General features: G+C 58.8%; 402 protein-coding genes, 1 other RNA gene and 1 pseudogene (2 of these 404 cut by a window edge). 201 read left to right on the top strand and 203 right to left on the bottom strand.

Translation table 11 applies throughout. The annotated features are described in order from the left end of the window. Positions 1-575 carry the 5' portion of a DUF3581 family protein gene (locus QUE89_RS16900; protein ID WP_286221187.1) on the bottom strand. It extends 148 nt beyond the left edge of the window, so 575 of the gene's 723 nt are visible here — the first part of the coding sequence; its start codon is at positions 573-575; its stop codon lies off the left edge, out of view. A 336-nt stretch (positions 576-911) separates the two neighbouring features. Here QUE89_RS16900 and ahpF point away from each other — a divergent pair, with 336 nt between their 5' ends. Next, positions 912-2498 carry an alkyl hydroperoxide reductase subunit F gene (gene ahpF / locus QUE89_RS16895; protein WP_286221186.1) on the top strand — a complete coding sequence of 529 codons (1587 nt, stop codon included), beginning with the start codon at positions 912-914 and terminating at the stop codon, positions 2496-2498. Between the two features lie 237 nt (positions 2499-2735). Next, the gene (locus tag QUE89_RS16890) at positions 2736-3890 is read left to right on the top strand and encodes an ABC transporter substrate-binding protein (RefSeq protein WP_286221185.1); all 1155 of its coding nucleotides are present in this window, start codon (positions 2736-2738) and stop codon (positions 3888-3890) included. A gap of 18 nt (positions 3891-3908) precedes the next feature. On the opposite strand, the gene QUE89_RS16885 is transcribed toward QUE89_RS16890, so the two are convergent. Next, positions 3909-4574, bottom strand: coding sequence for a transglutaminase-like domain-containing protein (locus QUE89_RS16885; RefSeq protein ID WP_286221184.1), 666 nt, complete (start codon positions 4572-4574; stop codon positions 3909-3911). Positions 4575-4689: 115 nt separating this feature from the next. Beyond that, a complete protein-coding gene (locus tag QUE89_RS16880; RefSeq protein ID WP_286221183.1) occupies positions 4690-5433 on the bottom strand; it encodes a TrmH family RNA methyltransferase in 744 nt (247 codons plus the stop codon). A gap of 158 nt (positions 5434-5591) precedes the next feature. Between QUE89_RS16880 and rlmE the strand changes: the two genes are divergently transcribed. After that, positions 5592-6212: a 23S rRNA (uridine(2552)-2'-O)-methyltransferase RlmE gene (gene rlmE, locus QUE89_RS16875; RefSeq protein ID WP_286221182.1), complete on the top strand. Its 621-nt coding sequence runs from the start codon at positions 5592-5594 to the stop codon at positions 6210-6212. 156 nt (positions 6213-6368) lie between these two features. Here the strand turns inward: rlmE and QUE89_RS16870 are convergent, their stop codons facing one another. The 3 genes from QUE89_RS16870 to QUE89_RS16860 form a co-directional block, all read right to left on the bottom strand. Continuing rightward, positions 6369-7526: an iron-containing alcohol dehydrogenase gene (locus QUE89_RS16870; protein WP_286221181.1), complete on the bottom strand. Its 1158-nt coding sequence runs from the start codon at positions 7524-7526 to the stop codon at positions 6369-6371. Positions 7527-7595: 69 nt separating this feature from the next. After that, the gene (locus QUE89_RS16865) at positions 7596-8630 is read right to left on the bottom strand and encodes a histone deacetylase family protein (RefSeq protein WP_286221180.1); all 1035 of its coding nucleotides are present in this window, start codon (positions 8628-8630) and stop codon (positions 7596-7598) included. Positions 8631-8703: 73 nt separating this feature from the next. Next, positions 8704-9573 carry a carbohydrate kinase family protein gene (locus QUE89_RS16860; RefSeq protein WP_286221179.1) on the bottom strand — a complete coding sequence of 290 codons (870 nt, stop codon included), beginning with the start codon at positions 9571-9573 and terminating at the stop codon, positions 8704-8706. Between the two features lie 262 nt (positions 9574-9835). Here QUE89_RS16860 and QUE89_RS16855 point away from each other — a divergent pair, with 262 nt between their 5' ends. The 6 genes from QUE89_RS16855 to QUE89_RS16830 all read left to right on the top strand — a co-directional run bounded on the left by QUE89_RS16855 (position 9836) and on the right by QUE89_RS16830 (position 17417). Further along, entirely contained in the window at positions 9836-11749 is a 1914-nt protein-coding gene (locus QUE89_RS16855; protein ID WP_286221178.1) for a CocE/NonD family hydrolase, read from the top strand. Positions 11750-11895: 146 nt separating this feature from the next. Continuing rightward, positions 11896-12612, top strand: coding sequence for an SGNH/GDSL hydrolase family protein (locus QUE89_RS16850; protein ID WP_286221177.1), 717 nt, complete (start codon positions 11896-11898; stop codon positions 12610-12612). Between the two features lie 93 nt (positions 12613-12705). After that, positions 12706-14232: a flavin-containing monooxygenase gene (locus tag QUE89_RS16845; RefSeq protein WP_286221176.1), complete on the top strand. Its 1527-nt coding sequence runs from the start codon at positions 12706-12708 to the stop codon at positions 14230-14232. 80 nt (positions 14233-14312) lie between these two features. Beyond that, on the top strand, positions 14313-14768 hold the full coding sequence (locus QUE89_RS16840) for a DUF302 domain-containing protein (protein WP_286221175.1): 456 nt from the start codon (positions 14313-14315) through the stop codon (positions 14766-14768). Between the two features lie 112 nt (positions 14769-14880). Continuing rightward, positions 14881-15801, top strand: a complete 921-nt coding sequence (locus QUE89_RS16835; RefSeq protein WP_286221174.1) for a lysophospholipid acyltransferase family protein — start codon at positions 14881-14883, stop codon at positions 15799-15801. 293 nt (positions 15802-16094) lie between these two features. Continuing rightward, positions 16095-17417: a DEAD/DEAH box helicase gene (locus QUE89_RS16830; RefSeq protein ID WP_041342990.1), complete on the top strand. Its 1323-nt coding sequence runs from the start codon at positions 16095-16097 to the stop codon at positions 17415-17417. A gap of 63 nt (positions 17418-17480) precedes the next feature. Here the strand turns inward: QUE89_RS16830 and QUE89_RS16825 are convergent, their stop codons facing one another. Next, complete coding sequence (locus QUE89_RS16825; protein ID WP_286221173.1) at positions 17481-17951, bottom strand: winged helix-turn-helix transcriptional regulator; 471 nt, start codon at positions 17949-17951, stop codon at positions 17481-17483. A 138-nt stretch (positions 17952-18089) separates the two neighbouring features. On the opposite strand from QUE89_RS16825, the gene QUE89_RS16820 reads away from it, so the two are divergent. Together QUE89_RS16820 and bamE are read left to right on the top strand one after the other, a co-directional pair. Further along, positions 18090-19202: an NADH:flavin oxidoreductase gene (locus QUE89_RS16820; RefSeq protein ID WP_286221172.1), complete on the top strand. Its 1113-nt coding sequence runs from the start codon at positions 18090-18092 to the stop codon at positions 19200-19202. A gap of 160 nt (positions 19203-19362) precedes the next feature. Further along, the gene (bamE, locus tag QUE89_RS16815) at positions 19363-19671 is read left to right on the top strand and encodes an outer membrane protein assembly factor BamE domain-containing protein (RefSeq protein ID WP_286221171.1); all 309 of its coding nucleotides are present in this window, start codon (positions 19363-19365) and stop codon (positions 19669-19671) included. Positions 19672-19722: 51 nt separating this feature from the next. Here the strand turns inward: bamE and pntB are convergent, their stop codons facing one another. From pntB to QUE89_RS16780, 7 genes are all read right to left on the bottom strand, one after another. Continuing rightward, positions 19723-21117, bottom strand: coding sequence for a Re/Si-specific NAD(P)(+) transhydrogenase subunit beta (pntB, locus tag QUE89_RS16810; protein ID WP_286221170.1), 1395 nt, complete (start codon positions 21115-21117; stop codon positions 19723-19725). A 12-nt stretch (positions 21118-21129) separates the two neighbouring features. Continuing rightward, positions 21130-22707, bottom strand: a complete 1578-nt coding sequence (locus QUE89_RS16805; RefSeq protein ID WP_286221169.1) for a Re/Si-specific NAD(P)(+) transhydrogenase subunit alpha — start codon at positions 22705-22707, stop codon at positions 21130-21132. A 171-nt stretch (positions 22708-22878) separates the two neighbouring features. Then, positions 22879-23652, bottom strand: coding sequence for an SDR family oxidoreductase (locus QUE89_RS16800; RefSeq protein WP_286221168.1), 774 nt, complete (start codon positions 23650-23652; stop codon positions 22879-22881). Positions 23653-23695: 43 nt separating this feature from the next. After that, complete coding sequence (locus QUE89_RS16795; protein ID WP_286221167.1) at positions 23696-24844, bottom strand: acyl-CoA dehydrogenase family protein; 1149 nt, start codon at positions 24842-24844, stop codon at positions 23696-23698. Positions 24845-24872: 28 nt separating this feature from the next. After that, positions 24873-26060, bottom strand: a complete 1188-nt coding sequence (locus QUE89_RS16790; RefSeq protein ID WP_286221166.1) for an acyl-CoA dehydrogenase family protein — start codon at positions 26058-26060, stop codon at positions 24873-24875. 463 nt (positions 26061-26523) lie between these two features. Further along, entirely contained in the window at positions 26524-27705 is a 1182-nt protein-coding gene (locus QUE89_RS16785) for an acetyl-CoA C-acyltransferase (protein ID WP_286221165.1), read from the bottom strand. Positions 27706-27778: 73 nt separating this feature from the next. Then, on the bottom strand, positions 27779-29875 hold the full coding sequence (locus tag QUE89_RS16780) for a 3-hydroxyacyl-CoA dehydrogenase NAD-binding domain-containing protein (protein WP_286221164.1): 2097 nt from the start codon (positions 29873-29875) through the stop codon (positions 27779-27781). A 232-nt stretch (positions 29876-30107) separates the two neighbouring features. On the opposite strand from QUE89_RS16780, the gene QUE89_RS16775 reads away from it, so the two are divergent. From QUE89_RS16775 to QUE89_RS16760, 4 genes are all read left to right on the top strand, one after another. Continuing rightward, entirely contained in the window at positions 30108-30722 is a 615-nt protein-coding gene (locus tag QUE89_RS16775; protein ID WP_041343013.1) for a TetR/AcrR family transcriptional regulator, read from the top strand. Beyond that, the gene (locus QUE89_RS16770) at positions 30712-31542 is read left to right on the top strand and encodes a hypothetical protein (protein WP_286221163.1); all 831 of its coding nucleotides are present in this window, start codon (positions 30712-30714) and stop codon (positions 31540-31542) included. Before QUE89_RS16775 ends, QUE89_RS16770 begins: the two co-directional genes overlap by 11 nt. 118 nt (positions 31543-31660) lie before the next feature. Next, positions 31661-32284, top strand: coding sequence for a MarC family protein (locus tag QUE89_RS16765; protein ID WP_286221162.1), 624 nt, complete (start codon positions 31661-31663; stop codon positions 32282-32284). Between the two features lie 40 nt (positions 32285-32324). Beyond that, positions 32325-32903: a gamma-glutamylcyclotransferase gene (locus QUE89_RS16760; protein ID WP_286221161.1), complete on the top strand. Its 579-nt coding sequence runs from the start codon at positions 32325-32327 to the stop codon at positions 32901-32903. Positions 32904-32943: 40 nt separating this feature from the next. On the opposite strand, the gene QUE89_RS16755 is transcribed toward QUE89_RS16760, so the two are convergent. Next, entirely contained in the window at positions 32944-33846 is a 903-nt protein-coding gene (locus QUE89_RS16755; protein ID WP_286221160.1) for a DMT family transporter, read from the bottom strand. A 228-nt stretch (positions 33847-34074) separates the two neighbouring features. Here QUE89_RS16755 and QUE89_RS16750 point away from each other — a divergent pair, with 228 nt between their 5' ends. Both QUE89_RS16750 and QUE89_RS16745 read left to right on the top strand, forming a co-directional pair. Further along, the gene (locus QUE89_RS16750; protein WP_247845134.1) at positions 34075-35016 is read left to right on the top strand and encodes a LysR substrate-binding domain-containing protein; all 942 of its coding nucleotides are present in this window, start codon (positions 34075-34077) and stop codon (positions 35014-35016) included. Positions 35017-35119: 103 nt separating this feature from the next. Next, the gene (locus tag QUE89_RS16745) at positions 35120-35425 is read left to right on the top strand and encodes a hypothetical protein (RefSeq protein ID WP_286221159.1); all 306 of its coding nucleotides are present in this window, start codon (positions 35120-35122) and stop codon (positions 35423-35425) included. Positions 35426-35473: 48 nt separating this feature from the next. Here the strand turns inward: QUE89_RS16745 and QUE89_RS16740 are convergent, their stop codons facing one another. Continuing rightward, positions 35474-37975 (bottom strand): acyl-CoA dehydrogenase, encoded by a 2502-nt coding sequence (locus QUE89_RS16740; protein WP_286221158.1) that lies wholly within the window; start codon positions 37973-37975, stop codon positions 35474-35476. Positions 37976-38074: 99 nt separating this feature from the next. Then, a complete protein-coding gene (locus tag QUE89_RS16735; protein ID WP_286221157.1) occupies positions 38075-38962 on the bottom strand; it encodes an AEC family transporter in 888 nt (295 codons plus the stop codon). A 226-nt stretch (positions 38963-39188) separates the two neighbouring features. Between QUE89_RS16735 and QUE89_RS16730 the strand changes: the two genes are divergently transcribed. Next, the gene (locus QUE89_RS16730; RefSeq protein WP_286221156.1) at positions 39189-40385 is read left to right on the top strand and encodes a MalY/PatB family protein; all 1197 of its coding nucleotides are present in this window, start codon (positions 39189-39191) and stop codon (positions 40383-40385) included. 1 nt (position 40386) lies between these two features. Here QUE89_RS16730 and QUE89_RS16725 read toward each other — a convergent pair whose 3' ends face one another. The 7 genes from QUE89_RS16725 to QUE89_RS16695 form a co-directional block, all read right to left on the bottom strand. Further along, positions 40387-40905 carry a carbohydrate-binding protein gene (locus QUE89_RS16725; RefSeq protein ID WP_286221155.1) on the bottom strand — a complete coding sequence of 173 codons (519 nt, stop codon included), beginning with the start codon at positions 40903-40905 and terminating at the stop codon, positions 40387-40389. Positions 40906-40920: 15 nt separating this feature from the next. Then, entirely contained in the window at positions 40921-41862 is a 942-nt protein-coding gene (locus QUE89_RS16720; protein ID WP_286221154.1) for a DMT family transporter, read from the bottom strand. Positions 41863-41908: 46 nt separating this feature from the next. Then, positions 41909-43354 (bottom strand): succinylglutamate desuccinylase/aspartoacylase family protein, encoded by a 1446-nt coding sequence (locus QUE89_RS16715; RefSeq protein WP_286221153.1) that lies wholly within the window; start codon positions 43352-43354, stop codon positions 41909-41911. A 276-nt stretch (positions 43355-43630) separates the two neighbouring features. Beyond that, positions 43631-45937 carry a xanthine dehydrogenase family protein molybdopterin-binding subunit gene (locus QUE89_RS16710; RefSeq protein WP_286221152.1) on the bottom strand — a complete coding sequence of 769 codons (2307 nt, stop codon included), beginning with the start codon at positions 45935-45937 and terminating at the stop codon, positions 43631-43633. Then, on the bottom strand, positions 45930-46448 hold the full coding sequence (locus tag QUE89_RS16705) for a (2Fe-2S)-binding protein (protein WP_286221151.1): 519 nt from the start codon (positions 46446-46448) through the stop codon (positions 45930-45932). The genes QUE89_RS16710 and QUE89_RS16705 overlap by 8 nt, the downstream gene beginning before the upstream one ends. A 30-nt stretch (positions 46449-46478) precedes the next feature. Further along, positions 46479-47750 (bottom strand): cytochrome c, encoded by a 1272-nt coding sequence (locus QUE89_RS16700; protein ID WP_286221150.1) that lies wholly within the window; start codon positions 47748-47750, stop codon positions 46479-46481. Between the two features lie 79 nt (positions 47751-47829). After that, the gene (locus QUE89_RS16695) at positions 47830-49461 is read right to left on the bottom strand and encodes an MBL fold metallo-hydrolase (RefSeq protein WP_286221149.1); all 1632 of its coding nucleotides are present in this window, start codon (positions 49459-49461) and stop codon (positions 47830-47832) included. Between the two features lie 189 nt (positions 49462-49650). Between QUE89_RS16695 and QUE89_RS16690 the strand changes: the two genes are divergently transcribed. Continuing rightward, positions 49651-50076 carry a thioesterase family protein gene (locus QUE89_RS16690; RefSeq protein WP_286221148.1) on the top strand — a complete coding sequence of 142 codons (426 nt, stop codon included), beginning with the start codon at positions 49651-49653 and terminating at the stop codon, positions 50074-50076. Here QUE89_RS16690 and QUE89_RS16685 read toward each other — a convergent pair. The 4 genes from QUE89_RS16685 to QUE89_RS16670 form a co-directional block, all read right to left on the bottom strand. Then, the gene (locus tag QUE89_RS16685) at positions 50062-51351 is read right to left on the bottom strand and encodes an MATE family efflux transporter (protein ID WP_286221147.1); all 1290 of its coding nucleotides are present in this window, start codon (positions 51349-51351) and stop codon (positions 50062-50064) included. The two genes, QUE89_RS16690 and QUE89_RS16685, sit on opposite strands and share 15 nt — an antisense overlap. A gap of 240 nt (positions 51352-51591) precedes the next feature. Further along, positions 51592-52089: a thiol peroxidase gene (gene tpx, locus QUE89_RS16680; protein WP_041343035.1), complete on the bottom strand. Its 498-nt coding sequence runs from the start codon at positions 52087-52089 to the stop codon at positions 51592-51594. 94 nt (positions 52090-52183) lie between these two features. Beyond that, positions 52184-53404, bottom strand: coding sequence for a Bcr/CflA family multidrug efflux MFS transporter (locus QUE89_RS16675; protein ID WP_286221146.1), 1221 nt, complete (start codon positions 53402-53404; stop codon positions 52184-52186). 221 nt (positions 53405-53625) lie between these two features. Further along, entirely contained in the window at positions 53626-54537 is a 912-nt protein-coding gene (locus tag QUE89_RS16670; protein ID WP_286221145.1) for a LysR family transcriptional regulator, read from the bottom strand. Positions 54538-54653: 116 nt separating this feature from the next. Here QUE89_RS16670 and QUE89_RS16665 point away from each other — a divergent pair, with 116 nt between their 5' ends. Beyond that, entirely contained in the window at positions 54654-55325 is a 672-nt protein-coding gene (locus QUE89_RS16665) for a haloacid dehalogenase type II (RefSeq protein ID WP_286221144.1), read from the top strand. Positions 55326-55478: 153 nt separating this feature from the next. Here the strand turns inward: QUE89_RS16665 and QUE89_RS16660 are convergent, their stop codons facing one another. Then, on the bottom strand, positions 55479-56630 hold the full coding sequence (locus tag QUE89_RS16660; protein WP_286221143.1) for an alpha/beta fold hydrolase: 1152 nt from the start codon (positions 56628-56630) through the stop codon (positions 55479-55481). Between the two features lie 196 nt (positions 56631-56826). Here QUE89_RS16660 and yihG point away from each other — a divergent pair, with 196 nt between their 5' ends. After that, complete coding sequence (gene yihG, locus QUE89_RS16655; protein ID WP_286222930.1) at positions 56827-57717, top strand: 1-acylglycerol-3-phosphate O-acyltransferase, YihG family; 891 nt, start codon at positions 56827-56829, stop codon at positions 57715-57717. A 17-nt stretch (positions 57718-57734) separates the two neighbouring features. Here yihG and QUE89_RS16650 read toward each other — a convergent pair whose 3' ends face one another. The 3 genes from QUE89_RS16650 to QUE89_RS16640 all read right to left on the bottom strand — a co-directional run bounded on the left by QUE89_RS16650 (position 57735) and on the right by QUE89_RS16640 (position 60743). Continuing rightward, entirely contained in the window at positions 57735-57941 is a 207-nt protein-coding gene (locus QUE89_RS16650; protein WP_138438340.1) for a hypothetical protein, read from the bottom strand. Between the two features lie 60 nt (positions 57942-58001). Continuing rightward, the gene (locus QUE89_RS16645) at positions 58002-59987 is read right to left on the bottom strand and encodes a ribonuclease R family protein (protein WP_286221142.1); all 1986 of its coding nucleotides are present in this window, start codon (positions 59985-59987) and stop codon (positions 58002-58004) included. Between the two features lie 81 nt (positions 59988-60068). Further along, on the bottom strand, positions 60069-60743 hold the full coding sequence (locus QUE89_RS16640; RefSeq protein ID WP_286221141.1) for a Fe2+-dependent dioxygenase: 675 nt from the start codon (positions 60741-60743) through the stop codon (positions 60069-60071). A 135-nt stretch (positions 60744-60878) separates the two neighbouring features. Between QUE89_RS16640 and QUE89_RS16635 the strand changes: the two genes are divergently transcribed. Further along, complete coding sequence (locus tag QUE89_RS16635; protein WP_286221140.1) at positions 60879-61967, top strand: 4-helix bundle domain-containing protein; 1089 nt, start codon at positions 60879-60881, stop codon at positions 61965-61967. A 90-nt stretch (positions 61968-62057) separates the two neighbouring features. Here the strand turns inward: QUE89_RS16635 and QUE89_RS16630 are convergent, their stop codons facing one another. From QUE89_RS16630 to folE, 8 genes are all read right to left on the bottom strand, one after another. Beyond that, complete coding sequence (locus QUE89_RS16630; RefSeq protein WP_286221139.1) at positions 62058-62510, bottom strand: DUF411 domain-containing protein; 453 nt, start codon at positions 62508-62510, stop codon at positions 62058-62060. Between the two features lie 141 nt (positions 62511-62651). Next, on the bottom strand, positions 62652-65258 hold the full coding sequence (locus tag QUE89_RS16625) for a heavy metal translocating P-type ATPase (RefSeq protein WP_286221138.1): 2607 nt from the start codon (positions 65256-65258) through the stop codon (positions 62652-62654). Positions 65259-65264: 6 nt separating this feature from the next. After that, the gene (locus QUE89_RS16620) at positions 65265-65711 is read right to left on the bottom strand and encodes a MerR family transcriptional regulator (protein ID WP_286221137.1); all 447 of its coding nucleotides are present in this window, start codon (positions 65709-65711) and stop codon (positions 65265-65267) included. Between the two features lie 239 nt (positions 65712-65950). Next, the gene (locus QUE89_RS16615; RefSeq protein ID WP_286221136.1) at positions 65951-66265 is read right to left on the bottom strand and encodes a hypothetical protein; all 315 of its coding nucleotides are present in this window, start codon (positions 66263-66265) and stop codon (positions 65951-65953) included. A gap of 51 nt (positions 66266-66316) precedes the next feature. Further along, entirely contained in the window at positions 66317-68584 is a 2268-nt protein-coding gene (locus tag QUE89_RS16610; protein WP_434784081.1) for a bifunctional diguanylate cyclase/phosphodiesterase, read from the bottom strand. Between the two features lie 124 nt (positions 68585-68708). Beyond that, a complete protein-coding gene (locus QUE89_RS16605) occupies positions 68709-69140 on the bottom strand; it encodes a CoA-binding protein (protein ID WP_286221134.1) in 432 nt (143 codons plus the stop codon). A gap of 22 nt (positions 69141-69162) precedes the next feature. After that, the gene (folX, locus tag QUE89_RS16600) at positions 69163-69537 is read right to left on the bottom strand and encodes a dihydroneopterin triphosphate 2'-epimerase (RefSeq protein WP_203299345.1); all 375 of its coding nucleotides are present in this window, start codon (positions 69535-69537) and stop codon (positions 69163-69165) included. A 24-nt stretch (positions 69538-69561) separates the two neighbouring features. Next, entirely contained in the window at positions 69562-70131 is a 570-nt protein-coding gene (folE, locus tag QUE89_RS16595; protein WP_286221133.1) for a GTP cyclohydrolase I FolE, read from the bottom strand. 193 nt (positions 70132-70324) lie between these two features. Here folE and QUE89_RS16590 point away from each other — a divergent pair, with 193 nt between their 5' ends. Next, positions 70325-71239 carry an alpha/beta fold hydrolase gene (locus QUE89_RS16590; protein ID WP_286221132.1) on the top strand — a complete coding sequence of 305 codons (915 nt, stop codon included), beginning with the start codon at positions 70325-70327 and terminating at the stop codon, positions 71237-71239. Between the two features lie 13 nt (positions 71240-71252). On the opposite strand, the gene QUE89_RS16585 is transcribed toward QUE89_RS16590, so the two are convergent. Continuing rightward, on the bottom strand, positions 71253-72311 hold the full coding sequence (locus QUE89_RS16585; RefSeq protein WP_286221131.1) for a GGDEF domain-containing protein: 1059 nt from the start codon (positions 72309-72311) through the stop codon (positions 71253-71255). A gap of 181 nt (positions 72312-72492) precedes the next feature. Here QUE89_RS16585 and QUE89_RS16580 point away from each other — a divergent pair, with 181 nt between their 5' ends. Further along, positions 72493-73575 (top strand): patatin-like phospholipase family protein, encoded by a 1083-nt coding sequence (locus QUE89_RS16580; RefSeq protein WP_286221130.1) that lies wholly within the window; start codon positions 72493-72495, stop codon positions 73573-73575. A 3-nt stretch (positions 73576-73578) separates the two neighbouring features. Here the strand turns inward: QUE89_RS16580 and arsJ are convergent, their stop codons facing one another. From arsJ to arsB, 3 genes are read right to left on the bottom strand one after another with little or no spacing between them, the layout of a single operon-like run. Next, the gene (arsJ, locus tag QUE89_RS16575) at positions 73579-74772 is read right to left on the bottom strand and encodes an organoarsenical effux MFS transporter ArsJ (protein WP_286221129.1); all 1194 of its coding nucleotides are present in this window, start codon (positions 74770-74772) and stop codon (positions 73579-73581) included. Between the two features lies 1 nt (position 74773). Continuing rightward, entirely contained in the window at positions 74774-75778 is a 1005-nt protein-coding gene (locus tag QUE89_RS16570; RefSeq protein WP_286221128.1) for an ArsJ-associated glyceraldehyde-3-phosphate dehydrogenase, read from the bottom strand. Positions 75779-75819: 41 nt separating this feature from the next. Then, positions 75820-76848, bottom strand: coding sequence for an ACR3 family arsenite efflux transporter (gene arsB / locus QUE89_RS16565; RefSeq protein WP_286221127.1), 1029 nt, complete (start codon positions 76846-76848; stop codon positions 75820-75822). 185 nt (positions 76849-77033) lie between these two features. Between arsB and QUE89_RS16560 the strand changes: the two genes are divergently transcribed. Beyond that, entirely contained in the window at positions 77034-77282 is a 249-nt protein-coding gene (locus QUE89_RS16560) for a CDGSH iron-sulfur domain-containing protein (protein WP_286221126.1), read from the top strand. 9 nt (positions 77283-77291) lie between these two features. On the opposite strand, the gene QUE89_RS16555 is transcribed toward QUE89_RS16560, so the two are convergent. From QUE89_RS16555 to pilG, 12 genes are all read right to left on the bottom strand, one after another. After that, positions 77292-78296 (bottom strand): PAS domain-containing protein, encoded by a 1005-nt coding sequence (locus tag QUE89_RS16555; RefSeq protein ID WP_286221125.1) that lies wholly within the window; start codon positions 78294-78296, stop codon positions 77292-77294. A gap of 90 nt (positions 78297-78386) precedes the next feature. Further along, on the bottom strand, positions 78387-79199 hold the full coding sequence (locus QUE89_RS16550) for a metal ABC transporter permease (protein WP_286221124.1): 813 nt from the start codon (positions 79197-79199) through the stop codon (positions 78387-78389). Further along, positions 79186-79977: a zinc ABC transporter ATP-binding protein ZnuC gene (gene znuC / locus QUE89_RS16545; RefSeq protein WP_286221123.1), complete on the bottom strand. Its 792-nt coding sequence runs from the start codon at positions 79975-79977 to the stop codon at positions 79186-79188. The genes QUE89_RS16550 and znuC overlap by 14 nt, the downstream gene beginning before the upstream one ends. Beyond that, positions 79970-80488 (bottom strand): Fur family transcriptional regulator, encoded by a 519-nt coding sequence (locus tag QUE89_RS16540; protein ID WP_286221122.1) that lies wholly within the window; start codon positions 80486-80488, stop codon positions 79970-79972. The genes znuC and QUE89_RS16540 overlap by 8 nt, the downstream gene beginning before the upstream one ends. A gap of 67 nt (positions 80489-80555) precedes the next feature. Next, a complete protein-coding gene (locus tag QUE89_RS16535; RefSeq protein WP_138438360.1) occupies positions 80556-81017 on the bottom strand; it encodes a chemotaxis protein CheW in 462 nt (153 codons plus the stop codon). Positions 81018-81028: 11 nt separating this feature from the next. Further along, positions 81029-82081 (bottom strand): chemotaxis protein CheB, encoded by a 1053-nt coding sequence (locus QUE89_RS16530; RefSeq protein ID WP_286221121.1) that lies wholly within the window; start codon positions 82079-82081, stop codon positions 81029-81031. Continuing rightward, positions 82081-89679 carry an Hpt domain-containing protein gene (locus QUE89_RS16525; protein ID WP_286221120.1) on the bottom strand — a complete coding sequence of 2533 codons (7599 nt, stop codon included), beginning with the start codon at positions 89677-89679 and terminating at the stop codon, positions 82081-82083. The genes QUE89_RS16530 and QUE89_RS16525 overlap by 1 nt, the downstream gene beginning before the upstream one ends. Before the next feature lie 11 nt (positions 89680-89690). Next, the gene (locus QUE89_RS16520; protein WP_286221119.1) at positions 89691-90590 is read right to left on the bottom strand and encodes a CheR family methyltransferase; all 900 of its coding nucleotides are present in this window, start codon (positions 90588-90590) and stop codon (positions 89691-89693) included. Positions 90591-90617: 27 nt separating this feature from the next. Next, a complete protein-coding gene (locus QUE89_RS16515) occupies positions 90618-92693 on the bottom strand; it encodes a methyl-accepting chemotaxis protein (protein WP_286221118.1) in 2076 nt (691 codons plus the stop codon). Between the two features lie 91 nt (positions 92694-92784). Further along, entirely contained in the window at positions 92785-93330 is a 546-nt protein-coding gene (locus tag QUE89_RS16510; protein WP_203299363.1) for a chemotaxis protein CheW, read from the bottom strand. A gap of 20 nt (positions 93331-93350) precedes the next feature. Continuing rightward, the gene (pilH, locus tag QUE89_RS16505; RefSeq protein WP_041342169.1) at positions 93351-93713 is read right to left on the bottom strand and encodes a twitching motility response regulator PilH; all 363 of its coding nucleotides are present in this window, start codon (positions 93711-93713) and stop codon (positions 93351-93353) included. Positions 93714-93745: 32 nt separating this feature from the next. After that, positions 93746-94138, bottom strand: coding sequence for a twitching motility response regulator PilG (gene pilG, locus QUE89_RS16500; protein ID WP_041342172.1), 393 nt, complete (start codon positions 94136-94138; stop codon positions 93746-93748). 294 nt (positions 94139-94432) lie between these two features. Between pilG and gshB the strand changes: the two genes are divergently transcribed. From gshB to QUE89_RS16460, 8 genes are all read left to right on the top strand, one after another. After that, positions 94433-95395 (top strand): glutathione synthase, encoded by a 963-nt coding sequence (gshB, locus tag QUE89_RS16495; protein WP_286221117.1) that lies wholly within the window; start codon positions 94433-94435, stop codon positions 95393-95395. 38 nt (positions 95396-95433) lie between these two features. Then, a complete protein-coding gene (locus QUE89_RS16490) occupies positions 95434-96300 on the top strand; it encodes an energy transducer TonB (protein WP_286221116.1) in 867 nt (288 codons plus the stop codon). After that, a complete protein-coding gene (locus QUE89_RS16485; protein WP_203299367.1) occupies positions 96297-96863 on the top strand; it encodes a YqgE/AlgH family protein in 567 nt (188 codons plus the stop codon). Before QUE89_RS16490 ends, QUE89_RS16485 begins: the two co-directional genes overlap by 4 nt. Next, entirely contained in the window at positions 96856-97299 is a 444-nt protein-coding gene (gene ruvX / locus QUE89_RS16480; RefSeq protein WP_286221115.1) for a Holliday junction resolvase RuvX, read from the top strand. Before QUE89_RS16485 ends, ruvX begins: the two co-directional genes overlap by 8 nt. Positions 97300-97331: 32 nt before the next feature. Beyond that, the gene (gene pyrR / locus QUE89_RS16475) at positions 97332-97841 is read left to right on the top strand and encodes a bifunctional pyr operon transcriptional regulator/uracil phosphoribosyltransferase PyrR (protein WP_203299369.1); all 510 of its coding nucleotides are present in this window, start codon (positions 97332-97334) and stop codon (positions 97839-97841) included. A gap of 59 nt (positions 97842-97900) precedes the next feature. Further along, positions 97901-98914 (top strand): aspartate carbamoyltransferase catalytic subunit, encoded by a 1014-nt coding sequence (locus QUE89_RS16470; RefSeq protein ID WP_286221114.1) that lies wholly within the window; start codon positions 97901-97903, stop codon positions 98912-98914. Next, on the top strand, positions 98911-100218 hold the full coding sequence (locus QUE89_RS16465) for a dihydroorotase (protein WP_286221113.1): 1308 nt from the start codon (positions 98911-98913) through the stop codon (positions 100216-100218). Before QUE89_RS16470 ends, QUE89_RS16465 begins: the two co-directional genes overlap by 4 nt. A 244-nt stretch (positions 100219-100462) precedes the next feature. Continuing rightward, positions 100463-101449 carry a putative solute-binding protein gene (locus QUE89_RS16460; RefSeq protein ID WP_286222929.1) on the top strand — a complete coding sequence of 329 codons (987 nt, stop codon included), beginning with the start codon at positions 100463-100465 and terminating at the stop codon, positions 101447-101449. A gap of 60 nt (positions 101450-101509) precedes the next feature. Here QUE89_RS16460 and QUE89_RS16455 read toward each other — a convergent pair whose 3' ends face one another. Continuing rightward, positions 101510-101782, bottom strand: a complete 273-nt coding sequence (locus QUE89_RS16455; protein WP_138438372.1) for an HU family DNA-binding protein — start codon at positions 101780-101782, stop codon at positions 101510-101512. A gap of 284 nt (positions 101783-102066) precedes the next feature. Here QUE89_RS16455 and QUE89_RS16450 point away from each other — a divergent pair, with 284 nt between their 5' ends. Continuing rightward, a complete protein-coding gene (locus QUE89_RS16450; RefSeq protein WP_286221112.1) occupies positions 102067-103131 on the top strand; it encodes a hypothetical protein in 1065 nt (354 codons plus the stop codon). Between the two features lie 7 nt (positions 103132-103138). Continuing rightward, complete coding sequence (locus tag QUE89_RS16445; protein WP_286221111.1) at positions 103139-105223, top strand: TRAP transporter large permease subunit; 2085 nt, start codon at positions 103139-103141, stop codon at positions 105221-105223. Positions 105224-105297: 74 nt separating this feature from the next. Here the strand turns inward: QUE89_RS16445 and QUE89_RS17440 are convergent. The 7 genes and pseudogenes from QUE89_RS17440 to mutM all read right to left on the bottom strand — a co-directional run. Beyond that, positions 105298-105387: pseudogene (locus tag QUE89_RS17440) on the bottom strand (PEP-CTERM sorting domain-containing protein); the annotation flags it as partial. A 752-nt stretch (positions 105388-106139) separates the two neighbouring features. Further along, positions 106140-107672, bottom strand: coding sequence for a phosphoenolpyruvate carboxykinase (locus tag QUE89_RS16435; protein ID WP_286221109.1), 1533 nt, complete (start codon positions 107670-107672; stop codon positions 106140-106142). Positions 107673-107845: 173 nt separating this feature from the next. Next, positions 107846-108700, bottom strand: coding sequence for an Hsp33 family molecular chaperone HslO (gene hslO, locus QUE89_RS16430; RefSeq protein WP_041342199.1), 855 nt, complete (start codon positions 108698-108700; stop codon positions 107846-107848). An 80-nt stretch (positions 108701-108780) separates the two neighbouring features. Then, entirely contained in the window at positions 108781-109188 is a 408-nt protein-coding gene (gene hslR, locus QUE89_RS16425; RefSeq protein ID WP_286221108.1) for a ribosome-associated heat shock protein Hsp15, read from the bottom strand. A gap of 41 nt (positions 109189-109229) precedes the next feature. Next, positions 109230-109919 carry a GMP/IMP nucleotidase gene (gene yrfG / locus QUE89_RS16420; RefSeq protein WP_286221107.1) on the bottom strand — a complete coding sequence of 230 codons (690 nt, stop codon included), beginning with the start codon at positions 109917-109919 and terminating at the stop codon, positions 109230-109232. Positions 109920-110005: 86 nt separating this feature from the next. Beyond that, positions 110006-110338, bottom strand: coding sequence for a hypothetical protein (locus QUE89_RS16415; protein ID WP_286221106.1), 333 nt, complete (start codon positions 110336-110338; stop codon positions 110006-110008). 196 nt (positions 110339-110534) lie between these two features. Beyond that, complete coding sequence (gene mutM / locus QUE89_RS16410) at positions 110535-111347, bottom strand: bifunctional DNA-formamidopyrimidine glycosylase/DNA-(apurinic or apyrimidinic site) lyase (protein WP_286221105.1); 813 nt, start codon at positions 111345-111347, stop codon at positions 110535-110537. Positions 111348-111582: 235 nt separating this feature from the next. On the opposite strand from mutM, the gene QUE89_RS16405 reads away from it, so the two are divergent. Then, positions 111583-112761 carry a DesA family fatty acid desaturase gene (locus QUE89_RS16405; RefSeq protein ID WP_286221104.1) on the top strand — a complete coding sequence of 393 codons (1179 nt, stop codon included), beginning with the start codon at positions 111583-111585 and terminating at the stop codon, positions 112759-112761. A 59-nt stretch (positions 112762-112820) separates the two neighbouring features. Here the strand turns inward: QUE89_RS16405 and rsmD are convergent, their stop codons facing one another. Further along, positions 112821-113468 carry a 16S rRNA (guanine(966)-N(2))-methyltransferase RsmD gene (gene rsmD / locus QUE89_RS16400; protein ID WP_286221103.1) on the bottom strand — a complete coding sequence of 216 codons (648 nt, stop codon included), beginning with the start codon at positions 113466-113468 and terminating at the stop codon, positions 112821-112823. A 159-nt stretch (positions 113469-113627) separates the two neighbouring features. Between rsmD and ftsY the strand changes: the two genes are divergently transcribed. The 8 genes from ftsY (at position 113628) to QUE89_RS16360 (ending at position 121726) form a co-directional block, all read left to right on the top strand. Next, positions 113628-114866: a signal recognition particle-docking protein FtsY gene (gene ftsY / locus QUE89_RS16395; protein ID WP_286221102.1), complete on the top strand. Its 1239-nt coding sequence runs from the start codon at positions 113628-113630 to the stop codon at positions 114864-114866. Positions 114867-114896: 30 nt separating this feature from the next. Then, positions 114897-115586, top strand: coding sequence for a cell division ATP-binding protein FtsE (gene ftsE, locus QUE89_RS16390; protein ID WP_286221101.1), 690 nt, complete (start codon positions 114897-114899; stop codon positions 115584-115586). Beyond that, positions 115576-116580, top strand: a complete 1005-nt coding sequence (gene ftsX, locus QUE89_RS16385; RefSeq protein ID WP_286221100.1) for a permease-like cell division protein FtsX — start codon at positions 115576-115578, stop codon at positions 116578-116580. Before ftsE ends, ftsX begins: the two co-directional genes overlap by 11 nt. A gap of 192 nt (positions 116581-116772) precedes the next feature. Then, the gene (gene rpoH, locus QUE89_RS16380) at positions 116773-117633 is read left to right on the top strand and encodes an RNA polymerase sigma factor RpoH (protein WP_041342227.1); all 861 of its coding nucleotides are present in this window, start codon (positions 116773-116775) and stop codon (positions 117631-117633) included. A 121-nt stretch (positions 117634-117754) separates the two neighbouring features. Beyond that, positions 117755-118666 (top strand): NAD(P)-dependent oxidoreductase, encoded by a 912-nt coding sequence (locus QUE89_RS16375; protein WP_286221099.1) that lies wholly within the window; start codon positions 117755-117757, stop codon positions 118664-118666. A gap of 4 nt (positions 118667-118670) precedes the next feature. After that, on the top strand, positions 118671-119450 hold the full coding sequence (hyi, locus tag QUE89_RS16370; RefSeq protein ID WP_286221098.1) for a hydroxypyruvate isomerase: 780 nt from the start codon (positions 118671-118673) through the stop codon (positions 119448-119450). A 118-nt stretch (positions 119451-119568) separates the two neighbouring features. Continuing rightward, positions 119569-120249 (top strand): winged helix-turn-helix domain-containing protein, encoded by a 681-nt coding sequence (locus tag QUE89_RS16365; RefSeq protein WP_138438388.1) that lies wholly within the window; start codon positions 119569-119571, stop codon positions 120247-120249. Further along, positions 120236-121726, top strand: a complete 1491-nt coding sequence (locus QUE89_RS16360; protein WP_286221097.1) for a HAMP domain-containing sensor histidine kinase — start codon at positions 120236-120238, stop codon at positions 121724-121726. Before QUE89_RS16365 ends, QUE89_RS16360 begins: the two co-directional genes overlap by 14 nt. 2 nt (positions 121727-121728) lie before the next feature. Here QUE89_RS16360 and QUE89_RS16355 read toward each other — a convergent pair whose 3' ends face one another. Beyond that, positions 121729-122010 carry a hypothetical protein gene (locus QUE89_RS16355; protein ID WP_286221096.1) on the bottom strand — a complete coding sequence of 94 codons (282 nt, stop codon included), beginning with the start codon at positions 122008-122010 and terminating at the stop codon, positions 121729-121731. A 256-nt stretch (positions 122011-122266) separates the two neighbouring features. Continuing rightward, a complete protein-coding gene (greB, locus tag QUE89_RS16350; RefSeq protein WP_286221095.1) occupies positions 122267-122749 on the bottom strand; it encodes a transcription elongation factor GreB in 483 nt (160 codons plus the stop codon). 308 nt (positions 122750-123057) lie between these two features. Here greB and QUE89_RS16345 point away from each other — a divergent pair, with 308 nt between their 5' ends. The 7 genes from QUE89_RS16345 to QUE89_RS16315 are packed head-to-tail and all read left to right on the top strand — an operon-like array spanning position 123058 to position 130662. Then, positions 123058-123576 (top strand): YfiR family protein, encoded by a 519-nt coding sequence (locus QUE89_RS16345; protein WP_286221094.1) that lies wholly within the window; start codon positions 123058-123060, stop codon positions 123574-123576. Continuing rightward, a complete protein-coding gene (locus QUE89_RS16340; protein ID WP_286221093.1) occupies positions 123573-125030 on the top strand; it encodes an ATP-binding protein in 1458 nt (485 codons plus the stop codon). The genes QUE89_RS16345 and QUE89_RS16340 overlap by 4 nt, the downstream gene beginning before the upstream one ends. 48 nt (positions 125031-125078) lie before the next feature. Next, a complete protein-coding gene (locus tag QUE89_RS16335) occupies positions 125079-125540 on the top strand; it encodes a response regulator (RefSeq protein ID WP_286221092.1) in 462 nt (153 codons plus the stop codon). A gap of 22 nt (positions 125541-125562) precedes the next feature. Then, positions 125563-127248 (top strand): putative bifunctional diguanylate cyclase/phosphodiesterase, encoded by a 1686-nt coding sequence (locus tag QUE89_RS16330; protein ID WP_286221091.1) that lies wholly within the window; start codon positions 125563-125565, stop codon positions 127246-127248. Positions 127249-127301: 53 nt separating this feature from the next. Continuing rightward, positions 127302-129026 (top strand): thiamine pyrophosphate-binding protein, encoded by a 1725-nt coding sequence (locus QUE89_RS16325; RefSeq protein WP_286221090.1) that lies wholly within the window; start codon positions 127302-127304, stop codon positions 129024-129026. A gap of 11 nt (positions 129027-129037) precedes the next feature. Continuing rightward, a complete protein-coding gene (locus QUE89_RS16320) occupies positions 129038-129868 on the top strand; it encodes a citryl-CoA lyase (protein WP_286221089.1) in 831 nt (276 codons plus the stop codon). After that, positions 129865-130662: a citrate/2-methylcitrate synthase gene (locus tag QUE89_RS16315; protein WP_286221088.1), complete on the top strand. Its 798-nt coding sequence runs from the start codon at positions 129865-129867 to the stop codon at positions 130660-130662. The genes QUE89_RS16320 and QUE89_RS16315 overlap by 4 nt, the downstream gene beginning before the upstream one ends. Here QUE89_RS16315 and QUE89_RS16310 read toward each other — a convergent pair. After that, positions 130659-132767 (bottom strand): TonB-dependent receptor plug domain-containing protein, encoded by a 2109-nt coding sequence (locus QUE89_RS16310; protein ID WP_286221087.1) that lies wholly within the window; start codon positions 132765-132767, stop codon positions 130659-130661. The two genes, QUE89_RS16315 and QUE89_RS16310, sit on opposite strands and share 4 nt — an antisense overlap. A 391-nt stretch (positions 132768-133158) precedes the next feature. Here QUE89_RS16310 and QUE89_RS16305 point away from each other — a divergent pair, with 391 nt between their 5' ends. Continuing rightward, complete coding sequence (locus tag QUE89_RS16305; RefSeq protein ID WP_286221086.1) at positions 133159-133608, top strand: hypothetical protein; 450 nt, start codon at positions 133159-133161, stop codon at positions 133606-133608. A gap of 11 nt (positions 133609-133619) precedes the next feature. Here the strand turns inward: QUE89_RS16305 and QUE89_RS16300 are convergent, their stop codons facing one another. Next, on the bottom strand, positions 133620-133931 hold the full coding sequence (locus tag QUE89_RS16300) for a site-specific integrase (protein WP_286221085.1): 312 nt from the start codon (positions 133929-133931) through the stop codon (positions 133620-133622). Positions 133932-134063: 132 nt separating this feature from the next. After that, the gene (locus tag QUE89_RS16295) at positions 134064-134324 is read right to left on the bottom strand and encodes an acyl-CoA-binding protein (protein WP_286221084.1); all 261 of its coding nucleotides are present in this window, start codon (positions 134322-134324) and stop codon (positions 134064-134066) included. A 150-nt stretch (positions 134325-134474) separates the two neighbouring features. Here QUE89_RS16295 and QUE89_RS16290 point away from each other — a divergent pair, with 150 nt between their 5' ends. The 20 genes from QUE89_RS16290 to QUE89_RS16195 all read left to right on the top strand — a co-directional run bounded on the left by QUE89_RS16290 (position 134475) and on the right by QUE89_RS16195 (position 162892). Continuing rightward, positions 134475-134966 (top strand): DUF4442 domain-containing protein, encoded by a 492-nt coding sequence (locus QUE89_RS16290; RefSeq protein ID WP_286221083.1) that lies wholly within the window; start codon positions 134475-134477, stop codon positions 134964-134966. Positions 134967-135131: 165 nt separating this feature from the next. Next, positions 135132-135623, top strand: coding sequence for a type VI secretion system contractile sheath small subunit (gene tssB, locus QUE89_RS16285; protein WP_286221082.1), 492 nt, complete (start codon positions 135132-135134; stop codon positions 135621-135623). Positions 135624-135689: 66 nt separating this feature from the next. Continuing rightward, positions 135690-137186 carry a type VI secretion system contractile sheath large subunit gene (gene tssC / locus QUE89_RS16280; protein ID WP_286221081.1) on the top strand — a complete coding sequence of 499 codons (1497 nt, stop codon included), beginning with the start codon at positions 135690-135692 and terminating at the stop codon, positions 137184-137186. Between the two features lie 4 nt (positions 137187-137190). After that, positions 137191-137631, top strand: a complete 441-nt coding sequence (gene tssE, locus QUE89_RS16275; protein WP_286221080.1) for a type VI secretion system baseplate subunit TssE — start codon at positions 137191-137193, stop codon at positions 137629-137631. Positions 137632-137697: 66 nt separating this feature from the next. After that, positions 137698-139470, top strand: a complete 1773-nt coding sequence (tssF, locus tag QUE89_RS16270) for a type VI secretion system baseplate subunit TssF (protein WP_286221079.1) — start codon at positions 137698-137700, stop codon at positions 139468-139470. Next, positions 139434-140450, top strand: a complete 1017-nt coding sequence (gene tssG, locus QUE89_RS16265) for a type VI secretion system baseplate subunit TssG (RefSeq protein ID WP_286221078.1) — start codon at positions 139434-139436, stop codon at positions 140448-140450. The genes tssF and tssG overlap by 37 nt, the downstream gene beginning before the upstream one ends. Positions 140451-140474: 24 nt before the next feature. Then, positions 140475-141785, top strand: coding sequence for a type VI secretion system-associated FHA domain protein TagH (gene tagH, locus QUE89_RS16260; protein ID WP_286221077.1), 1311 nt, complete (start codon positions 140475-140477; stop codon positions 141783-141785). Beyond that, entirely contained in the window at positions 141782-142315 is a 534-nt protein-coding gene (gene tssJ / locus QUE89_RS16255) for a type VI secretion system lipoprotein TssJ (protein WP_273429774.1), read from the top strand. The genes tagH and tssJ overlap by 4 nt, the downstream gene beginning before the upstream one ends. Beyond that, complete coding sequence (gene tssK, locus QUE89_RS16250) at positions 142315-143649, top strand: type VI secretion system baseplate subunit TssK (RefSeq protein ID WP_041342270.1); 1335 nt, start codon at positions 142315-142317, stop codon at positions 143647-143649. Before tssJ ends, tssK begins: the two co-directional genes overlap by 1 nt. 3 nt (positions 143650-143652) lie before the next feature. Continuing rightward, positions 143653-144480 (top strand): type IVB secretion system protein IcmH/DotU, encoded by an 828-nt coding sequence (gene icmH / locus QUE89_RS16245; protein WP_286221076.1) that lies wholly within the window; start codon positions 143653-143655, stop codon positions 144478-144480. 10 nt (positions 144481-144490) lie between these two features. Then, the gene (tssH, locus tag QUE89_RS16240; protein ID WP_286221075.1) at positions 144491-147115 is read left to right on the top strand and encodes a type VI secretion system ATPase TssH; all 2625 of its coding nucleotides are present in this window, start codon (positions 144491-144493) and stop codon (positions 147113-147115) included. Between the two features lie 27 nt (positions 147116-147142). Then, positions 147143-148708 (top strand): sigma-54-dependent Fis family transcriptional regulator, encoded by a 1566-nt coding sequence (locus QUE89_RS16235; protein ID WP_286222928.1) that lies wholly within the window; start codon positions 147143-147145, stop codon positions 148706-148708. Continuing rightward, positions 148705-149325 carry a type VI secretion system-associated protein VasI gene (gene vasI / locus QUE89_RS16230; protein WP_286221074.1) on the top strand — a complete coding sequence of 207 codons (621 nt, stop codon included), beginning with the start codon at positions 148705-148707 and terminating at the stop codon, positions 149323-149325. Before QUE89_RS16235 ends, vasI begins: the two co-directional genes overlap by 4 nt. A 33-nt stretch (positions 149326-149358) precedes the next feature. After that, positions 149359-150786 carry a type VI secretion system protein TssA gene (gene tssA / locus QUE89_RS16225; RefSeq protein ID WP_286221073.1) on the top strand — a complete coding sequence of 476 codons (1428 nt, stop codon included), beginning with the start codon at positions 149359-149361 and terminating at the stop codon, positions 150784-150786. Positions 150787-150817: 31 nt separating this feature from the next. Next, on the top strand, positions 150818-154411 hold the full coding sequence (gene tssM / locus QUE89_RS16220) for a type VI secretion system membrane subunit TssM (RefSeq protein ID WP_286221072.1): 3594 nt from the start codon (positions 150818-150820) through the stop codon (positions 154409-154411). A gap of 104 nt (positions 154412-154515) precedes the next feature. Continuing rightward, entirely contained in the window at positions 154516-156639 is a 2124-nt protein-coding gene (locus tag QUE89_RS16215) for a type VI secretion system Vgr family protein (RefSeq protein ID WP_286222926.1), read from the top strand. A 3-nt stretch (positions 156640-156642) separates the two neighbouring features. Further along, positions 156643-157197, top strand: a complete 555-nt coding sequence (locus QUE89_RS16210; protein ID WP_286221071.1) for a DUF4123 domain-containing protein — start codon at positions 156643-156645, stop codon at positions 157195-157197. A 38-nt stretch (positions 157198-157235) separates the two neighbouring features. After that, a complete protein-coding gene (locus tag QUE89_RS16205; RefSeq protein WP_286221070.1) occupies positions 157236-161282 on the top strand; it encodes a hypothetical protein in 4047 nt (1348 codons plus the stop codon). Further along, a complete protein-coding gene (locus QUE89_RS16200; protein WP_286221069.1) occupies positions 161275-162333 on the top strand; it encodes a hypothetical protein in 1059 nt (352 codons plus the stop codon). Before QUE89_RS16205 ends, QUE89_RS16200 begins: the two co-directional genes overlap by 8 nt. 157 nt (positions 162334-162490) lie before the next feature. Continuing rightward, positions 162491-162892, top strand: a complete 402-nt coding sequence (locus QUE89_RS16195; protein WP_286221068.1) for a DUF4124 domain-containing protein — start codon at positions 162491-162493, stop codon at positions 162890-162892. Positions 162893-162955: 63 nt separating this feature from the next. On the opposite strand, the gene QUE89_RS16190 is transcribed toward QUE89_RS16195, so the two are convergent. From QUE89_RS16190 to QUE89_RS16180, 3 genes are all read right to left on the bottom strand, one after another. Further along, the gene (locus QUE89_RS16190; protein ID WP_286221067.1) at positions 162956-164146 is read right to left on the bottom strand and encodes an OmpA family protein; all 1191 of its coding nucleotides are present in this window, start codon (positions 164144-164146) and stop codon (positions 162956-162958) included. Between the two features lie 269 nt (positions 164147-164415). Continuing rightward, complete coding sequence (locus QUE89_RS16185; protein ID WP_286221066.1) at positions 164416-165555, bottom strand: OmpA family protein; 1140 nt, start codon at positions 165553-165555, stop codon at positions 164416-164418. Between the two features lie 155 nt (positions 165556-165710). Continuing rightward, positions 165711-168029: an ATP-dependent helicase gene (locus QUE89_RS16180; protein WP_434784080.1), complete on the bottom strand. Its 2319-nt coding sequence runs from the start codon at positions 168027-168029 to the stop codon at positions 165711-165713. A 187-nt stretch (positions 168030-168216) separates the two neighbouring features. Between QUE89_RS16180 and QUE89_RS16175 the strand changes: the two genes are divergently transcribed. The 3 genes from QUE89_RS16175 (at position 168217) to QUE89_RS16165 (ending at position 171514) form a co-directional block, all read left to right on the top strand. After that, the gene (locus QUE89_RS16175; RefSeq protein ID WP_286221064.1) at positions 168217-168594 is read left to right on the top strand and encodes a DUF2237 family protein; all 378 of its coding nucleotides are present in this window, start codon (positions 168217-168219) and stop codon (positions 168592-168594) included. Continuing rightward, a complete protein-coding gene (locus tag QUE89_RS16170) occupies positions 168594-170747 on the top strand; it encodes a tRNA(Met) cytidine acetyltransferase TmcA (protein WP_286221063.1) in 2154 nt (717 codons plus the stop codon). The genes QUE89_RS16175 and QUE89_RS16170 overlap by 1 nt, the downstream gene beginning before the upstream one ends. 71 nt (positions 170748-170818) lie before the next feature. Next, the gene (locus tag QUE89_RS16165) at positions 170819-171514 is read left to right on the top strand and encodes an ankyrin repeat domain-containing protein (RefSeq protein WP_286221062.1); all 696 of its coding nucleotides are present in this window, start codon (positions 170819-170821) and stop codon (positions 171512-171514) included. Positions 171515-171517: 3 nt separating this feature from the next. On the opposite strand, the gene QUE89_RS16160 is transcribed toward QUE89_RS16165, so the two are convergent. Continuing rightward, positions 171518-172621 (bottom strand): enoyl-CoA hydratase/isomerase family protein, encoded by a 1104-nt coding sequence (locus QUE89_RS16160; RefSeq protein ID WP_286221061.1) that lies wholly within the window; start codon positions 172619-172621, stop codon positions 171518-171520. A gap of 162 nt (positions 172622-172783) precedes the next feature. Here QUE89_RS16160 and QUE89_RS16155 point away from each other — a divergent pair, with 162 nt between their 5' ends. Next, entirely contained in the window at positions 172784-173119 is a 336-nt protein-coding gene (locus tag QUE89_RS16155; RefSeq protein WP_286221060.1) for a c-type cytochrome, read from the top strand. 41 nt (positions 173120-173160) lie between these two features. On the opposite strand, the gene ppnN is transcribed toward QUE89_RS16155, so the two are convergent. Next, positions 173161-174543, bottom strand: coding sequence for a nucleotide 5'-monophosphate nucleosidase PpnN (ppnN, locus tag QUE89_RS16150; RefSeq protein ID WP_286221059.1), 1383 nt, complete (start codon positions 174541-174543; stop codon positions 173161-173163). A 148-nt stretch (positions 174544-174691) separates the two neighbouring features. On the opposite strand from ppnN, the gene thiI reads away from it, so the two are divergent. Continuing rightward, positions 174692-176146 (top strand): tRNA uracil 4-sulfurtransferase ThiI, encoded by a 1455-nt coding sequence (gene thiI, locus QUE89_RS16145; protein ID WP_286221058.1) that lies wholly within the window; start codon positions 174692-174694, stop codon positions 176144-176146. A gap of 50 nt (positions 176147-176196) precedes the next feature. Here the strand turns inward: thiI and QUE89_RS16140 are convergent, their stop codons facing one another. Beyond that, a complete protein-coding gene (locus tag QUE89_RS16140) occupies positions 176197-177210 on the bottom strand; it encodes a histone deacetylase family protein (protein ID WP_286221057.1) in 1014 nt (337 codons plus the stop codon). A 172-nt stretch (positions 177211-177382) separates the two neighbouring features. On the opposite strand from QUE89_RS16140, the gene QUE89_RS16135 reads away from it, so the two are divergent. Then, positions 177383-178834, top strand: coding sequence for an NAD-dependent succinate-semialdehyde dehydrogenase (locus QUE89_RS16135; RefSeq protein ID WP_286221056.1), 1452 nt, complete (start codon positions 177383-177385; stop codon positions 178832-178834). 238 nt (positions 178835-179072) lie between these two features. Beyond that, entirely contained in the window at positions 179073-181238 is a 2166-nt protein-coding gene (gene uvrD, locus QUE89_RS16130; protein WP_286221055.1) for a DNA helicase II, read from the top strand. 156 nt (positions 181239-181394) lie between these two features. Here uvrD and QUE89_RS16125 read toward each other — a convergent pair whose 3' ends face one another. After that, positions 181395-182192: an undecaprenyl-diphosphate phosphatase gene (locus QUE89_RS16125; protein ID WP_203299412.1), complete on the bottom strand. Its 798-nt coding sequence runs from the start codon at positions 182190-182192 to the stop codon at positions 181395-181397. Between the two features lie 196 nt (positions 182193-182388). On the opposite strand from QUE89_RS16125, the gene QUE89_RS16120 reads away from it, so the two are divergent. Next, positions 182389-183579 (top strand): MFS transporter, encoded by a 1191-nt coding sequence (locus QUE89_RS16120; protein ID WP_286221054.1) that lies wholly within the window; start codon positions 182389-182391, stop codon positions 183577-183579. A 24-nt stretch (positions 183580-183603) separates the two neighbouring features. On the opposite strand, the gene QUE89_RS16115 is transcribed toward QUE89_RS16120, so the two are convergent. Next, positions 183604-184008, bottom strand: coding sequence for an acyl-CoA thioesterase (locus QUE89_RS16115; RefSeq protein ID WP_286221053.1), 405 nt, complete (start codon positions 184006-184008; stop codon positions 183604-183606). Positions 184009-184204: 196 nt separating this feature from the next. On the opposite strand from QUE89_RS16115, the gene QUE89_RS16110 reads away from it, so the two are divergent. From QUE89_RS16110 to phoU, 5 genes are all read left to right on the top strand, one after another. Further along, the gene (locus tag QUE89_RS16110) at positions 184205-185248 is read left to right on the top strand and encodes a substrate-binding domain-containing protein (protein WP_286221052.1); all 1044 of its coding nucleotides are present in this window, start codon (positions 184205-184207) and stop codon (positions 185246-185248) included. A 142-nt stretch (positions 185249-185390) separates the two neighbouring features. Then, the gene (gene pstC / locus QUE89_RS16105; RefSeq protein ID WP_286221051.1) at positions 185391-186779 is read left to right on the top strand and encodes a phosphate ABC transporter permease subunit PstC; all 1389 of its coding nucleotides are present in this window, start codon (positions 185391-185393) and stop codon (positions 186777-186779) included. Next, a complete protein-coding gene (gene pstA / locus QUE89_RS16100; RefSeq protein WP_286221050.1) occupies positions 186772-188046 on the top strand; it encodes a phosphate ABC transporter permease PstA in 1275 nt (424 codons plus the stop codon). Before pstC ends, pstA begins: the two co-directional genes overlap by 8 nt. 11 nt (positions 188047-188057) lie before the next feature. Further along, positions 188058-188945 (top strand): phosphate ABC transporter ATP-binding protein PstB, encoded by an 888-nt coding sequence (pstB, locus tag QUE89_RS16095; protein WP_286221049.1) that lies wholly within the window; start codon positions 188058-188060, stop codon positions 188943-188945. Between the two features lie 33 nt (positions 188946-188978). After that, complete coding sequence (phoU, locus tag QUE89_RS16090; protein WP_286221048.1) at positions 188979-189701, top strand: phosphate signaling complex protein PhoU; 723 nt, start codon at positions 188979-188981, stop codon at positions 189699-189701. Positions 189702-189728: 27 nt separating this feature from the next. Here phoU and QUE89_RS16085 read toward each other — a convergent pair whose 3' ends face one another. From QUE89_RS16085 to mnmH, 5 genes are all read right to left on the bottom strand, one after another. Next, positions 189729-190094, bottom strand: coding sequence for a histidine triad nucleotide-binding protein (locus QUE89_RS16085; protein WP_041340045.1), 366 nt, complete (start codon positions 190092-190094; stop codon positions 189729-189731). Between the two features lie 60 nt (positions 190095-190154). Continuing rightward, positions 190155-191450 (bottom strand): FAD-dependent monooxygenase, encoded by a 1296-nt coding sequence (locus tag QUE89_RS16080; protein ID WP_286221047.1) that lies wholly within the window; start codon positions 191448-191450, stop codon positions 190155-190157. An 81-nt stretch (positions 191451-191531) separates the two neighbouring features. Beyond that, positions 191532-192086 carry an aminoacyl-tRNA deacylase gene (locus QUE89_RS16075; protein WP_286221046.1) on the bottom strand — a complete coding sequence of 185 codons (555 nt, stop codon included), beginning with the start codon at positions 192084-192086 and terminating at the stop codon, positions 191532-191534. Positions 192087-192268: 182 nt separating this feature from the next. Then, a complete protein-coding gene (locus QUE89_RS16070; RefSeq protein ID WP_286221045.1) occupies positions 192269-193102 on the bottom strand; it encodes a mechanosensitive ion channel family protein in 834 nt (277 codons plus the stop codon). A 208-nt stretch (positions 193103-193310) separates the two neighbouring features. Further along, positions 193311-194414, bottom strand: a complete 1104-nt coding sequence (gene mnmH, locus QUE89_RS16065) for a tRNA 2-selenouridine(34) synthase MnmH (protein ID WP_286221044.1) — start codon at positions 194412-194414, stop codon at positions 193311-193313. 136 nt (positions 194415-194550) lie between these two features. Between mnmH and QUE89_RS16060 the strand changes: the two genes are divergently transcribed. Next, positions 194551-195204 carry a 50S ribosomal protein L11 methyltransferase gene (locus QUE89_RS16060; RefSeq protein WP_286221043.1) on the top strand — a complete coding sequence of 218 codons (654 nt, stop codon included), beginning with the start codon at positions 194551-194553 and terminating at the stop codon, positions 195202-195204. A gap of 433 nt (positions 195205-195637) precedes the next feature. On the opposite strand, the gene QUE89_RS16055 is transcribed toward QUE89_RS16060, so the two are convergent. Then, the gene (locus QUE89_RS16055) at positions 195638-196042 is read right to left on the bottom strand and encodes a VanZ family protein (RefSeq protein ID WP_286221042.1); all 405 of its coding nucleotides are present in this window, start codon (positions 196040-196042) and stop codon (positions 195638-195640) included. Positions 196043-196139: 97 nt separating this feature from the next. Between QUE89_RS16055 and cysZ the strand changes: the two genes are divergently transcribed. From cysZ to QUE89_RS16025, 6 genes are all read left to right on the top strand, one after another. Continuing rightward, on the top strand, positions 196140-196889 hold the full coding sequence (cysZ, locus tag QUE89_RS16050) for a sulfate transporter CysZ (RefSeq protein WP_286221041.1): 750 nt from the start codon (positions 196140-196142) through the stop codon (positions 196887-196889). Between the two features lie 18 nt (positions 196890-196907). Then, positions 196908-199769, top strand: coding sequence for an RNA polymerase-associated protein RapA (gene rapA, locus QUE89_RS16045; RefSeq protein ID WP_286221040.1), 2862 nt, complete (start codon positions 196908-196910; stop codon positions 199767-199769). Between the two features lie 125 nt (positions 199770-199894). Further along, positions 199895-202345: an acyl-CoA dehydrogenase gene (locus QUE89_RS16040; RefSeq protein ID WP_286221039.1), complete on the top strand. Its 2451-nt coding sequence runs from the start codon at positions 199895-199897 to the stop codon at positions 202343-202345. Positions 202346-202539: 194 nt separating this feature from the next. Beyond that, on the top strand, positions 202540-202920 hold the full coding sequence (gene crcB, locus QUE89_RS16035) for a fluoride efflux transporter CrcB (protein WP_286221038.1): 381 nt from the start codon (positions 202540-202542) through the stop codon (positions 202918-202920). 259 nt (positions 202921-203179) lie between these two features. Next, positions 203180-203386 carry a cold-shock protein gene (locus QUE89_RS16030; protein WP_041340064.1) on the top strand — a complete coding sequence of 69 codons (207 nt, stop codon included), beginning with the start codon at positions 203180-203182 and terminating at the stop codon, positions 203384-203386. 163 nt (positions 203387-203549) lie between these two features. After that, positions 203550-204245: a lysophospholipid acyltransferase family protein gene (locus QUE89_RS16025; protein ID WP_286221037.1), complete on the top strand. Its 696-nt coding sequence runs from the start codon at positions 203550-203552 to the stop codon at positions 204243-204245. Here the strand turns inward: QUE89_RS16025 and QUE89_RS16020 are convergent. Next, positions 204242-205054 (bottom strand): dienelactone hydrolase family protein, encoded by an 813-nt coding sequence (locus QUE89_RS16020; protein WP_286221036.1) that lies wholly within the window; start codon positions 205052-205054, stop codon positions 204242-204244. The genes QUE89_RS16025 and QUE89_RS16020 overlap by 4 nt on opposite strands. A 140-nt stretch (positions 205055-205194) precedes the next feature. Here QUE89_RS16020 and ald point away from each other — a divergent pair, with 140 nt between their 5' ends. The 6 genes from ald to QUE89_RS15990 all read left to right on the top strand — a co-directional run bounded on the left by ald (position 205195) and on the right by QUE89_RS15990 (position 211072). Beyond that, positions 205195-206313, top strand: a complete 1119-nt coding sequence (gene ald, locus QUE89_RS16015; protein WP_286221035.1) for an alanine dehydrogenase — start codon at positions 205195-205197, stop codon at positions 206311-206313. 23 nt (positions 206314-206336) lie between these two features. After that, positions 206337-206909 (top strand): glutathione S-transferase family protein, encoded by a 573-nt coding sequence (locus tag QUE89_RS16010; protein ID WP_286221034.1) that lies wholly within the window; start codon positions 206337-206339, stop codon positions 206907-206909. A gap of 207 nt (positions 206910-207116) precedes the next feature. Then, on the top strand, positions 207117-207728 hold the full coding sequence (locus tag QUE89_RS16005) for a Yip1 family protein (protein ID WP_286221033.1): 612 nt from the start codon (positions 207117-207119) through the stop codon (positions 207726-207728). 133 nt (positions 207729-207861) lie between these two features. Further along, a complete protein-coding gene (gene ilvD, locus QUE89_RS16000; protein ID WP_286221032.1) occupies positions 207862-209538 on the top strand; it encodes a dihydroxy-acid dehydratase in 1677 nt (558 codons plus the stop codon). Positions 209539-209636: 98 nt separating this feature from the next. Next, positions 209637-210569 (top strand): D-alanyl-D-alanine endopeptidase, encoded by a 933-nt coding sequence (gene pbpG, locus QUE89_RS15995; protein WP_286221031.1) that lies wholly within the window; start codon positions 209637-209639, stop codon positions 210567-210569. 23 nt (positions 210570-210592) lie between these two features. Beyond that, on the top strand, positions 210593-211072 hold the full coding sequence (locus tag QUE89_RS15990; RefSeq protein ID WP_286221030.1) for an asparaginase domain-containing protein: 480 nt from the start codon (positions 210593-210595) through the stop codon (positions 211070-211072). Between the two features lie 25 nt (positions 211073-211097). On the opposite strand, the gene rsuA is transcribed toward QUE89_RS15990, so the two are convergent. From rsuA to QUE89_RS15975, 3 genes are read right to left on the bottom strand one after another with little or no spacing between them, the layout of a single operon-like run. Beyond that, positions 211098-211793 (bottom strand): 16S rRNA pseudouridine(516) synthase RsuA, encoded by a 696-nt coding sequence (gene rsuA / locus QUE89_RS15985; protein ID WP_286221029.1) that lies wholly within the window; start codon positions 211791-211793, stop codon positions 211098-211100. A gap of 2 nt (positions 211794-211795) precedes the next feature. After that, positions 211796-212824, bottom strand: a complete 1029-nt coding sequence (locus tag QUE89_RS15980) for a metal-dependent hydrolase (protein ID WP_286221028.1) — start codon at positions 212822-212824, stop codon at positions 211796-211798. Positions 212825-212830: 6 nt separating this feature from the next. Next, complete coding sequence (locus QUE89_RS15975; protein WP_434784079.1) at positions 212831-214033, bottom strand: lytic murein transglycosylase; 1203 nt, start codon at positions 214031-214033, stop codon at positions 212831-212833. A gap of 292 nt (positions 214034-214325) precedes the next feature. Here QUE89_RS15975 and QUE89_RS15970 point away from each other — a divergent pair, with 292 nt between their 5' ends. Further along, complete coding sequence (locus QUE89_RS15970) at positions 214326-215210, top strand: response regulator (RefSeq protein ID WP_286221027.1); 885 nt, start codon at positions 214326-214328, stop codon at positions 215208-215210. Between the two features lie 10 nt (positions 215211-215220). On the opposite strand, the gene phoR is transcribed toward QUE89_RS15970, so the two are convergent. The 5 genes from phoR to QUE89_RS15945 form a co-directional block, all read right to left on the bottom strand. Next, positions 215221-216546, bottom strand: a complete 1326-nt coding sequence (gene phoR, locus QUE89_RS15965) for a phosphate regulon sensor histidine kinase PhoR (RefSeq protein WP_286221026.1) — start codon at positions 216544-216546, stop codon at positions 215221-215223. 44 nt (positions 216547-216590) lie between these two features. Beyond that, the gene (phoB, locus tag QUE89_RS15960) at positions 216591-217283 is read right to left on the bottom strand and encodes a phosphate regulon transcriptional regulator PhoB (RefSeq protein WP_286221025.1); all 693 of its coding nucleotides are present in this window, start codon (positions 217281-217283) and stop codon (positions 216591-216593) included. Positions 217284-217358: 75 nt separating this feature from the next. Further along, the gene (gene ubiA / locus QUE89_RS15955) at positions 217359-218246 is read right to left on the bottom strand and encodes a 4-hydroxybenzoate octaprenyltransferase (RefSeq protein ID WP_286221024.1); all 888 of its coding nucleotides are present in this window, start codon (positions 218244-218246) and stop codon (positions 217359-217361) included. Between the two features lie 82 nt (positions 218247-218328). Then, the gene (locus QUE89_RS15950; RefSeq protein ID WP_286221023.1) at positions 218329-218910 is read right to left on the bottom strand and encodes a chorismate--pyruvate lyase family protein; all 582 of its coding nucleotides are present in this window, start codon (positions 218908-218910) and stop codon (positions 218329-218331) included. After that, positions 218891-219448: a hypoxanthine-guanine phosphoribosyltransferase gene (locus QUE89_RS15945; protein WP_286221022.1), complete on the bottom strand. Its 558-nt coding sequence runs from the start codon at positions 219446-219448 to the stop codon at positions 218891-218893. The genes QUE89_RS15950 and QUE89_RS15945 overlap by 20 nt, the downstream gene beginning before the upstream one ends. Before the next feature lie 282 nt (positions 219449-219730). On the opposite strand from QUE89_RS15945, the gene rd reads away from it, so the two are divergent. From rd to tesB, 3 genes are read left to right on the top strand one after another with little or no spacing between them, the layout of a single operon-like run. Beyond that, a complete protein-coding gene (rd, locus tag QUE89_RS15940; RefSeq protein ID WP_286221021.1) occupies positions 219731-219898 on the top strand; it encodes a rubredoxin in 168 nt (55 codons plus the stop codon). Positions 219899-219916: 18 nt separating this feature from the next. Next, complete coding sequence (locus tag QUE89_RS15935) at positions 219917-221071, top strand: NAD(P)/FAD-dependent oxidoreductase (RefSeq protein ID WP_286221020.1); 1155 nt, start codon at positions 219917-219919, stop codon at positions 221069-221071. A gap of 55 nt (positions 221072-221126) precedes the next feature. After that, on the top strand, positions 221127-221981 hold the full coding sequence (gene tesB / locus QUE89_RS15930; protein WP_286221019.1) for an acyl-CoA thioesterase II: 855 nt from the start codon (positions 221127-221129) through the stop codon (positions 221979-221981). Here tesB and QUE89_RS15925 read toward each other — a convergent pair. The 3 genes from QUE89_RS15925 to QUE89_RS15915 all read right to left on the bottom strand — a co-directional run bounded on the left by QUE89_RS15925 (position 221972) and on the right by QUE89_RS15915 (position 226284). Then, on the bottom strand, positions 221972-224545 hold the full coding sequence (locus QUE89_RS15925) for an EAL domain-containing protein (protein ID WP_286221018.1): 2574 nt from the start codon (positions 224543-224545) through the stop codon (positions 221972-221974). The genes tesB and QUE89_RS15925 overlap by 10 nt on opposite strands. 104 nt (positions 224546-224649) lie before the next feature. After that, entirely contained in the window at positions 224650-225096 is a 447-nt protein-coding gene (locus QUE89_RS15920) for a flavodoxin (RefSeq protein WP_286221017.1), read from the bottom strand. A gap of 84 nt (positions 225097-225180) precedes the next feature. Then, positions 225181-226284, bottom strand: coding sequence for a GGDEF domain-containing protein (locus QUE89_RS15915; RefSeq protein ID WP_286221016.1), 1104 nt, complete (start codon positions 226282-226284; stop codon positions 225181-225183). A gap of 206 nt (positions 226285-226490) precedes the next feature. Here QUE89_RS15915 and QUE89_RS15910 point away from each other — a divergent pair, with 206 nt between their 5' ends. After that, positions 226491-228050, top strand: coding sequence for an inorganic phosphate transporter (locus QUE89_RS15910; protein WP_286221015.1), 1560 nt, complete (start codon positions 226491-226493; stop codon positions 228048-228050). A 99-nt stretch (positions 228051-228149) separates the two neighbouring features. Next, entirely contained in the window at positions 228150-228416 is a 267-nt protein-coding gene (locus tag QUE89_RS15905; protein ID WP_286221014.1) for a hypothetical protein, read from the top strand. A 114-nt stretch (positions 228417-228530) separates the two neighbouring features. On the opposite strand, the gene panP is transcribed toward QUE89_RS15905, so the two are convergent. The 4 genes from panP to QUE89_RS15885 form a co-directional block, all read right to left on the bottom strand. Further along, positions 228531-230213: a pyridoxal-dependent aspartate 1-decarboxylase PanP gene (panP, locus tag QUE89_RS15900; protein ID WP_286221013.1), complete on the bottom strand. Its 1683-nt coding sequence runs from the start codon at positions 230211-230213 to the stop codon at positions 228531-228533. A gap of 193 nt (positions 230214-230406) precedes the next feature. Next, positions 230407-230745: a DUF503 domain-containing protein gene (locus tag QUE89_RS15895; RefSeq protein ID WP_286221012.1), complete on the bottom strand. Its 339-nt coding sequence runs from the start codon at positions 230743-230745 to the stop codon at positions 230407-230409. A gap of 151 nt (positions 230746-230896) precedes the next feature. Then, positions 230897-232597: an isovaleryl-CoA dehydrogenase gene (locus QUE89_RS15890; RefSeq protein WP_286221011.1), complete on the bottom strand. Its 1701-nt coding sequence runs from the start codon at positions 232595-232597 to the stop codon at positions 230897-230899. 2 nt (positions 232598-232599) lie between these two features. Continuing rightward, positions 232600-233232: a TetR/AcrR family transcriptional regulator gene (locus QUE89_RS15885; protein ID WP_286221010.1), complete on the bottom strand. Its 633-nt coding sequence runs from the start codon at positions 233230-233232 to the stop codon at positions 232600-232602. 275 nt (positions 233233-233507) lie between these two features. On the opposite strand from QUE89_RS15885, the gene QUE89_RS15880 reads away from it, so the two are divergent. The 5 genes from QUE89_RS15880 (at position 233508) to QUE89_RS15860 (ending at position 239589) form a co-directional block, all read left to right on the top strand. Then, positions 233508-233729 (top strand): hypothetical protein, encoded by a 222-nt coding sequence (locus QUE89_RS15880; RefSeq protein ID WP_286221009.1) that lies wholly within the window; start codon positions 233508-233510, stop codon positions 233727-233729. Positions 233730-233883: 154 nt separating this feature from the next. Beyond that, positions 233884-234918, top strand: a complete 1035-nt coding sequence (locus tag QUE89_RS15875; protein ID WP_286221008.1) for a lipase secretion chaperone — start codon at positions 233884-233886, stop codon at positions 234916-234918. A 141-nt stretch (positions 234919-235059) separates the two neighbouring features. Further along, a complete protein-coding gene (gene hemB / locus QUE89_RS15870) occupies positions 235060-236076 on the top strand; it encodes a porphobilinogen synthase (RefSeq protein ID WP_286221007.1) in 1017 nt (338 codons plus the stop codon). 67 nt (positions 236077-236143) lie between these two features. Continuing rightward, complete coding sequence (gene ppk1, locus QUE89_RS15865) at positions 236144-238285, top strand: polyphosphate kinase 1 (protein ID WP_286221006.1); 2142 nt, start codon at positions 236144-236146, stop codon at positions 238283-238285. 14 nt (positions 238286-238299) lie between these two features. Continuing rightward, positions 238300-239589 (top strand): DUF945 family protein, encoded by a 1290-nt coding sequence (locus QUE89_RS15860; protein WP_286221005.1) that lies wholly within the window; start codon positions 238300-238302, stop codon positions 239587-239589. 58 nt (positions 239590-239647) lie between these two features. Here the strand turns inward: QUE89_RS15860 and coaD are convergent, their stop codons facing one another. From coaD to QUE89_RS15840, 4 genes are all read right to left on the bottom strand, one after another. Continuing rightward, the gene (gene coaD / locus QUE89_RS15855) at positions 239648-240130 is read right to left on the bottom strand and encodes a pantetheine-phosphate adenylyltransferase (RefSeq protein WP_286221004.1); all 483 of its coding nucleotides are present in this window, start codon (positions 240128-240130) and stop codon (positions 239648-239650) included. 66 nt (positions 240131-240196) lie between these two features. Beyond that, entirely contained in the window at positions 240197-241789 is a 1593-nt protein-coding gene (locus QUE89_RS15850) for a GMC family oxidoreductase (protein WP_286221003.1), read from the bottom strand. Positions 241790-241815: 26 nt separating this feature from the next. Further along, positions 241816-242454 (bottom strand): hypothetical protein, encoded by a 639-nt coding sequence (locus tag QUE89_RS15845; protein ID WP_286221002.1) that lies wholly within the window; start codon positions 242452-242454, stop codon positions 241816-241818. Between the two features lie 72 nt (positions 242455-242526). Then, on the bottom strand, positions 242527-243972 hold the full coding sequence (locus tag QUE89_RS15840; protein WP_286221001.1) for a coniferyl aldehyde dehydrogenase: 1446 nt from the start codon (positions 243970-243972) through the stop codon (positions 242527-242529). Positions 243973-244151: 179 nt separating this feature from the next. Between QUE89_RS15840 and QUE89_RS15835 the strand changes: the two genes are divergently transcribed. The 6 genes from QUE89_RS15835 (at position 244152) to QUE89_RS15810 (ending at position 249714) form a co-directional block, all read left to right on the top strand. Next, positions 244152-244844: a TetR/AcrR family transcriptional regulator gene (locus tag QUE89_RS15835; protein WP_286221000.1), complete on the top strand. Its 693-nt coding sequence runs from the start codon at positions 244152-244154 to the stop codon at positions 244842-244844. A 287-nt stretch (positions 244845-245131) separates the two neighbouring features. Continuing rightward, positions 245132-246142, top strand: coding sequence for a TRAP transporter substrate-binding protein (locus QUE89_RS15830; protein ID WP_286220999.1), 1011 nt, complete (start codon positions 245132-245134; stop codon positions 246140-246142). Between the two features lie 65 nt (positions 246143-246207). Next, on the top strand, positions 246208-246816 hold the full coding sequence (locus QUE89_RS15825; RefSeq protein ID WP_286220998.1) for a TRAP transporter small permease subunit: 609 nt from the start codon (positions 246208-246210) through the stop codon (positions 246814-246816). Then, the gene (locus tag QUE89_RS15820) at positions 246809-248125 is read left to right on the top strand and encodes a TRAP transporter large permease (RefSeq protein ID WP_286220997.1); all 1317 of its coding nucleotides are present in this window, start codon (positions 246809-246811) and stop codon (positions 248123-248125) included. Before QUE89_RS15825 ends, QUE89_RS15820 begins: the two co-directional genes overlap by 8 nt. After that, complete coding sequence (locus QUE89_RS15815) at positions 248122-248646, top strand: gluconokinase (RefSeq protein WP_286220996.1); 525 nt, start codon at positions 248122-248124, stop codon at positions 248644-248646. Before QUE89_RS15820 ends, QUE89_RS15815 begins: the two co-directional genes overlap by 4 nt. Positions 248647-248715: 69 nt before the next feature. Next, on the top strand, positions 248716-249714 hold the full coding sequence (locus tag QUE89_RS15810; protein WP_286220995.1) for a substrate-binding domain-containing protein: 999 nt from the start codon (positions 248716-248718) through the stop codon (positions 249712-249714). A gap of 37 nt (positions 249715-249751) precedes the next feature. Here QUE89_RS15810 and yihA read toward each other — a convergent pair whose 3' ends face one another. Then, positions 249752-250384 carry a ribosome biogenesis GTP-binding protein YihA/YsxC gene (gene yihA / locus QUE89_RS15805; RefSeq protein WP_041340125.1) on the bottom strand — a complete coding sequence of 211 codons (633 nt, stop codon included), beginning with the start codon at positions 250382-250384 and terminating at the stop codon, positions 249752-249754. 174 nt (positions 250385-250558) lie between these two features. Here yihA and QUE89_RS15800 point away from each other — a divergent pair, with 174 nt between their 5' ends. From QUE89_RS15800 to QUE89_RS15790, 3 genes are all read left to right on the top strand, one after another. Further along, a complete protein-coding gene (locus tag QUE89_RS15800; RefSeq protein ID WP_286220994.1) occupies positions 250559-251167 on the top strand; it encodes a c-type cytochrome in 609 nt (202 codons plus the stop codon). 161 nt (positions 251168-251328) lie between these two features. Then, positions 251329-251961: a thiol:disulfide interchange protein DsbA/DsbL gene (locus QUE89_RS15795; RefSeq protein WP_286220993.1), complete on the top strand. Its 633-nt coding sequence runs from the start codon at positions 251329-251331 to the stop codon at positions 251959-251961. Between the two features lie 81 nt (positions 251962-252042). Next, positions 252043-252903, top strand: a complete 861-nt coding sequence (locus tag QUE89_RS15790; protein ID WP_286220992.1) for an endonuclease/exonuclease/phosphatase family protein — start codon at positions 252043-252045, stop codon at positions 252901-252903. A 79-nt stretch (positions 252904-252982) separates the two neighbouring features. On the opposite strand, the gene rpmG is transcribed toward QUE89_RS15790, so the two are convergent. The 3 genes from rpmG to radC form a co-directional block, all read right to left on the bottom strand. Then, positions 252983-253138 carry a 50S ribosomal protein L33 gene (gene rpmG / locus QUE89_RS15785; protein ID WP_008173465.1) on the bottom strand — a complete coding sequence of 52 codons (156 nt, stop codon included), beginning with the start codon at positions 253136-253138 and terminating at the stop codon, positions 252983-252985. A gap of 11 nt (positions 253139-253149) precedes the next feature. Further along, positions 253150-253386 carry a 50S ribosomal protein L28 gene (gene rpmB, locus QUE89_RS15780; protein ID WP_091988362.1) on the bottom strand — a complete coding sequence of 79 codons (237 nt, stop codon included), beginning with the start codon at positions 253384-253386 and terminating at the stop codon, positions 253150-253152. Positions 253387-253603: 217 nt separating this feature from the next. Then, positions 253604-254278: a RadC family protein gene (gene radC / locus QUE89_RS15775; protein ID WP_286220991.1), complete on the bottom strand. Its 675-nt coding sequence runs from the start codon at positions 254276-254278 to the stop codon at positions 253604-253606. Between the two features lie 181 nt (positions 254279-254459). Between radC and coaBC the strand changes: the two genes are divergently transcribed. From coaBC to argA, 7 genes are all read left to right on the top strand, one after another. Then, positions 254460-255662: a bifunctional phosphopantothenoylcysteine decarboxylase/phosphopantothenate--cysteine ligase CoaBC gene (gene coaBC, locus QUE89_RS15770; protein ID WP_286220990.1), complete on the top strand. Its 1203-nt coding sequence runs from the start codon at positions 254460-254462 to the stop codon at positions 255660-255662. Between the two features lie 36 nt (positions 255663-255698). Then, positions 255699-256160: a dUTP diphosphatase gene (dut, locus tag QUE89_RS15765; RefSeq protein ID WP_286220989.1), complete on the top strand. Its 462-nt coding sequence runs from the start codon at positions 255699-255701 to the stop codon at positions 256158-256160. Between the two features lie 92 nt (positions 256161-256252). Next, positions 256253-258880: a phosphomannomutase/phosphoglucomutase gene (locus tag QUE89_RS15760; RefSeq protein ID WP_286220988.1), complete on the top strand. Its 2628-nt coding sequence runs from the start codon at positions 256253-256255 to the stop codon at positions 258878-258880. Positions 258881-258927: 47 nt separating this feature from the next. Next, positions 258928-259824: an acetylglutamate kinase gene (gene argB / locus QUE89_RS15755; protein ID WP_286220987.1), complete on the top strand. Its 897-nt coding sequence runs from the start codon at positions 258928-258930 to the stop codon at positions 259822-259824. A gap of 24 nt (positions 259825-259848) precedes the next feature. Continuing rightward, the gene (locus QUE89_RS15750) at positions 259849-261099 is read left to right on the top strand and encodes an aq_1923 C-terminal domain (protein WP_286220986.1); all 1251 of its coding nucleotides are present in this window, start codon (positions 259849-259851) and stop codon (positions 261097-261099) included. 25 nt (positions 261100-261124) lie between these two features. Further along, positions 261125-262294 carry an acetylornithine deacetylase gene (gene argE / locus QUE89_RS15745; RefSeq protein ID WP_286220985.1) on the top strand — a complete coding sequence of 390 codons (1170 nt, stop codon included), beginning with the start codon at positions 261125-261127 and terminating at the stop codon, positions 262292-262294. A gap of 30 nt (positions 262295-262324) precedes the next feature. Further along, on the top strand, positions 262325-263632 hold the full coding sequence (gene argA / locus QUE89_RS15740) for an amino-acid N-acetyltransferase (RefSeq protein ID WP_286220984.1): 1308 nt from the start codon (positions 262325-262327) through the stop codon (positions 263630-263632). Here the strand turns inward: argA and QUE89_RS15735 are convergent. Continuing rightward, positions 263606-264676, bottom strand: a complete 1071-nt coding sequence (locus tag QUE89_RS15735; protein ID WP_286220983.1) for an aminopeptidase — start codon at positions 264674-264676, stop codon at positions 263606-263608. The genes argA and QUE89_RS15735 overlap by 27 nt on opposite strands. 171 nt (positions 264677-264847) lie before the next feature. On the opposite strand from QUE89_RS15735, the gene QUE89_RS15730 reads away from it, so the two are divergent. Together QUE89_RS15730 and QUE89_RS15725 are read left to right on the top strand one after the other, a co-directional pair. Then, positions 264848-268621, top strand: coding sequence for a DUF1631 family protein (locus QUE89_RS15730; protein WP_286220982.1), 3774 nt, complete (start codon positions 264848-264850; stop codon positions 268619-268621). Positions 268622-268639: 18 nt separating this feature from the next. Next, the gene (locus QUE89_RS15725; protein WP_286220981.1) at positions 268640-269506 is read left to right on the top strand and encodes a phosphoribulokinase; all 867 of its coding nucleotides are present in this window, start codon (positions 268640-268642) and stop codon (positions 269504-269506) included. Between the two features lie 281 nt (positions 269507-269787). Here the strand turns inward: QUE89_RS15725 and QUE89_RS15720 are convergent, their stop codons facing one another. The 6 genes from QUE89_RS15720 to ycaC form a co-directional block, all read right to left on the bottom strand. Continuing rightward, a complete protein-coding gene (locus QUE89_RS15720; RefSeq protein WP_286220980.1) occupies positions 269788-270357 on the bottom strand; it encodes an NADPH-dependent FMN reductase in 570 nt (189 codons plus the stop codon). Between the two features lie 101 nt (positions 270358-270458). After that, positions 270459-271514 (bottom strand): lipid A deacylase LpxR family protein, encoded by a 1056-nt coding sequence (locus QUE89_RS15715; RefSeq protein ID WP_286220979.1) that lies wholly within the window; start codon positions 271512-271514, stop codon positions 270459-270461. Between the two features lie 81 nt (positions 271515-271595). Further along, the gene (locus tag QUE89_RS15710) at positions 271596-272180 is read right to left on the bottom strand and encodes an antibiotic biosynthesis monooxygenase (protein WP_286220978.1); all 585 of its coding nucleotides are present in this window, start codon (positions 272178-272180) and stop codon (positions 271596-271598) included. Between the two features lie 77 nt (positions 272181-272257). Further along, the gene (locus QUE89_RS15705; protein ID WP_286220977.1) at positions 272258-273121 is read right to left on the bottom strand and encodes a pirin family protein; all 864 of its coding nucleotides are present in this window, start codon (positions 273119-273121) and stop codon (positions 272258-272260) included. Between the two features lie 223 nt (positions 273122-273344). Next, positions 273345-274019, bottom strand: coding sequence for a hydrolase (locus QUE89_RS15700; protein WP_286220976.1), 675 nt, complete (start codon positions 274017-274019; stop codon positions 273345-273347). A gap of 77 nt (positions 274020-274096) precedes the next feature. After that, positions 274097-274723 carry an isochorismate family cysteine hydrolase YcaC gene (gene ycaC, locus QUE89_RS15695; RefSeq protein WP_041334861.1) on the bottom strand — a complete coding sequence of 209 codons (627 nt, stop codon included), beginning with the start codon at positions 274721-274723 and terminating at the stop codon, positions 274097-274099. 165 nt (positions 274724-274888) lie between these two features. On the opposite strand from ycaC, the gene QUE89_RS15690 reads away from it, so the two are divergent. Next, the gene (locus tag QUE89_RS15690) at positions 274889-275809 is read left to right on the top strand and encodes a LysR substrate-binding domain-containing protein (RefSeq protein WP_286220975.1); all 921 of its coding nucleotides are present in this window, start codon (positions 274889-274891) and stop codon (positions 275807-275809) included. 12 nt (positions 275810-275821) lie between these two features. Here QUE89_RS15690 and QUE89_RS15685 read toward each other — a convergent pair whose 3' ends face one another. The 5 genes from QUE89_RS15685 to QUE89_RS15665 form a co-directional block, all read right to left on the bottom strand. Then, positions 275822-276280 carry an AtaL-like protein gene (locus QUE89_RS15685; protein ID WP_286220974.1) on the bottom strand — a complete coding sequence of 153 codons (459 nt, stop codon included), beginning with the start codon at positions 276278-276280 and terminating at the stop codon, positions 275822-275824. Positions 276281-276355: 75 nt separating this feature from the next. Continuing rightward, positions 276356-277270 carry a pirin family protein gene (locus tag QUE89_RS15680; RefSeq protein ID WP_286220973.1) on the bottom strand — a complete coding sequence of 305 codons (915 nt, stop codon included), beginning with the start codon at positions 277268-277270 and terminating at the stop codon, positions 276356-276358. 349 nt (positions 277271-277619) lie between these two features. Continuing rightward, on the bottom strand, positions 277620-278222 hold the full coding sequence (locus tag QUE89_RS15675) for an FMN-dependent NADH-azoreductase (protein WP_286220972.1): 603 nt from the start codon (positions 278220-278222) through the stop codon (positions 277620-277622). 153 nt (positions 278223-278375) lie between these two features. Continuing rightward, on the bottom strand, positions 278376-279170 hold the full coding sequence (gene speD, locus QUE89_RS15670) for an adenosylmethionine decarboxylase (RefSeq protein WP_286220971.1): 795 nt from the start codon (positions 279168-279170) through the stop codon (positions 278376-278378). Positions 279171-279360: 190 nt separating this feature from the next. Next, entirely contained in the window at positions 279361-279783 is a 423-nt protein-coding gene (locus QUE89_RS15665; protein WP_138438505.1) for an OsmC family protein, read from the bottom strand. Positions 279784-280051: 268 nt separating this feature from the next. Between QUE89_RS15665 and crp the strand changes: the two genes are divergently transcribed. Next, a complete protein-coding gene (crp, locus tag QUE89_RS15660) occupies positions 280052-280693 on the top strand; it encodes a cAMP-activated global transcriptional regulator CRP (protein WP_007153756.1) in 642 nt (213 codons plus the stop codon). 1 nt (position 280694) lies between these two features. Here crp and QUE89_RS15655 read toward each other — a convergent pair whose 3' ends face one another. From QUE89_RS15655 to QUE89_RS15645, 3 genes are all read right to left on the bottom strand, one after another. Continuing rightward, positions 280695-281654 (bottom strand): alpha/beta hydrolase, encoded by a 960-nt coding sequence (locus QUE89_RS15655; protein ID WP_286220970.1) that lies wholly within the window; start codon positions 281652-281654, stop codon positions 280695-280697. Next, the gene (locus QUE89_RS15650; protein ID WP_286220969.1) at positions 281617-282594 is read right to left on the bottom strand and encodes a sterol desaturase family protein; all 978 of its coding nucleotides are present in this window, start codon (positions 282592-282594) and stop codon (positions 281617-281619) included. Before QUE89_RS15650 ends, QUE89_RS15655 begins: the two co-directional genes overlap by 38 nt. A gap of 115 nt (positions 282595-282709) precedes the next feature. Further along, entirely contained in the window at positions 282710-283459 is a 750-nt protein-coding gene (locus tag QUE89_RS15645; protein WP_286220968.1) for a glutathione S-transferase family protein, read from the bottom strand. A gap of 148 nt (positions 283460-283607) precedes the next feature. On the opposite strand from QUE89_RS15645, the gene QUE89_RS15640 reads away from it, so the two are divergent. Next, positions 283608-284597: an META domain-containing protein gene (locus QUE89_RS15640; protein WP_286220967.1), complete on the top strand. Its 990-nt coding sequence runs from the start codon at positions 283608-283610 to the stop codon at positions 284595-284597. Here QUE89_RS15640 and QUE89_RS15635 read toward each other — a convergent pair. From QUE89_RS15635 to QUE89_RS15620, 4 genes are all read right to left on the bottom strand, one after another. After that, complete coding sequence (locus tag QUE89_RS15635) at positions 284573-285202, bottom strand: substrate-binding periplasmic protein (protein ID WP_286220966.1); 630 nt, start codon at positions 285200-285202, stop codon at positions 284573-284575. The two genes, QUE89_RS15640 and QUE89_RS15635, sit on opposite strands and share 25 nt — an antisense overlap. 289 nt (positions 285203-285491) lie before the next feature. Beyond that, positions 285492-286550, bottom strand: a complete 1059-nt coding sequence (locus tag QUE89_RS15630) for a quaternary amine ABC transporter ATP-binding protein (RefSeq protein WP_286220965.1) — start codon at positions 286548-286550, stop codon at positions 285492-285494. Between the two features lie 10 nt (positions 286551-286560). Continuing rightward, positions 286561-287595 carry an ABC transporter permease gene (locus QUE89_RS15625; RefSeq protein ID WP_286220964.1) on the bottom strand — a complete coding sequence of 345 codons (1035 nt, stop codon included), beginning with the start codon at positions 287593-287595 and terminating at the stop codon, positions 286561-286563. A 104-nt stretch (positions 287596-287699) separates the two neighbouring features. Continuing rightward, positions 287700-288671: an ABC transporter substrate-binding protein gene (locus QUE89_RS15620; RefSeq protein ID WP_286220963.1), complete on the bottom strand. Its 972-nt coding sequence runs from the start codon at positions 288669-288671 to the stop codon at positions 287700-287702. A gap of 306 nt (positions 288672-288977) precedes the next feature. Between QUE89_RS15620 and QUE89_RS15615 the strand changes: the two genes are divergently transcribed. From QUE89_RS15615 to QUE89_RS15595, 5 genes are all read left to right on the top strand, one after another. After that, entirely contained in the window at positions 288978-290078 is a 1101-nt protein-coding gene (locus QUE89_RS15615) for a M14 family zinc carboxypeptidase (protein WP_286220962.1), read from the top strand. A gap of 1 nt (position 290079) precedes the next feature. Then, the gene (locus QUE89_RS15610) at positions 290080-290814 is read left to right on the top strand and encodes an alpha/beta fold hydrolase (RefSeq protein WP_286220961.1); all 735 of its coding nucleotides are present in this window, start codon (positions 290080-290082) and stop codon (positions 290812-290814) included. 96 nt (positions 290815-290910) lie between these two features. Continuing rightward, positions 290911-291528, top strand: a complete 618-nt coding sequence (locus QUE89_RS15605) for a glutathione S-transferase family protein (protein ID WP_286220960.1) — start codon at positions 290911-290913, stop codon at positions 291526-291528. Positions 291529-291573: 45 nt separating this feature from the next. After that, complete coding sequence (locus QUE89_RS15600; protein ID WP_286220959.1) at positions 291574-292239, top strand: glutathione S-transferase family protein; 666 nt, start codon at positions 291574-291576, stop codon at positions 292237-292239. Between the two features lie 47 nt (positions 292240-292286). After that, entirely contained in the window at positions 292287-292901 is a 615-nt protein-coding gene (locus tag QUE89_RS15595; protein ID WP_286220958.1) for a DUF4202 domain-containing protein, read from the top strand. A 70-nt stretch (positions 292902-292971) separates the two neighbouring features. Here QUE89_RS15595 and trpC read toward each other — a convergent pair whose 3' ends face one another. The 6 genes from trpC to rpe form a co-directional block, all read right to left on the bottom strand. Next, positions 292972-293784, bottom strand: a complete 813-nt coding sequence (gene trpC, locus QUE89_RS15590) for an indole-3-glycerol phosphate synthase TrpC (protein WP_286220957.1) — start codon at positions 293782-293784, stop codon at positions 292972-292974. Positions 293785-293796: 12 nt separating this feature from the next. After that, a complete protein-coding gene (gene trpD, locus QUE89_RS15585) occupies positions 293797-294825 on the bottom strand; it encodes an anthranilate phosphoribosyltransferase (protein ID WP_286222924.1) in 1029 nt (342 codons plus the stop codon). 32 nt (positions 294826-294857) lie between these two features. Beyond that, the gene (locus tag QUE89_RS15580; RefSeq protein ID WP_286220956.1) at positions 294858-295436 is read right to left on the bottom strand and encodes an aminodeoxychorismate/anthranilate synthase component II; all 579 of its coding nucleotides are present in this window, start codon (positions 295434-295436) and stop codon (positions 294858-294860) included. A 16-nt stretch (positions 295437-295452) separates the two neighbouring features. Further along, a complete protein-coding gene (gene trpE / locus QUE89_RS15575; RefSeq protein ID WP_286220955.1) occupies positions 295453-296940 on the bottom strand; it encodes an anthranilate synthase component I in 1488 nt (495 codons plus the stop codon). A gap of 237 nt (positions 296941-297177) precedes the next feature. Continuing rightward, positions 297178-297867: a phosphoglycolate phosphatase gene (locus tag QUE89_RS15570; protein WP_286220954.1), complete on the bottom strand. Its 690-nt coding sequence runs from the start codon at positions 297865-297867 to the stop codon at positions 297178-297180. After that, positions 297864-298550: a ribulose-phosphate 3-epimerase gene (rpe, locus tag QUE89_RS15565; RefSeq protein ID WP_286220953.1), complete on the bottom strand. Its 687-nt coding sequence runs from the start codon at positions 298548-298550 to the stop codon at positions 297864-297866. The genes QUE89_RS15570 and rpe overlap by 4 nt, the downstream gene beginning before the upstream one ends. Before the next feature lie 146 nt (positions 298551-298696). On the opposite strand from rpe, the gene QUE89_RS15560 reads away from it, so the two are divergent. Next, on the top strand, positions 298697-299650 hold the full coding sequence (locus tag QUE89_RS15560; protein WP_286220952.1) for a DUF3530 family protein: 954 nt from the start codon (positions 298697-298699) through the stop codon (positions 299648-299650). Positions 299651-299660: 10 nt separating this feature from the next. Here the strand turns inward: QUE89_RS15560 and QUE89_RS15555 are convergent, their stop codons facing one another. From QUE89_RS15555 to QUE89_RS15545, 3 genes are read right to left on the bottom strand one after another with little or no spacing between them, the layout of a single operon-like run. Beyond that, a complete protein-coding gene (locus QUE89_RS15555) occupies positions 299661-300422 on the bottom strand; it encodes a co-chaperone DjlA (RefSeq protein WP_286220951.1) in 762 nt (253 codons plus the stop codon). Positions 300423-300425: 3 nt separating this feature from the next. Then, entirely contained in the window at positions 300426-301106 is a 681-nt protein-coding gene (gene murU, locus QUE89_RS15550; RefSeq protein WP_286220950.1) for an N-acetylmuramate alpha-1-phosphate uridylyltransferase MurU, read from the bottom strand. Further along, entirely contained in the window at positions 301103-302149 is a 1047-nt protein-coding gene (locus tag QUE89_RS15545; RefSeq protein ID WP_286220949.1) for an aminoglycoside phosphotransferase family protein, read from the bottom strand. The genes murU and QUE89_RS15545 overlap by 4 nt, the downstream gene beginning before the upstream one ends. A 271-nt stretch (positions 302150-302420) precedes the next feature. On the opposite strand from QUE89_RS15545, the gene QUE89_RS15540 reads away from it, so the two are divergent. The 9 genes from QUE89_RS15540 to slmA all read left to right on the top strand — a co-directional run bounded on the left by QUE89_RS15540 (position 302421) and on the right by slmA (position 311000). Next, entirely contained in the window at positions 302421-304748 is a 2328-nt protein-coding gene (locus QUE89_RS15540) for an LPS-assembly protein LptD (protein ID WP_286222923.1), read from the top strand. 62 nt (positions 304749-304810) lie between these two features. Continuing rightward, positions 304811-306154: a peptidylprolyl isomerase gene (locus QUE89_RS15535; RefSeq protein WP_286220948.1), complete on the top strand. Its 1344-nt coding sequence runs from the start codon at positions 304811-304813 to the stop codon at positions 306152-306154. Further along, positions 306151-307161, top strand: a complete 1011-nt coding sequence (pdxA, locus tag QUE89_RS15530; protein ID WP_286220947.1) for a 4-hydroxythreonine-4-phosphate dehydrogenase PdxA — start codon at positions 306151-306153, stop codon at positions 307159-307161. Before QUE89_RS15535 ends, pdxA begins: the two co-directional genes overlap by 4 nt. Then, the gene (rsmA, locus tag QUE89_RS15525; RefSeq protein ID WP_286220946.1) at positions 307158-307991 is read left to right on the top strand and encodes a 16S rRNA (adenine(1518)-N(6)/adenine(1519)-N(6))-dimethyltransferase RsmA; all 834 of its coding nucleotides are present in this window, start codon (positions 307158-307160) and stop codon (positions 307989-307991) included. The genes pdxA and rsmA overlap by 4 nt, the downstream gene beginning before the upstream one ends. Further along, entirely contained in the window at positions 307984-308784 is an 801-nt protein-coding gene (locus QUE89_RS15520; protein ID WP_286220945.1) for a symmetrical bis(5'-nucleosyl)-tetraphosphatase, read from the top strand. Before rsmA ends, QUE89_RS15520 begins: the two co-directional genes overlap by 8 nt. Positions 308785-308809: 25 nt before the next feature. Further along, positions 308810-309199, top strand: coding sequence for a DUF423 domain-containing protein (locus QUE89_RS15515; protein ID WP_286222922.1), 390 nt, complete (start codon positions 308810-308812; stop codon positions 309197-309199). 31 nt (positions 309200-309230) lie between these two features. Beyond that, the gene (thiS, locus tag QUE89_RS15510) at positions 309231-309431 is read left to right on the top strand and encodes a sulfur carrier protein ThiS (RefSeq protein WP_286220944.1); all 201 of its coding nucleotides are present in this window, start codon (positions 309231-309233) and stop codon (positions 309429-309431) included. An 80-nt stretch (positions 309432-309511) separates the two neighbouring features. Next, positions 309512-310321 (top strand): thiazole synthase, encoded by an 810-nt coding sequence (locus QUE89_RS15505; RefSeq protein ID WP_286220943.1) that lies wholly within the window; start codon positions 309512-309514, stop codon positions 310319-310321. Positions 310322-310412: 91 nt separating this feature from the next. Continuing rightward, positions 310413-311000, top strand: a complete 588-nt coding sequence (slmA, locus tag QUE89_RS15500; protein WP_286220942.1) for a nucleoid occlusion factor SlmA — start codon at positions 310413-310415, stop codon at positions 310998-311000. Positions 311001-311152: 152 nt separating this feature from the next. Here slmA and QUE89_RS15495 read toward each other — a convergent pair whose 3' ends face one another. From QUE89_RS15495 to QUE89_RS15480, 4 genes are all read right to left on the bottom strand, one after another. After that, entirely contained in the window at positions 311153-311980 is an 828-nt protein-coding gene (locus tag QUE89_RS15495; protein WP_286220941.1) for an inositol monophosphatase family protein, read from the bottom strand. Positions 311981-312036: 56 nt separating this feature from the next. Beyond that, positions 312037-313332 (bottom strand): pyridoxal phosphate-dependent aminotransferase, encoded by a 1296-nt coding sequence (locus QUE89_RS15490; protein ID WP_286220940.1) that lies wholly within the window; start codon positions 313330-313332, stop codon positions 312037-312039. Between the two features lie 103 nt (positions 313333-313435). Beyond that, positions 313436-314179 carry a substrate-binding periplasmic protein gene (locus QUE89_RS15485; protein ID WP_286220939.1) on the bottom strand — a complete coding sequence of 248 codons (744 nt, stop codon included), beginning with the start codon at positions 314177-314179 and terminating at the stop codon, positions 313436-313438. Positions 314180-314230: 51 nt separating this feature from the next. Beyond that, a complete protein-coding gene (locus tag QUE89_RS15480) occupies positions 314231-315568 on the bottom strand; it encodes a substrate-binding domain-containing protein (RefSeq protein ID WP_286220938.1) in 1338 nt (445 codons plus the stop codon). A 202-nt stretch (positions 315569-315770) separates the two neighbouring features. Between QUE89_RS15480 and QUE89_RS15475 the strand changes: the two genes are divergently transcribed. Continuing rightward, the gene (locus tag QUE89_RS15475; RefSeq protein WP_286220937.1) at positions 315771-316427 is read left to right on the top strand and encodes a response regulator transcription factor; all 657 of its coding nucleotides are present in this window, start codon (positions 315771-315773) and stop codon (positions 316425-316427) included. Here QUE89_RS15475 and QUE89_RS15470 read toward each other — a convergent pair. The 6 genes from QUE89_RS15470 to QUE89_RS15445 form a co-directional block, all read right to left on the bottom strand. Further along, positions 316396-317811, bottom strand: coding sequence for a sensor histidine kinase (locus QUE89_RS15470; protein WP_286220936.1), 1416 nt, complete (start codon positions 317809-317811; stop codon positions 316396-316398). The genes QUE89_RS15475 and QUE89_RS15470 overlap by 32 nt on opposite strands. An 81-nt stretch (positions 317812-317892) precedes the next feature. Further along, positions 317893-319002: a lipase secretion chaperone gene (locus tag QUE89_RS15465; RefSeq protein WP_286220935.1), complete on the bottom strand. Its 1110-nt coding sequence runs from the start codon at positions 319000-319002 to the stop codon at positions 317893-317895. A gap of 7 nt (positions 319003-319009) precedes the next feature. Next, positions 319010-319936, bottom strand: a complete 927-nt coding sequence (locus QUE89_RS15460) for an esterase/lipase family protein (RefSeq protein ID WP_286220934.1) — start codon at positions 319934-319936, stop codon at positions 319010-319012. Between the two features lie 136 nt (positions 319937-320072). Continuing rightward, positions 320073-320387 carry a DUF3301 domain-containing protein gene (locus QUE89_RS15455; RefSeq protein ID WP_286220933.1) on the bottom strand — a complete coding sequence of 105 codons (315 nt, stop codon included), beginning with the start codon at positions 320385-320387 and terminating at the stop codon, positions 320073-320075. 119 nt (positions 320388-320506) lie between these two features. Next, positions 320507-323545, bottom strand: coding sequence for an efflux RND transporter permease subunit (locus QUE89_RS15450; RefSeq protein ID WP_286220932.1), 3039 nt, complete (start codon positions 323543-323545; stop codon positions 320507-320509). Continuing rightward, a complete protein-coding gene (locus QUE89_RS15445; protein ID WP_286220931.1) occupies positions 323545-324648 on the bottom strand; it encodes an efflux RND transporter periplasmic adaptor subunit in 1104 nt (367 codons plus the stop codon). The genes QUE89_RS15450 and QUE89_RS15445 overlap by 1 nt, the downstream gene beginning before the upstream one ends. 242 nt (positions 324649-324890) lie before the next feature. On the opposite strand from QUE89_RS15445, the gene QUE89_RS15440 reads away from it, so the two are divergent. Then, on the top strand, positions 324891-325445 hold the full coding sequence (locus QUE89_RS15440) for a DnaJ domain-containing protein (RefSeq protein ID WP_286220930.1): 555 nt from the start codon (positions 324891-324893) through the stop codon (positions 325443-325445). A gap of 3 nt (positions 325446-325448) precedes the next feature. Here the strand turns inward: QUE89_RS15440 and QUE89_RS15435 are convergent, their stop codons facing one another. Then, complete coding sequence (locus QUE89_RS15435; RefSeq protein ID WP_286220929.1) at positions 325449-326261, bottom strand: secretin N-terminal domain-containing protein; 813 nt, start codon at positions 326259-326261, stop codon at positions 325449-325451. Positions 326262-326615: 354 nt separating this feature from the next. On the opposite strand from QUE89_RS15435, the gene QUE89_RS15430 reads away from it, so the two are divergent. Beyond that, entirely contained in the window at positions 326616-327725 is a 1110-nt protein-coding gene (locus QUE89_RS15430) for a 3-deoxy-7-phosphoheptulonate synthase (protein WP_286220928.1), read from the top strand. On the opposite strand, the gene QUE89_RS15425 is transcribed toward QUE89_RS15430, so the two are convergent. Then, positions 327670-328341, bottom strand: coding sequence for a LysE family translocator (locus QUE89_RS15425; protein WP_286220927.1), 672 nt, complete (start codon positions 328339-328341; stop codon positions 327670-327672). The two genes, QUE89_RS15430 and QUE89_RS15425, sit on opposite strands and share 56 nt — an antisense overlap. Before the next feature lie 197 nt (positions 328342-328538). Between QUE89_RS15425 and QUE89_RS15420 the strand changes: the two genes are divergently transcribed. Together QUE89_RS15420 and QUE89_RS15415 are read left to right on the top strand one after the other, a co-directional pair. After that, the gene (locus QUE89_RS15420; protein WP_286220926.1) at positions 328539-329993 is read left to right on the top strand and encodes a dihydrolipoyl dehydrogenase; all 1455 of its coding nucleotides are present in this window, start codon (positions 328539-328541) and stop codon (positions 329991-329993) included. Positions 329994-330162: 169 nt separating this feature from the next. Next, positions 330163-330636 (top strand): Dps family protein, encoded by a 474-nt coding sequence (locus tag QUE89_RS15415; protein ID WP_138438636.1) that lies wholly within the window; start codon positions 330163-330165, stop codon positions 330634-330636. 73 nt (positions 330637-330709) lie between these two features. On the opposite strand, the gene QUE89_RS15410 is transcribed toward QUE89_RS15415, so the two are convergent. The 7 genes from QUE89_RS15410 to QUE89_RS15380 all read right to left on the bottom strand — a co-directional run bounded on the left by QUE89_RS15410 (position 330710) and on the right by QUE89_RS15380 (position 338142). Then, a complete protein-coding gene (locus QUE89_RS15410) occupies positions 330710-331834 on the bottom strand; it encodes an NAD(P)/FAD-dependent oxidoreductase (protein WP_286220925.1) in 1125 nt (374 codons plus the stop codon). After that, entirely contained in the window at positions 331834-333147 is a 1314-nt protein-coding gene (locus QUE89_RS15405) for an SAM-dependent methyltransferase (protein ID WP_286220924.1), read from the bottom strand. The genes QUE89_RS15410 and QUE89_RS15405 overlap by 1 nt, the downstream gene beginning before the upstream one ends. Before the next feature lie 211 nt (positions 333148-333358). Continuing rightward, complete coding sequence (locus tag QUE89_RS15400; protein WP_286220923.1) at positions 333359-334654, bottom strand: TRAP transporter large permease; 1296 nt, start codon at positions 334652-334654, stop codon at positions 333359-333361. Further along, complete coding sequence (locus QUE89_RS15395; protein WP_286220922.1) at positions 334651-335196, bottom strand: TRAP transporter small permease subunit; 546 nt, start codon at positions 335194-335196, stop codon at positions 334651-334653. Before QUE89_RS15395 ends, QUE89_RS15400 begins: the two co-directional genes overlap by 4 nt. Positions 335197-335298: 102 nt before the next feature. After that, positions 335299-336375, bottom strand: coding sequence for a TRAP transporter substrate-binding protein (locus QUE89_RS15390; protein ID WP_286220921.1), 1077 nt, complete (start codon positions 336373-336375; stop codon positions 335299-335301). A gap of 144 nt (positions 336376-336519) precedes the next feature. Further along, entirely contained in the window at positions 336520-336978 is a 459-nt protein-coding gene (locus QUE89_RS15385; protein WP_286220920.1) for an ATPase, read from the bottom strand. 111 nt (positions 336979-337089) lie between these two features. Beyond that, positions 337090-338142 carry an acyltransferase family protein gene (locus QUE89_RS15380; protein ID WP_286220919.1) on the bottom strand — a complete coding sequence of 351 codons (1053 nt, stop codon included), beginning with the start codon at positions 338140-338142 and terminating at the stop codon, positions 337090-337092. A gap of 149 nt (positions 338143-338291) precedes the next feature. Between QUE89_RS15380 and QUE89_RS15375 the strand changes: the two genes are divergently transcribed. Next, a complete protein-coding gene (locus QUE89_RS15375; protein ID WP_286220918.1) occupies positions 338292-339359 on the top strand; it encodes a beta-N-acetylglucosaminidase domain-containing protein in 1068 nt (355 codons plus the stop codon). An 8-nt stretch (positions 339360-339367) separates the two neighbouring features. Here the strand turns inward: QUE89_RS15375 and QUE89_RS15370 are convergent, their stop codons facing one another. Continuing rightward, entirely contained in the window at positions 339368-340369 is a 1002-nt protein-coding gene (locus QUE89_RS15370; protein ID WP_286220917.1) for a ChaN family lipoprotein, read from the bottom strand. Positions 340370-340532: 163 nt separating this feature from the next. On the opposite strand from QUE89_RS15370, the gene QUE89_RS15365 reads away from it, so the two are divergent. Further along, positions 340533-342482 (top strand): CASTOR/POLLUX-related putative ion channel, encoded by a 1950-nt coding sequence (locus tag QUE89_RS15365; RefSeq protein WP_286220916.1) that lies wholly within the window; start codon positions 340533-340535, stop codon positions 342480-342482. A gap of 62 nt (positions 342483-342544) precedes the next feature. Here the strand turns inward: QUE89_RS15365 and QUE89_RS15360 are convergent, their stop codons facing one another. Then, on the bottom strand, positions 342545-362338 hold the full coding sequence (locus QUE89_RS15360) for a VCBS domain-containing protein (protein WP_286220915.1): 19794 nt from the start codon (positions 362336-362338) through the stop codon (positions 342545-342547). Positions 362339-362639: 301 nt separating this feature from the next. On the opposite strand from QUE89_RS15360, the gene QUE89_RS15355 reads away from it, so the two are divergent. From QUE89_RS15355 to QUE89_RS15335, 5 genes are read left to right on the top strand one after another with little or no spacing between them, the layout of a single operon-like run. Then, the gene (locus QUE89_RS15355; RefSeq protein ID WP_286220914.1) at positions 362640-364520 is read left to right on the top strand and encodes a TolC family outer membrane protein; all 1881 of its coding nucleotides are present in this window, start codon (positions 362640-362642) and stop codon (positions 364518-364520) included. A 21-nt stretch (positions 364521-364541) separates the two neighbouring features. Beyond that, a complete protein-coding gene (locus QUE89_RS15350) occupies positions 364542-366677 on the top strand; it encodes a type I secretion system permease/ATPase (protein WP_286220913.1) in 2136 nt (711 codons plus the stop codon). Then, complete coding sequence (locus QUE89_RS15345) at positions 366674-368101, top strand: HlyD family type I secretion periplasmic adaptor subunit (protein ID WP_286220912.1); 1428 nt, start codon at positions 366674-366676, stop codon at positions 368099-368101. The genes QUE89_RS15350 and QUE89_RS15345 overlap by 4 nt, the downstream gene beginning before the upstream one ends. Continuing rightward, on the top strand, positions 368098-368748 hold the full coding sequence (locus tag QUE89_RS15340; RefSeq protein ID WP_286220911.1) for a helix-turn-helix transcriptional regulator: 651 nt from the start codon (positions 368098-368100) through the stop codon (positions 368746-368748). Before QUE89_RS15345 ends, QUE89_RS15340 begins: the two co-directional genes overlap by 4 nt. Further along, positions 368729-369067 carry a hypothetical protein gene (locus QUE89_RS15335; protein WP_286220910.1) on the top strand — a complete coding sequence of 113 codons (339 nt, stop codon included), beginning with the start codon at positions 368729-368731 and terminating at the stop codon, positions 369065-369067. The genes QUE89_RS15340 and QUE89_RS15335 overlap by 20 nt, the downstream gene beginning before the upstream one ends. Here QUE89_RS15335 and QUE89_RS15330 read toward each other — a convergent pair. Both QUE89_RS15330 and QUE89_RS15325 read right to left on the bottom strand, forming a co-directional pair. Next, positions 369064-370977: a bifunctional diguanylate cyclase/phosphodiesterase gene (locus tag QUE89_RS15330; protein WP_286220909.1), complete on the bottom strand. Its 1914-nt coding sequence runs from the start codon at positions 370975-370977 to the stop codon at positions 369064-369066. The two genes, QUE89_RS15335 and QUE89_RS15330, sit on opposite strands and share 4 nt — an antisense overlap. After that, the gene (locus QUE89_RS15325) at positions 370964-371659 is read right to left on the bottom strand and encodes a transglutaminase-like cysteine peptidase (protein ID WP_286220908.1); all 696 of its coding nucleotides are present in this window, start codon (positions 371657-371659) and stop codon (positions 370964-370966) included. Before QUE89_RS15325 ends, QUE89_RS15330 begins: the two co-directional genes overlap by 14 nt. A gap of 363 nt (positions 371660-372022) precedes the next feature. Between QUE89_RS15325 and QUE89_RS15320 the strand changes: the two genes are divergently transcribed. Next, positions 372023-373615: an isocitrate lyase gene (locus tag QUE89_RS15320; protein WP_286220907.1), complete on the top strand. Its 1593-nt coding sequence runs from the start codon at positions 372023-372025 to the stop codon at positions 373613-373615. An 86-nt stretch (positions 373616-373701) separates the two neighbouring features. Here the strand turns inward: QUE89_RS15320 and QUE89_RS15315 are convergent, their stop codons facing one another. Together QUE89_RS15315 and QUE89_RS15310 are read right to left on the bottom strand one after the other, a co-directional pair. Further along, entirely contained in the window at positions 373702-374793 is a 1092-nt protein-coding gene (locus tag QUE89_RS15315) for a M48 family metallopeptidase (protein ID WP_286220906.1), read from the bottom strand. Continuing rightward, a complete protein-coding gene (locus QUE89_RS15310; RefSeq protein WP_286220905.1) occupies positions 374771-376012 on the bottom strand; it encodes a YjgN family protein in 1242 nt (413 codons plus the stop codon). The genes QUE89_RS15315 and QUE89_RS15310 overlap by 23 nt, the downstream gene beginning before the upstream one ends. A 468-nt stretch (positions 376013-376480) precedes the next feature. On the opposite strand from QUE89_RS15310, the gene QUE89_RS15305 reads away from it, so the two are divergent. From QUE89_RS15305 to QUE89_RS15290, 4 genes are read left to right on the top strand one after another with little or no spacing between them, the layout of a single operon-like run. Beyond that, positions 376481-377245, top strand: coding sequence for a dentin sialophosphoprotein (locus QUE89_RS15305; RefSeq protein WP_286220904.1), 765 nt, complete (start codon positions 376481-376483; stop codon positions 377243-377245). A gap of 57 nt (positions 377246-377302) precedes the next feature. Then, positions 377303-377653 carry a hypothetical protein gene (locus QUE89_RS15300; RefSeq protein WP_286220903.1) on the top strand — a complete coding sequence of 117 codons (351 nt, stop codon included), beginning with the start codon at positions 377303-377305 and terminating at the stop codon, positions 377651-377653. A 33-nt stretch (positions 377654-377686) separates the two neighbouring features. Beyond that, positions 377687-378358: a C39 family peptidase gene (locus tag QUE89_RS15295; RefSeq protein WP_286220902.1), complete on the top strand. Its 672-nt coding sequence runs from the start codon at positions 377687-377689 to the stop codon at positions 378356-378358. Between the two features lie 4 nt (positions 378359-378362). Then, positions 378363-378869 (top strand): hypothetical protein, encoded by a 507-nt coding sequence (locus QUE89_RS15290; RefSeq protein WP_286220901.1) that lies wholly within the window; start codon positions 378363-378365, stop codon positions 378867-378869. Positions 378870-378908: 39 nt separating this feature from the next. Here the strand turns inward: QUE89_RS15290 and QUE89_RS15285 are convergent, their stop codons facing one another. After that, on the bottom strand, positions 378909-379973 hold the full coding sequence (locus QUE89_RS15285) for a transporter (protein WP_286220900.1): 1065 nt from the start codon (positions 379971-379973) through the stop codon (positions 378909-378911). Continuing rightward, positions 379970-381367, bottom strand: coding sequence for a sigma-54 dependent transcriptional regulator (locus QUE89_RS15280; RefSeq protein ID WP_286220899.1), 1398 nt, complete (start codon positions 381365-381367; stop codon positions 379970-379972). Before QUE89_RS15280 ends, QUE89_RS15285 begins: the two co-directional genes overlap by 4 nt. A 218-nt stretch (positions 381368-381585) precedes the next feature. Here QUE89_RS15280 and senA point away from each other — a divergent pair, with 218 nt between their 5' ends. Next, on the top strand, positions 381586-382953 hold the full coding sequence (gene senA, locus QUE89_RS15275) for a selenoneine synthase SenA (protein ID WP_286220898.1): 1368 nt from the start codon (positions 381586-381588) through the stop codon (positions 382951-382953). A 27-nt stretch (positions 382954-382980) separates the two neighbouring features. Here senA and QUE89_RS15270 read toward each other — a convergent pair whose 3' ends face one another. From QUE89_RS15270 to QUE89_RS15220, 11 genes are all read right to left on the bottom strand, one after another. After that, the gene (locus QUE89_RS15270) at positions 382981-384534 is read right to left on the bottom strand and encodes a cation:proton antiporter family protein (protein WP_286220897.1); all 1554 of its coding nucleotides are present in this window, start codon (positions 384532-384534) and stop codon (positions 382981-382983) included. A 160-nt stretch (positions 384535-384694) separates the two neighbouring features. Then, the gene (purD, locus tag QUE89_RS15265; RefSeq protein WP_286220896.1) at positions 384695-385981 is read right to left on the bottom strand and encodes a phosphoribosylamine--glycine ligase; all 1287 of its coding nucleotides are present in this window, start codon (positions 385979-385981) and stop codon (positions 384695-384697) included. A 27-nt stretch (positions 385982-386008) separates the two neighbouring features. Continuing rightward, positions 386009-387589, bottom strand: coding sequence for a bifunctional phosphoribosylaminoimidazolecarboxamide formyltransferase/IMP cyclohydrolase (gene purH, locus QUE89_RS15260; protein WP_286220895.1), 1581 nt, complete (start codon positions 387587-387589; stop codon positions 386009-386011). Between the two features lie 83 nt (positions 387590-387672). Beyond that, a complete protein-coding gene (gene fis, locus QUE89_RS15255; protein ID WP_138438663.1) occupies positions 387673-387990 on the bottom strand; it encodes a DNA-binding transcriptional regulator Fis in 318 nt (105 codons plus the stop codon). Next, complete coding sequence (dusB, locus tag QUE89_RS15250; RefSeq protein ID WP_286222921.1) at positions 387987-388982, bottom strand: tRNA dihydrouridine synthase DusB; 996 nt, start codon at positions 388980-388982, stop codon at positions 387987-387989. Before dusB ends, fis begins: the two co-directional genes overlap by 4 nt. Before the next feature lie 228 nt (positions 388983-389210). Next, on the bottom strand, positions 389211-390443 hold the full coding sequence (locus tag QUE89_RS15245) for a DUF3426 domain-containing protein (protein ID WP_286220894.1): 1233 nt from the start codon (positions 390441-390443) through the stop codon (positions 389211-389213). Between the two features lie 61 nt (positions 390444-390504). Next, positions 390505-391401: a 50S ribosomal protein L11 methyltransferase gene (gene prmA, locus QUE89_RS15240; RefSeq protein WP_286220893.1), complete on the bottom strand. Its 897-nt coding sequence runs from the start codon at positions 391399-391401 to the stop codon at positions 390505-390507. Positions 391402-391430: 29 nt separating this feature from the next. Continuing rightward, positions 391431-392777, bottom strand: coding sequence for an acetyl-CoA carboxylase biotin carboxylase subunit (gene accC / locus QUE89_RS15235; protein ID WP_286220892.1), 1347 nt, complete (start codon positions 392775-392777; stop codon positions 391431-391433). An 18-nt stretch (positions 392778-392795) separates the two neighbouring features. Then, positions 392796-393257, bottom strand: a complete 462-nt coding sequence (accB, locus tag QUE89_RS15230; protein WP_286220891.1) for an acetyl-CoA carboxylase biotin carboxyl carrier protein — start codon at positions 393255-393257, stop codon at positions 392796-392798. Positions 393258-393284: 27 nt separating this feature from the next. Beyond that, positions 393285-393725: a type II 3-dehydroquinate dehydratase gene (gene aroQ, locus QUE89_RS15225; protein WP_286220890.1), complete on the bottom strand. Its 441-nt coding sequence runs from the start codon at positions 393723-393725 to the stop codon at positions 393285-393287. A 274-nt stretch (positions 393726-393999) separates the two neighbouring features. Beyond that, positions 394000-395613, bottom strand: a complete 1614-nt coding sequence (locus tag QUE89_RS15220) for a diguanylate cyclase (protein ID WP_286220889.1) — start codon at positions 395611-395613, stop codon at positions 394000-394002. Positions 395614-395808: 195 nt separating this feature from the next. Here QUE89_RS15220 and QUE89_RS15215 point away from each other — a divergent pair, with 195 nt between their 5' ends. Further along, positions 395809-397809 (top strand): bifunctional diguanylate cyclase/phosphodiesterase, encoded by a 2001-nt coding sequence (locus QUE89_RS15215; RefSeq protein ID WP_286220888.1) that lies wholly within the window; start codon positions 395809-395811, stop codon positions 397807-397809. A gap of 6 nt (positions 397810-397815) precedes the next feature. Continuing rightward, on the top strand, positions 397816-398868 hold the full coding sequence (locus tag QUE89_RS15210; protein ID WP_286220887.1) for a DUF2333 family protein: 1053 nt from the start codon (positions 397816-397818) through the stop codon (positions 398866-398868). Positions 398869-398940: 72 nt separating this feature from the next. Here QUE89_RS15210 and ppa read toward each other — a convergent pair whose 3' ends face one another. Together ppa and QUE89_RS15200 are read right to left on the bottom strand one after the other, a co-directional pair. Further along, complete coding sequence (gene ppa, locus QUE89_RS15205) at positions 398941-399468, bottom strand: inorganic diphosphatase (RefSeq protein ID WP_286220886.1); 528 nt, start codon at positions 399466-399468, stop codon at positions 398941-398943. Between the two features lie 150 nt (positions 399469-399618). Then, complete coding sequence (locus QUE89_RS15200) at positions 399619-400776, bottom strand: acyl-CoA dehydrogenase family protein (protein ID WP_286220885.1); 1158 nt, start codon at positions 400774-400776, stop codon at positions 399619-399621. A gap of 371 nt (positions 400777-401147) precedes the next feature. Here QUE89_RS15200 and QUE89_RS15195 point away from each other — a divergent pair, with 371 nt between their 5' ends. Then, on the top strand, positions 401148-402860 hold the full coding sequence (locus QUE89_RS15195; protein WP_286220884.1) for an Ig-like domain-containing domain: 1713 nt from the start codon (positions 401148-401150) through the stop codon (positions 402858-402860). A gap of 46 nt (positions 402861-402906) precedes the next feature. Here QUE89_RS15195 and rpiA read toward each other — a convergent pair whose 3' ends face one another. Continuing rightward, positions 402907-403581, bottom strand: a complete 675-nt coding sequence (gene rpiA, locus QUE89_RS15190) for a ribose-5-phosphate isomerase RpiA (protein ID WP_286220883.1) — start codon at positions 403579-403581, stop codon at positions 402907-402909. A gap of 133 nt (positions 403582-403714) precedes the next feature. Between rpiA and ilvA the strand changes: the two genes are divergently transcribed. After that, a complete protein-coding gene (gene ilvA, locus QUE89_RS15185; protein WP_286220882.1) occupies positions 403715-405250 on the top strand; it encodes a threonine ammonia-lyase, biosynthetic in 1536 nt (511 codons plus the stop codon). A gap of 300 nt (positions 405251-405550) precedes the next feature. Next, the gene (locus QUE89_RS15180; protein WP_286220881.1) at positions 405551-405715 is read left to right on the top strand and encodes a hypothetical protein; all 165 of its coding nucleotides are present in this window, start codon (positions 405551-405553) and stop codon (positions 405713-405715) included. On the opposite strand, the gene QUE89_RS15175 is transcribed toward QUE89_RS15180, so the two are convergent. The 6 genes from QUE89_RS15175 to QUE89_RS15150 all read right to left on the bottom strand — a co-directional run bounded on the left by QUE89_RS15175 (position 405685) and on the right by QUE89_RS15150 (position 409187). Further along, entirely contained in the window at positions 405685-406332 is a 648-nt protein-coding gene (locus QUE89_RS15175) for a 5-formyltetrahydrofolate cyclo-ligase (protein WP_286220880.1), read from the bottom strand. The genes QUE89_RS15180 and QUE89_RS15175 overlap by 31 nt on opposite strands. A 4-nt stretch (positions 406333-406336) precedes the next feature. Continuing rightward, a non-coding RNA gene (ssrS, locus tag QUE89_RS15170) (6S RNA) lies at positions 406337-406518 on the bottom strand. A 76-nt stretch (positions 406519-406594) separates the two neighbouring features. Further along, positions 406595-406891, bottom strand: a complete 297-nt coding sequence (locus tag QUE89_RS15165; protein ID WP_286220879.1) for a cell division protein ZapA — start codon at positions 406889-406891, stop codon at positions 406595-406597. After that, positions 406891-407097, bottom strand: coding sequence for a TIGR02449 family protein (locus QUE89_RS15160; protein WP_041343222.1), 207 nt, complete (start codon positions 407095-407097; stop codon positions 406891-406893). Before QUE89_RS15160 ends, QUE89_RS15165 begins: the two co-directional genes overlap by 1 nt. Before the next feature lie 102 nt (positions 407098-407199). Beyond that, a complete protein-coding gene (locus tag QUE89_RS15155; protein WP_286220878.1) occupies positions 407200-408474 on the bottom strand; it encodes an ABC transporter permease in 1275 nt (424 codons plus the stop codon). Then, positions 408471-409187 (bottom strand): ABC transporter ATP-binding protein, encoded by a 717-nt coding sequence (locus QUE89_RS15150; RefSeq protein WP_286220877.1) that lies wholly within the window; start codon positions 409185-409187, stop codon positions 408471-408473. The genes QUE89_RS15155 and QUE89_RS15150 overlap by 4 nt, the downstream gene beginning before the upstream one ends. A 225-nt stretch (positions 409188-409412) precedes the next feature. On the opposite strand from QUE89_RS15150, the gene QUE89_RS15145 reads away from it, so the two are divergent. Beyond that, a complete protein-coding gene (locus tag QUE89_RS15145; RefSeq protein ID WP_286222920.1) occupies positions 409413-409814 on the top strand; it encodes a DUF3299 domain-containing protein in 402 nt (133 codons plus the stop codon). Between the two features lie 2 nt (positions 409815-409816). On the opposite strand, the gene QUE89_RS15140 is transcribed toward QUE89_RS15145, so the two are convergent. Beyond that, entirely contained in the window at positions 409817-410392 is a 576-nt protein-coding gene (locus QUE89_RS15140; protein WP_286220876.1) for a ZrgA family zinc uptake protein, read from the bottom strand. Between the two features lie 137 nt (positions 410393-410529). On the opposite strand from QUE89_RS15140, the gene QUE89_RS15135 reads away from it, so the two are divergent. The 5 genes from QUE89_RS15135 to QUE89_RS15115 are packed head-to-tail and all read left to right on the top strand — an operon-like array spanning position 410530 to position 415944. Further along, positions 410530-411129 (top strand): UPF0149 family protein, encoded by a 600-nt coding sequence (locus QUE89_RS15135; RefSeq protein WP_286220875.1) that lies wholly within the window; start codon positions 410530-410532, stop codon positions 411127-411129. A gap of 26 nt (positions 411130-411155) precedes the next feature. Next, positions 411156-412475 (top strand): Xaa-Pro aminopeptidase, encoded by a 1320-nt coding sequence (gene pepP / locus QUE89_RS15130; protein WP_286220874.1) that lies wholly within the window; start codon positions 411156-411158, stop codon positions 412473-412475. A 4-nt stretch (positions 412476-412479) separates the two neighbouring features. Beyond that, positions 412480-413760, top strand: a complete 1281-nt coding sequence (ubiH, locus tag QUE89_RS15125) for a 2-octaprenyl-6-methoxyphenyl hydroxylase (protein ID WP_286220873.1) — start codon at positions 412480-412482, stop codon at positions 413758-413760. Then, complete coding sequence (locus QUE89_RS15120) at positions 413753-414976, top strand: UbiH/UbiF/VisC/COQ6 family ubiquinone biosynthesis hydroxylase (protein ID WP_286220872.1); 1224 nt, start codon at positions 413753-413755, stop codon at positions 414974-414976. The genes ubiH and QUE89_RS15120 overlap by 8 nt, the downstream gene beginning before the upstream one ends. A 53-nt stretch (positions 414977-415029) precedes the next feature. Then, the gene (locus QUE89_RS15115; RefSeq protein WP_286220871.1) at positions 415030-415944 is read left to right on the top strand and encodes a DUF808 domain-containing protein; all 915 of its coding nucleotides are present in this window, start codon (positions 415030-415032) and stop codon (positions 415942-415944) included. Position 415945: 1 nt separating this feature from the next. Here the strand turns inward: QUE89_RS15115 and QUE89_RS15110 are convergent, their stop codons facing one another. The 9 genes from QUE89_RS15110 to ubiE all read right to left on the bottom strand — a co-directional run bounded on the left by QUE89_RS15110 (position 415946) and on the right by ubiE (position 422124). Beyond that, a complete protein-coding gene (locus QUE89_RS15110) occupies positions 415946-416665 on the bottom strand; it encodes a 16S rRNA (uracil(1498)-N(3))-methyltransferase (RefSeq protein WP_286220870.1) in 720 nt (239 codons plus the stop codon). Continuing rightward, positions 416662-417441: a twin-arginine translocase subunit TatC gene (gene tatC, locus QUE89_RS15105; RefSeq protein WP_286220869.1), complete on the bottom strand. Its 780-nt coding sequence runs from the start codon at positions 417439-417441 to the stop codon at positions 416662-416664. Before tatC ends, QUE89_RS15110 begins: the two co-directional genes overlap by 4 nt. Next, a complete protein-coding gene (gene tatB / locus QUE89_RS15100) occupies positions 417438-417914 on the bottom strand; it encodes a Sec-independent protein translocase protein TatB (RefSeq protein ID WP_286220868.1) in 477 nt (158 codons plus the stop codon). Before tatB ends, tatC begins: the two co-directional genes overlap by 4 nt. Positions 417915-417925: 11 nt before the next feature. Next, entirely contained in the window at positions 417926-418162 is a 237-nt protein-coding gene (locus QUE89_RS15095) for a Sec-independent protein translocase subunit TatA (RefSeq protein ID WP_286220867.1), read from the bottom strand. Positions 418163-418251: 89 nt separating this feature from the next. Continuing rightward, positions 418252-418581, bottom strand: a complete 330-nt coding sequence (locus QUE89_RS15090; RefSeq protein ID WP_286220866.1) for a phosphoribosyl-ATP diphosphatase — start codon at positions 418579-418581, stop codon at positions 418252-418254. 12 nt (positions 418582-418593) lie between these two features. After that, positions 418594-419010: a phosphoribosyl-AMP cyclohydrolase gene (gene hisI, locus QUE89_RS15085; RefSeq protein ID WP_286220865.1), complete on the bottom strand. Its 417-nt coding sequence runs from the start codon at positions 419008-419010 to the stop codon at positions 418594-418596. Positions 419011-419051: 41 nt separating this feature from the next. Beyond that, positions 419052-420695, bottom strand: a complete 1644-nt coding sequence (gene ubiB, locus QUE89_RS15080) for a ubiquinone biosynthesis regulatory protein kinase UbiB (protein WP_286220864.1) — start codon at positions 420693-420695, stop codon at positions 419052-419054. Then, positions 420692-421333: a ubiquinone biosynthesis accessory factor UbiJ gene (locus QUE89_RS15075; protein WP_286220863.1), complete on the bottom strand. Its 642-nt coding sequence runs from the start codon at positions 421331-421333 to the stop codon at positions 420692-420694. Before QUE89_RS15075 ends, ubiB begins: the two co-directional genes overlap by 4 nt. Continuing rightward, positions 421333-422124: a bifunctional demethylmenaquinone methyltransferase/2-methoxy-6-polyprenyl-1,4-benzoquinol methylase UbiE gene (gene ubiE, locus QUE89_RS15070; RefSeq protein ID WP_286220862.1), complete on the bottom strand. Its 792-nt coding sequence runs from the start codon at positions 422122-422124 to the stop codon at positions 421333-421335. The genes QUE89_RS15075 and ubiE overlap by 1 nt, the downstream gene beginning before the upstream one ends. A gap of 126 nt (positions 422125-422250) precedes the next feature. On the opposite strand from ubiE, the gene QUE89_RS15065 reads away from it, so the two are divergent. Further along, on the top strand, positions 422251-422529 hold the full coding sequence (locus QUE89_RS15065) for a polyhydroxyalkanoic acid system family protein (protein WP_286220861.1): 279 nt from the start codon (positions 422251-422253) through the stop codon (positions 422527-422529). Between the two features lie 18 nt (positions 422530-422547). Here the strand turns inward: QUE89_RS15065 and QUE89_RS15060 are convergent, their stop codons facing one another. Together QUE89_RS15060 and QUE89_RS15055 are read right to left on the bottom strand one after the other, a co-directional pair. Continuing rightward, entirely contained in the window at positions 422548-423297 is a 750-nt protein-coding gene (locus tag QUE89_RS15060; RefSeq protein WP_286220860.1) for a DUF8198 family protein, read from the bottom strand. 72 nt (positions 423298-423369) lie between these two features. Then, positions 423370-424293 carry an alpha/beta hydrolase gene (locus tag QUE89_RS15055; protein ID WP_286220859.1) on the bottom strand — a complete coding sequence of 308 codons (924 nt, stop codon included), beginning with the start codon at positions 424291-424293 and terminating at the stop codon, positions 423370-423372. Positions 424294-424630: 337 nt separating this feature from the next. On the opposite strand from QUE89_RS15055, the gene QUE89_RS15050 reads away from it, so the two are divergent. Together QUE89_RS15050 and QUE89_RS15045 are read left to right on the top strand one after the other, a co-directional pair. After that, positions 424631-426040, top strand: a complete 1410-nt coding sequence (locus tag QUE89_RS15050) for a WS/DGAT domain-containing protein (protein WP_286220858.1) — start codon at positions 424631-424633, stop codon at positions 426038-426040. A gap of 109 nt (positions 426041-426149) precedes the next feature. Further along, positions 426150-427019 carry a bile acid:sodium symporter family protein gene (locus QUE89_RS15045; RefSeq protein ID WP_286220857.1) on the top strand — a complete coding sequence of 290 codons (870 nt, stop codon included), beginning with the start codon at positions 426150-426152 and terminating at the stop codon, positions 427017-427019. An 18-nt stretch (positions 427020-427037) separates the two neighbouring features. Here the strand turns inward: QUE89_RS15045 and QUE89_RS15040 are convergent, their stop codons facing one another. After that, on the bottom strand, positions 427038-427961 hold the full coding sequence (locus QUE89_RS15040) for a DMT family transporter (RefSeq protein WP_286220856.1): 924 nt from the start codon (positions 427959-427961) through the stop codon (positions 427038-427040). A gap of 256 nt (positions 427962-428217) precedes the next feature. On the opposite strand from QUE89_RS15040, the gene QUE89_RS15035 reads away from it, so the two are divergent. From QUE89_RS15035 to QUE89_RS15025, 3 genes are all read left to right on the top strand, one after another. After that, positions 428218-429324, top strand: coding sequence for a porin (locus QUE89_RS15035; RefSeq protein ID WP_286220855.1), 1107 nt, complete (start codon positions 428218-428220; stop codon positions 429322-429324). A gap of 254 nt (positions 429325-429578) precedes the next feature. After that, positions 429579-430739: a nitric oxide-sensing protein NosP gene (nosP, locus tag QUE89_RS15030; RefSeq protein ID WP_434784078.1), complete on the top strand. Its 1161-nt coding sequence runs from the start codon at positions 429579-429581 to the stop codon at positions 430737-430739. Next, positions 430726-432942 carry a hybrid sensor histidine kinase/response regulator gene (locus QUE89_RS15025; RefSeq protein ID WP_286220853.1) on the top strand — a complete coding sequence of 739 codons (2217 nt, stop codon included), beginning with the start codon at positions 430726-430728 and terminating at the stop codon, positions 432940-432942. The genes nosP and QUE89_RS15025 overlap by 14 nt, the downstream gene beginning before the upstream one ends. Positions 432943-433014: 72 nt before the next feature. On the opposite strand, the gene QUE89_RS15020 is transcribed toward QUE89_RS15025, so the two are convergent. Further along, positions 433015-433692 (bottom strand): response regulator, encoded by a 678-nt coding sequence (locus tag QUE89_RS15020; RefSeq protein ID WP_286222919.1) that lies wholly within the window; start codon positions 433690-433692, stop codon positions 433015-433017. 187 nt (positions 433693-433879) lie between these two features. On the opposite strand from QUE89_RS15020, the gene QUE89_RS15015 reads away from it, so the two are divergent. Genes QUE89_RS15015 through QUE89_RS15005 form a run of 3 tightly spaced genes read left to right on the top strand, consistent with a single transcriptional unit; the run spans position 433880 to position 436417 of the window. Beyond that, complete coding sequence (locus tag QUE89_RS15015; protein ID WP_286220852.1) at positions 433880-434980, top strand: ABC transporter substrate-binding protein; 1101 nt, start codon at positions 433880-433882, stop codon at positions 434978-434980. Continuing rightward, positions 434977-435753 (top strand): ABC transporter permease, encoded by a 777-nt coding sequence (locus QUE89_RS15010; protein WP_286220851.1) that lies wholly within the window; start codon positions 434977-434979, stop codon positions 435751-435753. The genes QUE89_RS15015 and QUE89_RS15010 overlap by 4 nt, the downstream gene beginning before the upstream one ends. After that, the gene (locus QUE89_RS15005; RefSeq protein ID WP_286220850.1) at positions 435746-436417 is read left to right on the top strand and encodes an ATP-binding cassette domain-containing protein; all 672 of its coding nucleotides are present in this window, start codon (positions 435746-435748) and stop codon (positions 436415-436417) included. Before QUE89_RS15010 ends, QUE89_RS15005 begins: the two co-directional genes overlap by 8 nt. A 15-nt stretch (positions 436418-436432) precedes the next feature. Here the strand turns inward: QUE89_RS15005 and QUE89_RS15000 are convergent, their stop codons facing one another. Genes QUE89_RS15000 through QUE89_RS14985 form a run of 4 tightly spaced genes read right to left on the bottom strand, consistent with a single transcriptional unit; the run spans position 436433 to position 440148 of the window. Next, a complete protein-coding gene (locus QUE89_RS15000) occupies positions 436433-437239 on the bottom strand; it encodes an ABC transporter permease (protein ID WP_286220849.1) in 807 nt (268 codons plus the stop codon). Between the two features lies 1 nt (position 437240). Beyond that, entirely contained in the window at positions 437241-437963 is a 723-nt protein-coding gene (locus QUE89_RS14995; RefSeq protein ID WP_286220848.1) for an ATP-binding cassette domain-containing protein, read from the bottom strand. Then, complete coding sequence (locus QUE89_RS14990) at positions 437960-438934, bottom strand: YVTN family beta-propeller repeat protein (protein ID WP_286220847.1); 975 nt, start codon at positions 438932-438934, stop codon at positions 437960-437962. Before QUE89_RS14990 ends, QUE89_RS14995 begins: the two co-directional genes overlap by 4 nt. Before the next feature lie 41 nt (positions 438935-438975). After that, a complete protein-coding gene (locus tag QUE89_RS14985; protein ID WP_286220846.1) occupies positions 438976-440148 on the bottom strand; it encodes an ABC transporter substrate-binding protein in 1173 nt (390 codons plus the stop codon). 260 nt (positions 440149-440408) lie between these two features. Between QUE89_RS14985 and pedF the strand changes: the two genes are divergently transcribed. The 4 genes from pedF to exaC all read left to right on the top strand — a co-directional run bounded on the left by pedF (position 440409) and on the right by exaC (position 445580). Further along, positions 440409-440837, top strand: coding sequence for a cytochrome c-550 PedF (gene pedF, locus QUE89_RS14980; RefSeq protein ID WP_286220845.1), 429 nt, complete (start codon positions 440409-440411; stop codon positions 440835-440837). 77 nt (positions 440838-440914) lie between these two features. Continuing rightward, on the top strand, positions 440915-441871 hold the full coding sequence (locus QUE89_RS14975; RefSeq protein WP_286220844.1) for a substrate-binding periplasmic protein: 957 nt from the start codon (positions 440915-440917) through the stop codon (positions 441869-441871). A 193-nt stretch (positions 441872-442064) separates the two neighbouring features. After that, entirely contained in the window at positions 442065-443840 is a 1776-nt protein-coding gene (locus QUE89_RS14970; RefSeq protein ID WP_286220843.1) for a PQQ-dependent methanol/ethanol family dehydrogenase, read from the top strand. Positions 443841-444059: 219 nt separating this feature from the next. Beyond that, positions 444060-445580: an acetaldehyde dehydrogenase ExaC gene (exaC, locus tag QUE89_RS14965; RefSeq protein WP_286220842.1), complete on the top strand. Its 1521-nt coding sequence runs from the start codon at positions 444060-444062 to the stop codon at positions 445578-445580. A gap of 102 nt (positions 445581-445682) precedes the next feature. Here exaC and QUE89_RS14960 read toward each other — a convergent pair whose 3' ends face one another. Continuing rightward, complete coding sequence (locus QUE89_RS14960) at positions 445683-447806, bottom strand: NosR/NirI family protein (RefSeq protein ID WP_286222918.1); 2124 nt, start codon at positions 447804-447806, stop codon at positions 445683-445685. A gap of 224 nt (positions 447807-448030) precedes the next feature. Here QUE89_RS14960 and pqqA point away from each other — a divergent pair, with 224 nt between their 5' ends. From pqqA to QUE89_RS14905, 11 genes are all read left to right on the top strand, one after another. Then, positions 448031-448102, top strand: coding sequence for a pyrroloquinoline quinone precursor peptide PqqA (gene pqqA, locus QUE89_RS14955; protein ID WP_007153157.1), 72 nt, complete (start codon positions 448031-448033; stop codon positions 448100-448102). A gap of 53 nt (positions 448103-448155) precedes the next feature. Further along, complete coding sequence (gene pqqB, locus QUE89_RS14950; protein ID WP_286220841.1) at positions 448156-449085, top strand: pyrroloquinoline quinone biosynthesis protein PqqB; 930 nt, start codon at positions 448156-448158, stop codon at positions 449083-449085. After that, entirely contained in the window at positions 449082-449837 is a 756-nt protein-coding gene (gene pqqC / locus QUE89_RS14945) for a pyrroloquinoline-quinone synthase PqqC (RefSeq protein ID WP_286220840.1), read from the top strand. The genes pqqB and pqqC overlap by 4 nt, the downstream gene beginning before the upstream one ends. Then, the gene (pqqD, locus tag QUE89_RS14940; RefSeq protein WP_286222913.1) at positions 449834-450112 is read left to right on the top strand and encodes a pyrroloquinoline quinone biosynthesis peptide chaperone PqqD; all 279 of its coding nucleotides are present in this window, start codon (positions 449834-449836) and stop codon (positions 450110-450112) included. The genes pqqC and pqqD overlap by 4 nt, the downstream gene beginning before the upstream one ends. Continuing rightward, positions 450103-451257 carry a pyrroloquinoline quinone biosynthesis protein PqqE gene (gene pqqE / locus QUE89_RS14935; RefSeq protein ID WP_434784077.1) on the top strand — a complete coding sequence of 385 codons (1155 nt, stop codon included), beginning with the start codon at positions 450103-450105 and terminating at the stop codon, positions 451255-451257. Before pqqD ends, pqqE begins: the two co-directional genes overlap by 10 nt. Beyond that, complete coding sequence (locus QUE89_RS14930) at positions 451223-453121, top strand: S9 family peptidase (protein WP_286220838.1); 1899 nt, start codon at positions 451223-451225, stop codon at positions 453119-453121. Before pqqE ends, QUE89_RS14930 begins: the two co-directional genes overlap by 35 nt. A gap of 57 nt (positions 453122-453178) precedes the next feature. Further along, a complete protein-coding gene (ercA, locus tag QUE89_RS14925; protein WP_286220837.1) occupies positions 453179-454342 on the top strand; it encodes an alcohol dehydrogenase-like regulatory protein ErcA in 1164 nt (387 codons plus the stop codon). Continuing rightward, positions 454326-456074 (top strand): PAS domain-containing hybrid sensor histidine kinase/response regulator, encoded by a 1749-nt coding sequence (locus QUE89_RS14920; RefSeq protein WP_286220836.1) that lies wholly within the window; start codon positions 454326-454328, stop codon positions 456072-456074. The genes ercA and QUE89_RS14920 overlap by 17 nt, the downstream gene beginning before the upstream one ends. A 66-nt stretch (positions 456075-456140) precedes the next feature. Further along, positions 456141-456422: a hypothetical protein gene (locus QUE89_RS14915; RefSeq protein ID WP_286220835.1), complete on the top strand. Its 282-nt coding sequence runs from the start codon at positions 456141-456143 to the stop codon at positions 456420-456422. A gap of 66 nt (positions 456423-456488) precedes the next feature. Next, the gene (locus QUE89_RS14910) at positions 456489-457865 is read left to right on the top strand and encodes a class II fumarate hydratase (protein ID WP_286220834.1); all 1377 of its coding nucleotides are present in this window, start codon (positions 456489-456491) and stop codon (positions 457863-457865) included. Positions 457866-457923: 58 nt separating this feature from the next. After that, positions 457924-458406 carry a CDP-archaeol synthase gene (locus QUE89_RS14905; protein WP_286220833.1) on the top strand — a complete coding sequence of 161 codons (483 nt, stop codon included), beginning with the start codon at positions 457924-457926 and terminating at the stop codon, positions 458404-458406. A 40-nt stretch (positions 458407-458446) separates the two neighbouring features. Here QUE89_RS14905 and QUE89_RS14900 read toward each other — a convergent pair whose 3' ends face one another. Next, a complete protein-coding gene (locus tag QUE89_RS14900; RefSeq protein ID WP_286220832.1) occupies positions 458447-459418 on the bottom strand; it encodes a metallophosphoesterase in 972 nt (323 codons plus the stop codon). A gap of 219 nt (positions 459419-459637) precedes the next feature. Here QUE89_RS14900 and msrA point away from each other — a divergent pair, with 219 nt between their 5' ends. The 3 genes in view from msrA to QUE89_RS14885 are tightly spaced (at most 13 nt apart) and all read left to right on the top strand, a layout consistent with a single transcriptional unit that may run on beyond the window. Next, positions 459638-460303: a peptide-methionine (S)-S-oxide reductase MsrA gene (gene msrA, locus QUE89_RS14895; RefSeq protein ID WP_286220831.1), complete on the top strand. Its 666-nt coding sequence runs from the start codon at positions 459638-459640 to the stop codon at positions 460301-460303. A gap of 10 nt (positions 460304-460313) precedes the next feature. Then, entirely contained in the window at positions 460314-460739 is a 426-nt protein-coding gene (msrB, locus tag QUE89_RS14890) for a peptide-methionine (R)-S-oxide reductase MsrB (protein WP_286220830.1), read from the top strand. Positions 460740-460752: 13 nt separating this feature from the next. Continuing rightward, on the top strand, positions 460753-461373 hold the 5' portion of the coding sequence (locus tag QUE89_RS14885) for a lysophospholipid acyltransferase family protein (protein ID WP_286220829.1). It continues 144 nt past the right edge of the window; the window shows 621 of its 765 coding nt (coding positions 1-621); the start codon lies at positions 460753-460755; the stop codon falls past the right edge of the window.

Here is a 461373-nt window from a genome sequence, read left to right as displayed (position 1 = left end):
AGCCGATACTCCAGGGTGACGTTGCCACGCTTGCCGTTGGCGGCCAGCTGGGCGTCATGCAGTTCCAGTTCCGGGTCGCTGGCATCCAGACGATCCAGTGCCAGGCTCATGCTTTCGTACATCACCATGGGGCGATCAGGATTGAACATGACCCCGTTCGATTCCATCAGTGGCTGCAATGTATGCGGGAAATTCTTGCCAGAGGCTGAAACGTAGCAGCGGGTGAAATTCTCGATGGTGGTTTCATCGCGGGTGCTCGGGCCGCTGTGAGTGACCTCCAGATAGACCTTGCCATTGGCGTCGCACAGCTCAACGCGACCTTCCTCCGGTTCCCGGAATTCCAGGGGCACTCCGTCCCCTAGCAGGCTTTTGAATTGGAAAGTCATGTTGGCAGAGAGACCGAAATGCGAAACCACCACCGCAAACAGCAGGTCACCGGGCACGCAGAATCGGCGGGCGTCGGGGTCATGAATTGGATTGAAATCACCGGCAATCTCCTTGGCAAAACGGCTGGCCTGGAGCGCGGTAATGTGGATACGTCCTTGCTGTATCGAATGAAAACGGTCTAAAAACATGTGCTGCCTATTCTGTTCGCGGAGTGGGATGTGTCAAATGAGCCCGCTGTCTACCCGTAATGATAGTTGAGTCCCATCAATACCAACATGCGCTATTCGTCCTAACGTGCAGGCATGCCAGTAATTGCAGGGGGCAGGTAGGTAGGGGAGCCTGTGATTATTGGCAGGGGTAATCTTAATGATGCTTTAGCTTCGTATAGCATGGCTCTATCAGACAGTTTGGGGCAATCAATTTGAGCGTGCGCCGGGCAAGCCGTATTGTTGCCCCACGTTGAATTTTAACCCGTATTGAATTCAGTGACTTGGTGTCACGCTGACCTAGAGAGGAAAGAATACATGTTGGATGCCGGTATCAAGGAGCAACTGAAAGCCTACATGGACAAGCTGCAGCAGCCAATCGAGCTGGTTGCGGCCTACGACGACGGCGACAAGTCCCAGGAACTGAGGCAGTTGCTGGAAGAGCTTGAGCCCATGTCAGACAAGATCAGTCTGCGGACTGAAGATGCCACCGACGTGCGTCGGCCATCGTTTGCCATTAACCGCATCGGCACCGACATTGGTGTGCGCTTTGCCGGTATTCCCATGGGCCACGAGTTCACCTCGCTGGTATTGGCGCTGTTGCAGGTAGGCGGCCACCCCTCCAAAGCGGCTCAGGAAGTGATCGAGCAGGTACAGGAACTTGATGGTTCGTTCGAGTTCGAAACCTACTTTTCGCTGTCGTGCCAGAACTGCCCGGACGTGGTGCAGGCCCTGAACCTGATGAGTGTGTTGAACCCGAACATCAAGCACACCGCCATTGACGGTGCACTGTTCCAGGACGAAGTGGAGCAGCGGGAAGTAATGGCCGTGCCCAGCGTTTATCTTAACGGCGAATCCTGGGGTCAGGGCCGTATGACCATGGAAGAGATCGTCGCCCGTCTGGATACCAAGTCCGACGAGAAAGAGGCCGAGAAGATCAACCAGAAAGACATCTTTGAAGTGCTGGTGGTTGGCGGCGGCCCTGCCGGTGCCTCGGCGGCGATCTACGCCTCGCGGAAGGGTATCTCCACCGGTATCGCGGCGGAGCGCTTTGGCGGCCAGGTAGCGGATACCATGGGTATCGAAAACCTGATATCGGTGCCCTACACCGAAGGCCCCAAGCTGGTTGGTGCCATGGAGCAGCACGTCAAGGAATACGACGTCGACATCATGAACATGCAGCGCGCCGAGAAGCTGATTCCGGCCGCCAAACCGGGTATGCCCCACGAAATCCGTCTGGCGAATGGTGGCTCCCTGAAGGCCCGCACGCTGGTGCTGTCCACCGGTGCGCGCTGGCGTCAGATTGGTGTTCCGGGTGAGGAAGAGTACCGGAACAAGGGCGTAGCCTACTGCCCGCATTGTGACGGCCCGCTGTTCAAGGGCAAGCGTGTCTCGGTGATTGGCGGCGGTAACTCCGGTGTCGAGGCGGCCATCGATCTCGCCGGCATCGTCGGGCACGTCACCCTGATCGAGTTTGGTGCGGAGATGCGCGCCGATGATGTGCTTCAGAAGAAGCTGCGCAGCCTGAAGAACGTGGAAATCATCACCTCGGGCCAGACCACCGAAATCACCGGTGAGAACGGCAAGGTGAGCGGCCTGAACTACAAGGATCGAAACACCGGTGAAGAGCACCACGTGGCCCTGGAAGGGGTTTTCATCCAGATCGGTCTGGTGCCGAACACCGAGTGGTTGAAGGGCGACATCGAGCTCAGCCAGCACGGTGAAATCGTGGTCAATGACCGCAATGAGACCTCCATCCCGGGTGTCTTCGCGGCTGGCGACGTCACTACCGTGCCTTATAAGCAGATCGTCATTTCCATGGGCGAAGGTTCGAAAGCGGCGCTCAGCGCCTTCGACTTCCTGATCCGGAATTCGGTGGAAGACGACGAAGAACAGGCGGCCTGAACAGAGTGAACATCACCTGACAAGCCTGATGAGAGAGCAAGAGGCACCGGAGCGATCCGGTGCCTTTTTTTGTGGGTTGCTGTCGGTAAGTGAGCGACTAAATAGACGAATTAGTAGTGCCGATGTCTCATCATTGCAGATGCCCGGTCGGTATCGCTTGTTTCGAATTGGATGACTGGGATAAGTTAGCTGCCTAACCTGCTTTTAATGCTCCGGCTCTCGAGGTGAATTGGCGCGATGAAGGTCTGTCGTCCGTTGGTTGTGATCGGCCTGCTGTGGTCGCTGCTGCTGAATGCTGCGTACGCTGGTGACCGGTTCAGTGTCGTATTCCTGGAACCGGACGATTCGCGTTTCTGGGCCCTGGTGTCGGGGTTTATGCACGCCGTCGCCGATGACCTCGAGATTGAGCTGGAAGTGGTCACCGACCACGAGCGCCATCGCCTTAGTTATTTGCAGTTAGCAGAACAGGTACTCGAGCGGCCATCCAGGCCCGACTACCTGGTGTTCATGTGCAAGGAGAACGTGACTGCCCGCATGTTGACCCTGGCTCACGACGCTGGCGTCAAAGTGTTTACCATCAATACCGACATCCCGGCAGGTGCCAGGGAGAAAGTGGGCTTGCCCCGTGAGCGTCTGGATGGCTGGATTGGTCATCTGGCTCCCGACAATATTACCGCGGGTCGGACGCTTGCCCGGATGCTGGCACAGAAAGCCAGCGGGCTTTCCACATCGGAGAACGCCGGTCCGCCTTCAATGATCGGTCTCAGTGGTACCCGTGATTCATCCGCTTCCAAGGATCGCGATCTGGGGCTGATGCAGGAGGTTGATCAGAACCGCATGAAGCTGTCCCAGTTGGTTCATGCCGACTGGAGTGCGGACGAGGCTGCTGCAAAGTCGGCGGTACTGCTGCAGCGCTACCCGCAAACTACGCTGATCTGGAGTGCCAGCGATGGTATGGCTCTGGGCGCCATTGAGGCGGCCAAGCGGGTTGGACGGGCACCCGGGAAAGACCTGCTTGTAGGTGGTGTCGATTGGGAGCCACGAGCCCTGGAGGCAATTCGTCAGGGCGACCTGGAGGTCAGTCTGGGCCGGCATTTCATGGGTGGCGGGTTATTGCTGTTGCTGTTGAATGACTATCACAGGGGCCACGATTTCGTCTTGAACACACCGGTACTGAGCTATCAGCTGGAACCGGCCACCCGTGCCAACATTGCCCGGGTTGAGCGCATCTTGGACCCATTGAACTGGCAACGGGTCGATTTCAACCAGTTCAGTATGGCGGCCAGTTCCGAACGGTCGGCGGGCGGGCGCAGTGCCAATGAACTCATGGATGCGATAACAGGTGCGCTAGCGGCTGGATCCTCGGCTGAGCAATGGGCCCAGAAGGACTGACTTCGGACGATTCGCCGTCTATTGCTCGATATCCGCCTGAAGGCTGCCGTGGCTGGCATTTGCCGCGCGTTCGTCACCGAACAGGTGTGGATAGGCGTTCTCGATTCCGGTCACGATAAAGGCGTGTGGCACGTCGTCGAACACACCGTGGTCGTTAACGTACTCCATGTGCGCCTGACCGGCGTCGGTGTACTCCTGGAAAACCGAATCGTTGATGCCATCGAACTCCAGCGGCGCTACCTTCATCAACTCGCAAAGCTGCCGGTTAAATGCCGGCGTCGCTTTCACCCAGCGGCCGTTCAGGTACAGCTCGATAAAGCCGTGCATGCGGAAAATATCCGACTGCAGCCACTCGATCAGTTTCGGGCTGGACAGGTGATTGCGGACGTCGGCCAACCCCAGCCGGCTGGGAATGCCCAATGAACGGGCGGCCGCGCCCAGCAGAACCGCTTTCGGAATACAGTAGGACTCGCCACTGCTCAGGGCGTGGCTGGCGCTGAAGGTGTTCGGATCAGTCCGGAATACGTACGGGTTGTAGCTGACCTGGTCCCGAACGGCTAAGTAGAGCGCCTTGACCTGTTCCACCGGATCATCGGACACGCCTTGTAACTGCTCGGCTATCCAGTTCTTGAGCTCCGGATTTTCGTAATCAAAGAACGCGGTGGGCTGTAGATACTGGTCCATGGGCGGGCATCCGGGGTTAGGGCATCAGGCCATCATCTTCGCCAATTAGCTTGCTACAGGCAATGACGAAATCCACCACAATAGTTGCCGGATTCGCTCAGGTCGCAGTGGGGTATCAGGAGGCTCCCCGGTTCAGTTCGTAGGCGCAGATGTTCACCGAGGTGGCCAGATTCAGGGATTCAATCGCCCCCTGTCCGGCAATGGTGTAGGGCACGGCGCCGAGCTCTTCCAGTGCGCTCCGGGGCACACCCCGGGCCTCGTTGCCGAACAGGTAACAGTCGTGTCGGGGGAATTCGGCTGAGGTCAGCGCGGTGCCATTGAGGTCGAGGCAGGCGATGCGCTGGTAGCGGCTGGAGAGTTGCTCCAGGCTTACGTCGGTTTCCAATGGCAGGTGAAACAGCGCGCCCATGCTAGCACGCACCACCTTGGGATTGTAAGGGTCGACACTGCCGGGGCTGAGCAGGCAGCGAAAGCCGCCGAACCAGGCCAGGGTGCGCAATATAGTCCCGAGATTGCCAGGATCCTGAACCTCGTGCAGGTACACCGCCCGCTCGCCGACATTAGACGGTACCGCAGCGCCCTGGTTTGCCTCCGGCATGGCCACCACCGCAAGGATGCCCTGGGGTGTTCGGGTGTCGGCCAGTTGTGCCATCTGGCGGTCACTCACCAGGTGCGTGGTAAACGGGCTCTGCCAGTGCTCGTACTCTGAGGTGACGTACAGCTCGGTGCTCACCAGCGCCGGCTGCCGGGCGACGGCTTTCTGCAGTTCCAGCACCAGGTGTTCACCCTCGACCAGGTAATGGCCGAATTCCTGGCGGTACTTTTTATGGTGCAGTTTTCGAATGTCGTTCAGTTTCACAATGGTCGCCCGTGGCTGCGCCCGAGCCGCGTACGCGGTCGAGGTGGGAGCTGGAATATGCGAATTGTACGTGCGCCGGCAGCGGATGTCAGGATTTTGCCGGGACGGCGCCCGGCACGTACAATAACAGACCGTTTCCCCCGCTATTGATGAGTCCTATGGCCCGATCCAAAAGCAGTAACCGCTGGCTTGAAGAGCATGTGAACGACCCCTTCGTGAAACAGGCGCAGGTGGACGGCTATCGCTCCCGCGCCAGTTACAAGCTCCTGGAGATCAACAAGAAGGACCGTTTGATCCACCCCAACATGGTGGTTATGGATCTGGGTTCGGCACCGGGTGGCTGGTCGCAGGTGGCGGCCAACCTCGTGGGCCACAAGGGCCGGGTCATTGCCTCGGATATCCTGGAGATGGACGCCATTGCCGGGGTCGAGTTTATTCAGGGTGACTTCACCGAGAACGACGTGTTCGACGCCATCATGACTACCCTGGGCGATGCCCCGGTGGATGTGGTGATTTCCGATATGGCCCCGAACATCAGTGGTGTGACTGTGGCTGACCAGGCGTCCTCTATGTATCTGGTGGAACTGGCACTGGACATGGCCTGCCAGGTGCTCAAGCCGAAAGGCAACTTCCTGGCCAAGGTGTTTCAGGGTGAGGGCTACGACGAGTACCTGAAATCGGTACGGGCGGTGTTCGACAAGGTGGTGGTGCGCAAGCCGGATTCATCCCGGGCCCGCTCCCGTGAGGTCTACATCCTGGGCAAGGGCTTCAAGGGCTGAGTCCGCCCTGACTGAAAAATATCCATAAAAAAAGGGCACCTGAAAACCAGAGCCCCAAAAAGGAAGACATTGCACGGGTTGCTCGTGCTGGCGGGCGGATGCGGGCTTGTGAAGGAACACTCATCCGCCGCCGAAGTATCTACTAATCCGTAGCGGTTACAGGCTGGCCTGTAGGACGCGGCGGCACACCTCAGGCGTGACATCGCCGTGCTCACCCAGTTTCACCATGCCGTGGCTTTCCAGACTCGCGATCAGCGGTTCAATGTGCTGCTCGCCAAGGTCGTAGTCGCTCAGGCGGGTTTTCACCCCCAGTGATTCGAAGAAGGCCTCGGTCTTGGCGATGGCGGCCTCGGCTTTGTCCTCGGCACTGCCGTCGCGAATGTTCCACACCCGCTCACCGTATTGGACCAGCTTGTCGAGCTTGGTGGCCTTGCGCTCACGCAGCATGGCCGGCAGCACGATAGCCAGGGTCTGGGCGTGATCCAGATTATGCAGGGCGGTCAGCTCGTGGCCGAGCATGTGGGTGGCCCAATCCTGGGGTACACCGCTGCCAATCAGGCCGTTCAGGGCCAGGGTAGCGGTCCACATCATGCTTGCCCGAACCTGATAGTTTTCCGGCTCGGCCAGGGTCTGGGGGCCAATTTCGACCAGGGTCTGCAGCAGGCCTTCGGCAAAGCGGTCCTGGACCGGGGCCTGGGCCGGGTAGGTCAGGTACTGCTCGACCACGTGCACGAACGCGTCAACCACGCCATTGCCAACCTGGCGCAGGGGCAGGGTGTAGGTCTTGGTCGGGTCCAGTATCGAGAAGGCCGGGAACACCTGATTGCTGTGGAACGGCAATTTGGCTTTCAAGGACTTGCGGGTAACCACAGCACCCTTGTTCATTTCCGAGCCGGTTGCCGGCAGGGTCAGCACGGAGCCGAACGGCAGCGCCCGCTCAATGTTGCGGCCACCCTGAGTCAGAATTTCCCACTCATCGCCTTCGAATACAGAGGCGGCGGCGACAAACTTGGTGCCGTCGATGACTGAGCCGCCGCCGACGGCCAGCAGGTAATCCACGCCTTGTTCACGTACCTGCACCACGGCTTCCATCAGGGTTTCGAAGCTCGGGTTCGGCTCGATGCCGCCAAACAGGGTCACCTGGCGCTCGCCCAGGGCTGTGGTTACTTCATCCAGGGTGCCAGTCCGACTCGCGCTTTCACCGCCAAACAACACCAGTACCCGTGCTTCGGCCGGTACCAGTTTGTTCAAATCGGCGATCTTGCCTTCACCGAACGCAATGTGCGTCGGGTTGTAGAAATCGAAACTGTTCATCGGCTGCTGCCCCAGTGTTGTTTCAAAGAGGGCAGCATCCTAGTTTCAATTAGACCGGTCGTCTAGTAGTCATTCCTGCGTATGCTCAAAGCCTTGCAAGACATTGACTGCGTTGACGCCAATGGCCTCGACATCGTAACCGCCCTCCATGGTGAACACCGTGGGCAGGCCCAGCTGGGCGATCTGCTCACCCAGGCTGAGGTAATCGGAGGATTTCAGCTTGAAGAAGGAGATCGGGTCGTGCTCAAAGGTATCCACGCCCAGGGCGACCACCAACGCGTCCGGCTGGTATTCGGCGATCCGCTGACACGCGGTTTCCAGGCCCTGACTCCAAACGCTGTAGGGGGTGCCTGGCGGGTAGACGATGTTGAGGTTGTAACCTTCACCGGCACCTTCCCCGGTTTCATCTTCAAAACCCAGGAAGTGGGGGAAAACCAGATCCGGATCGCCGTGCAGGCTTAACGTCAGCACGTCCTCGCGCTGGTAGAAGATGGCCTGGGTACCGTTGCCGTGGTGAAAATCGACATCAAGAATGGCCACCCGTTTGGCGCCCTGATCCCGGAAGGCTTGCGCCACGATAGCGGCGTTGTTGAAGAAGCAGTATCCGCCAAACAGATCGGCATGGGCATGGTGTCCGGGTGGCCGGCACAGGGCAAACGCGGCCCGCTCACCCCCGGCGACCAGCTTTTGCGCAGTCAGGGCGACGTTGGCCGAGGTGCACGCAGCCTCCCAGGTGCCATCGGAGATCGAGGTTTCGGCGGCAAAGCTGTAGTACCCGAGGCGGCCGTCGATGTCTCTGGGCACCCGGGCCCGCATTCCGCGTCCGCACCAGACCGCCGGGATAGCCTCGCCTGGCTTGCCGGCGGCCAGCCAGTCTTGCCAGCAGTGCGCCAGGAACTCGACGTAATCGGCGCTATGTACCCGTTTCACGGGCTCGAGGCCAAACTCGTCCGGTTCCAGAACGTCGCCGAGCCCCTGATCCTGCACCCTTGCCAGGATGGTGTTGGCGCGGGATGGCTTTTCATGAGGCTCGATGAGCAGGCCGCCGTCCAGCTCGGTTTTGACCGAGCGGCGGCTATGGAGGGGGGAGAAAACGGTTTTCATGGGCCTCGGCTTCCAGGGTGAATGACCCGGAGACTTTGGCACAGGCTCTGATCACGCTCAAATCTCGCGACCGCTAGGCCAATTGCCCCGGATGCAGGTCACTGCTGACCAGAGACTGGCTGGCTACGCACAGCGCACCACAGATCGACGCCGCCTTTAGGCAGTCTTGCAGCGTTGCACCCTCAAGATAGCGGTGCAGGAAGCCACTGAAGAAGGCATCGCCGGCGCCGTTGGTGTCGAGCACCTGGCTGGCGGGAATTGCTGCCTGCTCCAGCCACTCGCCGGTCGCAGTCAGCAGGGTCGCGCCTTCGGCACCGTGGGTGCAAACCACCAGCTCTTTGCCCTGGTTAACCAGCCACGCCATGGTCTGGCGGTAGTCCGGCAGGTTGTCGCTGGACAGAAAGATCACGCTGGCGGCATCGATGAATGGTTCGTGATGAGGGTTGGTGCCGTCGTAATCGTGTAGATCGGTCCAGATGGGCAGGTTGATTGTCTGCAGCCAGGGAAGGGCCGAGCGGGTGTAACTGAGGATGTTCACCACGGCCAACTGACAGCCTTCCGCGAGTTGTTGCAACGGCGCCCAGTCGAGGCCGCTGGGCTCAGCCGGGGGCTGCACGAACAGGGAGATGCGCTTGCCATCGGCTGACATCAGGTTAACGTGCTGCTCGGTCGGCGTAGTGGTCTCGGTGACCAGCAGTTGCAGTTCGGGATGGGCCAGGGCGTCCCGCACCTGCCGGCCTTCGGCATCCTGGCCGAGCAAGGTGTGGAAAATGACCGGATGGCCCAGTGCCGCCAGGTTCAGACTCTTGCCGGCCCCGGTGCTACCCAGGGTTCGGTAGCTGGCGTCTGGCCAGATGGTTTGAGGTGTCGGGGCGGGCAGCGTCGGTAAATGGATAATGGTGTCCCACGACGCGCCGCCGATGACCACGATGGGTTTGGACATATCGGTTCTCCTGATCTGGGCGATCGACCAAGTCTAGCGCTCCTGGTGCCGGGGCGGCTCCTCCCTGCGCCTACTCCCCCAGCTCCTGATAGCTGACTCCTGTGCGGAATCCCACAAAACGCTGCCTTTGCTTTTTGGGCCAGGGTGGAGGCCTCTGGGAACCGAAGGCGCGGGTTTGCCGTGGAGCAAGAACAACAATAATCGTCGTTACCCGGAGAGTATGGAGAGTAGCTGTCGATAACGACGCCCAGGAGAACAAAAAATGCGTGATTACCCGTTTCTGTTGTCATTCCTGTTTCTTTTCACGTTGAGCGGTTGCATAGGTGGTGGTTCCGGCGGTTCGGACGCTGCCGCGGTTGAGCAGGACAACCAGAGCGACGATTCCGATCGCATTCTGGGGGATTGTGAGATCCCGTTGCCGCCAGAGGTGCGTGAGTACACCTTGGACAGTCCATTACCAAACAGTTTCGATCGGGATCGCACAGACGATATCACCGAGGCCGATGTTACCCGGTTCCATGTGGCGGTGATGCTGCCCGAGCGGTGTGCCGAGGATCGATTCCCGGTGGTTATCGAGAGTCACGGTTACAGTGGCAGTCTGGATTCCGAGATTGACGAAGATGGCTCAGTGGCTTCCGACACGCCCCATTTCCCGGCCATTGATGAACTCTTCGCCACGCTGCCACGCCACGGCTATGTCGGGGTCTCGTTCGATGAACGCGGCCACGGCAATTCGACGCCGCAAAACGGCGGCGGCTATGCCCGTATCATCGCACCCCGGGCCGAGACCCAGGATGCTCGTTATTTGCTTGACTGGCTCTATGAACAGGCTCCGAGTCTGCATATCGAGCGGCAGGAGGATAGCGGTGTAGCGCGGGATATTAACGCGGGTCTGATCGGTTACAGTTACGGGGGCGGCTACCAGTTTGGCCTGTCGCAGCTGGATGACCGGATCGACACCATCGTACCGAACGGCACCTGGCATAGCCTGCTATACAGTTTGCTGCCTGGTGATGCCGTGAAACGTTCGTTTACTGGCTTGCTCTGTTTGCTGGCCGAGACCGGGAACACTGTTAACACGCCGGCGGTGGCTCGGATGTGCGAGCTGATGGGCCCGGCCAGTCTTCAAGCCAACCTGATTCGGACCCGGGCAGATCTGATCGGCGCCATGGAAACCGACGGTTACACCGAAGCAGAGGTGGTCGAACTGTTTGATCGTCATACTCGCCACCTGCAGCGCTCGGCCGAGCAAGGTCAGCCCTGGTGTCAGCCGGGTGAACTGGGTTGTTCATCCAACGGTGACGCCTTTGTGCCACGGTCGGTGCCTACTCTGTTATTGCAGGGCAACCGGGACGTGCTGTTCAACCTGACCGACGCCTATTGGAACTGGGCTTACTTCAAGCGGGCTGCGGGCGAGGGTGTGCCGGTATCGATTCTGTCCACCGAAGGCGGGCACATGAACCCGTTGGCCAATCAGGTCGAGGGCAGTGCCAACTGTGGGGGCCTGATAGGCACCGACCTGATCCTGAGCTGGTTCGATTTTCACCTCAAGGGCGAGGAGTCCGGCGCCTATCGGAGCATTCCATCGGTGTGCATTTCCGTGGCCGATACCCAGAACGCGGATAGCGATGAACCGGCCGGACTGGTGCTTGAAGACTTCCCGGTCGGGTCGCAGCGAGTGTCGATCGGTGGCGTTCCGGCCCGACTTGAAGCCAATGAGCTAAGCCGACCAGTGCCCGATGCACCAGCAACCTTTGTATCTGTGCTTACAGTGACTGGTGAGAGCGAGATTCTGGCGGGCATACCGCGAATCGATGAGGTGACGGTGGCCAATACCGCACTGCCCGGTACCGTCACGCCAGTGGCCTATCTCGGTATCGGAATTCAGCGGGGCAGTGAGCTGATTCTGGTAGACGATCAGGTTACGTCGCTGGTGGAAGGTACACACAGGTTCAACCCCAACATTGGCGAACCGGGTGTGCTGCTGGCAGGTGTTGGCGAGCAGCTTCAGCCCGGCGACGAGGTGGGCTTGCTGGTTTATTCCAGCCATGTCCAGTACAGCGCGGTCAGCAATCCAGGGGCCGCCGATGGCAACAACCGGTTCGATCTGACCATCAAGGGCCTGGAGTTGCCCATTCTGGATCTGTCCCGGCATCCCACCGCGCGCCTGCAATAACGGCGTTGGGGTTTGTTCCTCTGGCGAGCGATGGGCTATGGTTGATAGTCCATCGCTCCCGGAAGAGGATCCAACCATGGACAAGTACCCGCGCGACGTCCTGTTCAACGACGGCCCCAGCGGCCGCCAAGACTGAGTACACTCCAGTGCTGTATCCGCTGTCCACGCTCACTCTTGGCCCGCTGCTGATTGGTCAGGGTCGGTACGTGCGCCGGGTGACGCCACGACTGCCGGAACCTGAAGGCGAGCGGCGCGGGCTTGCCGGCTCTGGGCCGGATCTTAAATTACTGATTCTGGGGGATTCCGCGGCGGCCGGTGTGGGGGTGGAGCGCCAGGACGAGGCCTTGTCCGGGCGCCTGGCCGCGCGGCTCGGCCAACAGTTCCGGCTGCACTGGGCGCTGGAAGCTGAAACCGGACGCACCTCCGGTGATGTGCTGGCGGCGTTGGCTCAGGTGCCGGACGACAGCTTTGATGTGGTACTGGTGTCGGTCGGGGTCAACGACGTCACCGGGCGCACCGGCGACCGTCAGTGGCTCAAGCATCTGGGTGAGCTGTCGGCACAACTTGGCCAGCGATTTGGCGCCCGCCATATCCTGTTCACCGCGATTCCGCCCATGCATTGGTTTCCCGCCTTGCCGCAGCCCCTGCGCTGGTATCTGGGGCTGCGGGCGCGGCAGCTGAATGTTTTGTTGGAAGCTTTCTGTGGCGATACCGCCGGTGCCCGATTCCTGTCCGTGACCTATCCGCTGGAGCCGGCTGCGATGGCCGCCGATGGCTTTCACCCGGGCCGGGACGCCTACGGACTCTGGGCTGAGCACGCCGCCGCGATTATTTGTGAGCTGGCGCCCACAACGGCCCGGTAAGACCAGTTTTGCGCATTCCCCAGGCTGACTGCGTGGGGTATCTTGGTTCCATACCTGTCATCACAATAACAAAATGGAATCGAGAGACCGGTCATGAGTGCACACCATTTCGATGTTCTGATCGTTGGCGCCGGGGTATCCGGCATTGGCATGGCCTGTCACCTCGGCCAGCAATGTCCGGGCAAATCCTTTGCCATTCTGGAGCGGCGTCAGTCGCTGGGCGGCACCTGGGACCTGTTCCGTTACCCCGGCATCCGCTCCGATTCCGACATGTTCACCTTTGGCTACCGCTTCCGACCCTGGGTTGGCGGCAAGGTGCTGGCCGATGGTGTATCGATCAAGAACTACCTGCGCGAGACCGCAGAGGCGTTCGATGTTGAGCGTCACATCCGCTATGGCCAGGCGGTCAAAACCGCGGACTGGTCAAGCTCAAACAAGTGCTGGACTCTGACCGCCGACAACGAAGCAACGGGCGAAATCGACACCTACACCGCGAAATTCCTGGTGGGCTGCACTGGTTATTACAATTATGACCAGGGTTACAAGCCGGATTTCCCGGGCGAGAGCGACTTTCAGGGCCAGATAGTGCACCCGCAACACTGGCCCGAAGAACTGGACTACGCCGGCAAGAGCGTCGTGGTGATCGGCAGTGGCGCTACCGCCATCACCCTGGTGCCCACCTTGGCGGAACAGGCGGCTCACGTCACCATGCTGCAGCGTTCGCCAAGCTACCTGATGCCGCTGCCGTCGACCGACAAACTCGCTCTTCTCGTTCAGCGCTTGCTGCCGGAGAGGCTGGCCTACAAGCTGATCCGGGCCCGCAATATCGCCATTTCCCGCTTTCTGTACGTGCGCTCACGCAATAGTCCCAAGCTGATGCGCCGGTTGTTCCTGCGCATCATCCGGCGTCGGCTCGGTGACAACGCCGACATGCGTCATTTCACGCCGGACTACGATCCCTGGGATCAGCGCCTGTGCGTGGTCAAGGATGGCGATCTGTTCACCGCCCTGAACACGGGCAGGGCGTCCATGGCCACTGACCACATAGAGCGCTTCACCGCTGATGGCATCCGTCTGAAGTCGGGTAAAACACTGGCCGCGGATATCATCGTTCCGGCGACCGGGCTGGATATCCAGATGCTTGGAGGCATTCGGCCCCGTGTCGATGGTCAGGATGTGGTGTTAAAGGACAAGGTCATCTACAAAAACGTGATGGTGGAAGGACTCCCCAACGCCGGCATGATTTTCGGTTACACCAACAGCTCCTGGACCCTGAAAGTGGATATTGCCGCCGAGTACCTGTGCCGGCTGATGAATCTGATGGACCAGCGCGGGTATCAGACGGTAGTGGCCCGGGATACCGAGAATAGCCGGGGCGATACTACGGTGCTGGGTTCGCTCGACGCCGGTTACATCAGACGGGCCGCGGACCGGCTGCCTCGCCAGGGCACCCACGGACCCTGGAAGGCCTCCCAGAATTACCTCGAAGACGTGAAAATCCTGCGTTTCGACCCAATTGAGGACGGCTACCTGGAATTCGACGGGGTTCGAACTCCCGCCAAATCGGAAGGGGGCCGAGGTTTCCTGCGGCCATTGCGCTCCGGCCTGTTCGGATCCTGATGCCAGCCGATTGCTGATCGCCGTCATCCCGGATTCTGGTCTAGTATGGGAGCTGCACTCGACTGATAAGGATACTGGTTATGAATAAGTTAAGAATGCTCGCCGTGGCCCTGCTGACGCTCTGCCTCGCCGGTCTGGCGCAGGCTGCAGACGGACTTATTGTGGTCAAGAGCAACCACAGCGTGGTCGCGACTGCGGATAAGCTGGAGTCGGTGCTGGGCGAGAAGGGGATGACGGTATTCAATCGCATCGATCATGCCGCTGGAGCCGAATCAGTAGGTAAGCAACTGCGCCCCACCGAACTGGTGATCTTTGGCAACCCGAAAGTCGGCACCCCGTTGATGCACTGCAGCCAGAGTGTGGCGGCGGATCTGCCGCAGAAAGCATTGGTCTGGGAGGATGAAGGTGGACAGGTTTGGCTTGGCTACAATGACCCGGCCTACCTTAAGGCCCGTCATGGCCTGGAGGGCTGCGACAAGGTGCTGAATAAAGTCAGCAAGGCATTAGCCAATTTCGCTCAGGCGGCGACTCGCTGACCCCGGTAGTCCGTCAGATCTTGCCAAAGAAACAGTTACCTAAAACATATATTAAAGGTGCTACAGGTGTGTCAGGCTGCCTTTCTTATATTTTGGTAACGGTAACTGTTGTATGGCTTCTCGCGGCAAGAAAGCAAATCGCCCCCTCTGGCACCCGTCGTTTTGGGGTTCCTGGTCTCTGGTGTTTGTGCTCTGGCTGTTGTCGTTTTTGCCGATGGCAGCGAAGCAGCGCTTTGGCAGCTGGCTGGGGCGGTTGCTGGCGGGCAAACTGAAATCACGGGCCCGAGTGGTCGATGCCAACCTGGCGGCCTGCATGCCGGGGCTGAGCAAAGATGCCCGGGCTGAGCTGTTGGAAGACACCTTTGTGGCATCGGCGCGTGGCTTTCTGGAAAGCACCCATGCCTGGTGGCGCAATATGGAGCCCTACTGCGCGTCAGCGTCGGTGTCCGGCACCGAGCATCTGGAAGAAGCCAAGGCGCGCGGCCAGGGCGTGTTGCTGATCGGTGGTCACTACAGCATTTTCGATTTCGCCTTGCCCCTGATTGCCTGTCACCTGGACAAGCCCGGTTACATGTATCGTCCCAATAACAACCCGGTCATCGACCGCATGATTGAACGGGGTCGTCGCCGCCATTTCAATATTCGGCCATTTACCAAGCGCAAGCTGAGGCCCATGCTCTCGTACCTGAAAGAGGGCGGTCAGGTCTGGTTCGCCTGCGATCAGGATTTTGGCAAGAAATCCGAACTGTTTGCGCCGTTTTTCGGGGTCAACGCCGGCTGCATCACCTCGCCCAGCTACATCGCCCGGGAATCTGGCGCGGCGGTTATCTGCGTCAGCCACCTGCGGATGCCCGACGGCCATTACCGGGTCGTGTTTTCGCCCATCCAGCAAGGCTTTGGCGAAGATCCACAACAGGATGCCGAAACCTGGAACCGCTATATCGAAACCACCATTCGTGAGCAGCCGGACCAATACTTGTGGTTGCACAAGCGCTTCAAAACCCGCCCAGAGGGCGCGGTCAGTATCTACTGAATCCGCCAAAACCAACCTCTGCAGGCGCCCGCCATAGCGCGGGCCCCTGCTGTAAACACCTATGGCTAATTGATGGGGGCTCTGTTACTGTGCCCGCATCCTGCCTCTAGGGATTCCGCAATTTCCGGCGTAACGCCGCCATGCGAACCATCCATACGACCTGTCAGAGGACGTCACCCCGTTAACGGCGCGTGACCGTAGTCGTCTTTTTCTCCATGCCTGTGCATGGTATCTGCCCGCATTCGCCGACGAATGGTGTTCGTGGAGGCAGAACAATCAAGAGTTGATCCAATATGAGCTTTTCTTCACTCGGTCTGTCCGAGCAGCTGGTCCGTGCCACGTCCGATCAGGGCTACGATACGCCTTCCCCGATTCAGGCCCAGGCCATTCCCGCAGTACTGTCCGGCAAGGACGTGATGGCTGCCGCCCAGACCGGCACCGGCAAAACCGCCGGCTTTACCCTGCCATTGCTGCAGCGCTTGGCTGAAAAGCCCCGCACCGGAAAGGGCCCGCGCGCTCTGATCCTGGCCCCGACCCGGGAGCTGGCGGCGCAGGTGCACGACAGTGTAAATCTTTACAGCAAGTACATTCCGACCAAGGCCGCGGTGGTCTTCGGTGGTGTGAAAATCAATCCCCAGATGATGAAGCTGCGTAAGGGTCTGGACGTTCTGGTGGCCACTCCTGGTCGCCTGATGGACCTGTACCAGCAGAACGCCGTGCGTTTCGACGAAGTCGAGATTCTGGTGCTGGACGAAGCCGACCGCATGCTCGACATGGGCTTCATCCGTGACATTCGCAAGATCCTGGCGCTGCTGCCGGCCAAGCGTCAGAACCTGTTGTTCTCCGCGACCTTCTCCAACGAGATTCGTACCCTGGCTCAAGGCCTGCTGGACAATCCCGTTCAGGTAGAAGTGGCGGCTCGTAACACCGCGGCGGAGAGTATCAAGCAGTCAGTTTATCCCGTCGATCAGAGCCAAAAGACTGCGTTGCTGAGCAAACTGGTTCGGGACAATGCGTGGGAGCAAGTGCTGGTCTTCACCCGCACAAAGCATGGCGCCAACCGCTTGACCCAGAAGCTGGAGCGTGACGGCATCACCGCCGCGGCGATCCATGGCAACAAATCCCAGGGTGCCCGCACCCGCGCACTGGCTGAGTTCAAGCAAGGTGACATCCGGGTTCTGGTGGCGACTGATATCGCGGCCCGTGGCCTGGACATCAAACAGCTACCGCAGGTAGTGAACTTTGAGCTGCCGAACGTTCCGGAAGATTACGTGCACCGGATTGGCCGCACCGGCCGTGCCGGCGAGAGCGGGCACGCGTTGTCACTGGTCAGCGCTGACGAAGGTAAGATGTTGGCGGGTATCGAAAAACTGATCAAGAAGCAGTTGCCACGTAAGCAGGTGGATGGCTTCGAGCCGACCAACAATCTGCCGCTGAAGCCGAAGGCCAAGGCCGATCCGAGCAAGGCGCGTGGCCGCAATGGCAATGGTGGCGGTAACGGCAAGCCAGGTGGCAAGCCGCGCAGTTTCGGCGCCAAGCCCGGTGGTCGTAGCGGCGGTCGCAGCCAGAATGGCGGTGGCGGTCAGCGCAGCCGCGGAGCGCGTCAGGACGCCTGATAGCTCTCTGGCAAGCTGATTAGCAGTCTGATCAATAAGCAGGCACCAGGACGGTGCCTGCGGTCAGGCGGTGTTTTTCTTGTGCCCGGGCCGTGAGGCTTCCGGTACAAACACATCCCTTACGGACAGTGATTTGCCGTCCGCATTCTGCACCTCCACCGGAGGAATCGGTTGGCCGGTAGCCCGGTCCCGAAGATCCAAAGGTACTTCGTCAGGTGCGGGGTTCCACTTATCTCCCCATTGGCGCAACGCTACCACCACCGGGAACAGATCCCGGCCTTTCTCCGTCAGGCGGTATTCGAACCGCGATCCGTGCTCGCCCACATCGACCTTGCTCAATACCTGGTTGTCCACCAGCCGGGCCAGGCGATCACAGAGAATGTTCTTGGCAATGCCAAGCTCCTGCTGAAAATCGACAAAGCGCCGGGTGCCGTACATGGCATGCAACACGATCAGCAGCGACCACCAGTCTCCCACTTCATTAAGGGCGCGGGCGACGGAGCAATTGGAATCATCAAAACGTTTTCTAGCCATGTAGGGGAGTGTACCGAATAGGGTTGCATGTTAAAACCAAATTGAATAGGGTTGCTTTACGAAACCAAATTGATGAGGTCGCGACCGATGTTGTCGAGGCCTTGTTCACGTACGCCAAAGTGCGAGGAGTGTTATCCGATGTCCATGAATCTTGGTCCGCTTTTCCAACCATTTGAGCTTCATAACCTGAAACTGCGCAACCGTGTGGCGATGGCGCCCATGACCCGTAATTTCTCGCCGGGTAATGTCCCGAACGAGGACGTGGTCAGCTATTACCGTCGTCGTGCGGAAAACGGCGTGGGTCTGCTGATTACCGAAGGCACCACCGTTAATCACGCCGGTGCCAATGGCTATCCGAACGTGCCGGCGTTCCACGGCAATGCTGCCCTGCAAGGCTGGAAAGATGTCGTTGATGCCGTGCACGAGGCCGGCGGTGCGATCTTCCCACAGCTGTGGCACGTGGGTGCGGTGCGCAAGGAAGGCATCGAGCCGGATCCGTCAGTGCCGGGTTATAGCCCGTCCGGTCTGTTTGCCCCGGGCAAGCTCAATGGCAAGGCCATGACCAAGGACGACATCGACGACGTTATCACCGCCTTTGCCGATGCCGCCCAGGATGCCAAGGCGCTGGGTTTTGACGGCGTTGAGATCCACGGTGCCCATGGCTACCTGCTGGACCAGTTCCTGTGGGAAGGCACCAACCAGCGTGACGACGAATACGGCGGCAGCATGGAAAACCGACTGCGTTTCGTGGTCGAGATTGTTGAAGCGGTGCGTCACCGGGTTGGGCCAGAGTACCCAATCATGCTGCGCTTCTCTCAGTGGAAACAGCAGGATTACGAGGCCCGCCTGGTAAACAGCCCGGAAGAGCTGGATGCCTTCCTGCAGCCGCTGGTTGAAGCCGGTGTGGACATCTTCCACGCCTCCACCCGCCGGTTCTGGGAGCCCGAATTCGAGGGTTCTAACCTGAACCTGGCTGGCTGGACCCAGAAGCTGACCGGTAAGCCGACCATGTCCGTGGGCAGCGTTGGCCTGACCGAAGACTTCATCAGCGGCACCTTTGCCAGCAAGAAGGAAGCGGTCGAGCAGTCCGGTATCGACGAACTGGTTGAGCGCATGAACAATAACGAGTTCGAGCTGATCGCCGTAGGCCGCGCCCTGCTGCAGGATCCGGAATGGCTGGTGAAAGTGCGGGAAGGCCGGATTGGTGAGGTAGAAGCCTTTGCCAAGAAGTCCCTGACCAAGCTCTATTAAGCTTCCAGGTCCGAAAAGCCCCGGTTGTCCGGGGCTTTTTTGCGTCGGCCTGGTCGAAACCTGTCCGATTCGTAATCGCGCTCTGTGATAGATCTTCTATGATGTGTGCGTACCAATGATCGGTAGTATCACCGGAAGTATCAATTAAGGGGATTTGAGGATGTTCAGTTCTGCAGTATTGAAGATCACTGCCCTGGTGGCGGTGCTGACCCTGGCCGGTTGTGCCACGGTAGGCCGGGATTTCGCGACCCACAATGTGGAAGACATCACCGTTGGTGAGACCACCCGGTCCGACATCCAGACATTATTTGGTGAGCCTTGGCGCACCGGCGTTGAAGACGGTAAACGCACCTGGACCTACGGTAAATATCGCTGGTCGGCCTTTGGCGATGCGGAAACCACCGACCTGGTGGTGCGCTTCAATGCCGATGGCACCGTGTCTTCGTATGTGTATAACACCACCGAGTAAGCCGATGGTGATCGGGTGCCTGGCCAGCCCAGGCACCCGGATTCCTTCCCGCTAGCCGCGCAAACTGCTTACGAGCTTGTCGATACTCTCCTTGGCGTCGCCGAACAGCATGTTGGTGTTGTCCTTGAAAAACAGCGGGTTTTCCACGCCGGAGTAACCGGTGGCCATGCCCCGTTTCAGCACCACCACCCGGTGCGCTTTCCACACCTCCAGTACCGGCATCCCTGCAATTGGGCTGCCTGGGTCTTCCGCTGCCGCCGGGTTCACCGTGTCGTTGGCGCCGATCACCAGTACCACGTCGGTGTCCGGGAAATCGTCGTTGATCTCGTCCATCTCCAACACGATATCGTAGGGCACATGGGCCTCGGCCAGCAGTACGTTCATGTGGCCGGGCAGGCGACCGGCTACCGGATGAATGCCAAACCGCACGTTCACGCCTCGCTCGCGCAGCAGTTTGGTCATGTCACTGACCCCACTCTGGGCCTGGGCCACTGCCATGCCGTAACCGGGCACGATGATTACCGAGTCGGCGTTGCGCAGCTCCTCACAGACCTCATCGATGGTGGTTTCATGCACCGCCTGGTCCGGATCGGCGGCCGCCGAGCTACTGCTGGTCTGGCCGAAGCCGCCGAGAATAACGCTGATGAACGAGCGGTTCATGGCCTTGCACATGATGTAGCTGAGGATGGCACCGCTGCTGCCGACCAGGGCCCCGGTCACGATCAGCAGGTCGTTACCGAGCATGAAGCCGATGGAGGCTGCGGCCCAGCCGGAGTAGCTGTTGAGCATGGACACCACCACCGGCATATCGGCGCCGCCAATGGCCATGATCAGGTGAATACCCAGCACCGAGGCAATCAGGGTCATCAGCACCAGGGCGATTAGCCCCAGGGCCAGGCTATCGGTCTCAAGGAACCAGGCACCCAAAAAGACCGAGACGATCACCGCCACCAGGTTCATGGCGTGCCGGCCGGGAAGAGTCAGGGCCTTGCTGTCGATGCGGCCATCAAGCTTGCCGCAGGCGACCAGGGAGCCGGTGAAGGTAATGGCCCCAATGAAGACGCCGACGAACACCTCCACCAGTTTAATGGTGTGTTCGGTGCCGACGGTTACCTTGAGCGGTTCGATATAGCCGGCGAAGCCGACAAACACCGCCGCCAGACCCACGAAGCTGTGCAGCAGCGCCACCAGCTGTGGCATCTGGGTCATTTCCACCTTGTTGGCGATGGCGATGCCAACACTGGCACCAAGCAGCACCGCGATCACGATGGTGACCAGACTGCCCTCACTGACACTGGCCATGGTGGCGATCAGTGCAATGATGATACCGGCGACCCCGTAAAGGTTGCCGCGCCGGGCCGATTCCTGATGGCTCAGACCACCGAGGCTGAGGATAAACAACACGCTGGCGACCACGTAGGCCACGCTGACGAGTCCTGTGCCCATGGGCTGCGTCTCCTATTTGCGGAACATTTTGAGCATGCGATGGGTAACCCGGAAGCCACCACCCACGTTGATGCTGGCAATCAGCACGGCGACGAACGCCATGATGCCCACCGCGATATTCTCAGCCTGGGCCAGGTGCAGGATGGCCCCGATCACTATGATGCCGCTGATCGCGTTGGTGACACTCATCAGGGGGGTGTGCAGTGAGGGCGTGACATTCCAGATCACTTGCCAGCCGATGAAGCAGGCCAGCACGAACACCGTGAAGTGCCTCAGGAAACTCTCCGGGGCATGGGCGCCAACGCCATACAGGGCCGCCACAGTCACCAGCAGCAACGCACTCTTGCCAATCAGGCTGCGCCGGGCCGAATCCTTGCGTGCTGCCTCCTTCTGTGCCGCCGAGGGTTCCTCGGTGCCAGGTGGCGGTTGCGGGCTGACAGGTGCCTGGGGCTGCGGTGGCGGCCAGGTAACATCGTTGCCATGGACCACAGTCAGGCCACGGATGACGTCGTCGTCCATGTTCACCTGCGGCGTGCCGTCTTTTTCCGGCGTCAGCTCGGTCAGCAGGTGGAACAGGTTGGTCGCATACAGATCGCTAGCGACCTTGGCCATACGGCTGGGCAGATCGGTGTAGCCGATCAGGGTGACACCGTGTTTTTCCACAATCTGGCCCGGCTCGGTCAGCTCACAGTTGCCGCCGCGCTCGGAAGCCAGGTCGACAATGACACTGCCCGGTTTCATGGATTTGACCATGTCGGCTGTAATCAAACGGGGCGCCGGCTTGCCGGGAATCAGGGCGGTGGTGATGATGATGTCCACTTCTTTCGCCTGATCCGCGAACAGCGCCATCTCCGCCTTGATGAATTCGTCGCTCATCTGCTTGGCGTAACCGCCGGCGCCACTGCCTTCTTCCTCGCCAAAGTCCAGCTGCAGGAACTCGGCGCCCATGCTTTCGATCTGTTCCTTCACCTCCAGCCGGGTATCGAAGGCCCGAACGATGGCACCCATGCTGTTGGCGGCGCCTACGGCGGCCAGGCCAGCGACACCGGCACCAATCACCATGACCTTGGCGGGCGGCACCTTACCGGCGGCTGTCACCTGTCCGGTAAAGAAGCGGCCGAAATTGTTGGCCGCTTCGATAACTGCGCGATAGCCAGCAATGTTGGCCATGGCGCTGAGTGCATCCATCTTCTGAGCCCGGCTGATCCGGGGCAGGCTGTCGATGGCAAAGGCGGTGATGTTGCGGGCTGCGAGCTTCTCCAGCAGCTCAGGATTCTGGGCTGGCCAGAGGTAGCTGACCAGAAAACTGCCTTCCCGCATCAGGTCCACCTCGTGAGCCCCCAGGGTTGGGTTCTCCATCGGTGCCCGTACTTTCAGGATGAAGTCAGATTCCTGCCACAGGGATTTTGTATCGACGGCAATGCTGGCGCCCACCGCCTCGTAGGCTTCATCCCGGTAGTGGGCCGCCTCGCCGGCGCCCGCTTCCACGATGACCTCGTAGCCCAGGTCGATCAGCTTGTGCGCCGAGGGCGGAGTGACCGCCACCCGACGCTCGTCGGTGAATATCTCTTTGGGAATGCCCAGTTTCATAGCGCGTGCGTCCTCCGGTTGAACCGATGAAGCAAGTGTCTGATATACAGACTAGTTCAAGCTGGAAAACCTGCTCGGCTTCGGACGCTTTTGCGCGAGGCCGAGTCATTTGACGCGCCAGGGCCCGGGACCAGGCCTCTGGCTAGAGAAGGGGTTACTCTAAGGAGTTAGTTAGGCAACGAGCGTCCCGCCGTCCACCGCCAGGCATTGCCCGGTAATGTGGCGACCGGCCTCTGAGGCCATCAGCACTGCCGCGCCTTTGAGGTCTTCCTCGCCGCCAAAACGGTTCAGCGGGATGCGTTGCAGCATGTTCTCGCCCTGGGTTTCGAGCAGACCCTGGGACATCTTGGAGGGGAAGAAGCCGGGGCACAACGCGTTCACGTTGATGTTGTAGCGGCCCCATTCCGACGCCAGCGCCCGCGTGAAGTTCACTATGGCACCCTTGCTGGTGTTGTAGGCGATGGTCTGCATGCCTTCCGGGTTGCCAGACAGGCCGGCGATAGAGGCAATGTTGATCACCTTGCCGGTCTTGCGCGGAATCATGCAGCGCTTGCCCACGGTTTGGGTCAGGAAAAAACTGGCATTCACGTTCAGGTTCATCACCTTCATCCAGCCTTCGGCCGGGTAGTCTTCGGCGGGCGCGCCCCAGGTAGCGCCGGCGTTGTTGACCAGGATATCGATGTCACCCAGTTGTTTGACCACCTGATCGACCACCGTGGGGATTCCCTCCAGGTTGCCCAGATCGGCGGCAATGGTTACCACCTTTATGCCCAGGCTTTCCAGGTGCTCCTTGGCGGCATCCAGTTCGTGCTGCTTGCGGGCACTGATGGCAACGCTGGCGCCCAGTTCACCCAGAGCCTCGGCCATCTGCAGGCCCAGGCCACGGGAGCCACCGGTAATAAAGGCGACCTTGCCGGTCAGGTCCAGTAACTGTTTTACACTCATTGTCAGTTCCTTTTCGTTATCCGTTAATCCGATGCTGCCGGAATCAGGCGCTGGCGGCCAGCAGGCCATCGCTGACCTGGGCCAGGTGATGGTCGGCGTCGCCGAACAGCAGGTTGATCAGGGTCAGGCGTTTGAACAGGTGCGCGGCAAACATCTCGTCGGTCACGCCCATGCCGCCGTGCAGCTGCACGCCTTCCTGGCCCACATAGCGAGCGGCCTGGCCGACCAGAGTCTTGGCCATGGATAGGGCTTCTCGGCGTTGCGCGCGTTGGTCTGAGTCGGCTTCGGTGGCGGCCAGGATGGCCATGGATCTGGCCTGTTCGGTCTGGATAAACATATCCGCCATGCGGTGTTGCAGTACCTGGAATTTGCCGATGGCCACGCCAAACTGCTTGCGGGTCTTGATGTAGTCCAGGGTGGCGGCGTTCATGGCTTCCATGGCGCCCACGGCTTCGGCGCACAGGGCGGCAATACCCAGGTCCACGGCTTTCTCGATGGCAGGGAAGGCATGATTGAGGCGGCCAACCAGCTGGCTGGCGGAAACCACGACATTGCTGAACTGGATCTCTGCCGTGCGGTGGCCGTCGTGGGTGGAGAAGTCGTTGATGGTGACGCCTTCGGCCGTGGTATTGACCAGGAACAGGGAAAGACCCTGTTCATTGTCACCGGTACCGCTGGTGCGGGCTGAGACAATCAGCTGCTGGGCCTGGCCGCCGCTGAGGACCGCGGTCTTGGTGCCGCTGATCCGGTATTGGTCGCCGTCCGCCTCGGCCTTGGTGTTGACCTGGCTCAGGTTATATCGGGCACCGGGTTCGCTGTGAGCGAATGCCATCAGCCGTTCACCACTGGCGATGGCAGGCAGGAGCTCGGCTTTCTGGGCCTCGCTGCCTTGGTCGCGGATCAGACCGCCGGCCAGCACCACGGTGGCCAGGTAGGGCTCGACCACCAGGCCGCGGCCGAAGTTTTCCATCACCACCATGGTGTCCACGGCGTTGCCACCGAGGCCGTCGTAGTCCTCCGGGAAGGTAAACCCGAGCAGCCCCATCTCGGCCAGTGCGGCCCAGGTGGCGGGATCGGTGCCCTTGCCCGATGCGATCACTTCAGCGCGCCGTTCGAACCCCAGTTCGTTGGTGACAAAGCGGCGCAGGGAATCGTTCAGTATCTGCTGTTCTTCGGTCAAATCAAAATTCATAACGTTTCTCTCCAAGCTGCCGGATGGCTCACAGCCCCAGCACGAGCTGGGCGATGATGTTGCGCTGGATCTCGTTGGAGCCGCCAAAGATCGAAAGTTTGCGCATGTTGAAGTAGTCGCCGGCGGCGGGGGTGGCGTCAACGGAGCCGACCCGGGGCCCGTTGTAGTCCAGCTCCAAGGCATCCGGAATATGGGCAATGGCATCCTGGCCGGTGGCTTCCATCAGCATTTCGAACAGGCGCTGGCCAATCTCGGAGCCACGGATTTTCAGGATCGAGGCCTGTGGTCCTGGGCCGCGTTTGTCGGTCAGCACTCGCAGTACGGTCAGTTCCAGGGCCCGGAGTTCGGTGTCCAGCTGGGCCAGGCGGTCGCGGAAGCGGGTGTTTTCGATCAGTGGCCGCTGGCCGTCCTGTGCTTCCCGAGCCACTTGTTTCAGGCGCTTCATCAGCGCCTTCCACTGGCCGACGTTGGCAAGGCCGGTGCGCTCATGCCCGAGCAGGAACTTGGCGTAGGTCCAGCCCTGGTTTTCCTCGCCGATTAGGTTTTCCGCCGGAACTTTGACGTTGTCGAAGTAAACTTCGTTAATCTCGTGTTCGCCATCAAGCATGATGATCGGGCGCACTTCGATGCCGGGGTTGTTCATGTCGATCAGCAGGAAGGAGATACCCTGTTGCGGCTTGCCCTCGGTGCTTGTGCGTACCAGGCAGAAGATCCAGTCGGCGTGCTGGCCCAGGGTGGTCCAGGTTTTCTGGCCGTTGACTACGTAATGGTCGCCTTCGAGCTTGGCGTTGGTGCGCAGTGAGGCCAGGTCTGAGCCGGAACCCGGCTCGGAATAGCCCTGGCACCACCAGTCTTCACCACTGAGAATGCCGGGTAGGAAGCGTTCTTTTTGCTCGTCGTTGCCGAAGGTCATGATGACTGGAGCGACCATACGCAGGCCAAAGTCGAGCTGGCGGGGTGCGCCGGCAAGGGCACATTCTTCTTCAAAGATCAGCTGTTCGATCGGGCTCCAACCCGGGCCGCCGAATTCTTCCGGCCAGGTGGACGCACCCCAGCCTTTGTCGAACAGGATTTTCTGCCAGCGCTCGGTCATGGCCTTGTCGGGGCGCAGGCTTTTCTGGACCCGCTCGCGGATGTCGGCGGGCAGGTTGTCTTCAAGAAACTGGCGAACGTCGGCGCGGAAGGCCTCTTGTTCGAGGGTGTAATTTAGATCCATGTTGCACCTCTTGTCTGGTGGCTGAGGTAGATGGTTTTGACTGTTGGAGCTGTCTGAAACTTTTACTGCCGGGTCTGAAACTTCGGTGGAGGCGCCGAATGGGTATCCCCTTTCAAAACACGCTCCTTCGGCCCATCCATGGGGCGCTTGGGCTCCGCCATCCATGGCTCCGCACAGTTTTGAAAGGGGATACCCATCCGACGCTTCGAGTGTGTTCGGGCCTGCCATTGCACGCAGCTCGGGGTGGCCGTTGGGAGTGGGTGTCCAAAACCGTGCGGAGCCATGGATGGCGGAGCCCGAGCGTCACATGGGTTCGGCCGAGCGCTTATGAAGCGAAGCTTCATGCGACAGCCGAACGACCGCAATCTATGATTGCGGGCCGGACCCCGCAGGGGTGCCGAAGGAGCGAGTTTTGGACACCCCTACCTGACAGGCGCTCGCACCGTACGATTCAGGCTAACAATCAGGCCACCTCAAACAGGCCAGCAGCACCCATACCAGTGCCCACGCACATGGTTACGACAACGTATTTCACACCGCGACGCTTGCCTTCGATTAGCGCATGACCAACCAGGCGCGAGCCGGTGGTGCCGTAGGGGTGGCCGACCGCAATGGCGCCGCCGTTAACGTTCAGGCGGTCCATGGGGATGCCGAGTTTGCGCTGGCAGTACAGAACCTGAACTGCGAAGGCTTCGTTCAGCTCCCACAGGCCGATGTCGTCGACGGTCAGGCCGGCGCGCTTGAGCAGCTTGGGTACGGCGAAGACCGGGCCGATGCCCATTTCGTCCGGCTCACAGCCGGCCACGGCGAAGCCACGGAAGATTCCGAGCGGGGTGGCGCCGCGTTGCTCGGCCACTTTGCTGTCCATCAGGACGCAGGCCGAGGCGCCGTCGGAGAACTGGCTGGCGTTACCAGCGGTGACCACGCCGCCTTCCATGGCCGAGCGGATCTTGCTCACGCCTTCCAGATTGGTGCCCGGGCGAATGCCTTCGTCCTGGCTGACGGTGACTTCCTGGCTGCTGAGCTGGCCGGTGGCCTTGTCGGCGACGCCCATGGTGGTGGTGATGGGTACGATTTCGTCGTCAAACTTGCCGTCCTGGCGAGCCTGATCGGCTAGGTTCTGACTGCGCACACCGTACTCGTCCATGTCTTCTTTCTTGATGCCGTAGCGCTTGGCGACGGTTTCGGCGGTATCGAGCATGGACCAGTAGAGTTCCGGCTTGTTCTTCGCCAGCCAGGGTTCCATGAAGTAGTTCTGGTTCACGTTGGCCTGCACGGTGGAGATGGATTCCACGCCGCCAGCGACCATGACTGGGACTTTATCCACCGCAATGTGGTGCGCGGCCATGGCGATGGCCTGAAGGCCAGATGAGCAGAAGCGGTTGATGGTGGCGCCGCCAACGGTAACGGGCAGACCGGCACGGATGGCGCCCATGCGGGCCACATCGTTACCGGTGGAGCCTTCGGGCAGGGCGCAGCCCATCAGCACGTCTTCGATTTCGTTGGGGTCGACTTTGGAGCGCTCAACCGCGTGCTGGATGGCGTGGCCGGCTAAAGTAGCGCCGTGGGTCATGTTCAGGCCGCCGCGCCAGGATTTGGCCAGGGGCGTACGGGCGGTGGATACGATGACAACATCATTGGACATAACAATTCTCCTCAGCTCGGAGCGGCGGCTTTTCGATAAGGGATGCGCCGCTCCGGATCAATTCGTGGACCGGTTACTTGGCGTCAAAACCCTTGCCTTCCTCGGCGCGCTTGGCCAGCAGGGCCGCCGGCTCCCAGAAACCAGGCTGGGTGTGACGGTCTTCGGTGAAGGCCTGCATGGCGCGAACCACGTTCGGCAGCCCCACTTCCTCGGCGTAATGCATGGGGCCGCCGCGGAAGACAGGGAAGCCGTAACCGGTCAGGTAGACCATGTCGATGTCGGAGGCGCGCTGGGCGATGCCTTCGTCCAGGATCTGGGCGCCTTCATTGACCAGGGCGTAGACGCAGCGCTCGACGATTTCCTGGTTGCTGATCTTGCGTGGGGTAATGCCCAGCTCGGCGCGAACTTCGTCCACCACCTTGTCCACTTCCGGATCGTGCAGGGCGTTCCGGTTGCCCGGCTCGTAACGGTAGAAGCCAGCACCGGTTTTCTGGCCGTAGCGGCCCATTTCACACAGGCGGTCGGCCACGACCATCTTCACCATGTCCGGGTTTTCCTCGTACTGGCGCTTACGGATGGCCCAGCCGATGTCGCCGCCGGCCAGATCGGCCATGCGCAGCGGGCCCATGGCAAAGCCGAATTTCTCGATGGCCTTGTCGATCTGTTGCACGCTGGCGCCTTCTTCCAGTATCAGCAGGGCTTCGCGCTGGTACTGGTTGATCATGCGGTTGCCGATAAAGCCGTCGCACACGCCAGAAACCACGGCGGTCTTCTTGATCGCCTTGGCCAGCTTCATGGCGGTGGCCAGTACGTCTTTGGCGGTTTTCTCGCCACGCACCACTTCCAGCAGCTTCATGATGTTGGCCGGGCTGAAGAAGTGCAGGCCGATGACGTCTTCCGGACGCTTGGTGAAGCTGGCGATCTTGTCCAGGTCCAGGGTGGAGGTGTTGGAGGCCAGAATGGCGCCTTGCTTACAGACCTCGTCCAGCTTCTCGAACACGGACTGCTTCACGCCCATTTCCTCGAACACTGCCTCAATTACCAGATCCACGTTGCTCAGGTCGTCATAGGTTAGCGAAGGTGTCAGCAGTGCCATCTTGGCCTTGGCGTCGTCTTCGCTCATGCGGCCTTTCTTGACCCGGCTTTCATAGACTTTCTGGATCGCGGCCACGCCCCGGTCCAGGCCTTCCTGCTTCATCTCCACCAGGGTGACCGGAATGTCGGCGTTCAGGAAGTTGATGCTGATGCCAGTGCCCATGGTGCCGCCACCGATGACACCGACCGATTTGATGTCGCGGATCGGGGTGTCTGATGGCACGTCGGCGATCTTGCTGGTCAGGCGCTCGGAGAAAAACGCGTGACGCAGGGCACGGGATTCCGGCGTCTGCATCAGGTTCAGGAAGGCTTCGCGCTCAACTTGCATGCCCTTGTCGAAGGGCATGGTCACTGCGGCTTTGACCGCATCCACGCATTTCAGCGGTGCCGGGTAGTTCTTGGCCATGGCGCCCACAGTGTTGCGGGTGAACATGAAGAAGCCTTCCGGGTTGGGATGCTTGGCTTTCAGGTCGCGTACTTTTTTCAGTGGCAGGTTTTCGCTGACCACCTTGGTGGCATAGGCAACTGCTACGTCGAACAGTTCGCCGTCGACGATCTCGTCAAACAGCGGGCTGCCCTTGAACTGCTTGGCCGGAACCACGCTGCCGGAGACGATCATATTTACGGCATGCTCGGCGCCGATCAGACGCGGCAGACGCTGGGTTCCACCGGCGCCCGGCAGCAGGCCGAGTTTCACTTCCGGCAGGGCAATCTGGGCGTCCGGCTTGGCAATGCGGTAGTGGCAACCCAGCGCCAGCTCGAGGCCGCCACCCATGCAGGCACCGCTGATGGCGGCGATCACCGGCTTGCGGCTGCTTTCCACATAGTTGATGACGGTGTTGAGATTCGGCTCGGCCGTGGCCTTGTCGGTGCCAAATTCACTGATGTCGGCACCGCCGGAGAAGGCACGGTCGGAGCCGATCAACACCACGGCTTTCACGGCGTCATCGGATTCCGCCTGACGGATGCCGTTCACAATGCCCTGGCGCAGTGCCAGGCCCAGGCCGTTTACCGGCGGATTATCGAGTCGGATTACGGCGACATTGCCGTGCACATCATAATGGGCGGTACTCATGTGGCAGCTCCCTGGTACAGACATCGTTGTGATTAAAGGCGATCGAACGTAACTGACGGTGATCGGCGGTGTAGGAAGTGATGTCTTGAAAACTCCATACACTGGTGTATTGTTTTTCCGTACACTAATGTATGTTTTAACATTGGTCAACGGTTTCAGAGCTGACGCTTCCGTTGATGTAGAATGCTGATGCAGCCCCAATCCGACCGACAGAGCAGGACCCGATTCCGCAATGAGTGAAGCCAGTACCCCCAAACGCCGAAGTGCGTCGGAGAAAAAGCAGCTGACCCGCGACAACTGGCTCGACGCCGCGGCTGGAGAAATCGCAGCCGGTGGTTTTGGTCAGCTGCGGGTACTGACACTTGCCAAGAAGCTCGGGGTTACTCGGGGCAGCTTCTACTGGCATTTCCGTGACCATGAAGATCTGGTGGTCAGTTTTCTGGACCGTTGGCGCGACCGTCGATTGCATGAGCTGCAATACTGGGAGCCCAAGGGCGGCGATGTCGAAACCGAGCTACGGCAGATTCTGGAGCTGTTGCTTACCGATGCTTCTCGCAACATTCGTCGCCTGCAGGTGGAGCTTGCGGTACGGGACTTTGCCCGCCGCAACGAGTATGCCGCCGAGCTGGTAACCCAGGTGGATGCCGCCCGGATCAACCAGAACTGCACTTTGTTCCAACGCCTCAGCAGCGATCCGCAACACGTTAAGGATCTGTCGCTGCTACTGTACGTGGCTACCATCGGCTCCCAGGTGGTACTGACCGGCAAGAAAGGCGATGAAGCCACCATTCAGCGCATTGAGGACCTGATGGCGCGGGTGGTGCTGGGGCAGCGTGATGAACCTTAACCGCTCCCTGCTGGCGGCACTGGTGCTTGCAATGGCCAGTGGCGTCGTCGTGGCGGAAGAGGTGTGCTCGGCGTCGGCCACCACCGATCTGGAGCGTCTGTATTGCGACGTAGTGGCCCAGGGTGGCGGTCAGGGGTTACCTTCCCAGGCCGATTTCCGGCGCAACCAGCCCCAGGTGCAGGCGCTGTTATTGCGTCGGCCGGCGAAACGGCTCGGCCTTTCGGTGCCAGCGGTGACCACTGAACCAGCCCAGTCAAAGCCTGCGCCCGCGTCACAGGCTTCGACCAAGCCACCGAAACCTGAACCGGAGCAAGCGGATTCACAGCCCACGCGGTTTGACCAATTGGCGGACTGCGCCCTCAAGGGTGAGCGCATCGTCTGCCCGGATCGCCAGTTCAAATTGGCGTTGAACCAGCCCAACCGTGCGCTGGCACCGGGAGTGCTGGAGGATCAGAACCGCCTGGGCTTGCGCCCGTTCCAGGGGGATCGGAGCGATGAACAACAGGTTCGGGCTTATCTTTCCGGTGCCTACGACCGCTATATCCCGAAAATGCTGGCCATTGGCCTTGGGGCCAACACCATGAGCTTTACCGCCTTTCACAACGCCTTCCACACCCTGGAGGATGACGGCGTCGATTTTGCCGAGCGTATGGAGCGAACTTTTCAGTTGCTGAAACAGGACAAACTGAATCTGACGGTGCAGGCCCGCTACCATGATCGGCTGCCGGAGAATCTGGCGTTGTGCGAGGTGATCAATCCCGACATCATCGTGTGTGACAATGTGGCGACTAACTGGGTCTTTGTCAGTCGCACCCAATGAGGGTGGTCTAAACTTTTGGGTGCCTGGCCACAAGGCCGGATACGTTCACTTCCTTACGGCAAAAAATACCGAGAGTCTCTAGACTTAGCGCCCTTCATCAACCGTCGGAATGCCCGGAATGCTCGAAACCTTTTTCTCCACCTACATCAGCAGCACGATTCGCTTTTTGTTCCTGCTGGCACCGTTTTTCGTGGTCACCATGTTTCTTGCGCTTACCCGGGGTCTGCCGGCGGCGGAGAAGGCGTCGATCATCCGGCGCGCCTGCATTTCGGCGTTTGTGCTGGGCCTGGTGCTGTTTTTTGCCGGCCCGCTGCTGTTCAGCGCCGTGGGCATTACACTGAACTCGTTCCGGATAGGTGCCGGTAGCCTGCTGTTCCTGACGGCCATCAGCCTGGTCACCAGTGGTACCCGTAACCACGCCACCGGCCTCCCGGAAGAAGACCGCGACGATATCGCGGTGGTGCCGCTGGCTATTCCGGTAATGATCGGCCCGGCTACCATTGGTGCCATCCTGGTCTACGGCGCCGAGCTCAAGACCGCGCCGGAAGTGATCGGCGGGCTGTTGGGGTTGGTGTCGAGCCTGTTTATCCTGGGTGTGTTGTTGCGCCTGTCGGGTTACCTGGAGAAGGGCCTGGGGAAAACCGGCCTGAACATCCTGTCCAAGATCAGTGGCCTGATCCTGTCGGCCATGGCGGCCGAGATTGTGTTGACCGGTATTGCCGGTTTCATGGCCTCCACTTAGGATAAGCGGGCATCTGCTGTCTCAGGCCCGAGTGAGTCGTATGTCGTTTAACACCATTGAACACAATCGGACACGCCAGAACTTCGATGGCGTGTCCTCCATCTGGCTCTTCGGCTATGGGTCGTTGATCTACAAAGTGGATTTCCCGTTCCTGGAGCAGCGTCCCGCCAGTATCCGTGGCTGGGAGCGCCGGTTTTGGCAGGGCTCCCACGATCATCGGGGTACGCCGGAAGCGCCCGGGCGGGTGGTTACTCTGATCGAGAGTCCTGATGCCCGCTGCAAGGGCATGGCTTACCGGGTATCACCCAAGGTGTTTGAACACCTGGATGTGCGCGAGAAGAATGGCTACCTGCGCTTCGCCACCACCATGACTTTTGATGATGGCAGCCATGGTGAGGGCCTGGTGTACATTGCCACCGAAGACAATGAAGCCTTTCTGGGGCATGCCCCGGATGCTGACATTGCCCGGCAGATTGCCGGCGCCACTGGCCCCAGCGGCGCTAATTCCGATTACCTGCTGCGCCTGGCCGATTCTCTGCGTAAATTGGGCGCAGATTGCCCGCACACCTTTGCTATTGAAGATCATCTTCGCTCTGGCACCGAGCATCCTTCCCGATAAGCCCCTGACGCCGCACTGCCTGCGCCAGGGGTTGTTGTGATTACTGGTTACCTTCAGCTGCCCACTGCACTTTGCCACCGTTGAAGCCCCGTGCGGGCTCCCGGCGCCGTTGCTGTAAGCCGATCAGGAGCAGCGGAATCACGATCATCAGGCTGCCCGCGAGGAACCACAGGTCTGGCACTTCGCCAAAACCGACCCAGCCAATGCCTACCGCCCAGATCAGGCCGGTGTACTCGGCGCTGGTCACCTGATTGGCGTCTACCTGGCTATAGGCCAGCAGTACCGCAATGTTGTAACCGAGGATGAACAGTGCAGAGCCCATGGCGCTGACCAGGATGGTTGGGTCCCAGCTGGCGCCTTCCCACCAGGCCAGGGCACCGGCTGCCGGCAGGATCAGCAGGTAGTTCAGGAACAGCTTGTGCACGGTGGACTGGGCCTTTGGCAGCTGGCGCACCATGACGGCGTTGATTGCCAGCGCAAAGGCGGAGGCCAGGGCGGCAATGACGGCCCAGTTAAAGTCCATTGGGCGCAGGATCACGATAATGCCGGCGAAGCCGCTGAATACTGCGGTTACGCTCAGTGGCGTCAGCCGTTCCCGGAACAGCATCACCGACAGCACCATCACCAGGATAGGTGCGGCGTAGAACACGGCGTTGGCGGTGGCCAGTGGCAGGTTTACCAGGGCAATCACCATGCAGATGATGCCTGCCAGGTGAATGTGGGCCCGAAACGCATGGATCTTGAAGCCTGCAAACAGATGCTTGCGATCAAGCTGACCGGCCAGGGGCAACAACAATACCAGCGTGATCAGGCAGCGCAGGAAGGCAAACTGGAAGACCGGGGCGCCGGGCTCCAGCAGCTTGATGAAGACATCGGAGATCAACGCCATGGCGTTGCCAAGAACCAGCAAAAGAATGGCACTGTTGACGGTTTTGCCGGACATGTTTTTTCCTCCCTTGTCTTCTGGTTGGGTGCTAAAGCCCGGAGAGGATAGGGCTCCCGAAAACCGCTGCGAGTACATCCATGTACGCTTGCTCTACGCCATCCTTGGCTACGAGCATTTTCGGCAGCCCTATCCTCTCCGCGCTTTCTGAACTGGTGATGGGAGTCTATTTGGGTTTAAATATCCGATAAAATGATGTTTATTCACTACTCATTAGAAAATTAGATAATGAAGCTGCCACCCCTGAAATCACTGCCGGTCTTCGAGGCCGTCGCCCGACTCAACAGCTTTTCGCTGGCTGCCGATGAACTGGCGGTTAGTCAGAGTGCGGTCAGTCATCAGATGAAACAGCTGGAAACCTACCTGGGGGAAAAGCTGTTCTGGCGCAGTGGCCGCACCCTGACGCTGACCGATGAGGGTCGGCAGTACCTGGAAGGCATCAGTTCAGCACTGCTGCAGATCGAGCGGGCCAGTGAGCAGTTGCTGGGCCATGAGGAGTCGCGGTTGCGGCTGTCGGTGTTCAGCTCCTTTGCGGTGCGTTGGCTGGTGCCGCGGCTGCCGGATTTGCAGCGGTTGCACCCGCAGGTGGAGCTGGCGCTGGAGATGAGTTCGGAGAACCCGGTGCTGTCGGATCGGGTGGCGGACTGTTTTATTACGATCCACAAGAATTCAACGGCGTACAGTTACGAGCCGCTGTATGTGGAGCGGCTGTTTCCGGTCTGTAGTCAGGATTACTGGCAGAAAATCCGGCGGGAGTTGGGTCGGGAGGATCCGGAGGCGGCGGATCTGCCGCTGTCACCGGAGGAGGTGGCGCGGTTTCCGTTGTTGTCGACTCACAGCATTTTCGAGAAGGCCGCGGGAGACTGGCAGGCCTGGTATCGGGCGGTGGATCTGGGCATTCCGCCACAAGCTCGGATCCAGCATTTCAGTCACATGCTGCTGGCCCTGGAGGCGGCCCGGTTTCATCAGGGCATCGCCCTGACCAACGACTACATGTTGAGTACGCGAAAGGATTCCGAGGATTTTGTCCGGTTGCCCTGCCATCCGGTGATGACCGGCGACGAGTTTTTCTTTGCCTGGAAGACCAGCCGGCGCAGCGAGCGCGGTTTGCAGTTGTTGCGCCGATGGTTGGTGGATGAGGCAATCCGGGGCGGCTTGCGGGGCGAGTAAGGGCATTGAATCCGGCACCTATGGTCATGAACCAGTGTTAACACCGATGAACTCAATGCCGTGTTAATTTACTGGAATCGCAATAGGCAAGGAGTTTTAGACTGTGAAGACCGTACTGACATTCGCACTGCTAGGTATAATGCTCGCAGCTGGGCCGGTCATGGCCAAGTCGCCTCACGATGGCCAGTTGCCGCCGGGGCTGCAGAAAAAGGTTGAGCGAGGCGAGCCCTTGCCTCCGGGTTGGCAAAAAAAACTGAATTACCGGAAAGGTGATTACTTTGATCGGGATTTGCTGCGTTACGGTGACATCCGTGACCTCGGCGGCTATCGTCAGCGCGTGGAAATAGAAGACCGGGTCTACACGATCATAAAGGACACCCGGGAAATCATCGATATCCTTAACCAGTAAGTTGGGCAGTGAACGGACCAGGCGGGCTGGCCCGTTCACCCACCCTGGTCAGTCCTGAGGTGGCCGTTCCACTACTTTGCGTTTGCCTTTGGCGCAGCGGGACAGGGCCTTAAGGCCCTCACCTTCGAAGGCGTCCACGCGGATTACGTCGTACAGCGCGGTCAGTGCTTCCTGCAGCTGATCGCACTCATCCGCTTTCACCACGCCCTGGGCGCAGGCCCAGTCCACCAGTTCCTTGCGCTGGTGGCCCATCAGCAGGGCAATGCCATCCACTTCATCCTCGTCGCGATTGCGCACTGCCTCGTGCAGTCGGTGGCGCATATCCTCGGTATCGTGGGCCAGCTTGTAGGCGTTCAGCACCCGGCCCAGTGAATCCTCGGGATCCAAGGTCACGAAGGCGCCGCGGCTGATGCGCTGACGCAGCGGGGTATCCTTGACGATGCTTTCGGCAACCTGGGCCCCCAAACGGTCATCGGGGCCGTTCAGGCCGGTCGCGCCCAGCGGGAACACCAGCAATCGTAGCGGCCAGCGCAACAGCGGCACCGGGAAGTTGATGATGGCGTCACGCATGGCGGTCTGAAGATCGCGCAGGCAGGTCTGTAGGGACCACTCTACCAGTGGCCGCTGATCTTCGGGGTAGCCCTCTTCATGCCACTGTTTGATCACGGCGGTGGCGTAGTACAGGTGCGTCAGGCAATCGGCCATCCGGCCGGACAGCCGTTGCCGGGCCTTGAGTCCGCCGCCAACGCTCAGCAGGGTGACGTCGGTCATCAGGGCGAAGGCCGCCGAGAACCGGGCCAATTGCCGGTAGCCGGATTGGATTTCACCTTGCCGGGGCACGGATTGCAGCCAGCCACGGGACAACCCGAGCACCAGGGCGCGCAGGGCATTGCGGGTGGTATGGGCCAGGTGGCGGTAGAAGATGCCGTCGAACTTCCGCACCGCTTCGTCTTCGTTGTCCATGCCCGCCGCTTCGATTTCCTCGACGATGTAGGGATGGCAGCGAATCGCGCCCTGGCCAAAGATCATCAGGCTACGGGTGAGGATGTTCGCGCCTTCTACCGTGATGCCAATGGGCACGGCCTGATAGGCCCGGGCCAGGAAGTTACGGGGGCCGGTGATCACGCCACGGCCTGCCACCACGTCCATGGCGTGGTTGATCACTTCGCGCATCAGGTCGGTGTTGCGGTATTTCAGCACCGCCGAGGGCACCGAGGGTCGCACGCCGCGATCGAGCATGCCGGCGGTGAGCAGCCGGGCAGCGTCCATCATGTAGGTGTAGCCGGCGATGGGCTCGAGCGCTTCCTGCACGCCTTCGAACTGACTGATGGAACGGCCAAACTGCTCCCGAGTGTAGGCATAGGAGCCGGTCGCCAGGCTGGCGACCTTGCCGGCGCCGGTACCGAGGGCGGGCAGGGAGATGGAGCGGCCAATGGACAGGCACTCGAGCAGCATGGTCCAGCCTTTGCCCAGCATGTCCTGGCCACCGATCACCTGATCCATGGGGATGAACACCTCAGTGCCCCAGGTCGGTCCGTTCATGAACACGGTGTTCATCGGCAGGTGCCGGGCGCCGGCGTTCACGCCTCCGGTTTCCCGAGGGATCAGCACGCAGGTTACGCCGATGTCGTCACCGCCGCCGAGCAGTTTGTCCGGGTCGTAGACCTTGATCGCCAGGCCAATCAGTGTCGCCACCGGCGCCAACGTGATGTAGCGCTTGTTCCAGGTGACCTTCAGGCCCAGTACTTCTTCGCCATTCCATTCGCCCTTGCAGACAATGCCCTTGTCCGGGATAGCGCCGGCGTCGGAGCCGGCAACCGGGGAGGTCAGTGCGAAACAGGGGATATCGTCTCCGTTGGCCAGGCGCGGCAGGTAGTGATGCTTCTGGGCGTCGGTGCCGTAATGCATCAGCAGCTCGCCCGGGCCCAACGAGTTGGGCACCATCACCGTGACTGCCGCAGACACACTGCGGGTGGAGATTTTCATGACAATTTCGGAGTGAGCGGTGTTGGAGAAACCGAGACCGCCGTCTTCCTTGGGAATGACCAGACCGAAAAAGCCTTTCTCCCGAATGAACTTCCAGACCTTGTCCGGCAGGTCGTACTGCTCGTGGGTGATCTTCCAGTCGTCCAGCATGGCGCAGAGTTTCTCAACCGGTCCGTCGAGAAACGCCTGTTCTTCACTGGTGAGGTGAGCGGGGCGGGCATCCAGCAGTTTTTTCCAATCCGGGTCGCCGGAGAACAACTCTCCGTCCCAGTCGACAGAGCCGGATTTGAGTGCCTCGGCCTCGGTATCGGACAGGCTTGGCAGGCGGCTGCGGACCCAGCCCAGCAGTGGGCGGCTGAGTTTATCGAGGCGCAGGTCACCGGGCAGCACCAGAATCAGGGCCAGGGCCAGCAACGCGCCCCCGCAAAGAATGCTGAACAGGTGCCAATGATCCTGAAACAATCCGAGCACGGTCGCGATTGTCATGACCGTTGCGGCAGCGGTTCCGCCGATACCCAGATAAACCAGTACCAGCGCGCTGATGAGCAGGAACAGAACACTCATGGGTAGATCTCCCTATCATTAATAAAATCAAGCGGATCAGTGCTTAACCATCGGTCAAAGTCTGGTTAGTTGCAAGCTGCCCGTGAAAGAGAGAAGTACCTATACATAACCCTGGGCAAATACCAGGCCGAGCACGATGGGTATGACCACCAGGCTGCCCAGGTTACTGAGCAACACCAGGGACGCCACCTTGTGGGGTTCCTGACGGTACTGCTCGGCCACCATGTAGTTCAGCACCGCGGGCGGCAGGGCGGCAAACACCCAGAGTGAGGCGACTTGCATCCCCGGCAGATCCAGTAACTCGATCATCGGCCAGGCCAGGATCAGCCCGCTGGCGGGGCAGGCAATGGCGCCCAGCATTCCCAGTTTCCAGTCACTGAAATCGACGTCCAGCATGCGTACGCCCAGGGCAAACAGCATCAGCGGTATACACACACCACCGAGCATGTTCAGGGTCTCCAGCAGCCATTCCGGCAGTGGCACGCCACCGAGATTGACCGCCAGCCCGGCGATACTGGCGAACACGATGGGCAGTTTCAGGCGCTGGACGATGGAGGTGTGCGGGTCGAGCATATAAAGCCCGACCGAGAAGTGCAGCAGCATTTCGACGATGAACAGCACCACCGCCGCGGGCAGGGCGGCTTCACCGAAGGCAAGCACCAGTAGGGGAATGCCCATGTTGCCGGAGTTGTTGAACATCATCGGCGGCAGGAAGGTCTTCAGGTTCAGCTTCAGCACCTTGGCCACCGGGTAGAGGATAATGCCGGAACCCAGCACCACCACGGCCGCGGCCAGGGCCAGTTGGGCGTACTCCTGCAGTGGCGCCTGCTGGTCGGCAAGGACAGCAAACACCAGCATGGGCACAAACAGCTCCATGTTGAGGATGTTCAGGCCCTGGATGTCCGGTGTCCGGTAGCGGCCGTAGAGCGCGCCGCAGCCGGCAATGACAAACACCGGCAGCATGGTGGAAAGGATTTGAGCAATCATCAATGGCTCCGACAAGAAACGGATGTGCTGTCAGGTAAACGGTTAGGTTCGCAAGTATTGAGCTGTTGAGGCAAGCACTATTGGCGCGTGTTCGACCAATAGCCGACCTCTGTCCATATCTCCGACCGCACTCCCCGTGCACAGTCGACCCCGGTTGCGGTGGTCGGACCCTGGCTCCACAATACCGGCATCCGAAGCCCGTATTTCCGTCAGTCAGGAGTGATTTGTGACCAGCCCATTCGACCAGCCTGTTGCCCGCGACCACACCTGTTCGGTGAAATTCGATGCCCGCAGGGCGGTGTTTGGACGCGAAGAGGTGATCCCGGTGTGGGTAGCGGACATGGATTTCGCCGCGCCGGAAGCCGTCACCCAGGCCCTGGTGGCTCGAGCCCAGCATCCGGTCTACGGCTATACCCTGTTCCCGGACAGCCTTTTTCAGTCCATGATCGACTGGTTCCAGAGCCGTCATGGTTGGGCCATTGAGCGCGACTGGATCCTGATGGCACCCGGGGTGGTGCCCTCACTGCACGCGGCCTGTCTGGCCTACTCGGAGCCCGGCCAAGGGGTGATCATTCAGCCTCCGGTGTATCCGCCGTTTTTCAGCTCAATAAGGCAGTGCGATCGGACGGTTATTGAGAACCCGCTGATTCTGGAATCGGATTCGGATCAGGGTCCAGGCCGCTACCGGATGGATCTGGAGCACCTTGAGCAGTGCGCGGCCAGGGCCGATGCCCGGATACTGATGTTGTGCTCGCCCCATAATCCGGTCGGCCGGATCTGGATTGAGGACGAGCTGCGTGCGGTGCTGGCGATCGCCCGCAAGCACAACCTGGTGGTGCTGTCCGATGAAATTCACTGTGACCTGACCTTCGACGACGGCCCCCGGCATTCCATGCTGGCGAACCTGGCCGAGCCGGACGACGCCCTAGTGACCACCGTCGCCCCGAGCAAGAGCTTCAACATGCCGGGCCTGGGCCTCTCGGCCGTGGTCATTCCCGATGCCGAGCGCCGCAACGCCCTGAGAACTGTGTTCCAGACCATGCACATGCCCCAGTGCAATCCGTTCAGCGTGGCCGGCTTTGAAGCCGGGTATCGTGATGGCGGGCCCTGGCTGGATGAGCTTCAGGTCTATCTGCAGGAAAACCGGGATTACGTGGTTGAGGCGGTGAATCGCCGGCTGAGCGGGATTCAGGTCACGGCCCCGGAAGCCACCTACCTGATGTGGTTGGACTGCCGCGCGCTGGGGTTGACCGACGCCGAGCTGAAGCGGTTCTTCGTGCAGGAAGCGGGCGTGGGCATGAATCCGGGAATTACTTTCGGTGAGCCGGGATCCGGATTCATGCGGTTGAATATTGGCTGTCCCCGGTCGGTTCTGACCGAGGTGCTGGATCGGATCGAAGCCGCCCTGGCGGCCAGGCCCTGAGCTAGTTCTCCAGCTGCAGGGAGCAATGATCCTCAACCGGGCGCCAATGCGCAGGTTGCTCCATTCCGGGCATATCGCCATTGGTGGGGCGAATCGCTTCCCACACCATGCCGCCATGGGTCGCCAGGCTGCCAACAATGTAGCTCTCGGCGAACCGCCACTGTTCCGGACGCTGACACAGGTTGGGGTTGGTGTTCCCGGAACCGGCGCTGCCGGCAGTGCCCTTGGTCTTGGTGCGAGGTTTCTCGGCCGCCCGCTGTTTTTCGGTTTGGGCGCTGTCACATTCCGGCGCGGCCTTCAGTTCCTTCCAGTCAAAGCTGATTCCCGGCTCCTTGCCTTCGTTAATCTGGCGGGCCTGGTACCACTGGCCGTCATGAAACACCGCGGCTCCGGCGGTGTAGTAACGGGTAGGCTGCCAGCCAGAGGTCTCAGGTTCGCAGGGTGCGGCCTGCACAGCGGAGCCCCATCCTAAACCCAAGGCCAGCAACAACATCGGTAGTAACATTCGTTTGCTTAACATGATGATCTCCTTGTTCTAGCCCGGCTTGTGGGGGGCGGCAGTCCGCCCGGCCCGGGTCGCCAGCAGCAATCCCGCAAGAATAAGCAGTCCGCCGGCAACATGGAACAGGCCAAGCGATTCGTTGAGAAAAATACCCGCCAGGATGGACGCAAACACCGGGGTCAGGTACATGAAAATGGCCGCCCTCGGGGGGCCAACCGTGTGTACTCCATGATTCCAGAAGGCGTAGGCCAGGATGCCCGGAAACACGGCAAAGTAGAGCAGGGGCAGTGCAGTCTTGCTGGTCAGCTGGAACCCGCCGGAGAACACCATCAGGTCGGTTAGGTAGAAGGGCAGGATCACCAGCGCCCCCAGCAGGATCTGGGTAGTCAGGAAGGTCAGTGGCGGCAGCGGTACCGCCTGGCGGCGCAGCAGCACCGAAAACAAGCCCCAGGAAAATACCGCGGCGACCATGATCAGGTCCCCGGGCTGGGCCTGCAGTCCGGTCAGCACCGCAAGCTCACCCCGGGCCACTACGGTCAGGATGCCGAATACCGCCAAGGCGATACCGAGGGCTTGCAGTGGCCGGGTGCGGTCGCCTAGCAGCAGCCAGGACATTAGCGCGACAAAGATCGGAATGGTGGCGTTGATCAGGGCGATGTTGGTCGCGGTGGTAGTGGTCGCAGCCAGGTACAGCAGAGAGTTAAAGGCGCCGACACTAAAGGTGGCTAGCGCCAGCATGGAGCCCAGCCGCTGGCGGATGATCTGGCGGTGGCGCCAGATGCCGGGCAGGCCAAACGGCAGCAGGATGGCCAGCGCGATGATCCAGCGCCAGAACGCCATCGACAGCGGCGGAATGCTTTCCACCGTGCCCCGGGCAACCACGGCGTTACCGGCCCAGAACAGGGGCGTGAGAACCAGCCCGGCGTAGGCCAGGCCGGGCGTTTTGAATAGAGATCCGGCGCTTTCTGAAGACACTCACACACTCATACATCGGGTGGATTCGAGAAAAGTGCCTAGGATACTACTCTCCCGGAATCTCTGCCTCTGTACCAATGTGGTAGGCGGCAAAGCCGGCCATGACCACTTGATCTACCGCCATGCCGATGACCCGGCCATTGCTGCTGGACCGGATCGGGTACTGGGCGTTGGTGATCGGATCGGCCACGTAGCCGAGGATTTCACCTTCAGTGACCCGGGCGCCGAGTTCCACATCGCTGAACAGGATGCCGCCGTGCTGGGCACGGATCCAGTCGGAATCGTAGTAAACCGGCTCCGGATCGCTCCAGACAAACATGCGGGAAATCATGCCCTGGCGTTCCATCAGGCTGGTAAGGCTGTTCACGCCGGCTTCAATCTGATGCTCCTGAATCCGGTGCGACTCACCCGCTTCCATTGTCACGGTAGTGATGCCTGCTTCCACGGCGGCGGTTCTTAGCATGCCGGAGGAGCCGGAGCTGTGCACGACGGCCATGCGATCAAAGCCCTGGGTCAGGGTTGCCACGTCGGGGTTGTTCATGTCTGCCCTTAATTGCGGCAGGTTGGTGCGCTTGAGCGAGCCGGTGTGGATATCCACCAACAGGTTGCAGCGCCGGATGATGTTCTCGAACAGGGAGTAGGCGATACGGTCCGCCAGGCTGCCGTCGGGGCTGCCCGGAAAATGCCGATTCAGGTCACGACGGTCCGGCAGGTAGCGACTGCCCTGCTGGAAACCCGGCAGGTTGACGATAGGAATACCGACCACGCGACCGGACAGCTTTTCCGGATCCAGGTCGTACATGGTGCGCCGGATGATCTCGATGCCGTTGAGTTCGTCGCCGTGGATGGCGCCAGTCAGGCACAGGGTCGGCCCGGCATTGGCGCCGTTCACGACCAGCACCGGGGTCGGCTGGGACAGGCCGGCAATCTGGATGCCCGGGGACCAGGCCAGACGAGTCGAGGTGCCCGGCAGGATTTCATTACCCAGCAGGGTAAAACTCTCGGCCGGTTTCGGCACCGGCGTGAGGTCCTCGGTGCCTGCGGTTACCGGTTCTTCGCCTGGGCGGACTTCGCTGTCTTCGGTCGGGGTGCTGTCACTGACCTTGGGCTCGTTGGCCGGTTTTTCCGGCTTGGTGACGGCCGCAGAGTCGGTATTCGGGGACGGTTTTGGCGGTGGCGCTACGTCCTTCAGATCGATGTTGGGTGCGACCTTGTTCGGAGTCTGCGAGGCTGGCTTGGGGGTGCTGGCAACGTCCTTGGCTGGCTGCGTCTTGGCCGAGCCTGACTTGGCGCCGGCCTCTTTGACCCGTGGCTCCGACTGCTCGACATCCTCGACACTTTCGTCCTCGGCCAGGGCTGCGACCATGGTTTCCGGAGTCTTGTCGCCCTCGCTGCCGGCGGTTTCAGCGGCAACAGAAACGGGCAGGGCAAGCGCTAGCGCCCAGGGCAGAAGTCGGGTGGATGTCAGTACGGAGAGCCTGCGAAACAGCATAATTCCTCACGGGTCGTCAAAACGCGCTCAAGCATAGAGCGCTCTTCGCGGCCATGAAACAGCTGTGACAAAGGTTTAATGCCACCTTCATGAAGTGCCGGTGTTTAGGGGTAAATCCAACCTGAGTTGGTGGATTTTTAAACAGATGTGCCAGTTATACCCGGTCGCCACGACGAACGATGTGGAAGTATTGCGAAGTTTGGTTGTGATTTTGTTACAGCGGAACTTGAAGCAGGCAGCCGGAGCAGGGCTCCGACTGCCGATGGCGAGGCCCGATCAGGCCTTGAGAGCGGCCTGGATGTCCTCGGGCCGAATCGGGATGGTGCGCATGCGCACACCCACGGCGGCAAAGATGGCGTTGCCGATAGCGGGCCCGACCACCGTGGTTGCCGGCTCGCCAAGACCCACCGCAGTTTCGGTGCTCTTGATGAACTCGGCCTGGATCTCAGGCACGTCGCGCATCCGCATGGGCGTGTAGGTGTTCAGGTTGGTGTCGCGCACCTCGCCCTGCTCGATCTGCGTGCCCTCGTGCAACGCCATGCTGGCGCCCCAGAGTGCAGCACCCTCAACCTGGGCCAGGGCCCCGTCCGGATGAACAATGGTGCCGGCGTCAGTCACCAGGGTCAGCTTCTGCAGCGTTACCTTGCCGCTGTCCCGGTTAACATGCACCCGGGCGACACAGGCGGTCCAGGTTGGCATGTTGCGCTCCTGACCGTAAGTGGTGGCCACACCAAGCCCGGTGTCGGCGGGCATGTCCTTGCCCCAGTCTGAGATCTCCCGAACCCGCTTCAGCACCGTGGCCTGACGATTGGCGCCACCCACGGAGTTGGGTGCGGAGCCGGCGTTCTTGCCCTCGGCTTTCAGCCGGCTGAGCCGGAACTCGATGGCATCCTCGCCGGTTTTTTGGGCGGCCTCGTCGATGAAGCTTTCCAGTGCCCAGTTCACCCAGCCGGAGCCGACCGACCGCAACCAGCCGGGGCGGAAGGTGTCGCTGGCCAGTTCGTTGGAAATAGCGCGCAGACGATGGGCGCCCAGGGAATACCAGTGCGCGGCCCCGTGAATGGAAAACGGGTCGAACTTTTCGCCATTCTCGCCCTTGGGCATGAAAAATGGCGCCATGGCCTTGGTCGGCCAGCCGGCGGTGGCATGATGTTCCATGCCCAGCACCTGGCCATCACTGTCAAAGGCCATGCGTAGTTTCTGCACTGAAGGCGATCGGATCGAATCGAAACGAGAGTCGTCCTCGCGGGTGAGCATCAGCTTCACCGGCTTGCCCAGCTGCTTGGCGGCGAGGGCCGCGGGCACGCAGTAATCACCGTTGAGTCGGCGACCAAAGCCGCCACCCAGCAGGTAAGTGCGCATGACGATGTTCTCTTCTTTCTCACCCAGAGCCTTGGCCAGGGTGGGTAGAATCAGTGACTGCCACTGATTGCCGGTGTGAATCTCCCAGCGGCCGTCCTTCTGGAAGGCCAGGGCGTTCACCGGCTCGAGCTGGAAGTGCAGCACACTGTGGGTGACGTATTCCTGCTCCAGCACGGAATCGGCCGAGCTGAAGGCGTTATCGACACCGTCTTCGTTGACTACCAGGGCGCCGGTGCTGTCATCGGCGATCAGGCGGCGGCCTTCGTCCAGGATTTTCTGCTCGGTGACGTCGGCGGTCTTACCGGCGGCCCAGTCTACCTTGATCACCTTGGCGGCGGCGTTGGCGGCGTGCACCGAGTCGGCGATCACCACGGCCCAGCCCGGCACCGTGCCGGAAGCGTCATCCAGAACCAGAGTCTGTTGATAACCGGGGATCGACTTGGCTTCGCTGTCGTCCACGGACTTGACGCTGGAGCCGTAACGGGTGGGAGGCACCAGCGCGCGACCGTATGCCATGCCGTCAACGGTGGCGTCCAGGCCATAAAGCGCGCTGCCGTCGGTTTTGTCCGGGATATCCAGGGCCTTGCTTTCCTCGCCAATCAAACGTCGCTCCTGGGGCGGTTTAATCGGCATGGCCTTCAGCTCTTCCTCGCTGAAGCTGCGATCAATGTTGCCATCGCGAACAATGTCGGCATAACTGATGGCACGGTCCCCGGCAATCACCTGACTGCCCCGAGCCTGGCATTGCCCGGCTGAAACGCCCATCAGCTTGGCGCCTTCCTCAATCAAGGCAGTCCGGCCGGCCGCACCGGCGCGGCTGAGCTTGTCGAAGTTTTCCCACACCGACCAGCTGCCGCCGGTGACCATCAGGCCCCATTTCGGATCGCTGTCGACATAGTGCAGTTCAACGTCGTTCCAGTCGGCTTCCAGTTCATCGGCAACAATGCGCGCCAGCGCTGTACCCACGTGCTGGCCCATTTCCGCTTCCACGATGTTGACGACCACCCGGCCATCCGGGCGCACCTGGAACCAGATGGTGGGCTCAAAGGCCCCCTCGGAAATGCTCTTGGCGGCGCTGGCAACGGGAATACCTGAGCTGGCAAAGGCCATGGTCAGGCCGGCCCCGGCAGCGCCGATGAGGAAGCCCCGGCGACTGAGCCTGGGCGTGTCCGATGCCTGTTCGGCGGCGGAATTGGCGAGATATTTGGCGAACTTACGCATTGCTCATCTCCTCCTGGCCGGGCTCGTAGAACTGGGGCGAACCGGCGCTGCTGCTCTCGCTTGACCCGGCGGCCAGGTGAATCGCCTTGCGAATCCGGACATAGGCCATGCAGCGGCACAGGTTGCCGCTCATGATCTGATTGATCTGCTCATTGGTGGGGTTGGGGAAATCCTGCAGCAGGGTGGCTGCCTGCATGATCTGCCCGGACTGGCAGTAACCGCACTGGGGTGCCTGGGCATCCACCCAGGCCTGTTGCAGCGGGTGCTCGCCGTCCTGACCCAGGCCCTCAATGGTGGTGATCTGCTGACCGGACACGCTGCCCACCGGGGTGATGCAGGAGCGGGTCGCGCGTCCATTGAGATGCACGGTACAGGCGCCACACATGCCAATGCCGCAGCCGAATTTGGTGCCGGTCAGGCCGGCGTGATCACGAATGGCCCAGAGCAACGGGGTATCTTCGGGCACGTCGAGGCTCATGGCCTCGCCGTTGAGTTGGAACTCGATAGTCATTGGCTATCTCCTTGAATCATGTGTTGGCCCTCAGAGTTGACGAGCATCTTGTACGTGTTGCTCCAGGTTTTCCCATGGCGACTGGCCTGAGCTCTGTCTCAGGTACCGGGCCAGCGCGATCAGGTCGGCGTCACTTAGGCCGCTGCTAAAGCCGGGCATGGCAAGCCCGCGCAGGCCGGTGGGCTCGTCGATACCGTGCAGGGTGATGCGCAGGAGGTTCACCGGATCGGGTGCCGTTACCGCACTGTTCAGGCTCAACTCCGGGCGAGCCGCCTTGAGTGACGAGGGCGCGTTGTAGTGGCAGGAGGCGCAGGCGGAGGAGAAGATTTCTTCACCCGTGCGGTTCTCCGGTGCCACCGCTTTCTGTGCCTGTCGTACATGACCGGCAGCCACCTCGGCGGCTTCTTCACTGTCGACAGCCCCGGTGAGGTCCTGGAAATACACGGCCAGCGCCCGGATATCGTCATCCGGCGCCTCGGTCAGGCCCTTGTGCACCACGCTCGACATGGAGCCAGCGGCAATGCCGTGCCATTTGGAGCCGCCGGCGCGGAGGTACTGAAACAGCTCGTCTTCGGTCCAGGGCACCGGAGCCGCGTGGGTGGTGTTGAGTGCCGGTGCATACCAGTTATCCACAACCGCACCGTTGTAGGTTTCATCGGCGATTTCCGCGCCGAAAGCATTCCGGGGCGAGTGGCAGGCAGTGCAGTGGCCCAGGCCTTCGGCAATATAAGCACCGCGGTTCCAGGCATCCCCCTTGCTGTCGTCCGGCTGAAAACGCTCGCCATCGAAGAACAGGGTCTTCCAGCCGGCTTGCAGCATGCGCAGATTGAACGGGAAATCGAGTTGGTTGTCAGGGCCCTGGTGCTCCACCGCCTGGCGACTCATTACGTAGGCGTACAGCGCGGATAGGTCTTCGTCCGTGACCTTGGTGAAATGGGTGTACGGAAAGGCCGGATAGAGATGTGAGCCATCCCGGGAAACGCCCTCGCGCATGGCGCGGACAAAAGCTTCCTCGGACCAGTTGCCGATACCCTGTTCCGGGTGCGGGCTGATGTTGGTGGAGTACAGGGTGCCGAAGGGGGTGGGGAAATCCACACCGCCGGCCAGAGGTTTTGACGGATCGCTGGTATGGCAAGAAGCGCAGTTGCCAAGTCCCGCCAGCACCTTGCCCTTGGCGATCTGATCCTGACTGAAGGAGTCAGCGCTGGGCTGGTCAATTTCATTAATGGCGGGCTTCCAGATAATCAGGAAGGCGATGACGACGGCGATGACAATAAGGCCTGACAAGATTTTTTTTATCACGAGCGTGTCCCGTTCATGCGGTGAATTTCCTTCCGTGTAACGCTAGTCGGCTTTGGTGAAACCGGCAAACTGCCGACGTTCAGACAGCACGCCAAAGTTGATCAGCCCGCTGGTGAGCCCGGCCATCAGTCTGCAGTTTTAGCAGGTGGGCCAGGGCCGATCGGGCAGCAACCCCGTGCAGAGCTTCGGGAACATCATCATAGGCCTGGGCGGTCAGTGCCTTCAGAGAGCGGGCCTCGTGGTCGGAGAGCGCCCGGAACACCTTGTGTTCCCGCGCCAGACGATGGGTGATCAGATAGTCAATCACCGCTTCCGGATTCGCCATGAGAAAACCATGAGCCGGAGCGATAATACGAACGGATTCACCAAGCAGATCGTAAAGGGATTCAAGATAAGCTTTCATGTCGCCATCGGGTGGATTAATCACCACTGTTGAACCCTGCATGATGTGGTCGCCGGAGAACAGCATATCCGGGCCTGGCAGCAGAAAGCACAAGTGATTGGAAGCGTGTCCTGGTGTCTTCAGGCATTTCAGAACGCCCGCTTCGGTCACGATGAGATCGCCGTGTTCCGGTTGGTCATCCGGGGCGAAAGTATGATCCTGAGCGGCGCCCTCGGGGGCCGCAAGGCCAAGTACGCGGCAGTCGGTTTTCGCTTTAAGCGCCTTGGTGGCCGGTGAATGGTCCTGGTGGGTGTGGGTGACAATCACCTGATCGATTATCCCGCCGGTGAGTTCCAGAATGCGCTCGATGTGGGTGTCGTTATTCGGGCCCGGGTCCAGAACTGTGAAACGCTCATGGCCGAGTATGTAGGTGTTGGTGCCGGGCCCGGTCATCATGCCGGGATTGGGCGCGGTCAGTCGCACCACTCCGGCAGCGATCTCAACCGGCTGCCCGGGGATGATCTCCGCCCGGGTACTGCCTTCGCCCTCCGGATCAAGCTCTGCCGCCTCATCGTATGCCGGTGCCCCGGGTTCAAGCATCACCGGTCGGCCCTTTTTCTGCGCCGGCCAGGGATCGGTCGGAAAGGCCTCCGGCGGATTGGCGTCGGCATAGCGCATCAACGCCTCGGTGGACTCGAACTCACTCAGCACCCGCAGGGTGCGAATGGTTGGCAGCCCCAGCATCCGCTCGCCACTGCGATGGTCCTCCAGCGCCTGCGCCGGATTAATCCACAGATGATCAATGGTCTCGATGCCATCATGACTGGCTAATTGGCCAGCCGGCGCGGTGGTCACAAAAAACCGGGTATCGAACCGCCGCGGCGGCCCCGGCGGCGTGGTCCAGTGACTCAGATAGGCCAGCCGGTCCAGAGGAATCGTCAGTTCGTGACGATTGCACAGGTCGGCCAGGCTGAACTCGCCCTTGAACACAGCTTCACGGTCGCCGTGCACGGCGTGATCACCGCCAATGGCATGCCCGTCCCTGTCCACCGCCACCAGAATGCCTGCTTCCTCGAAACATTCCCGCACCGCAGCCAGCATATAGTCGGCGCCGCCCTCGTCCAGAGTCATGGTTTGGCTGATACTGGCATCGTCCGGCCCCTGCGCATGTTTACGCGCCTTCGTCTCCTGTTGGTCCACGGCGCCACCGGGAAACACGAAATAACCCGGAAGAAACACCGCGTCCCAGGTGCGCTGGAGCAGCAACACTTCCACACCGTTGTCGGTGTCGCGGGTTAAAACCAGAGTGGCGGCAGGGCGAATATCCATAGTGCTTCCGTGACGTGATGAATGAGCGCACTCGAAGGTCCGGGGCAGGACATTTCAGCCGCCACTTCCCCAATGCTTGAGCGCGGAAGATAAGAACCAAGATAGCCGAATTCGCTGCTGGATGAATAGGCCCCGGCAACCGGGTATCATGCCGGATCTCCAACAAACCCAGCCAGACAGGTACGCCCCGTGGCCCGCATCAAACTCGCTTTCCCGGACGACGTCTTCTGCTTCGAGACCAACATGCCGGTTCGCATCACCGACATCAATGGCGCCAACCACCTGGGCAATGACGCGCTGATCTCTATGCTGTCCGAGGCGCGGGCCCAGTTCCTGGTGAGCTATGGTGTTCAGGAAGCCGACCAGAATGGCGTGGGTATCATCGTCACCGACCTGGCCACCATGTACCAGTCGGAATCCTTCTTCCCGGAGATGCTGCGGTTTGAGGTGGGCCTGATGGACTTCAACAAATACGGCGGGGATTTCGTGTTTCGGGTGACCAAGGCCGAAAGCGGCCAGCCGGTGGCGCTGGCCAAGTACGGATTCGTCTTCTTCAACTACCAGCGCAAAGCGGTAGAGCCGGTGCCGGAGAGCTTCCGCTCACGCTTCAGCTGATGCCGGCGCAGTACGCAGCTTAGTCATGCCCGCCCGGTAGAACGAATAGGCCATGGCGCCGGCAAACAGATTGCCCACCAGTGCGCCACTCATCAGACCGTAGATGCCGTTGACCTGACTGCCCAGCCAGAGCAGCGGCAAGAAACACAGGAACAGGCGAAGGGTAGCGACCAGCAGGGCACGCATGGCCAGCCCCAGCGCGTTGCACACCGACACCATCAACATACACACCCCAAGCCCGCTGTAACTCAGCGGCACCCGCACCAGATAGCCCGACAGAACCTCCTGTACTTTTGCATCGCTGGTGAAGACATCGGACACCAGCCCGGATGCGGCCAGCCAGATTAACCCGATCGCCAGCTGCCAGACCACCACAAACCGAACCCCGATTCTGACCAGCTTGCGGATCTGTTCGATATCGCCGGCGCCCAGCAGGCGGCCAATCATTGGCGGCATCGACATGGTCAGTGCCAGCACCACCACAATCGAGAAAAACTCCAGGCGCGTGCCCAGGCCCCAGGCGGCGACTGCGGCCGAACCAAAGCCAGCTACCAGTGCCGTGGCCAACATGGCGGAGGCCGCCGGCATCAGCTGACTGACCATGGCCGGCGCCATGATGTTGTTGAGTTGTTTCAGGGCCTGGCTGAGGGCAAGCTGGCCCAGATCAAACCGGGCCCAGTGCCGCTTTAGCAGCTTCGGGTAAATCACCAGGCAGCCGATGCCGAACGAGGTCACTGTTGCCCAGGCGGCGCCGGGCAGGCCCCAGCCGAATACGAAGATGTACAACGGATCCAGCGCGATGTTGAGCAGGCTGGTGGCGACCATCATATAACCCGGCAGCTTGGTGTCGCCGTGGGAGCGGCACACACTGTAGCCGAAATAGAGCACCGCACCGGTCCAGGCGGCAATCAGCCAGGGCAGCCAGTAGCTGCGGATCATCGGCAGTAGCGATTCTTCGGCGCCGAGCCAAGTCATGATCTGGCTCTGCAGTAGCCACAGTCCTATACAAAGCACGAACACCAGACTACTGCCGACGGTTATCACCAGACCGCCCAGCCGATACGCACGGAGCTCGTCACCGGCGCCCAGGGTGCGGGATATGATCGCCGTGGTGGCAATGCCCAGGCCCACCTGTAGGCCAATGATCAGTTGTTGCATGGGCAGAGTGAAGCCCAGTGCCGCCAGCGGATCGCGGCCAAGTTGGCCGATGAAGGCACTGTCGGCGAGTTGGAAGGTCATCAGTGAGAGCACGCCAAACAGCATGGGCCAGGTCATAATTAAGAGCTGGCGGGGAAGGCTGGAGGGCTCTGGTGGTTTGTTCACAGGTTGCGGTCAGGGTCTTGTCGGAATGGGTGGGGGAGTCTAACAGGTCTGGGTGTTGGTGCCCGCTGATGGCCGACGGGGATTTCCGAAACACGCTGTGAATACGTCCGTGTACGCTCGGCTCCGCCATCCCTGGCTCCGCACGGTTTCGAAAATCCCCGCCGGCCATCAGACCGAACGGGTTCTAAGGCATCAAAGCGCCTTCAGGGCAGCCTCGTAGTCCGGCTCGTCTTTGATTTCGTCGACCAACTGGCTGTGGATAACCTTATCCTCCTCGTCCAACACGACCACCGCGCGGGCACACAGACCGGCCAATGGGCCGTCCTGAATGGCGACGCCATAGTCCTGTTGGAAGCTGTAGTTACGGAAAGTGGACAGGGTGATCACGTCTTTCAAGCCTTCGGCGCCGCAGAAGCGAGCGGCCGCGAACGGCAGGTCCGCCGAGACTACCAGGACAACGGTGTTGTCGAGGCTGCTGGCTTTCTCATTGAACTTGCGGGTAGACGCCGCGCACACACCGGTATCGATGCTGGGAATGATGTTCAGGATTTTGCGCTTGCCAGCCCAGTTATCCAGCTTCACCTCTTCCAAACCACTGTTGGTGAGGGTGAACGGTTGCGCGTTGTCACCGACTTTCGGAAAGCTGCCGCTCAGTTCGATGGGGTTGCCGTCGAGATTTACCTTGCTCATAGGGGTTCCTTGTTAACGGGTGTATGAGAATCAACTGATCCAACTTACTCTTTCTAGTTCAGTTTGGACTATCTTGCACCCGATAAGAAACCGTTTACTGGGCTGAGGCGCTCTGGGGTTCGAAGCCAGGCGCCGGATGCCGCTGCACCAGCAGGAGGTAACTGGCGAGGGCGGCGCAGGCGCAAGTGGCGATAATCACCGCCATGACCACCGAGGTGCCGTTGTGCAGGTGGCCTACCAGTACGCCCGCCACCGCGGCCACCGCCATCTGTCCGAATCCGAATAGTGCCGATGCTGAGCCCGCCATGCGCGGAAAATTCGCCATTGCCCCGGCCATGGTCTGGGGCAGCACCATGCCGGTGCCGACCATGAACAGGGTTTGTGGCAGGATCACCGCCCAAACGTTGTACACGCCACTGAGTGCCAGGGCGGCCATCAGGCCACCGCCGGCGACCGCAATCACCAGTCCCCGCACCAGAATCTGGTCTGGCACCAGCTTGCTGCCCAGGCGGATGGCGGTCAGGTTGCCGGTGACATAACCCACCACAATGCAGGCGAAGAACAGGCCGAAGTGCTCCGGCGCCACGCCCAGAAAGTCGATCAATACGAACGAGGAACCAGACAGGAATGCGAACAGGCCGGAGAAGATCAGCGCGTTAGTCAGGGTGTAGCCAAGGAAGCTGATATCGGTGCCAATGCTGCGATAGTTGCGCAGCAGGCTGCACAGCCGCAACGGCTGACGGTATTCCGGGCGCATGGGTTCGGGAATACCGAAAGCCACCACCACTGCCATAACCAGGGCGTAAGCGCCCAGCACCAGGAAAATGGCCGACCAACCCAGGCTGGCGACCATCACACCGCCGATGGTGGGCGCGATGGCCGGCGCCAGGGCCATGATGCTGGCCAGAATGGCGAGGATCTTGGCCGCTTCACGCGGTGTGTAGATGTCCCGAATGGCGGCACGGCCCAGTACCGGTCCTGCGGAGCCGCCCAGCGCTTGAAGAACGCGGCACAGAATCAGGGTTTCAATATTGGTCGCCAGGGCACAGCCAACGCTGGCGATGGCGAACAGGATGAAGCCGCCGATCATGATCGGCTTGCGACCAAAGCGGTCGGCGAGCGGCCCACAGATCAACTGGGCGATGGCAAAGCCCGCCATGTACAGGCTCAGCGTTAGCTGGACCTGATCAGTGCCGGAACCGAAATCGCGTCCGATCTGCGGCAGTGCCGGCAGATACATATCGGTCGCGAGCGGGCCGAGGGCTACGGCGGCCGCTAGCAAAATGGTTGTCCAGACACTGGTTAACGTGAGCATTTATCTTCCTGAATTGGGAGTGGCCGACTGGCGTACAGGCTGTCCAAAACCCGCTCAAGCACGTCCATGTGGCGCTTGAGCTCCGCCATCCATGGCTCCGCACAGTTTTGGACAGCCTGTACGCCAGCCGGCGATCAAACTATGGAAGGGGAGTCTATGGGCTAGTAACCAGGAAGATAACGGCCGCAGGCTTCATACGATATATGAACAATATCGATTGATTACGGGTTGAGGCCGTTCATGGTGGCGGCGACGCTGTTTACCTGGTTTCGCAACCAGCGGTGGGCCGGGTCGTTCTGGTTCCGGCGGTGCCACAACATAAGCAGCGTAAAAGGTTTGAAATCAAAGGGTAGCGGTGTCCAGGCGAAGTCCCGGAGCAGGTGTTTGCTCATCAGTTCCGGCGCCGTAGCCAGCATGTCGGTGCCGCGCAGGAACTCGGGCAGGCCGGAGAAGTTGGATACGGTCACCAGGGTGCGGCGGGTCAGGCCCCGGGTGGAGAGCGAGGTTTCCAGGCCAGGCTTTTCGCCCGAGGCAAACAGCAGGGCAATGTGGTCGGCCTTTAGATACTCGGGCAGATCCTTCGGTGCGTCCCGCTTCTCCGGATCGTAGAACACCACCATGCGATCGGCCATCAGGCCTCGCTGCATGATATCGGTGGCCTCGGGGGCGTGGGGCGAGATGATCAGGTCACACACGTCCTTGCGCAGCATGTCGGCATTGGGGATCCCGGAGGGGATCACTTGCAGCCGGATGCCCGGCGCTTCCCGGCGCAGGGCGGCAACCAATGGTGGCAGTAGCAGATCGCGCTGGTAGTCGTTGGCGGCAATGGTAAAGGTGAATTCTGCGGTAGCCGGGGTAAACGGTGGACCTGAGGACAACGAGTGCAGGTCGTCCAGGATCTGACGAATGTGCGGGCCGGCCTGCAAGGCATAGCGGGTAGGGGTAATACCGCGCCCGGATTTGACGAACAGCGGGTCGCCCAGGGCTTGGCGCAGGCGGTCCAGGGTGTGGCTGACCGCAGATTGGCTGACGCCGAGCTTCACCGCAGCGCGGGAAACGCTGCCTTCGTCGAGGACTGTTACGAAGGTGCTGAGGGCGCGAATGTCGAGATTGAATGTATCAATGGGGTTCATGAATGGCAGTCTACTCCAGTGCAAGCTAGGTAATCTATGGGGCGGGGCAGGCGTAGGTGTTATCTGTTAGGGTTGAATGATTGTTCAAATTCAGAACGGTTGGAGGGAATTTAAAGATGACCATGCGACTGGCATTTGATGTCTACGGCACCCTGGTTGATCCAATGGGCATGTCTGAGCTACTGCAGCACGATGCTGGCGACGATGCCGGAGCGGTTGCTGCGTTGTGGCGGGAGAAGCAGTTGGAGTTCTCTTTTCGCAAGGGCCTGATGCGGGTGTATGAGGACTTCGGTGTCTGTACCCGGCAGGCGCTGAGGTTTGCTATGGCCACGCACAAGTTGCCGTTGTCGTCTGAGCGTGAGGACGAGTTGATGACGGCCTATCTGTCGCTACCGGCGTTCGACGATTCCCTGCCGGCCCTGAAAGCACTGAAAGGCCAATACCCGCTGTTTGCCTTTTCCAACGGCAGTTACCCGGCGTTGGAAAAGGTGCTGGGCCACAACGATCTGCTGGAACAATTCGAGGGGTTGGTGTCGGTGGATGACTTGAAGAGTTTCAAGCCAGATCCGGCGGTGTATGCCTATGCCCGTCGTAAGACTGGCGCCTGGGATGAGCCGCTGTGCCTGGTGTCCAGTAATGCCTGGGATGTGATTGGGGCCCGGGCGGCTGGGTTGCTGGCGGTTTGGGTTAAGCGGGATTCGGAGAAGGTATTTGAGGATTGGGGGATTGAGCCTTCGGCGGTGATTGGTTCTTTGAGTGAATTGCCGGAAACCCTGGCTAACCTCTAACGTGGCGGGCGTTCGGCGGTTGGATTCTTCCAAAACCCGCTCAAGCACGTCCATGTGACGCTTGAGCTCCGCCATCCATGGCTCCGCACAGTTTGGAAGAATCCAACCGCCAAACGCTCAATCTTTGGAGTATGTCGTCTCCGGTGATACCGATTAGTTAGAACGCTCTGCCAACCATTCCGCCAGCTCAAGCCAACTGGCTTTCGGGGCCTTGCTGCCCGCCAGAATGCCCATGTGGCCACCGGGTACCACACGGAAGGTGACGTCGACTGAGCGGATGTGCTGCTGGATTTTGGCCACCGCGTCGGGCATTGCCAGGGTGTCGGTTTCCCCGGCGATGGCAAAGACGCTGGAGGTGACGTTCTCCAGTCGGGCCACATCTTGGCCGATCTGGATTTTTCCCCGTGATGGCTGGTTGGTGATCAGCAGGCGCACCACCGCGTCCTGCACGATTCCCCCCGGATAGGCCACCATCCGGTCCAGGAAGGCCGAGGTAGTGGCGTGGTCGGCGACGAATTCCCGGTCGCCGAGTTTTGCCAGTAATTCCCAGTAGCCCTTGAAACTGCCGATGGGGTTGGTCAGTTTGAAGCCAATGGTGTTAGCCCAGCCAGGGCTATGAAACCAGTCTGGCTTGAGATCGTGGAGTTTGAAGCCGGTACGGCGCTGGACGAAATCCGACGCGCCAGACACTCCCTGGTACAGCAGTCCCATCAGCCCGGAGGCGTGGCTGTCGATGGGCGAGCCCACTACGACCGCGTTGCGGACGTGCTGGTCTTTACTGAGTGCCGAATAGAACAGGGTGAACATGCCGCCCAGGCTCCAGCCGTGCAGGGTCAGTTCCTGTTCGCCGCTGTGTTGGCGTACCCGGTTCAACGATGCCGGCAGCAGTTCCGCCACGTAGGTGTGCAGGTTGAAGTGGCTGTGGGCCCGGGTCGGCATGCCCCAGTCGATCAGGTACACCTCAAAGCCTTTGGCCCGCAGGAAACGCACCAGGCTGCGCTGGGGGAACAGGTCGTAGATCAGCATGTTCACCGCCAGCGGCGGGATGATGACGATGGGTGTGCGGTGGCTTTGCCGCTCCACCGGGATCACGATGTCGTCCAGTTCGATGAAGTCTTCGGCCAGCGGAGGGTAGTAACGCAAGCTGACCAGGCCGTCGCTGTGCAGGGTCTCGAACGGGGTTTGTCCGGCTTGCACCAGGCTGGCAGCGCGGAATACCCGATCGAAGGCGTTGCCGGCATAGAGGGCGGTGTGCCGGGTCAGTCCCGCAGCTTTCTCGGTGGCGGCTTTGAGCAGGTTTGGCATGGGTGTTTCCATCACAAGTGGTAACGATATTAGGCTGAGCCGTAGTCTGCGCTCACCATAAGGCACCAGGCCAGCCGCGGCTATGGCAGATCCGTCCAACCGCGCGGGCAAGGTGGTCACTTTCGGCCACTGCCCAAGTGAGCCGCTGGTTGCTATCATTGCCAGCCATTCAGACAACAATCACCACAGGAATCGCATGCTCAGTTTCCTACCGGCTCCCGTTATCGGCGTTATCAATTCCATCCTGCTCGGCATCAACACGCTGTTCTGGTGCATCCTGCTCTATATTCCGGCGGTGTTGAAGCTGGTGGTTCCGCACAAGGGCTTCCGGGTGTTGTGTACCAGGTTGATTATTGGCATTGCTGAGGCCTGGGTCGCCTGCAATGGCGCCTGGATGAAGTTGACCCACGCCACCCGCTGGGACGTCAAAGGCGCCGAAGAGCTGGAGCGGGAAAGCTGGTATCTGGTGCTCAGCAATCACCAGAGTTGGGTGGATATTCTGGCGATGCAGCGAGTGTTCAATCGCCGGGCGCCGTTCCTGAAGTTTTTTCTGAAGCAGCAGTTGATCTGGGTACCGGTGATTGGCCTGGCCTGGTGGGGGCTGGATTTCCCGTTTATGAAGCGCTACACACGGGAATATCTGATCAAGCATCCGGAGAAGCGCGGTGAAGACCTGAAGGCGACCCGCATCGCCTGTGAGAAGTTTCAGCATACGCCGGTCAGCGTGATGAACTTCGTCGAGGGCACCCGCTTTACCCAGGCCAAGCACGACAAGCAGAAATCATCGTACCAGCACCTGCTGGTGCCAAAGGCCGGCGGTGTCGCGTTCGTGCTGGACGCCATGGGGGATTCGATCGAGACTCTGGTGGATGTGACCATCGCCTATCCGGATGGCGCGCCGACGTTCTGGGATTTCATCTGTGGACGGGTGAAGGACATTCGGATGGAGATCCACACGGTTGAGATCCCCAGTCACCTCAAGGGCCGGGACTATTCAGCAGACGGGGAGCATCGAAGGAACGTGAAAGATTGGCTGGCGGAGCAATGGCGGGCCAAGGACGAACGGCTTGAGCGCATGCTGGGCTGATCGGCCGGGATGACGACTCAGCTCTGGTCGTCATCCTCTTCCACTTCGTCCGGGTGTTCGCGCTTGTAGCGCTCCCATTCTTCCCAATCGTGGGGCGTACCCGCGTGGGGCCGGCGCAGGTGCTTGGCGTGCTCCATGGCGTTGTGCCGCAAGCTGTGATCCCGCTCTTCTTCTTCCGTGTCGAAACCGTATTTTTTCAGAAACTCATCGGGCTTGATGGGCATAACGCACCTCCCTTTAACAACAACTCTCCCTAGTTACGATGCGCCTGCCCCAGCGGTTTATCAACCGTTGTTGGTGTCGCTGCCGCTCTGGATTTCCTCGGCCTCCACCAGTGTGAAATTGATCTGACGACGCTCCTCGTCAACATTGGCGAAGGTGACCTTCACCGGCTGCTCTAGCTGGAAGATACGGCCGTTCTTGTTGTGGATCAGGCGCAGGGTGACCGGATCAAAGCCGTATTTGCCGTCCAGATCCTTGCAGCTGACGAAACCTTCCAGGCCGTTGGCGTCGAGCCGGACGAAGAACCCGGCAGGCACGGTACGGCTGATGGTTCCGGTCATGGGCGCATCGCCCAGGGTCCGGGCAAAGTCGCTCTTGAGCCAGGCTTCCAGGCTGTTGGCGGCCTGACGTGCGTTGATCTGGGCCTGCTGCAGGGCATCCAGTTGCTCGGAGGTCAGGGCCTTGAGCGGGTGGTCCCACAATGCAGACTTGATCAGCCGGTGCACGTAAAAGTCAGAGAACTTGCGCAGCGGTGAGGTGAAGGTGGTATAGGCGTTCAGTCCCATGCCCTGGTGTGGCGCGGGCTGAAAGCCCAGCTCGGCGCGGGCCAGCTGGCGGGAAATGATCGCCTTGACCGGAACCTCGGCGGCCAGTTGTTCGGTCTGGGTCATCAGCTGGCGGAATCCGGCGGCGCTGGTGGCGTCTACCTCAGCCAGCTCCGGGGCGTGGCTTTGCAGCAGCGCGCGGATGTTGTCGATGCGATCGTCCCGGAGCCCGGGATGCTGGATGAACAGGCCGGACGGCTGCTGGCTCAGGAAATCCGCTGCGCACCGGTTGGCGGCCACCATGCACTCTTCAACCAGGCGATGGGCTTCGTTCTGTACCGACGGTTCGATCAGGCGAATGCGCCGGTTCTCGTCCAGGCGCAAGCGGAATTCCGGCCGATCGCCGCTGAGCAGGGCGTGCTCGGCGCGCCATTTGCGCAGGGCAGTGGCGGCCTGGTGCAGCTGGTCCAGGCTATTGGCGACGACGTCGGGCAGTGCCTTGATGTCGTCGTCCTCGCGGCCCTCGATCAGGTTGGCCACTAGTTCATAGCTGAGCTTGCGCTGGGAACGGATCACCGCCTGGTGGAAGCTGTAGTCGCCCAGGCTACCATCGTTGTTGACCTGCAGGTCACACACCAGCGCCAGACGATTCACCTCCGGCATCAGTGAACACAACCGGGTGCTCAGGCCATCGGGCAGCATTGGCAGCGGCTCGCCCGGGAAGTAAATGGCGGTGGCGCGGTTGAACGCTTCCTGCTCGGCGGAACTGCCGGGCTCGATCACCGACGTCGGATCGGCGATGGCAATCGACAGGGTCCAACCGGTGGGGTTGGGTTCGGCCAGCAGGGCATCGTCCATGTCCTGGGTGCCCGGGCTGTCGATGGTGACGTACGGTTGTCCGGTGCGATCTTCCCGGTCGCTTTCGCGGGCCTGGATATCCTGTTCTCCCAAGCCGTCGACTTGGGCCTGTACCGGTTCCGGCCAAGCGTCCGCCAGATCGAAGGTGGCCAGGGTCAGCGCCCGTTCAATGCCAGGATCACCGGTCTTGCCGATTACCCTCAGGATCTTGGCCTGGCCCTTGCCATCCTTGATCGGGTGTTTGTGGATCTCGCAATAGATGTAGTCATCCGGTTTAGCATTCATGCGTTCTTTCGGCGGAATGAAGATCCAGCGATTGATGCCCGGGGTTTCCGGCACCACAAAGTGACCTTTGCCTTTAATCAGGTAGCGGCCAACGAAGGTGCTCAGGCGGGTTTCCAGCAGTTCGTCCACTGCGCCCTGAGTCTTGCCTTTCTCGACTTCCTGCTCGGTAACGTTGACGCGGTCGCCGGGCAGCACCTTCTGCATTTCTTCCGGGGGCAGAAAAACGTCCCGACCTTCATCCAGGGCGACGAACCCAAAGCGTCCATTGGTGGCTTTAACCGTGCCGGGGAAAACGATCTTGTTGTCGTGGATATCGGATTTCAGCTGGCGCAACTGGCTGATAGCGTCGGCATTGAGCATGAATGAACCTGGCTGTTAAAAAGAATGTTGGGCGGAGTATAACGGTTATGGGTCCATGCGTCAGATAGCGGACTTCCCAAACTAGATCTCGGCCCAAAATCGCTGGAGATTGGCCAGGGACTTGGTGAGTAGATCAAATTCAGCGGTTTTGCCTTCGCGTTCAAACAGCTGGCGCCGGGCGGTGTCGAGATCGAACAGCACTTCCCGCTGGGCCGGGTCGCGGATAGTGCTCTGAATCCAGCCGATGGCGACACGGCGCTGGCCCTGGCTGACCGGTTCAACCCGGTGCAGGGTGGAGGAGGGATAGACCACGGCCGAGCCTGCCGGCAGTTTGTAGCTTTGCTCGCCGGCCGTGGTGTCGGTCACCAGTTCGCCGCCCTCGTAGCTGTCCGGGTCATCCAGGAACAGAGTAAAGGACATGTCCGTACGCAGGCGGCCCGGCCCCCGGCCCATTACCGGGTCATCTACGTGGTTGCCATAAGTCATGCCGTCGCGGTAACGGCTGAACATTGGGGGCGTCATCTTGGCGGGCCTGACTGCCATCTGGAACAGCGGGTGTTCGGTCAGGGCCTTTTCCACCTCTGCGCGCAGGGCGCGGGCGGCGTCGTCGGCCATCTGCATCTGTTCATTGTTCTTGACTAGGCGAGCATGCCAGCCGGCGGTCTTGCGACCGTCATCGAAGCTGCCATTGTCGAGCGCGGCGCGAACGCGTTTCAGCTGCTCAGCGTTCAAAATCTCGCCGATACACAGAATCATGGTGGGCTCCAATTCGTAATACGAATAATTTGCAAATAAGACAGTTATTGATTCATCATGCACCACCATTGACCGACCTTCAATATTGCCGTCGTTGGCCAAGCGAAACGGCGGAGTTCAGACAGGAGCAAGTGAATGAAAAACCAGACTGTAAAACTGTGGACCGGCATCGGTATGGCCACACTTATCGCGGGCTGCGGCACCCTGGGTGGTGAAGGTGGCGAAGGCGGAGAGCACTACGACGATCAACAGCACGCCTCGGCCCACGGCGGCGAAGGTGGTGAAGGCGGCGAACACCACGGCGGTGAAGGTGGTGAAGGCGGCGAACACCACGGTGGTGAAGGTGGTGAAGGTGATGAAGGTGGTGAAGGTGGCGAACACCACGGAGGCGAAGGTGGTGAGGGCGGCGAACACCACGGTGGTGAAGGTGGCGAATACCATGGCGCCGAAGCCGGTGCAGCTTTCAGTTATTTCGCGGCCGGCGGTGAAGGTGGCGAAGGCGGAGAAGGCGGAGAAGGCGGAGAAGGCGGAGAAGGTGGAGAAGGTGGCGAAGGCGGAGAAGCCGGCAGCTCTGTTTCTTCAGTCACCTCTGACGGCGCCTATGTCGCCATGCTGCAGATGATGCAGGGGCACCTGCTGGCGGCCCGCGAACTGATCAAATCCGGTGAGGTGGCCGAGGGCCGCCCGCACCTGACGCACCCTTGGGTTGAGGTTTACCCGATGGCCGAGCCGGGCCTGGAGCATCGTGGCCAGAATGCCCTGGGTGGACACCTGAAGGCACTGGCGGAAAAATCCGGTGGGATTGAGGACTGGAGTGATATCAATCAGCAGTTCCAGGCGGCTTGGGTTGCCATCGAAAAAGCCGAGAATAACGTCGGTGAAAAAGGTGTGACCAGCGCAACCGTGTCCAAGGTCGTCCTGTCGCTGACCAAGCAGGCGGTGCTTGAGTATGACGAGGCGCTGGAAGAAGGCCAGTTCGTGGCCGTGCACGAGTACCAGGACGGTCGCGGCTTTGTCCATGCCGCCCGCGAATACCTGGACGGTCAGCAAGCGCTGCTGAAACGGGACAACAAAGAGGCGTGGCGCGTAGCCAGCAAGGCTCTGGATGACTTGCAGAAAGCCTGGCCGACGGCCGTGCCGCCCGAGCAGCCGGTGGTGCCGGTGTCGAACCTCTTTGCCGCGCAAGCGCGCCTGGAACTCGCTCTGGCCCCCTACCTCTTCTGATTCGCGTTACAAGACCGGGGCCATTGTGGCCCCGGCTCTTTTGCCCCTATTCCAACCCTGCACTGCGCTTTCTAGGCTATTGTTTCCGGGCTATTGATTGTGCTCGGAATAGACCTTGGTCTGGCCCATCTCGTTGAACATCAAAACCTTGTAGTGATCCTTGCGGTCACCCATTTCCATGCCAGGTGAGCCTACGGGCATACCCGGCACAGTCAGCCCCCGGACCTTCGGAGCTTCGGCAATCAGGCGTCGGACATCATCCGCGGGTACGTGGCCCTCAATCACGTAATCGCCAACAAAGGCGGTATGACAGCTCGATAATGACGGCGTCAGCCCCGCCTGCTGCTTGATTGGGTTCAGGTTGTTGGTTTCAGTCACTTCCACCTCAAAGCCATGTTCCTCCAGGTGCTTGACCCAGTCGGTGCAGCAACCACAGGAGGGTGACTTGTAGACATGAATGCTCTGGGCCGCTCCGGCGGCCAGCAGCGGCGTACTGAATCCCAATGCCGCGGTCAGGGCTAGTCCAAGTGCTTGTGATTTCATGAGAATGTCCTTCTGCAATAGAGCGTTAGTGCTGGCTATGGTCTTGATCAGAGCTTCCGCCGGTTGAGGACGATAGCCAGAACCACCAGACAATTGCGGCCATGAGGGCGATGCCACCAGCGTTGACCATAAAGGTTTCCATCAGTTCCGCACCTCCTGTGAGTTTTGATCAGATTGTGTCGGTATCCTCCCGGAGTACTGACTGGTCGTGAACAAACGTAACCGGTTGGCGTTGGACACCACGGTGACCGACGACAGTGACATGGCCGCGCCGGCCAGGATCGGGCTCATCAGGATACCCCACACCGGGTACAGCAGCCCGGCGGCGACCGGAATACCCAGGCTGTTGTAGATAAAGGCACCGAACAGGTTCTGGTGAATGTTTTTTACGGTCGCCCGGGATATTTCGATGGCATCCGGCACCCCATGCAGGGAGCCGCGCATCAGGGTAATCCCCGCGCTTTCAATGGCTACGTCGGTGCCGGTACCAATGGCAAAGCCGACATCGGCAGCGGCCAGGGCAGGGGCGTCATTGATACCGTCACCCACCATGGCCACGGTGTAGCCTTTACCTCGCATGGCACTGACTACTTCGGCCTTGTCCTCAGGTAGTACTTCCGCCCGGTAGTCGTCGATGCCGGCTTTGGCGGAGATAGCCTTGGCGGTGGCGTGGATATCCCCGGTTACCATCATTACCTTGATACCAGCGTCGTGCAGGCGCGCAATGGCGGCTCTGGAGTCAGCTTTTATCGCGTCGGCGACACCAAAGATGCCGAGCACGTCTTCATTTAAGGCCAGGAACAACGGCGTGCCGGCTTCCTCGGTAATGGCTCGGGCTACCTCGTCCAGATCCGGAATCTTCAGCCCCTCATTCTCCAGCCAGCGACGGTTGCCCAGGCGCACCGTTTGGCCATTGACGTTGCCCTGGACGCCTTTGCCATTCAGAGCTTCAAAGTCACTGACTTTTTCCAGGGACACGTTCTGCTCACCGGCTCGGGTGAGGATCGCTTCAGCCAACGGGTGTTCGGAATGCTGCTCTAGCCCAGCGGCCAGGCCCAATAGCCGGCTTTCGTCGCCATCAACCGCATGAACCCGGGTAACGATTGGCCGGCCTTCGGTAATGGTTCCGGTCTTGTCCAGAATCACCAGGTCGAGTTTGCCGGCAGTCTGCAGAGCATCGCCCTGGCGGATCAGCACCCCGTATTCCGCGGCCTTACCAACACCGACCATCACCGACATGGGTGTGGCAAGCCCGAGGGCGCAGGGGCAGGCAATGATCAGCACCGTGGTGGCCGCGACCATCATATGTACCACGGCCGGCTCCGGTCCGAGGTTGAACCACACCAGCGCGGCGACGACGGCAATCAACATGACAGTAGGCACGAATACCGAGGAAATCCGATCAGCAAGACGGCCGATCGCGGGCTTGGAGCCCTGCGCTTTCTTCACCAGTTTGATGATCTGGGCCAGCGCGGTGTCACTGCCGACACGCGTGGCCTCGTAGATGATGCTGCCGTGGGTGTTCAGAGTACCCGCGGAGACGCCATCGCCTTCGCCTTTGCTGACCGGCATGGGTTCACCGGTGAGCATGCTTTCATCGATTCGGGTGTTGCCCTCGGAGATGACCCCGTCCACTGGCAGTTTCTCGCCCGGACGAACCCGGATGCGGTCGCCCTTGACGACCTCCTCTACCGGGATATCCCGCTCTTCGCCCTCACGCAGTACGCGGGCGGTTTTTGCCCGAAGATCCAGCAACCGCCGAACCGCTTCCGAGGTCTTGCCTTTGGCTCGCATTTCCAGCGCCTGGCCGAGGTTGATCAGGCCAATGATCATGGCCGAGGCCTCGAAATACACATGCCGCGCCATCTCCGGCAACGCATCCGGGATGCTGGCGACCACGATGGAGTAGATCCAGGCCGTGCCGGTCCCCAGGGCAATCAACGTATCCATGTTGGCGTTATGGTGCCGGAATGCCTTCCAGGCACCGGTGTAGAAATGCCCGCCGGTGGTGGCCATCACCAGCAGGGTAAGTCCGCCGAGCCCAAGCCAGAGGCTCTGGTTGGCCTCGGTCACCATCATGGTGCCGAACCCCATGCCCCAGACCATCAGGCCAACGCCCAGGGTCAGACTCACCGCCATTTTGATCAGCAGAGTACGGTAAAGCGTGCGGTCTTCTTCCTGCCGGCGCTCGTCAGCCTCATCTTCGTTCTCAATGACCCGGGCGCCATAGCCGGCGCTCTCGACGGCCCGTACCAGTGCCTGTGGGTCGGCATGGCCGGTGGCGGTAGCGGTATTATCGGCCAGATTCATGTGTGCTCCGGTCACCCCGGGTACCGAATTTAAGGCCTTTTCGATGGTGCTCACACAGGAAGCGCATGTGGCCCCGCTCACCGACAGAGCAACCTGATCATCGTTATCCGCCGAAGGGCTAGCGCCGGCGCTGGAGTCCTGGGCCTGGGCACTGTCGGCCGGCGGTGCTGATGCCTCCTGACTCTTGCAGCAACTGGCCGATTCCGACTCGGCCGCGGACACCGGCTCGGCCGGGTATCCGGCTTCAGAAACCCGTCGCGCAGCGTCGTCACGGTCAACATGGTCTGGCAGCGCAACGGTCTGCTGTTCCAGATCCACCTCAACCAGGCTCTGATCGCGAGTGACCGGCTCTAACGCAGCACGAATCCGGTTGGCGCAGCCCTGACAGGTAGCGCCGGAAATGGACAGCGCGGTGTGTAGTGTCTTCGGCTCAGTCACAGTTGCTCACTCCTCGTTGCCGTTCACGGTTGCTGGACTCACTGTGGGTGTGTCGTCCCAATGCTCAATCAGCCGGCAAATGGTGTGGCCATCCGGCGTACCGTCGGGCATGTCCTGCCACGCTGTGAGGGCGGAGGTCATGCGCTTGCGCAGTGCCTGCAGTTCGCTGATTTCCCGCTCAACTTCAGCCAGGCGCTGCTCAAAAACCTCGCGCACCATGGGGCAGGGCGAATGATGATCCTCGGCCTGATCCAGAATGGCTCGGATCTCCGGCAACGAAAATCCAAGCTGCCGGGCCTTACGCGCAAAACGCAGGCGCCGAAGGTCATCGGCGTCGAATTGCTGGTAGTTGTTGTCCGGATTCCGGCTCGGGTTTAACAGCCCTTCACGGGTGTAGAACCGCACGGTATCCGGATTGACGGCAGCAGCGTTTGCTATGTCTTTGACTTTCATAGCTCAAACCCATTCAGAAGGTTGAACGAGTGCCTGGGTGCCTGTCCTTCCGAAACTGTGCGTAGCCATGGATGGCGGAGCTCAAGCGCCACAGGGACGTGCTTGAGCGGGTTTCGGAAGGACAGGTACCCAGGCACGAACAGCGCCCAATCGGGCACGGCATGCATAGAAATGCAGCTTATAGGAAACAATAAAACCTGTGAGCAACTCACAGGTCAAGGGTTTTTTTCGGAGGAGGCTTACTGGCCTTTGGCGCGCAGGAAGGTACCGCAGGTTTTGCACTGGTCTGGCGCCATCAGCTTGGCTTGCCAACCGATTTTGTGGCCACAGGCAGGGCAGGCCAGCCGCAGTTGCAGCACAATGATGGGGGCAACGATCGCCGCAAGCAGCACGCCGAGCGGGCCCCAGCTGGTTCCGCTGGACAGACCCAGCTGACTGCTGAACACCAAGATGATGATCAGGGCCAGAAAGGCGAGGATGAAATAATTGCGGTTCCAGCGCTCCCAGCGCCGGATATCACGATCCTGTTCTGGGGTCAGGTATTTCGATGTCATAACAACTTACCCGGGGAGTGTGTCTCTAATGGTGGGGTTGGTGTGACGGGATTACAATTCCGAATTCACGGCAATACCCTTCAGCAGCGAACCTTCGGCCATGGCTTGTTCAAGTCCTACGGCGGGAATGGGCCGGCTGATCAGATAACCCTGGGCAACATTGCAGTGATTGTTCCTCAGGAAGGCCAGCTGCTCCTCAGTTTCCACGCCCTCGGCTACCACATCCATCCCCAGGTTATGGGCCAGATTGATCACCGCGCGGGTGATCACCGCGTCGTCGTGACGCTTGGTGACTTCATTGATGAATGAGCGGTCAATCTTGAGAACGTCGACCGGGAAGTCGCGCAAATACCCGAGTGAAGAATAGCCAACGCCAAAGTCATCAATGGCCAGATGCACGCCCAGTTGCTGCAATCGGTACAGCTGGTCCCGGTTGCGCTCTATGTTCTGGATGAACACCTCCTCGGTCAGCTCCACTTCCAGGCGGTCGGCAGGCACATTTTCGGACTCCAGAGCCTCACGAATGTGATCCACCAGCTCCTCGTCGTCCAGTTCCCGACCGGACAAATTCACTGCAATCCGAAGGTGTTCATAAGGCGTGTCCTGCCATTGGGCGAGCTGGCGGCAGGCGGCCATCACCACCCAGCGACCAATATCGGTGATGCGGCCGCTCTCCTCCGCCAGCGGAATAAAGTCGACCGGTGAAAGCAGACCGCGGCGGGGGTGCTGCCAGCGAATCAGGGCTTCCACGCTGTTGATTTCACTGCGATCCAGATCCAGCTGCGGCTGGTAGAACAGCACGAATTCATCGTTGCGGAGGGCTTGGCTCAGATCCTTGTCCAGTTCCAGACGCATGACTTCCCGGTCCTGCATGCCCTCGGTGTAAAACTGATAGGTGTTACGGCCCTGATCCTTGGCCCGGTAAAGGGCGATGTCCGCGTTGCGCAACAGGGTGTCGGCATCCAGGCCACTTTGCGGATACACGGCAATGCCCATAGTCGCAGTCACGTTAAGGGCTTGTCCCTGCACCTCGTAAGGCGCTTCGAAACACTGTTTGACCGCACCCAATAGGTGAATGACGTCGTCGACGCCATCTACCTGCTGTTGGCACAGCATAAACTCATCCCCACCGGCATAGGCCACCAGAATACGCTCGTCGCTCAGTCCATTGAGCCGCTCAGAGATCTTGATCAGCAGTTCGTCACCAAACTGGTGGCCGAGTGAGTCGTTTAGCATCTGGAAGCGGTCGAGATCCAGCAACACAAGGGCCACCTGGCGCATCTGTCGGTCGGCAATGCTCAGGGTGTGGGCCAGATCCTCCATAAAAAACCGGCGATTGGCGAGCCCGGTGAGAGTATCGGTGGATTCCAGTCGGGCCACGTCCTGCTGGATAATCTTGCGTTGGTCAATCTCCCGGTCCAGCTCAATGCGGGTTTTCAGCAGGGCACGATTGCGCTTCAGGATCAGCTGTACCAATAGGGCGGTCAGGCTGGTCAGCAGTCCGAGCAGGGACAGTGAGCCGAAGGTCATGGCGGGCCAATCACTGTGTCGGCTCTGAACCCACTCTTTGGTAGGACGCAGAGTGAACGACCAGTCCAGGGTTGGCAGATTGACCGGTTCGGTGTGGGCGAAGATCTCGCTTACGCCGTCTGAGGGTGTCATTTGATAGGTTCGGGTGTCGCCGCTGATCAAGTCGACCTGGAAGGATTCGAGGATACGGCTGCTGAGAATTTGCTGTGCCAGGACTTCCATGTGGAAGACACCGGCAATAAAGCCATTGTTGTTGGTGCCGGTGCCGACCGGGGTATAGATCACAAAGCCTTGCCCACCCTGTTTCAAACTGACGACGCCTGAGATGTCGGGTTTGCCGGTTGTGCGCGCCGATTCCAGGTCCTGTCGGCGTTGCTCAGAAAAGGCGACGTTGAACCCAATGACATCCGGGTTGCCTGAAACGGGTTCAAGCCAACGAATGATGAAGTTTCGGTCAATCCATTCCACTGCCTGATAGACGCCGTAATCCTTGAGGTAACGCCTCGCATCGGCATTCCAGACGGACTCGGGGGTTTCCGGCATGACTTCCAGGCGCTCAGCCATGCGCTGGAGGTTTTTTACGTGGATGGAGAATTCGCGCTCAAGGCCAGCGGCCATGGCTTCGGCTTCGTGTTCAAGGTTGGCAGCGATTTGGCGGTTGTCCTGCTGCTCCATGCCATGGCGGAGAACCGTAGCCAGCGTCAGGAACACCAGGAATATCAGCACCGGAAAGACGGGACTCAACAGACCTCGTACGAGGATTCTGGTGGCTGATGCCGGTTTGCTCACAGGTTACTCCATCACTGAACCGATCCGAACCCGGACATGGGGTCCCGATTATGGCAGAGCGGGGCAGTGAGTCACAGCCCGGAAACGACAGTGGGCACCGGTTCTCAGTATCTTACTGGTGAATTCAGGCCAAAATGGGGGGCAGACCCAGGCGGGTAATTTCCCGTTTGGTGCAGCGATCCATCACTGTGATCAGTCCGGCTGCTTCGGCCCGGGCAACGCCAGTTTCGTTGATCACACCAATCTGCAACCACAGTGTGGGGATCTTGAGCGCGATGGCCTGATCAATGATGGCATCGGTGCGTTCCGGGGCCAGGAACACGTCCACCATGTCGACCGGCTCAGGCAGCGACGGCAAATCGGCCACCACGGTTTCACCCAGTAGCTGGCGCCCGGCAATCCTAGGGTTAACCGGCAGCACCCGGTAACCGTGTTGTTGCAGATAGACCATGACCTCGTGGGACGGGCGGTTGGTCTTTTCACTGGCGCCGACCAGGGCAATTGTTCGGACGTCCTCCAGGATAGCCCGGAGCTGGGTCGGTGAGTCGTGTGGCATGGGTGCTTGCTACCGGGATTGCTTAGCGATGGGCCTCGAGACAGACCGAGACGGATTCGGCATAGCGTAGCGCGTGGGGCTTATCAATTTCCACCTGCGCCCACTGTACCGCCGCGTGTTCCATGACAATACTCAGCACCTCATGGGTCAAGCGCTCAAGCAGGGCGAACCGATTGCCGTCGACATGGTGAATGATCTGCTTGGTGATGGTGCGGTAGTTCAGAGCTGCCGAGATTTCGTTCTCGTTGATGGCGTCGGTCGCATCGTAGGTCAGACAGACGTTGATCAGCACATCCTGCTGATTGTTGATCTCCTCTTCCTTGATACCAATGTAGGCCCGAAGCAGCAGATCTTTAATGCGGACCCGGGCCTGATGGTTGCCGGTTACGTCTGTCATAGCGCCTCCGTTATCCGGTTGGAATCAGCGGTTGTTACCAATGAGGTTCAGGAACTCGCTGCGGGTTGCCTGGGATTTGCGAAACTGGCCCAGCATCATCGAGGTCTTCATGCGGGAATTCTGCTTTTCGACGCCCCGCATCATCATGCACATGTGCTGCGCCTCGATAACCACCGCAACGCCCTTGGCGTTGGTAACTTCTTCGATTGCCTCAGCGATCTGCCGGGTCAGATTTTCCTGGATCTGCAGGCGACGGGCGTACATGTCGACGATACGGGCAAACTTGGACAGTCCCAGCACCCGGCCCTGGGGCAGGTAGGCAATGTGGCACTTGCCGATGAACGGCAACATGTGGTGCTCGCACATGCTGTAGAGCTCAATGTCCTGAACCACAACCATTTCGTCCATGGCGGATTCGAATACGGCGTTGTTAACCAGGTCGGACAGGCTCTGCTGGTAGCCCTGGGTGAGAAACTGCATGGCCTTGGCGGCACGCATGGGTGTGTCTTGCAGACCTTCGCGGCCGGTGTCTTCACCTAGCCCATTAATGATGGCGCTGTAGTGGCCTGCGAGGTCGTCAAGGAGTTTGGTCATAATCAATTCCGGTCTGCTGTGTCTTACGTGGCCCAAAGCTTAAGGCAATTTGTCTGTCATCTCTACGCTTTACGCGACGTGATGGGGAAAAGACCACTTACAGGTCCCAATGGCCTGAAACGAGCCACAGACTATGGCAGCCAGCACGCTATTGTTTTACAGTTTGGGGCTGGAATATCCCCGGGGAAAAAGGATGGAGCAGGTGATCGCCGATGCCCGAAAGGCCGTGCCCAGGCACGAAGAGGGCACCCTCGATGGGTGGCAGCAGGGAGGCAAGTGGTTCAAGTACGAAGGCCATGCCATTTTCAGCCGTATGAACGGCCAGGGCGAGCCCCTGGTTTTGCTGCACGGCTTTCCCACCGCCAGTTGGGACTGGAGCCGGGTCTGGCCCATGCTGACCCAGCAATACAGTGTCTTGACTCTGGACCTGCTTGGCTTTGGATTCTCCGACAAGCCTGTTAACTACCCCTACAGCATTGAAGACCAGGCCGACCTTGTTCAGGGTTGGATTGAGGGCCTGGGGCTGAGCTCTGTGCATCTGTTTGCCCACGACTACGGTTGCAGTGTGACCCAGGAGTTGTTGGCGCGGGAACAGGAAGGCGCGCTGCCGTTTGCCATTGCCAGTGTCTGTTTCCTGAATGGCGCCCTGTTCCCGGAAGTGCATCACCCGCTGCTTATTCAGAAACTCCTGCGCAGCCCTCTGGGTGGTTTGGTTAGCCGCGGTCTGACTCGCCGGAGTTTCGAGCGGAGTTTCCGGCGCCTGTTTGGCAGCCAGAATCCGCCCGACCAGAGTGACATGGAGGATTTCTGGCATCTGCTGACCTACAACAATGGCCGTGGCATTCTGCATAAACTCATTCATTTCATGGAAGAGCGGCGTTGTCACCGCAATCGCTGGGTTCGCGCCCTGCAAAACGCCAGTCAGCCGATGCGGCTGATTTCGGGCACGGCGGACCCGGTGTCCGGCGCAGCCATGGCCAGGCGATACCGCGAATTGATTGCCAATCCGGATGTTGTCAGCTTGAGGAACATTGGGCACTACCCCCATTTCGAATGTCCGTGGGATGTCTTCGGGGCCTACCGGGAGTTCCGCAAGCGGGTCGGTTAGGGTTTGTCCCTGCTCAGGTCGTCGTCGAATCCGGCAGGGTGCCGGCGGCAGAGGGTGACGGCCGCTGGGCGTTGACCACCTGATCCCGGCCTTTGGACTTGGCTTGATACAGCGCTTGGTCCGCTCGGTTTAACCACACCGACCAGGTTTCCCCCTGGCTTACCTCGGCGACACTGGCGCTGGCAGTCACTTTGACGTTGTTCAGGAATGGCCGCGCGCTGATGCTGGCCAGGAGCTGATGGGCAAGGGTGTCGGCGTCACGCTGGCGGGTCTCGGGCAGTACGATCATGAATTCCTCACCGCCGATTCGGAACAGCTGGTCGATTTCCCTAAGCCGTTTGCGGAGTCGCGTCGCCATCTCTCTCAGCACCTGGTCACCGGCTTGGTGCCCCCACTCATCATTGATGGCCTTGAAAAAATCCAGATCCAGTAATATCAGGCTCGACACCCGTTCGTAACGCTCCCGCATCTGGATTTGCGTATTCAGGACGTCGGCCAACTGAGATCGGTTCAGGCAGCCGGTAAGCGGATCGGTGGTGGCTAGCCAGGTCAGCTCCTGCTGCAGTTTGCCCACCAGCCAGGCAAAGACCATGGCGAAGATGCAAGTCAGCGCCAGAGACACGACAATCCGCCAGAATTCGGCTTCCGGAAGGTACAGGAAGGAAATGACGGCCATTACCGAGATGAACACGATATTGCTGGCGGCGGCTTCGCGCAGGGGTAGCAGGAAGAACAGCGCGGTTGCGGCCGGATAGGCCCAGTAAAGGCCGGAGTGGCCGTTGATCACGGTGGAGTAGCCGGCGGCAATCATGGCGAGGAGCGGAAAGAGACGCCCGTTCAGAAAGTAAGTATTGCGAAACTTTAAAAAGGCGATCACCAGGAGCGCGTTCAAACAGAACAGAATCAGAAGGCCGGACAGCAGATAATGCTCCTGCTGCCACTGCACCAGGATCAGCGGAGCGATTGCAACAAATGCCCAGAAGTGAAGGTGGTACATCAGTTGCCGTCGGAAGCCCAGAACGGCAAGGGTAGGATTGCGGGCGATTTGGTCACCTGGGAAAAACAGATTCACAGCATACTCCCGCTGCCTAGGAAACACCGACTGCTGCCAGTTTAGAACTATTCAAATAGTAGCATGAGCTTTCTGACAAAGAAGCACTAACTGTCGCTATTCCCGACATTTTGGCGGCCTGCGCTTGGCTGTGTACGCGTTGCTTCGTTAAACTTCGCGCCTTGACGAGAGGGAATGCCACATGACCGCAATTCATACCCGGCCGCCAGCACTGACGATCCGAGCCGGTCGGCGTGCTATGCAGCGGCTGAAAGACAAGCCACTGGGTCCGGAAGATGTCCATGTTGTTCCTGGGGCCGCTGGAGGCCCCAAAGCCCTCGGGCTTAGTGGCCTGGACAAAGCGATTTTCGGCGACTGGTTGCCGGCAGTCCCGCAGGAGCGTTCGCTGATTGGCTCGTCCATTGGCAGCTGGCGCTTTGCCGCGGTAGCCTCCTCCGACAATCCCAAGGCGCAGTTGGCGAAACTGGCCGAACTCTATACCTCCCAGCGGTTTGCCAAGGGCGTCAGCGCAGCGGAAGTCAGTCGCAAGAGTGTGCTGTTCCTGGAAACGCTGCTGGCCGGTTGTGAGGATTACATTCTCAACCATCCCTGGTATCGGCTGAATGTCGTGGTGGTGCGCAGTCTGGGGATGCTCGAACACGATACCCGGGGCCGGCTCAGTCTAGGGCTGATGAACGCCATCAGTGCCAACATGGTTAGCCGTCGTCACCTGGGCCGATTCATGGAGCGGGGTATTCTGCACGACGCCCGGCTCAAGGCCCCTGTCTCCAAGCTGATTGATTTTCCCAGCCACGAAGTGGCCCTGACCCGTGACAACCTGTTGCCGGCCCTGTTGGCCTCCGCGTCCATCCCCATGGTGATGTCCGGGGTTCGCAATATTCCGGGTGCGCCTGAGGGGGTGTACCGGGACGGCGGGTTGTTGGATTATCACCTGGACCTGCCCTACGAGCAGCCCGGGGTGATTCTGTACCCGCACTTCACCGACAAGGTGGTGCCGGGCTGGTTTGACAAGACCCTTCCCTGGCGCCGCGGCGATGCCACCCGGTTACAGGACGTGGTGTTGGTGGCGCCGTCGAAGGAATACCTGGAGACCCTGCCTGACCGAAAGCTGCCGGACCGGAAGGATTTTGAGGCCTATGTGAACGATGATCGGGGCCGGGAACGATCCTGGCACAAGGCGATCGCGGAGAGCGACCGCCTGGGTGACGAGTTCATGGAACTGACCGAGACCGGCAAGCTGACCGAGGTGTTGCGTCCGCTCTGAGCATCAGGCCGGAGCCGGGCGCCGTTCCGGCAGCCCGGTGGCAATCAGTGCGGCCAGAGCGATCAGCCCGCAGGAGAGCCATAGGCAGGCCTCGAGACCGTAAACCTGGTAGACCCAGCCCGACAGCACGGTGCCAAGCAGCCGACCTGCGGCGTTGGACATGTAATAAAAGCCAACGTCCAGGGACACACCGTCGCCCCGGGCATAGCTGACGATCAGGTAGCTGTGCAGGGACGAGTTGATGGCGAACAGCACACCGAACAGCAGCAGCCCGCCAACCACCGCCACCTGCGGTGAGACTCCGGTGGTCAGCCCCAGTGCAATGGCCGCCGGAACTACCGCCAGAAGCGCGGCCCAGAGCACCGCCGGCAGGCGTCCGGCCTGATCGCCGGTGATGCGTGGTGCCAGGGTCTGCACGATACCGTAGCCAATGACCCAGCTGGCCATGAAACCACCCACCTGCCAGAAATCCCAACCGAACACCGTGTGCAGGTACACCGGCAGGGCCACCACGAACCAGACGTCCCGGGCGCCGAACAGGAATAGTCGGGCGCCCGAGAGCAGGTTGATCGGGCGGCTCTTGGACAGGATGTCGGTGAACTTGGGTTTGGCCTTGCTCTTGCCAAGCTCCTGCTGCAGCAGCACCAGACTTGATAGCCAGATCAGCACCAGCACCGCAGCCATGGCAATGACCGCGCCCTGGAACCCGATCGCCATCAGCAGCACGCCGCCCAGGAAGAAACCCACGCCCTTGAGGGTGTTCTTGGAGCCGGTCAGGAGCGCCACCCAGCGGTAGAGCTTGCCCTGCTCGGCATCCGAGACCAGCAGCTTGATGCCGCTCTTGGCTGACATCTTGTTCAGGTCCTTGGCAATGCCGGACAGGGCCTGGGCCGCCATGACCCAGGGTACTGTCAAGGCGGCGGCTGGCACGGCCAGCATGGCCAGCGCCACGATCTGCAGCAACAGGCCCAGATTCATGGTGCGATTGAGGCCCATGCGCGCGCCCAGATAGCCTCCAAGCAGATTGGTGACCACGCCGAAGAACTCGTAGAAGACAAAGAGCAGGGCAATTTCCAGCGGTGAGTAGCCGAGCTGGTGGAAATGCAGCACCACCAGCATTCTCAGGGCACCGTCGGTCAGGGTAAAGGTCCAGTAATTGCCGGTAATGACCAGATACTGTCGGATGGCGGCGGTCATGTCAGTCAGCGCCCACCTTGCGCATCAGTTCGGCGGTGCGGTTGGCATAGCCCCATTCGTTGTCGTACCAGGCGTAGATTTTGACCTGAGTGTCGTTGACCACCATGGTCGACAGCGCATCGATGATCGAGGAGCGGGGATCGGTCTGGTAGTCGATGGACACCAGCGGCCGTTCCTCGTAGCCAAGAATCCCGTCCAGTTCGCCCTCGGCGGCTTCTTTCAGCAATTGGTTTACGGTGTCCCGGTCCGTTGGCGTGTCGACTTCAAACACGCAGTCGGTCAGGGAGGCATTGGTGAGGGGGACACGGACCGCGTGCCCATCGAGCCGGCCCTTCAGCTCCGGAAAGATCTCGATGATGGCGGTGGCCGAGCCGGTGGTGGTCGGAATCAGCGAACTGCCGCAGGCCCGGGCCCGGCGCAGGTCCTTGTGTGGGGCGTCGATGATGGTCTGGGTGTTGGTCAGGCTATGGATGGTGGTGATGGAGCCGTGCTTGATGCCCAGTTTTTCATGGATCACCTTGACCACCGGCGCCAGGCAATTGGTGGTGCAGGAGGCGGCGGTAACGATCCGATCGGTGCCCGGGTCGAACAGGTGATCGTTCACGCCTACGACCAGGTTCTTGGCGCCGGCCTCTTTCACCGGGGCAGTAACCACCACCCGCTTGACGCCTTGATCCAGATAGGCCTGTAGCACGTCGACCTTCTTCATCACACCACTGGCTTCGATGACCACGTCACAACCGGACCAGTCGGTCTCGGCGATGGTGCGGTTGTGGGTCACCCGGATACGGCGTTCGTCGATCACTATATGAGTGCCCTCCACGCCGGCGTCCCGGTTCCAGCGTCCGTGAATACTGTCGAAGGTGAGCAGGTGGGCCAGTGTTCCGGCATCCGCGCCCGGGTCGTTGATGGCTACAAACTCAATGCCTGGCCAGTCCCAGGCGGCACGCAACGCTAGCCTGCCAATTCGGCCAAAGCCGTTAATGCCTACTTTGATGGTGCTCATGTACAGTGTCTCCTATAGCGCTGGGCCAGGGTGATTGTGTGTCAGGATGAGATTGGCTGAGGAAACCAGTGTCGGGTCCGGTTTGCGAGGGCCACCAGCGATAGCATAACCGGAACCTCCACCAGAACGCCGACCACGGTCGCCAGGGCCGCGCCCGAGGTCAGCCCAAACAGGCTGATTGCAACGGCCACCGCCAGTTCAAAAAAGTTTGAAGTACCGATCAGCCCGGCCGGCGCCGCAATATTGTGGGGCAGTTGCAGCTTTCGGGCGGCCAGATAAGCGATGACGAAAATGCCGTAGCTCTGGATCAGCAGCGGTATCGCGATCAGCCCAATCGCGACCGGGTTGTCTAGGATGCGCTCGGCCTGAAGCCCGAACAGCAGGGCCACGGTTGCCAGCAGCCCGAGCACCGTGGTCGGTTTGCTGTGGTGTAGCCATCCGTCCAGGCGTTGCTTGCCCTGCCTTAAAAGATAGCGTCGGGTCAGTACGCCAGCAATCAGGGGTGCGACCACATACAGCAAAACAGACAGCAACAGCGTCTGCCAGGGCACGGTGATGGAGGACAGGCCCAGGAGCAACGCGGCAATCGGCGCAAACGCAAAGACCATGATGACGTCGTTCACCGACACCTGAACCAGGGTATAGGCAGCGTTGCCTCGGGTCAGCTGACTCCATACGAACACCATGGCGGTGCAGGGCGCGACCCCAAGCAGAATCATCCCGGCGATGTATTCGGTGGCGGTGGCCGGATCAATCATCCCCGCGAACAACACCTTGAAGAACAGCCAGCCGAGGGCGGCCATGGTGAAGGGTTTAATCAGCCAGTTCACCACCAATGTCAGCACCAGCCCGCGCGGCTCGCGGCCCACCTGTCGGATTGCCGAAAAGTCGATCTGGACCATCATCGGGTAAATCATGGCCCAGATGAACACGGCGACGACCAGGTTCACGTGTGCGTAGGTCAGGTTGGCTATGACTTCGTACCCGTCCGGGAACAGGCTGCCGGTGGTCATGCCAAGGAGAATGGCCAGGGCGACCCAGACACTGAGGTAGCGTTCGAACAGGCCCATTACGCGCCATCCGTGTTGCTTGGGCGGATTCTCTGGTTGTTTGCTTCAGCGCTCATGTATATACCTAAATCCGTATATGCTAGAAAGTGCATATACAATAACCGGCAATGAGTGGCCAGGCAAGTGCCTTGGGGTCATTGTCTATACTGCTTCTATCTGAGGGCAAGATTATGACCGGAGGCGGTATGAGTGATGACAAGGCGCTGGTGGCCAGTAAGACACCCTATTCCGTGCTGGTTGAGGCGGGTAAAAACTACCTGTGGTGCGCGTGTGGCCGAAGCCAGAACCAACCGTTTTGCGATGGCTCCCACAAAGGCACCGGATTCACCCCGGTAAAATTTACCGCGGAAAAAAAGGAGTGGGTCTGGTTCTGCGGTTGCAAACAGACCGGTTCGGCGCCTTTGTGCGATGGCACTCACAAGACCCTGACATAGAGCATTAAGTCAGGGGTGGGGCACGGCGCTGAGGCGAAAGCCGCTGAGGCCATGCACCGGGTCGGTCAGTGCAAGGATGCGTAGCGTGACCTCGACAGTGCTCTCGCCGTCGCCATGATGCAGTGGCACGTCAATGCGTTCGATGGATTGGTCGGCGCGGGCGGCGTTCAATGCCCGTCTAAAATTCTCTCGGCAGTTAGCTACCATCAGTTGTTCAAAGGGATGGCCGGCGAGATCGGCCGGTGCCCGTTCCAGCAACTCAGCGAGTTGCGGCGAAATAAATCCAATGTGGCCGGTTTCGTCGAGTTCACCAATGATCGCTCCGGACAGTGCCACCAGATCTCGGCTGCGTTGCTCACTGTCATCAAGAGCCCGGCGCAGAATGGTTTTCTCGACCTGTAGATTGCTGACTTGCTGGTCGAAGCCCGCTTCCTGAAGCTCCATCTCCCAGATCTGTTTCGTTTTGGTGTGCAATCGGCGGCACTGAATCAACGCCAGCACGGTCGCCACCAGGGTCAGGCAGCCGCCAGCCAGCCAGACGTTTCTGAGTGCGGTGTCGGAGGCCTGTTCGAGGAGGGCCCGGGCTGGCACCGTGGTCAACATCCAGCTGAAATTCTCCGAGCTGACTTCGGTACGCAGAGCCAGCGTGGGGTCAATGGGACCTTGGGTCCGAATTTGGAACAGCGGGCGCTTGGTGTGTCTGGACAAGGTATCAACCCGGACACCTAGGCTGGGCGGTAGCGCATTCGTGAATACAGCTTGTAGCCATTCCCGGGTTGCGCGTTGCGCCAGCGCATCGTCACTGACCCGCCCTGGGGCCCGCGCCAGCAACAGGTGAACCAGGGCCTGGTGTTCGGCTTGATAACGAGCCTCGGCCAGTTGGCGGGCCCGGTGTGATTCCTGATGGGCAGTGAACGCCGTCGACGCCACGCCGACGATCAGAATGACCAATGGCACCCATAGGCCTGGCCAAAGGCGGTGCCAGCCCGATGGATGAGTCGATGTGCTGTCCATGCGCGTCTTCCCGAGTTATGGCAGTTGAATGCCACACTCCCTCAGTGATGTTCCTTCACTTTAGACCAGTCCGAGGTGACTGGGAAATTCTCAGATTCGGGCTTTGCCGGCGGTGCCATAGACCAGCACGAAGGTCAGGAATGCGGTCACTACGGCGGAAGGGCCTGCCGGTGTGTCCAGGTACCAGGACAGGCTTAAGCCGCCGGTCACCGCGATGAAACCAAACACCATCGCCAGCCCAACCATGTGTTCCGGGCCGTGGGCCAGGCGTCGGGCGGTGGCAGCCGGAATGATCAGCAGGGCAGTAATCAGCAGCACGCCAACGATTTTCATCGCCACCGCAATCACCAGGGAAAACATCAGGACCAGGACCAGGCGCAGACGCTCCACCGGCAGGCCTTCCACCCGGGCTAGTTCCGGGTGAATGGTGCTCATCAGAAGACCATGCCAGAGAGTAGCCAGCAGGGTCAGGATCACCGCAGCACCCCCATAGATCCAGAACAGGTCGGCCCGGCTCATGGCCAGCAGGTCGCCAAACAACAGGCCGGTGAGATCCACCCGGACGTCGGGCATGAAACTGAGTGTCACCAGGCCAATGGCCAGGGCGCTGTGAGCAAGAATTCCCAGAAGGGTGTCGGTGGCGAGGGCGCGGGTTCGGGAAAGCAGCACCAGAGCGATGGCCAGTACCATGCAGGTCATTACCACGCCAACGTGCAGTGGCACGCTGATCAGGAAACTCAGGGCAATACCGAGCAAGGCCGAGTGCGCCAGGGTATCGCCGAAGTAGGCCATTCGGCGCCAGACCACGAAGCAGCCCAGGGGCCCGGCGACCAGGGCTACGCCCAGTCCGCCGATCAGCGCCCGCCAGAAAAAGTCGTTGAGCACGGCGTCAATGATGGGCATGGCCGGAGCACTCCTGATGGTCGGTAACGGACGAACCCGTCTCGCTTTCTACCACGTCGCCGTGCAGGTCATGGCGGTGGTTGTGGTGGTGATGGTAAACCGCGAGGGATTCCGCCACCCGGGGGCCGAAGGTTTCAATGAAGGCCGGATCGTGGGAGATATCGGCCGGGTGGCCGCTGCAACAAATGTGTTGGTTCAGGCAAATAACCTTGTCGGTGGCCGCCATGACCAGGTGCAGGTCGTGGGAGATCATGATGATGCCGCAGTTAAGCTCATCACGAAGCTGGCGGATCAGCTCGTACAGCGAGGCCTGGCCATTGATGTCGACGCCCTGAGCCGGTTCGTCAAGTACCAGCAGGTCAGGTTCCCGGACCAGGGCCCGGGCCAGCAACAGCCGTTGCTTCTCACCACCGGACAGGTGATGCACAGAGGCATCCAATAGGTGGCTAACGCCGGTTTTCTGCAAGGCCGCCTGGCATTCTGGCAGCGCCCGCCCGGTTAGCATCATGAAGCGTTTGACGCTCAGCGGCAGGGTCGATTCCAGGGCAAGGTGCTGAGGGACGTAGCCGATCACCAGTTTGCGCGACAGGGTGACTTCACCGCTGGAGGCTTTCTGCAGACCCAGTATGGCCCGTATCAGAGTGGTTTTCCCGGCGCCGTTCGGACCAATAATGGTAATGATGTCGCCCCGGTGCACGGTCAGGTTGACGCGATCGACCACCAGCCGGTCGTCAAATTCCACCGTGACCTGGTTCAGGGTTGCCAGTAACTCACTCATTGCCCGGCGCTCCTGTTTTACCTTCTTCACCCCGTTCGCTTTGGCAGCGAGGGCAGAGACCGGCGATCTCCAGGGTGATGTCATCCAGCGCGAAGGATTCGGCTTCAGTGGCGGCCTTGATGGCACCGGAAACCGACGGCGCGGTCAGTTCCAGAACGTTGCCACAGCCCTGGCAGATCAAAAACATGCCGGTGTGGTGTTCACCGGCATGGGTACAGCCAATAAAGGCATTGAGTGAGGCAATACGATGTACCAGGCCGTTCTGCTGCAGGAAATCCAGCGCCCGGTAAACCGTTGGCGGTGCAGCGTTGTGACCGTCGTCGGACAGCTGGGCCAGGACATCGTAAGCCCCCAGCGGTTTGTGGGATTGCCAGATCAGCTCCAGGACCCGCTCCCGTGTGGGCGTCAGGCGAGCGTTGCGATCCTGGCAGATAGTGCGGGCGTCAGTGAGTGCCTGGGTGACACAGGTATCGTGATTGTGTGGGCGATAGGGCAGTGCGCGGGCAGACATAGCGGGAATCCGGAAAAGTTTGAAACATTATAACATTTCCAAAAATCCCCGCCATGGCACAACAGGATCAGGGGCGAGATTCGTTGGCCAGACCTTCGAGGTATTCCAGGTTGGGAATCCAGGCGTTGTCGCCGTCGACCTCGACCTGCATCAGATCGGCAGGTCCGGCTTCGCCGTCCAGTTGTTTGATTTGGCTTTCCGTGAGGCGGGCCTGGCTGGGAATACCCTGGGTGACCAGGGCAATGAACGGAAGCCGCTGGTGGTGCTCGCCGATGGTGTTCAGCACCACGATGCGTCCCCGATTGGCGCCGGGAACACTAAGGCTGCCGCCATTGGCGGCGTCGTAGGAAATCACCGGGAGTTGCAAACCGCGCCAGTCCAGAAAGCCTACCAGCCATTCCGGCGTGTCGGTTCCGGCTGAGGAACTGGCGTAATCCACCACCTCGGCAATGGAGACGTTTGGAAGTAACAGTTGCCGCTCGCCCATGGGGATCATAACGCAGGAGAGTGTTTGGCTGTTGTCGTTCATTGCTTGTGTCCTCAGGCGGAATCCCGTTTGTGCCGGCCTTTGAGCAGGCACGATTCTTCAATGGTTTTGATCAGCTCCCGGGCCAGTTCTTCCGGTGTGCCACTGAGCGTGGAACACCCGGTGGCGGCAACCGAATCCGGCATTGAGCTATTGCCGCAGCTGGTGTGCTCCTGCACCCAGATTCGGCTCCCGTAGGCTCTGAGCATGGGTGCCGCGATGGCGCCATCGTTGCCCATCCCGGAAAACAGGATAGCATGGCAGCGTGCACCGTAATGGTCGGCGACGTTCAGCAGAACCTGGTCGATGGAGGGCCCATAAGGGCCGGGCCAGGGACTGCTTAATTCGGTCAGCGCCCCGGCCGCGTCCACTCGCCACTCGTGGTCCACCGGCATCAGCACCACGTCGCCATTCTGAACGCGGTAGCCCTCGTTGGCTCGCTTCAGGGCGTAATGAGAGTGGCGACCGAGAACCCGGGTCAGTACCTCGGTGAAATTGTTGTCGATGTGCTGGGCATAAATAAAACCAACGGGCAGGCCCGGTGGCAGGTGATCGAGAAACGACTTGACCGCCGAAGGCCCACCCAGCGAGGCGCCGAGAATCCAGATTTCCTCGGCAACAGAGCCTGGGGTGGCGGGCGTTATCCAGTGCGGCAGGGTCGGCGGTGTGGCTGTTGCCGGTACCTGGACATCCAGCTGCTCGATGCTGGCTTCGGAATCCAGCTCTTCAAGATCGCCGAGCTGATCTTCCAGCTTGCTCAGCAAGCGGCGTTCCCACCGGAAGTAGTCGGTGCCGCCGGGCTTGGGCGCCGGATCAAGGCCAAACAGCACCGGTGCGTCGGTATTCTCCAGCAGATGATCAAACAATGCCGGGTGATCGGCTTCGTCTTCCAGCGTTACCAGCCAGAGCCCGGCTGCCGGAAATTCGGGATAGCCCAGCAATCGCTCCGGGTCCCCGGAGAAACAGACATCAAGTCCCACCTTGGCCGTCGCGGCCTGCAGCCGATGCCGCTGCAACACGATATCCGAGACAATCCCGACTCTGGGCCGGCCACACTGGCCGGCCATCACTGGTTACCGGTCAGCCGTTTGATGGTCTCAAGCAGCTCGGTTTCCTGGAACGGCTTACCCAGGTATTCGTTGACGCCGATGGCCATGGCCCGCTCCCGGTGCTTCTCGCCGGTCCGGGAGGTGATCATGCAGATCGGTGTCTCCCGGAGGTTATCGTCGTGGCGAACAAAGCTGGCAACTTCGAAACCATCCATCCGCGGCATTTCGATATCCAGCAGGATGACGTCCGGCTTGTGGTCCTGCAACTGCGCCACCGCGTCCAGGCCGTCTTTCGCCAGCACTACTTCCATGCCGTTACGTTCCAGCAGGCGCGAGGTGACCTTTCGTACCGTGACCGAGTCATCCACCACCATGACGGTGGTGACCTGCTCTTCGTAGCGTGCCGCTTCACGGGCTTTCTCAAGGCTGGCCAGGCGCTGGCGTTCGGACAGGATGTCGGAACGAATCATCGCTGGCAGGTCGAGGATCACGACCACGTTACCGTCACCAAGGATGGTCGCACCGGACACGCCCCTCACTGAACTGAACTGGGGGCCGAGGGATTTAACGACAATCTCCCGGCTACCCATCAGGTTGTCTACCTGCAGGGCCATCGGCTGTTCTGCGCCGCGCACCAGGATCACCGGCAACGGCAGGGCCTGACCCTGGAGTTTCGGCTGATGATCACTGTTCAGTAGGTTGCCCAGGTACTGCAGCCGGTATTCCTGACCCGCGTACTCGTACATCGGCGCGTCAGGTTTGTAGTATTCCTCCAGCTCGTAGGTGCTGACCCGCACAATGCCCTCGATGGTGTTGAGAGGGATGGCGTAGAAGTCTTCACCGGTCGATACCATCAAGGCGCGGTTGACCGATACCGTAAACGGCAGGCGCACGGTAAAGGTGGTGCCGCGGCCAGCGGCGGAATCGATATCCAGACTGCCGCCGAGCTGTTTGATTTCACTGGCGACCACGTCCATGCCGACACCGCGGCCGGAAATCTGGGTCACCTGCTGGGCAGTGGAGAAGCCGGGCTGCAGGATGAACTGCAGGATCTCCCGCTCGGTGAGATCTTCATCCGCACGCATCATATTCTGGCGGATCGCCTTGTCGCGAATGACATCGGAGGGAATGCCCTTGCCGTCGTCCATCATCCGGAGCACCACGTCACCGCCTTCGCGGGTCAGGGACAACACCACTTCACCGGTTTCTGGCTTGCCGTGGGCCTTCCGATCCGCCGGCGCCTCAATGCCGTGGTCGAGCGCGTTCCGAAGCATGTGCTCCAGCGGTGCAATCATCCGTTCGAGGATGTTGCGGTCCATCTCGCCTTCGGCGTTGCGGACATCAAAGTCCACTTTCTTGCCCAGCTCACCGCTGATCTGGCGGACGATACGACGCAGGCGCGGCACCATCGAGGCGAACGGAATCATGCGGGTCTTCATCAGACCTTCCTGCAGTTCCGTATTGATCCGCGACTGCTGCACCAGCAGGGTTTCGGTATCACGAACCCGGTCGGACAGGGTCTCGCGCAGGTCGGCAAGGTCCGATGAGGATTCGGTCAGGGCTCGGGACAGCTGCTGGATAGACGAGTAGCGGTCCATCTCCAGCGGGTCGAAGTCATCGCCGTAGTCTGGGCCGTGCTCTTTCTCGGCACTGAACAGGATTTGGGCTTCGGTCTCGATTTCCATGCGGCGCAGCTGCTCACGCAGACGCTCAATGGTGGCCGCCATTTCATCCAGAGTGTGGCCGAAGTCGCTGGTCTGGGTTTCCAGACGGCCACGGGTAATACTGGTTTCGCCAGCCAGGTTGACCAGTTCATCCAGCAGAGGCGCAGAAACCCGGATGGTTTCCTGGGCCGCACGCTGACTATCGGCCGCCTTCTTGCGTGCTTTCGCCTGTGGCTTCGCCGGTGCTTTGGTGGGCTTGGGCAGGTTCGCATCCGGTGTCTGGCTCGGTTCCGGGGCTGGTTCGGGTGCCGGGGTCGGCTCCGGTGCGGAATCGCCGGATTCGAAGCGTTTCCGGATGCCCGCCACCATGGCAATGATGGCGTCGTGATCCTGGGTAATGCTCTGCCATTGGCTTTCGCTGGGGGCATTGCCACCCAGGTCAATCAGCCGGGTTTCCAGGCCGTGGGCTTTATCCCCCAGCTGCGCCAGTTGTGATAAGCGGGCACCCCCTTTCAAGGTGTGCAGCGCGCGTTGGGCTTCCTGATTGAAGGTATGGTTGGACGGTTCTTTGTGCCAGTCGTCCAGCAGCTGCTCAAGCTGATCCATGATTTCGCCGGCTTCTTCCAGGAAGATTTCCAGAACTTCCGGGTCTACCTGTTGTTCGGCCCCCGCCGGATCCGGCTGTGCCGCTCCGGTATCGGCTGCGGCTACATCGTGGGCTGTTCGCAGAGCTTCGATAAGTGGGTTATCAGCTTCTGGCTGCTTGCCATCCTCCAGAGTGGTGAGCATGGCCTTCAGCGAATCCAGAGCGCGACCACTCAGTGCCAACAGGGCCTGCTGGTTGTTGGAGCCGGCAATCAGGGGATCCAGTGCGTCAGCCCAGGCCTCGGCCAGGTCAGCGATCGGATCGACGTCTGAGAGTCGGGCACCACCTTTCAAGGTGTGCAGTTCCTGCTGCAGCTGGGTCACACCGGATAGCTCATCCGGCTCATCGCGCCACTGGGCAAGACACTCTCCGATGGCGCTGTGGATCTCCAGACCTTCGTCCAGGAAGATACCAATCAGGTCGTCGTCATTGGCGTTGGCCAGAGATTCAGTAATGGCGGTCAGCTTTTCCGCTTTGGCTTCTGGCTCGGGTTCCGCAGGGGCCTGCTCGGCCTCGATTTCGTGCTCATCGGTGTCGTACTCGGACACCTCGGACTCAGGCTCCGCCGGTGCTGGCTCTCCGGCCAGCTGCTCGCCACGCAGGATTGCCTGAACCTTGGCCACCAGCTCATCTGCCGGTGGGCAGGGCTTCTGGGTGGCAACTTGCTCAACCATCTGTGCCAGCCGGTCGTGACAGGCAAACAGCAGGTCGTTCATGTCGTCGCTGGCGTCCAGCTGACCTTCGGCCACTTTCTCGAACAGGTCTTCAAGGACGTGGGTCAGGTCGCCAATCGCCTCGACGCCCGCCATGCGTGCACCGCCTTTCAGGGTGTGCACATCGCGCTGCAACTCTGCGGCAACGGTCCGGTTGGACGGGTCTTCGCTCCAGGAGTGTAGCGCACTGCCTGTGGAATTGATCAGGTCGTAGGCTTCTTCCAGGAAGATGCCCACCAGTTCTGGGTCCAGGTGAGACAGATCAGTAACATTGTCTTCGGACGCCAGGTCCTCGCTTGGTGCCGGTTCCTCTTGCTCCTGAAGATCCGGGAGCGGTAGCGATTCGTCTTCCGCTGGCGTATCAGATGCTGTGCTGACGTCGGTAACCGGGCGGGAACCGTCGGCGTTGTCCATGTAAGCCTGGATTTCACCGATCAGATCCGGTGCCGGGCGAGGTGTTTCTGAGGCTTCCAGTGCCTCGACCATGCCGGCAAGACGATCGTGTGCCCGGAACAACAGGTCAGACAGGTCGTCATTGATCGACAGCCGCTGCTCAGTCAGGCCTTCAAACAGCGTTTCCAGTTCGTGGGACAGGTCGCCGATGGATGGGATGTCAGCCAGGCGTGCCCCGCCTTTCAGGGTATGCAGATCCCGCTGCAGCAACCGCAGCAAATCCAGGTTGTGGGTGTTTTCGCTCCAGTTTTGCAGCGCGTCCGCCGTGCTGTCGATGAGGTCGCGGGCTTCTTCAAGGAAAATCTCCGCCAGCTCCTGATCCAGCTCGTCGTCGGACTCCTCGGCGTCGGAAGGTGCGGTCGCTTCGGTAGCCTCATGCGACGCATCAGTCTCCGGAGTTGCCGGCTCGATCTCTTCCAGATCCAGGCCAAGATCGATGGCTTCCAGGTCTTCAGCGAATTCCTGGTTGATAACCTCAGCCTGTTCACTGGCCTGGTCGACGTCAGCCTGATCCTGAATCAGGGTTTCCAGGCGTGCCAGGATGTTGTCGCTGGATTCGGTCGAAAGTCCCGCAGCAACCTGATCCATGGTGTTGATCAGCTGTTCGTGGGCATCGCGCACGGTCTCAAAAAAGGCTTCATTCGGCACGGCCTGCTCGGAGGCGGCAGCCTTGTCATAGGCTTCCTTAAGTGCGCCAGACAGCGACGAGACGTCGTGCAGGCCGGCGTCTGCGGCACCTTCGGTCAGTTGTTCCAGTTCTGTCCGCAAGGTGTTGAGCGACTCGGTTTGCTGAGGGTTGCTGGCCCACTGGTCGAGAATCCGGTCGGCGTCCAGAACGATGTCCAAACCTTCGTTCAAGAACAGCTGCACCAGTTGCGAGGGGGCCTCTTGTTCCGGCACATCGCTACCGGCGCTACGGGAACGGTGCAGGTTCTCGCGGGAGAGCCGGTCCAGTTTCGCCAGGAACGCGTCGGTACCTGGCAGCGGCGCTTGAGGATTGGTCCGGATTTGGGCCAGGCCTTCGGTCAGGAAGCTGCAGGCATCCGCGATGCAGGACACCACTTCGCGGTCCGCGCGTTTGTTCTGGGCCCGGGATTCCTTGACGAAACGCTCAAGCGGGGTGATTACTTCGGCAATCGGCGCAATGCCTGCTGTATGGGCGCTGCCCTTGAGGGTGTGCAGGGCCCGGGAGAGATCATCGGTGTAGGAAACCGAAGTCTTGTCACCAGCTGCGGCAAGGAAATCCTTGAGCGATTGCAGGTGGGTGTCGGTTTCGCTCTCGAAGATATCGAGCAGCACCGGGTCGACCTCGGCGTCAGTGCGGCCGGCTTTGGTCGTGTCAGTAATGTCACCAGGCTCAACCTCGGTTTCGGAGGCGGGCATACTGCTGGCATCGGGAATTTCACCGTTGGCCAGGGCATTGGCGCGAGCCTGGAGCTCGCTGGTATCGCTGCTTGGCGCCCGGCGGTTCTCGAAATCTTCGACCAGGGCCGGCAAGGCCGCAGTGACTTCTTCAAGCAGACCGGCAACGTCATCGTTCATGAAAATGCTGCCGTCGATCACGCGGTTCAGCATGTTCTCCACTGACCAAGCCAGTTCACCCACGACCAGTGCACCGACCATTCGTCCGCTGCCCTTGAGGGTGTGGAATGCCCGGCGAACTTCCGACAACGCAGTGCGGTCATCGCGCTGGCGCAGCAGCATCGGCAGGTATTCACGAACGGTGTCCAAAACCTCTCCGGCTTCTTCGATGAAAATCTCAAGGATTTCATCGTCGATCAGATCATCGTCGTCGGCGAAACCTGCGGTTACTGGCGCTTCGGCAGCTAGCTCGGGTGCTGGTGTTTCGGTGTTTTCAGTTTCAGCTGGCTGTTCCGCCGCCTCTGTGGCTTCGCTGCTATCTTTAGCACTTTCTTCGGTGCTTTCTTCGATGTTCAGTTCGGTGCGGCGGGTGGTGGCCATCGCCTCGGCACGTTGAATCAGTTCATCAACGTCGCCGGTGGCCAGGCCGTCCCGGAATTCATTGATTAGTGACGGAATCCGAGTGTTGACCTCATCGATAAGGGAAAACATCTCGTCCGTGGGTTTGATGGTCCGATCAATGACCCGGTTCAGCAGGTTTTCTACCGACCAGGCCAGTTCCCCGAGGCTGGTGGCGCCAACCAGGCGGCCACTGCCCTTGAGGGTATGGTAGGCGCGGCGCACTTCGGTCAGTGCGGTGTGGTCGTCATGATGCTGACGCAGCTGCGGGTAGTATTCGTGGATGGTCTCGAGGACTTCCTCGGCTTCTTCGATAAATATGCCCAGGATCTCGTCGTCCAGCAGCTCATGATCAGACGATTTCGCGGTTTCGGGTGCGGCAGAGACAGCGTCTTCTTCGGAGGCTTCGATGACCGGAATCGAGTCGTCGGCGTTGGCTTCGGACCAGGTCGGATCGGCACCGACCGGGAAGCCAAGCGATGCCAGGCTGTCTTCGGCAACTTTCAGGATGGTTTCGTTCTCGCCAATGCCTTCAGCCAGACGCTCCAGATAGTATTCGATGCTGGTGACGGCATCGGCCAGGGTGTCGAGGTCCTTCCAGTCGGGTACCTGTTTGCCACTGAGTAACACGTCCGTCAGGTAGCGCTCGGCGGAGGCCAGCATGTCGGCAACGCGGTTGAGGGGAATCAGGCCAAGGCCGCCCCGAATGCTGTGCAGCAGTCCGGGCACGTGCTCGATTTCCCGGGTATCCCACTGGGAGGCAATAAAATTGACAATGGCTGTCTTGACTTGCTCAAGGGTGTTCCGGGATTCGCGCAGCAGTGCGCTGTTGGCTTCGCCAAGTTCCCGGGAACCCAGATTAACCGTTTGGCCTTCGTCACTGTCGGTGTCGTCGTCAGACTGGCCGTCGCTGTCGAGGCCAGCCAGACTGGCTTCGATGTAGAGCAAGGCGCCGGCAATGTCCATCATGGTGCCATCGTCGACGGGCTCCATCTGGTTGCTAAGCTTGTTGATCAGTTCGACCTGTTCGGTCACTACCTTGCGGGGAATACCCAGCCCCAGCACTGCCAGGGTGTTGGCCACCTGACGCAGACCGGGGAGCAGGTCCTCCAATTCGCTGTTCTGGCGCTGTTCGGCGCGAACGAACAGGTCGAGCTGGTCCTTGAGCTTGGTGAGTTCTTCATTGAGGGCGCTAACCACCGAGTGGATTGCTTCGCGGCCCGGGCCGGAAACCCGGCTGCGGGCAGCGTCTACGTCGTCCTCGGAAGGAAGGGCCTGGTCCAGCTGGTACTCAGACCGCAAACTCTGGACCTGGGGTGCTTCCAGGTCCCGGGCCCGGGCGACGTAATAAAGTAGGTGTTTTAGCAGCGCCTCAGGCGCCGGCTGTTGCAGGATGTCGGCGTGTTCATCGGTGAGTCGACGAATTTCGCTGTCGAGTTCCCGCAGCAGGGATTTAACCGCAGCGTTGACCGGGTTTACGTGTGCCTGGAGGGTCTCAACAAAGGCGCTGGCTGCTTTCCAGAGCTCGCCACGCGGCGTTTTCTGGCACAGTCGAATAAGGCGCTGGATGACCTTCTGCATGTAATCGAAATGGGCTGCCAGATCTTCTTCGCGGATTACGGCGGCCAGGGCAAACTGGTACATCTGGCGCAGTTTGCGGATATGACCCAGGACCTTCGGGTCCTGAAGGCGCTGGGACACCTTGCCGGTGACTCGCATGTGCGAGCGACTCAGATCAGGTTTGAACAGGGATGTATCTGACAGCAGGGCTTCGCCGCGCGCAGCCCGAAGGTCATTCAGCAGGGGCAGCAGCACCATTGGGAAATCATCCCGGCTGCTGGCCAGGTGATCCAGATACTGGGGCAGCTGAAGGATCGCCTGCATCAGCACTTCGACGGCCTCGTCGACATTGGCGACGGTGTCGTTTAGCACGGCCTGGGTCAGCTTCTCCATCTCTTCGGTCAGCAGGGCTGCGCCGAAAAGCTCAACCATCTGCAGGGTGCCATGCACCTGATGAAGATAATTCAGGCAGAAGCGCAGGCGCGCGGTGTCGTCTCGGTTTTCGACATACGCTTCCAGTGCATACTGACCCTGGGTCAGCGTGTCCTGTATCTCGCCCCGAACCCAGTCGAGGGCGATGCTGTCATGGTGATTGCCCATAACCACTCCGGTTATTCTTCGTCAGTCTGGCGCTTGATCCACGCCAGTACATGTTCCGAGGGTAGTCTCTGCAGACCCGGTGGCTGCCAATCGGTCAGCTCTCCCTGGCCCAGCACTAGCAATCCCCCGGGCGCCAGCCGCTCTGCAAGTCGCCTGACTATTTCCCGCCGGCGCCAGCGGCGGAAATAGATCAGCAGATTCTGGCAGAAAATAATGTTCATTCCGTGCATGGGAGCCTGGTCGAGGTCCAGCACGTTGAGTCTGGTAAAACACACCCGTTCACGGATGCTTTCTACAATCTCTACGGTGTTCCGCTCGGCCGGGCGGAAGTACCGGGTTTTCAGCTCTTCGTCCATCCCCATCAACTTGCGGGGGTTGAACAGGCCGTCTCGGGCCTTGTCAATCGCGGGCTTGCTGATATCGGAACCGGTAATCCCAAATAAGGGCTGCAACTCCAGCTGGCTCATGCATTCGTTCAGCACCATGGCCAGGGTGTAAGGTTCTTCACCGCTTGAACAGCCGACACTCCAGGCTTCCAGTGGCCGCTTGCGCAACTGCTCCCTCGGTCTGGTCAGTACATAATCCGCCACCAGGCGAAAGGCATCGGGATCCCGGAAGAACCGGGTTTCCTGGACCGTCAGACGATCCACCAGTGTTGACCATTCCTGGATGGCATCGGGCCCGGATACGATTTTCTCGTAGTAGGCCTGATAGCTGTTGCAACCGATTTCCCGCATTCGGATGCCAAGATTGGTTTCCAGAAATGAGCGCCGCTCTGCCGACAGGGTTATCCCGGTACGATGTTCCAGCAAGGTCTGCCACTGGCGGAACTGCGCCTCGTCCATGTCAGGGAGTCGGCGCAGTGACCAGATGCCTTCGGCGGGTGACAGGTTGTTATGCATTTGCGCCATAAACCGTCAACAGCCCCGGACCGAAAATCAGCCCACCACCGGAACGTCGCTGTCTTCCTCTTCTTCCTGGTCGGCCACGTCTTCTTCCGGCAGGGTGAAGCCGGCAACGGAGGACCGAAGCTCGGACGCCATTTCTGCCAGGTTACCGATAGACTTCGCGGTCGCGTTGGTACCGGACGAGGTCTGGGACGTGATTTCCTGGATAACGTTCATGGTGTTGGAGATGTGCGCAGCGGACGACGACTGCTGTCGTGCGGCGTTGGAGATGTTCTGGATCAGCTCCGCCAAAGACATGGATACGTTCTCGATTTCCTCGAGCGCGATACCCGCGTCCTGGGCCAGACGTGCACCACGGACCACCTCAGCGGTGGTGTGTTCCATGGAAATAACCGCCTCGTTGGTGTCAGACTGGATCGTCTTAACCAGGGCTTCAATCTGCTTGGTTGCCGCAGAAGAACGTTCCGCCAGGCGCTGAACTTCGTCGGCAACGACCGCGAAGCCCCGGCCTGCGTCACCGGCCATGGAGGCCTGGATCGCGGCGTTCAGGGACAGGATGTTGGTTTGGTCGGCGATGTCGTTGATCAACGATACGATGTCACCGATTTCCTGGGACGACTCACCCAGGCGCTTGATCCGCTTGGATGTTTCCTGGATCTGCTCACGGATGTTGTCCATGCCACGGATGGTGTTTTGTACCACCTCGGCACCTTTCTTCGCGATCGCAACCGACCGCTCAGCAACTGCGGAGGATTCGGCAGCGTTTGAAGATACCTGGTCGATGGAGACCGCCATCTCGTTAACCGCGGCAGAAGCGCCGGCAATTTCCTGAGCCTGGTGCTCGGAGGCGTCGGCCAGGTGCATGGCCGTGGCCTGGGTTTCCTGGGACGCTGATGCTACCCGAACCGCAGTACCCCGAATCGCCTGTACCAGTCCGCGCATCTGGTCGATCGCGTAGTTGATGGAGTCGGCGATGGCACCGGTGAAGTCCTCGGTTACCGTGGCCTCGGTAGTCAGGTCACCATCGGCCAGGTCAGCCAGCTCGTCCAGCAGTCGCAGGATCGCGTTCTGGTTTTGCTCGTTCTGCTCTTGAGTCGTTGACAGGCGTTCCTGGGTTTCCCGGTACAGGGCCAGGCCGATCATAACCACGATGGCAACCATGGCGGCCAGGATGATGAAGGCGAGGGTCGGGCTGACCAGTCGAGAGCCAGACTGGCTTCGGAAGCCTTCCGCCAGTACGGACAGTTCGGAGAGCAGAATCTCGGAATTCTGGAAGATGTCGCTGGCTGCAGTACGTACCTTGAAGAGGTCGGGAGAGGCTTCAAGGATGGCGTCTACGTTTTGGGAGACGAACTCGAACAGTTCATCAACGGCTTCGAGACCGTAGATGGCGTCTTCATCGTCTACCTTCGAGATGCCCATGGCCGGGTTGCCGTTGAGCTGTCCTTCCAGTACCCGTCCGAACAGGCTGGCGTCACGTCCGAAACGGTCTGCGGCGATAACCGCGTCTTCGTCACCGGACAGTACGTTGTTGACCGAGCGCACAATCCGTTCAGCCAGCAGTGACTGACGCTGTGCCAGCGCGATCTGCTCGGCCGGGGCGTCGTTGTCGAGCAGAATCTGAACGATGTCGTCGTACTCGACCTGCAGCTGTGGAATGGTTTCGTTCAGTGTGCGCGCAACTTCGTGCAGGCCCAGAACCGCGTCCTGGGTCGACAGGATGCTGTCGGCGTTTTCACGCACGGTATTCCAGTTGTCCTTTACGCCACTCTGGTTGGCCAGTTCACTGGGCGGGAGACCGGTTTCCGGGTTGCCCTCAGAGACGTTGTTCCAGAGCGTCTGGAACTCATCCCGTGAACGCCGGAGCTGGTTAAAGGCTTCGGCGGTACCGCCCGCGGCTTCTGTCGCGTTCTTCGCAATGGCCTGGGAAAGTACCCTCAGCTCAGCGGTGTTGGCGATGTACTCCTGGTCGTTCTGGCTGTCACTGTTAATGATAAACAGGACCACAACGAGCAGGACGGTGAGTGCAATCAGTGCGGCAATCAGACCGGCAACCAGCTTGTTGCCTCCCTGTCCCATACTGAGTCTTCCGGCTCTGTTTTTCATTTTCTGGCTCCCGGCCTCTTCTTAAAGATTGGCAAGTTTATTGTTGCGGGTATCAGGCGGTCAGGGTGATGTTCCTGCCAGTATCAACACCCTACCACTGTGCGACGTCGAGAAAGCGTTCGTCGTCGAGCAGATCAACGGCCGAAAAGACTTTCCAGACTTCTTCGTTACGCTCGTAGCCGCCTGTAACAAACGGCCGAACGTTTTCAGGCACACCTTTTGGTGCGTCCTTGAAACTGTCAGAAGCGAAGTACTGCATGCCCAACACACTGTCGACCACCAGCCCGCTGAAGATGTCTCCTTCCTCGACAACCAGCACCCGACGTTCGCGCAGACTGCGCGAAGAGCGGGGGATGTCAAAGAAACTGGCAAGATCTACCAGGGGAAGGAGGCGGCCACGGACGTTGGCGGCACCCAGGAGAAATGGGCGAACCCCAGGAATGTGGGTGAACCTCGGAACATGGAGGATTTCAGTGACTTCGCCCATGGGAGCCACATAGCGCTCACCGGCAAGAATAAAGCCGATACCGTTCCACAGCTCAACGGCTTCTTGTTGCTCCGGCAAGCCGGCCGCCATGGACCGGCTGCGCTGGGCGATATCCGTCAGAACGGCAAAGGGGGCGGTCTGGGCGGACATGCTTACTCCACGGTTGGGGATCAGGCAATCAGATTGTTGATTGTTTTGATCAGATCGTCTTCGTTAACCGGCTTGACCAGATAACCTTTGGCGCCCTGACGGGTACCCCAGACACGGTCCGTTTCCTGATCCTTGGTGGTCACGATAACCACTGGGATGGAGGCGGTTTCTGGAGCGCGGGTCAGCTGGCGGGTAGCCTGAAAGCCATTCAGGCCGGGCATGACAACGTCCATCAGCACCAGGTCAGGCGTTTCTGCGCGGGCTTTGGCAACCCCGTCTGCGCCGTTATCGGCGGTCAGAACGTCGTGCTGGTGCTTTTCCAGGATGGAGGAGATCTTCTTCACCTCGGTGGGGGAGTCGTCAACAATGAGAATGCGAGCCATGGGTTCCTCGATGGTTCTGGGTTTCAGCAGGTTTACTGTGCCGCCTGGGGGATATATTGGCGGATAGTATTGAGCAGCTCGTCCTTGCTGAACGGTTTGGTCAGGTATTGGTCAGAGCCGACGATGCGGCCCTTTGCCTTGTCGAACAGGCCGTCCTTGCTGGAGAGCATAATAACCGGCGTCTTTTTAAAGGAGGAATTGTTCTTGATAAGTGCGCAGGTCTGGTAGCCATCCAGTCGCGGCATCATGATATCGACAAAGATGATGTCCGGCTGGGAATCGGCAATTTTGGCCAGAGCGTCAAAGCCGTCAGTTGCGGTGATCACCTCACAGCCGACTTTTTTCAGAAGGGTTTCTGCGGTGCGACGAATGGTTTTGCTGTCGTCGATCACCATGATCTTCAAATTCTCGAAGTTGTCATCCATTGTCCAACTGCCTTGCGCTCAGCGACTGTCATTATTTTACAACGGGTTTTAGCACAAACCTTACGGCTGTTCTATAAACCCCGCCTATTTATAGAGTATCAATGGCTGGATAAAAAGTATTACTTTGTGACCAAATGTACTTCCGCCTGCAACGTCACGTAATCGGCTGAGGATTTCTGCGGATGCATTCGTGGCTCGGGTACAATACCATTCGACGTCTCAGCATAGCACTTATTGCCCGGTCCACTCTGCTGACCGGTTCGTGTTTTCAACCCTTGGATTTCAAGAGGCACTATGACAGTCCGACTCGGGATCGTGATGGATCCAATAGAGGATATCCACTTCAAGAAAGACAGTTCACTGGCGATGTTGCTGGCGGCGCAAAAACGTGGCTGGGAAATCGAATATATGGAACTGCCGGACATGTACATGGACGGTGGCAGGGCCATGGCCGAAACCAGGGGCCTGACGGTGCACAACGATCCCGAAAACTGGTACAGCTTTGGACCCAGTCAGGATCGTGCTCTGGGGGACCTGGATGTCATCCTGATGCGCAAGGACCCACCAGTGGACCGTGAGTTCCTGATGGCGACCTACATCCTTGAGTCGGCGGAGCAGCAAGGTGCCCTGGTGGTGAACCCGGCGGCAACCCTGCGGGATTGCAATGAGAAGCTGTTTGCTACCCAGTTCGAGGATCTGACCCCGCCGTTGTTGGTAAGCCGGTCAGCGACCCGATTCAAGGAATTTTACGCCCGCCATGGTGATGTCATCATGAAACCGGTCGATGGCATGGGCGGACACTCGATTTTCCGGATCCGGGAAAACGACTTTAACCTGGGCGTCATCATTGAAACGCTGACCAATTACGGTGAGCACCAGGCCATGGCCCAGAAGTACATTCCGGAGATCACCGACGGCGACAAGCGCATTCTGATGATTGAGGGCGAACCTGTGCCTTACGCCCTTGCACGTATTCCGTCGCAAGGCGAGAATCGTGGCAATCTGGCGGCAGGTGGCCGAGGTGAAGGGCGCGAATTGACGGCGCGGGACCGCGAGATCTGCGACCGTGTTGCCCCGATCATCAAGGAAAAAGGCCTGATGTTTGTCGGGCTTGATGTCATTGGCGATTATCTCACTGAAATCAATGTAACCAGCCCCACCTGTATCCGCGAGCTCGACACGGCGTTCGGCATCGATATTGCCGGCCTGTTGATGGACGCGGTTGCCAAGCGCCTGGAGGCGCGAAAACGGGCGTAATGCCTGGCCCGGGGCTAACGATTTAACCAGGATCTGGAATGGCAGTTCAGGTAAGCGACTTCGACCGGTTTTCCTTTACCCTTTTTATGGCGCTCGCGGTGCATGCCATGATCGTGTTGGGGATTACCTTTGCCCCGGAGCCGCCCCGGTCTTCGGCACAGACCATGGAAATTACCCTGTCGCAGTTTGAGGACGAACTGGCACCGGAAGAAGCCGATTTTCTGGCTCAGACCAATCAGCAGGGCAGTGGCAGTGAGGAACAGGCCGAGGAAATGACCACGCCGAACCCGGCCCAGGTCAGCCAGCAGGAAGAGGCCCAAGTGCAACCGGAGCCGCCTTCGAAAACGGAACCGCAGCCTGTGCGTGAACAACAGGTGGTGCAAACCGAGGCCCAGTCCAGTCGCAAGATTGAGCAGCCGACGGAACGCACCGAACCGGTTGAGGAGCCGGTGCCGGTTCGTGAAAAGAAGAGCCTGATGGAGCGGAGCCTGGAAATTGCGAGCCTGGAAGCGCGCCTTGATGCCCAGCAACAGGCCTATGCACGCAAGCCGCGAGTGATGCGGGTGACGGCCGCCTCGACCCTGAAATCGACCAACGCCTGGTACGTCCAGAACTGGATCAGCAAGGTCACCCGGGTTGGCAACATCAATTACCCCACCGAAGCACGACGCGCAGGAATTTACGGCACACTTCGAATGCTGGTTTCCCTCCGCAAAGATGGCACAATCAAGGAAGTGGCGGTGCTTCAGTCCTCCGGAAGTACAGTGCTGGATGACGCCGCCATCCGAATCGTCCGAATGGCGTCGCCGTTTGCGCCGTTCCCGGACTCTATGGGCAAGAAGGTGGACGAATTGGAAATCATACGAACCTGGTCTTTCCAGCGGCGGGGGCTGACTTCCGGATGACAGCATCAAAGCATTCTCCCAACAGCCTGAGGCACCACTTCCTGGTGGCGTCACCCTATCTTGCGGACCCACGTTTCCACGGCGCGGTGATCTACCTGTGCGAGCATTCCGACGATGGCGCACTTGGCCTGATGATCAACCAGCCCCTGGACATCCACCTGGGTGAAATCCTGGAACAACTGGATATGCACGGCGGCGAACTGGATCTTCCGGTATACAGCGGCGGTCCGGTAGAGCCTGAGCGGGGGTTTGTCCTGCACCCGCCGGGAACCAGCTGGCAGAATACCGCCGAGGTGACCGACGATGTGCTGCTGACTACGTCCCGGGATATTCTGGCCGGCATCGGTCAGAACCAGGGGCCGGAGGAATTCCTGGTGGCCCTGGGCTATGCCGGCTGGAGTGAGGGCCAGCTTGAACAGGAACTGGGCAGCAACTCCTGGCTCACCTGTCCCGCCTCCACCGACATTATCTTCCGTACCCCCTGGGAAGATCGCTACAAGGCGGTGTTGAAGCTGATCGGCATCGATTTGAACCAGCTCAGTGAGTCCATTGGACATGCCTGAACCGGGCAACCGTCGCGTGCTGGCTTTCGATTACGGCACCCGCCGCATCGGCGTAGCCTCGGGTCAGGAAATGCTGGGTACCGGTCAGCCCGTGGCGATGATTCCGGCCCGGGATGGCATTCCTGATTGGTCCAAAGTGGAGGCATTGCTCCAGGAATGGCAGCCGGACCTGGTAGTGGTGGGCTTGCCGCTGAACATGGACGACACCGAGAACGAGATGTGTGCCCGGGCCCGGAAATTCGGCAACCGACTCCACGGCCGCTACCATGTGGCTGTCGAGATGGTGGATGAGCGCCTCACCAGTTTCGAAGCCAAGGGTGAGGTGATGGCCGCCGGGGGTAGTCGGGATTTCGGCCGCCACGGTGTTGATGACCGGGCCGCCGTACTGATTCTGGAAACCTGGTTTGGCCTCCAGCGTGACCGGGTCGATCACTGACCGATCAAGGCCTCTACAACAGCGAGGAAGTAATGACCGCACTGCTTGATATCGACCAGCTGCTGAATGAGCTGGAAACCGGCCTGCGCCAGGTTCTGGCAGACCGGGGCGTGGACCAGCCGGCATTGATAGGCATCCGGACCGGTGGTGTCTGGCTCGCCGATGTACTCAGCAAGCGCCTGGGCCTGGATGAGCCCTTCGGTGAGCTGGATATTTCCTTCTACCGTGATGATTTCAGCCGTATTGGCCTGAACCCGAGGGTGAAGCCCTCGAGCCTGCCGTTCGATACCGAAGGTCGTGACGTGATTCTGATCGACGATGTGATCATGAGTGGCCGGACTATTCGTGCTGCCATGAACGAGATCTTCGACTATGGTCGTCCAGCCAGTATCATTCTGGCCACCCTGATTGATCTGGGCGCCCGGGAACTGCCGGTGCAGCCTGACGTTGTTGGCCGGACCCTGGCCCTGGAAGCGCATCAGCGGGTGAAGCTGCGGGGTCCCGATCCCTTACACATTGAGCTCCAGGAAGCCGGACATTGATTCGGCTTTTTTTGGCCATACGCTAACGATAAGAAACCCGAACAGCATACAGGCGACTCATGACCGCAAACGATCCTTCCCCGCACCACTTGCAGCTGACCCGGGATGGTCAGTTGCGCCATTTCCTGACTCTCGACGGTCTAAGCCGTGACCTGTTGACGGACATTCTGGATACCGCTGATTCCTTCATCGAAGTGGGGGAGCGCACCATCAAGAAGGTTCCGCTGCTGCGAGGACGCACGGTGGTGAACCTGTTCTTTGAGTCCAGTACCCGTACCCGAAGTACCTTCGAGTTGGCAGCAAAACGGCTGTCCGCCGACGTGCTTAATCTGGATATCAGCACTTCGGCCACCTCCAAAGGTGAATCCCTGTCCGATACCCTGCTGAATCTCGAGGCGATGGCCAGCGACATGTTTGTTGTGCGCCATTCTCAGAGTGGAGCGCCACACTTTATCGCCGAGAGCGTCACGCCCGGGGTGGCCATCATCAATGCCGGTGATGGCCGTCATGCCCACCCGACCCAGGCCATGCTGGACATGCTCACCATTCGCCAGCACAAGGGCGGATTCGAGGGCCTGAAAGTCGCCATTGTTGGAGACGTCTTGCACTCACGGGTAGCGCGCTCGCAGATCCGGGCGCTCAATGTCCTCGGTGTCGCCGAGGTGCGGGTCATTGCGCCGGGCACCTTGTTGCCCAAGGATGTCGAGAGCCTGGGCTGTACCGTTTACTACGACATGGCTGAGGGCATGAAAGACCTCGATGTGGTGATCATGCTTCGGCTCCAGAACGAGCGAATGGAGGGTGCCCTGTTGCCCAGTGAGCGAGAGTTCTATCGGCTGTACGGGCTGAACCGGGACAAGCTGGCGCTGGCGCATCCGGATTGCATTGTGATGCACCCGGGCCCGATCAACCGTGGAGTTGAGATTGAATCGGCAGTGGCCGATGGGCCGCAGTCGGTCATCCTGAATCAGGTGACCAACGGCATCGCGATCCGCATGGCGGTAATGTCCATGGCCATGGGCGGGCAGCTTGCCGAACGCCAGCGCACGCAGACTCAGGGAGGACAGGTATGAGTCGTTCAGTTCAAGACAGCGGCGCAAGCCTGAAGATTGTTGGCGGGCGCCTGCTGGATAGCCTGGATACCGACGCCGAGAACACCGCCCTGCTCATTAAAGACGGCCACATTGTGGCCATGGGCGAGGCGGCGGCACGGGCCAGTGCCGATGGAACTGTGAATGCCGAAGGCTGTGTCATCAGCCCGGGCTTTGTCGACCTGCACTGCAACCTGAGGGAGCCGGGCAACGGTCAGAAAGGCAATATCGAGTCGGAAACCCGGGCGGCCGCCCACGGTGGCTTCACCACGGTGTGCGCCTCGCCGGAGACATCGCCGGTCAATGACTCGGGTGCGGTGACCAACCTGATCCGGGATCTGGCCAGCAACCGGGCCTCTGTTCACGTTCTGCCGGTGGGTGCCATCACCCGGGGCCTGGAAGGCGAACTGCTCAGTGATATGGCGGGTCTGGCCGCTGCTGGCTGTGTCGCGGTGGGCAATGGCGGCCGGGGTGTGCGCAATGCCCGGGTTCTGCGTCGGTGTATGGCCTACGCCCAGACCTTTGGCCTGACGGTCATGTTCCGACCGGAGAACCAGGCCCTGGCGGCGGATGGCTATGCCCACGATGGCGTGGTGACGTCTCGTCTGGGGTTACTTGGCATTCCTGAAGTGGCCGAAACCACGGCGGTGATGGAGATGATCCTGCTGGCCGAAGAAACCGGGGCACGGTTGCACCTGAGTCAACTGTCCTGTGCCCGCAGTGTCGAGATGCTTGCCGAGGCCCGCAGTCGTGGTATTGCGGTAACCGCCGACGTGGCCATTCATCAGCTGCTGTTCACCGAGGACGCGTTGGCCGGCTTCGACAGTCGTTTCCATGTCCGGCCGCCGCTGCGCAGTGAACGCGATCGGAAGGCACTGCTTGCCGGTGTCCGGGACGGCGTCATCGATGCCATCACCAGCCAGCACCAACCCCACGATACAGCGGCCAAACAGGCTCCCCTGGCGGCCACCGAACCGGGTCTGTCCACCATTGAGAGTGTTCTCTCCCTGGGGCTGGAGTTGGTGGAACTGAATGAGCTGGGATTCCCGGAACTTATGCGGGCGCTGACTTCGGGGCCTGCTTCGGTTCTGGGACGCACCGCCCGATTGGCGGAGGGTGAAGTGGCCGACCTGTGCGTGTTCAACCCAGAGCACTACTGGACGCCGGCAGACGATACCCTGCTTTCGGTAGGTCGCCACGCGCCGGTTACCGGTCGCGAAGTGCCGGGTGTGGTGCGCCTGACCCTGGCTGGGGGCAAGGTGGCCTGGCAGCACCCGGAGACCTGAGCGCGGATCCCGGTCAAAATGCGGCAGAGGTAGTGATATCTCTGTCGACACCATCACAGAATCTCCTGTTGTTCCTGAAAAGTCCTTGATGACAGCCACCGGTGCCAACGTATCCTTACCGAGGCCGGCTTACTGTCAGCCAAGGAAAGCGGGCCGGTCGGTACACCTGGACGTACCGGCGCCCGACAATAAAAACATCAGGAGTCCTCCCGTGACATCAGCAACCTTCCCGCATCGGGTGGCCATGGCTGCCGCCCTGTGTGTCAGTCTTTTTTCCCCTACCCTGAGCCATGGCCAGGGTGAAACGCTGAAACGCAGCTTTTGCGTATTCGATCCGGTAGGTGCTAATGGCCCCCTGTTTGCCATCACCAAGACCTTCCAGCCGGTGGCCCTGAAGCAGGGCATCAAGCTGAACCTTCGGGCCTATACCGATGAAAAGGTGGCCGCCGAGGACTTCAAGGCGGGCCAGTGCGATGCTGTGTTGCTCACTGGCACCCGGGCCCGGGAGTTCAACAAGTTCACCGGCAGCCTGGAAGCGATGGGAGCCGTTCCCGGCGAGCAGGAGATGCGCCTTCTGTACAACACCCTTAGCCAGGCCAAGGCTCGACCATTCCTGATTGACGGCCCCTATGAAGTCGCCGGTGTGTTCCCGGGTGGGGCGATTTACCTGCATACCCGTGACCGTGGAATCGATTCCGTGGAGAAGCTCCAGGGCAAGCGTATTGCGACCCTGGATTATGATCAGGCTTCCGTGCGCATGGTCCGGCACGTTGGTGCTTCGGTGGTGGGCTCTAACTCGGCCAATTTTGCCGGAAAATTCAATAATGGCAGCGTCGACCTCGCCTACGCCCCGGCAGTTGCCTACACACCGCTTGAACTCTACAAGGGCGTTGAGCCTAACGGTGCCGTCGTGAAATACGCGATTGGCTACATGAACTTCCAGGTGATTATCCACCGTGACCGTTTCCCGGATGAGGCGGCTCAGATGGTGCGTAATGAATCAATCAAACGCATTGATGAAGCGTACGACATCATCGCCCAGGCCGAAGCGGAGATTCCCAAGACGGTGTGGATGAACTTGCCGCAGGAAGACACTGCCGAGTACGACAAGATGCTGCGCAAGGTGCGGCTGTCGCTGCTGGATGATGGGGTTTTTGACGAACGGGCCATCAAGTTGATGAAGGCGATTCGGTGCCGGGTGGATGCAACCCGCGCAGAGTGTGCTTCCTGAAAGTGATTTGCGTTGTTGTTCGCGATATAACGGGGCCTGTCAGCGCAGGCCCCGTCTTAGTCAGCTGATTTTATCCTTAAGTCCCTTGCCGGCCTTGAAGCCAACGGTCTTGCTGGCCGGAATGCGAATGCTGGCTCCGGTTTGCGGGTTCCTGCCATCCCGCGCTTCCCGGGAGCGAATATTGAACGTACCAAAACCGATCAGGGTGACGTCTTCACCCCTCGCAGCGGCCGCAGAGACCTGATCGGTAAACGCGGTAATCACCTCGCTGGCCTTGTCGCGGGTTAGGCCGGTTTGATCAGCAATAGCGGCAGCTAGTTCGGGTTTGCGCATCGGATACTCCTTTTTTATTTCTGTTTTGGTCTGGGTGCTGGCTACAGGCGCGATGGCCTGCAGTTGGTCTCATCTATAGTGGGTTGGCGTTCAATGTGCAAATTCCGGCTCCGGGATTTGCCGCGGTGTTTGGCGTCATTTGCGGCGCCGGTCTCATAAAAACAGGATCTTGTGAGCCATAATGCGGCCTTGGTTACAGTCTGTAACACGGTGGGTTGGGCTGGATCGGCGGCATCATGCCCACGCACAACGTTGAGAATAAAAACGCTAAAGGTAGACCTACGATGACAGATCCCCTGACTCACTCACTGGAACGATCACCCGTTTGGCCCCGGCTGAAGGGATGGGGTGCCGCACTGATGGCAGGGGCGTTACTCAGTGGCTGTGGAGCAGTCAACAACATGCTCTACAAGACCACGGGCGACGTCATGCAAGGCTTCTCCCGGGATCACACCGTGCCTTACCTGCTGGAAAGCAGCGATCTGGCCATGGGCTGTGCTATGAGTGAGGCTACCGCGCCGCTGCTGATGTCCTTCGGTCGGGTCACTTCTGAGCCGGATCAGCTGGCCGTCATGCTGTATCTTTCGGCGGGTGGTTGCGCCGAGGAGAAGGCCCGGGAGTTCGAGCTGGATGGTCTGGCGGCCATGCACGCCATGAATGCCAACGAAGCCGAGGACGCCCTGATTCGTCAGAAACGCGCCTATGTCCTGGCTTCCGAGCGCTATTTCAAGGGCTGGAAGCATCACAATGCCTACTACGGTGCGCCCGGAACTGGCGAATGCCCGGATTTCGCCGATGACAAAGATGAGTTTATTTACCTGGCGGGCCTGTTGTCTGGCCTGCAGGCGCTGAATGCCCAGATCCAGTCGACATCTTCCATAGGCGTACCTGCCAATGTCGGCTCGATTGTCGCCCGGGCAACGGAATGTCTTGAGAACGAAAAGTGGTGGGGAGCCCCCATGGCGCTTCGGGCAACTGTCTGGGCCATGATCCCGGGCGCAGAGCCGGAAGGTGAAAATGCCTTCGAACGCCTCGATATTGCCGACGGGCAGGGCGAGGCAGCAGGGGTTCGTCTGCCGCACGTATTCCACGCCATCGCAGCGATTAACAAGGGTGACCAGGATCTGGTCAAACACGTCATTCGGGAGCACGCGCGCTCGCTCGAGCAGACACCCGCCAACGCCGACTGGCGATTTGTAGATGCCATGGCCACCAACATGATCGTCGCCATTTCCGATCGGCTCTGGGTGGAGAATACCGGCCATCGCACCCCTCTGGGCCAGCTGGGCAGCTTTTGGGATGACCAGCCGGACGAGGTAGAAACCATGAACCTGGACGACCTGTTGTAACTTCGCCATGTCCCAGAATGTAGCGCTTTCCAAGGTTGGAGTCCGTCGCAGCGGGTTGGAGTGGTTCTCCTCTCTGCCCGCCTGTCTGTTGCTGTTGGCGGTGGTGGTATTCTCGACCAGTAGTGATATCCACAACCAGATGCTGCGCGGGGGCGAACAGCTCTGGAGCGGCTATTACAAGCTGCGAATGGATCCGGTTCAGCCCACCTGCAACGCTAACCGAGACGTTGATGCGACCGTTGCGGCGGAAATGGCGGAAGCGCCGGCCAGCGACGATCCGATGGCGGCTCTGCTCGGCGCTGTGGAGAAGAATCCGGCAGAAGTGCGGCTTGCCATTGAGCGGTCGCTGGCGGATTGTCGGGAAGCCTACCAGAGCTACCAAAGCCTTCAGGGGCAGCTGACGCTGGGTGTCAAAGCTTACCGGGCGGTTGAGCTGTTCATTGCCGATCTGATTGCCTTTGGGCTCTCGTCCCAGCGCTATATCCTCGTTCTCCTGGTCATGCTGTGCGCGGTAACCGCTACGCTGACCCGCCACCACATTGCCATGCGAGCCATGGAAACCCGGCTGGACTACGTTGTATCCCATACCCTGCAAACCATCGCCAATGCCATGTTGCTGGGGTCCAGTGTCATATTCCGCCAGTCCACCCTGGGGGCCGAAACCTCGGTCTCATCGGAAGAATTGCTGCTGCATAATTTCTGGATTGCGGGCTTTGGTTGCCTGACCCTGGCCAGCCTTTATCGCTTATTCCGGGTACCGGAAGAGCTGGAAGAGGGCGGCAATTTGAACAAGGCGTTCCTGGCCGTGCCGCTCTACACCGGGATGTGTCTAATCTCTGGCAGTTACTTTGCGCTAATCGGCCATGCCTCGGGAATTGGCATCTATCTCGGCAAGATGATGGAACTGTCCGACATGTTCCTGAATGTAGGTCTGTACGTTTGGGTTGGCATGATGCTGAAGCAGACCCGCTTGGCCACCCTGGTGTTTAATGTCTTCCGGCCCTGGCGCATGCCGCCGGAAATGCTGGCCGTGGTGGCGGTATTGGTTGCTGCCATCCCGACCGCCTACACCGGTGCTTCGGGTATCTTTGTGATTGCCGCCGGTGCGGTCATCTACAGTGAATTACGGGCCGCGGGCGCCCGACGTCAGCTGGCGCTGGCTGCCACGGCCATGTCCGGCTCACTGGGTGTCGTGTTGCGTCCGTGCCTTCTGGTGGTGGTGATAGCGTACCTGAACCGGGAAGTCACCACGGACGATTTGTTTGGCTGGGGCATTTGGGTGTTTGTCCTGACCGCCACGATGTTTCTTTTGGTGGCACTGACCGTGAATCGCCAGAGCAAGTTCGAGTTGGCGCCGTCTTCAGTGGCGTTTCCGGCCATGCTACAAGCAATGAAGCCGCTAATTCCCTATGTGCTGGTAATCGTTGCCGTAGTGCTTCTGTACCGAACGGCGCTGGATGTCAGCATGGATGAATTCTCTGCGCCACGCCTGTTGCCGGTGATTATGCTGGCCATCCTCGCGTACGAGCACTTCGGCCTGAAACCCCGCCGGGGCAAGGCCTCGGGCGAGACTGACCACCCGGGCCTGGAAAGCTGCTTGCGGAAAGCCACCAACGACACGACGGCGGAAATCGGTGCCCTGCTTCTGTTGTTGGGACTGTCCGTTAGTATTGGTGGTGTGATCGAGCGTTCCCACATCATGCAAAGTTTTCCACAGGCGTTCGACAGTGCCTGGTCGGCCATGCTTCTGATGGTGGTCATCCTGGTGATACTGGGCATGATCATGGACGCCTTCGGCGCGGTCATTCTGGTCACAGCAACCGTGGCGACTATTGCCTATGCCAGCGGCATTCACCCGATTCACTTCTGGATGGTCACCCTGGTGGCCTTCGAGCTGGGCTACCTGAGTCCGCCGGTGGCGCTGAATCATTTGCTGACCCGGCAAGTGGTGGGTGAAGCGGAAGTGTTGGCGGCCCAGCAGGAATCCGGCACCTTTTACCAGCGCCATGAACGCATCATCATGCCGCTCATTGCTATGGGGATCTCGCTGGTGCTGGTGGCGTTCGTGCCTCTGCTGTTCTACGCAGAATAAAGACGCCCGAAGCTGGGCTTCGGGCGAACTTGCTCGTGCTGAGCGTTCCAGCGGTCAGTTGACCATTGGCAGGATCAGGCAGTTTTGCGACGGCGAATGGCACCGATTCCAGCCAGGCCCAAGCCCAGGAGGGCGAGCGTGCCCGGCTCAGGAGTCTTGATGGCTTTGAGTGCAAAGTCGTCTAGCAACGGGCGATCCGCACGAAAATCGATGGTTTGAGCCGCAGCGCCGACCATGATGGCAAGCATGCCTGGTTGGCTCGACATGGTGCCGGTGAAGCTCATCCAGCTGCCGCCATCCAGACGATATTCGCCCTTCTCGTCGTAACAGAATGGGCAAGGCCCCTCATTCGCGAAAAGCTTGTGTAAAACGATTTTTTCAATTAGGGCTGACGCGCCCAGATCGATCGACAGCATTTCCCTGTTATCAACTTCATCACCCGTTCCGGTGAGAAAATCACGGTCGTAGATTCCAAGACCGTGGCTACTATCATGGGTCAGACGTCCGTGATTGGTTGACGCGGTCACGGCGCCCACGGTGTGGCTGCTGGTGCCTCCCGCCCCAGACCAAGCCGCACTGGAGAAATCAATCAGTGCGGCAGTAGCTGACGTGGCGGTCATTGCCAATGCCAAACCGACTCCCTGCAGTATTCTGGTGAATTTAGGCATATTCCTGTTCCTTCTGTTTTTTGGTTAAGCCCTCCCTTAGGCTCGGAACAGTAGAAGCATCAACGATGCCAGGACACTAAAAATGCTCGACGTGGCAAGGAGTTGTACAGTAACCGAACGGCTCTTTTGGCAAATATGTAAAATAAGCTGACGTGTATTCCGGCTGAAAGTGCCTCTATGATCATCGGTACCATTAATACAAAAAAAGCGCCGTGCTTTCGCAGGGCGCTTTTTTTATTCGGGCTGGCTTAGAGCTTCGGGCCGGCCTCAACAATCGCGTCAGAGACGTCGAACTTCTTGAAGTTCTCCACGAACTGGGAGATCAGCTCCGCCGCCTTACCGTCGTAGTACTCCGGGCTGGTCCAGGTGTTACGTGGATTCAACAGCGAGGAGTCTACCCCTGGGATGTACTTGGGTACGTCCAGGTTCAGGGTCGGCAGGTGCTCCGTTTCCACGTCGTCCAGATCGCCGTTCTGAATGGCGGCAATGATGGCGCGGGTGGTCGGGATGCTGAAGCGTTGGCCTTCACCGTAAGGACCGCCGGTCCAGCCGGTGTTTACCAGGAACACCTTGCTGCCGAACTCGTCCATCCGCTTCATCAGCAGTTCGGCGTAAACGCCGGCCGGACGCGGGAAGAACGGTGCGCCAAAGCAGGTGGAGAAGGTGGACTTCAGCTTGGACGAAGAACCCATCTCGGTAGAGCCAACCAGCGCGGTGTAACCGCTCAGGAAGTGGTAGGCCGCCGCTTCTTTGGTCAGGATCGACACCGGCGGCAATACACCGGTCATGTCGCAGGTCAGGAAGACGATGTGCGAAGGCTCGCCAGCACGGTTCTCAAGTACACGCTTTTCCACATGCTCCAGCGGGTAGGCGCAGCGGGAGTTCTCGGTGAGCGAGACGTCGGTGTAGTCCGGTTCGCGGGTTTCCGGATCAATGGTGACGTTTTCGACGATGGCACCAAAGCGGATTGCGTCCCAGATAATGGGCTCGTTCTTTTGGGACAGGTCGATGCACTTGGCGTAGCAGCCACCTTCCACATTGAATACGGTGCCTGGGCCCCAGCCGTGCTCGTCGTCACCGATCAGGAAGCGGTTCGGATCGGCAGACAGGGTAGTCTTGCCAGTGCCTGACAGGCCGAAGAACAGGCAGGTCTGGCCGTCTTCGCCGACGTTGGCCGAGCAGTGCATCGGCAGAACGTCTTTTTCGGGCAGCAGGAAGTTCTGTACGGAGAACATGGCCTTCTTCATTTCGCCGGCGTAGTGCATCCCAGCCAGAAGGACCTTGCGCTTGGCAAAGTTGATCATGACCGTACCGTTGCTGTTGGTGCCATCGCGCTCGGGATCGCACTCAAAGTTGGCGGCGTTCAGGATCTGCCATTCCTGCTTGTCGGCCGGATTGTAGCTGTCCGGGCGAATGAACAGGTTGCGACCAAACAGGTTCTGCCACGCGGTTTCGGTGGTCATCTTGACCGGGAGATAGTGCTCGGGATCAGAGCCGACGTGAACGTGAGACACGAACTGGTCTTTCTCGGCAATGTAGGCCTCAACTCGATCCCAGAGGGCGTCGAACTTTTCGGCGTCAAACGGGCGGTTGATCGGACCCCAGTGGATATCATCAGCGGTGCTCGGCTCTTCGATGATAAAACGGTCCATGGGAGACCGGCCTGTGCGCTCACCGGTTTTCACAACCAGTGAACCGTTAGCAGCTAGCTGGCCTTCGTTGCGCGCCAGTGCCTGCTCGACCAGTTGTGCTGTACTCAGATCATTATAAGTGTTGCTCACTTCGACCTCGCCCTTGGGATGTCTTCGTGATTGCTCAGGCCGCCCCCCAAAATTTGGCGGAAATCTGAACAATCGGGTCAATTCAGGCGCGCTATTATGCCAGAGGCGCCGGTAAAAAACGACTGCCCCGGAAGCCGCGCCATGAGCGGCTTCCGGGCATGTACATGAAGGTGTCAGTGTAACGTGTGACCGGTGAAAAGATGATCAATATCGTTTCTATCGAAGCGATAGTGTGCGTGACAGAACTGGCAGTCCATATCGATCTGGCCTTGTTCATCCAGGATGCTGTAGCACTCGTCTTTGCCAATCGCTTCCAGGGCGCCCAGGGTCCGTTCGCGCGAGCAGCTGCACCGGAAAGCGACAGTCTCGGGTTCGAACAGGCGCACGGTTTCCTCGTGGAATAGACGGTGCAGGATGGTTTCACTGTCCAGTTCCAGCAACTCAGACGCTTCCACGGTGCGGGCCAGGTGGTTGACTCGCTCCCAAAGATCGTCGTCCTGCTCTGTGGTGCCCGGCATGCGCTGAAGCAGTAGGCCGGCTGCGCTGTGCTCATCGGCGAATAGAATCAGGCTGGTGGCAATCTGCTCGGAGCGCTCGAAGTATTCCTCCAGGCAGCCCGCCAGGCTGTTCTCTTCCCGAGGTACGACGCCCTGATAACGGTTGCCTTTGTTCGGGGTGATGGTGATCGCCATTCGGCCCTCACCGAGCATGTCGTGCAGGTTTTCTTCGCTGACGGCGTGCTCATCGAAGCGGGCCAGGCCGCGAATGTAACGGTCATGGCTGCATTCAGCCATCAGGGTGCGGAGCGGGCCTTCGCCCTGGGCCTGCAGAGACAGGGTGCCTTCGAACTTGAGGGTGCTGCTCATCAGCACGCTGGCCACCAGTGCCTCACCCAGCAGACCGCGAACGGAATCGGGGTAGGGGGCCTGGCTGCCGATTTCCTGGAAGCTTTCCCCCAGTTGGACCCAGGCGCCCCGGACTTGGCTGTCCTCAAAGATAAAGCGCTGGAATTGGTCACGGGATGCCATGGTGTATCTCCTGAAAAAACTGAGTTGGGCTCAGAGCCGAGCCCGGTTTTGGTCGTTCGGCGCGCTGCGCTGGAAAAGAGTCAGATGTTGTTCTGCTCGCGGAAACGCTGGATATCGCGGCGGTCTTTCTTGGACGGCCGTCGCGCCGGTGGTAATTGGGCGGCCTGCATGGTTTTACGCTGCCACGCGAGGTCTTCCCGTTTTTTAATGCTGTCGTCGGTCTCGTGATAAAGCTTCTGGGCTTCCGGGGCGCCCCGACGGCGGTCGCTAATGTCGTCAACGATGATGACTTTTTCCTGCCAACCCAATCGCAGAGTCAACTTTGCGCCGGTTTCCACCATCCTGCCGGGCTTGCAGCGCTGGTTGTTGTAGTGGACCTTGCCGCCCTCAATGGCTTCCTTGGCCAGGGAGCGGGTTTTGTAGAAACGCGCCGCCCAGAGCCATTTGTCGAGTCTTACGCGGTTGTCGTCAGTGGTGGGTGCCGCCATGTCTCCTCGCCTGATGAACGCCTGAAATGATTATAACCTGCTCACCGACCGGATGGCAGAGACTGGCGGTGGCGCAACGCTGGCAGCACTTCATCGAAATGATGAATGCCGGGGATGTCCGGATGCTGCTTATGCGCCGCTTGCTGACTGTCGGGCGCCAGGACCGCCAGACACTGGCCGATGCCGGCATCCCGGGCACTCTCAAGAACCGGGAAGCTGTCGTCCACCATCAGTGTTGAGCTGGCCTGGTAGGGCGCCAGTTGATGCAGGTCCTGCCAGAACTGCCGGTCTTCCTTGGCGCGTCCGAGCTGGTGACTGGATACGATGTCATCGACCCGCTGGTCCAGTCCGGTTCGTTCCAGTTTCAGTTTCAGGGGATCCGGATGGCAATTGGTAACAATTACCGTGCACAGGCCCGACCCGCGCAGGGCGTCGAGGAAATCGATGACGTGGGGGCGGTAACCAATCTTGTCGCCCACTTCTGATTTCAGCTCGGTGATGTCCAGAGCTAGCCGCTTGCTCCAGTAATCGGTGCAGTACCAGTTCAGGGTGCCACGTTCGGCCATGATCATCGGAATGACATGGTCTTTAGCGTCCTGATGGGCGAGGTTGTGCCGTTCTGCGTAGCGCAGCGGCAGGTGTTCCAGCCAGAAATGGGAGTCAAAATGCAGATCGAGAAGGGTTCCATCCATATCGAGGAACACCGTCTCCAGCGAGGACCAATTCACCATAAACAAAAACAGCCTGAAGATTTTTCTTCAGGCTGCCGCAGAAATCCGGCCTTGGCAAGCCGGGATAGTACGGATTCGCTGTGGTGTTACTCGGCGTTTTGCTGAACCGGTTCAGGCTTGCGGCCAACCCGGGTGCAGCCCAGGCAGCGCACGAACGTCGCTTTGGCAGGACCCACGACCAGAACTTCGCCGGCTTCTCCGGCATTTCCGCCTAGCAATGAGAACGGTAACGACACCAGGTAAACGGCGCTGCCGATAATAGTGGTGGCAAAGAGGACCGGACGGGCGAAAATGGCATCACCGGTCATCGCCAGCGCAGAGGGACTTTCATCCACCGCCTTGGCATGCCCGACAGAAGAAAACGCCAACAGGCAGGCGGCCAGCGTGGCCATCAGTGTGCGGGAAATCTTTCGAGTCATCGTACTGTCTCCTGAACTTGTCGCCCCGGTGGTTTCTGTCGCGTCCGATTGTGCCGACCGCACCTTGTGGACGCCGAGTGGACGCTGAATATGCCTCCCAGTGTAGACGAAGGGCATGAAATCTCTGTTAACTATGAATCATATTTGCGTATTTTCAAACGATTTTTCGTTGCAAATTGTGCATTTGTGTCGTCGGCTATCGCTGGCAGCGGGGGCAATAGACGGTGGAACGATTGTTCATCCGGATTTCCTTTAAAGCGGTCTCGCACTCAGGGCACGGAGCGCCGGTTCGTCCGTACACCAGCAGTGACTGGGCGAAATAGCCCGGTTTGCCATCGCTATTTACAAAGTCCCGCAGGGTGGTTCCGCCCATCAGTATGGCCGCACTGAGGGTTTCCCGGATCGCCTCGGCGAGCAGGTGGTAGCGATCCAGGCTGATCCGTCCTGCCTGCCGTCTGGGGTGAATGCCGGCCTTGAACAGGGCCTCGTTAGCGTAAATGTTGCCCACGCCCACCACCACATGGTTATCCATGATGAAGGATTTGACCGGGGTCTTCTTGGATCGGGACAGCCGGTACAGCATGGCCCCGTTGAACTCTGCCGACAGGGGTTCGGGCCCCAGGCTGGCAATCAGCGGATGGCTGTCGGCGGCGTCTGACCACAGCCAGCAACCAAACCGTCGCGGGTCATTAAAGCGAAGGACGACACCGCTCTGTAACGTCAGCTCGACATGATCGTGGGTCATAGGCGGGGCCTGGTCGGAAATGACGCGCAGGCTGCCGGACATGCCCAGGTGAACAATCACCGTGCCGCCGTCCAGGTTTAAAAACAGATATTTGGCACGCCGATCCACGGTGCGGATGGTCTGGCCTTCGAGGCGTTCGGCTAGGTCATCCGGCACCGGCCAGCGCAGGCTGGGATTACGAACCGTGACCTGGGTGATGCACTGCCCTTCACAATGGGGGGCGATGCCGCGCCGGGTGGTTTCAACTTCGGGTAATTCGGGCACGCGGTGACACTCCGGGCGGTTAGGGGTTGTCGGCTGATTGGTACGCCAAGGCTAATTTGGAAACACACTAAGTGTAATCAGTAACAAAATTGCAGCCAAATACGGTTGTGACAGCGAACACCTGTACGCTAAAGTGGCATCATTGGCTCGTTGCCCCCCTACGAAGGTCTGATACTCTCCGGTTCTCTTTCCTTCTGGAACGGCGCAAGTCGCTGAATTGATTCGAGGATTTTTTATGTGGTTTAACGGTCTTCTTGACCTGTCGGTGATGCAGCTGATTCTGGTAGCGCTGGGTATGACCCACATCACCATTGTGAGTGTGACGCTCTACCTGCACCGTCATTCGGCCCACAATTCGCTGGATCTGCACCCCGTTCTGAAACACTTCTTCCGCTTCTGGTTGTGGCTCACCACGGCCCAGAACACCAAAGAGTGGACCGCAATCCACCGGAAGCATCACGCCAAGTGTGAAACCGAGGAAGATCCTCACAGCCCGGTAGTGCTGGGCGTCAAGAAGGTGCTGTTAGAGGGTGCTGAGCTTTACGCCACCGCAGCCACGCCGGAAACCCTGGAGCGTTATGGCCAGCGCACCCCGGAAGACTGGATTGAACGAAATATCTACAGTCGCTACAAGATGCTGGGTGTTTCGTTGCTGGCAGTGATTAACCTGACACTGTTCGGCGTGCACGGCATCTGGATCTGGGCCCTGCAGATGATGTGGATTCCAGTCTGGGCCGCAGGCGTCGTGAACGGCCTTGGCCACTGGTTTGGCTACCGCAACTTCGAGTGCACCGACAATGCCCACAACATCTCTCCCTGGGGGATTTTGATTGGCGGTGAAGAGCTGCACAACAACCATCACACCTATCCGAATTCGTCCAAGCTCTCGCGGCGGTGGTACGAAGTGGATATCGGCTGGGGTTATATCCGTCTGTTCCAGCTATTTGGCATGGCCAAGCCGAAGGGATACCGGCCGATCGCCCATCATGTACCGGGCAAGCAGGAAGTGGATGTTGAAACCGTACAGGCCATCGCCAACAACCGGTTCGACATCATGCGCCAGTACCGCAAGCGCGTCATGGAGCCAGCTCTGCGCCAGCAGCGAGCGCTGATGGATGGCGAAATCTGGCCGCGTTATCGCAAGCTCAAGCAGCTGTTGTCACGTGAAATCACGCTGATTCAGCCGAAAGAAAAGGAAACCCTGGAATCTGTCCTGGAACGAAACGCCATGCTGCGTCAGATCTACGACAAGAGCCACGAACTGCAGGCGCTGTGGCGTCAGCGTGGCCTCAAGCCCCAGGAAAAGCTGAACGCGCTGATGGAATGGTGCAAAGAGGCGGAGGCCAGTGGCATTCGCTATCTGGAAGAGTTCGCCGAGCACCTGCGAGCCTATTCGCTCAAGCCCGCAGCCTGAACTGAGAACCCCGCTTCGGCGGGGTTTTTTGTGTCCGGATCACTGGTTTAGTGAGGCCGTCAGGTGCTGTGTTCCTGTTCAGGGGGCACTCGAAACAGACAATAGGTGACCTGGCCTGCGGTCTTCTGGCGATGCAAGTGCCAGTGGGCGGGTACGGTTGGACTCGCTCTCTCGCTTTCATGTTCCAGATAGATCCAGCCCCCCGGTTTTACCCAGCCCTGTTCGTCCAGCACCGGTAGGATGGTTTCAAGCCAGCCCTGGCGGAAAGGTGGGTCCATGAAGATGATGTCGAACGGATCCCGGGTGCGGTGCGCCAGGTAGCTGTCGACGCTGGCGCACTCCACCGTGCCCCGGTCTGATTTCAGCAGCCGGAGGTTGTCCCGGAGTGCCCGTGCCAGGCTCGGTGTGTGATCGACCAGTGTGACGGCGCCGGCACCACGGGACAGGGCTTCCAGGCCCAGGGCGCCCGAGCCGGCAAACAGGTCCAGGCAGTCTTTACCGGCGGTGTGAAACGACAGCCAGTTAAACAGGGTTTCACGGGTTCGGGCCGGCGTAGGGCGCACCCCGCCGGCGTCGGGAAAGCGCAGTTTTCGGCTGCGCCAGTCGCCACCGATGATGCGGAGTTCACCCAAGCCGCCTCCGGCGTCCTGGGAGCCGCGGCCAGGCGAATTCACTGAGCCCCGGCCGGCGGGTTTTTTGCGTGCCATTTAGTTAACTCCAGCAACCTGTCTGTGTCAGTGCGTAGCCCGTATGGTAGCGGAAACCGGGGCGGGCGGGATAATTCCGGCAACCCTCACTTCGGCAGGACAGTCTGCTAGAATGTCGGCCTTATTTCTCCCGCCCATTCGGATTGATGGTATGACTTTATGACGGCAGAGTGGATTTCAATTGGCCTGTTGGCCCTTCTCGTACTCATTTTCGTGTTGGATATTGCCGGCAATCGTAGCCGGGCCCCGCGTCCGAGGCCGGTGCCTCAGCGCAAGCCGGAGGTGGCCAAAGGGCCGGCGCCGGCCGAGCCTGCGGAAAAAGCCCGTGCAGAAGAGGCGAGTGTAGAGAGCCCAGCCGAGGAAGCGGCACCGGCCGCACCCGCCCCGGCCGAAGCCAAGCCCGAAACAGTCGAGGCTCCAGAGCCTGTCGCTGCCCCTGAGCCGGCACCAGAACCCGAACCAGCTCCTGAGCCGGAACCCCAGCTCGGTGTCTTCGAGCGCATTAAGCAGGGGCTGGGGAAAACCCGGGCCAGCCTGACTGGTGGTATGGCCGATCTGTTCTCGGTGGGCAAGAAGATCGATGAAGACCTGCTCGAGGAAATTGAGACCACCCTGCTGATGGCGGATGTGGGTGTTACCGCCACCTCGGAAATCATTGAATCGCTGACCGACAAGCTTGAGCGTAACCAGCTCAAGGACGGCGAAGCCCTGCGCAAGGCCTTGCGGGATGAGCTGCATGGTCTGTTAAAAGACGTGTCCAAACCTCTGACGGTGGATGCCGGCAAGAAGCCGTATGTCATCCTGATGGTTGGTGTGAATGGTGTCGGCAAGACCACCACTATTGGCAAGCTGACCAAGAAGTTCCAGAACGACGGCAAGTCGGTCATGCTGGCCGCCGGTGACACCTTCCGTGCTGCCGCCGTTGAGCAGCTGCAGGTGTGGGGCGAGCGCAATAATGTTCCGGTGGTGGCCCAGCATAACGGTGCTGACAGTGCGTCGGTGATTTTTGATGCGATTCAGTCGGCCCAGTCCCGTGAGGTGGATGTCGTGATCGCCGACACCGCTGGCCGTCTCCAGAACAAAGACAACCTGATGAACGAGCTGGAGAAAGTCGTTCGGGTAATGAAGAAGCTGGACGACACTGCTCCCCATGAAGTGATGCTGGTGTTGGATGCCGGTACCGGCCAGAACGCCCTGAGCCAGGCCCAGGTGTTCCAGCAGGCGGTCGGTGTCAGTGGTATTACCCTGACCAAGCTCGACGGCACCGCCAAGGGCGGCATCGTGTTTGCCATTGCTCGCCAGTTGCAGCTGCCCATTCGCTTTATTGGCGTGGGTGAGCAGGTGGACGACCTGCGCAGTTTCGACGCCGAAACCTTTGTGGATGCCCTGTTTGACTAAACCTCGGCACGACCGGAGCTGCAGCCTGCCATGATTGAATTTCGCCAGGTTACCAAGCGCTACGACAGTGACCACACCGCCCTGCGCCAGGTGAATTTTGGCCTGGATCGGGGCGAGCTGGCGTTTCTCACCGGCCACTCCGGTGCCGGCAAAAGCACGCTATTGAAACTGATTATGGTGATGGAGCGACCGAGTGCGGGCGAACTGATTGTGGGCGGTCAGGTTTTGAACCGATTGCCTCGCCGTCAGATTCCGTACATCCGGCGTCACATTGGCGTGGTCTTCCAGAATCACCAGCTGTTGTTTGATCGCACCGTTTTCGACAACGTCGCCATGCCGCTGGAAGTGATGGGGGCGTCACCGAGGGATACTGGTCGGCGGGTGCGGGCGGCGCTCGATAAGGTCGGGCTGCTGAGCAAGGAAAAGATGAACCCGATGCAGCTTTCTGGCGGTGAGCAACAGCGCGTGGGCATTGCCCGGGCGGTGGTGAACAAGCCACCGGTGCTGCTGGCGGATGAGCCTACCGGTAACCTGGATCCGGCCTTGTCGGCCGACATCATGAACCTGTTTGGCCAGTTCAGCCAGGTGGGGGTCACTGTGTTGATTGCCACCCACGACATTGCCCTTATTAATGAGATGGGGCGTCGCACCCTGACCCTCGACCACGGTCGCTTGGTTGCCGGTGGCCAGCCATTCACGGGGGGTGTAAGTGGCCACTGACTCACGCCGAAAGCCCGAAACCACCCGTGGCGCTGCGGCTTCCCGCTCACCCTGGCGCCAGCAGGCAGAAAGCTACCTCAATCACCACCGGAAAGTGGCTCGGGACAGTGCCGAGCGACTCTGGCGCAACCCCGTGGCTAGCTCCATGACCTGGGCCGTGATGGGGGTGGCATTGGCGCTGCCCGTGGCGCTGTTGTTGCTGCTGACCAGCCTGGAAGGGGTAAGTTCTGGCTGGGAAAGCAGTGCCCGTTTGACCGCCTACCTGCAGTTGGAGCTGTCAGAGGAGCGCGCCAGCGAGTTGCGGGAGGAAATCGCAACCGATGGTCGGGTTGCCGAGACGGAACTGGTCAATCGGGACCAGGCACTGGCCGATTTCCGGACGTCTTCCGGGCTAGAGGATGCGTTGGACTACCTGGACGACAATCCGCTGCCGCACACGTTGCTGATTACGCCGGAGCAAGGCGCCCGCTCAGAAGCGGGCGTTGAAGGTTTGGTGAGCTTCATCCAGGCGATGGAAGGTGTGGAGAGGGTGCAGGTTGACCTGGGCTGGTTGCAGCGCCTGAATGCCATGACGGATCTTCTGGCACGTGCAGTCTGGGCGCTGTCTCTGTTACTGGCGGCGGCAGTCGTTCTGGTCATCGGCAACACCGTGCGGTTGTCGATCGAAAGCCGTCGGGACGAAATCCTGGTGGCCAAGCTGGTGGGCGGCACCGACGCCTTTGTGCGGCGGCCGTTCCTTTATACTGGCGCCTGGTTTGGCCTCGGGGGTGGGGTGGTCGCGTTCATCCTTCTGCAGCTGTCCCTTTGGTGGCTCAGTGGGCCGATTGAGCGTCTGACAGAACTGTATCGCAGTGAATTTACCTTGAATGGCCTTAATGTCGATGGCGCGCTGGCGTTGATAATCGTTGCGATGCTGTTAGGCTGGCTAGGCGCCTGGCTGGCGGTGAAACGGCATCTGGACGATATTGAGCCGGGTGAAATTGCCGGCGGATGATCCGGATTGCGGGAAAACCGTATTGAAAAGACAGTAAGTTCTGGCGTAGTTTGCAGGATAGAGAAACCTTAGTGAATTTCCCAGAGAGTTGATTTTTAACGGGTTACTGGGAATTTCGGGAATTTATCAGGGGCTTGGCGGTCGAAGCACCAGTTGTTATATTTATTGGCCGTCAGGTTCGGAGGTTAAGGCATGGGTACGAGTTTACAGCTCATTGACAGACTGGTTCCGGGTGGAAATCTCGAGTCGTACATCCAGGCGGCGGGACGCATTCCGGTGCTTACCGCGGAAGAAGAGCGGGATCTTGCTGAGAAGCTTCATTACGACGGCGATGTTGAGGCCGCTCGTCAGCTGGTGCTGTCGCATTTGCGCTTTGTCATCCATATTGCCCGGAGCTATTCCGGTTATGGGCTGGCCCAGGCCGACCTGATTCAGGAAGGCAACGTCGGCTTGATGAAAGCCGTTAAACGTTTCAACCCAGAATACGGTGTGCGTCTGGTGTCATTTGCCGTGCACTGGATCAAGGCTGAGATCCACGAGTTTATCCTGCGCAACTGGCGTATCGTGAAGGTGGCCACTACCAAGGCCCAGCGTAAGCTGTTCTTCAATCTGCGCAGCCAGAAGAAAAAGCTGGCGTGGTTGAACCATGAAGAGCTGAAAGCGGTCGCTGCCGATCTGGGCGTAGAGCCCCGGGTTGTGCGCGAGATGGAAGGCCGGCTGTCATCCCATGACACCGCCTTTGATGGTCCGATGGACGATGACGAGGACAACGCGTATCAGGCCCCGGCCTACTACCTTGAGGATCGTCGCAGCGACCCGGCCACCCAACTGGAAAACGCCAACTGGACCGAAGATTCCAACGGCCGCCTGATGGAGGCGCTGCAGAATCTGGATGAGCGTAGCCAGGACATCCTACGGGAACGTTGGCTCTCGGACAGCAAGTCCACGCTGCATGAGTTGGCCGATAAGTACGGTGTTTCCGCTGAGCGTATTCGCCAGTTGGAGAAAAACGCCATGAAAAAGATTCGAAATCAGATGGCCGAAGTTGCCTGACCCCGGCCCTTCCGAATTCGAATCCCTGCAAACGCCACCACCGTTCCGGTTGGTGGCGTTTTTGTTTGTATAATCGGTGTCCGCAAACAACACTTGAGACGACTGCAGGGGATTATGGGTTATGACCGCTGAACGACCGCACATCGCTTTTCTGGGTATTGGCCTGATGGGCGCGCCTATGACCCGCAACCTTCTGGACAGCGGTTTCCCCATGACCTTGTGGAATCGCACCGCCAGCAAATGTGAGCCGTTTGCCGGTGAGGCCAGTATCGCCGACACGCCCGAACAGGCCGTGGCCAACGCCGATGTGGTCATCACCATGCTGGAGAACAGCGAGGTTGTAGATCGGGTTCTGGTTGGCCAAGGTACTCTTGGCGCGCTAAAACCTGGCGCCCTGCTGATTGATATGAGTTCCGTGCAGCCGTCTGTCGCCCGACAACACGCCGCGCTCGCTGCTGAACGGAGCGCAGGCTATGTGGACGCCCCGGTATCGGGCGGTACGGTCGGTGCGCAAGAGGCGCGCCTGAGCATCATGGCCGGCGGCTCCGAGGAAGACGTTGCGCGGGCACAGTTGGTGTTCGCGGCTCTGGGCCGGTGTACCAGAATCGGTCCCGTCGGGTCAGGTCAGTTAGCCAAGCTGGCGAATCAGGCGATCGTGGGCATTACCATCGGTGCGGTTTCGGAAGCATTGCTGCTGGCGGCCAAAGGCGGAGCCGACCCGGTTGCCGTACGAGAGGCCCTGATGGGTGGCTTCGCAGGCTCCCGAATTCTGGAGTTGCACGGTCAGCGCATGTTGGAGCGAAATTTTTCACCCGGAGCGCCGGCCCGGATCCAGCTCAAGGACATGCGCATGATTCTGGATGAAGCCCGCGACGAGGGGCTGACCCTGCCGTTGTCGCAGCAGGTTCATAATGAATACCTGTCACTGGTCGCCAATGGGCATAGTGATGTCGACCACAGTGGTTTGCTTCTGGAACTGGAGCATCTGAACGGCGCGCTGCTCGGATCTCTTGGCCGCGGACCGAAGGAGTAACGACATGCCACGCTTCGCTGCCAATCTTTCCATGCTGTTTACCGAGGTGGGTTTCACCGAACGCTTCGCCTGCGCCCGCGCCGCCGGGTTTGAAGGTGTCGAATATCTGTTTCCCTATGCCTATCCAAAAGACCTGCTGAGCCGGGCGCTCAGTGACAATGAGCTGACCCAGGTACTGTTCAATCTGCCCCCGGGTGACTGGGACGCGGGTGAGCGGGGTATTGCCTGCCTGCCGGATCGGGTCGACGAGTTCCGGGTCGGGGTCGATCAAGCCATTGACTACGCCAAGGCGCTGGGCTGCCGGCAACTGAACTGCCTGGCCGGGCTGCGGCCGGATTTCGTCTCTGAGGAACGGGCCTGGCAAACACTGGCGGACAACGTGGCCTACGCCGCAGAGAAGCTGGCCGCCGAGGACATTACCCTGTGTCTGGAGGCCATTAACTCCCGGGTGGATATGCCCGGCTTTATGCTGGACACCTCGGGCAAGGTGCTGGCGCTGATTGAGCAGGTGGATGGCGATAACATAAGGTTGCAATACGACCTGTACCACATGCAGATTATGGAAGGCGACCTGATCAGGTCCATGGAGTGCCTTTTGCCGTGGATTGGCCACATTCAATTCGCCGATAATCCCGGGCGACACGAGCCCGGCACCGGCGAGATTAACTTTTCGAATGTTTTTTCAGCGATCGACAGCATGGGTTATGAGGGCTGGGTCAGCGCGGAATACCGGCCCTCCGGAGCAACCGGGGACAGCCTCGCGTGGTTTGAGGGGCAGGGGTGACCGTCGCCATAGGCGACACCCTCTTACAAGATCGTAACTGGCTCGGCCACTCACTTCTTCGTACCCTGTCATTACATTGAGCTTTAAAAATCGTAATCCGTTTACGGGAGGTAGGCCGGTGAAAGCACTGGTAATCGAAGACGATCAGGACGTAGCAAATTACCTGGTGAAGGGGCTGAGAGAGTCCGATTTCGTTGTGGATCATGCCGCCGACGGGAAAGACGGTATGTTGATGGCGGCCAGTGAAGAATACGACATCATGATCGTGGACCGGATGCTCCCGGGCATGGACGGGTTGTCTATCATCAAAACAGTGCGGGCCACGGGCAACCAGGTGCCGGTGCTGATTCTGAGTGCACTGGGCGACGTGGACGACCGCGTGGAAGGCCTGCGCGGCGGTGGTGATGACTATCTCACCAAGCCGTTCTCCTTTACCGAGCTGCTGGCCCGTATCGAATCGTTGGTGCGTCGTAACCGCCAGACTCCGGAAACCGAGACGGTGTTGCGGGTGGCCGATCTGGAAATGGATCTGCTGGCGCGGACCGTTAAGCGTGCGGGCCAGAACATTGATGTCCAGCCCAGGGAATTCCGGCTGTTGGAATACCTGATGCGTAACGCCGGCCAGGTGGTGACCCGGACCATGCTGCTGGAGAAGGTGTGGGACTATCACTTTGATCCCCAGACCAACGTGATTGACGTGCACATCAGCCGCCTGCGGGCGAAAATCGACAAGGAATTCGAAACGCCCCTGCTGCAGACCATCCGGGGTGCAGGGTACATGTTGCGTGAAACTGCTTAGTCAGCTCAGGACCTCGTCCTTTCAATTAGCCTTGCTGTACATGGTGGTGTTTGCCACCTCAGTCTTTATTTTGCTGGCCTTTATCTATTGGCGTACAGCGGGCTTCATGACCGCCCAGACGGATGAAACCATCGAGGCGGAAATTGCCGGTCTGGCAGAGCAGTACCGTGGCCGTGGCGTAAACGGCCTGATTACCATCATCCGCGAACGGGTCGCCCGCGACCCGAACGCCAAGTCGATTTACCTTCTCACCACCGATGACTTCCTGAAACTGGCCGGTAATATCGAATCCTGGCCCCAGGGAGCCCGATCAGAAAGTGGCTGGATTAACTTCACCCTGAATGAAGATGTAGGCTGGAATGGCCCGCAACGCCTGGCCCGTGCCCGTATCTTTGAGGTGCAGGGCGGTCTTCGATTGCTGGTAGGGCGCGATGTCGATGAGCTCACCAATCTCAAGCGGGTCATCGAGACCGCCATCAATTGGGGCATGGGCATAACCCTGGCGCTGGCCCTCCTTGGTGGCTTCCTGATGAGCCGCAGCACCACCCGGCGCATTGAGGTGATCAACAACACGTCGCGCCGAATCATGAACGGACATCTTTCCCTGCGAATCCCCACCCGGGGCACCGAAGACGATTTCGATCAGCTGGCGGAAAACCTGAACCAGATGCTCGATCGGATCGTGTACCTGATGGAAGGTATCCGGCATGTTTCCGACAGCATTGCGCACGACCTGAGGACGCCACTGACCCGGCTGAGAAACCAGCTGGAAAGCACCCTGATGTCTGTCGATAACGATGAGGCGCGGGAGCAGGCTGGCCGTGCGGTGGCCGAAGCCGATCAGCTGTTGGCCACCTTCAACGCCCTGCTGCGAATTGCCCGCCTGGAAACCCGTGGCAATGCCGCCGACATGAAGCTGGTTGCTCTGGATGAGTTGGTTGCAGACGCCTGTGAGTTGTACGAAGCGTTGGCAGAAGACAAGGAGCAGCGGTTCGAACAGCACATGGAAAAGGGTGTGATGATTGAAGGAGACCGGGATTTGCTGTTCCAGATGGTCAGCAACCTGATTGATAACGCGATCAAATATACGCCGGAACAGGGTGTTATCGGAGTGGCGGTCCGCAAAGAGGGCGAGGAATCGATATTCGAAGTGCGCGATAGCGGTATCGGCATACCTGACGAGGAGAAAGAGCAGGTGTTCCAACGTTTTTACCGGGTGGGTAAGAGCCGCTCATTGCCAGGTAACGGTCTGGGCTTGAGTCTGGTCAGTGCCGTTGCCGAGATCCATCAGGGCCGGATTGTGCTCAGTGATACGCAGCCGGATGCAGACGCACCCGGGTTGACGGTGTCGGTTCACATGCCGGCATTCACCGGTGTCCGCAAGCGCATCAAGGCGACGACCATGGAGCAAACTGCTGGAGTGGCTGGCGATAGCTCACCCACTCCCACCGAGGCCAGTGACGCTAAAAGCGTTTAGGGTTACTGGCTGGCGCGGAAACGGTTCACCCGCTCTAATACCGGTCCAAAAACAGCGTCGGCTCGGTTTTCAATAGCTTGGGTCAGGTGTTCAACCTGGGACCGGCGACGATCCACTTTGGCCTGAATGCTGTCCCACTCGCCCTCGAGGTGTTTCTGTTCAGCCGCCAGAAAGGCGGCAATGTTATGGCGGTTAACCTTGCCGGTGATGCCGTACTGGTCCAGGCGATAGCCGAGGGTGTCGATACCATCGAGGGCAATATTCAGCAATTTCTGGGTGTTCATGGACAGGCTCCGTGTTTGCGAATCTTCAGGAAAATCTATCCCCGCAAAATAGCGCCAGAGCCTAGAGTGTACAACCTAATTCCAGTTTCCCCAGCACGCGGGCGCATCTGAACAAAAGGTAATTCACCAGCCACGCTGCTGTAACCCCGGTCGTGCATAATAGAACTTGTAATATTCGAGGCGGGCGACCAACACAGTCCGCTTCGCTCTCCAGCACAGCGCTAGCCTTAACCCCGTTCTTGCGGGGTTTTTTTCGTTAGATCGAACCGTTTTCGTCGTACCACACCTGGTCAATCCACCAGAGCTTTTCTGCCGTGGGTGTTTGCACCGATACCTCGTCGCCGGGCTCCTTCTTCAGGCATGCGCGGGCAATGGGGGCGTCGATAGACACGAAATCCTTGCGCTCGTAGATCTCATCGGGGCCGACAATTCGGATTGTCAGGGACGTTTCGTCGTCCACCAGCCGGACCCAGGCGCCGAAAAAGACCCGGCCTTCCTGAACCTCGGAATAGTCCACAATCCTGACACTCTCCAGGCGGGTTCGGATGTAGCGCACTCGTCGGTCGATTTCGCGCAGGCGGCGCTTGTTGTACTGGTAGTCTGCGTTTTCTGACCGGTCGCCGAGGCTGGCAGCCCAGGTCACCTTCCGGGTGACTTCAGGCCGCTCGGTGCGCCAGAGAAAATCCAGTTCCTGTTGCAGCTTGTCGAACCCGGCGCGGGTAATCAGGTTTGTTTTCATAATTAATAAGGGTGGCTATCAAGAGAAGGGGCTGGGGGACAGTATAGAGTCTCAGATTGTTCGCGGCAGTGCCATCTCAGACACATCTGAAAACACTTCTTAACCAACCGTTTATTGACGCGAAGACCACCGATGCTAACCTTCGGGGAACATGCCGGCAATTGGTGGTTTTAAGTGCAAAGCCTCTCAACAAGCCGACTGCTGATTGCGATGGATCGACACACTCCGGGCTGGCTTACCGGACGTACAGAGCGTGCGTCTCTTAGGGTAAGGGTTCGTTAATGCATGTGGCCGGGGGCTGCCCTCAGGTGTTTTTAAAATTTCTCATAGCGATGCTGCTGTGGTCGACCCTGGGGACGGCCTACGGTGCAGTGCGTTCAGAATATGAGGTAAAGGCAGCATTTCTCTATAACTTCACTCGCTTTATCACCTGGTCTGAGCCTTCTGAGGAAATGACCGGGTTGACCATCTGTGTTTTTGGCAGAAACCCGTTTGGCGATGTACTTCAACAGTTGAATGGCCGCGTGTCCCAGGGCCGGGCTCTTAAGCTGGATTTTCCTGCTTCGTTGCAGGAGATCGATCGCTGCCAGGTGCTGTTCGTGGGTGCTGACAAAGCCCGCGCTCTTGCCGAGATCACCGACTTTGCGCATGCCCGGCAAATTCTGACCATCAGTGAGATCCCCGATTTCGTCGAGGAAGGGGGAATCATCGGCTACGTCAAGGAAGGCAACGTTATTCGCTTTGAGATCAATTTGCTGGCGGCCCAGAAATCTGGGCTCCAGATCAACTCCCGCTTGCTGGAACTCGCCTTGAGGGTGATCCGATGAGCGAGCGCTGGCGCTGGCAGTATTGGCCCCTGAAAACCAAGCTCCTGTTGCTGACGGTCTCCATCAGTACCCTGGGTATTCTGCTCGTCTGCACCAGTCTGGTTGTGGTGGAAAATCGCACCTCCGAGGAACAGCTTGAGTCTGAGCTGCACGTCATTGCAGACATCCTGGCGGAGCAGTCGGCCGCAGCTCTGCTGTTTGAGGACAGTCAGCAGATCAACACCATTATCTCGAGCCTGAATCAGATCAATACCATTGAGCAGGTCTGCGTCTATAACGTTGCAGGGGACCTCATGAGTGCCTTGAACGGGACAGGCTACGAACCGTGCCCCAGCCTGGATGCCGAGCCGGAAGTGGGGTTTGTGGGCGACTATTATCGTCTGCTTGAACCGGTCATGTTGGATGGCGATATTGTGGGGCAATTTTATCTGATGTCCCGGCTCGAGGTGCTTCGGGAGCACATCTGGACCTTCATCGTCATATCGTTCAGCGTGGGTATCGGGATACTGGGGCTGTTGATCTGGGTGGCGTCGCGTCTTCAGCGATTGATTTCTGAGCCCATCGTTGAGCTCTCCAATGCCGCCGACCGGATTTCCCATGAGCATGATTACTCCATTCGCGTGCCGGTGTACGGAAAAGACGAGTTGGGCCGTCTGGGCAGTGCGTTTAACGAGATGATTGGCACCATCCAGGACCAGAACCAGAAAATCCTGCAGAGCAAGGATGACCTGGAGCGCACGGTTGCCGAGCGAACCTCGGAACTGAGTCTGGCTAACCGTGAGCTGGAAGCGTTCAGTTTTTCGGTGTCCCACGATTTGCGTCAGCCCCTGAGAGCCATCGAGGGTTTCGGTCAGGCCCTTGAGGAGGACTGCCGGGAACAATTGAATGATGTCGGTCTCGATTATCTGGCTAGAATTCGTGCTGCGACCGTGAGAATGGGAAGCCTGATTGACGGCATGCTGGTACTTTCCCGCGTCAGTCGGCAGGCCATGGAGGTCGAGCGCGTTGACCTGAGTACTATGCTGGCGGAAATCGTTGAGGAATTGCAGGACACTGTCGACACGTTGCCGTCGGAAGTGACCATTCAGCCGGACATGCAGGTGGTTGGCGATGAGCGCATGTTACGCATTGCTTTCCAGAACCTGCTGGAAAACGCGTGGAAATACACCTCAAAAAACGAGAAAAGAGCGATTGATGTGTCTGCGTGTGAAGAGCTCAACAGTATTACCATCGCGTTGAAGGACAATGGGGTGGGGTTCGATATGAAGTATGTCGACAAGCTGTTTGTGGCTTTTAACCGTTTGCATACCCCGGCCCAATTCTCCGGAACGGGTTTGGGGCTAGCCACGGTAGATCGGGTAGTACGGCGCCATTTCGGCCGGGTATTCGCTGAATCGCCAATCGACAGTGGTGCTTGCTTCTATTTAGAGTTTCCCCGCCCGGATCGTGGCTGAACGTAAGGGGTTGCAACTATCAGATGACCCGGCGGAATTGGAGAGACTATGGCTAAAGGTGATTGTTCTATTCTGGTTGTTGAAGACAACCCCGATGACCAGATCCTGACGATGCGGGCGCTCCGGAAGGCGAGCAGTCAGAGCCCGATTATTCTTCAGGAGGACGGTCAGGCCGCTCTTGAATTTCTCTTTGGCACCGAAAGCAGCAAACGTTCACCCCAGGTCGACACTCTTGGTGTAATTCTTCTGGATCTCAAGTTGCCCAAGGTCAGTGGCCTTGAGGTTTTGCGGCGTATCCGTTCGACGCCGCAGACGGATTGGCTGCCGGTGGTCATGATGACTTCGTCGGATGAGCCGAGCGAACTGCGCGAAGCTTATCGGCTGGGTGCCAATAGCTTCGTTACCAAGCAGATTGACTATAGTAGGTTTAGTGAGCAGATGTGCTTGCTGGCTCGCTATTGGTTAACGGTAAATCAAGTCCCCATGGTCGGTTCGTCCCGATCATTCTGAAAAGGTAGTGCTGGTGAGTGACATGAAAAGCCGCCTTCGGGTGTTGCTGATTGAAGACTCTGAGGATGACACCTTCCTTCTGTTGCGCGCTCTGAAAAAGGGGGGCATTGAGCCCTACTACAGAGTGGTGGACAGCGAGAGCGCGATGGAAACCGCGCTCATGGAAGAAATCTGGGATATGGTCATCACCGATCATAGCTTGCCTGGTTTTACCTCCTTTCGGGTGCTGGAACTGAGCCGCCAATATGCGCCCGATTTGCCGGTGATTATCGTGTCCGGTTTGATTGGAGAGGACGTCGCAGTAAGTGCAATGAAGGCCGGCGCTCAGGATTACATCATGAAGGACAACCTGAACCGGTTGATTCCTGCGATTCAGCGCGAGATGCGGGAAGTGTCCATCCGCCTTGCCAAAAAACGTGCCGAGTCGACCCTGGAGCACATGGCCTATCACGACAGCCTGACCGATCTGGTTAATCGTCGGGAATTTGAACGCCAGCTAGTTCAGTCACTCCATGATTCCCGCAAGTCAGCGCGCGATTGCGTGTTGCTGTACCTGGATCTCGACCAGTTCAAGATTATCAACGACACCTGCGGCCACATGGCCGGCGATGAACTGCTTAAACAGCTTTCGAAATTGCTCGGACTGAGGCTCAGAGGATCCGACACCCTGGCACGATTAGGTGGCGACGAGTTTGGGATACTGTTGCGGAACTGCGACGCGGTGGATGCCCGCAAGGTTGCAGAAAACCTGTGCAAAGAGGTCCGTGAATACCGTTTTGTCTGGGAGGATAAGCCGTTCGCTGTCTCCCTCAGCGTCGGTATGGTGATCATGGGGAGTAATTACAAAACGGCCAGCGAGCTGCTCAGCCACGCCGATTTGGCCTGCTATGCCGCCAAGGACCGGGGGCGGGACAACGTTCAGGTTTACGAAACCAGTGACCTGAACATGCAACAGCGCCAGCGCGATATGCATTGGACCAGTCGCCTTCAGAGCGCCTTGCAAACCGACGATTTCTTCCTGTATCACCAGGTAATGATTCCCCTGCAGGAGGCCAGTGCCGACGGTTTCCGAACCGAGTTTCTGGTGCGCTTGCGTGACGGTGACGACATTGTGCCTCCCGGCGCTTTCATCCCGGCGGCAGAGCGCTTCGGATTGATGCCGCGCATTGACCGGAGGGTCATTGACCTGGCATTTGCCTACCTGGACCGCACTGGCCTCGGCCGGGAATCCACCGGTACTTTTTTCATCAACTTGTCCGGTGGCTCTCTCAGCGATGGTGAGTTGTTCCAATTCATACATCGCAAGGTTCAGGAGTATTCCATCCTTCCGGCTCGGATCTGCTTTGAAATCACCGAAACGTCTGCCATTGCGCATTTAAACGATACGATCGGGTTTATCGAGCGAGCCCGTAAAGAAGGTTTCGAGTTTGCCCTCGATGACTTTGGTACCGGAATGAGCTCCTTTACCTATCTCAAAGCCCTGCCGATTGATTATCTGAAGGTGGATGGGGGCTTTATCCAGAACTTGCTCGCCGATCCAATTGATATGGGGATCGTCGACGCCTGCAATCGCATCGGCCACGCCGCCGGACTGAAAACCATCGCCGAATTTGTCGAAAACGATGACGTGAAAGACTGCCTCACCAAACTCGGCTTCGACTACGCACAGGGTTATGGCATCGCGATGCCGGTTCCCCTGAACGAATAATACGGACTAAGGTATCAAGCCTTTTCCTCCCTCTATGATTTAACGAACAGCTTATGCTTGATTGTGGTGATTTGATTTTGCGGTACCTTGAGCGCCTGGGAGTGGCGTACGTGTTCGGTGTTCCTGGGGGCAGCATAGAGCCGCTGTATAATGCGCTCGCGCGGAGTGAGCGCCAGGGTGGAATTCGGGCTGTCACCGCTCGCCACGAGACCGGCGCCGCCTTCATGGCTGATGGTTATGCCCGGGAAACTGGCCGAATTGGCGTTTGTTGCGCTACGGCCGGGCCGGGCTCGACTAATCTGCTGACAGGGGTGGCAAACGCCTACGCCGACAATATCCCCATGTTGGTGATAACTGCACAGACTTCGCTGAACCGATTTGGCCAGGGTGCATTTCAGGAATCCTCCTGCACTGGCATCAATACCCTGGATATGTTTTCCAGCTGTACCCGCTACAACACGTTGGTCTCGCATCCTGATCAGCTAGAATCCAAGCTGTTGCATGCCTTAAGCCATGCGCTCGGCCAGCAGCCTGGGCCGGTACATCTGGCTATTCCGCTGGATGTTATGCGCCACGGCGTTCAAGACGCCTCCATGGCTCTGGGCCTGAGCGCCTTCATCCCCAATGAAGTGGTGCCCGATTCGGGTTCCGTCGAGCGGGTAGTCAGCGATCTCACGGATGTCATGCAGGCAACCATCGTGCTGGGTGAAGATGCGATCCACTCGGCAGACCAATGGATACAATTAGCGGAGCTGCGGCATTGGAACCTGGTAACCACACCTCGCGGTAAGGGCCTGGTGAACAGTTTTCATCCCCAATACCGGGGTGTTTTTGGCTTTGCTGGCCACCAACGCGCAACCGAGGCGTTGAAGCCGGAAAATGCCGACAGGGTTATCATGGTAGGCGCTGCCCTGGATGAGGTCTCCACAGCTGGCTGGAGTCCGGATGGCCTGCTGTCTGCGCGCCTTATTCACCTGTCCAGAAACCCCGAACACTTAACTCGGGCAACCATGGCGGGCCATGTGGTTCTGGGTGAGCCCAGGCACGTTGTTGAAGCGCTTTTAAAAGATCTGAGTGGGGTACCAGGAAAAATCAGTCCGACGACGTGGGGTACTGGCGATGGCGTTCCCGAGTTTGTCGAAGGCCGTTTCCGGGAAAGCTGCTTCGACACGTCGGGCCCGGTAAAGCCCCCGGCACTGATGACCTATTTGAGCAAGGCCTGCCCTGAAACAACGCGGATCCTGTTCGACACCGGTAACAGCTTTTTGTGGGGCATACACCACTGGAGCGTTGGGCAGCCTGGGCGGCCTTTGGCTTCCCGGAACTTGTTTCACATTGGCGTTGGTTTCGCTTCGATGGGCTGGGCGATAGGGGCTTCGGTGGGTATTGCTCTGGCGGCTCGCGATGAACCGGTTTTGTGTGTGACGGGCGACGGCAGCTATTTGATGTCGGGCCAGGAACTCACCACCGCAGCCCAGGAGAATTGCAACGTGTTGATGGTGGTGCTGAACGATTCATCACTGGGCATGATTCGCCATGGCCAGGCGCTGGGCGGTGCAGAGCAGATTGCCAATGAGCTGCCACGCGTCGATTACGCGAAGATGGCAGAAGCCGTTGGTGTGGAATCCTACCGGATTGCGACCCTGGAAGAGCTTCATGAGCTTGATCTGGCGTCGATTTTGGCGCGTCCCGGCCCGTGCTTGCTTGATATCCTGGTTGATCGTGAAGAGGTGCCGCCCATGGGCGTCCGGATGAAAGTACTCAAAGAGACGGAATAAGCGGGATCAGCATGGCAACAGAGTACCAGTACCACTCCAATATTTGGCTGGAAGAACCAGAACCTTCTAATCCATTCGCCGCCAAGGCCAGTTTTTGCAGCGGCTACGATGTGCACAATGAGGTCATTCCCAACGCCAGCTGGTTTGAATACCTGCTGCTGCTGTTTAAGGGAGAGCGGCCGAAAATTCCGGATACTGCGTTGCTGGAAAAGCTGGCGATGGTGCTAGCTAATCCCGGCCCGCGGGAAGCCAGTGTCCGGGCCGCCATGAACGCCGGTGTTGCCCAAACCAACCATAGCTCTGCACTAATGGCCGCTTTGGCGGTTGGTGCCGGTCAGTACGGAGGCGCCCAGGAGCTCTCGATCTGTATGGCGCTCTGGCAGGAATGTCAGTTCGACATCACCCGATGGCAGAAGCGATTACTGAACCCCAGCGATGACGAGCGCGCCGACATCTGGTTGCCCATGGAGCATGCGCCCGGTTTCGATCCCAATGGTGACGCCACTCCGACACCGATCCTGCAATCTCTGGAGCTGCTGGCTGGCTTGGCACCGGCCAATGGTGCGCTGGCCTGGCTGAAAGCAAACCGGCAGGCCCTGGAGCTGCATGTTGGCTATCCCCTGGCCATGAGTGGGCTGGCCGCCGCGGCATTGGTGGATTTGGGCATGAACGAGGACCAGGGCAGTATGTTGTACCTGATGCTGAGGCTTCCCGGCGCCGCGGTGCATGCCCTGGAGCAAAAGCACGTGGGATGGAAAAACTTCCCCTTCTACGGCCCGGCCATCGAACTCGAAGAAGATGCATTTCCTGCAGGCCAGCATCAGAAGGGGGCACGCGAATGAGCCACAAAAATCTGCTGGAAACCGAGAAGCACTGGCTAACCCGCAAAGGTAAGGCCTTCCTGTCGGACCGGGTGATCCTGCACAGCAAGGATCTTCATCAGGATCTTGGCGACCATGAGTGGATGCGGGTGTACCTGTACTCCATTCTGGAGCGTGAGGTTGAGGAGAACGTGGCCAAGCTGCTCAACACCTTTTGGGTGTGCACCGGATATCCGGATGCCTCGATCTGGCCGAATCATGTGACAGCGTTGGCGGCTACTGTGCGTGCGACGCCTTCACTGTCGTTGATGGCGGGGATGAGTGTCTCCGAAGCGTCGATTTACGGCCGGCGCCCTGAGGTGCGAGCCCTGGATTTCTTTTACCGGGCTGGGCGGCACTGCGACGCAGGTGGTGACCTTATTGAGTTTGTCGAGGGTGAGAAAGCTGCAGGTCGAACGTTATTCGGCTATGGGCGCCCACTGGCCAATACCGATGAGCGGGTTCCTTACATGCTGGCAAAAGCCAAGGAGTTTGGCCTGGATGGCGGCCGCCATCTCCAGATAGCCCTGGATGTGTATGCTTACCTGAACGAGACCTACGGCTTTTCAATGAATGTGGCTGCTATTCATGCCGGGCTTGCAGCCGATGTTGGATTTAATTGTCAGGAATATCAGTTGTTTATGACTCCCTGCTTCATATCGGGCATGATTCCCTGTTACCAGGATGCCCGAGATCGGCCGGAGGGTAGTTTTTTTCCGGTCCGTTGCGCCAACATCGTTTACAACGGACCGGCTAAGCGGAAGTGGGGCGATTAGAACTGGTACTGGGCTTCAACATAGGCTGAACGTCCGGGCATTGGGAAATCTCCGGGTATTGCCGGCCGTGGATCGGCATATGGACTCGGATCGCGGACATCTGCATTAAAGGCGTTCCTGACCGATACTGCGATATCAAAACCTCGCCATAGGCCATGGGTGCGGGCTGTGACATCCACGGTGGTGTAATCGTCCACCGGTTCGCGCGAATCTGCAGCTGTCCGTTTTTGCTCCCCGACGTAGTTGATTTGAGTGTTAAGGGCCCACGTTGGTCTGACCCGCCACTCGATGCGGGCGTAGGCCTGGTGATTCGGGGCCTCGCCCACCGACTCTTTGCTTTCCTGGTCTTCAGCCCTTTGGTAGGCGTAGTTTGCTGCCAGATTCAGGTTGTCGAGGACTTGATAGGTCGCTTCCAGTTCGCCGCCACGGCCTTTGCGTTTGCCTGAGTTTTGGTACTGGCTGGCTACCGGACCGGAAATAGGTTCGGCATTAATCAGGTCGTCAATTTCGTAGTAGAAAATGTTCACGCCGAGAAGCAATCGGGGGCTTGCCTGGTAGGCGAGGGCTAACTCAACGGTATCAATGGTTTCCGGGTCTAAATCATCGTTACCCGCCAAAACCGGGTTGTTGGCGGCATATTGCTCGTTCAGAGACGGAGCACGAAATGCTCTGCCATAAAGGAGCTTGGTGGTAACACTGTCAGTAGTGGCCCACACCAGCGCAGCCCGCGGGTTTACGGTTTCTCCAAAGTCCTCGTAGTAATCGTAGCGGAGCCCGCTTACCAGCTGCCAGTTCTGGGCGAATTGCCACTCGTCCTGCACAAAGGCGTAATAGTTCTTCCGGTCTTCCTCCGGCATCCAAACCTGATTGGGATCGTCAGAGACGTCGACCACCTCACCCTTCGGGCTGAAATCGGTGTTGAAGTTCTTGGTCTCGGAGACATCGTAGAGATCCGCCCAGAAGGCGCCAATGCCAGCCAGGATGCGGTGGTTTTCAACGTTGCTGTAGATGGAGTTCAGATCAACCCGTGCCTGCCGTTCCTTGTATCCGGGGCTGCCCAGGAGTCCCTCCGGAAAAGCGCCGTTAAAGGCCCCGGGGGGGAATAGCACGATGTCGTTCTCCGGTTCCTGGATAAAGTTGAAATAACTGATGCGAGATTCGACATCCAGTCCGTCAACGACCTCCAGCCATCGGTAGCTATAATCCGCGTTGATTCGCTGGGACTCGTAGCGACCCTCTGGATCGAGGGCCTGTGCAAGGCCTGCCCCGGTGCCCAGGTTTCTGCGGTCTTGCAGACCAGCCCTTAAGTCCCAGTGATCCCCGTTAATTTCAAGTCGGGCTTCGAACTGATCTGCTGAGGTGTTTACGGGGCCAGGGGCCAGGGACGCTGAGGTGCCGAAGTCCTCATCGGAATTGGTCTGGGCATCCCGGTCAACGGTTCGGCGCCAGCCATCGGTGCTTTGCTGCTCCAGAACCAGGCTGATGTCGGTGTTGTTCCAGTCGGTGGCGGCCTCAACCCAGGCGCCCTTGGTATCAAAGCTGCCCGCACGGGCGCCGGTCACTACGCCATCAATGTCCTGAGCATTCTTGGTAATGATGTTAATGACGCCAGCATAAGCGTCTGCGCCGTAGAGCGCTGAGCCTGGCCCACGAATCACCTCAATGCGACGAATGGCTTTTACCGGCATACCGCCCCATACGTTGCCACGATTGCCAAACATTGCAGTTGTCGCAGGGATGCCATTGATCAACAGCAGAGCCTGGGGGTTGGAGCTGGTGGTAATGCCTCGGAAGACATACTTGGGTGCGAAGGCCTGGTCTGCGCGATTCACGTGCAGCCCTGGAACCGTTTCCAGAACTTGATCCAGCTCCGTTGCACCCATCGCTGCAATATCCTCAGCGCTGATTACGGACGTAATAGCAGCGGCTTTATCCAGCGGAGTTGCCGAGCCGGAGGCAATGGACACCACGCGGATCTGGCCCAGCTCTTCCAGGGGAATGTCCCAGAAAGGGTCATCGTTCTGATTTGCAGAAATAGGCGCAGAGGCAGCCAGGCAAGCCAGCGCCGAAGCCCGGAGATGCTGTCGGGCTCTGGTTCTGAACATAGATGGACCGCTTGGGTGGATCATGACCGGGCCTCAGTGCTACGACGAATCGGGTTGGAACTGTTGGTGCAATTCTTATTTTGTTAACAACAGCCAGGTGCGCGAAACAGCCGGAGGTCTGGTGGATCCCTTGGCCGGGCATAGAGAATTACTGGCTAAACCGCAGTTTAGTCCCATTTAGGGCCTAAGCAAACTGACACCAAGGATTTGATCTGATTCATTTTGTTACACAGTTTGTCTCGGCTGCTTGAAACGTATCCAGACAGTGAAAGGCGTCACATTTCCGTCGAATCGATGCGCGCACAACACGCTCAGGCTATAAACTGATCAAAAAACGTCACATCCGATTCGGGTGGCTGAAACGGTTAGGGTTGAGAGCATGGATAGGCGTATGGGTGTTGGGGCAGTCAGGGGCTTGGCCGCGCGGCGAGGAATTGTTGCGTGGGGGTTGGCGCTGTTGGCCATTCCGGTGAGCGTTGGTGCAGAGAGTCCGCTCGTTGATACCGCCTTTGACTACGAAGAGCGTTCCACTATCGAGAACATCCCGCTGCGCTCGATAGAAGAAGACGTGCTTGCCAGCACCGTGATTGAGGGTGGGCTGGCGGCACCCGCTGCCGGAGTTCCAGTAACGCCGGCTACTGACGATGATTTTTATCTCGATCCACTCGCCTTGCAGCCTCGCGACAGCCGAACCGACCTGGGGCGCTCTGAAATTCCCGTTGAGATCCGCTTCAGCAACCCGAAATCCATCCCCGGGCAAACTCACGGCAATAACTACAGCATTCGCCCTCAGGCAAACCGTAGCTATGATGCTCTGAATATCAACATGACTGAGCGCTGAGTCGCGCGGTCTCAGGCTGCGGCGGTGTCGCCGATATCGGTTTTGCCCAGTACGTCCTGATAGAAGAAGGTCAGCGCCTGGCTGGCCTGGTTCAGGCGTGCTCGCGATAGCTGAATACGGTCACTGAGATAGGTGAGAAACTGCTGGCGGTCTTCGCCGGCCAGAGATTCCGGATCTTTCAGATCGTGGAAAAGCACAAAGCGGGTAATCCAGTGCAGATAGGTTTGCTCTGCACGCTGGTGCAAATCCTGCTCACGAATAGCGCTTTTGACGCGGCCAATCAGGCCGGGTTGGGATTGTTCAAGTGCCTCGGTGACATCCATGAGTAACTGCGTCCAGTGGGTTCTTTTTGTTAGAGTGCGCGCATCTTATGACAATCGTTTGAACGTCGCAAAATTTCTGACAAAAAAATAATCCCGGTCAGATCGACCGGGATTGGGGGCAGGCGGCGGGAGTTATTTCAGGGCGTTCAGCTTATCAATGTACTGCTGCATGGCTTCTTCACTGGAGGTGCCTTTCAGCTTGTCCCACGCGTCAAACTTGGCGCGCCCAACAAAGTCCATCATGCCCGGGCGCTTGCCGGAAACGTCGCCTTCGGTGGCCTGCTTGTAGAGGCCATAGAACTCAAGTTTCATCTCGTTTGAAGGCTGAAAATCGCCTTCGGCGTTCTGGATGTAGTTCACCGCTTCGTCAAACTGGGTTTTCAGGTCGCTCATCTCAATCTCCTTATGGTAGGCATTGGCTGTAAAAAGAGTTCGGCCGAGTATAGCCACCGCACGGGCCAACGTCATTGGCCAAACGTTCCTTTCCTCCGACGAATGGGGTATTGTCCTCAGCCAAAAAATTGGATAGAGAGAGTGCCGTTTATGGCCAATGCCAACAAGTTGTCCGGAATAGTAAGTAAAATCAATCGCCTGCCTGATTTCGCCCGATCCAGGGCCCTAACCCTGTTTTTTGGCAAAGTAGTGCCCTTCACCGTCACAACCGGTATCCGTATTGAGTCCCTCGACCAAGAGCGCTGTGTGATCAGTCTTGCCAACAAGCGCCGGGTTCAGAACCACATCGGCGGCGTGCACGCGGTGGCATCACTGGTGCTGGCCGAATCAGCAACCGGTTTTCTGGTGGGCCTGAACGTGCCAGACGACAAGGTACCGGTAATCAAGACCGCTAGCGCCGAATACACCCGCCGCGCCAAGGGCGATATGACCGTGCAAGCGCACCTCACCGAAGAGCAGCGCGAGCGCATGCGCACTGAGGAAAAGGGCGACGTGTCCGTGCCGGTCACCATCCACGACAGCGAAGGCAAAGAGCCGATCGAAATTGAGATGGTCTGGGCCTGGACGCCAAAACGTCGTTGAGGCTGAAAAGCATGTAGCCCGGTAAAACTTTGCCCGGGCTCACATTCTGGCCACTTTTTGCTTGAGTACGAAAAATGCCCTGTGTAGAGTCCGCTGCGTTGCGTGCCAGGAAGGCGCGTACAAGGGATTGAACAACTGCAAATGATTTGCACAGGGAGCAAGCGCATGTCTTCAAAAGACGGATCCGTCGCGCCTAAAGAGCGCATCAATATCAAGTATGTCCCCGCTACCGGAGACCAGCAGGCTGAAACCGAGCTTCCGCTGAAGATGTTCGTGGTTGGCGATTTCAAGGGTCATGCTGAAGAAACCCCCATCGAAGAACGCAAAGCCATTTCCGTTGATAAGAACAACTTCCGTTCTGTCATGAAGGAGTCCGGGCTTAGCATCTCCACCACGGTCACTAACAGACTGGATGAAAACGCCGACGAACTGCCGGTGAACCTCGATATCCAGACCCTGGATGATTTCTCCCCCGATAACATTGCCCGACAGGTACCCGAGCTGCGTAAGCTGGTTGAGTTGCGAGAAGCACTGGTCGCCCTCAAAGGACCGCTGGGTAATGTGCCGTCGTTCCGCTCCAAGATGCAGGAGTTGCTGGACAACGAGCAGGCCCGGGACAAGTTGCTGGCCGAGCTGGACCTGGCGACAGACCAGTAACTCCTGACACCGCGGGAATGCGGTGTAAAACCTCAATTTATCAATTACGTACTGAAGGGATGTGGTATGTCTGATACTGCTGTGCAGCAATCTGCTGCCTCCGACTCCGTTGCAGCCGAGTCCGTTACAGAGGGATCCTTGCTGGATCAGGTCATGGCCAACAGCCGCATGGCCCCGGCCGATGAAGGCTACGACGTGGCTCGCAAAGGGGTAGCGACGTTCATCGCCAACCTCTTGAAGAGCGATGAAAAAGGTCAGCCGGTCAATAAGGCGCTGGTGGACCAGATGGTGGTGGAACTGGACCGCAAGATCAGCGCCCAGATGGATGAAATTCTCCATGCGCCCAAGCTGCAGGAGCTGGAATCATCCTGGCGTGGTCTGAAGCTGATGGTCGATCGCACCGATTTCCGGGAGAACATCAAGGTGGACGTTCTTCACGCCACCAAAGCCGAGCTGTTGGAAGACTTCGAGTTCGCTCCGGATGTCACCCAGAGCGGTTTCTACAAGCATATCTACGCCACTGAATACGGTCAGTTTGGCGGTGAGCCAGTGGGTGCCGTGATTGGCAACTACGCGTTTACGCCGTCCACACCGGACATCAAGCTGTTGCAGTATGTGTCCTCGGTGGGCGCCATGGCCCATGCGCCATTCCTTTCCTCAGTGGGCCCGTCCTTCTTCGGGGTCGACAGCTATCAGGAACTGCCGGCGATCAAGGAACTGAAGGCCGTGTTCGAGGGCCCGAAGTACGCCAAGTGGCGTTCCCTGCGAGAATCCGAAGATGCCCGTTACCTGGGGCTGGCTTCACCTCGTTTCCTGCTGCGCGTGCCCTACGACCCATCGGAAAACCCGGTTCGCAGCTTTAACTACAAGGAAGAGGTCTCCGGTGACCATGAGCACTACCTGTGGGGCAACACCGCTTATCTGCTGGCAACGCGTCTGACTGAGAGTTTCGCTAACTACCGCTGGTGTCCGAACATCATCGGACCGCAAAGTGGCGGTGCGGTTGAAGATCTGCCGGTGCACCTGTTCGAGTCTTTTGGACAGCTGGAATCCAAGATTCCGACCGAGGTTCTGATTACCGACAGGCGCGAGTACGAAATGGCGGATGAAGGTTTCATCGCGCTGACCATGCGCAAGGGCAGCGACAACGCCGCCTTCTTCTCGGCCAACTCGGTGCAGAAACCCAAGCAGTTCCCGAACACCAAGGAAGGCAAGGAAGCAGAGACCAACTATAAGCTGGGCACTCAGCTGCCGTACATGATGATCGTCAACCGCCTGGCGCACTACATTAAAGTGCTCCAGCGCGAGCAGATCGGGTCGTGGAAAGAGCGTCAGGATCTGGAGCGAGAGCTTAACACCTGGATTCGTCAGTATGTCGCCGACCAGGAAAATCCGCCGGCGGAGGTCCGTAGCCGACGTCCGCTGCGCGCCGCCCAGGTGACTGTCTCCGACGTAGAAGGCGATCCGGGCTGGTATCAGGTGTCGCTGGCCGTTCGGCCGCACTTCAAATACATGGGGGCCAATTTCGAGCTGTCGTTGGTAGGCCGACTGGACAAGGATTGATCCGGTGTTTGGCAGTGCCAAGGCTGATCCCGTGACCGGCCACCGTGGCAGCCTGTTCGAGCGACTCGAGCAGGCCGGCGCACCGGCCGGGCAGGGAATGGCGGAAGCCACTCATGTGGTGGAATCCATCAAACGGCATCTGGTTCGGCTGCTGAATGCCCATCCGGGCAACAGTGCCACCGTTCCTGATCTGGGGTTGCTGGATTTCAACGATGCCACTTTGGGAACCCACGATCTCAGTATTCAGGTTCGCAGCGCTATCCGGAACTGTATTGAAAAATACGAGCCCAGAGTGAAGCGGGTGGATGTGGTGACCCTGCCTCAGGGATCCGACCCATTGCAGCTGCGATTCCAGGTAACGGTGTACCTGAATGTGGGGTCTGAAGCCGAGAAGACGACCATCGATTTGTTATTGGATGACAAGCGTTACTACCGGGTGGTGTAACGAACACGGACGTTAGGGGAGGCCGGAATCCGGCCGCCTCGGGCCCTCGATTGGTGCAGTGGTGTTATGAAGTTGAACCGATTTTACCGAGACGAACTGAGCTTTCTGCGGCTTCAGGGCCGGGAATTTGCGGATGCACACCCGCAATTGACCCGGTTTCTGTCGGAGCAAAGCACAGATCCGGACGTGGAGCGCCTGCTGGAAGGCTTCGCTTTCCTGACCGGAAAACTGCGCGAGAAGGTTGAGGACGAATTTCCGGAGTTGACCCACTCGCTATTGAACATGTTGTGGCCCAATTACCTTCGGCCGGTGCCCAGTTGCACCATTATTCGCTTTGATCCGCAGCTTCATGCGATCAGTGAACGCCAGCGCATTGACCGCGCTACCGAGATAAAAAGTCGGCCCCTGGGCGAGGCCAACCGCCAGACCCAATGCCGGTTTCGGACTTGTCGCGACGTCGAGTTGTTTCCGGTCAGCGTGGCCGGAGCTCATGCTGAACATTCCCGGGAAGTGTCGTCTGTGACGCTGGACCTGGCCGTACATACCGACCAGCCGCTCAATGCCATGGGCCTGAACACCTTGCGCTTCTACCTAGGCGGCGACGATCACACCGCGGAAACACTGTATCTGTGGCTTAACCATTACCTGACCCGCGTCGAGCTGAAGGTGGGGGAGGCCAGTTACAGCTTGCCGCCCTCACTGCTGCAGCCAGTGGGCTTTGCCGGTGACGAGGCTCTGCTGCCGTACCCCAAGAACGCCTACCCGGGTTACCGCATCCTGCAGGAGTACCTGAGTTTTCCGGAGGCTTTCCGGTTTGTGGATGTTTGTGGCCTTGCCGCGCGGCTGCCGGCGGTGCAGGCGGACGAGATCAGCCTGCAGTTCCACTTCAGCCGGATCTTGCCGCCGGATGCCAAAGTCCGGGCGGAAAGTCTGCAGCTGTACTGTACGCCCGCGGTCAATCTGTTCAGCCATGAGGGTGAGCCGGTTGACCTGAGCGGGCGTCAGACGGAATACCGGATCTTGCCGTCCAGTCGATCCCCTGAACATTTCGAAGTGTTTTCCGTGGCCCAGGTCGAGGGTTGGCTGGAGGGCCGATCTGGTCGGGGCGAACCGCGGATCTACACGCCATTCGAGAGCTTTCAGCACGAAGTAGAGCGAGACCGTGGCCGGACCGCACTGTATTACCGACTTCGGACTCGGGAAAGCGTCCGGGGCGATGGTTTTGATCACTACATTGCCTTCGTGCGCGGTGACGAGTCCGAATGTCTGAGCCGTCAGGAAGCGGTCTCGCTGACGCTGACTTGCACCAACCGGCAGTTGCCGGAGCAATTGGCAATCGGTGACGTCTGCATGGCCACTGAAACATCGCCGGCGTTTGCTTCGTTCACCAACGTCACCCGACCCACCGCCACTCTGCGTCCGACCCTGGATGGCAGCCTGTTGTGGACTCTGATCTCCAACCTGTCGCTGAACTATCTGTCGATGTTGGACGTGGACGCACTGCGAACCGTGCTCCGGGTCTATGATTTCCGGGCCCTGATGGACCGGCAGGCGGAGCGGGTTTCGCAAAAACGGCTGGCGGGCATTCTCGACATCGAAACCGCCCCGGTGGACCGGATGGTACGGGGCTTGCCGGTTCGAGGGATTCGGTCGGTGCTGAGGCTGGACCAGGGGGGATTCGCCTCGGAAGGTGATTTATACCTGTTCGGCACTGTGCTGAGCCAGTTTTTTTCGCTCTACGCCAGTATTAATGCGTTTCACCAACTGGAAGTGGTGAATTCTGAAAACCAGGAACGGTACACATGGACGTTACAGCAAGGTCAGCAGCCGCTGATGTAGCCGAGCTGCAACCCGTTCTGGGTAACGCGCGGCGCTACAATTTCTTTCAGCTGGTGGACCTGATTCACCGGCACCATGGCGACGACCTGGAAAGGGCCAAGGATAGCCAGCCCGGCCAGGGCCGGATTCGGTTTTCCGCGTCTGCGGGCCTGGGGTTCCCGGGTAGTGACGTGGTATCGGCACTGTCGCCGGAACATGAGCACGCGCCCTACCAGATGGAAGTGAGTTTTCTGGGACTTCACGGTTCCCAGTCGCCGCTCCCCGGTTATTACCTGGACGATCTCGCCTGGGAGGCGGGCCAGAATCTCGGGGTTCGTTGCCAATTTCTCGATTTCTTTAATCATCGCCTGGTGACGCTGTTTCATCGTGCCTGGCGCAAATACCGCTATTACGTACGTTTTCAGCCCGGGGCCTCGGATGGCTTCTCCGACTTGATCTTTGCGCTCGCCGGCCTGGGCGATAGCCGCCTCCGGGATGCCACGCCGGTGAACTGGTCAAAAATGCTGGCGTACGCCGGGCTGATGGCGGGCCGTAGTCGATCGCCCGAGGTGGTCGGTGGCATTGTTGGTCACTGCTTTGATCTGGACGACGTCAGCATCGAGCAGTGGGTGCTGCGTAAGGTGGATATTGCCCGGGAACAGCAAACCCAACTGGGTGGGGTAAACGCGGAGCTGGGTAACACCACGCTCATTGGAGCCCGGGTGCGTGATCGCGGCGGCAAATTCCTGTTGCGCATTGGCAATCTCAGTCAGGAACGGTTTGCGGATTTTCTGCCCAATGGTCGAGAACATGACCGGCTGGTGAAACTGGTGGAATTCACTACCCGCGAGCAACTCGCCTATGACTTGGTGCTTCAGATGCGTGCCCGGGATGTCCGACCCATGCAGTTGGGGGAGGACGTCCGAATGGGCTGGAACTCGTTCGTAACCCCCGAAAAAGCCCGCACCCGGCCCGCGGTGCGCATTCAGATTCGCCGTTAGAACGGCTGCACAGGGACAACACGTATGCAAACGCGGTCAGCAATCGTATTGAGACTGACGGTCACTAACCCGATGGACACACGGGGCGGTGCAAAACTTGAGCACTGTTTCGACGTTGGGGGTGGCTCCATCGGAACCGCCGACAACGACACCTGGCGTTTGTCGTCCCATCGCACCGGCGTTGTTGCCGGCCATGCCGAGATACGGTTCGTTGACGGTGAGTTCTGCCTGATCGACAGAAGTGGTCGCACCTACATCAACAGCGCGAGTGAGCCGGTAGGGCGTGGGCGCCGGGCCCGGCTAAAACACGGTGATAGCGTGAGCATCGGCCGGTACCGGGCACGGGCCGAGCTAACGGCAGCCTCCAGCGAAGCCGATATGGACGAGCAAGAGACCGAACACGACCAGTTGCTCAATGGCGCATCGGCGGCGCTGGTAACGGCGGGTCCGTCAAAGGCGGACTCCGCCCATCGTGAGCCGCTGGCGGAATTGTCGCCAGACACCGGGGCGGCTGGGGCGCGGGACCCTCTCAGCCACTGGCAAAGCGCTGCCGATGCAGATCCAGACGATTCGTCGCTGCTGGCGGACGGGCCCGGCCTGTCTGCCCGGACAGCTGCGGTAACAGACGAACACAGGGAAAACCGCGATGTAGCGCTGGGGCTCCCGATCAGAAAAACAGGGGGAGACAGGATGTCTGATCCAAGCAAGGTGGCAGAGGCCCAAGAGGCGGCTGACCCGAGTCGGAATTACATAAGTGGCACGCCTTTGATGCGGGCCATGGAGACCGATCTTGATTTTGCCGACAGCGATGACATGCAGCAGTTCCTGGAGGAGGCTGGCCAAACCCTGAAAGCAGCGGTGGAAGGGCTGCTGGCGCTGCACCAGGGCGAGGATCGGCGACATCAGGCCCTGCGCACGCGGCTTCAACCAATTGAAGATAATCCCCTGCGTCTGGGTGAGCACTATCAGGACACTATTCAGACCCTGTTCGCCAGCCAGCGCAGCCCAGTCCACCTGTCGGCGCCCGCCGCGGTGCGGGAGAGCCTGGAGAGTTTGCATCACCATCAGGTCGCGACCCACGCCGCTATCAGTGAAGCGTTGGAGGCCATCCTTCACGCCTTCTCGCCAGATGCCTTGCTCCGTCGTTTTCACGGCTATCGCCGGGGCTTACGCCAGAGTGAAGACGAAGGCCGCTGGGCCTGGGATATGTACCAGCACTATTACCGTGAATTGAAATCCAGTCGTCAGCAGGGATTTGAACGCCTGTTCCAAGAGGTGTTTGACCAGGCTTACGACCAACACTTGCGCCAATTACAGAGGGAAACGCTGTCATGAAGTACTGCAAATGGAGTTTGCTGACGATCGTGCTTGTACTTGCGGGCTGTAGCACTCCGTACAACGCGGTGACCAAAACCGCCAAAGTACTCTGGGATCCGGATATTCCGGTTGGTTATCCGGAGGATCAGCCCAGCCGGGTTGATCTGACCATGGTAGCCGAGCCGAATGTGAATCCGAACGAGTCCCTGGCTCCTACCCCCATCGCCTTTCAGGTGATTGAGATGCGGGACAGCTCGCTGCTGATGGCAGGGGACTTCGATTCCCTGCTGACCAATCTTGAAGACTCCCTCGGCCAGAACTACGTCGATCATAGCGACTATTCGCTGGTGCCGGGGCAGTTCAAATTCGTCGAGCCGTTCGATATCAGCGAGGACACCCGATTCGTCGGCGTGATCGCTTTTTACGCCTACCCCAATCTGTCGCAATGGAAGAAAGTGGTGAAGGTCGATCCGATCGGTGGCCGCTACCACCTGCTGGTTAACCTGCGCGAGCGGGAAATCCAACTCAAGCATTCGGATGAAACCTGATGGCTACCTCGAGTCGAGTGGTATGGAGTGATGGCTTGTTCATCAAGCCCCAGCACTTCCAGCAGCAGCAACGGTATCTCGAACACCAGATCAATGAACGGGCCCTGGCGGTGTCGGATTACCTGTACGGATTCAGTGACCTGGAATTGAATGCCGAATACCTGAGCTTTGGCCGGATTGGCCTGGTTCGGGCGGCCGGCCTGTTTCCCGACGGCACCCGCTTCAGTCTGCCGCAGGAAGACGTCATGCCAGAACCCCTGGAAATCACCGACGCGTCAGTGGCCAATCAGGTGGTCTATCTGGCCTTGCCTTTGGCAAGCGACGCTTTGGCCGAAGTGGCGTGGCCCGATGCCCCGAACGCCGGCCGGTTTCGCGCCCAGAGTGCTGAATTACGGGATCTGCACTCGATTGATGGCGATGCCCACGCCATTGACGTCGCGGGAGTCGCGCCGACTCTGAAGCTGGAGCGGGAGGACCGCAGCGCCTACGCGACTCTGGCTATTGGTCGGATCCTCGAAAAGCGGCCGGACGGCAGCCTGGTGATGGACGCCAATTTTATGCCCACCATGCTGAGTGTGCGGGCAGCGCCGCGGTTGCAGCGATTTGTCGGCGAGATGGCGGGCTTAATGCTGGAGCGGGCCAAGAATATTGCCGGGCGAGTTGGAGCACCCGGGCAGGGCGGCGTCGCCGACGTCGCGGACTTCATGCTGTTGCAGATGCTCAACCGGGCACACCCGCGATTTGCGCACCTGGCCCGCTTGCGCCAACTGCATCCGGAGCGCTTGTACGAGGCATTGCTCGAATTGTGCGGCGAACTGGTGACCTTCACCGATGAAAGCCGCTTGCCGGCCGGGTACGCCGCTTATGATCACGATCTGCCGGAAATCTGCTTCGCGCCGCTTATGCAGGTGCTCCGGCAATCCTTGAGTACGGTGCTCGAGCCCAGGGCGCTGGCGATTCAGCTTCAGGAGCGTCAGTACGGTCTCACGGTGGCCCCGGTCCAGGAGGGCGAGCTGTTGCGTGATGCCGAGTTCATCCTGGCGGTCAAGGCCGACATGCCGCTGGACGATCTGCGCAAGCAGTTCACCCAGCAGTGCAAAGTGGCGTCTGTGGAAAAGATCCGAGATCTCATCAGCCTGCAACTGCCGGGTATCCCACTGGCGGCATTGCCGGTGGCCCCCAGACAGCTGCCGTACCACGCCGGCTATGTGTATTTCCGGCTCGATGACCAAAGCCAGGCTTGGCAAATGCTCGACAACGCCAGTGGTTTTGCCTTTCACGTGGCCGGCAGTTTCCCGGGTCTGGAAATGCAATTCTGGGCAATCAGGAGCTAACACATGGCAGATGCATCGGTTATCGATTCGCCCTACAGCAGTCATAACGCTGACAGCAGTGACATCAGCGAGCTGATGTTTGCTGATACCGGTCGACATAGGCCGGGCGACGCCTCTGGATTTGCCAACGAGCGTTTCCAGCTTCGCGGCCTGGAGGACAATCGCCTGGTGGATGCCGCAACGCCACTGCTGGGCCTGGTTATCCGGGTTCGCCGACTGGCGGAGTTTCGCGGTGTTGAAGACCTTTATCAGCAAGTTGTGGATGAAATCACTGCCATCGACCGCGAGCTGATCGAGCAGGGGTATGAACGCCGGACCGTCGTAGCCTATCGCTACACCCTCTGTGCCTTCATCGATGAAGCCGTACTGGGCACTGACTGGGGGGCACACAGCGTTTGGTCGCAGCATTCGCTGTTGTCCCGGTTTCACAACGAGACCTGGGGTGGGGAAAAGGTATTCGCCATCCTGGGGCGCATGGAGCAGGAACCTAATCGCTACCGGGACATGCTGGCGTTCGTTTACCTGTGCCTGTCGCTTGGCTTTGAGGGGCGTTACAAGGTCATGGAAAACGGTCGGGAAGAGTACCAGCGAATTGTGCGGGGGCTCTACGAACAGCTTCGGGAGCTGGCCGGGGACGATGAGCAGGCACCTCTGGCCGATGCGTTGATGAATGTGACACCGGCCCGCAATCGTCTGCGACGGGGCTGGTCGCTCTGGGGCATTGCGGGTCTATTTTTTGCCGCAATGGTTGGTGTGTATTCGCTCTACAACATGGCGCTGAACGAACGCATCAAGGATGTGCTCAGCGTTCTGGAACAACTACCTAAATAAGGATATCACTGTGATTCGGGTAGAACTGCCGGCGCTGATTGGGCGCCTGAACGAGACTTGCCGGGTGGCCATGGAGGCCTCCGCGGCGTTATGTATCAGTCGTCAGGGAGCGGAGATCACCCCCGCCCACTTGCTGTTCAAACTGCTGGAAACTCCACTCTCTGATGTGCGCCAGGTTCTGGCAAGCACGGGCGTGGACCATCAACAATTGCTGCCGTTGATCGGTGACAGTCTGATGGGGGAGCGCCAGTCTGCGGAGCCGTACCCCGCGTTTTCGCCGCTGCTGATTGAACTGCTTCAAGATGCCTGGCTATTGGCCTCGGCCGAACTGGGCCATTCTGAGCTTAGATCCGGAGCGGTGTTCGCGGCTCTGTTGCTGAACGCCGACCGTTACCTGGTGCCGTCGGTGAGCCGTGCGCTGAGTGACATCAATCGGGAACAATTACGGCGCCAGTTCGATGCACTGACTGAAGGTTCATCAGAGCAGCCGGAATCGGTTGGTGACACAGCAGCGCCCGTAATGCCAGCGACTGATCTGGAAGCGCTGACCCGTTTCGCCACCGATTTCACGCAGTTGGCTCGAGACAGCAAGCTAGACCCGGTGGTGTGTCGGGACGCTGAAATCGACCAGATGATCGATATCCTGTGCCGACGCCGAAAAAACAACCCGATTGTGGTTGGTGACGCCGGGGTTGGTAAAAGTGCGGTGGTCGAGGGCCTGGCCCTGCGTATCGTAAACGGCGATGTGCCCGAGCGACTGGCCAGTGTCGCGCTCTGGACCCTCGATATGGGCGCCCTTCAGGCGGGTGCTTCGGTGAAGGGTGAGTTCGAAAAACGCCTGAAAGGCGTGATTGAGGCCGTTAAAGCCTCGGCCACGCCGATCATTCTGTTCATCGACGAGGCGCATACGCTGATCGGTGCCGGTAACAGTGAAGGTGGTTCAGACGCCGCTAACCTGCTCAAGCCGGCACTGGCCCGCGGGGAATTGCGGACAATTGCCGCAACCACCTGGCGCGAGTACAAAAAATACTTCGAGAAGGATCCAGCGCTCAGTCGTCGTTTCCAGCCCGTGGCACTGAATGAGCCTTCACCGGAGCAGGCCATTCACATCCTGCGCGGTCTGCGCTCTGTGTATGAGGACGCTCACCGGGTTCTGATTGCCGACAGCGCCTTGAAGGCCGCCGCTGAGATGTCTGCGCGTTATCTGGCAGGGCGTCAATTGCCTGACAAAGCCATCGACGTGCTGGATACCGCCTGCGCCCGCATCAGTCTGAACCTGAGTACGCCACCCCGCAGGCTCAGTCATGCCCGCAGCGAGCTGCACCAGCTCACAATGGAGCAGGAACTCCTGGCCCGGGAGCGCAGCCTGGGGCAGCAGGTAGATGCCGACCGGGAGGCAGAGCTTGAGTCCCAGCTCCAGACCTTGCGAGCTGACGCGGAGGAGCTTGAGCAACGCTGGGAAGTCCAACGGCAGCTGGTGACCCAACTAATCGACATCCGCCGGCGGCTGTTGTCGAATTCAGAAGCGGAGACCTTGGCGAACGACCAGGACAGCGCTGAATCGGGTTCCGATTTGAGTCAACAGGCTGCAGCCATTGAGCAGGAATTGGCGACCTTGCAGGCGGACGAGCCTCTGGTGCATCCCCGTGTCGATGCCCGCCAGGTGGCAGAAGTCATCGCCGATTGGACTGGTATCCCGGTGAACCGGATGACCACCGACGAACTGCACAAAATCACCCTACTGCCGGACTATCTGCAGGCTCACATCAAGGGTCAGGATACAGCCATAGATTGCCTGCACCAGCACCTGTTGACGGCGCGTGCAGACCTTCGTCGACCCGGGCGGCCGATGGGCGCGTTCCTGCTGGTGGGCCCAAGTGGCGTGGGCAAGACCGAAACCGTGGTGCAGCTGTCCGAGTTGCTCTACGGCGGACGTCAGTTCCTTACCACCATCAACATGTCGGAGTATCAGGAGAAGCACACCGTATCCCGGTTGATTGGCTCGCCCCCTGGCTACGTCGGCTTTGGCGAAGGCGGCATCCTGACCGAGGCCATCCGTCAGAAACCTTATTCCGTGGTCTTGCTGGATGAAGTGGAAAAGGCGCACCCGGAGGTTCTTAACCTGTTTTACCAGGCCTTTGATAAGGGTGAGCTGGCCGATGGCGAAGGTCGGCTTATCGACTGCAAGAACGTGGTGTTTTTCCTGACCTCGAACCTAGGCTATCAAACCATTGTGAAGCATGCGGACGAACCGGCACAGATTGAGCAGGCGCTCTATCCGGAGCTGGCCGGCTTCTTTAAACCCGCATTGCTGGCCCGTATGGAAGTGGTGCCTTACCTGCCCCTCAACGACGACACCCTCAATCGCATTGTCGATGACAAGCTCGAGCGGCTCGCGGCACAGATCCGTGCCCGCTACCAAACCGAAGTTGTGTTGGAGGCCGGACTGGTTGAGGTCATCCGCGCCAGGGCGACGCGGAGTGAGAACGGCGCCCGGATGCTGGAGTCGATCATTGAGGGCGAGTTGTTGCCACCGGTGTCACTGGCATTGCTGGAAAAGCTGGCAGCCCGGGAGCCGGTTGGCAAGGTAACGCTGAGCGTTACCGACAACTGTTTTTCAGGAACCGTCGAGTAGCGACTAGGGAACAGAATCATGGGACGGATGCAGACGGAGCTGCACACCGGCATTGATCTTGCGGTGGCACTGATCAGGCAGAGCACTTTGCCGACGCTGCTGGAGACAGCCACCGCTCAACTCACGAGAGTCTTCGGCCTGACCCGGTGCTGGGCGCTGGAACTGGATCTAAGCGGCCGCACCCTGCACTGCGCGGAGCTGGCGGAATTGGGCGAGTTTGACTGTGCCGATTTCAGTCACCCCTTCAGCCATGTTCTGCGCTCCGGGCAGGCACGAGAGTTATCCCGGGCTGCCAGTTACCGGCTGGACCATCCGGGGTTTCAGGCGTTGTTTGATGCCAGTGATCGCCCCCGGTCGCTGTGGATCGAGCCGTTGGTTGGAGCAGATGGCCGTACCCTCGGTGTACTGGTGCTGTGTCGGGATGAACCAGAGTGGAAAGGGATCGTTGCCCAGCCACTTTACAACGGCTTGACGACGGTGCTCACCCATCAATGGGTAAGCCAGTTACAAAGCCGCGATCAGGTCTGGCAGCGGCGAATGCTCAAGCGGTCGCTAGATACTCTGAGCGGCGCTGACAGCTTGCGCCGGAGTTGTGAACGGCTGGCACAGGAGTTGGTAGGCAACTCCGTGGCGATGAATCAGCTCAGAGCCCAGATAGTCCGGGCGGCAGGCAGCCAGCTTTCGGTGTTGGTGCAGGGCGAAACCGGGTGTGGCAAGGATGTAGTGGCCCGTGGCATCCACAATCTTTCGGAGCGAGCCAAAGGACCGCTGGTGGTCGTTAACTGTGCGGCCATCCCGGATACGTTGCTTGAAAACGAGCTTTTCGGGCACACCAAGGGCGCCTTTTCCGGTGCCGATCAAGCCAAGGATGGGCTTCTGGCGCAGGCAGACGGAGGCACGCTGTTTCTGGATGAAATCGGCGATATGCCCTTGGCGCTGCAGTCAAAGTTGCTGCGGGTTCTGGAGAATCGAACGTTCCGTCCACTTGGCGCCCAGGCCGAACAGCATTCAGATTTTCGGCTGGTGGCGGCAACGCATCAGCCATTGCAGCGCGGGATCGAAGACGGTCGTTTCCGCCGGGACTTGTTTTACCGGCTGAGTCAGTTTCCGCTGCGGGTGAGTCCTCTGCGGGAGCGACCTGAGGATCTGGAAGCCCTGAGCCGTCATTTCATCCGGTTGTATTCCAGTCGCGAGGGTTCCGGCCCGGTGGGCATCAGCAGTCATGCCCTGCAAAAGCTGCAGGAGTACGACTTCCCGGGCAATGTTCGGGAACTGCGCAACATCATCGAGCTGGCGTGCCTGCAAACCCCCGCCGGAGACGACATCCAGCCGGAGGTGCTGCGTCTGGAGGATCTGTTTGGTGAGGGCAGCGCCCAGGTCAGCGCCGAGGTTGCGCCCAAAACCCGGCCCAGTGGCCCCGATACTGAGGACATTCGCGATCTTAAGGCGGCCGCCCAGGCATTTGAGGCCGCTATTATTCGTCAACGTTTGGAACAGTATGGCGGGAATCGCGCCCAGGCGGCCGAGAGTCTCGGTTTACCCAAGCGCACCCTGGCGCACAAGTGTCTGAAGTATCAGGTTGTCGACCTATGAGACTTTTCACGGTCTGTATCGCGGCGTTGTTCGCCGGTTTGGTGCCGGCGCCAGCGATGGCGAATCTGATGGAGGGCGCTCGCGGCTGTGCCCAGGAGACCAACCGCTTGGAGCGCCTTGCCTGCTATGACGATCTCTTTGGCATGCCCACCGAGACTGCTCGCGAAGCACGTTTACCCCGGGGCTATCAGCCTGAGCGTTGGCGCCAGGCGTTTGCACAGGCTGGGGAGCGACAAGCAGTGGTGTATCGCAATACCGGTGATGCTGCCGGGCACCTGGTAACCGTTGGTGCCCTGGGCACGCAGCCGCCAAGGCCCTTGCTGGTGTTGCAGTGCCACAACAACATTACCGAGCTGGCGCTGATGCTGCCGAGTGCGTTGAATGCCGAGCGGATAACGCTGGATTTAGGCAGCGGGCAAGCCGACTGGCGTGTTCGCGGTGGCGGCTACCTGGTGAGTGGCGGCCGCGGCCTACCTGCAATTCGATCGATCAAGGCCATGGCGTCGGTAGCGGACATCACCCTGACGGCCAACACGTCCGAACTGGATGGCCTGGTGTTCGACCTGTCCGGTTTCAGTGACGCTATTCAACCGCTCCGCTCGGCGTGTGGCTGGTAGAGACATGTGCTTGGCAGGTAGAGGGAGCTGAAGATGCAGGCCGTTGTACAACATCCGTATGCGGAACAAGTGCTGGCACCGCTGAGCGGTGACCTGGCAATGGGACCCAAACTCGAAGACGACGTGGCCCTGGAGTTTCTGGAAAACGAAATAATGAAAATGGGGTCCCTGGCCCACACCGAAATTGACTGGCAGAAGGTAGAAGGCGAGGCGCTCAAGATCCTGTCGGATCGAAGCAAGGATCTGCGCGTCCTTGGTTTCCTGATGTTGGGACTGCAGCGGGGCGGTGATGGCGAACGATTTGCGCTATCCCTGTACCTGCTGCAACAGGTCCTGGAGAACTGGTGGGGCAAGGCCTGGCCCTACCCGGGAGATCGGGGAAAACGGGCGCGCACCATGATGTTTTCCCAGATGCTGCAGCGAAGTGGCAATCATGCCGCGGCACTGTCGTTTGATAGCAGTGTTGGCGATGGCCGTGAATTCTGCCTGGAACTGATTGAGCAGCTGCTTGCCCGAGCTGTAGATCTGCAATTGCCCCAAGACCCCATCGGTGATCTCCGGCGGGCCGTTGAACAATTGCCAAAAGCGAGTGAATCCGCACCCGCCGGTTCTCAGTCGTCGCACACCGAAACACCGGCGCTTGCAAGTGCCGAAAGGCCGGTTCAGGCCGCCGTACCAAGTCTGGGGGCGCTGAGCCTGGATTCCGGCAATGAACGGGCGACCCGGCAAAGTCTGCTCAAGGTCGCGGACTTGCTTACTAATAGTACGCCGCACAGTGCTCTCGGGTATCGGGTGCGGCGATACGCCATCTGGCACGGAATTGTCAGCGTGCCGCCGACCCGGGATGAGGTGCGAACGGACTTGGCAGCGGTCAGCCCGGACCGGGTGGCCGAGTATCGGGAATGCCTGGATAAAGCTCCCGATGCCGACTTGTGGCAACGGATTGAGCAGAGCCTGTCGGTAAGCCCGTTCTGGCTTGATGGCCACTGGTTCAGTGCCCGCACGGCTAGCGCACTGGGTCACGATGCCTGCGCACAGGCTATTCGTGAGGACGTGAAGGCCTTTGTCGAGCGGCTGCCGAAACTGACTGAACTGACATTCAACGATGGCACACCCTTCCTGGGGGACGAGGCAGCTGATTGGCTCTGGGCCGCACCATCGGGAAGTGCCGGTAAGGAGGCCGGCGCAAATCCGTGGGAACTGGCCTTTGATCAGGCCCGGGAACTGGTGTCGAAAAACTCACTTCCTGCGGCCATGCAGTTAATGGATGAGGGGCTGGCGGAGGCCAGAGAGCCGCGCGATCGGTTTTACTGGCGTCTGACCAATGCCCAGGTGCTCAAAGAAGCGGGCCTCGGCGCTCTGGCGACGCAGCAAATTGCAGACCTGCATTCGCAGGTTCAGGAGTTGGCGCTCAATGAGTGGGAGCCAACTCTGATTCGGCAGCTTGATCGGCTGGCCTGATCAATAGAAACATCAGGGAGTTATTGCAGGAATGGAAACCATGTGGAGAAAGGTTTTACTCATTGGCAGCAGGCTGTTGCCTTACCTTCGGAGCGCCGCGCGATTGGCCCTGGCCCTGGGGGTGATTGCGTTGCTGGTGGCCACCTGGTGGCTGGGGCCGAGCTGGCCCATGAATGGCGAGTACCCTCTGGCCGCGTGGCAGATGCGGGCACTGGTAACGCTGGGCGTCATTCTGATGGTCGCAATGGTCTGGGGCTTCATGCTAGCCAGTAGACTGCGCAAAGTGGACGGCGCCAAGGCCGAAGCCGAGCAGGAACTCGAAGACCCCATCTTGCCCTATGAGCGCCGGCAGCAACGGCTGCTGGACCGTCAGCTTGCCTCATTGAAGAACAATTTACCCGGTCGCAAAGGCGTTTATCGTCTGCCCTGGTACCTGGTGATGGGTTTGGAAGACGCCGGCAAGAGCAGTCTGATTCAACGCTCGGGGCAAACCTACACGCTGACTAACGTGACCCGGAACAGCCGCGCAGATCACAACCCCATTGGTTTTGACTGGTGGATTGGCGATGACGGCGTGCTGATTGATCCTGACGGTGAATTGTTGAGTCAGGGCTATGATGATGGCGCCGGGTCAGAGCTTCCTCACCGGCTCTGGCAGCATTTTATCTACTGGTTAGAACGCAACCGCCCGCAAAGACCGCTGAATGGGGTGGTTTTGACCGTGGATGTGGCGAGTCTCAGCGTCACCAGTGAATCCAGGCGCAAGGCGCAGGCCATCTTGCTGCGAACGCGATTGCGAGAATTGATGGAGCAGCTAGGGTCCCGGCTGCCGGTTTATGTCTGCTTCACCAAGATGGACCTGCTTTATGGTTTTGGCCCCCTGGTGAAGGGGCTGAGCAAGGAAGAAAAGGAACAGGCACTCGGCTTTACCTTTGCGCTGGGCGACCGGCTGGACAACGACGACTGGCTGAGCGAATTCGCCGAACGTTTTGCAGCACTGAGCAACCGGCTTTCTCAGCGCTTGCCCGATGTGCTCGCGGATCTTCACGATGCTGAAGACAAGGCTGCGGTGTATTCCTTTACCCGCCAACTCGCTGGTTTGAAGCCGACCCTGGAAGGGTTTCTGGCCGAGCTGCTGTCCTCCGATGCGTTTTCAACACCGGCGCTGGTTCGGGGTACCTACTTCACGTCTGTGGTTCAGGAAGGTGTCCCGGAAGATGCCTTCGTGTCGGCGGCGGCAACCAACTATGGCATGGCTACGCCGATTCAACCGGCACAACGCACGGGACAGAGTGCCAGCTTGTTCGCCCACTCCCTGTTCCCGAACATCATCTACCGGGAAGCGGGTCTTGCCGGTGATAATCACCGAGTCATTCGTCGACGTCAGCACGCAGTTGCCGCGGCAGCTGTCTTGGCCATCAGCGCTGGGGTAGGGATGACAGCGGGCTGGCAGCACTACTTTCAGAAAAACGCCGGTGCTGCTGATCAGGTAGAAAGCCGGGTACGGAGCTTCCTCGACAACTGGCAACCGGTCGGATTTGAGCCGGACGCCACTGGCCGCAATCTGCTGGAACCCTTGAGCGAACTGCGCAAAGCCACACTTGCTTTCGGGGACCATCATGAGGAGTGGCCGGTGGTGACCGATATGGGCCTCTACCAGGGGCACCGGGTTGGACCTGCGGTGGAGACCGCCTATCTTGATATGCTTGCCTACCAATACCTGCCGGCGTTGATGTTTGGTGTCATGGGTGAAATGGGGCAGGTATCCGACGATCACGCTGAGCGCCTTGATCACTTACGGGTGCTCCGAATGCTCTACGACGCCAGCGGCAGACGCAGCGATCTGGTCATTCGTTATATGCGTGAGTACTGGCAGCGCAGCTTCCCCGGCCAGAAAGACCAGCAGCGAAGCCTGCTGGAGCACCTCAGCTACGCCATGGAGCATACCGATCTGGGCGCTCTGTCCCGGGCCGGTGATGCTACAGCCACGATGGCACTGGCGCCTTTTCGTAGCAGCGTGCAATGGGCTCAGCATGAGTTGGGGCAAGTTGCTACGCCCACCCGGGTTTATCACGACCTGCAGGAGAAAGCCGAGCGGGAATACCGCGCGCCGGTCGATCTGGCTCGGACCTCCGGCCCCGCTTTCAGTGCGGTCTTCAGACAGGTGGATGAGTATGGCGAGCCAACGAACCACTCCGAATCTGACCAGCGCGACCCGCTGATGATTCCGGCCCTGCTAACCAGAAACGGTTTGGAGCAATGGTTCCTGAGGGAATCCGGTTCAGTGACAGAGTTGGCCTTGATCGATGCCTGGGTGCTGGGGCGCCGTGATAATGTCGATTTCAGCAAGGCGGACGAGGCGGAGCTCCAGAAAGGTCTGCAAACCCTCTACGCTGAGCACTATGTCGGCGCCTGGCGGCAGGCGCTCAGCCGTCTGGACCTGCACCGTTTGGAAGATCTGAATCACGGTGTGCGGATTTTGGAAAGCCTGACCAGCGGGCATAAACCATTAGCTCAGCTGCTTGGGCAAGTCCGGCAGAACACCCGTCTGTTGCCCGCGAAAGAGGGCGACGAGGCCGCGGCGAGAACCCTGTTGGAACAATCCCCTCATTTCCAGATGCTGGTGGAAATTGACCGTCAGTTTGCCGACCTGAATGAACTCACTCGCAAAATTGGTGAAGAGCCAACCGGGCTGGACCAGATCATGCTCGTGGTTGGCGATCTCCATGAATACATGCGCAATATTCAGGAATCGCCAGACCAGGGCAAAGCCGCTCTTGCCGCTGCACGTGCCCGCCTGGGACTGCAGGGGGCAGACCCCATCTTTACTCTTCAACGTATGGCCGACAACCAGCCTGAGCCACTGAATCGCATGCTCGGCAAGTTGGCAAATGAGAGCTGGCGGGTTCTGTTGGACCAGGCTGTGGCGCAGCTTGAGCGGGAGTGGTACCGGGAGGTGTACCAGCCGTTCCAGCAGAACCTCGCCCGCCATTATCCATTCAGTGCAAGCTCCGGTCGCGACGTTGCCCTGCAGGATTTTGAGCGTTTCTTTGGACCTGAAGGGGTGCTGGATACCTTCTACCGGGACAATCTCAAGCTGTTCCTGGATGAACATCCCGAACAGGTGGGCGACGCCCGTCGCGCCAGTTTGGTGCGCCGTGATGTTCTCAACTCGCTGGAGAAGGCTGATCGGATCCGCAGGGCCTACTTCACCCGGGGCGGCTCTCTGGACGTTGAGTTCGCCCTTGAACCTTTGAACCTGTCGGCGAACAAGCGTCGCAGTGTGGTCAACCTGGACGGTCAACTGGTGGAATTCAGCCATGGTCCCCGCCAGAGCGTTCCCCTGGTCTGGCCAAATACCCTTCGTGATAGCGTGGAGAGCCGGATAACCCTGGTGCCGATCCAGGTGAACCGATCACCCAGGAGTATTTCGGAAAACGGCCCCTGGGCACTGTTTCGCCTGCTCGATCAGGCAGATATCACCGGTGTCAGCAATAGTGCTGTGGACGTACGCTTCCAGGTAGACGATGGCGAAATGAAATATCGACTTCATGCCGCCAGTAATACCAACCCGTTCACACAACAACTACTTGCAGGGTACCGACTGCCCCGCAGCTTGTATTAGACTGGCCCCACTTCCGGGATGACAGGAGGTCACCCCGGAAGTATCGGTTCTGCCCAAGACATGTGGGAGCCCGGAAATTCAGAATGCTTCAAAGGATTGAAGGCATGCCTCAGGCAAATGGATTGCAGTTCACCGTCCGTGTCGGTGAGTTTCCCTCAGACGTTTTTTCTGTAGTCGGCTTTGCGCTGACCGAAGCCCTTTCCGAGTTGTTTCATGGCCGCTTACAGCTGGCCAGTATCGATCCCGCTATTGGCGCCGCGGATGTGCTCGAGCAGCCTGTCGAACTGTTGATCTGGCAGGATGGGGAACCGCTGCGTCGCTTTACCGGTGTGGTCAGCGAATTTGCTCGCGGCGACTCTGGCTATCGCCGAACCCGCTATGAATTGGTCATTCAGCCGCCGTTGTGGCGGTTGGGATTGATGCACAACAGCCGGATTTTCCAGAAGCAACGTCCCGACGCCATTTTGCGCACACTGCTGGAAGAGCGGGGCATTGTGGAGTCGGTGTTTGAACTAAAGCGCGAGCCGGCGGAGCGGAAATACTGCGTTCAGCACCGGGAAAGCGATCTGGCGTTTCTGGAGCGACTGGCGGCTGAGGAAGGCTGGCATTTCCGCTATCAGCATGGCGCGGTGGACGGCAGTGCATCGGCTGGGCTGATCGTTGCTGATCATCACGGCGACGCACCGGTTCTGACGCCGGTCGGATATGACGCCTCTGCGGGTGGCAGTCACCGGCAACTGTCGGTGTTCAAGTTCCGCTACCAGGAGCGGGTTAGGGCTGCTTCGGTGGCGCTCAAAGACTACACCTTCAAGAACCCCGCCTATGCCCTGATGCATGAGCAAGGCGCCAGCGCCCCCAACCATCGTGACGACTACCAGCACTTCGACTACCCGGGCCGATTCAAGGCCGATGCCAGTGGCCAGCCTTTTACCCAGGCAAAACTGGACGCGCTTCGAAACGACGCCAGCACCGCCCAGGGCGAGAGCAATCGCCCGGACTTCGCACCGGGCGCCAAGGTTGAACTCACCGATCATGACCAACCGAATCTGAACCGGGACTGGCTGCTCACTGCCGTTACTCATCAGGGCCAACAGCCTCAGGCTTTAGAGGAAGAGGGCGGGTCGGAACCAACTACCTACCACAACAGCTTCAGCGCCATCCCCGCGAACCTCACCTGGCGGCCGCAGTGTGTTCATCGCCCCATCATGGACGGGCCGCAGATCGCCATCGTCACCGGGCCCGAAGGAGAAGAAATCCACTGCGACGAACACGGCCGGGTGAAGGTGCGCTTCCCGTGGGATTGCTACAGCCAAAATGATGAACACAGCGGCGCCTGGCTGCGGGTTAGCCAGGGTTGGGCCGGCGGGCAATATGGTTTCGTAGCGCTGCCCCGCATCGGCCATGAAGTGATAGTGTCCTTTCTGGATGGCGACCCGGACCAGCCGATCATCACCGGGCGCACATACCACGCCACCAACAAACCACCGTACGCATTACCTGAGCACAAAACCCGCACCACCCTGAAAACCCAGACTCACAAGGGCGAGGGCAGCAACGAATTACGCTTCGAGGACGAAGCGGACAAGGAACAGATCTACGTCCACGCCCAGAAAGATCTGGACCTGCTCACCGAACACAATCGAACCGAAGTGATCAAGAACGACAGTCATTTGACTGTGGAAAACCATCGCTTCAGCCACATCAAAGGTAATGCGCATCGCACGATCGATGGCGAGAAGCGAATGCAGACGGGCAAGGACCACAGTTTCTCGGTGGCAGGCACACTGCGCCTGAAAGCGGGGGCGGCCTGGTTGAATGAAGCTGGCACCGAACTGCACATCAAGGCCGGGCAGAAAGCTGTGATCGAAGCCGGCGCAGAACTCACCCTCAAGGCCGGCGGTAGCTTTGTAAAGATCGACCCCAGCGGTGTCGCCCTGGGAGGAGCTGCGATCAAGATGAATGCCGGTGGGGCGGCGGGTAAGGGCAGTGGACAGAAAACGAAGGTGCCGGAAATGCCCGGGTTGATTGAAAGGGATGGTGAGGCGGTGCCGCCTGTGCAGCTGGATGATGTTGGTCAGCGAATGAATGCCGAGCCAAAGCCAGTGGTAGCTCATCGCCTGAAACAGGCGAGAATGAACAGGTCTGCGGTTGTTCAGAAATGCCAGGAACAGCCTGATGGTTCCTGCCCTCTCAGCAATTGCCCCTGCGGGAAAGCTCAGCAGGTGTAAATAATGAGAGCGCACTTCATGGTTAAAACACCTGAAAAGATGAATAGAACGCGGTTTCTTGTGCTCGAATCTCAGCATAAGACGCCCTTACTTCAGGAGCTGTACCAGACAGCGGAAGCCCCTTCGTGGCTGTACCTGTTTGCAGACACAGAATGGCAAACTTATGTCGAAGAGGGTCCGGTGCTTTTGGAAGCCGGACAGGAAAGTGAGGAATATCGCTGGGCCCTAAAAGCTCTGAAACAAGGTCGTCTTAGCGGACTGATTCTTGAATCACCGCAGGGACTTAATGCAGTAGCCAGATGGTTAAGGGAACGCTTAACCGTAAATATTGGTGGCCATCGTCAGGGGCTTCTTCGCTTTTACGATCCTTTGATCTGGGACCGGCTTGAACCCAAAACAAACGCTGATGCAGAGGTTATAGAGCGGGTGATCTACTGGCATGGAAAGCCCGGGGAACAGCGCTGGATGACCACGGAAAACCCAGAACCCATTGCCATGTCGCCAGTGCCAGCACTGAACGAACAACAATGGTCGGCATTGAATGCAGTCAGCGTCTAGCCATGAATCTATCGTTCTAAGGGAAGGGAAATACAAGGATGTCCGAAGCTACATCTAGCAAAGCAGCAGGAAGCTGCGGCCCCGCATGCGAAGGCGAATCCTTGATCATCGAGGTGATCGGAAAGGATCATCCTGTGGGGCAGTCGTTCCGAATCTTTGACGAGAGCAATTATGAACAACAGGAGTGGTTGGAGAATCAGGTAAAGATTGAGGAACTTGAGGATTCGGTCCTCCATGTCTGGCCTTGGAAAGGGCAGCCGGAGCGGAACGTCTGGCTTGAGATTGATGCTGAAGAAGGTGCCCCCATCCGCGTGCCTTTTTTGAAGCAGACTGGTGCTGTTGACCGGCAAATGGAACGGCAACGCCACGTTATATTGCCAATCGTTCCCGCCACACTTATTTCAGGTGTTGAGGTTAAAGGCAACAATCCTGTTCACCATGTCATGTCACGCGCCGGTTTTTTGTACTTGTTCCTCGAAGGCGTCCTATGGCGTGAGCTTGAGGTAAGAATCGACGAAGCCGGTGTCACCACCTATCACGATGTTCCGCTGCACCAGCACCGGAACCGAAACGACAATGACAAACTGAACCCCGCCTATCGAGACGTTACTGGGGCAGGGTTAAGTGAAATATGGGCCCCGGCCTGTGTCGATGGCAGCTGGTTCACACTGGAAGCGGCGTACAGTGAGTCCCAGTGGCCGGGGGAGCGCGTCAACCACCTCGAACGCTCAGGTGCTGATCGGCGTCACCGGTGTAATCGAATCGACATGCGATTTACCCCAGACAGCAAAGAGAATGTTGAAACCCTGCTGATCAGCAACGGCAACACCACAGCTTTTTTGGCTCGCGAACTTTTGCCACAGCGCCCGAGAAAGCCTGCCGTTGAATGGGGATTTGATCGCCCTGAACAGTATCTGTTGGATACGCAGAGCAGCTATCCAAAATCGGCTATGAATTCGGCTCTGTCCATACATCAGCGACAGGAAGACCCAGATCCTGACGACCCGATTGCAGAAGATGAACGACCGGAGATGACGGCATTGGCGAACTGCCTTCACCAGACAGTCCAGGAAGTGGAAAGTGCAAATGCCCAGCAGTGCTTCGCTGAAGAGAAAGAGCCCTTCACTTGGTATGACACTGAACCGGCGACGAACGACTGCACCGAAAGCGCGAGAACGCGTGCCATTGGCGTGATTCGCCTTGATGACCCTCTCTACCAGCTCCGTTACAACAACCGGCGACGCCAAGTTGCCGCCTGGTTTGCGAACGCCACGACGCGCCGTGCGAAAGCCAGACCCTATTTTGACTCTGCACTACTGGTTAACTCTGTTTTTGAGCCTGAATTCATTGGGGGCAAAGCCAACGCGCTTCACAAACATATGTCCGAAGTGTTCGGTTCTGGGCGGAGAGAGTTCGAACGCTCCATCGCATTATCGGAGCGCAGAATGGCCCGCGACTACCTGGACCAACTTCACACCGACTTGCTCTGTCGCTTGTCCGACGAGCGAACTCAACATGTGTTGACCGATCTGTTCACCCACTACAGCTATGACTACGCCGGGGCGTTCAAATTTGTATCTTCGCTGATTATGGATCTGGTGACGGAGCCGGAGGAGTGTGACGCTCTGGACGCGAGTGTTGAGGATTCCGTTGATGGCAGAGGTAAACGGTGGCTGGAGGGATTATGTGAGGGCAAACACAGCCGAGTTTTGTATTCGCTGCTCTTTCCCTGGTTTTCTTCAGAGGATCAGGAAAAGCCCTACGAGCTACCCTCAGAGCCGGACGCCAATCATGGCAACGGAAGTTTCCGTGGTACCGAACTCGCTGCAATGAGTGATAAAGGTCCGCCCGAGTTCGATGAATTAAAAACAATAGATGGGTTTGAGTTGACCGCTGAGGCCGAAGCCGGCGCCTATGAAACGCTGCTGACATCCCATCTTCGCTACGGTGGCCAGGTGCTGATGGGCGTACATGGCAACATGTGGGTGTCTATTCACCATGCCAGTCAGGCCATATTTGCAAGAAACACCCAGCTCAAAGAGATCAAAGACGAACTAGAAGAACTGCGGCTCGAAAAAGCGACATTGGAGAACCAGAGGTGGGCGCGGGAACGAAATATCAACAACCTCCATGCAAAGGCGCAACAGCTCAGTGATATTCAGGACAAATTGAACCGGTTGGATAACCAACGTGAATCCTTGGCTCGTCAGAGGGACAGCCTGAACAAGAAAGCCATTCTGGGGCAGATGAAGTTGTACTCCAATTCCCTGGAACAGCTAAGGCGCTCTCTCCCTGGCCTGCTTGGCAAGATGGAGCTAATGCGTTTGTCCAAAGCCTTGCAAAAGGATTACTTCGTTTTTGAAATCAGTACACGGCGACCAAGCGCAAAACGGGGCTCAGATGCCATCCGGTTGTTTGGTGATGTCTTCAGTGTTGAAGGTGCGCAGTCGTCTGGTCAAAAGAAGGCAGAGGCGTCGACAAATAGCAGTCGAGCACAGGCCGCAGGCATTGCCTCCGATGTTGCAGAAGACGCCTACGTGCTTGTGTTACCCAAAACCGAAAAAATCGCCCAGATGGTCCAGAAGATCGCAGCAGCTGAATCTCGATATCGGGATTCGGTGCACAAGCTAACGGATATTGAAGACCTGGGCGGCGTGAATCCTGACACCCCTACCGCACGGCGACTGAATGAGGCCAGAGCAGAAGTGGCAAAAGCAGAACAAGGCCTCAAAGACTTTGATCGCGATCTACGGACACAGCGCGACGCCGTTGCTCGCAAAGCCAATTACGTAAGTGATGTCGAGGCGGCAAATGATGCTGCCAATCGAATCGACCAGGCGGAAATCGACAGCAAAAGGTCTGGCAGGCTATATCGAGTGTTGAATAAGCCAGTTTTTCCGGTATTTGTGGGGATGTTGGAGATTTATAATGCGGGGAGTGTTTGGGCTGCGTCTTCTAGCGAAGAGCGAGTCAAGGGCAGGGAAGTTGTTTTTGCAGGCTATGCAAGTGCGGCTTTTGACCTCGCAGCAACGACCGCAGCAATTCGTGAACGATGGGCTCTTGGGCCATCCAAAGTCTTGTCTTTACAGCTGCCAGGAAAGTCGGGTGAGGTATTCACTCGATTGTTTGGCGCGAACCTGACAATTAGAGCTGGCCTCGGTGTTGCGGCTGGCTTTTTAATGGCATTGGATTGTGGGCTGGACTCTCGATATGAGTATCGGATGGGAAACTACAGAGCGGCGACGGGGCATGGGCTTCTCGCTGGAAGCGGTCTGGCCTTCGGCTTTGCTAGCTTGGTAGGCAAGGCGGGTACTTTTCTTGTGCTGGGACCTGGCGCGTGGTTGGCTGTCGGCGCCGCGCTGGCTGTTTCCGGATTGGTTATGGTGTTTATGTTCAGTGACGAACCTTTGGAAATCTGGATGCGTCATGGGCCCTTCGGGCAACTGGACGAAAAACCATTCCTTAAGAAGCCTGCAGAGGCCTATTATCGCCTAGTAAGTCTTCTGATGGGTGTCTCGGTCAGGCTTGAGTACAACCCTTTACGTCGCGCCGCCCAGTTAGGGGAGCTGGAGGAGAGTGATAGCAAAAGGATCAATGCTCTAGCAGCCTCGACGGAGCGGCTGGTAGTGGAAAGTGCAATACCAGGACTTTTCAGTGCCAATGGTATTGTCGACATTATTCCCAAACTCCAGCTAGCGGAAACTATTGCGGTTGCAAAAGGGCGTAGCGCCGATGCTCGGACAAATCGATTGACGGGGGAGGCCGTCAAGGAACTCATCCTTTTGACAGAGCCTTTCGATGCGGGCGTTCATTTGTACCTGAATGCACCCCAGAACAGGCGGCAGGAGATTGAATCCAGCTATTTCTGGCAACCAAACCGGTGGGAAACCAAAACCTACCGTTGGTCTGCAAAAATTCAGGTTAAGGCGCCAAAAACGCTGGGGGAGAAGCAGATGGTTTTTCCTGCACCGCCACCTGAGGACCCATTAACATACAATGCGAAAAACAGCGAACATACTGTGCCTGATTTCGCCACGAGAGATCAGTCCTTCTGGTATAGCGAAAGGGTCCAGGAAAATGGCTGATGTGAACGTCAACGATACATATGATGGAAACTATTACGGAGTCGCCACCTATCGCCCAGATATGTTGCCTCTCCAGAAGGATCAGCACGACGAGCTGAACCGCTCCAAGCTGAGCAGATCTGCCAGTCTGCGTCTCCCGTGGGGCAGCACCAGGGATGTTGTGCCACCAAGCTTGTTCTCCAGCTCTTCACCAAAAAAACTCCGAAAGTTGGAAAAGCGGGAGGATATGGCGAAGAAGATTGGGCTTCAGTCCGAGAATGACCATGAGTGTTTGCGCCATGCTCATATGGCTTTGAGGACGAGATTCTTCGACATGATGAACGTTCTGGGAAAACTCTGGTTTTACCTAGTTACTCCAATTTCATTGCTCGCTTTTTTGATGTTATCTCCACTAGTACGAAGCACTGGAGAGTCCTGGGTGGCGTTCGTGCAAGGTACAACCGAGATAGAATTGGTGCTGTTTTTTGGGGGACCAATATTGTGGTTAGTTTCAGACCTCGCGTTTCGCCTGTTTCCCAGATGGCTTCTCAAAGCAGGCCGCGGCCCAGAATGGGAGTTCAACCGCCGAACCGGCATGGTCAAGGTTTGGCAGTACCCCCGCAAACTGCCGTTGATGCCACGCAAGCCACCCGATGTTATTGAACATCCCTTCTATGAATTCGACGCCTGGTGCTGCGCACGAGTAGACCGCCATGGCAGTTTGTTTGATCTGGTACTGTCTCATCGCTATAGCAAACTGGACGTTACTGTCGGCGACATTCTGGGGTCTCACGGGCACCCAAACATGTGCTATGCCTATTGGGATTTCATCCAGAATTACATGGACGTCACCAGGCCACTTCCGGATTTTCCTTTGCTCGAAAAATACCGCGACATGGATCCAGTGACGGCAGAACACGACCGTGAGGCTGGTCGCCCAGAACGTTATTGGCGTGACATGGACATGGATACTTTCAAGAAAAAAGTCGATCGGATGCATACCGACGTCACTATTATCGACACGGTTTCACGACCGAATTTAATGGAAGAAAGGGTTCGTTACGCGACCTGAGTTCCTCAATCTGAGGCGTTATCGCGTGATCTGTTTTACTCTAAAGTGCAGGATCAGTAGCTGAATTCTGCGGTGTCAGACGGGCCGCGGAAACTAACAACCGGTAGGGATGATCGTTTTGCTCAAGTCGCTCTTCGTTTTGTCGATGGTTTTCTCCATGTCAGTCAGCGCCGGCGTTTATCGCTGGGTCGATGCAGAAGGCCGCACTCACTTTGGTGATCAGCCGCCGGCTGAAGTCGCGCCTAAGAAGGTTAAAGTAGCTCCGCCACCGGTCAGCAACGACGCCTCGGCTCAGGAGCGTCAGCAGCGCATGCAGGATTTCCTCTCGGAACAGCAAAAGGACCGGGAAGCGCGTCAGGTGGATCAGGCGAAAGCAGCAGAGCAGGCAGCTAAGAAGGCGGATTTATGCGCCAAGATGCGGGCTCAGCTAAAGAACATGGAACGGATCTCCACGTTCTACGATTTGGACGAAAACGGTGACCGGGTTTATGTCACCGAAGAGGAGAACGAGCAGCTCCGGAAAGATTTCCGAGACAAGGTTAAGCAAGCGTGCGGCTGAGCCGCTCACAAAAAAGGCGCCCATGAGGGCGCCTTTTTCGTTACTGCAGCAGTATTCGGCGTATCACTGCTTAATTTTGATACGAGCCTCAACCCGGCGGTTAGTCGCGCGGCCTTCGGCCGTGTCGTTGGAGGCGATGGGCTGTGTTTCGCCATAACCTGTCGCGCTGACGCGTGCCGGGTTAACCCCGAGGGCATCGGTCAGGCGTGCGGCGACGGCTTCGGCGCGCAGCTGCGACAGGTTCAGGTTGTAGTCCGCAGCGCCGGTGCTGTCGGAATGGCCGGCAATCTCAACGATGGTTTCGGGGTTGGCTTTCAGGAAGTCCGCAACCCGGCGAATTTCGTCATCGTACGAATCACCGATTTCGGCGCTGTTGAGCGGGAACTGTACTTCGATTTCGAAGGTTTCGATGGTCTTGGTGATACCTTCGCAGCCTTTGGCATCTACCTTGGCGCCGGCAGCGGTGTTCGGGCATTCGTCGATGCTGTTCACAACGCCGTCGTTGTCGCTGTCGAGTTCACAGCCGCGACCATCCACTTTTGCACCGCGGGGGGTGTTGGGGCAGGCGTCACGGGCATCGACAACGCCGTCCTGGTCGCCATCAAGCTGGCAGCCGGTACGGTTCACTTTGGCGCCGGCAGGCGTGTTGGGGCACTGGTCTGCGCTGTCGATAACGCCGTCGTTGTCAGCGTCGGGCGGCGGGGGCGTGGCGTGTACGAACGCCAGGCTCAGGCCCAGGGAGATCTGGGTGTCAAAGGTGCTGTCTTCAACGCCGTGGAATTCCCGCAGGTCGGCGCGCAGGGACACGATGTCGGTGATGTTGTAACGCACACCGGCGCCCACGTTGAACCGGGTTTCATCGTGGTTGCTGCCCGCGGTTCGTGGCGCTGCTGCGTTGGTACCGAAATCGGCATGACCGGCACCGGCTGACAGGTACGGGTTCCAGGCTTCTTCAGGCCCGGCGAAGTAGTAGATGGCGTCCATGCGGATTTCTTCGAAATCGGAAGAACCCAGCGCACCCTCGCGATCGGCATCGGCCCGGGAGAACAGCGCTTCCACAGCCCAGTTCGGGGTAAAGCGGTATTCAGCACCCACGCCAAACGTACCGGTCTCGCTGAGCTCACGCTCATTGTCGAAGATCTGGTAGGCGGCAAACGGATTGATGTAGGTGGTAGCCTGGCGTTCTTCAGCCATTGCCGGTGATGCCAAGGTAGCCGCGACGGCAGCCATAGCACATGATCGCATGATGCTCATGCAGAGTCTCCTGTTAGGGTGGGTAGTAAAGAGCCGCGAGTGCGGAAAAGCCGGGCGATCCGGAATTCGGGTCAGTACAGCAAAAAAGGTAACTGGCACTGAGGGTTATATCCCTACTAGCACGAAACGGGAGGCCATTTGGTTCCAGTCGTTTTAGGCCAGGCGGATAAAGCTTGAGGCAAGGCTGAATAATCAAAGAGCGCCAGGGAAAAGCCAAAAAAAAGCGCCCACGGCAGTGGGCGCTTTTTGTTTGCTGAGGTGTTAGCGCATTAACGCTGTACCTGTATGCGGGCCTCTACGCGGCGATTGGCTGCGCGCCCTTCGGCGGTGGTGTTGCTCGCTACGGGTTCAGTTTCGCCGTAGCCCACTGCGGTAACGCGCTCGGGATCAATGCCGAAGGCGTCGGTAAGACGCTTGGCAACGGCTTGGGCACGGCGCTTGGACAGCGTCTGGTTGTAGTCCGCATCACCACGGTCGTCACTGTGGCCACCAATTTCGACCACTGTTTCCGGATGAGCCTTCACGAAATCGGCTACGCGACGAATTTCGTCATCGTATTGGCTGCCAATAACGGAGCTGTTGGTCGGAAACTGTACCTCTACCTCGAAGGTTTCGATGGTTTCAGTCACACCTTCGCAACCGGTCGCATCGACATCCGCTCCTGCCGTGGTGTTCGGGCACTGGTCGGCACTGTTGACGACACCATCGTTGTCAGCGTCCAGCTCACATCCGGCAGTGTTCACGGTTACGCCAGCCTTGGTGCCAGGGCACTGGTCACGGCTATCGATCACGCCATCGTTGTCGCTATCTGCCGGCTTCGCGGGAACCGGGGCAGGAGCCGGAGCAGAAGAGGGGGATGTCGTGGTTCGGGCGAACGCAAGGCTGAAGCCCAGGGAAACTTGGGTGTCGAATGTGCTTTCGTCGATACCGTGGAATTCACGCAGATCCCCGCGCAGCGAGAACCTGTCTGTGACGTTGTATCGCACACCGGTGCCCACGTTCACGCGTGTTTCATCATGGTTGCTGCCGGAGGTGCCCATGCGGGATGAGTCGTTACCGAAATCGGCATGCCCGGCACCGAGCGATACGTATGGGTTCCACTTTTCTTCCGGGCCGGCAAAGTAGTAGGTGCCGTCCACACGAACTTCTTCAAAATCGAAATCGCCGCTACCGTATTTGTGGTCGGCATTGGCCCGAGAGTACACGCCCTCAATCGCCCAGTTCGGCAGGAAGCGGTATTCCACGCCAAAACCGTAAGTGGCGCTCTCATCCAGGGCTCGTTTGTCATCAAAATACTGAAACCCCGCAAACGGGTTAATGTAAATCGTGTCCCGGCGCTCTTCGGCTATAGCTGGCGTGACCAACGTCGCGGCAACCGCAGCCATGGCACATGATCGCATGATGCTCATGCAGAACCTCCTGTCCGACTTTTTGAGTTGAGTTCGCAGGTGCGAAGCGGGCGCAGTTTGGCATAAAGCTGCCGCAGATTTTAGTATTTGAGCGCCGGATATTGCTCGTAAGCCATTAATTTTACGTAAGAAATTGGTTAGATGTTCTGGTCAGGTCAGGCTAGAGGGGTGAAATACAGGTGCGCACTTTTCTTGCTGAAGTTCAGGGTGTCGCCGTTGTCGAAGCGTACCTCGAACGCGCTTTCGTCTTCGCTGACCACGCTGCCGGCACCGAAGATGGCGTGGCTCAGGCGTTGCCGGTGCCAGAGCACGCTTGTGGAGTCGGTCTGGGTTACTTCAGACCCGTTCAGGGAAATTCCCTCTCGTTCGGCGTAGCGCAGACTCACGGGTGTAATCGGAGCCGCCAGTTCGATGGCGGTGTCCGTATTGTGGTTGCCTTCATCAAGTAGGCGCCCGAGTTCGTGGGCCAGATCGAAGCAGAATTCTTCAACAAATCGGCTGGGACCCTGATCGCCCTCCAGGTGGGGTTGGGCACTCACCGGTCGGCTGAGCAGGTGTAACTGCTGGCGGGAACGGGTCATCGCCACGTACAGCAGGCGCCGTTCGCTTTCGAGGATCGCCCGGGCGTCGTCTTCGGCCCTGGGGCTGTAGGGCAGGTACTTTTCCTGAAGGCCGGGGATGATCACCCGTGGCCACTCGAGGCCCTTGGTGCGGTGGATGGTGGAGAGCAGAACACCGCCCTGCGGGTTCTCGCCCGCCTGCTGTTTCAGCGTTTTCAGATGATCCAGGGCACCATTGGCATCCACATCGAGGCTTTTCAGGTACTCGCGAAAACCATGCACGGTGTCGATCCGCTCTTCGGCGCTCTCGTGAGTCAACGCCAGGCTTCGAATGCCTTCATATAGGTCGGTGTGCTCAGCATACACACTGATCAGCCCCGCTACCGGGCCCTTATATCCGCGCAGCTGGCTCAACACCTCGCCCAGCTTGCGCAGCTTGCGCCCGGCCATGGGCGACAAGGCATCGAAGTCCATGGCCAGCAGGCGTTCGTGCCAGTCGTTGGCGAAGCCGGACAGGAAGCGGGCCAGCTGTTCCAGTTCCGGTTCTTTCAGGCCCACGTGCGGGAAACGCAGTAACTGTCGTGCTACCTCTAGCCGGTCGGTGTCGGGCAGGTTGCTCAATCGGCCGGTCACTACCATCAGCACGGAGATGATGGCCTGAACCTCCCGGCTGAACAGGGCGCCCTTGCCGGCATCGATGCGGTAGGGAATCTGCCGGGCCAGCAGTTTCAGCTCAATCGGCACGCTCTGGCTCCAGACCCGGAACAGGATGGCGGTGTCGCTGAGGTTGGCCTCGGGTGTCTGCTGCAGAATCCGGACCACGGCGTCGCTGTCACTGTCGACCCGGTGCAGCTCCACTTCAGTGGCGGGTGTCGAGGGATGCGAGTGGCACAGCACATCTTTGCGACCGGTGTTGTGGCAGATCAGATGGTTGGCCAGCAGAGCCACCCGGTGGCCGTAACGGAAGGTGTAGCTGAGCGTCTGCTCCAGCGGGCTCTCGAATTCGTCGCTGAACCGTTTCAGGATGAATTCCGGCTTGGCACCCCGGAATTCGTAGATGGTCTGGTCCGGATCGCCAACCACGGTGACCCGGGCTCGGTCACCGGCTACATAGCGCAGCAGCAAATGCTGGATTTCGTTGGTGTCCTGGTACTCGTCGACCAGGATCAGGTCCATCTTGTTACCCACCAACCGCTGCAGTGGCGGATTCTGGTGAATCGCCATCACCGGCTCGTAGAGCATGTCGGCGTAGCCGATGCGGCTCTGGCTTTTGCGCCATTGCTCGAAGCTGTGGAACAGGTCGATCAGGTAACGGTGCTTGTCGGCGTACCCAAGCTCTTCGAACACGATTTCCGCTGGCGACAAGGTCGTTTTCACCAGATCAATGAAGCCGGTGGCGGTTTCCACGAAATCCTTCTTGTTGCGGCGGATCTCGCCGGCCAGGTCCTCGGGCGCCAGGCGGCGGGTCAGTTGCCAGGCCTGAAAGCTGATCTCCTGTTCGGTCAGGATCTTGTCTGAAAAGCCCGGCAGGTAGCCTTCGTGGACGAACCGTTTGTACAGCCGCAACCCCATGGCGTGATAGGTGCGAATCTCCGGCAGTGCCAGCCCGCTCTGGTGGCAGACCTCCTGGAGTTTGCGCCCGAAATCCACCCGCGCACTGCGGTTGAACATCAGCACCAGCATGCGATCCGGGTCGTGGCCTTGCTGCAGCAGGTAGCGAATGCGCCAGGCGAGGGTAGAGGTCTTGCCGCTGCCGGCTACGGCGGTGATGACGGAGTGCTCGTAACCGGCGGTGATGATCGCCCGTTGCTCGTCGGTGAGAAAATCTGGCAGATCGAGGGCGGCGTGTTGGGGTTTGGTTGGCATAGGGCGTATTGTACTGGCCAACTGGTAGAGCGGGTACCCGTCCCGCATAATTGAAAAAACCTATTCAAAGTCATTTAACTACAACTCCGGGACCTGTCGCAGCCCTTTGATTTGGCTTTCCAAAACCCGCTCAAGCACGTCCATGTGACGCTTGAGCTCCGCCATCCATGGCTCCGCACAGTTTTGGAAAGCCAAACCAAAAGCCTGCTCACTTCTGGAGATAGAGGACAAATCCATGCAAATATCCGAATCCGTCAACGTACTGGGCGAAAATCTGGAAACCTGCGGCACTGATCCGCAAACAGGGTTCTACCGGGACGGCTGCTGCAACACCGGGCCGGACGACCTGGGCTTTCACACCGTGTGCGTGGTGGTGACCGATGAGTTTCTGGAATTCTCAAAAGCCAAGGGCAACGATCTGAGCACACCCCGGCCGGAATTTGGATTTCCGGGCCTACGGCAAGGTGACAGCTGGTGCCTGTGCGCGGCGCGCTGGCAGGAAGCTTTTGAGGCCGGAGCTGCCCCGCGCGTGCGGTTGCGGGCGACTCATCAGGCCACTCTGGAAATGTGCGAACTGAACGACCTGAAACGTCATTCGGTGGATCTCAGCTAATGACTCCGGGTGTGCTCACGGCTGAAGAACTCAACGCCTGGCAGTTATTCCAGCGTGGGCTGAGGCTGCGTGGCGAGCGCCGTCTTGTGTTGATTGAGGGTGAGCGCGCTCATGCCCTGAGCTGGCTGGCGACGCTGTTGCCAGCGCTGGCAACAGCGGCTGGTGTCTGGGTGGGGCCGGACGCGGACCGGCCTGATGAGGCGTTAACGCCCATCGCACCCAAGCAAATTCGGCAGTGGCTGGGCCGTGAGACTTCGGTGGTGGTCTGGGATGGCTGGCACGGCAATCCGCCCGATGCCTTTGCTGCTCTATCCGGAACGCTGCGGGCCGGTGGCCTGCTGTTCTGGCTGATGCCGCCGTTGGATCAGTGGTCGAATTTCCCCGATCCAGATTACGCCCGAACCGGTCTGGATGACCTTCCCGAGCACCCGTTTGCCGCGCGAATGGCGGATTTGCTGGCGGCTGACTCTGAGGTAATTCGGGTCAAATCCGGCCAGTCGGCGTCAGTTGATCTGCCCGTGCTCGTGGAACCAGATCAGCCATTTTCGGTGCAGACGACCGATGATCAGCGTGACCTGATTGATCGGCTGGTGCGGTTCGGTCTGGGTCGGCGTCGCCGGCCGGTGGTTGTCACGGCGGACCGGGGCCGTGGTAAATCCGCAGCCCTCGGGATGGCCGCGGCAGAATTGCTGCGCCAGGGCCGGCGCCAGATTCTGGTGACTGCGCCTTCCCGGGATAATGTGGCAACGCTGTTTCGTCACGCCCAGCACAGTCTTGGTGACGATATCCTCACCGCCTCAGAATCCGCGCTGGAAACCCGTGCGGGTGGCAGCCTGCGGTTCCTGACTGTTCGGGATCTTCTGGCGGAGAAGCCGGAAGCCGAGGTGGTGCTGGTGGATGAGGCGGCAGCCCTGCCGGCGGCGCTATTGAAGCAGATTCTGTTGGGTTGGCCGCGGGTGGCTTTTTCGTCCACCGTGCATGGCTATGAGGGTGCAGGCCGTGGTTTTGCTATTCGGTTTCGGCAGGTTCTGGATCGGGAAACACCGCACTGGCAAGCGCTGACTCTCAGTGCGCCCATTCGCTGGTCCGCCACCGATGCCCTGGAGCCCTTAATCTCCCGCCTGTTCCTGCTGGCGGCTGACAGTCCTGAGCTGGCGCCCGAGACCGTGGACGCAGCCGATGTCCTTATCGAACCCTTTGAGCCCCGGCAGTTGGACGATCAGCAGTTGTCGGAGGCGTTCGGGTTGTTGGTGGACGCGCACTACCGCACCACGCCCGCGGATCTCCGGCAATGGCTGGATGCGACAACTGTGCGCAGTTGGCGCGCCCGGGTGGGCGACACCACCGTGGGTATTCTCTGGGGTGTTATTGAGGGTGGCATCAGCCCTGAACTGGCGGAACAGATAACTCTCGGTCAGCGACGACTTCGTGGTCACCTGTTGCCGCAATCGCTGGCCAGTCACAGCGGGTTCCCGGAAGCAGCCAGTCAGCAATGTCTGCGAATTACCCGGATTGCCGTGGCTGATCATGCCCGCCGGCTGGGTGTTGGCTGCCGATTGGTGGCCGCGGCCAGGCAGGCTGCCGTGCAGGAAAACCTGGATACGGTGGGCACCAGCTTTGGTGGCAGTGAGGAATTGCTGCAGTTCTGGCGTGCCTGCGATTTGGTCCCCGTGCGCCTGGGCCTGAACCAGGAGGCTAGCAGTGGAGAGTACCCATTACAGATGCTGGCCGGGTGCAGTGCCGGTGGGCAAGAGCTGGTTTCACGCCTGCAGCAACGCCTGGCCGAACACTGGCCAACCCTGTTGCCGTTGGCCTGGCCGGCGCTGAATGCCCGGCTGGCGGCAGCCCTGAGTGCTCAATTGCCGGCCGCCAGTCGCCTCAGTGACGATGATCGGCGGGACCTGCACAGTTTTGCCCACGGTCATCGTGGCTTTCTGCTCTCGTTGCCCGTGCTGCGTAAGACCTGGGCCGTGCCGGGCGTGCTCTCCTGGTTGCAAGCTCAAGACGAGTTGTTGCTTTGGGTTGCCGCAGTTCTGCAACAGCAGAGCTGGCAAACACTGCAGGGGCAAGGCCTGTGTCTGGGGCAGCGCGATGGAGAAGATCGACTGCGGGCGTTGGTTCGTCAACTTCTTCAAAACGGCCCGGAGTTGTGACCCGCTCGATTTAATTCTGCTGCGCTGCTGCCCAGAATAGGCTCACTCCAAACCGATTGAGACCGTTTTTTATGGCCAAGGGAACCGGCTACTCTCGCTGTCTGATGTTGTCCTGTGTTGTGATCCTGGCTTGGCTGTCCGGCTGCGCCACCCCCATGGAACCGACCAACCTGACCCATGAAACCTCCACCATTGCCGCCACGCCGTTGATGGCGGCGACCGCCTCCGGAAATCTGGATCGGGTGGTGGCACTGACTGAAGCGGGTGAATCACTCAATACGCTGACCGAAAACGGCTCGCCACTGATGGCTGCGGTTGCAGCCAAACAGGATCGGATTGCCTGGTACCTGCTGTCTGAGGGGGCAGCGCCGGATCTGGCCGCGGCGGGTGCCCAGACGCCGTTGATGGTGGCGTCGGCGCAGGGGAGTCGGCGTCTGGTACAACTGCTGTTATCGGCCGGAGCCCAGGTCAATGCCAGCAACGCCGATGGCTATACTCCGGTCATGCGTGCCGCTGAGCAGGGCCATTTGTCCGTGGTGAAGGTACTGCTGGCGGCGGGGGCGAACGTTAATGTCAGTCAGGGCGGTGAGTCGTTGCTGATGAAAATTGTTGCCAGTGGCGATTTGCTGACCGCAGAAATGTTGTTGGCCGCAGGCGCGGATGTGAATTACCGGTCGCCGGAAGGCCGCACTGCGCTGGATGTGGCCCGGGCCAACAACAGCCAGGATCTCGATATGCTGCTGGTCCAGGCGGGCGCCAGGCACTGAGCCTCAGCCGAGCTGCATGGGGTCGGTCTGGTCGTCCCATTCCGGCTGGAAGTGTGCCTCCACTACCTCTGCGGGAACGTCGCTAACTGAGTTGTACGACCAGGTTGGTCGTTGATCCTTGTCCACTAATCGCGCCCGGATGCCTTCCGGCAGATCCGGGCGCCGAGTGCATTCCATCGCCATCGCCAATTCCATGCGCAATACATCCTTGAATGACATCTGCTGGGCTTTCTGGAGTTGGCTCCAAACCAGCCAGGCCGTAACCGGGCAGCCTCCCCGCAGGTTGCTCATGCAGGCATTCCACCATTCGCTGTCAATTTCCGCTGACAGCAGTTGGTCGACAATCTCCGGCAGTTCATCACCTGCACTCAGCCGGGCGATGTGCTGTTCGTGCTGCTCCAGATTGCTGCGCTGAAGGCTGCGGTAGTCCGGAGCATGCATCTGGCTTAATAGCCGGAACAGCCGGTTGTCATCTGCGGCTGCCTGGCCGGTCCAGCGTTGGTCCTGCAAGGTGCCAATCATGAGATCCCGGTCTTCCGGCAGCAACACCATATCGGCAAGGCCAATTCGAATGCTGTCGGTGATGTTCAATCGGGCCCCGGTCAGGCCCATGAACAGACCGATCCGGCCCGGCAGGCGGTTCAGAAACCAGCTGGCGCCGACGTCGGGGAACAGTCCAATCGAGATTTCCGGCATCGCCATGGTCACGTCCGGCGTCGCCAGCCGGTAGCGGCAGGCGGACAACAGTCCGAGACCACCACCCATGACCGCGCCGTGGGCCACGCCCACCACAGGTTTCGGAAACCGGTGCAGGCTGTCGATTAGTCGGTACTCATTGGCGAAAAAGCGTGCCGGTGCATCGGGTTCGCCAGCGCCTTGGAGAGCGCTGTACAGATTGCGGATATTGCCACCGGCGCAAAATGCCCGCTCCCCTTCGCCCTGAAGCACCACCAGGCAGATCTGGTCGTCCTCCGCCCAGCCGTCCAGAGCGCACTGGAGGTCATTGACCATGGCCTCTGTGAGCGAATTGAGTGAGGCGGGGGCATTCAGTGTCAGCAGGCCAATTCGGCCTTCCAGGCATTCAAGTTCCTGAACTGCTATGGACATTGAGGGAGTCTCCGGTGTTCGAGAATCATCTGGGCGCAAAAGCTATTGTTCTAACGCGTTTGGCTGGGCCGTGCTCTGTGTTATAAGAACACAGCAGGTTTTAAAACCAGTATCCACTACCGGTGGGCAAATACCAAAAACGATGAAGAGAGGGTAAAGACAATGGAACTGAAACACTACGCCGTGGCGGGAATTTTTGCGCTCAGTGCTGCCATTCCGGGCTTCGCCACTGCGGCTGACGCTGCTGCAGGTAAGGCCAAGGCCGCCGTATGTGCTGCCTGCCATGGCCAGAATGGCATTGCCCAGATCCCGACATACCCGAACTTGGCGGGTCAGAATGAGCAATACCTGGTTTCTGCCATCAAAGCCTATAAGAACAAACAGCGCACCGGTGGCCAGGCGGCCATTATGCAGGGCCAGGCGGCTGCCCTAAGTGACACCGATATTGCTAACCTGGCTGCCTATTTCGCCAGCCTGCCGGCAGATGGCGGCAAGTAAGGCCGCGCCTCCGAAGGCAGTTGAAAGGTCAGTGTGGCGGCCTAGGCCGCCCCACTGACGATGCGATAGCTAGGCCCATAAGCCGAGGAGCCGGGTAGTTTCATCCGGTTCTGCGCCACAAACTGATCCAACATCGCTTCCAGGGGTTTGATCAGGGTCGGGTCGCCGGAAATTTCGAAGGGCCCCTTGGCCTGCACTTGGCGAATCCCGTCCTCTTTGACGTTGCCAGCCACAATACCGCTGAAGGCCTTGCGCAGATTGGCCGCAATCAAGTGCACGGGCTGGTCGCGATGCAATTCCAGACTCCGCATGTTCTCGTGATTGGGGTGGAACGGTAGCTGGAATACCGGGTCGATTTTCAGCATCCAGTTGAAGTAATACGCGTCCTGCATGGCCCGCCGGAAGGTTTCCACATCCTTCATGCCTTTTTTCATGGTCTGAGCTACCCGGACCGGATCATCAATGATGATTTCGTACTTCTTGGCCGCTTCGTCGCCCAGGGCGTTCCGAATGAACTTGTCGATCATTTCGAAGTATTCCGCATTTTCCTGCTTGCCGGTAAAGACCACCGGGAACGGCAGGTCGGCATTGTCCGGGTGCAGCAGAATGCCGAGCAGGTACAGAATCTCTTCGGCAGTACCAACGCCACCTGGGAACACGATCACCCCGTGGCCGCAGCGAATAAAGGCTTCAAGCCGTTTCTCGATGTCGGGCATGATCACCAGTTCGTTTACGATCGGGTTCGGCGCCTCGGCACCGATGATGCCGGGTTCGGTGATGCCGATGTAGCGCCCGTTTTTCACCCGCTGCTTGGCGTGGGCAATGGTGGCGCCCTTCATCGGGCCTTTCATGGCGCCGGGGCCGCAGCCGGTAATGATGCTCAGTGCCCGCAGGCCGAGTTGATGGCCCACTTCCTTGCTGTACTGGTACTCCTCGTGGCTGATGGAGTGGCCACCCCAGCACACGACCAGGTCTGGCTGGCGTCCGGATTCCAGAACCCGGGCATTACGCAGAACGTGGAAGACCAGGTTGGTCAGGTCCTCGGGATCGTCGCGGCGGAAACCACTGGCGGACTGGGGGATGGAGTGGGAATAGATGATGTCCCTCAGTACCGAGAACAGATGCTCTCGGATGGCCCGGAGCATTTCTCCGTCGACAAAGGCGTGGGCTGGCGCGTTAACCAGTTCCAGTTTCAATCCCCGCGGTTGCGGGACCAAGTGCACGTCAAAGTCAGCGTGGGCTTCCATCAGGGCCTTACAGTCGTCGGTCTCTACGCCGGTGTTGAGGACCGCCAGGGCACATTGGCGGAACAATCGGTACAGGCCGCCCTCGCTTCGGTCCTTGAGGCGATTCACCTCATGGTTGGAGAGGATTTCAAGGCTGCCTTCTGGTGATACCAGAGCATTGATGGTGGGTTCTTGCATGAACGAAACAACTCCTGAATGTTTCCGGCCGGGCGGGGATGGATGCCTATCGGGCCGGTGTCTCGGCTATGCCTGATTTTGAGGCATGGTCATTAAAAGGTAGACTAAGTGCTTTCCGCCTTATACGCCACTCGACAATATTCTGATTATGAAATTACTTATTCGTCCCGCCCCCGAAGTCGCCATCAAGAGCAAGCCGGTCCGCCGACAGCAGATGCGGCACCTGCGGCAGAACATCCGAAAGCTACTGGTTCAGTTGGATAGCACCATTGTTGTCCAGGGTACTTGGGATCGTGTAACGGTAGAGGTTCCCGATGATCGCGGGTTGTCCGGGTTGGTATTGGACGCAGTGCTGCGCATCCCTGGTATCTCTACCATCCAGGAAGTCGGCGTGTTCCCGTTTGTGGATCTCGATGACATCGCCGAAAAGGCGGTAGAGGCCTTTGCTGAACGGTTGAAAGGGCAGACTTTTGGGGTTCGGGTTCGTCGGCACGGTGAGCACAAATTCCGCTCTAATGAATTGGAGCAAATTGTCGGCTCGGCCCTGATGCAGGCCTCCGAGGCCGCAGGTGTGAACCTGAAATCGCCCGACGTGGAAGTGCGGATCGAGGTGCAGGATGACCACTTTCACATCGCCCACCGGAAACACCGTGGGCTCGGCGGCTATCCCCTGGGCAGCGTTGAAACTGTGATGACGTTGATTTCCGGCGGTTACGACTCCTCGGTAGCCGCCTACCTGATGATGCGTCGAGGCCTTCGCAGTCACTTTCTGTTCTTCAATCTCGGCGGTACTGCCCACGAGGTGGGTGTACGCCAGGTGGTGCACTACCTGTGGGAGCAGTATGGCGCGTCCCACAGTGCCAAGTTTATTTCGGTGCCCTTTGATGGCGTGATTGCGGAAATCATGCGTTCGGTCAATCACCGCCATTGGGGTGTCGTGCTGAAGCGCCAGATGCTGAAGGCGGCCGCTGAGATTGCGAAAAAGAACAACGCCATCGGCCTGGTGACCGGGGATGCGGTGGCCCAGGTGTCGAGTCAGACCCTGAGTAACCTCAACGTGGTGGATCGTGCCAGTGATGAGGTGGTGCTGCGCCCGTTAGTATCCATGGACAAGGAGGCCATCATCAACATTGCCCGCGAGATTGGTACCGAGTCATTCGCTCGCAACATGCCAGAGTACTGTGGGGTCATCTCCCAGAAGCCGGCGACTCGCGCCAAGTTGCACAAAGTCGAAGCAGATGAGGAAGAGATGGACGCGGCGGTTCTGGCCAGTGCGGTCGAGGCCCGTGAAGAAACGGCCATCAGCCGCCTGCTGGATACCACCACCACGCCAGAAGATGTCGAGCTGGTGGAAACGCCGGGCGTGGAGGATGTGATCATCGACGTCCGTCACCCATTCGAGGGCGAGCAGTCACCGCTGAAGCTGACCAATAACGAGGTCATGCAGATTCCGTTTTACGAACTGAATCAGAAGATTGCGGAATTGCCCGGCGACCGCCAGTACCTGTTGTACTGCGATCGCGGAGCCATGAGCCGGATGCACGCCGGCCATCTGAAGGCTGAAGGGCACGCCAACATCAAAGTGTACGCGCCCGCCTCCTGAGGTCTTAACTCAGCACTTGAAGCTGAGCTCCCTCCCTCAGCCTGGTACGGTTAGCCGGCCAGGCCCTTGAAGAACTGCTGGACGTTTTCGTTCAGCGTTTCCAGGTCATAGCCGCCTTCCTGCACCACCAGCGTTGGTAATCCCAGCTGGCGGATGTGGGTGCTGAGCCGGCAAAAGCCTTCTGACGTAACCGAAACTTTCGCTTGCGGGTCGTTCTGGTAGATATCGAAGCCCAGAGCGAGCACCAGCACGTCGGGCTGGTACAGCTTGAGCGCCGCCAGTGACTCGTCCAGTTTGTCGAAGAAATCGTCTTCCGAAGCGCCGTGAGGCATGGGCATGTTGATGTTGTAACCGAAGCCGTCGCCTTCACCCCGTTCGTTTTCAAAGCCGGTCACCACCGGGTAGAAATTGGTCGGATCGCCGTGGATCGAGATGTACAGCACGTCACTGCGATCATAGAAAATCTCCTGGATACCCTGGCCGTGGTGCATGTCCGTATCGAGGATGGCGATGCGCGGGAACCGGGGCTTCAGGTGCTCAGCGGCAATGGCGGCATTGTTCAGATAGCAGAAGCCGCCGGCGGCGTCCTTACGGGCGTGGTGTCCCGGCGGGCGACATACCGCGTAGGCGGTGCGCTCTCCGGCAATCAGGGCGTCAGCGGCGCCGAGTGCGGTTTGCGCGGACCAGTAGGCGGCGTGCCAGGTGTTGGCGCCAATCGGGCAGCTGCCGTCGGCCTGGTAGCGGGCGGCTTCGGCCAAAATGCCGGTCAGGTGGTTCGGTGACCGCACAAAGATGTTGGAGATCACTTCCTCTCCCCAGTCATCCATCTTCATCCAGCGCCGGTGTGCCGATTCCAGAAAGCGCAGGTAGCCGAGGTCGTGCACCTTGGAGATCGGGCCAGCACCCTGATCGGCCGGCTGCAGAACCGGAATCCCCATCTCTTTCAGGCCTTCCAGCATCTGGCCGGTGCGATCGGGCACTTCCTGAGGCTGACGCATCTGCCCGCGAGTAAAGTAGGTCTGCGGAATATGCTGATCCTGAGCGGGATGGAAAAACGCTTTCATTATCCGATCTCCTTGGTTCTACAAGCCCCTGAGCATGGGTGCGTCAGGGCGCGATCAAAAGCCCGGCCATCGACTTTACAGCCAGTGATTCAGCATCCACTATGGAAGACATATTGAACCTACGCAACTGTGTCCCGCAGGGGATATGGCTACTGACAGGAGAGGAGCCAAGATGATCGAGTCACCACTGCTGGAAAAGCTCAATGGCTATATCGGCGGTCGCTGGACAGATAATGCTCAGGGCAACACCTTTGATGTTTACAACCCGGCGACGGGCGATGTGATCGCAAAAGTTGCCTCCATGTCCGAGTCCGAGGTGGAAGATGCCGTTGCTGCCGGCAAGTCGGCTTTGCGCCTGACCAGCCCCTACTCCATCGAAACCCGCCGCAAGTGGCTGGAAGACATCCGGGATGCGCTGAAGGCGAACAAGGAAGAGGTCGGCCGGATTCTGTGCATGGAACACGGCAAGCCGTTGCACGAAGCCCAGGGTGAAGTGGATTACGCAGCGGGATTCTTTGATTACTGCTCCAAGCACATTCAGGCGCTGGACGCCCACACCATTCCGGAAAAGCCGAAAGACTGCACCTGGACGGTTCACTACCGCCCAGTGGGTGTGACCGGACTGATTACTCCGTGGAACTTCCCGATCGGCATGATCGCGAAGAAACTGTCAGCCGCACTGGCGGCCGGTTGCCCGTCGGTGATCAAGCCGGCCAGCGAGACCCCGCTGACTATGATTGCCCTGTTCTCCTTGATGGACCAGCACACCGACATGCCTGATGGCATGGTCAACCTGGTGATGGGCAAGGCCAGCGTGATCGGCAAGGTGCTGTGTGAGAGTCCGGATGTGCCGATGTTGAGCTTCACCGGTTCCACCGAAGTTGGCCGGAAACTGATCGTCGACACCGCCGAGCAGGTCAAGAAACTTGCGCTGGAACTGGGCGGTAACGCGCCGTTCATCGTCTTCGACGACGCTGACCTGGATGCCGCCGCCGATAACCTGATTGCCAACAAGTTCCGCGGTGGTGGCCAGACCTGTGTCTGCGCTAACCGTATCTTTGTGCATGAAAAGGTGGCTGACGCCTTCGGTGAAAAACTCGCCGAGCGCGTTAACAAGATGACCGTGGGTGATGGCATCAACGGTGATGTAGATCTTGGCCCGCTGATCAACAAGGCCGGTTTCGACAAAGTGAAGCGGCACCTGGAAGACGCGCTCGAGCAGGGCGCCAGCCTGGTGGCCGGCAAGCAGCCGGGCGATCTGGGTGATGGCCTGTTCTTCCCGCCGACGGTCATTACCGACGTCACCCGGGATATGTGCTGTTACCGCGAGGAAACCTTTGGGCCGCTGGTGCCGATGGCACTGTTCCGCACGGAAGAGGAAGTTATTGAGGCCGGTAACGACACCGAGTTCGGTCTGGCCTCTTACGTGTTCACCGGTGACGCCGATCGCGCCCAGCGCGTGGCTGCCGGCCTGCGTTTTGGCCACTGCGGCTGGAATACCGGAACCGGGCCTACGCCGGAAGCGCCATTTGGCGGTATGAAGGCCTCAGGCACTGGTCGCGAAGGTGGTCTGGAAGGTCTGTTTGAGTTTGTCGAAGCGCAGACGGTACCGCGCGGTTTTTAATTAAAGAGCTGCCTCCGAAGTAGAACAGCACGAGGGCGGGGCGCCTTTCAGGACTGTGCGGGGCCATGGATGGCCCCACCCAAGCGCACATGGATGTGCTTGTAGCGTGTCCTGAAAGGCGCCCCGCTCTTGTGCGATTCCCCGGAACTAAGAGGGCCAACCCAGGCCCGCGGAAATCCCTTTTTTCTCCTGTTATACTTCCACTCCTGTTTATTTAACCAGTAGCGAACGTTTTCCTATGGATGTCTCTCACATAATCGACCCTCTCAATGATGCCCAGCGCGAGGCCGTCACCGCCCAGAATGATCACTTGCTGGTGCTGGCCGGTGCCGGCAGTGGCAAGACCCGGGTGCTGGTGCATCGAATTGCGTGGTTGATGACGGTGGACCGGGTCCCGCCGACGGGCATCCTGGCGGTGACCTTTACCAACAAGGCTTCCAAGGAAATGCGTTACCGCATCGAACAGATGATGGACATTCCGGCTCGCGGCCTCTGGTTTGGCACCTTCCACGGCATTGCTCACCGATTGCTGCGTTCGCACTGGCAGGACGCAGGATTGCCGGAGAACTTCCAGGTGTTGGACAGTGACGACCAGCTGCGGATGGTCAAGCGGGTAATGCGGGAAAACCAGATTGATGAGAGCAAGTGGCCGCCCAAGCAGGCGCAATGGTTTATCAACAGCCAGAAAGATGAAGGCTTGCGGGCGGATCACATCCAGGAAAATCCGGGCGATCACTTCACCTCAACGATGCTGAAGATCTATCGCCAGTACGAAACCCTGTGCCAGCAGGGCGGCCTGGTGGATTTTGGGGAACTGCTGCTGCGCTCCCACGAACTCTGGCTGCACCGGCCGGAATTACTCACCCATTACCAGAAGCGGTTCCAGCATATTCTGGTGGACGAGTTCCAGGACACCAACACCATCCAGTACGCCTGGCTGCAGGTGCTGGCTAGCCAACAGGTTCCGCTGACGGTCGTTGGCGATGACGATCAGTCCATCTATGGCTGGCGCGGCGCCAAGGTTGAGAACATCCAGCAGTACCAGCGCGATTTCCCCAATGCCCGTTTGGTGCGGCTGGAGCAGAATTACCGATCCACACAGATGATCCTGAAGGCGGCCAACGCGGTGATCGCCAACAACCAGGGCCGGCTGGGCAAGGAATTGTGGACCGACGGCCCGGACGGCGAGCCCATCAGCCTGTATGCCGCTTTCAACGAGCAGGATGAAGCTAACTACATTGCCGATAGCATCTCGGCCTGGGTCCAGGACGGCAACCTGCGCAGCGAGTCGGCCATTCTCTATCGCTCCAACGCCCAGTCACGTGTGCTGGAAGAAGCGCTGATGCGCCAGGGTATTCCGTACCGGGTATACGGTGGCCTCCGGTTCTACGACCGCCAGGAAATCCGTAACGCGCTGGCCTACCTGCGCCTAGTGCAGTATCGCCGTGATGATGCCGCATTTGAGCGGGTGGTGAACCTGCCTCCCCGGGGCATTGGTGCCAAGAGCCTGGCCGAGCTGCGAGAATACGCGACTGAACAGAGCATTTCGCTCTGGGAGTCAGCGGAACGCCTACTCGAAGCCGGGCAGGTTAAAGGCCGTGCCAAAACCGGTTTGCAGTCTTTCATCGCGATCATTGAAGGTCTGTCCGGCATGGTGGGCGATGCCAGCCTGCATGGCCTGATGAAGCAGACCATTGAAGATAGCGGCCTGAAGAATTACCACGCCAGCGAGAAGGGCGAGAAAGGTCAGGCCCGGGTGGAGAACCTGGAAGAACTGGTCAACGCGCTGTCAGATTACGAGGTAGAAGACGGTGTCGACCCAATGGCCGAGTTTATTGCCCAAGCCGCCCTGGATGCGGGTGAGGCCCAGGCCGAAGACCATGAGGACAGTGTTCAGCTGATGACGCTGCACTCCGCCAAGGGCCTGGAATTTCCGATGGTGTTCCTGGCTGGCGTTGAGGAGGGCCTGTTTCCCCATGGCATGTCGCTGGAAGAGCCGGGACGCATGGAAGAAGAGCGCCGCTTGGCCTATGTCGGTATCACCCGGGCCATGCAAAAGCTGGTGCTCACTTACGCGGAATCCCGCCGCTTGTACGGCCAGGAGAAGTTCAACGCGCTGTCCCGATTCGTGCGAGAAATCCCTGGCGATTGTCTGCAGGAAGTCCGGTTGCGCAATACGGTTACGCGCCCGGCGATGCTGGAACGCCCGAACCAAAGCATGTTCAGCCAGGATTCCGCCCAGCAGTCCGGATTCAGTCTGGGCCAGCGGGTGCGGCACCCGAAGTTTGGCGAGGGTGTGGTGATGAATTCGGAAGGAAGCGGGCACCATACCCGGGTGCAGGTGAACTTTGACGACGGTGCCAAGTGGTTGGTGCTGGCGTATGCGCCTTTGGAAGCCTGCTAGTTTCGGGCTATTCGGAGATCGCGCAGGCGTCGGGTAAAGCTTCCCAAAACTGTGCGGAGCCATGGATGGCGGAGCTCAAGCGTCACATGGACGTGCTTGAGCGGGTTTTGGGAAGCTTTACCCGATGCCTGCTTCCCCAAGGTCGGGCTCAAGACCTCACATCAAGACCGCGTAAATCACACCCGCCAGAACAATTCGATAGATCACATAGGGCCACATGCCCACGGTGTTCAGCCACTTCAGGAAGAAATGGATGGCGGTGATGGCCATGATAAAGGACGTCACGCCGCCAAGCAGGAAGCCGCTCCAGTCGACAATGACATCCGAGGTGGCCACCTCCAGCAGTTTAACTGCCGACGCCAGCACGATAATGGGTATGGCCAGCAGGAAGGAGAACCTTGAGGCAGTGTGACGGGTCATGCCCAGGAACAGGCCGGCGGTGATGGTGACGCCCGAGCGGGAGGTGCCGGGTACCAGCGCCATGGCCTGGGCGATGCCGACCACAACGGCGTCTTTCCAGTTCAGTTGATCCAGGGTGCGCTGTCGTTTAGGAAGCCAGTCGGCGATACCCAGCAGCAGGCCAAACACCAGCGTGGTGGTGAAGATCACTTCCACGGCCCGTAATTCATTGTCGATCATGTCCAGCAACGCCAATCCTGCCAAACCGGCCGGGATGGTGCCTATCACTAGATAAAATGCCAGCGCACCCTGACCAACCAGCTTGCGTCGGGTTACCGACAGCAAACCATCCCGGGCTATGCCGAATACATCGTGTCGGAAGTAGAGCACCACCGCCAGCAGAGTCCCCAAGTGCACCGACAGATCAAACCCCACGCCCTGATCGGTCCAGCCAAAAAATGCGGGTGTCAGGATCAGGTGAGCGGAACTGGAGATCGGCAGGAATTCGGTCAGTCCTTGTAAAAGGCCGAGAAAGAGGGCCTGAAAAGCATCCATATGGCAAATCCGTTGTCTGGCTGGGGCGGTGTTACAAGCAGGCACGGATAGTAGCAGGGCACCCCGAGGCTGAACAGTCCAGCCCGGCGAGCCTGGAAGAGCCAGGCGCGAGCACTCAGCACGCAAAGTAGGGTATGGTCGGGTTTTCCAGGACCAAAGGCTGGCGCTCGCCGGCCAATGTTAAAGATCGGACTCTATGATTGCACTGCTTCGTCGTTACCCCTTGGCCGTGATTGTGCTGGCCCAGTTGTTCGGAACTTCGCTCTGGTTCAGTGTGAATGGTGTCTGGCTGTCGCTGTCGCAAGAACTGGGGCTCAGTGAGACCGATCTCGGGTTGTTGACCCTGGCGGTGCAGGCGGGCTTTATTGCCGGCACTTTAACGCTCGCGGTCACTGGTCTGGCCGACCGGTTTGGGGCCAGTCATATCTTTGCGGTGTCCAGCCTGCTCGGGGCATTGGTCAATGGCGGCTTCATCTTGGTGGCTTCGCACCCTCCACTAGACCTTTTATTGCGATTTGCGACCGGGCTTTGTCTGGCGGGTATTTACCCTTTGGGCATGAAAATGGTCATTGCATGGACACCAAAGCATGCCGGTGTGGCACTGGCGTGGCTGGTGGGCATGCTCACACTTGGCACCGCGTTGCCGCATCTGATGCGCGGAGCCACTTTGGGTATGCCCTGGCAGTGGCCGTTATTCGGGGCCTCCGCCCTGGCGCTGGCCGGCGGTGCCCTGGTACTTCTGTTGGGTGAAGGGCCCCATCTGCCCAAGGGCGCTGGGCGCGTGCCCCTCAGGCAGGGCCTGGCTGCTCTGCGAGCACCCAAGTTTCGGGCGGCTGTCGGTGGGTATGTCGGTCATATGTGGGAACTCTATGCCTTCTGGGTGCTGGTGCCCTTGTTGGCCGGGCGCGAGTTGGCGCGCTTGGGCATGGGAGATGATTTCGTGCCCTGGTTCGCCTTTGCCATCATCGCCTCGGGCGCGGCCGGCTGTATTGTCGGTGGCTGGTTGAGTCGGCGACGGGGTAGTGAATGGGTGGCACGGACGGCACTGGCTACATCCGGGCTGGTTTGTCTGATTTACCCGTTTTTATCCGGATTTTCCCCAACCCTGCTGGCACTGTTATTGATGGTGTGGGGTGTTGCGGTGGTGGCTGATTCGCCCCAGTTCTCGGCGCTGGCAGCGGCTCGGGCGCCACAAGCCTTCGTGGGGTCATCGCTGGCGGTCATGAACGCCATTGGCTTTGGCGTGACTCTGCCCGCGATCTGGCTGACCAGTTGGCTGTGGGAATTCCAGGGCGTTTGGGTGGTGTGCCTACTGCTACCCGGGCCAGTTTTCGGGTTGCTCGCACTGACCGCGCCAGAGCGCCGCGCCCGGAAACTGGCCGGCTGAGCCTGAGTAACGATTAAGCTCGGATCAGCGGTTTTGTTCAGGCACTTCCCGGATGCGGCCGTGCTCGTCAATGGCCACGTAAACGAACATACCCTCAGTGACCTTGCGCGGGTGCTTGGCAGTGCGGTCCCGGGTCCATACTTCCACCCGGAGCTTCATGGAGCTGCGGCCAATCTCCACCACGTCACAGTAGCAGCCCACCTGCGAGCCCACGCGCAGCGGTGACAGAAATTCCATGCGGTCCATCGCCACGGTCGCGTTCCGGCCCTGGGAAATGCGGCCGGCCATTGTGGCGGCAGCGATATCCATCTGTTTGACCAGCCAGCCCGCGAACACGTCGCCGTTGGGGTTGGTGTCAGAGGGAAGGGGTACGATCTGGAGGGTTAACTCACCGCGAGGGGTGGGTTTGTCATCGTCTAAAGCCGTCATGAAAGTCTGCCTTGGTGTTAAGTCTCGAATTGTTATATCCCGCATGTTAGCGGCGTTAGCTAGGGCTGCAAGCAGATTTGCACTTTTCCAACTATATTTCCGTATCTGTAACAAAGTTGTCATAGAGCTTCATTACTCTTCACTCATCGGCAAAGTTCATTCATACAAATTGTGCAACCGATCTTGGAGACTCAACGTGATTAAACTGAACAAAACACTCGCAACTTTCGCACTGGCTGGCTCTGTAGCCGCGATGTCCGCACCTGCCATGGCTCGTGACACCATCAGCATCGTCGGTTCTTCTACTGTTTATCCATTTGCGACGGTTGTTGCAGAGCGCTTCGGTACCAAGACTGATTTTAAAACCCCGAAGCTGGAATCAACCGGTTCCGGTGGCGGCATGAAGCTGTTTTGTCAGGGCATCGGTACCCAGCACCCGGACATTACCAACGCTTCGCGTCGCATGAAGACTTCCGAATATGAGCTTTGCCAGAAGAATGGCGTGACTGACATCACCGAATTCCGTATTGGTTCTGACGGTATTGTTATCGCCAGCTCCAAAGATGCCGAGAATCTGGACATCACTCTGGAACAGCTGTTCCTGGCCCTGGGTTCCAAGGTGCCGGTCGATGGTAAGTGGGTAGCCAACCCGAACAAAAACTGGAGCGATGTTGATTCCAGCCTGCCGAACAAGCCGATTCGTGTAATGGGCCCGCCGCCGACCTCCGGTACCCGTGACTCGTTTAACGAGCTGGCACTGGCTGCTGGATGCGACGAACTGCCGGAAGCGGCAAACCTGGGCAAAGATGAGCACGGAGCTATCTGTGAAAGCGTGCGTGAAGACGGCGCCTTCATTGAAGCTGGTGAGAACGACAACCTGATCGTGCAAAAACTGATCGGTGATACCGACATGTACGGTGTGTTTGGTTACAGTTTCCTGGAAGAGAATGCAGATCGTCTGCAGGCCGCCACCTTGAACGGCATGGTTCCGACCGCCGAAGACATTGCGGCTGACAAGTATCCGGTAGCTCGCTCCCTGTTCTTCTATGTGAAGAAGGCGCACGTTGGCGTGCTTCCAGGTATCGAGGAATACGTTAGCGAATTTACCAGCAACGCCGCCATGGGCCAGAACGGCTACCTGAAGGACGTCGGTCTGATTGTCCCGCCGCGGGACCAGCTGATGAACCTGATGGACAAGTCAGAGAATATGCCCAACCTGGCGATGGAAGAACTGAAGTAACCCGAAGGAATCGGGATTAAGCAAGGGTGCGGGTCCTAAAAGGGCCCGCACCCTTTCGCACGTTCAGGATGACCATCTGGTGTAACGCGCTGTTCCAATCTGTAAACTAGGCCCCTACTTGAGGTCGTAGACAGGATTTTTCATGCAACCGGCTAATTTGTTATTGCTCACCCTTGTGTTCGCCGTTGTGGCTTATGGTCTGGGATATGCCCGGTCACGGTCACTGGCTGCGCCACTGGGCGGCATTCGGCATCTGAAATCCCTGCCGTTCTATTATGGCGCGCGGGCCGCGCTGTGGAGCGGTATCCCCGCCCTGATCGTGCTGGGCTGTTGGGCTGCTTTTCAGGGTAAGGTGATTCAGCTCATTATTGTTGGCGGCCTGCCGCCGGAGCTGATTCCCGAAACTGAAGGCCAGGCCAGCCTGCTGCTCAGTAAAATAAGCAACGTCGCCAGTGGCGCCCTGCCAGCGGGCTTTGTAGAAGCGCCGATCGCGGAAGCGGCGGAACGCCTGGAGGCACTCCGGGCGCAAAGCCGGTTGCTGATGTCGGCGCTTGTCGTTTCGGTCTCGGTGCTTGCCGGGTTCCTGGGCTGGTTGCGGATTCGGCCACGGCTGAATGCCCGGTCCCAGGTTGAGTCCATTCTGAAATGGCTGTTCTTCGCCTGTGCGGCCCTGGCTATTCTGACCACGGTAGGCATTATTTTCTCGGTGGCCTTCGAAACCTTCCGGTTCTTCGGCAAGGTTCCGTTCACCGAGTTTATCTTTGGTTCCCAGTGGAGCCCCCAGACCGCCCTGCGAGCGGATCAGGTGGCCGCCGAGGGCGCCTTTGGCATGATTCCGCTGTTCACCGGTACCCTGCTGATCTCAGCCATCGCCATGGTGGTGGCGGTACCGGTTGGTCTGCTCTCTGCTATTTACCTGTCGGAATATGCCAACAAGAATGTTCGCGGCGTAGTGAAACCGTTGCTGGAAATGCTGGCGGGTATTCCGACCGTGGTTTACGGCTTTTTTGCCGCGCTGACAGTGGCGCCATTCATCAGCGATCTTGCCGCCTCCCTTGGCATTGAAGCCTCGTCCCAGAGTGCACTGGCCGCCGGCGGTGTCATGGGCATCATGATCATTCCCTTTGTATCTTCGCTGTCGGACGACGTGATCAACGCGGTGCCGCAAACGCTTCGTGACGGTTCGCTGGCCCTGGGTGCGACCCAGTCCGAGACCATGAAAAAGGTCATCTTCCCGGCTGCCTTGCCGGGAATCATGGGCGGCGTGCTGCTGGCGGTGTCCCGGGCGATTGGCGAAACCATGATCGTGGTGATGGCCGCTGGCCTGGCCGCAAACCTGACCGCCAACCCGCTTGAAACCGTTACCACCGTGACCGTGCAGATTGTGACCCTGCTGACCGGGGATCAGGAATTCGACAGTGCCAAGACCCTGGCGGCCTTTGCACTGGGCGCCATGCTCTTCCTGTCCACCCTGCTGCTCAACGTAATAGCCCTGAAAATCGTGCGTAAATATCGGGAACAGTATGACTGACCAACGTTCACAGGCGGAGATTGTCCGCCAGTCGCTCAAACGCCGGTATCGCAAGGAGCGTCGATTCCGCGCCTACGGCATCCTCGCCATTGGTGTCGCCCTGTCGGCGCTGGTGATCCTGTTTACCGATATCATCGGTAAGGGCTACACCGGCTTCATGAAAACCACCATCACCATGGAGGTGAACCTGGATGGGGACATGATGTACCTGGACGATCCGACCGACAGTCGCCAGCTCAAGATGGCAGACTTTGTCGAACCGCTGGTCCAGGCGCTGATCAAGGAGATTCCAGGCGCCACCGAGGAGGATCGTGAGGATGTTCGCGGGCTGATCAACCCGTACGCTTCGGTGACCCTGAGGGACGACCTGAAGGCCAATCCGGACTGGCTGAACACTACCCGGACCATGACCTTCTTGTCCCACACCGACGTGGACGTGTATGTAAAGCACGCCGGCGATGCCGCCTATTCAATCAAGCTCAACGACCAGCAGAAAGCCTGGGTTGAGACCTTGCTTGAGCGCGGCGCAATCGACACCTCGTTCAACGACACCTTTTTCAGCGGTGGTGATTCCCGGGATCCGTCCAAGGCCGGCATCCTGGGTGCCATTGTCGGCTCCCTGTTGACGATGTTTGTCACTCTGATCCTGTCGTTCCCGATTGGTGTTGCCGCGGCCATCTATCTGGAGGAGTTTGCGCCCCAGAACAAATTCACCGATTTCATTGAGGTGAACATCAACAACCTGGCGGCGGTACCGTCGATTATCTTCGGTCTGCTCGGTCTGGCGGTGTTTATTAACCTGTTCGGAATGCCGCGCTCGGTGCCGGTGGTCGGCGGGCTGGTTCTGACACTCATGACCCTGCCCACCATCATTATTTCCAGCCGGGCCGCGATCAAGAGTGTGCCACCCTCCATCCGGGAAGCTGCGGAAGGCGTTGGCGCCTCGAAAATGCAGGTGGTGCTGCACCACGTGCTGCCGCTGGCCATGCCTGGCATGCTTACCGGTTCCATCATCGGTATGGCCCAGGCCCTGGGTGAAACAGCGCCGCTACTCCTCATTGGCATGGTGGCCTTTATCGTCGACGTGCCCGGTGGATTTTTCGACTCTGCAACGGTTTTGCCGGTGCAGGTGTTCCTGTGGGCCGGCAGCCCTGAATTGGCTTTCATTGAACGCGCGTCAGCCGCCATTATGGTGCTGTTGGCCTTCCTGATCAGTATGAATGCATTGGCCATTTGGCTGCGCAAACGCCTCGAACGCCGGTGGTAAGGAGAATTGAGATGAATAGCATGAACCAAAGTATCGCCAATGAAGTGCCCTCAGAGGATGAGTCAGTCGCACCGGTGGCAGAGAGTCAGCCCGCTGATACTGTAATTGAGGAAGGCAAGACCGTCGGCAAGCCGTTCGCAGACAACGCCAAGTTCTCCTTGCGCGATGTTGAAGTGTTCTATGGTGAAAGCCGGGCCATCAAGAAGATTAGCCTGGACATTGCCCGGAACCAGGTCATGGCGTTTATCGGGCCGTCAGGCTGCGGCAAATCCACGTTCCTGCGTTGCCTGAACCGGATGAACGACAGTATCGACATCTGTAAGGTCAAGGGCTCTTTGGAGCTGGACGGTCAGGATATCTACGACTCCAAACGAGACGTGGTGGAGCTGCGCGCCCGGGTGGGCATGGTTTTCCAGAAGCCCAATCCGTTCCCGAAATCGATCTATGACAACGTCGCCTACGGCCCCCGTATTCATGGCCTTGCCAACCGTAAGGCCGACCTCGATGAAATCGTCGAAAGCAGCCTGCGCAAGGCGGGTCTTTGGGAAGAGGTAAAGGATCGGCTGGAGGCTAATGCCACCGGCATGTCCGGTGGTCAGCAGCAGCGCTTGTGCATTGCCCGCGCCATTGCCGTGAACCCGGAGGTGGTGTTGATGGATGAGCCCTGCTCAGCGCTGGATCCGATCGCCACTGCAAAAGTTGAAGAACTGATTGCCGAGCTGTCCGAGAGTTACACCATTGTGATCGTAACTCACTCCATGCAGCAGGCCGCCCGGGTTTCCCATCGCACGGCTTACTTCCACCTTGGGCACCTGGTGGAAGTGAACGAGACCAACAAAGTATTTACGTCGCCGGAACACGAACTGACTGAATCCTACATTACCGGTCGCTTCGGCTGATCCCGGCGCAGAGGAACATTGGAGAACAAGCGTATGCCTACAAAGAAGGACGATGTTTACGGGGATCATATTTCCCACAAGTTCAATGACGAACTGATGGAGCTCAAAACCGAGTTCCTGAAAATGGGCGGAATGGTCGAATCCCAGGTCGAAAATGCCATTCAGGCTCTGATGGACAGCGATGGTCACCTGGCCGAAGAGATTCGGGCCAAGGATAAGCGGGTCGACCAGATGGAAGTGGCCATTGATGAGGAAGCCACCCTGATCATCGCGCGTCGCCAGCCGACCGCGCGGGATCTGCGCCTGGTGATTTCCGTCATCAAGATGGTGGCAGACCTGGAGCGCGTTGGTGACGAGGCCAAGAAGATCGCCAAACTGGCCATCAAGCTGTCAGAGGAAGGTCAGGCCCCGCGTGGCTACGTGGAAGTGCGCCACATCAGCTCCCACGTATTGACCATGCTGAACGACGCGCTGGATGCTTTTGCCCGTCTCGATTCCGAGCAGGCGCTGCGGATCATGAAAGAAGACAAACGGGTGGACGAAGAGTATCAGGCTGCGGCCCGCACTCTGCTGACGTTCATGATGGAAGACACTCGCAACATCTCTCGCTGCATGTCAGTGATGTGGGTGCTGCGCGCGTTGGAGCGGGTTGGCGATCACGCCTGCAACATCGCTGAGAACGTGATCTTCATGGTGAAGGGCGAGGACGTCCGTCACACCTCGGTCGAAGAAGCCGAGCGGGTGGTGGGGCGCTAAGCCCCACCCAGTCCCTGTTATTTCTGACTACGCCTGCTTCATCCGGTCGGTGTAGGGCGGCCAGCCCATGGGTTTGCCAGCCAGCAGGTGCAGATGGATGTGAAACACCGTCTGCCCTGAATTCTCTCCGCAGTTCATCACCGTACGATAGCCGTCTTCGGCGAACCCCATCTCTTTAGCCAGTTTGCCAGCGACCCAATAGAGGTGGCCGACCAGTTCGCGGTCGTCTTCACCGATGTCGTTGATGGTGGCGATGGCTTTCTTAGGGATCACCAGCAGGTGCACGGGTGCCTGGGGGTTGATGTCCCGGAACGCCAGGCTGATGTCATCTTCGTAGACGATATCCGCCGGAATTTCCCGATTGATGATCTTGGTAAACAGCGTTTCTGACATGGTGGCTCCTGAATGATGCTGGGTTTGCTCGTGAGCGTGAATAGTGCTGTGTTTCCGGTCTCAGAGCTGACGCAGGCCGGGAACCCGGTCGATCAGCTGGCTGAGCCCGGGCGGTAACCGTTCATCAATGCCCATAGCATAGCGCGCCACCTGATTGCGGGCGAAGGGTAGGGCGCGGGCGGCGCCGAGACCCAGGTTGCGCAGCAGGTGCAGCGGTGGCACGCGATTGCTGAACAGATGATAGAACAGGTCCATGGTCATCATCATCCGCCGGTTGGCCGGACGCCGCTGAGCTTCATACTGCTGCAACCAGGCCGGATCGGCCAGGTCCGCGTCGGCGCGGCGGGCTTCCTTGAGCATATCCTGCAGGCACTGGGCATCCTGAAAACCAAGATTCACGCCCTGGCCCGCCAGGGGGTTGATGGTGTGGGCGGCATCGCCGGCCAGTACCACCCGGCCCGAAAAGTAGCGTTTGGCGTGCTGGCGCGCAATGGGAAAACTTGCTCTGGCCTCGAGGTGTGTGAGCTGGGGCAGTTCCGGTGGAAACGCCGCCTGGATGTCCCGCAGTAATTGCTCCCCTGGCAGCGCCTTGAGGCGTGCCAGTTCCTCGGGGGAATCGTACCAGACCAGTGACGCCCAGCTTTCGCCCGGATGGTCTGCTCCGGCGCTGTGCAATGGCAGGAAGGCTCTGGGGCCGCTCGGGCAGAAACCCTGCCAGGTAATGTCATCCACCGGACCCTGGTAGCGCACCGACATCACCATGGCCTGCTGCGCATACTGATTGCGGTTAATGCCAATACCGGCCAGTTCCCGGATTTTCGATTGTGCGCCGTCGGCCCCCACGACCAGTTGTGCCTCTAACTGCTGGCCGTCATCCAGAATCAAGGTGACGGTGGTGTCGCCCTGCTCCAGCGCGACTACGCTCAATCCGGTCAGTGCAGTGACGTTGTCCTGCGCTTGCGCTGTTTGCCAGAGCGCCCGCTGGGTCACCGAATTTTCGACAATGTGGCCCAAGTGGCTGCCGCCCAGGCTGGCAGCGTCAAATTCGACGCGGGTTAGTTGGCGGGGCATCAACTTGCTGAGCGGGTGGCGGGTTTCGTCCCAGACGGCGAGTCGACGGTAGGGCGTGCTGCGCATGCTGGCGATCTGGTCCCACGCATCCAGGTTGTCGAGATAGCGTTGGCTGCCGGCACTGAGCGCCGACACCCGAATGTCGGGCGCTGCGTCTGGGTCAAAGGCCGGGGCTTCCAGGCGGTCGATCAAACCGATCCGGAAACCTTGTTGGCCCAGGCCGGTGGCGAGGGCGGCGCCGACCATGCCGGCGCCAACCACCACTATGTCAAATGCGTGCGTCATATTGGGTTCCTGTCTGAAGCCATCAGTTTACGCGATGGCACAGCTCAGACAAGCGACCCGAGGGGTATCAGTCGTGTGGCTTTAGTAGCCGGCCACAGTGGGTTCACTGGGTCGCAGATCTTCAGGGTGGCGCCGACCTTTCGCCAGCCAGGCGGGTTTCTTGGTTCCAGGCTTGTTAAAGCCCTGATTTAAGACCATCGGCTGGACCAGAGTGAGGAAGTCGGACGTTTTCATGTGTACCGATTCGGTGTGACTGCCGGCAGCAAAGGCCAGCTCCGGTTGTTCGGTCATCGCCTCACTGCAGTATACCGACATGCCGAACAGTTTGCCGAAGGGTGGCATGGCCCCCACTTCACAGTTTGGGAAGCGATCCTTGAACTCTTTTTCGTCAGCCAGATCAATGAAGTCGGTGTCGAGGATTCGGGATAAGCGATCCCAGCGAATGCGCCAGGTCGCGGGCATGACCAGCATGGCCATCTTGCCGTCCAGCTCGATGATGACCGTTTTCACAACACGGTCGCCGGCTATTTTTACGTGGTGCGCCAGTTCCTGGGCGGTAAACGCGGGGGGGTGGGAGAGGCACATGTACTCCACGGCGGCCTCATCGAGAAAGTCCTTCAACTGCTGTGCGGGCATAGTGACAGCCTCCTACCAGCAATGACAGCGTTTCGGGGCCGTTGTGATCTCTGTGACGGGCCCGGACGGCCTGGTGGAGCCCGTAAACTCCACCATTAACCGTCATCTTAGTCGAGGATCCGCGGTTTGCGAGTTACCGGATGTATCAAAGCGCAACGGTGTTTGCCGATTGCTCTTGCTGATCACTCGGCCTTGTACATGTGCACGTCTCGCTGCGGGAACGGAATGGTGATGCCTTCGGCGTCAAAGGCTTTCTTCACTTTTTCCTGCATGTCCCAGTAGTACGGCCACAGGTCATCAGTAGGTACCCAGACCCGGAACATCAGATCGACGGAATTGTCGCCGAGCCCACCGACGCAAATACGGGGAGCCGGATCGGTGAGACTGCGATCATCTTCTTCCATCAGGCGCTTGAGGATCGTTTTGGCCTTGTCGATATCGTCGTTATAACCGATGCCGAAGGTCATGTCGCAGCGGCGATTCTCATAGATGCTGACGTTCACCAGGGTGGCATTGGAAAGGCTGCCATTGGGTATCACGATGCGACGGTTATCAAAGGTATTAACGATGGTGTATAGAATGCTGATCTCGTCAACGGCACCCAGGAATCCCTGAGCTTCGATGGTGTCGCCCACCTTGAACGGCTTGAAGATCAGGATCAGTACACCGCCTGCGAAGTTGGAGAGGCTGCCCTGCAGGGCAAAACCAATAGCCAGGCCGGCGGCACCAATAATGGCGACGAAGGAGGTGGTAGCAATGCCCACCATAGAGGCCACGGAAATGAGCAGAAGAATCTTGAGGACGGCACTGATCAGGCCACACAGGAACTTGTTCAGGGTTGGGTCTTTCTTGCCAAGCTTGACGTCGAGCACGCTGACAAAGCGGTTGATCAGCCACAGACCAATGAACAGCGTAACGATGGCCAAAAGGACTTTGGGTGCGTAGGTCATTGTCAGGGAAATGGCCTGTTCGATCAGCTCTGAAGCACTGCCTTCAGATCCGAAGAGGTCTTCCATAGGGGGACTCCTTGTTCGTTAGTTTTGAGATTGTCCCAAGGGTAAGGGAAATAGGTTTATGAAAAAAATGAGTTTTCTGCATTGTTTATAGCAGACAAATGTTTTACCGGCCTGCCCGCAGGATTTTGGCAGGATTTTGATAGTGCCTTGAATGAACCTTCAGAAGATCCCGATAGGAACCCGATAGAAACTTGGGGTAGCGCCGGGTTTACGCAGTTGCGCCAGAATTGGCCCACTCAATAATGGTTTTCGGGCCTCCTCGGACAAGAATCTGACCTTGTTTCTTGCTCAACTGGTAGTCGTACATGGGGTCGTAGTAGTCCTGTAGCAGTGCCTGAATCCAGGTATCGTGGCCGCGCAGGTCGTTTTGGCGCTGCTGAAGGGTCAGGGCGTCTTCCATCACCCTTCTGAGCTGTTTATGGCGTTCACCGCCGAGGCGTTTGCGAATGCGGTCAAGGGCGCTAAGCAGATACTCCTGGAAATTCAGCCAGCCATTTTCCTCGCCGTCGCGGGCAAGGTAGTCGGCACACATGCCCTCGACGTAGTCCTCGCGGATGATGGCGGTGCGTTCTTCCAGTGAGCGTTCCAGTACCAGCAGGGGCGCCTCTGAAATCCGCTCGCGCAGAGTCTCCGGCAACGCACAGCGCCCTACCAGGCGGCTCTCGTCTTCCAGCTGCACGGAGCCGGTCTGGAAGTGATGGGCCTTCAGCATGGCAATCGCGAGGCGGTTTTCAAAATCGATCTGTGACGGCTGCGGGGTAACCTGGCGACCAAAACTCGAACCGCGATGATTGGCCAGGCCTTCGAGATCCACCGGATTGGGCAGTTGCTGCAGAACGCGGGTTTTGCCGGTACCGGTCCGGCCACTCAGAACCTGGAATTCCCCGGCTGCAAGGCGCTGCTCCAGGCTGTCGATGAGAAAATGCCGCAGCGCCTTGTAGCCACCCTGAACCAGTGGGTAGTCAATGCCTGAATCCTTGATCCACTGTTGGGTCAGGCGCGAGCGCAAACCGCCGCGAAAACAGAACAGGTAGCCTTCCGGATGTTGTCTGACGAATTGCTTCCAGGCCTCAATCCGCTCGGCCTTGATGTCGCCGTCGACCAGCTGGTGCCCCAGTTCGATCGCCTTGTCTTGCCCCTGCTCCTTGTAGCAGATGCCCACTTGGTGGCGTTCGTCATCATTCATCAGCGGGGCATTTTCGGCGGTAGGAAAACTGCCTCTGGCGAACTCTACCGGTGCCCGGACGTCCATCAGCGGGACATCGTTCAGGAACAGTGACAGGTAGTCGTCGGTGTCGGGTCTGGTTGCCATTTCAGGGTGTAACCGGTTGCGAAAAATGAGGCGCCAGTATAGCCGAACTGGCGTTTTTCTGCTCGCGGAGCGCTGTGCCACCCCCGAGAGCTGGGTACAATAGCGAGCCCAAGTAACCAATCAGTGCGGAGCGCGGATGTCCCCCGAGTGTCTTGATCAACATTTGCGAAAAACCCTGAGCCGGGGCCGGGTGGCGGTGTCGCGGCCGGCCGGGTGTTCAAGGATTCCGCTGCATCTTTTTGATCCGTCGGTGCTGGATGGCCCGCTCAGCCACGATGAAGCCCAGGCGGTGGTGGCAGAACCGGCGTATTGGTCGTTTTGCTGGGCCAGTGGTCAGGTTCTGGCAAGCTGGATACTGGATAACCCCGGCTGGGTGGCAGATAAGCGGCTGCTGGATTTCGGTTCGGGCTCCGGCATCGTCGCGATCGCTGCCGCCCTCGCCGGTGCTCGAGAGGTGATCGCCTGTGATCTCGATCCGGCTTCCCTGGATGCAGTGGCAGCGAATGCGGATTTGAACGAAGTGTCGGTGACCTTGTGCAACGACTGGCAAGCCCGGCCCGATGGTATTGATGTGATGACCGCAGCAGACGTGCTGTACGATCCTGACAATCGACCATTGCTACAAATCTTTCGAAGTGCGGTGCCAACGGTTCTGCTGGCGGATTCAAGGGTCAGGGATCTGGGTGACAATTGCTATGAGCAACAGACTATCGTGGAGGCGCGAACCTGGCCGGATCTGAATGAGTTTGAAGAGTTCAACCGGGTGCGGATTTACGTGGCGCAGCAATGATTCTGGCGAGGAAAAAATAAAGGGCAACCCTCGGGCTACCCTTTTCAATGCTTTGTCGAAACAAGTCGGCGCTTCCTTGCGCAAAGGGCAACAACCTTGTTGCGAGTCCCTGTGCCGCTCCCTGGTGCTGGCGTCCTAGCCGGCGTTCCGAATATACCCTTTAAGCGAGGCGTCCATGTGTCCCTGCCTCTCCCTGCAATCCTTGCGGGGGTGCGTCCAATGCGTCGTCCTTATCCTTCACATCCTTGATGTAAACACTATAGCAATTCCAGCTTTACAGACTTGTGACGCGAGTCTGTATGCATTTGATACGAATTTGGTGCTGTGGAATTAAATTACCGGTATTCAATTAGTTGGCGCCCTCTTGGCTGGCGGATTTCCAGGCTGCGTACGTGATTTCGCTGTATCGTCTTACATACATGTAAGAAATATCTCACAAGGATTCGGGCGAATCTCTCAAATCTCGGTTTTCGGCTCGTCGTAGGCCCGGCCAGGGCAACAATCCGAGCGCGATACCGACGCCGTCAGCGGCAAGGTCCGCTAATGAAAACTCCCGGTAGGGTAGGCCGGCCTGGATACCTTCGATCGCCAGGCCAAACAGCAACAGTGCCGGGGCGAACCACAGGGCCTTGGCTTCGGGCCAGGACAAGCGTGTAAGCAGGGTCAGCTCGAGGAAGGCAATCAGATGGTTAACCTTGTCGCTGGCCGAGGCCGGCACGGGGTAGGGGTTCGCCGTGGTGGCCAGAAACAGGATGGCCGCCACGGAAATGAGCAAGGCAATTCGCCATAGCAGCTGGCAGCGAAGAAGGGTCAGAACGTGGTGTTTCAAATCTGCCATGGGGGAATTTCCGTAGGCGGCCTCGGGCTGTGGGAATGGTGGCAACATGATATGCTTTGCGCCCCGTCACTGTCATTGAAGCGGAGGGCCTACCGGAATGCTCAAGGGTAATTTTTTTCGAGGACTGGGCTATCTGGGAGAAGGCTTCCGGCTGATTCGACAGCCCGGCCTGCGCCTGTTTGTCATCATCCCCCTGGTTATTAACGTCCTGCTGTTTGGGCTGCTGTTCTATTTCATGGCCGAAATGTTCGCCGGACTGATTGCCGTTGCTATGGGCTGGCTGCCTGACTGGGCCTGGTTGCAGGCGCTGGATTGGTTGTTCTGGCTGCTCTATGGCGCGGTCATCCTGCTGATGCTGGCCTACGGTTTTGTGATCGTGGCCAACCTGATCGGGGCGCCTTTTTACGGCTACCTGGCCGAACTCACCGAAAAACACCTCACCGGTCAGGAAGTGACCACCGAAGACAGCTGGGCTGCCATCGTCAAGGACATCCCGCGAGTGCTGCTGCGCGAGGTGCAGAAAATCCTGTACTACCTGCCCCGGGCCCTTGGGTTATTGATCATTGGCCTGATCCCGGTGGTGAACCTGGTGGCAGCCGTGCTGTGGTTCCTGTTCAACAGCTGGATGATGGCGTTGCAGTACGTCGATTATCCGGCCGACAACCACAAAGTCAGCTTCAAGGCGTTGCGGGGCCTACTGGGTGATACCCGGTTGTCGGCGTTCGGTTTTGGTTTGCCGGTTGCCCTGGCGGCCATGGTGCCGGTTCTTAATCTTGTGGTCGTGCCCGCGGCGGTATGCGGTGCCACGGCCTACTGGGTGCGCGAAAACGGCGCTACCCGACACTAATTTCTGTTTGGAGGTTTCTTGGATACGTCGGAATTTGTCATCGGTCAGCGTTGGGTCAGCCACAGTGATACCGCTCTGGGATTGGGGATCGTCACCGATATCTCAGGCCGTCGGGTCACCCTGGGCTTCCCGGCCGCCGACGAGGAGCGCACCTACGCCATCGACAATGCGCCCCTGTCCCGGATCATTTACCAAATGGGCGAGGAGATCGAGACCTACGACGGCGAACACTATGTCGTGCAGGCCGTTGAAGATATCGGTGGTGTATTGATGTACCACGCCGATGACGGTGAAAACATCCAGCAAATTTCGGAAGTTAAGCTGAGCAGCTCGGTGAACTTTTCGGCGCCTCACCAGCGCCTGTTTGCCGGCCAGTTCGATCGCAACGGCGCGTTTCGCCTTCGCATGGCCACGGTTCAGCACCAGGAGCGGCTTCGTGCCTCCCCGGCCCAGGGCCTGATCGGCGCCCGGACTCAGCACCTGCCACACCAGATCTACATCGCTCACGAAGTGGCCAAGCGACACGCGCCCCGGGTGTTGCTGGCGGATGAAGTTGGCCTGGGTAAAACCATTGAGGCCGGCCTGATCCTGCACTACCAACTGCACACCAACCGAGCCAAGCGGGCACTGGCGGTGGTGCCGGATTCGCTGCTGCACCAGTGGTTGGTGGAAATGCTGCGCCGGTTCAACCTGCGCTTCTCGCTGATTGACCAGGAGCGCTACGACGCGCTGAAGGACGATCAGGACGACGTTGATGCCCTGATGAGTCACATCTTCGGGGAAGAAGAGGCCGTGAATCCGTTCGAGACCGAGCAGCTGGTGCTGTGCAGTCTGGATTTCCTGGCCAGCAACGAGCAGGCGCAGAAAGACGCGGTGGCTGCGGGCTGGGACCTGATGATTGTCGATGAGGCTCATCACCTGGCCTGGAGCCCGGAGGAAACCAGCACCGAGTACCAGGTGGTTGAGGAACTCTCCGCCGCCAGTCGTGGCTTGTTGTTGCTGACCGCGACCCCGGAACAGGTCGGCGTGGCCAGCCACTTTGCCCGATTGCGGCTGCTGGATCCGGCGCGCTTCCACGACCTCGAGACGTTCAAGCAGGAAGAGCAGCAGTACGAGGCCATTAATGCCGTGGTCCGGCGCCTGCGGGACGAAGGCTCGGAGATGACCGCGGATGACCGTGCTGCGCTTCAGGCCTGGCTCGGGGATGAGCTGGATCAGCTGTTGGCCGGTGACCAGCCGCATCAGGCCATCATCGATGCGCTGCTGGACCGTCATGGCACCGGTCGGGTGCTGTTTCGCAACACCCGGGCCGCGATCCAGGGCTTCCCGGATCGTCGCCCTTTGCCGGCACCGCTGCCGTGCCCGGAGATGTATCAGGGCCAGGCCTGGGGCCAGGATGGATTGGCGCCGGAACAGGCCGTGGAAGAAGACCAGTGGTTGGCTGACGACCCCCGCGTGGCCTGGCTAGAGAAGACACTGGCGGGCCTGCGTCCGGCCAAGGTGGTCGTGATCTGTGCCCGGGCCGAGACCGCCATAGCGCTCGAGCATTACCTGCAGCTGCGCGCAGGCATCCGCAGTGCGGCCTTCCATGAACACCTGAACCTGATTGAGCGGGACCGGGCGGCAGCCTATTTCGCCGATACCGAGCAGGGCGCCCAGGCGCTGATCTGTTCCGAGATCGGTAGTGAGGGCCGTAATTTCCAGTTCGCGCACCACCTGGTGCTGTTCGACGTGCCGGCCAACCCGGACCTGCTGGAGCAGCGCATCGGTCGTCTGGACCGTATTGGCCAGACCGACACCGTCGATATTCACATTCCCTACCTTCAGGGTACCGCCCAGGAAGTGCAGTACCGCTGGTTCCACGAGGGTCTGAATGCCTTTGCCGAAAGTTGCGCCGTTGGCGTAGCCGTGCAGGAGAAGGTGCAGAGCCAGTGGCAGCAAGCCCTGGACGGTGACACTGCCCAGCTGGATGGCCTGGTGGCGGCCACGGCCGAAGAAGCCGCGCGCCTGCGCACGTTGCTGCAGAACGGCCGTGATGCCCTGATTGAGCTGAATTCGTGCCGCCGGGACGTTGCCGATCAGCTCATCGACGATATCGACGCGGAGGAGAACTCCGCCCAGGTCCGTGACTACATGATGGAAGCGTTCGACATTCTGGGTGTGGATGTCGAGGATCACAGCGATCATTCCGATGTCTTGCGTCCGGGTGAGCAGTATCACGCCGGGCACGTGGCCGAGCTGCCGGAAGAAGGCATCACCGTGACCTGGGATCGGCAGCAGGCCCTGGAGCGCGAAGACCTGGCGTTCATGAGCTGGGAACACCCGATGGTGACCGGCGTGATGGACTCGGTAACCAGTTCCGGCCTGGGCAAGGCCGCCCTGGCCAACCTCTCGGTCAAGGCATTGCCGGCCGGCACGCTGCTGATGGAAGCGCTGTATACCGTGCACTGCCCGGCGCCAGAATCGTTGCAGCTGTCGCGCTATCTGCCGGTCTCGCCCCTGCGCCTGCTGGTGGATGTGAATGGCAAAGAGTTGTCAAAAGCATTGCCCCATGAGCAGTTGAACAAGCTCAGCTCCAACATCCGGCGCCGGACCGCCCAGGCCATCGTGCCGCAGATCCGGCCGCAGGTTGAAACCATGGTCGATCATGCGGAGCGCCTGTCGGAGCCCCATCTCGAGCCGTTGAAAAAGCAGGCTCTGGAGCGGGTAGAGGCCAGTTTTGAGCCCGAAATCCGTCGATTGGAGGCGTTGAAGGCGGTAAATCCGGCGATCAGGGATGAGGAAATCGATTATTTTCGCACTCAGCTTAATGCCGCCCGGGATGCCATAGGCAGCGCCAGTCTGGCGCTTGAGGGGATTCGGGTGATCGTTACCTCCTGATTTGGTATGAGGCAGGGATAACATACTGATTTGCGACCGCTGTTAAGCGCTCATCTGATGTTGTAGTGTGGGCGTACCTACTTTCGTCTTAGTATGTTACGAACCATGGATGACTGAGAGAACCTATGATGACCTTCATTCTGTTTGTTGTGGCGTTGGCCGGCCTGCTGGTCGTGATGCGTCGTGAATCTGGTGCCACGCCTGCTATTGGCGTGATGGTTGTGACCGGCCTGCTTTCCTGGATTTTCGCCTCCGGTTGGCTGGCGTTGATCTTGTTTGTCGGAGCAGGTGTCACTGCTGCGGCAGGCCTGCCGGGCTTCCGGCAGAGCTGGCTGACACCGAAAGTCTTCGCCACCTTCAAGAAAGTGGCGCCGAAAGTGTCAGAGACTGAGAAGGTCGCCCTGGAAGCGGGCACCGTCGGCTGGGACGGCGAGCTGTTCACCGGTCAGCCGGATTGGCACAACCTGTTGATCAACCGCCACACCGGATTGAGTGAAGAGGAACAGGCGTTTGTCGACAACCAGTGCGCCCAGGCTATCTCCATGTGCAATGCCTGGGACCTGGCGGTCGAGCGCGCCGATTTGCCGAAGGAGCTGTGGGACTTCCTGAAGAAAGAGAAGTTCTTCGGCATGATCATTCCGAAGGAATACGGCGGTCTTGAGTTTTCTGCGAAAGCCCAGACTGCGGTGCTGCAGAAACTGGCCGCCAATGAAATGCTGATGGTGTCGGTCGGGGTGCCCAATTCCCTCGGCCCAGGCGAGTTGCTGCTCAAGTACGGCACCGACGAACAGAAGAACCATTACCTGCCGCGGCTGGCCGATGGCCGTGAGATTCCGTGCTTCGGCCTGACCGGCCCTCGCGCCGGATCGGATGCCACGTCGCTGCCGGATGTCGGCATCGTCTGTAAGGGCGAGTTCAATGGCAAGGAAGTGGTGGGCATCAAGCTCAATTTCGAGAAGCGCTGGATTACCCTGGCGCCCATTGCCACGGTGGTGGGTCTGGCGTTCCGCATGTTCGATCCGGATGGTCTTCTGGGCGAGCAGAAGGATTATGGCATTACCTGTGCCCTGATTCCCCGTGACACCGACGGCATGGAAATTGGCCGCCGGCATTGCCCGATCGGCACGCCGTTCCTGAACGGTCCTATCAAGGGCAAGGACGTATTCATCCCGCTGGAATACATCATCGGTGGCCAGGAAATGGCAGGCCAGGGTTGGCGTATGCTGGTTGAGTGCCTGTCCGTCGGACGCTGCATCACCTTGCCGTCCGGTGCCGCAGGCGCAGCCGCCTATTCGGTGGGTACCGCTGGTGGCTTTACCCGTATTCGGCGCCAGTTCAACACTCCGGTGGCCGACATGGAAGGGGTTCAGGAGCCGCTGGCCCGGATCGCGGGCAAGACATACATTTCTCAGGCCGCCGTTAACCACACCGCGAACATGATTGATCGGGGTGAAAAACCGGCGGTGCCGTCAGCGATCCTGAAATACCACCTGACTGAGTTCCAGCGTGGTGTCCTGTCCGACGCCATGGACGTGCACGGTGGCAAGACCGTCACCCTGGGGCCGCGCAACTATCTCGGCATTGGCTTCAGTGGTTCGCCGGTGTCGATCACCGTTGAAGGCGCGAACATCATGACCCGCAGCCTGATGATCTTCGGTCAGGGTGCCATCCGCTGCCATCCATACGTGCTGAAAGAATTGGCGGCCAAGGACGCCGATGACATTCAGGCGTTCGACGAGGCCTTCTTCGGTCACGCCGGCCTGATCTTCGGCAACGCCGCCCGAGCCTTTACCCAGGCACTGGGTCTGGGTAAGGCCGACGTACCGTTCGACAGTGCCAGTCGCAGGTACGCCCAGGCAGTGGCTCGCTTCAGTGCGGCCTTCGGTCTGTGTGCCGATGCTGCCATGACGACGCTGGGCAGCGAATTGAAGATGCGCGAGCTGATCTCTGCACGCCTCGGCGACATGCTGTCGAACCTCTACCTGGCCTCCATGGTGCTGAAGAACTGGCACGAGGGTCAGCCGGTTGAGGGCGAGAAAGAGGTGATGGAATACAGCCTGGGCTTGCTGCTGTACCGCACCGAAAACGCGCTCGATGAGTTCCTGCAGAACCTTCCGAGCCGCCCGGTTGCTCTCGCTCTACGCGCGATCACCATGCCGCTGGGCCGCCGTTGGGATGCACCGCACGATGACCTGTCCCGGAAGTTGGCGCGGGCCATCTCCACCGACACGCCAATCCGCAACAAGCTGATTGCCGGTGTCTGGACCGAGGACGGTGAAGGTTCGGTGGAAAATCCGCTGGCGCAGTACAACGGCTTGCTGAAGGATTACGACAAGGCTGAGCAGTTGTACCGCAAAGCCACCAAGGCCTACGCCAAGGGCGAGCTGCCAATGACCGCCCTGCATCCGGAAGAGCGTTTTGAAGCAGCGCTGGAAGCTGGCGTGTTTACCCAGGAAGAAGCGGACTTCATGCGGAAGTACGAAGCGGTGGTGCTGGAAATGCTGACCGTGGACGATTTCCCGTTTGATGCGTTTGCCCGCAACAAGGAAACGGTCATCGACCACAACCCGGCCTGACCGGGCCAGCTGAACCGGACTAGCCGGAACAGTTGAAATGAAAAGGGGCGCATACAGGCGCCCCTTTTTTATGCCGGACCTCAAGTCTGTAGGGCAAACAAGGCCTTAACTTGCCTGGTGATTGTCGGCATACTCAGGACAGGTCGTTCGTCAGTGGCGTGGCCGATTTCAGCGAATGAGGAGATTCCGAGCGGATGTGGCTTTCAGTTCTGGCAGTGAGTGCCGGCGCCGTTATCGGTGCGAACCTGAGGTGGGGCCTGGGGCTCTGGCTCAACAGCACCTACCATGCGGTGCCCTACGGCACCCTGGTGGCCAATCTCAGCGGCGGCTGGCTCATCGGTTTGCTAATCGGCTATTTCAGTCATGGCAGTACCCTGGCACCGGAGTGGCGTTTGTTTGCTATCACTGGTCTTTGCGGCGCGTTGACTACCTTCTCGACCTTCTCGCTGGAAATGTTCGCGGCCCTGCAGCAGGGCCGGTGGGGAATGGCGGTGGCCGGCATTCTGGCCCATGTGGTGGGGTCGTTGCTGATGACCGCATTCGGGATTTACTGCTTTGGATTGGTGCGCGGTTGACCAACGATTGAGCGCCCTGTGGGTGGGTACCACTACTTACTTAAATTATTGAAAATCCACTTGGCAACTCAAAAAATCAAGAGTACAGTTATTCGCGTAGGAAAGATTCAGTAAAGCATTTCATGAATAAGACGTACCTCCGCAGTTAGTAGTGACCGTCCTGTTTTTGATTCCGCGAGTTCTGTATTTCCGTAAACGCCAGCCTACGCCACGAGGTGTACGGCGGCAGATTAAATGATTGATTTCAGGAAGTTTAAGTATGTCTACTACTACCGGTACTGTTAAGTTCTTCAACGAAGCTAAAGGCTTTGGCTTTATTACTCGTGAAGGCGGCCCGGACGTATTCGTTCACTACAGCGCAATTCAGGGCAGCGGTTTCAAGACCCTGGCAGAAGGCCAGCAGGTTGAGTTCACCGTTACCCAGGGCCAGAAAGGTCCTCAGGCGGAGAATGTTACTGCTCTGTAATCCTTTACGGATCAGGCATTAACAGAAAAAGGCAGCTAAGGCTGCCTTTTTTTGTGCCTAAAATTCGGTCATATTGACCCGCTTTGTGATTTTGTTCCCGCTGTGTAATCTTAGTGCCCCTGTTGCTCGTTAAAATGGACATCGAGGAATTCAGGACCCTTTCATGCTTAAGACCCTCAAGACTATCTGGATTTTCTTCTGGGCCATTCTGCTCACACTGCTATTATTTCTGCCCATCGTTGTCGCAGCCCTGACCGGCAAACGCGGAAATGCGGCCTTTCATGGAACCCAGGTTTTTGCTTGGGGCATGCTCAAGGTTTGCGGTATCCAATTGCAGGTGCGTGGCTTGGAAAATATTCAGCCCCATCAGCGCTACGTCATTCTGAGTAACCACGCCTCTTACTTTGATCCTCCGGCACTGGTCCTGGCGCTGGGGTTGCAGTATCGCTGGGTGATCAAAAAGGAGCTGCGCAAGGTGCCGCTGTTTGGTCTGGCGCTGGAAACCTCCCGCAACCTGTTCATCGATCGATCCAAGGGCAGCGCTGCGTTGGAGAGTATCAAGCAGGGTGTTGCCCAGTTGCCCGATGGCACTGGCATTCTGATGTTTCCGGAAGGAACCCGGTCCTGGGATGGCCAACTGCTCCCGTTCAAGAAAGGCGGGTTTGTCATTGCCCGGGATGGCCTATTGCCCATATTGCCGGTGACCGTGCGGGGTTCCCACGATCGCCTGCCCAAGGGTAGCGCCGACTTCAGTCCGGGCGTGATCGAGATTGTCATTCATCCGCCCGTGGAAACGGCCGACGTACCCCTGGATAAATTGATGGGCCAGGTGCGCGACGCCATCGCCAGCGCCCTTTAGTCGGATGGCTGGTTAAAAATCTCCTGATAGAAAGCCATGGTGCCTTGCCAGGAACGGGTCGCCGCCGATTCGTTGTAACCCAGGGGCATGTCAAACTGGTCGGCAACGGCGTCTGCGCCCGGGTTGGTAAAGGAGTGCTGGACGCCGGGGAAGCTGACCAGGGTCAGGTCTGCCTCAGCCTGCTGCATTTCGGTTACCAGGCCAGCCACCTGCTCGGTGGGCACGAACGGATCGGCGCCGCCGGTGTAGACCTGTATCCGTGCCTTGATCTGGCCAGGCTCAGCCTTGATTGGGCTGGCCAGAGAGCCGTGGAAACTGACCACACCGTCGAGATCCAGCCCCAGCCGGGCCATATTCAGCACTACGGCACCGCCAAAGCAGTAACCCTGTGCTGCAATTCGGCTGCTGTCGACACTCTCATGGTTTTGCAACAGTTCCATGGCGGCGACAAACCGCGCTTTGACCTGTTCCGGTTGTCCTGTGGCTTCCTGCATGAACTGCTTGGCGGTGTCGGGGTGCTGCGCCAGCTTGCCAGATCCGTACATGTCCAGGGCGAAGGCGGTGTAGCCGGCTGCGGCAATCTGCTCTGCCTGTTCGCGCACAAACTGGTTATGGCCCCACCATTCATGCACCAACAGAACCCCGGGGCGTTTCTGGCCGTATTCGGTATCCCAGGCAAGGTACCCGGTAAAGGTCTGGTCGCCCACCTTGTAGTCGATCGTTTCCGTGTGCATCTCCGCCCCCGCCTGCGTGTGGATGAGCATAAAGGTTAAAGCAGTCAAAACTGCCGTGCTAAGTGGATGGCGCATGGTCAGGAGCCTCCTTGGCTCAGTGGTGTTGGCTAGGTCTCAGTAGCCATCTTGGACTTAAGTGCGACTGTTTCGGTAATACCCTTCTACTACACTTTAGCAACGTACAATCGAGTGTGAACAAACTCTGGGGGTTAACAGTGAAAATTGGCGTACCGAAGGAAATCAAAAACCACGAGTACCGAGTGGGTATGACGCCAGCCGCGGTGCATGAACTGTGCAACCACGAACACAGAGTCTATGTGGAAACTAACGCTGGTGCGGCCATCGGTTTCACCGACGAGGATTACCGGCAAGCGGGGGCTCGCATCCTGGATACCGCGCAGGAGATTTTCGATGCGGCCGAGCTGATTGTGAAGGTCAAGGAACCGCAGGCGGTGGAACGGGCGATGCTGCGGCCGGATCATACCCTGTTCACCTATCTACACCTGGCGCCGGACCAGGCGCAGACCGACGATCTGGTGAAGTCTGGTGCCACTTGCATCGCCTATGAAACGGTGACGGATCGGACCGGCCGGTTGCCTTTGCTGGCGCCAATGTCGGAAGTGGCCGGCCGCATGTCGATCCAGGCAGGTGCTCATTGTCTGGAAAAAGCCATGGGTGGCCGCGGTGTCTTGCTGGGCGGTGTGCCCGGTGTCAGCCCCGCCAAGGTCGCCATTATCGGCGGTGGTGTCGTTGGTCAAAATGCACTGGCCATGGCGGTTGGCATGGGCGCTCAGGTGACTGTATTGGACCGGAATATGGATGTGCTGCGTATGCTTGATAACCTCTACGGTAATCGCATCAGTACGCTCTTTTCCACAGCCCAGACGCTGGATCAGGCGGTTACCGAGTCGGATCTGGTGATCGGCGGGGTGCTCATTCCCGGTGCCTCGGCACCCAAGCTGGTGACCCGTGACATGATCAAGCGGATGCCTGAAGGCAGCGTTATTGTTGATGTGGCTATCGATCAGGGCGGGTGTACCGAAACGTCCAAGGCAACTACCCATGATGACCCCACGTACGTGGTCGACGGTGTGGTACATTACTGCGTGGCCAATATGCCCGGTGCCGTGGCACGCACCTCAACACTGGCGCTCAATAACGTCACCCTGCCGTTCGTGGCAGCGCTGGCGAACAAAGGCGCGGTGCAGGCCATGAAAGACGATCCGCATTTGCTGGCCGGGCTCAATGTGTCCGGTGGCAAGGTAACCTACAGGGAGGTGGCGGAAGCAACCGGGCACCCATACACAGACCCGAAATCCCTGCTGGGATCCTGAGCTGTAAAACCCTCGGAGAAAGCATGAAACTGATTGGATCAACCACTTCGCCATACGTCCGACGCATTCGCATCCTGCTGGATGAGGAGCACTACGACTTCATCAATCTCAATATCTATGGTGAAGGCCGGGAAGAGCTGCGGAAAACGAATCCGACCCTGAAAATCCCGGTTCTGGAGGACGATGGCCAGGAAATCTTCGACTCCCGGGTCATCGCGCGCTATGTCAGTGCCAAACAAGGTCGTGACCCGCTGACCTGGGACCAGCAGAACCAGCTGACCCTCATCGACGGTGCCAACGATTCTGCTGTCACCCTGCTGCTGTCGGAAAAATCCGGCATCGATACCAATCAGGACGTGATGTTCTTCAATCTCCAGAGAGAGCGCATCATGACGACGCTGCGTACTCTGGCGGCGATGGTTGACGACGGACAGTTTGAAGCCTGGAACTACCCGGCCATCTGTCTCTATTGCCTGGTGGATTGGCTGGAATTTCGCGATCTGGTGGACTGGACGGGGGTTGAAAGCCTGCTGGCCTTCCGTGACAGCCGGCAGGATAAACCCTGGGTTGCCGAGACCGATCCGCGTCTGAGCTGATCCTGTTGAGCTGAGCCCGTGAGGCCACCACCGGCAGCCTGCCGGGGTGGCCTGATTTCGACTGCCCCAGTCGGAACAAAAATCACCAATTCCGCTTCCCCAATCGCTGATCTTGACTATAGTAAGGGAGAAGGACGGCGTTCGATCCGAGCTGATCGGCGGAACGTACCTGACTATACTAAAAACAGCGATCCAAGGGGGTCATCCATGCTCCTGTCTCATGCATTTGGTCTATTCACTCACCCCGATGATGAGTGGGCTTCCATTCGAAAAGAACACCACACTCCGCGGCGCCTTTACGTCGCCTATGTTTTCATTCTTGCGGCCATCGGCCCGATCTGCGCGTACATCTCGACCGCTCACTTTGGCTGGACCATCGGCAATGACCGGCTGATCAAGCTGACGGAAATCAGCGCCCTGCAAATGAGTGTGCTGACTTACATCGCCATGCTGGTGGGTGTGTTTGCGCTTGGTTACGCCGTTAACTGGATGGCGAAGACCTACGGGGCCAGGGAAGAGCATGTGCCGTCGTACGGCATTGCGCTGGCGTCCTACTCGTGCACGCCGCTGTTTCTGGCGGGGTTTGCACTGCTGTATCCGGTGCCCTGGTTCAATGCCATCGTCTTCCTGATTGCGGCCTGTTACGGCGCCTGGCTGATGTACGACGGCCTGCCTATTGTGATGGGGATTGATAAGGACCGGGCCGTCTTCTACGGCGGGGCTCTGCTGACCGTGGCTTTGGTTATCCTGGTCTCTACCCGGGTTGGTTCCGTGATTCTCTGGAACTTCGGGGTTGGCCCGGTATTCGTCAGTGGCTAGTGCTCTGAGCTGAAGTGACGTGACCATCGTTCAAGATTCGGGGCGGCCGGTAAAGGGCTGTAATAGCCATTGCCGGCCGGCGTCGATTCTGCCAGCCTGAAGCACATAAAACAGTGCAACAGGAGAGGCAACGATGACCGAGGACAAACGTCGGCGCTATTCGTCCCCAGTCGTGGACGGTATCGGAAAATCTGCCAGCCGGGCCATGCTGCGTGCGGTTGGTTTCAACGATGACGACTTCAAGAAACCCCAGGTGGGCATCGCGTCTACCTGGAGTAATCTCACCCCCTGCAACATGCACATCGATGGCCTGGCCCGGCAATCCGCCGCGGGTGCCGATTCGGCCGGCGGTAAGTCCCTGATCTTCAATACCATCACGGTCTCCGATGGTATTGCCAACGGCACCGAAGGCATGAAGTATTCCCTGGTGTCCCGGGAGGTCATTGCCGATTCGATTGAAACCGTCGCCGGCTGTGAGGGCTTCGACGGTCTCGTGGCCATCGGTGGCTGTGACAAGAACATGCCCGGCTGCATGATGGGACTGGCGCGACTAAATCGCCCCTCGGTCTTCGTCTACGGCGGTACCATCATGCCGGGTGAGAATCACACTGACATTATCTCAGTGTTCGAAGCTGTCGGTGCTCACGCCCGTGGTGATCTGGACCTGATTGAGGTCAAGCAGATCGAAGAAACCGCGATCCCCGGCCCGGGTTCCTGTGGCGGTATGTACACTGCCAACACCATGGCCTCGGCGATCGAAGCCATGGGCATGAGCCTGCCCGGCAGTTCCGCTCAGAATGCGGTGTCTGAAACCAAGGAAGCCGACTGTCGTGCTGCCGGCGCCGCCGTGCTGACTCTGCTGGAGCAGGACATCAAACCCTCCGACATCATGACCCGGGAGGCCTTCGAGAATGCCATCGCAGTGGTGATCGCCCTGGGCGGCTCCACCAACGCGGTGCTGCATCTGCTGGCCATGGCCAGTACTGTGGGTGCCAGGCTGGATCTGGAAGATTTTGTTGAGATTGGCAAGCGCGTTCCGGTGCTGGCGGACCTGCGCCCCAGCGGCCATTACATGATGTCCGAACTGGTGGCGATTGGCGGTATCCAGCCGTTGATGAAAATGCTGCTTGAGCGGGGGCTGCTTCACGGCAACTGCCTGACCGTCACCGGTCAGACCCTGGCTGAGAATCTGGCCGACGTTGAACCCTACCCGGAAGATCAGAACATCATTCACGCCTTCGACAATCCGATCAAGGCCGACAGCCACCTCCGCATTCTCTATGGCAACCTCGCTCCCACTGGCTCGGTGGCCAAGATCACCGGCAAGGAAGGCACCAGCTTTACCGGCCGGGCGCGGGTGTTCCATTCCGAGGAAGAAGCCCAGGAACGAATTCTGGACGGCACCGTGGTGGCCGGTGATGTGCTGGTGATTCGCTACGAGGGCCCCAAGGGTGGTCCGGGCATGCGCGAGATGCTGAGCCCGACCTCCGCCATCATGGGTAAAGGCCTGGGCAACGACGTAGCCCTGATTACCGATGGCCGATTCTCAGGTGGCAGCCACGGTTTTGTTGTCGGCCACATCACCCCGGAGGCGGCCGAGGGCGGCCCGATTGCGTTGGTTGAGGACGGTGACACCATCACCATCGATGCGGTCAGCAATCGAATCGAGCTGGATGTGTCCGAGCAGACTCTTGAACAACGGCGTCAGAATTGGCAGGAACCGGCGCTTCGGTTCGAGCGCGGGGTGTTGGCCAAATACGCGCGTACAGTCAGTTCTGCGTCCAAGGGTGCGGTTACCGATCTGCCATGATTGCGCTGGCTTTTGGCTGGTATAATCAGGCCAGATTTCATTCGGGCGGGTCGAACACCTGCCCGGATTAAGCCATAGAACACAGGAACGGAACCATTTTGAACTCAGGTTTTGCACGGTCCGGCGTGCGCGACGTGATGACTTGCGTCGTCTATCTATTGTTACTTGTGGTGCCCACGGCGGCTTCGGCCCAGCAGGGCCCGAATCTGGCCTCGGTCAACGCTGCCGCCGCCCTGGTGAATGAGGATGGCCTGCTGTTTGGCAAGCACGCCAACCGCCCGGTGCCCATCGCTTCGCTAACCAAGGTGATGACGGCGCTGGTTGTACTGGATTCCGGTGAGCCGCTGGATGAATGGCTCACCTTCAAGAAACGCCATACCCCCGCGGCCGCCAACGCCTACAGCCGGATACGGATTGATTCTGAGATGCGGCGCTCCGCGGCGCTGCGCATAGCCCTGATGTCGTCCGAAAATTTCGCCGCCTACACCCTGGCCCGAAGTCACCCTGGGGGCTTTGATGCCTTTATTGAGGCCATGAACGCCAAGGCCCGGGAATTGGGCATGACCGGTTCCCGCTTTGTCGATCCCACCGGGCTGTCGGTGGACAATGTCTCCACCGCGGCCGATCTCGTCAAGCTGGCAAAGGCGGCGCTCCGGCACCCGGAGATTCGCGAGTACTCCACCACCGGCTATTATCGGGCGTGGTTTCGTAGCCCCCGCTATAGCTTGTCGTTTGGCAATACCAACGCCCTGGTTCACCGTGAGAGCTGGGGTGTAACCCTGAGCAAGACCGGCTACCTCAGCGATGCAGGCCGGTGCCTGGTGATGGTCTCGAAGATGAATGGCAAAGAGGTGGTGACCGTGCTGCTGGATTCCCTCGGCACCCGCTCACCCATGGGCGATGCAGGCCGCATCAAGCGCTGGCTGGATACCGGCGCCCAAGGCCAGGTGGCCAAGGCGGCCCGACGCTATGAACAGTCAAAGAATGCGGCCTACGCGGCTGCCAAAAATAACTCCGTCAGCACTAACTGACGTCAACAGGAAACCGAGCCGTCATGATCCAGATCTTCACCACCGGTGGCACCATCGACAAGGTGTATTTCGACGCCAACAGTCAGTTCGAAGTGGGGGCCTCGCTGTTGCCGGAGTTGTTGGCCGAGTCCAATATCCACGACGGTTACCGGGTGCAGGAACTGATGCGTAAGGACAGCCTGGAAATGACCGATGCCGATCGGCAGGCGGTGCTGGAGGCGGTGTCCGCCTCCGAGTGCGACCGGATCCTGATCACCCACGGCACCGATACCATGCCCGACACCGCAGCGGCATTGGCCAAGCTGGCAGGTAAGACCATCGTGCTGATCGGTGCCATGCAGCCGGCTCGGATGCGCCGCACCGATGCCCTGTTCAATATCGGTTTTGCCTGGTCAGCGGTGCAATTGTTGTCGCCGGGCGTGTACATCGCCATGAACGGCGAAGTGTTTGAGGCGGGGTCTGTGCGTAAGAACCTGAAAGCCCAGCGGTTCGAGCGGACCTGAGCCGCGTCTAGGCGGAGCCTTAATCTTAGCCGGCTGAGGTCACTTCCTCAGCCGTCAACTCCCGGAACTCGCCGGGTTTCAGCGTCGGGTCGAGCGCAATGCTGCCGATGCGACTGCGATGCAGAGCTTCCACGTGATTGCCCACCGCTGCCAGCATGCGTTTGACCTGGTGGTAGCGGCCCTCCGAAATGGTCAGTTCAATCACCTTGTCCTCCACCATTCGAACCTGTGCTGGCCGGGTAGGGCTCGGGTCATTACGCAGCAGCAGCCCCTGTTCCAGCTGGCGGGCAGCCTGCGGGGTGAGCGGATCACTCAGCCTGACCCGGTAGGTTTTCGGACATTCCACCCGTGGCGAGGTCAGCCGATGCGACCACTGGCCGTCGGTGGTCAGCAGCAATAACCCCGTGGTGTCCATGTCCAGCCGACCGGCGATGTGCAGGGTGTGCGCAATGTTGCTTGGCAGCAGGTCCAGAGCGGTGGGATGGTCGCTGTCCTGAGTGGCACTGACCACGCCGGCCGGTTTGTTCAGCATCACGTAGCGCTCGCCAGGCAGCGTGCAGGCCTGCCCATCCAGCGTGACCTCAACCGTTGCCGATATCTTGGTGTTGGCCGATTTACAGGGTTGGCCATCAAGGTGCACTCGCCCGGCACTGATGGCGCGCTTGGCCTCCTTCCGTGACAGCTCGGTGCTGATGGCGATGAACTGATCCAGCCGGGTCATGATCAGCAGCTTTGACCCGGTGCCGGTGTGGCCAGGTCGGCCAGGCAGATAACCGGTGCTTCACCGGTGAGCCGCGCCCAAAGCAGGCCGAGGGCCTGCGGGTTAATCGGCGGTCGCGGTTGTTGGCTGCTGTTTACCGGTTGCAGGGCACTGCCGTTTTGCTGCGCCAGCACAAAGGTAAATGGATGAGCACCGGGAATGCCCAAGCGAATATCGGTAGCGGTAATCTGGTTGCCCATTACGCTGTATTCCAGAAAGCCCTCGGTGAACCACTCCAGTCGCTGAGCCTCGGGAAAGTCGGCTACGGCCTTGGCCAGGTCCGGACGGCGTGGGAAATATTCCAGATTCAGAGGCGTATTGCCGTCAAAGAATCCGGTGACAATCTCCACGTGATCGCGTTCGGTGAGTGCGGTAGCGCGCCAGAGCACGGTATTGAAGGGCATGGGCTGGACCAGTACACGGGAATCCTGCAGTCCGGCCTCGGCCAGCGCCGGCTGAACCCGGTCACTGATGATCTGTTGCGCGAATAGGGTCCAGCCCAGGTACAGGCTGGATAGCACCAGCCCAGCCGCGATGGCGCCGGTGGCCGGTGGCCGGAGCAGAAAAGCCAGGCAGCCGGCCAGCAAGGGCAGGGTGTAGAGTGGATCGATAATAAAGATGCTGCTGAGGGCGACCGGCCCACCGAGCGGCCAGAACAGCTGGGTGCCGTAGGTGGTAAAGCTGTCCAGTAGCGGATGGGTGACCAGCACCAGTATGGTCAGCGCCAGCCAGCGCTGAAAGCTGAGCGCAGGTCGCCAGCGCCAGAGACCCCAGGCGAGCGCAATCGCCAGTGGAATCAGAACAAACAGGGAATGGGTAAACCCGCGATGTTGGGTGAAGTTGGCCACCGCCGAGCCGTAGTCCAGCACCACATCCAGATCGGGCAGGGTGCCAAGGGCGGCCCCGGTAATCAGCGCGGTCCGGCCCAGAGTCTTGCCGGCGACCGCGCCGGCAATGGAGGCACCCAGTGCCATTTGGGTTATCGAGTCCATGGTCGGTTACCGGTCGGTGGTGATCCCCAGTTTGTCGAGCACTGTCTGCCCAGGATAACCGTCGGCGACCAGGCCAGAGGCGGACTGGTATTTCCGGATGGCTGAGCGGGTTCCCGAGCCAATGATGCCATCGGGTTTACCGCTGTCAAACCCGCGTTCGTTCAGCGAGCGCTGCAGGTCGAGAATGGCGTCCCGGGACAGGGCGGGCACGTCTTCCGGTGGCGGACTCTGCAAACCACCGGCGCCAGCGACGCGGTCGGCCAGGTGGCCAACGGCAATGGCGTAAAATTCAGAGCGGTTCCAGCCCATGATGACTTTGAAGTTGTGATAGGCCAGGAAAGCCGGCCCCTGGTGCCCGGCTGGCACCACCAGTGAGGCTTCGATGGGCTCATCGGCCAGGGCATTGCCAAAGGCATCGGTGATGCCCAGTTCCCGCCATTTGCTCAGCGGCAGACGGCGGCCATCGGCCAGGGCGTAATCAAACTGCTGGGGCAGTAGAACTTCCCGGCCCCAGCGATAGTCCGGGTTCCAGCCCATGGATTCAAGAAACTTACCGGCCGACATCATGGCATCTGGCAGGCTGTGCCACAGGTCGCGTTTGCCATCGCCATCGGCGTCGACCGCGTGCTTGAGAAAGACCGTGGGCATGAACTGCACGTGCCCCATGGCGCCGGCCCATGAACCTTCCATCTGCTTGGCCGGAATAGCGCCTTCATCAATGATGCGCAGGGCAGCGATCAGCTGTTCGGTAAAAAAGCTGCTGCGCCGTGGGTCGCAGGCCAGGGTGGTCAGGGAACTGGGCACCGACATCTTTCCGAAGTAACTGCCGAAGTTAGTCTCCAGACCCCAGAAGGCAACCAGGTAGGGGGCCGGTACGCCGGTTTCTGCCGTAACCCGGTCAAGAAGCTCGCTGTGTTGCTCGAGCAACATCCGGCCCTTGCTGATGCGGTCCTCGTTCACCCGTCGGCCCAGGTAATCGGCGAAGGTGGTGGTGAACTCTGGCTGCCGACGGTCCAGCTCAATGACCCGGTCCAGGTGTTCAACGTCGGCCATGACGGAATTGGCTGTTTGCTGGCTTACGCCGGCCGCTATCGCCCGGTCCGCGAGCCGTGCCTTACATTCGCCGAAGGCGTCGGTGTTGGCTGAGGTGGTGGTGTCCTGACCGAAGGCGGGCAAAGTCAGGGTGGTCAGCAGACCGGTGATCGACAAGCGAAAAACGGTACTCCGTTGGGGCAGAATCCTTGCAAACGCGTTCAGCACACAAAACCTCGGCACAATTACGATGGTGTGAAATTCCCGGGGACCATGGTAGCGCGTTTTGGAGCGACAGAAATACCGTCCGGGGCCCTTCCGAGTGACAATTGTTTAACGTCGGGGTTCCGCTGTTTGGATCACTCTGTGCCGTTTGTCGTCTTTTTGTTGCTGCGGGGTTTCCGGCGCCGCCCTTTGTTTTATAGTGGAGCGACAACAACGAGCCTGTGGATAAGGTAAGGTCTGAATAATGGCAACGCTGAAAGCGCTGGTGGTAGATGATGCCAGCTTCGTAAGGGATCTGGTCAAACGCACAGTGCGTCAGCGGTTCCCGGTCATTGAAACCACCGATGCCCAGAATGGTCGGCGTGCCCAGTCATTGATGTCCCGCACGGCCTTTGATCTGGTGCTTTGTGATTGGGAGATGCCGGAGATGTCCGGGTTGGAGCTGTTGCAGTGGATGCGCCAGCAGCCCCAGTACCAGAAAGTACCCTTCATCATGATCACCAGCCGAGGCGACAAGGATCACGTTATCGAAGCGGTCAAGGAAGGTGTGTCGGAATACCTTGGCAAGCCCTTCAGCCCCGAGGGCCTGAGCAAGAAGATCATCAAGGTGATGGGCAGCAAGCTGAAAAGTGCCATGGAGCGGGGCGGTAAATCCATGGAGAGCCCGGCGGATGCGTTCAAGGAATCGGCGACGCTGTTGACCCAGAAGCGGGAGCCGGCCCCGGAGCCCGTTGCTCAGTCTGCCCCGGAGTCAGCGTCGCCGTTGCTGGCGGGTAGTGCGGGGAGCGCCAGTCGCGCCCCAGTCCGAGCGTCGTTGACCCTGGCCTCGGTGCGGTTCTCAGACAGCACCCTCAAATCTGTGATCAAGGACATTAATCTCACTGAAGTGCGGGTGCTGGCAAAGCGTGATCAGGCGTTCCCGGGCATTCTGGACCAGGCCGTCGTTGATATCGAGATCGCTGAGGGGCAGATGGCCCGCCTGAACGGCTATGTTCATCAGTTGCAGGCCGTCGATAAACGCCAGGACACCGATTTTGTCAGTGTCACCATCCGGTTTGTCGATGAAGACCCCAAGAAACTGGAAGACCTGTCCCGCTTTGTCGCCCGTTTCCGGGCCGGTTCCCGTTAGGCGTTAGGCGTTAGGCGTCGGAATCGGTCTTCTCGGGCACTCGCTCAACCAGGCGCTCACGGGGAAAGTGGCAGATAAATTCGCTTCCGGAGCCAATACTGCTGCGAATGTTCAGGGCGCCATCGTGGTTTAGCAGCACATGCTTGACGATGGCCAGGCCCAGACCGGTGCCGCCGGTATCTTTGTGGCGGCTGGGATCGGCCCGGTAGAAACGCTCGGTCAGCCGGGGGATATGAATCGGGTCAATGCCGATACCGGTATCCTTGACCGACAGATGGGCACCGTCGCGATCGCTGAACCAGTTGACAGTGATCTGGCCCTTGGGCGGAGTGTATTTCACCGCGTTGAAAATCAGGTTGGAGAACGCGCTGCGCAACTGGCTCTCGTCCCCTCGTAACAGACGCCGATCGGAAACCTGAACCGAAAGCTGGTGCTGCTTGTCGCCACTCAGGGCCTGGGCATCTCGGCAAATCTGCTCCAGTAGCTCCTCAACATCGGTCAGGCTGTCGTGGACGGTCTGTTCCCCGGTTTCGATCTTGGACAGCAGAATCAGATCGGTAATCAGTGCTTCCATTCGCGACGACTGGGCAGACATGGTGTTGATGGCCCGGCGCCATTTCGGCGGCAAGTCTTCAGCATTGTCCACCAGGGTTTCCAGATACCCGCTGATCACCGTGAGTGGCGTGCGCATCTCGTGGGAGACATTGCCGACGAAGTCGCGGCGCATCTGCTCAAGCTGGTACAGGCGGGTCACATCCTTGGCGACAATCAGCCGGTCGTCGTCGCCAAACAGGCTGATCTGGACTTGCAGGTGGATATGTGGCTTGGCCGGTGAATTTATTTCCAGGGGCTCGCGGTAATCGCGGGAGTCAAAATAGCTCTTGAACGCCGGTGTTCGAATCAGATTGTGGATGAGCTGGCCCTGATCGGTGGTGCGGCGGAAACCGAGCAGGTATTCCGCGGAGCCATTCCACCATTCCATGGTACCTCTACTATTTGTCATCACCACGCCGTCGCGCATGGCGTTGGTGGATTCCTGAACCCGATTGATCTGGGCGCGAAGCCGATCCTGGGTGCGCAGGTGAGTCTGATGCAGTTTGTGCAGGTAGTCGAAAATGTCGCCCCATAAGCCAACACTCTGGGGCGCTTGTTCCGACGCATTGGGGTTCCCTAGCCATAGGTACAGACGACGGATCTGCTTTAGTGTCCACCAGAGATACACCGCTACGGCAAGAGTAAATCCGTAAACGGGATAGCCCAGGTACAGGCCGATCAGCGTTGCGCCGATGATCCCGCTAATTATCAAACGGACATGCCGTGACCAATTGTGCTGCATCAAACGCTGCCTTATCTAATGAACGGAGCTGATGCCCGAGCGAGCTAGGCGGCCCTGGTTGAGAACCGGTAACCCGTTCCCCTTACCGTCTGGATAAGGTGATCGTACCCGTCTCCCAGTGCCTTGCGCAGCCTGCGAATATGGACATCAACGGTTCGCTCTTCTACGTAAACATTCCCACCCCAGACCTGATCCAGGAGTTGGGAGCGAGTGTAAACCCGTTCCTGGTGCGTCATGAAGAACTGGAGCAGGCGATATTCCGTCGGCCCCATCGTCAGTTCGCCGTCGCCGGTGCTCACCCGGTGACCGACCGGATCCAGGGTGAGGCCCTCTACTTCAATGGGGGTGTCGACACCCGGCGGCGTCGCCCTTCGCAGTACCGCTTTCAGTCGTGCGACCAGTTCGCGGGGGCTGAACGGTTTGGTGATGTAGTCATCCGCGCCCACTTCCAGACCCTGGATCTTGTTGTCCTCTTCCACCTTGGCGGTAAGCATGATGATCGGAATATCTGCGGTCGCCTCTTCTTTTTTCAGGCGTCGTGCCAGTTCAACGCCGCTGGTGCCAGGCAGCATCCAGTCCAGCAGGATCAGATCGGGCAGTTTGTCGACGATCAGGGCGTGGGCTTCCCGGGCATCCTTTGCCTCTATGTAGTCGTAATCCGCCATTTCGAGGGCCACCGCGATCATTTCCCGGATGGGGGCCTCGTCATCGACGATCAGGACAGTTTTTCCAGACATAAGCTAAACCTGTGTCAGACCTTGTTGTATTGCTGTCTCATTACACAGCGACAATATGACAAGTATATGACAGTCTCAGGCAATCATCAGATCAATGACCAGTCCGGTAAATACTGAGAATCCGGCCCAGTTGTTGTTCAGGAAGGCTTTGAAGCAGCCTTCCCGGGATCGCTCACGGGCCAGGAACTGCTGGTAAATGAACAGGCAGGCCATGCCCACCAGGCCCAGGTAGTAAGCGCTGCCAAGCTCCGCATGACTGCCGACAATCATCAGAATCAGCACCACCATGGTTTGCAGGATAGCGATGATGACCCGGTCGGCCTCGCCAAACAGGATAGCAGTGGATTTGATGCCCACTTTCAGATCGTCGTCGCGGTCGACCATGGCGTAAAAGGTATCGTAAGCCACGGTCCAGAGCACATTGGCGGTAAACAACAGCCAGGTAATCTGGCTCAGCCCGTCGGCCTCGGCCGCCCAAGCCATTGGAATGGCCCAGGAGAAGGCGGCGCCCAGAAACAGTTGGGGCAGGTGGGTGTAGCGCTTCATGAATGGGTAGATGAATGCCAGCAGCGCGCCGCCGAAGGAGAGGTACAGCGTCAAAGTGTTGGTGAACAGCACCACCATAAGAAACGAGATCAGACACAGGCCGGCGAACAGGGCCACGGCCTCCCAGGCTTTGATGCGCCCCGCCGTCAGGGGACGATCTTGGGTGCGTTTGACGTGACGATCCCAGTCCCGGTCGGCGAAATCGTTGATGGCGCAACCGGCGGCCCGCATGAAGAACACGCCCAGGGTAAACACGATCAGGTTGCCAATGGCGGGGCTGCCATCGCCGGCCAGCCACAGCGCCCAGTAAGTCGGCCATAATAGCAGCAGGCTGCCAATCGGGCGGTCTATCCGCAGCAACCGGGCGTAGTCGGCAAGCCGGTTCTGGAGATGATCGGGCATGGCGTCGAGAAGCATAGGCTTTGTCCGTGTGCTGATGCAGGTGAGCGGGTGATGCCCGGATTATAGCCAGTGGCGGGTGGCGGATGAAAGGCGGCGGTTAGTTGAACAGGTCGGGAAGCAGGTATTCACCGACCAGCAGGCATTGCTTGCGGTGGCAGAACATCGAGCGCCGGGCCATGGCCGGCTGGCCACTCACAACGAGGTTGCACAGACCGGTTTCCAGCGGGCCACGCTGCCAGTCCGGGCTGCTGAACAGATAGGCGCCCAGTGGGCGGTTGCCAAGGTGGCGCAGGCGCCGGCCCCGGCCTTCCAGACAGGACAGTGGGATTATGGTTCGGGCCAGCACCCAGGGCTGGCCGTCGCCGCAGAGCCGAACTTCGCGAATCCAGGCCCGCTGCCGGGCCGGTAGGCCCAGATGCTGTGCTTCTTCCCGGGTGGGGACCGCAAAACCTTCGTGTTGCACCTCAACGTGGAAGGTCTCGGTGCACTGGCGCTGCAGGGCCCGGGTAAAGGAGCCCTCCACCTGCAACCAATACCTGGCCGGGCCATGCACCTGGGGATTACGGAGCCCGGCAGCGGCCAGTGAGCGGTACCAATCCGTCGGGGGGATAGTCAGGCGACGCGTGTCAGAGCGACCGGAGCTCGGGTGGGCGCCGGTGTCAAAGTCCTTTGACGGCATAAATTCCAGGCGCGTTGCGCCAGTAGCCCTTGTAGTCCATGCCAAAGCCGAACAGGAAGCGGTCTTCCACTTCCAGGCCAGTGAAATCCGCTTTCAGCCCGGGCTGGGCCTTACGATCGTGCTGCTTGTCGACCAGAACCGCGGTCAGAACTTCCTTGGCGCCATGAGCCCGACAGTAATCGGCTATGGCACACAGCGTCGTACCCTCATCAAGAATATCGTCAACGATGACAATGGTGCGGTCCTGCATGTCCGCTTCCGGACGCAATTTCCACTCGAGGATGCCCCCGGTGGTTTCCTGGCGGTAACGGGTGGCGTGCAGGTACTCGGCCTGCACCGGAAATTTTAGCTGGGTCAGCAATTGGCCGGTCAGGATGAGACCACCGTTCATGACACAGAAAAGCAGCGGATTGCTGTCTTTCAGGCGGTCGGTAAGCGCGTCAGCGAGGTTGCCAATGGCGGCGTGCACCTGCTGTTCATCGACCAGGCAGTCGGCTTCGGCCATTACCTGATTCATTTCGGCGACGGTATCGGTCATAACGGTCGGTCCTGTCGTAAAACGACCGATTATACCGGAGAGGGGCTGTCGAAGGGAGGGGCAGTGTTGGGCCCGATGTCTGTATTTATGGCTATTGGCAGAAAACCCCGGAGGTGTCCGTCGATGCCGGCATTGGTCAATCCCGGGGTGATGGGTATGATGGCTGCCTGACAAAAGCGATGGGCGGTGCCGTGGCAGCGTCCGCTGTAAACCAGTTTAAACAGTTGCGCGCATAATTGTCGGACAATTATCATCGCGTTCTGATCAATCGGGAGAGTCGTAATGAAGAAGTGGCAGTGTGTGGTGTGTGGCCTGATCTATGACGAAGCTGAAGGCTGGCCGGAAGATGGTATCGAGCCCGGCACCACGTGGGAAGATGTGCCAGAGGACTGGGTTTGCCCGGACTGTGGCGTGGGCAAAGAAGACTTTGAAATGATTGAGATTGGCTGATCCCCTCGGAGTACGGATATGACTGAACAGGCCCCCATCGTTATCGTCGGTACCGGGTTGTCCGGCTATTCGCTGGCGCGGGAGATGCGCAAGCTGGACAAGGAACAGCCCATTATCATGGTGACCGCCGATGATGGCGTCAGCTACTCCAAGCCCATGCTGTCCACGGGCTTTACCAAGGGGAAGGACGCCGATGGTCTGGCCCAGGCCTCTACCGATGCCATGGCGGAACAGCTAAACATCGAGCTGCGTACATTCGTCACAGTGACAGGCATTGATACCGAGGCTAAGGCACTGTTGCTGGGTGATGAACGGCTCGAATACAGCAAGCTGGTTCTGGCCTGGGGCGCTGATGTTATACGGCTGTCGATCGACGGCGATGGCTTTGAGCATGTGTTCTCAATCAACGACCTGATGGACTACCGGGCATTTCGCAAGGCGTTGGCCGGCGGCAAGCGGGTGGCGATCATGGGTGCGGGTTTGATTGGCTGTGAATTTGCCAATGACCTGCGCAATGGCGGCTACGAGGTCGATGTGATTGCACCCTCGGATGTGGTCATGCCTGGCTTGCTGCCAGAGCCGGCGGCTGCGGCCGTCCAGCATGAGCTGGAAAACCTGGGCGCGCGCTTCCATCTGGAAACCGTGGTCGAGCGCATTGATCGTGCAGGGCAGGGGGTCTCACTCACGCTCGCCAACGGTGAGGTTGTGCCCGCGGATCTGGTGATTTCCGCGGTTGGCCTGCGCCCGCGCACCGAGCTGGCCCACGCTGCCGGCATCGAGACCGGACGCGGTATCACGGTCAATCGCGCGCTGGAAACCTCGGCTCAGGATGTCTACGCCCTGGGTGATTGTGCTGAAGTGGACGGCCATGTGCTGTTGTATGTGTTGCCTCTGATGGCCTGTGCCCGGGCTCTGGCGAAAACCCTTGCCGGCGAGCGCACGGAAGTGAAGTACGGCACCATGCCCGTGATGATCAAGACACCTTGCTGCCCGACGGCAGTGTGCCCGCCGGCACCGGAGGCCGACGGCGAATGGCATGTCGAGGCCGATGGCCCGGATGTCAAAGCCCTGTTCCGCAGTCCAGAGGGTGAGGTGCTCGGATTTGCCGTGACCGGGCGCTTTGCCCTGGAGAAACAGGCACTGTCCAAGGAAGTGCCGCCCATTCATCAGTGATCCCGCGGCGCGGCACTCAGCGTCTTCACAGAGTAGGAAATTGACAGGAGCAGGCATGCTTGAGGTAACGAAAAAGCTGGTCGATCTGCTGGATCTGTCGCCGATCGGCGATGACCACTTTCAGGGTGACAGTGAAGACCTGGGTTTTCCCAATGTCTTCGGCGGCCAGGTACTGGGCCAGGCTCTGATGGCGGCCAGCCGCACCGTTGAGGGTCGGTTGTGCCACTCACTTCATGCCTATTTCCTGCGCCCGGGCAATCACAGCATGCCCATCGATTACGAGGTTCAGCGAGTGCGGGATGGCGGCAGCTTTTCCGTGCGCCGGGTGATTGCGCGCCAGGGCGGCAAGGAGATCCTGACCGGCTCCATGTCCTTTCAGGTTGCCGAACAAGGCTTCGAACACCAGCTGACGATGCCCGACGCCCCAGACCCCAATGCCCTGAAGTCCGAGCACGAGTGGGGCCAGATAATGGCGCCGAAAGTGCCAGAGCGCATGCGTGATTCGCTCACCCGCGACCGGCCCATCGAAATTCGCCCGGTTGATCCGATGAACCCGTTTCAGCCGGAGAAGCGCCCGCCCCATAAGCAGAGCTGGTTCCGGGCCCAGGGCCAGCTGCCAGACGATCCGGTATTGCACCGGTGCTTGCTGACCTACGCCTCGGACTTCCAGTTCCTGGGTACCTCGCTCAACCCTCATGGCGTGACCTTCATGAGCAAGAACATGCAGGTAGCCAGTCTGGATCACGCCATCTGGTTTCATCGGGACTTCCGCATGGACGAGTGGCTGCTGTATGACAAAGACAGCCCCAGCGCCTCAGCAGGACGGGGTTTTAACCGTGGCAACTTCTTCAATCAGCAAGGTCGCCTGGTGGCTTCGACCACGCAGGAAGCCCTGATCCGTCAACGCTGATTCGCCCGTACTTCCGGGAACTCTGACATCTGGCTGGCCGACTGGCGCAGCCAGTCCAGGGCATCGTTGAAGGATAGCGGCCGGGACAGCAGGAAGCCCTGAATCATGTCGCAGCCCATTTCGCGGAGAAGCTGGGCGGTGTGCTCATCCTCAACGCCTTCCGCCACTACCGAATAGCCGAGACTGTGACACATGTCGATGGTGGTCTGGACGATCACCCGGTCTTCGGCCCGGGTGGCCAGTTCCGCGATCAGTGATCGGTCTATTTTGATTTCCTTGGCAGGCAGCTGCTTGATATAGGACAGCGACGAGTAGCCCGAGCCAAAGTCGTCGATCGAAACGGGAATGCCATTGGCGTTCAGCTGCTTAAGTGCGGTCAGGGAATTAGCGGGATCTTGCATCATGGAGGTTTCAGTAACCTCGAAGGTTATGCGGCCCTGGTGCTTCGGGAAACTGCGCATCAGGCGCTGCACGTAGCTCGGAAAATCCGGCTCCCGCAGGTTGTTGGGGGAAATGTTGACGGCAATGCCGATGTTCCAGCCATGTTCCAACAGCCCGCTGCGCATGGCCATGGCCTGTTCCAGAACCCAACGGGTAAGAGGTTTGATCAGTCCGGTCTGTTCCGCCAGTTCGACCACTTCGTCCGGGCGCAATTGGCTCTGTTTGTCTGGCCAGCGAATGAGTGCTTCCATGCCGACGACGTCGCCACTGGCCAGCGACACCTTGGGTTGCAGGTGCAGCGCCAGGCTGTTGTTGATCAGGGCCTGGCGTAATTCCGAGACAATGGTCAGTCGGTCGGCACTGAATGAGTCCCGCGATGGCTTGTAGTAGGCCATGCCGCGCTCCTTCGCCCGCTCGGAGCCAGCAGCGATGGCTGCGCGGCGGATCAAAGTGTTGGCGTCGGTGCCATGGTCAGGAAAAACTGCAACGCCCAGGCGGGCATCCAGCGGCACCTGCATGCCCAGGTAGTCGATCGGATAGCGGATATCGTCGAGCGTTCTGACCACCTCGCGAGGCGTTTGCCGGGTAACTTGCGCATCCACCACAAAGGCGAAGGTCTGCGGGTCCAGAAAGGTCAGGAAGTAACTGCGTTCGTCGGTCAGTTCCGTGGCGATGGCGCCGGGCAGATTGCGAATGGCGGCGTTGTAGTGCTTGGAGGCTAACGTCAGAATGTGATCGCTGTTGCGGTGGCCCAGGGTCTTGGTGACCGAATCCTGGTTGTTCAGGTGAATGACGGTGATGGCGTAGCGTTTTTCCGGGCTGCGCGTCATCAGGTCGTTCAGCATCATTTCAAAACTGCTACGGTTGGGCAGCCCGGTCAGGGGGTTATGCAGGGCCTGGTCCATCAGCTTGAGTTCCGCCGATCGACGGGCTGCCATGGCTCGCAACTCAGCTTCTCGCGCTTCTACCTTGTTCTGCCGTTCCTGAAAAATGCGTACCGCCAGGGCCATGGCCAGCAGGACCGCTTGCACCGCCGAGCCAATCTGCATGCCGTAGACCGTCACGAAGTTATTGGGTAGCAGACCGTATTTATTCGCGGCCGTAATAGCAGTTCCCAATGTTAAAGCGCCCCAGGCCAGTGAATAATAGGCCGCCTGTCGGTTACCTCGCAGCCACTGTTGGGGGCCAATCAGCGTAAGAACCAGGTTGGTGGGGATGGACAATGCCACCACCAGACGGATGGCTGTGCTGTAGTCGGCCACGAAGGTAGCCAATGCTGCTGCGGCGTTCACCGCCATGGCCAATGCCAGTGTGCGCTTCAGGGCAACGCTGGCTTTGCCAAGGTTAAGAAACGCTTGGGAGAACCACAGGGTAAAAATCATGGCGGCAGGAACACTCAGCAACATGGCGCGGTTCTGAATGTCAGGGCTGGCAGGCCAGAGTACCTGAAAAGAAATGCCGTTCAGGGTGGCAATGAGCAACAGGTAACTCAGGGTCGACAACACGTAGAGTAGGTAAACCCGCTCCCGCAGAGCCACAAACACAAACAGGTTGAACAGAATGGCGGTGATCAGGATGCCGTAGTAGATCGCATGTACCTGATCTTCGATGAAAGACCCTTCAAAAAACGACTGGTCATTCCAGAGGGTAAGGGGGACCTGCATGGTGCCGCTGGTACGAACTTCCAGCAGAATTTGGTATTCGGCGTTGTTTGGCCGTTCAAACGGGAACAGAAAGTGCCGGTGCAGAATCGGGCGTTGCTGGAATGGGAAGGTGTCGCCTGTGGTGACGGTGCGAACTACGGTGCCGTTTTCGATCAGAAAAAACCGGATCTGGTCGAGGTGCGAGTAACTGATTTCCAGCAGGTTCAGGTTCGGCTGGTCAGGAACTGGCAGTTTTAGCCAAAGGGTATCGGGGATGTAGCCGAAATTCGGACTCTTGTCTGTCAGCGGCTGCCATTGGCTGGAGACCAGGAGCTCGCTGGCGGACGTTTCTGTGCCTGGCGGCACGGTCAGGTAGCTGGTCTGGGGAGATTTGATAACGTCGGCCCCCCAGCTTGGCTGGGCGATCACGAACAGCAACAGCAAGGTTGCACAGAGTCTTGACCAAAGGGTAAATGTCACGCAGTACCGCTGTCTTGTTTTCGTTATGGTTGCGAGTATGGCTGCTCACGGACCCGGGCTCAAGACCTGGCACCGGTATTGGTCATCGTTTTACAGCCATTAGCTCAGATTTTTCCCAGCCACTCCCTAACCCATGGCAATGCCTCGGCTTCCGGTTCGGTGGTCTCCAGTGCATCGATGCGCAAGGTGTCGCCGACTTTTCGTGCGGCGGTTTCGAACAGGGCTTCTTCCATCAGGTCGCCAGCACCGCAGAACGTATCGCCGTAGGAGCTGTCACCCAGAACAATCACGCCGAATGGCCGGCCCGGCTGCTGGGGCAACTGATCGCGCAAGGCTACGTAAAAGGGCAGCAGGTTGGCGGGGACTTCACCCTGTCCGGTGGTGGACGTGCACACCAGCAGAGCGTCGTCATTGCCGGTAATGTCCTCAAGCGCCGGGTTTTCAAGCACCGTTATAGTATGGCCTTCGGCATCCAGGGCTTTTTTGATGTCCCGGGCGGTCAGCAGGGCGCCCCCGTACACACTGCCCACCAGAATACGTATAGCTGTCATTGCGGTTCCTGTTTGCTGGTAATACCCGGTACGGGTCGACGAAATTGGTTTGGATGTCGATCATAAAGACCGTTGTCGGGTCACTCAACCATCAACGTCGGTAGTCTTGCTGGTGTCCCGGCTGCGAACCCGGGGGGCGATGCGGTTACGGCCATCTTTCTTGGCGCTGTATAGATAGATATCGGCCTGTTTCAGCAGCTCGTCGATGGAGCCAGTCTTGGCGATGGAGCAGACCCCGGCGCTGATGGTGACCGGTAACTCGGTGCCACGGAACCGGAACGGTGACTGGGCGACTTCCGAACGCAGCCGTTCGGCCAGCGTCAGCGCCTGAAGCAAAGATGTGTCGGGGAGGAGGATCAGGAATTCCTCACCACCCCAGCGAGCCGCAACGTCGGTTTGACGGATAACGGTTAGCATCAGGTCCGAAAACGCCTTAAGCACTTCATCGCCGGCGTCGTGCCCATGGTTGTCGTTGATGCCCTTGAACAGGTCCAGGTCAATCAGGGCAATGGAAAAATGATGCCCGGAGCGCTGATAGCGGGACAGCTCCGCGCTTAGCCGGTTGTGCATGTCGCGGCGGTTGGACAGGCCGGTCAGTTCGTCGGTCTTGGCCGCCTGTTCATGGTTCTGTGCCAGTGTAACCAGTTCGTTGCGTGCCTTCAGGCGACTGGCTTCAAGTACGAAGCACAGAACCGACTCGAAGGTCAGGGTGGCGAAGAAACGAATCTTGAAATCGAGGCTGTATTCCGCGCTGACCATCGGCAACGCGGGGAACTGGAAGACAATAACGGCAACCAGGTAGCAGAACAGCAGCACTGCGGTTCCGGTCTTCAGGCTGGTCAGGTAGAACAGCAGTGGCGGAAACACGTAGAACCAAAGCGGCCCGGTGTTACTCTCCCCGCCCGAGGCAATCAGGTAGGTGAACAGCAGCCAAACCATCAGCAGCAGGCCGCCTTTCTGAGCGGCCCGATTTCCCGTCTGGGCGAAGTGAGCCATGTTGACGATCACCACCAGGGCGAAAAACCAGAGCACCCAGGCGTGACCGTGATGCTCGGCATACCAGGCCTTGGCGCCAATGCCGACCAGGAACAGGATGGCCATAGCCGACAGCCAGGTGATCAAGCGTGATACCTGGGCGTCTTCGCGCTCGCCATTGGCGAGCTGGGCTGTGATCGACTGGTTGGGCATGGGCACCTTGCGACGGGTTTTTGTAATTTTGGCGCATATTCCCAGATTATGAGCCAATTAGCCGTAGGTTTGCATCTATCAGCTGGTCAGAATGTGATCTGGGTGAACAATGACCGTTTTATTTCAATTTGATGGCAAAAAATTTATAGTTGCGCCCGGTAAACAACGTCAATTTCCCATTCAGACCAAACGAGACCCAATCTCTTATGGCCCGTTCAACCGGACTTTTGGATACTCTCCTCACCAGCCCCACCACGGAACGGTATAGGGTCGGATTCAGCCTGCTGTTTCTCCTCGGCGTATGGCTGACCGTTGGTTCTTTCAGTCAGGGCATGCCCAATAGCATGTTGCTGATGGCGGCAGCCGTTATCGGCGGTTACATGGCGATCAACATCGGTGCTAACGATGTCGCCAACAACGTCGGCCCGGCAGTTGGTTCGGGCGCCCTATCTCTCGGCGCCGCTGTCATTATAGCCGCAATTTTCGAATCGGCCGGGGCGTTGATCGCCGGCGGCGATGTGGTCTCCACCATCAAGGGTGGCATCATCGATCCGTCCTCGTTGAGCGACAGTCAGGCCTTTGTCTGGTTGATGACGGCTGCACTTCTGGCCGGCGCGCTCTGGCTTAACCTGGCTACCTGGATGGGTGCACCCGTTTCCACCACGCATTCTATTGTTGGTGGTGTTCTGGGTGCCGGTATTGCTGCCGGCGGCTGGGGTATTGCCGATTGGGCCGTGATGGGCAAGATTGCCGCCAGTTGGGTGATCTCCCCGGTTCTTGGTGGCGCTCTGGCGGCACTGTTCCTGTATGTGGTCAAGAGGACCGTGCTCTATCGCAAGGATGTGATTCCGGCCGCGCGCACTTTCGTGCCGGTACTGGTGGCGATCATGGCCTGGGCCTTTGGCACCTACCTGATGATCAAGGGCGTAAAGAAAGTGGTGAAGGTCGACTTCCTGGACGCCGCCCTGATTGGCCTGCTGGCGGCTGCGATCGTCTATTTCGCGGTCCGCACCCTGGTCGGTCGTCGCGCGGCGACTATGGAGAATAATGCCACCGGCGTGAACACCCTGTTCACCTGGCCATTGATCTTCGCTGCCGCGTTGCTCAGTTTCGCCCACGGCGCCAACGACGTCGCCAACGCCATTGGTCCGCTGGCGGCCATCAACGATGCGTTGTCATCCGGTGGCGTAGTGACCTCCGCGAGCATCCCGCTGTGGGTGATGATGGTCGGTGCCCTGGGCCTCGCGGTTGGTCTGATGCTGTTCGGTCCGCGCCTGATCAAAACCGTCGGCAGCGAAATTACCGAGCTGGACAAGACTCGCGCTTTCTGTGTCGCGCTCTCGGCTGCCTTGACCGTGATCGTGGCGTCCCAGCTGGGGCTGCCGGTTAGCTCCACCCACATCGCCATTGGTGGCGTGTTTGGTGTTGGCTTCCTGCGGGAATACCTGAAATCCAATTATGCGACCCAGCTGCACAAGATCATGGAACACCATGATGAAGACGAGCAGAAGCGTCTGAAGCCGTTCCTGGACAACTTCCGTGACGCCTCCGTTGAGGAGATGGAAGATCTGCTGAAGCAGGCCAAGAAGCAAAAGCAGGTGCCGCTGTCGAAATCCGAGCGCAAGCGCCTGAAGAAGATTTATCGGGAAGAGTTGGTCAAACGCTCGCACCTGTTCAAGATCGCCGCAGCCTGGATTATCACAGTTCCGGCCTCTGCAATCATGGCCGCCCTCTTGTTCTTCACCCTTCGTGGGCTGATGATCTGATCCGGTAAGCTGGCTGTCGCTGGCCACTTTGGCCATACTATTTAGCAAGAACGGGGGCGCGTCTGCGCCCCCGGCAACCGATTATCCGTGGAGTGAATAATGAGTACATCTGTTGAAAGCCAACAGGCCAGGATGATTGATGAGCTGAGGGTGTTCATCAAGAAAGTCTTGAGCGAGCCGACCATCGCCGTTAAGTCCATGGAAATTGCCCGCAAGTATCGCAACGAGCCCAATGCGAACGAGATCATCGCCCGGGAAATCAGCGCGAATACGACGATCCGGATTCCGGAGAGCTGGAGCAAGGCGGACCACATGTTTCTCGATATCATCCACGAGGTGCTGGATGACGAAGAGGCGTTGTATTGAGGTTGGCCACGATTACTGAGCTTTGAGCGCGGCAGGCAAACGCCCGGGCAAAACCGTGCGGAGCCATGGATGGCGGAGTCGAGCGTACAGGGACGTATTTACAGCGTGTTTTGACTAGGCGTTTGCCTGCCTGGCACCCCGTTCGTGCTGCTTCAGCACCGCATCGGCCATCTGATGCAGAATCTGTATTTCGTCCTCAATCCCTTCTTCCGCTGAAAGCTCCCGCTGTTCGATCAGGATGTCGCTCAGGATTTCCCGCGTGGTTAGCGGGTTCGCCAGAACCACCCGGAACACGATGCACGGGAAATGGTAGTAGCGTGAAGGTTCCAGCCGGGTCCGTGAGACAAAGGCCTTGCCCCGCTCCCGCTGGGTTTTCTGGATGAACTTGGTGATGCGGTTCAGGCAGGTATTGAGCTTTTCCGCTTGCAGGGGATCTGCTATTTCCAAGGCGTTCTGGACAGATTCCGGGCAGTAGCGGTAGGTCAGGATGTTCAGCTCGGGCTTGGTGATCAGCTCGAAATCTGGCTCGGCATTGATCATCGCAGCAAAGGTCTGGGCTTTCTCGATGCCCTGATCGATCAGGATCTCATAGCCTTCCCGCGCCAGAATCTTCAGACCCGAGTGAATCAGCATCGACATGCCCGGACGTGAGCCTTCCAGGGTGGTGCTGCCAAGATCCCGGGAGCCCTTACGGATGATGTACTGGGCGTGATGCTCGACGGCACTGGCCAGGCTCGGATCCTTGAACACCACCAGGCCAACACCCATAGGCACATAGAGCTGCTTGTGGGCGTCGAAGGTTACGGAGTCGGCCTTCTCGATGCCCCGCAGCAGGTGCTTGTGGGTCCGGGAGAACAGGGTGGGGCCACCCCAGGCAGCGTCCACATGGAAATGGGCGCCGAATTCCCGGGCGATGTCTGCCATGCCATCGAGGGGGTCAACGTTGCCGGTTTCGGTGGTGCCCGCCACGCCACAGATGGCCATGACCTTGATCTTCTGGCGGTGCAGTTCTAGGCATTTGTCCCGCAAAGCGTCGGTCTGGATGCGGTTGTCATCGTCGGTGTCCACCGGTACCAGGGCTTCACGGCCGAGGCCGAGTACGTCGGCGGCTTTGCGCAGGGAGTAATGCCCGCGTCGGGACACCACGATGGCGGCACCCTCGTAGCCATAGTATTTCAGCGCTCGGAACAGGCCTTCCTGATGCAGGCCGCGGAAGCTGCCCTCGGCCGGGAAGGCGCGGTTACGCGCGACCCACAGTGCGGTCAGGTTGGCAACGGTGCCGCCGGAGCACATGGCGCCCAGGGCATAGCGGGGGTTGTGCATCCACTTGCGGTAGAAGGCACCGTCTTCTTCATAGACCAGGCGGTGGATCATGCCCAGGACCTGACGCTCCATGGGCGTAAACGCCTTTGAGGTCTCGGTTTTGACCAGGTTCTGGTTCAGCGCAATCATGATTTTCGACAGCGGCAGCATGAAGTACGGCAACGCGGACGTCATGTGACCGATGAAGGCGGGGGAGGCGGTGTGGACTGAGTTGGCCACCAGTTTGTCGAGCAGGAATTGCGCCTGCTCGGACACGAAGACGGGTTTTTCCGGAATGGCGTAGTCGGAGAAGTTTTTTTCGACGTCCGACAGGTCCCGTTCAACCGCAACGATGTGTTCCTGCAGAAAACCGGCAAGGTTACTGGAGATATTCTGGTCGATCCGGCTCAACGTGGATTCCGGAGCCTCGGGCACCGTGAACACGCGATACATCGCCTCAACAGAGGCTTGGGCGGATTTTTTCTTTCCGGTCATAGGTGCCACACATGATCAGCGGTTATCCGCTGGGCCGGTTCCGGGTGCCCGACGGATATGGCCGGAGTGTCGGTCCGGCGATTCAAAACTGGCCACCTGCGATCAGCAGGCGCTCTGACATCCCTGAGGAGCAGTAGTATACGGGCTGTCGAAGCCATACGCTACAAGGCCCCATTGCAGTGTAGATAGTGGGTCAGAGAATTTCCCGGTGCACGTCCAAGATGGCCGCGTCGACGCGCTCTTCGATGGCTTTTTCTATCTGGTCAAGGCGCTGGGTGATCTGCTGGGAGGAGGTGCCCAGAGCCGCGATGGTCCAGGTCGCACAATCCAGTGCGTCCAGGTCGGCGGTCTCGGCGACAGCCAGGTCTGGTTCTTTGCCCCAGACTGCGCGCAGGGCGGTAAAGACCTTGCGCTTGGCCTTGAGGTCTTCGCAGCCATAGAGCTGGAAGTGCAGGGTCAGCACACCCACGTGCGGGGTAATCACCGGCGGTGCAGTGGACTGGTTCAGGAGTTTTCTCAGGGCTTCAGACATAGGCCTATGTGCCGGAACCGCTGGGCGTGCCTTTCCAAAATACGCTTTGAATACATCCATGTAGGCTCGGCTCCGCCATCCATGGCTCCGCACGATTTTGGAAAGGCACACCCAGCGGTTCGCGTACCTTATTAGTGGAGTCTCAAAGTCCTTAGCCTACTACAGGTGTTGCCCGTTTGATAATCGCCGCCGCATCCGTGCCCGAAGGCAGGTTGCCATAGTTCATACCGCCGGCTGATTGCAGGCGGGACGCGCAGAAGGCGTCGGCAACCGCCGGGTCGGAGTGGCGTAGCAGGAGCGATCCCTGCATGACCAGGGCCATGCGGTCGACCAGGTTGCGGGCCCGGTACTGAACGTCGCTGATGTCGCCGAAGTCCTGCTGCAACTGGGCCAGGAACAGATCGAAGCGGCGGTCGGCGCCTATGGCCTCGGAGGCTTCGCGGAAGAACGCATCCAGGGTTTCCGGTTCTTTTTGCAGTGCGCGGAGGGTGTCCAGGCACTGAACGTTGCCGCTGCCTTCCCAAATGGCGTTGACCGGGGATTCCCGGAACAGTCGCGGCATGATGCAGTCTTCCATCACGCCGCTGCCGCCGATGCACTCCATGGCCTCGTAGGCGTGGTTGGGGGTGCGCTTGCAGATCCAGTACTTACCAACCGGTGTAGCCAGGCGCGCCAGCAGGCGTTCGTGTTCCTGGTCCTGATTGTCCAGGGCGCGGGCGATGCGCAGGGTGTAGGCCAGAGCCGCTTCGCTTTCCACCGCCAGATCTGCCAGGACGTTTTGCATCAGGGGTTGTTGGTTGAGGCGGTTGCCAAATGCGCTGCGATGGCGGCAGTGGTGGGTGGCCTGTGCCACCGCCTGGCGCATGCCGGCGGAGCTGCCGATCATGCAGTCGAAGCGGGTCATCGCCACCATTTCAATGATGGTGGGCACGCCTCGGCCTTCTTCGCCGACCATCCAGGCCAGGGCGCCGCGCAGTTCGACTTCGCTGGAGGCGTTGGCGACGTTGCCCATCTTGTTTTTTAGGCGCTGGATCTGCCAGGGATTCTTGCTGCCATCGGGGCGCCATCGGGGCATCAGGAAGCAGGACAGGCCGCCCCGGGAGTGGGCCAGTACCAGGAAGGCGTCGCACATGGGCGCCGAAACAAACCACTTGTGGCCAACCAGTTCATAGGCCTGACCGGGGCCCTCGATGCCTGTCGCGAAGGCCTTGGTGCTGTTGGCGCGGACGTCGCTGCCGCCCTGTTTTTCGGTCATTGCCATGCCGATGGTGACGGAGGCTTTCTGGCTATCGGGTATGTTGCGCGGGTCGTAGCTGTTGGCAAGGATGCGCTGCTCCCAGTCCCGGGCCAGTTCGGGCTGTTTCCGGATGGAGGGGATGGCGGCAAACGTCATGGTAATGGGGCAGCCGTGCGCAGCTTCTACCTGGGAGTGCATGAAGTACTTGGCGGCTCGGGCCACGTGGGCACCCTTGCCGGGGTTGGTCCACGGGCTGCTGTGAAGGCCATGTTCCAGGGCAATGGTCATCAGGTCGTGGTAGGCCGGGTGAAATTCCACCTCGTCGGTGCGGTGACCGAAGCGATCGTGGGTCTGGAACACCGGCTTGTTGCTGTTGGCCTTGAAGCCCAGATCAATAGTGGCCGCAGCGCCTGCAAGCGCGCCAAACTCTCTCAATTCCGGCGCAGCAGCCTCGGCGCCCTCCCGGATGACCGCTTCCTGCAGAGCAGTGTCCTGCTCGAACAGGTTGTAGTTCTCCAGCGCCGGGGGCTGGTTGACCACTTCGTGGGTGCTGGCCAGGTATCGGTCTTCCGAGCCGTTGGTTGGGGTCTCGGGGTGTGGCTGCCGCGCGTTCATGGTTATCTCCTGGTGCCGGTCAGTCCCTGCATGCAAAAGCGAATGATGGAATTGACCAGTGCATCGGTGTTATCAGGTGTCGCCGCCGGATTCTGGCCGGCCTGAGTTGGTGACAGTGGACCTACAAGGCTTTCCGCAATGGCACCCACCAGACAGGTACTGCTCTGGCGGGCGTCCTGATCCGGCAGGCAGCCTTCGGAGATGCCTTCGCGAATCGCCGTTTCGAACAGGCTGGCGTAGGCCTTGCGGTACTTCAGTCGTTCTTCTTCTACTTTCGGGTCGACCGGCTCTGCAATCAGCGACCATGCCATCATGGGGCCGCGCAGGGCGCGTTCGGCAAATTGCCGTAATGCCGTTTCCAGGCGGGATGCGGCATTGCCCTCGGTTGCCAGCGCTTCCGCGACCTTGTCGACCTCGCGCTGGGTGGCCAGCCGGAACACGCCGGCAAACAGGTCTTCCCGGGATTCGAAATGCCGGTAAATGGTGCCCGTGGCAACGCCTGCGAGATCTGCAATTCGGGTAATGCGAGCGCTTCGGAACCCGCCATCCACAACGCACTGGAAGGTGCAGTCAACAATCCGTTGCCGCGCCTCGGCCTTGCGCTGGCGCATCTTCTCCGTTTCACGATAAGCCATGCCGGCTCCCTAGAAGTAGTGAATCACTATTCATTCTTTGTGTCAATTTCATTGGCTCCTAATTGAGTCCTATTTTGTCACATAAAATCAGTGCTTTATTGGTGGTTACAAAAAATTACAAAAAATGGGTTTGATTGAAATAGCGCGGTCACCGAAACAGGATTATAAAGACGCCAAGACGACGCCAAAGCCGGCCGTTCGTCGAGACTGAGTGTAGTTGCCCTGCGGGGCGCGCCGGCACTCGATTCTCTGTTTTCGTTGATGGGGAGAGCATTATGAGTGAATTCGACGAAAGCAATCTTGAACAACCCGGAAACTGGGGCCACGACAGCGATGACAGTCATTCCATTGCTGGTCGGGCACGGGTTCGGGCGCAGCTGCAGGCTGATATCGAGGCTTACCTGAGTCAGGGTGGAGAGATCCATGAGATTGATACCCTCTTCCGCTCAGACGCACCGCGTAAAGTTGCTGTAGGTTTTAACAACCGATCCTTGTGATTAATGCCAATTCAGGCCGGGGCGATTAGCCCCGGCTCTGTTTTTGACCCCGTTCTCGGCAGCTGGTCCCGCGCTGGTCTATCCTCGTGCCATTCCTTTCTGGCGGATTTGAATGAATACGCCCGCACCCAAACACCACGGATTCGCGCAGACCATGAGATCGCTTGCTCGCCCGCACATTCTGATTCCGTTAATCCTGTCTCTGCTGGTGATGTTCGGCTGGTATTTGCTGACGTCACACGCTGCTGCTCCGGCGCAGACCTCGACCGAATTCCGTCCCTCTGAAACCGAATCCAGCACTGGCCTGGCATCTGCTTCCACGGCCACGGTGCCATCAACGCTGGTCGGCCAGGCTAAAACTGTTTCGGTGCCGGAGCAGCTGCCGGCCTCGTTGGTGGGTACCTCGGTGCCCGGTGGCTGGAACCAGGTGGACAGTGTCGGCGACCTGATTCCAACGCCGGCACTGCGACAGTTGTTTGAATACTATCTATCGGCGCTCGGGGAGGAATCGTTGGAGCAGTTAGTCGCCCGTATTGAACAAACACTGCTGGCGCTGCAGGAACCCGCACGAACCCAGGCCCTGGATACCTTGCGCGCCTACCTTGATTACAAACTGGCGATTTCCGATCTAGAGGCCGGCTATGGCGGCGGCACCGAGCTGGATGCGGTGCAGATGCACCAACGCATGCAGGAAATTCAGGCCCTGCGCCGAACCTGGCTCGACAGTGCCACCGCCGACGCATTTTTTGCCCAGGACGAGGCGATCGATCGTTTTCAGATCGAGAAACTCCGGATCAGCCGCGACCCAAACCTGACCGAGGAACAGCGCCGGGTGGCCCTGGCGCAGGCCGAAGATGCCTTGCCCGACCCATTGCGGCAGGCGCGTCGGGAAACCCGCCGGTTCAGCGACTACGAACAGGCGCGCCAGGAACTGGCCGATGACCCCGAGGCGCTGCAGAACTGGCGGCGCGAGGCCTTCGGCATCGAAACGGCGCAACGGCTGCAGGTCCTGGAGCAGGAGCAGGCGAATTGGAATCAGCGCTGGCAAGCTTACTCCGCCCAGCGCCAAAGCCTGCTGACCTCCGGGCTGGCCGGGCCCGAGCTGAAGCAGGCCATTGCCGATCTGCGCGATCAGCACTTTACGGATACGGAGCGGGTTCGCGCCCAGGCCCTGGATTCAATCCGGTAACCGGAATGTCATGGGCGCTTCTTAACCTGTCGAGGGAGTCTGCAATGGGTGGCCCGTGCCGTGTATGATGGTGTGCAGGGCGCCAATCCGGCGCTGCCAGCAGTCTTTGAATGTCCGGCCATACCATCCAGGAGGTTATCCGTGCCGAGTCCGACTCCCCGTGCCTTTCCCGCCACGCGTCTGCGTCGCAACCGCGCCAGTAGTTTTTCCCGTCGATTGGTGCGGGAGAACCAGCTGACACCGGACAATCTGATTTACCCGGTGTTTGTCCTGGAAGGCGAAGGCCAGCGCGAAGCTGTGCCTTCGATGCCGGGGGTAGAGCGTCTGAGTGTCGATCTGCTGGTTGAGCAGGCGGCGGAGCTGGTCGAGCTGGGTATCCCGGCGGTGGCGCTGTTTCCGGTGGTGGCGGCGGACCAGAAAAACCTCTCCGGTTCAGGTGCCTGGGACTCGGATGGCTTGGCCCAGCGCGCCGTGCGGGCGTTGAAGCAGGCACAGCCTGAGCTGGGCGTGATTACCGATGTCGCGCTTGATCCGTTCACCACCCACGGCCAGGACGGCATCATTGATCAGGCCGGCTACGTGCTGAACGACGTCACGGTGGAAGCTCTGGTGAACCAGGCCTTGTCCCATGCCGATGCCGGCGCGGACGTGGTGGCGCCGTCGGATATGATGGACGGGCGCGTAGCCGCCATTCGGGAAGCGCTGGAGGCGGCCGGACATGTGAACACCCGAATCCTGGCCTATTCTGCCAAGTATGCCTCCAGCTATTACGGTCCGTTCCGGGATGCCGTCGGCTCCGCCAGTAATCTGGGCAAGGCCGATAAATCGACCTACCAGATGGATCCCGCCAATTCCGATGAGGCGTTGCACGAAGTTGCCCTGGATCTGGCCGAAGGCGCGGACATGGTGATGATCAAGCCGGGCATGCCCTACCTGGACATTGTGCACCGGGTGAAGACCGAGTTGCAGGTACCTACTTTTGTGTATCAGGTCAGTGGCGAATACGCCATGCACATGGCCGCGGCCGAGAACGGCTGGCTCGATGGCGACGCAGTGATGATGGAAAGCCTGATGGCCATGCGCCGGGCCGGCGCCGATGGCATCCTGACCTATTTTGCAGTGCGCGCGGCGCGCCTGATGAACCAGCCGCGACGATAGAACCACGGACGACATGATTGCGTGGCCGGTGTCCGCCGCTCACGCCACAGAACGGAATTGAGGAACTATGACTACGGAAACCGCCAAGAAGCTTAAGGCTGACCCCGACCAGAATGTGCCGGCCCCGGTGGACATGCCGGCGCTTGGTGAGAGTCTCAATCTGGACGCCAGTGAGAACTACTTTAATCGGGAAATCAGTCAGCTGCAGTTCAACTACCGGGTCCTTAAGCAGGCGCTGGATACCACCCACCCGTTGATCAACCGGCTGATTTTCTGCTGCATTTTCAGCAGCAATATGGACGAGTTCTTCGAGATCCGGGTTGCCGGTCTGCGTCAGCAGATGAAGTATGGCCGGGAAACCGTGGGCATGGACGGCATGATGCCGGAGCAGGCGCTGGCCGAGATCAGCCGGGTTGCTCACGAGTATATCCACGAGCAGTACGACATTATCAACAACGTGCTGATTCCGGAAATGGAGCAGCAGAACATCCACTTTGTCCGTCGCCGCGAGTGGACACCGGCCCAGGCCGAGTGGGTGCGTACTTACTTCGAAGAAGAGATTCTGCCGGTGGTCAGTCCCATCGGGCTGGACCCGTCGCACCCGTTCCCACGTCTGGTCAACAAGAGTCTGAACTTCATCGTTGAGCTTGATGGTAAGGACGCCTTTGGTCGGGAAACCGGCATGGCCATCGTGCCGGCCCCGCGATCACTGCCGCGCCTGGTGCGTCTGCCGGACGATGTCTGCGACGGTGGCGAGAATCTGGTGTTCCTGTCATCGATGATCCACGCCCACGCCGACGAGCTGTTCCCGGGCATGGAAGTGAAGGGCTGCTATCAGTTCCGCCTGACCCGGAATGCCGACCTTGAGCTCGAGGACGATCTGGACGACCTGGCGTCAGCGCTCCGGGGCGAGCTGCTCAGTCGTCGCTTTGGCGATGGCGTACGGTTGGAAGTGGCAGACAACTGCCCGGATGAACTGACCCAGTTCCTGTTGACCGAATTTGGCCTGACTGCGCGGGACCTGTATCAGGTTCACGGACCGGTTAACCTGACCCGGCTGATGGCGGTGGGTGGTCTGGTGGATCGCCCGGACCTGACTTATTCCGGTTTCTCGCCTTCGATCCCGAAGCCGATCCGCAGCAAGGATTCGATGTTCGACAGTATCCGTAAGCAGCCGATCCTGTTGCTGCATCCGTATGAGAATTTCAGTCCGGTTGTGGATCTGCTGCGCCAGGCCGCCAAGGATCCCCAGGTGTTGGCGATTCGCCAGACCCTGTACCGTACCGGGGCGGATTCTGAGATCGTCGAAGCGCTGGCGGATGCTGCCCGGCGCGGCAAGGAAGTGACGGCGGTAATCGAATTGCGGGCGCGGTTCAGTGAGGCCGAAAACCTGGAGCTGGCAAGCCGGCTGCAAGAGGCGGGTGTGATCGTGGTGTACGGGGTGGTTGGTTACAAAACCCACGCCAAGATGATTCTCATCGTCCGCCGGGAAGAGGGCAAGCTGCGGCGCTATGTGCATCTGGGTACTGGCAACTACCACGCCGGGAACGCCCGCCTGTACACTGACTACAGTTTCATGACCTGCGACGATTCCATTAGTGATGACGTCAACAAGCTGTTCCAGCAGCTGACCGGCATGGGCAAGGCGCTGAAGATAAAGAAGCTGTTTCATGCCCCGTTTACCTTGCACTCCAGGCTGCTCAGTCTGATTGATCGTGAGGCCGGCTTTGGCGATAAGGGGCGGATCATTATCAAATTCAATGCGCTGACTGAGCCACAAATGATCAAGGCGCTGTACCGGGCCTCCCAGGCGGGCGTGAAAATTGATCTGATTATCCGCGGGATATGCTGCCTCAGACCGGAGGTCCCGGGTCTGTCTAATAATATCCGGGTCCGCTCGATCATTGGTCGTTTCCTGGAACATACCCGGGTGTACTACTTTGGCAACAAGGGGCGCCCGGATGTGTACTGCTCCAGTGCCGACGGTATGGAGCGGAATTTGCTCAGCCGGGTAGAGACTGCGTTCCCGATTGAGGATCCGGCGCTGGTGGCTCGAATGCGTGAGGATCTGGATACCTACCTGGCGGACAATTGTCAGTCCTGGGCGTTGCTGTCAGATGGCAGTTACGTGCAGAAACAACCGGCCGAAGGTGAAGAACGGCTGGCATCTCAACTGGTGTTGCTCGAGCGACTAACCGGTAAATCCTGAGACGGAGACAGGTCTTGCAGAAAAAATGGATAATCACCGGCGTTGCGGTGTTGGCGGTAGCTGGGGCCATGCCCTGGGTTGTCGGCTTTGTCACGGAGCAGCAGTGGCAGCAGGCGACCGAGGAGATGAATCGTGCCCAGTCGTTCCTGAAGATGGAAACCGGCGCCTATCGTCGCGGAGTCTTGGGCTCGGAGCTGACCGGGGCTCTAGTGGTGCAGAATCCGGAGACCGGAGAGTCACACCAGGTCGAGTATCGGGCCAAGGTGACCCACGGTGTCACCGGCAGCTTGCTGAATTTCGAACCGGTGGGCGGTTGGTCGCCGGAAGGGCGTGACTGGTTTCCCGAGGCCAAACCGAAGCTGACCCTGGAAACCCGTCTGTGGGGAAGTGCCACGCTGGAGCTTGAGGCGCCGGTGATGACCATGACCAACGAGGTCACTGGCGAAACCCTGAACACCAGCGGTGGTCTGGCGCGTATCGAAATTAGCGATACGGGCTCTCAGGCCGACGCGCTGATGGTATGGCCGACACTCAGCCTGTCCGGCCCTGAAATCGATATCCGTATGGCCGACATTCATATGGAGCAAAGCCTGAATCACCTGATGGCGGACGTCTGGACGGGTGCCGGTGAGCTTGAGGTTGGGTCAATGACGGTGGTCCATCGGGCCGATCCGCCGGTTGAGTTCCGGGACTTCAGTCTGTCCAGCAGCACCGAGACCAACCCAGAGCAAACCCGCCTGGATTCCCGTGTGACTTTAGAACTGGAGGAGATCATTCGTGGTGGCCAGGGCTACGGCCCCCACCGGGTGGAATTCGCTCTGGAAAATCTGGATCTGGCTAGCTGGAGCTCTCTTACCCAGGGCATGTCCGATCTGCAGACTGTGATGCTGCAAAACGGAACCTCGGCGCCAGCGGAGCCGGAGCAGCAAATGGCGGCCATGCAGCAGATCAATTTGGCCTTGCGCGAGCTGGCCTCGGCCGGATTTTCGGTGGGTATGCCACAGCTGAGTCTGAGCACCCCAGAGGGCGTGGTCACCGGTAATGTCACTATTCGTCATCCGGAACTCAGCGCCGACGAGCGCGCGGGCATGTTGATGGTGATGCAACGGCTGACCGGCGACATGCAGCTGAGCGCGCCATCAGCGTTGGCTGAGAATTACCCGAGTGTACGTATGCAGCTCGCGCCGATGATCAAGCAGGGTCTGCTGATCAAAGACGGCGACCAGCTGGTGATGAAGGCGGTGATGAAGGATCTGATGGTGGACGTGAACGGCATGGAAATTCCGCTGCCACCGTTGCTCTAAGCAACGTTAAACGTGACCGGGCCCCGGCCAGGGCCTGGTCACTCACGCCACCGTTTCCTCAGGCTGATTCGAACTTCTGCTTCATGGCCGCCTCAACGGCGGGATCGACAAATTCTGAGACATCGCCACCCAGGGAGGCAATCTCCCGGATCAGGGTCGAGGAAATGTACGACAGGTGGTTCGCCGGGGTCAGGAATACGCTCTCCACCTCCGGCGCCAGCCGCCGGTTCATATCTGCCAGCTGGAATTCGTACTCGAAGTCAGACACCGCCCGCAGTCCACGCAGGATGACCGTTGCGCCCTGTTCCCGAACAAAATCCGCAAGCAGGTTGCTGAAGCCGGTAACGGTGACGTTGGGAATGTGGGCGGTGGCCTGGCGGACCAGATCGCAGCGCTCTTCCAGATTCAGCAGTGGCTGTTTCTTGGGGTTGTAGGCGACGGCAACCACGATGTCGTCGAACATGCGACCGGCACGCTCGATCAGGTCGGTATGACCATTGGTAATCGGATCGAAGGTGCCCGGGTAGATGACTTTCGGCATGCACAGCTCCTTAATTCGTGAGGCCTTAGAATAGCAGCTTGTCGGCCATCCCAAAATGGCGGGCACTCAGCTCGTCAGCTTAGCTGCCAGCCGTGCGCTGTTCCGAGCTGCCAGGGCATAGATCGACAGCTGTGGGTTGGCACCAATGCTGGTCGGGAACACCGAAGCATCGTGTACGCTCAGGTTGCTGACTTGATGGTGCTCACCGAAGCCGTTCACCACCGAGGTTTGGGGATCCTGGCCCATGCTGCAGCCGCCCATCTGGTGGGCAGTAAACAACCGCACCCGGTGCGGTTCCATGGCAATGCTGTTGATGGCGGCCCTGGCTTCGCCCCAGCTGGTGTACCAGTTTGAGTCGAGGTGCACCAGCCGGACCTTGCTTGCGCCGGCGGCAAATTGAATCTCCGCCATGGTCAGGTAGGCCTGTTTCAGCCCATGCCAGAGGTAATCTGTGATCGGGTAGTCCAGAACCGGTGAGCCGTCGTCGCGCAGGGTCACCGTGCCCCCGGGGCTTTCGGGATGGAAACCGTCTCGCATCAGGGCGATAACAGACTGGGTCCAGGGTAGGCCCGCCATGGCGTCAATCTGTTCCGGCCCGTGGCCCGGAATCACGCCCGCCGACATGCCCGGATGCAGTGGCGGAACCTCCAGCTTGAAGCCGGCTGGTCCATCCACGCCATTCTTGAAGTTGAACTCATCTGAGTAGATTGACTGGGGCGCACCGTAAAACGGATCCACTTTTTCCGGCATCTGGGCAATGGTGGCGTTCACCGGATGGATGAACGAGCGCTTGCCAACACGGGCGTGGGGATCCGGAATGTCCGAACGTAACAGCAGACCTGGCGAGCCGATGGCGCTGGCGGCAACCACAAAGTGGCGGGCTTTCAGGGTCACCGTGACACCGGACGGGGTAATGCCGTCCGCGCCCATGGCGCTGGCTTGCAGGTGATCAATACGGTCCTGGTCCATGACCAGCCGTTCTGCCCGGAGCCCGTGGAAGAGTCGGGCCTGATGATCGAGGGCGCCGGGAATGGTGGTCATCAGCGCGCCCTGCTTGGCATTGGTGGGGCAGCCCACGCCGCAGTAACCCAGGTTCCAGCATCCTTTTACATTCCGGGGAATGGTCTGCCAGCTGTAACCGAGCTGTTCGCAGCCCTGACGCAGGATGTCGTTGTTGACGTTCGGGGGTGTCTGCCAGGGCGCTACGGTGTGCCGCTGTTCCCGGCCTTCAAACCAGGGGGCCATGGCCTCGGGGCTAAGGTTGTCCAGGCCGAAATTGTCGGCCCAGTAGGTCAGGGTTTGATCCGGGGTGCGAAAGCTGGAAGTCCAATTCACCGTGGTCGATCCACCCACACAACGGCCCTGAAGAATGGCGATGGCGCCGTCCTGGGTGGTCCGGCTCATGCCCTCCTGATACAGACTGGCGTAGGCGCTGTGCTCATCCATGGTGAAGTCTTTCTGGTAGTACAGCCGGCCTTCTTCTACCAGGATCACGGACAGCCCGTTCTTGGCCAGGATTTCAGCGGTGGTGCCACCGCCGGCGCCAGTCCCGATGACGATCACATCGGCTTCGTGGGTCTGGTGGTCGGTCAGGGTGGTGGCATCGGTTACTTTCCAGCCTGCTTCCAGGCCCCGGGCAATGCGATCGGTTAACGACATGGATAGCTCCGTTACTGAGCGTGGAATCAGGCAGTCTTGAATTGGGGTAGGGCGTCAACCGCCCACTGGGGCGGTCCCGGATAGCCCGACAGGTGCCACTGGTCATGGCCGCCGTAGAAGGCGACGTTGCTGATCTTGGTCAGGGCAATGTAGCCATTGTTGAACAGGCCGATACCGCTGGTGCGCCAGCGTTCCAGAAAGGCGTTGGCGTCGGTGGTGCTGACATTGGGCCAGCGGGACCAGACACGGGCGATGGTCACCCGGGTGAAACCAAAGGTCAGCAGGTCGAACAGCCGACGCAGTTCCTGTTGATTGGCCGGCCCGAAGTTTTCAATGCCGGCATCGATACGCTCAATGGTGCCGGCAACGGCCAGACGCCGCGCCTGAGGTTGTTCCGGCAGGGCCGGGCCAAACATGGCAGGCAACAGGGCCTCGAACAGCTCGATATCGTCCCGGGTCAGGAACCGGAACTGGTAGCTGGTTTTCATTTGCGTGTCGACAGCGTCCAGCTGACCAGCCGGTGCTGTTGCGCAGCCGCTCAGTCCGGCGGTGGTGCTGACCGTGGCGAGAAACAGGGTGCCGCCCAGTCCGCTTTTCAGAAAGCTGCGGCGATCAAGCCGGGCAAATTCGGTGTCGCCCGATCGGGCGGCGGACGGGTCAAGCATGGCGAGTTCCCTTCTTGTTATTGTCCTTGGGGCTTTGGATGGCGGGGGCATTGCTTGCCCCCGCGCCAGGTCTCAGCGGATGAAGAGCTTGTATATCATCTTGTGGGCAGCGGTGCCGTGCGGTGCGTACACAAATTTGCCGCTGTTGAATTTCTGTTTGGCAAAAATTGCCCGGTGGTGGGAGAAGGTCAGGAAGCCTTCCTTGCCATGGTAGTGGCCCATGCCGGAGTCGCCGACACCGCCGAATGGCAGATCATCCTGAGCCACATGCATGAGCGCATCGTTGATGCACATACCGCCGGAGTGGGTGTTGTCCACCACATGCTGCTGCTGGCTCTTGTCGTAGCCGAAGAAATACAGGGCCAGCGGCCGAGGCCGATCATTGATGTAATGCAAGGCCTCATCCAGGCCGCTGTAACTGACCACCGGCAGCAGCGGGCCGAAGATCTCATCCTGCATCACTTTCATGTCCGGTGTGGTGTTCAGGATCAGGGTCAGCGGGATTTTCCGGGTACCATCACCCAGGTTTTCCCGGGCCGGGTTGATTTCGATCAGCTCGGCACCTTTGGCGCGGGCGTCTTCCAGGTAACCTTGAAGGCGGTCGTATTGGCGCTCGTTGATGATGGCGGTGTAGTCGTCGTTGTCACGCAGGCTGGGGTACATGTCCGAGAACCGGGTGCGGAATTCATCCACGAAGGCCTGTACCCGGTCAGCAGGACACAGCACATAGTCCGGGGCAACGCAGGTCTGGCCGGCGTTCAGGGCCTTGCCGAAGGCAATGCGCTGGGCTGCGTCTTCCATCGGCACCTCGGGCGCGACAATGGCCGGGGACTTGCCGCCGAGTTCCAGGGTGACCGGGGTGAGGTTTTCGGCCGCAGCCCGCATCACCAGCTTGCCAACCGAGGTCGAGCCCGTGAACAGCAGGTGATCGAAGGGCCGGGCGGAGAAGTCGGCGGCGACATCGGCCTCGCCGGTAATGACGGAAACCAGTTCTTCCGGGAAAGTAGCTTCAATGATTTCCTTGAACAGCGCCGAGGTGTGCGGGGTGAACTCGGACATCTTGATCATGGTGCGGTTGCCGGCCGCCAGTGACGCCACCAGTGGTCCCACCGCCAGGTACAGCGGGTAGTTCCAGGGCACGATAACCCCGACCACGCCCTTGGGCTGGTAGTGCACTTTGTTGCTGGCGGGCTGGAACAGCACCGATACGTGCCGTTTCGACGGCTTCATCCACTCGCCCAGATGCTTCAGGGTGTAGTTGATGCCCTGGATAGACGGCATCACCTCGGCAATCAATGATTCGTCCCGGGACCGGCAGCTGAAATCCCGGTCAATGGCCTCGAGCAGGCGCTCTTGATTGGTCAGCAGGGTACGCTTCAGGCGCTTCAGGTTTTCCTTGCGCTCAGTGAGCGAGGGCATGGGGTTGCTACGAAACGCCTGCTTTTGATCCTGAAAAACCCGGTGGGTGTGCTGGATCTGCTTTTTACTTTCGGTAAGCTGAACGACCGTGGCTCCCATACTCTGCTCCCTCCGTTCACTGCCGGCGTATCGGGCCAGTAGTGTGCGGTTCTGTAGTGGTGAAAATGTGCGCAATTTGCGCTTAGCGGTATTATTAGAGTATATACTCTAGGGAGTCAAGCAGGGTACGGTGGCCTATCAGGCCATCCTCAAGGCACCTAACAACCGCCGGCAAGTTTATGAAAACAAGAGACAAGATTCTGCTCTCAAGTCTGGAGCTGTTTAACGAACGGGGCGAGCGTAACGTCACTACCAATCATATAGCGGCGCACCTGGCGATTTCGCCGGGTAATCTGTATTACCACTTCCGCAACAAGTCGGACATCATTTACGAAATCTTCCTCGAGTACGAAAAGCTGGTGGATTTCTACCTGGATATCCCGGAAGACCGGGCCATGACGCTCGCCGACATGACTTTCTACCTGGAGTCGGTGTTCGATGGCCTGTGGAGTTACCGGTTTTTTCACCGCGATCTGGAATACCTGCTGGACAGCGATCAGCGCCTGCGCCAGGACTACCGGGAGTTCACTCAGCGCTGCCTCACGGCCATCAATCGCATTTTCGAGCGGTTGGCGGAGGCGGGCATCATCGAGGCACAGCCGGAGGCTTTGCGTGCTGCCATGTCGCTGAACGTGTGGCTGGTAGTGACTAACTGGATGGCATTCCTGAAAACCGCGCACGCTGAGGAAACCTACGCCAACCTGACCCTGAACGAACTCAAGCAGGGCATCTACCAGGTGCTGACCATGGAGCTGCCATACCTCACGCCGGCCTATCGGGACCGGGTGCTGGCGTTGCGGGAGCAGTACCGGCCAACGCTGTCGACTCAGGAGGAGGCGGCACCTGAACTGAGCCGGGTGGCGAGCCGCTAGGTCTGTTTAAAAAGCAACCGCATCAGGGAACTTTCATTAACGCTTGCCGTCATAGGAGTGGACGTAGGAAATCCGGACATTTCTTGCGTCTCCTGAGTGAGTTCTCAGGTTTTAGCACGTCGCAAACCCTGACGTTTCACCGGTCTGTCTCTGGCAGACCGGTTTTTTTATGTTTTTTTCTCTGCTTCTGCCGCCTGCCTATGCTTGCCAGCACTTTTTGTTTTAACTAGACTCGCAAATGTTACCGGTAACATTTACCGATACAAAAACAACCAGGAGTCCCACGTATGTTTACCAAAAGACTTGCCGCTGGCCTGATCTCGGCCACTTTCGCGCTTCACGCCGCTGCCGCCGATTTTAATTTCAAGTTCCAGTCGTCAGACCCGTCCGGCGTCAAGAACTTTGAGGTCCAGCAGGAGTGGGCCGACCGGGTGGAAAAAATGTCGGGCGGACGGGTCAGCATTGATCTGCTCCCGGTTGGCAGTGTGGTCAGTCACACCGAAACCCTCGGTGCCATGAAAATGGGCGTGCTCGATGGCCATATCTCAGTCACCGGTTACTTTTCCGGTCAGGACCCGGCCTTTGGCCTGATCGGTAATACCGTGGGTGCCTGGTCGAGCCCGGACCAGCTCATTGACTACATCAACCATGGCGGTGGCTACGAGCTGATGAACGAACTCTACCGCCCGTACGGTGTGAAGTTTGTTGGCGGTGGTGGTACTGGCCTGGAATCGTTCGTCTCCAAGAAGCCGCTGAACGGCGTTGAAGACCTCAAGGGTCTGAAGATGCGCGCCCCTGAAGGCCTGGTACAGTCGGTGTTCGCCGCCGCTGGTGCCGCACCGGTCAATCTGCCGGGCTCTGAGGTTTACACCGCGCTGGGCAAGGGTGTGATCGACGCCGCTGACTACACGGTGTTCTCCACCAACCACAACGCCGGCCTACACGAAATTGCCGCGCATCCGGTGTATCCGGGCTTCCACTCCCTGCCGCTGATCGAGATCGCAATGGGTCTAAAGGCTTGGGAAAAACTGCCGGAAGACATCCAGACCATCATGACGGTATCGGCACGGGATTTCGCCCAGGACATCAGCACCCAACTGGCCATGGCGGACAAGACCGCGGTCATGGAAGCACGCGCCAACCCGGAGATTACCGTCCACGACTGGTCAGCCGAGGAGCGCCGGAAGTTCCGCACCATCGCCCGCGACCAGTGGAAAGCGTACGCCGAGCAGTCCCCCAACGCCGAGAAGGTCTACAACTCAGTGACAGCCTACCTCGAGTCGCAAGGCTTGCTCTGATCTGATTCCGTCCCCTACCGATACCCTCCGGCCCCGTGTTCAGGGGTCGGAGTCGGGAGTTTCTAATGTCTGCTGAACATGAACCAACAGGGCGGGCGCCAGGTGATCTGGTGCCGGAGCCCCCAGAGGATGTTGGCTTTACGCCACTGGATCGCGCCATCGTGTGGTTGGGCAAAAAGTTGAGTCTGGTCTTTGCCCTTATCGCTGTGGTGTCCCTGTACGAAATTGTCCGCCGCTACCTGTTCAACTCGCCCACCCTGTGGGTGCATGAGACCGTCACCTTTGCCGGTGCCACGTTGTTCGTGCTGGGCGGGTTGTACGCACTGGCGACGGACAAGCACGTTCGCATTGTGCTGGTGTACGACTCGGTGTCGCCGGCCGTCCAGCGCTGTCTTCGGGTTGTGCATCATCTTCTGGGGTTGTTGTTCAGCAGTCTGCTGCTCTATGCCAGCTGGTTCATGGCCCAGTCGGCAGTCGTCGCGCCCTGGGGCGGCTGGCGGCTTGAGACCTCCGGCTCGGCCTGGAATCCGCCATTCCCTGCGTTGCTGAAGGTCATCATCTTCGTTGCCGTGGCCATTCTCACGCTGCAATTTCTGCTGCACCTGATTCGCGACCTGCGTAATAAACCCACGCCTGACCAGGCTTCGGACGACAAGGGAGAGCGCAATGTTTGAACTTGCTTCCATGGGCATTGGTTACGGCAGCCTGCTGATGCTGGGGTTGCTGATCCTGTTGTTGCTGACAGGGATGCAGCTGGCGTTTGCCACCGGTCTGGTGGCTCTGCTGTTTGCGCTGGGCTGGTTTGGCCCGGACGCACTGCCGATTGTCAGTAGCCGGCTGTACAGCTTTATTGGCAATTATGTGTTCCTGGCGGTGCCGATGTTCGTGCTGATGGCGTCGCTGCTGGACCACTCCGGTATTGCCCGGGACCTGTTTGACGCCATGGCCCGCCTGGGTCGTCGCCTGCGCGGTGGTGTTGCCATACAGACCCTGGTGGTGGCGGTTATCCTGGCGTCCATGTCCGGGGTGATTGGCGGCGAAACCGTGCTGCTGGGCATCCTGGCACTGCCCCAGATGCTGCGCCTGGGCTACGACCGCAAGCTGGCCATTGGTACTACCTGTGCAGGCGGTGCCTTGGGCACCATGCTGCCTCCAAGTATCGTGCTGATCATTTATGGCCTGACCGCCAACGTCTCCATCGGTGACCTGTTCAAGGGTGCCTTTTTGCCGGCGCTGCTGCTGGCCCTGCTGTACATGGGTTACGTGCTGATCCGGGTCTGGCTAAAACCGGAGATGGCGCCGCTGCCATCCGATCAGGATCAGCCGGACACGCCGGCGCCCAATTTCTTCAAGGCCCTGCTGTTTCCCATCCTGTCGGTAGTAGTGGTGCTCGGTAGCATCTACGGTGGCGTTGCTTCGGTGACCGAGGCTTCGGCCCTGGGTGTGATCGGTATTGCGCTCAGCACCTGGGTGCGTGGTGAGCTGTCGCTGGACATGATTCGCAAAGCCACCATCAGCACCCTGCGGGTGTGTGGCATGATCATCTGGATCGGTATCGGTGCAACCGCATTGGTGGGTGTATACAACCTGATGGGCGGCATCGACTTTGTCCGGGACATGGTGTTCGCGGTCAGTGGCGGCGATGCACTGCTAACCATCCTGTTCATGATGCTGATCCTGCTGGTGCTGGGCATGTTCCTGGACTGGGTCGGCGTGGCCTTGCTGACCATGCCGATTTTCGTGCCGATTGTGGTCGAGCTGGGGTACAGCCCGATCTGGTTCGGGGTGGTGTTCTGCATGAACATGCAGGTGTCCTTCCTGTCGCCGCCATTCGGACCGGCCGCGTTCTACCTGAAAACGGTGGCGCCGAAAGACATCTCCCTGGGTGAGATCTTCCAGTCACTGCTGCCGTTCATTGTGCTTCAGATTATCGCGCTGGGGCTGTTGATCGCCTTCCCGCAACTGGCACTGTGGTGGCAATGATGGCGAGCGTACCGAAACTGGTTGTCATGGGGGTGTCAGGCTGTGGCAAGAGTCTGGTGGGGAGTCTGCTGGCACAGGAGCTGGCGGTTCCCTTCTTTGATGCTGACAGTTACCACAGCCGCGCCAATGTCGAGAAGATGGCCAGTGGCATCCCGCTGACCGATGACGATCGGGCCGACTGGCTGACCGATCTGGCTGAGTTGGTCCGGCAACAGGACGCCGGTCTGGTGCTGGCCTGCTCGGCACTGAAGCGAGCCTATCGCGAGCGCTTGCGGTCCGACAACCCGGAGCTGCGCATCGTCTATCTTCAGGGTGACTACCAGACCATCTGGGCGAGGCTATCGCGGCGTCAGGACCATTACTTCAATGGTCAGGCCATGCTCGAGAGCCAGTTTCAGCTATTGCAGGAGCCCGAGCCGGACGAGGGTGCCGTCACCCTCGATGTCACCGGTCGTCCGGAGAGCCTGGTGCGCCAGTGCCTTGCGGCGCTGGCCCCAACCGGGGAAGATGCCAGGGGCTGAAGCCGGTGCCCGCACCGGCGTCTATTCGAATCTTCGCCAGCCGCCTCTCTGTCGTAGCAGGAATCATGCATGGGTAAGAACAAGCGTCCGACGTTGCAGGACATTGCCGACCGGGTTGGCACCACCAAGATGACGGTCAGTCGCTGCCTGCGCGGTGGCGATAACGTGTCCGAGAAGATGCGGGAACTCATCTTTGCCGAAGCCGAGGCCCTCGGTTACATTCCGAACCGGGCACCGGACCTGTTGTCCAAATCCAAGAGTCACGCCGTCGGGGTGCTGCTGCCTTCGCTGACTAACCAGGTGTTCGCTGACGTCATCAAGGGGATTGAGTCGGTCACCGAACAGGCCGGGTACCATCTGATGCTGGCCCACTACGGCTATAGTCCGGAGATTGAGGAGCGTAGCCTGGCGTCGCTGCTGTCCTACAACGTTGACGGTGTGATCCTGTCCGAGAGCCAGCACACCGATCGAACCTTCCGGATGCTGGAAACCGCCGGCGTGCCCACGGTCGAGATCATGGATACCCACACCCGGCCGTTTGAGCAGGCTGTCGGCTTTGACAACGTTCAGGCCGCCTACGATATGGTGCGGGAAATGATTCGCCGGGGCCGCACCGCCATCGTCTACCTGGCGGTGCGTCTGGATGCCCGAACCCTGCAACGGCAGGAGGGTTATGTCAGGGCCATGACCGAAGCCGGTTTGACGCCGGTGACCCTGCGTAGCGAACAGCGGTCGTCGTTCAGCGTCGGGGCCACGCTGTTAAAGCGTATCCTGGCGGACAATCCCAACACCGATGCCATCTTCTGCACCAATGACGACGTCGCCATCGGTGCTTATTTTGAGTGTCAGCGTCAGGGTATTGCGGTGCCACAGGGCATCGCCATTGCCGGATTCCACGGCCACGATGTCGGGCAGGTGATGGTCCCGCGCCTTGCCAGTGTCATTACCCCGCGGGAAGCGGTGGGGCAGCGGGCGGCCCGGGAACTGCTGGCGCGACTGTCCGGTCAGCCCCAGGGCGAAACCTGTATTGATCTGGGCTACCGGATCGAGTGCGGCGGCACTCTTTAACTGAACGCGGCTAATCTCTGTTTGGCGGGCTGACGGCTCAGTCGTCGGCCGGTGCCTCCAGCCAGTTCGTCAGCGCCTCCCGGCACTCATCCACACCCCGTTTCGATGTCGCTGAAAACATGATCAGATGATGCACGCAACTGAACGGTTTCAGGTCTTTGGCGATGCCCATCATGGCAGTTTTGGCCTGGCCGAATTTCAGTTTGTCGGCCTTGGTGGCCAGAATCATCAGCGGAAGGTTGTTATGTTCACACCATTCCACCATCATTTGGTCGAATTCAGTGAGCGGGTGGCGGATATCCATCACCAGCACCAGACCGCGTAGGCAGCGCCGGTCGTTCAGGTAGTGGCCCAGGTGTTTTTGCCAGTCGTCTTTCAGATCCCGGGACACTTTGGCATAGCCATAGCCTGGCAGGTCCACCAGGCGGCAGCCCTCGCGGTTCAGGGTGAAGAAGTTGATCAACCGGGTGCGGCCCGGTGTTTTACTGGTCCGGGCCAGCTTGCCATGGGCGGTGATCGCATTGAGTGCGCTGGACTTGCCGGCGTTGGAGCGGCCGGCGAAGGCCACTTCGGCACCAAAATCCGGTGGGCATTCGTCCAGTCGGGAGGCGCTGATCAAGAAGCGGGCACTGTTGAAAGAGACGGAGTTCGGGGTCAGATCAGGGTCCACAGCGGTTGGCTTTCCTTTGGATTTCAGTTATCAGGGATTAATGTATAATGCTACACCAAATCCGGGCGGCGCGCTGAGCGCGACCGCTGTCAGTCCCGGTTTTGCGCCTGATTGGTCAGTGCCTGCCGGCTGCACAACGAAGAATACCTTTAAGATGAGAGAAGCGGAGCGAGCATGAAAAAACTGATCGCAGGAGTTGTTCTCGGTGTAAGCCTCACAGCGATGGCGCACGGGGCAGGAGATCCTCAAGCAGGCGAACAGAACGCAGCGGTATGTGCCGGATGTCATGGCCAGGCCGGCCAGAAGCCGATCATGGGTAGCTATCCCAAGCTGTCTGGGTTGGGTGAAAAGTACCTGTACAATCAACTGGTGGCAATCCAGTCCGGCGATCGTGCGATTGCCGAAATGACGGGTCTTCTGAACGGTAAATCCGAGCAAGAGCTGCAGGATCTGGCCGCTTACTTCGACGACCAGGACATGCCCCTGAGTCAGGCCAACCCGGATCTGATTGAGCAGGGCGCGGCCCTCTACCGGGGTGGCAACATGGCCTCCGGTGTGCCAGCCTGTGCCGGTTGTCACAGCCCGCAGGGCAAGGGCAACGAGCCGGGTGGCTACCCCCGCCTGAGTGGCCAGAACGCCGAGTACATCAGTAAGCAGCTGAAGGCTTACCGTGGCGGCGAGCGGGCCACTGGCTCCAACGCGGCCATCATGATGGACGTGGCGGCCAAGCTGACCGACGCCGAGATCGAGGCGGTTGCCAACTACGTGTCTGGCCTGCACTGATTGAACAGCGTCTAGCCGAGACTCCAAAGACCCCGCCTCAGGCGGGGTTTTTTATTGCTTACGGCTCTGTAACCCGGCGATTTACTCTGTCTGTGGAACTTTTTCCGCTGGCTGGGTCATAATCCCTCACACTTACGACTTCACGATATCGGAGATGTCCAATGATCAGAACACTTGGAGCAGCAGCTTTCCTGGCTGCGATGTTTGCCTTTGGTGCCCCGGCCAGTGCCGAAACCTGGGAAGAGGGAACTCACTATCAGAAACTGGATACGCCGGTTCGCACCGACGACAACGGCAAGATCGAAGTGGCTGAGGTGTTTTGGTATGGCTGCCCGCACTGCTACAACTTCAAGCCGGTGGTTGAGGCCTGGGAAGAAGACATGGCCGACGATGTCGAGTTCGTGATGTTGCCGGCCGCCCTTGGCCGTTCCTGGGAGCCCCATGCCCGCGCTTACTACGCGCTTGATGCCATGGGTGAGCTGCACAAGGTGCATGACGCACTGTTTGATGCCCTGGCCGGCGAGCGCCGTCAGCTGAACACTCCGGAGGCACTGGCGGACTTCGTGGCCGGCCATGGTGTCGATGGTGAGGCGTTCCTGAAGAACTACCAGAGCTTTGGTGTGAACGCCCGGATGCAGCAAGCCCAGGCGAAAATTCGTGGGGCGCGCATCACCGGTGTTCCAACTATGCTGGTAAATGGCAAATACAAAGTGAGCGCTTCCATGGCCGGCAGTCACGAGGCAGCCCTGGACGTTGTCGATTACCTGGTCGCCAAGGAGCGTGAAGCGAAGTAACGGGGTCGTCCGCGGCCTTCGGGTCGCGGAATCTTCGCCTTCGGGTTGCGGAACCTTCGAGAGAAGAGTGGGGCAGGCAGCATGTACAAGCGAATCCGTAAGCAGTTCAGCGGGACGGCGAAAGCGGTTGATACGTCTCGCAGTACTTGCTCGGGCTTTGAGCATGTTCCGGAGTTTGAGCCCCACCGACACATCCGGTTGCTGACCTTCAATATCCAGGTTGGCATCAATACCTCATCCTATCGGCACTATCTGACCCGCAGCTGGCAGCACATCCTGCCTCACCGCAACCGGATTCAGACCCTGGACCGCATTGCCCATCTGATTGGTAACTACGACGTGGTCGCGTTGCAGGAGTGCGACGGCGGCAGCCTGCGCAGTGGTTACATCAATCAGGTTCAGTATCTGGCCGAAGCGGCGGGTATTCCCTACTGGTACCAGCAGCTGAATCGCAATCTCGGGCAGATCGCCCAGCACAGCAACGGTTTGCTGAGTCGTTTCCGGCCGCTGGATGTCACCGAGCACAAATTGCCCGGATTGATTCCGGGGCGAGGCGCCATTATTGCCCGCTATGGCTCTGAGGATGATCCGCTGGTGTTGGTGCTGATGCACCTGTCGCTGAGTAAGGCGGCGCAGCAGCGCCAGCTCGGCTACATTCGCGAGCTGATCGCCGACTACCAGCATGTGGTGCTGATGGGGGATATGAATAATCACGCCGAAGAGTTGCTGACCCAGACCCCGTTAAAGGAAACCGATCTGATCCCGCTTCCGGAGTCGGCGCACAGTTTCCCAAGTTGGCGGCCGGAAAAGGCGTTGGATCATATTCTGGTGAGTCCGTCGCTGGAAATCCGCCGGTCAGAAGTGGTGAGTTACCCGGTTTCGGACCACCTGCCTATCGCTATGGATGTGGCGCTGCCGAAAGGGTATTTGGAGACTTTCTAGTTTCGGTTCAGGTATAGAATATCAGGCACAAAAAAACCCGGCGCAAGGCCGGGTTTTTTTGTGGATGCCGGATCAATGATTACTTGATCTTGGCTTCCTTGTACGCAACGTGCTTGCGGACAACCGGATCATACTTTTTGATCTCGATCTTTTCCGGAGTGTTACGCTTGTTCTTTTTGGTCGTGTAGAAGTGACCAGTGCCTGCTGATGATACCAGCTTGATTTTCTCGCGCATGATGCGGCTCCTTAAAATTTCTCGCCGCGGGCACGAAGGTCTGCCAGCACAGCGTCAATGCCTTTTTTGTCGATGATGCGCATGCCCTTGGTGGATACGCGCAGCTTCACGAAACGCTTCTCGGACTCAACCCAGAAACGGTGGTTCTGCAGATTCGGCAGAAAACGACGACGAGTGTGGTTCATCGCGTGGGAAACATTGTTACCTGATAGCGGACGCTTACCGGTAACCTGACAAACTCTGGACATACTTGCCTCCGACCTGAGCAATGGTCTCTATAGTACAAATTCGTTTTAAATGCGTCTCTGGTTGCTAAGGAACGCTAACGCCCCTGTTTCGCGCCTCTAAACTGAACGCTGCTCGCCAGACGCCGCCAGAAAGGGACGCTTTTATACCAGAACTCGCCCCCCAACGCAAAAAATTGTTGGGAATTTGGCCAGTTTCCCGGCGCAATGGTTCGGGCAATTACATCAGCCCCCGTTCAGCCAGTGATACTACCTCACCGTGGCCGACAACCATATGGTCAAGAACCCTGATATCGACCAGAGTCAGTGCCTCTTTCAAGCGCCGGGTCAGGGCCACGTCCGCCTCGCTCGGTTCGGCCACCCCGGACGGGTGGTTGTGGGCAAAGATAACAGCGGCGGCATTGTCCTCCAGGGCCTGGCGCACCACCTCGCGGGGGTACACTGCGGCGCCGTCAATGGTGCCACGGAACAGCTCCCGGTATTGGATAACCCGATGCCGGTTGTCGAGAAACAGGCCGGCGAAGACTTCGTGGGGGTAGGTGCCGAGCCGGCTGGTCAGGAATCGCCGGGTGTCGTCCGGCGAGCGCAACGGGTCGCCCTGGCGTAGTGGTTCATCCATCACCCGCCGGGCCATCTCCATGGCGGCCTGGACCTGGGCGTATTTGGCGGTACCCAGTCCCTTGGTGTCACAGAATTGGCTGCGGGAGGCGGTCATCAGGCCGCGCAGGCTGCCAAATCGGTTGATCAGAGTGCGTGCCATAGTCATCACCGGTATGCCGGTGGTGCCGGTGCGCAGGAAGATGGCCAGTAGTTCGGCGTCCGACAGGCTGTCGGCGCCATGGGCGAGCAGCCGTTCCCGGGGGCGCTCGTCCGGGCGCCAGGAGGAGGTGTTCATACGCTTTCCTTGCAGGTTCTTGGTGGCTCCAGACGCATCCTGCGTCGGCCTCGATTTGAGGTTACAAAGGTTACTTTAAAAAGTAACAATCGGTAAACGACGGGCCACGCTTGCAGGCTGTCTGTGGCGCCTGAGCATGCTATCTTATAAGCCTTTCTTTTTATGAAGATACGGAGCCCCTATGGCCGCCAAACGAATTCTGCTGGGCATTACCGGCGGTATTGCTGCCTATAAGAGCGCAGAGCTTGTTCGTCTGCTGAAAAAGGCTGGCCACAGCGTGAGGGTAGTCATGACCCGCGGTGCCGAGGCCTTTGTCACTCCGCTGACCTTCCAGGCCCTCAGTGGCGAGCCGGTTCGGACCTCGTTGCTGGACCCGGAGGCCGAAGCCGGCATGGGGCACATCGAATTGGCGAAATGGGCGGATCAGGTGGTTATCGCACCGGCCTCGGCGGATTTTATCGCTCGCCTGGCCAATGGCATGGCCGATGATCTGCTGACTACCCTGTGCTGTGCCACCGAAGCGCCGATTGCTGTTGCGCCGGCGATGAATCAGGCGATGTGGGGCAATCGCCGCACCCAGCGCAATCTCCGGTTATTGCAGGACGATCCGCAGATTACGCTGTGGGGGCCGGACCAGGGTGAGCAGGCCTGTGGCGATACCGGTCCGGGGCGGATGCTGGAGCCGCTGGTGCTGGCCGGATTGGTCGCCGGCCAGCCGTCTACCGGTGCCCTGACGGGCAAACGAGTGGTGATTACCGCCGGGCCGACTCGAGAGCCGATTGACCCGGTGCGCTACATCAGCAACCACAGTTCCGGAAAGATGGGCTACGCCTTGGCCGCGGCCGCCCGGGATGCTGGTGCAGAGGTGGTGCTTATCAGCGGTCCGGTTGCCATACCGGCGCCGTCCGGTGTCGAGGTGCGCAATGTGACGACCGCTGCGGACATGCTTCAGGCGTCGTCAGACGCGGTCGATGCCGGCTGCGACCTGTTTATCGCCAGTGCGGCGGTCGCCGATTACCGGCCACAGAGCTGCGAGCCCGACAAGATCAAGAAATCCAGCGAGCAGATGGCGCTGTCGCTGGTGCGTAATCCGGACACCCTGGCCACCATTGCCGCCAGGGCCGATGCGCCCTTTACCGTGGGCTTTGCCGCCGAAACCACCGACGTGGCCCGGTACGCCATCGACAAGATGCAGCGTAAGAAGCTCCGGATGATTGTCGCCAACGACGTCTCGGTGCCGGGGCTCGGCTTCAACAGTGACAACAACGCGGTGACGGTGTTCTGGCCGGAGGGGCAGGCGTCGATCGGGCCGGACAGCAAGCAACGAATTGCCGATCGCCTGATGGCATTGGTCGGCGAACATCTTCACCAGGCGGCGGGCTGAGCTCGAACCGCTTCCTCTTTCAGTAATAGGACGATTATGACCACCAAAAAACTTCAGGTGCGGATACTGGATGAACGTATTGGCCAGCAGATTGCGTTCCCGGAATACGCCACCGATGGCTCTGCCGGTCTGGACCTCCGGGCCTGCCTCGACCAGCCTCTGACCCTTGAACCGGGTCAGACCCAGCTGATCAAAACCGGCTTGTCGATTCATATCGGGGATCCGGCCCTGGCGGCGATGATCCTTCCGCGTAGCGGACTCGGTCATAAGCACGGCATCGTACTGGGTAACCTGGTCGGGCTGATCGATTCCGACTATCAGGGTGAGCTCATGGTGTCCTGCTGGAACCGTGGCCAGACCACGTTCACCATCGAGGTGGGAGAGCGCATTGCCCAGCTGGTTCTGGTGCCGGTGGTGCAGGCGGATTTCGAAGTGGTGTCAGAATTCGATGCCAGTGACCGCGGTGAGGGCGGCTTTGGGTCGACCGGTACCCACTGAGTCGCGGCCCTGCCACGCACAACCCCAGACCGGCGTCTATACTGAGCGCAACGTGCGAGTTCAGGATAAAAAATACAACAGCAGGAAGGATTATGAAGCTGGGTAAGAAAAAAACCGACGACGCTTCCGGTGATGAAAAACCTGCCAAGAAGGCGGCCAAGAATGACAAGAAGACAGCCGCGGGATTAAAGCTCAAGAAGCTGAATTCGGTGGCCACCAGTCAGGCGCTTGTGGTGGTGCTGGCCGGGGTTGTCGCGGCAGTCCTGGTGCATTTTCTGGTAGTGCAGCCAGCCGCGATCGAACGGTTCGAAGCGGAAAAGGCTGTTGAGGCCGAGTCGGCGGCACTGCGGGTGAACCAGTATCTGAACTTGATGCAGGCCAGTGTGAACGGTCTGGCCGCCCGCCCGGATGTTATTGGGGCGGTATCTGAACCCAGCAGTATCGTAGCCACCGAGCAGAGTTTGGCCAGCGCACTGCCAGGTATTCAGGGGGTGCATCTGTTCCCGTACAAGCAGATTCCCCGCACCGCCAATGAACGGGGCGCACTCGGGTTTGCTGGTATTGAACTGCTGCGGCGGGCGGAAAATAGCCAGCCACTGCACCCGGACGCGTTTCCCCGGGATAACCGCTGGCTGGTCCAGATGGCAACGCCGGTACGTAATCCGGTTAGCAATGCCGTGATTGGCAGCCTGCTGGTGATTTTTGACGCTGCTCGCTTGCAGCCGCTGTTGCAGGTGGTTAACGACGATCTGGGTGGCAAGCTGGAGCTGACCCAAACTGTGGCCGGTACTACGCGCGCGATTGTCAGCCAGGGCAGTGGCTCTGGTGCGGCAGAAACCCGGTCACTGGCGAACCCCGACTGGTCTGTTGCCTATACCCCCGCCAAGGCGCCAACTGCTCCGGTGGACATCGTAATGATCGCCATCCTGGTCGGCGCGCCGATCCTGCTGGCAGCGATTCTGGTATGGGTTCTGCTCAGTCGTGCGCAGCAGAGTATCCGTCAGGACGTGACCGCACTGATTCAGTGGGCGCATAAAGTATTTGGGGGCGACCGGGTCAAGCTGCCACCGCTCCAGTGGGACATGGTGGCGTCCACCGGCGAGGTTTTGGCCCGGCTATCCCAGGTAGTGGAGAAGCGCGTGTCCAAGGCCCTGGAAATGGCGCGACCGAAAAAACCGGCGGGCACCAAGCAGCCGGCAGCGGCCGGCGACGACGAACCCCTGTTCCAGGATAAGGACATGCCCGACATCGACATGCTCGACGGTGACGAGGATGTCCTGGGCTTTGGTGGCGATGATCTGCTGGGCGGTGATCACCTGGAAGTGGAAGAAACGCCGGAACCAGCTGTGGAGTTATCCCCTGACATCTTTCGGGCCTACGATATTCGCGGCATCGTTGGCGAGACACTGTCCGCTGATGCGGTCCAGCTGATTGGTCAGGCGATTGGTTCGGAAGCCGTGGAGCGGGGCATTGGCGCCCTGTGTATTGGTTACGACGGCCGTCATTCCAGCCCCGAACTGGCTAATGCCCTGGCCCGTGGCGTTATGGCCACTGGGTGCGATGTGATTCATGTTGGCGCAGTGCCTACACCGGTGCTTTATTTTGCCACTCAGGAGCTTCAGACCGGTTCCGGCGTGATGGTGACCGGCAGCCACAATCCGGCCAATTACAATGGCCTGAAGATCATGCTGGGCGGCGAAACCTTGTCCGGGGATGCCATCCAGAAACTGTACCAGCGCACTCAGGCTGCCGATTTTGCCAGTGGCCAGGGCGGTCAGTCGTCGGAAGATGTCCGGCGGGCCTATCTGGATCGCATTGTCGGCGATATCGCCGTGGCCGCGCCGTTGAAGGTGGTGTTGGATGCCGGCAATGGCATTGCCGGCGAGCTGGCACCGATGCTGGTCGAAGAGCTGGGCTGTGAAGTGGTGCCGCTGTACTGCGAAGTGGATGGCGATTTCCCCAACCATCACCCGGATCCAGGCAAGCCGGAAAACTTGGTCGATTTGATTGCACGGGTGAAGGAAGAGAAGGCCGATATTGGTCTGGCGTTCGATGGCGACGGTGATCGCCTGGGTGTGGTGACCAACACCGGCAAGATCATCTGGCCGGACCGGTTGCTGATGTTGTTTGCCCGCGATGTGGTCTCACGCAACCCGGGCGCCGACGTGCTCTACGACGTCAAATGCAGCCGTCGCGTGGCCGGAGTCATTTCAGAAGCCGGCGGACGTCCGATCATGTGGAAAACCGGCCACTCGCTGATGAAGGCCAAGATGAAAGAGACCGGCGCCCAGTTGGCTGGTGAAATGAGCGGGCATATTTTCTTTGGCGAACGCTGGTACGGCTTTGACGATGGCCTGTATGCGGCCGCCCGCCTGCTGGAAATCCTCGGCATTGAAGACCGTCACAGCGACGAGGTGTTCGCGGACTTCCCTGAAGACGTCAGCACGCCGGAGCTTAATGTCGAAGTGACCGAGAGCAGTAAATTCGGGATCATGGAGCGGCTGGGCCAGGACGGACAATTTGGTGACGGTAATATCAGCACTATCGACGGCATCCGCGTGGATTACGCCGACGGCTGGGGACTGTGCCGGGCGTCCAACACCACGCCGGTTCTGGTGCTGCGCTTCGAGGCAGAAACCGATGAGGGCCTGGAGCGGATCAAGGGTATTTTCCGGGAGCAGTTGCAGAAAGCAGCTCCGGATATCGCAGCGGACTTCTGACCGCTGTTTATCGAACGTTTTTAACCACGTATTTGGAAGGCAACAAGATGGCGTTGGATCGTGAAACAGCAATGCAGGTAGCTTCGGTTCTGAGCCGGGGCCTGCCGTATATTCAGCGGTTTACCGGTAAGACCGTGGTGATCAAGTACGGCGGCAACGCCATGGAAAATGAAGATTTGAAGAGCAGCTTCGCCCGGGACGTGGTGCTGATGAAGCTGGTGGGAATCAATCCTATTGTGGTGCACGGTGGCGGCCCCCAGATCGGTGAGCTGCTGGAACGCTTGAACATCAAGTCGCGGTTCGTAAACGGCATGCGGGTGACGGATGCTGAAACCATGGACGTGGTCGAGATGGTACTCGGTGGCCAGGTGAACAAGGAAATTGTCTCCCTGATTAACGCCCAGGGTGGCACCGCCGTCGGCCTGACCGGTAAGGATGCCAACCTGATCCGGGCCCGCAAGTTGGAAGTGGTGGACCGCTCACCGGAGCTGGAACGCCCTGAAATCATCGACATCGGTCATGTTGGCGAGGTGGCCAGCGTCAATGTTGATGTTATCGACATGCTGACCCGCAGCAACGTGATCCCAGTGATTGCGCCCATCGGCGTCGGTCCGGATGGTGCCTCTTACAACATCAACGCCGACCTGGTGGCCGGCAAGGTCGCTGAAGCCATGAAGGCCGAGAAACTGATCCTGCTCACCAACGTGTCCGGGCTCAAGAGCAAGGACGACAAGGTGCTCACCGGCCTGACCGCACAGCAGGTCAATGACCTGATTGAAGACGGCACCATTCATGGTGGCATGCTGCCCAAGATTCGCTGCGCCCTGAACGCGGTCGAAAATGGGGTTCGGACTTCGCACATCATTGACGGCCGAGTGGCCCACGCCTGCCTGTTGGAGATCTTTACCGACGAGGGTGTCGGCACCCTGATTTCCCGCAATTAAACGCCTGGTACGAGGAGTCTCTGGATGAAGCGCCTGCTGAAACTGCTGGTTGTGCTCGGCCTGGGCGGCTTTGTGGTGTTCAAGGCCGGGGTCTGGTGGTTGACCGACCAGCGTCTGGCCGAGGCCCGGTCCGCTCTGGAGTCGTACGGCGTGATCGAGCGCGGCGCCATCAGTTCGGGCATTGACGGCCGGGTGGTGTTGTCCGGCAGCAGTTGGCAGGATTTCCGGTTGACCCGTCCCCTGGAAATCGGTCGCCTTGAGTTCGATGCTGGATCGCCTCTGGATCTGGCTTCGGCCCTGATGGACCCGGGCACATTGCCGAACAGCTGGACCTTGCAGGCCGACGGGCTGGGGTTGGTACTCGAGGCCACCATGTTCCGCAACTGGGTCACAGCCGAAGGTCAGAACAGCAGGGGTGAGCCCACGCTGATGACCCTGTCCTGCGCGCCGGATCCCCGCCAGCAGCTGGGCAGTGGCGACCTGATGCGTATGGGGATCACCGCATTGGGCGGCGAAGTCCTGATTCGGCAACGCGCCGACGGTGTTTACGCCGAGCTCAACACGGCGGGTACCGGTAGCCTGGAGCTGCAATGGCCCGATGCCCGTATTGATGTGATTGACCCCGAGCGCGTACTCGATAGCACCGCAGAGGCCATGACCGTGACCCTGCGCGATGGTGGTTTGATGCGCCGGGTGGCTGCCTACTGCGCCCGTGAGGCGGGACTGGAGCCCTCAGCCTGGGCCGACCAGACTCTGGCCGCCTTTCAGCAAGGTCTCAAAGCTCGGGGCCTGAGCGCGAGCCGGCAACTGCTGGCGCTGTATCGGCAATGGCTACTGGAAGGCGGCGAAATGACGGTAGCCGTGCAGCCGCAAGCGCCCGCCTTTGGCATCCCGATTGTGCCCGTGAGCGAAGAGCCTGAGGGTGCGGGTTGGACCGTGGCGTATAACGGCGCCACAGTGCCCGATGTGTTCCTGAGTGAAGCCGAACCGGTGCTCGCGGAGCCTGATCCGGGTGCTGTTGAGCCCGCCGAACAGCAGGAGAACCCGGAGGTGCAAGGGTGGTATGCTGCTTCGGTTGAGAATGCCAGTCAGTGGATAGGGCGCCAGGTGCGCGTCACCTTGTCCAATGACAACGTGGTTGAAGGCCGGCTGGTCAGCGTTAGCGAGCGCGAGCTTGAAGTCGCTCGGGTCGTGGCTGGCGGTGAAGTGGCGTATCCAATGCTGGCGCGTGCCATTACCGGTTTTGAGGTGTGGCGTCGCGGCCGCAAACAGTGACCCGGATCGGGTCCGAGGGGAGTGTATGTCGCAGTCTGAAATAAATGTTGCGTCGGTGCCGGGCGTCAAGGACATGTTGACGCGTTTGATCTCCCTGCCTTCCATAAGCAGTGCCTCGGCCAAGTGGGATCACAGCAACGAAGCGGTGGTTCGGATCCTGGCAGAGTGGCTGGAGCCGCTGGGCTTTGCTGTCGAAATCCTGGAAGTGCCGGGCATGCCCGGCAAGTTCAACCTGATTGCCACCCTGGGCAGTGGCCCGGGAGGGTTGGTGCTGTCCGGTCATACCGACACGGTACCCTATGATGACCAGCGCTGGACCAGCGATCCGTTCACCCTGACTGAGCGGGATAACCGTTGGTACGGGTTGGGCACCTGTGACATGAAAGGCTTTTTTGCCCTGGCTATCGAAGCCGCCCGGGAGTTTGCCGGTTCGCCGCTGAAGGAACCTCTGATTCTGCTGGCGACCGCCGATGAGGAAAGCTCCATGAACGGGGCCCGGGCTCTCGCCGAGGCGGGCAAGCCCAAGGCCCGTTACGCGGTGATTGGCGAACCCACCAGCCTGAAGCCGGTGCGTATGCACAAGGGCATCATGATGGAGCGCCTGAAGTTCGAGGGCCAGTCTGGTCACTCCTCGAACCCGGCGCTCGGTCGCAATGCCCTGGAAGGGATGCATGAAGCCCTGTCTGAACTGTTGACTCTGCGCGGTCAGTGGCAGGAGCAGTACCGCAACCCGAACTTCGAGGTTCAGGTGCCAACCCTGAATCTCGGCTGTATTCACGGTGGCGATAACCCCAATCGCATCTGCGCCCAGTGCGAGCTGCATTTCGATCTGCGGCCACTGCCGGGCATGGACATGGAAAGCCTGCGCCAGGCCATTCTCAGCAAGGTTCAGCCGGTAGCCGAGCGCCGCGAGCTGACCATGGAGTTCGAGCCGCTATTCGATGGCGTGCCGCCGTTTGAAACGCCGGCCGATGCTGCCCTGGTAAAGGCCTGCGAGAAACTGACCGGTCATACCGCCCATGCGGTGGCCTTCGCCACTGAGGCGCCCTGGCTGCAAAAACTGGGTCTGGAAACCCTGGTAATGGGCCCTGGCTCCATCGATCAGGCCCACCAGCCTGATGAGTACATTGAGCTGGCCCAGCTGGAGCCGACGATTCGGATCCTAAAGGGTCTGATCAGACAATTCTGCTTGTAAACGCCTGCAACGACTGACTTGGAGACCGGGTTGAAATCGAACGAATGGCTGCACGGATTCCGCCACTCATCCCCCTACATTAATGCCCATCGCGGCCGTACGGTGGTGTTGACCATTCCCGGAGATGCCATTGAACACGGCAACTTCATCAATATCATCCACGACATCGCGTTGTTGAGCAGTCTTGGGGTGCGATTGGTGGTGGCGTTTGGTGCCCGTCCGCAAATCCAGACCCGCCTTGACGGTGCCGGTGCCGAATCCTCGTTCGCCCAGGGCCTGCGAATCACCCCGGAACAGCAGCTGCCGATGGTGATGGAAGCCATTGGCGGTCTGCGCGCGTTTCTGGAAAGCCAGCTCTCCATGGGGCTGGTGAATTCCCCCATGCACAACGCCCGTATTCGGGTCAGCAGTGGTAACTATGTCGCGGCCCGGCCGGTGGGCGTGCTCGACGGCATCGATTTCGGCTACACCGGCCGGGTCCGGCGGGTGGACGTGGCCGGGATCGAGAAACTGCTGGAGTTGGGGCACATCGTGTTGCTGCCGCCAATGGGCTATTCGCCCACCGGCGATGCTTTCAACCTGTCTTACGAAGACGTTGGCAGCCAGGTGGCGGCGGCCTTGCAGGCCGAAAAGCTACTGGTGTTTATCGACGACCAGGGCTTGCTGGAAGAAGACGGTAGCCTGATCCGTGAACTCTCCGCCCGACAGGCCTCTGAGCGCCTTTCCGCCGGTGCCGTGACCGGCCACGACGCGGCTCTGCTGCGAGCCGCCTGCGATGCCTGTGTGAAAGGCGTTCGGCGCGCCCATATCATCAGCTATGTGAACGACGGCGCCCTGCTGGAAGAAATGTTCACCCGGGACGGCTCGGGCACGCTGGTCAGCGGCGATAACTACGAACAGATCCGGCAGGCCCGGGTTGAAGACATCGGCGGTATCCTGGAGCTGATCCAGCCGCTGGAAGAGCAGGGCGTGCTGGTACGCCGGTCCCGGGAAATGCTGGAAACCGAGATTGACCGGTTTGTGGTCGCCGAACGGGACGGTACCATCGTTGGCTGTGCGGCCCTGTACTACTATCCGGAGGAGCAAGCCGGCGAACTCTCCTGCTTCGCGGTGAACCCGTCCTACCGCCGGGCCGGCCGCGGCGACGATATCCTGGCCATGGTTGAAAAGCTGGCGAAGGCGCAGGGTATCCAAAACCTGTTTGTGCTGACTACGCAGACCGAACACTGGTTCCGGGAGCGGGGCTTTCAGATCTCGTCGGTACAGGCGCTGCCGGGGCCCAAGCTGGCGTCCTACAATGCCCAGCGCAAGTCAAAAGTCTTCGTTAAACCGCTCTGACATCGTCTCCAGGGTCTGCTGACGTTCGCTGCGCGGGCGCTTCGACAAGGCCTCGACGGCTCGGTAAAAGGCCGGGAAGTCGTGATTCAACTCCAGCAGCAGTTGACGGAATCCCGGTACGTACTGGTTGTACTGCCGGAACAGGGCCAGATTGGCGTTGTTCAGGCTTGTGGGGTTGGCACCAAATGGGCCGGGTTGCTGCCACTGTTCGGATAAGCGCAGGTAGGCCTGCACCAGTTCGCCCAACACTGTCTCTTTTTGCTGGCGCAGGACCGCCACCGGCATCTGCCCTTGCTGCTGGTACAGGGTTTCGAGCTGTTCGGTGGTTGCCCGCACTACGGTCAGGGTCTGTTCCCGTTGGTGCAGGCGCTCCCGGGCAAGTTTGAACACCTCGGGGTTGTCGTTCTGCCTGGACCAGAGTTTCAGGCCCTCCAACTCCACTGCGGTCGCAAAGCTTTCATTGAAAGTGGTGTCGTCACTGACGTACAGGACCTGGTGCGCCAGCTCGTGAAATATCAGTGCCACCATCCGGCCGTCGCTAAGGTTGGTGAAGCCGGAATGCAGGGGATCGTCGAACCAGCCCAGGGTTGAATAGGCGGTCACGCCGCCAATGAAGGTGTCGTACTGATCATCGTCAAACTTGGCCTGTTCCCGCCGCGCGTCGTCCAGGCTGAAATAACCCCGGTAAGCCTGACATCCCAGCACCAGATAGCACCAGCGGTGAGGTTCAAGCGAGAATTCCGGTACCGCGACCAGGTTGACCACGACCCAGGGGTGATCAAGCGTCACATACTCGGAATAGGCGTCGCCGACAGGCAGGCTCAGGGTTTCGCGGGCAAACTGCCGGGCCTGTTGGCTGGTTCTCAACTTCGCTTTCAGTTTCGCCGATGTGGTGTCACGGGCGATCAGCTGGTCGACCGGTTCGCCCGCCATCATCAGTGAAACATGGCCTGACACCGCCTGACTGTAATAGCCAATACTGGAACATCCGGAAACACCGGCTATAAGTAGCAATAGGAAGTAGATCTGACTAAGCTGTTTCATGGATCAGGATGTTATATTGGTAATGGTTGCCGGTTGGGACCAGGCCGGTATATTACAGACATGGTTCCCAATAGTAGCAGGTGGCAATTGCCATCGTTTCCAGGGACGAAGGCCAGATGGGGCGGAAGCAATTGCTCTCTCGTTCTGGTTTTACGATTGATCAGGTAGTTAATGGATCCGAGAGAACGTCGCAGTAGCCCGCGTAAGCCCATCAAACTGGCAGCCCAGATAGATCTGGGTCGGGGCGAAGCTTGGCCATGCCAGATCGCGGACTTCTGTGCCGAAGGTCTGTTCGTCCGTTATTCAGCCGAAACTTCCCGCAAACTTGATCGTGCCCTGGCCGACGGTAATCCCGACGAGTTGGTAGTGCGTTTCCGGAGTCTGGACGGTCGCAGTCGCCATGAGCTGCACGTCAGTATTGTCCGGCGCATTGATGGCGCCATGGGCGTTCACTTTACCCGCTCTGCGCCCGAGGCAGTCGATGCTATGTTGCAGCAGTGGGGTGGTTCACGGGATCAGGATCGCGCCTCGCTGAAGGCACCTAATGACCGGGTTCAGTATGTCCTGCACCAATCCGCCAAGGCCGTTATCCAGTTCATCGAACCCTTGATGGATGAATGTTTTGCCAAGATGGTCGAGGGTCTGAAGCAAGCCGCCCAGCGGGCGCCCAACGATCAGCAGGCCAACGAATTCATGGATGCCTCGGGCCAGCTCCAGGGGCGTCAGCGGGTGATCTGGCACCAGATGGCACGGACTCTGGAGTCGCCGTTGAAACCGGCACCTAAAGGATTTCCGGGCTCGGAATTGTCGGTGGTCGACAAAGGCGAGTTCGAAGACTGGCTGACCATTCGGGTGATGGTGACCAAGGCCGACACCCAGTTCCGTGGCGACTTGCTGCAGCTGAAACTGCGACTCGACAAGCTCGGCATTGCCAACAGCACTGGTCACCACAATCCGCTGGGTCCGTCCCTGGTCTGTGAAGCTTTCCATAGTGGGCTGAGCCAGTTGAAGGCGTCTCGCGAGGTCGAGAAAGTCTGCCTGAAAGTATTTGAACAGACCGTACTTACGCAGTTGGGGCCGCTCTACCAGGAGCTCAACAACATCCTGATTCGTCACGGTGTGTTGCCGGACCTGGATCTGAGCAAATACCTGAGCGATCAGGCCACCACCCAGCCTGAGTCCGGCCCGACGCCGGCCGCTAAGGCCACGCCGCAGCCCGCCGTTCAGGAACAGGAGCAGCGTACCGGGACGAATGGCGAGAAGAGCGCGGAACAGCAAAAGCCGAAACCTGCTCGTAGCCGGGGCAGTCGCAGCAGCGGCGAATTCCGCGGTTATGCCCAGGCGGCACAAACCGCTTTTGCCACAGTTCGTAATCTGCTGACCACACTGACTGCCAGCCGCATCTCTCGCGGTGACCCGGAGCCATTACCCTTCCCAGTGAACGCCCGGCCGCTGTCCAGTGGCGAATTGCAACGCGAGCTGCAGCAGCTTCAGGTGGCCGCCATTGAGGCGTCGGCAGCCGAGACCACCCTCAAGGAACGGGTGGTGGAGAAGGTTCGTGCCAGTGGCGACAGCAAGTTGGACGAGGAGCAGCAGGGCACTCTGGATGTGGTCGACCGATTTTTCCGGTCGGTGGTGGAAAGCCCGAAGCTGAGTGAATATGCCCAAGAGCGTATCCGGCAACTGGAAGTGCCGGTGCTCAAGGTGGTGATGCGCGATCCGGCGTTTTTTGACGATCTCGACAGCCCGGTGCGGGGCGTGATGAACCGGCTGGCACAGCTTGGAACCAAGGGCGGGCGCATCAATCCGGTGGTGCAGCGGCGGGTGGATGAGTTGATCCAGCGCATTACCACCGAATTCGAACAGGATACCGGGGTGTTCGAGCAGACTGTTCAAGAGCTCGATTCCCTTATTGATCGCCAAAACCTGGTTTACCGACGCAATGTTGAGCGGGTAGCTGCCGCCGCCGAAGGTGCGCAGAAAGTGGCGGAATCCAAGCAGGCAGTTGCCCAGGTGCTGGATGCAAAGCTGGGCGGTCGGAAGGTGCCGAGGGCCGTGCTGAGCCTGCTGGATGGCGGCTGGCGCGACCTGCTGTCGCTGACCTGGATCCGCCAGGGTCCGGATAGCCAGCTTTGGCACGATTACCTGGCGGTGATCGATTCGCTGCTGTCGTTTGCGGCCGATCCGGACAGCACCTTGAACCTGCCAGAGCTACTGCGGGTGATTCAGGACGGTCTGTCGTCGATTTCCAGCAATCACCTGCCGTCGTCGCAGATTCGTGATGAGCTGAAGCAATTCCTGGTGCGCAGCCCGGAAAAGGCGCCAGATCTGGTTGAGGTACCGCCGGCGCAGCCCGAGCAGAAAACCGACAAGGTACTGTCGGAGCGTGAACAACGAAGCCTGCAGCGCTGGATCAACCGGGCCCAGAAGCTGCGGACGGGTGATTGGTTGCGGGATCAGGATAACCCCGATGAGCCGCAGTACATTCGCCTGGTGTGGATTGCCCGTGGGTTCAGTCGGTTCGTGTTTGTGAACCATCAGGGTATGCGGGTGGTGGAATTGGATCTCGAGGCTTTGGCCCGCCACATGCGCAAGGGCATCATCGTGCCGGACAACCAGTACGAACGGCCGCTGGTGGATGAAAGTATCGATCGCATGGTGCGCAAGGTCTACGATCAGTTGTCCTGGGCTTCCACCCACGATGAGCTGACTGGGCTGCTCGGGCGTCGAGAGTTCGAGCGCATGCTGGAGCAGCAGCTAGCTCGCCGCGAAGACGAACGCACGCTGGTTCGGCTGGACCTGCGCCGGTTCCGCCTGCTCAACGATACCGCCGGCTACCAGGCCGGCGACGCAACCCTGAAGCAGGTTGCTGAACTGCTCGGTCGCGCGGTGGAAGACGGTATGCCGCTGGCGCGCCTGGCCGGGACTGAATTTGCCCTGCTGGTGCCGGCGGAGCACGCCCAGCAGACCGCCCTCGATCTGATCAAATCGGTGGAAGCGGCAAAGTTTGAGTTTGACGGCCGGACCTACCGGCTGTCGGCCAGTGCTGGGGTCGTTGCGGAGTTGCCGGGCCTGGTCAGTGCCGAGCGCTGGTTGCGGGCTTCAGAGCAGGCTCTGGCTGCAGCCAAGCAGGAGGGTCACGGTAAAGTGAGCGAGTACGCCCTGGATCCGGACGACCAATCGCGACAGGAACAGATTGCCGCCAAGGTGGCAGGGCTCAGCGATCTCAACGAAGAGCGTATGCTGTTGCGCTGCCAGAAAATCATTCCGCTGCATGCCCAGGCTGCGATGGCGCCTCAGTATGAGGTGCTGATCAGCATGTACGATGACACCGGCAACCTGATCACCGGCCGTGATTTTGTGCGGATGGCCGAGCGGTATGACCGGATGCAGGCAGTGGATCGCTGGGTAGTCGGCCACATGCTGGACTGGTTGCGCGAGCGGGCGCCGGATCCCCGCCACATGGGCGGCATCTGTATCAATCTGTCGGGTCACTCCCTGAACGACCAGTCCCTGCTGGAGTTCATCTACGAAAAACTGAGTGAGAAAGACGCGCCGATCGAGCGGCTCTGGTTCGAGCTGACCGAAGCTTCTGCCATCAACGATGTTGAGGCCTTTGCTGATTTCATGCTGGAAATGAAGGAACTGGGGTGTCGCTTCTGCCTCGGTAACTTCGGCAGTGGTCCCAGCTCGTTCCAGTTTATGCGGTCATTGCCGGTGGATCTGATCAAGATTGACGGTTCGTTCACCAGTCAGCTCAGCACCAGTGAAACCGACCGCGCCATGGTTAAGTCCATGGTAGAAATGGCTCACTACATGAAGCGGGAAGTAATTGCCTCTCAGGTTGAATCCCGCGACATCCTCGATATGCTGACTGAGCTGGGCGTCGATTACGCTCAGGGCTTCGTGGTGGAAAAACCCCGATTGCTCACCAGTCTCACCTGATCTCCGGACCCTTTCTGTATGTCCAAGCGTCACCCGATCATTGCGGTTACCGGCTCCTCGGGCGCTGGTACGACCACCACCGGCCAGATTTTCAGCCGGATGTTTGCCAGTGAGGAACTGAATGCCGCAATGGTCAGCGGTGACAGTTTTCACCGCTACAACCGGGAGCAGATGGCCAGGTTGGCGGCCAAGGGCCAGTTCGGTGAGCGCAACCACTTCGCGCTGGCGGCCAACCATATCGATAAGCTGGAAGCGCTGTTCTACGACTACGGCCATACCGGCAATGGCCGCTACCGGCAGTACGTGCACGACGAGGATCGTGAACTGATGGCGGCGGGCCACAAGCCCGGTACCTTCACACCTTGGGGACCTTTGACGGCGGAGAGCGATCTGTTGTTTTACGAGGGTCTGCACGGTGGTGTGGTCAGTGAAACCTACAACATCGCCCAGTACGTCGACCTGCTGATTGGGGTGGTGCCAATTGTGAACCTGGAATGGATCCAGAAGATCCACCGGGACACCAACAAGCGGGGCTATAGCCAGGAAGCGGTTGTAGAGACCATTATCAACCGGATGGACGATTACGTGCACGACATCGTGCCCCAGTTCTCCAACACCCATATCAACTTCCAGCGCATTCCCCTGGTCGACACCTCCAATCCGTTTGTGGTCAGAGATGTACCGACTGAAGATGAAAGCATGCTGGTGATCCGGTTCAGGGACCCCTCGGAGGTGGATTTCCCCTATCTGCTGCAGGTCATCGCCAACAGTAGCCTGTCCCGTCACGACACCCTGGTGATTCCGGGCACAAAAATGGCGCTGGCCATGGATCTGGTGGTACGACCCATGGTCCAGCGCCTGATGGCGCGCAAGCCCTTTGCCTGAGGCTGTTCAGGCGGTTAGTTTGCCATCCCGACCGTCGTCTACTGCGCGCCACACTTAACCTAAGGCTTTTAAACGAAAAATCATGGAGTCTCAGAAAGGGGGTGAGTGTACATACCAGAGCATCATTAATTTGGATAGGACAGCGATCCTTGCAGTCAATGTTGATTAATCCAACGCCAATTCGCCACGAAAATTTATCGCGGACACTCATCTCGATACGAGCGTCCGCAATCAGGATGCGGTGTTAGTCGCAGGGGTTCGCAGTTCTAGAATTATAAACCTCACCGCTTGCGAATCGACTGTAACGCCTGAGCCCATTTTTCCAGCTCCTCAAGCATAGTTTTCCCAGAATCTTCATGGTGCTCACTTGCCTGGAAGTTCTTATTCTCGTCCAGAAGATTCCAGGGCATTTGCACCATCACACCTTCCATCATCGGCATCATCTTCAAAGTCGTTACCAACTGTTTTGCGAGCTGCGCCGAGCGAAGGCCTCCCGATACGCCACCGTAACTCACAAAGCCGCAAGGCTTGTAGTTCCATTCCGTGTACACATAATCCAACGCGTTTGTGAATGAAGAAGGGGGGCAGTAGTTGTATTCGGGAATGACGTATACGTATGCGTCAGCGTCATCGACGCTCTTTGACCAGGCCTTGGTATGCTCATGTTCATATTTTTGTAAACGCGGATGGTTTGGTTCGTTGTAGACCGGTAGTTGAAAGTCTGCCAGGTCGACTAGAGTGGACTCGAAATTGCCATTAGCATTGGCGAAGTCATTGAACCATTTGGCAATCGATGGCCCGACTCTCCCGGGGCGAGTGCTGCAGATGATTGTTTGAAGTTTTAGTGCCATAGTGAGATCCCTCAGCCTTAGTTTCTTGGTGTTGCAACGAACTCGACAGAATAGCGATGTACTTGTCGACGTTGTCGATTTGGTCATTCTCTCCTAATAGCTTAGTAGGTATATCTGATTCCTATCCGTCCGTAGGTTTGGCGTTTTCGATCCGTGGGGTTTTCCCACGGTACTGTGGTTTTAGCGATTGAAAAGCTACCACTCCAATTGCCTGATCGGGCGTTCAGACCGAGATAGAGTCGGGCAATGCCTGGGTCATAATCCACGGACATACTGTCTTTAAACGTGTTGCCATCCCAAAAAATTGCATTTGCGATGTAGGACCCGTTGAGTAGTGCGAACAACCAGAGTCCAGAATGCGTTCCGTAGGATGTGTAGGGGCGAGACCCAATGGTTTCTTCCCCAAAAAACTGAGGAGGGATTCCATAGTCATCTGGTACACCCCACCCAAAACGGGCTCCAACACCCACGGTTGCCATAGACATCAAATTGCCGAGTGTGCCGCCAATTTGGCCGATAACGTCACCTCCCCAGCCGGTCGTATGGCCGAAACGCCAAAGACGCCGACGATGCTCATATGCAGCATTTAGTAGAATCTCATCATGAATTTGATTTTCCCAGCCGTTAACCTGATCTGCTCCAATTAAGCGATGGAACTCGTTCTGCACCTCGTCTCCGCGCGCACTGGGGCCAACTATTCCGTAATAGAAAGTGAACGCATCCATTTTTTCGGCGTCCTGAGCACCGGCTGTTAGTGAGGCAAACAGCAATCCGCTATAAGGAACATCGTTCGTAATTGGTTCTGAAGTCTCGGTGTCGTTGGGTGTAAAAATACGGTGAGAGAGGCTGTGACTGATAAACCGTTGCCGGCCTTGTTCATTGATCGTAGGCAAGAGTTGTAGTGCTCTGGCAACAAAGTCGGGTACTGGACCTTCCTTATAGGATTGAAGGTAGCCAGAAACCCACCCTAACTGTAGGCCATTGGTGTAATGATCGTCCGACTGTGCAAAGGTGTCGTTGTCAATTGACAAAAACCAGGTTCCGCCGACGGTATCCGTGCTTGCCAGACACGGAGGTGTGCCCAATAGAACCAGGAAAAACAAAGAAAATCGCCACCGACCTGAATGGTGGCCACGTTCCGCAATAGTATTCTGCATCGCGACACCTCCTTGATTTCACGGTGCTCTCGCTTCGACGAAAAGCCTCGTTTTACTGTATTTCGCCCCCGGTCCTCTGACTTATCTAAAAAGCCAACCTGCAACGAGTCGAACCACGCGAGGCATGATTAAATAGACCACCAGCGCCACTATGGCGGCCGCCACCAAACCATGACGCACACCCCATAACGCGAGAACTGGAGCTTGCTCAAAAATAGGCTGAAGCACGGCTGGTACGATCAAAGTGAGTGGCCAAATAACTGCGGTTGTAATGAGCCATTGCTTCCAGCGGGTGGGCTGTTTGGTTTTTGACGTGGGTGGTGTGAACCAGTAATCGATGCCAGACTGAATCTCTACTTTTTCTTCAGTGGCCAGTGCCGGAACGATGTCGGATACCAATTCCCGCCGAACATCAGATTTGAGCCAAGTATCGGCCTCGTCCGCATGGGAAAAACGAACCGCTATTTCAAAGGTGTCATGCCCCTCAGGCGGTCGCACGACATGAACGCCTTGGTGTCCGGAAAACTGCGCTGCAGCGGCGATAATCTGCCTGAGCCAGGTTTCATAGCGGTCACGATGGCCGGGTTTCACGCTGTGCTGGATTATGATGGAGCGACCAGTGTTGTAGTGGATGGTTGGGGAGGCGTCACCCTCTTGTTCGTTCATGGCATACCTCCCAGTCAAACCCGGCTTGGGGGAGACTTCCTGTCGCCCCCAATACCAGTGCCTGGTTTTTGCCCCTGTTAGAGGGCACCGAATTGTCCTGATTGAAAGTCGAGCATGGCCTGTTTAATTTGTCCCTGTGTATTCATCACAAAAGGTCCATAACCGACAACCGGTTCATCAATGGGTTCCCCACTCAACACGAGCAATCGGGCATCATTGTTGGACTCAAGCACAATCTCTTGCCCTTCACGGTCCAGGTTCGCAAGCTCAGCATTTCGCAGTACATCGGTCCCATTGACTAAAACCGAACCGTTAAGTGCTGCCACTAAGGTGGTGTGCCCCGTGGGTACCGGTAAATTCACTCGGGCGCCAGGCTCGAGCTTGAGATCCCAGACATTAATTGGCGTGAAGGTTCTCGCAGGCCCTTTATGTCCGAGATACTCGCCAGCGATGACACGTAGCGTTCCACCATCATCTCCAAGGAGTACGCGCGGGATATCTTCATTGAGCAACGTTTGATAAGCCGCAGGCGTGTCCTTCGCTGATGCAGGCAGATTGACCCAAAGCTGAACCATCTCCAGCAAACCACCTTTTTCTGTGAACTGCTGTGAATGAAACTCTTCGTGCACGATGCCTGCGCCAGCTGTCATCCACTGGACGTCTCCTTCACCAATGAGTCCGCCTGCGCCCGAGGTATCCCTATGTTCCAATTCTCCGCTGTACACAACTGTGACAGTCTCAAAGCCTCGATGAGGGTGTTGACCAACCCCCCGGGGTCGTTGAGCCGGGGGGAATTCTGAGGGCCCGGCGTAATCCAAGAGCAGAAATGGCGAGATATTCGGTGCGCCCATTCGATCGTATGAGAAAAGCGAGCGAACCGGAAAGCCATCACCTACCCAATGACCGCGAGGGGGACCGTACGTTGTCAGAATCTTTTTCACTTTCGTCTCCTATGGGTCCATTGACCCAACATTTTTTGCCTCAATGTGAAGATAAAACAGCGTACGGGTCCTGAATAGATGGCAGTTTCTGCACTCAGTGTCCTATTTTTGAAACGATAGCTGCTCAACCCTATCGTTCGCCATATGGACAACAAACGTGGACACATGCCGCCCTACACATCGGTGCCGGGCAGGATCATGTGATTAGATCGATTCATTACTGTCAGTTCGAATCCAGCGCTTCATTGTCTTGGACCACCTGTTGCGCTCTGGAGTAACTTTCGATGAGCAATTGGTAGGCAGGGAAGATGTAGGTATAGGCTTCCGCCCATGCCTGCGCATCATCACGATGCCAGGTTTTTTGTAGCTCTGATGCGACCGCAGCCGTGTCCATCGGGACCACGCCGGCTTGGACAACTCGAGCCATGGTGATTTCTTGGGCCATTTTGCTGTAGGTGCCGGATGCGTCGACGACCGCGAAGACTTTATAGCCTTCAGCAACGGCGCTAATCGCGGGGAAGGCCATGCACACGCTAGTAATTGTCCCTGCAATAATCAGCGTTTTTCGACCGGTTGCTTCTACCGCCGAAACAAAGTCCGGGTTATCCCAGGCATTGATTTCCCCTTTGCGTGCCACGTATTGAGCATGGGGTGCGTTTTCGTGAATCTCCGGTATCAGTGGGCCGTTAGGACCCTGGGGAACAGATGCCGTGGTGATCACGGGAAGCTTGGATAGTGTGGCAATTTTAGCCAGTGCGGTGGCACGAGCTCGAAGTTCGGTCATGGGCATGTCACCGATGGTCTGAAACAGACCGCTTTGGTGATCAATCAGAAGCAGGACGGCGTCGTCTGGATCAATAATCGGGCGCTGACCGTTAAAGTTTGCGGGAGAAGTCATGATGATATTCCCTGTATAAAGGTTCGATGGGTTGGGGGAGGCATTCGCTGGAAGGACACGAATACCTCGTCATTGCGCTACTGCTTCTCGGGCAGCGTGTTGTAACTGGTAATCAAGTTTCGGTAGTCAGGGATGTGGTTTGAGAATAGGGCTCCTAGGCCCTCAATGTCATTGCGCCAGTCACGGTGCAGCTCACAAGCCAGCCCGAACCAGGTCATCAGTTGGGCACCGGCTTGTGACATCCGATCCCAAGCGGAGTGCCGGGTCAGTTCGTTGAACGTGCCGGAGGCGTCCGTCACCACGAATACGTCATAGCCTTCGGCCAGCGCCGAGAGTGCCGGAAAAGCGACACACACTTCGGTCACAACGCCGGCGATGATCAGTTGTTTCTTGCCCGTGTCTTTGACGGCCTTCACGAAATCCTCATTGTCCCAGGCGTTAATCTGCCCCGGACGGGCGATATAGGGAGCGGAAGGAAACTGTTCTTTCAGTTCCGGAACCAATGGGCCGTTGGGGCCGGTTTCAAAGCTGGTAGTCAGAATGGTCGGAAGCCCAAAGTATTGAGCCAGGTCACCCATAGCCAGTACGTTGTTCTTGAACTTGTCCGGATCGATATCCCGGACCAAGGAGAGCAGGCCGGTTTGATGATCTACCATCAGTACCGCAGCGTCGTTTTTATCGAGTCGAACATAGGGTTTACTCATGACATTCTCCTGTTTCTTCACTAGAGCGGTGCGTAGCACCAAGAATGTTGGTCGCTTCCCCTTTGCTATTTTTGACAAGGGGTAAACTCAACGTTAGTTCAGGAGGGATAGTGTGAGTAGGTACGAAAACTTATACTTTGGGTTCTACATATAGGACGATCGAATATGCAGGATCTGAACGATCTATTTTACTTCGTGAAAGTGGTTGAGTACGGCGGGTTTGCGCCGGCAGGCAGAGCGCTTGGCGTCCCCAAGTCGAAGCTCAGCCGGCGGATTGCAGAGCTTGAGAAGCGTCTTGATACTCGGTTGATCAATCGGTCACCACGAGTTTTTACCGTTACTGAGCTAGGCAAAGACTATTATCGTCACTGCGTGGCTATGCTCGTTGAGGCCGATGCGGCGCAGGAAGTAATCGATCATTCCCGCTCTGAACCAGTGGGCTCGATACGAGTAAGCTGTGCTCCGGGCGTTATCTACTTTCTGGTGGCTCCTCTGATTGTCCAATTTATGCAGAAGTACCCGAAAGTAAGGGTCGAGATGGAGGCCACGAGCCGGCGAGTCGACGTTGTCAGGGAGGGGTTCGACGTGGCTTTGCGAGTGAGATACCCTCCGCTCGAAGACAGTGACTTAACAATGAAAGTACTGTCCAAAAGCCCCCAGTGCTTGATGGCAGCGCCCGAGGTGGTTGCGCAGTACCCAACGGCAATTACGCCCGATGACCTATCAAAACTCCCCAGTATCGATTTTGAACAATGGGATGGTCAGCATGTCTGGTGTCTGGATGGACCTGCAGGTGCGGCCGTTAAAATCCATCACCAACCGCGACTTGTTACCGACGATGTCTTTACCTTGCTCAAGGCAGCTGTGGGCGGTTTAGGTGTGGTAAAAATGCCGCTCATCGTCGGTGGGCAGGACTTGATTGAAGGAAACCTCGTCAGCATTTTACCGGACTGGCGACCGCGTGGAGGTATCTTCCACGCAGTTTTTCCCTCTCGCCGCGGGTTGCTTCCTGCGGTAAGAGCATTTTTGGACTTCCTGGCGGACTCGCTTGACGATGTCGATTTCAGGCTGCCTGAGGACAACTAGTTCGCTCGGTGTTTAATGCCTCGCCATGCGATTGCGAATGATCTGAATTGTGTCAATGTCAGCAGCGATATACGCTTGCTGGACAAACAAATCATAGGGTAGTTCGTCACTGAGATCCTGAAGGTAGCGCGCACAGTAGCTGAAGCGTACAAGTAGTGCCTCAGGTTCTGGTTCCTCAATGCGCATACTGAGACTGCCCCCTGCTAAGGAAGCCGTTGGAACAATCTCGTAGTGCACAAGGCGATCCCTGTGGAAGGTAACCAAATCATCGACAAGAATCCCGGGCAATTCGAGTTTGCGCTTGAGTCGGTCATCATCCAACCATTCCAGCTCATACGCCCCCAGGCCAATTACAAAATCCTGAGGTTCCGTAGCTCTTAAAACCAAGCCGTCCCATAGTTGGTCTCTAGAGAGGTTGGAAATGGATGGGTCAGTCAGGTCGTTCACCTGAACCACATGTTCAAACTTCATGCGAAGCTCCGTTTCTTCAACTGGGTCGTTATCGGCAATTTCCGATTGGGAAAATGATACATCTAGGGCGGAAGGCTAATCTGGAAAAGGAATGAATTCCTTTTCATCGCCAGGGACAACTGGGAACCGACCAGCTTTCCAGTCCTCCTTGGCTTGTTCTACACGTTCAGTCCGGCTGGACACGAAGTTCCAAACCATATGCCTGGGCCCCAAGGGTTCGCCGCCAATCAGCGCAATTCGAGATTCCTCCTGAGCGATGACTTCAACGCCGTGTTCCGGTGTCAATACTGCCATGCAGCGTTCCGGAATATAGGTGTCCCGTGCCTTTAGTGAGCCCTGCGCAACGTAGATTGCACGTTCTTTGGCAAAGGGGAGCGTCAGCGATTGGCCTGGCTGAAGGTGTGCTTCAACGTACAAGGTGTCGGAAGAAAGCTTGACCGGGGAGTTAAGTCCAAAGGCACAGCCCATGATGACCCTTACCGGCACCCCATTAATGTGTGTCGCCGGTATCGTTTCGCTAGGGTAGTGAAAAAACGCCGGAGCACTTTCTTCTGCCGTTTCGGGGAGCGCCAACCATAATTGCAGGCCATGAAGTATGCGATCTCTGCGCGTCGCCTCGGGGCGCTCTCGTTCCGAATGAACAATGCCACGTCCCGCCACCATAAGGTTAATGTCACCAGGGCGGATGGGTTGAACGCTTCCGAGCGAATCACGATGGAGAATCTCACCTTCAAAAAGGTACGTCACCGTCGCTAGGTTGATGTGGGGATGAGGGCGGACATTAATGCCATCTCCAGGTGGAAAATGAGCGGGTCCCATATGATCAAAAAAGATCCAGGGGCCGACCATTTCTCTTTCCTTGTTGGGAAGCACGCGCCTCACCGAAAATCCCCCGAGATCTTTCTCTATGGGCTTAATGATCAATTCGATCGCCCCGCAGTGTTGCGCGATGTCACATTCGAATGCCACGGACTTGGTTGGATTGCTCATCATCAATCTCCGAGAATCAGGCCCAGCTGGGGAAAAGCGAGGTATGCAGTGTGCTTTTTTAAACCTAGCTGAAGTCTTTGGAGATAGGTAGACGAATATTCGCAACGATGTGTTCTAACGGTGGAACGGCTTGCAGGTTTTACCCTTTTACTGCGGACATTCCTAAAAAGAGGTTGGGCTTACCCCGGTCCGCTTCCTGGAATGAAGACTCTAATCTTCGACAAAAAGGCAGTTCAGTTGAGGGGGGACTTTTGAAAAGTTTTCTGGCTTCACGAACTGGTCAAACGGAACCAGCCGAATCGCCGGCGTCTGTCTCAGGGAACGCTTGAGGAGAACGCCGGCGCCGTCATCAGGCGGTCAGGGTTTCGATGTTGCGCTGGGCTTGCTGCAGCGCGTTGGCTTTGGGGTCGTCGCCCATGTTCAGGCCTTCGGCGTACACAAAGTGCAGGTCCTTCAGGCCCAGGAAGCCCAGGAAGGAGCGCAGGAACGGGGTCTGTGAATCGTTCGGGGTGCCGGCATAGATGCCGCCGCGCGCCGCCAGAATATAGACCGGACGATCTTCCAGCAGACCTACCGGACCGTTCTCAGTATAGCGGAAGCTGATGCCCGCCCGTGCGATGTGGTCGAAGTAGGCCTTGAGTACAGACGGGACTCCGAAGTTGTACATCGGCACGCCAATGACAATGATGTCGGCTTGTTTCACTTCGTCGATCAGCGAATCTGAATAATCTACGACACGCTGTTGTAGGCTATCGCGGTCGTCTGCGCCGGTCAGGAAGGCGCCGAATCGGTCGGCGTCCAGATGCGGCACCGGCTCTGCCGCCAGGTCACGCTGTTGGATGTTAAGGTCGCCGTGGCTGGCCCGCAACTGCTCGAGAGTACGCTTGACCAGCTGGGAAGATTGGCCGTTGTGACCAAAGATGCTTGCGGTGATGACGAGGATATTTTTCATGTTCAATGGCTCCGATGTTTTTCGACAAGATGGAGGTATTGAACTGCGCTGACGGAAAAGATGAAATCGGAGAATCTTGGAAGGTTTGTTCAGAAATTTTGACTAAACGCTAGAGCCCGGATTTGGGCGGGCTCTAGCGCGCAGTTACAGGCGTTACTCGACGTTGCGGGAGTAGAAGATCTCCAGCATTTCCCGACGCAGGCGGTCTTCGATGGACTGGGCTTCCCCGGGGCCGAGGTCGCTGGCGTTAACGCCAAACACGTAGTTATCCAATTCGAAGTTCTTCAACATCATCTTGGTGTGGAACAGGTTTTCCTGGTACACGTTGACGTCGATCATCTGGTAGGCGGCCTGGGTGTCCTCGGTCAGATAGTTCTGGATCGAGTTGATGTCGTGATCAATGTAATGCTTGGTGCCATCCACGTCACGGGTAAAGCCGCGCACCCGGTAGTCCACGGTCACCACATCCGAATCAAAGCTGTGGATCAGGTAGTTCAACACCTTCAACGGTGAAATCAGGCCACAGGTAGAAACGTCGATGTCGGCCCGGAAGGTGCTGACGCCGTCGTGGGGGTGACTCTCCGGATAGGTGTGAACGGTCACGTGGCTCTTGTCCAGATGGGCGACGATGGTGTCGGGCAGTGGTCCCGGCGATTCCTCGTTATCCGGCTCCTCGCCGTCGGTCAGTTCGTGCTCTGCAATCAGCATGGTGACCGAGGCGCCGTGAGGCTCGTAATCCTGACGGGCGATGTTCAGCACGTTGGCGCCGATGATCTTGACGACATCGGTCAGAATCTGGGTCAGACGCTCGGCGTTGTACATCTCGTCGATGTAATCGATGTACGCCTCACGCTGTTCTTCGGTCTGCGCATAACAGATGTCGTAAATGTTAAAGCTCAGGGATTTGGTCAGGTTGTTAAAACCGTGCAGCTGGAGTTTGGATTCCATGCTCAGCCCCTCCGTATCGTGGAGATGAATGACTGCAGACGTGTGTTACACGTTCTGCTAAGGCCGCCACCGATTACTGACCCGGTTGTTCACCTTTTGCGCAGACCGGCGGAGAGGGTGCGTATTATGCACACCGACGATGACGTTGAACAGTACACGCATGGCATTTCACTGGCCCTGACGGCGGGTTTTAACCGGCGTCGCGGATTTCATGGCTGTGGCTGATTTCAACACCGGCCTGCTCAAGCATGATGGACGCAGAACAGTACTTTTCAGCCGACAGGCTGACTGCCCGTTTGACTTGGTTTTCTTTCAGGTTGTGCCCGGTAACAACGAAGTGTAGATGGATTTTGGTGAACACTGCGGGCACGGCGTCAGCGCGTTCGGCTTCGAGTTCGGCATGACAGGCGGTGACCTCCTGACGGCTCTTCTTAAGGATGCTCATGACATCGAACGAGGAGCAGCCGCCCAGGCCCATCAATAGCATTTCCATGGGCCGTGGTCCCAGATTTTCACCGCCGTGATCGGGCGGGCCATCGAGTTGCACGCTGTGACCACTGCCACTGGTGACCTTGAAGCTGGCGTTGCCGGTCCAGTCAACGGTTGCTTTCATGGGGGTATTCTCCGTTTCTGTCTGATCAGTGCCGAATTCGTCGGCGTCTTGAGAAAATGCTTGGCAGGATGCTAGCACAGTCACCCTCTCGCGGCAGCCGGACAGGCCGTTATCTGGTTCACCTTGTGTGTTGTTTCCGGTTGCCCAAATCAGGCCTTCTTGCTATAAGTTGCCGTGTTTTTGAATAAAAAAGAACGAACCCGCAGGGAAAGCTGGGTGCATAACAATCATTGGGATCCGCCAGTATTTAGGAGGCACGACTCGCACTATGGCCACTATCGTCAAGCCGGTTGAGCAAAAAACCAAACATCTCGATTATTTCCTTTCGCAGTGCCATCGACGCCGTTACCCGGCGAAGAGCACCATTATTTATGCCGGCGACAAGAGTGATTCGCTGTTTTACATCGTTAAAGGTTCGGTCACCGTCATCATCGAAGATGACGACGGCCGGGAAATGATCATGGCCTACCTGAACGCCGGAGACTTTTTCGGTGAAATGGGCCTGTTCGACAACATGGATTCCCGTAGCGCTTGGGTTAAGGCTAAAACCGAGTGCGAAGTGGCGGAGATCTCCTACACCAAGTTCCGGGAAATCGCCCAGCAGGACCCTCGCGTACTGTATTTTATTGGCGAGCAGATGGCCTCACGTCTGCGTCAGACCACCCGCAAGGTCGGCGACCTGGCATTTCTGGACGTTACCGGCCGGGTTGCTCGCACTCTGCTGGATCTGTGCAAGGAACCGGATGCCATGACGCATCCCGATGGTATGCAGATCAAAATCACTCGACAGGAAATCGGCCGTATTGTCGGCTGCTCCCGCGAGATGGTGGGTCGGGTTCTGAAAACCCTGGAGGATCAGGGCCTGGTTCGGGTGAAGGGCAAGACCATGGTGGTCTACGGAACGCGCTGAGCTAACTAATCCGTTCCTCGGCCAGAAAAAGACCGCTGACCTCAGCGGTCTTTTTTTTGTCTGCTGACGGACACAGGGAGAGGATGAATTCACGAACCTCCTCGCCATTGGTCTCATTTAACATCTCGTGGCGGCCGCCTTCGAACAGCCTCAGGCTCACCCGTTCAACACCGGCGTCGCGGATGGCCTGGAAATGACGGGTAATCCCTTTGCCCATTTCTCCCACCGGATCGTCAGTGCCGGCAAACAGGTGCACCGGTAGATCCTTGCGCCACCGAGTGGGGTTGATGGTCAACATGCCCCGGACAAAGTCGTGCCAAAGTCCGGTGGTGCAGGCAAAGCCGCACAGTGGGTCGGCAACGTAGGCGTCCACCTGGGCCGGGTCCCGGCTTAACCAGTCGCAGTCGGTTCGGTTAGGTCGGAACAGCCGGTTGAACTTGCCAAAGGTCATTCGGGCGATGAGGGGGCTGATGTGCCGGCCGTCGTAGAGTCGGCTCAGGCCGCCAATGATCAGCCGGGACACCAGCAGGTGGGGCCGGTGAATTCGGTTGGTGGCGCTCAGGATCAGCGTGTCGAGCGAGTCAGGATGCTGCTGGGCGCAGCTCTGGGCAATGAAGGAGCCCATGCTGTGGCCCAGTAATAACACCGGCAGCCCCGGAAACAGAGCCCGGCTGTGGCAAAGCACCCGGTGCAGGTCGTCGGTGACCTTGGCCCAGCCGTGGTTGTCGCTGTAGTGTCCGCGGTCCTGTTCCTGCGTGGCTCCGCCATGTCCGCGATGATCATAGGTGACGACGGCGATACTTCTAGCGTTCAGCCACCGGGCGAACCCGGAGTAACGCCCGGCGTGCTCGGCCATGCCATGGGCAATGACCAGTACGGAGTTTGGCGCATCTGGCTGGAATACGGTGCCGCGGATGCTGTGCTCATCCTGGCTGGTCAGTGTGAACGGGTGTTCTTGCATGGGTTGTCCCTGAATCGTCCGATGCCGGGCGTTCCCATTCCGGCGGTTTCCAAAGGTGTCTGAGTCGAGACCATAATCCGCCAGGCCGTGCCATGTCGCGGAACAGGTCCACGTATTCGTGTGTCCACAGCACCAGCAGGTTATTAGATGGCACCGGGCGGGTTATGCCGTACTCGGGCGGATCCTGGGCGTTTTCGTCAACGAAAGAGCCGAACAGGCGATCCCAGATGATCAAGACGCCGCCGTAGTTACGATCAATGTAGCCGGGGTTGCGGCCGTGGTGTACCCGGTGGTGGCTGGGGGTGTTGAATACCCACTCGATCCAGCGCGGCAGACGGCCAACCAGTGTGGTGTGGATAAAGAACTGATACACCAGCGACAGTGCGTAGGCGATGCCGATCCAGACCGGGTTGAAGCCCAGCAGCGCCAGCGGCAGGTAAAACAGCCACACGCCGTTGAAGATGTTGGTGGCGTTCTGGCGCATGGCGGTGGAGAAATTCATCCGCTCGGAGGAGTGGTGTACTACGTGGGCAGCCCAGAACCAGCGCATCCGATGGCTGGACCGGTGCATCCAGTAAAAGCAGAATTCCACGCCCAGGAACGTGAGAAAGGCCGTCAGCCACGTAAGTTCCAGCTCAAAAAGCCGGTAGTGGTAGCAAAGTGCAAACACCGGAAACGCAATGATGCCGGCAAACAACAGCTCCGTGGTCTGGTAGCCGGCACCGAGGGCAAAATTGCGAATCGCCTCCCGGGTGTCCATCAGGGCCGGGTTGTGACGGATGCGAAGGTATTCCCACAGGGCCACTGCGATAAACACCGGGGTGGCGATGACAAAGATGAGCTGGCGCTCGTCCAGCGCGAGCCACGGCGAAACAGCGTCCCATAGGGGCCGTAGCCCGCTGTCTTCGAGCACCGCCAGCAGCATGTCGGTCAGATTCATATCAGGCCTGCCAGTTTTGTTATTCATCTGGTTCTATTCTGGCATGGCCTTGGGTTTGGCACGGTGTCGGTTTCCGACACCGGCGCTAGCGATTTCCGACATCGCAGGGTCGCTTTTAGTTCGTCTTTCGGTGTTGCTCGTACAGTTCCGAGAGTGGCTGGATTTGCTCCTGCCACTGGTCGAGCCAGGCCTTGATGTCCTTTGGGATCTTGCCCGGCTTAGGCCAGGGCACCGGGTACTCGGCGGGCTGGAACATGGGCGCAAAAATGGCCGCCGCAGTCAGATCGGCCCGGCTAAAGCTGTCTCCCACCAAGTAGGGCTTAGCACCATACGCCTCGGCCAGATCGGTCAGCAGGGTTTCCATGACCTGGCGCGATTGTTCGGAAGTTTTCTCGTTGATCTTCATCCACTTGCGCATGGTCTCGTCGACCCGGCTGAACACCAGGCTGAGCAGAATGCGGTTGTAGAAGGGCGTGCCGGCGGCCAGCATCGGCACCACCACTTTTGGGCGCTGCAGGAAGTGGTGGTAGGCGTAGCACCGCACGGCCGGGCCGGCTTCCTCATCCAGGCGTCGCTCCCAGGCCAGGGCCTGCTCCCGTTGCTCGGGGTCGGTCGGGGTAAGGGGGCGGTCTGGGAAGGTCTCGTCGAGGTAGTCCAGGATCTGAGCCGAGCCCTGCACGCAATGACCGTCGTGATCCAATACCGGAACCGAGGTGCACTTGCGCCCGGTGAGTTGCTGGACAGTCTTGATGTGCTGTCCCGGCAGCAGAGTCACGGTCTCATAATTGAGGCCTTTGTAGTCCAGAGCCCACCGGATCTTCTCGCAGTAGTGGGAAATGGCGAACTGATAGAGCTTGAGAGCCATGAAAATCTCCTTGTTGTAGGTGCCTAGCATAGTCCCGAATCGCCGCCAGAAGAAGCCGGCGGACAGGAGTGTGCGGCAGCCGGTGGTCATGGCCGTGCCAGCGGCTTACACTGTCGCGCCAGGATCACAGAAACAAAGGACGTTGACCATGTATCCACACCGTGCACGGCTAGTGCCTGTCATCGCCGCCGCCGGCTTGTTGGTGTCGGCCTGCACCTCCTCGCCGTCAGACACCGAATCCAAAGCACCTGCCGTTGTCAGTCAATACGCCTGCGGGCAGCTGAACATTCGTGTCACCGCCGATCCCGATCGTCGGCTTTTGGGCATTGATTACCGCGACAAGCGCATCCTCCTGAAGCCTGACAGCGGCGCCGCCGAAGCTCTGTTCGTGGCCCCGGGCGATAGCACGACCCGATTCCGGCGTCAGGGCGAGCAGGCTGAACTGACCATTCGCGGCGAAACCTTTCCCGATTGCCTGCCACCGGGTGCGCTGGAGCGTCCCTTCACCGCCCAGGGCAGTGACCCGATTTGGCAGGCCCATGTGTCGAGTGCAGAGCTGGTCCTGAATCCGCCTTACGAAGATCAACAGTCGCTAAGGCTGCCGAGTGAGTTGGTTACCGCCAACCGTCACGGGCGGGAATTCGTGGCCGAAGCCAGTGGTACCCGGGCGACACTGACGGTGGCAAACCAACTATGCCAGGACCCGGTAACCGGAGCCCAGTATCCGAATCAGGTTCGACTCACCATTAATGGCCAGAGTTATCAGGGCTGCGGCGGTAATCCGCTGCGCCTGATTCGGGGTGCCGAATGGGTGGTGGAGGATCTGGCTGCCGAAGGGATCATCGATCGGTCACAACTGACCCTGAGGTTCATGGATGACAATCGGATTGCCGGCCAGGCTTCGTGCAATCGCTACACCGGCCGCTACCAGCTGACCAATGAAGGCGGTATCGATGTCAGTGAGCTGGCGATGACACGAATGGCCTGCGCACCCGCACTCATGGCCCAGGAAGCCCGTTTCATTGAGGCTTTGGAACGGGCATCCAGGGTTCGGATCGGGCCTCATGGTGAGCTTCTGCTGTTAACCTCAGAGTCTGGGTTGCTGTCGGCTTTTCAGTCGGACCACGACACGTTATAACGCGCCAGAATCTCATCAAGGCGGCCACTTTGCCTGAGCTTGCGTACGCCCTCGGTTAACAGGGTGGCGTACTCCTCAGATTGGGGGCGAGCCTCCGAGAAGGCAATGTAGACGGGTAAGCGTTCCAGCTTGGCCACCATGCGCAAACTGTCCTGCTTGCCCAGTTGCCCGAGGGTCCATTGCATCACGTCGAGGTCTTCAGGGAGAACATCTGAGCGGTCGTGCTCCAACATTTCTATGGCCCGGTTCAGCGGCGACGGGCCAGATAAAATCCAGACTCGTTCCGGGTTATCCCTGTGCTTGTCGATGTAGGCATCAAGCTCCGATGAGTAGGAATAGCCATTGATGGTCACCAGGGTCTGTTGGCGCAGCGATTCTATGCCTTGGTAAGTCCAGTCACTTTCAATATGGGTAAAAAGAGCGGTGCGCGCATAGCCGATGGCTTCTTCGGGATACACGAAACCCGTTGAATCCCGGGTGAAAGCACCGACTACCGCATCAATATAGCCTTCATCGGCCAGCTCCAGTGCCCGGGCCCAACTCATGTTGACGTACTCGACCTCCAGACGGGCCAGGGCGAACGCCTCACGGGCGATCTCGATCATATACCCCTCGCGCTGGGCACCTGCCGTACAGTTGTGCGGACACCAGGGATCGGCTGCAATCGTGATCGTGCGTTGTTCTTCAGGCGGTTGGTTTTCGGTAGTGGCAGAGGCATTAACGGAGGTGGTTTGTGCTGCAACAGGGGGAGATTCTTCTGGTGGCGAGCACGCCGTCAGGCAGGTAACGCAAATCAGGAGCAAGGCTCTCAGCATCGTTTTTTGACCAGGGTGCCGCCAACACGGCTCAATCCCAATCATAGACGGTACTGAGAGCTTTGTATCCTGTTTGGACCTAATTGGCCCGGTTGTCCCTCTCGCTGGAGGCTTCAGTAGGGACCAGTGCCCGAGTCAGGTCCTTCATCGTCAGAGCGCCAATCTGTTCGCCATCCCTCACCACCCGAAAGGTCAGGGAGGTGTCGCCCTTGGAGCGGGACAGTACTGTCTCCAGGTTATCCTTTTCGGTGATGTCGCCGGCGTACTCGATATCATCCCGGTCTGGCTGGGTCATGATCGAGCGAACCCGGAGCACCCGGGCCCGGTTGATGTCGCTGATGAAGTCGATGATGTAGGGGTCATTCGGATTCAGCAGGATATCCTGGGGATCGCCCTGCTGGATCACCTCACCATCTTTCAGGATGACCAGATGGTCGGCCAGTTTCAGCGCCTCATCCAGGTCGTGCGTAATAAAGACAATGGTCTTTTTCAGCTCTTCCTGAAGCTCCAGTAGCAGGTCCTGCATATCAGAGCGAATCAGCGGATCGAGCGCCGAGAAGGCTTCGTCCATCAACATGACCGGTGCGTTGGACACCAGCGCTCGGGCAATGCCCACGCGCTGCTGCATGCCGCCGGACAACTGGTGCGGGTACTGGTTTTCGTTGCCTTCCAGGCCAACCCGGGCCAGCCACTTGCGGGCTTCCGCTTCGTAGTCCTCGGTTTTCTTGCCGCGCACATCCATCGCCATGCCCGCATTGTCCAGTACCGTTCGGTGCGGCAGCAGGGCGAACTTCTGGAACACCATCGACATACGCTCGCGCCGGAGCTTGCGCAGCTCGGTTTCGTCGTACTGCATGACGTCTTCGTCGCCAAAACGAATCTCGCCGGCGGTCGGTTCAATCAAGCGGTTAAGGTGTCGGATCAGCGTTGATTTGCCGGAGCCGGACAGTCCCATGATCACGGTGATTTCGCCATCACGCATATCGACGTTGATGTCGCGTAGGCCCAGCACGTGGTTCTGCTTTTCCAGCAGGTCGGCCTTGTTCATACCGCGGCGCACGTATTCCAGCCCGACATCCGGTGTCGGGCCAAAGATCTTGTACAGGTTCTTGATGGAAATCTTGATGTCTTTATCCACGTCTCTGTCCTCAGTGCTTTTGGGAGGCATTGATGCGTGCCAAAGAAGCTTTGGTGACCCGGTCGAGGATCACGGCCAGAATCACGATGCCGAGGCCGGATACCAGGCCCACGCCCAGTTCCAGGTTTCGGATGCCGCGCAGTACCAGAACGCCGAGACCCGGTGCAGACACCAGGGAGGCGATCACGACCATGGCCAGGCTCATCATGATGGTCTGGTTTACCCCCGCCATGATATTGGGGAGCGCGAGCGGGATCTGGACCTTGAACAGCTTCTGTCGAGGCGTCATGCCGAAGGCATCGGCGGCCTCAATCACGTCTTTGTCCACCAGTCGGATGCCAAGGTTGGTCAACCGGATGACCGGAACAATGGCGTACAGGATGATGGCAATGCCGTACAGCTTGGACTCGGTCACGCTGAACAGGAAGATCAGCGGGATCAGGTACACGAACGGTGGCAGGGTTTGCAGCATGTCCAGCACCGGGATCGTTATGCGTTGCATTAGGTCGCTTCGGGACATGGCAATGCCAATGGGGACCCCTAGCAGGACGCAGAGGAAGGCGCAGACAAAAATAATCGCCAATGTTTGCATGGCGTAGGTGTAGTAGTCGATGAACGCCAGGGTAACGAAGCTGGCGGCGACAAAACCGACCAGTTTCCAGGACTTGCTCACCACGAACACCACCACCAGCAGCAACGGGATGACAATCCACCAGGGGGCGCTGAGCATGGCGTACAAGGTGCCATCCAGAGCCCAGCTCAGCGGTTGGGTGATTGGGTCAAGGACCACACTCATGCTGTCCTTGACCGCAAGGAAGCCTTCTTCCAGGCCTTTGGTCAGTTCCCGGGATTGAGGGAAAGCCGAGCAGGCTTTATTCAGGGCATCCATGGAAGGAAAGGGTAGGTCCCACAAAGAGGTTTCGGTGGGTTCCCCGCCTTTTGTTTTTGACAGCAGCTGTGCCATGGACATTGGGGCGTCACTCTTGCCCTCGGAGCACCAGTCTTCCAGACCGAGTGAAGAAAATAGAGCGTCGTAAGTAGCCATGATTCGTCAGGTTCCTGCGCGTATCTCCGCCAGGTCAACGGACATCGGATTAGTGAGTGGAAGGTAGGCAGGGCCGGTGCGGGCCCTGCCTCAAACGGAAAGTATTACTCGCCCAGGATCGCCGCGAGACGCTCACGAGCCGAGTCGTTCAGCCAGTCTCTCCAGGTGTCGGTGTTGTTGCTCAGGAAGTAGACCGCAGCTTCTTCGGCAGAAGCGTTGTTGTCGCTTTTCCACGCCAGTACCTGGCTCATGGTTTCGGTCTTGAAGGTCATCTTGCCCAACATCTCGGCAATTTCCGGTTCGCGCTCCTGGAAGCTCGTGGTGACTGCGGTCAGCACCGGTGCGGCCGGGAAGTCGGAAACGCGGGGGTTGTCGATGTCCTTGTTGCCGTTGGCGGCGTGGGCGTCGGCATCGTATTCGCCAAGGTCAATGCGGGTCATGTCGAACTTGCCCAGCGGTACGGTCGGGCCCCAGTAGTAGCCGAACCAGGGCTCTTCGTTCTGTACAGCTGAAGCCATGGACGAGGCCAAGGTTTCACCAGAGCCGTGATTGAAGACTTCGATACCGGAGTCTTCGAGGTTCAGGGCGCGGATCAGGTTGTCGTTCACAATCCGGCAGCCCCAGCCGTCCGGGCAGTTGTTGAAGCGGGCTTCGACCAGCTCGGGGTTGGCCATGATGCCGTCAATGGTTTTCAGTTCCGGATGCTCGTCGACCACGTAAGTCGGAAGCCACCAGCCTTCTACGCCGCCGGGTGATAGCACTTCACCAAGGCGAACGATCTTGCCTTCTTTTTCCAGGCGGTTGAAAACTTCGCCAGTGGAATTAACCCACAGCTCGGTCACAATGTCCGGCTCACCGTTTTCAGCAACGGAGGTGATCGCAGGTACGGTGTCGGACGGAACCACGGCCACTTCGCAACCGTAGCCCTGTTCCATCACGAACTTGGCGACGTTGGTGACCACGGAGGCAGAGGCCCAGTTCATTTCGGTAATGGACACTTCGCCACATTCATTGGCTTGGGCAAGTCCTGGGGTGGCAGCTGCACACAACAGCGCAGCAGACATAATCTTGCGCATAGTCACTTCTCCTTATCGGGGTTGGCTAATTAGTTGCTTGTACATTGATGATAGTCCACGAATTACGGTTCGGGGGCCGTAACAGATCGGAGTGGGGGCAATATTTTTTTTCTTGGATCTGGTAACCAAAATCAGTAGGTCTCTGACATTACATACGGTTCAGGATAAAGATCTTGAGCAGGGATACAAGTTTGATCCTAAATATATGTCCGCTTTGGCTACTCATTAGTTGGTGAGAGCGGTCAGCCTGTCAAAGCTTTGTAGCATTCTCCGATTAAACTCCGTCCGTTTAGGGGGGAGCGCATCATGACAGAATTGCGGATACTGACACCGCACACCGCCATCTCGGCAGAACAAGCCACCCGAGACAGTCGCCAGCGTCGTTTGCTGCGATCGTTCCTGCCAGAGTTGGTGCAGTTGGAACGCCTGTTGGCGGAGGCTCCGACGTCGGTCACCACCCGGATTCTTGATCGCATACGGGTTGCTGAAATGTCATTGCCCATCTATCGGGTGGATTTGGGCTCCGAGCGACCCGACGCGCCATCGGTGGTGTTGGTTGGCGGGGTGCATGGTCTGGAGCGCATTGGTACTCAGGTGGTCATAGCCTGGCTGGAATCAGTCCTGGCCCGGCTGCGCTGGGATGACAGTCTGCGACAGTTGCTGCAGACCGTGCGGGTGACCATTCTGCCAATTCTCAATCCCGGTGGCATGTTCCTGAATCAGCGCAGCAATCCGGGTGGCGTAGATCTGATGCGCAATGCCCCCATCGTGGCTCAGGAGCGCAGTGCGTTCATGCTCGGCGGTCAGCGATTGTCAACCCGGTTACCCTGGTACATCGGAGACCCGGAGCAGGGCATGGAAGCCGAGAATCTGGCGCTTGAGTCGGTGATCAACGATGTGGTTCCCGGTCGGCCGTTCAGTGTGGCGTTGGATTGCCACTCCGGCTTTGGCTGGAAGGACCAGATCTGGTTTCCCTACGCCTACCGCCGGCGCCCAATGCGGCGCATCGCCTCGGTGATGGCGCTGAAGCTGATCTGGGAGCAGGCGTATCCCAACCATGATTACCAGTTTGAGCCCCAGTCGCGCCATTACCTGACCCATGGCGATCTTTGGGATTATTTCTACAAGCAGGTGAATCGTACCAGCGACGGGGTGTTCCTGCCGCTCACGCTGGAAATGGGGTCCTGGCGCTGGGTGCGTAAACGGCCGCGGCAGTTGTTACGGCTCGATGGTCTGTTTAATCCCCAGGCTCCGCACCGGCACAAACGGGTGTTGCGTAGTCACCTGGCCTGGTTGGATTTCCTGCTCAGTGCCGCGGCCGCCCATGAAAACTGGTTGCCGGCCCGGGAGGAGGAGTTCATGCTGAGAGAAGCCGCGATCATGCATTGGTATCGGGACGCGCAATAGCATGGACTGGATTCTGTTGCGGGGCCTTACCCGCGAACAGGCGCACTGGGGTGACTTTCCCCAGCGTCTGCAATCGGCCTTTCCGGAACACCGCTTCCACCCGGTCGATTTACCGGGCACAGGTGTTCATTTTCGCGAACCCAGCCCAGACACCATCATTGGTATTCGTGAGGCAGTCCGGCGGCAGGTTGCTCACATCCCCAAGCCTTTTAGTGTCCTGGCGTTGTCCATGGGCGGCATGGTGGCATTGGACTGGGCCCAGCATGCCCCGGAGGGTGAACTCCAGAATCTGGTCCTGGTCAATACCAGCTCGGGGTTCAGCCCGTTCTGGCAACGAATGCGTCCGGGCGCCTGGCCCAGACTGGTTCGGCTGCTGGTCCGTCGCGAATTGTTCGAGCGGGAGCGAGATCTGCTCCGATTGACCTCCAATCGTGTTCCGCCCCTGGAACTGATCAAGCAGTGGTATCGAATCCAGCGCCAGCGCCCGGTCAGTATTCGCAATGCGGGCCGGCAGATTGCCGCCGCGGCCCGCTTTAAACCAGCGTCCAAGAGACCCATGCCCGAAGCGCTGCTACTGGCCAGTCGGGGCGATCGGATGGTGCACTGGAGGTGCAGTGCGGACCTTGAGCAGCGCTGGCAGTGGACGCTGAAACTGCATCCGGATGCCGGCCACGATCTGGTCATTGACGACCCGGACTGGATTATCCGACAACTGTTGGCCTGGCTGTCACGCTAGTATTGGTTGCTTGACGCAACTCTCTGTTCGGGGCAGGCTCAGCCTTTGTCTGCCGCTGGTAGTCACACTCAACCGTCCGGAACGGAGCCAACAACAATGAAGATCTTTGAGACCAAAACCGCCCCCAATCCTCGCCGCGTGCGCATGTTCCTGGCCGAGAAGGGCCTGCTCGATAAGGCCGAATTTGTCGAGATTGATCTGCAGAAAGGCGAGAACCTGACACCGGAATACGTCGCCAAGAATCCTATGAAGAAAGTACCGGTGATGGAACTGGATGAAGGCACCTGCATCGCGGAAACCATGGCGATCTGTCGCTATTTCGAGGAAAGCTATCCGGACAGTCCAAGCCTGCTGGGTGATACGCCGCTTGAGAAGGCGCAACTGGAACAGTGGATGCGTTGGATCGAGCTGTTTTTCTTCATGCCCACCGGCATGTGTTTTCAGCACACCAGCGGCTACTTCAAAGATCGTATGAATCCGATCAAGGAGTGGGGTGAGGACTGCGGCCAGCAGGTTGAGAAATTCCTGCACTTCCTGAACAAGCAGCTTGAAGGCAAGGAGTACATCTGCCTCGATCGCTTCACTGCGGCGGATATCAATGCCTTCACCACCATTGCCTTTGCCCGGGTGATCAATATTCGTATCAAGCCTGAGCAAACCAACCTTCAGGCCTGGTTTGAGCGCATCAAAGCGCGGCCATCGGCACAGGTTTAGTTCCGCTGGTGATGCCCCCCCGTTCATCTGAATAAGGAGAATGCCTTGATTGATCTCTATACGTCGCCGACCCCCAATGGCCACAAAGTGTCTGTATTGCTCGAAGAGATGGGGGTTGAGTACAACCTGATCCCGATCGACCTGTCCAAGGGTGCACAAAAAACTCCGGAATTTCTGGCGATGAATCCCAATGGCCGTATCCCGGTTATCGTTGATCGCGATAACGACGATTTCGTGGTGTTCGAATCTGGCGCGATCATGGTTTACCTGGCTGAAAAATATGGCCAGTTCTACCCCGCCGACCCAAAGGTGCGTTCACAGGCTCTGCAATGGCTGATGTTCCAGATGGGCGGAGTAGGGCCGATGATGGGTCAGGCGAATGTGTTCTACCGTTATTTTCCGGAGAAGATCCAGCCGGCCATTGATCGCTACCAGCACGAGTGTCGGCGCCTGTTCGAGGTGCTGGACACGCGCCTGGGACAGTCCCGCTATCTGGCCGGCGACGAGATCACCATTGCCGACTTTGCCAATTGGGCCTGGGTGCGTACCCATAACTGGTCCGGCGCCTCTGTGGAGGGGCTTGAGCATTTGATGCGCTGGGTCAATGAGCTCTATGAGCGCCCCGGTTGTGCGGCCGGCATTCACAAACCGGAGCGCCCGGGAAGTTCGGACGATCTGGTCAAGAGCGCCCAGACCATGGTAACTCGCTGAGCATCGGGTAAGATCACAGCCTTGATGACAACCGACAGGAGACCGGCATGACCGCCTCGGCACAACTGACCTGTGCATTGGACAAGATTGATGGCGCCAACCGCGCCGACCCGAATCGGGAAACTGTTGATGGCGAGTCGTTGCCGCGGGAGTACGCCTACAGCCAGCACATGACCCGTTGGCTGTTCGCGCTGGAATCGGAGCCCTCCGAGCGGATGCAGATTGCCTGCCGGGCCCAGCACATCGAACGCTGGACCATTCCGCGCACGGATTACCCGGAAGGCCGCAAGGCGTACTACCAATGGCGCCAGGCCTGCGGTCGCATGCACGGGCGCCGGGCCGCCGAGATCATGGCCGACTGTGGTTACGAGGCGGCCGAGTGCGACAAGGTGGAAACGATCTTGACCAAGCGCGAATTGCGTCAGGATGCGGATACTCAGCTGCTGGAAGACGTCGCTTGTATGGTGTTCCTGGAGCGTTACTTTGCCGATTTCTATGAAGAGAAAGCGGATTATGATCGCGAGAAGTGGCTGAGAATCGTACGTCGAACCTGGGGCAAGATGTCGCCACGGGGGCATGAGGCGGCGCTTAAGCTGGCAGAAGGAATGCCGGCGCATCTGCTGGAGCTGTTGCAGGAGGCGCTGGCGGGTGCAGGTGAGTGACGTAGGCTTTTAGCTTTGTGGACGGGGCGGCTCTACCCGCCGCCCCGTTCGGGCATTTGAGTGAGCGCCCTTAGAAGAACAATTCCTGCAATTTCTTGCCGGGATCTTCTGCACGCATAAACGACTCACCTACCAGAAAACCGTAGATTCCCCGCTCGGTCATGGCCTGCACATCGGCGCGGGTCATGATGCCGCTTTCGGTGATGCTCAGGCGATCCTTGCCAATGCGTTCGTGCAGGTCGAAGGTGGTGTCGAGCGACACCTCGAAGGTGTGCAGGTTGCGGTTGTTGATGCCCACCAACGGGGTTTTGAGGGTCAGCGCGTCGTCCAACTCTTCTCCGTTGTGCACTTCCACCAGCACATCCAGGCCAATTTCGTGGGCAATGCCTTCCAGCTCCTGCATTTGGTCCTTGGTCAGGCAGGCGGCGATCAGCAGGATGCAGTCGGCGCCGATGGCCCGGCTTTCGTACACCTGGTAGGGCGCTACCATGAAATCTTTGCGGATGACTGGCAGGCTGCAGGCATTGCGGGCGGCAACCAGGTAATCTTCGTGGCCCTGGAAAAAGTCCCTGTCGGTGAGTACCGACAGACAGGCTGCGCCGCCTTCCTCGTAGCTTTCGGCAATGACTGCCGGCTCGAACGGGTCCCGTAATATCCCCTTGCTGGGTGAGGCTTTCTTGATCTCCGCGATTACCGCCGGCGCCTGGCTTTCAATTCGGTTGCGCAGGCCCTTGGCAAAGCCTCGCGTCGGCGCCTGGTCGCCTGCCATCGACTTCAGGTCGTCGATGCTGATCTTCGCTTTGCGATCGGCAATTTCTTCCCATTTGCGCTCAACAATCTTGCGCAGGATGGTGGGGGTGCGGTCGTTGTGTCGGTCAGTCATGGGTGCTGTCGCTCAGAAACACTGGGAAAAGTCGGCCAGTTCGGACATCTTGCCGGCGGCCAGGCCGGAGCCGATGGCGTCCAGAGCCAGTTCTACCCCGTCTTTCGGGGTGGCGGCCAGGCCGGCTACGTAAATCGCTGCGCCGGCGTTCAGGGCGATCAAGTCGCGGGCTTTCTCGGCCATTTCGTCGTGGCCGCGGCCAAAGGCGGCCCGGATCAGCTTCAGGGAGTCCTCGGAGCTGTCCACGGTCAGGCCGACCAGGGACTCACTCTTGATGCCCAGATCTTCCGGGGTGATGTCGTATTCGGTGATCTCACCGTCTTTCAGTTCGGCCACGTGGGTTGGGCTGGCCAGGCTGATTTCGTCCAGTCCGTCCTTGGAGCACACCACCATGATGTGCTCGGAGCCCAGGCGCTGCAGTACTTCTGCCATCGGCCGGCACAGATCCCTGGTAAATACCCCGAGCAGCTGGCGTTTAACGCCAGCCGGGTTGGTCATCGGGCCGAGGATGTTGAAGATGGTGCGGCAACCAAGTTCCTTGCGCGGGCCAATGGCGTGCTTCATGGCGCCATGATGGGCCGGGGCGAACATGAAACCAACACCAATCTGTTCAATGCATCGGGCCACCTGTTCCGGCGACATGTTGAGATTGATGCCGGCCTTTTCGATCAGGTCGGCACTGCCGCTCTTGGACGATACCCCGCGGTTGCCGTGCTTGGCGACAAAACCGCCGGCGGCGGCGACCACGAAAGCGGCCGCCGACGACACGTTGAACAGGTTGGCGCCGTCGCCGCCGGTGCCGACAATGTCTACCAGGGGTTCGGCCTTGACGGTGACGCCGGTGGCCAGCTCGCGCATGACTTCGGTGGCCCCGGTGATTTCATCGATGGTCTCGCTCTTGAGGCGCAGGCCCATCAGGAAGGCCCCGATCTGCGAGTCGGTGGCCTCGCCCTTCATGACGATGCGCATAACCTGTTTCATCTCGTCCCGGGACAGGTCCAGGTTGGAGGCAATCCGGTTCAGAGCTTCTTTCATGTCCATGGTGTTGGGGCTCTCCATTGTCATTGGCTGATTCAGCGTCTCAGGAAGTTGCGCAGCAGTTCGTGTCCCTGCTCGGTCATGATGGACTCCGGGTGGAACTGAACGCCTTCAATGGGCAGGGTCTTGTGTCGCACGCCCATAATCTCTTCGATGGAGCCGTCGTCGTTGCGGGTCCAGGCGGTTACTTCCAGGCAGTCCGGCAGCGTGTTCTGGTCAATCACCAGGCTGTGGTAGCGAGTGGCCTGCAAGGGGTTGTTCAGGCCCCGGAACACGCCTGTGTCCTGGTGGTAAACCGGCGATACCTTGCCGTGCATGACGCGCCCGGCGCGGATGACGTCGCCGCCGTAGACCTGGCCGATGGCCTGGTGGCCCAGACAGACGCCCAGGATCGGCAGTTTGCCGGCGAAGTGGCGAATCACCGCCATGGACACACCGGCCTCATTGGGTGTGCATGGGCCCGGAGAGACCACGATACGCTCCGGCTTCAGCGCCTCGATCTGCTCCACGGTAATTTCGTCGTTTCGGTACACCTGAACGTCGGCGCCCAGTTCGGCCAGATACTGCACCACGTTGTAGGTGAAGGAATCGTAGTTATCGATCATCAGCAACATAAATCGTTCCTCCGCCTCAGTGGTCGAAATCGTTGTAGGTCATGGCTACCGCGCGGAAGATCGCGCGGCCCTTATTCATGGTTTCCTTCCACTCAAGGCGGGGCACCGAATCCGCCACCACGCCGGCACCGGCCTGGATATGCAGGGTGTTGTCCTTGATCACCGCGGTGCGGATGGCGATGGCGGTGTCCATGTTTCCGTTGAACGACAGATAGCCCACGGCGCCGCCGTAGACCCCGCGCTTGACCGGCTCGAGCTCGTCGATGATCTCCATGGCTCGGATCTTGGGTGCGCCACTGAGGGTGCCCGCAGGCAGGGTGGCCCGCAGCACATCCAGACAGCTGGTGCCCTCGTTCAGCCGGCCGGTAACGTTGGAGACGATGTGCATAACGTGGGAATAGCGCTCCACGATCATTTTGTCGGTCAGGCGCACGGTGCCGGTTTCCGCCACTCGCCCGGCGTCGTTACGGCCGAGATCAATCAGCATCAGGTGTTCGGCAATTTCTTTCGGGTCGGCCAGCAATTCTGATTCCAGCGCCTTGTCTTCGGCCTCGGTGGCGCCCCGTTTACGGGTTCCGGCGATGGGCCGGACCGTCACTTCCTCGTCTTCCACGCGGGCCAGAATTTCTGGTGAGGAACCGACGATGTGGAAATCGTCCAGATCCAGGAAATACATGTACGGCGAGGGATTCAGTACGCGCAGGGAGCGGTACAGGTTCAGCGGCGGCGCCTCGAACGGAATTGACATGCGCTGGGAGATTACGGTTTGCATGACATCACCGTCGAGCACGTATTCCTTGATCTTGCCGACAGCGGCCTCGAATTTGTCCTGGCTGAAGCCGGAAATGAAGTCGCTCTCGTCCACGGTCTTGCCACGCAGGTGCGCCGGGGTGCGGGGAGCGTCGGCGGTCTGCCGGTGCAGCTGGCCCTCAAGTTCATCGATCCGGGCCAGGGCCTGTTCGTAGGCACCCTCAACGCTTGGATCAGCATGGACAATCAGGTGCAGTTTGCCGCGCAGGTTATCGAACACCACGATTTCGTCCGACACCATCAGCAGGATATCCGGGGTGCCGATCTTGTCCGGCGGGCAGCTCTTGCGCAGGCGCTTTTCGATGTAGCGCACGGTGTCGTAGCCGAAATAGCCGACCAGACCACCGTTAAAACGGGGCAGTTGTTCCAGATCCGGGGCGTTGAAACGGGCTTGATAGTCCTCGACGAACGCCAGTGGATCCTCCACCTCGGCTTCTTCCACCAACTCCCCGCCGCGGCGCACTTCGATGCGGTGATCAAAGATTTTCAGCACCTCGTGGCTGGGCAGGCCGATGATTGAGTAACGGCCCCATTTTTCGCCGCCCTGGACCGATTCGAACAGGTACGAATACGGGCCGCTCGCCAGTTTCAGATAGGTGCTGAGGGGGGTGTCGAGATCCGCGAGAACCTCGCGATAGACCGGAATGCGGTTAAAGCCGGCGTGGGCGAGCTCGGTAAATTGCTCGGGTGTCATGTCTTGTTTCCCTGAAGTCTGATCTGCGTTCGGGCGGCTCGGGAGTTGGGCGGGCCGTCCGGATAGTCGCGTGCTGAACTGGCCATAGCCGGTCAGCAGCCGGGCTGGTTTAGCCGGTGCGCCATCGCCACCATCGTGTCGCGCGGGTAGTGAGAGTGCCTCGCGCTGCAGTCAGATTCAGTCCCTGCACGGCAGGAATCTCCCGAAATGAAGTGATCAAGGTTAAGTCCTTTGAGATTACAAAAGCTCGGCCAGCGAATCAACAACCGCGTCTGCGCCCAGGGCATCCACCGACTGGCCAAAGTTATAGCCATAGCGGACAGCAACGCAAGGCAGGCCGGCCGCCAGGGCCGCATCAATATCGGCCGACGAATCGCCCACCATCACCGTGGTGCCGCGGGTGCCGCCCAGAGTTGTCATGGCGTGCACCAGCGGCGCCGGGTCAGGTTTCTTGACCGGCAGGGTGTCGCCACCGACCGACAGGTCGAACCAATGGTCCAGGCCCATCTGCTCCAGCAGCGGCGCGACAAACTGTTCTGGCTTGTTGGTCACCACCGCCAGTTTGCAGCCGTGCTCCTTGAGCTTGGCGAGGCAAGCCTCGACGCCATCGTACACCACCGCGTGTTGACCGTTGATCTGTTCGTAGGCGTGAAAGAAGATCGCCAGGGCATCGTTGAACAGGGCATCGTCCTTCGGTTGGGCCGGTTCCCAGTCGGTCTGGCGGGCCAGGGCGCGTCGCACCAGCACACTGGCGCCATTACCGACCCACTCACGGACCCGGTCAATGCCGACCGGTGATCGGCCGAGGTGCTCGAGCATCTGGTCCACGGCGGCTGCCAGATCCGGGGCGCTGTCGACCAGGGTGCCGTCCAGATCAAACAGCGCCACTCCAGGCCAACGCGGATTGAACAGGCCCGTCAGACTCATTGGCCGATCGCCTTACGTGCCTGCTCCAGTTCTTCGCGCATAGCGTCGATGGTGGTCTTGTAATCATCGGTGTTGAAAATCGCTGAGCCGGCAACAAAGGTGTCGGCGCCTGCTTCGGCGATTTCCCGGATGTTTTCGGTTTTCACACCGCCGTCGATTTCCAGGCGGATATTGAAGTTGCTGGCGTCGATACGCTTGCGCGCCTCCCGCAGCTTATCCAGGGTGCCGGGAATGAATTTCTGGCCACCAAAGCCCGGGTTTACCGACATCATCAGGACCATGTCGAGCTTGTCCATGACATGATCCATGTAGTGCAGCGGTGTGGCTGGGTTGAAGACCAGACCGGCCTTGCAGCCGCCGTCACGAATCAATTGCAGGGAGCGGTCGATGTGGTTGCTCGCTTCCGGGTGGAAGGTGATGTAGCTGGCGCCAGCGTCGATGAACTGGCGGATCAGGTCATCAACCGGAGACACCATCAGGTGAACATCGATAGGGGCAGTAACGCCGTGCTTGCGCAGCGCCTTGCAGACCATGGGGCCAATGGTCAGGTTAGGCACATAGTGATTGTCCATCACGTCGAAGTGAACCACGTCGGCGCCGGCGGCCAATACGTTATCAACTTCCTCGCCCAGGCGGGCAAAATCGGCAGACAAAATGGATGGGGCAATCAGGTATGGATTCATGATGGCTCTCTCAGGATCTCTCAAAGATTTTGGCGCGCGCATGCGACGAGATGGGCGTGTCGAGCAATCCCTGCCGCACAGAGTATAAAAGGAATGCTAGTCTAGCAGTTTGAAGCGCTTTTTTCGTAGCCAAAGAGTCAGGATCTGTGCGTAGAGTCGGTAGTGAGGTGATCAAACAACTGCTGGGCGGCCTGTTGCTGGTGGGCTGGATGGGCTATGCCGTGGCCGCCGCCGATGGCGAAGAGCCGGCAAGCGCAGGGGCGACAACTGCCGCGACCATCAGGCCGGCGGTGGCTACCGAGCTGGCGGACAATGCATTGAGTCGGTTGCGCCCGGAGGCGGCGGTCTGGCTGGAGCTTGAGAGCGGTGGTCGTACCCTGGGGCTGTTTTATCCGGAACAGGAGCCGCCGGCCAACGGCGCTCTGGTGATTCTGGCGGATGTTGGCGATAACGCCGCCGCCGGTGTCGCCGACGAGCTGAGCCGGCACCTGACGGCCAAGGGCTGGTCGGTGCTGGCGGTGGGGCTGCCGGCGCCTTCGCCGCCGCTGCAACGGTATCTGGAGGCGCAGCCGGAACCCGCTGATGCCGACGCGGAGGACGGTGCCGAAGAGGCCAAGGATGATAGCACTGACGACTCGTCGGTGATGATTGATGTCATGGCCTCGCCTACCGGCGAAAATCCGGAGCAGGTCTATCGGAATCGGGTTCGCGAGAGTCTGGCGGCCGCCGCCGCTGTGCTGACGGAGCGAGGCTATGACCAGCCGTCGCTGGTTGGGCTGGGCAGGGCCAGCAGCCACCTGATGTCGACTGATGGCGAGCTTCAAGGGGCACCGGCATTGATCTGGGTGGCACCGGAATTCTATCCCCGCGATGCCATTGCCTTGGCAGACAAGCTGTTCAGTGGCAGCGAGGTGGCAATACTGGAGCTATATGGCAGCCGGGGGGAGGCCAGCGCGGCAAGTCAGCGGCGTTGGGCCGATTTGCGCCGCGCCGGTGTTGAGCAGCTGGATCGTCAGCCGGTGGCGATTAGTCGACCGCTGTCGGCCCATGGCGCGGGCACCCTTGCTGGTCGCATCGATGCCTGGCTCAAAACCCGCTGAAAACCAGCTCCTATCGCATTGCCCGGTGCCGACGCTTGACTAGTTCCCAGGCCTGTTGGTACCGCAGCAGGCGCTCCTTGGCCAGGGCACGCTCTTCATTGCTGACTTGCTGCTGCGCCAGCTTGTCCGGATGACAGCCAGATACCTTCTTCTTGTAGGCCCGCTTGATGTCGATCAGGGCGTCCCGGCGGGTCACCCCCAATAGTTCACAGGCCTGTTCGTAGCTGGTTGGCTTGGCCAGGTTTTCGGCGTGGCGGATCCAGACCTTGCTGGCGTAGCTGTCGAAAATGTCATCGCTGACCGCCACCGGCAGGCCAATCTGATCAATCGCATCTTCGCAGCGATAGCGGCGCTGTTTGCCAGGGCGGCCCATCAGCTGGGCGGCGTGACACAGGCAAATCGCTACGATTAGCGCCGGTGCGGGCCAGATCCGGTTGCTCAGGCGCAGGGATAGGCCCCGCAGTCTCGGTATTTGCTCCGCGGACTTGCCACGCTGGAACCAGTTGATGGCTCGGCGGCGCTGACGCTGGGAAAGCTTGAGCGCCTTGATCAGGCCCTCGGCGTAGCGAATGTCGGCTTCACTGACCCGGCCTTCGGCCTTGGCGATATAGCCGAGGAAATAGAACAGCGGCAGCCGACACCAGCCTGGCAGTCGGGTGCGCTCGAGCAGGGTCGAGGTTTGATGGCCACAGGACGACAACTCCCGCAGCAGGCTGGTGAATTCCGCTTCGATCCGGCCCGGTAGTAGTGGCTGCTCCGTGCTGTCCACCATAGCTCAGGGCTTCCTGTGTTTGAGGGTCTGGTCCAGGGCCTGCAGGCGTTCCGGCGTACCCACATCGACCCACTGGCCACGGTGTTCGACGCCGCGAACGCGTTGGTCTCTCATAGCTTCGCGCAGAACCGGGCCGAGTTTGCCGGATTGGTCGTCCAGGCCCTGAAACAGCCGGCGGTGCAGCAGGCTGATACCGGTGAAGGTGAGTTTGTCGGGGCCGTCCTCGGTGACGGTGCCATCGGCGTGGAGCTGGAAGTCGCCCGCCGGATGGTGCTCAGGATTGGGGGTCAGCACCAGTAACGCGTCGCAGTCGGCCGGTGGTGCCAGCTCGGAGAGCGGGAAGTCGCACCAGATGTCGCCATTGATCACCAGAAACCAATCGCAATCAGCACTGGTTAATTGGGGAAGGGCGCGAACGATACCTCCGGCGGTTTCCAGTGGCTCGCCTTCACGGGAGTACTGAATCGACAGGCCAAAATCCTCACCGGTGCCCAGCGCTGATTCAATCTGCTCACCCAGCCAGGCATGGTTGATGACCACATTGCGGAAGCCGGCGGTGTGCAGCCGCTCCAGGTGGTGCACAATCAGTGGCTTGCCTCCGGCCGTAAGCAAGGGCTTGGGCGTGGTCAGGGTCAGCGGGCGCATTCGTTCGCCCTTGCCGGCGGCCAGGATCATCGCTTTCACTGCGGGGTTTGCTCCTGATTCGGCGCCGCACCGATGCGTTGTTCGATGGCCGGCATGACCACGGCGCTGAGCCACTCGTGGAAATGGCGCAGGGCCGGTTGCCGGTGGCTGGCGATGATCAGGTAGTTCACCGTACGGGGAATGTCGGCCAGGTAACCTTCCTTGCCATCGCGGATCGCCAGGCGGGCAAAGATGCCAGCGGCTTTCAGGTGCCGTTGCATGCCCATCAGTTCAAACCACTGGCGGAAGGTTTCGGCGTCGGCCCGGTGCAGCCCGGCGTCGGCGCTGCGCTGGCGGAAAAACTCGAGCCAGCGACAAATGGCCTCCTCGGGCCAGTGGATATAGCAGTCCTTCAGCAACGACACAGCGTCGTAGGTGACCGGCCCGCAGACCGCATCCTGGAAATCAATGACACCCGGACGGTCGGTGTTGTCGGCGACCAGCAGGTTGCGGGAGTGGTAGTCCCTGTGCACAGTCACTTCCGGCTGTGCCAGGGCACTTTCCCGCAGGAAAGTGAATGCGGTATCGAGCAGGGCCCGTTCCGTGTTGTCGAGGCTCAGACCGAGGTATTGCTCGAGCAGCCAGTCCGGGAACAGGGCCATCTCACGGTCCAGCAACGGGGCATCGTAGGGCGGCAGCGGATAGTCGTCGGGTGCGGCCAGCTGCTGGATCTGCACCAGCTCGGTCAGCGCGCCGTGATACAGACGATCGGCGTTGCTGTCCTTCAGTTCGGCTAGCATCAGGTTGTCACCGAAGTCTTCCAGCAGCAGGAACCCCTGTTCGAGGTCAGTTTGCAGGATCTCGGGCACGTGGATGCCGCGCCGGTGCCAGTGCCGGGCAATGGCGAGAAAAGCAGTGCAGTCCTCGTGCTCCGGAGGCGCGTCCATGACAATCAGCGGAGTGGGTTGCTGGCGCTGGTCATCGCGCCAGACCCTGAAATAACGCCGAAAGCTGGCGTCACCGGAAACCGGCTCGGCGATGGCTTCGGACAGGCCATTGAACTGCCTGACCCAGTTGGTCAGCAACTTCTGACGGGTATCCATGATGCGGCTGGCTTCCCTGGAAAAAATGGATGATCGATGACAGCGAAAGTTAGCAGACGAGTATAAAGACGGTAAATCGGTTTTGCAGCGGACTTTCCGTTAACAACCCCTTAGGGCACGTGTAAACTAGGCTGCTTTCGTGGTGTTGCGCAGTGATGCGCAGTCATGCCCATAATCATGCCGTCGATTCACTGACCAGCAACAGGAAGCCGTCACCGTGCCAATTTCCGATCGCCATCTGCAAAGGCCTGCGCTCCGGTTCGGCAGGTGTGTGGCGATCGCGATCCTGGGGGCGGCGCCGCTTTCGGTGCTCGCCCAGTCTGCCCCGACTGCGGCGGAAATCGACTGGCGCCCAAGGGCGCAGTTGCCAGAGTCGGCGCGCGAGCGCCTGCCGGTATTCTGTGACGGTGGTTATCTGCCGTCCGGCGCCGACGGCCACGACGCGGGTGCCGGCGCCATGCTCGGCGAATCCGGCGCTGGGCCAGCCCCGGTCGAGGCCAGCGGGCTGAATGCCCGCTATGAAATTGATCGCACGCTCTTTCTTGAGGGCGATGTCCGGGTGCGCCAGGGCGGTTTCGAAGTCAGCGGATCTGAAGCGCGCTACAGTCAGTCTGAAGGTCGGGTTTCGGTTCAGGGGCCGCTGGTCAGCCGGGGCGAGGGTTTTCTGCTCACCGGTGACAGCGCCGAGTACAACGTCGATTCCGGACGGTTCGATATCAACACCGCTACCTTCCTGATTCACCGTGCTGAAATGCGCGGCCAGGCTGGCAGCCTGACGCGGCTGAACGAGAGCCAGGTCGACATCCGTGATGGCATGCTGACCACCTGTGGCCCCCAGCAGAACGACTGGGCCATTGTCGCATCGGATATTCATCTCAATCAGGCCGAGGGTTTTGGTACTGCCAAACACGTGCGCCTTGAGGTGCTCGATGTGCCGGTGTTTTACTGGCCCTGGGCCAGTTTCCCCATTGATGACCGGCGCAAGACCGGCTTCCTGTATCCGTCTTTCGGGTCCTCCAGTGCCGGCAGCGGTGCCTTTGTCTCAGTGCCCTATTACCTGAACCTGGCACCGCATTATGACGCCACCCTGACTCCTCAATATATTCACGGCCGCGGCCTGTTCAACGAAGCCGAGGGCCGGTACCTGAGCCGCTGGGGCGAATCTGTGCTGCAGCTCGGCTACATTGACAACGATTCGGCCTACACCGATGAGAACCCGGGTGAAGACGGTGAGCGTTGGGCGCTGGATGTCACCACCCGCGCCAACATTGGCAGCGGCTGGACCGGCTATGGCGACTATTCGGTGGTCAGCGATGAAGACTACCTGAGTGACCTGAACCGCAGCCTGGAAATCAATCAGGCCACACACCTGCAGCGTCGGGGCGGCGTGCGGTATCGGGACCGGAATCAGTACTTTGAGACCTACCTGAACGACTACCAGACCATCAGTGACAGCATCGCCGACGTCAACAAGCCCTATGCTCAGCTGCCGGAGGTGCTTTACGGTGCCACCCGGGAAATGGGCTGGCTGGAAGCCGGTCTGGAAAGCCAGTACACCGTGTTCTATCGCGACAATGAGAACTTGACCGGGTTGGATCGGGCCAATGGCCAGCGCCTGCGCGCGGTGCCGGAGTTGGCGTTGCCGATGCGGGCGCTGTGGGGCTTCAGTCGGCCATCGGTGAGCGTGGATTACACTCGCTACGAGCTTGAAGATTACACCCTCGGTGACGAGAGCATTGATCGCACGGTGCCGATCGCCGAATGGGATAACGGCCTGTACTTTGATCGACAGTCCAGCCTGTTTGACGTGCCTTACAACCAGACCCTGGAACCTCGGCTCTATTACGCCTGGGCCGATGCCGAAACGGATCAGAACGACATTCCGGATTTCGACACCGATCTGCAGGCGTTTCGCTTTGATCAGCTGTTCCAGCCGGATCGGTTCACCGGTGGCGACCGGGTGGGTGACACCAACCAGCTGACGGTGGCGGTTACCAGCCGGTTCAACGATCTGGTCACCGGTGCCGAGCGAGCCCGCTTCAGTATCGGCCAGGTTCAGTACTTCCAGGATCGCGAGGTAACCCTGTTTGGTGAGGGCGCGGGCACCCGGTCTCGGTCACCCCTGGCCGGTGAGGTGGTTCTGTCGCCGCTGGATACTCTGGATATCCGGTCATCTGGCTTGTGGGATCCGGAGACCGGTGAAACCGAGGAAGGTCGCAGCCAGTTGATATACCATTCCGAGGACTATCGCTATCTGGCCAGCCTGGGTCACACCTACAGCAAGGATGAGCTTGAACAGTCGGACATCGCCGGGGTTTTACCGGTCTCTGATCGTGTTAGCCTGATCGGTCGATGGGTTTATGATTCCAGTCTTGATCGCACGGTTGGATCCCTGGCCGGGCTGGAATACAACAATTGCTGCTGGAGCGTTCAGGTGGTGCACCAGAACTACCTGACCGATGACAGTGAACTGGAAACCCGGTTGCTGTTCCAGATTCAGCTAAAAGGACTCGGTGGCAGTGGTGGCTCGTCTACCCGCATATCCGAGGCTATTTATGGTTTTGAAGAGCGGGAGCGTCGTCGGTTTGGAACTCCCTGACCGGAGTTCGGACTAACACCCGGCCACGGTGCCCGCAGCCCATTTATTATCAAGAGGTGTTTATGAAGGCGACCCTTCGCCATGCTGTACAAACGTTGCTGTTGGTCGCGGCCGTTGCCCTGTCGCTATCGGCGCAGGCGGAGCGCAAGCTGCTTGACCAGGTGGTTGCGATTGTTGATGACGACGTCATTCTGCAGACTGAGCTCAATGCTCGCATCAATACCATCACCACCCGGCTGCGCGCCCAGGGCACGGGGTTGCCGCCTCGTGATGTCCTTGAAGAGCGGGTGCTGGAGCAGCTGATCACCGAATCCATCCAGCTCCAGCGAGCGGATAAGCTGGGCATGCGAATCAGTGACAACGAACTGAACGAAACCATGGACAACATCGTTGAGCGCAACGGCATGACCATGGTTCAGTTTGAGCAGCAGCTGGCGTCCGAAGGTGTGACCTTCCGCCAGGCTCGGGAACAGATCCGCAACGAGATGCTGACCAGCCGGGTGCAGCAGCGCCAGGTTGGCAACCGGGTGCGGGTAACTGATCGTGAAATCGAGAATTATCTGGAGGCGCTGGATGCGTCTGGCCAAAACACCGCCGAGTACCAGCTGGCCTACATTTTCATTGAAGTGGACGATCCGAGTGACGAAGCCTCCGTGGCCGCGACCCGTGAACGTGCCCAGGATCTGCGCCAGCAGATCGTCGATGGCCGTGATTTCCGGGAAGTTGCGGTAGCGGAGTCAGACGCCAGCAACGCCCTTGAGGGCGGTAATATGGGCTGGCGTACCGAAAGCCAGCTTCCGTCGCTGGTGGCACCGGTGGTGCCCGAGCTCGAAGTGGGCTCGCCCTCCGTGGTGCTTGAAAACAACAGCGGTTTCCACCTGGTTATGGTGTTGGATAAGCGCGGCGGTGGCGAGCAGCAGGTCATTCAGCAGCACAAGGTACGGCACATTCTGATTCGCCCCTCCGAGGCGGTGCCCGATGCCAGCGCCGAAGCCAAGATTCGCGATATCTACAACCGGCTTGAACAGGGCGCAGACTTTGCGGATATGGCCCGGGAGTACTCTGACGACCCGGTCTCCGGCTCCGACGGCGGTAATCTTGGCTGGGTCAACCGGGGCCAGATGGTGCCGGCATTTGAGCAGGCCATGCTGGAGGCGAACCTGGGTGAATTGCGCGGACCCTTCCGCTCGCAGTTTGGCTGGCACATCCTGCAGGTGCAGGAGCGCCGTCAGAAGGACATCAGTGGTGACGTGAAAAAAGCCGAAGCGCGCCAGGCAATTTACCGTCGCAAATCGGAAACCGAGCTGCAGAACTGGTTGCGTGAGATTCGGGACGAAGCGTTTGTTGAATTCAAGGGCGAGTACGCCCGTGAAGAAACTGCCGATGGAGACAGCAGCGAGTCATGACCGATCCGGTGATCCTTGCTCTGACCGCGGGTGAGCCCGCGGGCATCGGCCCGGAACTGTGCCTGCAGCTGGCTACGCAGCATCGGGACGAGGGCATTGTGGTGGTTGCCAGCAAAACGCTGCTGGCCGCCCGCGCCGAGCAGCTGGGGCTGGATGTGACCCTGCATGACTGGCAGCCGGGCCAGCGTCCTTCCACCGGGGCTGGTGAGCTCTCGGTCCTCGTGGTCGATGGTTGCGCCAGTACCGAAGCCGGTGTGCTTGATCCGGCCAACAGCAGCTATGTGCTGGAGACGCTGCGTACGGCCGCCCATGGCTGCCTGCGTGGCGACTTCGATGGTATGGTCACGGCCCCGGTGCACAAGGGGGTGATCAACGAGGCCGGCATCGCGTTCAGCGGCCACACCGAATTCCTGCAGGAATTGTGCGGCGTTGAGCGCGTGGTCATGATGCTGGCAACGGAGGACCTTCGGGTCGCGCTTGTGACCACCCACTTACCGCTGAAAGACGTGTCCGCGGCCATTACGCCGGAGCGGCTGTCTCAGGTAACCCGGATTCTCAATGCCGACCTGAAGGCGTTTTTCGGGCTTGAGCAGCCGCGTATTTTGGTCGCCGGCCTGAATCCCCATGCCGGGGAGGGCGGGCACCTTGGCCGCGAGGAAATCGAGACCATTGAGCCGGCGCTTGAGCAACTCAGGGCCGAAGGCATACAGCTGACCGGTCCCTTGCCCGCCGATACCCTGTTTACGCCGCATTGGCTGGATGATGCCGATGCCGTCCTGGCGATGTATCACGACCAGGGCCTGCCGGTGTTGAAATTCCAGGGCTTTGGCCGGGCGGTGAACATCACCCTGGGCCTGCCTATTGTCCGGACCTCCGTTGATCACGGCACTGCCCTGGATCTGGCTGGAACCGGTACCGCCGATGCGGGCAGCCTGCAGACGGCAATCCGCGTGGGCGCACAAATGGCTCGCTGTCGAAATGTCGTTAACCAAGAGAACCGTCCGTGAGTAACAAAGCCGGCCACCAGGCCCGAAAGCGATTTGGTCAGAACTTTCTCCACGACCCTGGCGTGATCGAGCGCATCGTTCGTTCGATCCACCCGAAACCCGAGGACACGCTGGTGGAAATCGGCCCGGGTCTAGGGGCAATCACGGAAGAAATCCTTGCGGTGAACCCCAGGTTGCAGGTAGTGGAGCTTGATCGTGATCTGATTCCGGTGTTGCGGACCAAGTTCTTCAACTACCCGGAATTTCGTATCCACGAGGCCGATGCCCTCAGCTTCGACTTCAGCCAGTTGGCTGACAACGGTCGGGGTCTGCGGATCATCGGTAACCTGCCGTACAATATTTCCACGCCCCTGATCTTTCATCTGCTGGGGCAGGCAGGGGTGGTCAAGGACATGCACTTCATGCTGCAAAAGGAAGTGGTGCAGCGACTGGCGGCAGTGCCCGGTGATAACAACTACGGTCGCCTGGGCATCATGGCGCAGTACTTCTGCAAGGTGCAGCCGCTGTTTGAAGTTGGCCCCGGCGCATTCCGGCCGGCGCCGAAAGTGGATTCGGCCATTGTTCGCCTGGTGCCCCATGACAGTCTGCCGCATCCGGCCAAAGACCTTGGCACGCTGCAGGCGGTGGTTCGCACCGCGTTTAACGCCCGGCGCAAGACCCTGCGCAAGGCACTGGGTAGCCTGATCACCGTCGACCAGCTGCAAAGCCTTGGCATCAACGATGGCCTGCGACCGGAAAACCTCAGTCTTGCCGACTATGTTCTGATTGCCGATCTGCTGGTTGATCAGAAGGCCACAGATGCCGGCTCCGAAGAGGTAAGTAATGACTGACTACGCCATTGGCGATATTCAGGGTTGTTACGACCGCATGCGGGATGTCCTGGCCAAGGTTGAGTTCTCGCCGTCGCGGGATCGGTTGTGGGTCGCCGGCGACCTGATCAATCGTGGCCCGTCGTCATTGGAAACACTGAGATACCTTGAGAGTCTGGGCAGTTCCGCGGTGGTGGTGCTGGGTAATCACGATCTGCACTTGCTGGCGGTGGCGCTGGGCGGACACCCGCCAAAGCGTAAAGACACTCTGGCGGATATTCTCGAAGCCCCCGATCACGACCGGCTTGTGGCCTGGTTGCGCCAGCAGAACCTGAGTGTTCACGACCCGGATCGCAATCTGATCATGGTTCATGCCGGTGTGCCCCACATCTGGAGTGCGGACCAGACCATGGCGTACGCCCGGGAAGTGGAGTCGGTGATTCGGAGCGACGAGGCTGAATACTATTTCACCCACATGTACGGCAATGAGCCGGCCTGCTGGCATGAGAGCTTGGAGGGCATGGACCGTTGGCGGGCAATCACCAATTACTTTACCCGCATGCGCTTTATCAACGCGGACGGGGCGCTGGAGCTGGCGACCAAGGAGTCGGCCGAGCACGCACCCAAGGGGTATGCTCCCTGGTTCACGTATGCCCGGCCAGATAACGTGCGTGTGGTGTTTGGTCATTGGGCAGCGCTGGAGGGACAAACGGGCAGCGATCAGTTCATTGGTCTGGATACCGGTTGTGTCTGGGGTGGTGTGCTCACCATGATGAACCTGGACACGGGAGAAAAGATCCACTGTGAGTGCTGAGCGCGTAAAATCCGGGCCCGGCATCATGCGACTGCCGCTGGGTCTTGGTGCCGGGGCGGCGTTGCTGGCTGTCATGGCCGGAGCCTTTGGCAGTCATGGTCTCAGGGGTACGCTGGATGCGCGCAGCCTTGAGGTTTTCCAGACTGCCGTCACTTATCAAATGAACCACGCCATTGCTCTGGTACTGGTGGCGCTGCTGGCATTAACCTCGCTCAGTCGACGGTTGCTGACGGCTGCTGCGGTGTTGTTTGCCGCCGGTATTGTGCTGTTCAGTGGTAGCCTGTACCTGTTGGTATTGACCGACCTGCGCTGGATTGGACCACTCACACCCCTGGGCGGGCTTTGTTTTATGATGGCCTGGGCCCTGCTGGTTGTGGCCGCCGTGCGCCATCCAAGTCTCCCGAGCCAGGGTTAGTGCACCGGGAAAACAGAGGTAAGCGAACGCTATGCAAGTTGAAGTGAACGGCGATGCGATGGAGCTCCCGGCCGGAGCAACCATTGGCTCCCTGATTGATCGAATGGCCCTGGCAGGCAAGCGCCTGGCCGTGGAAGTGAATGAAGACATTGTCCCGCGCAGTCAGCACCTGAGTTTCGCGCTCAGTGACGGCGACCGGGTGGAAGTTGTTCACGCCATCGGTGGCGGCTGAACTGTCACGCTTTTGGCTCCGTCCGGCTTCGCGCTGCCGGGGCTACAAATCCAAGATTCATTGAAAACCGCAGGTAGGTTATGAGCGACACTCCCGAGATACTGCTTCCCGAAGACAAGCCCTTGGAAATTGCGGGCCGGGTTTACCAATCCAGACTGCTGGTAGGCACAGGCAAGTACCGTGACCTGATGGAAGCCGGTCATGCCATTGAATCCAGTGGTGCTGAAATTGTTACCGTGGCTGTGCGCCGTACGAATCTGGGCCAAAATCCGGACGAGCCCAATCTGCTGGATGTGATTTCTCCGGAGAGCTACACCATCCTGCCCAATACCGCCGGCTGCTACACCGCCAAGGATGCGGTTCGCACCTGTAAGTTGGCCCGGGAACTCCTTGATGGCCACGATCTTGTGAAGCTGGAAGTTCTGGGCGAAGAGAAGACCCTGTACCCAAACATGACTGAAACCCTGGTGGCGGCGGAAGAGCTGATCAACGATGGTTTCAAGGTGATGGTGTACTGCTCCGACGATCCGCTGCTGGCCAAGCGTCTGGAGGAAATGGGCTGTGTGGCGATCATGCCGCTGGGTGCTCCGATTGGCTCCGGCCTGGGTATCCAGAACCGCTACAATATTCGCTTGATTGTTGAAAACGCCGACGTTCCGGTCCTGGTTGATGCCGGTGTTGGCACCGCCTCTGATGCGACCATTGCTATGGAGCTGGGTTGTGATGGCGTGCTGATGAACACTGCTATCGCTCAGGCCAAGGACCCAATCCGTATGGCCAACGCCATGCGCCTGGCCATTGAATCCGGCCGCGAGGCCTACCTTGCTGGCCGCATGCCCAAGAAGCTTTACGCCAGTGCTTCATCGCCCATTGATGGCACCTTCTTCTGATATCGGGCTTTCGCCCAATCGCAAATAAACGAGGGCCGGCGCATAGCGACCGGCCCCGAAAAACGACAAATCAGAGCGCTGTAGTCCTGCCATGACCGATCAAAAACCGAGTCGCCGAGAGGCTATTCTCCAAGCCCTGGTGGAACTCCTTGAATCCGATCCAGGAGCCCGTATCACTACCGCCGGTCTCGCGAAATCCGTGGGCGTTACCGAGGCGGCGTTGTACCGTCATTTTCCCAGCAAGCGGAAAATGTTCGAAGCCTTGATTGAGTTTGCCGAAGACGCGGTATTCTCGCGCTGTCAGCTGATACTGCAGGAGCAGGAGGATGTTCGTGTTCGCCTGCAGCAGTTGGTGCATCTGGTGTTGGTGTTTGCCGAGCGCAACTCCGGCCTTTGCTGTGTGCTCACAGGGGATGCCTTGATGGGTGAAAACGATGCCCTGCGCCGGCGTGCGTCGCAGTTCTTTGAACGTCTGGAGACTCAGGTGCGCCAGGCTTTGAAAGAGGGCGAGATTCGTCAGGGTTTGCGACCGCGCACCAGTGCGGCCCGCGGGGCGGATTTTGTGTTGGTGTTTCTCGAGGGGCGGATTCAGCGGTTTGTGCGTTCGTCCTTTACTCGGTTGCCGTCGGCTGACTTTGATGAGAGTTGGGGGTTGGTTGCTGAGGGTGTTTGGAGCTGAGAGGTCTAATCTCTCTAACCTCATAGTCCGTGCAGGTGATTGACGGGCATAGCCTGCACAGAACCGCTACGAGCACATCCATGTGCGCTTGTTTTCGGCCATCCATGGCCTGCAGCATTCTGTGCAGGCTATGCCCGCCAATCACTCGAACTTCAGTTGTAGCCTGATGCGGTTCGCAATATTTCACGAACCGGCTGCCAAATGTCGGGTGCTGAGATCAGAATATCCTTGCCATAAAGATCAGCCGGGTAGCCTTCCGGCACTTCACCGAAATGACCGGCCGTCGCCCCGGCTTCCAGTGCGATCAGTCGTGCTGCGGCAAAGTCCCAGGGGCTGACGTTCTCGTAGTAAATGTCCAAACGGCCACAGGCCACCCAGCAGATATCCAGTGCGGCCGAGCCAATGCGTCGCAGATCCCGGCATTGATGAATCATCGCATCCAGTCTGCGAACCAGAGGTTCCAGGCTGTCCTTGGTGTAGGGGAAGCCGGTGGCGAACAGGGAGTCCCGCGGTACGGTGGCGCCACTGTGGTTGATCGTCTCGCCGTTCAGTGTTGCCCCGGCGCCGCGGGTGGCGCGGAAGGTTTCGCCCGGAAACGGCGCGTGCACGACGCCAACCTGAACCCTTCCTTTCTCTGCGTAGGCAATCGACACCGCTACCTGCGGGTGGCCATAGGCATAGTTCACCGTGCCATCGATGGGATCAACGATCCACAGCGGTGTATCCAGCTCTTCGGCCTGTGACAGGTCGGGCATGGTTTCTTCGGAGAGTATGCGGTGATTCGGGAAGCGTTCGCGGATGGCGCTGGTGATGAATTCGTCGGCCATTACATCGGCGTGGGTGACCAATTCGGTTTGCTGTTTGAGGTCTGTGCGCAGGGTGTTTTCTTCCCGCTCGTGACGGATCAGCTCACCGGCCTGAAGGGCTAGTTGTTCGGCGAAGTCGGTGATGGCTTGAAGAGAAGATGCAGAATCGGACACGGCGCCCCCATGGTTTACGCAAGTGCGAATGAGGGCGCCAGTCTATCACGTCCAGATTAGAGGCTGGTCAGCCAGGCCTCCATCTTGTTCATGGCTTTGACTAGCCGTGGGCAGGCCTGTTCGACAAAGTCGTCGGCCAAATCCGTGTCGGCATAGTCACCGCCGGCCAGGTTCAGGGCTTCGGTGCCATCGAAGTCCACAAAGGCCAGGCGGGCAGCGAGGTGGTCCGGCACGAAGCCAAAATCACTGGCCGGCAGAATGGCCACGCCGGTGTTTTCCAGCAGGGCCTGACAGAAGGCCTGGCTGGTTTTGATGTCTTTGCTGGCCAGCTGGTCGCGGAAGTTGGAGAAGTCCGGGAACAGGTAGAAGGCACCTTCGGGCTTTTGCACGACCGCACCCATATCGCTGAGGCGACGGTGCACGTACTCACCAATCACTTTCAGTACCCGGCGGGATTGCACCAGGTATTCGTCGATATCGTCGCCGCCATTGAACGCCGAGATCGCAGCATACTGGATCGGCGCGCTGGTGGAGGTGAAGGTTTCACTGGCAATGATTGCCATGGCATCCAGCAGCGGGCGGAGTTCTTTCGGGAAGATGAAGGTGCCCAGGCGCCAGCCGCCTGCGCCAGCCCACTTACTTAGGCCGGTGCTGATGATGGTGCCTTCTGGATAGTAGCGGGCGATGGACTTGTGCTTGCCTTCGAAGTGTACTTCGCCGTAGATCTCATCCGACAGCAGAATCAGCTTGTACTTGCGGGCGACGTTGGCGATGGCCAGCAACTGGTCGTCGGTGTAGGTGCAGCCGGTGGGGTTGGACGGGTAGTTCAGGATCAGAATCCGCGGCCGTGAGGGGTCGTCGCGGCAGATGATGTCCAACTCTTCGGCGGTCAGTTGCCAGTTATTTTCAGCGTGAGTCGGCAGCCAGTGCACCGAGCGGCCGATGATCCGCGCCTGAGGGGCGTAGGATACCCAGCTTGGGCGCGGTATCAGGAGGTCGCCGTAGTAGGCCAGCTGCAGGATGAACAGCAGTTCCTTGGAGCCCGGGCCGATTAACACGTCTTCCCAGGAGCAGCGCATGCGTTCGCTGCGGTTGATGTAGCCGGCGATGCTTTCACGCAGGCTCTTCAGACCCTTGACCGGTAAGTAGTCCTTTTCATGGGCGTGCTCTTTCAGCGCGTCCACAACCCGCTCGGGCACCGGGAAGGGTGACTGGCCCAGCCCGAGTTTGATGATGTCTTTGCCATCGGCCTTAAGCTGGTTACTCAGCTCGTTGATGCGGAGGGTCGCGGAGGGCTGAATGCCCCGAACGTTCAGGTTGATTGCATAGCGGTGTTCGGTTTGTATGTCCATTATCCCGGTCTGTGGTTTTTGAATGGCTTTTTCAGTATAGAAAACCCAAACATATCTGTGACCGGGGTAAGGATAGGTGATTGCCGCACTTCAGGATTGGACTTTAGTCGGTGATCTCCAGTTCCAGGCGTTCCAGGGCCTGATTGAATTCGCTGCGCAAGGCGCGGGCATCGGGATGTTGTCGGGAGAAGGCCGCGCGAAAGAGGCGTTCGTTACCGACTGATCCGGGTAAGGCGGTTACCCGCGACAATTCCGGGTATCGCCCCTTGTTGGCATTGATCAGGTGATTGCATGCCTTTTCTTCGCAAATGAATATATCGACCCGGCCCACCGCGACCATGCGAAGGCCGGCTAGATCCGGATTCTCCTGATTCATGGTCACCACCTGCGACTGGCCTTGCCTGAGCCAGGCCATGAACTCCGGCGCGTAACTGTAGCCGGCGGTCACTCCCACGCTCAGATTGGTCAGGTCGTTGTAGTTGGTCCAGGAAAGTCCGGCGTCTTTGCGGGCGTATAGCACGTCCCGTGCTGAGCTGATGGGGGCGGTGAACAGGTAATGGCGTTCCCGTTCCGGTGAGCTGGTCAGGGAGAACAGCAGATCAGCATTGCCGCGGCGAACCATCATTTCCGCCCGGGCCCAGGGTAGCACCTGGAACTTAGGTTCAAAGCCCATCGCCTGAAGCACAGTACGGACGGTGTCGACGTCATAGCCCTGAAGGACGCCATCTTCAACGTACTCGAAAGGCGGATACTCGGTGGTCACCACCTTAAGCACCGGTGCCGTTTCCGACACCGCCGGCAAGGCTGCTGACATCAGGAGGATGCCGATAATGCGTCGAATCAGCATAGTAAAACGCCTCTTCGCATAAATCGTTAAACCTGCAAGAAGTCTAGCTCATCAGCGCGTACGCACCCAGACTTCAACCCGGCCATTGCGTTGCTGCCCGTTGTCGCCGCCGGTGGTTCCTACCGGCATATAGTGCCCGTAACCGGTATAGGCAACATTCTTTAAACCTTCTCCCGACAGAGCCTTGCGAACGGATAGGGCGCGCAATTCGGAGATCATCTGGGCTCGTAATTCATTGCTCTGGGCATCGGCGAAGCCGATCAGCAGGACATCGTCGGCGTTCTGGTTATGGCCGTCGAGATAGGTCATTACCCGCACCAGGTCTCGCTGGGCCTTATTGTCGAGCCGGGTGCGCCCTTCTGCGAACCGGAAATTAACCGTCAACCGCTGATAGTTGCCGGTCAGGCGTTTGAAGGACGCGGGTGCGTTGCCGTCCAGCTCCGGTTTTACCGCGATGGGGTTTTGCGAGACAAAGCCGGATTGGGAAACGATGGCCTGGCCTTCCTGGCTAAGAGCGAACTCAATAAAGGCTCTCGCGAGGGGAGTGGTCTGCTCGCCCGGGGTGTACATGAACAGGCGTCGGGCCAGTGGGTAGTCTTCGCTGGCTACGGTCAGTTGGTTGGGTTTCAGGGCCGGGGCCGTGCCATCAGAAATGGCCAGAACCTTGCTGTTGCGAACCGACGCCAGGCCTGCAAAGCCAATGCCGGCGGGGTCACGGCTAACATCGTCGGACAGCTGATCGTTGGACTCGTAGCGCTGAGCGGCAGCATCCAGGGTGAATTTCTTGCGCAATACCAGGCTCTTGAAGGTATCCCAGGTGCCAGATCGGTCGTCCCGGGCATAGAGGTTTATAGGCTGATTTCGTCCTCCCAGTTCTGCCCAGTTGTTGATCTGGCCGGCAAAGATGCCAGCCAGGGTGTCGATGTTGAGCTGGTTAACCGGGTTGGACGGGTGTACGAGAATGGCCAGGCCATCAATGGCGATGACGTGTTCGCTGGCCAGTTCGGTGAGATCAGCGCGTGCTGCCATTTGCGACAGTTCCGACGATTTCACCGGGCGTGACGATGCCCAGATGTTGGCTTCGCCCGCGTTCAGAGCTGTAAAGCCGGTACTGGAACCGTGGGCGGCGACCAGCACACGGATTGGTGAGTCTGAGCGTTCACCGATCAGGATCGATTCGTTTTCGGTACCTGTGTTGCGAGTGATGACCCGCGTGTCGCCTTGGCTGTGCAGGAAGCCCTCAACCAGCATGGGCGCCAGTGTCGCGCCAACAGTGTTGGAGCCGTGAATTGCCATGTTGTCGGCGTGCGCAAGAGGTAGCCAGAGGATCGTCGCCAGAAGCCACAAAAATGGGTGGCGCAGGGCTCCGCCGGGATGGGGGTTGTTCATCCTAAAACTCCGTCAAAACTAATAGTTAGCGTTGCCGGAAGAATGCGACAGAAATGTGACAGTAATGTTTCAGGGGGCGAATTCGGCGCGGGTGCACTACCAGGTTTTGGCCAGAACTGTTAAGCAGGCCGCGGCGCCTGGGCATTAACTGGCATAGAGTGAGTGGGCCGCAGTAACAAATACACAAGATGCGGGGTAGCTAATGTTTCTAACCTCAAGTCAGGCGGGCCGTGCTTCGGTTGTTCGCTCCGGGCAGTCATTGCCGCTGCACCGGGTTCTGATTGTTGATGATCATCCGCTCTTTGCCCAGGGGCTCGCCAGTTTGCTCACCCAGTCAGCCCTGGCGGATACGGTGGAGGTGGCTGATACGGTCGAGCAGGCGGTTGCCGTGCTGTCCGGCCGATACCCAATCGAGCTGGTGCTACTGGATGTCTCGCTCCAGGGCGAAACCGGGCTGATGTTGCTGCCCAGAATGAGTGCCCACAAGCCACCTGTGGTGGTGATTTCCAGCTCTGACGACGAAACCACGGTGCGCGCTGCACGGGCCGCCGGTGCCCGAGGCTTTTTGCCTAAATCCGCAGGTCGGACGGCGTTGATTAGTATGGTTCGCAGCGTCAGTCAGGGTGGGGAATATTACCCGGGACGGCGGTCTCTGCCGACACAGATTCAGGTGCTGACACCCCGGCAACAGGATGTGCTGGCGCTGCTGGCACAGGGGTTTCCGAACAAGCGCATCAGCCAGAGTCTTAACCTTACCGAACACACCGTTAAAACCCACTTGAAGGCCATCTTTACTCACCTTAGGGTGCACAATCGCACCGAGTGCGTCAGTCAGGCACGCCAGATGGGCTGGCTGTAGCCGACCACGGGTGTGCTTGCTGCTGTGCGATCGGAGGTTGAGCAGGGGTGAGTGGTAGCGCCGGCAGATCGAGCCAGAAGGTCGTGCCAGCATCGACCGCCGTGCTGACGCCGCAGGTGCCGTGCATTAATTCAGTCAGCTCCTTTACGATGGCCAGCCCGAGCCCCAGCCCGGCTGCGTGTTCCTGGTTGACGGTGCCGCGCATAAACGGCTGGAACACCCGATCCCCGAGTTGCGGGTCGATCCCGCTGCCGTTGTCGCTGACACTGATCCGTACCAGCCCGTGCCGCAGCATCGCTGAGATGCGAATGGCGGTGCCACCGCTGTGATCGATTCCGTTAAAGACCAGATTCTGCAGGGTCCGTAACAATAGCTGAGGATCAGCCAGTACCCGTATTGGGGAGCCGGCCTCGGCCCGGTACAGACTAATGTCATGCAGGTCCGCATGATCAATGGTCAGGTCGATCAGTTGTTCCAGCAGTCCGTCCAGATCTATCACCTGGGGTTCCGGATGAATCATGCCTTCGTTGATGCGGGAACTGTCCAGCATCGTGCCCAGTAACCGCTGAAAATGACCTACCGTACCCTGCAGCCGATGCACTAGGGCCTGTTGTTCGGTTGGCAGTGAGGTTTCTGCCAGGTTGGAGAGGGTCAGGCCGATGATGTTCAGGGGTTGGCGGAGGTCGTGGCTGGCCACGGTGATCAGTCGGCTCTTGCGCTCGCTCTCTTCTGCGGCGGTCTGGTGTAACTGGTGGATTAGCTGCTGGTCGAGGTAGTGGGCACGGTGGCGGTATTCGGTAAGCCAGGCGCCGATCATGCCTATGCCATTGGCAGTCAGTATAAAGAACAGGTTGATCATTAGTGCGTGGGTGGCCAGTCCAATGGTCAGCTCACAGATCAGGTACGCCAGGATGATCAGGGCGGACGCCAGGCTGGCGGAAAAGAAGGGCAGGCCCATGGCAAAGTAGCCAAACATCAACATGAGCAGCATGCCTTCATAGGGCAGCGGGAAATCGCGCAAGCGGGCAGCAGCAATGATGGCGACAACACTCCAGCCCCCGGCCAGATAGGCCAGGGTATACAGACGCTCGAAGGCCAGGTCTCCCGGCCAACGCTGATGTGACAGCCAATAGATCAGGGCAATCACGGGACAGGCGACCGTCAGCCGGATGGTCACAGTCACGTCGGCCAGTTCTGGGGGCAGTGTGGCCAGGTCCAGAAGGATAAAGATGCCGAAGATCAGCAGACCAGCCGCGGACACCAGTCGCGCGCGTTCCCGCACCGCCAAAGCCCGGCGCTGCCGGTAGGCTGGTTCAAGTTCGGTGCAGAAGCGCAGCCTCCGGAACCCGGATGACTGCTGCGACATGATGACCTGAGGGTTCATGATGAATTACCTGCCGGTGTTGGGCGACCGCCAGTGTAAAACGTTGTGCGGGCCGAAGACGCGCGTGCCCGCACAGTTCGATTAATTGCTTCCCAGCATTTTCAGGCGTGCCCAGGTCTGCTGTTTCTGATCGGGAAAGTGCTGGTTCAGTAGTTGTTTTTGTTGGGCTGCCACATCCGCCTCGGTCAGGCCGGAAGCGCGCAACTGGTCTAATGCTGCTTCGTAATGCTGGTAACGGGCATCGAAGGTTGACCGCTCCTGCAGGTAGTCGGTCACGCTGGCGGCGGCTTCTGGCGACATGCCCTGTGCCATGAGCTTCTGGCCCGCGCTTTCCGGTGATTCGGCGGCGTTGATGGTGGCCATGCGGCGTCGGTTCTGTTCATTGCTGGTCAGCAGGTGGCGCTCGGTCTGTTGCAGTTGCGACGGCAGCTGGTCGCGGTGCCACGCTACCAGTGCAGTTTTAGCCTCCGCCGACAGGTCGTTGCGGGCAGCGACGCCCAGCGTTGCCAGGGTGTACTCGCCGTAGGCTTCCTCCAGTCCGAAGAAGGCCTGGTGGGTTTCCGGGCTGAACACACCCAGGCGCACCTGTTTCAAATCTGTGAACGCTTTTTCAAGCATCTCCAATCGGTAAGTCGGGTCATTCTGGCGACTCGGGTCCAGCGGTGTGGCCTGAACTGCCAGGGCTTCCTGCTTGTACTGAAGGTACTGGTCCAGCAGTGCCATGGCCTCGGCGGCCGCCGCGGGTGGCAGGCTGGTCATGGCCAGCGTTCGGATTTGTTCCAGTGCCTGGTCAGGGGACACTTCACCCACGGTGTTCAGGAAATAGTCGAAGAAATCCTTGGTCTCCAGATCGACGATCAGCTTGCCCTGGCTATCAGCTTTGAGCGCACCATCAATGTCGGTGCCCTTGAGTGAGGGTGCATAGGGATCGGGGCCCAGGCTGGTTTGGGTGCTGCTCGCCACCCCGGCGCCTGTTTCCGAGTCATCCGTGGCTGACGCATCGGACGAATCTGCTGGCGGATTGATGGCTGTGTCAGCAGGCGGCACCGGGGCGGGCGCGCTGACTGTCTTGATGTTGGGAGCGGGTGCGGACGCCTCTGGCAGGTACCACCAGATCGCACTGCCGGCTACCAGAGCCGACAGTGCGAAGGTGGTGAGCCATCGACGATGTTGCTTGGGACGATGTCTCATAACTGCCTCACAGACCGCGGTTCTTCAGGCGGTTGGCTTGTGAGCGATAAAGTGACACCGGATTGGTCCAGAGCGAGCGAATCCCAAACAGATGGTTGATGGCATCAACGTGGTTCATGTCGTAGTGGGTGCCGATGACGTTGCCCATCTTGGTGGAGCAGACGCCGACTAAACCATCGCTGGGCTCACCGCCAAAGGCCAGGGAGGTAATGCCGAGGAAGGGGTCGGTGGCATCGAGAATGTTGGTCCAGACTCCGCGGCCGGTCCAGGAGAAGTACTTGATGCGGTTGCCGTTGATCCAGACATCTTCATTGGTGCCAGAGCAGGAGGAACGGTTAACGCCTTTCCAGCCGAGAGCGTCGTTGAGATCAGTGGTGCCCTGGGTAGTCAGGGTTTCCAGGGCCGCGACACCATCCTGCGGATTGCTGGAGCCGGTCAGGGCATTCACCAGGCCGCCCAGAGCATTGGCGATGGCCTGGGCGCCACCTTCAACATAGCTTCCCGGGGGCAGCACACCACGGACCACGTCGGCCACGGTGGAACCCTTATTTACCCCGTTGATGGAGGTGATGGAGGCGATCTTGTGGGGAATGAGTGACGCCGTCACCCGGGAGGTAGGTGCGCCCTGGCTGTGGGCCATCAGGTTCACTTTGGAGTGGCCCAGGCCATTGACGTAGTTGGCCAGCTGTTGGCCACGCTGCTCACTGCTGTTAACGAAGGAAACACTGGCGGAATAGACTCGCGCACCGCTGCGTTCCAGGTTCCAGGGAATGGTGTGGAAGTAGTTGATCAGGCCGCCGATGGTGTTGAAGCCAGTGACGCCATGGACCAGGACGATGGGGTGCCTGGTTGAGGTATAGCCTGCGTGGGTGAGGAATGAGGCTGACAGCAGGACGAGCCCCAGCGCGAAGGCTGCGGTTTTTCTAATACGCATGATTAACTCCAATTGTTGTTGTAAGCGGCCACGTTAGTGCGGCCATAGGTCGTTAATGCGCTGTCGATTATTGGCGTCTAGGCAGGGGCAATAAATCGCCCATTTGGGGGAGGGGTGTGAGCGGTTAGAAAAGTGTTCAGGGGTGCCGGTGAGCGTCCAGTTCCATGTGCATGATGCGCTGACCCAGCATGATGATCCGCCCGGTATAGCGCTCCTCTCCGGTGCTGGTGAAATCGAACAGGAACCGGCGCCAGACCCTGATCCGGCCTTCGGGATCGCGCTTGAACCAGAGGCCGCGGAGATAGACCGCGTCGTCCAGCAGCATCACGTCCATCGACTTGCAGTAGCGGCGTGCAGCCTGCAGCACAAAGTCCTTGATGGCCTTGGCGCGCCACCAGTACCAGACGACAAACGTAGCGGTGAAGAGCCAGAAAAGGGTTCCGAGGGTCACGATAAACGCAGCTTCAATGGGAATGGAGAGTGTAGGGTGGGCCCCAGACTACCCCATCAGGGTGGCCTGGGGAAATCCTGCCCAGCGTGTCGGCACGCCGGGCAGGGATCGGGCAAGGCTCAGTGCGTAGCCTTGTTGTGGTCCCGGGCCAGCAGGATATAGAACGCCGGCAACACGAAGATGGTGAACAGCGTACCGATACCAAGGCCCGCACTGATGGTGAGGCCGATGGCAAACCGGCTCTCGGCGCCGGGGCCGACCGCGATCAGCAATGGCACCATGGCAAAGATCAGCGCCAGTGACGTCATGATGATTGGACGCAGGCGGATGGCTGCTGCTTCAATGACCGCCTTGATCTTATCCAGGCCGCGTTCGACCTGAAGCTGGTTGGCGAACTCCACGATCAGAATGCCGTTTTTGGACACCACCCCGATCAGAGTAATCAGCCCCACCTGGGTATAGATGTTCATGCTGGCAAAGCCGAGCACGATAAACGACATCGCACCGGCCACCGACATGGGCACTGATACCAGGATGATCAGCGGATCACGCCAGCTTTCGAACTGAGCCGCCAGCACCAGGTAGATCACCAGCAGCGACAGGAAGAAGGTCACCACCAGCGCGCTGCCCTGAGTGGCCAGCTGCCGGCTTTGACCGGTGTAGTCGAAGCTGAAGCCCTGGGGGAACACTTCCTCGGCGGTCTTCTCCATGTAATCCATGGCGGTGCCCGCGGCGACACCCGGCATCACCACGCCTTGGAGCGTGAGCGAGTTCTGCTGGTTGAACTGGGTACGCGATGAGGGCTCAACGTCGTTGCTGAAGCTCACGACGCTGCCCAGGGGTACCAGTGTGCCGGTATCGGAGCGGATGTAGTAATCGTTCAAGGCCTGGGAGTCCAGACGGAATTTCTGGTCAACCTGGGGGATCACCTGGTACGACCGGCCTTCCATGTTGAAGCGGTTGATGTAGCCGCCACCAAGCATGCTGGAAAGCGCCTGGCCAACGTCCTGCATCGACAGCCCCAGATCGGCTACCCGATCCCGGTCGACCTTGATCCGGGTGATGGGCCGGTCAAAGTTGATCGACTTCTGCAGGAACATGAAGTTGCCGCTGCCCATCGCTTCACCCAGCAGTTCGTCTGCCACCTGATTCAGCTGCTCATAGCTGTTGCCGGTGGTGATCACAAACTGGAAGGGCAGGCCGCCACCAGAGCCGGGTAGCGATGGCCGCGGAAACACCGCGGTTTGCAGGCCGGTTACCTTGCTGAGCTCGGCGTCCAGTTGCGGTTGCGCCTCGAACTGGGAAATCTCCCGCTCGCTCCAGGGCGCCATCTTGAAGCCACCGAACACGGCGTTCGGCCCGGTGAAGCCGATGATCATGAAGTCTTCCTCGTACCCGGGCAGGGACGACATCCGGCTCTGGATCTCGTCGCCGTGCTCTTGCAGGTAATCGAGGGTAGAAGTCTGTGGTCCCAGGCCCTGATAGAACAGGATGCCCTGGTCTTCGGTCGGCGCCAGTTCGTTCTGGCTCATCATCGCCATGAAGTAGATGGAGCCGAGTACGACAAAGGCAAAGAAGATGACCACCGATTTGGTTTCCATCAGCGAGGTCAGTGCCCGCTTGTAGCCATTGGACAGGCCGTTGAAGCTGCGCTCGACCAGGCCCTCGAACTTGCCGGGGTTGCCGTGGGGCTTCAGTACCATGCCAGACAGCATTGGCGACAGGGTCAGGGCCACGATACCGGAGATGACCACGGCGCCGGCCAGGGTGAAGGCGAATTCGGTAAACAGCGAGCCGACCAGGCCGCCCATGAAGCCAATCGGCGCATAGACTGCGACCAGAGTGGTGGTCATGGCGATGATTGGCACTGCCATTTCCCGGGCGCCCTTGATGGCGGCATCAAACCGGGACTCACCCTGCTCGATGTGGCGGTGCACGTTTTCGACCACGATGATGGCATCGTCGACCACCAGACCGATGGCCAGAACCATCGACAGCAGGGTGAGCAGGTTCAGGGAGAACCCGAACATCAGCATGATAAAAGCACCACCCACCAGGGACAGAGGCACCGCCACCGATGGCACGATGGAGGCACGCACGGAGCCCAGGCACAGGAATACCACCACCAGAACGATCACCAGGGCTTCCAGCAGGGTCTTGATAACTTCGTTGATGGAGTCTTCGATAAAGTCGGAGGCGTCGTACGCCAGCCGGACGTTCAGGCCAGAGGGCAGTTGGCTCTCGATGTCTGGCAGTGAATCCTTCACCAGGCCGGCAACGGTGAGAGGGTTGGCGCCGGGTGCCAGCTCGATGGCGACATAGGTGGCCGGGTCGCCTTTGTACAACGCGAGCTGGTCGTAGGATTCGGAACCGAGTTCTACACGGGCGATGTCCTGCAGGCGAATCTGGGTGCTGCCGGACTGCTTAACCACCAGGTTGCGGAACTGGTCCGGGTCGGCGACATCGGTGTCGCTGGTCATGCTGATTGCCGTGTACTGACCCTTGGTGTTGCCTACTGCAGCCTGGTAATTGTTGGCCCTCAGCTTGGCGACCACTTCCGGCGGTGTCATATCCACCGCGGCCAGGCGCTCCGGGTCCAGCCAAACCCGCAGGGCAAACTTGCGGCCAATGAGGTCGGCCTTGCCGACGCCCGGGAGTGCCTGCAGTTTGGGCTGAACCACACGGGTGAGGTAATCGGAGATCTGCGGAACTTCAAGTTCACTGCTGTAGAACGCGATGTACATCAGCGCAGTGGAGTCACCGGTAGTGGACGTGATAACCGGGTCCTGGGCTTCGGCTGGCAGCACGTTGCGCTGACTGGCCACCTTGGCCTGGATTTCCGCCAATGCGGCGTTGGCGTCGTAGTTGAGAACCATCTTGGCTTCGATGGTGGAAACGCCCTGGGAGCTGGTTGAGGTCAGGTAGTCGATGCCACTAGCTTCGGCAATGGCCTGTTGCAGCGGGGTGGTGATGAACCCTTTGATCAGGTCTGAACTGGCTCCGGGGTAGGCCGTGGTGACGGTCACCGTGGTGCTTTCAAGTTCCGGATACTGCCGGATTTCCATCTCCATAGCCGCTCGGGCACCGAGCAGCAGGATCAGCAGGCTGACCACCGTTGCCAATACAGGACGGTGGATAAAAATGTCGGTAAATCGCATTATTCAGACGCCTCCTTTGACTGGGCGGAGTCGTCTTGAATCGCGACCGGCTGGCCAGCCCGCAACCGCAGCAAGCCTTTAGAAACAATGGTTTCGCCTTCTTCCAGACCAGACAGAATGGCTACTTTGCTGTTGCGGGTCTCACCGGTCACCACGGTGCGGCGGGTGACGACCTGGGTGTCGTCATCATTCTTGCCAATCACATACACGAAATCGCCGTAGGTGTTGTAGGAGACGGCGGTGCGGGGCACGGTGACCACTTGGTTGTCTTCTGGCTGGCGGGTCATCACGGTGGCGAACATACCCGGACGGAGCAGCTGCTCTTCGTTATCCAATGTGGCGCGAATACGCACGGTACGGGTTTCCGGATTGACCGAGGTGTTGATCGCTGCCACGGTGCCCTTGAAGTCGCGCTCGCGCACGGCCGCGACGGTTGCTACAACCGGGTAGCCAGTCTGTACGTCCGGCAGGTGCTTCTCCGACAGGGTGTAGTCCACGTAGATTGGATCCAGCATGTTGATCTCAACGATCGGGGTGCCGGTGGCGATGTATTCGCCACGGTCGACCATGCGGATACCGAGACGACCATCAAAAGGCGCGCGGATGATTTTCTTGCTCAACTGGGCTTCAGCTTCGTTGACCCGGGCCCGGGCCGCGTCGAAGTTGGCTTTGGCCTCATCGTACTGGGACTGGGAAACGGCACGCTTGGGCAGCAGGTCAGACACCCGCTTGAATTCCTGCTCGGCCAGCTGGGCTTCGGCGCGACGGGTGCGCAGGGCCGCCTGGTCGATGGCGGAATCGATACGCAACAGCACGTCGCCCTGCTTGACGGTGTCACCCGACTCGAAGTTGACCACCTCGATTACCCCGGGTACCTCGTTCGCAACCTGAACGCCGTTTACCGCTTCAATGCTGCCCACAGCCTTGATCGCAGGTGTCCATTTTTCGATTTGGGCTTTAACAGCAGAGACTTGAGCCGGTGGGCGGGGCTGACTCATCTGCTCTTCCATCTGGCCAAACTGGTAGAACTTGTAACCAAAAATGCCGCCAAGGACGACGCCAAGGAAGATGATAACGATCACGAAGCGGGAGGCAGTGCGCATAATTCGGGTCCTGGGAATCGGGTTTGTTCTGTCGTCGGTGCAGCCGGAAAATATATGTTTTCTACAAAACATAGCATCCTATAAAATTTGCAGGGTGATTGTCACCGGGTTGTCGGTATTTCTGCGTAGGGTTTGAGGACATTTGTCGCCCCGGTGACGCTGCCGGCTGACAGGTAAGAAGCTGGTATTGTCAGCGAAAGAAGTGACAGAATTACGACCATTCATTCGCTAAGGATCAACCCATGCACTGGATTCTCGGGATCGCTCTGGCGGCTGCTGTCTTTGTCATTCTGAAGCAGTGGGGGGCGTTGTCGCCCGACAAGCAGAAAACAGCAATCTGGAAAGGCGTGCTGGTGGTTGGCGGCGCGCTGCTCCTATTTCTGGTGCTGACCGGGCGGGTGCATGTGCTCACCGCGGCGGTGGCGGCGGTGCTACCTCTGTTGCGCAAGTTGCCGGCGCTGCTCAAATTCATACCGATGTTGAAGCAGCATCTGGGCCAGGGTGAGGGCCGGGGCGAGGAGAGAAGTGCGGAGCAAGGTCAAGGGAAGCGTCAGGACAATCAGGGCGCGGGTCGTTCAGCCGCCCATGGCGGTATGTCGAAGCAAGAGGCGTGCGAAATTCTGGGCGTGGCCGGCGATTGCGATGAACAGGAGGTCGTCGCGGCGCACCGTCGTTTGATCCAGAAACTGCATCCGGATCGTGGCGGCAATGATTATCTGGCGGCCAAGATCAATGAGGCAAAAGCCGTTCTACTTAAAGGCCATTCCCGGGCCGACGCCCAGAGCCAAAGCAGTTGACGATTAGCGCAGGATATCGACCTTGACTTCGAAGCTGCGGTTGTCGGAACGGCTACTGTTAACACTGTAAGTGATGCCTGAGCGCTCGGTGTCGGCGGAGGTGGAGGTGTTGCCCAGAGCCACCCATTCTCCCGGTTCCACCCGGCGAATGGTCACCACGGCCTCGGTTTCATAGCCGGGCAGGGCAGCTGGATCTTCCTCGAACGACACAATACTCACCTCAATTGCCCGATTCGAAATGACCTGCGGGCTCACCAGGAAGCCACTGCGAGTTTCGACCTGTTGGAGGATGGCCGCCGGGTTGCGTCCACCCTGAACAGCAAACGGCAGGGTTCGAACCTGACCAGAGGTAATGTGGGCCGACTGGCCATCCTGAACCACCAGCGTTCGGAGCTGGCTGTTGCTGGTACTGGTGACTTTGCGCTCAACGGTGACGTTGACCCGTTTCTCCGAACCGGAGACAGCGGCCCCGGAACGTTTTCCACCAATATCCTGACGGGAGCGGACAGTGATGCGCAGCTGCGCCGGTGCCACATCCATGGTGTCAATCAGCATGCCGATTTCATCCAGCAAGGCAGGCTCACCTCTTACGACTACCTGCTGTCCGCGCGCGGTAATGGTAACCGGGGCGTTCTGGTAAAGCTCACGGATCTGCTGGGCGACGTCGTCCGCGGGGCGATTCTGCAACTCGTAGACTCGCGCTTCAGTCTGGGCAAAGGCCGTGGCCGGTAGTATTAGCAGGCTCAGGAACAGGGCCAGGACTCGGTGCATATTAACCGGACCGCGTCGGAAAGAATGAGGTTCTGTGAGTGTCATGTCTGCTCCCGACCCTGCCGTCTACTGAAAAAGTGTGGACAACGGGGTTGCCAAGTTGAAAACCGGGGGTATATATTGAAAAGCATGAAGACCACACACGCGATCTGTCAATTGAATGTTCTGCAAGCTTTCGGTGAAAAATCGATAGCGGCGGTCGCTGCTGTGTTTTCTTGGTGGTTTGGATATGGCTTTTATTTTAGCCAGAGCCAGGGCCGCCCATAAGATCTTCATCGACCGAATAACGAGGAAGGCAGCCCGGCAGAAAACCCAGGCTGCCACCGGACTCAAAAAGCCCCGACTGGTAGCCCAGCCGGGGCTTTTTTGATTCTGATACAGGGAAACGGGAACACTGATATGAACATGCCACCGAGTTCTGAGACGCTGACAAGTTCTGAAGCGTTGACAAGTTCTGAAGCGTTGAAAAGTACCGACGCACTGAGCCAGCCAGCTGCCGATACGGCAGTCGGTCAGCGCCAGGAAGTGGCCCTGCCCACCGCTGGCGGTTTGCGCCAGCAACTGCCGGTTTCGGCCGGCCTGGCGAGACAGATCGCCGGACAGCGCGAGGCCGTTCGAAAGATTCTGCGAGGCGAGGATGACCGCACCCTGATCGTGATGGGACCTTGCTCCATCCACGATGAGGTAGCGGCGCTGGAGTACGGGGAGAAGCTGAAGCGTCTAGCCGATTCTGTCAGTGACCGATTCCTGATCGTAATGCGGGCCTACCTGGAAAAACCACGGACCACCGTGGGCTGGAAGGGCTTGTTGTACGATCCCGAGCGCACTGGGACCGGTGACCTGAATGAGGGCCTGGTTCGTTCCCGCCGGCTGCTATTGAATCTGTCACAGATGGGATTGCCGCTGGCAACCGAGGCGCTCAGCCCCTTCGCCATGGATTACCTGGGCGATCTGATCAGCTGGAGCGCCATTGGCGCCCGCACCACCGAGTCTCAGATTCACCGGGAACTGGTGAGCGGACTGCCGATGCCGGTGGGTTTCAAGAACGGAACCGACGGCAGTATCGGTGTCGCCACCAACGCTATGCGGTCGGCGGCCCACCCGCACCATCACATGGGCGTTTCAGACAGCGGTGCGCCGGTGATGATTACTACCCAGGGCAACCCGGATACTCATTTGGTATTGCGTGGCGGGCGTGGAATCACCAATTACGATGCCGACAGCATCGCCGCCGCGGTGCAGGCCCTGGCTGGGGTCAACCTGTCCACCTCGATCATGGTGGATTGCAGCCACGACAACGCCCAGAAGCAGGCGGAACGTCAGATCGACATCGCCCAAGAGGTCATGGCGCAGCGTGCGGCGGGTAACGACCACATCCGCGGCCTGATGCTGGAGAGTTTCCTGGAGCCGGGACGCCAGGATGACAGCGACGACCTGATCTTCGGCTGCTCGATTACAGATCCGTGCCTGGGCTGGAGCCAGACGGAGGCTCTGATCCGCTCACTGTAGACAGCAATAACTGGCCGGCCAGTAACAGCAGTACGCCGCCCATCATGCGGTCGAGCCAGTGGCCAAACCGGTTAAAGCCCCGGCGGACACGGGGCAGGGTGAAGAACACCGCAACCAGGGCAAACCACAACGCGGTGGCAAAGGCCATATAGAGGCCGTAACCGGCCTGCAGGGCAACCGGGGTGTCCGGGCTGATCACCACGGAAAACAGGGAAACAAAAAACAGGGTAGCCTTGGGGTTAAGGGCATTGGTCAAGAAACCCAGTCGCAGCGCCGCCAGGCCCGTTTGGGGCGTGCCCGGTTCAGCGTTGACGTGAATGCCTCCGGCGCGCGAACGCAGGCATTGAATCGCGATCCAGGTCAGGTACAGGGCGCCGACCACTTTCAGGACGCTGAACAACCATACCGATTGCTGGATAATCAGGCCGATACCCAGTAGCGAATAAGCCACGTGCACCAGGATACCCAATCCGATACCCACCGCGGTCAGCAGGGCATGATGTCGGCTTTGGCTGAGCGCCTGCCTGAGCATAATGGCAAAGTCCGGGCCCGGGCTGGCCACCGCCAGAAGATGCACAAGGGCTACAGTCAAAAATTCAGGCCAAAAATTGTACACGTCTCAATCCCTCGATCCTGTTGGTTGCAAGCGCCCCAGCTTAGGCCAATTTTCCGGAAATTTCCCCTTTGCTCATACCCGTCTAGCTCATGGGCGATCCGATCTGCTGCTTTCAGCCTATACCCTATACTGTTGATTACATAAGGCCCTGCCAGCACGGCATTCCGACGTCACGACGGTTGCAAGGAGAGGTTTGTATGGAAAAGCGAGAGGTGGATGTTGCCATTATCGGGGTCGGCACCGCCGGGATGGTCGCCTACCAGCGTGTCCGCAAAGTCACTGACAAGGTGGTACTGATTGAGGCGAACCGGTACGGGACTACTTGTGCCCGGGTCGGTTGCATGCCCAGTAAGCTACTGATCGCAGCGGCGGACAATGCCCATCACATGGCCACGGGGCCACTGTTTGGCATTTCAGCCGGTGGCATCAATATTGATGGCAAGGCGGTGATGAAGCGGGTCCGCCAGGAGCGGGATCGCTTTGTTGGCTCGGTGGTGGAGTCAGTGGATAAATTCCCCGATCACCACCGCATGTTCGGGCACGCCCGGTTTGCCGGTCCGAAGCGCTTGATGATTGAGGGCACCAATGGCGACGTTCGAGAGGTGCATGCTGAACGGATCATCATTGCCACTGGGTCCCGCCCCAATATCCCGGGTTTTCTAAAGGAAGCGAAAGACCGCCTCGTGGTCAACGACGACCTGTTCGAATGGCAGGACCTGCCGGAGTCCGTTGCGGTGTTTGGTCCCGGAGTGATCGGCCTGGAACTGGGTCAGGCCTTGAGCCGCCTGGGTGTGCGGGTGCGAATGTTCGGTGTGGGTGGCTCGGTGGGGCCGATTCGTGATGAGACCATTCGCCAGTGCGCCCTCGACACGTTCAATCGGGAGTTCCCGCTCAACCCCGAGGCGGATGTAAAGCAGGTGGAACGCACTGAGAGCGGTGTCCGGATTACCTTTCAGGAGGACGACCAGGGAGAGGTGTCCGAGACCTTCGATTACCTCCTGGCCGCGACCGGTCGGCGCCCCAATGTTGATGGCCTGGACATCCTGAATGCTGAAATTGAGCTGGATGACAAAGGCATGCCGCTGTTTGACCCCTACACCCTTCGCTGCGGCGACAGCCACATCTTTATTGTCGGCGATGCCAATAACACCCTGCCTCTACTGCATGAGGCGGCCGACGAAGGCCGCATTGCCGGTGACAATGCGGCTGCTTACCCGGAGGTGCTGGCGGGCTTGCGCCGGACGCCTCTGGCGGTGGTGTTTACCGACCCGCAGATTGCGGCCGTGGGTCTGACCATTGATGAGGTGGACGAGCGCTGCAAGGGCCGCTTTGCCGTTGGTGAAGTGTCGTTTGAGGATCAGGGCCGCAGCCGGGTTATTGGCAAGAATGTGGGCCTGTTGCGGGTATACGGCGAGCACGGCTCCGGGTTGTTCATGGGCGCCGAGATGTTTGGGCCAGCGGCCGAGCATATCGCTCACTTGCTGGCCTGGTCGGCCCAGCATCGGATGACCGTCAGTGAAATGCTTGAGATGCCGTTTTATCACCCGGTCATTGAAGAAGGTTTGCGTACGGCCTTGAAACAACTGAACCGCAACCTCAGTAAGGGGCCTGAGCCAGCAGAAGGCTGTACCGATTGTGGCCCCGGTGTATAGGGGTTGGTCGTTGTAGGCGGTTTGGACGGTATGTGTTGGTGTCTATGGCGATTCTTGAGTCAATAATCGGAAGCTATCAATCGAATTGGTGAATTTTACTTCTGCGCCGTCTGGTCGTGGCCTAGCATGGCGGACATATTCAATTGAGTTAACGTCAAGGAGACACGCAATGGGTAAGAACTTTATTGGTTTGGACACGGAAAAAACTGTGCAATTGGCAGATTCGTTGAACGATCTGCTGTCCAACTATCAGATTTTCTACATGAACGTGCGCGGCTATCACTGGAACATCAAGGGTGACAATTTTTTCGAGCTGCACGTGAAGTTTGAGGAACTGTACGACGACCTTCTGTTGAAGATCGACGAAATTGCCGAGCGGGTGCTCACTCTCGGTCATCGTCCGGCCCATTCCTACAGCACCTATATCGAGAAATCCGAGGTGCAGGAAAAGAAGGACGTCTCTGATGGCCGTGAGGCGATGGAAAACATCGTCGAAAGCTTTGCCAAACTGATCGGTAAGCAGCGTGATCTGTTGAGCCTGGCAAGTGATTCCGACGACGAAGGCACCGCCGCACTGATGAGTGACTACATCTCTCAGCAGGAAAAAACCGTGTGGATGTATCGGAGCTATCTGGGTCACTAAGCCGGATAGAATTTCCGAAGTAAGGGCGGCCTCGGCCGCCCTTTTTTGTGCTGGGTAAAGTAACCGGGCGATGTCAGACTGCAGCTTCAAGCGGCGGAACCTGCTGATGCAGGAACCACTTTTCGGTCACTACCTTGCGGGTGAACCAATGGGAGCGCATCAGCGTGGTAGCCAACGGCGTCTTGATCCAGTCGGGTACCTGCCAGCCCTGTTCCAGTTCGGTGGCCCGGGTGCCAAAGCGTTCGGCGATGGCGTCGCCGTAGAGCTGCAGTGACGATGCCGAATAATCCTGTGCATCGCGGATAACATCGGCCGCCATCAGGGCGGATTCAATTGCCGGCCGGATCCCTTCGCCACTCTGGGTGTAGGCCAGTCCGGCGGAATCGCCAATCAGCAGAATGCCGTCGTCGACCAGTGGTCGTTCGGCGTGGGCATAGAGCAGATAGGCATGGCCTTTGAACCGGCCAGGTAGGTCTGAGGGGATGCGGCCGGTGTCTTTCATGTCTTGCACAAAGGCTTCCAGGTGCTCGGTCAGCCTATGATTGTCTTCCCGGCCCAGGCCGATATTCAGGAAATTCTCCTTGCGGAACACCCAGGCGTAGCCCTTGAGATCGCGGCAAAACCAGAGCTCCGGGGTGTCACCCCGGGCCTGGCAAATCTGCGACTGCTCCGGCGTCATCTCGAACTCGACTTCTTTGGCGGCAACGATGGTTTCATGACTGCCGGGGCCCTCGCCCAGTAAACGCGCCACCGGACAGAAATGGCCACCGGCACCGATGATCAGCGGTGCTTCCCAGGTGCCGTTGATCTGCCAGTTACCGCCCTCCCGCTTAATGCCTTTCACGGGGGTGGAGAGCATCTTTGGTGCGGTCACCCGGTCCAGCAGGTAGGTGTCAAACTCGCACCGTCGAATGCCATAGCTGACCACGTCGCCATGATCGTTTTCCACCGGTGGCTGGCCCATCATACCGATGCGGAAGCGTCGGATGGGTTGCAGGGTTCGGCCTTGGCTGTAGTCGTCGCGATCGATTTTCAGGGTGTTCATCACGGCCGGCGTGACCCAGCCGGCGCAGGTCTTGTCCCGTGGGAAGTCCTGTTTGTCGATCAACAGTATGCGTTTGCCACTGTCCTGCAGGCTTTGGGCGAGGGTAGAGCCTGCGGGGCCGGCGCCAACGATGATCAGGTCGTAGTAGTCCATCACACCTGCTCCGGTGCTGCGGGCGTTGTGTAAAGGTCGTGTCGGCTCTGTGGCAGCTGGTTGTTGGCACCGTGTGTGAACACGACCTGGAAAAGCTGCAGTGAGCCGGCCCGGAACGCGGCAATGGAGCCGGCCAGATACATGCGCCAGGCCCGGGTAAAGTGCTCATCGTACATCTCCGAGACCTGGTCCTGGCTTTCCGTGAACCGATCCATCCAGTGGCTCAGGGTTTGGGCGTAGTGAAGCCGAAGGTTCTCCACGTCGAGCACCGAGAAATCACCCTGTTCACAGATCTCCATGAACTCGCCAATGCTCGGCGGGTAGGCCCCGGGGAAAATCCGTTTCTCAATCCAGGCATTCATCAGCATGGGCCGGTTACGGCCGATGCTGTGGAGCAAGGCAATGCCGTCTGGCTTAAGGCTGCGTTTGATCAGGGCCGACAGCGCCGGGTAATTCTCCTTGCCGACGTGTTCGAGCATGCCGATCGATACGAAGGCATCGTACTGACCTTTTATATTTCGGTAGTCGTCCTCCACGTACTCAACCAGGTGGTCCAGCTTTTGCTGGCGGGCCTGCTCCCGGGCATAGACCAGTTGTTCCCGGGAGATGTTGTAGGAGTGCACTTTCACGCCATAGTGTCGGGCCATGTAACGGGCTAGTCCGCCCCAGCCACAGCCGGCCTCGACCACGGTCATGCCCGGTTTGAGCCGGAGTTTGCGGCAGACATGTTCCAGCTTGGCCAGTTGGGCCTGCTCCAGAGTCAGGTCGGGGCGTTCGTAGTAGGCACAGGTGTACTGCATTTCGGCCTGATCCAGCCACAACTGGTAGAACTCGTTGCCCAGATCGTAATGGTGGTGGATGTTTTCCTTGGCTTCAGTGATCCCGGTGGAGCGCGGGTTGTGATTGCGCCAGAGTGCGTCCAGCCATTTTGGCCATTCCTGTCGCGCGGCGTGCACCGATCGATACAGGGTTTCCATCAGATCCGGCAGGTCGCCCTCAACGTCCAGCCTGCCTGCGCTGTACAGATCGCCAAAGGCCAGGTTGGGGTTGGCGACCAGGGAATAGAGCGCCTTTGGGTCTTTCAGGTGGAGGGCAAAACGGACCTCCTGATCCTTGGGGTCAATGACGTCGCCGTTCCACAGCTGGAACCGGATGGGAGGCGATCCGGCCATGCGCATGAGTTTGGCGATAAGCCAGCGTTCGTAGTTGTGGGGGTTACGGTCGGTCTGTGCTGCTTCTAGCGGTAGAGTTAGCACGTGTGGTGTGGATTCACGGCCCGTTTGTTCGGTTTTCTGGGCGGTGTTTTGTGTCATGAGTCCCTCTCTCCCTTTGCCTGACCTGAACATCGCGGCCCTCTGTGCGAAGACGCACAGGGACTTGTCCCGTCTGTTCATCCGGGAACCGCCGGTTCTGTGTTCAGTATAGAAAAGGTTGGGATTTTGTCAGGTTAGGTCGTGAAAGGGCTGGAAACGATGGATAGCGACATAAAAAAACCGGGCCATGAGGCCCGGTTTTTTAGGAGGGTCAGTAGGTGGAACTCATCCCGAACCATTCGGGGAAGATCACGATCAGTGCCAACACCAGAATCTGAATCAGAATGAACGGGATAATCCCGCGGTAGATGTCTACCGTTCGGACTTCCGGTGGTGCCACCCCTTTCAGGTAGAAGAGCGAGAAACCAAACGGTGGCGTCAGGAAGCTCGTCTGCAGGTTCATGGCAATCAGGATGGCGAACCAGAGCATGTTGATGCCCATGGCCTCAGCAATCGGCGCCAGAATCGGCACGATGATGAACGAGATTTCGACGAAGTCGATGAAGAAGCCAAGGATCAGGATCACCAGCATCGCCAGGATAATGAAGCCCCACTGGCCGCCTGGCAGGAGGTGTAGCCATTCTTCCAGCAGGTAGTCGCCGCCGGTGTAGCTGAACACCATAGAGAACGCAGTGGCACCGATCAGGATTGCAAACACCATGGCGGTTACCTTGACGGTATCCTTGGCGCTGTCCCAGACCATCTTGAACGAGAACTGCTTGTAGATGAGAGCCAGAACCACGGCGCCAACACCACCCAGTGCCGAGGACTCGGTGGGCGTGGCGATGCCGCTGAAGATAGAGCCCAATACGATCACAATCAGCGCCAGTGGCGGAATGATCGCCAGCAGGGCGGAGATGACTTCCTGTCTCCGGGAGCGGGTCGGATCCGCTGGCATGGCCGGCGCCGTTTCCGGCTTCAGGCGGGTCAGGATCAGGATGTAGGCAATGTACAGGCCGATCAGGACCACGCCCGGCCATACAGCCGCCTTGAACAGGTCGCCGACGGGGATGCCGATGACGTCACCGAGAATGATCAGGATGATCGACGGTGGAACGATCTGTCCCAGGGTGCCTGAAGCACAGATGGTGCCGGTGGCCAGACGCTTGTCGTACTTGTGGGCCAGCATGACCGGCAGGGAAATCAGGCCCATGGCTACCACGGACGCACCAACCACGCCGGTAGACGCGGCCAGAAGGGCGCCGACCAGGATGGTAGAGATGGCCAGGCCGCCGGGCAGGCCGCCGAACAGGCGGCCCATGGAGGTGAGTAGCTGTTCCGCCAGTCTGGTGCGCTGCAGCACCACGCCCATGAAGATGAACAGGGGCACCGCCATGAGCACGGTGTTCTGCATTACGCTCATGATCCGGAATGGCATGAACGCAAACAGATCCATGCCCTCGGCATAAATACCGAAGAACAGTGCGACACCACCGAAAGTAAAGGCGACAGGGAAACCCGCCATCAGCATCAGCATGGCGACGCCGAACATAATCATACCGATCATGCCAGACCTCCCGCGCTGTGCTCAGAGGTATAGCTTTTCTCGCCGGACATTACCCGCAGGGCGTAAGTAATCATGCCCAGACCGGCTGTGCCGATGAAAAAGGCCGTGACGGGAATAACCGATTTGATCAGGTACCGATGGGGCAATCCACCCGGATCGCCACTGCCTTCACCCATGCTGTAGGAATCGAGGGCAAAGCTGTAACCGTAGGTGCCAATCAGGTAGGCGAACGGGAGCACGAAGATCACAGCGCCAACCAGGTTGACCCAGGCCTTGGCCTTGTTGCTCCAGTTGGTGTAGAAAACATCTACGCGAACGTGGCCATCCGTGCGGAGTGCGTAGGGGATACCAAACAGAAAAACGATGGAATACAGGTGCCATTCCATTTCCTGCATGCCAATCGATACTTCATTGAATGCGTAGCGGGACACCACGTCGTAAAACACGTTTACGGCCATTAGTATCATCGCGATACAGGCGACCCAGCCACAGAGATTGGACAATCGGGCCAGGCCCTCGTCCAGTTTGATAATCCACCGCATTTACAATCCTCCGCCAAGCGGGTTGGCGTTTTTTTCGGCTACTATAAACAACGAAACCGGGACCACTCAGAGAGCAATCCCGGCTCGATTTGGGGCGCGATCTTACTCGACTTCGCCCATCGTGTTGAGGTACGCACGCTCAGAAATATCGGTGTAAGCGCGGGACTGCTCAAGGTACTCCTGCTGAGACTTAACGATCTTGGCGGCCAGTTCGTCGCCAGCAGCGGCCTCCTTCAGAAGCTTATCGTTAGCCTCCTTCATGGCCTGAAAGACTTCGTCCGGGAACTTCCGGATCTGAACGTTCGGATACTCTTCCTGGATGCTAGCCCATGCCTTGGCATTTTCGTGCTGTGACTGAACCAGCATTTCGTATGAGGACAGGCGCATGGAAACACGCAGAATTTCCCTCAGGTCAGCGGGCAGCTTCTCCCAGGTCTTCTTGTTGACCAGGAACTGCAGCTCGGTAGCTGGCTCGTGCCAACCGGTGTAGTAGTAGTCAGCGATCTGCTGGAAACCCAGACGAAGATCCAGAGCCGGGCCGACCCACTCAACGGCGTCGATGGTGTTGCGCTCAAGCGCTGTGTAGAGCTCGCCCGGTGCAATGTTGGTCGGGCTTACGCCTACTTCGGCAAAGACTTCGCCGGCGAACCCAGGAATACGCATCTTCAGACCTTGCAGGTCTTCAACGGATTTGATTTCCTTGCGGAACCAGCCACCCATCTGGATGCCGGTGTTACCACCCGGGAAGGACATCAGGTTATGCGGGTTATACACTTCCTGCATCAGCTCCATGCCTTCGCCATGGTAGAACCAGGCATACTGTTCCATGGCATTCATGCCGAAAGGCATGCTGGTGAAGAACAGGGTGTTAGGTACCTTGCCTTTCCAGTAGTAGGACGCGGAGTGGCCCATGTCGTACTGACCGGCTTTAACCATGTCAAACACGCCAAATGGGGCTTTGTGCTTGTTGGCAGAGTCGATGCGGATGCGCAGACGGCCATCAGACATCTCTTCGGCCATTCTGGCCATGTTTTTAGATGCATCACCGAAAATAGGGAAGTTCGGGCCCCAGGTTTCGGCAAGGCGGAGAGTAAACGTATCCTGAGCGAGCGCCTGCGTGGCGGCAAAGGTCGTTGCCACAGCCAGCGCAGCCGCGGAAAGAACAGAACGGATCTTCATTGCTCTTCAATCCTCTTATCGTTTTTTGTTCAGAGCGTCCTCCGGGTAGGAGGAGTTAACTCATAACGGTAGCCCAAGTTAACAATTATCGTTAGGAAACGGAACGAAAACTGGCCATATCTACGACCTAGGTCGTACGGTTGTTTACATATCATCCATCCGGCCAATCTGGCGTGCCAACCTCATGGCTTCATGCTCTTCCAGGGCTTTCAAATCCTCCAGCAGCGTGCGTGCCTCGGGAATTTCTGCTTTGCCAATCAGGGTGTCGTACAGATCCATCACCTGATCGTGAAAATCGAATACCTCACGCGCGATTCCATCGAAATCCAGGTCGGCGTAGTGAGTGTCGCAGGTGCGATGGCTTTCGATGGGCTTATGGTTGGCGTAATCGTAAAGGCGGGTTTTCATCGCTTTCGAGTCGGCCTGTTTCTCAAACTCAGCGACTGCTTGCTCCAGCATACGTTCGTGACTGCTGACGTAGTCGAGCAGAGCGCTTGCGCGTTCATTCTGAGCTTTGGCGGCGGATTCGTGCAGGCTCTCAGCCAGGTGTGCATGCAGCTGGCGGGTCCAGTCGATGAGATCCTCGAAGGTTTTTATTTCCATCACGGCCTCCTGAGACCGGGGTGCGTTCTGGGAACAAGGCTTTCACTGTCAGTCTAGCCAACATTTCACCAGTTGCGACAGCACTCCCCCGGAGTGTTCGATGGGCGTGACTTAGTTCGGCGAGGAAGGCGCAGGAGCCGCTGTTTCCGACTTTTTTCGCCAGTTTCGGAATTGGGTCAGGGCGGGTTTTTCCACCGAGTAGTGGATAACTGCAGCCAGACCGAGCGCGGTTGCCAGCGCCAGTCCCACGCCAATCCATCCCGGTAGCCCTGCCCGGTAACTCAGGTCGATTACGCCGTAACCAATATTCTGATGGACCAGGTACAGGCTGTAGGACAGGCTGCCGAGCCAGAGCATGGGGCGGTTGGCCAGCCATGGCAGCCGGCCGTACACCGCGAGGGCAAAGACTCCGAAGCATCCCAGGACAAAAAGGCTGTAAGGCATTTTGTAGGCGAACAGGCCATGGCCAATACTGGCGATCAGCAGGGTGTTGTCGAAGACCGAACCGCCTCCGTAGCGGTGGCGTCGATAAATCAGCATGCCGGCTACAAACAGCGGCGCGTATTTCACAAACAACAGATCCTTGACCAGAAATTCGATGCCCTCCGGAATCTGTTTCCACCAGAGCACGCCGATATAGCTGATTATTATCCAGACCGTTAAAGCAGAACGAAGCTGCGACCAACTTCGGAGATTGAAGAACAGTAGAGCCATCCAGCTATAGAAGGTAACCTCCACCACCAGACTCCAGTAGGCGCCGTCGACATGCTGCATACCAAAGTATTCATGCAGTAGCGTGGTATTCAGCAGCGCGGTTTCGAAGGTGACCGCCCGGCTTTCCGGGCCAAGCCAGTGCACCGAGATGAAGGTGAGCGCGATGGCGGCCCAGAGTGCAGGTAACAAACGGAAGGCACGGGCCAGGCCAAACCAGCCGGCCTTGGAGGTGCGCTCCAGCGTCATGAAGATCACAAAGCCGCTGAGAATAAAGAACAGATGGACCCCGTATCGCCCGAACAACAGGCTGCTGTTAAGGATGGCCGGTAGTTCGAACCCGTGGCCGTACAGCTTGTCGTAGTAGGGTAGGTAGTGGAACAGAACGACGACAAGCGCGGCCAAACCACGCAAGGCATCAAGGCTGGCTAACCGGTTGTGTGAGGGGGTCATAAGTTGGTCCTTTTGGATATCGCTATAATAGCCTGCATTGGGGGCCGGCAATATGGTCGTGACCTACGGTATGCTTGCCGCGGCTATACCATGTGTTAATCCGCAGCGGCACAAGTCACCGTTTTTTCATCAGGCAGGGAGTTGCGACCATGGCAACCACGTTAGGCATCATCGAGGGCTTCTACGGCCCGATGTGGAGCTGGCAGGAGCGGCGCCATCTGGTGCGCGCCCTGGCACCCCACGGGTACGGCTTTTATTTGTACGCGCCCAAGGCTGATGCCTTTCTGCGTCGGCGCTGGCAGGAGCCCCATCCAGCGGACGTGGCGGCGGAACTGGCGAACTTTGCGAGTTTTTGCCGCAAAGAAGGTGTGCGTTTTGGGGTTGGGTTAAGCCCCTTCGAGATATTCAATCGTTTTGATGATGAGGCGCGCGCGGCCCTTGCCCGCAAGCTGGCGTTGCTGGATCGCATGGGCATCGATGAACTGGCGATCCTGTTTGATGACATGCGTTCGGACACCCCCGACCTGGCTCACACCCAGGCCGAGATAGTGGCCTGGGTTCGGGACCACAGTTCGGTCCGACAGCTCAGTGTCTGCCCGAGCTATTACTCTGACGATCGGGTGCTGGACCGTGTGTTCGGGGAGCGTCCTGCCGACTACCTGGAAACCCTGGGGCGCAAACTGGACCACGAGGTCAATATCTTCTGGACCGGTGAAGAGGTCTGTTCTCGGGAAATCTCACCTGGACACCTGAAGCGCGTGGGCGATGTTCTCGGGCGCAAACCGGTGCTGTGGGATAACTATCCGGTTAATGACGGCGATCGCATGTCTCAGCACCTGCATTTGCGTGGCTTCACCGGAAGGCCGGCCGCTAATGCCGCCCACATCGCGGGCCATGGCATAAACCCGGCATTGCAGCCAACGCTGACCACCGTGCCGGCGATCACGCTGGCAGAATCTTATCGACTGGGTCCTGAATACCAGTATGGTCATTCGCTCCGGCATGCAGCCCGGGAGGCTCTGGGGCTCGATTTGGCGGATCAGATCCTGGCCGATCTCCTAGTGCTGCAGGACACCGGGCTCGGCCGCATCGGCGATGACAAGCGTGCGAGTCTGGAGCGCATCTATGGCGGCTTCAGCCATCCGGCGGCCGAGGAAATTCTGCGTTGGCTTCGCGGTGAGTATCAGGTGACCGACGAGATGGTGGCCACCCAATAAATCGACCCTTATTCGCAGCTTGCTGATTTTGCTTGGCTAAACCGGACGGACATTGCCGCCCGGGCGCGCTCTGCATCGCGATATTCTTTCGGCAGGGTCTGAAGGAAGTACAGGTAATCTCCTTTTCCGCGCTGGGCCTTGATGTCGGGCTGGCTTTGCCCGGCGGGCCAGAAAACCGGCGTCAGTACAACCACCCCCAGCTCTGGGGCCCGCTGTTTCAGCAGCGCTACCGTGCCCAGCCGCTCTTCACTGTGAAAGGTTCCCGTCAGATGCAGGATCTGGTGCCTGGGGTAGCGCTTTCGGGCTTGTTGAATCTGCATCGCCATGACGTTATCCCTGAGCAGCTGAGCCTTGTAGGTGTTTTGCATGCGCTCATTCATATCCGCTTCACCGGAGCTATGGCCGCCCGCCAGTGCGGTTACGAATTTTTCCCGGTAGCCGGGTGTGTCGGTAAAGGGATTCGCGGGTAGTTGAGCGCGAACATCCGCGGGCAGGGTGTCGAGGTAATCCGGGCCCTGACGCCCAACACAGCGTACGACCTGGCTCGGCGCATTAGCGGCGATCACGGGAATTGCCCGGGCCTTGGCGAATTCGATCAAGGGGCGGTATGAGGCCCGGTAGTTGTCCCAGGCGCCGGCATCCTCAATCAGTTCTGCCTCACCCGTTTCCCCTGCAAGATAGCGATCCAGCTCCCGCTGCCGGTTCTGGTCAAACTGCTCCATCGTCAGGACCAAGGCCGGATTTTGTTGGTAGAGCGCTGCCTGGAGTCTCGACTGCAGCAAATGTGAGCCGTGATGACCATGATATTCACCGACAACGACGACATCGGCTTGCGCCACAGCTTCGGCTAAGTCAGTAACGCTCAGTGAGGTAGCGGTGTCTGCATTCACGATGGTGGCGTGGTACTGGGTTTCAGGAGCATCAAGCGTCGGAGGCGAAACAAAGCGTGTCGCGCATCCGGCCAGGGCAGTCAGTGTGATCAGGAGAAGTGGTGTCGTTAGAAGTTTCATGGGGGCAGTATACGAAAGCCTGACCGCAATGGGTCCTGGTTATGTGTCGTTGGTCCCGCTGGATTACCGGGAAAGCCGCTGATAGTCATGGAAAAGGTTCGGGAAATCAGGTGATTGTCAGCTATGCTAGCAGGACATTTGCTCACTCAGAACAGGGCCCTGCATGCTTCCCTTCCGAATTGTTGATCGAATCAAGTTCCTGGTCGAACGCCAGTTAGTGAAAGGAGCCGGTTTTCAGTTGGTGGTGGTTGCTGCGTTCATCGCCCTGATTTCGTTGGTTGGCGGCCTTTTAGTGGTCCCGCTGGGTGAGTCTTTCGACGATGCTGGTTCGGCGATCTGGTGGGCCTTTCTCAGGCTGACCGATCCCGGATACCTGGGGGATGATGTCGGGACCTGGCAGCGTATTGTCTCCACTCTGCTAACGGTCAGCGGCTATGTGGTGTTCATGGGTACCCTGGTGGCCATCCTGACCCGCTGGTTGATTGCCAAAATGGCGGATCTTGAGCGTGGACTGACGCCGGTCACCCTGAAAAATCACATCGTGGTACTCGGGTGGACCAGCCAGACATTGCCGCTGTTGTCAGAGCTGCTGAGCTCGTCCGGCCGGATGCGGCGTTTTCTTGAAAAACACGACACCCAGAAGCTGAACCTGGTGGTGCTGTCCGAGGATGCCTCCGCCGAGCAGGTGCATGAGCTCAGAAGTGAGCCCGGCATCCGGCGGCGCGCGCGACAGATCATTCTACGATCGGGTTCTGCCATTCAGCCCGACGCCTTGCACCGGGTTGCCTGCCTGGATGCGGCGGCAGTGATCGTGCCCAGCGCCACTCAGGGCGTTGGTAGCCTGGTGACTTCGGATGTTGAAACGGTGAAGGCGCTGCTGTCCATTGCCGCTCAGGCTCGTCAGTACCAGTCTTCCCTGCCTTTTGTGGTGGCCGAGATTCAGGATGTGCGCAAATTGCCGGTTATCGAGAGAGCCTACCCTGGTGAGGTGGAAGTAGTCGCCGGTGATGCGTCGATCAGCTCGCTGATTGTTCAGAACATCATTCACCCGGGATTGTCGGAGATTTACAACGAGCTGTTGACTGGTTCCGAAGGCAACAGCATCTATGTGCGCGGTGGCGACTCAGTGGCCGGTTTATCGCTGGCGGAACTGGCGTCGGCGCGACCGAACGTCATTGTACTGGGCCTGTTGCGCCCGGTTGGTAAAGGCTGGGATGTCCGGTTGGTTGCGCCCTCGGCGACGCGAATTGAGGCGAACGACCGGGTCATCATGATGGCCAGGGATTATTCCGAAACCGAACCCAATGCCAAGCGGCCGACGCTGCCGCCGGTTGATCGGGCGGAGCCAAAGGTGGCTATTCGCCGTAATGCTGATCTCGGGCAACGGGTGCTCGTCCTGGGCTGGAACCGGCGCGTGCCTAGCCTGGTTGCGGAGTTTGGCAGTTACAGTAATCAGTCGTTTTCGCTGGACCTGGTATCGGTGGTGCCTGCCGCGGAGCGCTCACTGGCGATTTCCCGCTACGTGGGTGAGCACCCAACGGTCCACTGCCACCATGTTGAAGCGGATTATATGGTGGAGGGCGAGCTGCGGCGGCTAGATCCATCCTCGTACGATTCTGTGGTTTTGTTGAGCAGTGACCGTCTGGCATCGGGAGAGGAGGCTGACGCCCGGGCGATGGTGGGGTACCTGCAGCTCGAAGATATCCTGATGGAGAAAGAACGCCGTCCGCACCTCATTCTTGAGCTCAGTGACCCGGATAACCGGCCACTATTGTATGAACACCGCAACGAGATGCTGATTAGTCCGATGATTCTCAGCCACATCCTGGCCCAGGTCGCATTGCGTCGGGAGCTAAGGGTGGTGCTGGATGAGTTGTTTACGGTGGGTGGAGCGGAAATCCAGTTCCGTGATCCGAGCGATTACCCACTTCCGGGCAGCGTCGATTTCCATCTGCTGGAGCGTATCCTCGCCGACGAGGGCGAAATCGCACTGGGTGTATTCCGGCAAAAGGCCGACGCCCAGGGACGGCATCTGCATTTGAATCCACCACGGCGGGAATACCTGGATTTACAGCCAGGTGACCGTTTGGTGGTGTTGAGTTTGACGGGTTAAAGCAAAACGGCAGCATTCCGGTGGCGGGGGCATTGTTACCCCGACCACCGGTTCTCCGACTTTTACTCGATCTTGATGTGCCCGCTGTTAATCAGGGTGTCGATGAACTGCTCAGATGTCTGACCATCCATGGAAACCTTGTCCAGGGTTATCGACTGTTGGGCGTTATAGCTATCGTCACCTTTCGTATTAGATAGCTCGCCATCCTTGTTCAGGTAAAGAACTGTGTCGCTACCATCTTTCTCGGCTACTAGGTAGCTACTGAGATCGCTGGTGGAAGCATCTTGCAGTAGATCACTCAGGTCCAGCTGGTCCCCTTCACTTACCTCGAAATCTTTAACAACGTCCTCGGCTAGACTGTTATCGCTGGTGTATTGGTCGCCGAGTTCCCATGCGAAGACATCAGCCCCTTGGTCGCCTTCGAGGACATCATTGCCTATCCCTCCAACGAGAACGTCATTGCCGGATCCTCCTTGGAGCTTATCGTCACCCCAGTACCCGATTAGGTAGTCGTTCCCGTCCTCGCCTTGAATCTCGTCGTTGCCAGTCCCGCCATTTAGGAGGTCATCACCGGAGCCGCCTTTGAGCTTATCATTCCCCCCAGAGCCAACGAGGAAGTCATTACCACTTTCTCCTTTGAGTTCGTTATCACCGGAGCCTCCTACTAGGAAGTCATTACCCACTGTGCCGTCGAGGTCTTGTCCTTCTTCGGTGACTTGTTGGCTACTATCGTATTGGTTAGCAAAGGGTTGATCACCGGTCTGCTCCACATTGACTGTGAATGTATCGGTAACCGACTGTCGTTCACCCGTAGCTATTTCAGTCGAGGTTGCAGTCACGCTCAGGGCGATATCACCACTAAACCCTGCCTGTGGAAGCAGTTGAAGGTTATTCAACTCTGCCGCTGAAAGTACCCAGTCGCCGCTGGAGTTTTTATTGCCTGCGGTCAACGCTGCGCCTTCGGGAACGTTTGAAATCAGGATTTCAAGCCTTTCGGATCCATCCTGATCCGTCAGTGCTGCGTTAATATTCAGAGCTATCGGCGTGCCATAGCTTCCGTTGAGGTCTGTCGCTTCGACAGTCGGTGCGCTCAGCGAAAGCGATGAATCCTTGTACGGATCTCCGCCATTGAGAACGAGCCACTGGAACTGGTAGGTGCCAGTTTCAGCTGCGGTATAGCTAAAAGTTCCGTCTGATATCTGAGCAGGGAACTTTTGCTCCGAGGAGTCTACGAGGATTGACTCTTTTTGACCGTCCGGTTTGGTCACAACCAAGACGACCAAGTCATTGAACCCTCTTTCGACCTCGCTCTTCAGTTCTTCCCCATTGATGAAGGTGTAATCCCAAGAGATATCCATTCCTTCACTGAGAGTCTGAGTTGAGGAAGAGATCTTGCCATCAATGACTCGGACGTTACCTTCGTCGAAGGGCTCTTTTCCGCCGTTTCCGTCATCAACCATGACATCCGGATCAAATTGATTCAGGTAACCGGGCTCAACGCCCAGCTCCTGTTCAAGATCTGCTCGTGACGTGCCACTGCCAAGGTCGAAGGCGGTAGGATCAACAGGGAGGTCTTTACTACCCGTGGAGACCACAGTAGCACCTGACTGAACTGCAGTTATGTCGGACACAGAAAGCTCTGGTGCATTGGCGACCGGGCGTACGTTCACGGTAACGGTCGCAGTGTCTGAGCCACCTTGTCCATCGCTGATGGTGTAGCTGAATGAAGCCTCGCCACTGAAGTACGGGGCGGGCGTGAACACAACGTTGCCGGAATTATCCAATGCAACAGTTCCGTTAGACGCGTTTTGGACGCTTTGAATCACCAGATCATCGCCATTGGCATCTGAATCGTTGCTCAGCAAAGTTTCGCTGTTAATGACGAGTGCCTGGTTTTCGTTGACTGCAAGTGCATCGTTTGTAACCACATACGAGGCCTGCTGGGCTCCGAACGTCTGCCATTCGCCACCTTTTTGGCGCAACGACACGTCGAGTCGGGCTGCACCGCCCTGATCCCAGTAGATGATCTCCACGCTATGCGGACCATTGCCTTCCAGAGTGAACTCCTTGCCCTGAAGCGTTGCCGCAGACTGGTTATCATCGAATTCGGCAACCACTTCACCGTTCACTCGAATACTGTAACCATCGTCAGCACGTACCTGGAATTGATAGGTTCCCGGTGCCAGCTCCAGTTCACCGCTCATTTTGATGATTGCATCCGAGCTGTTTTTGGGGTCACTGGAAAGTGATTCCGAATCCTTCCCAAGGAAACTCTGGAGTTTGTTGTCTCCACCGAGGTTGCCGCTAACTGAGCCGTAGTCGACGTTAGTGGCCAAGAAGGTTGCATCGGCGCCGTTCGCCGCGATGAAAGACTCAACCTGGCTAAGGTTGGTCAAATTCGAGCCATCCGGGCCTTCTTCGTAGGCATAGTATTCGCCTAACAAGCCGGGGGTCGTGTTTATGGTGTAGGTGTCATCTGTTGCTTCGGGCGCTTCATTGGTGCCATTGATGGTGATAATGACTTCTTGCGTCGTCACTTCATCGGCGTTGGTGACAGTAAAGGTTTCAGTCAAAGTCTGGCCTTGGGACAGCTCTTGAATAGCTGGTTGACTATTGTCAGCGCTGTAAGTCCAGGTGCCGTCGGTACCCATGACCAACTCACCGTAGGTGCCGGTCAGGATCTCGGCAATGAACTGATCTTCACCGGCATCGCCATTCGCCGCTGCCAGAGTGCCAGCGGTTGTCAGCGTTGCGGCGTCGTCTTCAGTCACGGAGCCCGTGGTGTCACCGGAGATCACCGGCACATCGTCGGTGCCGTTGATGGTGATAGTGACCGTTTCGGTGGTCACGCCGTCCGCGTTAGTAACAACGAAGCTCTCGCTCAGGTTCTGGCCTGGGGCCAGTTCCTGAATTTCGGTCTGGCTGTTGTCGGCACTGTAGCTCCAGGTGCCGTTAGCGGCCATGACCAGTTCGCCGTAAGTACCGGTCAGGGTCTCGGCAATGAACTGATCTTCACCGGCGTCGCCATTCGCGGCAGCCAAAGTGCCGGTAGTGGTCAGCGTTGCGGCATCGTCTTCAGTCACGGAACCGGTAGTGTCACCGGAGATCACCGGCACATCGTCGGTGCCGTTGATGGTGATGGTCACGGTTTCGGTGGTCACACCATCGGCGTTGGTTACCGTGAACGTCTCAGACAGCGAATCGTTCTCGGTCAGACCCTGGATCGCGGCTTGGCTGTTATCGGCGTTGTAAGTCCAGGTGCCGTCGGCGGCCATAACCAGCTCACCGTAAGTGCCAGTCAGGGTCTCGGCGTTGAACTGATTTTCGCCAGCATCGCCATTGGCAGCAGCCAATGTTCCGGCCGTGGTGAGGGTAGCTGCGTCGTCTTCGGTCACGGAACCGGTGGTGTCACCGGAGATTACCGGCGCATCGTCGGTACCGTTGATGGTGATGGTCACGGTTTCGGTGGTTACGCCATCGGCGTTGGTCACCGTGAACGTCTCAGACAGTGAGTCGTTCTGAGTGAGACCCTGGATCGCGGCTTGGCTGTTGTCAGCTGAGTAAGTCCAGGTGCCGTCAGCGGCCATGACCAGTTCACCGTAGGTGCCGGTCAGAGTTTCGGCAGTGAACTGATCTTCGCCCGCATCGCCATTGGCGGCAGCCAATGTTCCGGCCGTTGTCAGGGTTGCGGCCTCGTCTTCAGTCACGGAACCGGTGATGTCACCGGAGATCACCGGCACATCATCGGTGCCATTGATGGTGATAGTGACCGTTTCGGTGGTCACACCATCGGCATTGGTGACAACGAAGCTCTCGCTCAGGCTCTGGCCTGGGGCCAGTTCCTGAATTGCGGCCTGGCTGTTATCGGCTGAATAAGTCCAGCCGCCGTTTTCGCCAACCACGAGGTTGCCGTAAGTACCGTTCAGAGTTTCGGCGTTGAACTGATCTTCACCGGCGTCGCCATTCGCGGCAGCCAAAGTGCCGGTAGTGGTCAGCGTTGAGGCATCGTCTTCAGTCACGGAACCGGTAGTGTCACCGGAGATCACCGGCACGTCGTCGGTGCCGTTGATGGTGATAGTGACCGTTTCGGTGGTCACGCCGTCCGCGTTGGTGACAACGAAGTTCTCGCTCAGGCTCTGGCCTGGGGCCAGTTCCTGGATTGCGGCCTGGCTGTTGTCGGCGCTGTAGGTCCAACTGCCGTTTTCGCTAACCACCAGCTCACCGTAAGTGCCATTCAGGGTCTCGGCGTTGAACTGATCTTCGCCCGCATCGCCACCCGCAGCCGCCAATGTGCCAGTAGTAGTCAGCGTAGCCGCATCGTCTTCGGTCACGGAACCGGTGGTGTCACCGGAGATCACCGGCACATCGTCGGTGCCGTTGATGGTGATGGTCACGGTTTCGGTGGTCACACCATCGGCGTTGGTTACCGTGAACGTCTCAGACAGCGAATCGTTCTCGGTCAGACCCTGGATCGCGGCTTGGCTGTTATCGGCGTTGTAAGTCCAGGTGCCGTCGGCGGCCATAACCAGCTCACCGTAAGTGCCAGTCAGGGTCTCGGCGTTGAACTGATTTTCGCCAGCATCGCCATTGGCAGCAGCCAATGTTCCGGCCGTGGTGAGGGTAGCTGCGTCGTCTTCGGTCACGGAACCGGTGGTGTCACCGGAGATTACCGGCGCATCGTCGGTACCGTTGATGGTGATGGTCACGGTTTCGGTGGTTACGCCATCGGCGTTGGTCACCGTGAACGTCTCAGACAGTGAGTCGTTCTGAGTGAGACCCTGGATCGCGGCTTGGCTGTTGTCAGCTGAGTAAGTCCAGGTGCCGTCAGCGGCCATGACCAGTTCACCGTAGGTGCCGGTCAGAGTTTCGGCATTGAACTGGCCTTCACCAGTGTCGCCACCGGTTGCGGCCAGGGTGCCCGCAGTGGTTAGCGTGGCTGCATCGTCTTCGGTTACGGAGCCCGTGGTCTGGCCCGAGATCACCGGCACGTCGTCGGTACCGTTGATGGTAATGGTGACGGTCTCGGTGGTTACGCCATCGGCGTTGGTTACCGTGAACGTCTCGGACAGAGAGTCGTTCTGGGTCAGACCCTGGATTGCGGCCTGGCTGTTATCGGCGCTGTAGGTCCAACTGCCGTTTTCGCTAACCACCAGCTCACCGTAAGTGCCGCTCAAGGTTTCGGCATTGAACTGATCTTCGCCAGCATCGCCATTGGCAGCAGCCAAAGTGCCAGTAGTGGTCAGAGTAGCCGCCTCGTCTTCGGTCACGGCACCCGTGGTATCACCGGAAATCACCGGCACGTCGTCGGTACCGTTGATGGTGATAGTGACCATTTCGGTGGTCACGCCGTCGGCATTGGTGACAACGAAGCTGTCAGTCAGCGAATCGTTCTCGGTCAGACCTTGGATAGCAGCCTGGCTGTTGTCAGCGCTGTAGGTCCAGGTGCCATCGGCGGCCATGGCCAGTTCACCGTAGGTGCCGGTCAGAGTTTCGGTATTGAATTGATCTTCACCGTCGTCGCCATTCGCCGCAGCCAATGTTCCGGTCGTGGTCAGGGTGGCCGCTTCGTCTTCGGTCACGGAACCGGTGGTGTCACCGGAGATCACCGGCACATCGTCGGTGCCATTGATGGTGATGGTCACGGTCTCGGTGGTTACGCCATCGGCGTTGGTGACGGTGAAACTGTCGGTCAGGGTCTGGCCTGGGGCCAGATCCTGAATTGCGGCCTGGCTGTTATCGGCTGAGTAGGTCCAGCCGCCGTTCTCGCCAACCACCAGGTTGCCGTACGTGCCGTTCAGGGTTTCGGCGGTGAACTGATCTTCACCCGCATCGCCACCGGTTGCCGCCAGGGTGCCAGCGGTAGTCAGTGTCGCGGCGTCGTCTTCGGTCACGGAACCGGTGGTGTCACCGGAGATCACCGGCACGTCGTCGGTACCGTTGATGGTAATGGTGACGGTCTCGGTGGTTACGCCATCGGCGTTGGTGACGGTGAAACTGTCGGTCAGGGTCTGGCCTGGGGCCAGATCCTGAATTGCGGCTTGGCTGTTGTCAGCACTGTAGGTCCAGCTTCCGTCGGAGCCCATGACCAATTCACCGTAGGTGCCGGTCAGAGTTTCGGCATTGAACTGATCTTCGCCCGCATCGCTACCGGCGGCAGCTAAAGTACCAGCGGTAGTCAGCGTCGCGGCGTCGTCTTCGATCACGGCGCCAGTGGTGTCACCGGAGATCACCGGCACATCATCGGTGCCGTTGATGGTGATAGTGACGGTTTCGGTGGTCACGCCATCGGCATTGGTAACAACGAAGCTGTCGGTCAGCGAATCGTTCTGGGTCAGACCTTGGATCGCGGCCTGGTTGTTGTCAGCTGAGTAAGTCCAGCTGCCGTCAGAGGCCATGGCTAATTCGCCATAAGTGCCGGTCAAGGTTTCGGCGTTGAACTGATCTTCTCCAGTATCGCCACCCGCAGCGGTCAATGTTCCGGCGGTAGTCAGCGTCGCCGCGTCGTCTTCGGTCACGGAACCAAAGGTGTCACCGGAGATCACCGGCACATCGTCGGTGCCATTGATGGTGATGGTGACGGTCTCAGTGGTCACGCCGTCGGCATTGATCACCGTGAAACTGTCGGTCAGCGAATCGTTCTGGGTCAGACCCTGGATCGCGGCTTGGCTGTTATCGGCGTTGTAAGTCCAGGTGCCGTCGGCGGCCATAACCAGCTCGCCGTAGGTGCCGGTCAAGGTCTCGGCGTTGAACTGTTCTTCACCAGTATCACCACCGGTTGCGGCGAGGGTGCCTGCGGTAGTCAGCGTCGCGGCATCGTCTTCGGTCACGTCGCCCGTGGTGTCACCAGAGATCACCGGCACGTCGTCGGTGCCATTGATGGTGATGGTCACGGTCTCGGTGGTTACGCCATCGGCGTTGGTCACCGTGAACGTCTCGGTCAGGGAGTCGTTCTGGGTCAGACCTTGGATCGCGGTCTGGTTGTTATCGGCGGTGTACGTCCAGCCACCGTTCTTGCCAACCACCAGGTTACCGTAGGTGCCGTTCAGCGTTTCGGCGGTGAATTGATCTTCGCCAGTATCGCCACCGGCTGCGGAGAGGGTGCCTGCAGTGGTTAGCGTGGCTGCATCGTCTTCAGTCACGGAGCCGGTGGTGTCACCGGAGATCACCGGCACGTCGTCGGTGCCGTTGATGGTGATGGTCACGGTCTCGGTGGTTACGCCGTCCGCGTTAGTGACAACGAAGCTATCGCTCAGGCTCTGGCCTGGGGCCAGGTCCTGAATCGCGGCTTGGCTGTTATCGGCGCTGTAAGTCCAGGTGCCGTTCTCGCCAACCACCAAGTTGCCGTAGGTGCCGGTCAAGGTCTCGGCGTTGAACTGGTCTTCACCATTGTCGCCACCAGCTGCGGCCAGAGCACCGGTGGTGGTCAGGGTTGCTGCGTCATCCTCGGTCACCAAGCCGGAAGTTTGACCGGAGATCACCGGCACATCGTCGGTGCCGTTGATGGTGATGGTCACGGTTTCGGTGGTCACACCATCGGCGTTGGTTACCGTGAACGTCTCGGACAGAGAGTCGTTCTGGGTCAGACCCTGGATCGCGGCCTGGCTGTTGTCAGCGCTGTAGCTCCAGGTGCCATCGGCGGCCATGGCCAGCTCACCGTAGGTACCGGTCAGAGTTTCGGCATTGAACTGGCCTTCACCGGCATCGCCACCCGCAGCTGCCAATGTCCCGGCCGTTGTCAGAGTAGCCGCCTCGTCTTCGGTCACGGAACCGGTGGTGTCACCTGAGATCACCGGCACATCGTCGGTGCCGTTGATGGTGATGGTAACGGTCTCGGTGGTTACGCCGTCCGCATTGGTGACGGTGAAGCTGTCGGTCAGGGTCTGACCTGGGGCCAGCTCCTGAATTTCGGTCTGGCTGTTGTCAGCGCTGTAGCTCCAGGTTCCATCGGCGGTCATGACCAGCTCACCGTAGGTGCTGGTCAGGATTTCGGCATTGAACTGATCTTCACCGGCGTCGCCACCGGCTGCGGCCAGAGCACCGGTGGTGGTAAGGGTTGCTGCGTCATCCTCGGTCACCAAGCCGGAAGTTTGACCCGAGATCACCGGCACGTCGTCAGTGCCGTTGATGGTGATGGTCACGGTTTCGATGGTTACGCCGTCCGCGTTAGTGACAACGAAGCTATCGCTCAGGCTCTGGCCTGGGGCGAGGTCCTGAATCGCAGCCTGGCTGTTGTCGGCGCTGTAGGTCCAGGTGCCGTCAGCGGCCATGGCCAACTCACCGTAAGTGCCGGTCAGAGTTTCGGCGTTGAACTGGTCTTCACCATTGTCGCCACCAGTTGCGGCCAGGGTGCCAGCGGTAGTTAGCGTAGCCGCGTCGTCTTCGGTCACGGAACCAGTGGTATCACCGGAGATCACCGGCACATCATCGGTGCCATTGATGGTGATGGTCACGGTTTCGGTGGTCACGCCATCGGCGTTGGTCACTGTGAACGTCTCAGACAGTGAGTCGTTCTGAGTGAGACCCTGGATCGCGGCTTGGCTGTTGTCAGCTGAGTAAGTCCAGCTGCCGTCAGCGGCCATGACCAGTTCACCGTAGGTGCCGGTCAAGGTTTCGGCATTGAATTGGTCTTCGCCAGTATCTCCACCCGCAGCCGCCAGTGTGCCAGTTGTAGTTAGCGTCGCGGCGTCGTCTTCGGTTACGGAGCCAGAGGTGTCACCGGAGATCGCCGGCGCATCGTCGGTGCCATTGATGGTGATAGTGACCGTTTCGGTGGTCACGCCATCGGCGTTGGTGACAACGAAGCTGTCACTCAGACTCTGGCCTGGGGCAAGGTCCTGAATTACGGCTTGGTTGTTGTCAGCGCTGTAGGTCCAGGTGCCGTCAGCGGCCATGACCAGCTCGCCGTAAGTGCCGGTCAAGGTCTCGGCGTTGAACTGGTCTTCACCCGCATCGCCATTGGCGGCAGCCAAAGTGCCAGTAGTGGTCAGAGTAGTCGATTCGTCTTCAGTCACGGAACCGGTGGTGTCACCGGAGATTACCGGCACATCGTCGGTGCCGTTGATGGTGATTGTCACGGTTTCGGTGGTCACACCATCGGCATTGGTCACCGTGAAACTGTCGGTCAGCGAATCGTTCTGGGTCAGACCCTGAATCGTGGCCAGGCTGTTGTCAGCTGAGTAAGTCCAGTTTCCGTCGGAGCCCATGACCAATTCACCGTAGGTGCCGGTCAGAGTTTCGGCGTTGAACTGGTCTTCACCAGTGTCGCCTCCCGCAGCGGTCAATGTTCCGGCCGTGGTCAGCGTCGCCGCGTCGTCTTCGGTCACCGAACCGGAATTTTCACCGGAGATCACCGGCACGTCGTCGGTACCGTTGATGGAAATGGTGACGGTCTCGGTGGTTACGCCATCGGCGTTGGTGACGGTGAAACTGTCGGTCAGGCTCTGGCCTGGAGCCAGCTCCTGAATTACGGCTTGGCTGTTGTCAGCGCTGTAGGTCCAGGTGCCGTTCTCGCCAACCACCAGGTTGCCGTAAGTACCGTTCAGAGTTTCGGCATTGAACTGGTCTTCACCGGCGTCGCCACCCGCAGCCGCCAATGTTCCGGCCGTGCTCAGGGTCGCCGCATCGTCTTCGGTCACGGAACCGGTGGTCTGGCCCGAAATCACCGGCACATCGTCGGTGCCGTTGATGGTAATGGTCACGGTTTCGGTGGTCACACCATCGGCGTTGGTCGCCGTGAATGTCTCGGTCAACGAGTCGTTCTGGGTCAGACCTTGAATCGCGGCTTGGCTGTTGTCAGCTGAGTAAGTCCAGGTGCCGTTCTCGCCAACCACCAGGTTGCCGTAAGTACCGGTCAAGGTTTCGGCATTAAACTGGTCTTCGCCAGTATCTCCACCCGTAGCCGACAATGTTCCGGCCGTGGTCAGGGTAGCTGCCTCGTCTTCAGTTACGGAACCGGTGGTGTCACCAGAGATCACCGGCACATCATCGGTGCCATTGATGGTGATGGTAACGGTCTGAGTGGTTACGCCGTCGGCATTGGTTACCGTGAACGTCTCAGACAGTGAGTCGTTCTGGGTCAGACCCTGGATCGCGGCCTGGCTGTTATCGGCGCTGTAGGTCCAACTGCCGTTTTCGCTAACCACCAGCTCACCGTAAGTGCCAGTCAGGGTCTCGGCGTTGAACTGATCTTCGCCAGCATCGCCACCCGCAGCCGCCAATGTGCCAGTAGTAGTCAGCGTAGCCGCTTCGTCTTCGGTCACGGAACCGGTGGTGTCACCGGAGATCACCGGAACGTCATCGGTGCCGTTGATGGTGATGGTCACGGTCTCGGTGGTCACGCCGTCGGCGTTGGTGACGGTGAAGCTGTCGGTCAGCGAATCGTTCTCGGTCAGACCCTGGATCGCGGCTTGGCTGTTATCGGCGTTGTAAGTCCAGGTGCCGTCGGCGGCCATAACCAGCTCGCCGTAGGTGCCGGTCAAGGTCTCGGCGTTGAACTGGTCTTCACCTGCATCGCCATTGGCGGCAGCCAAAGTGCCGGCGGTAGTCAGCGTCGCCGCGTCGTCCTCGGTCACGGAGCCGGTGGTGTCACCAGAGATCACCGGCACGTCGTCGGTGCCATTGATGGTGATGGTTACGGTCTCAGTGGTCACGCTGTCGGCATTGGTGACAACGAAGCTGTCGCTCAGGCTCTGGCCTGGAGCCAGTTCCTGAACTGCGGCTTGGCTGTTATCGGCTGAATAAGTCCAGCCGCCGTTTTCGCCAACCACGAGGTTGCCGTAAGTACCGTTCAGAGTTTCGGCGTTGAATTGATCTTCGCCAGTATCGCCACCGGTTGCGGCGAGGGTGCCTGCAGTGGTTAGCGTGGCTGCATCGTCTTCGGTTACGGCGCCTGTGGTCTGGCCCGAGATCACCGGCACGTCGTCGGTGCCATTGATGGTGATGGTGACCGTTTCGGTGGTCACGCCGTCCGCGTTGGTAACAACGAAGCTGTCGCTCAGGCTCTGGCCTGGGGCCAGCTCCTGAATTTCGGTCTGGCTGTTGTCGGCACTGTAAGTCCAGGTGCCGTTAGCGGCCATGACCAGTTCACCGTAGGTGCCGGTCAGAGTTTCGGCATTGAACTGGCCTTCACCAGTGTCGCCACCGGTTGCGGCCAGGGTGCCCGCAGTGGTTAGCGTGGCTGCATCGTCTTCGGTTACGGAGCCCGTGGTCTCACCGGAGATCACCGGCGCATCGTCGGTGCCATTGATGGTAATGGTCACGGTTTCGGTGGTTACGCCGTCGGCATTGGTCACCGTGAACGTCTCAGATAGTGAGTCGTTCTGGTTGAGGCCCTGGATCGCGGCTTGGCTGTTGTCAGCTGAGTAAGTCCAGGTGCCGTCAGCGGCCATGACCAGTTCACCGTAAGTACCGGTCAAGGTTTCGGCGTTGAACTGATCTTCGCCAGCATCGCCATTGGCAGCAGCCAAAGTGCCAGTAGTGGTTAGCGTGGCTGCATCGTCTTCGGTCACGGAACCGGTGGTGTCACCGGAAATCACCGGCACATCGTCGGTGCCGTTGATGGTAATGGTCACGGTTTCGGTGGTCACGCCGTCCGCATTGGTGACGGTGAAACTGTCGCTCAGGCTCTGACCTGGGGCCAGCTCCTGAATCGCGGCCTGGCTGTTGTCAGCTGAGTAAGTCCAGGTGCCGTCAGCGGCCATGGCCAGCTCACCGTAAGTACCGGTCAGGGTCTCGGCATTGAACTGATCTTCGCCAGCATCGCCACCCGCAGCCGCCAATGTCCCGGCCGTGGTCAGGGTAGCCGCCTCGTCTTCAGTCACGGAACCGGTGGTCTCACCCGAGATCACCGGCACATCATCGGTGCCATTGATGGTGATGGTAACGGTCTGAGTGGTTACGCCGTCGGCATTGGTTACCGTGAACGTCTCAGACAGTGAGTCGTTCTGGGTCAGACCCTGGATCGCGGCCTGGCTGTTGTCAGCTGAGTAAGTCCAGGTGCCGTCAGCGGCCATGGCCAGCTCACCGTAAGTACCGGTCAGGGTCTCGGCATTGAACTGATCTTCGCCAGCATCGCCACCCGCAGCCGCCAATGTCCCGGCCGTGGTCAGGGTAGCCGCCTCGTCTTCAGTCACGGAACCGGTGGTCTCACCCGAGATCACCGGCACATCGTCGGTACCGTTGATGGTGATGGTCACGGTTTCGGTGGTCACACCATCGGCGTTGGTTACCGTGAACGTCTCGGACAGAGAGTCGTTCTGGGTCAGACCCTGGATCGCGGCCTGGCTGTTGTCAGCGCTGTAGCTCCAGGTGCCATCGGCGGCCATGGCCAGCTCACCGTAGGTACCGGTCAGAGTTTCGGCATTGAACTGGCCTTCACCGGCATCGCCACCCGCAGCTGCCAATGTCCCGGCCGTTGTCAGAGTAGCCGCCTCGTCTTCGGTCACGGCGCCCGTGGTATCACCCGAGATCACCGGCACGTCGTCGGTGCCGTTGATGGTGATAGTGACAGTTTCGGTGGTCACACCATCGGCATTGGTCACCGTGAATGTCTCAGACAGTGAGTCGTTCTGAGTGAGACCCTGGATCGCGGCTTGGCTGTTGTCGGCGCTGTAAGTCCAGGTGCCGTCGGCGGCCATAGCCAGCTCACCGTAAGTACCATTCAGGATTTCGGCGTTGAACTGGTCTTCGCCAGTATCGCCACCAGCAGCAGACAATGTTCCGGTCGTGGTCAGGGTAGCTGCGTCGTCTTCGGTCACCGAACCGGAATTTTCACCGGAGATCACCGGCGCATCGTCGGTGCCATTGATGGTAATGGTCACGGTTTCGGTGGTTACGCCGTCGGCATTGGTGATGGTAAAACTGTCGGTCAGGGTCTGGCCTGGGGCCAGATCCTGAATTGCGGCCTGGCTGTTGTCGGCTGAGTAGGTCCAGTCGCCGTTCTCGCCAACCACCAGGTTGCCGTAAGTACCGTTCAGCGTTTCGGCATTGAACTGATCTTCACCGGCATCGCCATCAGCTGCGGCCAATGTACCAGTGGTAGTCAGCATCGCGGCGTCGTTTTCGGTCACGGAACCGGTGGTATCACCGGAGATCACCGGCACGTCGTCGGTACCGTTGATGGTGATGGTGACGGTCTCGGTGGTCACGCCATCGGCATTGATCACCGTGAAACTGTCGGTCAGGCTCTGGCCTGGAGCCAGTTCCTGAATTGCGGCTTGGCTGTTATCGGCTGAGTAAGTCCAGGTCCCATCGGCGGCCATGGCTAATTCGCCATAAGTGCCGGTCAGGGTCTCGGCATTAAACTGGTCTTCGCCGGTGTCGCCACCCGCAGCCGCCAATGTGCCAGCGGTAGTCAGCGTAGCCGCTTCGTCTTCGTTCACGGAACCGGTGGTGTCACCGGAGATCACCGGAACGTCATCGGTGCCGTTGATGGTGATGGTGACAGTCTCGGTGGTTACGCCGTCCGCGTTAGTGACAACGAAGCTATCGCTCAGGCTCTGGCCTGGGGCCAGGTCCTGAATCGCGGCTTGGCTGTTATCGGCGCTGTAAGTCCAGGTGCCGTTCTCGCCAACCACCAAGTTGCCGTAGGTGCCGGTCAAGGTCTCGGCGTTGAACTGGTCTTCACCATTGTCGCCACCAGCTGCGGCCAGAGCACCGGTGGTGGTCAGGGTTGCTGCGTCATCCTCGGTCACCAAGCCGGAAGTTTGACCGGAGATCACCGGCACATCGTCGGTGCCGTTGATGGTGATGGTCACGGTTTCGGTGGTCACACCATCGGCGTTGGTTACCGTGAACGTCTCGGACAGAGAGTCGTTCTGGGTCAGACCCTGGATCGCGGCCTGGCTGTTGTCAGCGCTGTAGCTCCAGGTGCCATCGGCGGCCATGGCCAGCTCACCGTAGGTACCGGTCAGAGTTTCGGCATTGAACTGGCCTTCACCGGCATCGCCACCCGCAGCTGCCAATGTCCCGGCCGTTGTCAGAGTAGCCGCCTCGTCTTCGGTCACGGAACCGGTGGTGTCACCTGAGATCACCGGCACATCGTCGGTGCCGTTGATGGTGATGGTAACGGTCTCGGTGGTTACGCCGTCCGCATTGGTGACGGTGAAGCTGTCGGTCAGGGTCTGACCTGGGGCCAGCTCCTGAATTTCGGTCTGGCTGTTGTCAGCGCTGTAGCTCCAGGTTCCATCGGCGGTCATGACCAGCTCACCGTAGGTGCTGGTCAGGATTTCGGCATTGAACTGATCTTCACCGGCGTCGCCACCGGCTGCGGCCAGAGCACCGGTGGTGGTAAGGGTTGCTGCGTCATCCTCGGTCACCAAGCCGGAAGTTTGACCCGAGATCACCGGCACGTCGTCAGTGCCGTTGATGGTGATGGTCACGGTTTCGGTGGTTACGCCGTCCGCGTTAGTGACAACGAAGCTATCGCTCAGGCTCTGGCCTGGGGCGAGGTCCTGAATCGCAGCCTGGCTGTTGTCGGCGCTGTAGCTCCAGGTTCCATCGGCGGCCATGACCAGCTCACCGTAGGTGCCGGTCAGAGTTTCGGCAGTGAACTGGTCTTCACCGGCGTCGCCACCCGCAGCAGCCAATGTTCCGGCCGTGGTCAGGGTAGCTGCTTCGTCTTCAGTCACGGAACCGGTGGTCTCACCCGAGATCACCGGCACATCGTCGGTACCGTTGATGGTGATGGTCACGGTTTCGGTGGTCACGCCATCGGCGTTGGTTACCGTGAACGTCTCGGACAGAGAGTCGTTCTGGGTCAGACCCTGGATAGCAGCCTGGCTGTTGTCAGCGCTGTAGGTCCAGGTGCCATCGGCGGCCATGGCTAGCTCACCGTAGGTACCGGTCAGAGTTTCGGCGTTGAACTGGTCTTCACCAGTGTCGCCATCGGTTGCGGCCAGGGTGCCAGCGGTAGTCAGAGTCGCGGCGTCGTCCTCGGTCACGGAGCCCGTGGTATCACCAGAGATCACCGGCACGTCGTCGGTGCCATTGATGGTGATGGTGACGGTCTCAGTGGTCACGCTGTCGGCATTGATCACCGTGAAACTGTCGGTCAGGGTCTGGTCTGGAGCCAGTTCCTGAATTGCGGCTTGGCTGTTATCGGCTGAGTAAGTCCAGGTGCCATCGGCGGCCATAACCAGCTCGCCGTAAGTGCCATTCAGGGTCTCGGCGTTGAACTGATTTTCGCCCGCATCGCCATTGGCAGCAGCCAAAGTGCCAGTAGTGGTTAGCGTGGCTGCATCGTCTTCAGTCACGGAACCGGTGGTGTCACCGGAGATCACCGGCGCATCGTCGGTGCCGTTGATGGTGATAGTGACCGTTTCGGTGGTCACGCCGTCGGCATTGGTGACAACGAAGCTGTCAGTCAGCGAATCGTTCTCGGTCAGATCCTGGATCGCAGCCTGATTGTTGTCAGCTGAGTAAGTCCAGCTGCCGTCAGAGGCCATGGCCAATTCGCCATAAGTGCCGGTCAAGGTTTCGGCGTTGAACTGGTCTTCGCCAGTATCGCCACCAGCAGCAGACAATGTTCCGGTCGTGGTCAGGGTAGCTGCGTCGTCTTCGGTCACCGAACCGGAATTTTCACCGGAGATCACCGGCGCATCGTCGGTGCCATTGATGGTAATGGTCACGGTTTCGGTGGTTACGCCGTCGGCATTGGTGATGGTAAAACTGTCGGTCAGGGTCTGGCCTGGGGCCAGATCCTGAATTGCGGCCTGGCTGTTGTCGGCTGAGTAGGTCCAGTCGCCGTTCTCGCCAACCACCAGGTTGCCGTAAGTACCGTTCAGCGTTTCGGCATTGAACTGATCTTCACCGGCATCGCCATCAGCTGCGGCCAATGTACCAGTGGTAGTCAGCGTCGCGGCGTCGTTTTCGGTCACGGAACCGGTGGTATCACCGGAGATCACCGGCGCATCGTCGGTACCGTTGATGGTGATGGTCACGGTTTCGGTGGTTACGCCGTCCGCGTTAGTGACAACGAAGCTATCGCTCAGGCTCTGGCCTGGGGCCAGGTCCTGAATCGCGCCCTGGCTGTTATCGGCGCTGTAAGTCCAGGTGCCGTTCTCGCCAACCACCAAGTTGCCGTAGGTGCCGGTCAAGGTTTCGGCATTGAACTGGTCTTCGCCGGCGTCGCCATTAGCCGCGGTCAGGGTGCCAGCGGTAGTTAGCGTCGCCGCGTCGTCTTCGGTCAAGGCGCCAGTGGTGTCACCGGAGATCACCGGGACATCGTCGGTGCCGTTGATGGTGATGGTGACCGTTTCGGTGGTCACGCCGTCTGCGTTGGTGACAACGAAGCTGTCAGTCAGCGAATCGTTCTCGGTCAGACCCTGGATCGCGGCCTGGCTGTTGTCAGCTGAGTAAGTCCAGCTGCCATCGGCGGCCATGGCCAGTTCGCCGTAAGTACCGGTCAAGGTCTCGGCAGTGAACTGATCTTCACCCGCATCGCCACCGGTTGCGGCCAGAGTGCCAGCAGTAGTCAGCGTCGCCGCGTTGTCTTCGGTCACCGAACCGGAATTTTCACCGGAGATCACCGGCACATCGTCGGTGCCATTGATGGTGATGGTGACGGTCTCAGTGGTAACGCTGTCGGCATTGGTGACGACGAAGCTGTCGCTCAGGCTCTGGCCTGGAGCCAGTTCCTGAATTGCGGCTTGGCTGTTGTCAGCACTGTAAGTCCAGGTGCCGTCGGCGGCCATAGCCAGCTCACCGTAAGTACCATTCAGGGTCTCGGCATTGAACTGATCTTCGCCAGCATCGCCATTGGCAGCACCCAAAGTGCCAGTAGTGGCCAGAGTAGTCGATTCGTCTTCAGTCACGGAACCGGTGGTGTCACCGGAGATCACCGGCACGTCGTCGGTGCCGTTGATGGTGATAGTGACCGTTTCGGTGGTCACGCCGTCGGCATTGGTGACAACGAAGCTGTCAGTCAGCGAATCGTTCTCGGTCAGACCCTGGATTGCGGCCTGGCTGTTGTCGGCGCTGTAGGTCCAACTGCCGTTTTCGCTAACCACCAGCTCACCGTAAGTACCGTTCAAGGTCTCCGCATTGAACTGATTCTCACCGGCGTCGCCACCCGCAGCGGTCAATGTTCCGGCCGTGGTCAGCGTCGCCGCGTCGTCTTCGGTCACCGAACCTGAATTATCACCGGAGATCACCGGCACGTCGTCGGTACCGTTGATGGAAATGGTGACGGTCTCGGTGGTTACGCCATCGGCGTTGGTGACGGTGAAACTGTCGGTCAGGCTCTGACCTGGGGCCAGGTCCTGAATTGCGGCCTGGCTGTTGTCAGCGCTGTAGGTCCAGGTGCCGTCAGCGGCCATGACCAGCTCACCGTAAGTACCAGTGAGTGTTTCGGCGGTGAATTGATCTTCACCAGTGTCTCCATTGGCCGCTGTCAGAGTGCCGACGGTGGTCAAGGTGGCGGCCTCGTCTTCAGTCACGGTGCCCGTGGTCTGACCCGAGATCACCGGCACGTCGTCGGTGCCGTTGATGGTGATAGTGACAGTCTCGGTGGTCACGCCATCGACGTTGGTGACGGTGAAGCTGTCGGTCAGGGTCTGGCCTGGGGCAAGGTCCTGAATTACGGCTTGGCTGTTATCGGCTGAGTAGGTCCAGGTGCCATCGGCGGCCATGGCCAGCTCACCGTAGGTGCCGGTCAGAGTTTCGGCATTGAATTGATCTTCACCGTCGTCGCCATTCGCCGCAGCCAATGCTCCGGTCGTGGTCAGGGTGGCGGCGTCATCTTCAGTTACTGAGCCCGTGGTCTGGCCCGAGATCACCGGCACATCATCGGTGCCATTGATGGTGATGGTCACGGTCTCGGTGGTTACGCCATCGGCATTGGTCACCGTGAACGTCTCGGTCAGGGATTCGCTCTGGGCCAGACCCTGGATCGCAGCTTGGCTGTTGTCAGCACTGTAAGTCCAGGTGCCGTCAGCGGCCATGGCCAATTCGCCGTAAGTGCCGGTCAGAGTTTCGGCATTGAACTGATCTTCGCCAGTATCGCCACCCGCAGCCGCCAGTGTGCCAGCGGTAGTCAGCGTCGCCACCTCGTCTTCGGTCACGGCGCCCGTGGTATCACCGGAGATCACCGGCACGTCGTCAACAGCATTCAGAACGGTGCCAGTCGGAGCGTTGTCTTCCAGGCTATTGCCGTTGCGGTCTTCGGCGGTGGCGGTCACAGTAAGCGGGCCGTCGACCAGGTCCACGCCGTTAACGGTGGTCAGATTTACACCGTCGACATCAAAGGTGCCATCCTCGGCTACGGTTCCGGTGGTCTCCACTACGTTACCGGCTGAATCGGTGACAGTCAGGTTGACGGTTTCATCCGGCGCGACGTCGGTGGTGGTGCCGGACAGGTCAATAGTTCGATTGGCATTGTCGACACCATCGACCACGACAGTCAGAGCGCCGTCAGTGGCATCCAATATAGTGCCAGCTGGTGCATTCTCGTCGAGGTTGTTGCCATTACGGTCTTCAGTGCCAGCATTCACTGTTAGCGGGCCATCGACCAGCGGCGAGCCATCTTCAGTGATCAATAAAATGTCGTCGACATTGAAACTACCGTCGTCGGCTACGATGCCGGTGGTGGTCACCGTATTGCCGACAGAATCAGTGATAGTCACGTTTACGATTTCACCCGGCGCCACGTCGGTGGTGGTCCCAGACACATCAATCGAACGGTTTGCATTGTCGACGTTGTCGACAACGACCGTGAGGTTGCCTTCGATTGCATTCAACTCGGCTTCAGTTGGTGCTTCGCCAACCAATTCGTTGCCGTTGCGGTCGGCGGCGATGGCACTTGCTGTTAGTGGGCCGTCCACCAGATTGGAAACGTCAACGCCCTCGATGGCATAGGTTCCATCATCGTTAACGACAACGTCTGTGGTGACGGTGTTTCCATCGGCGTCGGCGATTGTCAGGCTTACAGTGTCGCCAGGAGCGACGTCACTGGTTGTGCCCGAAAGATCGATGGTTTGGAGGGTGTTGCTGACATTGTCGATTGCGACGCTCAGATCGCCCGCGATCACATCAAGCGAACCATTAGCCGCGTCAGACACAACGATGCCGTCTGGATCCGTAGCGGTAGCTCTGACGGTGAAAGGCCCGTCTACGAGTCCAGCAACGTCATCGAAGATTGCCGTGAATGTGCCGTCGGGGCCGGTCAATACTTCCTGAGACAGGGTATTGCCTGCCTGATCAGTAAGGGTGACCAGAACCGGAGTGCCCTCTGGCATTCCAGACCCAGCTCCGTTTACCTGGACCGGGGAAGACGCAAGGTCGCCGCCCTGAAGGCTGCTGATTGTGACGGAGCTGCGCTCGGAGCCAGGTTCGGTGACGGGATCGGGCGTTACCGGTTGCTGAGTGTCGTCGGGGGTATCGCCTGAATCCGAGTTGATCTCTGTCATCTGAGCGTTGAATGAATAAGGCGCAAATTCCAGGTCGAGACCGGCCGGGTCGATGCTTTCAACAATTCGGGCAAGGCGCACCGAGCTGCTGCCACCAGAGCTACCACCCTCGAGGCCGGCTGCCGGCGCTTCGGCATCTTCGATGGCGCCGCCGAGTGCCTGTTCAATAGAAGCCAGCGCTGCTTCAACGCTGTCGTCTGCAATCACCGTGTCTTGCTGACTCGCGACAAAATCACTAGCCATCTCCGCGCTGGCCAGAATGGTCACGCCTCCGCCAAATGCAGCGGTTTCACCATAGCCGAAGTCCAGAACAATCTGGGCATTCTCTGCTGTTATCAGGCGTTCGCCTGCCATGAGCGCATCGCCGGCTTCGAGCGGGCGACGTGATCCGTCCTGTGCTTCCGCCCAAGCTTCTCCGGAGATGTTGGCAACTACTGCGACGGTTGTGCTCATGGCATGCCTCTAATTACAAAAATTAACTAACAGAAAGTTTTTGGAGCTTTTTCGAATTAGCTTACGTTATAGTCCGGGCAATTAACTGCATACTGTACCGAAGTACAGGTTGGGCGAGTTTATCGTCATGAAATGTAAATGCTTGTAAAATACCGTGAGTTCGGCACCAGTTTGCCGATAATGCGGCACAGTGGGATCGCATTTCTCTTATGTTTAGGCAGGGTGCATCTTTTGATAGCGTGACTGCGTATAGAGAGCGGCAATCAGAGAGTAGTGAGTTCGAGTGAATGGGAGTGTCGGTTTGTCAATTTTGAAAAATATTGGTTATGTGGGGTCGGCCTTAGTTTTTACTGCTCTGTCACTGGGGGCTCCGGTTGCGGTTCAAGCCAACACCAGCACAGATCTGGTCAATGCGGTAAGCCGGGCCATTGAAACCAACCCGGAAGTGCGAGCCAGCTGGCACCAGTTTCTGGAATCAGGGCACGACACCGACAGTGCGTTTGGCGGCTACCTCCCTTCCGTGGATGCCAATGCCCGTTACGGCCTTGAACACCGGAATTATGGCCCGGTCGATGAATTCGACGGTTACGACGGGCAGATTTCTGTAACTCAGATGCTTTACGACGGCTTCCAGACCAGCAGCTCTGTTGACCGCCTGGAAGAAGAACAGCTGGTCAGCTACTACCAGCTGCTGGGTGCTATTGAAGAGACTTCACTGGAGGCCCTGCGAGCTTACCTGGATGTTCAGCGGCAGCGAGAATTGCTGGAGTTGGCCCGGAACAATCTGGATGCCCACCAGGAAGTGTATGACCAGGTCAGCCAGAGTGCTGAGGCAGGTGTAGCCCGGGCGGCAGATCTTGAGCAAATCAGTGGCCGGCTGTCACTGGCCGAATCCAACCTGGTGGTGGTTGCCAGCAATCTTCACGATGTAAAAGCCCGCTACCTGCGGATCATTGGGATTGCGCCACCCTCTGGCATGGAAGAGGTTGAGCTTGGCTCTGAACTGGTTCCCATGACAGTGACCGAGGCATTGAGGATCGCTTACGAGGGCAACCCGGACTTCCGTGCCGCTCATCGTGATATCGAAGCGGCCGAGGCTAACGTTGAGGAGAACCGGTCCGGATACCATCCGAGGCTGGATCTGGTTGCCAGTTACGGTCATCGCTCTTTCGACACATTGGGTTTTGACAATTCCGAAACCGACGGCAGAGTTGGTCTTGAACTAAGCATGAACCTCTATCGCGGTGGCTCAGATCGAGCGCAGGTGCGTAGCGCATTTGAACGGGTAAACGTCGCCAAAGATCTACGGGATAAAGCCTGTGTGGATATCCGCCAGGAACTGCAGATTTCCTATAATGATGTAGGCAATCTGGAAGGCCAGATCCCTATCCTCAACAATCACCGTTTGTCCTCGGCGCGCGTTCGCACAGCCTATAAGGATCAGTTTGATATTGGCGAGCGTACCCTGCTGGACGTTCTGGATGCGGAGAACGAATACTTCGATGCCAGCCGAGCCTACGTCAATGCGATTTACGACCGGAAACTGGCGGTGGCGCGGGTTCAGGCCGGCATGGGGCACCTGGTGTCATCGCTGGGTCTGGTTCGTGACGGCCTGCCGACACTCGAAGAACTCGGTGCCGAGCCACTGACGATCACAGACGGCATTTGTCCGGCGGTGGAGCTAAATGGCTCCATGGACTTGTTGCAGGATGTCGACGGAGATGGGGTTCGAAATTATCGCGATGAATGCCCCAATACTCCAAAGGGCGCTCGGGTGAATGCACGCGGTTGCACACTTGAAAGTCCGCCCAAGGTGGTGAAGACGTCCGTCATCGAATTTGGCAATGATTCGGCTCGAATTGAGGCTGGCAGTACCGCAGAACTGGCAAGTGTTGCTCAAGTTCTGAAACAGACACCTGGCGCCACAGTGGTAATAGTTGGGCACGCCTCCAAATCAGGAGCGCCTGCGTATAACCAGGAATTATCCGTCCGGCGGGCTGAGGCGGTAGCGGAACGTCTGGAAAGCTCCTATGGTATTGCTCGTGAGAGAATTACCGTTCAGGGGCAGGGCTTCTACCAACCTCGTTTTACGGCTAATGTTGAGGCGGCCATGAACGCCAATCGCCGGGCCAATATCCAGATTATAGCGCCAGGATCGGCCGGGTTTGGAGCACAGAACTAATCAGGATTAAAAGAGTGAATCGTGGGAACATCCGAACAAGTCTATGAGGCCGATAGTCTGCTGACGTGCCTGCAGGTTGTATGCAGGTTTCATGGCCAGCAGGCATCGGCTGAGAGCATCTCGTTTGGGCTTCCACTGGATGAGGGCAAGCTTACGCCCTCTACTTTTGGTCGGGCCGCGCAGCGATTGGGTTTCGCCAGTCAGATTGAGAAACAACCTCTTGATGGTATCAACCCGGAGCTCCTGCCAGCGATTCTTTTGTTGGATGGAGATCGGGCCTGCGTCCTGCATGCCCTGGATGTCGAGCAGGGCACGGTCTCGCTGATCTACCCACAATTACCTGACTCCGAGACCCAAACGTCGCTCGCAGCGTTATCGGAACAGTACACCGGCACCGTGCTGTATTGCCGTCCCAAGTTCCAATTTGACAAGAGAGCCACGCGCACCCACACGGACCGCAAAGGCCACTGGTTCTGGGGCGTTATTGCTGAAAATCGAAAACTCTATCGTGACATCTGCATTGCTGCGCTGATGATCAACATTTTTGCAGTCGCGATGCCGCTTTTCGTAATGAACGTCTACGATCGGGTGGTGCCGAATCACGCTACCCACACTCTCTGGGTATTGGCGATTGGAGTGCTGATTGCTCTGTCAGCCGACCTTCTGCTTCGATTGATGCGGGGCTGGTTTATTGACCTGGCGGCGAGCCGGTCAGACGCCAAGCTGTCCGCTTCGATCATGGAGCGGGTTCTGGGCCTCAGTCTTGCTCACCGCCCCCAGTCTGCCGGCGCCTTTGCCGCCAATGTTCAGTCCTTTGAATCGATTCGTTCGTTCGTAAGTTCCATGACGGTGGTTGGTCTCGTGGACTTGCCGTTCGTGTTGCTGTTCCTGCTGGTCATCATGTTGATCAGTTGGCCATTGGGGATTCCGGTCGTTGTCGGCGCGGTCGGTCTCATCATTTACGCGTCCATAGCCCAGCGTAGGCTCAGGGATCTGTCCGAGGAAACTATGTCCGCAGGTTCCCAGCGCAATGCAACGCTTGTGGAAGGCCTGTCGAACCTGGAGTCGGTCAAAAGCTTTGGTGTTGAAAGCCGGATTCAGGCTACCTACGAACGCACGTCACTTTACATCAGTAACATCAGCGCTCGACTGAAGTTCATCGCCGCGACCATTCAGAATGGCGCCCAATGGACGCAGCATATTGTGTCTGTTGCCATCATAATCCTTGGGGTATACCTCATTATCGAGGGCGAGCTGTCTCAGGGTGGATTGATTGCCGCCTACCTGTTGTCTTCCCGGGCCATGGCGCCGGTTAGCCAGGCGGCGGGCCTGCTGGGGCAATACCACCAGGCTGCCACAGCGCTGCGAACACTGGATGAGATCATGGCGTTGCCGCAGGAACGAACGCCGGGCAAAAAATGGGTTTCCCGCCCGGTCCTAAGTGGCAAGGTGGAGTTCCGCGACGTTCAGTTTGAGTACCCAGAATCCGGTCAGCAGGCGCTTAAGGGCGTCTCGGTCAAATTGAACGCCGGTGAGCGGGTCGCGATTCTCGGTAAGAATGGCTCGGGCAAGAGCACCTTGCAGCGCCTACTGTTGGGCTTGTACTACCCCGCAGCGGGCACTATCAGTTTGGATAACGTAGATCTGCGGCAGCTCGATCCGGCCGAGTTGCGCCGGAACATAGGTTATGTGCCACAGGACGTTGAACTTTTCTACGGCAGTCTGCGGGAGAACATCCTGCTGTCGCGTCCGGTATCGGACGAAGAGTTGCTTCGGGTAGCTGAGCTTAGTGGGCTCAAGTCCTATGTGGACGCCCACCCGGAAGGTTTCGACCTGCAGATTGGCGAACGTGGACAGCGTTTGTCCGGTGGTCAGCGCCAGGCCGTTGCCATTGCACGAGCGATGGTGGGCGATCCACCGATATTGCTGTTGGATGAGCCCAGCGGGTCCCTGGACCACTCTAGTGAAGAGCATTTCAAACGCCAGTTGGCGCGTGCGGCAGAGGGGAAGACAGTGGTGATGGTCACTCACCGTACCTCACTGCTGGAGCTGGCAAACCGAATCGTGGTCCTCGATGGCGGCCGGGTTGTGGCTGACGGCGCCAAGGAAACGGTTATTGAGGCATTGCGCCAGGGCAAAATCCGGGGGGCGTCATGACCGACGATCGAGAAAAGTCCTCCCTGGTTGAAAAGGGCTTCCACGGCATTGGTCGTGGCTCCGATCGGGTAGGGCGTCGAACAGAACGGTGGCTCGACAGGCTGATGGGCCGCTGGCTTGATGTGCCGGACAAGCGTGGGTGGGAGCTCGATGGCGAGTGGGCCCGTGTACAACAAGAGCCGGTTCGTGCCCGAGCGTTGCTGTGGATGGTTTTCCTGGCATTCGGTGCGTTGCTGGTATGGGCCGGTTTTGCGCCCATCGACGAAGTGGCCCGTGGCGATGGCAAAGTGATTCCTTCCAGCCAGTTACAGATCGTTCAGTCGTTGGACGGCGGGGTGGTTGAGACCCTGTCAGTAGAAGAGGGCGAATTGGTAAAGAAGGGGCAGCTGCTGGTGAGTATCGAGTCAACACGCTTCGATTCCGATGTTGCAGAGCAGAAGTCGAGAGAGCTGTCGTTGCAGGCGGACATTTTTCGCCTGAGTGCCTTGGTTGAAGGTACTGAAATTAGCTTCCCCGAGGACTTTAAAGAACGGGCGCCGGAGCTGGTTTCGGTGCAGAGGTCTTTGTTTGAAAACAGCCGAAACGAACTGGCCGAGCAGAAAATTATCTACCAGCAACAACTGGAGCAACGGCAGGCTGACCTAAGAGAGGCGCAATCAGCCCGTCGTCAATATAAAGAGGTGCTTGGCCTGGCTTCCCGGGAGCTAGAGCTGAAAAAGCCGTTGCTGGCTTCTGGTGCGGTTTCCGAGGTAGACCTGATTAAGTTGGAGCGGGAGATCTCCAATGCCCGTGGTGAGGTCAGTCAGGCAGAGGCCTCTATATCCAGGGCCCGTTCCGCTATCGCCGAGGCCGAATCAAAAATTCGTGAGACCCGGTTGGTGATGACCAATCGCTGGCGTGAACAGCTGTCGGAAAAGGTGAGTGAACTGGCGGCAACTCGGGAGCTGATGTCGGGGCTCCGTGACCGGGTCAGTAAAACCCAAATCGAGGCGCCGGTGGATGGCACTGTGCAGCGGCTGTTCGTTCAAACTGTCGGCGGTGTCGTGTCGCCGGGTCAGGACGTCGTGGAAATTGTGCCTCTCAACGATGAGCTGTTGGTGGAGGCAAGGGTGTCGCCGAAGGACATCGCGTTTATTCGTAAGGGCCAGGACGCCATCGTTAAATTCACCGCTTACGACTTCGCGGTGTTTGGCGGCCTGAAAGCGACGGTCGAACACATCAGTGCCGACACCATCACCGATGAAAACGATAATACCTATTACCTGACCAGGCTTCGTACAGAAGCTCAGGGCTTTTCCGAACAGCTCGCGATCATTCCCGGGATGACAGCCCAGGTCGATATTCTCACCGGCGAGAAAACGGTGCTGGAATACCTTCTTAAACCGGTTGTGCGTGCAACCTCCCAAGCATTGAGTGAACGATGACAGTAGGCCATTCCTTCCTTGTCTACGCGCCAACCTTCAGGCCGCTGGAGCACTGGCAGCGGGTGCTGCCGGACGCGTACCTGTTCGAGACCGGAGAGCAGTTGCCTTCGCCTTTTGAAGGGAGTTTGCTGTGGCTCTGTACCGATGTGCCTGATTGGCAAAGCCTGGCGCAGAGCTGGTCTGAAGCTGGCAGCCGGGTTGCCGTGTTGACCCGGATACCTGAAAGTGCCGAGATGAATCGAGCCCTGGCCTGTGGCGCTCGGGCCTATGTGCCTGCACTTGCAAACAGTCGGGTCTTCCAGCAGGTTGCAGATAGCCTGCGATACGGTGGGCTCTGGTTTCCGGAGAATCTGCTGGGTTCGTTGCTGCAGTTAATGTCGAGTGCCCTGAACTCGGCGCCAGCCGCATCCCAAGAGACTGACCTGAGCATGCTTACTGCCAGGGAGCAGGAAGTGGCTCGTCGTGCGTCAAAAGGTGTCTCCAACCGGGAGATTGCCGATGAACTCGGTATTACTGAAAGAACCGTCAAGGAACATATGGGATCGGTGTTCAGGAAACTGGGTGTGCGTGATCGCATGCAATTGATGCTACTGGTGAGCGGGCAACGGACGAACGACGGGAGCGATGATGTACGTAAGGCGAAATAATCAGGGCGACGTTGTCGCCGTCAGTGAGGAGCCTTTAGACGGATTCGTGAGTGTGCCTGCCGACGATGCCGACCTGCAGGCTTTCCTGACAGCGGGCGCGGGCCTCCCGGTGGACCAGCGGTTTCGTGAGTCTGATTCATCGTTGATCCGGGTCATCGAGGATCTTGTCGACCTGCTGTCGGTGAAAGGAATTATCCGATTTACCGACCTACCCCCGGAAGCCCAGCAAAAGCTGATGGCCCGAAAGTCCATGCGAGGCCAGGATGACCACCTGAACCTCATAGATGAAGTCGGCGACGATCTGTTCGATTTCGATTAACTGGCCCGCGACACTCCAGGGCCGGTTACTCCATTAAATCCTGCCTCCCAGGCTGCTTCAATGCAAGCCTCAGATGTTGCCCCGGCCAGGTAAACCTCTAGTCCAATGGAATGCGCCAACGCTGTGAGTCGCTGCATGTATTGTTGTGCGGTATGGTCCGATTCCAGACGCTGGGCATACACCGGATCCGTCTTGATGTAGTCCAGCCCAAGTTCATGAACTTTGGAAATGCGCTCCAGGTTATGGCCGACACCACCAATGCCAACCTGGCATCCACGCTGTTGCGATTCGTGAATGAAAGAGCTCAGGCGTAAGTCGCCAATGCTCAGTGCCGAATCCGGAAGCTCGAGCCGGAGCGGGTGCGATTCTGATGGGCGATCTTCGATCAGCTTCAGCATGCGATCGCACGCGTCCTCATCCAGCAGGCTTTCGGTTGAGACGTGGACGAGCACAGGATTGCCAATAACGGGCGGTGCGATCGAACTCAGATGCTTCATCATCGCGATATCAACCATGGGGAGCAGCCCCAGGCGTCGGCTCCAGGGCAGGAAGTAACCGGCAGCCCGCCAATCGCCGTTGAGTTTCAGGCGAATCTTGGCTTCCTGATGCAGCGGAGTGCCGTCGCGGCCGACCAGAGGGTGCAGTACCTCGTCCAATTCGTCATTGTCGAGCGCCGACTGGATCGCGGCGCGCCATTCCGACGCGTTGCGGAAGGGAATGTCTTCCTCGCTATCTTCACCAATCACGAGAGGTTCTTGTGCCTGTTCGGCCTGTGCCAGCAGGTGATCGGCCCGCATCATTACCTCAGCCCTGCTGGTGCCTGGCTGGAAAACGCTGGCTGAGAACCGCAGATCCTGGCGCTCTTCCTGGTTGCCGGGCCCCTGGATTCCAGAGACAAGCATATCGCCGAGCGCATGGGTGTCGTGAAATTCGGTCAGCAGAATGCCGAAGTCCGAACCGTTCAGGCGCCCGATAAAAAAGTCAGTGAAGTGGTGGTCGCAGTCTGCAAAATTATCTGACACCTGGGAACAGAATCGGCGGAGCTCGGCATTGACCTGCTCATGGCCAAGCTTGGCGTTCAGGCTCGCAAGCTCGGGCACTCGGGCCAGAATCAGGGTGTGCCGGGCATCGTTGTCGTGATCGGCTAGCAGCGCATCAAGACGATTGGCAAAGAACTCCCGGTTGGCAACGCCGGTGACAGGGTCGTGCAGGGCTTTTTCGCGCATCTCCGCCAGTGCCTTGGCCTCGCTCTCCAGCATGTTCTCGACGCGCCGGGACAATTTGTTCATGGCCCGAACTACCCGCCGGAATTCGGTGGTTCTGGGTTCCGCGGAGACGATAAAGCGTTTCTCGCCAATGGCCTCGGCTTGCTGCACCACATCTTTCAGGGGGTGACTGATTCGGCGCACCAGCCAGCTACCAGCCAATCCTGCGCACAGGGCGACCAGCGTAAGCCACAAGAACAAACGCTGGGCGGTCACCCACAGTGAGTTGGCGGCATAGCTGGTCGCGCTCTCCACGGACACCGTCCCGTAATTGACCCAGCCATCAGACACGGTGGCTACGCCCGCGGGCACTCTGAGCGGAAAGAGCGACCGGAACCAGCCCGGAGCGCTCAGATCCGTGGCCTCACTCCGCAAATCAACCGACTTGCCATTGCCGAACTCCAGGCGAATGCGCTGGTAGTGGCCGGTGGCAAACTGGGCATCGAGAAAGGAGCGAATCAGCGCCTGTTCTTTTTCGGTATGAGAAAGGGTGATGGCAAGGGAGTTCGCACTATCAATGTTCTTCAGTGCCAGCTGTTCCTGATAGTACGCCTGGGCCGAGACCAGGCTGGCTGCAAGACTGGCTGCAAAGGCCGTGACAATCAGGATGGTGGTAGCCAGCCACAACTGTTTAACGAGAGACATTAAAGCTTACTCCTTCGCTACGCATACGATTAAGGACGTCCCGCCAGGGTGACAGGCGAGCGGTGGAACTGCCTGCGGAGGCGCCGGCACCTCCCGCCCAGAGTTCACTGCTGTTAAAACTGAATACCGGCGTCAGGTCGGTGCGCTCTCTTGCCGGCAGAATATCTTCCATCAGGCTGTCCAGTAGAACGGGTTCTGCGCCAGGTGTGGGGTAATAGCCCAGCACCATGTGGGGTCTGGTGATGGGACTGGCTGGCCCGCCGATACGGGCGCGCACGTAGATCAAGCGGAGCTGATCGTCGGTTATCCCGGCACTGAGAAGGCTAACATATTGAATGATAACAAAGTCTTCGCAGTCGCCCATGCCATGAGCGAGCGTTTCCAAGGGTGAGGCCCAGTAATCTTCACGATTCCACAGGTCACTGTCCAGTCGGTATTTCAGGGCATCGTGAACAAACTCGTTAACCTGGCGGAGCTTTTCGTCGGTTGGCAGGGACTCGATCCGTTCCAGCAACGACTGCCATTGGTCGAGGACCTGGTTTTCGGAATCGTAACCGTACCGAAGCCACTGACTGCGGCTTTGGGAGAAATCGATGGTCGCTCCGACAGGTTGCTCTGAGGAACGGGTGGGCAAGATCAACAGGCTGCAAGCGACCGTGATCAGAACGAAAACGGCTCGCATCGCCCTTAACATGCCCGGATCACGGTTAACGACCCCCATCGACGCTCACTTACTTCCTTAATCTGATTGCTGGCTGGACGCGACACGGAGGGTGGCGGTCCCAGAGTCTGCAGTCTGGGCGAAAAATCACCTTATGTCAGTTGCGTATGTGTAAATAAAGCTCATATGTTTCAGGGATTCGGGTCATTCACCAAAAAAATGCTGAATATAGATTATATAAATTTCAATTATAAATTCAGAGGCACTAAAGTGGTCGTCAACGTCAGCGCAACGCTCCGAAAAGCGCTGTGAATGCTGACTTCGGAATTCGCTTTAAGTGGTTCCGCACCGACTAAGAAAACCAACGTAGAAAGGATTGAGATCATGCCCTACGCACAAGACGTTGACCAGATTACATCCCTGTTGAAGCAGCATCCGACCTGGAATGCTATCAACCCGAAGCACGCCGCCCGTATGCGTGCTCAGAACAAATTCAAGACCGGCCTGGATATCGCCAAGTACACCGCCAAGATCATGCGCGAAGACATGGCCAACTACGACAACGACACCGCTCAGTACACCCAGTCCCTGGGCTGCTGGCACGGCTTCATTGGTCAGCAGAAGATGCTGTCCATTAAGAAACACTTCGGTTCCACCAAGCGTCGTTACCTGTACCTGTCTGGCTGGATGGTAGCCGCTCTGCGTTCAGAATTCGGTCCTCTGCCTGACCAGTCCATGCACGAGAAGACTGCCGTTTCTGGCCTGATCGAAGAGCTGTACACCTTCCTGCGTCAGGCAGATTCATGGGAACTGAACCACCTGTTCCGTGCCCTGGAAGAAGCTGAAAACGCCGGTGACAACGCCAAGGCCGAAGAACTGATCAAGCAGATCGACAGCCACGAAACTCACGTTGTACCGATCATTGCCGACATCGACGCCGGTTTCGGTAACGCCGAAGCAACTTACCTGCTGGCTAAGCAGATGATTGAGGCGGGTGCTTGCTGCATCCAGATCGAAAACCAGGTTTCTGACGAGAAGCAGTGTGGTCACCAGGATGGCAAGGTAACCGTGCCGCACGCTGACTTCCTGTCCAAGATCAACGCTGTACGTCTGGCGTTCCTGGAGCTGGGTGTGGACGACGGTGTTATCGTTGCCCGTACTGACTCCCTGGGCGCTGGACTGACCCAGAAGATCGCCGTAACTGAAGAGCCGGGCGACCTGGGTGACCAGTACAACAGCTTCATCGATGGCGAAGTGATCGAGAAGGCTGAAGACATCAACAACGGCGACGTTGTTATCAAGCAGAACGGCCAACTGGTTCGGCCGAAGCGTCTGGCATCTGGCCTGTTCCAGTTCAAGCCGGGCACCGGCGAAGACCGCGTTATCCTCGACTGCATCACCAGCCTGCAGAACGGCGCTGACCTGCTGTGGATCGAAACCGAGAAGCCGCACGTTGGCCAGATTGCAGCCATGGTTAACCGCATCAAGGAAGTGGTGCCTGACGCCAAGCTGGTTTACAACAACAGCCCGTCCTTCAACTGGACTCTGAACTTCCGTCAGCAGGTATTCGATGCATGGCAGGAAGAAGGCAAGGACGTTTCAGCTTACGACCGTCCGAAGCTGATGAGCGAAGAGTACGACAACACCGAGCTGGGTCAGCTGGCCGACGAGTGGTGCCGTAACTTCCAGCGTGATGGTTCACGTGAAGCCGGTATCTTCCACCACCTGATCACGCTGCCGACTTACCACACTGCGGCCCTGTCTACGGACAACCTGGCCAAGGGCTACTTTGGTGACGAAGGCATGCTGGCATACGTTGCCGGCGTACAGCGCAAGGAAATCCGCCAGGGTATCGCTACCGTTAAGCACCAGGACATGGCTGGTTCTAACATCGGTGACGACCACAAGGAGTTCTTCGCTGGTGATGCGGCCCTGAAGGCCGGTGGTAAAGACAACACCATGAACCAGTTCGGTTAATCGATCGGTTCGGTGGTCACTCCCGGAGTTATCCGGGAGTTAGCCAGAAAAGCCCCGCCATGTGCGGGGCTTTTTTGTGTCTGCCGTTATGGGTGGCCGGAGCCTGCTTTCCGGAAGCGCTCAATGCGCTCCTTAGTGGCGGGGTGGCTGGAAAGCAAATGCCCAAGGCTACCCCAACGGCTGGGTGCCTCATTTTCCGCATCGGTGGGAGAGGTGCTGTCTGTGTGATCGGTAGTGCTCAGCCGGGTCATGATCGTGGCGAAATGGGCCGGGTCGAGGCCATTCTGTTGCATTACTGCCAGGGCATACTCATCGGCCTGTCTCTCCATTTCTCGCGAATACGACAGGCTCATCAACACGGCCGGAACCACCACGGTGGAGTCCGAGAAGGCCGATAAATCGCCGGTCATCATCACAATCAGCCAGAAGGTCAGTGACGACTGAGCCATACCCTGCATGCCGTGACGGTGGGCGACATGGCCAATCTCGTGCGCCAGGATTGCCGTCAGTTCGTCATCGTGTTCAGCCAGCGCCACCAGATCATCGGTGAAAATCAGCGTGCCGTCAGGCAACGCCAATGCGTTCGCGCCTATGGCGGGGGAAGCGCGAAACTCCACATCCAGACTCTGTCCGCCAACTGGCGTTAATAACGGTGCAAAATGGTCGCGCAGCGCCTGCTGTCGTTGTTGCGGTAATTGCGAGGGTTCAAGCCAGGTATCGTCCAGAGAGGCCAGGGTGGTTTCACCCACTTGTTCGGCAACGCCATCCGGTACCGCGTAGGCGATTACCTTGGCGGTCCAGGGCACGCCGTAAACGAACGCGAAGGCGGTTACGGCTACCGTTGCCACCGCAGCCAGCAAAATCAGGCCGAGATTGTTCTCCAGCCGGTGCACCAGCCGGGTTACGCGCCCGCTGGAGGAGCGCCGCGCGAGTTGGTCGACAAGGTCGTTATGGCGGGTTTCGAACACGGCATCGTTGGGTAGGTGGAGGTAGCGGGGCGTGTTGCCCACCCGGGGGGAAATGTTCAGGTCTTGCCAGCTCAGTGTTTTTTGGCCCGATGGGGTGGCCAGGACCAGCACGCCTCCGGCAGAACGCAACAGTGCGTCCTCCCGGAGTGAGCTGTCGCCAGAATAGAACTGTCCTTCAATGACCAGTTCAGATTGCGGCGAATTCGACATCGAAGGCGTCTCCCAGTTCCTGGCCCAGTGCGCTGGTTCGAGTCTGCTCGGCCGCAACGAAGTGGTTCAGGTCACCGGAAATCACCATGGAGGTGCAGCTCGCCCGGTAGCGGGCCATGCGTACTTTGGCCCAGGGGGTGAATAAGCCGAGAGTCAGCACCACAAGCAGGCTGTTGCTAAGGTAGATCCACACCATTTGCGCCGGCTTCAGCTCGGACTCGAAGCTGTGATCGGCCAATTGGGTGGAATTGAGGAACAGGTTGGTGATACCCGCCATGAAGAACCCGAAGAGGGTCAGGTAACCGACACCCGCAATCACGGCAGCCAGTGCCGGCATTTCAGCTCGGGCGGCGAGGAAGGCGGCGACGGCGAATCCAGCAATCATCAGCAGCGCCTTGCCGAAGAGCAGGTAATACACCTTGGTAGAGGCCGTCAGCTCGAATGGCGCGGTTCCGTAGCGGCTGCCGTTGGCGACGAAGGCATGGGTTTTTTTCAGCACCAGCGGGGTCAGCAGTGTCAGGCACAGCAGATTCAGGATAGGCCAAACGAAGGCCACCATGAAGGCCTCACCATACTTGCCCTGAAAGTCGAAGCGAATGTTGCGGTAGGCGCTGTTGATCGCGGTGAAACGCAGAGAACGAACCATGATCCAGGGCGTGACAAAAATAAACGCCACACCCAAGACCACAGCAGCCTCAACGTAAAGGTTCGCGAGAGCAACGTAGGCAACCAGAACAGCAAGCGCGATCAAACGGCCTTTCAGGATGGTGATGGGATTGGCCAGGTATTGGAAGCTGGAGTCGTCCAGGCGGGTGTTGCCATAGAAATACTGGTTGTTGCGAACCGTTGCCCAGGCCGAATAGATACCCAGAGTGACGATGGTCAGAAGGATGTTAACGATCCAGATACCGAAATATTCGCCACCACGACCGGTGAATTCAAGGGGGGCCAGCTTGAGATCCTGTGCTTGCTCGACAGGTGCTTCTTGAACCCGGATGCGGACATCGGCACCAGCCTCAGTCAGCTTCTTCTGGTAAATCTGCGCGTCGTCATAGCTGAGGTTGGATTTGATGGCGGATGACGATGACGGGGATAGCAGGCGCTCGATCCGCTCTTCGGTTGCTTTGAATAAGTTCTGAAGGTTGGCCTTAACCTGGGCGTCGTCAAAACCAGGGAGAGCCTGGCCGTTGTACACAACTTGATAAAGCTCAGTCGACATATCAGTTCCTTGTGAGTCCGTCCTGCGTGACAGGACCGCAGTCCTGGCGGTGCTTTCGTGCTTTTAAGAACAGTAACCTGCACGACATTACCAGAAATTCATTCGAGGTATGTGAGCATTCTTGCATTTTATGTGTTGGTTTGTGAGCGAGATGGGTTAGCCATGCAGTTTAATTTTTAACACTTATGATTCCGCCTATGTCTCTGAATTAGCACTTTTATCCCGTGATATCCCGAATTAGCGCCGAACGACCTGTTTCATTGATGCAACAGGTGGGGCTTCCTTGATGTGTCTAAAAAAACGCGACTTTTAGAAAAAATTGTTTAAAAACATTTTGTTGCGTTTTATTTCAAAAAACTGGCATGGCAATCGCTAGGGTATATCTGTGGACCGGACCCTGCCAAATCCGACGGCTAGCGGATGGGCCTGGATACCTCACAAGCCAATAACATCAAAGGAATTGACGCTATGAACACTAACAAAAGCTTGCTAGCAATCGCCGTTGCACTGGGTTTGGGGTTGTCGGGTGCCGTTTTGGCTGATCCTATCCTGGGTGGAGACGGCGATCCCAACACCAATGCCAACGACGGTTCGGCTGCGCTGAATGATGTAGCTAACACCGACAATAATTCTGACAACTCAGATAACTCGGATAATTCGGATAATTCCGATAACAGCACCGATGTCGCTGATTCGTTCAAAATCGCCGACAGTGGCAATGATATGTCGGACAACTCTGACAACTCCGATAACACCGATAACTCGGACAACTCGGATAACTCAGATAATTCCGACAACTCGGATAACAGCACCGATGTCGCTGACTCTTTCAAAATCGCCGACAGCGGTAACACGGACGACAATTCCGACAACTCCGATAACTCCGACAATTCGGATAACTCGGATAACAGCACCAACGTCACGGACGCGTTCAAGATCGCAAACAGTGGCAATACCGACGACAACTCGGACAACAGCACTAGCAACGATCTCGACCTGTCCCTCAATGTGTTCCTGAACAACGCTGATCTCGACGGAACCGTTTCAGGCACTACCGTTAATTACGGTGACGCCAGACGTCACTCCGAGACCTACGCCAAGCACTACAACAAGATCTCGGATAATTCCGCGAACTTCACTGGTGTGGGCGCGTTCGCTCAGAACAACGGCCACGGTTCAGTCAACCAGGCTAACGTGAGTGTGCAGTCCAATCTGTCAGCAGGCGGTAACTGAAGCACGATGGTTGCGCCCCAGTAGGGGCGCAACCCGGTTACTACCGGGAGGCATGTCATGACTGACATCGTCAAAGGGGTGCTGAAAGCGGTTGGCGCGGTGTTGATCCTCGGATCGGCACCTGCGGTCTTTGCCGAGGACTTGATGGAGCTGACTCCCATGAGTGCAGACCAGCTGGAGGGATCCAGCGGGCGCCAGGGCGTACCCTTGCAGTGGCAGCTAAACGAAACGGAACAAAATGCCATGGTCACGGGCAATGTGTTGTCAGGGCACTCGGTGACCGGTGACAACATGATCACGGATCAGGCATTCAGCAATATGAGTGGTATAGCCACGGTCATCCAGAACACCGGTAACCAGGTGGTGATCCAGGACAGTACCCAGGTCAATATCCTCATCAACCATTAATGGAGGTGGACCATGGTAACGCGGAGGCTTGTGATGCTTGCTGCAGGCGCTGCCACACTGTGGTCCACGGCCTTTGCCGGCAATGTGCTGGTGCCGGGCCTGGGCGGTGGTCTCCAGTTAGAAGTGGAAAGCTATCAGGAAAAGCGTTTCAGTTCGATTATGCGCCAGCAGTATGACTTCAGCTGTGGCTCGGCGGCCGTGGCGTCATTGCTGTCATACCACTATGAGCACAAGGTCACTGAAGCAGAGGTGTTCCGGGGCATGTTTTCTCTCGCCGACCCTGACAAAGTGCGCCGGGAAGGTTTTTCCATGCTTGACATGAAACGCTACCTCGAATCCGAAGGCTACCTCGCTGACGGTTTCCGGCTGCCGTTAACCGGCATGCGGGAGAAGGTAGCCCTGCCAGCGATTGCGCTGGTCACATTGGACGGCTTTCGGCACTTCGTGGTCATCAAGGGCATCAGTGAGCGTGAGGTCTATGTCGGCGACCCAACTCGCGGCCTTAGAGTCTACCCGAGAGCACAATTTGAAGAGTTTTGGGACGGTTCTGCCTTCGTGATACGCAGTCATGTGGCGCTGGGGCGGAAGACGTTTGATCGCGATGGAGGGTGGTCGCAATACGTGCGTGCGCCACTGTCCACAAGGCCGGACGGCCCATCCTTGGGGCACACCCTGCCTTATTGGCCGACGCCAAGGGAGTGGTGACCGTATGAATAAACAAAGAGCGAACAATCAAAAAGCATGGTCTGCGATACTGGTGGTGTTAACGGTGGGGGCTCTATCGACCGTCAGGGCCGATGGGGTGTTTCCGGAGCAGCCACTCAGCGATACTGAGCTGGCGTCCCTGCGAGGCGGATTTTTCCTCGATAATCTTGAAATTTCGATTGGCCTTGAACAGATCGTTTCGTTTGATGGTGAGACTCTTGCCATTAACCGTCTGACCATCCCGAATCTGAACCAGATTTCCAATGGCCAGGTGGTGCCCCATACGGTCGAGACTCACGTGGCTAACCTTGGCGCTGCCTCTAATGGCCAGTCCCTGGTCTCTACAGTAACGGAAGGTGGGGGCTGGATAACGGTGATTCAGAACACGCTTAACAGGACCACTATTCAGAATAGCCGGCAGCTGAATATTCAGATGAACAATCTAGGGCCAGCGCTGAACCGTATCCCAGAGGATATGCGCGAACCGGTGATACAGTTGCTTGGCCATTGAGGGCTAGCCAGCTACTAAGGCTAGCCCAATGCTGGAGTTTCAGAGCGTGAATGGCATTCTCAGGGTCAGTTCGCTGCTTGGTGCGTTTTCAGTGACCCCCACGCTGACGGTCAGGCTCAGGTTTGTGTTGGGCGTCAAGCGTTGCGAGAGTCCGAACGACAAAGAACCGATCTGGATGTGATCGAAAGTAGATGCGAATAAATCACTGTTATTTTCAAAACTGGTCCGTTGAATGATCGAGTGATCGTAACCCAGGCTGAATGATGTTCGTTCATTGAACGCAAACCCCATACCGAAGCCGAGGCGAATGACATCGCCAGGATCAATCCGGCCACCGTTCTCTGTGCCCTGATCTTTCGCCTGTGTCCATACATAGCTGAGGCTGCCGAACAACACGGCCGGATCCGAGGGGTAAATAAATGAGAGTCCGGGTTCGAATGACCAGAAGCCGGAGCCTGTTGGCCGTTGTTCCAGTTCGGTGCCGATAGGGTTACCTTCACTGTCCTCCACCACGCGCCGATCCACATCATAGGGGCTGTCACCGGTCGGAGCTTTCACCCGGAACACGCCGATGACGTAGGGCCAGCCGTCCAGGCCATCATTTAACTGGTAACGTGCGGACAGCTCGACATCGCCCAGGCCTTCACCAGAGGACTCGCGCAGGGTATCGACCGGAGTGCCCTCAAACGCCTGCCGTTCCCGGAGGTCTTCGCTGATCCTTAGCCACGGAATCCGTATGTCGGTTTCTAATCGGCTGGTGATGCCGTATTTGAAGGTTAGCGAAGTAACAAAAATGTCCCGCTGGATCTCCGAAATGTTGATTAGACCTACAAGCAATGCCGGAATCACGGTGTAGCCTTCGATGGCCACGCGAGTGGAGTTGCTGTGGGCATGGGAGAAGGCCGGTTCGATGGTCAGCCGTCCGGGGCGGGTGACGATGCCCCGGTCGGTGGTAATCGAGGCAATTTCCGTGACCTGTTCTGCTCTGCTGTCGGCGGCTTCGGACGTGGCCTGAGCGGAGCTGTTCGACTCTGATTGCGCAAACCCCAGGGTGGGAATCAGGCAGGCGCAGGTGAGCAATGGAATACGAGGTGTACTGATCATGGTAAATCTCCCTTCGGGGGCGAACCCTGACGATAATGGTCGCCAGAGTGGCCTCTGTTGTACTTCTCCATGAGCCGGTAAAACGAAACCCGGGAAATCTTCAGAATCCGCGCAGCGGCGGAAATGTTGTGATGGGCAAGGGCCAGGCTGCAGGACAGCGCCTGGCGTTCCGCCCGGGCGCGAAATTCCTCCAGACTGAGGTTTGAGGTGGCGGCGTCGCCGGTGTCATTGCCGGCGTGCGCCAAACCCAGATCTTCGGGGGTGATTTCATCGCGGTCGCACAGCAGCAAGCCCTGCCGGAGTCGATTCTGCAACTCCCGAAAGTTGCCGGGCCAAGAGTGGTTGACCAAGCTTCGGATTGCGCCATCGCCGAGAGGTTTGTGCTCTGAGCCGAGGGCCGACGAGTCCAGTAACGCTTCGGCTAAGTCTGGAATGTCCTCGCGCCGTTCTCTCAGTGGCGGCATCTTCACTTCCAGGCCGCCGAGGCGGTAATAGACATCACTGCGGAAGCGCTCCGCTTCAATCAGCTCGGTTAATGGTTGGCTGGCGGTGGTGATAATGCGGCTGTCTATTCGAATGGGGTTGCTTCCGCCAATCCGTTCGATCTGGCCTTCCTGCAGAAACCGGAGAATTGCCGATTGTTGTTCCAGGTTCAGCTCGTCGATCGAGGACAGGATAAGCGATCCACCGATGGCCTGCTCCAGACGGCCAGCATGGGCACTCAAGGCATGGGTGAAGGCGCCTTTTTCGTAGCCGAACAATTCGCTCTGGGTGAGCGATTCAGGCAGGGCGGCGCAGTTGACCGTTACCAGCGGCCCGGAGGCTCGGGTGGAGTGCTGGTGGATAAACTGCGCGGCCGCGTCTTTTCCGGTTCCGCTTTCACCGACAATAAGCACCGGTTCAGCGGTCACCGAGAATCGGCGTAGCAGATCCCGGGCCTGGCGAATCGCTAGCGAATTGCCCTCCAACACCAGGCTTTGGTAACCGTCCCGCGGCAGGGCCCCGCAGGGCTCACGAATAACCGCCATGCCCCAGAGATGCCCCAGCACTGTATCGAGCCGGTCGCTGTCCACAGGCAGGGTGTGAAAATCAGAGCAGTACCGGGTGATCAACTGGGCCGTTCGGGTTCCGCTTATTGGGCGATGGGCAACAACGCCGACCCAGTAGGAAAGGTTGAGGGCTTCCAGCCAGTGTTCAAACCAGGGTAGGTCGTCTGTTGGGCCCTGGCTTAGATCGAGAACGCCTACCCTGGCGCCGACCGGGGGGGATAAAAGTATTGGCACTGGGTTTTCCGCGTTGAAATCGGTTAACTCCCAACGGGATACCAGGGCGTTGCGTACCTTACTATTGCTATGTGCCGCTGACAGCCAGACGAGCGGTCTCTTTTCCGTCATGGCAAACCTCCACAAAAGTGGTGCCTTGGAAACGTGACTGCCAGTTCAAGCCTTATTCAGAATGTATGCCACAAAAATTATCAATAAGGCTTTCAGGCGCTTGCAAGATCCGCCATTGAGTTGCTTCGTACCACTGTAAAGGTTGTCGACACTTGGGCTGGCATTCGCCGGTGACTGTATCTGTTATGCTGAATCGAAAATGGAAGACAACGTGGCTTATGGGCGATAAAAAACCTTTGAACGCTATGGACGCAATGAAAGACGAGCTGCTGCAAGAACTGGAACGGACTCGACAACGCACCCGGGCACTGATCACATCGTTGCCTGTGGCGATGCTCGACGTGCCTTACCATCCAGGTGTAAACCCGCCGCTATGGGAGATGGGGCATTCCGCGTTCTTCTACGAGGTCTTTGTGTTCAATCTTCTTGACGGCACCGCCAGTTTCAATCCAGCGATGGATGATCTTTGGGACTCCTTCCATATTGAACATCGGGATCGCTGGAGCCGTGATTTGTTCCCGGGGCACGAGGAGACACTGGCCTATTTCGATACCGTGTATGACCGGGTTGCGGAGCGCATCCTCTGCCAGCCACTGGATGACCGCACACTGTATCTGAATCGTTACGCCATTTTTCACCAGAACATGCACATTGAGTCCATGATCTGGTGTCGGCAAACGGTTGGTTATCCGGCCCCGCCGGATGCCACACCGGTTCGACCGGCCATTGGTGAACCGGTAGCGGGCGACGCCACCGTTCCGGCCGGACGCTGGGTCATCGGCATGCCCGGGGAGTCTGCAGCCTACGCGATGACAGATTTTGCCTTCGACAGTGAGAAACCAGGATTTGAAATTGAGCTGGATGCATTCGCCATCTCACGCCTACCGGTGTCCAACGCGGACTTTCTGGCCTTTGTGGAAGACGACGGCTATAAGAAGCCCGAATACTGGTCGTTTGGAGGCCGTAAGTGGCTTCAAACCGAAGTGGATGTGGCCCTGGTGCATGGTAGTACCGAACCGTTGGTCAGAGCGCCGGGGCACCCCCTATACTGGCGCTGGCATGAAGGTCAGTGGCAGGAGCGGGTGTTCGATCGCTGGAAGTCTCTGAACAAAGACGCCGCCGTGACGCACATTAGCTACTGGGAGGCGGAAGCATACTGTACTTGGGCCGGGCGGCGGTTACCGACCGAGTATGAATGGGAGGTCGCCGCTCTGGGCAATCGACCGGGTGAGCCGTTCCAGCGTTTCCCTTGGGGCAACACACCTGCGAGTGCTAGCCTTGCCGACCTGGACGGCCAGGCGTTGGGCCAGAACCCGGTCTACGATTATCCGGACGGCGACAGCCGGTTCGGTTGTAGGCAGATGATGGGTGGCGTCTGGGAATGGACCAGCAGTCAGTTTTTCCCTTACGACGGTTTCAAGATCGATATGTATCCGTTCATGTCCACCCTGCAGTTTGGTGATCACAAGGTCACCCGGGGAGGCAGCTGTGCGACGTCAACCTGTCTGATTCGGGGCACCTACCGGCAGGCGTACCTGCCCCTGCGTAACGACGCCTTCACCGGGTTCCGCACTTGCGCACTCTGAGGTGTCGGGCCCTTCGCTCCCCGTTTGTCAGTCGGGGCTAGGCTCGGCCCGGTGTATTATGTGGCTGGCGAGAGCGACACCGGTCTCGTCCATGGTCAGGTAGGCCTCGTTGGCGCCGGCTTCGCGGATCTGGAGTGCCTCGTCCGGGTACATGGTATGGGCGACGATGTAGCCTCGGAAGCCTAGCTTGCGCAACATGCGCGCAGCAATCAGCTTACCTTCAATATCGCCCAGGGCCAGGATGACAGAGTGTACGGCCGGCATATGCAGTCCATGCCAGAAGGAAGCATCCTCGGCGTCGGCAAACACCACGTTACGGCCCTGTTTTTGGTGCTTCAACGCTTTGGCCGGATCGGAATCCAGGCCCATCAAGTCGGGCTCATGTTTGGCAACCCAGTCGTAGGCCGCAGTCCCTGTGCGGCCCATGCCCATGATCAGCACCCGGGCATTACCCACGGACAGTGGCTGTTCATCCGGATGGTGTTTTTGCCCTTCAAACCGGCTTAGGCCAGCGGCATAGCGCTCGAAGATGACGTGGGCGAACCGGTTCAGGGGCGCGGAAATCACGAATGAGATTGCCACCGAGATTGCCAGCGGTACCAGCCAGTCCGGCAGCGCCACGCTGGCGACAATGAGGCCAAACTCGCTGTAGTTGGTCAGCGCCAGAGAGCTGAGAAAGCCACTCCGAGCACGCAATCGGAACGCCAGCAGCAGAAAGAAGAACAAGATGCCTTTCAACGGCAGGACGAAGGCCGCGACGATGGCAAAGATCAGTGATTGCTGGTCCGGCAGGCCGCCGATGCCGATCTGTAAGAAAAAGCCGACCAGGAACATCTCCTTGACGCTCCACAGCGATTTGGACAGCTCCTGAGAGCGGGGATGCTTGGCCAGAATGGCGCCAAAAACCAATGCCCCCAGCTCCGAGCTAAGCCCCACCGATTCGAAACCGTAACCGCCAAGAACCAGCGCCAGTAACAGGCCTAGAAGAACCAGCAACTCATCGTGACCGCTGGCATCCAGCAGGCGGAACAGCAGCGGGCGCAGCAGCGGCAGACCAAATACAATCAGGGCCCATTGCGAGGGGGTCTGGCCCGCCGCCAGGCTCATCACTGCCAGGGCGATCAGGTCCTGCATGATCAGGATGCCAATGGCGACCCGGCCATGGAAGGCACGCAGCTCCCGCTTAGATTCCAGCACCTTGGCTGCCAGTACGGTTGAGGAAAACGAAAGGGCTATGGCTAGCATCAACGCCGTTTTCCAGGACAGGTCCATTAACAGATACAGCGCGGGGGTGAAAATTGCGCAGGTGATGCCAAAGTGCAGCAGACTGCCGCCAATGACTTCCGGGCTAACGATGGATCTGAGCTTGAGCTTCAGTCCCACGGTAAATAAGAGAAGGAGCACGCCTAAATGAGCAATGTGGCCCAGGGCATCGGTTGCCTCAATGGCCAGCCCCGTTACTGCTGACAGGCCACTAAGCAGGAAACCTGCGGCCAGGTAACCCACCAGGGGCGGCAGGCCAAAACCTTTGACCAGCAAGCCGAGGGCAAAGGCAAATGAAATCCAGAGAGCTTCGGGCATAGGTCCGTCTTTTTTTACTCAGGGTTTCTGTTGCAAGGCTATCCTGTTTTCCCAGCCCGGTGTAGTTGCTGTCGGCAGAATCTCCCTGAATTTACTCGTAATACAGGGCCTGCCAAAAAAAAGCCCGATCAACGACCGGGCTTCATTTCAGTGTGCTGGATCAGGACTGCTCTCGGGCGATGGCCCGGAAGGCGATGTCCTTGCGGCAAAAGACACCGTCCCAGTGGATCTTGGCGGCCAGTTCGTAAGCCCGCTGCTGGGCTTCGGTTACGGACTTGCCCAAGGCGGTGGCGCAAAGCACTCGTCCGCCGTTGGTGACTACCTGCTCACCCTGGAGCTTCGTGCCGGCGTGGAACACTTTCTCGCCGTCGATCTCAGTCTCTGGTAGGCCGGAAATGGCGTCGCCCTTATTGTAGCCGGCGGGATAACCACCGGCGGCCAGGACGATGCCGACTGACGCACGGTCGTCCCAATCGGAGCGACACTGGTCCAGCTTGCCGTCGATGGCGGCACTGCACAGTTCGACCAGGTCTGACTGCATGCGCAGCATGATCGGCTGGGTTTCCGGATCACCGAAGCGGCAGTTGAACTCAATGACCTTGGAAGTACCGTTGCCGTCGATCATCAAACCGGCGTACAGGAAACCCTTATAGGGATGACCCTCGGCCGCCATGCCACGCACGGTTGGGTAGATGACTTCGTCCATGATGCGCTGGTGCACATCGGCAGTGACCACCGGGGCGGGAGAGTAAGCACCCATACCGCCGGTGTTGGGGCCAGTGTCACCATCACCCACGCGCTTGTGATCCTGGGAGGTGGCCATGGCCAGCACGTGCTCGCCGTCGACCATGACAATGAAGCTGGCTTCCTCGCCGTCGAGAAATTCCTCGATGACTACCCGGCTGCCGGCGTCGCCGAAGGCATTGCCCGCCAGCATGTCACGGATGGCATCCTCAGCTTCTGCCAGGGTCATCGCGACGATGACGCCCTTGCCGGCGGCCAGGCCATCGGCCTTGACCACAATGGGCGCGCCCTGCTCACGAACGTAGGCCAGGGCCTCGTCGACGTCGGTAAAGTTGGCGTAGGCCGCAGTCGGGATGTTCTGGCGTGCCAGGAAGTCCTTGGTGAAGGCTTTGGAGCCCTCCAGTTGGGCAGCACCGGCACTGGGGCCGAAGACCCGCAGGCCGCGCTCTTCGAACTGGTCAACAATGCCAGCCACCAGCGGCGCCTCGGGCCCAACGATGGTCAGGCCAACGTTGTTGGTGGCTGCGAAGTTGGCGAGTCCGTCAAGGTCCATCACATCAATGTTGACGTTCTCAAGGCCTGGCTCACGCGCGGTACCGGCGTTGCCGGGAGCAACAAAGACACGGTCGGCCTCAGGAGACTGGGCGGCTTTCCAGGCCAGTGCGTGTTCGCGGCCGCCGTTGCCGATCACAAGAATGTTCATGTTTGGAATCCTTTAGCTGGTCCGGAATCAGTGACGGAAATGGCGCATGCCGGTGAATACCATGGCAATTCCATGCTCGTTAGCAGCGTCGATCACTTCCTGGTCGCGCATGGAGCCACCCGGCTGAATCACCGCGGTGATCCCGGCCTTGGCAGCAGCATCAATGCCATCCCGGAACGGGAAGAAGGCGTCTGAGGCCATCACTGATCCCTTCACTTCCAGGTTCTCATCCGCGGCCTTGATACCGGCGATCTTGGCACTGTAGACCCGGCTCATCTGGCCGGCGCCGACACCAATAGTGCGGCCCGCCTTGGCGTAGACAATGGCGTTGGACTTGACGTACTTGGCCACTTCCCAGGCAAACAGCAGGTCGTTGAGTTCGGCTTCAGAGGGCTGGCGCTCGGTCACGACTTTGACGTCGGCCATGGCAACCATGCCGAGATCACGATCCTGTACCAGCAGACCACCGGTCACCCGTTTGTAGTCCAGAGTCTGGGCTCGCTCGCCATTGAGTTCACCACACGCGAGTAGACGGACATTCTTCTTCGCCGCTACCAGCTCAACCGCTTCGGGGGCGATGGTCGGAGCAATGATAACTTCAACGAACTGGCGGTCGATGATGGCCTTGGCCGTATCTGCGTCCAGCTCACGGTTGAACGCAATGATGCCGCCAAAAGCGGAGGTCGGATCGGTGGCGAAGGCCAGATCGTAGGCCTGACGGATGTCGGTGCCAATGGCTACACCGCAGGGGTTGGCGTGCTTCACGATCACACAGGCCGGGTCGGCGAAGGGCTTAACGCATTCCAGCGCGGCATCAGTATCGGCCACGTTGTTGTACGACAATTCTTTGCCCTGCAGCTGTTTTGCCGTGGCGATGCAGGCTTCCTTCGGATTGCGCTCGGTGTAGAACGCGGCGCGCTGGTGCGGGTTCTCGCCGTAGCGCATGTCCTGGACTTTCACGAACTGGGTGTTAAAGGTGCGTGGAAACTCGGCGTTGTCGTTGTCCGGTGTGCGCCCGCCCAGGTAGTTGGCAATCGCGCCGTCATACCCAGCGGTGTGTTCAAAGGCCTTAACTGCGAGGTCAAAGCGGGTGCTGTAAGTCAGCTCACCGTCGTTCTCTTCCAGCTCTTTCAGGACCCGGCTGTAATCCGAGGCGTTGACCACAATGGCTACGTCGTTGTGGTTTTTGGCAGCGGCGCGGACCATGGTGGGGCCGCCAATGTCGATGTTCTCGATGGCCGTGGCCAGGTCACAGTCCGGGTTGGCGACGGTTTCCTCGAACGGGTACAGGTTCACCACCACCATGTCGATCGGGTTGATACCGTGCTCGCCCATAACCGTGTCGTCGGTACCCCGGCGACCTAGAATCCCGCCATGAATTTTCGGATGCAGGGTTTTAACCCGGCCGTCCATCATTTCCGGGAATCCGGTGTAGTCGGATACTTCGGTCACCGCAATGTTGTTTTCCTTCAGGAGGCGGAAAGTGCCTCCGGTGGAAAGCAGTTCGATTCCGCGTTCGGTCAGGGCGCGGCCGAAGTCTACGATGCCACTTTTATCACTGACGCTGATCAACGCGCGACGGACGGGGGAGTTAGCCTGGTTTACCATGAGTCACTTTCTTTGCTGGAGATGAACGAATAAGGGCCTCGCGAATCATTCCGGGAGGCCCTTAGCAAGTCAGGGTGTCTGGATTATAGCAGACCGTACTGCTTCAGCTTCTTGCGGAGGGTTCCGCGATTCAGCCCAAGCATGGTCGACGCCTTGGTCTGGTTGTTGCGGGTGTATTTCATCACCTGCTCCAAAAGCGGCGCCTCAACCTCGGACAGTACCAGTTGATAGACCTCGGTTACTGGCGCTCCGTCCAGCTGGGCGAAATAGTTCTTCAGGGCAACTTCCACGCTGTCACGCAGGGTGACACTGTTGCCGCTGCCATTGACGGTCTGAAGCTGGTGAATATCTTCATTGGCTGGGGTGCTTAGATTGTCGTGTGCCAAAGTCTCAGCGCTCATGCTGCGAATACCTCTCCATTTCGTAAGCCTGAAAAATACTGTTGAATGCTGTCTTTCTGCTCCACCGCGTCTTCGATGGCGTTGAAGCGTTTGCGAAACTCTTTGTTCTGGTCGTGGGACTGCAGGTACCAACCCACGTGCTTTCTGGCGATGCGAACACCCATGGTTTCGCCGTAGAAGCTGTGCAGCTCAGCCAAGTGTTCGATCAGAATTCGTTCCACTTCGCCAAGAGGCGGCTCTGCCAAGTGTGTTCCTGTCTCCAGGAAGTGAAGAATCTCCCGGAAGATCCAGGGCCGCCCCTGGGCACCACGGCCGATCAGCAGGCCATCGGCGCTGGTGTGCTTGAGCACGGATTGGGCCTGCTCTGGCGTGGTGATGTCGCCATTGGCAAATACCGGAATCTGGACCCGGGATTTGACCTCGGCGATGGTGTCGTACTCGGCCTCGCCATTGTATTTGTCGGCCCGGGTACGACCATGGATCGCCAGCGCCTGAATGCCGGCATCCTCGGCCATTCTGGCAATGATCGGGGCGTTCCGGTTGTCCCGGTCCCAGCCGGTGCGCATTTTCAGCGTGACCGGGATGTTCACCGCGTTCACGACCGCCTTCAGAATATCGTTGACCAGTGCCTCATCTTTCATCAGGGCAGAGCCTGCGGCCTTGTTACAGACCTTCTTGGCCGGACAACCCATGTTGATGTCGATGATCTGGGCGCCAAACTTCGCGTTTTGCCGGGCGGCGTCGGCCAGCATCTCCGGGTCTCCCCCGGCAATCTGCACCGATCGGGGCTCCGGCTCGCCGTCGTGGTTGAGTCGGGTCTGTGATTTTCGCGTATGCCAGAGCCTGCTGTCCGCTATGACCATTTCCGATACCGCAAGACCTGCTCCCATCCTTCTGCACAGCAGTCGGAACGGCCGGTCTGTCACACCGGCCATGGGCGCAACAATGAGCGGGTTGGGCAGGATGTACGGCCCGATTTTTGCCGTCGGCAGCATGATCTGAGTCCGTGTCGCAGCGGGTTTAGCAAGCGTCGGATTCGAACGACTGTTCAATAAATAATCGATCGAGGTTCCGAAGGGCGCTAATGATACCGCCGGGTGGGACATGATTGAAGGGGCAGGAACACGAAAAAACTGATTATTTTTCGTGCTTTCTGGTTGACTTTTGTTCTCCGTGGTGACGATCGAGGTTCACTGTTGAGTAAACACTTGCTTATCACATCAGGGCGTATAGGGGCGGAAGTTCAGGTTGTAATTCACTGCATCCTTGCCGGGATCGCGGATTTCGATGGCGATACGTACCGGCGTATCCTTGGGCATGGCGCTGAGTCCCTGGCCTTCACCGGCAAGGTACTCGTCCGGCGTGAAAATACTTTGAGCCACGACATCGCCGTTTAGGTTGGAGAAGGTCAGGGCGATGGCCGGGAAGGGCTGTTCAAAGTCGGCGCGGTTGATGATTACCGCGTTCACCACCAGCTGACTGCGGTTGTCCGGATCGGTTCGAACGACCAGTTTGCGGCTCTGGATGGCATCGACATTGATCAGCGGCTTCAGCTTACAGCCGGCGATGGCGCACCCTTTCTCGTAGAACGGGCGCAGCTCGGGGATAGAGGAGAGGCGGTCAAACTGGAACCAGGCCACTTGCGCCACCAGGATGCCAATCAACGACAGCACCACCACTGACCATATGACCGTGCGCAGCTTGCCTGAGTTGTCGCCTCGAACGGATACCGGTTCCCGGCGCAGGTTGTCGTAGGGCAGGGTCGCAGCCATGGGTTCGCTCAGCTGGTCGTCCCTGGCATCGAAGTCAAAGTCAGTGTCGTTGCCAAATGGTTCGTAGAAGTCGTCTTGTGGCTCGGTTTCCGGTGATGTCTGGACGGGCTTAGTCTCGGGTTCCGGCTCGAAGTCCGAAGTCATGCCCGGATCAAAGCTTGGCTCGGCGGTTTCGGTGGGAACGTCCGGTTCTGGTTCGGAGGCCTGGACTTTTTCTGGAGGCTCGCCTTCAGGTGCCGGCTTGCTGGCGGGTTTGGCCGTTTCATTCAGGATGGCCTCGGCCCAGCTTTCGTCCGCGTCTTTGGTGGTGCCGTCGTCCACGGCATCCTGGAAGTCGCTGCCACGCTTGTCATCCATGGTGCGGAAGCTATCGCTGAGTTCGTCGTCGGAGAAGGTCAGCTTGGTGCCGGCGTAAGGTCCTTCGCTGGCGTCTTCCTCGGGGTTGTCGGCGAAGACGAAGTCTTCTTCAGGGGTACGATAATCTCCGGAGGTCTCCGGCTCGGGCTGAGCCGCTGCTGGCTTCGAGCTGCTCCGGGGCATCACCTGATGCTCGATGGCGTTGAATACCGACAAGCAGTTCCCGCAGCGGACCTTGCCCTTGGCGATACCAAGTTGTTCATCCGTTACCCGGAACCGGGTCTCGCATTTTGGGCATTGGGTCTGCAGGCTGCTCGAGGTCATGCTTTGTTCCTGAAAGCGACGGGGCTACGAGTGCGCAGTTTAGTCGCTAAGGCACTGTTCGTCATCCGTTGTGGCGCCGTCCTGTGAGGCGTATCCATTCCTCGCGTTGCTCGGGCTCGTCCATGATGAACCAGGGTTCATAGGCCGCCATCACTTCGCGGGCCTGATGGGACAGGATTCCGGATAGGACAAGGTCGCCACCGGGCTTGGTCAGCTTGGCCAGGTGCGGTGCCAGGCCGATCAAGGGCTGGGCGAGAATGTTGGCCAGCATGACATCGACTGCAGAGTTGGGCTCGTTTTCCGGCAGGTACAGGGTGAGCCGGTCATCGGCCACGCCGTTGCGTCGGGCATTCTCGCGGCTGGCATCCAGCGCCTGGGGATCGGTATCGACACCCACCACATGATCCGCACCGAGCAACAGGGCCGCCAGGCCGAGGATACCGGAGCCGCAGCCATAATCGGTCACTTGCCGGTTCTGCATGTCCTGGCCGTCGAGCCACTCCAGGCACAGGGCCGTGGTCGGATGGGTCCCGGTGCCGAAGGCCAGGCCGGGATCCAGCATCAGGTTGGCGGCGTCGGGGTCCGGGGCATCGTGCCAGCTGGGCACGATCCATAGGCGTTCGCCAAATTTCAGGGGCTCGAAATCGTCCATCCACGCCCGTTCCCAGTCCTTGTCTTCGACCAGGGTGACGTCAATGTCGGGGAGGGTTTGCTGAGTGGCCTGGTGCCAGGCATCTCGAACATCGGCGCACAGTTGGTCAATGTCCCGGTCGGACTGGAACAGCCCGGTAACCGTCGTCTGACTCCACAGTGGTGTGGTGCCCGGATCGGGCTCGTACAGTGGTTGGTCAGCGGCGTCTTCCATGGAGACGGCATCAGCGCCCATTTCCATGAGCAGATCTTCCAGCTGATCGGCGTTATCCGGGTCAGCTGGGATCTGTAGTTGTATCCAGGGCATAGAGGTTCCTGCGGTGACGATGCAGGACGTCAGTCCCGCATCAGCTTTTCAAGGTAATGGATGGTGAAGTCTACCTGTTTAAAGCCGCCGTCGCGCACCAGTTTCCCATGCAGAGACTGATTGGTCTTGATGCCTTCGACGACCAGCTCATCCAATGCGTTCTTCATGCGTCGGCGAGCGATTTCCCGGTCATCACCCCAGGTGATCAGCTTGGCAATCAGGGAATCATAGAAAGGCGGAACGGTGTAGCCGCTGTAAAGGTGCGAGTCGACACGAACCCCGTTACCGCCGGGTGCGTGGAAGTGCTTCACTTTGCCTGGGCTGGGAACGAAGGTCTTCGGGTCTTCGGCATTGATCCGGCACTCGATCGCATGCCCGGAGATCCGGATGTCATCCTGGGTGTACTGCAGCGGCAAGCCACTGGCAATACGCAGCTGCTCGCGCACGATGTCGACACCGGTGACCATCTCGGATACCGGGTGTTCCACCTGAACCCGGGTGTTCATTTCGATGAAGTAGAACTCGCCGTCCTGGTACAGGAACTCGAACGTACCGGCACCCACGTAACCGATTTCCTTACAGGCATCAACGCAGGCCTTGAGAGTGCGCTCTCGGGACTCAGGGTTCACATTTGGTGCCGGTGCTTCTTCGATCACCTTCTGGTTACGGCGCTGCATTGAGCAGTCTCGGTCGCCCAGATGAATGCAGTTGCCGTGCATGTCTGCCAGTACCTGAACTTCCACGTGACGTGGCCGCTCCAGGAATTTTTCCAGGTACACGGTCGGGTCGCCAAAGGCATTGCGGGCTTCACTCTGGGTGATCTGCACACCCTTGAGCAGCGCGGCTTCCGAGTGCACCACCTGCATGCCCCGGCCACCGCCGCCTGACGCCGCCTTGATCATGACCGGATAGCCAATTTCGCGGGCGATGCGCAGAGTGCGCTCGTCGTCGTCGGTGATCGGGCCATCAGACCCGGGTACCGTCGGTACGCCTGCGCTGATCATGGCATTGATCGCGGAGACCTTGTTACCCATCAATCGGATGGTGTCGGCCTTGGGACCAATGAAGTGGAATCCGCTTTTTTCCACCTGTTCAGCAAAATCGGCGTTCTCCGCAAGAAAACCGTAGCCGGGGTGAATGCCTACGGAATCGGTCACTTCGGCAGCGCTGATGATGGTGGGGATGTTCAGGTAGCTTTCCAGCGGGCTGTTAGGTCCGATGCAAACGGATTCGTCTGCCAGCCTAACGTGCATCAGGTCGCGATCGACCTTGGAATGAATCGCTACAGTCTTAATGCCCAGCTCTTTGCAGGCACGCAGGATCCGGAGGGCAATTTCACCCCGGTTTGCGATCAGAACTTTTTCTAACATGGCCATGAGTAGCTATCACCGAGTTCAGGAAATGACGATCAGGGGCTGATCAAACTCCACCGGCTGGCCGTTCTCGACCAGAATTTCCGTGACGGTACCGCTCTTGTCGGCCTCGATCTGGTTCATCATCTTCATCGCTTCAACGATGCAGATAACCTCACCGGCTTTCACAGACTGGCCCACTTCAACAAATGCTTTCGCAGAGGGTGAAGGTGCGCGGTAGAAAGTGCCGACCATCGGCGACTTCAGGGAGTGTCCGCTGGGTGCGGCGGGTGCTGCGCTTTCCTGAGCCGGCGCGGGCGCAGAATCCTGGGCAGGTGCTGATTGCGGCGCCGGAGCCGGGTAATGGCTCACGTACTGGGTGCCGGCAACCTGCTCGCGGCGTCGGGAGATGCGAACCGAATCGTCTCCTTCGTGAATCTCCAACTCTTCGACGTCGGATTCTTCAAGCAGTTCGATCAGTTTTTTGACTTTGCGAATATCCATAGTTAATCCAGTCCCGTTATGTCTGGTCTATCGGTGAATGCGCTGCAGGGCTGCCTGGAGGGCAAGGTCGTACCCCTGGCTACCCAGCCCACAGATAACGCCATCGGCGATATCGGAAAAATACGAGTGATGGCGGAACGATTCCCGCGCATGGACATTGGAAAGATGCACTTCAATGAAGGGGATGCCCGACGCCAGCATCGCATCCCGGAGGGCAATGCTGGTGTGGGTGAACGCGGCCGGATTGATAAGGATGTAATCCACGCCTTCGGCCCTTGCTTCATGAATCCGTTCGATCAACTCATACTCGGCGTTGGACTGCAGGTGGAGCAGATGATGTCCTAGGTCTGCCGCTTGTTGTCGCAGTCGATCGTCGATGTCGTTCAGAGTCTCGTGGCCATAGACCTCGGGCTCGCGGGTTCCGAGCATGTTCAGGTTCGGGCCATGGAGCACGAGAATTGTCGACATGGTTCAGTCTGCCTTGATGTCTTTTTTACAGGATCGCCGAAAATAACAGCACGTTCCCATAATGGTGCGTGCTTGTTTCATTCAGATCAATACTTTTTGACAATCATCCATGTTGTCCATTGGTCGTAAAAAAAGGCTGAAAACCGAAACGGGATCTTTCCGTTGATGACAATCATTGTCGTGAAGGGTGGCGCTTAGCGCTATACGACGTTGGTTTCATAGGGGGAATACGGAGCCGGGCAGGTTCAGAGGGCCTGCCCGGCTCTTCTTGGGCTTATGTCTCAGCCAGTGTGACGCAGTTGCGCCCCTGTTCCTTGGAGGAGTAGAGCGCACGGTCGGCGCGTTCGCACAGGGCTTGTGAGCTTTCATTGTCCCAGCTGGCAACGCCACAGCTAAAGGTGACATTGAACTCGCGATCACCCGCGGGCTGCAGTAACTCGGAAAAGCGCTCGCGAATTTCGTTAAGCACGTTGCGGGCATCGCTGGGCCGGGTATCGGGCAGGATGATGGCGAATTCCTCGCCGCCGTAGCGTCCGATATGGTCGGTCTTGCGCAGACGTTGTTTGAGGAACATCGAAAGACTGCGCAACACGCGGTCACCTATGGGGTGGCCAAAGGTGTCGTTCACTTTCTTGAAGTAATCGATGTCGAGCATGACAAAGCACAACGACTGCTCTTTCTGCCGGGCTCGCACGATTTCCTGCTCCAGCAGGTGCAGAGTGTGAGTGTGGTTGTACAGGCCAGTCAGGCTGTCACGAATCATCAGGGCGAGCAGCGAACGGGCCCGCCGCCCCCGGTTGTGGATGGTAGAAACCAGATGCTTGGGATCAATGGGTTTGGTCAGGAAGTCGTCGCCACCCAGGCTCATGGCATGCAGCTGTTTGGTCACGTCTTCTTCGGCTGACAGGTAAATGATCGGCACACTGTGGAAGCGATCCTGTTGGCGAATTACCCGGGCGATCTCCATACCGGTGCAGCCGGGCATGTACATGTCGAGAATGATGATCTCCGGGGAGAACTCCTCCAGGGCATGAATGATCTGCAGCGGGTCGGTGATGATGTGGGCGGTCATGCCGGCCTTGCGCAGCACGGTTTCCATGTACTTGGCCTGAGCCCGGGAATCGTCCAGCACCAGCACCTTGTAGGGCTCGACGGAATTGCCGTGGGTGTAGGTTTCGATCTTTTCAATCAGCTGGCCGGGATCGACCGCCGGGTAGAAAAACTCTTCGCCGCCACAACGAGAGGCTCGTAACCGGGTCTCAATGCTGCCGTCCTCGTCGCTCACAAAGATGATGGGGATGGGTGTGTCGTGGCGCTCCTGCAGTTGCTCAATGGTGGCAATGCCCGCGTTCACAACACCGCTGAAATTCACATCCATCAGGATGGTTTCGGGCTTGTGCAGGGCGCAGGCGTCTATAAGCTTCTCTGCTGAGGTAAACGCTTCCGCTCGGAAGCCAAAGAATTCAAGCTGGCGGATCAGCCGGACAGCCATCTCCTCATTAGCTAAGGCAATGTACACCGGTGTGCGACGGAACTGGTGCGGCGCTTCGGTGTTCTCCTGATCGGTGCGACGCAGGGTGCTTCGGGACAGCGATTCAATGGCGTCCTGGATTGGGCGCTCAAGATCATCTTCCAGTGGCGAATTGGCCTGCCAGTCCTTCAATAATTCCAGAATCTGGGTGCCGGCCTCGGCGTGGCTGGTCATTTCAAAGCGCTGGGCGTAGCGCACCAGCTTATCGGTTGCCGCCGCAAACTCATCTCGCAAAGCGCCAGCCAGGTTGCGGTCCTTGTGAATCTCCTGCCAGGTGTCCAGTACAACCCGCGCCTGGGTTGTTACACGTCGTGCGAAATGTTGCCTGAGTTTCTCTTTCTGGCTTTCGTCATTCATGGTGCTCTGGCCTGTCTCTTTTCGTTATTGGTTGTCCATTGCAGTCAGGACGAATTTTCCAGCTTAGTCCCTATGCAGAGTCTATAGTGTTTAGAGTTGTCGGCGTAGGTTGCTCGTTGTAAATGTTTGTCAACTCTGCGGTGCTAGTCACAATCCATTGACCGGCGGGCGCGCAGCCTATCGGAGAGATCTGTCATGGCGGATACGCACAGCGTGATTGATCCCAGGCAGTCTGGCGCAGTCACTCTACGGGCCATTCTGTTGCTGTTCACCGGCTCGCTACTGGTGCTGGTGCTTGTTGCTGGCTTCATCACCAGCTACGGCTATTTTCGAACCTACGTCTCCGAGCAGCTTGCCGGCCACGCCCATGACGGCGCCACTGCCGTCGGCCTGTCGCTTTCCAATGCCATCGACGCCCGCGATCCAGTGGCGGCGTCGTCCCTGATCGATGCCGTATTCGACAGTGGCCGGTACCTGTCGGTCCGATACCTTAACCATGAGGGCACCGAAGTCGCCGGTCGTACCATGAATCGGTCCAGTAGCTCGGTGCCCGACTGGTTCCGGTCGATTGCCAATCTCAAGTTGCCGGTGGCGGAAGCCGAAGTGGTGCGGGGCTGGAGTCGTCTGGGCAAAGTCCAGGTTGTGAGCAACCCCGGTCGGGCCTATCAGGACTTGTGGCGGATCACTATCGGCTTGATTGCCAGTACAGCGTTCATTGGCGGAATTGGGTTGTTCCTGCTTTTCCTCCTGCTGAAGCGAACGTTGCGACCGCTGAGGGCACTGGAACTGCAGGCCCAGGCGCTGGGTCAGCGCAATTTTCGGCAGCGGGTGGCGGTACAGTCGACCAGGGAGCTGAATCAGGTCACCGCGGCCATGAATCAAATGGCGGATGACCTGGGCCAGCTGTTTGAAGGGCAGGCGAAACTGATTCAGCATCTGCGGCGGATGAACAGTGAAGACCCGGTGACCGGTCTGTCCAGTCGCAGCGCGTTCGACCAGCGGCTGAAGGCGGAGGTGGAGTCAGAGGAAAGGGCTGCGCCCGGGGTTCTCATCCTGGTGCGGTTATCGGAGTTTGCCAGTTACAACCAGGCTTACGGGCGCAGTGAAGCCGACCGGGTATTGCTGCGGGCCGCCGAGGTAGTCAACGGATTCGTTGAGTCGCATATAGGTTCATTTGCCGGTCGCCGTGCCGGGGCTGAGTTTTCTATTTTTGTACCCGGCGCGCTGCTGGCGGATGCCGGTGTCTGGTGTAAGGAGCTGGTGTCGGAGCTGGATGGGCTCTATGCAGATCTGGCGGCGCCACTGGACACCGCTGTCCATGCCGGTTTGGCGCGCACGTCGGAAGGTCGTGGCATTGGGGAGGTGCTGGCCGCCGCCGATGAAGCCTTGCGGCTGGCTCAGGAAAGTGAGGAATCCGATTGTTACATGGCGGAACCTGACAAGGAGGGCCATCACAACTTGGAAACCTGGCGGGTCATCATCAGTCAGGCAATCCAGGATCAGAAGTTGTCACTGTGGTTGCAGCCTATGGTCAGCGAACAGCAGAGCCAGCCAGTTTATCATCAGGTGTTTTCCCGCATCGAGGGACCCGAGGGTATGCTGAAAGCCGGTGCTTTTATTCACATCGCTGAACGCTTCGGTTTGATATCGGATATTGATCGCATGCTGATCCAGCGAGTTCTCACCTGCCTTATAGAACATCCAGAACGGTCTCTGGCGATATCACTGGGAAGCGCCTCCGTGGCCAGTGAGGAATTCCGCAAGGAGTTCATCGCCCAGTTGGAGGCGACAGGGCCCGGGGCAGGGAATCTCTGGGTCGGTATTTCCGAGCACATAATTCATCACCACAGAACCGCAGTGGGTCTGCTGGTTCGTGCCCTGGTTCGACTGGGCGTGCCGGTACTGGTCGACCGGTTTGGGGTTGGGGGTCTGCCCTTTAGTTACTTGAGGAATCTGAGTGTTCAGGCATTGCGTATCGATAACTCGTTCATTCACGATATAGATACCCATGAGGAGAATCGTTTCTACCTCGAGTCCGTGGTGTCCATCGCGCACAGTCGGGGCGTCAAGGTGTTTGCCACCGGCGTGGAGACAGCGGCGGAGTACTCGGTACTCTGTAAGCTGGGTATCGACGGGGCCATGGGTTACCATCTCGGACGACCATTTGCGGCAGACCAACAACCGACAGGGGAATAACAGTCTATGCCAGGCAAACTCAGACAGTATTTCAGGGACAAGAAAGATGATGCACAGGATTATGCCGGTGGCAGCGGTGTGGTCGGTAAATTTATCCTGATCCTGCTGGTGGTGTACCTGCTGGTGACCGTGGTTCTGGGCATGTATTGGAGCAGCGAGCCAGAAGCCTTCTCCGTTCGCGAACACACACGCTCCCTGGCCAACAGCATGCAGCGCGAGCCGATCACGGGCTTCGCCACTACAGCCACCACCATCCGCATTGCTGAGACCCTGCTGGACAAGCCGGGCGGTTACATCTCCAATGACATTTTCCCCCCGGGGCTGTGGCTCGACAACATGCCCAACTGGGAATACGGCGTGCTGGTGCAGTTGCGGGATTTGTCCCGCGCCTTGCGTAAGGACATCAGCCGTTCACAGAGTCAGTCTGCTGAAGACCGCGATCTGACCGTCGCCGAACCTCAGCTGCACTTCGACAGCGGAAGCTGGGCCATTCCCTCCACCGAAGCTGAGTATCGTCGCGGCATCGGCGCACTCAAGCGCTACCTCAATCGTCTCTCAGATCCGGAACAGGCCGATGCCCAATTCTTTGCTCGCGCCGACAACCTGAGCAACTGGCTGGCGGATCTGGAAACCCGGCTGGGCAGTCTTTCTCGGACTCTGGGTGAGAGTGTCGGCAAGGCGTCGGTTTCGGACGCAGTAGCCAATGTTAATCAGGATAATCCGCTCGAAGAGGAAACCGGGGCTATCGACGTGAAAACGCCCTGGACTGAAATCGACGATGTGTTCTATGAGGCCCGTGGCAGCTCCTGGGCTTTGCTTCATATCTTCCGGGCTATTGAAGTGGATTTCCGCAAAGTGCTTCAGGACAAGAACGCCATGGCGAGTGTGAAGCAGGTCATCATCGAGCTGGAAGGTGCCCAGGGATCCATGTGGAGTCCCGTTGTGCTGAACGGTAGTGGCTTTGGCGTACTGGCGAACCATTCGCTGACCATGGCGGCTTATCTGTCGCGGGCTAATGCGGCTATCAGCGATATGCGGGATCTGCTGTCCCGGGGTTAATCAGCGGGATAGTCGGAACCATAAAAAAACCGGGCAGCTGCCCGGTTTTTTTATGCCTTGCAATCCGTCAGGTCAGCCCTTGTAGGCTTTGATGGAATCGACAATGGCTTGCTTGGCTGCGGCTGCATCGGCCCAACCCTGGACCTTGACCCACTTGCCGGGCTCCAGGGTCTTGTAGTTTTCGAAGAAGTGCTTGATCTGGTCACGCAGCAACTGGGGCAGGTCTTCGATGTCCTGTACGCTCTGGTATGCAGTGGTCAGTTTGTCGTGGGGAACCGCAACCAGCTTGGCATCGCCACCGGCTTCGTCTTCCATGTTCAGGACGCCAACCGGGCGGCAGCGGATCACAGAGCCTGCCTGCACCGGGTAGGGAGTAACAACCAGCACGTCCAGCGGGTCGCCGTCGTCGGCTAGGGTGTGCGGGATGAAACCGTAGTTGGCCGGGTAGAACATCGGGGTGGCCATGAAGCGATCTACCAGCAGGGCACCCATGTCCTTGTCCAGTTCGTACTTGACCGGCGAGCTGTTGGCCGGGATTTCAATGGCAACGTAGATGTCTTCCGGCGGGTTCTTGCCGGCAGGGATATTATCGAATTGCATAGCTAATCCTTCCTGATGCGTGAGGTACGTTAACTGCGGTTAAAAAGTGGGCGCAATTATACGGAAGTCTCCTGCAGTTCGAAACTAAACGTTGGTAGGTCTGCCCCGGCAAGAAATTACGATAGGGACAGGCGGTTCTCCTCCACCCCTTTACAGCGTGAGTTGTTTGGCAATCAGCTCTTTCATGATTTCCGTAGTGCCGCCGCCAATGGAGAGTATCTTGGCATCCCGGTACAGGCGCTCAACGACAGACTCACGCATGTAACCCATGCCGCCGAACAGCTGCACCGCTTCGCGGGTCACCTTTTCGCAGACCTCGACCGAGAAGTTCTTGGCCATGGCCACTTCCTTGACCGGGTTCTTGCCCGCCTGCATCAGCGTCGCACAGCGGTAGGTGTATTCACGGGCCACGTCGATCTGGGTGGCCATGTCCACCAGTTTGTGGCGGGTAACCTGATAACCGGTGAGGTTGCGGCCAAAGGCCTCGCGCTGGCGGGTGTAATCCAGGGCGGCCTCATAAGCGAGCTGCGCTGTCATGTAGGCCATGATCGCCAGCATCAGGCGCTCGGCCAGGAAATTGCTCATGATGACTGCAAAGCCGGCGTTTTCCGCGCCGATCAAACGGTCTGCGGGCACCCGGCAATCCTCAAAGAACAGTTCCGCGGTGTCGCTAGCCCACCAGCCCATTTTCCGCAGCTTATTGCCGGTGGAGAAGCCGGGCATGTCCCGGTCGATCAGCAACAGGCTGACACCGCCGTGGCCTTCGCCACCGGTTCGCACTGCGACGGTGTAATGGTCGGCGCGCAGTCCGCTGGTAATGAAGGTCTTGCTGCCATTCACGATGAAATGGTCGCCGTCTCTGACGGCTCGGGTTTTCAGGTTGGCGACGTCGGAACCGCCGCCGGGTTCGGTGATCGCCAGGGCGGAGATCTTCTCACCCCGCAGCACCGGCGGCACGATCTGCTCGCGCAAGTCGGGCCTGGCCCATTTCGCCACCGGTGGCAAGCCAATGTCGAGCGAGCCGAGACCGGCCACCAGGCCGCCGGAGGTAGAACGCATGAGTTCTTCTGATACTGCCACCCTCAGGAAGATGTCGCCCTCGCCGGTTCCGCCCAGTTCTTCCGGAAAACCGATGCCCAGCAGGCCCGCGTCACCCGCTTTCTGGTAGAGCTCTCGGGGAAATTCGCCGGCCTCTTCCCAGTCGTCGATGTGCGGCAGCACATGGGTGCTGATGAATTTCCGGGCGCTTAGCCGCGCCTGCTCGTGAATGTCATTGAAGTAATCGGCCACGCGAAGGCTCCCTTGCATTAAGTTCGCAGCAGGCAGTGTTGCGCATTTTTTTAAGCCAAGCAAGCGCTTGGTTTGTTGGGTGGTGGGGAAGTTGAGCAGGGCGAGGGAGGAGGGAGAAAAAGTCAGCGAGCAAAATGGGCTGACCTGACTGTAAAGAAAGCGGAACAACGCTGGCATCTCCACCGAGCTCACCTAAACTTCAAATGAGGGATACACAGAAAGCTCGCTCTGCTTGGGACGATGCACGGGCATCTTCAGGCGCTCTGGGCGATAAAAAAAGGGACAGGCCTGTCAGCACACTGCATTTTGGCTTTACACATTATTTGGTTCCCGGTCCAAAACCTGACTGAACCGAGGAGCTGATCGATTCTCTACTTGGAGGCTGTCCTATGTGGAGATTGTTGTTTGGTTCTGCCAATTGCCGTATCGGCACACTTCTTTTGATCGCTGGAACGCTCAATGGATGCGACTGGGATGCCAGCTCCGGTAAGTCTGGGAGCAAGGCTGCTGAACCGGATACTACGCCGGCTGTTGTTGAATCGGATACCACGCCTCCTGCTGTTCGGGCGATTAATCCATCGGATGGCAGTGAGGGCGTGTCGCGAACGGGTGCGATCACCGCCGAATTTGATGAGGATATTTTTGCGGAATCCGTAGACGAGGACAGTTTCTCGTTAATAAGGTCTGCAGACAGCAACAACCACGCAGGTACGGTCGAATTCGACGCCAATAGCAACACCGCAAGCTTTTCTCCGAACACGCCGCTTTCCATGCTGGAAGCCTACAGTGCAACGCTAGGCACCGAAATCACGGACCTCAGCGGTAACCCGTTGGCTGCGGAGTATACGTGGTCATTCACCGCTGCTGACGGCGCGTGGAAGACTGCTGAGTTGATTGAGACCAACAATGTCGGTGGTGCTAACGCGTCCCAGATTGCCGTCGATGCCGACGGACGGGCTCTGGCGGTCTGGGAGCAATTCGAGGACTCTCGGCACAAAATATGGGCCAACCGCTTTGATGGTACCTCTTGGGGAGTGGCGGAGATCATCGAAGCCGGCAGTGGCGGAGCCGCCTCGGCACCCCAAATCGCCCTCAATGCAGGTGGTCAAGCCGTCGCTGTGTGGACACAAGTTGGCAATACTCGGATCAGTGTGTGGGCTAATCGGTTTGATGGCAGTGCCTGGGGAGCGGCTGAAGTGATCGATGTCGACGACTTGGTGAATTCCCGCTCTCCCCAGGTCGCTATCGATGCTGACGGCCGAGCCATTGCAATATGGGCGCAGTTTGATGGCTCCTGGTACAGAATATGGACGCGCCGCTTTGACGGAACCGATTGGGGAGCGGCTGAGCTAATCGAGGCCGACAATTCAGGCGGCCTCGGAGATGCCTCCGTTCCGCAAATTGTGCTCGATGCTAGCGGCCGGGCTCTTGCCGTGTGGGCGCAATTCGATGGCTCTCGCACTAACATATGGGGTAATCGTTTCGACGGCAGTGCCTGGGGAACTGCTAGTCGGATACAGACTGACATCGCTAGCGAAGCCGCGGCTCCCCAAATCGCAATTAACCCCGACGGTCAGGCTTTTGCTGTATGGATTCAGTCCGATGGTACTCGAGACAACATCTGGGCCAACCGCTTTGACGGCAATGCCTGGGGAACGGCCGAGCAGATTGAAACCGACAATGCTGGCGGAGCCTCCGGCCCACAAATAGCTCTCGATGCCGATGGCGGGGCCATAGCTGTTTGGCAACAATTCGATGGTGCTCGCAACAACATATGGGCCAATCGATTTGATGGCGGCGCTTGGGGCGCGGCGGAGCAAATCGAGACCGACAACGCTGGCAGTGCTGTTGCACCGCAAATCGCCCTGGACGCCAAAGGCCGGGCTCTTGCCGTATGGCATCAATCCGATGGTTCGCGGAACCACATCTGGGCCAATCGCTTTGACGGCAACACCTGGAGAGAGGCTGAGCTTATCGAGACCGACGAGATCAACCGTGCCCGCTCTCCACAAGTCGCGTTCGACGCCGACGGCAGGGCCATTGCCGTGTGGCAACAATCCGATGGTGCTCGAGACAACATCTGGGCCAACCGCTTCGAGTGATATCGGCCCCCGAAAAAGCTGGCATGGAGGGCCGAAAAAACTCGGTCTACTTGCGCGGAATGCTGGTCACGCCGGTCGCTGTACCCAGCAGCAAAAGATCCGCTGGCCGGCGGGCGAACAGGCCGTTGGTGACCACGCCGACGATGTTGTTCAGCTTCTCTTCGATGTCGATCGGACGGGAGATGTCGAGGTTGTGCACGTCGATAATGATGTTGCCATTGTCGGTAACCACGCCTTCCCGATAGACCGGATCGCCGCCCAGTTTGACGATTTCACGTCCTACGTGGCTGCGTGCCATCGGAATGACTTCCACCGGCAGTGGGAAACTGCCAAGTACACCCACCATCTTGGATTCGTCGGCAATGCATATGAAGGTGTCGGCAACGGCAGCAACGATCTTTTCCCGGGTCAGGGCAGCACCGCCGCCTTTGATCAGCTCCAGGCGCTCGTTGGTTTCATCGGCGCCGTCGACGTAGAACTCCAGGATGCCCGCACTGTTGAGGTCGTAAACCGGAATATCATGGCTCTTCAGGCGCTCAGCGGTGGCCTCTGAGCTCGCCACGGCACCGTCAAAGTCGGTTTTAAGTTCTGCCAGCATGTCGATAAAAAAGTTGGCGGTGCTTCCGGTGCCGACGCCCACGACACTGTCACTATTCAGTCTCGGCGCAATGTAGTCGATGGCGGCCTTGGCTACGGTTTTTTTGAGTTCGTCCTGTGTCATCTGGAGCTCCGGGTGCAAATCTGATTGAGTTTGGCGCCATTATAGCCTCTGAGGGCGGCAAGCTTATAGACGGCTACCGTGCAATCTTTCTACACTGTGGGTTTTCCCTGAACACAACCAGAACGGAAGCACCATGCCGCAACGCTATATCAAGAAGATCCTCGATGCGCGCGTCTATGACGTGGCCATCGAAACACCGCTGACTGAAGCCCGCAGTTTGTCCAAGCGCTTTGGCAACAACATTCTGCTCAAGCGCGAAGACCTGCAGCCGGTGTTTTCCTTCAAGATTCGCGGCGCGTACAACCGGATTGCCCAGTTGTCTGAGGAACAGAAGGCCAAGGGCGTGATCTGTGCCTCAGCGGGCAACCATGCCCAAGGCGTGGCGCTGGCGGCCAAGAAACTGGGCATCAAGGCGGTGATTGTGATGCCCCAGACCACGCCGGAGATCAAGGTGCGCTCGGTGCGCGACCACGGTGCCCGAGTGGTACTCAAGGGTGATGCCTTTGACGAGGCCGCCACCCACGCTCAGGAGCTGATCCAGAAGCATGGTTACACCTACATCCCGCCTTACGACGATCCGGATGTGATCGCAGGGCAGGGTACGGTGGCGATGGAAATCATGTGGCAGTTGAGCAAACCCATCCACGCCATCTTCATCTGCGTTGGTGGCGGTGGCCTGATCGCCGGCATGGCCGCCTACATCAAATACCTGCGCCCTGAGATCAAGGTGATTGGCGTGGAGCCCGAGGATTCCAACTGCCTGCAGGCGGCACTCAAGGCCGGCGAGCGGGTGATTCTGGACGAGGTAGGCATCTTCGCCGACGGTGTTGCGGTTAAACAGATTGGCGAATACCCCTGGGAGATCTGCAAGGATTACGTGGATGAGGTTATCACCGTTTCCACCGATGAAATCTGTGCAGCGATCAAGGATGTGTTCGAGGACACCCGGTCGATTGCCGAGCCGGCCGGGGCTCTGGGTGTTGCTGGCGTGAAGAAGTACATCCAGCGAGAGCAGATCGAGGACGAGAACCTGGTGGCGACTCTGAGTGGCGCCAACATGAACTTCGATCGTTTGCGTTACATCTCCGAGCGTACGGAGATCGGTGAGCAGCGTGAGGCTATCCTGGCGGTCACCATCCCTGAGCAACCAGGCGCTTTCAAGACGTTCATCAACGCCCTGCACAAGCGCAGCATCACCGAATTCAACTACCGCTACGCCGATAGCGCTCAAGCTACTATCTTTGTGGGAATCCAGGTGCAGGCCGGTGGGCATGGCCGAGAGGATCTGGTGCAGGACCTTCGGGAAGCAGGCTATGGCGTGATCGACCTCACCGACAGCGATCTGGCCAAGCAGCACATTCGCCACATGGTGGGTGGTCATGCACCGGCGATCACCAACGAGCGGGTGTACCAGTTCGAGTTCCCGGAGCGCCCAGGTGCTTTGATGAAGTTCCTGATGTCACTGGGCACTCGCTGGAATATTTCGATGTTCCATTACCGCAACCACGGCGCCGCCTATAGCCGCGTGTTGCTGGGTGCGCAGGTGAATGACGACGAGGTGAAAGACTTCGAGAAAATGCTTGATAAGGTCGGATTCCGGTACGAAGACATGACCGATAACGAGGCTTATCAGTTGTTCCTTGGGGCCGGCAATCATCAGGCGAAATAACGAACCTGATAGCCGGGCCGAAAAGGCGTTCCAAAACTGTGCGGAGCCATGGATGGCGGAGCTCAAGCGCTACATGGATGTACTTGAGCGGGTTTTGGAACGTCTTTCCGGCTTGGCGTCCACTCCCGGCTGTATTTTACAGGCCGTCCCCGCGCATAGCGGGCAAAATATTACCTAATGGTAACCTGTCAAAAATTGTAAAACTGAAGATGCGTGATAATCTTTCGACTAATTCTTAATAACAAGAATAGTCGGCTGATTTTCCAGTCTTTTAGCAAAAATTTTTGAAGGAAGAAGACCATGGGTGGCAAACCTGACATCATCAAAGCCGTCGTACTGATTTTCGCTGCCGGCCTTGTGATTACTGGGTTTACGACCATTCAGGCATCCGAAGCTCCATCCCGCGCATACTCCAGCATCAACATGGATGCCTATCAGGCCGTCGACAGTCGCCGGAATCGGTAGCAGCGTTGGTCCGTCACCACGCCATGCAGCGGTATATCCCAGGTCTCAGTCGGTAACTCCTGCACTCTCTGAAAATCATGGGCTAGCCCGATAAGTTTGGGCGCCAACCTCGGACGCACTCGCGTGAAAGCGAACGTACGATCGTAAAATCCGCCGCCCATACCTAGCCGGCCACCGTTCTCGTCAAAACCCACCAATGGAAACAACACCGCATCCAGGGCCCAGGCAGGTCGTTTCAGGCCTTTGCTGAAAGCAGGCTCCGGTATGCCGAATCGATTGGCTTTCAGTTCAGACGTGTCGGTGAAGGGGCTGAACACCAGTGTGCCGGTGTGAATCGGGTGCAGAACCGGTAAATAAAAGCGAACACCTTTGCGTTCAGCAAGATCCATATACAATCTGGGGTCGATCTCGCCATCGTTGGGCAGGTAGATAGCGATATGGCGTGCCCGGTGCAAATCAGGGTGGGTCAGTAGATTCAGCGCGAGCTGTTCTGCGGCCTGTTGCTGCTGTTCGTAGGGAAGCGCTCGTCGTTGCTGGCGTAGGTGCTTGCGCAGGTCACTGCGAGATCGGGTATTTCGCTGGGTATCGAACGGTTGAGGGGCGATAAACTGGCTCAAAATAAAGCTTCCCGGGCTGCCGTTATCGGATGTTGCCCTTGAACCCAAAGTTCAAGGTCGGTGGCCGCTGTGACATATTAGGCTTTCCCCTGACGGGGACGTGCTCACAATGCCCTAAAGTAGCCACCTGGGTAATGCGCATCGGCTCGAGGACGTATCCGAATATCCCGCACAGCCCAGGAAGTTGACCTCATTATACGGGTACTGCCGGGGCCGATTGCAACACCTGTTTCGGAAACCCTTACCAAAATTTACGCAGTGGTTACTGTCCGGACGAATCGCCCAGAGCATTGTTCAGCTTGCTGTCCATCGCCTTCAGAACGGAGCTGGTAGTATCAGACATGGTGTCTCGCTCAAGCAGTTCATGGGTGATGTTCAGGGCAGCCATGACCGCAATGCGTTCGGTGCCGAACACCTTCCCGCTGGCGCGAATCTCCCGCATTTTGCTATCGAGATGACGGGCAGCACGGGTCAGAGCGTCACGCTCTTCGTCAGGGCAAGCAACCAGATACTCCTTATCGAGAATCTTTACCTCAGCGGTGGTGGACTGCTTCGACATCAGTGGTGCTCCAGTGCCCGCAGGCGACCAATCATGGCTTCGATCTTGTTTTTCGCAAGATCATTCTTGTGCATTAACTGGGCCCGTTCCCGGTTCCAGTCATCCTGCAGCTCCCGCAGCGTGGTGTTGTCCCGCTCCAGTTTCTGACAGCGCTCGATCAGCTTATCGAGCTTGTCCGCTAATGCCTGTACTTCGGACTGTTCCATCGCGTGCCCAGCATTGGTTGTTTTCATTGCAGGTAACTATAAGTGCGGACGCTAAGTCGGTCAATTTACAGGGATGTCATTACACCCCGGTGTTGACGCCAGTCACGGTTCAGCCACCTCACCCAACCCCAGTGAGCGGCTTTGCTTCCAGGTCCGGATGCCCGGAATCAGGGCTACCAGCAATGCGGCCATGGGCACTGAAGCCAGCAGGCCCCATTCCACTGCACTCAACGGGCGGAGCTGAATCTGCAGGCCATAGCTGGCCTGAAGCCAGGGCGCCAGTGCCGTTACCGCCACCGCTCCGATCAGCAGCGCCAGGATACAGGCGACAAGGGCCAGGACAACGGCTTCGATTACGTAGAGCAGGCCGACCAGTCCGGGCGATGCGCCAATTGCGCGCAGTACCGCAATTTCGTGGGAGCGTTGAGCCTGCAGTGTCAGCAGCACGGCCGCCAGTCCCAGTAGGCTGATAACCACCACAAAGCCGGTAATGCCGATTAAGGCCCGCTCAAATTGGCGCATGAGTCTCCACAATTCGCTCAGGGCAACTCCGGGCAAGATGGCCGATAAAGGTTCACTGGTGTTCTCATTGAGCTCGCGTTGAACCTGAAAGGTGAGGATCTTGCGTTCGAGTCCGGCAAAGGCAGCCGTTATTGCGCTCGGGGTGAAGTCGCGCTGCTCCGCCTCTTCCGGCGTCAGGGTGCGACCGGGAATGGCCACCCCGGATTCCCAGCCAACGTGCATGGCTTCCATGCCCGAAAGGCTGATGTAAACCGCCTGGTCCACAGGGGTTCCGGTGCTTTCTAGAATCCCAGTAACATGGAAGGGGGTGTCGTCGTGATTGGAAAAGCTGGTTCGGCCACCGCCGTGGGACAGTACGATACTGTCGCCCACGGCATGGTCGAATTTCTCGGCTACATTGGCCCCCAGGACGACATCGAACACACTGTCAAACCAGCGACCCTGCGCAAGCTGCAACGACTGGCCGCGGCCGTACTGGAACCGTTCAAGAAAGTTGTCGTTGGTGCCGATGACCCGGGAGCCCCGGTAGGTGTCCCCGAGTGATATGGGGATCAACCAATCGATTCGCTCGTCCGCTTCCAGTTCCTGAAAAGTAGACCAGCGAATGTTGTTGGTGGGATCCCCCAAGTGGAACACCGTGTACAGCAGCAGATTCAGCTGCCCGCTGCGGGCGCCGATGATGAGGTCGGTGTCGCTAACAGTGCTGGTGAACGATTCCTTAACTTCAGTACGGAGGTACTGGATGCCCAACAACAGCGTTACGCTGAGGGTGAGGGTCAGGCAGACCAGTGCCAGGACCCGGCGGCGGTGCCACAAGCTGGCGCCCGCCAGAGAAAGTGCCAGGCGAGTGCTCATGATGCAGCTCCCTCCAGTTCCACCTGGTGGTCAAAGTGTTGGGCCAGGGCGCGGTCGTGACTGACAAACACTACCGAGGTATTGCGGGCTTCGGCCAGCGTCAGTAGAAGATCCAGAAACCGGTCCCGGTTGTCGCTGTCGAGGGCTGAGGTGGGCTCATCTGCAAGAATCAGACTCGGGCCTCCTATCAATGCCCGGGCGGCGGCGATGCGCTGTTGCTGGCCGATGCTCAGTTGGGTCACTTTTCGGTGCCAGCAGCTCTGGGGAATGGCCAGTGCAGTTAACAGTCTGTGGGCTTCGTGGATCGGCTCAGGGTCCGTAGCATCCCGGCGTTGTGCCGACAGGCGGCATGGCAGGGTGACATTGGCTTCGGCGGTGAGGTAGGGAACAAGGTTGAACTGCTGGAAAATCACGCCAATGTGATTGGCTCTGAATCGATCCCTCTGGCCGGCACCAAGTCGGTCCAGCTGGCTGCCCAGGATGCGCACGGTGCCGGCGTCAGGCGTGAGCATGCCAGACAGCAGGCTCAGCAGTGTGCTCTTGCCACTGCCACTGGCTCCTCGAAGAAACAGGTGTTGGCCCAGTGGCAGACTCAGGTCTGGAAAGGTCAGAGTCGGTTGTTCCGGCCCCCATTGATAGCTGAGATCGGCAGTTGCCAACGCCCGGATGGGGTGTTGTTCGTTCAGATCGATTAATTCCGTCGTACTAGCCATGTAGCTCGTCTGGTGTCCGGTGTATGATTGCCGAAATCCCGTGCCCCGTTTTCTGGAGACCGCGTTCTGATGTTTTGTCTTCCCCGATTTGCTCTCTGCCCATTCGTTTTTAGGACACTCTCTCAAACGCTCCGCCGTGGCTTCGTGTGCGCTGCGTTGTTTGTCGTCCTTGGGCAGTCGCTCTCTGTCCACGCCGAGCCCCGGGAGCTGGACTGGCTGGAGTTGATGCCGGCTGAGGATCTGGCCCTGCTGGAAAATATGCCAGAAGTAGAGCATGAGGGCGATGGCCCGGCACTGCTACCGGACGAGATCATGACCGGTCGTGTTGTGCCGGAGATGTCCGATGTCGATGCGCGAATTCCCGGTTTCGTCGTGCCTCTGAAGACCACCCAGGATATGGAAATCCTTGAGTTTTTTCTGGTTCCCTACTACGGAGCCTGTATCCATGTGCCGCCACCACCGCCCAATCAGATCATCCACGTAAAGTATCACGAGGGCTTCAAGCTGGAAGCCCTGTACGACCCGGTCTGGATTGAAGGAACGCTGGTCATCGAGCGCACCGAGAATGACCTGGGTACCTCATCGTACTCGATCGTTGCGAAGTCCGTGGAGCCTTATGAGCAGTAAGTTCAGGGTTTAAGGCTAAATTCCGTAATGCCCTGCTCCAGGCGCAGGGCGCCTTGACCCTCAGGCCCGGCCCATTCGATATCCAGATCTTCGATGGCCGGAAACTGCTCGCTCAGCGACGTGACCAACTGGCTGTCATGGGCCAGGTCCGGGCAAATCAGGGTCTGGAAAGCTTCAATGTCGGTGTGAGTGACCTCCCCACTTTCGTGGTGTTCGTGTTCATGATCGCCATGCTCCTCATGATGAGCATCATCGCCATCGTCGCCCGCAAAAGCGTAGTGAACTTCGCTGGTCTGAATGCTGCAGGATCCGCTCACGGTATTGATAAGTGGGGTTTCCGTTAGCCATGTAAGCGCTGACTCTACGGCTTCCTGTTCTGCTTCCGTGCGGGGTTCGTGCTCGAATCCCAGTAAATTATGGGCGGGTGATAAGGCCATCAGTTCAACCAGTTGGCCGTCCATAGCGAGTTGCAGTTCTGCTTGACCGTGCTGATGGGCATTCAGATTTTCGGCGGATGCGGTCAGGGCGCTCAGCAGTAGCACTGGTAGTGGCAGTAGGCGGGTTGTGGTGGAGAGCATGGCGTGGTCTCTTATCTGAATTGATATGTTATAACATTTTGTCCGGTTGCGCCGGGATTGGCAATGGAAAAGTGTCTTGGATGCGCCTGAATGCTAGGATAGAAACTTCATTCAACAACACAGGAATGGCACGGTTCATGTCCGAAACCGATACCTCCGGTGCTGCCCGCGCCGCTGAATTCGAGCGCTGGGCCAACGTATTTACCGCTCACAAGGCGTTCAGTCATCCGTCCGAGCTGCACGGTGTGCTCTGTGGTCGGCTGGCGGCCGGCTCACGTATTGACGAGCCGGAATGGCTGAATATGGTGTGTGAGCACATGGGGCTGCCCGAAAACGCGGCCGATGATTCCGAAGATCTGGCGCCATTCATGAATAAGGCGTATGACCAGACGCTGTCGCACTTGAAATCGACCGACATGAGTTTCCATCCTTTGCTGCCGGACGATGATTACGCTATCGAGCAGCGTCTGGAGGCCCTGGTGGCCTGGGTCCGTGGTTTCCTTGAGGGCATGGCACTGACTGCCGGTGAAGCCCTCGGGCAGGCACCCGATGAAATCCGCGAACTGATCGAAGACATGGTCGCGATCAGTCAACTCGCGGATGACGAAGAGGCCAGCGACGAGAGCGAGCAACAGCTGCTGGAAATTACCGAATATATCCGGCTGGGGGCGCTGGCGGTCTTCACCGAGTTCAACGAACCAGAGCGACCGGCTTCGCCATCGCCGACCCTGCACTAAGCAGATCAATCATTGCGGGAGAGTTTATGTCGTCCCTGATACCCGTTAAGGAATTTGCCGAGCGCCGTCGCAAGCTGATGGAGCGCATGGCCCCTGAGAGCATTGCGATCATTCCGGCAGCTCCGGAGCGAGTGCGCAATCGCGACGTGCTGCACCCGTTCCGCCAGGACAGTGATTTTCAGTACCTGACTGGCTTTGGCGAGCCTGAGGCCGTACTGGCGCTGATTCCCGGTCGAGAGCATGGCGAGTCCGTACTGTTCTGCAAGGAACGCAATCCCGAGAAAGAGCTTTGGGATGGCTTTCTGGTAGGCCCAGAGGGGGCTATCGAGCGCTATGGCCTGGACGATGCGTTCCCGATTTCCGACATCGACGACATCCTGCCGGGCATGATCGAAGGCCGCAGCCGGGTCTACTACCCGCTGGGCAAAGACCAGCACTTTGACGGCAAGGTGATGGAGTGGGTCAAGACCATTCGCAGCAAGGTCCGCACCGGAGCCCACCCGCCGGGCGAATTCGTGTCGCTGGAGCATTTCCTTCACGACCTGCGTCTGTTCAAGAGCGCCAATGAAATCAAGGTGATGGCCAAGGCTGCCGAGATCAGTGCGGAGGCGCATTGCCGTGCCATGAAACGTGCACGTCGAGGCGGCAATGAGTACAACCTGGAGGCGGAGCTGATCCACACCTTTATGGATCACGGTGCCCGCTCCACGGCTTACCCGTCCATCGTCGGTGGCGGCGCCAATGGCTGCATCCTCCACTACATCGAAAACAGTGCACCGCTTAATGACGGCGATCTGGTGTTGATCGATGCCGGCTGCGAGTACGATTGCTACGCCTCGGACATTACCCGCACCTTCCCGGTCAGCGGTACTTTTAGTCCGGAACAGCGCGCTCTGTACGAGGTAGTGTTGTCAGCCCAGTACGCAGCGATTGACGCGGTGCGTCCGGGTAACCACTGGAACCATCCTCACGAGGCGGCCCTCCGGGTGCTGACCCAGGGACTGATTGACCTCGGCCTGTTGTCAGGATCCCTGGATGACGCCATTGCGGCGGAAGCCTACAAACCCTTCTTCATGCATCGCACCGGACATTGGCTCGGGCTGGATGTGCACGATGTGGGTGACTACAAAGTGGGAGATGCCTGGCGTCTGCTGGAGCCGGGCATGGCATTGACGGTGGAGCCGGGGCTGTACATTGCACCGGACAACACCAGCGTCGATGAAAAATGGCGCGGCATCGGCATCCGTATCGAAGACGATGTGGTGGTCACCAAGGACGGCTGCCGGGTGCTGACCGACGGCGTTCCCAAGACCATCCCTGACATTGAAGCCCTGATGGCGGACTAAGCCAGTGAGCCAATTCGACACCGATCTGATCATTGCCGGCGGCGGCCTGGCCGGGGCGACCCTGGCCCTGGCGCTGGCCCGCGCGGTTCCCAGCCTGCGGGTGACGGTGGTCGAGGCCTTTCCGCTGTCGGCCGATGCGCTACCCGAAGACTACCAGCCCAGCTACGATGCCCGCTCCACCGCCCTGGCGTGGGGCTCACGGCTGATCTTCGAGGAGCTCGGGCTGTGGCGCCGGTTGTCTGAACATGCCACGCCGATTCGGCACATCCACGTGTCGGACCGGGGTCGCTTTGGTGCCACCCGCCTGAATGCCGACGAACATCAGCAGGATGCCCTGGGCTACGTGGCGGACAACCGCTGGATGGGGCTCTGCCTGATGCGCGAGTTGCTTGAGACCAATGTGCAGTGGCAGGCGCCCACGGAAGTGGTCGACATGACACCGATTGCAGCTGGTGTGGACGTTGCCCTTAAAACCGGTGACGACAGCCACCGAATGACTGCCCAGTGCCTGGTGGTCGCGGATGGTGGCCGGTCCGGTTTGCGGGAGCGACTCGGATTTCAGGTGCGCCATCGCAGTTATGGCCAGAACGCCCTCATCGCCAACGTATCCACCAGCGAAAGCCATCAGTTCAGCGCCTTCGAACGCTTCACCGATGAAGGTCCAATGGCGCTGCTGCCCCATGGCGGGGCCAACCGGGCCGGCCAACAATCGGCGCTGGTCTGGACGCTGGGCGATGAAATGCTGGAACAGGTGCTTGCACTGCACGATGCCGATAAATGCCAGCGACTGCAGGAGCGGTTTGGCTGGCGTCTGGGTCGCTTCACTCGCATTGGTGAATGCAGCCACTACCCGCTAACGCTGTCTACCGTGGATGAGCCAGTGCGACCCGGCGTCGCGCTGGTAGGTAACGCCGCCCACGCATTGCACCCGGTGGCCGGGCAAGGCTTTAACCTGGCGTTGCGAGGTTTGATGACGCTGGTGGAGCAATTCCGACTGGCGGTGGAGCAGGGTCAGTCCCTTGGGGATCTGCAGGTTCTTAGCCGCTACCAGCAGCTACACCGGCAGGACTGGCAACAGACCGCCCAGTTCTCCGACTCGTTGATCCGTCTGTTTGGTCCCTCCCTGACACCGCTGGCTGTTGCTCGCGATGCGGGGCTGGTGGGGCTTGACCTGGTGCCCGGGGCGAAACGCTGGTTCGCGCGTAAGGCCATGGGGCTGGGCGGTCGCCGGGCAGTGATCCACAAACCGAAGACCGGTGCCGGAGAGCCCGCAAGCCATGACTGAATTCCGTGCCTTTGACATCCTGGTGGTCGGTGGCGGCATGACCGGTTCGGCCCTCGCCCTTGGCCTGTCCCGTCAGGGCTGGCAGGTGGGGCTGATCGAGGGTAGTGAACGGGCGACGCTGCTGAAGCAACCCGAACCCGCCGACAGCGTGGCTGAATTCGAGCCTCGGGTCAGCGCCATTTCCCGAGCCAGCCAGCAGTTGCTGGAGAGCCTGGGAGTCTGGCAAGCGGCGATGTCCGGGCGCCATTGCCCCTACCAGAAAATGACTGTGTGGGATGGCGATGGCACCGGCCGTATCCATTTTGATGCCGCCGACTTGCAGGCTAGGGACCTGGGCACGATTATCGAGAACCGCGGCCTGGTGCGGGCGCTGTTCCAGGCCCTGGAAGACAGCAGCGTAGAGTTGATTGATGGCGTGAAGGTGACCGGTTGGTGGCAGGACGGCAACCAGCGTGGCGTCGAACTGGCGGACGGACAGCAATTGGGCGCCCGGTTGGTGGTGGCGGCCGACGGTGCCAACTCCCGGTTGCGTCAGTGGGTCGGGTTACCGGTACGGGAATGGGATTACGACCAGCAGGCCATCGTCTGCACCGTGCGCACCGCCCAGAGTCACCGTTTTACCGCCTGGCAGCGGTTTTCGCCCACCGGTCCGCTGGCATTCCTGCCGTTACGGCCGGAATCGGGCGACGAGCATTTCTGTTCCATCGTCTGGTCCCAGGATACTGACGAGGCCAGACGACTGATGGCGCTGGATGATGCTGACTTTGCAGCAGAGCTGGAACTCGCCATTGAGCGGGAGCTAGGGGCGGTGCAGGCCGTTTCGCGCCGTTACGCCTTTCCGCTGCGCCAGCGTCATGCCAAGGATTACATCGCGACCGGATTTGCCCTGGTGGGCGATGCAGCCCACACCATTCACCCGCTGGCGGGCCAGGGCGCCAATCTTGGCTTCGCCGATGTCCGGGCCCTGCTGGACGAGCTGTCCCGGGCCCAGCGCGCGGGCCTCAGTCCGGCCGAGGAGCTGGTTCTGGCGCGGTATCAGCGTCGCCGCAAGGCTGAAAACCTGGCCATGATGGCGGCCATGGAAGGGTTTAAACAGTTATTTGCCCGCGATGAGCTACCGCTGAGATGGCTACGAAACACCGGCATGCGCTGGCTCGACGGTCTTGGCCCGATCAAGCACCGGCTGGCTGCGGAAGCGATGGGCCTGACTCGCTGACACTTGTTCTCCAATAACGTCTTCTCCCAATAACCCGCTAAGGACAACCAATCATGGCAGGAAGCAGCCTTCTCGCCCTTCTCGATGACATCGCCACCATCCTGGACGATGTCGCCCTGATGACTAAAACCGCCACCAAGAAAACCGCCGGTGTATTGGGCGACGATCTCGCGCTCAACGCGCAACAGGTCACCGGTGTGAAGCCCGCGCGCGAGCTGCCGGTGGTGTGGGCGGTGGCCAAAGGCTCGATGCTGAACAAGGTGATCCTGGTGCCAGCCGCGCTGGCCATCAGCTTCTTCGTGCCCTGGTTGGTGGTGCCACTGTTGATGCTGGGCGGTGCGTTTCTGTGTTTCGAAGGTTTTGAAAAGCTGGCGCACAAGTTTTTGCACCGGCAAGAGGCCGAAGCGCATAAGCAGGAACTGCACGAAGCCCTGAAAAATCCAGACGTCGATTTGAAGGCGGTGGAGCAAGACAAGATCAAAGGCGCTATCAGAACCGATTTCATCCTGTCGGCGGAAATCATCGCGATTACCCTGGGCACGGTGGCTGGCGCGAGTATTGGCATGCAGTTTCTGGTGCTGGCGGTGGTGGCGATTATGATTACGGTGGTGGTTTACGGACTGGTCGCCGGCATCGTGAAGCTCGACGACGGCGGGCTCTACCTGAGCCAGCAGGACAACGAGGCGTTGCAGAAAGTGGGGCGGGGAATTCTCTGGTTGGCACCCCACATGATGAAGACCCTGTCGATCGTGGGCACCATTGCCATGTTTCTGGTTGGTGGTGGCATTCTGACTCACGGCTTGCCGCCGGTCTACGAGGCCGTCCACCACTTTGCAGAGGGCCTTGGCGGTGTGCCGGAGCTCATTGTGCCGACCCTTGCTGACGGTGTGTTTGGCGTGATTGCCGGTGCCTTACTGGTGGCGGTGATTACCCCGCTACAGAAGCTTTGGGCGGCGCGCTCGGCCTGAATTAACCACAGGCATCGAACAGGCGGCTGACCAGCACCGGCACGGCCGTCTCCACCCGCAGAATGCGTGGCCCCAGGTGCACCGGGTCACAGCCGGCTTCCTCGAGTTTACCCACCTCGTAAGGGGTAAAGCCGCCTTCAGGCCCAATGCACAGGGCAGTAGGCTGGTCCATGTGGGTAGGGCAGGGTTGATCCGTGCCCGGGTGGGCCACCAGGGCGCGCTTGCCAGCCAAGAGGGCGGGCAGCTCATCTTCCACGAACGGTTTGAACAGCTTGCGGATGTGCACCTGGGGCATCACCGTATCCCGGGCCTGCTCCAGCCCCAGCGTCAGGTTCTCGCGCAGGTTGTCATCGGACAGCCACGGCGTTTGCCAGAAGCTTTTCTCCACCTTGTAGCTGTTAATCAGCCAGATGTCCTTCACCCCCAGGGTCGCGCACGTTTGCAGCACCCGGCGAAACATCTTGGGGCGGGGCATGGCGAGCACCAGGGTCAGTGGCAGGGCGGGCGGTGGCACCTGATCAAACGATACCCGCAATTCGGCTTCGGTCTCGGTCAGACGGAGCACCTCACCGGTACCAATGTCACCGTTGACCCGACCGACGGGAATGCAATCACCGGTTTCAACCCGGATCACCGAATGCAGGTGCTGCAGCCGGCGCCCGGTCAGTGTCACCCGGTTTTCCGCGGTGAAATCCTCATCAAACAGCAGTGCCAGGTTCATTCGCCAGCGGGCTCGTCGGTCTCGGCCACTTCCCGCTTCGCCAGTCGGCCAAAGATGATGCCTACCTCAAACAGGATCCACATGGGGACGGCCAGCAGGGTTTGGGAGATGATGTCCGGCGGGGTCAGCAGCATACCGATGATGAAGCAGCCCACCACCACGTAGGGGCGTTTGGCGGCCAGATCGGCTGGCGTGGTCGCGCCGGTAAGAATCAGCAGCACGGTGGCGATGGGGATTTCAAAGGCGACCCCAAAGGCGAAGAACATCTTTAAAACGAAATTCAGATAGCTGCTGATGTCCGGCAGTTCAACGATACCTTCCGGCCCAATGGCGGTGAAGAAGCCGAAAACCAGCGGAAACACCACATAGTAGGCAAAGGCAGCACCGGCGTAGAACAGCAGCACCGAGGTGAACAGCAGGGGAAACGCCAGCCGTTTCTCGTGGGCATACAGGCCCGGCGCGACGAAACTCCAGAGCTGGTACAGGATGATGGGAATGGCAGCAAAGACCGCCAATACCAGGGCCAGCTTCAGGGGCGCAAAAAACGGGGAGGTCACGTCGGTGGCTATCATGGTTTGCCCGATCGGCAGCAGCGAACGGATCGGTTCCGACAGCCACAGGTACAGATCGTTGGCAAACGGGTAGATGGCGGCAAAGCAGATGACTACAGCCAGCACCATCTTCAACAGGCGGTTACGCAGCTCCAGCAAATGCTCAATCAGAGGCATTTCCTGGTGTTCGGGGGAAGTAGGGTTGCCGTCTGGCTGGGACGTCATGAACGGTCATCCGATGATGCATGCCCCGAGCGGGGCTGATCGGTGCCCTCGGGCTCGGTGCCAGGAGTGGGTTCGTGTTCAGGTGCCGCTGCGGACTCGACCGATGGCGTCGGCTCATCGCTGTTTTCCGGCGTTTTCGTGGCCACGCGCCGGGTCGCCGGCGCCGGGCGTGAGCTTTGATGGTCACTGTTCGGCATGATCATGTGTTCGTAACGCTTGGCATCGTCGAGCGCGCCGCGCACAGTCTTCTGGACGTCTTCGAGCCCCACATCACCGGCTTTGCGCAGTTCTTCCCGTAACTCTTCGGCCTTTAGCTGGCGATCCAGCTCCGAGGTGAACTGGCTGACCATGCGCCGGGCACCGCCAATCCACCGCCCGGCAGCTCGGGCAGCAGTGGGCAGGCGCTCGGGGCCGAGCACTAACAGAGCAATGACGCCGCAGATCAGCAGCTCAAGAAAGCCAATATCGAACATTCAGCCTGGTCTCAGCTGTGGGACTTGTCCCGTGGCTTTTCTTCGGATTTGGCCGGCTGGCCCTTCGCGTCGGTATCTTCTTCCAGGGAGTCCGGGTCAGCGGCCTTGCTGTCCTCATCGTTCATGGACTTCTTGAAGCCGCGGATAGCGCCGCCCAGGTCGGTGCCGATGTTGCGCAGTTTCTTGGTCCCGAACAACAGAATCACGATACCGAGTACGATAAGAAGCTGCCAGATACTGATACCCATGGTGGGGTCCTCGTTTTAAGTTGTCGCTACACAGTAGTGTACGTTAACAGATCGGATTGACGTTAATCTGCCGATTAGCCTGTCATCCCTTATTGGTCCCGGGAGGCTTTCTCTTCCAATCCGGAGAGGTCAAAACGCCGGGCCAGTTCGTCCAGAATCTCTTTTGGGCCAAGGCCTAACCGGGACAGCATCACCAGGCTGTGAAACCACAGGTCCGCAGTCTCGTAGACTACGTTCGAGGTGTCGCCCGAGTGCTCCGCGTCTTTCGCGGCCAGCAGGGTCTCGGTGCATTCCTCACCGACTTTTTCCAGAATCTTGTTGAGGCCCTTGGCATGCAGGCTGGCCACGTAAGACGTGTCCGGATCGGCCTGTTTGCGCGCTTCCAGTACCTGCGCCAGTTGTTGCAATACATCACTCACTGTCGGTACTCCTTATTGGCTGCCGTAGATGGCGTCGGGGTCCTTGATCACCGGATCAACGCTGACCCACTGACCGTCTTTCAGGCTGCGATAAAAGCAACTGCGTCGGCCGGTGTGACAGGCAATGCCGCCTTTCTGCTCCACCATCAGCACGATAACATCCTCATCGCAATCCAGCCGGATATCCTTGATGACCTGCTGGTGGCCAGAGCTCTCGCCCTTGCGCCAGAGTTTGCCGCGGGAGCGGGACCAATACACTGCCTGGCCCTCCAGGGCAGTCAGGCGCAGTGATTCCCGATTCATCCAGGCCATCATCAGGATATCGCCAGTGGCAGCATCCTGGGCGATGGCAGGCACCAGACCGTCGGCGGTCCAGCGGATGACATCCAGCCAGTCAGGGTTGTCGACATTATCGGGGAAATCTTTCATTTTTGTGAATCCTGAATTCTCATTGCTGAATCGATGATCGGTTAGCGGCTGCCACGCAGCACCAGGCCGCCCGCGCCTGCCAGCAGTACCCAGCTCCAGATCGGCACATCGGCGACCCAGGCCTGGGCCTCTGGTTGGGTGCCCAGCACTGCCACGGCGATTAGCACAACGGCGGTCAGGCCGCGTCGCCAGCGGCGTTCCGCGCGCCGTTGCTGTTCCTGAAGCAGCTCCAGTGTAGCCTGATTCTGTTGTTCGGTGGGGCCGGACTGGCGCAGCTGCAGCAGGGCATCGTGCACCAGTTGTGGCATCTCAGGGGACTGCTCCAGCCATGAGGGCAGGTGCGTTTGCAGTGACTTGATCAGTCCGGACGGGCCTATCCGGCGGCGCATCCAGCTTTCAAGGTACGGTTGCGCGGTGCTCCACAGATCCAGCTCGGGGTAAAGCTGGCGTCCCAGGCCCTCCACGTTCAGCAGTGTCTTCTGCAGAAGGACCAGCTGGGGCTGCACTTCCATATTGAAGCGGCGTGCAGTCTGGAACAGGCGCAGCAGGAAGTGACCAAAGGAAATGTCTTTTAGTGGCTTCTCGAAGATGGGTTCGCACACAGTACGGATGGCAGCTTCGAACTCGTTGACCCGGGTGTCCGGCGGCACCCAGCCGGACTGAACGTGCAATTCGGCGACCTGACGGTAGTCACGGCGGAAAAACGCCAGCAGGTTGCGCGCCAAATAGCTCTGGTCGTCTGGTGCCAGGGTGCCAACAATCCCAAAATCGATGGCAATGTACTTCGGATCGGCCGGGTTGCTGACGTCCACAAAGATGTTGCCGGGATGCATGTCGGCGTGGAAGAAACTGTCCCGAAAGACCTGGGTGAAGAAGATTTCCACGCCTTTTTCGGCCAGCACCTTCATGTTCACGCCGGCCGCTTTCAGGGCCGCCACGTCGGCAATAGGGATGCCGTGGATGCGTTCCATCACCAGTACTGACTTGCGGGTGTAGTCCCAGTCAATGAAGGGGATGTAAATCAGTGACGAGTTGTCGAAATTACGGCGCAGCTGGCTGGCGTTGGCGGCCTCGCGCTGCAGGTCCAGCTCGTCGTGAATGGTGGAGTCGTAGTCTTCGACCACCTCCACCGGGTGCAGGCGCCGGCCTTCAGACCAGTATTTCTCCAGCAGTCCGGCCATCAGGTACATCAGGGCCAGATCCTGGCGAATAACCCGTTCGATACCCGGGCGCAGAACCTTCACCACTACCTTCTTGCCATTGGGCAGGGTGGCACCATGCACCTGGGCCACGGAGGCTGAGGCAATCGGATCCGGCGTGAAGTCCTGGAACAGCTCCGCTACCGGGGCGCCAAGCGAGGACTCGATGATGCTGCGGGCAACGTCACTGGGGAAGGGAGGAACCCGATCTTGCAGGTTTTTCAGGGACTCGGCCATGTCGTCCGGCAGCAGGTCGCGCCTCGTCGACAGGATCTGGCCGAACTTAACGAACACCGGTCCCAGTTCCTCCAGCGCCAAGCGCAGTCGGTCGCCCCGGTCTAATTTCGGTTTGGGAAACAGGTGCCAGGGCGCGAGCAGGAAAAACACCTTCAGCGGTGCCGGCAACTCCGCCAGGGGCAAAAACGTATCCAGCCGGTATCGGCAGAACACCCAGGCGATTCGGATCAGTCGTTGCAGGCGGGTCACGGGGTCTCCGGTTCGTCAGTAGGGGCGCGGTTGCCAATCTGGTCGATGCGCGCGGCAAGGCGTTCAGTGCGGAGGTTGAGTTCGTCGATGTCCGCGAACGTGGCTTCCAGTTCTCGCCGGCCGGGGAGGGCACGGCTTTCCTCGTGCACGTATTCCTCGATATTGGCGTTCAGCGCCTGAAACGCATTGCGGCTCCACTTCACGGCACCGCGAACCCGTTGGCCCAGGAAATGTGCGGGCACCTCACCGATGTGTCGGGCCATGGCCGCTTCCCAGTCCGGGTTGAGCTGGTCCAGGGCACGTTGCAACTGGTGGGCCAGCGCGGTATCGCCCTCCACCTGCAACCGGCCATCGCTGAAGACGCGATCATCACCGAGTGCCAGTGCCGCCAGGGCAATGGGCTTGCCCTGAATTTCCAGCCCCGGGGTTTCCGGTAGCTGGCTGCTGACCTGAACCCGACTGCCCGTGGTGTGCAGAGTGTAGGCCAGCGGCAGTGGCGCGGTGATGGTCACCCGGACCGGTGCATTCAATGCGGTCAGCAGTGCCCGACGGCCTGCCGGATCAAGTTCCAGGGCCTGGTTCAGCGCGCCTTCGATGATGGCGGTGACCGCGGCGAGCAGGGTCGGCCCGGGAAACATCAGGGCTTGATTCCCACGTGCAGGGCAACAATGCCGCCGGTCATGTTGTAGTACTTGCAGCCTACCAGACCGGCGTTTTCCATCATGCCCTTCAGGGTGTCCTGATCGGGATGCATGCGGATGGATTCTGCCAGGTACTTGTAGCTCTCACTGTCGCCGGCAATTAATTGACCCATCAGCGGCAGGGCGGTAAACGAGTAGGTGTCGTAGGCTTTGCTCAGCAGCGGGTTAGTGGGCTTGGAGAACTCGAGAATCATGAGCTTGCCGCCGGGCTTGAGAGTCCGGGCCATGTCGCGCAGCGCCTGATCCTTGTCGGTGACGTTTCGCAGACCAAAGGCAATAGAGACGGCATTGAAGCTGTTGTCAGGAAACGGCAAGTGTTCGGCGTCGGCCTGAACGTATTCGATGTTGCCCGCGTAGCCGCGATCCACCAGCCGGCCACGGCCGACTTTCAGCATGGATGCGTTGATATCGGCCAGCACCACCTTGCCGGACGGGCCTACCAGGTCGGAAAACTTCATGGTGAGATCGCCGGTGCCGCCAGCAATGTCGAGCACCTGGTGCCCCGGACGCACGCCCGAGAGCTCGATGGTGAAGCGCTTCCAAAGGCGGTGAATGCCCATGGACATCAGGTCGTTCATGAGGTCGTATTTGCCAGCTACGCTGTGGAATACGTCAGCCACCTGGCTCGCTTTCTGGCTCTTGGGTACGTCCCGAAAACCGAAATGGGTGACGTCATCCTGGCCCTGGCTTTTCTGGGCCTGATTGGCCGGCGTTTGCTGCTCGCTCATGAGAGAAATCCTGTCTGAATCTGAACCTCGTATTCTAACCGCTGGCGGGGTCGCTACAAGGGTGGCGGCGAGTTTAATAGCGCCCTAAACTATAAAACCTTCCATTTTCCAAGAGAAAACTGATTTATGTCCGTTATTGATGTACGCCGTCCGCACACACTGGACAAAGAACACGCTCGGGAAGCTGCTGAAAATTTGGCGAAAGATCTGTCCGAACAGTTCGACGTGAACTACCAGTGGGATGGGGATCTGCTCCGCTTCAAGCGCAGCGGTGTTAAAGGTCAACTCGAAATCGGTCATGCCGAGCTGCACATCCATCTTGAACTCGGCATGATGCTCCGCCCGTTCAAATCCCGGATCGAACAGGAAATCAATTCCCAGCTGGACCAGATGCTGAAGGCCTGAACCCTGAGTAGTCGGGGTTCAGAGGTCGGCCGGTAGCCGGAACGGCTCCGGATGACCGGCAAGGATGTTATTCATCACCCGCTGTTCCCGGCTCACCAGTCGCTCAATCAGTGATTCGACATCATCCATGGCGCGAAAGGCCGTATAGCCCCGGTGCATGAACCCGTGCAGGTCGGTGAGTCCGGCCATGTCGGCCGGTGCCCTGCTCATGGAAAGCAGCCAACCGAGGGTCCGGTTTCGCACGTAGCGATCCAGCTGCAGGCCAACATCCTCGATCAGCGCCAGCTGGCGCTCACGCAGCGGCAGCTGTTGGCTCTTGCGAAAGACTTCGCAGTACTGGGTCTCGGTCAGGTTACTGGCCGGGGTCTGTGCATCATGCAGCTGTTCGGCCAGCTCCAGATCCAGCTGCTGGGTGATCAGGTTCAGCTCCACCAGGCCCGCCAGGGTGCCCAGAAGGTGGTCCGGTAGCCATTTCACCATTTTCGGAAATACCCGATCGATGTTGTCGTCCCGGCCGGTCATGGCGGAAGGGGCGTACAGATCAGACAGCAGAAACTCCAGGCCAGTGTGATAGCCCGGGTGCTGGTACAGATCCAGATGGGTGGTTTTCAGCCGTTGCGCCTGCCAGTCGGCGACCTCGATGGTATCGGCCAGCATCGGATGCGCGGCCTTGTACCGGCGGAAATCGTGATATTCCAGCAACAGATGACGAAGCAGGCGCGCATTGTCGGTGCTGACTTTGGTGGCGACCAGGCGCTCGCGGTACATGGGAAACGGGCTCCGTTTAACTAGCCGTGGGGCAGAGGCGAGGTAGTTTAACGAAGGTTCGCCCGCAGGACACTAGCCCTGGGCAGCTTCCGGTAGGGATTCGAGACCGGGTAGCCATTCCTTGCTGTCGAGGGTGATGAAGTGACTTGGCGCCTCGGTTTCGATAATGCGCATGGTGGTCGGGCTGTGACGGGCACTGGCGAGCATGGCAGTGCGGTCGAGAATGCGATCCACGGCAGGGATCAGAAAGGTGCCGTGGCGGATGTTGTTGTACACACTGGTGTCCGTGCGCTCCATCCAGTCCATGATGTTCTCGATGTTGCGAACAATGGTCAGGTGGTCCTTGGTGGCTGAGAACAGATTGCTCAGAAGCTGTTTCTTGCGCGGGTTCATCTTGCCAAAGAAGGTCTGGCCATAGGCAGAAGAGGGCGCGGAGTTGATCAGGCGAATCAGCCAGGGCCACATTCCGTGGCTGACTGGTTCCAGCAGCGTGGTTACCAGGGCATGAATCTTGGCCTGGGGCAGCACCGGCGCTTCCAGCACCACTTCCACATCCTCATACAACTCCGGCCACTGATTCATCGCCTCCAGGATCACCGCTCCGCCCCGGGAGTGCCCGTGGATACGAATGCTCTGCGTGGTCGGAAGATTGGCAAGCGCCTGGTTCAGGATGCAGGCATCGTACTCAATGGTGCCTTCGAGGTGCTTGATCGGCACTTCCCAGTGGGGTGTTTCCGGGGTCACGCCGTTTACAGGAATGTGGTAGTTGCTGCAGGTCAGCAGGATCAATTCGGTGGTGGGAGCCTCGTAGGCCTGCGTGAAGTAACAATGGTTTTCCAGGAATCCGTGAACACCGACAACGGTTGCCTGGGCTTTGCCACTGTGATTGCGCACTGAAACAGCGCCCTTGCCAACGCGATACACGCTTCCGGAAAACATCTCTGAGTAAGCATTTTCGATGGGCTTGATCAGTTTGCGAACATGGCTCGCTTTCATTGTTACTCTCCCGACCAGCGTAATTATTGGCCTGTTATTAGTCTTGGACGCTGTTGGAACCTCAGTATTACAGTCTGTTGTACCCCGAACTCGAGTTGTTTGTATTGGCACAGTTAACAGTATCTACGCTTGTCTGGGGCCAATCGATGACTCTTTAGTGGTATTTGGTAACGATTGACCCGGAATTTAGCCAACGTTTAGGCCAAAAGGTCGTCAACTGGTAACCATCTGTAATCTTGTGCATGACACCGTCGATGGAGACGTTGCAACTTGTCTGGCACAATGCGGAGTTCGGTTTTTACGTAGCTTCATCCATTTTCCCCAGGGACGGCCAGGTTTGAGTCACGAGCAATCGCATCTTCTTTTGCCTGCGGATTCGGCGTGGCTGGCTCTGGAACGGTCGGAAAACCCGATGACCATCACGGTCATGATGCGGGTGGACGGCCTCACTGCACCGCGATTGCGGGAATTTCTGCAGGTGTACTGGCTGGCCTGGGAGCGCTTTCGGTTCATGCCCGTTCAGCGCTCGCCCGGCTGGTGGTGGGAGCAGGACCCGATGTTCGATCTCAAGCACCATCTGGATGTGGTGCTCGACCGGTTCAGCCCCGACGACCTCCAGGAGTGGGTGTCGGCGCGTCTGAATCAGCCTCTTCCCTTGTACCGCCCGCGTTGGAAATTCTGGCTAGCCCCCAATGCCGAGGGCGGCGCCGCGCTCCTCCTCCGCCTGCATCACTGTTATGCCGATGGCTTGTCCTTGTTGGGCATTTTCGATCGGCTATGCCCGCCATCGCCACAGCAGCATCCTGCGTTGTACGGCGCGGCTGAAACTCCACAGTTGGCTCGTTGGAGTGTTGCCGCCAAGGCCTGGCTGGAGCGGCTGATTGCGAGCGAAACCGCGACCCGTGGTGAGGTTAGTGACGCCGAGTCGGAAGCCCCGGCAACGGACCGGATGCAGCAGGCAGGGCGATCGCTGGAGCGTGTGGCCTCCAGTGGCCTGAGGCTGCTGAATGAGGTCAGCGAATTCCTGGTTGAGCCGGCGGATACGCCCTCCGATCTCAAGCGGCCATTGCTGGGCCGGCGCCAGTGTCGCTGGTCGGAACCGGTGGCTCTGGCACGCTTCCGTTCAGTGGCGGATGCCACCAATGTCACCATTAATGATGTCCTGCTCAGTTGTGTTGCCTCGGCGGTTCGCAGTCGGCTCGGAATCGAGGCCGACGAACTGGACGATGCCGTGCTGCACGCGGCAGTGCCGGTGGATATCCGGTCGAGATTGCCGGCCGACCTGCAACCGGAGTCCGGCTCCCTCGGTAACTATTTTGGCACGGTGTTCGTGCCCCTGCCGGTGGACGGTGAGAGTCCGCTGGAGCGACTGTATCGGATCAAACATGAAACCCGGCGGCTGAAAAAAAGCTGGCAGCCGGGTATCGCCTGGGGGCTGGCGGCCAGCGCTTCGGCGATTCCAGAGCCCTGGCGGCAGCCGGTCGCCGATGTGTTCTACCGCAAGGCCAGCGCAGTGGTATCTAACGTTCCGGGCACACCGGAACCCCGCTACATGGCCGGCTGCCGCATTACCGAACAAATGTTCTGGGTGCCGCAGGCCGGCGATATCGGCCTGGGCGTCAGCATTGTCAGCTACGCCGGCCAGATCCAGTTCGGGGTGGTTGCCGACGAGGCGATCATGGCCGATCCCGGTGAGTTCCTGGCCGATTGTCTACAAGAGCTCCAGCGCTTCCCGAACGGACATTGACCCCCGAGGCCAATTGTCAAAAAGTTTACATTCTGGGGCAGGTCTTTCGATTAGACTCCGGATGTCATGCCGTCGGGCCCGACCAACAACAATAACGAGGAGTCTCAACGTGGAGACCAGTCCGCTAATTTCGATCGGCCTGCCGATTTCACTGTTTATCATTATGGTGGGCATTGGCCTCACGCTGACTCTTCGGGATTTTGGCCAGGTTACGCGCAACCCCCGCAGCGTCGTGGTCGGTACCTTTGCCCAGATCTTGTTGATGCCCCTGGTGGCCTTTGCCATTGCGCCACTCCTTGGCCTGGCGCCGGCCCTGGCGGTTGGCCTGGTTATCATCGCTGCCTGTCCGGGTGGAACCACTTCGAATCTGTTCGTGCTGCTGGCCCGTGGCCACATTGCGCTGTCGATCCTGCTGACGGTGTCTGCCAGCCTGATTACCATCATCACCCTGCCGTTTTTCACCAATTACGCCCTGCAGATGTACTTCGGAGAGGCCGCGAACATCTCGCTGCCGGTGGGCAAGACCATTGCCATGCTGGTGGTGATCGTGCTGCTGCCCGTGGCCCTGGGTATGTTCATCCGGACCAAGGCACCGGCGAAGGCGCAGAAAGCCGAGGGCATGGTTAGCATCTTTGGCGGATTTGTCCTGCTGCTGCTAATCATCGCCCTGCTGTGGGGTTCCCGGGAGCGCTTGCCGGAGTTGTTGGCCCAGGCCGGACCAGCGGCGTTCCTGTTGAATCTGGCCGGAATCGTGATTGGGTTGGGGCTGAGCCGGCTGGCGGGTCTCTCTCAGCGGGAGTCCCTGGCCATTGCTGTGGAGTTGGGCATCAAGAACGGCACGATCGCCCTGATGGTGACGCTGACCTTGCTGGAATCCAGCGAGATGTCGATACCAGCAGTGGTCTACAGCGTGCTGATGTATGGCTTCGGCTGCATTCTGATTGCTATGGGCCGCCGCCTGGTGCCGGTGCACCAGTAAACGGTCATCTCGATTGGGCTAGGGTCTTGCGGCAACGACGCGGGACCAGAGCCGGCCATCAATAGCAGACAGCCCCAGCGCAATCAGTCCCAAGCCCGCGAGCTGGGTCACCGTGATTGACTCGTTCAGGAACAGAATCCCCAGCAGGATCGCCGACCCGGGTACCAGTAGAGTGACCAGCAGCAGGTTGGTGGCCCCGGCCGTTTCCAGCAGTTTGAAATAGATGATGTAAGCCAGGGACGTTGAGAACAGCGCCAGTCCCAGGATGGCACCCCAGCTTTGAGCACTCGCCGTACTGAGCGCCTGCGCCCCCTCAAGGCTCATGGCGATCGGCATCATGATCAGGCCCGAGGCCGTGACCTGGCCCGCGGCGGTCAGAATCGGATGAACCCCCAGGGCCTTGAAGCGCCGGCCATACACCCCGCCAAACGCATAGGACATCGCCGCGCCGAGAATCGCCAGCTGTGGCAGCCAGGGCGTGGGCTCGGACGAAGCCGGCAACCCAATCATCACCACCACACCCAGAAACCCAATCACCACACCCAGCACCTTGAGCGGCGTGGCGCGTTCGTCTGTCAGCAGGCAGGTGGCTACCACCACGGTAAACAGCGGTGTGGTGGCATTCAGGATGGACGCCAGGCCCGAGGCAATCTGGGTCTGGCCCCAGACGATCAGTGAAAAAGGAATGGCGTTGTTGATGGTGCCCATGCTCAGGAATGCCAGCCAAACCTGCCACTGCCTGGGCGGGCGTAAGCCCAGGATCAGCACCACGCACCAGAGCCCAACCGCGGCCAACGATACCCGAAGGGCCACAATGGTCAGTGGGGGCAGGTCCTGAACCGCAACGCCGACAAAGAAGAACGAGCCACCCCATAGCAGCGACAGCACCAACAGCAGTGTCCATTCCCGCATTCCCATGGTCAGACTGATTGGAGATGTCACGATATGCGCTGCCTTATCAATGAATTGGAACGACCAAGGCTAGACGGCATTCACCGGTTCCGCCATCCGATTCTTGCGAGGTTGTACTGCCAAAGTGGCAAATCGCGCCCCTCCCAAATGAGCAGGTAATCGACTCCCTTGTGTTATTTCCCCTTGGTTGTGCTTCTCCGACTATGGAAATCGGGCGTCAGATCGCGCTCCGGGGCTAGAGCTTCGCGGCCCTGATCCCAGATTTCCAACAACAACCGGGGGAATTATGAACAACAACAATATCCGAAAATCAGCTCTGGCATTGGCCGTGGCAGTGGCCTTGGGAGCCAGTGCTGGCGCCCAGGCAGCCATTGAAGTTTATAACGAAGACGGCACCAGTTTTTCTGTGGATGGTTATTTCAACGCCTTCTATGTGAATCGGGATGACAAGCTGGCGGATACCCGCAATTCAGACGTGAAGATGGGCTTTCTGCCGAACACCATCGGCTTCAACTTCAGCAAGGAAATGGGCGAGCTTACACTGGGGGGGCGTTCTTCATTCTGGAGCACGATCAATGACAGCCTGCAGTCGCCAACAGATACTGCCATCGATGTGCGTCAGCTGTATGCCACCGTGGACGGATCTTTTGGTCAGGTGCTGATTGGTAAAGACTTCGGTCTTTATTCCCGCTCCAACATCTTTCAGGACGAGATCCTGATGGGTTTTGGTTCTCCGGGTGCTGCAACCGGGGTGTCGTTCGGCAACATCCGGACCGGTTACCCTTACCCCAATCCCTCGGCGCAAATTACCTATCGATCTCCGGACATGGGCGGCTTAAACGTGGCGGTGGGAATTTTCGAGCCGGCCAATACCACGCCCGGGCCTGGTTCTGAACAATCGGCGCCCAGGCTTGAGGCTGAAGTCACCTACAGTGCTGATCTCAATGGTGTCAGTTTGACTGGCTGGCTCAATGGTCGCTCCCAGAAGTCTGAAAACGACACCAGTTCGGTGGATTCGACAGGGCTGGGCTATGGCCTACGGGCGTCAGCGGCCGGATTTTCGCTCAGTGGCTCCGGGTTCACTTCTGAGGGTGACGTGCCGGTCCTGATCAGTGACACGGCAGCGCCGATTTCCGAGGAGGACGCCGATGGTTTCCTGGTTCAGGGTTCCTATACCCTTGGTGCCAATCGCCTGGTTCTGTCCTATGGCGAGACTGATTCCGATCAGGCCGACTATGAGACTGAAAATACCTCGGTGGCGGTGTTCCACAGCGTGAACAGCAACCTAAAGCTGGTGGCGGAATACAACATGTTCGAGCAATCCACCAAGTCCACCGGTGCTGATGCGGCCGATATCGATACTCTGGCACTGGGAGCGGTCGTGATGTTTTGAATCGGCTCTCACAGGCGCAGCTCTCCAAAGGCCGGAACGGATGTTGGCTTATGGGGGGCTGCCGGAGTACGACTTAAGTGTCGTTTTACCCGCACTACAGCCGGTAGTGTCAGCTGCAGTCGATCAGGAGGGTAATTTTATCAATGGCTTACCACAGTTTCGGCGCGCCAATAAAAAGCACGGAAGTTGCATTGGCAGGTTGTCCGGATTCCGTAGAATCGGATCAAAGACTTCGACCTATGGATCCGATGACTATGAGCCCAGAGACGGTCCCGTCAGCGGTTCGGACTGCCAGCGTAAACGTGCACAACCCGGCACTGGCGGCCAGCCGGTTGGCTGCCCAACTCAGTCACGAAAACCTGGGCTGCGTGTTGTTTTTCTGTTCGGCGGAGTACGAACTTAAACAACTTGGGCCCGCGCTTGAGGCTGCGTTTCCGGGAGTTCGCATTTGCGGTTGCACCTCGGCTGGCGAAATTACACCGGAGGGTTATGGGCGCGGCTGCATTACTGCCATTGGCTTTGATCAGCGTCATTTCTCCATCGACTGCGCCTTGATTTCATCGCTGGATCGCTTTTCCTTGCAAGATGCCCAAGGCGTGATCAACCGCTTGTTGGCCACCTGTCGCGATGCCGGTTTGGCGCCGGTTAAGGGCAACACCTTTGCCATTACCTTGCTTGATGGCCTGTCCAGCCGGGAAGAGCTGGTTCTGGCTACCCTGAATTCGGCGCTGGGAACCATTCCCCAATTTGGTGGCTCAGCAGGCGACGACGAGCGCCTGGCCAATACCCACGTGTTTTATGACGGTCGGTTCCATACTGGTGCGGCTACCGTGATGCTGGTGAATACGCCGCTCGATTTCCGGGTGTTCTCGACCCATCACATGGTCGATCGCAGTGAGAAGTTGGTCGTGACAGATGCCTGTTCTGAGCGTCGCACAGTAAAGGAACTCAATGCCGAGCCAGCGGCCCAGGCGTATGCTCGGGTCGTTGGGGTTCGGGTTGAAGATCTGGATCGGGAAATTTTTGCCTTGCGCCCGCTGGGCGTAAAGATTGGCGGCCATTACTTTGTCCGCTCGATTCAACGGGTAAATCCTGATGGCAGCCTCACATTCTACTGCGCCGTTGAGACCGGGATCGTGATGACTGCTATGGAGCCGGAGAGCCTGCTTGACAGTGTTCGACATCAGATCGAGGCCTCCGAACGGGTGGTTGGGACGCCCTTGATTACCATTGGGTGCGACTGTTTCTTGCGCCGTCTGGAAGCGGAATTAACCGGGGAAGTGGCTGCTGTGTCGGAGTTTATGCGGCGCCATCGGGTGATCGGGTTTAACACCTACGGTGAGCAGTTTGACGGAATGCACATCAATCAGACGTTTACGGGGGTGGTGATTGGCCAACCGGATGCCCACTCCTGACCCAGGCGAGACGTCGACCGACGAGATGAAAAACCGCCAAATCGAGGCGCTGGAGGAAGAAAATCAGCGCCTTCGAAGGATTCGAGACGCGCTGATTGTGAGGGTGGAGTCCGGTACTGCCCACAAACCTGAGCCCTACGCTGCCTTTGAGCACTCCGTGATTCTGGCGGAACAGGTCCGGGAGCGGACCGATGCCTTGAATAATGCCTTGGAAGAGCTCAAGTCCAGCCACACGGCCGTCAATCGGGCCAGGGAAGAAGCCGAAACCACTCGCCAGCGGCTTAGCGATGCGATTGAAAGCATCGCCGATGGGTTTGTCCTGTTCGACCGTCATCATCAACTGATACAGAGCAATAGTCGTTTCCGTAGTTATTGGCGAGATGCGGGGATCGTGGCACCGGAGCCGGGTACCAGCATTCAAGAGGTCAAAACTCGTGCCGAGGCCAGCGGTCTGATCGTCGAAGAACATGACCACGACGACCCAGAAGGCTCGGTGTTCCTGCTGTCCAATCAACGCTGGGTTCAAGTAACCGAGCGTGCCACCCGTGAGGGTGGCTTGGTGGTGCTCTATTCCGATATCACCGACGTTAAAAACAGCGAAATGATGCGCCGGATCAAAGCACTGGAAGAAAGCGAACGTTGGATCCGTGTGGTCACCGATCACGTGCCAGCGCTGATCGCTTACGTCGGTGCCGATATGCGGGTTCAGTTCTGCAATAAGGTCTACGAGGCTTGGTACGGAAGAGGGGGCTTCCCGGTTCTGGAGCAGCGCCTGGACCAGATTCACTGCCCTGAGTTCTACCAGCGCTTGCTGCCCCAGATCATGGAAGTGATGGACGGACACAATGTAACGTTTGAGCTGGAAGAGACCAATGGCAGGGGCGAGGTGCGCTACATGCTCCGTTCTTACGTGCCCAATCTGGACGAGTTTGGCGACATCATCGGTTTCTTCGTGCTGATCCGTGACATTACGGATCGACGTAAGACCGCCTTGGCGCTGGAGGAGGCTTATGATGATCTTGAGCGTCGGGTTAACGCGCGCACCGCGGCGCTAACCAGTCTGAATCACAAATTGCGCGACGCAAAGCTCGAAGCTGAACGAGCGAATATGTCCAAGACCAAGTTCCTGGCGGCGGTCAGTCACGATCTGCTGCAACCGCTGAACGCCGCTCGGCTGTTTACCAGTTCGCTACTGGAGCAAAGCTTTGGTCCGAAGGCTGAGGGATTGGTACGTTCCGTGAGCACGTCGTTGGACGATGTGGAGAATCTACTCGGCACTCTGGTGGATATTTCCAAATTGGATGCCGGTGTTATCAAACCGGATGTAACGGCATTTGATCTGCGCGATTTGCTGAACAACATTGCCCGGGAATTTCGGCAGATGGCGCTTTCCGAGGGCCTGAGGCTGGATTTTGTGCCCAGCTCGGTAGTGGTGGAATCCGACTCCCAGTTACTGGCTCGTATTCTCCGAAATTTTTTGACCAATGCTATTCGCTACACTCGCACCGGGCGCATCCTACTCGGTTGCCGCCGGCAAAAAGATCATGTCCTACTGCAGGTCTGGGATACCGGGCCTGGTATCCCGGAAGACAAGCTCACCGAAATTTTCCAAGAGTTTAAACGCATTAGTCCGAGTGGCGCCCAGGCAGACAAAGGCTTGGGATTGGGGCTTGCCATCGTGGACAAGATTTCCCGGATGCTTGGTCATGAGGTACGGGTGTCCTCGATCGAAGGTAAGGGGTCTGTGTTCAGCGTTCGGGTGCCCCTGGGGCAGCTGCAACCGTCGAGAGCGGTTGCGAGCGCGGCACCCTCTTTGCCGGATGCAGGCCTGGATGGAGTCCGTGTTTGGGTGATCGACAACGATCGCTCGATTTGCCAGGGCATGCAAACTTTGCTCGAAGGGTGGCAGTGCCAGGTGGTGACGGCGGTTTCCCTCGAGGACCTGGAGCGGCAACTGGACATCGAGTCCACGGAGGTGGAGCTGATCCTGGCCGATTATCACCTGGACAACGACGAAAACGGTGTCGACGTGGTAGGCGAAATTAATCGGCGGCGCAGTACACCAGCGCCGGTGTTGATGATTACTGCCAATTACTCCAATGAGCTGAAACAACGGATTCGGACGCTAGGTTACCTGCTGATGAATAAGCCCTTGAAGCCGTTAAAATTACGCAGCGTTGTGCACCATGTGGTGCACAACTGAATGTAGGCGTGATGTCTGGCTTACAATAGGAAGGATTGCGAGGGGCGACCAGGCCGCCCTTCGCCACAGACCCTAGCGTTTGAGGTACTGGCTGAAATCAACATCGCTAGCGGACAGAATGGCCTGAACCCGGTTGTGAACCCCGAGCTTGCGCAGGATCGCCGATACGTGCGCTTTAACTGTGGTTTCGGCAATATTGAGGTTATAGGCGATTTGCTTGTTGGATTCTCCCTTAGACATCCTTTCCAGTACCAAAAGCTGACGGCGGGTCAGAGAGTTCAGGAGTTCCGGTGAAACTGGGTTGTCCTCGTTCCGACTGCGCCGCTGGCGGCCTTCATTGCTCGTGCGGATGATGTCTGAGGGGAGGTAGACATTGCCGTTGAGGATCTGCTGGATCGCATCGGTCATCTGGGCCCGGGGTGATGACTTGGTGATAAAGCCAATCGCGCCGTAAGTAATGGCTTGCAACACCACCTGCTTATCTTCCTCCGCAGACACGATCACCACTGGAATACTGGGCGCCTCATTGCGCAGCGTAATCAAACCATTCAGGCCATGCATCCCAGGCATGTTCAAGTCCAGCAGGATCAGGTCGAGATCATCGTTGTTGCGGGTGATGTCCAGGGCACTGTCCAGATCGTCAGTTTCGATGATCTCGCTGCCTTCAAAGCCAGAGGCAATAACGCTGCTGATGGCTTCGCGGAACAACGGGTGGTCGTCGGCAATCAGAATCTTGTAAGCCGGCTCCATGGATGGGTCTACCTGTTTGTTTTCAGTATCGGGAATGGCTTCCGAATCATGATAACGGTTTTCGGAAGACAGTGCGGCATCGAGCTCGTTCAGCATGGCGGCCTCCTGTGCAGAGAATCGCCGGAGTCGGTTCCGATCCTCTGTTTATTATTGTGATGGTTTCATTACACGCCATCTTGGTCTCACGTTGAATGCGACCATCGCACCAAAAAACAGGCACCAAAGTACTATTCTTGCCGAGCCGTGGGCTTCGTATCGTGGACGTATGAGCCTACAATCAACAATAACGCCTGTCTCACGACCCTGTCGTGTTGCTCCCTGGATCAAAAAGGGAGCGACAGCTTTGGTATGTATTCTCTTTGCTGTCACGGGCAGTGTTCATGGCCGAGAAAAGATTTCCGACTTACCCGTGCTGTCTATCAGCGTGCTGCAATTCGGCACTGCGCATTGGGAGCTTGACCATATCCTGCATCGGGAACTGGACCAGAAGAATGGCTATCGGCTGGAGTTGAAACCGGTTGCCAACCTCCCGGCTTCCAGACTGGCAGTCACCAGCGGCTCGGTGAACGGCGCTGTGGCCGACCTATTGTGGGCTCATTCGCGATTCCAGGCCGGAACGCCCTACCTCTATGTTCCTTTCTCCTCCCAGATCGGCGATATCGTTGTCGCTGAAACCTCAACGATCCGTTCGGTGGAGGATCTGGTAGATAAACGCATCGGCGTTGCCGGCGGGCCGAGCAGCAAGGGTTGGATACTGCTTAAGAAGGTCGCACAGAGGCAGGGAATCGACCTCGAAGAGTCTGCCGAACTTCAATTCGCAGCCCCGCCTTTGTTAAGCCACGCTCTCAAACGTGGGCAAGTGGATGTCATCGTCACCTACTGGCATTTCGCGGCCCGCCTCCGAGGTGAGGGCAGCTGGCGATCGGCGTTCGCCATGGCGGCCTTACTCACTGAATTGGGCCTGGATCGCAATCTGCCGGTGCTTGGCTATGTTTTTCCCGCAAACTGGGCGGAAGACCACGGCTTGTTGGTAGATGGTTTCGCAGCTTCGCTGGATCAGGCGAAAGCTGAGCTGGCGGAAGGTGAATCCCCTTGGCAGCGCTTGCGCCCTATGATGAACAATCCGGAGGACGGTGTTTTCTCAGCATTGCGAGAGGGCTTTGTTGCCGGTACTCCAGCGCCGCAGACAGACCAGCGCATCGCTGACCTGCAGCGTTTGATGACCCTAACTGGCGCCGAGTCAGGTAACCTTATGCCGGTTGATCTGTTTTACCGGAGACTGCGGTGAAAGGCCGTTCCGGTCGGCCGCCCCTGTGGAGCTATTGGATAGTTTTGCCCTCGTTTGTTCTGCTCTGGGGGCTGATTGCCTGGTTGCTTCAATCGCCCCTTCTGCCAACGCCCCCGAGTGTTCTGGATACCCTGGTTCGGGAGGCTGCTTCGGGAGATCTCTGGCACCATTTGGGCGCAACCCTTGGGCGTGTGGTAGTCGCCTTTATTCTGGCCATGGCGATTGGCAGCGCCATCGGCATCGTCATGGGACGCTCACAAACCACTAATGCCCTGTTGGATCCCTTGCTGGTGCTTTTTCTGAACCTACCGGCCTTGGTCAGCATCATCCTCATGTATGTTTGGTTTGGCCTGGTGGAAGTGGCCGCCGTGATGGCTGTGGTGCTCAACAAAGTGCCAAACGTTGCGGTCACGGTTCGGGAAGGCGCGCGCAGCTTCGACTATCGGCTAGAAGAAATGGCCACGGTCTACGAGTTCACCCGGTGGCAACGGTTGCGTGAAGTTTGGATGCCACAGCTGTTTCCTTACGTTATGGCAGCCACCAGAGGCGGCCTTGCCCTGATCTGGAAAATCGTCCTGGTGGTGGAGCTACTTGGCCGCTCCAGCGGCGTTGGTTTTCAGCTGCACATGGCTTTTCAGGTTTTCGACGTGGCCACCATTCTCGCTTACAGCCTGGCATTTATTGGCGTTGTCCAATTCATCGAGCTGGCTATCCTGCAACCTCTGGAGCGTCGATCCAGCCGCTGGCGTCAGCCGGAGGCTGCCCATGCTTGAGCTCAAAATCGCAGGCCGAGATTTTGGCCAGCCGGTGCTTGGGGAGGTTTTTGCGACCATCGAACGAGGCGACCGCATCTGCCTGCTGGGCCCCTCAGGTATTGGCAAGACCACGTTGCTGAACGCGATTGTTGGTCTCGATAAGTCGGTTCCAAAGGAGTCGGTTGTCGGTCGCGATAAACTCCGGGTGGGCTACCTGTTTCAGGAACATCGTCTGCTGCCGTGGCGGAGTCTGGATTCGAATCTGAGGCTGGTTGGTGCCAGTGACCAGGAGGCTGAGAGCTTATTGATACAGGTAGGTTTGTCCGGTTACGGCCACTACTTGCCTGACCAGCTCTCCCTGGGCATGGCCAGAAGGGCGGCCATGGCACGATGTCTGGCTGTAAAACCGGACCTGCTGCTACTGGACGAGCCGTTTGCATCTCTGGATCCAGTAATGTCCGGTGAGCTCAAGGCGTTGATAGTCGGGCTTCTGGATTCGCATCCGGATATGGCGATGATCTGTGTTACCCATGATGGTGGGGATGCAGAGATATTGGCAAACCGCCTTTGGTATCTGGATGGTAAACCGGCCCGTTTACAGTGGGATGATGTAGTCGAAGAGTCGGGTTTGATTGATGAGCTCCTCGGGAAGCTCCGGAGTCTGGACAGCCTATCTCGCTGACTGCCGTTCACCGGATCAAGCAGGCTTGGACGTGCCGAGGATCTTGGTTCGCTGTGGCCGGAAGCCGGCGGTGGCCAGAATCGCCAGAACTACAGTTACACCCGCAGTGATCCCATACGCTAATGGATTCCACTCCAGATACAGTGAGAACCGAATTGCCTCCACCGCATGGGTGAAGGGATTGAACTGACAGATCCAGTACAGCCAGGGACTGGCTTCGTTCATGCGCCAGAGCGGATACAGCGCCGAGGACATGAAGAACATCGGAAAGATAACGAAGTTCATCACCCCGGCGAAGTTCTCCAGTTGCTTGATCCAGGTGGCAATGAGCAATCCCAAAGCGCCCAGCATCAGGCTGGTAAGAATCAATGCTGGCAACACCGCCAGGTAGCCCACCATCGGAGGCTCCACATCCACCATCAATGCCAGCAGCAGGAACACATACACTTGGCCGATGGACACCACGCCCATGGCCAGCAGTTTGGTCACTAGCAGGAAAGGTCGGGGCAGGGGGCTCATTAGCAGCACCCGCATACTGCCCAGCTCTCGGTCGTACACCATGGATAAGGCGCCCTGCATGCTGTTGAACAGGATGATCATGCCGCACAGTCCGGGGCCAATGTAGGTCTCGTAGGTAATGTAGGTGTCGTAAGGGGGGATGATGGATACTCCCAGCACCGCCCGGAAACCGGCGGCGAACACTACTAGCCAAAGCAATGGCCGCACCAGGGCGCTGGCAAATCGGGTGCGTTGCTGCCAGAACCTCAGCCATTCACGGGTCTGGATGCCGACAAAACAGTGCCAGTAGTGCGCTGCGTTCATATCAGCCAGCTCCGGTCAGAGAATGGAAGGTTTCAGTCAGATCCTGATTGCCTTCGGCTTCGCAGATGGCGTGGCCGTTGTCGTCGGCCAGTAATTGGCCTCGGTGTAGGACCAGAATCCGGTCGTCTCCGCGGACCTCTTCGATCAGGTGCGTGGCCCATAAGGCGGTCAGGCCTTCTTTTTCGCACATGGTACGTACGTACTCGTTGAGCGCCTTGCGGCTTGCAACGTCCAGACCCACGGTTGGTTCGTCGAGCAACAGCAGTGAGGGTTCGTGAAGCAGAGCGCGGGCAATTTCCACCCGCCGGCGGTGGCCGCCGTTAAGGTGGCGGACCGCATTGTTGGCGCGATCGAGCAGGTTGAAGCGTTCCAGCTCCCGGTCACCCCGAATCCTGGCGTCCTTGCGGGACAACCCGTGCAGCGCTGCATGGTATTGAAGGTTCTGGCGTACAGTCAGATCCAGATCGAGGGCATTCTGCTGGAATACTACGCCAATCTGCCGCATGGCCTCAGCGGGCTGTTTTTTGAGTGACTGTCCGGTCAGCAGAATATCGCCCTGCTGCAAGGCCAACAGGCGCGTAAGCAAACCAAATAAAGTGGATTTGCCGGCGCCGTTGGGCCCAAGCAGTGCGTGAAAGCGGCCAGAGGTCAGCGTAAAGCTGACCTCCCGGAGCACCGGCTTTTCGCCATAGCGAAAGCTGAGGTTACTCGCTTCGATGGTCATGACGTCGGATCGATAACCACACCCCAGGGGTAGCGGCCTACCTTGATGGATCTGAGTACTTTCAGCGCGTCCACATCGATCACCGAGACATCGCCGGAGACCCCATTGGTGGTGTAAAGGTGTTGTTCGTCCTTGTCGAGATCTAGCTGCCAGACTCGGGCGCCGACCAGCAGATAGTCCAGTACTTCATAACTCTGGGCGTCGACTACGGCCACGTGATTGGAGGGGCCGAGAGCCACGAAGGCGTATCTTCCATCGGAAGTCAGTTCAATGCCCACCGGCTGAACCCGATCCTGATTCACGCCGGGCACCTTGAAGGACATCTCGTGGATCTGCTCCAGATTGTCCACGTCGATGATGTGAACAGTGCCGCCGATTTCTGCCGAGGCCCAGGCGATCTTGCTGTCCTTGCTGAACTCCACATGGCGTGGGCGCTGGCCGACCACAATGTTCTTTTCGATCTCGAAGGTCTCGGTGTTGATCCAGTGCAGCATGCTGGTGGTTTCGGAGGTATTTACCGCCCATTTGCCATCGGGGCTGACCGCCATACCCTCGGGCTCGATGCCTACGTCAATCTGGGCCAGCACGTCCTTGGTGTCGACATCAACTACGGTCACGATGGCGTCGTCTTCGTTGGCGATGTAAAGGTGTTTGTTGTTGGGGTGAAGGGCGAATTGCTCCGGGTCTTCACCCGAGGGCAGGGTGTCGATGATCTTCCGAGTTGCCAGATCCAGAACCTGCACGGTGTCGTCGTCACTGGCGCAGATATACAGCTTGGTATGGTCCTTGGACAGCAGAATGCCCCGAGGGCGCTGACCAACATTGATGGTTTCAATAACCTCCCGGGTTTCGGTATCGATAACCGATAGAGTGTTGTCCTTTTCGTTGGACACGTAGGCCACGCTGGCCAGTGCCGGCGTCGACAGGGCAATCATGACGGCCAGTGCGGTCCGTTTGAACAGGGTTTTCATGGTGAGGCTCCTTCTTGTTTTCTTCGATTGGGCGACTTTGTTCAGCCGTTTATCTGACATTCACTTTCAGGCCTGTCAAAGCCAAGGGTATCCATTTCTGTGTTGGGGTGGAGAAAGCCCTCGAACGGTGCGCGTGCCACCAGGCCTCTGGGGTGAATTAAGGGGATGGGCTGTCTCAGCTGTCCATTCCAGCTCCGGAAGGTAAGCTTTCGGCCCTTGAAGGCGGCCAGTTGGAACTTGTCGCTGAACAGGAAAGCCCGGATGTCAGTGGGGCTGGCTGAATTCAGATCGGTCACCGCTGTGCCGATCGAACGAATGGCGGCCCACGCCGCGTAGTCTTCGCTGTTCATATCCCGGTCAGCCAACTCACGAAAACGGTTTTGGAGTTGCGCTGCCCCCCAGCTTTCCACCACTCGGTGCCAGGTAACAGGGGTCATGCCCTGGGTGCCCACCACGGGACGGGGTAGCCAAGTGTTGAACGGTACATACTCGCCAAAATCCCCTCGAACATCAGCAACGACTACCGCGTCGTAATCACTGGCCTGGGTAAACAGCGGCAGTTCCTTGGAGGCAGTGCGGCGCAGGTCGGCGTCAAAGGTCCAGAGCTTGTCTTCGACAATCTCCAGCCCGAAGCGCTTGGCAGAGCGGCGGAAGGCATCTGCCCAGTCCTTGTCGGCTTCGGTTGGCCCCGCAATTAGAAACACCTCATCCCAACGCCGCTGATTCAGCCATTGACCGAGGGCATCGGTGAGCATGGAATAACTGGGCATAGTGTGCAGGAGATTGACGTGGCACCGGCCAGTGCGCAGTGCATCGTCTTTTGCCCCTGCATTGAAGATAAGGGCTTCGCCACCGGCCTTCTCGGTGAGGGTTTTCAGTGTCGAGGAGGGCGCATTCACCACAAACAGCTCCAGTCCATCCTGACGCATGGCCTCGAATGCTGCCTCAGCAGCTGATTCCGAATCGGCCACTTCGCTCTGCATCGAATAGGTTTGCCCGAGGAATTTTCCGGTGGTGCTGTTGTCGTTGATGCCCAGTTCGGCGCCCCGCAGACCGGCGTCTTCCGGCTCAGGAATGACATTGGAGAGCGCTGGTCCCTGATCCGGAACCCACTGGAGGTAGCCGATCCGCACTTTCATGGATTCCGCTTGTAGCGGTGTTGCCGCCGCCAGTGTGATCAGTGCAGTAGCCGCTGCCCGGGACAGAAAAGACATGGGGTTCTCCAGTTTGTTTCTGTCTGTACAGCTTATGGAAGGGGGGGGTGCCCGGAAATATTCAGAAAGTAGGAATCAAGCAGTACCAAAGGATGAAGTTTCCTTCCAAAGACCAAAAATCTACTACCAAGGAACTAAGCCAAAACCCCCAAAGTGGCATACGGATTGGACAAGGAGATTCCTAAACTGGAAATCGGCACGTTGGCAACTGACAAATCCAATAGCCAACCACGAGGAATCCAATAATAGAGGTAAGACCAATGGCAATGTCCTTTTCACTCAAAGCAATCGTGGCTGCCGCCACGCTTGGCCTGGCGGGTTTCGCTATTGCGCACGGCAATGTCACACCACAGGACGTGGATACGGGCAATCTGCCGGAGCTGGGCGATGAGGTGCGCAGCGAGAATCCGTTCCGTGAGGGCAATGAATTCGACGAGTTCAACGCTCAGGCTGCAAAAATTGGCGAGAGCGCCTACGCCGGCAACTGTGCCGCCTGCCATGGGATCCGGGCAATGTCCGGCGGCCTCACACCCGATCTTCGGGAACTGACCGAATGGGATGATGAGTACTACATTGGCCGGGTGATGAACGGCACGGACCGTGGCATGCCTTCCTGGAAGAAGAGCATGGACCAGAACGCCATGTGGGCGATTCGCACCTATGTGGAATCTCTGGCCAAGCCGGAGTGATCATCGATGCCTGCATCAACAAGAGTGCTTGAATCCGGGTCGGCCGTGTGCCGGCCCTTCGTCGTTGGGAGAGCACAATGAAATTACTATTCCCAATTCTCGCCCTGCTGCTTCTCGCCGAGTTTGCCTTGGCCGCGGAGGTTAACGATGGAAACGAACTCCTTAACCGGCCGGCGGAGCGCACCTACGACATTATTCTGGATTCCGGCTATTTGAAGGTCGGCGTCTACGAGGATTTCCCGCCCTATTCCTATGAGTTTGATGGTGAGCCCAGGGGCATCGACATTGAGCTCGGCCGTCGGATTGCCGAGGAAATGGGCGTTGAGTTCAAAGTGCACTGGATAATCCCAGATGAAAACCTGGGGGACGATCTGCGCAATAACGTCTGGAAAGGGCACTACCTGGCCAAACAGCGTCTCGCGGATGTCATGCTGCGGGTGCCCTACGACAAGACATACGCCTATATGCAGGATTCCACCGGCGAGTACATCAACGAGCAGGTGGTGCTGTTCGGCCCCTATCAGCAGGAAACCTGGCAGATCGCCTATAACCCTGAAGAGCTCGACTCCGTCGAAACTGTTGCGGTCTTCCAATACAACCGGATCGGCGTAGAGATAGACACGCTTCCTGATTTTTACCTGACCTCCGCATTCGGCGGACGCATGCGTGAGCAGGTGCGGCATTACACCAACGTGGCGGACGCATTCAAGGCAATGCGCAATGGTGAGGTCAGTGCCGTCATGGGCATGCGGTCGGAGATTGATCACGAACTGGCCAGGCCTGAGAACGATGGGTTCAAGGCCGCCGGTAATGGCTTTCCGGGTATTGGTAAGCAAGTCTGGGACGTCGGTATGGCGATCAAACACACCCATCGCCAACTGGGTTATGCCCTTGAGGCCATCGTCGACCGGTTGGTGAAAACCGGGCAAATGAACGAGCTGATGGCCAGAAACGATATTCTATACAGCGTGCCGGGCTATTACAGGGATTTTTTGGATGAACAGGCTATCGCCAAGGCCGAAGGGGAGCTCTGATCGTTCTGGCAATGCGCCCCGGCCAGAAAATCTGGGGTAGTCGTACTACCAAGTGATGAGAAAACCTGTTCCGGGGGGCAATTGTTGGCTTTTTCCACAAAGCGAAGAATCGTATCAGAGGCGGGAAAAGTTCCCGGTTCGCCCTCACTCGAACGCAAGATAACGTAAAACAAGAGACTTGGAGAGCGCAATCATGAGAACCAACAAGTTCGGGATTCGCATTGCGGCCAGCGCCCTGGCCATGGCTGTTTCCTGCGGAGCCCATGCGGTAACTGACCAAGACATCATCAACGACCACAAGACCCCTGAGGATATTGTCAGCTACGGTATGGGTACTCAGGGACAGCGCTACAGCATCCTTGAGGATCTGAATACTGACAATGTCCAGTATCTACAGCCAGTCTGGGCTTTTTCCTTTGGCAGCGAAAAAATGCGTGGCCAGGAGTCCCAGCCGCTGCTCAAGGACGGCGTCATGTACGTGACCGCTTCCTATTCCCGAATCTATGCTATTGATGTCAGAACTGGCCAGGAAATCTGGCAGTACGACGCCCGCCTGCCGGACGGCATCATGCCCTGTTGCGACGTGGTTAACCGAGGCGCCGCCATATATGGCGACAAGGTTATTTTCGGCACCCTGGATGCCAAGCTGGTCGCTCTGAACAAGGACACTGGTAAGCCGATGTGGATCAAGAAGGTGGCCGATTACCAAGCCGGCTACGCCATCACCGCCGCACCCATGGTTATCAAGGGTAAAATTATCACCGGTGTTTCCGGTGGTGAATTCGGTATTGTCGGCAAGGTCGAAGCGTACGACGCCAACACCGGTGATCTGGTCTGGACCCGTCCGACGGTAGAAGGCCATATGGGCTATGTCTACAAAGACGGCAAGAAGATTGAGAACGGTATATCGGGCGGCAAGGCTGGTGTTACCTGGCCCGGTGAGATGTGGAAGAATGGTGGCGCAGCGACCTGGCTGGGCGGCACTTATGATCCGGATACCGACTCCTTGTTTTTCGGTACTGGCAACCCGGCACCCTGGAACTCGCACCTGCGCCCCGGCGACAATCTGTTCTCATCATCCCGTCTGGCAATCGATCCAGACGACGGCAGCATCAAGTGGCACTTCCAGACAACCCCGAACGATGGCTGGGATTATGACGGTGTCAACGAACTGATCTCCTTCGATTATGAAGAGAGCGGCAAAACCGTTAAAGCGGCTGCGACGGCGGACCGCAACGGGTTCTTCTACGTGCTGAATCGTGAGAATGGCGACTTCATTCGTGGCTTCCCGTTTGTGGACAAGATCACCTGGGCTGAAGGACTGGATCCGGAAACCGGTCGCCCGATCTATGCTGAGGGTGGTCGTCCTGGTAATCCTGCCGACATGGAAGGCAGCAAAGGCGAGACGGTTCTGGCGCAGCCCGCTTTCCTGGGGGGCAAGAACTGGATGCCCATGGCGTTCAGCCAGGACACCGGCCTGTTTTATGTGCCCTCGAACGAGTGGTCCATGGACATCTGGAATGAGCCGGTCTCCTATAAAAAGGGCGCGGCTTTCCTGGGCGCCGGATTTACCATCAAGCCGGCCAATGACGAGTATATTGGTGTGCTTCGGGCCATGGACCCGAAAACCGGTGAGGAAGTCTGGCGCTATGAGAATCCTGCCCCTCTATGGGGTGGCGTGATGACCACGGCTGGCAACCTTGTGTTCACAGGTACGCCGGAAGGTTTCCTCAAGGCTTTCGACGCCAAGACCGGTGAAGAGCTGTATCGCTTCAATACTGGTTCAGGTGTGGTGGGTACTCCTGTTACCTGGACTATGGATGGAGAGCAGTACGTCTCGGTTTCTTCCGGCTGGGGCGGGGCGGTCCCGCTCTGGGGTGGCGAAGTTGCCAAGGTGGTGAAGGACTTCAACCAGGGCGGTATGGTCTGGACCTTCAAGCTACCGAAGGATCGTGTGGCGTCAAAGTAAGCTGACCAAGTTGAGAGTTTATGGCTGCCTTCGGGCAGCCTTTTTTCGTTGAGGATCTGACGCCGCGTGCAAAGAACGGCGGCTGAGGTTTCTACTACCAAGGAATGAGTTTTTCGCCCCTATTGAATCATTCACCCACCCGGCATCGGCAACTACATTGGATGGGTACACGCGAAATTCCGCGTTGTCCTGCGACAAACACAACAAGAGGTCGATGCCATGATCTACGCACAACCCGGACAGGAAGGCTCTGTCGTTACATTCAAATCCCGCTACCAGAATTACATTGGTGGCGAATGGGTCGAGCCCACCAAGGGCCAGTATTTTGAAAACATCACACCCGTGACCGGCGACGTGATCTGCGAGATTCCTCGCTCGACTGCCGAAGATATTGAACTGGCACTCGATGCCGCCCACAAGGCAGCGCCGGCCTGGGGCAAGACATCACCCACTGAGCGTTCGAATATCCTGCTGAAGATTGCCGATCGCATCGAAGCCAACCTGGAAATGCTGGCAGTTGCGGAAACCTGGGACAACGGCAAGGCGGTGCGTGAAACCTTAAACGCTGACATCCCGCTTGCCGCGGACCACTTCCGGTATTTCGCCGGATGCCTCCGCGCACAGGAAGGTCACATGGGGGAGATTGATCACAATACCGTGGCCTACCATTTCCACGAGCCGCTGGGTGTGGTGGGGCAGATCATTCCCTGGAACTTCCCGTTGCTGATGGCAGCCTGGAAGCTTGGGCCTTGTCTAGCAGCGGGCAATTGCACCGTGCTCAAGCCGGCCGAACAAACACCGGCCAGCATTTTGTTGCTGATGGAGGTCATCGGTGACCTGCTGCCGCCGGGTGTGCTCAATATCGTGAATGGCTACGGTATCGAGGCGGGCCAGGCACTGGCCACGAGTAAGCGTATTGCCAAGATTGCTTTTACCGGCTCCACGCCAGTCGGCTCGCACATTCTGAAATGCGCGGCGGAAAACATCATTCCGTCCACCGTTGAACTGGGTGGTAAATCACCGAACATCTACTTCTCTGACGTCATGCAGGCTGAGCCGGAGTTCGTCGACAAGTGTGTCGAGGGGCTGGTGCTGGCTTTCTTCAACCAGGGTGAAGTCTGCACCTGCCCGTCTCGGGCGCTGGTTCAGGAAGACATGTATGAGGCGTTCATGCAGAAAGTGGTTGAGCGCACCAAGGCTATTAAGCGTGGCAACCCGCTCGATACCGACGTGCAGGTTGGTGCTCAGGCATCCAAAGAGCAGTTCGACAAGATTCTGTCTTATTTGGAAATAGGCAAGCAGGAAGGCGCGGAGTTGCTGACCGGCGGTGGCAGGGAAGACTTGGGCGTTGAGTTCAACGACGGCTTCTATATCCAGCCAACGCTGTTCAAGGGCGACAACAAGATGCGGGTATTCCAGGAGGAAATCTTCGGGCCGGTGGTTGGTGTGACCACCTTTAAGACCGAAGAAGAAGCTCTGGCTATCGCCAACGACACCGAGTTTGGTTTAGGGGCCGGTGTCTGGACCCGCGATACCAACCTGGCATATCGCATGGGCCGAGCTATTCAGGCCGGTCGGGTGTGGATGAACTGCTACCACGCTTATCCCGCGCATGCGGCCTTTGGTGGCTACAAGAAGTCCGGTGTGGGCCGTGAAACTCACAAGATGGCACTTGAGCACTACCAGCAGACCAAGAACCTTCTGGTCAGCTATGACACCAACCCGCTGGGTTTTTTCTAACCAGCAAGCTGTAAGCTGCGGGCCAGGGTTGGCCTGCGGCTGGTCTCCAATCACTCAGGTCTCCGACCTCTTTTGGCCCCTCCCCGGGGCCTTTTTTGTGCCTCAGGCAGAAGCATCCGTGGCCAGGATCTGGGCTTGTTTCTGTTGCCTGAGCTGTTGTTTCCCTCTAACGATGCTGTCTACGCATTGAGTCTCGTCGCGAAGGATTACCACACACTCGAGGCACTGAATGCACTCGTCGTAGTCTATCTGGCCATCTTTGCGAATGGCATTGATGCCGCATTCGTTTTTGCAGTGCTGGCACGGCGAACCACAGCGGTCGATTCGGTCTAGCCAACTGAACAGCCGGAATCGGCCCAGCACAGCCAGGCCAGCGCCGAGCGGGCACAGGTAGCGACAATAAAATTTGTGTATAAACATGCCGATCATCAGCAGGCCAACGGCATAGGCGACAAATGGCCAGTACCGCCAGAAAACCAACGTGATACTGGTTTTGAACGGTTCTACCTCTGCCAGCTGTTCGGCCAGGGTCAGCGAGAAGAAGGCCGTGCCTACCAATCCCAGAAGGATAGGGTATTTGATTAAAATCAGGCGCCGGTGCCACCGTTCCGGCACGCGAATCTGGCGAAAACGAAGTTTCTGACCCAACCACGCGGCCATTTCTTGCAATGCACCGAACGGGCAAAGCCAACCGCAAAACAAGCCTCGGCCCCAGACGAACAACGTAACGAAGGTATAGGTCCAGAGAATGAAAATGACCGGGTCGAGCAGGAAAACGTCCAGAGTGAAACCGTCCCAAAGGGCAAGCAGCAGGGTGTAGATATTCACCACTGATAGCTGGCCCTGGGCGTAAAACCCAATAAAGAAAACCGTGAACAGCAGAAAGCCCCAGCGAAATTGGCGCACCAGTTCAGGGTGCCGGCTGAGCGTTTTCTGTCTTGCGAAAAAAACGGTCAATACGATCAGACTGGTGACCAGAAGTGCAATCTGCCACCAGCGCTCCTGCCAGAGTCCCATCCATACCGGCTGCCGCCTGGATTCCGGTGTCTCAGCGATTTCTACGGTTTCGAACAGGTCGCCGGAAAATTGCACGGGTAGTTTGAAGCTGGCGGAATCCGACACCAGATGGTTTCGGGCCAACTCGACATGCAACTTCAGGCTGGCTTCCGCCCCTGGGTTGAACCCAGCATTGCCGCCAACCCGAAACAGGTTAACGGCATCAAACTGGGGCACCCCCTCGGTCTGGAGTGCCAAGTTCTGATCCAGCCAGTTCAGATCCCGCATCTCCACCGAAAGATTGTTTTGGGTTAGTCCAATCCGATCCGGAGAGCTGCCCGGGGTGAAATCACCACCAACATGCGGATGGACGCCGTGGGACGCCACCAGAAGAACCTGGTCATTGCTGCCGAGGCGGCTCATGAGCCGCTTGTAGCCCTCGTTGCCCAGAAGGTTGCGTCCGACCATGGGGGAATTCATATAGGCAAAGAATAACTCGGAGAAGGCAGCACCGTGGGTTGGTTCCATGTTGACGGGATAGTCGGACAGCGGCCGGCCCAATTGCTGTTCAACGTCGTCTGCGCTGATACGTGCGTGGCCAATAAAACCCCGATCGATTAGCGCTTGCCATCCCAGAGGTTCGAAGAAGTCGGGCCTGGCCTGGGTTGGGGTAGTCTGGGCAAAAGCTTCCAGCTTCTGGCGGGCAACCTTAAGGGCAGAAGACAGCACGGTGTCGTTGATGATGAGCACGGATACCGTGGCCTTGCTGACGCCGTCGAAGTACACCACGTCGCCGTCCGAGGTTTTACCTTGCTTGCCGGCGTATGACGATTGCACCACGATCTGCTCCCGCAGGGAGCGACCTTCATACTGGTCGACAAACTCAAACAAGGGCTCTTCCCCGAGACCGTGGAGAAAGACCGGTTCGTGATGATGCAGCACTTCGACTCCGGTAAATCGACCCTGGGTGTCCAGTCCGATCATCATCCGGATAGGTTTGCCGGCGAACCCCTGAAGCCGACTCAGATCGGTGGACTCGTAGGCGTAGCCCAGCAGCTCCTGCAATTGATAGACCGGATAGACGGGGACATCGGACAGTTTCTCCTCAATGGTAGTAGCAGAGGGAAACAGGGAGCGAATCAGGTCGCGTCGGCTATCGGTAAGTTCAGCCCCGGACACCCCCGGGAACAGTAAAAGAAGGAACAGCAAGGGTGCGAGTCGCCTGGCCATCATGGAACTCCTGAAAGTTATTATTTTGCTTGTTCCATGCTACGGGGCGGGTGTCAGGTCTCAATGCGACCTCAGAGCCAGGACGGTGCTACTTTGTGGTGTAGTAAAACGGTTCTAAAGTACCATGTTGGCCTAAAGCCTCTGTCGCTACATTGAAAGCGTGTAGTCGGTCACTCCGGTGATCACACTCAATGCGCTAACAATCATGACAAGAGGTGAGCATTATGTGGACTAAACCCGCTTACGAAGACCTGCGGATCGGCTTTGAAGTCACTATGTACTTCGCCAACCGCTGAGTGAGAACCGGCCGGCGCAATTGCGCCGGTGTTTCTCTCAGTGGATACTTCCCATGCAGGTTCGAGTGCTTGGTTCCGCCGCAGGCGGAGGGTTCCCCCAGTGGAACTGTAATTGTCGCAACTGTGCCGGGTTCCGAAACGGTACCCTGAACGCGCAGGCCCGCACCCAGTCCTCTATTGCCATCAGTGAGGATGGTAAGCACTGGATTCTCATCAACGCCTCACCAGACATTCGTGCCCAGCTGGCGGCTTTCCCTGCCATGCAGCCAGGTCGCGCTCTCAGGGACACCGGCATCAACGCCATTGTTCTGATGGACAGCCAAGTTGACCACACCACCGGCTTGCTGTCGTTACGCGAGGGTCTGCCGCTCGATGTCTGGTGCACCCGACAGGTTCATGACGACCTCAGCTCCGGCTTTCCCTTGTTCCTCATGCTCGGTCACTGGAACGGCGGCTTAAACTGGCGATCCATTGAAGCCTCGGAGCAACAGGCGTTCACCATTCCCTGTGCGCCTTCGATTGAGCTCACAGCGATTCCGTTGCTGAGCAACGCGCCGCCTTATTCGCCGAGACGGGACAACCCTCATCCGGGTGACAACATCGGCCTATTCCTGAGGGACACTCGCACAGGCACCCGGGTGCTCTACGCGCCGGGCCTTGGTAAGCCGGATCAGCGCCTGTTGGCCTGGATGCGTATTGCCGATGTTCTGTTGGTTGACGGTACTGTCTGGCACGACGATGAAATGATTCGCCAGGAGGTCGGCACCAAGACTGGGCAGGCTATGGGGCACCTGGCTCAAAGCGGCGCGGGTGGCATGATTGACGTGCTGGGTACAATGCTGGCCAGTCGTAAGATCCTGATTCACATCAACAACACCAATCCGATTCTGGACGAGGATTCGCCGGAGCGTGCTGAACTGAGTCGGCACGGTATTGAGGTCGCCTGGGACGGGATGCACATCGATTTGTCGGGGCCGCTATGAACGCTGACACCATTGCCGCAATGAGCCGGTCTGAATTTGAGCAGGCCCTGCGCGCCAAGGGCCAGTTTTACCATATACACCACCCCTACCATAAAGCCATGTATGCCGGGCAATGCACGCCCGAGCAGATCCGCGGCTGGGTGGCGAATCGGTACTACTACCAGATCCAGATTCCTCAGAAAGACGCCGCCATCATGGCGAACTGCCCAGATCCTTCGGTGCGTCGGCTGTGGTTGCAGCGGATTCTTGATCATGACGGCCACGATGGCGATGCCGGTGGTATCGAGGCCTGGCTCAACTTGGCGGAGGCAGTGGGGCTGACCCGGGAAGAAGTGATAGACGAACGCCACGTCTTACCGGGGGTACGGTTTGCAGTAGATGCCTATCGCAACTTTGCTCGCCAGGCCAGCTGGCAGGAAGCCGCATGTTCGTCACTGACCGAACTGTTTGCGCCGGAAATTCACCAGTCCCGGTTGGCCAGCTGGCCGCAATACTATCCCTGGATTGATCCTGCTGGCTATGGCTATTTCCGCAAGCGGCTGTCGGAAGCCCGTCGCGACGTGGAACACGGCCTGACCATCACCCTCGATTTCTTCGTCACTGGGGTTCAGCAGAACCGGGCCCTCGAAATTCTCCAGTTCAAGTTGGATATCTTATGGTCTATGTTGGATGCGCTGACTATGTCTTACCTGCACCAGACGCCCCCGTTTCACACCGTAACCGACCAAGCGGTATGGCATCGCGGTCTGTGAACGAGGGTGCTGCAAGCAGGATCCCCGGTTTGCGCCGGGGCTTCCGGTTCCAGTGGGAGCCGGTCCAGAATTGTCATGTGCTGCTCTATCCCGAGGGTATGGTAAAGCTCAACGACAGTGCGGGCGCCATACTCGAAAAGGTGGATGGGCAACGGAACGTGGAACTCATTGTGGCCTCGCTTGAGCTGAAGTTTCCGGACGAAAGCAACCTCGGCGCCGATGTTCTTGATTTCCTGAAAGATGCCGTTCAGCGGCACTGGATCGAATGGCTATGACCGCCGCAAACGGAACCGGTACCAGTACTCAGGTTGGCCCTCCGTTGTGGTTGCTGGCGGAGCTAACCTACCGGTGCCCGTTGCAGTGCCCGTACTGTTCCAATCCCCTGGACTTTGCCCGGAGCGAGCAGGAGTTGAGCACCGAGCAGTGGTTCAGTGTGCTGCGTCAGGGCCGGGAGATGGGCGCTGCCCAGCTCGGCTTTTCCGGCGGAGAACCGCTGGTACGATCGGATCTGCCGGAGCTGATTGCGGAGGCCCGGCACCTGGGCTACTACACCAATCTGATCACCTCGGGTCTGGGGCTGACCGACGCCAAGGTCGATGCCTTTGCGAAGGCCGGCCTGGATCACATCCAAATCAGTTTTCAGGCATCTGATCCAGAGCTGAATAATGCTGTGGCAGGCTCCCGCAAGGCGTTTGAGCAGAAATTGGCTATGGCTGAAGCGGTAAAAGCGGCCGGCTATCCGATGGTGCTGAACTTCGTTATTCACCGGCACAACATTCATCAGATGCAGGATATTCTCGATCTGTGCGAACGCCTGGGGGCGGACTATGTCGAGTTAGCCACCTGCCAGTACTACGGCTGGGCATTCAGGAACCGGGAGGGGTTGATGCCTTCCCTTGCCCAGTTAACCAAGGCGGAGGCAGAGGTGAACGAAGCTCGGGAGCGGCTGCAGGCCAGTAGCTCTGCAATGAAGCTGATTTTTGTTACCCCGGATTACTACGAAGAGCGGCCGAAGGCTTGCATGAACGGATGGGGCAGCCTGTTTTTGACCGTGGCACCCGATGGCACAGCATTACCGTGTCACAGTGCCCGGCTGCTGCCGATTGATTTTCCGAAGGTGCAAGGTACTAGCCTCAAGGAAATCTGGTACGACAGCCCGGGGTTCAATCATTACAGGGGTGATATCTGGATGCCTGAGCCCTGTCGGTCCTGTGATGAGAAAGACAAGGATTTTGGAGGCTGTCGCTGCCAAGCCTACCTGCTAACCGGCAATGCCGATAACGCCGATCCGGTGTGCAGTAAAGCCGCTCATCACGATCGAATTCTCGCGGCGCGCCGCGCCGCGGACCATGCCACGGCCGGGCTCGACGATCTGGTATACCGCAATGTTAAGAACTCCCGACTGTTTTTCCGTAGCTGAGACCTCCCGCAGACTGCCCGAGTTATCTTCGGAGGCTCCGCTCAGCGCCTATGAGGTTTGCGCCGGTCATGCCCAGCGCATGGAATTGGTCTCTTCCGAGGCCGGGCTTTTCTGGCTGGAAGAGCCGGCAGGTCACCATGGCAAGGTGCTCATGGTTTGCTCTGAAGCCGATGACTGTAGGCGCTTACTGGAAACAGGAGCACTTGGCAGTCGCCTCAATGGTTACGGCGGTGGTTCGCTGGCAGCATTGGATGATCGGGTGGTGGTTGTCAGCGACAGGCAGAGGCTGATTTCGGTTAAACCGGACGATGCAGTGGCCAAGGTATTGGTGGATGAGCCTGAGTGTGAGTGGGGTGGGCTGACGGCGGATCCTGCGCGAAACCGGGTGCTTGCAGTTCGAGAGGCTAGTGGCGCGCAACAATTGGTGGCGGTTGGTGACAATGGTGTTTGGCAATGCCTGCACGAGGGTGAGGATTTTTACGGCGCCCCCGCGTTGTCGCCGGATGGCTGGCGTATCGCCTGGATTAGCTGGCAGCTACCGGACATGCCCTGGCATCAGAGCAAACTCTGGATCGGGGAGCTTGATCGGGCGGGAAACGTGCGCAATCTGCGATGCTGCGTGCCGCCTGCCGAGGGCTCCATCCAGCAGCCATTGTTTAGCGGAGACGCGCTGTGGGTGCTGTCTGATCATGCCGGCTGGTGGCAGCCCTGGCAGGTGCAGGCCCAGGGGCGTGACGTTATTTGGCACGAGCTTTCGGCGCCGGAACTGGACCACGCCAATGCTCCCTGGCAACTCAGTGAACATCATCACTGCGTTCTGGCGGACGGTCACTGGGCCCGGGTTCAGTACCGTGCCGGTACCGGCGAGCTGTGGCTGAGCACTCTGACGGGCGGTGAAACCCGGGTTGCTTGCGAGTTCAGCGACTTTCGGAGTCTTAGCAGGCGGCATGGCCGTTTGTGTTGCATTGCCCGCTCGGCCAGCCGGCTGGATAGCATCATCGAGGTTGATCCCTACAGTTGCGAGACTCGAGTTTTAGCCGGCGGTGAGCCCCCTATACCCGGACGGCAGGTTGCTGTTCCCGAAACGTTTATCATCCCGCCGCAGGCCTCTGCGGAGTTTCCCGTGCAGGGCTTTGTGTACTTACCGGTCGGTCCGGCTTCCGACGCGCCGCCTTTGATCCTGATGGCCCATGGCGGGCCGACCTCCGCGGTATATCCGGTCTACAACGCCCAGATTCAGTACTGGTGCCAACGGGGCTTTGCGGTAGCTGAGGTGAACTACCGGGGTAGCAGCGGCTTTGGGCGAGAATTCCGGCAGGCTCTCGCCGGTCGCTGGGGAGAAATTGATGTGCAGGACATGCGGCGTGCGGCCGCATACCTGGTCGCCCAAGGCTATGCCGATGGGGGGCGGTTGTATATTCAGGGCCGAAGTTCAGGCGGTTACACCGCGCTGATGGCGTTGCTGGACGACAACTGTTTTAAAAGAGGTGCCAGTCTATTCGGTGTGACCGATCCACTGCGGCTGAGGCATATGACCCACCGCTTTGAGTCCGGGTATCTGGATTGGTTGTTGGGACATCCGGACGAATATCCCGAACGCTGGCAAGCTCGTACACCTTTGCACCATGCAAGTAGGATCCGAATGCCTGTCATCCTGTTTCAGGGTGGTTTGGACCCGGTCGTCGTCCCTGCCCAGACTCGGGCGATGGTGGACTCCATGACAGCCGCTGGCAATCCTCCGGAGTTGCACTGGTTTGAGGATGAAGGTCATGGCTTTCGCCAGCGCTGCAATCAGGCCAATATGCTGGAATGGCTGCACAGCTTTTACCGGCGCCCTAGCGGAAAGCCCAATGATTGGGTTTGAAACTTGAGTTAGACTGTCGGTTACTCCTATAACAACAACCGATAGAGCGTAGCCTTCATGAGTCACGACATTTCGGCCTTGCGGAAATTTGTGTCACCGGAAATTGTTTTCGGTGCCGGGTCACGACGTTCGGTCGCCAACTTTGCTAGTAATTTTGGCGCCCGCCATGTTTTGCTGGTGTCAGATCCGGGTGTTGCCGCAGCGGGCTGGGTTGGGCAGATCGTGACCCTGCTGACGGAGGCCGGTATTCGATCAACCCTCTTCACCGGCGTGTCACCCAATCCGAAAGTCGATGAAGTGATGGCGGGAGCTGAGCTATACAAGTCCAGCGACTGTGACGTTATCGTGGCGATTGGCGGCGGCAGTCCAATGGATTGCGCCAAGGGGATTGGCATCGTAGCGACTCACGGTCGCCACATCCTTGAGTTCGAGGGGGTGGACACCATCAGCAACCCATCGCCGCCGCTGATCCTTATTCCCACGACCGCCGGAACCTCCGCAGACGTCTCCCAATTTGCCATTATTTCCGACCCCAATCGCCGCTTCAAATTTTCCATCATCAGCAAGGCCGTGGTGCCGGACGTATCCCTGATTGATCCCGAAGTGACCGAGACCATGGATGCCTATCTGACCGCTTGCACCGGTGTTGATGCGCTGGTGCATGCGATCGAGGCATTTGTTTCCACCGGTAGCGGGCCATTGACTGACACCCACGCGCTGGAAGCAATCCGGCTGATCAACCGTAACCTTGAACCCCTGGTGAGTAACACCGCCGATGCCTACCTGCGTGAGCAGATCATGCTGGCCTCAATGCAGGCCGGGTTGGCATTCTCCAACGCCATCCTGGGTGCGGTGCACGCCATGTCGCACAGCCTGGGCGGTTATTTGGATTTGCCCCACGGCCTGTGCAATGCCCTGCTGCTGGAACATGTGGTGGCGTATAACTATCGCTCGGCCGAGGACCGTTTCCGGTTAGTGGCGGAGGCGATGAATATTGATACCCGGGGCATGAGTCATCGAGACATCAAGAAACGTCTCATGGCGCGGATTATTGAGCTGAAAAAACAGGTTGGGCTGGAAGCCCGGCTGGCCCAACTGGGTGTTAGCACTTCTGATATTCCCTACCTTTCGGGATACGCTCTGCAGGACCCCTGCATTCTCACCAATCCGCGAAAATCCTCGTTGCGGGACGTTCAGGTCGTCTATGAAGAAGCCCTCTGATCAACCGGACAGCGGCTATGGAATCGGCGATCTACTGGGGCTGGGCAGTCAGTCTGTCCGCAAGAACTATTACCCTGCGCTGCAGGATCGCATCGAAGAACTCGAGCAAGAACGAAACCGGTACAAATGGCTGTTCGAGAATGCCCTTCATGGCATCTTCCAGGCCAATCTACGGGGAGGTTTTCTCGCCTGTAATCCGGCCATGGCCCGCATCTGTGGGTACGACAGCCCAGAGCAGCTTAGTCAGAAGGTTATCCGGTTGCGGGAACAATTGTTCTGCAAGGCCGCCGAGTTCGATCATATCCGCCAGGAATTGCTGGACCAGGGCAGTCTGAGTGCCCGCGAAACCATGCTACAGCGGGCCGATCATACGCCCGTTCCTGTGGCCATAACCCTGTTGCGCCGTCCGGACCTGGGTCCGGAAGTGGTGGAGGCTTTTGTGGCGGATATCACCGAGCGGTTTCAGGCCCGACAGAAACTGGAGCAGTTGAACCAGAACCTGGAACGCAGGGTTCAAGAGCGCACCCAGGCACTGCAGAGTGCTAACGTCGGCCTGCATCATCAGATTGAAGAGCGGGAGCGGGTGGAGGAAGAGCTGATGGTGGCCGTTGATGCGGCGAAAGAGGCGAACCGGAGCAAAGACAAATATCTGGCCGCTGCCAGCCATGATTTGATGCAACCACTTAACGCTGCTCGGCTGATGATTTCTGCTCTGCAGGATCAGCCGTTACCTGCTGGCCAGAGCCGCACAGTGCATCAGATTCACCGGGCTCTGGAAGGGGCTGAAGAACTGCTTTCGGATCTGCTGGACATCTCCAAGCTGGATCAGCAGGCAATGTTGCCGGACTTGGTGCCCACCGATTTGCAGACCCTGTTGAAGGGATTGGGCGAGGAGTTTGAAGCTGTCGCTGCCAATGCCGGGCTGGCGTTTCGGTCCCGCCTGATTCCCCTGACGGTAAGCACTGACGCAAGAATGCTGACTCGAATAGTCCGCAACCTGCTGAGCAATGCTTTCCGGTACACCCGGGCAGGCGGCGTAGTGCTCGCTGTGCGACGGCACCAGGGCAGTGTCCAGATCCAGATCTGCGATACCGGAGTGGGCATTGAGGAAGGTAAACTTGAGGAGATTTTCACCGAGTTTCACCAGCTACTGCCGAAAGGTGCGGGCGGACGCCAGGGCGTTGGTCTGGGGTTGGCAATTGTTGATCGGATGGTTCGAATTCTCGGCTATCAGATCAGCGTGTCGTCTCGCCCTGGAAGAGGATCGCGCTTCGTTGTGACCTTGCCTTCGGAGTCCGAGGTTCAAAGCGCCCATGAAACTACGTGGAGCGCTTTTACGACCGCATTTGACAGTCTCGCAGACGCTTGTATCCTGGTTATCGATAACGATTCCGCGGTTCTGGAGAGTATGGCCTTGCTGTTGCGCGGCTGGGGTTGTCAGGTGGTAGCTGTCGCCAGCGCGGAAGAGGCGATTGAGATACTGGCGGAAGAAATCGTGCCGCACGTTGTTCTGGCGGACTTTCATCTTGATGACGATCGTACCGGTTGCGAGGCTGCTGCCCTGGTGCGTCAAGCACTTGGGCACACGGTGCCTGCCGCGGTGATCACCGCTGACCAGAGTGATGAAACCCGACGCATGTTGCGCGAACAGCAGCTACCAATGCTCAATAAACCGGTTAAACCGAATCGCCTCAGAGCGCTGCTCACCAGTCTGTTATTTCCACCGGTCTGAGCCTTCAGGCTTTGCAGCAGGGTCTACACTTACCTCATCAGTGCTGAGGAGAGGAGGATCCGCCTAATGAGCAATGCTGAATCCGGATTGAACAACCACGAAGTCACCATCTGCCTGGCGGGTGGCGCCGTTCTGGGGCCGTTTAATGCAACCTGGAGCAAGAACGAAGGCGGCGACGTGCGGGAGCTGGTGCGCGAGTACGATGCTTTCCTGCAGGGCGAGCAACAGCAGCGGTTCAAGTTCCATCTGCACGACACCTACACCAATACCGTACACACCCTGATCTTGAATTTTGAACAGGTCACTGGCATCTGTGATCACGTGCGGCTGCGATCGAATGCCCACTGATACGGAGTAAGCCGGCGACCGTAAACGCTTGTGATTGCACGTGGAAATGGACGAACGGGAGGCAAAATGAGCGAACATCGAACGGAAACAGACAGCCTGGGTGATATCAAGGTACCGGCACAGGCGCTTTGGGGCGCCCAGACCCAGCGCGCAATCGAGAATTTCCCGGTCAGTGGCCAGCCACTGCCGCACACGTTCATCGCCGCGGTGGCCCAGATCAAGCGGGCGGCCGCCGAGGCCAACACCAGCCTGGGCTTGCTGGATGCCACCCGCCGCGACGCCATTGCTGAGGCCTGTGAACGGATACTGGACGGTGAGGTTGACGATCAGTTCCCGATCGACCGTTATCAGACCGGTTCCGGCACCAGCACTAACATGAACGTCAACGAGGTAATTGCTGCCCTTTGCAAAAAAGGTGTGGTGGATGTGCACCCCAACGATCACGTCAATATGAGCCAGAGTTCCAACGACGTGATACCTACGGCCATTCATGTCAGTGCGGTGGTGGCAGTGAAGGAGCGACTGATCCCGGCTCTGAGCCACCTCGAAGGTGTCATCTATGAGCGCGAGTCGCTGTTCTCAAACCAGGTAAAGACTGGCCGTACCCACCTGATGGATGCCATGCCGGTTACTCTGGGCCAGGAGCTGCGCACCTGGCGGGAGCAGTTGGTGGCATCCCAGACTCGGGTGGAGCAGGCAGCCAATGAATTACTGTCAGTGCCCCAGGGCGGCACTGCCGTGGGTACCGGTGTTAATGCGGCACCGGAGTTTGCCGAGCAGTTCGTCAAGTTCCTGCAGCACAACACCGGTTATGGCTTCAGTGCCATGGAGCATAAGTTTGTTGGTCAGAGCGCGATCGACGGCCCGGTGGCGTTGTCGTCCCAGTTGCGAGGCGCCGCCATTGTACTGATTAAGATCGCCAACGATCTGCGCTGGATGAACAGCGGTCCGATTCATGGCTTGGCCGAAATCAGCCTGCCGGCGCTGCAACCGGGCAGCAGCATTATGCCTGGTAAGGTCAATCCGGTGATTCCCGAGTCCGTTGCCATGGTAGGTACCCAGGTGATGGGGCTCGACAGCGCCGTGGCGATGGCCGGGCAGTCGGGAAATTTTCAGCTCAATGTGATGTTGCCGCTGGTGGCAGGTAACCTCCTCGACATGGTGGAACTGTTGAGCAATGCCGCGAAGCTGCTGGCGGATAAGGCGATCAAAGATTTCACAGTGAACACCGAGACCCTGAATGAGGGGGTTGGTCGCAATCCAGTACTGGTCACTGCGCTGAATCCGGAGATCGGCTACAGCCTGGCTGCCGACATCGCCAAGGAAGCCTATCGCGATGGGCGTCCGGTGATTGACGTGGCGGAGGAGCGCAGCGGTTTGAGTCGCCAACGACTGGAGCAATTGCTGGATCCGCTGAAACTGACCCGCGGCGGCCTGGCCTGAGGGAGAAATGCTCCACGGGCTAGTCCGTGGAGCCTGGCAGACAAAGGAGTAGAAGTACTTGCTGCTATCACTGGTGCTGTTCGTGATGCTGGTGCTGGCCAACGGTATGCCGGTGGTGGTTGCGCGTATTCTGAAACGGCGGTGGGCCGCGCCGGTGGATGGCGGGAGGCTGTGGTCGGACGGGCGCCCTATCCTTGGCCCGAGCAAAACCTGGCGGGGATTGATCTCAGGAGTGGCGTGCTGCGCCCTGTTTTCGTCAGTGATCGGGCTTGGCCTGATGTTCGGGCTATTGTTCGGGATACTGGCATTGTGGGGCGATTTGCTCAGTAGCTTTTATAAACGCCGCATGGGTATGGCATCAAGTGCCCGGGCTCTTGGCCTGGACCAGGTGCCGGAGTCGGCGTTGCCGATGGTGCTGGCGGTGTTCTGGCTGCCAATCGGCTGGTGGAGCGCGGCTTTAATCGTCGTGCTGTTCACGCTGTCCAACATCCTGTTGTCGCCGCTGTTGTACCGCCTGGGTATCCGGCGCCATCCCCACTGATTGGTGTCCCCTTCTTAGCCTACGGAGGACCACGCTTCGCCTACTGAGGACCACGGGTGAGGGTGTGGATGGTCACCTCCGGCGGGCAGTTCAGTCTGACATTGACCACCGAGGTTCCCGATCCCGGCGAGGTATAGCCCTGCATGCCGTTGGCCTGCCAGAAGCCCCGTCCGAGGTGGCGCGGGCAGTCGGAATCCAGGGTGACCGGAATGCCGCCGGGCAGGCAGATCTGTCCACCGTGGGTGTGGCCGCACAAAAACACATCGTAGCCGGCGTGCGCAGCCTCACGCCAAATTTCCGGGGTGTGGCTGAGCAGAACGCTGACCCCGTCGATGGGGATATCATCGCCGGCCCGGTGTAGGTTGTGCACTTTGTAGTAGTGCGCGTCATCAACACCGGCCAGATAGATTTTTTCGCCCTTGTGCTCCACCGGCAGCATCTCATTCATCAGCAGCACGTAGCCCATGTCCTCCAGGCCTGGCACCATGCGGATGCTGTCGTGATTGCCCAGAACCGCGTAGGCTTCGCCGCGAATGGCATCCCGTAATCGGGACATGCCGTCCAGGGCCCCGTCCACCGGGCCCCAGGTAAGCTTGCGATAATCACCGGTAAGCACGCATAGATCGTATTCCAGGGGCTCAATCTTCTTGAGCACAGCCTGCAGGTTGGCCTCGTCCATATCGACGTGAAGATCGGTCAGGTGCAGGATGCGAAAGCCTTCGAAGGCGGCTGGCAAGGTGGGCAGGATGAAACGATTGTGCGCGGTGTCCAGTCGGCGGCTGTTGGCTTGTCCGCGCCGGAACAGGAAAGCCAGTTTCAGGCAGAAACTGATCAGGCCGGGCGCTGCGGTAACATTTTCCAGATGAAAGCTGGAACCCTGGCCGAACACCTGGGCCTCGTATTCCCGCTCGATTCCCAACCGCTGGCGCGCATGCACAGGGCCGAGCCGGAGACTCAGTCGGTACTCCAGAAGTTCGTCCTGGTTTTTCGGTGTCCGAGCCCTTGCCGTCATGTCTCTGTCCTTGATATGCCGAACGGGCGATTGTCAGATCGCGATGTGGCAAACCCTGCTTGTCAGTATGGTTGCCTGCGGCACGGATGCAACCAAAACCCGGCAATGTTCATGTTTGTAAAAAAGCACTGGGCCGTTGGCAAATCGCCAGCGTAACAGCCACAATTCAGGGCATTACATGTGCCTTACCCACACCCAAATTTGAGAGTTGAGGACGCCATGGTCAATTCCTGTGATATCCCCGGGCTGAATGTGCCCCGAAGCCGTTTTCCTGATCCCGAGCAGGATCTCCCCCAAACTGCCGACGAAGCGCGGCTGGTCCTGGCCGGCGGTTGCTTCTGGTGCGTCGAGGCGGTGTTTAAGGCCATGGACGGTGTCACCGAAGTGAAATCCGGGTATTCCGGCGGCAGCGCCGAAACCGCCACTTATGAGGCTACTTGCAGTGGTACCACCGGTCACGCCGAGGTTGTGGATATCCACTACACGCCGTCAAAAGTCAGTTTTGGCGAGCTGCTTAAGGTATTCTTTTCGGTCGCACACGATCCGACCCAGCTTAACCGCCAGGGCAACGATCGGGGGACTCAGTACCGTTCCGCCATCTTTTACGAGACGCCGGAGCAGAGGCAGGTGGCCGAGGCTTACATTCGTCAGCTCGGCGCCGCTGGCGTGTACCCCGATCCGATCGTAACGACACTGGAGCCGCTTGAGGCGTTTTACCCTGCCGAGGCTTACCATCAGAACTTTGCGGCCCGGAACCCCTACCAGCCATACATCATGGCGGTAGCCGCACCGAAGATGGAAAAGTTGGTGAGCAACTACGGCGATCGCCTGAAACCGGAATATTCCGACGACGGCTCCGGCCCTTCTGACGACAACACGGCCTGAGGAGGCATACATGGGCGTTTCTGCAGCAGGATATGACCTGACACCGCTGACACCAGCGGAAGTTGAAGAAAAAGCCGCCGATCTGACACCTGAAGAGCGCAAGGTGCTGCTGGACCATGGCACTGAGCATCCGTTCTGCGGAACTCTGCTGGATAATAAAAAAGCGGGCGCTTATTACTGCCGCCTGTGTGATCTGCCGCTGTTCAGCTCGGACTCGAAATTCGATTCCGGAACGGGATGGCCGAGCTTTTTCCAGCCATTCGATCCCGAGCACATCCGCTATCTGGAAGACACCAGCATGGGCATGGCCCGTACTGAAATCCGCTGCCCGCGTTGCGACAGCCACTTGGGGCACGTATTCCCGGATGGCCCGCCACCGACCGGCAAGCGCTACTGCCTGAACTCTGTTGCCATGGTATTCCAGGAAAACCAGTAACGGCGCAGCATCGATGATTCGATTGAAACTGAACCCACTGACCGAGTCGGCAACCCTGCTGAGACGGGTCGGTGTGGTTCTCGGTAGCGTCGGGCTGACTGCACTCTACTCCCTGCTTATTCTGCTGCGCGCCCTGTACGGGCGCTTGCATCGTCAGATTGTCGATCAGTATTGCCGGGAGTGGTCAGCGGCCCTGCTCAGGCTGGTACGTGCCAGTTTAACCGTGCGCGGTCACGTCCCGGATTTCGGTGACGGCCGGCGCTACATCATCATGTGTACCCACGCCAGCCACTACGACATTCCCGCCAGCTTTGTCTCGCTGCCGGGCTCCATTCGAATGCTCGCTAAAAAAGAACTGTTCAAGATCCCGCTGTTGGGCCAGGCCATGCAGGCGGCAGAATTTCCGTCAGTGGACCGGTCCAATCGCGAGAGGGCGGTAAAGGATCTGGAGCACGCCCGCGCCATGATGGAGAGCGGGATTGTGTTGTGGGCCGCACCCGAGGGCACCCGCTCGCCGGATGGTAAGCTGTTGCCGTTCAAGAAAGGCTGTTTCCATCTGGCGCTGGATACCGAAGCGGTGATCGTGCCGGTGGCCATTCGCGGCATCCATCAGGTGCTGCCGGCCCGGAGTTGG

It is taken from the genome of Marinobacter sp. LA51 (assembly GCF_030297175.1).
Taxonomy (GTDB): Bacteria; Pseudomonadota; Gammaproteobacteria; order Pseudomonadales; family Oleiphilaceae; genus Marinobacter; species Marinobacter apostichopi.
The sequence above is the reverse complement of the archived record's forward strand: the minus strand, read 5'-3'. Positions and strand labels throughout refer to the sequence as shown.

Excerpts from the sequence above, each read along its gene's own strand:
- QUE89_RS16190 (WP_286221067.1), bottom strand. The coding sequence starts at position 164,146 with ATGAGCATCATGCGATCATGTGCTATGGCTGCCGTCGCGGCTACCTTG.
- ppk1 (WP_286221006.1), top strand. The coding sequence starts at position 236,144 with ATGACTACGGAAACCGCCAAGAAGCTTAAGGCTGACCCCGACCAGAAT.
- rpoH (WP_041342227.1), top strand. The coding sequence starts at position 116,773 with ATGGGTACGAGTTTACAGCTCATTGACAGACTGGTTCCGGGTGGAAAT.
- pstA (WP_286221050.1), top strand. The coding sequence starts at position 186,772 with ATGACTGACCAACGTTCACAGGCGGAGATTGTCCGCCAGTCGCTCAAA.
- rpmG (WP_008173465.1), bottom strand. The coding sequence starts at position 253,138 with ATGCGCGAGAAAATCAAGCTGGTATCATCAGCAGGCACTGGTCACTTC.
- argE (WP_286220985.1), top strand. The coding sequence starts at position 261,125 with ATGTCGCAGTCTGAAATAAATGTTGCGTCGGTGCCGGGCGTCAAGGAC.
- QUE89_RS15395 (WP_286220922.1), bottom strand. The coding sequence starts at position 335,196 with ATGCGGTGGATTATCAAACTGGACGAGGGCCTGGCCCGATTGTCCAAT.
- rpe (WP_286220953.1), bottom strand. The coding sequence starts at position 298,550 with ATGAATCCATACCTGATTGCCCCATCCATTTTGTCTGCCGATTTTGCC.
- QUE89_RS16830 (WP_041342990.1), top strand. The coding sequence starts at position 16,095 with ATGAGCTTTTCTTCACTCGGTCTGTCCGAGCAGCTGGTCCGTGCCACG.
- QUE89_RS15915 (WP_286221016.1), bottom strand. The coding sequence starts at position 226,284 with ATGCCCAACCAGTCGATCACAGCCCAGCTCGCCAATGGCGAGCGCGAA.
- QUE89_RS16120 (WP_286221054.1), top strand. The coding sequence starts at position 182,389 with ATGATTGCACTGCTTCGTCGTTACCCCTTGGCCGTGATTGTGCTGGCC.
- crcB (WP_286221038.1), top strand. The coding sequence starts at position 202,540 with ATGTGGCTTTCAGTTCTGGCAGTGAGTGCCGGCGCCGTTATCGGTGCG.
- QUE89_RS16290 (WP_286221083.1), top strand. The coding sequence starts at position 134,475 with ATGGCCAATGCCAACAAGTTGTCCGGAATAGTAAGTAAAATCAATCGC.
- QUE89_RS15715 (WP_286220979.1), bottom strand. The coding sequence starts at position 271,514 with ATGCAGAATACTATTGCGGAACGTGGCCACCATTCAGGTCGGTGGCGA.
- purD (WP_286220896.1), bottom strand. The coding sequence starts at position 385,981 with ATGAACATTCTTGTGATCGGCAACGGCGGCCGCGAACACGCACTGGCC.
- QUE89_RS16020 (WP_286221036.1), bottom strand. The coding sequence starts at position 205,054 with ATGCGCCATCCACTTAGCACGGCAGTTTTGACTGCTTTAACCTTTATG.
- yrfG (WP_286221107.1), bottom strand. The coding sequence starts at position 109,919 with ATGGTGAATTGGTCCTCGCTGGAGACGGTGTTCCTCGATATGGATGGA.
- QUE89_RS15905 (WP_286221014.1), top strand. The coding sequence starts at position 228,150 with ATGAGTACATCTGTTGAAAGCCAACAGGCCAGGATGATTGATGAGCTG.
- QUE89_RS16335 (WP_286221092.1), top strand. The coding sequence starts at position 125,079 with ATGGCTAAAGGTGATTGTTCTATTCTGGTTGTTGAAGACAACCCCGAT.
- QUE89_RS15295 (WP_286220902.1), top strand. The coding sequence starts at position 377,687 with ATGCTTGCTGCAGGCGCTGCCACACTGTGGTCCACGGCCTTTGCCGGC.
- folE (WP_286221133.1), bottom strand. The coding sequence starts at position 70,131 with ATGACCAAACTCCTTGACGACCTCGCAGGCCACTACAGCGCCATCATT.
- QUE89_RS16415 (WP_286221106.1), bottom strand. The coding sequence starts at position 110,338 with ATGACTCGAAAGATTTCCCGCACACTGATGGCCACGCTGGCCGCCTGC.
- QUE89_RS16160 (WP_286221061.1), bottom strand. The coding sequence starts at position 172,621 with ATGTCCATAGCAGTTCAGGAACTTGAATGCCTGGAAGGCCGAATTGGC.
- QUE89_RS15155 (WP_286220878.1), bottom strand. The coding sequence starts at position 408,474 with ATGAGCACTCGCCTGGCACTTTCTCTGGCGGGCGCCAGCTTGTGGCAC.
- ercA (WP_286220837.1), top strand. The coding sequence starts at position 453,179 with ATGAGTCACGACATTTCGGCCTTGCGGAAATTTGTGTCACCGGAAATT.
- QUE89_RS16455 (WP_138438372.1), bottom strand. The coding sequence starts at position 101,782 with ATGCGCAAACCCGAACTAGCTGCCGCTATTGCTGATCAAACCGGCCTA.
- QUE89_RS15950 (WP_286221023.1), bottom strand. The coding sequence starts at position 218,910 with ATGCCGTCAAAGGACTTTGACACCGGCGCCCACCCGAGCTCCGGTCGC.
- QUE89_RS16740 (WP_286221158.1), bottom strand. The coding sequence starts at position 37,975 with ATGAGTGTTCTGTTCCTGCTCATCAGCGCGCTGGTACTGGTTTATCTG.
- QUE89_RS16005 (WP_286221033.1), top strand. The coding sequence starts at position 207,117 with ATGCTCCTGTCTCATGCATTTGGTCTATTCACTCACCCCGATGATGAG.
- QUE89_RS16800 (WP_286221168.1), bottom strand. The coding sequence starts at position 23,652 with ATGAGTGTAAAACAGTTACTGGACCTGACCGGCAAGGTCGCCTTTATT.
- QUE89_RS15795 (WP_286220993.1), top strand. The coding sequence starts at position 251,329 with ATGATCAGAACACTTGGAGCAGCAGCTTTCCTGGCTGCGATGTTTGCC.
- QUE89_RS15470 (WP_286220936.1), bottom strand. The coding sequence starts at position 317,811 with ATGAACCCTCAGGTCATCATGTCGCAGCAGTCATCCGGGTTCCGGAGG.
- QUE89_RS15135 (WP_286220875.1), top strand. The coding sequence starts at position 410,530 with ATGTCCGAAACCGATACCTCCGGTGCTGCCCGCGCCGCTGAATTCGAG.
- QUE89_RS15735 (WP_286220983.1), bottom strand. The coding sequence starts at position 264,676 with ATGAAACAGCTTAGTCAGATCTACTTCCTATTGCTACTTATAGCCGGT.
- QUE89_RS14960 (WP_286222918.1), bottom strand. The coding sequence starts at position 447,806 with ATGGCCAGGCGACTCGCACCCTTGCTGTTCCTTCTTTTACTGTTCCCG.
- QUE89_RS15570 (WP_286220954.1), bottom strand. The coding sequence starts at position 297,867 with ATGAGTCTGACGGGCCTGTTCAATCCGCGTTGGCCTGGAGTGGCGCTG.
- rsmD (WP_286221103.1), bottom strand. The coding sequence starts at position 113,468 with ATGGCACGCAAAAAACCCGCCGGCCGGGGCTCAGTGAATTCGCCTGGC.
- QUE89_RS16555 (WP_286221125.1), bottom strand. The coding sequence starts at position 78,296 with ATGGACAGCACATCGACTCATCCATCGGGCTGGCACCGCCTTTGGCCA.
- QUE89_RS16445 (WP_286221111.1), top strand. The coding sequence starts at position 103,139 with ATGTCCCAGAATGTAGCGCTTTCCAAGGTTGGAGTCCGTCGCAGCGGG.
- QUE89_RS15195 (WP_286220884.1), top strand. The coding sequence starts at position 401,148 with ATGTGGAGATTGTTGTTTGGTTCTGCCAATTGCCGTATCGGCACACTT.
- QUE89_RS15875 (WP_286221008.1), top strand. The coding sequence starts at position 233,884 with ATGAGATCGCTTGCTCGCCCGCACATTCTGATTCCGTTAATCCTGTCT.
- uvrD (WP_286221055.1), top strand. The coding sequence starts at position 179,073 with ATGGATGTCTCTCACATAATCGACCCTCTCAATGATGCCCAGCGCGAG.
- QUE89_RS15180 (WP_286220881.1), top strand. The coding sequence starts at position 405,551 with ATGGGTGGCAAACCTGACATCATCAAAGCCGTCGTACTGATTTTCGCT.
- mnmH (WP_286221044.1), bottom strand. The coding sequence starts at position 194,414 with ATGGCAACCAGACCCGACACCGACGACTACCTGTCACTGTTCCTGAAC.
- QUE89_RS15820 (WP_286220997.1), top strand. The coding sequence starts at position 246,809 with ATGTTTGAACTTGCTTCCATGGGCATTGGTTACGGCAGCCTGCTGATG.
- QUE89_RS15810 (WP_286220995.1), top strand. The coding sequence starts at position 248,716 with ATGGGTAAGAACAAGCGTCCGACGTTGCAGGACATTGCCGACCGGGTT.
- QUE89_RS15145 (WP_286222920.1), top strand. The coding sequence starts at position 409,413 with ATGCCGGCTGAGGATCTGGCCCTGCTGGAAAATATGCCAGAAGTAGAG.
- pntB (WP_286221170.1), bottom strand. The coding sequence starts at position 21,117 with ATGGGCACAGGACTCGTCAGCGTGGCCTACGTGGTCGCCAGCGTGTTG.
- senA (WP_286220898.1), top strand. The coding sequence starts at position 381,586 with ATGGGCGATAAAAAACCTTTGAACGCTATGGACGCAATGAAAGACGAG.
- QUE89_RS16840 (WP_286221175.1), top strand. The coding sequence starts at position 14,313 with ATGAATAAGTTAAGAATGCTCGCCGTGGCCCTGCTGACGCTCTGCCTC.
- QUE89_RS16855 (WP_286221178.1), top strand. The coding sequence starts at position 9,836 with ATGCGTGATTACCCGTTTCTGTTGTCATTCCTGTTTCTTTTCACGTTG.
- purH (WP_286220895.1), bottom strand. The coding sequence starts at position 387,589 with ATGGTAAACCAGGCTAACTCCCCCGTCCGTCGCGCGTTGATCAGCGTC.
- QUE89_RS15750 (WP_286220986.1), top strand. The coding sequence starts at position 259,849 with ATGAAGCGCCTGCTGAAACTGCTGGTTGTGCTCGGCCTGGGCGGCTTT.
- QUE89_RS15270 (WP_286220897.1), bottom strand. The coding sequence starts at position 384,534 with ATGCCCGAAGCTCTCTGGATTTCATTTGCCTTTGCCCTCGGCTTGCTG.
- QUE89_RS16235 (WP_286222928.1), top strand. The coding sequence starts at position 147,143 with ATGCAGACGGAGCTGCACACCGGCATTGATCTTGCGGTGGCACTGATC.
- coaD (WP_286221004.1), bottom strand. The coding sequence starts at position 240,130 with ATGCCGAAAGTCATCTACCCGGGCACCTTCGATCCGATTACCAATGGT.
- QUE89_RS15555 (WP_286220951.1), bottom strand. The coding sequence starts at position 300,422 with ATGGTGGACAGCACGGAGCAGCCACTACTACCGGGCCGGATCGAAGCG.
- QUE89_RS15310 (WP_286220905.1), bottom strand. The coding sequence starts at position 376,012 with ATGTCGACTGAGCTTTATCAAGTTGTGTACAACGGCCAGGCTCTCCCT.
- QUE89_RS16460 (WP_286222929.1), top strand. The coding sequence starts at position 100,463 with ATGGCTGCCGCCCTGTGTGTCAGTCTTTTTTCCCCTACCCTGAGCCAT.
- QUE89_RS15655 (WP_286220970.1), bottom strand. The coding sequence starts at position 281,654 with ATGCAAGAACACCCGTTCACACTGACCAGCCAGGATGAGCACAGCATC.
- QUE89_RS16775 (WP_041343013.1), top strand. The coding sequence starts at position 30,108 with ATGAGTGAAGCCAGTACCCCCAAACGCCGAAGTGCGTCGGAGAAAAAG.
- QUE89_RS15450 (WP_286220932.1), bottom strand. The coding sequence starts at position 323,545 with ATGCGATTTACCGACATTTTTATCCACCGTCCTGTATTGGCAACGGTG.
- argB (WP_286220987.1), top strand. The coding sequence starts at position 258,928 with ATGGCGTTGGATCGTGAAACAGCAATGCAGGTAGCTTCGGTTCTGAGC.
- rd (WP_286221021.1), top strand. The coding sequence starts at position 219,731 with ATGAAGAAGTGGCAGTGTGTGGTGTGTGGCCTGATCTATGACGAAGCT.
- QUE89_RS16550 (WP_286221124.1), bottom strand. The coding sequence starts at position 79,199 with ATGCCCATCATTGACGCCGTGCTCAACGACTTTTTCTGGCGGGCGCTG.
- tssG (WP_286221078.1), top strand. The coding sequence starts at position 139,434 with ATGGACGTTACAGCAAGGTCAGCAGCCGCTGATGTAGCCGAGCTGCAA.
- msrB (WP_286220830.1), top strand. The coding sequence starts at position 460,314 with ATGGGCGTTTCTGCAGCAGGATATGACCTGACACCGCTGACACCAGCG.
- QUE89_RS15680 (WP_286220973.1), bottom strand. The coding sequence starts at position 277,270 with ATGAGCAATCCAACCAAGTCCGTGGCATTCGAATGTGACATCGCGCAA.
- pepP (WP_286220874.1), top strand. The coding sequence starts at position 411,156 with ATGTCGTCCCTGATACCCGTTAAGGAATTTGCCGAGCGCCGTCGCAAG.
- ycaC (WP_041334861.1), bottom strand. The coding sequence starts at position 274,723 with ATGAGTAAACCCTATGTTCGACTCGATAAAAACGACGCTGCGGTACTG.
- tssF (WP_286221079.1), top strand. The coding sequence starts at position 137,698 with ATGAAGTTGAACCGATTTTACCGAGACGAACTGAGCTTTCTGCGGCTT.
- ppa (WP_286220886.1), bottom strand. The coding sequence starts at position 399,468 with ATGCAATTCGATAATATCCCTGCCGGCAAGAACCCGCCGGAAGACATC.
- QUE89_RS16165 (WP_286221062.1), top strand. The coding sequence starts at position 170,819 with ATGGCCAAGGGAACCGGCTACTCTCGCTGTCTGATGTTGTCCTGTGTT.
- QUE89_RS15140 (WP_286220876.1), bottom strand. The coding sequence starts at position 410,392 with ATGCTCTCCACCACAACCCGCCTACTGCCACTACCAGTGCTACTGCTG.
- QUE89_RS16695 (WP_286221149.1), bottom strand. The coding sequence starts at position 49,461 with ATGGATATTCGCCCTGCCGCCACTCTGGTTTTAACCCGCGACACCGAC.
- QUE89_RS15465 (WP_286220935.1), bottom strand. The coding sequence starts at position 319,002 with ATGAGACATCGTCCCAAGCAACATCGTCGATGGCTCACCACCTTCGCA.
- QUE89_RS15520 (WP_286220945.1), top strand. The coding sequence starts at position 307,984 with ATGACTGACTACGCCATTGGCGATATTCAGGGTTGTTACGACCGCATG.
- ubiE (WP_286220862.1), bottom strand. The coding sequence starts at position 422,124 with ATGAGCGAGCAGCAAACGCCGGCCAATCAGGCCCAGAAAAGCCAGGGC.
- hisI (WP_286220865.1), bottom strand. The coding sequence starts at position 419,010 with ATGAAAGATTTCCCCGATAATGTCGACAACCCTGACTGGCTGGATGTC.
- QUE89_RS16650 (WP_138438340.1), bottom strand. The coding sequence starts at position 57,941 with ATGCCCATCAAGCCCGATGAGTTTCTGAAAAAATACGGTTTCGACACG.
- QUE89_RS15320 (WP_286220907.1), top strand. The coding sequence starts at position 372,023 with ATGCCCTACGCACAAGACGTTGACCAGATTACATCCCTGTTGAAGCAG.
- QUE89_RS16725 (WP_286221155.1), bottom strand. The coding sequence starts at position 40,905 with ATGTTAAGCAAACGAATGTTACTACCGATGTTGTTGCTGGCCTTGGGT.
- tagH (WP_286221077.1), top strand. The coding sequence starts at position 140,475 with ATGCAAACGCGGTCAGCAATCGTATTGAGACTGACGGTCACTAACCCG.
- QUE89_RS15410 (WP_286220925.1), bottom strand. The coding sequence starts at position 331,834 with ATGGACTACTACGACCTGATCATCGTTGGCGCCGGCCCCGCAGGCTCT.
- coaBC (WP_286220990.1), top strand. The coding sequence starts at position 254,460 with ATGGCCGCCAAACGAATTCTGCTGGGCATTACCGGCGGTATTGCTGCC.
- QUE89_RS16825 (WP_286221173.1), bottom strand. The coding sequence starts at position 17,951 with ATGGCTAGAAAACGTTTTGATGATTCCAATTGCTCCGTCGCCCGCGCC.
- QUE89_RS15095 (WP_286220867.1), bottom strand. The coding sequence starts at position 418,162 with ATGGGTATCAGTATCTGGCAGCTTCTTATCGTACTCGGTATCGTGATT.
- QUE89_RS16185 (WP_286221066.1), bottom strand. The coding sequence starts at position 165,555 with ATGAGCATCATGCGATCATGTGCCATGGCTGCGGTTGCCGCGACGTTG.
- QUE89_RS16210 (WP_286221071.1), top strand. The coding sequence starts at position 156,643 with ATGAGAGCGCACTTCATGGTTAAAACACCTGAAAAGATGAATAGAACG.
- tssB (WP_286221082.1), top strand. The coding sequence starts at position 135,132 with ATGTCTTCAAAAGACGGATCCGTCGCGCCTAAAGAGCGCATCAATATC.
- QUE89_RS14995 (WP_286220848.1), bottom strand. The coding sequence starts at position 437,963 with ATGACCATCGAAGCGAGTAACCTCAGCTTTCGCTATGGCGAAAAGCCG.
- QUE89_RS15285 (WP_286220900.1), bottom strand. The coding sequence starts at position 379,973 with ATGATCAGTACACCTCGTATTCCATTGCTCACCTGCGCCTGCCTGATT.
- QUE89_RS15430 (WP_286220928.1), top strand. The coding sequence starts at position 326,616 with ATGAACATGCCACCGAGTTCTGAGACGCTGACAAGTTCTGAAGCGTTG.
- QUE89_RS15385 (WP_286220920.1), bottom strand. The coding sequence starts at position 336,978 with ATGGAAATAAAAACCTTCGAGGATCTCATCGACTGGACCCGCCAGCTG.
- pilG (WP_041342172.1), bottom strand. The coding sequence starts at position 94,138 with ATGGATGACAACTTCGAGAATTTGAAGATCATGGTGATCGACGACAGC.
- QUE89_RS15790 (WP_286220992.1), top strand. The coding sequence starts at position 252,043 with ATGTACAAGCGAATCCGTAAGCAGTTCAGCGGGACGGCGAAAGCGGTT.
- QUE89_RS16515 (WP_286221118.1), bottom strand. The coding sequence starts at position 92,693 with ATGAAAAACAGAGCCGGAAGACTCAGTATGGGACAGGGAGGCAACAAG.
- QUE89_RS15535 (WP_286220948.1), top strand. The coding sequence starts at position 304,811 with ATGAAGGCGACCCTTCGCCATGCTGTACAAACGTTGCTGTTGGTCGCG.
- tpx (WP_041343035.1), bottom strand. The coding sequence starts at position 52,089 with ATGAGCAAGGTAAATCTCGACGGCAACCCCATCGAACTGAGCGGCAGC.
- QUE89_RS16180 (WP_434784080.1), bottom strand. The coding sequence starts at position 168,029 with ATGCGGGACGGGTACCCGCTCTACCAGTTGGCCAGTACAATACGCCCT.
- tssK (WP_041342270.1), top strand. The coding sequence starts at position 142,315 with ATGGCTACCTCGAGTCGAGTGGTATGGAGTGATGGCTTGTTCATCAAG.
- QUE89_RS15120 (WP_286220872.1), top strand. The coding sequence starts at position 413,753 with ATGACTGAATTCCGTGCCTTTGACATCCTGGTGGTCGGTGGCGGCATG.
- QUE89_RS16510 (WP_203299363.1), bottom strand. The coding sequence starts at position 93,330 with ATGTCCGCCCAGACCGCCCCCTTTGCCGTTCTGACGGATATCGCCCAG.
- QUE89_RS16115 (WP_286221053.1), bottom strand. The coding sequence starts at position 184,008 with ATGACGGCTTTAGACGATGACAAACCCACCCCTCGCGGTGAGTTAACC.
- QUE89_RS15700 (WP_286220976.1), bottom strand. The coding sequence starts at position 274,019 with ATGACTTCTCCCGCAAACTTTAACGGTCAGCGCCCGATTATTGATCCA.
- QUE89_RS16765 (WP_286221162.1), top strand. The coding sequence starts at position 31,661 with ATGCTCGAAACCTTTTTCTCCACCTACATCAGCAGCACGATTCGCTTT.
- QUE89_RS15730 (WP_286220982.1), top strand. The coding sequence starts at position 264,848 with ATGGATCCGAGAGAACGTCGCAGTAGCCCGCGTAAGCCCATCAAACTG.
- QUE89_RS15650 (WP_286220969.1), bottom strand. The coding sequence starts at position 282,594 with ATGAATCTGACCGACATGCTGCTGGCGGTGCTCGAAGACAGCGGGCTA.
- QUE89_RS16885 (WP_286221184.1), bottom strand. The coding sequence starts at position 4,574 with ATGGACCAGTATCTACAGCCCACCGCGTTCTTTGATTACGAAAATCCG.
- QUE89_RS16820 (WP_286221172.1), top strand. The coding sequence starts at position 18,090 with ATGTCCATGAATCTTGGTCCGCTTTTCCAACCATTTGAGCTTCATAAC.
- tesB (WP_286221019.1), top strand. The coding sequence starts at position 221,127 with ATGCTTGAGGTAACGAAAAAGCTGGTCGATCTGCTGGATCTGTCGCCG.
- ftsY (WP_286221102.1), top strand. The coding sequence starts at position 113,628 with ATGACGGCAGAGTGGATTTCAATTGGCCTGTTGGCCCTTCTCGTACTC.
- QUE89_RS15710 (WP_286220978.1), bottom strand. The coding sequence starts at position 272,180 with ATGAACGAACAAGAGGGTGACGCCTCCCCAACCATCCACTACAACACT.
- trpC (WP_286220957.1), bottom strand. The coding sequence starts at position 293,784 with ATGACTGACCGACACAACGACCGCACCCCCACCATCCTGCGCAAGATT.
- QUE89_RS16635 (WP_286221140.1), top strand. The coding sequence starts at position 60,879 with ATGAAAAACCAGACTGTAAAACTGTGGACCGGCATCGGTATGGCCACA.
- pqqE (WP_434784077.1), top strand. The coding sequence starts at position 450,103 with ATGGCTATGACCGCCGCAAACGGAACCGGTACCAGTACTCAGGTTGGC.
- QUE89_RS15110 (WP_286220870.1), bottom strand. The coding sequence starts at position 416,665 with ATGAACCTGGCACTGCTGTTTGATGAGGATTTCACCGCGGAAAACCGG.
- msrA (WP_286220831.1), top strand. The coding sequence starts at position 459,638 with ATGGTCAATTCCTGTGATATCCCCGGGCTGAATGTGCCCCGAAGCCGT.
- yihG (WP_286222930.1), top strand. The coding sequence starts at position 56,827 with ATGCTCAGTTTCCTACCGGCTCCCGTTATCGGCGTTATCAATTCCATC.
- QUE89_RS16470 (WP_286221114.1), top strand. The coding sequence starts at position 97,901 with ATGACCGCAAACGATCCTTCCCCGCACCACTTGCAGCTGACCCGGGAT.
- trpE (WP_286220955.1), bottom strand. The coding sequence starts at position 296,940 with ATGACACCCGAGCAATTTACCGAGCTCGCCCACGCCGGCTTTAACCGC.
- QUE89_RS16040 (WP_286221039.1), top strand. The coding sequence starts at position 199,895 with ATGATGACCTTCATTCTGTTTGTTGTGGCGTTGGCCGGCCTGCTGGTC.
- QUE89_RS15980 (WP_286221028.1), bottom strand. The coding sequence starts at position 212,824 with ATGGACTCGATAACCCAAATGGCACTGGGTGCCTCCATTGCCGGCGCG.
- QUE89_RS15345 (WP_286220912.1), top strand. The coding sequence starts at position 366,674 with ATGACCGACGATCGAGAAAAGTCCTCCCTGGTTGAAAAGGGCTTCCAC.
- QUE89_RS15920 (WP_286221017.1), bottom strand. The coding sequence starts at position 225,096 with ATGACAGCTATACGTATTCTGGTGGGCAGTGTGTACGGGGGCGCCCTG.
- pstB (WP_286221049.1), top strand. The coding sequence starts at position 188,058 with ATGAATAGCATGAACCAAAGTATCGCCAATGAAGTGCCCTCAGAGGAT.
- QUE89_RS16315 (WP_286221088.1), top strand. The coding sequence starts at position 129,865 with ATGAGCCACAAAAATCTGCTGGAAACCGAGAAGCACTGGCTAACCCGC.
- thiS (WP_286220944.1), top strand. The coding sequence starts at position 309,231 with ATGCAAGTTGAAGTGAACGGCGATGCGATGGAGCTCCCGGCCGGAGCA.
- QUE89_RS16140 (WP_286221057.1), bottom strand. The coding sequence starts at position 177,210 with ATGAAAGCGTTTTTCCATCCCGCTCAGGATCAGCATATTCCGCAGACC.
- accC (WP_286220892.1), bottom strand. The coding sequence starts at position 392,777 with ATGGCCATGTTAGAAAAAGTTCTGATCGCAAACCGGGGTGAAATTGCC.
- QUE89_RS14920 (WP_286220836.1), top strand. The coding sequence starts at position 454,326 with ATGAAGAAGCCCTCTGATCAACCGGACAGCGGCTATGGAATCGGCGAT.
- QUE89_RS15400 (WP_286220923.1), bottom strand. The coding sequence starts at position 334,654 with ATGATCGGTATGATTATGTTCGGCGTCGCCATGCTGATGCTGATGGCG.
- nosP (WP_434784078.1), top strand. The coding sequence starts at position 429,579 with ATGAGCCCAGAGACGGTCCCGTCAGCGGTTCGGACTGCCAGCGTAAAC.
- QUE89_RS16060 (WP_286221043.1), top strand. The coding sequence starts at position 194,551 with ATGTCCCCCGAGTGTCTTGATCAACATTTGCGAAAAACCCTGAGCCGG.
- tatC (WP_286220869.1), bottom strand. The coding sequence starts at position 417,441 with ATGACGTCCCAGCCAGACGGCAACCCTACTTCCCCCGAACACCAGGAA.
- QUE89_RS15300 (WP_286220903.1), top strand. The coding sequence starts at position 377,303 with ATGACTGACATCGTCAAAGGGGTGCTGAAAGCGGTTGGCGCGGTGTTG.
- QUE89_RS16305 (WP_286221086.1), top strand. The coding sequence starts at position 133,159 with ATGGGTGTTGGGGCAGTCAGGGGCTTGGCCGCGCGGCGAGGAATTGTT.
- QUE89_RS16535 (WP_138438360.1), bottom strand. The coding sequence starts at position 81,017 with ATGAACGACAACAGCCAAACACTCTCCTGCGTTATGATCCCCATGGGC.
- QUE89_RS15035 (WP_286220855.1), top strand. The coding sequence starts at position 428,218 with ATGAACAACAACAATATCCGAAAATCAGCTCTGGCATTGGCCGTGGCA.
- QUE89_RS16865 (WP_286221180.1), bottom strand. The coding sequence starts at position 8,630 with ATGAAAACCGTTTTCTCCCCCCTCCATAGCCGCCGCTCGGTCAAAACC.
- QUE89_RS15505 (WP_286220943.1), top strand. The coding sequence starts at position 309,512 with ATGAGCGACACTCCCGAGATACTGCTTCCCGAAGACAAGCCCTTGGAA.
- QUE89_RS16055 (WP_286221042.1), bottom strand. The coding sequence starts at position 196,042 with ATGGCAGATTTGAAACACCACGTTCTGACCCTTCTTCGCTGCCAGCTG.
- rpmB (WP_091988362.1), bottom strand. The coding sequence starts at position 253,386 with ATGTCCAGAGTTTGTCAGGTTACCGGTAAGCGTCCGCTATCAGGTAAC.
- rlmE (WP_286221182.1), top strand. The coding sequence starts at position 5,592 with ATGGCCCGATCCAAAAGCAGTAACCGCTGGCTTGAAGAGCATGTGAAC.
- dut (WP_286220989.1), top strand. The coding sequence starts at position 255,699 with ATGACCACCAAAAAACTTCAGGTGCGGATACTGGATGAACGTATTGGC.
- QUE89_RS16750 (WP_247845134.1), top strand. The coding sequence starts at position 34,075 with ATGAAGCTGCCACCCCTGAAATCACTGCCGGTCTTCGAGGCCGTCGCC.
- QUE89_RS15005 (WP_286220850.1), top strand. The coding sequence starts at position 435,746 with ATGCTTGAGCTCAAAATCGCAGGCCGAGATTTTGGCCAGCCGGTGCTT.
- QUE89_RS16785 (WP_286221165.1), bottom strand. The coding sequence starts at position 27,705 with ATGTCCAATGATGTTGTCATCGTATCCACCGCCCGTACGCCCCTGGCC.
- QUE89_RS15815 (WP_286220996.1), top strand. The coding sequence starts at position 248,122 with ATGATGGCGAGCGTACCGAAACTGGTTGTCATGGGGGTGTCAGGCTGT.
- ftsE (WP_286221101.1), top strand. The coding sequence starts at position 114,897 with ATGATTGAATTTCGCCAGGTTACCAAGCGCTACGACAGTGACCACACC.
- tssA (WP_286221073.1), top strand. The coding sequence starts at position 149,359 with ATGCAGGCCGTTGTACAACATCCGTATGCGGAACAAGTGCTGGCACCG.
- QUE89_RS15830 (WP_286220999.1), top strand. The coding sequence starts at position 245,132 with ATGTTTACCAAAAGACTTGCCGCTGGCCTGATCTCGGCCACTTTCGCG.
- hslR (WP_286221108.1), bottom strand. The coding sequence starts at position 109,188 with ATGGCGGCACCCACCACTGACGACAACCGCGTAAGACTCGACAAATGG.
- QUE89_RS16125 (WP_203299412.1), bottom strand. The coding sequence starts at position 182,192 with ATGGATGCTTTTCAGGCCCTCTTTCTCGGCCTTTTACAAGGACTGACC.
- QUE89_RS16215 (WP_286222926.1), top strand. The coding sequence starts at position 154,516 with ATGCCTCAGGCAAATGGATTGCAGTTCACCGTCCGTGTCGGTGAGTTT.
- QUE89_RS16705 (WP_286221151.1), bottom strand. The coding sequence starts at position 46,448 with ATGACTATCGAGTTCCAACTCAACGGCGAGGCCATGAGCCTCGACGTG.
- QUE89_RS16375 (WP_286221099.1), top strand. The coding sequence starts at position 117,755 with ATGACCGCTGAACGACCGCACATCGCTTTTCTGGGTATTGGCCTGATG.
- QUE89_RS15685 (WP_286220974.1), bottom strand. The coding sequence starts at position 276,280 with ATGAAGTTTGAACATGTGGTTCAGGTGAACGACCTGACTGACCCATCC.
- speD (WP_286220971.1), bottom strand. The coding sequence starts at position 279,170 with ATGGAATCCAAACTCCAGCTGCACGGTTTTAACAACCTGACCAAATCC.
- QUE89_RS16735 (WP_286221157.1), bottom strand. The coding sequence starts at position 38,962 with ATGATTGCTCAAATCCTTTCCACCATGCTGCCGGTGTTTGTCATTGCC.
- QUE89_RS16795 (WP_286221167.1), bottom strand. The coding sequence starts at position 24,844 with ATGAATTTTGATTTGACCGAAGAACAGCAGATACTGAACGATTCCCTG.
- slmA (WP_286220942.1), top strand. The coding sequence starts at position 310,413 with ATGACCGATCAAAAACCGAGTCGCCGAGAGGCTATTCTCCAAGCCCTG.
- QUE89_RS16835 (WP_286221174.1), top strand. The coding sequence starts at position 14,881 with ATGGCTTCTCGCGGCAAGAAAGCAAATCGCCCCCTCTGGCACCCGTCG.
- QUE89_RS16300 (WP_286221085.1), bottom strand. The coding sequence starts at position 133,931 with ATGGATGTCACCGAGGCACTTGAACAATCCCAACCCGGCCTGATTGGC.
- pqqC (WP_286220840.1), top strand. The coding sequence starts at position 449,082 with ATGAACGCTGACACCATTGCCGCAATGAGCCGGTCTGAATTTGAGCAG.
- QUE89_RS15665 (WP_138438505.1), bottom strand. The coding sequence starts at position 279,783 with ATGAAAGCAACCGTTGACTGGACCGGCAACGCCAGCTTCAAGGTCACC.
- QUE89_RS15290 (WP_286220901.1), top strand. The coding sequence starts at position 378,363 with ATGAATAAACAAAGAGCGAACAATCAAAAAGCATGGTCTGCGATACTG.
- QUE89_RS15245 (WP_286220894.1), bottom strand. The coding sequence starts at position 390,443 with ATGACCTCGAGCAGCCTGCAGACCCAATGCCCAAAATGCGAGACCCGG.
- pdxA (WP_286220947.1), top strand. The coding sequence starts at position 306,151 with ATGACCGATCCGGTGATCCTTGCTCTGACCGCGGGTGAGCCCGCGGGC.
- QUE89_RS15625 (WP_286220964.1), bottom strand. The coding sequence starts at position 287,595 with ATGGCTACTTACGACGCTCTATTTTCTTCACTCGGTCTGGAAGACTGG.
- QUE89_RS15380 (WP_286220919.1), bottom strand. The coding sequence starts at position 338,142 with ATGACCCCCTCACACAACCGGTTAGCCAGCCTTGATGCCTTGCGTGGT.
- gshB (WP_286221117.1), top strand. The coding sequence starts at position 94,433 with ATGACAGTCCGACTCGGGATCGTGATGGATCCAATAGAGGATATCCAC.
- QUE89_RS15315 (WP_286220906.1), bottom strand. The coding sequence starts at position 374,793 with ATGTCGAATTCGCCGCAATCTGAACTGGTCATTGAAGGACAGTTCTAT.
- QUE89_RS15215 (WP_286220888.1), top strand. The coding sequence starts at position 395,809 with ATGGCGGATACGCACAGCGTGATTGATCCCAGGCAGTCTGGCGCAGTC.
- QUE89_RS15635 (WP_286220966.1), bottom strand. The coding sequence starts at position 285,202 with ATGATCGAGATCGCCCGTGAGGCGTTCGCCCTGGCCCGTCTGGAGGTC.
- QUE89_RS15910 (WP_286221015.1), top strand. The coding sequence starts at position 226,491 with ATGGCCCGTTCAACCGGACTTTTGGATACTCTCCTCACCAGCCCCACC.
- QUE89_RS15800 (WP_286220994.1), top strand. The coding sequence starts at position 250,559 with ATGAAAAAACTGATCGCAGGAGTTGTTCTCGGTGTAAGCCTCACAGCG.
- tssC (WP_286221081.1), top strand. The coding sequence starts at position 135,690 with ATGTCTGATACTGCTGTGCAGCAATCTGCTGCCTCCGACTCCGTTGCA.
- QUE89_RS15760 (WP_286220988.1), top strand. The coding sequence starts at position 256,253 with ATGAAGCTGGGTAAGAAAAAAACCGACGACGCTTCCGGTGATGAAAAA.
- ruvX (WP_286221115.1), top strand. The coding sequence starts at position 96,856 with ATGCCTGAACCGGGCAACCGTCGCGTGCTGGCTTTCGATTACGGCACC.
- QUE89_RS15065 (WP_286220861.1), top strand. The coding sequence starts at position 422,251 with ATGTCCGTTATTGATGTACGCCGTCCGCACACACTGGACAAAGAACAC.
- pqqB (WP_286220841.1), top strand. The coding sequence starts at position 448,156 with ATGCAGGTTCGAGTGCTTGGTTCCGCCGCAGGCGGAGGGTTCCCCCAG.
- QUE89_RS15115 (WP_286220871.1), top strand. The coding sequence starts at position 415,030 with ATGGCAGGAAGCAGCCTTCTCGCCCTTCTCGATGACATCGCCACCATC.
- QUE89_RS15420 (WP_286220926.1), top strand. The coding sequence starts at position 328,539 with ATGGAAAAGCGAGAGGTGGATGTTGCCATTATCGGGGTCGGCACCGCC.
- QUE89_RS15485 (WP_286220939.1), bottom strand. The coding sequence starts at position 314,179 with ATGCTGATTCGACGCATTATCGGCATCCTCCTGATGTCAGCAGCCTTG.
- QUE89_RS15220 (WP_286220889.1), bottom strand. The coding sequence starts at position 395,613 with ATGAATGACGAAAGCCAGAAAGAGAAACTCAGGCAACATTTCGCACGA.
- QUE89_RS14990 (WP_286220847.1), bottom strand. The coding sequence starts at position 438,934 with ATGAAAACCCTGTTCAAACGGACCGCACTGGCCGTCATGATTGCCCTG.
- QUE89_RS16405 (WP_286221104.1), top strand. The coding sequence starts at position 111,583 with ATGTGGTTTAACGGTCTTCTTGACCTGTCGGTGATGCAGCTGATTCTG.
- QUE89_RS16465 (WP_286221113.1), top strand. The coding sequence starts at position 98,911 with ATGAGTCGTTCAGTTCAAGACAGCGGCGCAAGCCTGAAGATTGTTGGC.
- phoR (WP_286221026.1), bottom strand. The coding sequence starts at position 216,546 with ATGCAGCACAATTGGTCACGGCATGTCCGTTTGATAATTAGCGGGATC.
- QUE89_RS15150 (WP_286220877.1), bottom strand. The coding sequence starts at position 409,187 with ATGGCTAGTACGACGGAATTAATCGATCTGAACGAACAACACCCCATC.
- QUE89_RS16080 (WP_286221047.1), bottom strand. The coding sequence starts at position 191,450 with ATGACGCACGCATTTGACATAGTGGTGGTTGGCGCCGGCATGGTCGGC.
- QUE89_RS16580 (WP_286221130.1), top strand. The coding sequence starts at position 72,493 with ATGACCGCAATTCATACCCGGCCGCCAGCACTGACGATCCGAGCCGGT.
- QUE89_RS15835 (WP_286221000.1), top strand. The coding sequence starts at position 244,152 with ATGAAAACAAGAGACAAGATTCTGCTCTCAAGTCTGGAGCTGTTTAAC.
- QUE89_RS16605 (WP_286221134.1), bottom strand. The coding sequence starts at position 69,140 with ATGCCACACGACTCACCGACCCAGCTCCGGGCTATCCTGGAGGACGTC.
- QUE89_RS15945 (WP_286221022.1), bottom strand. The coding sequence starts at position 219,448 with ATGACCGATACCGTCGCCGAAATGAATCAGGTAATGGCCGAAGCCGAC.
- QUE89_RS15675 (WP_286220972.1), bottom strand. The coding sequence starts at position 278,222 with ATGAAAAATATCCTCGTCATCACCGCAAGCATCTTTGGTCACAACGGC.
- QUE89_RS15445 (WP_286220931.1), bottom strand. The coding sequence starts at position 324,648 with ATGCGCACTGCCTCCCGCTTCGTGATCGTTATCATCTTCCTTGGCGTC.
- fis (WP_138438663.1), bottom strand. The coding sequence starts at position 387,990 with ATGAGCGCTGAGACTTTGGCACACGACAATCTAAGCACCCCAGCCAAT.
- QUE89_RS15720 (WP_286220980.1), bottom strand. The coding sequence starts at position 270,357 with ATGGCACTAAAACTTCAAACAATCATCTGCAGCACTCGCCCCGGGAGA.
- QUE89_RS16845 (WP_286221176.1), top strand. The coding sequence starts at position 12,706 with ATGAGTGCACACCATTTCGATGTTCTGATCGTTGGCGCCGGGGTATCC.
- QUE89_RS16310 (WP_286221087.1), bottom strand. The coding sequence starts at position 132,767 with ATGTTCAGAACCAGAGCCCGACAGCATCTCCGGGCTTCGGCGCTGGCT.
- QUE89_RS16075 (WP_286221046.1), bottom strand. The coding sequence starts at position 192,086 with ATGCCCGCACAGCAGTTGAAGGACTTTCTCGATGAGGCCGCCGTGGAG.
- QUE89_RS15415 (WP_138438636.1), top strand. The coding sequence starts at position 330,163 with ATGGGTAAGAACTTTATTGGTTTGGACACGGAAAAAACTGTGCAATTG.
- QUE89_RS15725 (WP_286220981.1), top strand. The coding sequence starts at position 268,640 with ATGTCCAAGCGTCACCCGATCATTGCGGTTACCGGCTCCTCGGGCGCT.
- QUE89_RS15020 (WP_286222919.1), bottom strand. The coding sequence starts at position 433,692 with ATGGAGCCGGCTTACAAGATTCTGATTGCCGACGACCACCCGTTGTTC.
- QUE89_RS14930 (WP_286220838.1), top strand. The coding sequence starts at position 451,223 with ATGTTAAGAACTCCCGACTGTTTTTCCGTAGCTGAGACCTCCCGCAGA.
- QUE89_RS16525 (WP_286221120.1), bottom strand. The coding sequence starts at position 89,679 with ATGGGCAATCACCATGACAGCATCGCCCTCGACTGGGTTCGGGGCGAG.
- panP (WP_286221013.1), bottom strand. The coding sequence starts at position 230,213 with ATGACCGGAAAGAAAAAATCCGCCCAAGCCTCTGTTGAGGCGATGTAT.
- pilH (WP_041342169.1), bottom strand. The coding sequence starts at position 93,713 with ATGGCTCGCATTCTCATTGTTGACGACTCCCCCACCGAGGTGAAGAAG.
- QUE89_RS15335 (WP_286220910.1), top strand. The coding sequence starts at position 368,729 with ATGTACGTAAGGCGAAATAATCAGGGCGACGTTGTCGCCGTCAGTGAG.
- ilvD (WP_286221032.1), top strand. The coding sequence starts at position 207,862 with ATGACCGAGGACAAACGTCGGCGCTATTCGTCCCCAGTCGTGGACGGT.
- QUE89_RS15435 (WP_286220929.1), bottom strand. The coding sequence starts at position 326,261 with ATGACACTCACAGAACCTCATTCTTTCCGACGCGGTCCGGTTAATATG.
- QUE89_RS16085 (WP_041340045.1), bottom strand. The coding sequence starts at position 190,094 with ATGTCAGAAACGCTGTTTACCAAGATCATCAATCGGGAAATTCCGGCG.
- QUE89_RS16665 (WP_286221144.1), top strand. The coding sequence starts at position 54,654 with ATGACCATGCGACTGGCATTTGATGTCTACGGCACCCTGGTTGATCCA.
- exaC (WP_286220842.1), top strand. The coding sequence starts at position 444,060 with ATGATCTACGCACAACCCGGACAGGAAGGCTCTGTCGTTACATTCAAA.
- QUE89_RS16615 (WP_286221136.1), bottom strand. The coding sequence starts at position 66,265 with ATGACATCGAAATACCTGACCCCAGAACAGGATCGTGATATCCGGCGC.
- QUE89_RS16450 (WP_286221112.1), top strand. The coding sequence starts at position 102,067 with ATGACAGATCCCCTGACTCACTCACTGGAACGATCACCCGTTTGGCCC.
- QUE89_RS16860 (WP_286221179.1), bottom strand. The coding sequence starts at position 9,573 with ATGTCCAAACCCATCGTGGTCATCGGCGGCGCGTCGTGGGACACCATT.
- QUE89_RS14975 (WP_286220844.1), top strand. The coding sequence starts at position 440,915 with ATGAAATTACTATTCCCAATTCTCGCCCTGCTGCTTCTCGCCGAGTTT.
- bamE (WP_286221171.1), top strand. The coding sequence starts at position 19,363 with ATGTTCAGTTCTGCAGTATTGAAGATCACTGCCCTGGTGGCGGTGCTG.
- QUE89_RS15305 (WP_286220904.1), top strand. The coding sequence starts at position 376,481 with ATGAACACTAACAAAAGCTTGCTAGCAATCGCCGTTGCACTGGGTTTG.
- QUE89_RS15390 (WP_286220921.1), bottom strand. The coding sequence starts at position 336,375 with ATGAAGATCCGTTCTGTTCTTTCCGCGGCTGCGCTGGCTGTGGCAACG.
- QUE89_RS15850 (WP_286221003.1), bottom strand. The coding sequence starts at position 241,789 with ATGTCGTTAACCGATCGCATTGCCCGGGGCCTGGAAGCAGGCTGGAAA.
- QUE89_RS16320 (WP_286221089.1), top strand. The coding sequence starts at position 129,038 with ATGGCAACAGAGTACCAGTACCACTCCAATATTTGGCTGGAAGAACCA.
- pyrR (WP_203299369.1), top strand. The coding sequence starts at position 97,332 with ATGACCGCACTGCTTGATATCGACCAGCTGCTGAATGAGCTGGAAACC.
- radC (WP_286220991.1), bottom strand. The coding sequence starts at position 254,278 with ATGAACACCTCCTCCTGGCGCCCGGACGAGCGCCCCCGGGAACGGCTG.
- QUE89_RS15480 (WP_286220938.1), bottom strand. The coding sequence starts at position 315,568 with ATGAACAACCCCCATCCCGGCGGAGCCCTGCGCCACCCATTTTTGTGG.
- QUE89_RS14915 (WP_286220835.1), top strand. The coding sequence starts at position 456,141 with ATGAGCAATGCTGAATCCGGATTGAACAACCACGAAGTCACCATCTGC.
- QUE89_RS14970 (WP_286220843.1), top strand. The coding sequence starts at position 442,065 with ATGAGAACCAACAAGTTCGGGATTCGCATTGCGGCCAGCGCCCTGGCC.
- QUE89_RS15460 (WP_286220934.1), bottom strand. The coding sequence starts at position 319,936 with ATGCGTATTAGAAAAACCGCAGCCTTCGCGCTGGGGCTCGTCCTGCTG.
- QUE89_RS15370 (WP_286220917.1), bottom strand. The coding sequence starts at position 340,369 with ATGAAACTTCTAACGACACCACTTCTCCTGATCACACTGACTGCCCTG.
- QUE89_RS16755 (WP_286221160.1), bottom strand. The coding sequence starts at position 33,846 with ATGTCCGGCAAAACCGTCAACAGTGCCATTCTTTTGCTGGTTCTTGGC.
- QUE89_RS15200 (WP_286220885.1), bottom strand. The coding sequence starts at position 400,776 with ATGCAAGGGAGCCTTCGCGTGGCCGATTACTTCAATGACATTCACGAG.
- QUE89_RS16205 (WP_286221070.1), top strand. The coding sequence starts at position 157,236 with ATGTCCGAAGCTACATCTAGCAAAGCAGCAGGAAGCTGCGGCCCCGCA.
- prmA (WP_286220893.1), bottom strand. The coding sequence starts at position 391,401 with ATGCCCTGGATACAACTACAGATCCCAGCTGACCCGGATAACGCCGAT.
- QUE89_RS15165 (WP_286220879.1), bottom strand. The coding sequence starts at position 406,891 with ATGTCGAAGCAGTCCACCACCGCTGAGGTAAAGATTCTCGATAAGGAG.
- QUE89_RS15210 (WP_286220887.1), top strand. The coding sequence starts at position 397,816 with ATGCCAGGCAAACTCAGACAGTATTTCAGGGACAAGAAAGATGATGCA.
- QUE89_RS16715 (WP_286221153.1), bottom strand. The coding sequence starts at position 43,354 with ATGCTGTTTCGCAGGCTCTCCGTACTGACATCCACCCGACTTCTGCCC.
- QUE89_RS16355 (WP_286221096.1), bottom strand. The coding sequence starts at position 122,010 with ATGAACACCCAGAAATTGCTGAATATTGCCCTCGATGGTATCGACACC.
- hslO (WP_041342199.1), bottom strand. The coding sequence starts at position 108,700 with ATGGCATCCCGTGACCAATTCCAGCGCTTTATCTTTGAGGACAGCCAA.
- QUE89_RS15280 (WP_286220899.1), bottom strand. The coding sequence starts at position 381,367 with ATGACGGAAAAGAGACCGCTCGTCTGGCTGTCAGCGGCACATAGCAAT.
- QUE89_RS15605 (WP_286220960.1), top strand. The coding sequence starts at position 290,911 with ATGAAGATCTTTGAGACCAAAACCGCCCCCAATCCTCGCCGCGTGCGC.
- QUE89_RS15620 (WP_286220963.1), bottom strand. The coding sequence starts at position 288,671 with ATGCGCAAGATTATGTCTGCTGCGCTGTTGTGTGCAGCTGCCACCCCA.
- QUE89_RS16780 (WP_286221164.1), bottom strand. The coding sequence starts at position 29,875 with ATGAGTACCGCCCATTATGATGTGCACGGCAATGTCGCCGTAATCCGA.
- QUE89_RS16530 (WP_286221121.1), bottom strand. The coding sequence starts at position 82,081 with ATGGCCGGCCAGTGTGGCCGGCCCAGAGTCGGGATTGTCTCGGATATC.
- QUE89_RS15690 (WP_286220975.1), top strand. The coding sequence starts at position 274,889 with ATGCAGGATCTGAACGATCTATTTTACTTCGTGAAAGTGGTTGAGTAC.
- QUE89_RS16135 (WP_286221056.1), top strand. The coding sequence starts at position 177,383 with ATGATCGAGTCACCACTGCTGGAAAAGCTCAATGGCTATATCGGCGGT.
- tssJ (WP_273429774.1), top strand. The coding sequence starts at position 141,782 with ATGAAGTACTGCAAATGGAGTTTGCTGACGATCGTGCTTGTACTTGCG.
- QUE89_RS14985 (WP_286220846.1), bottom strand. The coding sequence starts at position 440,148 with ATGTCTTTTCTGTCCCGGGCAGCGGCTACTGCACTGATCACACTGGCG.
- ilvA (WP_286220882.1), top strand. The coding sequence starts at position 403,715 with ATGCCGCAACGCTATATCAAGAAGATCCTCGATGCGCGCGTCTATGAC.
- QUE89_RS16030 (WP_041340064.1), top strand. The coding sequence starts at position 203,180 with ATGTCTACTACTACCGGTACTGTTAAGTTCTTCAACGAAGCTAAAGGC.
- QUE89_RS15160 (WP_041343222.1), bottom strand. The coding sequence starts at position 407,097 with ATGGAACAGTCCGAAGTACAGGCATTAGCGGACAAGCTCGATAAGCTG.
- QUE89_RS15000 (WP_286220849.1), bottom strand. The coding sequence starts at position 437,239 with ATGAACGCAGCGCACTACTGGCACTGTTTTGTCGGCATCCAGACCCGT.
- QUE89_RS16520 (WP_286221119.1), bottom strand. The coding sequence starts at position 90,590 with ATGGCGCAAATGCATAACAACCTGTCACCCGCCGAAGGCATCTGGTCA.
- QUE89_RS16590 (WP_286221132.1), top strand. The coding sequence starts at position 70,325 with ATGGAGCAGGTGATCGCCGATGCCCGAAAGGCCGTGCCCAGGCACGAA.
- folX (WP_203299345.1), bottom strand. The coding sequence starts at position 69,537 with ATGACAGACGTAACCGGCAACCATCAGGCCCGGGTCCGCATTAAAGAT.
- QUE89_RS15440 (WP_286220930.1), top strand. The coding sequence starts at position 324,891 with ATGCACTGGATTCTCGGGATCGCTCTGGCGGCTGCTGTCTTTGTCATT.
- QUE89_RS15645 (WP_286220968.1), bottom strand. The coding sequence starts at position 283,459 with ATGGCTCTCAAGCTCTATCAGTTCGCCATTTCCCACTACTGCGAGAAG.
- QUE89_RS16340 (WP_286221093.1), top strand. The coding sequence starts at position 123,573 with ATGAGCGAGCGCTGGCGCTGGCAGTATTGGCCCCTGAAAACCAAGCTC.
- crp (WP_007153756.1), top strand. The coding sequence starts at position 280,052 with ATGGCCACTATCGTCAAGCCGGTTGAGCAAAAAACCAAACATCTCGAT.
- QUE89_RS16675 (WP_286221146.1), bottom strand. The coding sequence starts at position 53,404 with ATGCTCACGTTAACCAGTGTCTGGACAACCATTTTGCTAGCGGCCGCC.
- QUE89_RS16025 (WP_286221037.1), top strand. The coding sequence starts at position 203,550 with ATGCTTAAGACCCTCAAGACTATCTGGATTTTCTTCTGGGCCATTCTG.
- rpiA (WP_286220883.1), bottom strand. The coding sequence starts at position 403,581 with ATGACACAGGACGAACTCAAAAAAACCGTAGCCAAGGCCGCCATCGAC.
- QUE89_RS16710 (WP_286221152.1), bottom strand. The coding sequence starts at position 45,937 with ATGCGTAAGTTCGCCAAATATCTCGCCAATTCCGCCGCCGAACAGGCA.
- znuC (WP_286221123.1), bottom strand. The coding sequence starts at position 79,977 with ATGAGTGAGTTACTGGCAACCCTGAACCAGGTCACGGTGGAATTTGAC.
- ppnN (WP_286221059.1), bottom strand. The coding sequence starts at position 174,543 with ATGCAAGAACCCACCATCAATGCTCTGGTATCACCAGAAGGCAGCCTT.
- QUE89_RS16660 (WP_286221143.1), bottom strand. The coding sequence starts at position 56,630 with ATGCCAAACCTGCTCAAAGCCGCCACCGAGAAAGCTGCGGGACTGACC.
- ahpF (WP_286221186.1), top strand. The coding sequence starts at position 912 with ATGTTGGATGCCGGTATCAAGGAGCAACTGAAAGCCTACATGGACAAG.
- QUE89_RS16490 (WP_286221116.1), top strand. The coding sequence starts at position 95,434 with ATGGCAGTTCAGGTAAGCGACTTCGACCGGTTTTCCTTTACCCTTTTT.
- phoU (WP_286221048.1), top strand. The coding sequence starts at position 188,979 with ATGCCTACAAAGAAGGACGATGTTTACGGGGATCATATTTCCCACAAG.
- QUE89_RS15365 (WP_286220916.1), top strand. The coding sequence starts at position 340,533 with ATGCTTCCCTTCCGAATTGTTGATCGAATCAAGTTCCTGGTCGAACGC.
- QUE89_RS15840 (WP_286221001.1), bottom strand. The coding sequence starts at position 243,972 with ATGGGAGCCACGGTCGTTCAGCTTACCGAAAGTAAAAAGCAGATCCAG.
- QUE89_RS16630 (WP_286221139.1), bottom strand. The coding sequence starts at position 62,510 with ATGAAATCACAAGCACTTGGACTAGCCCTGACCGCGGCATTGGGATTC.
- QUE89_RS15075 (WP_286220863.1), bottom strand. The coding sequence starts at position 421,333 with ATGTTTCCCGGGCCGACCCTGCTCGCCGCGGTCACCGCCATCATCGAA.
- QUE89_RS15825 (WP_286220998.1), top strand. The coding sequence starts at position 246,208 with ATGTCTGCTGAACATGAACCAACAGGGCGGGCGCCAGGTGATCTGGTG.
- tatB (WP_286220868.1), bottom strand. The coding sequence starts at position 417,914 with ATGTTCGATATTGGCTTTCTTGAGCTGCTGATCTGCGGCGTCATTGCT.
- QUE89_RS16790 (WP_286221166.1), bottom strand. The coding sequence starts at position 26,060 with ATGGATCTAAATTACACCCTCGAACAAGAGGCCTTCCGCGCCGACGTT.
- QUE89_RS16645 (WP_286221142.1), bottom strand. The coding sequence starts at position 59,987 with ATGCTCAATGCCGACGCTATCAGCCAGTTGCGCCAGCTGAAATCCGAT.
- QUE89_RS15640 (WP_286220967.1), top strand. The coding sequence starts at position 283,608 with ATGTATCCACACCGTGCACGGCTAGTGCCTGTCATCGCCGCCGCCGGC.
- QUE89_RS16560 (WP_286221126.1), top strand. The coding sequence starts at position 77,034 with ATGAGTGATGACAAGGCGCTGGTGGCCAGTAAGACACCCTATTCCGTG.
- QUE89_RS15340 (WP_286220911.1), top strand. The coding sequence starts at position 368,098 with ATGACAGTAGGCCATTCCTTCCTTGTCTACGCGCCAACCTTCAGGCCG.
- QUE89_RS15545 (WP_286220949.1), bottom strand. The coding sequence starts at position 302,149 with ATGGATACCCGTCAGAAGTTGCTGACCAACTGGGTCAGGCAGTTCAAT.
- QUE89_RS16670 (WP_286221145.1), bottom strand. The coding sequence starts at position 54,537 with ATGAACCCCATTGATACATTCAATCTCGACATTCGCGCCCTCAGCACC.
- QUE89_RS16620 (WP_286221137.1), bottom strand. The coding sequence starts at position 65,711 with ATGAAAGTCAAAGACATAGCAAACGCTGCTGCCGTCAATCCGGATACC.
- QUE89_RS16485 (WP_203299367.1), top strand. The coding sequence starts at position 96,297 with ATGACAGCATCAAAGCATTCTCCCAACAGCCTGAGGCACCACTTCCTG.
- QUE89_RS16010 (WP_286221034.1), top strand. The coding sequence starts at position 206,337 with ATGAAACTGATTGGATCAACCACTTCGCCATACGTCCGACGCATTCGC.
- QUE89_RS16870 (WP_286221181.1), bottom strand. The coding sequence starts at position 7,526 with ATGAACAGTTTCGATTTCTACAACCCGACGCACATTGCGTTCGGTGAA.
- QUE89_RS15885 (WP_286221010.1), bottom strand. The coding sequence starts at position 233,232 with ATGGCTTATCGTGAAACGGAGAAGATGCGCCAGCGCAAGGCCGAGGCG.
- QUE89_RS15990 (WP_286221030.1), top strand. The coding sequence starts at position 210,593 with ATGATCCAGATCTTCACCACCGGTGGCACCATCGACAAGGTGTATTTC.
- QUE89_RS16200 (WP_286221069.1), top strand. The coding sequence starts at position 161,275 with ATGGCTGATGTGAACGTCAACGATACATATGATGGAAACTATTACGGA.
- pedF (WP_286220845.1), top strand. The coding sequence starts at position 440,409 with ATGGCAATGTCCTTTTCACTCAAAGCAATCGTGGCTGCCGCCACGCTT.
- phoB (WP_286221025.1), bottom strand. The coding sequence starts at position 217,283 with ATGTCTGGAAAAACTGTCCTGATCGTCGATGACGAGGCCCCCATCCGG.
- QUE89_RS15595 (WP_286220958.1), top strand. The coding sequence starts at position 292,287 with ATGACCGCCTCGGCACAACTGACCTGTGCATTGGACAAGATTGATGGC.
- QUE89_RS15475 (WP_286220937.1), top strand. The coding sequence starts at position 315,771 with ATGTTTCTAACCTCAAGTCAGGCGGGCCGTGCTTCGGTTGTTCGCTCC.
- QUE89_RS16770 (WP_286221163.1), top strand. The coding sequence starts at position 30,712 with ATGAACCTTAACCGCTCCCTGCTGGCGGCACTGGTGCTTGCAATGGCC.
- arsJ (WP_286221129.1), bottom strand. The coding sequence starts at position 74,772 with ATGACCGCCGCCATCCGACAGTATCTGGTCATTACCGGCAATTACTGG.
- QUE89_RS15515 (WP_286222922.1), top strand. The coding sequence starts at position 308,810 with ATGCGACTGCCGCTGGGTCTTGGTGCCGGGGCGGCGTTGCTGGCTGTC.
- QUE89_RS15330 (WP_286220909.1), bottom strand. The coding sequence starts at position 370,977 with ATGTCTCTCGTTAAACAGTTGTGGCTGGCTACCACCATCCTGATTGTC.
- rsuA (WP_286221029.1), bottom strand. The coding sequence starts at position 211,793 with ATGACCCGGCTGGATCAGTTCATCGCCATCAGCACCGAGCTGTCACGG.
- icmH (WP_286221076.1), top strand. The coding sequence starts at position 143,653 with ATGGCAGATGCATCGGTTATCGATTCGCCCTACAGCAGTCATAACGCT.
- QUE89_RS15055 (WP_286220859.1), bottom strand. The coding sequence starts at position 424,293 with ATGAAAGCGAGCCATGTTCGCAAACTGATCAAGCCCATCGAAAATGCT.
- QUE89_RS16760 (WP_286221161.1), top strand. The coding sequence starts at position 32,325 with ATGTCGTTTAACACCATTGAACACAATCGGACACGCCAGAACTTCGAT.
- QUE89_RS15615 (WP_286220962.1), top strand. The coding sequence starts at position 288,978 with ATGACAGAATTGCGGATACTGACACCGCACACCGCCATCTCGGCAGAA.
- QUE89_RS16325 (WP_286221090.1), top strand. The coding sequence starts at position 127,302 with ATGCTTGATTGTGGTGATTTGATTTTGCGGTACCTTGAGCGCCTGGGA.
- trpD (WP_286222924.1), bottom strand. The coding sequence starts at position 294,825 with ATGGACATGAAAGAAGCTCTGAACCGGATTGCCTCCAACCTGGACCTG.
- QUE89_RS16295 (WP_286221084.1), bottom strand. The coding sequence starts at position 134,324 with ATGAGCGACCTGAAAACCCAGTTTGACGAAGCGGTGAACTACATCCAG.
- QUE89_RS15880 (WP_286221009.1), top strand. The coding sequence starts at position 233,508 with ATGAGTGAATTCGACGAAAGCAATCTTGAACAACCCGGAAACTGGGGC.
- QUE89_RS15890 (WP_286221011.1), bottom strand. The coding sequence starts at position 232,597 with ATGAACGCGCGGCAGCCACACCCCGAGACCCCAACCAACGGCTCGGAA.
- QUE89_RS15025 (WP_286220853.1), top strand. The coding sequence starts at position 430,726 with ATGCCCACTCCTGACCCAGGCGAGACGTCGACCGACGAGATGAAAAAC.
- QUE89_RS16330 (WP_286221091.1), top strand. The coding sequence starts at position 125,563 with ATGAAAAGCCGCCTTCGGGTGTTGCTGATTGAAGACTCTGAGGATGAC.
- cysZ (WP_286221041.1), top strand. The coding sequence starts at position 196,140 with ATGCTCAAGGGTAATTTTTTTCGAGGACTGGGCTATCTGGGAGAAGGC.
- QUE89_RS16170 (WP_286221063.1), top strand. The coding sequence starts at position 168,594 with ATGACTCCGGGTGTGCTCACGGCTGAAGAACTCAACGCCTGGCAGTTA.
- QUE89_RS14910 (WP_286220834.1), top strand. The coding sequence starts at position 456,489 with ATGAGCGAACATCGAACGGAAACAGACAGCCTGGGTGATATCAAGGTA.
- QUE89_RS15325 (WP_286220908.1), bottom strand. The coding sequence starts at position 371,659 with ATGCGAGCCGTTTTCGTTCTGATCACGGTCGCTTGCAGCCTGTTGATC.
- QUE89_RS16155 (WP_286221060.1), top strand. The coding sequence starts at position 172,784 with ATGGAACTGAAACACTACGCCGTGGCGGGAATTTTTGCGCTCAGTGCT.
- QUE89_RS16175 (WP_286221064.1), top strand. The coding sequence starts at position 168,217 with ATGCAAATATCCGAATCCGTCAACGTACTGGGCGAAAATCTGGAAACC.
- QUE89_RS15360 (WP_286220915.1), bottom strand. The coding sequence starts at position 362,338 with ATGAGCACAACCGTCGCAGTAGTTGCCAACATCTCCGGAGAAGCTTGG.
- QUE89_RS15895 (WP_286221012.1), bottom strand. The coding sequence starts at position 230,745 with ATGTCTGAAGCCCTGAGAAAACTCCTGAACCAGTCCACTGCACCGCCG.
- QUE89_RS16195 (WP_286221068.1), top strand. The coding sequence starts at position 162,491 with ATGTCAGTCAGCGCCGGCGTTTATCGCTGGGTCGATGCAGAAGGCCGC.
- hyi (WP_286221098.1), top strand. The coding sequence starts at position 118,671 with ATGCCACGCTTCGCTGCCAATCTTTCCATGCTGTTTACCGAGGTGGGT.
- QUE89_RS16640 (WP_286221141.1), bottom strand. The coding sequence starts at position 60,743 with ATGATTCTGTGTATCGGCGAGATTTTGAACGCTGAGCAGCTGAAACGC.
- QUE89_RS15580 (WP_286220956.1), bottom strand. The coding sequence starts at position 295,436 with ATGTTGCTGATGATCGATAACTACGATTCCTTCACCTACAACGTGGTG.
- accB (WP_286220891.1), bottom strand. The coding sequence starts at position 393,257 with ATGGATATTCGCAAAGTCAAAAAACTGATCGAACTGCTTGAAGAATCC.
- QUE89_RS16890 (WP_286221185.1), top strand. The coding sequence starts at position 2,736 with ATGAAGGTCTGTCGTCCGTTGGTTGTGATCGGCCTGCTGTGGTCGCTG.
- thiI (WP_286221058.1), top strand. The coding sequence starts at position 174,692 with ATGAAATTACTTATTCGTCCCGCCCCCGAAGTCGCCATCAAGAGCAAG.
- QUE89_RS15935 (WP_286221020.1), top strand. The coding sequence starts at position 219,917 with ATGACTGAACAGGCCCCCATCGTTATCGTCGGTACCGGGTTGTCCGGC.
- QUE89_RS15610 (WP_286220961.1), top strand. The coding sequence starts at position 290,080 with ATGGACTGGATTCTGTTGCGGGGCCTTACCCGCGAACAGGCGCACTGG.
- QUE89_RS16685 (WP_286221147.1), bottom strand. The coding sequence starts at position 51,351 with ATGACCTGGCCCATGCTGTTTGGCGTGCTCTCACTGATGACCTTCCAA.
- arsB (WP_286221127.1), bottom strand. The coding sequence starts at position 76,848 with ATGGGCCTGTTCGAACGCTACCTCAGTGTCTGGGTCGCCCTGGCCATT.
- tssM (WP_286221072.1), top strand. The coding sequence starts at position 150,818 with ATGGAAACCATGTGGAGAAAGGTTTTACTCATTGGCAGCAGGCTGTTG.
- QUE89_RS15375 (WP_286220918.1), top strand. The coding sequence starts at position 338,292 with ATGGCAACCACGTTAGGCATCATCGAGGGCTTCTACGGCCCGATGTGG.
- QUE89_RS15970 (WP_286221027.1), top strand. The coding sequence starts at position 214,326 with ATGGCAACGCTGAAAGCGCTGGTGGTAGATGATGCCAGCTTCGTAAGG.
- QUE89_RS16570 (WP_286221128.1), bottom strand. The coding sequence starts at position 75,778 with ATGAGCACCATCAAAGTAGGCATTAACGGCTTTGGCCGAATTGGCAGG.
- QUE89_RS15405 (WP_286220924.1), bottom strand. The coding sequence starts at position 333,147 with ATGACACAAAACACCGCCCAGAAAACCGAACAAACGGGCCGTGAATCC.
- QUE89_RS16540 (WP_286221122.1), bottom strand. The coding sequence starts at position 80,488 with ATGTCTGCCCGCGCACTGCCCTATCGCCCACACAATCACGATACCTGT.
- QUE89_RS16805 (WP_286221169.1), bottom strand. The coding sequence starts at position 22,707 with ATGAAACTGGGCATTCCCAAAGAGATATTCACCGACGAGCGTCGGGTG.
- aroQ (WP_286220890.1), bottom strand. The coding sequence starts at position 393,725 with ATGTCGACAATTCTCGTGCTCCATGGCCCGAACCTGAACATGCTCGGA.
- ubiA (WP_286221024.1), bottom strand. The coding sequence starts at position 218,246 with ATGCTTCTCGACGCCATGCCCGATCATCTCCAGAACCGGCTTGCCGAC.
- pstC (WP_286221051.1), top strand. The coding sequence starts at position 185,391 with ATGCAACCGGCTAATTTGTTATTGCTCACCCTTGTGTTCGCCGTTGTG.
- QUE89_RS14900 (WP_286220832.1), bottom strand. The coding sequence starts at position 459,418 with ATGACGGCAAGGGCTCGGACACCGAAAAACCAGGACGAACTTCTGGAG.
- QUE89_RS15060 (WP_286220860.1), bottom strand. The coding sequence starts at position 423,297 with ATGTACCGCGAGCGCCTGGTCGCCACCAAAGTCAGCACCGACAATGCG.
- greB (WP_286221095.1), bottom strand. The coding sequence starts at position 122,749 with ATGAAAACAAACCTGATTACCCGCGCCGGGTTCGACAAGCTGCAACAG.
- QUE89_RS15490 (WP_286220940.1), bottom strand. The coding sequence starts at position 313,332 with ATGGACATACAAACCGAACACCGCTATGCAATCAACCTGAACGTTCGG.
- QUE89_RS15845 (WP_286221002.1), bottom strand. The coding sequence starts at position 242,454 with ATGCTTGACCCGTCCGCCGCCCGATCGGGCGACACCGAATTTGCCCGG.
- vasI (WP_286221074.1), top strand. The coding sequence starts at position 148,705 with ATGAGACTTTTCACGGTCTGTATCGCGGCGTTGTTCGCCGGTTTGGTG.
- QUE89_RS16070 (WP_286221045.1), bottom strand. The coding sequence starts at position 193,102 with ATGGAAGACCTCTTCGGATCTGAAGGCAGTGCTTCAGAGCTGATCGAA.